The organism is uncultured Marinobacter sp. (genome assembly GCF_947259545.1).
Classification (GTDB): domain Bacteria; phylum Pseudomonadota; class Gammaproteobacteria; order Pseudomonadales; family Oleiphilaceae; genus Marinobacter.
Map to the genome: position 1 here is coordinate 796,820 of NZ_CAMYMK010000002.1, position 434,826 is coordinate 1,231,645.

387 protein-coding genes and 10 tRNA genes (1 of these 397 running past the window's edge) are annotated in these 434,826 nt (G+C 56.3%); 268 read left to right on the forward strand and 129 right to left on the reverse strand.

Features of this window, described 5'->3' with window-relative positions; genetic code table 11:
- The 4 genes from hflK to Q0Y21_RS03830 form a co-directional block, all read left to right on the forward strand.
- Positions 1-936 carry the 3' portion of an FtsH protease activity modulator HflK gene (hflK, locus tag Q0Y21_RS03815; protein WP_297791713.1) on the forward strand. The gene continues 246 nt to the left of window position 1, outside the view, so the window shows 936 of its 1,182 coding nt (coding positions 247-1,182); the start codon falls outside the window, past its left edge; it ends in the stop codon at positions 934-936.
- A 2-nt stretch (positions 937-938) separates the two neighbouring features.
- A complete protein-coding gene (gene hflC / locus Q0Y21_RS03820; protein ID WP_297791715.1) occupies positions 939-1,814 on the forward strand; it encodes a protease modulator HflC in 876 nt (291 codons plus the stop codon).
- Between the two features lie 180 nt (positions 1,815-1,994).
- Positions 1,995-3,176 (forward strand): ATP phosphoribosyltransferase regulatory subunit, encoded by a 1,182-nt coding sequence (locus Q0Y21_RS03825; protein WP_297791716.1) that lies wholly within the window; start codon positions 1,995-1,997, stop codon positions 3,174-3,176.
- A gap of 14 nt (positions 3,177-3,190) precedes the next feature.
- Complete coding sequence (locus tag Q0Y21_RS03830) at positions 3,191-4,486, forward strand: adenylosuccinate synthase (protein ID WP_297791718.1); 1,296 nt, start codon at positions 3,191-3,193, stop codon at positions 4,484-4,486.
- Between the two features lie 60 nt (positions 4,487-4,546).
- On the opposite strand, the gene cmoB is transcribed toward Q0Y21_RS03830, so the two are convergent.
- From cmoB to Q0Y21_RS03855, 5 genes are read right to left on the reverse strand one after another with little or no spacing between them, the layout of a single operon-like run.
- Positions 4,547-5,539: a tRNA 5-methoxyuridine(34)/uridine 5-oxyacetic acid(34) synthase CmoB gene (gene cmoB / locus Q0Y21_RS03835; RefSeq protein ID WP_297791720.1), complete on the reverse strand. Its 993-nt coding sequence runs from the start codon at positions 5,537-5,539 to the stop codon at positions 4,547-4,549.
- A 9-nt stretch (positions 5,540-5,548) separates the two neighbouring features.
- Positions 5,549-6,307, reverse strand: a complete 759-nt coding sequence (gene cmoA / locus Q0Y21_RS03840) for a carboxy-S-adenosyl-L-methionine synthase CmoA (protein WP_297791722.1) — start codon at positions 6,305-6,307, stop codon at positions 5,549-5,551.
- Complete coding sequence (locus tag Q0Y21_RS03845; RefSeq protein WP_297791724.1) at positions 6,300-6,653, reverse strand: kinase; 354 nt, start codon at positions 6,651-6,653, stop codon at positions 6,300-6,302. The genes cmoA and Q0Y21_RS03845 overlap by 8 nt, the downstream gene beginning before the upstream one ends.
- A 35-nt stretch (positions 6,654-6,688) precedes the next feature.
- On the reverse strand, positions 6,689-7,690 hold the full coding sequence (locus Q0Y21_RS03850) for a serine/threonine protein kinase (protein ID WP_297791726.1): 1,002 nt from the start codon (positions 7,688-7,690) through the stop codon (positions 6,689-6,691).
- A gap of 10 nt (positions 7,691-7,700) precedes the next feature.
- Entirely contained in the window at positions 7,701-8,123 is a 423-nt protein-coding gene (locus Q0Y21_RS03855) for a hypothetical protein (protein ID WP_297791728.1), read from the reverse strand.
- 169 nt (positions 8,124-8,292) lie between these two features.
- Between Q0Y21_RS03855 and Q0Y21_RS03860 the strand changes: the two genes are divergently transcribed.
- Entirely contained in the window at positions 8,293-9,402 is a 1,110-nt protein-coding gene (locus tag Q0Y21_RS03860) for an NAD(P)/FAD-dependent oxidoreductase (RefSeq protein ID WP_297791730.1), read from the forward strand.
- Here the strand turns inward: Q0Y21_RS03860 and Q0Y21_RS03865 are convergent.
- Positions 9,399-10,133, reverse strand: coding sequence for a ComF family protein (locus Q0Y21_RS03865; protein WP_297791732.1), 735 nt, complete (start codon positions 10,131-10,133; stop codon positions 9,399-9,401). The two genes, Q0Y21_RS03860 and Q0Y21_RS03865, sit on opposite strands and share 4 nt — an antisense overlap.
- Before the next feature lie 50 nt (positions 10,134-10,183).
- Between Q0Y21_RS03865 and bioB the strand changes: the two genes are divergently transcribed.
- The 9 genes from bioB (at position 10,184) to Q0Y21_RS03910 (ending at position 19,751) form a co-directional block, all read left to right on the forward strand.
- Entirely contained in the window at positions 10,184-11,242 is a 1,059-nt protein-coding gene (gene bioB / locus Q0Y21_RS03870) for a biotin synthase BioB (protein WP_297791734.1), read from the forward strand.
- Positions 11,243-11,268: 26 nt separating this feature from the next.
- On the forward strand, positions 11,269-12,447 hold the full coding sequence (gene bioF, locus Q0Y21_RS03875) for an 8-amino-7-oxononanoate synthase (RefSeq protein WP_297791736.1): 1,179 nt from the start codon (positions 11,269-11,271) through the stop codon (positions 12,445-12,447).
- The gene (locus tag Q0Y21_RS03880) at positions 12,444-13,199 is read left to right on the forward strand and encodes an alpha/beta fold hydrolase (protein ID WP_297791738.1); all 756 of its coding nucleotides are present in this window, start codon (positions 12,444-12,446) and stop codon (positions 13,197-13,199) included. Before bioF ends, Q0Y21_RS03880 begins: the two co-directional genes overlap by 4 nt.
- Positions 13,187-14,017: a malonyl-ACP O-methyltransferase BioC gene (gene bioC, locus Q0Y21_RS03885; RefSeq protein ID WP_297791740.1), complete on the forward strand. Its 831-nt coding sequence runs from the start codon at positions 13,187-13,189 to the stop codon at positions 14,015-14,017. The genes Q0Y21_RS03880 and bioC overlap by 13 nt, the downstream gene beginning before the upstream one ends.
- A gap of 18 nt (positions 14,018-14,035) precedes the next feature.
- Positions 14,036-14,728 (forward strand): dethiobiotin synthase, encoded by a 693-nt coding sequence (gene bioD / locus Q0Y21_RS03890; RefSeq protein WP_297791742.1) that lies wholly within the window; start codon positions 14,036-14,038, stop codon positions 14,726-14,728.
- Positions 14,729-14,778: 50 nt separating this feature from the next.
- Positions 14,779-15,024: a flagellar basal body rod C-terminal domain-containing protein gene (locus tag Q0Y21_RS03895; protein WP_012136332.1), complete on the forward strand. Its 246-nt coding sequence runs from the start codon at positions 14,779-14,781 to the stop codon at positions 15,022-15,024.
- Positions 15,025-15,065: 41 nt separating this feature from the next.
- Positions 15,066-15,662, forward strand: a complete 597-nt coding sequence (locus Q0Y21_RS03900; protein WP_297792496.1) for a putative metalloprotease CJM1_0395 family protein — start codon at positions 15,066-15,068, stop codon at positions 15,660-15,662.
- A gap of 240 nt (positions 15,663-15,902) precedes the next feature.
- A complete protein-coding gene (locus tag Q0Y21_RS03905) occupies positions 15,903-17,702 on the forward strand; it encodes an acyl-CoA dehydrogenase C-terminal domain-containing protein (RefSeq protein WP_297791745.1) in 1,800 nt (599 codons plus the stop codon).
- Positions 17,703-17,960: 258 nt separating this feature from the next.
- A complete protein-coding gene (locus Q0Y21_RS03910) occupies positions 17,961-19,751 on the forward strand; it encodes an acyl-CoA dehydrogenase C-terminal domain-containing protein (protein ID WP_297791747.1) in 1,791 nt (596 codons plus the stop codon).
- A gap of 118 nt (positions 19,752-19,869) precedes the next feature.
- On the opposite strand, the gene Q0Y21_RS03915 is transcribed toward Q0Y21_RS03910, so the two are convergent.
- The 5 genes from Q0Y21_RS03915 to leuS form a co-directional block, all read right to left on the reverse strand.
- A complete protein-coding gene (locus Q0Y21_RS03915; RefSeq protein ID WP_297791749.1) occupies positions 19,870-20,319 on the reverse strand; it encodes an endonuclease in 450 nt (149 codons plus the stop codon).
- A 244-nt stretch (positions 20,320-20,563) separates the two neighbouring features.
- Positions 20,564-20,827: a hypothetical protein gene (locus Q0Y21_RS03920; RefSeq protein ID WP_297791751.1), complete on the reverse strand. Its 264-nt coding sequence runs from the start codon at positions 20,825-20,827 to the stop codon at positions 20,564-20,566.
- 80 nt (positions 20,828-20,907) lie between these two features.
- Positions 20,908-21,918, reverse strand: a complete 1,011-nt coding sequence (gene holA / locus Q0Y21_RS03925) for a DNA polymerase III subunit delta (protein ID WP_297791753.1) — start codon at positions 21,916-21,918, stop codon at positions 20,908-20,910.
- Between the two features lie 2 nt (positions 21,919-21,920).
- On the reverse strand, positions 21,921-22,451 hold the full coding sequence (lptE, locus tag Q0Y21_RS03930) for an LPS assembly lipoprotein LptE (RefSeq protein ID WP_297791755.1): 531 nt from the start codon (positions 22,449-22,451) through the stop codon (positions 21,921-21,923).
- Positions 22,452-22,491: 40 nt separating this feature from the next.
- On the reverse strand, positions 22,492-25,077 hold the full coding sequence (leuS, locus tag Q0Y21_RS03935) for a leucine--tRNA ligase (protein ID WP_297792498.1): 2,586 nt from the start codon (positions 25,075-25,077) through the stop codon (positions 22,492-22,494).
- Between the two features lie 278 nt (positions 25,078-25,355).
- On the opposite strand from leuS, the gene Q0Y21_RS03940 reads away from it, so the two are divergent.
- Positions 25,356-25,904 carry a zinc ribbon-containing protein gene (locus Q0Y21_RS03940; RefSeq protein WP_297791757.1) on the forward strand — a complete coding sequence of 183 codons (549 nt, stop codon included), beginning with the start codon at positions 25,356-25,358 and terminating at the stop codon, positions 25,902-25,904.
- A 48-nt stretch (positions 25,905-25,952) separates the two neighbouring features.
- Here the strand turns inward: Q0Y21_RS03940 and lnt are convergent, their stop codons facing one another.
- The 5 genes from lnt to miaB form a co-directional block, all read right to left on the reverse strand.
- Entirely contained in the window at positions 25,953-27,482 is a 1,530-nt protein-coding gene (gene lnt, locus Q0Y21_RS03945) for an apolipoprotein N-acyltransferase (protein ID WP_297792500.1), read from the reverse strand.
- 7 nt (positions 27,483-27,489) lie between these two features.
- Positions 27,490-28,335, reverse strand: coding sequence for a transporter associated domain-containing protein (locus Q0Y21_RS03950; RefSeq protein WP_297791759.1), 846 nt, complete (start codon positions 28,333-28,335; stop codon positions 27,490-27,492).
- A complete protein-coding gene (gene ybeY / locus Q0Y21_RS03955; protein WP_297791761.1) occupies positions 28,332-28,805 on the reverse strand; it encodes an rRNA maturation RNase YbeY in 474 nt (157 codons plus the stop codon). Before ybeY ends, Q0Y21_RS03950 begins: the two co-directional genes overlap by 4 nt.
- Positions 28,802-29,785 carry a PhoH family protein gene (locus tag Q0Y21_RS03960; RefSeq protein ID WP_297791763.1) on the reverse strand — a complete coding sequence of 328 codons (984 nt, stop codon included), beginning with the start codon at positions 29,783-29,785 and terminating at the stop codon, positions 28,802-28,804. The genes ybeY and Q0Y21_RS03960 overlap by 4 nt, the downstream gene beginning before the upstream one ends.
- A 298-nt stretch (positions 29,786-30,083) precedes the next feature.
- Positions 30,084-31,430: a tRNA (N6-isopentenyl adenosine(37)-C2)-methylthiotransferase MiaB gene (miaB, locus tag Q0Y21_RS03965; protein ID WP_297791765.1), complete on the reverse strand. Its 1,347-nt coding sequence runs from the start codon at positions 31,428-31,430 to the stop codon at positions 30,084-30,086.
- A 194-nt stretch (positions 31,431-31,624) separates the two neighbouring features.
- On the opposite strand from miaB, the gene trmH reads away from it, so the two are divergent.
- Entirely contained in the window at positions 31,625-32,374 is a 750-nt protein-coding gene (trmH, locus tag Q0Y21_RS03970; RefSeq protein WP_297791767.1) for a tRNA (guanosine(18)-2'-O)-methyltransferase TrmH, read from the forward strand.
- A 24-nt stretch (positions 32,375-32,398) separates the two neighbouring features.
- Here the strand turns inward: trmH and Q0Y21_RS03975 are convergent, their stop codons facing one another.
- From Q0Y21_RS03975 to Q0Y21_RS04005, 7 genes are all read right to left on the reverse strand, one after another.
- Positions 32,399-33,001: a DUF2931 family protein gene (locus Q0Y21_RS03975; RefSeq protein WP_297791769.1), complete on the reverse strand. Its 603-nt coding sequence runs from the start codon at positions 32,999-33,001 to the stop codon at positions 32,399-32,401.
- On the reverse strand, positions 33,001-35,043 hold the full coding sequence (locus Q0Y21_RS03980) for a DUF2235 domain-containing protein (RefSeq protein WP_297791771.1): 2,043 nt from the start codon (positions 35,041-35,043) through the stop codon (positions 33,001-33,003). The genes Q0Y21_RS03975 and Q0Y21_RS03980 overlap by 1 nt, the downstream gene beginning before the upstream one ends.
- An 89-nt stretch (positions 35,044-35,132) precedes the next feature.
- Positions 35,133-35,786 (reverse strand): transporter substrate-binding domain-containing protein, encoded by a 654-nt coding sequence (locus Q0Y21_RS03985; protein ID WP_297791773.1) that lies wholly within the window; start codon positions 35,784-35,786, stop codon positions 35,133-35,135.
- A gap of 296 nt (positions 35,787-36,082) precedes the next feature.
- Positions 36,083-37,096 carry a nucleoid-associated protein gene (locus Q0Y21_RS03990; RefSeq protein WP_297791775.1) on the reverse strand — a complete coding sequence of 338 codons (1,014 nt, stop codon included), beginning with the start codon at positions 37,094-37,096 and terminating at the stop codon, positions 36,083-36,085.
- 107 nt (positions 37,097-37,203) lie between these two features.
- On the reverse strand, positions 37,204-38,862 hold the full coding sequence (cysN, locus tag Q0Y21_RS03995; RefSeq protein ID WP_297791777.1) for a sulfate adenylyltransferase subunit CysN: 1,659 nt from the start codon (positions 38,860-38,862) through the stop codon (positions 37,204-37,206).
- Position 38,863: 1 nt separating this feature from the next.
- Complete coding sequence (cysD, locus tag Q0Y21_RS04000; RefSeq protein ID WP_297791779.1) at positions 38,864-39,772, reverse strand: sulfate adenylyltransferase subunit CysD; 909 nt, start codon at positions 39,770-39,772, stop codon at positions 38,864-38,866.
- Between the two features lie 171 nt (positions 39,773-39,943).
- The gene (locus Q0Y21_RS04005; RefSeq protein WP_297791781.1) at positions 39,944-40,354 is read right to left on the reverse strand and encodes a PilZ domain-containing protein; all 411 of its coding nucleotides are present in this window, start codon (positions 40,352-40,354) and stop codon (positions 39,944-39,946) included.
- A gap of 398 nt (positions 40,355-40,752) precedes the next feature.
- Here Q0Y21_RS04005 and rimO point away from each other — a divergent pair, with 398 nt between their 5' ends.
- The gene (gene rimO, locus Q0Y21_RS04010) at positions 40,753-42,096 is read left to right on the forward strand and encodes a 30S ribosomal protein S12 methylthiotransferase RimO (protein WP_297791783.1); all 1,344 of its coding nucleotides are present in this window, start codon (positions 40,753-40,755) and stop codon (positions 42,094-42,096) included.
- Positions 42,097-42,512: 416 nt separating this feature from the next.
- Here the strand turns inward: rimO and gatB are convergent, their stop codons facing one another.
- Genes gatB through gatC form a run of 3 tightly spaced genes read right to left on the reverse strand, consistent with a single transcriptional unit; the run spans position 42,513 to position 45,778 of the window.
- A complete protein-coding gene (gene gatB / locus Q0Y21_RS04015; protein ID WP_297791786.1) occupies positions 42,513-43,979 on the reverse strand; it encodes an Asp-tRNA(Asn)/Glu-tRNA(Gln) amidotransferase subunit GatB in 1,467 nt (488 codons plus the stop codon).
- A 21-nt stretch (positions 43,980-44,000) separates the two neighbouring features.
- The gene (gene gatA / locus Q0Y21_RS04020; protein ID WP_297791788.1) at positions 44,001-45,458 is read right to left on the reverse strand and encodes an Asp-tRNA(Asn)/Glu-tRNA(Gln) amidotransferase subunit GatA; all 1,458 of its coding nucleotides are present in this window, start codon (positions 45,456-45,458) and stop codon (positions 44,001-44,003) included.
- A 32-nt stretch (positions 45,459-45,490) separates the two neighbouring features.
- Positions 45,491-45,778, reverse strand: a complete 288-nt coding sequence (gatC, locus tag Q0Y21_RS04025) for an Asp-tRNA(Asn)/Glu-tRNA(Gln) amidotransferase subunit GatC (protein WP_297791790.1) — start codon at positions 45,776-45,778, stop codon at positions 45,491-45,493.
- A 374-nt stretch (positions 45,779-46,152) separates the two neighbouring features.
- Here gatC and Q0Y21_RS04030 point away from each other — a divergent pair, with 374 nt between their 5' ends.
- The 7 genes from Q0Y21_RS04030 (at position 46,153) to Q0Y21_RS04060 (ending at position 55,399) form a co-directional block, all read left to right on the forward strand.
- On the forward strand, positions 46,153-47,193 hold the full coding sequence (locus tag Q0Y21_RS04030; protein WP_012136306.1) for a rod shape-determining protein: 1,041 nt from the start codon (positions 46,153-46,155) through the stop codon (positions 47,191-47,193).
- Between the two features lie 129 nt (positions 47,194-47,322).
- The gene (mreC, locus tag Q0Y21_RS04035) at positions 47,323-48,210 is read left to right on the forward strand and encodes a rod shape-determining protein MreC (protein ID WP_297791792.1); all 888 of its coding nucleotides are present in this window, start codon (positions 47,323-47,325) and stop codon (positions 48,208-48,210) included.
- Complete coding sequence (mreD, locus tag Q0Y21_RS04040; RefSeq protein WP_297791794.1) at positions 48,210-48,686, forward strand: rod shape-determining protein MreD; 477 nt, start codon at positions 48,210-48,212, stop codon at positions 48,684-48,686. Before mreC ends, mreD begins: the two co-directional genes overlap by 1 nt.
- A 9-nt stretch (positions 48,687-48,695) precedes the next feature.
- A complete protein-coding gene (locus Q0Y21_RS04045) occupies positions 48,696-49,298 on the forward strand; it encodes a Maf family protein (RefSeq protein WP_297791796.1) in 603 nt (200 codons plus the stop codon).
- On the forward strand, positions 49,291-50,769 hold the full coding sequence (rng, locus tag Q0Y21_RS04050) for a ribonuclease G (protein WP_297791798.1): 1,479 nt from the start codon (positions 49,291-49,293) through the stop codon (positions 50,767-50,769). Before Q0Y21_RS04045 ends, rng begins: the two co-directional genes overlap by 8 nt.
- Before the next feature lie 23 nt (positions 50,770-50,792).
- Positions 50,793-54,521, forward strand: coding sequence for an AsmA-like C-terminal region-containing protein (locus tag Q0Y21_RS04055; RefSeq protein WP_297791800.1), 3,729 nt, complete (start codon positions 50,793-50,795; stop codon positions 54,519-54,521).
- Between the two features lie 35 nt (positions 54,522-54,556).
- The gene (locus Q0Y21_RS04060) at positions 54,557-55,399 is read left to right on the forward strand and encodes a carbon-nitrogen hydrolase family protein (RefSeq protein WP_297791802.1); all 843 of its coding nucleotides are present in this window, start codon (positions 54,557-54,559) and stop codon (positions 55,397-55,399) included.
- Between the two features lie 4 nt (positions 55,400-55,403).
- On the opposite strand, the gene yjgA is transcribed toward Q0Y21_RS04060, so the two are convergent.
- The 12 genes from yjgA to Q0Y21_RS04120 form a co-directional block, all read right to left on the reverse strand.
- Positions 55,404-55,928: a ribosome biogenesis factor YjgA gene (gene yjgA / locus Q0Y21_RS04065; RefSeq protein WP_297791804.1), complete on the reverse strand. Its 525-nt coding sequence runs from the start codon at positions 55,926-55,928 to the stop codon at positions 55,404-55,406.
- Between the two features lie 20 nt (positions 55,929-55,948).
- Complete coding sequence (gene mgtE, locus Q0Y21_RS04070) at positions 55,949-57,310, reverse strand: magnesium transporter (protein ID WP_297791806.1); 1,362 nt, start codon at positions 57,308-57,310, stop codon at positions 55,949-55,951.
- 86 nt (positions 57,311-57,396) lie between these two features.
- A complete protein-coding gene (locus tag Q0Y21_RS04075; protein ID WP_297791808.1) occupies positions 57,397-57,666 on the reverse strand; it encodes an HPr family phosphocarrier protein in 270 nt (89 codons plus the stop codon).
- Between the two features lie 7 nt (positions 57,667-57,673).
- Positions 57,674-58,561 carry an RNase adapter RapZ gene (gene rapZ, locus Q0Y21_RS04080; RefSeq protein ID WP_297791810.1) on the reverse strand — a complete coding sequence of 296 codons (888 nt, stop codon included), beginning with the start codon at positions 58,559-58,561 and terminating at the stop codon, positions 57,674-57,676.
- 27 nt (positions 58,562-58,588) lie between these two features.
- A complete protein-coding gene (gene ptsN / locus Q0Y21_RS04085; protein WP_297791812.1) occupies positions 58,589-59,059 on the reverse strand; it encodes a PTS IIA-like nitrogen regulatory protein PtsN in 471 nt (156 codons plus the stop codon).
- 84 nt (positions 59,060-59,143) lie between these two features.
- Positions 59,144-59,452, reverse strand: coding sequence for a ribosome hibernation promoting factor (gene hpf / locus Q0Y21_RS04090; protein ID WP_297791814.1), 309 nt, complete (start codon positions 59,450-59,452; stop codon positions 59,144-59,146).
- Between the two features lie 84 nt (positions 59,453-59,536).
- Positions 59,537-61,063, reverse strand: a complete 1,527-nt coding sequence (locus Q0Y21_RS04095; protein ID WP_297791817.1) for an RNA polymerase factor sigma-54 — start codon at positions 61,061-61,063, stop codon at positions 59,537-59,539.
- A 156-nt stretch (positions 61,064-61,219) separates the two neighbouring features.
- Positions 61,220-61,945, reverse strand: coding sequence for an LPS export ABC transporter ATP-binding protein (lptB, locus tag Q0Y21_RS04100; protein WP_297791818.1), 726 nt, complete (start codon positions 61,943-61,945; stop codon positions 61,220-61,222).
- Positions 61,923-62,480 (reverse strand): lipopolysaccharide transport periplasmic protein LptA, encoded by a 558-nt coding sequence (gene lptA / locus Q0Y21_RS04105; RefSeq protein WP_297791820.1) that lies wholly within the window; start codon positions 62,478-62,480, stop codon positions 61,923-61,925. The genes lptB and lptA overlap by 23 nt, the downstream gene beginning before the upstream one ends.
- Positions 62,452-63,066, reverse strand: a complete 615-nt coding sequence (gene lptC, locus Q0Y21_RS04110; protein WP_297791822.1) for an LPS export ABC transporter periplasmic protein LptC — start codon at positions 63,064-63,066, stop codon at positions 62,452-62,454. The genes lptA and lptC overlap by 29 nt, the downstream gene beginning before the upstream one ends.
- A gap of 14 nt (positions 63,067-63,080) precedes the next feature.
- A complete protein-coding gene (locus Q0Y21_RS04115; RefSeq protein ID WP_297791824.1) occupies positions 63,081-63,638 on the reverse strand; it encodes an HAD hydrolase family protein in 558 nt (185 codons plus the stop codon).
- A gap of 10 nt (positions 63,639-63,648) precedes the next feature.
- On the reverse strand, positions 63,649-64,647 hold the full coding sequence (locus tag Q0Y21_RS04120) for a KpsF/GutQ family sugar-phosphate isomerase (RefSeq protein WP_297791826.1): 999 nt from the start codon (positions 64,645-64,647) through the stop codon (positions 63,649-63,651).
- 187 nt (positions 64,648-64,834) lie between these two features.
- Between Q0Y21_RS04120 and Q0Y21_RS04125 the strand changes: the two genes are divergently transcribed.
- The 11 genes from Q0Y21_RS04125 to Q0Y21_RS04175 all read left to right on the forward strand — a co-directional run bounded on the left by Q0Y21_RS04125 (position 64,835) and on the right by Q0Y21_RS04175 (position 73,847).
- Positions 64,835-65,647: an ATP-binding cassette domain-containing protein gene (locus Q0Y21_RS04125; protein WP_297791828.1), complete on the forward strand. Its 813-nt coding sequence runs from the start codon at positions 64,835-64,837 to the stop codon at positions 65,645-65,647.
- On the forward strand, positions 65,644-66,426 hold the full coding sequence (gene mlaE, locus Q0Y21_RS04130; RefSeq protein ID WP_297791829.1) for a lipid asymmetry maintenance ABC transporter permease subunit MlaE: 783 nt from the start codon (positions 65,644-65,646) through the stop codon (positions 66,424-66,426). The genes Q0Y21_RS04125 and mlaE overlap by 4 nt, the downstream gene beginning before the upstream one ends.
- Positions 66,427-66,483: 57 nt before the next feature.
- Positions 66,484-66,933, forward strand: coding sequence for an outer membrane lipid asymmetry maintenance protein MlaD (gene mlaD / locus Q0Y21_RS04135; protein ID WP_297791830.1), 450 nt, complete (start codon positions 66,484-66,486; stop codon positions 66,931-66,933).
- Between the two features lie 39 nt (positions 66,934-66,972).
- Positions 66,973-67,629 (forward strand): phospholipid-binding protein MlaC, encoded by a 657-nt coding sequence (locus tag Q0Y21_RS04140; protein WP_297791832.1) that lies wholly within the window; start codon positions 66,973-66,975, stop codon positions 67,627-67,629.
- Positions 67,626-67,946 (forward strand): STAS domain-containing protein, encoded by a 321-nt coding sequence (locus Q0Y21_RS04145; RefSeq protein ID WP_297791834.1) that lies wholly within the window; start codon positions 67,626-67,628, stop codon positions 67,944-67,946. The genes Q0Y21_RS04140 and Q0Y21_RS04145 overlap by 4 nt, the downstream gene beginning before the upstream one ends.
- A gap of 121 nt (positions 67,947-68,067) precedes the next feature.
- Positions 68,068-68,310: a BolA/IbaG family iron-sulfur metabolism protein gene (locus tag Q0Y21_RS04150; RefSeq protein ID WP_127333170.1), complete on the forward strand. Its 243-nt coding sequence runs from the start codon at positions 68,068-68,070 to the stop codon at positions 68,308-68,310.
- 30 nt (positions 68,311-68,340) lie between these two features.
- The gene (gene murA, locus Q0Y21_RS04155) at positions 68,341-69,603 is read left to right on the forward strand and encodes a UDP-N-acetylglucosamine 1-carboxyvinyltransferase (protein WP_297791837.1); all 1,263 of its coding nucleotides are present in this window, start codon (positions 68,341-68,343) and stop codon (positions 69,601-69,603) included.
- Positions 69,604-69,632: 29 nt separating this feature from the next.
- Complete coding sequence (gene hisG / locus Q0Y21_RS04160) at positions 69,633-70,277, forward strand: ATP phosphoribosyltransferase (RefSeq protein ID WP_297791839.1); 645 nt, start codon at positions 69,633-69,635, stop codon at positions 70,275-70,277.
- A gap of 217 nt (positions 70,278-70,494) precedes the next feature.
- Positions 70,495-71,808, forward strand: coding sequence for a histidinol dehydrogenase (hisD, locus tag Q0Y21_RS04165; protein WP_297791841.1), 1,314 nt, complete (start codon positions 70,495-70,497; stop codon positions 71,806-71,808).
- Positions 71,805-72,857, forward strand: a complete 1,053-nt coding sequence (hisC, locus tag Q0Y21_RS04170) for a histidinol-phosphate transaminase (protein WP_297791843.1) — start codon at positions 71,805-71,807, stop codon at positions 72,855-72,857. The genes hisD and hisC overlap by 4 nt, the downstream gene beginning before the upstream one ends.
- 246 nt (positions 72,858-73,103) lie before the next feature.
- Positions 73,104-73,847, forward strand: a complete 744-nt coding sequence (locus Q0Y21_RS04175) for a Nif3-like dinuclear metal center hexameric protein (RefSeq protein WP_297791845.1) — start codon at positions 73,104-73,106, stop codon at positions 73,845-73,847.
- Between the two features lie 188 nt (positions 73,848-74,035).
- On the opposite strand, the gene Q0Y21_RS04180 is transcribed toward Q0Y21_RS04175, so the two are convergent.
- On the reverse strand, positions 74,036-74,482 hold the full coding sequence (locus Q0Y21_RS04180) for a DUF1043 family protein (protein WP_297791847.1): 447 nt from the start codon (positions 74,480-74,482) through the stop codon (positions 74,036-74,038).
- Between the two features lie 244 nt (positions 74,483-74,726).
- Here Q0Y21_RS04180 and zapE point away from each other — a divergent pair, with 244 nt between their 5' ends.
- From zapE to Q0Y21_RS04205, 5 genes are all read left to right on the forward strand, one after another.
- The gene (gene zapE, locus Q0Y21_RS04185; protein WP_297792503.1) at positions 74,727-75,824 is read left to right on the forward strand and encodes a cell division protein ZapE; all 1,098 of its coding nucleotides are present in this window, start codon (positions 74,727-74,729) and stop codon (positions 75,822-75,824) included.
- Positions 75,825-75,864: 40 nt separating this feature from the next.
- Positions 75,865-77,049 (forward strand): thiolase family protein, encoded by a 1,185-nt coding sequence (locus Q0Y21_RS04190; protein ID WP_297791849.1) that lies wholly within the window; start codon positions 75,865-75,867, stop codon positions 77,047-77,049.
- A gap of 362 nt (positions 77,050-77,411) precedes the next feature.
- A complete protein-coding gene (locus tag Q0Y21_RS04195) occupies positions 77,412-79,319 on the forward strand; it encodes a DUF1302 domain-containing protein (protein ID WP_297791851.1) in 1,908 nt (635 codons plus the stop codon).
- 33 nt (positions 79,320-79,352) lie between these two features.
- Positions 79,353-80,714, forward strand: coding sequence for a DUF1329 domain-containing protein (locus Q0Y21_RS04200; protein WP_297791852.1), 1,362 nt, complete (start codon positions 79,353-79,355; stop codon positions 80,712-80,714).
- A 275-nt stretch (positions 80,715-80,989) separates the two neighbouring features.
- Positions 80,990-83,686 (forward strand): LuxR C-terminal-related transcriptional regulator, encoded by a 2,697-nt coding sequence (locus Q0Y21_RS04205; protein ID WP_297791854.1) that lies wholly within the window; start codon positions 80,990-80,992, stop codon positions 83,684-83,686.
- A gap of 14 nt (positions 83,687-83,700) precedes the next feature.
- On the opposite strand, the gene Q0Y21_RS04210 is transcribed toward Q0Y21_RS04205, so the two are convergent.
- From Q0Y21_RS04210 to pilB, 12 genes are all read right to left on the reverse strand, one after another.
- The gene (locus Q0Y21_RS04210; RefSeq protein ID WP_297791856.1) at positions 83,701-84,636 is read right to left on the reverse strand and encodes an acyltransferase; all 936 of its coding nucleotides are present in this window, start codon (positions 84,634-84,636) and stop codon (positions 83,701-83,703) included.
- A complete protein-coding gene (locus Q0Y21_RS04215) occupies positions 84,636-85,550 on the reverse strand; it encodes a glucosaminidase domain-containing protein (protein WP_297791858.1) in 915 nt (304 codons plus the stop codon). Before Q0Y21_RS04215 ends, Q0Y21_RS04210 begins: the two co-directional genes overlap by 1 nt.
- Positions 85,551-85,642: 92 nt before the next feature.
- Positions 85,643-87,859 carry a hypothetical protein gene (locus tag Q0Y21_RS04220; protein WP_297791860.1) on the reverse strand — a complete coding sequence of 739 codons (2,217 nt, stop codon included), beginning with the start codon at positions 87,857-87,859 and terminating at the stop codon, positions 85,643-85,645.
- Between the two features lie 136 nt (positions 87,860-87,995).
- Complete coding sequence (locus Q0Y21_RS04225; protein ID WP_297791862.1) at positions 87,996-88,556, reverse strand: YfaZ family outer membrane protein; 561 nt, start codon at positions 88,554-88,556, stop codon at positions 87,996-87,998.
- Between the two features lie 141 nt (positions 88,557-88,697).
- A complete protein-coding gene (gene yacG, locus Q0Y21_RS04230; RefSeq protein ID WP_297791863.1) occupies positions 88,698-88,886 on the reverse strand; it encodes a DNA gyrase inhibitor YacG in 189 nt (62 codons plus the stop codon).
- Positions 88,887-88,927: 41 nt separating this feature from the next.
- Positions 88,928-91,252, reverse strand: a complete 2,325-nt coding sequence (locus Q0Y21_RS04235) for a response regulator (RefSeq protein WP_297791865.1) — start codon at positions 91,250-91,252, stop codon at positions 88,928-88,930.
- 103 nt (positions 91,253-91,355) lie between these two features.
- Entirely contained in the window at positions 91,356-92,087 is a 732-nt protein-coding gene (tsaA, locus tag Q0Y21_RS04240) for a tRNA (N6-threonylcarbamoyladenosine(37)-N6)-methyltransferase TrmO (RefSeq protein ID WP_297791867.1), read from the reverse strand.
- The gene (locus Q0Y21_RS04245; RefSeq protein ID WP_297791869.1) at positions 92,084-93,163 is read right to left on the reverse strand and encodes a hypothetical protein; all 1,080 of its coding nucleotides are present in this window, start codon (positions 93,161-93,163) and stop codon (positions 92,084-92,086) included. The genes tsaA and Q0Y21_RS04245 overlap by 4 nt, the downstream gene beginning before the upstream one ends.
- Entirely contained in the window at positions 93,156-93,755 is a 600-nt protein-coding gene (coaE, locus tag Q0Y21_RS04250; RefSeq protein ID WP_297791871.1) for a dephospho-CoA kinase, read from the reverse strand. Before coaE ends, Q0Y21_RS04245 begins: the two co-directional genes overlap by 8 nt.
- Positions 93,755-94,630, reverse strand: a complete 876-nt coding sequence (locus tag Q0Y21_RS04255; protein WP_297791873.1) for an A24 family peptidase — start codon at positions 94,628-94,630, stop codon at positions 93,755-93,757. The genes coaE and Q0Y21_RS04255 overlap by 1 nt, the downstream gene beginning before the upstream one ends.
- 84 nt (positions 94,631-94,714) lie before the next feature.
- Positions 94,715-95,932 carry a type II secretion system F family protein gene (locus Q0Y21_RS04260; protein ID WP_297791875.1) on the reverse strand — a complete coding sequence of 406 codons (1,218 nt, stop codon included), beginning with the start codon at positions 95,930-95,932 and terminating at the stop codon, positions 94,715-94,717.
- A 2-nt stretch (positions 95,933-95,934) separates the two neighbouring features.
- Positions 95,935-97,650, reverse strand: coding sequence for a type IV-A pilus assembly ATPase PilB (pilB, locus tag Q0Y21_RS04265; protein ID WP_297791877.1), 1,716 nt, complete (start codon positions 97,648-97,650; stop codon positions 95,935-95,937).
- Between the two features lie 400 nt (positions 97,651-98,050).
- Here pilB and Q0Y21_RS04270 point away from each other — a divergent pair, with 400 nt between their 5' ends.
- From Q0Y21_RS04270 to Q0Y21_RS04290, 5 genes are all read left to right on the forward strand, one after another.
- Positions 98,051-98,500, forward strand: a complete 450-nt coding sequence (locus Q0Y21_RS04270) for a pilin (RefSeq protein WP_297791879.1) — start codon at positions 98,051-98,053, stop codon at positions 98,498-98,500.
- Positions 98,501-98,589: 89 nt separating this feature from the next.
- Complete coding sequence (locus Q0Y21_RS04275) at positions 98,590-100,509, forward strand: hypothetical protein (RefSeq protein ID WP_297791880.1); 1,920 nt, start codon at positions 98,590-98,592, stop codon at positions 100,507-100,509.
- A gap of 108 nt (positions 100,510-100,617) precedes the next feature.
- On the forward strand, positions 100,618-101,472 hold the full coding sequence (locus Q0Y21_RS04280) for a glycosyltransferase family 2 protein (protein WP_297791882.1): 855 nt from the start codon (positions 100,618-100,620) through the stop codon (positions 101,470-101,472).
- Between the two features lie 111 nt (positions 101,473-101,583).
- Positions 101,584-102,480, forward strand: a complete 897-nt coding sequence (locus tag Q0Y21_RS04285; protein WP_297791884.1) for a hypothetical protein — start codon at positions 101,584-101,586, stop codon at positions 102,478-102,480.
- The gene (locus Q0Y21_RS04290) at positions 102,473-103,237 is read left to right on the forward strand and encodes a class I SAM-dependent methyltransferase (protein WP_297791886.1); all 765 of its coding nucleotides are present in this window, start codon (positions 102,473-102,475) and stop codon (positions 103,235-103,237) included. The genes Q0Y21_RS04285 and Q0Y21_RS04290 overlap by 8 nt, the downstream gene beginning before the upstream one ends.
- Here Q0Y21_RS04290 and Q0Y21_RS04295 read toward each other — a convergent pair.
- Positions 103,227-104,363: a hypothetical protein gene (locus Q0Y21_RS04295; protein WP_297791888.1), complete on the reverse strand. Its 1,137-nt coding sequence runs from the start codon at positions 104,361-104,363 to the stop codon at positions 103,227-103,229. The genes Q0Y21_RS04290 and Q0Y21_RS04295 overlap by 11 nt on opposite strands.
- A gap of 637 nt (positions 104,364-105,000) precedes the next feature.
- On the opposite strand from Q0Y21_RS04295, the gene Q0Y21_RS04300 reads away from it, so the two are divergent.
- Positions 105,001-106,968 (forward strand): AarF/UbiB family protein, encoded by a 1,968-nt coding sequence (locus Q0Y21_RS04300; protein ID WP_297791890.1) that lies wholly within the window; start codon positions 105,001-105,003, stop codon positions 106,966-106,968.
- Positions 106,969-106,978: 10 nt separating this feature from the next.
- Here the strand turns inward: Q0Y21_RS04300 and Q0Y21_RS04305 are convergent, their stop codons facing one another.
- Positions 106,979-108,340, reverse strand: a complete 1,362-nt coding sequence (locus Q0Y21_RS04305) for an MBL fold metallo-hydrolase (RefSeq protein ID WP_297791892.1) — start codon at positions 108,338-108,340, stop codon at positions 106,979-106,981.
- A 147-nt stretch (positions 108,341-108,487) separates the two neighbouring features.
- On the opposite strand from Q0Y21_RS04305, the gene cysQ reads away from it, so the two are divergent.
- The 51 genes from cysQ (at position 108,488) to Q0Y21_RS04560 (ending at position 167,611) form a co-directional block, all read left to right on the forward strand.
- Positions 108,488-109,246, forward strand: a complete 759-nt coding sequence (gene cysQ / locus Q0Y21_RS04310) for a 3'(2'),5'-bisphosphate nucleotidase CysQ (protein WP_297791894.1) — start codon at positions 108,488-108,490, stop codon at positions 109,244-109,246.
- A gap of 4 nt (positions 109,247-109,250) precedes the next feature.
- Positions 109,251-109,736 (forward strand): transcription/translation regulatory transformer protein RfaH, encoded by a 486-nt coding sequence (gene rfaH, locus Q0Y21_RS04315; protein WP_297791896.1) that lies wholly within the window; start codon positions 109,251-109,253, stop codon positions 109,734-109,736.
- Positions 109,737-109,935: 199 nt separating this feature from the next.
- Positions 109,936-111,981, forward strand: a complete 2,046-nt coding sequence (locus Q0Y21_RS04320; RefSeq protein ID WP_297791898.1) for a YjbH domain-containing protein — start codon at positions 109,936-109,938, stop codon at positions 111,979-111,981.
- 214 nt (positions 111,982-112,195) lie between these two features.
- The gene (locus Q0Y21_RS04325; RefSeq protein WP_297791900.1) at positions 112,196-113,134 is read left to right on the forward strand and encodes a hypothetical protein; all 939 of its coding nucleotides are present in this window, start codon (positions 112,196-112,198) and stop codon (positions 113,132-113,134) included.
- A gap of 108 nt (positions 113,135-113,242) precedes the next feature.
- Positions 113,243-114,370, forward strand: coding sequence for a polysaccharide export protein (locus Q0Y21_RS04330; RefSeq protein ID WP_297791902.1), 1,128 nt, complete (start codon positions 113,243-113,245; stop codon positions 114,368-114,370).
- An 11-nt stretch (positions 114,371-114,381) separates the two neighbouring features.
- Positions 114,382-114,816 carry a low molecular weight protein-tyrosine-phosphatase gene (locus Q0Y21_RS04335; protein WP_297791904.1) on the forward strand — a complete coding sequence of 145 codons (435 nt, stop codon included), beginning with the start codon at positions 114,382-114,384 and terminating at the stop codon, positions 114,814-114,816.
- 16 nt (positions 114,817-114,832) lie between these two features.
- Positions 114,833-117,049 carry a polysaccharide biosynthesis tyrosine autokinase gene (locus Q0Y21_RS04340; RefSeq protein WP_297791906.1) on the forward strand — a complete coding sequence of 739 codons (2,217 nt, stop codon included), beginning with the start codon at positions 114,833-114,835 and terminating at the stop codon, positions 117,047-117,049.
- Between the two features lie 395 nt (positions 117,050-117,444).
- Entirely contained in the window at positions 117,445-118,632 is a 1,188-nt protein-coding gene (locus tag Q0Y21_RS04345) for a UDP-N-acetylglucosamine 4,6-dehydratase (protein WP_297791908.1), read from the forward strand.
- Between the two features lie 7 nt (positions 118,633-118,639).
- Positions 118,640-119,782, forward strand: a complete 1,143-nt coding sequence (locus Q0Y21_RS04350) for a LegC family aminotransferase (RefSeq protein ID WP_297791910.1) — start codon at positions 118,640-118,642, stop codon at positions 119,780-119,782.
- Entirely contained in the window at positions 119,779-120,423 is a 645-nt protein-coding gene (locus Q0Y21_RS04355; protein ID WP_297791912.1) for a hypothetical protein, read from the forward strand. Before Q0Y21_RS04350 ends, Q0Y21_RS04355 begins: the two co-directional genes overlap by 4 nt.
- Complete coding sequence (neuB, locus tag Q0Y21_RS04360) at positions 120,420-121,424, forward strand: N-acetylneuraminate synthase (protein ID WP_297791914.1); 1,005 nt, start codon at positions 120,420-120,422, stop codon at positions 121,422-121,424. Before Q0Y21_RS04355 ends, neuB begins: the two co-directional genes overlap by 4 nt.
- Positions 121,421-122,596, forward strand: a complete 1,176-nt coding sequence (neuC, locus tag Q0Y21_RS04365; protein WP_297791916.1) for a UDP-N-acetylglucosamine 2-epimerase — start codon at positions 121,421-121,423, stop codon at positions 122,594-122,596. Before neuB ends, neuC begins: the two co-directional genes overlap by 4 nt.
- Positions 122,597-122,611: 15 nt before the next feature.
- Positions 122,612-123,670 carry a nucleotidyltransferase family protein gene (locus tag Q0Y21_RS04370; RefSeq protein ID WP_297791917.1) on the forward strand — a complete coding sequence of 353 codons (1,059 nt, stop codon included), beginning with the start codon at positions 122,612-122,614 and terminating at the stop codon, positions 123,668-123,670.
- Complete coding sequence (locus tag Q0Y21_RS04375) at positions 123,667-124,662, forward strand: Gfo/Idh/MocA family oxidoreductase (RefSeq protein WP_297791919.1); 996 nt, start codon at positions 123,667-123,669, stop codon at positions 124,660-124,662. Before Q0Y21_RS04370 ends, Q0Y21_RS04375 begins: the two co-directional genes overlap by 4 nt.
- On the forward strand, positions 124,659-125,360 hold the full coding sequence (locus Q0Y21_RS04380) for an acylneuraminate cytidylyltransferase family protein (protein ID WP_297791921.1): 702 nt from the start codon (positions 124,659-124,661) through the stop codon (positions 125,358-125,360). Before Q0Y21_RS04375 ends, Q0Y21_RS04380 begins: the two co-directional genes overlap by 4 nt.
- Positions 125,344-126,108 (forward strand): oxidoreductase, encoded by a 765-nt coding sequence (locus tag Q0Y21_RS04385; RefSeq protein WP_297791923.1) that lies wholly within the window; start codon positions 125,344-125,346, stop codon positions 126,106-126,108. Before Q0Y21_RS04380 ends, Q0Y21_RS04385 begins: the two co-directional genes overlap by 17 nt.
- A gap of 46 nt (positions 126,109-126,154) precedes the next feature.
- The gene (locus Q0Y21_RS04390) at positions 126,155-127,219 is read left to right on the forward strand and encodes an acyltransferase (RefSeq protein WP_297791925.1); all 1,065 of its coding nucleotides are present in this window, start codon (positions 126,155-126,157) and stop codon (positions 127,217-127,219) included.
- A 378-nt stretch (positions 127,220-127,597) separates the two neighbouring features.
- Positions 127,598-128,548 carry a hypothetical protein gene (locus Q0Y21_RS04395; protein WP_297791927.1) on the forward strand — a complete coding sequence of 317 codons (951 nt, stop codon included), beginning with the start codon at positions 127,598-127,600 and terminating at the stop codon, positions 128,546-128,548.
- A complete protein-coding gene (locus tag Q0Y21_RS04400) occupies positions 128,545-129,690 on the forward strand; it encodes a glycosyltransferase (protein WP_297791929.1) in 1,146 nt (381 codons plus the stop codon). The genes Q0Y21_RS04395 and Q0Y21_RS04400 overlap by 4 nt, the downstream gene beginning before the upstream one ends.
- Positions 129,687-131,249: an oligosaccharide flippase family protein gene (locus Q0Y21_RS04405; protein ID WP_297791931.1), complete on the forward strand. Its 1,563-nt coding sequence runs from the start codon at positions 129,687-129,689 to the stop codon at positions 131,247-131,249. Before Q0Y21_RS04400 ends, Q0Y21_RS04405 begins: the two co-directional genes overlap by 4 nt.
- The gene (locus Q0Y21_RS04410) at positions 131,222-131,896 is read left to right on the forward strand and encodes a sulfotransferase family 2 domain-containing protein (protein WP_297791933.1); all 675 of its coding nucleotides are present in this window, start codon (positions 131,222-131,224) and stop codon (positions 131,894-131,896) included. Before Q0Y21_RS04405 ends, Q0Y21_RS04410 begins: the two co-directional genes overlap by 28 nt.
- 51 nt (positions 131,897-131,947) lie before the next feature.
- Positions 131,948-133,198 (forward strand): glycosyltransferase, encoded by a 1,251-nt coding sequence (locus tag Q0Y21_RS04415; protein WP_297791935.1) that lies wholly within the window; start codon positions 131,948-131,950, stop codon positions 133,196-133,198.
- A complete protein-coding gene (locus Q0Y21_RS04420; RefSeq protein ID WP_297791937.1) occupies positions 133,195-134,565 on the forward strand; it encodes a hypothetical protein in 1,371 nt (456 codons plus the stop codon). The genes Q0Y21_RS04415 and Q0Y21_RS04420 overlap by 4 nt, the downstream gene beginning before the upstream one ends.
- A gap of 35 nt (positions 134,566-134,600) precedes the next feature.
- Complete coding sequence (locus Q0Y21_RS04425) at positions 134,601-135,689, forward strand: glycosyltransferase family 4 protein (RefSeq protein ID WP_297791939.1); 1,089 nt, start codon at positions 134,601-134,603, stop codon at positions 135,687-135,689.
- 33 nt (positions 135,690-135,722) lie between these two features.
- The gene (locus Q0Y21_RS04430) at positions 135,723-136,877 is read left to right on the forward strand and encodes a glycosyltransferase (RefSeq protein ID WP_297791941.1); all 1,155 of its coding nucleotides are present in this window, start codon (positions 135,723-135,725) and stop codon (positions 136,875-136,877) included.
- A gap of 12 nt (positions 136,878-136,889) precedes the next feature.
- Positions 136,890-137,927, forward strand: a complete 1,038-nt coding sequence (locus Q0Y21_RS04435) for a polysaccharide biosynthesis protein (RefSeq protein WP_297791943.1) — start codon at positions 136,890-136,892, stop codon at positions 137,925-137,927.
- Positions 137,928-137,930: 3 nt separating this feature from the next.
- Positions 137,931-139,049, forward strand: a complete 1,119-nt coding sequence (locus Q0Y21_RS04440; protein WP_297791945.1) for a capsular polysaccharide biosynthesis protein CapF — start codon at positions 137,931-137,933, stop codon at positions 139,047-139,049.
- 17 nt (positions 139,050-139,066) lie between these two features.
- Positions 139,067-140,197: a UDP-N-acetylglucosamine 2-epimerase (non-hydrolyzing) gene (wecB, locus tag Q0Y21_RS04445; protein WP_297791947.1), complete on the forward strand. Its 1,131-nt coding sequence runs from the start codon at positions 139,067-139,069 to the stop codon at positions 140,195-140,197.
- Between the two features lie 68 nt (positions 140,198-140,265).
- Positions 140,266-141,402: a glycosyltransferase family 4 protein gene (locus Q0Y21_RS04450; RefSeq protein WP_297791949.1), complete on the forward strand. Its 1,137-nt coding sequence runs from the start codon at positions 140,266-140,268 to the stop codon at positions 141,400-141,402.
- A 343-nt stretch (positions 141,403-141,745) separates the two neighbouring features.
- Entirely contained in the window at positions 141,746-142,804 is a 1,059-nt protein-coding gene (gene wecA / locus Q0Y21_RS04455) for a UDP-N-acetylglucosamine--undecaprenyl-phosphate N-acetylglucosaminephosphotransferase (RefSeq protein WP_297791951.1), read from the forward strand.
- A gap of 275 nt (positions 142,805-143,079) precedes the next feature.
- Complete coding sequence (locus Q0Y21_RS04460; RefSeq protein ID WP_297791953.1) at positions 143,080-144,489, forward strand: mannose-1-phosphate guanylyltransferase/mannose-6-phosphate isomerase; 1,410 nt, start codon at positions 143,080-143,082, stop codon at positions 144,487-144,489.
- A gap of 41 nt (positions 144,490-144,530) precedes the next feature.
- On the forward strand, positions 144,531-145,493 hold the full coding sequence (locus Q0Y21_RS04465) for a DHH family phosphoesterase (protein ID WP_297791955.1): 963 nt from the start codon (positions 144,531-144,533) through the stop codon (positions 145,491-145,493).
- 9 nt (positions 145,494-145,502) lie between these two features.
- Complete coding sequence (gene cysD / locus Q0Y21_RS04470) at positions 145,503-146,417, forward strand: sulfate adenylyltransferase subunit CysD (RefSeq protein WP_297791957.1); 915 nt, start codon at positions 145,503-145,505, stop codon at positions 146,415-146,417.
- On the forward strand, positions 146,417-147,829 hold the full coding sequence (cysN, locus tag Q0Y21_RS04475; protein WP_297791959.1) for a sulfate adenylyltransferase subunit CysN: 1,413 nt from the start codon (positions 146,417-146,419) through the stop codon (positions 147,827-147,829). Before cysD (Q0Y21_RS04470) ends, cysN (Q0Y21_RS04475) begins: the two co-directional genes overlap by 1 nt.
- 1 nt (position 147,830) lies before the next feature.
- Positions 147,831-148,880 (forward strand): dTDP-glucose 4,6-dehydratase, encoded by a 1,050-nt coding sequence (rfbB, locus tag Q0Y21_RS04480; protein ID WP_297791961.1) that lies wholly within the window; start codon positions 147,831-147,833, stop codon positions 148,878-148,880.
- Positions 148,881-149,753 carry a glucose-1-phosphate thymidylyltransferase RfbA gene (rfbA, locus tag Q0Y21_RS04485; RefSeq protein ID WP_297791963.1) on the forward strand — a complete coding sequence of 291 codons (873 nt, stop codon included), beginning with the start codon at positions 148,881-148,883 and terminating at the stop codon, positions 149,751-149,753.
- Positions 149,754-149,784: 31 nt separating this feature from the next.
- Entirely contained in the window at positions 149,785-150,759 is a 975-nt protein-coding gene (locus tag Q0Y21_RS04490) for an SDR family oxidoreductase (RefSeq protein ID WP_297791965.1), read from the forward strand.
- Positions 150,760-150,766: 7 nt separating this feature from the next.
- A complete protein-coding gene (locus tag Q0Y21_RS04495; RefSeq protein WP_297791967.1) occupies positions 150,767-151,795 on the forward strand; it encodes a glycosyltransferase family 4 protein in 1,029 nt (342 codons plus the stop codon).
- A gap of 123 nt (positions 151,796-151,918) precedes the next feature.
- Positions 151,919-153,901 carry a nucleoside-diphosphate sugar epimerase/dehydratase gene (locus Q0Y21_RS04500; protein ID WP_297791969.1) on the forward strand — a complete coding sequence of 661 codons (1,983 nt, stop codon included), beginning with the start codon at positions 151,919-151,921 and terminating at the stop codon, positions 153,899-153,901.
- Between the two features lie 7 nt (positions 153,902-153,908).
- Complete coding sequence (locus Q0Y21_RS04505) at positions 153,909-154,763, forward strand: hypothetical protein (RefSeq protein WP_297791971.1); 855 nt, start codon at positions 153,909-153,911, stop codon at positions 154,761-154,763.
- Between the two features lie 164 nt (positions 154,764-154,927).
- Positions 154,928-155,821 carry a dTDP-4-dehydrorhamnose reductase gene (rfbD, locus tag Q0Y21_RS04510; protein WP_297791972.1) on the forward strand — a complete coding sequence of 298 codons (894 nt, stop codon included), beginning with the start codon at positions 154,928-154,930 and terminating at the stop codon, positions 155,819-155,821.
- A 10-nt stretch (positions 155,822-155,831) separates the two neighbouring features.
- A complete protein-coding gene (gene rfbC / locus Q0Y21_RS04515) occupies positions 155,832-156,392 on the forward strand; it encodes a dTDP-4-dehydrorhamnose 3,5-epimerase (protein WP_297791974.1) in 561 nt (186 codons plus the stop codon).
- Positions 156,385-159,771, forward strand: coding sequence for a glycosyltransferase (locus Q0Y21_RS04520; protein ID WP_297791976.1), 3,387 nt, complete (start codon positions 156,385-156,387; stop codon positions 159,769-159,771). Before rfbC ends, Q0Y21_RS04520 begins: the two co-directional genes overlap by 8 nt.
- A gap of 23 nt (positions 159,772-159,794) precedes the next feature.
- On the forward strand, positions 159,795-160,550 hold the full coding sequence (locus Q0Y21_RS04525) for a sulfotransferase family 2 domain-containing protein (protein WP_297791978.1): 756 nt from the start codon (positions 159,795-159,797) through the stop codon (positions 160,548-160,550).
- Positions 160,551-160,695: 145 nt separating this feature from the next.
- Positions 160,696-161,649: a glycosyltransferase family 2 protein gene (locus tag Q0Y21_RS04530; protein ID WP_297791980.1), complete on the forward strand. Its 954-nt coding sequence runs from the start codon at positions 160,696-160,698 to the stop codon at positions 161,647-161,649.
- On the forward strand, positions 161,649-162,413 hold the full coding sequence (locus Q0Y21_RS04535; RefSeq protein ID WP_297791983.1) for a sulfotransferase: 765 nt from the start codon (positions 161,649-161,651) through the stop codon (positions 162,411-162,413). Before Q0Y21_RS04530 ends, Q0Y21_RS04535 begins: the two co-directional genes overlap by 1 nt.
- Complete coding sequence (locus Q0Y21_RS04540) at positions 162,398-162,763, forward strand: hypothetical protein (RefSeq protein WP_297791985.1); 366 nt, start codon at positions 162,398-162,400, stop codon at positions 162,761-162,763. The genes Q0Y21_RS04535 and Q0Y21_RS04540 overlap by 16 nt, the downstream gene beginning before the upstream one ends.
- Positions 162,753-163,316 carry a DapH/DapD/GlmU-related protein gene (locus Q0Y21_RS04545; RefSeq protein WP_297791987.1) on the forward strand — a complete coding sequence of 188 codons (564 nt, stop codon included), beginning with the start codon at positions 162,753-162,755 and terminating at the stop codon, positions 163,314-163,316. The genes Q0Y21_RS04540 and Q0Y21_RS04545 overlap by 11 nt, the downstream gene beginning before the upstream one ends.
- A gap of 321 nt (positions 163,317-163,637) precedes the next feature.
- A complete protein-coding gene (gene rffA, locus Q0Y21_RS04550) occupies positions 163,638-164,774 on the forward strand; it encodes a dTDP-4-amino-4,6-dideoxygalactose transaminase (RefSeq protein WP_366517653.1) in 1,137 nt (378 codons plus the stop codon).
- A gap of 27 nt (positions 164,775-164,801) precedes the next feature.
- The gene (locus tag Q0Y21_RS04555) at positions 164,802-166,331 is read left to right on the forward strand and encodes a hypothetical protein (protein WP_297791991.1); all 1,530 of its coding nucleotides are present in this window, start codon (positions 164,802-164,804) and stop codon (positions 166,329-166,331) included.
- Between the two features lie 296 nt (positions 166,332-166,627).
- The gene (locus tag Q0Y21_RS04560) at positions 166,628-167,611 is read left to right on the forward strand and encodes a hypothetical protein (RefSeq protein WP_297791993.1); all 984 of its coding nucleotides are present in this window, start codon (positions 166,628-166,630) and stop codon (positions 167,609-167,611) included.
- A gap of 64 nt (positions 167,612-167,675) precedes the next feature.
- Here Q0Y21_RS04560 and Q0Y21_RS04565 read toward each other — a convergent pair whose 3' ends face one another.
- On the reverse strand, positions 167,676-169,376 hold the full coding sequence (locus tag Q0Y21_RS04565; protein ID WP_297791995.1) for a hypothetical protein: 1,701 nt from the start codon (positions 169,374-169,376) through the stop codon (positions 167,676-167,678).
- 212 nt (positions 169,377-169,588) lie between these two features.
- Between Q0Y21_RS04565 and Q0Y21_RS04570 the strand changes: the two genes are divergently transcribed.
- Positions 169,589-170,224 (forward strand): CmcI family methyltransferase, encoded by a 636-nt coding sequence (locus tag Q0Y21_RS04570; protein WP_297791997.1) that lies wholly within the window; start codon positions 169,589-169,591, stop codon positions 170,222-170,224.
- 82 nt (positions 170,225-170,306) lie between these two features.
- Positions 170,307-171,266, forward strand: a complete 960-nt coding sequence (locus Q0Y21_RS04575; RefSeq protein WP_297791999.1) for a glycosyltransferase family A protein — start codon at positions 170,307-170,309, stop codon at positions 171,264-171,266.
- Positions 171,267-171,282: 16 nt separating this feature from the next.
- Here the strand turns inward: Q0Y21_RS04575 and Q0Y21_RS04580 are convergent, their stop codons facing one another.
- Entirely contained in the window at positions 171,283-172,584 is a 1,302-nt protein-coding gene (locus Q0Y21_RS04580) for a methyltransferase domain-containing protein (RefSeq protein ID WP_297792001.1), read from the reverse strand.
- Between the two features lie 111 nt (positions 172,585-172,695).
- Between Q0Y21_RS04580 and cysC the strand changes: the two genes are divergently transcribed.
- The 8 genes from cysC to Q0Y21_RS04620 all read left to right on the forward strand — a co-directional run bounded on the left by cysC (position 172,696) and on the right by Q0Y21_RS04620 (position 181,833).
- A complete protein-coding gene (gene cysC / locus Q0Y21_RS04585) occupies positions 172,696-173,304 on the forward strand; it encodes an adenylyl-sulfate kinase (protein WP_297792003.1) in 609 nt (202 codons plus the stop codon).
- A 9-nt stretch (positions 173,305-173,313) separates the two neighbouring features.
- Positions 173,314-175,083 carry an SLC13 family permease gene (locus tag Q0Y21_RS04590; protein ID WP_297792005.1) on the forward strand — a complete coding sequence of 590 codons (1,770 nt, stop codon included), beginning with the start codon at positions 173,314-173,316 and terminating at the stop codon, positions 175,081-175,083.
- A 39-nt stretch (positions 175,084-175,122) separates the two neighbouring features.
- A complete protein-coding gene (locus tag Q0Y21_RS04595) occupies positions 175,123-176,538 on the forward strand; it encodes an MBL fold metallo-hydrolase (RefSeq protein WP_297792007.1) in 1,416 nt (471 codons plus the stop codon).
- 40 nt (positions 176,539-176,578) lie between these two features.
- Entirely contained in the window at positions 176,579-177,841 is a 1,263-nt protein-coding gene (gene tviB / locus Q0Y21_RS04600) for a Vi polysaccharide biosynthesis UDP-N-acetylglucosamine C-6 dehydrogenase TviB (RefSeq protein WP_297792009.1), read from the forward strand.
- 162 nt (positions 177,842-178,003) lie between these two features.
- The gene (locus Q0Y21_RS04605) at positions 178,004-178,372 is read left to right on the forward strand and encodes a histone-like nucleoid-structuring protein, MvaT/MvaU family (protein WP_297792011.1); all 369 of its coding nucleotides are present in this window, start codon (positions 178,004-178,006) and stop codon (positions 178,370-178,372) included.
- Positions 178,373-178,793: 421 nt separating this feature from the next.
- Positions 178,794-179,663, forward strand: a complete 870-nt coding sequence (locus tag Q0Y21_RS04610) for a hypothetical protein (RefSeq protein WP_297792013.1) — start codon at positions 178,794-178,796, stop codon at positions 179,661-179,663.
- Positions 179,664-179,772: 109 nt separating this feature from the next.
- Entirely contained in the window at positions 179,773-181,221 is a 1,449-nt protein-coding gene (sbcB, locus tag Q0Y21_RS04615; RefSeq protein ID WP_297792015.1) for an exodeoxyribonuclease I, read from the forward strand.
- 207 nt (positions 181,222-181,428) lie between these two features.
- The gene (locus Q0Y21_RS04620; RefSeq protein WP_297792017.1) at positions 181,429-181,833 is read left to right on the forward strand and encodes a DUF559 domain-containing protein; all 405 of its coding nucleotides are present in this window, start codon (positions 181,429-181,431) and stop codon (positions 181,831-181,833) included.
- 147 nt (positions 181,834-181,980) lie between these two features.
- Here the strand turns inward: Q0Y21_RS04620 and Q0Y21_RS04625 are convergent, their stop codons facing one another.
- Complete coding sequence (locus Q0Y21_RS04625; RefSeq protein WP_297792018.1) at positions 181,981-183,981, reverse strand: hypothetical protein; 2,001 nt, start codon at positions 183,979-183,981, stop codon at positions 181,981-181,983.
- A 112-nt stretch (positions 183,982-184,093) separates the two neighbouring features.
- Complete coding sequence (locus tag Q0Y21_RS04630) at positions 184,094-185,230, reverse strand: flagellin (RefSeq protein ID WP_297792019.1); 1,137 nt, start codon at positions 185,228-185,230, stop codon at positions 184,094-184,096.
- Positions 185,231-185,621: 391 nt separating this feature from the next.
- Between Q0Y21_RS04630 and Q0Y21_RS04635 the strand changes: the two genes are divergently transcribed.
- From Q0Y21_RS04635 to Q0Y21_RS04655, 5 genes are all read left to right on the forward strand, one after another.
- Positions 185,622-186,797, forward strand: a complete 1,176-nt coding sequence (locus Q0Y21_RS04635; protein ID WP_297792021.1) for a flagellin — start codon at positions 185,622-185,624, stop codon at positions 186,795-186,797.
- Between the two features lie 72 nt (positions 186,798-186,869).
- Entirely contained in the window at positions 186,870-187,310 is a 441-nt protein-coding gene (locus Q0Y21_RS04640; protein WP_297792023.1) for a flagellar protein FlaG, read from the forward strand.
- Between the two features lie 257 nt (positions 187,311-187,567).
- The gene (fliD, locus tag Q0Y21_RS04645; protein ID WP_297792025.1) at positions 187,568-189,556 is read left to right on the forward strand and encodes a flagellar filament capping protein FliD; all 1,989 of its coding nucleotides are present in this window, start codon (positions 187,568-187,570) and stop codon (positions 189,554-189,556) included.
- 36 nt (positions 189,557-189,592) lie between these two features.
- The gene (gene fliS / locus Q0Y21_RS04650; RefSeq protein WP_297792027.1) at positions 189,593-189,997 is read left to right on the forward strand and encodes a flagellar export chaperone FliS; all 405 of its coding nucleotides are present in this window, start codon (positions 189,593-189,595) and stop codon (positions 189,995-189,997) included.
- A 222-nt stretch (positions 189,998-190,219) separates the two neighbouring features.
- Positions 190,220-191,431 carry an argininosuccinate synthase gene (locus Q0Y21_RS04655; RefSeq protein WP_297792029.1) on the forward strand — a complete coding sequence of 404 codons (1,212 nt, stop codon included), beginning with the start codon at positions 190,220-190,222 and terminating at the stop codon, positions 191,429-191,431.
- A gap of 339 nt (positions 191,432-191,770) precedes the next feature.
- Here the strand turns inward: Q0Y21_RS04655 and Q0Y21_RS04660 are convergent, their stop codons facing one another.
- Entirely contained in the window at positions 191,771-192,742 is a 972-nt protein-coding gene (locus Q0Y21_RS04660; RefSeq protein WP_297792031.1) for a response regulator, read from the reverse strand.
- A 117-nt stretch (positions 192,743-192,859) separates the two neighbouring features.
- Between Q0Y21_RS04660 and Q0Y21_RS04665 the strand changes: the two genes are divergently transcribed.
- The 3 genes from Q0Y21_RS04665 (at position 192,860) to Q0Y21_RS04675 (ending at position 195,177) form a co-directional block, all read left to right on the forward strand.
- Positions 192,860-193,342, forward strand: a complete 483-nt coding sequence (locus Q0Y21_RS04665; protein ID WP_297792033.1) for a YajQ family cyclic di-GMP-binding protein — start codon at positions 192,860-192,862, stop codon at positions 193,340-193,342.
- 90 nt (positions 193,343-193,432) lie between these two features.
- Positions 193,433-194,755, forward strand: coding sequence for an MFS transporter (locus tag Q0Y21_RS04670; protein ID WP_297792035.1), 1,323 nt, complete (start codon positions 193,433-193,435; stop codon positions 194,753-194,755).
- A 110-nt stretch (positions 194,756-194,865) separates the two neighbouring features.
- Positions 194,866-195,177 carry an MGMT family protein gene (locus Q0Y21_RS04675; protein ID WP_297792037.1) on the forward strand — a complete coding sequence of 104 codons (312 nt, stop codon included), beginning with the start codon at positions 194,866-194,868 and terminating at the stop codon, positions 195,175-195,177.
- A 185-nt stretch (positions 195,178-195,362) separates the two neighbouring features.
- Here the strand turns inward: Q0Y21_RS04675 and Q0Y21_RS04680 are convergent, their stop codons facing one another.
- Complete coding sequence (locus Q0Y21_RS04680) at positions 195,363-196,124, reverse strand: SDR family oxidoreductase (protein WP_297792039.1); 762 nt, start codon at positions 196,122-196,124, stop codon at positions 195,363-195,365.
- 120 nt (positions 196,125-196,244) lie between these two features.
- Here Q0Y21_RS04680 and Q0Y21_RS04685 point away from each other — a divergent pair, with 120 nt between their 5' ends.
- The 6 genes from Q0Y21_RS04685 to gspD all read left to right on the forward strand — a co-directional run bounded on the left by Q0Y21_RS04685 (position 196,245) and on the right by gspD (position 202,791).
- A complete protein-coding gene (locus Q0Y21_RS04685; protein ID WP_297792041.1) occupies positions 196,245-196,772 on the forward strand; it encodes an FxsA family protein in 528 nt (175 codons plus the stop codon).
- A 196-nt stretch (positions 196,773-196,968) separates the two neighbouring features.
- The gene (gene groES, locus Q0Y21_RS04690) at positions 196,969-197,256 is read left to right on the forward strand and encodes a co-chaperone GroES (protein WP_297792043.1); all 288 of its coding nucleotides are present in this window, start codon (positions 196,969-196,971) and stop codon (positions 197,254-197,256) included.
- A 78-nt stretch (positions 197,257-197,334) separates the two neighbouring features.
- On the forward strand, positions 197,335-198,987 hold the full coding sequence (gene groL / locus Q0Y21_RS04695) for a chaperonin GroEL (RefSeq protein WP_297792045.1): 1,653 nt from the start codon (positions 197,335-197,337) through the stop codon (positions 198,985-198,987).
- A 166-nt stretch (positions 198,988-199,153) separates the two neighbouring features.
- Positions 199,154-199,945: a type II secretion system protein N gene (gene gspN / locus Q0Y21_RS04700; protein ID WP_297792047.1), complete on the forward strand. Its 792-nt coding sequence runs from the start codon at positions 199,154-199,156 to the stop codon at positions 199,943-199,945.
- Complete coding sequence (locus Q0Y21_RS04705) at positions 199,945-200,802, forward strand: type II secretion system protein N (RefSeq protein ID WP_297792048.1); 858 nt, start codon at positions 199,945-199,947, stop codon at positions 200,800-200,802. Before gspN ends, Q0Y21_RS04705 begins: the two co-directional genes overlap by 1 nt.
- 33 nt (positions 200,803-200,835) lie before the next feature.
- The gene (gene gspD, locus Q0Y21_RS04710) at positions 200,836-202,791 is read left to right on the forward strand and encodes a type II secretion system secretin GspD (protein WP_297792050.1); all 1,956 of its coding nucleotides are present in this window, start codon (positions 200,836-200,838) and stop codon (positions 202,789-202,791) included.
- 5 nt (positions 202,792-202,796) lie between these two features.
- Here the strand turns inward: gspD and Q0Y21_RS04715 are convergent, their stop codons facing one another.
- From Q0Y21_RS04715 to purE, 6 genes are all read right to left on the reverse strand, one after another.
- A complete protein-coding gene (locus Q0Y21_RS04715) occupies positions 202,797-204,728 on the reverse strand; it encodes a M48 family metallopeptidase (RefSeq protein WP_297792052.1) in 1,932 nt (643 codons plus the stop codon).
- A gap of 11 nt (positions 204,729-204,739) precedes the next feature.
- Positions 204,740-205,327: a LemA family protein gene (locus tag Q0Y21_RS04720; protein WP_297792054.1), complete on the reverse strand. Its 588-nt coding sequence runs from the start codon at positions 205,325-205,327 to the stop codon at positions 204,740-204,742.
- 49 nt (positions 205,328-205,376) lie between these two features.
- Positions 205,377-207,437 carry a GGDEF domain-containing phosphodiesterase gene (locus tag Q0Y21_RS04725; protein ID WP_297792056.1) on the reverse strand — a complete coding sequence of 687 codons (2,061 nt, stop codon included), beginning with the start codon at positions 207,435-207,437 and terminating at the stop codon, positions 205,377-205,379.
- Between the two features lie 250 nt (positions 207,438-207,687).
- Positions 207,688-208,266 (reverse strand): superoxide dismutase [Fe], encoded by a 579-nt coding sequence (gene sodB / locus Q0Y21_RS04730; protein ID WP_297792058.1) that lies wholly within the window; start codon positions 208,264-208,266, stop codon positions 207,688-207,690.
- Positions 208,267-208,339: 73 nt separating this feature from the next.
- A complete protein-coding gene (locus Q0Y21_RS04735; RefSeq protein WP_297792060.1) occupies positions 208,340-209,458 on the reverse strand; it encodes a 5-(carboxyamino)imidazole ribonucleotide synthase in 1,119 nt (372 codons plus the stop codon).
- A gap of 208 nt (positions 209,459-209,666) precedes the next feature.
- Positions 209,667-210,158, reverse strand: a complete 492-nt coding sequence (gene purE, locus Q0Y21_RS04740; RefSeq protein WP_297792062.1) for a 5-(carboxyamino)imidazole ribonucleotide mutase — start codon at positions 210,156-210,158, stop codon at positions 209,667-209,669.
- 171 nt (positions 210,159-210,329) lie between these two features.
- Between purE and Q0Y21_RS04745 the strand changes: the two genes are divergently transcribed.
- The 6 genes from Q0Y21_RS04745 to Q0Y21_RS04770 all read left to right on the forward strand — a co-directional run bounded on the left by Q0Y21_RS04745 (position 210,330) and on the right by Q0Y21_RS04770 (position 213,094).
- Positions 210,330-211,301: a hypothetical protein gene (locus tag Q0Y21_RS04745; protein ID WP_297792064.1), complete on the forward strand. Its 972-nt coding sequence runs from the start codon at positions 210,330-210,332 to the stop codon at positions 211,299-211,301.
- 67 nt (positions 211,302-211,368) lie between these two features.
- Positions 211,369-212,217 carry a DUF2846 domain-containing protein gene (locus tag Q0Y21_RS04750; RefSeq protein ID WP_366517647.1) on the forward strand — a complete coding sequence of 283 codons (849 nt, stop codon included), beginning with the start codon at positions 211,369-211,371 and terminating at the stop codon, positions 212,215-212,217.
- A gap of 106 nt (positions 212,218-212,323) precedes the next feature.
- Positions 212,324-212,593 (forward strand): hypothetical protein, encoded by a 270-nt coding sequence (locus tag Q0Y21_RS04755; RefSeq protein WP_297792068.1) that lies wholly within the window; start codon positions 212,324-212,326, stop codon positions 212,591-212,593.
- A 172-nt stretch (positions 212,594-212,765) separates the two neighbouring features.
- Positions 212,766-212,841 (forward strand) — tRNA-Val (locus Q0Y21_RS04760).
- A gap of 86 nt (positions 212,842-212,927) precedes the next feature.
- Positions 212,928-213,004, forward strand: a tRNA-Asp gene (locus tag Q0Y21_RS04765).
- A 14-nt stretch (positions 213,005-213,018) separates the two neighbouring features.
- A tRNA-Val gene (locus Q0Y21_RS04770) sits at positions 213,019-213,094 on the forward strand.
- Between the two features lie 124 nt (positions 213,095-213,218).
- Here Q0Y21_RS04770 and Q0Y21_RS04775 read toward each other — a convergent pair.
- Entirely contained in the window at positions 213,219-214,625 is a 1,407-nt protein-coding gene (locus tag Q0Y21_RS04775) for a 3-oxoacyl-ACP reductase (protein WP_297792070.1), read from the reverse strand.
- 211 nt (positions 214,626-214,836) lie between these two features.
- On the opposite strand from Q0Y21_RS04775, the gene Q0Y21_RS04780 reads away from it, so the two are divergent.
- Together Q0Y21_RS04780 and Q0Y21_RS04785 are read left to right on the forward strand one after the other, a co-directional pair.
- Complete coding sequence (locus Q0Y21_RS04780; RefSeq protein WP_297792072.1) at positions 214,837-216,180, forward strand: acetyl-CoA C-acetyltransferase; 1,344 nt, start codon at positions 214,837-214,839, stop codon at positions 216,178-216,180.
- A 110-nt stretch (positions 216,181-216,290) separates the two neighbouring features.
- Positions 216,291-216,367 (forward strand) — tRNA-Met (locus Q0Y21_RS04785).
- Between the two features lie 109 nt (positions 216,368-216,476).
- Here the strand turns inward: Q0Y21_RS04785 and Q0Y21_RS04790 are convergent.
- From Q0Y21_RS04790 to Q0Y21_RS04810, 5 genes are all read right to left on the reverse strand, one after another.
- Positions 216,477-219,317 carry an EAL domain-containing protein gene (locus Q0Y21_RS04790; RefSeq protein ID WP_297792074.1) on the reverse strand — a complete coding sequence of 947 codons (2,841 nt, stop codon included), beginning with the start codon at positions 219,315-219,317 and terminating at the stop codon, positions 216,477-216,479.
- A gap of 18 nt (positions 219,318-219,335) precedes the next feature.
- Positions 219,336-220,586, reverse strand: coding sequence for a hypothetical protein (locus Q0Y21_RS04795; protein ID WP_297792076.1), 1,251 nt, complete (start codon positions 220,584-220,586; stop codon positions 219,336-219,338).
- Positions 220,583-221,038: a hypothetical protein gene (locus Q0Y21_RS04800; RefSeq protein WP_297792077.1), complete on the reverse strand. Its 456-nt coding sequence runs from the start codon at positions 221,036-221,038 to the stop codon at positions 220,583-220,585. Before Q0Y21_RS04800 ends, Q0Y21_RS04795 begins: the two co-directional genes overlap by 4 nt.
- A 142-nt stretch (positions 221,039-221,180) precedes the next feature.
- Complete coding sequence (locus tag Q0Y21_RS04805) at positions 221,181-222,563, reverse strand: ATP-binding protein (RefSeq protein WP_297792080.1); 1,383 nt, start codon at positions 222,561-222,563, stop codon at positions 221,181-221,183.
- Positions 222,554-223,246 carry a response regulator transcription factor gene (locus tag Q0Y21_RS04810; RefSeq protein ID WP_297792081.1) on the reverse strand — a complete coding sequence of 231 codons (693 nt, stop codon included), beginning with the start codon at positions 223,244-223,246 and terminating at the stop codon, positions 222,554-222,556. The genes Q0Y21_RS04805 and Q0Y21_RS04810 overlap by 10 nt, the downstream gene beginning before the upstream one ends.
- A 140-nt stretch (positions 223,247-223,386) precedes the next feature.
- On the opposite strand from Q0Y21_RS04810, the gene Q0Y21_RS04815 reads away from it, so the two are divergent.
- From Q0Y21_RS04815 to Q0Y21_RS04830, 4 genes are read left to right on the forward strand one after another with little or no spacing between them, the layout of a single operon-like run.
- The gene (locus Q0Y21_RS04815) at positions 223,387-224,106 is read left to right on the forward strand and encodes a thermostable hemolysin (RefSeq protein ID WP_297792083.1); all 720 of its coding nucleotides are present in this window, start codon (positions 223,387-223,389) and stop codon (positions 224,104-224,106) included.
- Complete coding sequence (locus Q0Y21_RS04820) at positions 224,090-226,258, forward strand: AMP-binding protein (RefSeq protein ID WP_297792085.1); 2,169 nt, start codon at positions 224,090-224,092, stop codon at positions 226,256-226,258. Before Q0Y21_RS04815 ends, Q0Y21_RS04820 begins: the two co-directional genes overlap by 17 nt.
- Positions 226,245-227,024 (forward strand): SDR family oxidoreductase, encoded by a 780-nt coding sequence (locus Q0Y21_RS04825; RefSeq protein ID WP_297792087.1) that lies wholly within the window; start codon positions 226,245-226,247, stop codon positions 227,022-227,024. The genes Q0Y21_RS04820 and Q0Y21_RS04825 overlap by 14 nt, the downstream gene beginning before the upstream one ends.
- The gene (locus Q0Y21_RS04830; protein WP_297792089.1) at positions 227,024-227,653 is read left to right on the forward strand and encodes a hypothetical protein; all 630 of its coding nucleotides are present in this window, start codon (positions 227,024-227,026) and stop codon (positions 227,651-227,653) included. The genes Q0Y21_RS04825 and Q0Y21_RS04830 overlap by 1 nt, the downstream gene beginning before the upstream one ends.
- Positions 227,654-227,676: 23 nt before the next feature.
- On the opposite strand, the gene Q0Y21_RS04835 is transcribed toward Q0Y21_RS04830, so the two are convergent.
- The 4 genes from Q0Y21_RS04835 to Q0Y21_RS04850 are packed head-to-tail and all read right to left on the reverse strand — an operon-like array spanning position 227,677 to position 232,774.
- Positions 227,677-229,164: an amidase gene (locus Q0Y21_RS04835; protein WP_297792091.1), complete on the reverse strand. Its 1,488-nt coding sequence runs from the start codon at positions 229,162-229,164 to the stop codon at positions 227,677-227,679.
- Positions 229,165-229,187: 23 nt separating this feature from the next.
- Entirely contained in the window at positions 229,188-230,195 is a 1,008-nt protein-coding gene (locus Q0Y21_RS04840) for a hypothetical protein (RefSeq protein ID WP_297792093.1), read from the reverse strand.
- A 40-nt stretch (positions 230,196-230,235) separates the two neighbouring features.
- The gene (locus tag Q0Y21_RS04845) at positions 230,236-231,444 is read right to left on the reverse strand and encodes an acyl-CoA dehydrogenase family protein (RefSeq protein ID WP_297792506.1); all 1,209 of its coding nucleotides are present in this window, start codon (positions 231,442-231,444) and stop codon (positions 230,236-230,238) included.
- Between the two features lie 25 nt (positions 231,445-231,469).
- Positions 231,470-232,774, reverse strand: a complete 1,305-nt coding sequence (locus Q0Y21_RS04850) for an acyl-CoA dehydrogenase family protein (protein ID WP_297792095.1) — start codon at positions 232,772-232,774, stop codon at positions 231,470-231,472.
- A gap of 200 nt (positions 232,775-232,974) precedes the next feature.
- On the opposite strand from Q0Y21_RS04850, the gene Q0Y21_RS04855 reads away from it, so the two are divergent.
- Both Q0Y21_RS04855 and Q0Y21_RS04860 read left to right on the forward strand, forming a co-directional pair.
- Entirely contained in the window at positions 232,975-234,723 is a 1,749-nt protein-coding gene (locus tag Q0Y21_RS04855; protein ID WP_297792097.1) for an autotransporter assembly complex family protein, read from the forward strand.
- Positions 234,720-238,445 (forward strand): translocation/assembly module TamB domain-containing protein, encoded by a 3,726-nt coding sequence (locus tag Q0Y21_RS04860; RefSeq protein WP_297792098.1) that lies wholly within the window; start codon positions 234,720-234,722, stop codon positions 238,443-238,445. Before Q0Y21_RS04855 ends, Q0Y21_RS04860 begins: the two co-directional genes overlap by 4 nt.
- On the opposite strand, the gene Q0Y21_RS04865 is transcribed toward Q0Y21_RS04860, so the two are convergent.
- Genes Q0Y21_RS04865 through Q0Y21_RS04875 form a run of 3 tightly spaced genes read right to left on the reverse strand, consistent with a single transcriptional unit; the run spans position 238,442 to position 240,908 of the window.
- Complete coding sequence (locus Q0Y21_RS04865) at positions 238,442-239,128, reverse strand: SIMPL domain-containing protein (RefSeq protein WP_297792100.1); 687 nt, start codon at positions 239,126-239,128, stop codon at positions 238,442-238,444. The genes Q0Y21_RS04860 and Q0Y21_RS04865 overlap by 4 nt on opposite strands.
- A 39-nt stretch (positions 239,129-239,167) precedes the next feature.
- Positions 239,168-239,914 carry a type 1 glutamine amidotransferase gene (locus Q0Y21_RS04870; protein WP_297792102.1) on the reverse strand — a complete coding sequence of 249 codons (747 nt, stop codon included), beginning with the start codon at positions 239,912-239,914 and terminating at the stop codon, positions 239,168-239,170.
- Complete coding sequence (locus Q0Y21_RS04875) at positions 239,907-240,908, reverse strand: amidoligase family protein (protein ID WP_297792104.1); 1,002 nt, start codon at positions 240,906-240,908, stop codon at positions 239,907-239,909. The genes Q0Y21_RS04870 and Q0Y21_RS04875 overlap by 8 nt, the downstream gene beginning before the upstream one ends.
- Positions 240,909-241,070: 162 nt before the next feature.
- Here Q0Y21_RS04875 and lexA point away from each other — a divergent pair, with 162 nt between their 5' ends.
- Complete coding sequence (lexA, locus tag Q0Y21_RS04880) at positions 241,071-241,679, forward strand: transcriptional repressor LexA (RefSeq protein ID WP_297792106.1); 609 nt, start codon at positions 241,071-241,073, stop codon at positions 241,677-241,679.
- 33 nt (positions 241,680-241,712) lie between these two features.
- A complete protein-coding gene (locus Q0Y21_RS04885) occupies positions 241,713-242,213 on the forward strand; it encodes a SulA-like leucine-rich domain-containing protein (RefSeq protein ID WP_297792108.1) in 501 nt (166 codons plus the stop codon).
- A 22-nt stretch (positions 242,214-242,235) separates the two neighbouring features.
- Here the strand turns inward: Q0Y21_RS04885 and Q0Y21_RS04890 are convergent, their stop codons facing one another.
- Positions 242,236-242,496 (reverse strand): hypothetical protein, encoded by a 261-nt coding sequence (locus Q0Y21_RS04890; protein ID WP_297792110.1) that lies wholly within the window; start codon positions 242,494-242,496, stop codon positions 242,236-242,238.
- Positions 242,497-242,541: 45 nt separating this feature from the next.
- A complete protein-coding gene (locus Q0Y21_RS04895; RefSeq protein ID WP_297792112.1) occupies positions 242,542-243,039 on the reverse strand; it encodes a DUF6586 family protein in 498 nt (165 codons plus the stop codon).
- A gap of 286 nt (positions 243,040-243,325) precedes the next feature.
- Here Q0Y21_RS04895 and Q0Y21_RS04900 point away from each other — a divergent pair, with 286 nt between their 5' ends.
- The 23 genes from Q0Y21_RS04900 (at position 243,326) to flhB (ending at position 265,385) form a co-directional block, all read left to right on the forward strand.
- Positions 243,326-244,684, forward strand: coding sequence for a DUF1329 domain-containing protein (locus Q0Y21_RS04900; protein WP_297792114.1), 1,359 nt, complete (start codon positions 243,326-243,328; stop codon positions 244,682-244,684).
- A 72-nt stretch (positions 244,685-244,756) separates the two neighbouring features.
- Complete coding sequence (locus Q0Y21_RS04905; protein ID WP_297792116.1) at positions 244,757-245,086, forward strand: SOS cell division inhibitor; 330 nt, start codon at positions 244,757-244,759, stop codon at positions 245,084-245,086.
- A 71-nt stretch (positions 245,087-245,157) separates the two neighbouring features.
- Entirely contained in the window at positions 245,158-246,609 is a 1,452-nt protein-coding gene (locus Q0Y21_RS04910) for a sigma-54 dependent transcriptional regulator (RefSeq protein WP_297792118.1), read from the forward strand.
- Positions 246,610-247,133: 524 nt separating this feature from the next.
- A complete protein-coding gene (locus Q0Y21_RS04915; RefSeq protein ID WP_297792120.1) occupies positions 247,134-248,363 on the forward strand; it encodes an ATP-binding protein in 1,230 nt (409 codons plus the stop codon).
- Between the two features lie 22 nt (positions 248,364-248,385).
- Complete coding sequence (locus Q0Y21_RS04920; protein ID WP_297792122.1) at positions 248,386-249,849, forward strand: sigma-54 dependent transcriptional regulator; 1,464 nt, start codon at positions 248,386-248,388, stop codon at positions 249,847-249,849.
- Between the two features lie 215 nt (positions 249,850-250,064).
- The gene (fliE, locus tag Q0Y21_RS04925; protein ID WP_297792124.1) at positions 250,065-250,433 is read left to right on the forward strand and encodes a flagellar hook-basal body complex protein FliE; all 369 of its coding nucleotides are present in this window, start codon (positions 250,065-250,067) and stop codon (positions 250,431-250,433) included.
- 15 nt (positions 250,434-250,448) lie between these two features.
- Positions 250,449-252,155: a flagellar basal-body MS-ring/collar protein FliF gene (gene fliF, locus Q0Y21_RS04930; protein ID WP_297792126.1), complete on the forward strand. Its 1,707-nt coding sequence runs from the start codon at positions 250,449-250,451 to the stop codon at positions 252,153-252,155.
- On the forward strand, positions 252,148-253,200 hold the full coding sequence (fliG, locus tag Q0Y21_RS04935; protein WP_297792128.1) for a flagellar motor switch protein FliG: 1,053 nt from the start codon (positions 252,148-252,150) through the stop codon (positions 253,198-253,200). Before fliF ends, fliG begins: the two co-directional genes overlap by 8 nt.
- Positions 253,200-254,066 carry a flagellar assembly protein FliH gene (locus Q0Y21_RS04940; RefSeq protein ID WP_297792130.1) on the forward strand — a complete coding sequence of 289 codons (867 nt, stop codon included), beginning with the start codon at positions 253,200-253,202 and terminating at the stop codon, positions 254,064-254,066. The genes fliG and Q0Y21_RS04940 overlap by 1 nt, the downstream gene beginning before the upstream one ends.
- A complete protein-coding gene (gene fliI / locus Q0Y21_RS04945; protein ID WP_297792131.1) occupies positions 254,047-255,432 on the forward strand; it encodes a flagellar protein export ATPase FliI in 1,386 nt (461 codons plus the stop codon). The genes Q0Y21_RS04940 and fliI overlap by 20 nt, the downstream gene beginning before the upstream one ends.
- Positions 255,432-255,875, forward strand: a complete 444-nt coding sequence (gene fliJ / locus Q0Y21_RS04950; protein WP_297792133.1) for a flagellar export protein FliJ — start codon at positions 255,432-255,434, stop codon at positions 255,873-255,875. The genes fliI and fliJ overlap by 1 nt, the downstream gene beginning before the upstream one ends.
- Before the next feature lie 100 nt (positions 255,876-255,975).
- Positions 255,976-256,281: an STAS domain-containing protein gene (locus Q0Y21_RS04955; protein ID WP_297792136.1), complete on the forward strand. Its 306-nt coding sequence runs from the start codon at positions 255,976-255,978 to the stop codon at positions 256,279-256,281.
- A gap of 32 nt (positions 256,282-256,313) precedes the next feature.
- Positions 256,314-258,080, forward strand: coding sequence for a fused response regulator/phosphatase (locus tag Q0Y21_RS04960; protein WP_297792138.1), 1,767 nt, complete (start codon positions 256,314-256,316; stop codon positions 258,078-258,080).
- On the forward strand, positions 258,077-258,424 hold the full coding sequence (locus tag Q0Y21_RS04965) for an Hpt domain-containing protein (RefSeq protein WP_297792140.1): 348 nt from the start codon (positions 258,077-258,079) through the stop codon (positions 258,422-258,424). The genes Q0Y21_RS04960 and Q0Y21_RS04965 overlap by 4 nt, the downstream gene beginning before the upstream one ends.
- 96 nt (positions 258,425-258,520) lie before the next feature.
- The gene (locus tag Q0Y21_RS04970; protein ID WP_297792142.1) at positions 258,521-259,711 is read left to right on the forward strand and encodes a flagellar hook-length control protein FliK; all 1,191 of its coding nucleotides are present in this window, start codon (positions 258,521-258,523) and stop codon (positions 259,709-259,711) included.
- Between the two features lie 176 nt (positions 259,712-259,887).
- On the forward strand, positions 259,888-260,400 hold the full coding sequence (locus tag Q0Y21_RS04975; protein WP_297792144.1) for a flagellar basal body-associated FliL family protein: 513 nt from the start codon (positions 259,888-259,890) through the stop codon (positions 260,398-260,400).
- A gap of 38 nt (positions 260,401-260,438) precedes the next feature.
- Positions 260,439-261,437 carry a flagellar motor switch protein FliM gene (gene fliM / locus Q0Y21_RS04980; RefSeq protein WP_297792146.1) on the forward strand — a complete coding sequence of 333 codons (999 nt, stop codon included), beginning with the start codon at positions 260,439-260,441 and terminating at the stop codon, positions 261,435-261,437.
- Positions 261,430-261,933 carry a flagellar motor switch protein FliN gene (gene fliN, locus Q0Y21_RS04985; RefSeq protein ID WP_297792148.1) on the forward strand — a complete coding sequence of 168 codons (504 nt, stop codon included), beginning with the start codon at positions 261,430-261,432 and terminating at the stop codon, positions 261,931-261,933. The genes fliM and fliN overlap by 8 nt, the downstream gene beginning before the upstream one ends.
- 10 nt (positions 261,934-261,943) lie before the next feature.
- Complete coding sequence (gene fliO / locus Q0Y21_RS04990; RefSeq protein WP_297792150.1) at positions 261,944-262,411, forward strand: flagellar biosynthetic protein FliO; 468 nt, start codon at positions 261,944-261,946, stop codon at positions 262,409-262,411.
- Between the two features lie 4 nt (positions 262,412-262,415).
- Positions 262,416-263,180 (forward strand): flagellar type III secretion system pore protein FliP, encoded by a 765-nt coding sequence (gene fliP / locus Q0Y21_RS04995; protein ID WP_297792152.1) that lies wholly within the window; start codon positions 262,416-262,418, stop codon positions 263,178-263,180.
- A gap of 10 nt (positions 263,181-263,190) precedes the next feature.
- Positions 263,191-263,460, forward strand: coding sequence for a flagellar biosynthesis protein FliQ (gene fliQ / locus Q0Y21_RS05000; protein WP_297792153.1), 270 nt, complete (start codon positions 263,191-263,193; stop codon positions 263,458-263,460).
- Between the two features lie 3 nt (positions 263,461-263,463).
- Positions 263,464-264,249 carry a flagellar biosynthetic protein FliR gene (fliR, locus tag Q0Y21_RS05005; RefSeq protein ID WP_297792508.1) on the forward strand — a complete coding sequence of 262 codons (786 nt, stop codon included), beginning with the start codon at positions 263,464-263,466 and terminating at the stop codon, positions 264,247-264,249.
- Positions 264,249-265,385 (forward strand): flagellar biosynthesis protein FlhB, encoded by a 1,137-nt coding sequence (gene flhB, locus Q0Y21_RS05010; protein WP_297792155.1) that lies wholly within the window; start codon positions 264,249-264,251, stop codon positions 265,383-265,385. The genes fliR and flhB overlap by 1 nt, the downstream gene beginning before the upstream one ends.
- Positions 265,386-265,868: 483 nt before the next feature.
- Here flhB and Q0Y21_RS05015 read toward each other — a convergent pair whose 3' ends face one another.
- Genes Q0Y21_RS05015 through upp form a run of 3 tightly spaced genes read right to left on the reverse strand, consistent with a single transcriptional unit; the run spans position 265,869 to position 268,601 of the window.
- A complete protein-coding gene (locus Q0Y21_RS05015; RefSeq protein WP_297792157.1) occupies positions 265,869-266,723 on the reverse strand; it encodes a class I SAM-dependent methyltransferase in 855 nt (284 codons plus the stop codon).
- Positions 266,704-267,960 carry a uracil-xanthine permease family protein gene (locus Q0Y21_RS05020; RefSeq protein WP_297792158.1) on the reverse strand — a complete coding sequence of 419 codons (1,257 nt, stop codon included), beginning with the start codon at positions 267,958-267,960 and terminating at the stop codon, positions 266,704-266,706. The genes Q0Y21_RS05015 and Q0Y21_RS05020 overlap by 20 nt, the downstream gene beginning before the upstream one ends.
- Before the next feature lie 2 nt (positions 267,961-267,962).
- On the reverse strand, positions 267,963-268,601 hold the full coding sequence (upp, locus tag Q0Y21_RS05025) for a uracil phosphoribosyltransferase (protein WP_297792160.1): 639 nt from the start codon (positions 268,599-268,601) through the stop codon (positions 267,963-267,965).
- Between the two features lie 203 nt (positions 268,602-268,804).
- Here upp and flhA point away from each other — a divergent pair, with 203 nt between their 5' ends.
- The 16 genes from flhA to Q0Y21_RS05105 all read left to right on the forward strand — a co-directional run bounded on the left by flhA (position 268,805) and on the right by Q0Y21_RS05105 (position 286,399).
- Positions 268,805-270,970, forward strand: coding sequence for a flagellar biosynthesis protein FlhA (flhA, locus tag Q0Y21_RS05030; protein WP_297792162.1), 2,166 nt, complete (start codon positions 268,805-268,807; stop codon positions 270,968-270,970).
- A gap of 61 nt (positions 270,971-271,031) precedes the next feature.
- Positions 271,032-272,339, forward strand: coding sequence for a flagellar biosynthesis protein FlhF (gene flhF, locus Q0Y21_RS05035; protein ID WP_297792164.1), 1,308 nt, complete (start codon positions 271,032-271,034; stop codon positions 272,337-272,339).
- A 105-nt stretch (positions 272,340-272,444) separates the two neighbouring features.
- On the forward strand, positions 272,445-273,257 hold the full coding sequence (locus Q0Y21_RS05040; RefSeq protein WP_297792166.1) for a MinD/ParA family protein: 813 nt from the start codon (positions 272,445-272,447) through the stop codon (positions 273,255-273,257).
- Between the two features lie 30 nt (positions 273,258-273,287).
- Positions 273,288-274,031 (forward strand): RNA polymerase sigma factor FliA, encoded by a 744-nt coding sequence (locus Q0Y21_RS05045; RefSeq protein WP_297792168.1) that lies wholly within the window; start codon positions 273,288-273,290, stop codon positions 274,029-274,031.
- A 173-nt stretch (positions 274,032-274,204) separates the two neighbouring features.
- On the forward strand, positions 274,205-274,588 hold the full coding sequence (gene cheY / locus Q0Y21_RS05050; protein WP_297792170.1) for a chemotaxis response regulator CheY: 384 nt from the start codon (positions 274,205-274,207) through the stop codon (positions 274,586-274,588).
- Between the two features lie 21 nt (positions 274,589-274,609).
- The gene (locus tag Q0Y21_RS05055) at positions 274,610-275,398 is read left to right on the forward strand and encodes a protein phosphatase CheZ (RefSeq protein ID WP_297792172.1); all 789 of its coding nucleotides are present in this window, start codon (positions 274,610-274,612) and stop codon (positions 275,396-275,398) included.
- Between the two features lie 16 nt (positions 275,399-275,414).
- Positions 275,415-277,493 carry a chemotaxis protein CheA gene (locus tag Q0Y21_RS05060; RefSeq protein ID WP_297792174.1) on the forward strand — a complete coding sequence of 693 codons (2,079 nt, stop codon included), beginning with the start codon at positions 275,415-275,417 and terminating at the stop codon, positions 277,491-277,493.
- 33 nt (positions 277,494-277,526) lie between these two features.
- The gene (locus tag Q0Y21_RS05065; RefSeq protein ID WP_297792176.1) at positions 277,527-278,693 is read left to right on the forward strand and encodes a chemotaxis response regulator protein-glutamate methylesterase; all 1,167 of its coding nucleotides are present in this window, start codon (positions 277,527-277,529) and stop codon (positions 278,691-278,693) included.
- Positions 278,693-279,433: a flagellar motor protein gene (locus tag Q0Y21_RS05070; protein WP_297792178.1), complete on the forward strand. Its 741-nt coding sequence runs from the start codon at positions 278,693-278,695 to the stop codon at positions 279,431-279,433. The genes Q0Y21_RS05065 and Q0Y21_RS05070 overlap by 1 nt, the downstream gene beginning before the upstream one ends.
- 15 nt (positions 279,434-279,448) lie before the next feature.
- Entirely contained in the window at positions 279,449-280,231 is a 783-nt protein-coding gene (gene motD, locus Q0Y21_RS05075) for a flagellar motor protein MotD (protein ID WP_297792180.1), read from the forward strand.
- A 170-nt stretch (positions 280,232-280,401) separates the two neighbouring features.
- Positions 280,402-281,199 (forward strand): ParA family protein, encoded by a 798-nt coding sequence (locus tag Q0Y21_RS05080; protein ID WP_297792182.1) that lies wholly within the window; start codon positions 280,402-280,404, stop codon positions 281,197-281,199.
- Positions 281,192-281,905: a chemotaxis protein CheW gene (locus tag Q0Y21_RS05085; protein ID WP_297792184.1), complete on the forward strand. Its 714-nt coding sequence runs from the start codon at positions 281,192-281,194 to the stop codon at positions 281,903-281,905. The genes Q0Y21_RS05080 and Q0Y21_RS05085 overlap by 8 nt, the downstream gene beginning before the upstream one ends.
- A gap of 129 nt (positions 281,906-282,034) precedes the next feature.
- Positions 282,035-282,523 carry a chemotaxis protein CheW gene (locus Q0Y21_RS05090; RefSeq protein ID WP_297792186.1) on the forward strand — a complete coding sequence of 163 codons (489 nt, stop codon included), beginning with the start codon at positions 282,035-282,037 and terminating at the stop codon, positions 282,521-282,523.
- 74 nt (positions 282,524-282,597) lie between these two features.
- Positions 282,598-282,990, forward strand: coding sequence for a DUF2802 domain-containing protein (locus Q0Y21_RS05095; protein ID WP_297792188.1), 393 nt, complete (start codon positions 282,598-282,600; stop codon positions 282,988-282,990).
- Between the two features lie 26 nt (positions 282,991-283,016).
- The gene (locus Q0Y21_RS05100) at positions 283,017-285,293 is read left to right on the forward strand and encodes an ATPase, T2SS/T4P/T4SS family (protein ID WP_297792190.1); all 2,277 of its coding nucleotides are present in this window, start codon (positions 283,017-283,019) and stop codon (positions 285,291-285,293) included.
- Positions 285,293-286,399, forward strand: a complete 1,107-nt coding sequence (locus Q0Y21_RS05105) for an AAA family ATPase (RefSeq protein WP_297792192.1) — start codon at positions 285,293-285,295, stop codon at positions 286,397-286,399. The genes Q0Y21_RS05100 and Q0Y21_RS05105 overlap by 1 nt, the downstream gene beginning before the upstream one ends.
- Here Q0Y21_RS05105 and Q0Y21_RS05110 read toward each other — a convergent pair.
- Complete coding sequence (locus Q0Y21_RS05110; RefSeq protein WP_297792194.1) at positions 286,390-286,710, reverse strand: EscU/YscU/HrcU family type III secretion system export apparatus switch protein; 321 nt, start codon at positions 286,708-286,710, stop codon at positions 286,390-286,392. The genes Q0Y21_RS05105 and Q0Y21_RS05110 overlap by 10 nt on opposite strands.
- Complete coding sequence (locus Q0Y21_RS05115; RefSeq protein ID WP_297792196.1) at positions 286,707-288,056, reverse strand: flagellar hook-length control protein FliK; 1,350 nt, start codon at positions 288,054-288,056, stop codon at positions 286,707-286,709. The genes Q0Y21_RS05110 and Q0Y21_RS05115 overlap by 4 nt, the downstream gene beginning before the upstream one ends.
- A 182-nt stretch (positions 288,057-288,238) precedes the next feature.
- Here Q0Y21_RS05115 and ccmA point away from each other — a divergent pair, with 182 nt between their 5' ends.
- From ccmA to ccmI, 9 genes are read left to right on the forward strand one after another with little or no spacing between them, the layout of a single operon-like run.
- Positions 288,239-288,871, forward strand: coding sequence for a cytochrome c biogenesis heme-transporting ATPase CcmA (gene ccmA / locus Q0Y21_RS05120; RefSeq protein WP_297792198.1), 633 nt, complete (start codon positions 288,239-288,241; stop codon positions 288,869-288,871).
- Positions 288,861-289,586: a heme exporter protein CcmB gene (gene ccmB / locus Q0Y21_RS05125; RefSeq protein ID WP_297792200.1), complete on the forward strand. Its 726-nt coding sequence runs from the start codon at positions 288,861-288,863 to the stop codon at positions 289,584-289,586. The genes ccmA and ccmB overlap by 11 nt, the downstream gene beginning before the upstream one ends.
- Before the next feature lie 35 nt (positions 289,587-289,621).
- On the forward strand, positions 289,622-290,365 hold the full coding sequence (gene ccmC, locus Q0Y21_RS05130) for a heme ABC transporter permease CcmC (RefSeq protein WP_297792202.1): 744 nt from the start codon (positions 289,622-289,624) through the stop codon (positions 290,363-290,365).
- Positions 290,366-290,369: 4 nt separating this feature from the next.
- The gene (ccmD, locus tag Q0Y21_RS05135; RefSeq protein WP_297792203.1) at positions 290,370-290,609 is read left to right on the forward strand and encodes a heme exporter protein CcmD; all 240 of its coding nucleotides are present in this window, start codon (positions 290,370-290,372) and stop codon (positions 290,607-290,609) included.
- A 14-nt stretch (positions 290,610-290,623) separates the two neighbouring features.
- A complete protein-coding gene (ccmE, locus tag Q0Y21_RS05140; RefSeq protein WP_297792205.1) occupies positions 290,624-291,097 on the forward strand; it encodes a cytochrome c maturation protein CcmE in 474 nt (157 codons plus the stop codon).
- A gap of 35 nt (positions 291,098-291,132) precedes the next feature.
- Positions 291,133-293,127, forward strand: coding sequence for a heme lyase CcmF/NrfE family subunit (locus Q0Y21_RS05145; protein ID WP_297792207.1), 1,995 nt, complete (start codon positions 291,133-291,135; stop codon positions 293,125-293,127).
- Positions 293,124-293,663, forward strand: a complete 540-nt coding sequence (locus Q0Y21_RS05150; RefSeq protein WP_297792208.1) for a DsbE family thiol:disulfide interchange protein — start codon at positions 293,124-293,126, stop codon at positions 293,661-293,663. Before Q0Y21_RS05145 ends, Q0Y21_RS05150 begins: the two co-directional genes overlap by 4 nt.
- Entirely contained in the window at positions 293,660-294,133 is a 474-nt protein-coding gene (locus Q0Y21_RS05155; RefSeq protein WP_297792210.1) for a cytochrome c-type biogenesis protein, read from the forward strand. The genes Q0Y21_RS05150 and Q0Y21_RS05155 overlap by 4 nt, the downstream gene beginning before the upstream one ends.
- 51 nt (positions 294,134-294,184) lie before the next feature.
- Positions 294,185-295,462 carry a c-type cytochrome biogenesis protein CcmI gene (gene ccmI, locus Q0Y21_RS05160; RefSeq protein ID WP_297792212.1) on the forward strand — a complete coding sequence of 426 codons (1,278 nt, stop codon included), beginning with the start codon at positions 294,185-294,187 and terminating at the stop codon, positions 295,460-295,462.
- A gap of 27 nt (positions 295,463-295,489) precedes the next feature.
- On the opposite strand, the gene Q0Y21_RS05165 is transcribed toward ccmI, so the two are convergent.
- From Q0Y21_RS05165 to Q0Y21_RS05190, 6 genes are read right to left on the reverse strand one after another with little or no spacing between them, the layout of a single operon-like run.
- The gene (locus tag Q0Y21_RS05165; protein ID WP_297792213.1) at positions 295,490-297,223 is read right to left on the reverse strand and encodes a BatD family protein; all 1,734 of its coding nucleotides are present in this window, start codon (positions 297,221-297,223) and stop codon (positions 295,490-295,492) included.
- A complete protein-coding gene (locus Q0Y21_RS05170; RefSeq protein WP_297792214.1) occupies positions 297,217-299,010 on the reverse strand; it encodes a VWA domain-containing protein in 1,794 nt (597 codons plus the stop codon). The genes Q0Y21_RS05165 and Q0Y21_RS05170 overlap by 7 nt, the downstream gene beginning before the upstream one ends.
- Positions 299,003-300,013: a VWA domain-containing protein gene (locus Q0Y21_RS05175; protein WP_297792216.1), complete on the reverse strand. Its 1,011-nt coding sequence runs from the start codon at positions 300,011-300,013 to the stop codon at positions 299,003-299,005. The genes Q0Y21_RS05170 and Q0Y21_RS05175 overlap by 8 nt, the downstream gene beginning before the upstream one ends.
- Positions 300,007-300,477, reverse strand: coding sequence for a DUF4381 domain-containing protein (locus Q0Y21_RS05180; protein WP_297792218.1), 471 nt, complete (start codon positions 300,475-300,477; stop codon positions 300,007-300,009). The genes Q0Y21_RS05175 and Q0Y21_RS05180 overlap by 7 nt, the downstream gene beginning before the upstream one ends.
- A complete protein-coding gene (locus Q0Y21_RS05185) occupies positions 300,474-301,421 on the reverse strand; it encodes a DUF58 domain-containing protein (protein WP_297792220.1) in 948 nt (315 codons plus the stop codon). Before Q0Y21_RS05185 ends, Q0Y21_RS05180 begins: the two co-directional genes overlap by 4 nt.
- A gap of 9 nt (positions 301,422-301,430) precedes the next feature.
- Complete coding sequence (locus tag Q0Y21_RS05190; RefSeq protein ID WP_297792222.1) at positions 301,431-302,393, reverse strand: MoxR family ATPase; 963 nt, start codon at positions 302,391-302,393, stop codon at positions 301,431-301,433.
- A 143-nt stretch (positions 302,394-302,536) separates the two neighbouring features.
- On the opposite strand from Q0Y21_RS05190, the gene Q0Y21_RS05195 reads away from it, so the two are divergent.
- The 3 genes from Q0Y21_RS05195 to Q0Y21_RS05205 all read left to right on the forward strand — a co-directional run bounded on the left by Q0Y21_RS05195 (position 302,537) and on the right by Q0Y21_RS05205 (position 308,907).
- On the forward strand, positions 302,537-307,420 hold the full coding sequence (locus tag Q0Y21_RS05195) for an NAD-glutamate dehydrogenase (protein ID WP_297792224.1): 4,884 nt from the start codon (positions 302,537-302,539) through the stop codon (positions 307,418-307,420).
- A 157-nt stretch (positions 307,421-307,577) separates the two neighbouring features.
- Positions 307,578-307,751: a hypothetical protein gene (locus Q0Y21_RS05200; RefSeq protein WP_297792226.1), complete on the forward strand. Its 174-nt coding sequence runs from the start codon at positions 307,578-307,580 to the stop codon at positions 307,749-307,751.
- Between the two features lie 109 nt (positions 307,752-307,860).
- Positions 307,861-308,907 carry a methyltransferase gene (locus Q0Y21_RS05205; RefSeq protein WP_297792228.1) on the forward strand — a complete coding sequence of 349 codons (1,047 nt, stop codon included), beginning with the start codon at positions 307,861-307,863 and terminating at the stop codon, positions 308,905-308,907.
- Between the two features lie 102 nt (positions 308,908-309,009).
- Here Q0Y21_RS05205 and Q0Y21_RS05210 read toward each other — a convergent pair whose 3' ends face one another.
- Complete coding sequence (locus Q0Y21_RS05210) at positions 309,010-309,438, reverse strand: hypothetical protein (protein WP_297792230.1); 429 nt, start codon at positions 309,436-309,438, stop codon at positions 309,010-309,012.
- 119 nt (positions 309,439-309,557) lie between these two features.
- On the opposite strand from Q0Y21_RS05210, the gene Q0Y21_RS05215 reads away from it, so the two are divergent.
- Positions 309,558-310,718: a methyltransferase gene (locus Q0Y21_RS05215; protein ID WP_297792232.1), complete on the forward strand. Its 1,161-nt coding sequence runs from the start codon at positions 309,558-309,560 to the stop codon at positions 310,716-310,718.
- On the opposite strand, the gene Q0Y21_RS05220 is transcribed toward Q0Y21_RS05215, so the two are convergent.
- Positions 310,691-311,311: a riboflavin synthase subunit alpha gene (locus tag Q0Y21_RS05220; protein ID WP_297792234.1), complete on the reverse strand. Its 621-nt coding sequence runs from the start codon at positions 311,309-311,311 to the stop codon at positions 310,691-310,693. The genes Q0Y21_RS05215 and Q0Y21_RS05220 overlap by 28 nt on opposite strands.
- A 183-nt stretch (positions 311,312-311,494) precedes the next feature.
- Between Q0Y21_RS05220 and Q0Y21_RS05225 the strand changes: the two genes are divergently transcribed.
- From Q0Y21_RS05225 to Q0Y21_RS05245, 5 genes are read left to right on the forward strand one after another with little or no spacing between them, the layout of a single operon-like run.
- A complete protein-coding gene (locus Q0Y21_RS05225; RefSeq protein ID WP_297792236.1) occupies positions 311,495-312,430 on the forward strand; it encodes a hypothetical protein in 936 nt (311 codons plus the stop codon).
- Between the two features lie 60 nt (positions 312,431-312,490).
- Positions 312,491-313,165: a TetR/AcrR family transcriptional regulator gene (locus tag Q0Y21_RS05230; RefSeq protein WP_297792238.1), complete on the forward strand. Its 675-nt coding sequence runs from the start codon at positions 312,491-312,493 to the stop codon at positions 313,163-313,165.
- Positions 313,166-313,224: 59 nt separating this feature from the next.
- Positions 313,225-313,731: a L,D-transpeptidase gene (locus Q0Y21_RS05235; RefSeq protein ID WP_297792240.1), complete on the forward strand. Its 507-nt coding sequence runs from the start codon at positions 313,225-313,227 to the stop codon at positions 313,729-313,731.
- Between the two features lie 56 nt (positions 313,732-313,787).
- On the forward strand, positions 313,788-315,035 hold the full coding sequence (locus Q0Y21_RS05240; protein WP_297792242.1) for a mechanosensitive ion channel family protein: 1,248 nt from the start codon (positions 313,788-313,790) through the stop codon (positions 315,033-315,035).
- Positions 315,032-315,814 carry an S-methyl-5'-thioinosine phosphorylase gene (locus tag Q0Y21_RS05245; RefSeq protein ID WP_297792244.1) on the forward strand — a complete coding sequence of 261 codons (783 nt, stop codon included), beginning with the start codon at positions 315,032-315,034 and terminating at the stop codon, positions 315,812-315,814. The genes Q0Y21_RS05240 and Q0Y21_RS05245 overlap by 4 nt, the downstream gene beginning before the upstream one ends.
- On the opposite strand, the gene Q0Y21_RS05250 is transcribed toward Q0Y21_RS05245, so the two are convergent.
- Both Q0Y21_RS05250 and mfd read right to left on the reverse strand, forming a co-directional pair.
- Positions 315,795-316,490 (reverse strand): CsiV family protein, encoded by a 696-nt coding sequence (locus Q0Y21_RS05250; RefSeq protein WP_297792246.1) that lies wholly within the window; start codon positions 316,488-316,490, stop codon positions 315,795-315,797. The genes Q0Y21_RS05245 and Q0Y21_RS05250 overlap by 20 nt on opposite strands.
- A 53-nt stretch (positions 316,491-316,543) precedes the next feature.
- Complete coding sequence (gene mfd / locus Q0Y21_RS05255) at positions 316,544-320,053, reverse strand: transcription-repair coupling factor (protein WP_297792248.1); 3,510 nt, start codon at positions 320,051-320,053, stop codon at positions 316,544-316,546.
- A 126-nt stretch (positions 320,054-320,179) separates the two neighbouring features.
- Here mfd and Q0Y21_RS05260 point away from each other — a divergent pair, with 126 nt between their 5' ends.
- From Q0Y21_RS05260 to sthA, 10 genes are all read left to right on the forward strand, one after another.
- Positions 320,180-321,691: a glyceraldehyde-3-phosphate dehydrogenase gene (locus tag Q0Y21_RS05260; RefSeq protein WP_297792250.1), complete on the forward strand. Its 1,512-nt coding sequence runs from the start codon at positions 320,180-320,182 to the stop codon at positions 321,689-321,691.
- Positions 321,692-322,073: 382 nt separating this feature from the next.
- Positions 322,074-323,420, forward strand: coding sequence for a Na(+)-translocating NADH-quinone reductase subunit A (locus Q0Y21_RS05265; RefSeq protein WP_297792252.1), 1,347 nt, complete (start codon positions 322,074-322,076; stop codon positions 323,418-323,420).
- A 4-nt stretch (positions 323,421-323,424) separates the two neighbouring features.
- Complete coding sequence (locus tag Q0Y21_RS05270) at positions 323,425-324,630, forward strand: NADH:ubiquinone reductase (Na(+)-transporting) subunit B (protein ID WP_297792255.1); 1,206 nt, start codon at positions 323,425-323,427, stop codon at positions 324,628-324,630.
- Positions 324,623-325,426: a Na(+)-translocating NADH-quinone reductase subunit C gene (locus tag Q0Y21_RS05275; RefSeq protein ID WP_297792257.1), complete on the forward strand. Its 804-nt coding sequence runs from the start codon at positions 324,623-324,625 to the stop codon at positions 325,424-325,426. Before Q0Y21_RS05270 ends, Q0Y21_RS05275 begins: the two co-directional genes overlap by 8 nt.
- Before the next feature lie 2 nt (positions 325,427-325,428).
- Entirely contained in the window at positions 325,429-326,094 is a 666-nt protein-coding gene (locus Q0Y21_RS05280) for an NADH:ubiquinone reductase (Na(+)-transporting) subunit D (protein ID WP_297792259.1), read from the forward strand.
- Entirely contained in the window at positions 326,094-326,702 is a 609-nt protein-coding gene (nqrE, locus tag Q0Y21_RS05285; protein ID WP_297792261.1) for an NADH:ubiquinone reductase (Na(+)-transporting) subunit E, read from the forward strand. The genes Q0Y21_RS05280 and nqrE overlap by 1 nt, the downstream gene beginning before the upstream one ends.
- Before the next feature lie 37 nt (positions 326,703-326,739).
- Positions 326,740-327,966 (forward strand): NADH:ubiquinone reductase (Na(+)-transporting) subunit F, encoded by a 1,227-nt coding sequence (nqrF, locus tag Q0Y21_RS05290; protein ID WP_297792263.1) that lies wholly within the window; start codon positions 326,740-326,742, stop codon positions 327,964-327,966.
- 9 nt (positions 327,967-327,975) lie between these two features.
- On the forward strand, positions 327,976-329,025 hold the full coding sequence (locus tag Q0Y21_RS05295; protein ID WP_297792265.1) for an FAD:protein FMN transferase: 1,050 nt from the start codon (positions 327,976-327,978) through the stop codon (positions 329,023-329,025).
- Between the two features lie 10 nt (positions 329,026-329,035).
- Positions 329,036-329,275: a (Na+)-NQR maturation NqrM gene (gene nqrM, locus Q0Y21_RS05300; protein WP_297792268.1), complete on the forward strand. Its 240-nt coding sequence runs from the start codon at positions 329,036-329,038 to the stop codon at positions 329,273-329,275.
- 41 nt (positions 329,276-329,316) lie between these two features.
- Complete coding sequence (sthA, locus tag Q0Y21_RS05305) at positions 329,317-330,708, forward strand: Si-specific NAD(P)(+) transhydrogenase (protein WP_297792269.1); 1,392 nt, start codon at positions 329,317-329,319, stop codon at positions 330,706-330,708.
- On the opposite strand, the gene Q0Y21_RS05310 is transcribed toward sthA, so the two are convergent.
- From Q0Y21_RS05310 to Q0Y21_RS05335, 6 genes are all read right to left on the reverse strand, one after another.
- Positions 330,705-331,502, reverse strand: a complete 798-nt coding sequence (locus Q0Y21_RS05310; RefSeq protein ID WP_297792271.1) for a glycerophosphodiester phosphodiesterase — start codon at positions 331,500-331,502, stop codon at positions 330,705-330,707. The genes sthA and Q0Y21_RS05310 overlap by 4 nt on opposite strands.
- Positions 331,499-332,626, reverse strand: coding sequence for a 3-deoxy-7-phosphoheptulonate synthase (locus tag Q0Y21_RS05315; protein ID WP_297792273.1), 1,128 nt, complete (start codon positions 332,624-332,626; stop codon positions 331,499-331,501). Before Q0Y21_RS05315 ends, Q0Y21_RS05310 begins: the two co-directional genes overlap by 4 nt.
- 17 nt (positions 332,627-332,643) lie before the next feature.
- The gene (locus Q0Y21_RS05320) at positions 332,644-333,090 is read right to left on the reverse strand and encodes a TerB family tellurite resistance protein (RefSeq protein WP_297792275.1); all 447 of its coding nucleotides are present in this window, start codon (positions 333,088-333,090) and stop codon (positions 332,644-332,646) included.
- A 33-nt stretch (positions 333,091-333,123) separates the two neighbouring features.
- A complete protein-coding gene (gene tal / locus Q0Y21_RS05325; protein ID WP_297792277.1) occupies positions 333,124-334,089 on the reverse strand; it encodes a transaldolase in 966 nt (321 codons plus the stop codon).
- Between the two features lie 88 nt (positions 334,090-334,177).
- The gene (gene dusA, locus Q0Y21_RS05330; RefSeq protein ID WP_297792279.1) at positions 334,178-335,236 is read right to left on the reverse strand and encodes a tRNA dihydrouridine(20/20a) synthase DusA; all 1,059 of its coding nucleotides are present in this window, start codon (positions 335,234-335,236) and stop codon (positions 334,178-334,180) included.
- A 152-nt stretch (positions 335,237-335,388) separates the two neighbouring features.
- Positions 335,389-336,450: an AraC family transcriptional regulator gene (locus Q0Y21_RS05335; RefSeq protein ID WP_297792280.1), complete on the reverse strand. Its 1,062-nt coding sequence runs from the start codon at positions 336,448-336,450 to the stop codon at positions 335,389-335,391.
- Between the two features lie 191 nt (positions 336,451-336,641).
- Between Q0Y21_RS05335 and Q0Y21_RS05340 the strand changes: the two genes are divergently transcribed.
- The 4 genes from Q0Y21_RS05340 to Q0Y21_RS05355 all read left to right on the forward strand — a co-directional run bounded on the left by Q0Y21_RS05340 (position 336,642) and on the right by Q0Y21_RS05355 (position 339,564).
- A complete protein-coding gene (locus Q0Y21_RS05340) occupies positions 336,642-337,049 on the forward strand; it encodes an MAPEG family protein (protein ID WP_297792282.1) in 408 nt (135 codons plus the stop codon).
- Between the two features lie 91 nt (positions 337,050-337,140).
- Entirely contained in the window at positions 337,141-337,725 is a 585-nt protein-coding gene (locus Q0Y21_RS05345; protein WP_297792284.1) for a hemerythrin family protein, read from the forward strand.
- Positions 337,726-337,796: 71 nt separating this feature from the next.
- A complete protein-coding gene (locus Q0Y21_RS05350; RefSeq protein WP_297792286.1) occupies positions 337,797-338,567 on the forward strand; it encodes an SDR family oxidoreductase in 771 nt (256 codons plus the stop codon).
- An 82-nt stretch (positions 338,568-338,649) separates the two neighbouring features.
- Positions 338,650-339,564 (forward strand): AEC family transporter, encoded by a 915-nt coding sequence (locus tag Q0Y21_RS05355; protein ID WP_297792288.1) that lies wholly within the window; start codon positions 338,650-338,652, stop codon positions 339,562-339,564.
- Here Q0Y21_RS05355 and Q0Y21_RS05360 read toward each other — a convergent pair.
- A complete protein-coding gene (locus Q0Y21_RS05360; RefSeq protein WP_297792290.1) occupies positions 339,544-340,512 on the reverse strand; it encodes a zinc ABC transporter substrate-binding protein in 969 nt (322 codons plus the stop codon). The two genes, Q0Y21_RS05355 and Q0Y21_RS05360, sit on opposite strands and share 21 nt — an antisense overlap.
- 155 nt (positions 340,513-340,667) lie before the next feature.
- Between Q0Y21_RS05360 and gltX the strand changes: the two genes are divergently transcribed.
- From gltX to Q0Y21_RS05375, 3 genes are all read left to right on the forward strand, one after another.
- Positions 340,668-342,152 (forward strand): glutamate--tRNA ligase, encoded by a 1,485-nt coding sequence (gltX, locus tag Q0Y21_RS05365; RefSeq protein ID WP_297792292.1) that lies wholly within the window; start codon positions 340,668-340,670, stop codon positions 342,150-342,152.
- Positions 342,153-342,264: 112 nt separating this feature from the next.
- Positions 342,265-342,340 (forward strand) — tRNA-Ala (locus Q0Y21_RS05370).
- Between the two features lie 7 nt (positions 342,341-342,347).
- Positions 342,348-342,423: transfer RNA gene (locus Q0Y21_RS05375), tRNA-Glu, on the forward strand.
- A gap of 232 nt (positions 342,424-342,655) precedes the next feature.
- On the opposite strand, the gene Q0Y21_RS05380 is transcribed toward Q0Y21_RS05375, so the two are convergent.
- Positions 342,656-343,507 carry a 6-carboxytetrahydropterin synthase gene (locus Q0Y21_RS05380; protein ID WP_297792294.1) on the reverse strand — a complete coding sequence of 284 codons (852 nt, stop codon included), beginning with the start codon at positions 343,505-343,507 and terminating at the stop codon, positions 342,656-342,658.
- A 166-nt stretch (positions 343,508-343,673) separates the two neighbouring features.
- Between Q0Y21_RS05380 and Q0Y21_RS05385 the strand changes: the two genes are divergently transcribed.
- Positions 343,674-344,261 (forward strand): nucleotidyltransferase family protein, encoded by a 588-nt coding sequence (locus Q0Y21_RS05385; RefSeq protein ID WP_297792510.1) that lies wholly within the window; start codon positions 343,674-343,676, stop codon positions 344,259-344,261.
- On the opposite strand, the gene Q0Y21_RS05390 is transcribed toward Q0Y21_RS05385, so the two are convergent.
- The 3 genes from Q0Y21_RS05390 to Q0Y21_RS05400 form a co-directional block, all read right to left on the reverse strand.
- Positions 344,221-345,216, reverse strand: coding sequence for a response regulator (locus Q0Y21_RS05390; RefSeq protein WP_297792296.1), 996 nt, complete (start codon positions 345,214-345,216; stop codon positions 344,221-344,223). The two genes, Q0Y21_RS05385 and Q0Y21_RS05390, sit on opposite strands and share 41 nt — an antisense overlap.
- A gap of 50 nt (positions 345,217-345,266) precedes the next feature.
- Positions 345,267-346,427 carry a PEGA domain-containing protein gene (locus Q0Y21_RS05395; RefSeq protein ID WP_297792298.1) on the reverse strand — a complete coding sequence of 387 codons (1,161 nt, stop codon included), beginning with the start codon at positions 346,425-346,427 and terminating at the stop codon, positions 345,267-345,269.
- Positions 346,428-346,529: 102 nt separating this feature from the next.
- Positions 346,530-347,072 carry a hypothetical protein gene (locus Q0Y21_RS05400; protein ID WP_297792300.1) on the reverse strand — a complete coding sequence of 181 codons (543 nt, stop codon included), beginning with the start codon at positions 347,070-347,072 and terminating at the stop codon, positions 346,530-346,532.
- A 120-nt stretch (positions 347,073-347,192) separates the two neighbouring features.
- Here Q0Y21_RS05400 and Q0Y21_RS05405 point away from each other — a divergent pair, with 120 nt between their 5' ends.
- Positions 347,193-350,117 carry an insulinase family protein gene (locus tag Q0Y21_RS05405; protein ID WP_297792302.1) on the forward strand — a complete coding sequence of 975 codons (2,925 nt, stop codon included), beginning with the start codon at positions 347,193-347,195 and terminating at the stop codon, positions 350,115-350,117.
- Positions 350,118-350,182: 65 nt separating this feature from the next.
- Here the strand turns inward: Q0Y21_RS05405 and Q0Y21_RS05410 are convergent, their stop codons facing one another.
- Positions 350,183-350,998: a pyruvate, water dikinase regulatory protein gene (locus Q0Y21_RS05410; protein WP_297792303.1), complete on the reverse strand. Its 816-nt coding sequence runs from the start codon at positions 350,996-350,998 to the stop codon at positions 350,183-350,185.
- A gap of 124 nt (positions 350,999-351,122) precedes the next feature.
- On the opposite strand from Q0Y21_RS05410, the gene ppsA reads away from it, so the two are divergent.
- On the forward strand, positions 351,123-353,495 hold the full coding sequence (gene ppsA / locus Q0Y21_RS05415; RefSeq protein WP_297792305.1) for a phosphoenolpyruvate synthase: 2,373 nt from the start codon (positions 351,123-351,125) through the stop codon (positions 353,493-353,495).
- Between the two features lie 30 nt (positions 353,496-353,525).
- A complete protein-coding gene (gene rraA / locus Q0Y21_RS05420) occupies positions 353,526-354,005 on the forward strand; it encodes a ribonuclease E activity regulator RraA (protein WP_297792307.1) in 480 nt (159 codons plus the stop codon).
- 57 nt (positions 354,006-354,062) lie between these two features.
- On the opposite strand, the gene Q0Y21_RS05425 is transcribed toward rraA, so the two are convergent.
- From Q0Y21_RS05425 to Q0Y21_RS05435, 3 genes are all read right to left on the reverse strand, one after another.
- Positions 354,063-354,353, reverse strand: coding sequence for a PilZ domain-containing protein (locus tag Q0Y21_RS05425; protein ID WP_297792309.1), 291 nt, complete (start codon positions 354,351-354,353; stop codon positions 354,063-354,065).
- Positions 354,354-354,357: 4 nt separating this feature from the next.
- A complete protein-coding gene (locus Q0Y21_RS05430; RefSeq protein ID WP_297792312.1) occupies positions 354,358-355,029 on the reverse strand; it encodes a TIGR04211 family SH3 domain-containing protein in 672 nt (223 codons plus the stop codon).
- Between the two features lie 124 nt (positions 355,030-355,153).
- Entirely contained in the window at positions 355,154-355,453 is a 300-nt protein-coding gene (locus tag Q0Y21_RS05435; protein WP_297792313.1) for a YciI family protein, read from the reverse strand.
- 87 nt (positions 355,454-355,540) lie between these two features.
- Here Q0Y21_RS05435 and Q0Y21_RS05440 point away from each other — a divergent pair, with 87 nt between their 5' ends.
- A complete protein-coding gene (locus tag Q0Y21_RS05440) occupies positions 355,541-356,410 on the forward strand; it encodes a PHP domain-containing protein (protein WP_297792315.1) in 870 nt (289 codons plus the stop codon).
- 1 nt (position 356,411) lies between these two features.
- Here the strand turns inward: Q0Y21_RS05440 and Q0Y21_RS05445 are convergent, their stop codons facing one another.
- On the reverse strand, positions 356,412-356,954 hold the full coding sequence (locus Q0Y21_RS05445) for a YecA family protein (protein ID WP_297792317.1): 543 nt from the start codon (positions 356,952-356,954) through the stop codon (positions 356,412-356,414).
- 3 nt (positions 356,955-356,957) lie between these two features.
- Entirely contained in the window at positions 356,958-360,137 is a 3,180-nt protein-coding gene (gene rne / locus Q0Y21_RS05450) for a ribonuclease E (RefSeq protein ID WP_297792319.1), read from the reverse strand.
- A gap of 598 nt (positions 360,138-360,735) precedes the next feature.
- On the opposite strand from rne, the gene rluC reads away from it, so the two are divergent.
- The 3 genes from rluC to Q0Y21_RS05465 are packed head-to-tail and all read left to right on the forward strand — an operon-like array spanning position 360,736 to position 363,577.
- Positions 360,736-361,824 (forward strand): 23S rRNA pseudouridine(955/2504/2580) synthase RluC, encoded by a 1,089-nt coding sequence (gene rluC, locus Q0Y21_RS05455; protein ID WP_297792321.1) that lies wholly within the window; start codon positions 360,736-360,738, stop codon positions 361,822-361,824.
- Between the two features lie 45 nt (positions 361,825-361,869).
- Entirely contained in the window at positions 361,870-362,517 is a 648-nt protein-coding gene (locus Q0Y21_RS05460) for an HAD-IA family hydrolase (RefSeq protein WP_297792323.1), read from the forward strand.
- Positions 362,518-362,545: 28 nt separating this feature from the next.
- Positions 362,546-363,577, forward strand: coding sequence for a S49 family peptidase (locus Q0Y21_RS05465; protein WP_297792325.1), 1,032 nt, complete (start codon positions 362,546-362,548; stop codon positions 363,575-363,577).
- Between the two features lie 9 nt (positions 363,578-363,586).
- Here Q0Y21_RS05465 and Q0Y21_RS05470 read toward each other — a convergent pair whose 3' ends face one another.
- On the reverse strand, positions 363,587-364,180 hold the full coding sequence (locus Q0Y21_RS05470; RefSeq protein WP_297792327.1) for a nucleoside triphosphate pyrophosphatase: 594 nt from the start codon (positions 364,178-364,180) through the stop codon (positions 363,587-363,589).
- Positions 364,181-364,309: 129 nt separating this feature from the next.
- Here Q0Y21_RS05470 and Q0Y21_RS05475 point away from each other — a divergent pair, with 129 nt between their 5' ends.
- The 13 genes from Q0Y21_RS05475 (at position 364,310) to putP (ending at position 378,286) form a co-directional block, all read left to right on the forward strand.
- Entirely contained in the window at positions 364,310-364,864 is a 555-nt protein-coding gene (locus tag Q0Y21_RS05475) for a YceD family protein (protein WP_297792329.1), read from the forward strand.
- Between the two features lie 89 nt (positions 364,865-364,953).
- The gene (gene rpmF / locus Q0Y21_RS05480) at positions 364,954-365,133 is read left to right on the forward strand and encodes a 50S ribosomal protein L32 (RefSeq protein ID WP_297792331.1); all 180 of its coding nucleotides are present in this window, start codon (positions 364,954-364,956) and stop codon (positions 365,131-365,133) included.
- A gap of 43 nt (positions 365,134-365,176) precedes the next feature.
- Complete coding sequence (gene plsX / locus Q0Y21_RS05485; protein ID WP_297792512.1) at positions 365,177-366,178, forward strand: phosphate acyltransferase PlsX; 1,002 nt, start codon at positions 365,177-365,179, stop codon at positions 366,176-366,178.
- Positions 366,179-366,299: 121 nt separating this feature from the next.
- On the forward strand, positions 366,300-367,238 hold the full coding sequence (gene fabD / locus Q0Y21_RS05490) for an ACP S-malonyltransferase (RefSeq protein ID WP_297792333.1): 939 nt from the start codon (positions 366,300-366,302) through the stop codon (positions 367,236-367,238).
- An 80-nt stretch (positions 367,239-367,318) separates the two neighbouring features.
- A complete protein-coding gene (gene fabG, locus Q0Y21_RS05495) occupies positions 367,319-368,062 on the forward strand; it encodes a 3-oxoacyl-ACP reductase FabG (protein ID WP_297792335.1) in 744 nt (247 codons plus the stop codon).
- 132 nt (positions 368,063-368,194) lie between these two features.
- Positions 368,195-368,428 carry an acyl carrier protein gene (gene acpP, locus Q0Y21_RS05500; protein WP_012136033.1) on the forward strand — a complete coding sequence of 78 codons (234 nt, stop codon included), beginning with the start codon at positions 368,195-368,197 and terminating at the stop codon, positions 368,426-368,428.
- A gap of 121 nt (positions 368,429-368,549) precedes the next feature.
- Positions 368,550-369,797, forward strand: coding sequence for a beta-ketoacyl-ACP synthase II (gene fabF, locus Q0Y21_RS05505; RefSeq protein WP_297792340.1), 1,248 nt, complete (start codon positions 368,550-368,552; stop codon positions 369,795-369,797).
- A gap of 15 nt (positions 369,798-369,812) precedes the next feature.
- The gene (gene pabC, locus Q0Y21_RS05510; protein WP_366517649.1) at positions 369,813-370,625 is read left to right on the forward strand and encodes an aminodeoxychorismate lyase; all 813 of its coding nucleotides are present in this window, start codon (positions 369,813-369,815) and stop codon (positions 370,623-370,625) included.
- Between the two features lies 1 nt (position 370,626).
- The gene (gene mltG / locus Q0Y21_RS05515) at positions 370,627-371,682 is read left to right on the forward strand and encodes an endolytic transglycosylase MltG (protein WP_297792344.1); all 1,056 of its coding nucleotides are present in this window, start codon (positions 370,627-370,629) and stop codon (positions 371,680-371,682) included.
- Positions 371,679-372,314, forward strand: a complete 636-nt coding sequence (gene tmk, locus Q0Y21_RS05520) for a dTMP kinase (protein WP_297792346.1) — start codon at positions 371,679-371,681, stop codon at positions 372,312-372,314. The genes mltG and tmk overlap by 4 nt, the downstream gene beginning before the upstream one ends.
- A gap of 107 nt (positions 372,315-372,421) precedes the next feature.
- Positions 372,422-373,201, forward strand: a complete 780-nt coding sequence (locus Q0Y21_RS05525; RefSeq protein ID WP_297792348.1) for an AraC family transcriptional regulator — start codon at positions 372,422-372,424, stop codon at positions 373,199-373,201.
- 201 nt (positions 373,202-373,402) lie between these two features.
- A complete protein-coding gene (gene putA / locus Q0Y21_RS05530; RefSeq protein ID WP_297792350.1) occupies positions 373,403-376,582 on the forward strand; it encodes a bifunctional proline dehydrogenase/L-glutamate gamma-semialdehyde dehydrogenase PutA in 3,180 nt (1,059 codons plus the stop codon).
- Positions 376,583-376,795: 213 nt separating this feature from the next.
- Positions 376,796-378,286, forward strand: coding sequence for a sodium/proline symporter PutP (gene putP / locus Q0Y21_RS05535; protein ID WP_297792352.1), 1,491 nt, complete (start codon positions 376,796-376,798; stop codon positions 378,284-378,286).
- 126 nt (positions 378,287-378,412) lie between these two features.
- Here the strand turns inward: putP and acnB are convergent, their stop codons facing one another.
- On the reverse strand, positions 378,413-381,007 hold the full coding sequence (acnB, locus tag Q0Y21_RS05540; RefSeq protein ID WP_297792514.1) for a bifunctional aconitate hydratase 2/2-methylisocitrate dehydratase: 2,595 nt from the start codon (positions 381,005-381,007) through the stop codon (positions 378,413-378,415).
- A 194-nt stretch (positions 381,008-381,201) separates the two neighbouring features.
- Here acnB and Q0Y21_RS05545 point away from each other — a divergent pair, with 194 nt between their 5' ends.
- Positions 381,202-381,810 carry a tRNA-(ms[2]io[6]A)-hydroxylase gene (locus tag Q0Y21_RS05545; protein ID WP_297792353.1) on the forward strand — a complete coding sequence of 203 codons (609 nt, stop codon included), beginning with the start codon at positions 381,202-381,204 and terminating at the stop codon, positions 381,808-381,810.
- Between the two features lie 7 nt (positions 381,811-381,817).
- On the opposite strand, the gene Q0Y21_RS05550 is transcribed toward Q0Y21_RS05545, so the two are convergent.
- Positions 381,818-382,699 (reverse strand): LysR family transcriptional regulator, encoded by an 882-nt coding sequence (locus Q0Y21_RS05550; RefSeq protein WP_297792355.1) that lies wholly within the window; start codon positions 382,697-382,699, stop codon positions 381,818-381,820.
- A gap of 143 nt (positions 382,700-382,842) precedes the next feature.
- On the opposite strand from Q0Y21_RS05550, the gene Q0Y21_RS05555 reads away from it, so the two are divergent.
- The gene (locus tag Q0Y21_RS05555) at positions 382,843-383,613 is read left to right on the forward strand and encodes a ferredoxin--NADP reductase (protein ID WP_297792357.1); all 771 of its coding nucleotides are present in this window, start codon (positions 382,843-382,845) and stop codon (positions 383,611-383,613) included.
- A 143-nt stretch (positions 383,614-383,756) separates the two neighbouring features.
- Positions 383,757-384,833, forward strand: a complete 1,077-nt coding sequence (locus Q0Y21_RS05560) for a hypothetical protein (protein ID WP_297792359.1) — start codon at positions 383,757-383,759, stop codon at positions 384,831-384,833.
- On the opposite strand, the gene Q0Y21_RS05565 is transcribed toward Q0Y21_RS05560, so the two are convergent.
- On the reverse strand, positions 384,809-385,915 hold the full coding sequence (locus tag Q0Y21_RS05565) for a class I SAM-dependent methyltransferase (protein ID WP_297792361.1): 1,107 nt from the start codon (positions 385,913-385,915) through the stop codon (positions 384,809-384,811). The genes Q0Y21_RS05560 and Q0Y21_RS05565 overlap by 25 nt on opposite strands.
- A 220-nt stretch (positions 385,916-386,135) precedes the next feature.
- On the opposite strand from Q0Y21_RS05565, the gene Q0Y21_RS05570 reads away from it, so the two are divergent.
- Genes Q0Y21_RS05570 through Q0Y21_RS05580 form a run of 3 tightly spaced genes read left to right on the forward strand, consistent with a single transcriptional unit; the run spans position 386,136 to position 389,207 of the window.
- Entirely contained in the window at positions 386,136-386,756 is a 621-nt protein-coding gene (locus tag Q0Y21_RS05570) for a TetR/AcrR family transcriptional regulator (protein WP_297792363.1), read from the forward strand.
- A 38-nt stretch (positions 386,757-386,794) separates the two neighbouring features.
- Positions 386,795-388,369, forward strand: coding sequence for a PQQ-dependent sugar dehydrogenase (locus Q0Y21_RS05575; RefSeq protein ID WP_297792364.1), 1,575 nt, complete (start codon positions 386,795-386,797; stop codon positions 388,367-388,369).
- A 46-nt stretch (positions 388,370-388,415) separates the two neighbouring features.
- Positions 388,416-389,207: a TSUP family transporter gene (locus tag Q0Y21_RS05580; protein WP_297792366.1), complete on the forward strand. Its 792-nt coding sequence runs from the start codon at positions 388,416-388,418 to the stop codon at positions 389,205-389,207.
- Between the two features lie 10 nt (positions 389,208-389,217).
- Here Q0Y21_RS05580 and Q0Y21_RS05585 read toward each other — a convergent pair whose 3' ends face one another.
- Positions 389,218-390,279 carry a PA0069 family radical SAM protein gene (locus tag Q0Y21_RS05585; RefSeq protein WP_297792368.1) on the reverse strand — a complete coding sequence of 354 codons (1,062 nt, stop codon included), beginning with the start codon at positions 390,277-390,279 and terminating at the stop codon, positions 389,218-389,220.
- 148 nt (positions 390,280-390,427) lie between these two features.
- On the opposite strand from Q0Y21_RS05585, the gene Q0Y21_RS05590 reads away from it, so the two are divergent.
- Genes Q0Y21_RS05590 through Q0Y21_RS05600 form a run of 3 tightly spaced genes read left to right on the forward strand, consistent with a single transcriptional unit; the run spans position 390,428 to position 392,446 of the window.
- Entirely contained in the window at positions 390,428-391,045 is a 618-nt protein-coding gene (locus Q0Y21_RS05590; RefSeq protein WP_297792370.1) for a LemA family protein, read from the forward strand.
- Positions 391,045-391,794: a YgcG family protein gene (locus tag Q0Y21_RS05595; protein WP_297792372.1), complete on the forward strand. Its 750-nt coding sequence runs from the start codon at positions 391,045-391,047 to the stop codon at positions 391,792-391,794. The genes Q0Y21_RS05590 and Q0Y21_RS05595 overlap by 1 nt, the downstream gene beginning before the upstream one ends.
- A 34-nt stretch (positions 391,795-391,828) precedes the next feature.
- On the forward strand, positions 391,829-392,446 hold the full coding sequence (locus tag Q0Y21_RS05600; RefSeq protein ID WP_297792374.1) for a TPM domain-containing protein: 618 nt from the start codon (positions 391,829-391,831) through the stop codon (positions 392,444-392,446).
- A 27-nt stretch (positions 392,447-392,473) separates the two neighbouring features.
- On the opposite strand, the gene Q0Y21_RS05605 is transcribed toward Q0Y21_RS05600, so the two are convergent.
- From Q0Y21_RS05605 to Q0Y21_RS05615, 3 genes are all read right to left on the reverse strand, one after another.
- Positions 392,474-395,137 carry a mechanosensitive ion channel domain-containing protein gene (locus Q0Y21_RS05605; protein ID WP_297792376.1) on the reverse strand — a complete coding sequence of 888 codons (2,664 nt, stop codon included), beginning with the start codon at positions 395,135-395,137 and terminating at the stop codon, positions 392,474-392,476.
- 87 nt (positions 395,138-395,224) lie between these two features.
- Positions 395,225-397,033 (reverse strand): glycerophosphodiester phosphodiesterase family protein, encoded by a 1,809-nt coding sequence (locus tag Q0Y21_RS05610; protein WP_297792378.1) that lies wholly within the window; start codon positions 397,031-397,033, stop codon positions 395,225-395,227.
- A 37-nt stretch (positions 397,034-397,070) separates the two neighbouring features.
- On the reverse strand, positions 397,071-398,936 hold the full coding sequence (locus Q0Y21_RS05615; RefSeq protein ID WP_297792380.1) for an LTA synthase family protein: 1,866 nt from the start codon (positions 398,934-398,936) through the stop codon (positions 397,071-397,073).
- Between the two features lie 175 nt (positions 398,937-399,111).
- Between Q0Y21_RS05615 and Q0Y21_RS05620 the strand changes: the two genes are divergently transcribed.
- Positions 399,112-399,939: a hypothetical protein gene (locus tag Q0Y21_RS05620; RefSeq protein WP_297792382.1), complete on the forward strand. Its 828-nt coding sequence runs from the start codon at positions 399,112-399,114 to the stop codon at positions 399,937-399,939.
- 9 nt (positions 399,940-399,948) lie between these two features.
- On the opposite strand, the gene Q0Y21_RS05625 is transcribed toward Q0Y21_RS05620, so the two are convergent.
- Complete coding sequence (locus Q0Y21_RS05625) at positions 399,949-400,674, reverse strand: UDP-2,3-diacylglucosamine diphosphatase (protein WP_297792385.1); 726 nt, start codon at positions 400,672-400,674, stop codon at positions 399,949-399,951.
- Positions 400,671-401,180, reverse strand: a complete 510-nt coding sequence (locus tag Q0Y21_RS05630) for a peptidylprolyl isomerase (protein ID WP_297792387.1) — start codon at positions 401,178-401,180, stop codon at positions 400,671-400,673. The genes Q0Y21_RS05625 and Q0Y21_RS05630 overlap by 4 nt, the downstream gene beginning before the upstream one ends.
- Before the next feature lie 138 nt (positions 401,181-401,318).
- Here Q0Y21_RS05630 and Q0Y21_RS05635 point away from each other — a divergent pair, with 138 nt between their 5' ends.
- The 3 genes from Q0Y21_RS05635 to Q0Y21_RS05645 all read left to right on the forward strand — a co-directional run bounded on the left by Q0Y21_RS05635 (position 401,319) and on the right by Q0Y21_RS05645 (position 406,654).
- A complete protein-coding gene (locus Q0Y21_RS05635; protein ID WP_297792389.1) occupies positions 401,319-402,998 on the forward strand; it encodes a glutamine--tRNA ligase/YqeY domain fusion protein in 1,680 nt (559 codons plus the stop codon).
- Positions 402,995-404,377: a cysteine--tRNA ligase gene (cysS, locus tag Q0Y21_RS05640; RefSeq protein WP_297792391.1), complete on the forward strand. Its 1,383-nt coding sequence runs from the start codon at positions 402,995-402,997 to the stop codon at positions 404,375-404,377. Before Q0Y21_RS05635 ends, cysS begins: the two co-directional genes overlap by 4 nt.
- A 96-nt stretch (positions 404,378-404,473) precedes the next feature.
- Positions 404,474-406,654, forward strand: coding sequence for a malate synthase G (locus Q0Y21_RS05645; RefSeq protein WP_297792393.1), 2,181 nt, complete (start codon positions 404,474-404,476; stop codon positions 406,652-406,654).
- Positions 406,655-406,763: 109 nt separating this feature from the next.
- Here the strand turns inward: Q0Y21_RS05645 and folD are convergent, their stop codons facing one another.
- On the reverse strand, positions 406,764-407,621 hold the full coding sequence (folD, locus tag Q0Y21_RS05650) for a bifunctional methylenetetrahydrofolate dehydrogenase/methenyltetrahydrofolate cyclohydrolase FolD (RefSeq protein ID WP_297792394.1): 858 nt from the start codon (positions 407,619-407,621) through the stop codon (positions 406,764-406,766).
- 230 nt (positions 407,622-407,851) lie between these two features.
- On the opposite strand from folD, the gene Q0Y21_RS05655 reads away from it, so the two are divergent.
- From Q0Y21_RS05655 to Q0Y21_RS05700, 10 genes are all read left to right on the forward strand, one after another.
- A tRNA-Pro gene (locus Q0Y21_RS05655) sits at positions 407,852-407,928 on the forward strand.
- Positions 407,929-407,961: 33 nt separating this feature from the next.
- Positions 407,962-408,038 (forward strand) — tRNA-Arg (locus Q0Y21_RS05660).
- 91 nt (positions 408,039-408,129) lie between these two features.
- Positions 408,130-408,205, forward strand: a tRNA-His gene (locus Q0Y21_RS05665).
- A 79-nt stretch (positions 408,206-408,284) separates the two neighbouring features.
- Positions 408,285-408,369, forward strand: a tRNA-Leu gene (locus Q0Y21_RS05670).
- Positions 408,370-408,590: 221 nt separating this feature from the next.
- The gene (gene tig / locus Q0Y21_RS05675) at positions 408,591-409,898 is read left to right on the forward strand and encodes a trigger factor (protein ID WP_297792396.1); all 1,308 of its coding nucleotides are present in this window, start codon (positions 408,591-408,593) and stop codon (positions 409,896-409,898) included.
- A gap of 167 nt (positions 409,899-410,065) precedes the next feature.
- Positions 410,066-410,701 (forward strand): ATP-dependent Clp endopeptidase proteolytic subunit ClpP, encoded by a 636-nt coding sequence (clpP, locus tag Q0Y21_RS05680; RefSeq protein WP_297792398.1) that lies wholly within the window; start codon positions 410,066-410,068, stop codon positions 410,699-410,701.
- A gap of 76 nt (positions 410,702-410,777) precedes the next feature.
- Entirely contained in the window at positions 410,778-412,061 is a 1,284-nt protein-coding gene (clpX, locus tag Q0Y21_RS05685) for an ATP-dependent Clp protease ATP-binding subunit ClpX (protein WP_012135995.1), read from the forward strand.
- Positions 412,062-412,228: 167 nt separating this feature from the next.
- Entirely contained in the window at positions 412,229-414,646 is a 2,418-nt protein-coding gene (lon, locus tag Q0Y21_RS05690) for an endopeptidase La (protein ID WP_297792400.1), read from the forward strand.
- Positions 414,647-414,884: 238 nt separating this feature from the next.
- Complete coding sequence (locus Q0Y21_RS05695; RefSeq protein WP_297792402.1) at positions 414,885-415,157, forward strand: HU family DNA-binding protein; 273 nt, start codon at positions 414,885-414,887, stop codon at positions 415,155-415,157.
- A 197-nt stretch (positions 415,158-415,354) separates the two neighbouring features.
- A complete protein-coding gene (locus tag Q0Y21_RS05700; RefSeq protein ID WP_297792404.1) occupies positions 415,355-417,211 on the forward strand; it encodes a SurA N-terminal domain-containing protein in 1,857 nt (618 codons plus the stop codon).
- A gap of 63 nt (positions 417,212-417,274) precedes the next feature.
- On the opposite strand, the gene Q0Y21_RS05705 is transcribed toward Q0Y21_RS05700, so the two are convergent.
- From Q0Y21_RS05705 to Q0Y21_RS05720, 4 genes are all read right to left on the reverse strand, one after another.
- Positions 417,275-417,703 carry a hypothetical protein gene (locus tag Q0Y21_RS05705; RefSeq protein ID WP_297792406.1) on the reverse strand — a complete coding sequence of 143 codons (429 nt, stop codon included), beginning with the start codon at positions 417,701-417,703 and terminating at the stop codon, positions 417,275-417,277.
- 68 nt (positions 417,704-417,771) lie between these two features.
- Complete coding sequence (gene pulA, locus Q0Y21_RS05710) at positions 417,772-420,939, reverse strand: pullulanase-type alpha-1,6-glucosidase (RefSeq protein ID WP_297792407.1); 3,168 nt, start codon at positions 420,937-420,939, stop codon at positions 417,772-417,774.
- Positions 420,940-421,166: 227 nt separating this feature from the next.
- Positions 421,167-422,522 (reverse strand): maltoporin LamB, encoded by a 1,356-nt coding sequence (gene lamB, locus Q0Y21_RS05715; RefSeq protein ID WP_297792409.1) that lies wholly within the window; start codon positions 422,520-422,522, stop codon positions 421,167-421,169.
- A 274-nt stretch (positions 422,523-422,796) separates the two neighbouring features.
- Positions 422,797-423,669 (reverse strand): MurR/RpiR family transcriptional regulator, encoded by an 873-nt coding sequence (locus Q0Y21_RS05720; RefSeq protein WP_297792411.1) that lies wholly within the window; start codon positions 423,667-423,669, stop codon positions 422,797-422,799.
- 185 nt (positions 423,670-423,854) lie between these two features.
- Here Q0Y21_RS05720 and zwf point away from each other — a divergent pair, with 185 nt between their 5' ends.
- The 4 genes from zwf to Q0Y21_RS05740 all read left to right on the forward strand — a co-directional run bounded on the left by zwf (position 423,855) and on the right by Q0Y21_RS05740 (position 427,265).
- Positions 423,855-425,330: a glucose-6-phosphate dehydrogenase gene (zwf, locus tag Q0Y21_RS05725; protein ID WP_297792413.1), complete on the forward strand. Its 1,476-nt coding sequence runs from the start codon at positions 423,855-423,857 to the stop codon at positions 425,328-425,330.
- Entirely contained in the window at positions 425,317-426,036 is a 720-nt protein-coding gene (pgl, locus tag Q0Y21_RS05730) for a 6-phosphogluconolactonase (RefSeq protein ID WP_297792416.1), read from the forward strand. Before zwf ends, pgl begins: the two co-directional genes overlap by 14 nt.
- A gap of 34 nt (positions 426,037-426,070) precedes the next feature.
- The gene (locus Q0Y21_RS05735; protein WP_297792418.1) at positions 426,071-426,718 is read left to right on the forward strand and encodes a bifunctional 4-hydroxy-2-oxoglutarate aldolase/2-dehydro-3-deoxy-phosphogluconate aldolase; all 648 of its coding nucleotides are present in this window, start codon (positions 426,071-426,073) and stop codon (positions 426,716-426,718) included.
- A 169-nt stretch (positions 426,719-426,887) separates the two neighbouring features.
- The gene (locus Q0Y21_RS05740) at positions 426,888-427,265 is read left to right on the forward strand and encodes a nuclear transport factor 2 family protein (protein ID WP_297792420.1); all 378 of its coding nucleotides are present in this window, start codon (positions 426,888-426,890) and stop codon (positions 427,263-427,265) included.
- Between the two features lie 21 nt (positions 427,266-427,286).
- Here Q0Y21_RS05740 and Q0Y21_RS05745 read toward each other — a convergent pair whose 3' ends face one another.
- Both Q0Y21_RS05745 and Q0Y21_RS05750 read right to left on the reverse strand, forming a co-directional pair.
- Complete coding sequence (locus Q0Y21_RS05745) at positions 427,287-428,474, reverse strand: acyl-CoA desaturase (RefSeq protein ID WP_297792422.1); 1,188 nt, start codon at positions 428,472-428,474, stop codon at positions 427,287-427,289.
- 11 nt (positions 428,475-428,485) lie between these two features.
- Complete coding sequence (locus Q0Y21_RS05750; protein WP_297792516.1) at positions 428,486-429,607, reverse strand: ferredoxin reductase; 1,122 nt, start codon at positions 429,605-429,607, stop codon at positions 428,486-428,488.
- A gap of 440 nt (positions 429,608-430,047) precedes the next feature.
- Between Q0Y21_RS05750 and Q0Y21_RS05755 the strand changes: the two genes are divergently transcribed.
- The 9 genes from Q0Y21_RS05755 to Q0Y21_RS18450 form a co-directional block, all read left to right on the forward strand.
- Positions 430,048-430,467, forward strand: a complete 420-nt coding sequence (locus tag Q0Y21_RS05755) for a hypothetical protein (RefSeq protein WP_297792424.1) — start codon at positions 430,048-430,050, stop codon at positions 430,465-430,467.
- A gap of 119 nt (positions 430,468-430,586) precedes the next feature.
- Positions 430,587-430,871: a hypothetical protein gene (locus Q0Y21_RS05760; RefSeq protein WP_297792426.1), complete on the forward strand. Its 285-nt coding sequence runs from the start codon at positions 430,587-430,589 to the stop codon at positions 430,869-430,871.
- A 60-nt stretch (positions 430,872-430,931) separates the two neighbouring features.
- Positions 430,932-431,369: a hypothetical protein gene (locus tag Q0Y21_RS05765; protein ID WP_297792427.1), complete on the forward strand. Its 438-nt coding sequence runs from the start codon at positions 430,932-430,934 to the stop codon at positions 431,367-431,369.
- A 117-nt stretch (positions 431,370-431,486) separates the two neighbouring features.
- Positions 431,487-431,858: a transposase gene (locus Q0Y21_RS05770; protein ID WP_297792429.1), complete on the forward strand. Its 372-nt coding sequence runs from the start codon at positions 431,487-431,489 to the stop codon at positions 431,856-431,858.
- Between the two features lie 11 nt (positions 431,859-431,869).
- Positions 431,870-432,709, forward strand: coding sequence for an IS3 family transposase (locus Q0Y21_RS05775; RefSeq protein ID WP_297792518.1), 840 nt, complete (start codon positions 431,870-431,872; stop codon positions 432,707-432,709).
- A 55-nt stretch (positions 432,710-432,764) separates the two neighbouring features.
- Positions 432,765-433,316 (forward strand): hypothetical protein, encoded by a 552-nt coding sequence (locus tag Q0Y21_RS05780; RefSeq protein WP_297792431.1) that lies wholly within the window; start codon positions 432,765-432,767, stop codon positions 433,314-433,316.
- A 60-nt stretch (positions 433,317-433,376) separates the two neighbouring features.
- A complete protein-coding gene (locus Q0Y21_RS05785; RefSeq protein ID WP_297792433.1) occupies positions 433,377-434,147 on the forward strand; it encodes a hypothetical protein in 771 nt (256 codons plus the stop codon).
- A gap of 68 nt (positions 434,148-434,215) precedes the next feature.
- Complete coding sequence (locus Q0Y21_RS05790; RefSeq protein WP_297792435.1) at positions 434,216-434,539, forward strand: hypothetical protein; 324 nt, start codon at positions 434,216-434,218, stop codon at positions 434,537-434,539.
- Between the two features lie 155 nt (positions 434,540-434,694).
- Positions 434,695-434,826, forward strand: a 132-nt coding sequence (locus Q0Y21_RS18450) for a transposase (RefSeq protein WP_366517654.1), incomplete at its 3' end; no start/stop codon positions are given.

Sequence of the window (434,826 nt, forward strand, 5' to 3'; positions counted from 1 at the left end):
GTGTTCCAGTCGTTCTACACAGTGGACGAACAGGAACGAGCGGTTGTCCTTCGCTTTGGTGAGTTCAGTCGCACAGAGGAGCCGGGTCTGCGCTTCAAGGTGCCTCTGATTGACGATGTTACCAAGGTGCGCGTGACGAATGTCCGGACTGCCGAGTCCAGCGGTCAGATGCTGACCCAGGACGAGAATCTGGTAACTGTGGACCTTCAGGTCCAGTATCGTGTTGGCGATGCCAAGGCGTATGTATTGAATATCAGGGACTCCAATCAGGCCCTGGCGTTTGCTACGGACAGTGCGCTACGTCATGAAGTGGGTAGCTCCACCCTGGACGGGGTACTGACCGAAGGTCGTGCCGAGCTGGCGGTTCGCGTTGAGCAGCGCCTGCAGAGCTTCCTGCGTGACTACGGCGCCGGCCTGGAAATTGTGCGTGTGAACGTTGAAAGCACCCAGCCGCCACCCGCGGTTCAGGATGCATTCCGTGAAGTCCAGCGTGCCCGTGAAGACGAGCAGCAGGTCAAGGAAGAGGCGGAAACCTACCGTAACAAGGTTGTGCCGGAAGCCCGTGGCCAGGCCCAACGTATGATTGAGGAGGCCAATGCCTACAAGGAAGAGGTTATCGAACGCGCCAACGGTGAAACCGCACGTTTCCTGGCAATGCTGGAGGTGTACAAGATGTCTCCGGAAGTGACCCGTGAGCGTATGTACCTGCAGGCGCTGGAAGGGGTTCTGTCCAGTACCAGCAAGGTTCTGGTGGACACCGAAAGCAGTGGCAACATGATGTACCTGCCATTGGATCGCCTGACCCAGGGGCGTGTTACCAGCAGCGGCAGTGGATCGGACAGTTCCGGCGGCAAACCTGATATCTCAAATCTCACGGATCAGGTGATTCAGGAACTGCGTGGACGGCAGGATACCGGCATTCGGAGGAGCAGATAATTATGGGACCCAAAGGTGTAGTGGGCCTTGCAGGCGCCCTCATTGTAGTCCTGCTGGTGTTGTCGAGCGTTTACATCATTCCTGAGACCCATCGCGGCGTGAAGCTTCGCTTTGGTGAGCTCATTGAAACGGATATGCAAGCTGGTCTGCACTTCAAAGTGCCGGTAATTGACCAGATCCGCGAGTTCGATATTCGTGTGCTGACCATGGACCTGCCTTCCCGTCAGTACCTGACCATCGAGAAGAAGCCTCTGGATGTGGATTCCTACATCGCCTGGAAGATCCGCGACGTGGACCAGTTCTATCGGGCGACCGGTGGTGACGAATACCGCGCCCAGTCCCTGCTGCTGTCCCGGGTGGACAATGGCCTGCGAGACGAGTTCGGTGTCCGGACCATGGTTGAAGTTGTCTCCGGTCAGCGTGACGAACTGATGCACACGCTGCGGGACCGGGTTAACGAAACGGCCCTGAAAGAATTCGGTATTGAAGTGCTGGATATCCGGGTCAAGGCGATCGAGTTTCCGGGTGAGGTGAGTCAGAACGTCTATCGCCGCATGGCGACAGAGCGTCAGAAGCTCGCCCAGGAATTCCGCTCCCGCGGTCGCGAGCTGGCTGAAGGTATTCGTGCCGATGCCGACCGTCAACGCACTGTGGTACTGGCGGAAGCATTTGCCGAGGCTGAGGAAACCCGTGGTGAGGGTGACGGTGTGGCTGCGCGCATCTATGCCGATGCCTACGGCGCGAATGAAGAGTTTTACAGCTTCTATCGTAGCCTGCAGGCGTACGAGACCACCTTCTCAAGCAAGGACGACATCATGGTGATCGATGCCAATAGTGACTTCCTGAGGTTCCTCAAGGATCCACAGGGCGGCCGCTAAGCAGGATCTCCCAGGTCCAAAACCGGAATACCTCGGTATTCCGGTTTTTTTGTGCCTGCCAACAGTGTAAAATTCTGCCGGTTTTGGTTCGGGGTTTTTCCTGCTACCGAATCCGCCCTAAATCCTGTGCATTCCCGCCAACCTCCGGTTGTTGCGGGGCAGAACGGACAACGGAATCTCATGACAGTATCTGATCGCTGGTTACTGCCGGATGGCGTGGAAGACATTCTGCCGCCTCTCGCAGGACAGATAGAATCCCTGCGCCGGGATGTAATGGACACTTGCCAGCGCTGGGGGTACCAGCTGGTAATCCCGCCGCTGATTGAATACCTGGAATCCCTGTTTACCGGAACCGGCCACGATCTTGAACTGCAGACGTTCAAACTGACCGATCAGCTGACCGGCAGGATGATGGGCGTACGCGCTGATATGACTCCCCAGGCGGCTAGAATTGATGCCCATACCCTGGGGCAGGAAGGCATTACCCGGCTATGTTATGCCGGCCATGTCCTGCATACCCGTCCACGGCATATGCTCACCGGTCGCACCCCGATTCAGGCCGGCTGCGAACTGTTTGGCAGTGCCTCCGAAGCCGCGGATATGGAAGTCATCAGCCTGATGCTGGAAACCCTGCGGGTTTCTGGAATGCCCAGGGTGCACCTGGACCTGGCCCACGTGGCGATCTATGAGACCCTGATGGGGGAAGCCAGCTTCGATCGGGAAACCGAAGCCGCCATCTTTGACGCCATGGCCCGCAAATCTGTTCCGGAACTGGACGAACTGCTTGGCGACTGTGAACCCCGGTCTGCGGGTGGTCGCCTGCGGGAGCTGGCCCGCGTCAGTGGCGGTGCGGAAGCATTGCAGGAAGCCCGAAATATTCTGGAAGGCGCTCCGGAGGCTCTGGTAGGCGCCCTCGATCAATTGGGCCGCGTGGCGGATATGTTGACCCGGGATTTCCCGGAGATCAGTTTCGGATTCGATTTCTGTGAATTGCGCGGCTACAACTACCACACCGGTCTGGTATTCGCGGCCTATGCGCCAGGCCACGGTGATGCCGTTGCCAAGGGTGGCCGCTACGATGCAATTGGCAGTGACTTCGGCCGTGCCAGGCCTGCAACCGGGTTCAGCCTTGATATTCGTGCCCTGGTATCGCTTGGTGAGCGTGTGATGCGGCGTTCCGGGGCCGTATGGGCGCCCGCCGATACAGACCCTGCGCTGGAAGGGGTGATTTCCGGATTGCGGCTGACGGAAACGGTGGTCAGGGCTCTGCCTGAAGAGTCGGATGCTGACCCGGCTGCCAAGGGTTGCGACAGAATTTTAGTAAAGCGTGACGGCCAGTGGGTCGTGGATCAACTGAGCTGAATTGAGAGAACATCATGGGTAAAAATGTAGTTGTGCTGGGCACCCAGTGGGGTGATGAAGGGAAAGGCAAAATTGTTGATCTGCTGACCGACAAGGTGGCAGCCGTGGTTCGTTTCCAGGGTGGCCATAACGCCGGTCATACCCTGGTCATTGAAGGCAAGAAGACCGCGTTGCACCTCATCCCTTCCGGCATCCTTCGTCAGGACGTGCAGTGCCTGATCGGTAACGGCGTTGTATTGTCACCGGAAGCCCTCCTGAAAGAGGTGCGTGAACTGGAATCCAATGGTGTGGCGGTGCGTGATCGCCTGCGTATCAGTCTGGCCTGCCCCATTATTCTCAGAACCCATGTCCGTATTGATCAGGCCCGTGAGCGTGCCAAGGGTAACGAAAAGATTGGTACCACAGGTCGTGGTATCGGGCCGGCCTATGAGGATAAGGTTTCCCGCCGCGGCGTTCGCCTGGGGGATCTGTGTAATCCGGTCGCGTTCGAAGAAAAGTTGCGGGAAATTATGTCCTACCACAACTTCGTGCTGACCGAGTATTTCAAGGAAGAGGCCGAAGATATCGACGCCGCACTGGCCGAGCTCATGCAGATGGCTGAAGAAATCTTGCCGATGGCTGCGGACGTCACTGATATCCTCCACGACTATCGCAAGCGCGGTGAGAACATCCTGTTCGAGGGCGCCCAGGGCTCGCTGCTGGATATTGATCTGGGTACTTACCCATACGTCACCTCATCCAACACCACCGCTGGTGGCACCGCAACGGGTTCCGGCTTTGGTCCGTTGTTCCTGGACTACGTGCTGGGTATTACCAAGGCCTATACCACCCGCGTGGGTTCCGGTCCTTTCCCGACCGAGCTTTTTGATGACATGGGGCAGCACCTGGCGGTGAAGGGCAACGAGATCGGTACCACTACCGGACGTTCCCGTCGTTGCGGCTGGTTTGATGCAGTGGCCCTGCGCCACGCCATCCAGATCAACAGCGTGTCCGGCATTTGTCTGACCAAGCTGGACGTGCTGGACGGCATGGACACCGTGAAGGTGTGCGTGGGTTACAAAACTCCCAAAGGGGAGATTTTCCGTCCGCCCATCGGTTGTGACACCTACAAAGACATCGAGCCGGTATACGCCGAGCTGCCGGGCTGGAAGGAGAGCACCTTCGGCCTGACCAGCCTGGAACAGCTGCCGGAAAACGCGAAAGCGTATATCCGCTTCCTGGAAGAGCAGATCGAGGCCCCGATCGATATCATCTCAACCGGGCCGGATCGAGTGGAGACTGTGACGCTCCGCCATCCATTCGGCGAATAAAGCCGAGTCCTGAAAAGAACCCGCTTCCGAGCGGGTTTTTTTGTAAGTGGAGTCGGGGCCTCAGGGCTTGGTGGCGATGATCGTTGCACGCATTGGGCCGGGGTAGCCTTCAATAGTTTTGCCGGGATCATCCGGATCAAGGAAGTCCTCCAGAGAGTTGAATCGCATCCAGTCGGTCTGGCGTTGTTCCTCGGTGGTGGTCTCGGTGACGTCCACCACTCGCGCGTCCCTGAAACCGGTACGGTCGAGCCACCGCAGCAGCGTGTCGCAGCTGGGCAGGAACCACACATTGCGCATCTGGCCGTAGCGATCCTCGGGCATCAGGCTGTAGCCTTCCGGGCCATCCACGACCAGTGTTTCCAGCACCAGTTCACCACCCCGGCGCAGGGTGTCCTTCAGCTCCAGCAGGTGGTCCAGGGGCGAGCGGCGATGATAGAGCACGCCCATGGAGAAAGTGGTGTCGAACGACTCCAGTTTGCCGGGCAGGTCCTCCATACGCACCGGCACAAGATCAACCGGGACTTTCCCCAGGTATTTCTTGACGCTGAGGAACTGGAACAGGAACAGTAGCCCGGGATCGATGCCGATCACCCGTGCGGCGCCTTCCCCCAGCATACGCCAGCAGTGATAGCCGGAGCCGCAGCCCACATCAAGAATCCGCCGTCCTGTCAGATCTGACAGATAGGGTGCCACCCGGTCCCATTTCCAGTCCGAGCGCCACTCAGTGTCGATGTAAGTGCCAAAGAAATCAAAAGGCCCCTTGCGCCATGGCATGAGTCCCCTTAAGCCGGACTCCAGCTGTTCCCGCTGGGTGTCGCTCAGAGGCGCTTCGGTGCTCAGGGCAACGGCGGACGTGTCCAGTCTGGCTTGGGTATCGGCAACGTCGGGAAGTTGTGCGAGTGCGGCCATCCAGCGGGCGATATCGCCGTGAGGGTTGTCTTCGAACCGACGCCGGAGTTGTTGGGTCAGCAGGTTGGACCAGCGTTCCTGGCCCTCGTTGTTCAGTTCGTTGAGGAGGGCCTGGTAGCAGCCCTGCCAGTCAAAGGTTGCCATGGAAACTCCTCAGGCAGCGGATTTGATGGCCAGCATGGAGACAAAGTTGAAGCACTGGTACCAGACGATGACCTGGTCAAAGCCGGCCTGCTGCAGTCGCGTGCGGTGATCCGTCAGACTTTCCGGAATCAGTACCTGCTCAATGGCGGATCGCTTCTGGCTGATCTCCAGGTCGGAATAGCCGTTGGCACGTTTGAATTCATGGTGCAGGCGGGTCTGGGTTTCCTGCTCTTCATCTGATTCGAAGCGGATCTTTTCCGACAGGATCAGGACTCCTCCGGGGCGCGTGGCCGTGGCTATACGCTTTAACAGCGCCGCTCGCTGGTCCGGTGGCACAAACTGCAGCGTAAAGTTGAGCGTAGTGACCGAGGCATTACGGAGTTCGGTGTCCAGAATGTCCTCGCAACGCAGGCTGACCGGCAGGGAGCTGTCATCCAGAGCAATGTAGTGCTCACATCGTTCAATCATGGCTTGTGAATTGTCGACGCCAACGAGGGTGCAGTCATCAAAGGGAATGCCGTGTCTCATCGCCAGGGTGGAGGCGCCGAGGGAGCACCCCAGATCGTAGCAATTGGAGCCGGCCTGGACGTACTGCTCGGTGATCACCTCAATCATCGGAATGATGGTGGTGTACCCGGGAACCGAGCGACGAATCATGTCCGGGAATACCCGGGCTACCGAAGCATCGAAGCGAAAATCCTCGGGATTGCGTTCGGTGGCGAACAGGCGATCGGTTTCCTGCCGTGGCGCGCGGGGTTTGTCACTCATTGCCGGCGGTATCCTCTGGCGGCTCCTCGACGGGTGCGCGTCTGCATCGCACGCCCCGATTCTTGTAGTCCACAACAATGCCACGGAAGTCCGGGTCCACGTCTGCCGCGATGGCCAGGTAACCCTGCTCGCAGACGGCGTGTAATTCAGAGGATTTCGGCGACATGCGGAATTCCTCTCCGGGGGTGACGTGAATGGCCTGGAATTCGCCGACTGGCACGTTGTCCTTGTTGTTGGAGTGGTCAATCAGGCCACTGACTTCAAGGGCCACCACCGTAACGATGGCAGCGCCAATGGCGGTAGCGATCAGACTGCGGACCGTGAACCTGGCCTCTTTCTCGCTCATCAGAAAATCTCCGGGTTAATGCGTCTGTCCGGTCGTTAATACTGACCGGGAATGTTGATGGGTGGTGCCTGCAGGGCGGCAAGCTGTTCCCGCATGGCCAGTACCTGATCTGACCAGTATCTTGGCTGGGTAAACCAGGGGAAGAATCGTGGGAACGCGGGGTCATCCCACCGCTTTGCCAGCCAGGCAGCATGGGCAATCTGCCGATAGCAGCGCAGGGGTTCTATCAGGTGGCGCTCGCGACGGTTAAAGTCGCGAAACATTTCATAGCCTTCGAGCAGTTCGCCGAATTGTTGACCCCGTTCCGTGTCATCGCCGTTGAGCAGCAGCCAGAGATCCTGGATGGCTGGTCCTGTGCGGCAGTCGTCCAGGTCAACAAACAGCATCTGTTCTTCACGGCACAGTATGTTGCCCGCGTGGCAGTCGCCATGAAGTCTCAGGCTCTCAACTTCGCCGGCGTCATCAATCCTGCGAGCGCAGGCATCATACAGATCGGGAATCAGGCTGTCCCACGCCGGGCGGAGATCCGCCGGGATCCAGTCGCCGTCGGTCAATAGCTGGTTTTTGCTGGTGATACCGTCGAGGATATTGAACGCGGGGCGATGCTGGAAGGGCTTGCTGGCACCCACGTTGTGGAGTTGCCCCAGCCATTGGCCGAGGCGGTAGAGGGTATCCGTGACGCTGGTGTCCGGCGCCTGGCCACCACGCTGGGGAAAGACCGCAAAGTGAAATTCCTGCCATTGCCCCAGGGTATCCCCGGAAGGCATCGCCATCGGTGCGACAACCGGGATATCCGCTGCAGCCAGCTCGGCGGTGAAGGTGTGTTCCTCACGGATCTGGGCCTCGGTCCAGCGGCCTGGTCGATAAAACTTGGCAATGATCGGTGCGCTGTCTTCAACCCCGATCTGGTAAACCCGGTTTTCGTAACTGTTAAGGGCGAACAGGCGACCGTTAATGACAAAACCTGCGCTTTCCATGGCGTCCAGAATGGTATCGGGAGTCAGGGCGTCGTAAGGATGGCTTGAGGTCTCTGTCATAGGATTAGTGCTAGCGCCTTGAGTCTTGTCTGGCCTGCATGCGGCTGAGGTGGTACCAGTTTTCATCCAGTTCCCACCGGACACGGTCAATGTCGGTGGTGTTCAGTATGATATCGCCGGCCCTCGCCTGGACCTGGGCAAGCTCACGCTCTGCCCGCTGCCAGTCGCGATGGTTGTCACCCAGGTCCTGCATGCTCGGGAAAATGGTCGTCAGTGCCTGGCGGGTGGGGATGTTGTGGGAACGCAGGGAACTCATGATGGCCGTATTGCCCTCTACCCTCAGCACCCGGTGCTGGTAGGGGTAGTCTGCCACTACGGCGTCGGTTTTCAGGCTGTGGTTAAGGCTGATCACTTCAAACCCTCGCCAGCCGAGCCAACCCACAAACAGGGCCGCAACCACCATGACTGTTAAGAACTGCTTCCTGTCTGACATCTCACACCTGCTTCCTGCATTAACGTGATGCCACAGTATAACGTTTCCGGCGTGGTATCGTAATGCGGATACCAATGTGTCCGCAGCCTTTTTCCCGGTCACCGCATTTTACGATACAGTCCGCAGGCAGGCAGCGACGATACGGATAGTAACCATAAGGCAGATATGAATGGCGCAGCTGGAGACACTCCGGGCGGAGACGGTGGTGATTGGGGCCGGCGTTGTCGGATTGGCTATCGCCCGGGCCCTGGCGATGAAGGGCAGGGAGGTGCTGGTGCTGGAGGCGGGCGATCATTTCGGTGAAGGAATATCTTCCCGTAATAGTGAGGTGATTCATGCCGGCATCTACTATCCGCAGGGCTCCCTCAAGGCGCGCTTCTGCGTGCAGGGGCGTGATCAGCTTTATGAATACTGTCGGAGGCGTCACATTGGTCACCGCAAAACCGGCAAATGGATTGTCGCAACCCAACCGGACCAGGTCACTGAACTGGAAGAAATTCAGGCGCGGGCCGGGCTGAATGGCGTGGCCCTGGAGCTCAATGATGCGGATGACTTGAAAGCCGCTCTGCCAGAGGTTTCCGCCTGTGCGGCCCTGTATTCGCCAGAGTCCGGCATTGTCGATAGTCACGGCCTTATGGTGGCGCTCTTGGCGGACCTGGAGCAGGCGGGCGGGCAATTGGTGAAACGTGCACCGGTGGAAGCTGTCTGGTCCGATGATGACGGGCATCGCCTTACTGTGGGTGGCCAGTTGCCCTGTGATCTGTTCGCCCCTCAGGTGGTTAATGCTGCCGGTCTGGGAGCCGTGCCCCTGGCCAGAATCTGGCAGGGATTGCCTGCGTCTGCACGGCCTGAGCAATGGTTCGCGCGCGGCGTGTATTTCAGCTACAGCGGCCGGCATCCCTTCCGTAGCCTGATCTACCCGGTGCCGGAGCCTGGCGGCCTCGGGGTGCATCTCACCCTCGACCTTGCCGGGCAGGTCCGTTTCGGTCCGGACGTCGAATGGATTGCGGAGGAGGATTACACCGTCAATCCTGATCGGGTGGGTGCGTTCATCAATGGCATCAGGCAATGGTGGCCTGAACTGGACGCCAATCGTTTACAGCCCGCGTATGCCGGTATCCGCCCCAAGCTGAGGGGGCCGGATGGTGGGTTTGCGGATTTTCGTATCGACGGGCCTGATGACCATGGTCTGCCTGGCTTGGTGAATCTGTTCGGGATTGAGTCGCCGGGGCTGACGTCCTGCCTGGCCATTGCCGATTATGTCGCTGGCAGGCTCTAACCGGGCGTCCTGGCCAGTGCCCATACCTGCACGTCTTCGGCGCCAGCGTCCTTCAATGCCGCCGTCAGCATCCGTGCGGTGGCCCCAGTCGTGACCACGTCATCCACCAGGGCTATTCGTGCTGGTACGGTACCGTTGATCTGGAACATGCCGCGCAGGTTGTGCAGACGCGCCTCCCGGCCCAGCTCCCGCTGTGGCGTGGTGTGCCGGATGCGTCTGATCCGGGTGGCTGACCAGGGTACGTTCAAGGTCAGGGACAGCTGCTCTGCAATGTCCTCTGCCTGGTTAAAACCCCGTTTGCGCCTGCGTTTGCGGTGCATCGGGGCGGGCACGATCAGGTCTGGCTTAAGCTCAGGGCTGGACTGGAAATGCCTGGACAGATGCTCCGCCAGACCTGCCACCAGTGGTCGAGCGTACTTCCTCTGGCCGTTGTATTTGTAGCGCCCGATCATGCCGTCAACCGGGTACTGATATCGCCAGGGCGCTACGGTGTGGCTGAACGGCGGCGGCGTGGACAGGCATTCACCGCAGGTAAGAGTATTGGAGTGAAAGGCCAGGGGTAGGGCGCAACACCGGCAATGCCAGCGGTTAACCGGTAAATCATCGCGGCATCCATCACATAAGCCGTTGATTGCCTTGTGATCCAGGCAGGCCACACAGCTTCCCGCTGTTTTTTCGCTGTTAACCTTTAGTTCTATCAAGGTTGACAGGAATCTCAGTCCCTTTATCATTCGCTTAATCCGTAAACCAGTAACCCGCTAAAGGTTAACAGGGCCCTATTATGACCGCTACTACACCTCGACACGACTGGACGCTTCAGGAAGCCCGCGAACTGTTCCAGCTGCCGTTTAATGATCTGCTGTTCCGTGCCCAGAGTGTCCACCGGGAATTCTTCGACCCCAACGAAGTGCAGGTCAGCACACTGTTGTCGATCAAGACCGGTGCCTGCCCGGAGGATTGTAAGTACTGCCCCCAGAGCGGTCATTACAACACCGGCCTTGAGAAAGAAAAGCTTCTGGAAATTGAGAAGGTGGTCGCAGAAGCGCAGGCGGCCCGTGAGAAAGGGGCCTCCCGTTTCTGTATGGGGGCGGCGTGGCGCAGCCCCACCAAAAAGGACATGCCCTACGTTCTGGATATGGTGCGTCAAGTGAAGTCCCTGGGGCTGGAAACCTGTATGACCCTGGGTATGCTCCAGGAAGACCAGGCGAAAGAGCTCGCCGATGCGGGGCTGGATTACTACAACCACAACCTCGACACCTCCGAGAAGTATTACAGCCATATCATCACCACCCGTACTTACCAGGATCGTCTTGATACCCTCGACAACGTCCGCAAGGCCGGCATGAAGGTCTGTTGTGGCGGTATCATGGGCATGGGTGAGGACGAGGACGACCGTGTTGGCCTGCTGGTCCAGCTGGCGAACCTGCCACACCACCCCGAGAGTGTGCCGGTCAACATGCTGGTAAAGGTGAAAGGCACGCCCATGGAAGATGTGGAAGACCTGGATCCGTTTGATTTCGTGCGGATTATTGCCGTCGCCCGCATCATGATGCCGGAATCACACGTGCGCCTGTCCGCCGGCCGCGAGAACATGAACGAGCAGATGCAGGCGCTGTGTTTCATGGCTGGCGCCAATTCCATCTTCTACGGCGAAAAGCTTCTGACCACCGCCAATCCGGAAGCCGATGCCGATATGGCACTGTTCCGCCGTCTGGGAATCAACCCGGAGCAACGGGAGCAGTGTGCGACCGAGGAGCAGGAAGAGGAGAAAATTGCCGAGGCGGTCGAGTACGAGGCAACCCGCCACATGTTTTACGACGCTACCCGGGAATCCGCGTAACATCACCAGTACTCAGGAATTGACCAGTGCGAGACTTCGCGGCAGAACTTGAGCAACGCAAGCAGGCGGGGCTGTATCGGATCCGCCGGCAGATTTCCGGCCCCCAGCAGCCGTCTCTGACCTCCGATGGCCAGAGTCTGCTGTCGTTCTGCAGTAACGATTACCTGGGTCTGGCGAATCATCCCGCGAATCTTGAAGCCCTTGTTAATGCCTTGCCGCAGACTGGTCTGGGTGGCGCAGCGTCTCACCTGATTTGTGGTCATCACGATGCCCACCATCGCCTGGAAGAGCGCCTGGCTGCCTTCACCCAGCGCAGTGCCGCGCTCTTCTTCTCCACCGGCTATATGGCCAATATGGGGGTGATTTCCGCCCTTGCCGGGCGGGGAGATACGATCTTCTCCGATCGCCTCAACCACGCGTCCATCATTGATGGCTGTATTCTCAGCCGAGCCAAAGTTCGCCGTTACCCTCATAGCGATATGGCAGCACTGGAGCGGATGCTGGCCGAAACGTCGGGTCACAAACTGGTGGTGACCGATGGGGTTTTCAGCATGGATGGCGATATTGCACCGCTCCGGGAATTGGCCGGGTTGTGCAAGACCCACGATGCCCTGCTGGTGGTGGACGATGCCCACGGTGTCGGCGTGCTGGGCCCTCAGGGGCGTGGCAGCGCGGCGGAACTTGGGTTGTCCGAAGACGATGTGCCGGTGTTAATAGGTACCCTGGGTAAGGCAGTGGGGACCAGTGGCGCCTTTGTGGCCGGGCCTCAGGTTCTGATGGATTATCTGGTGCAGAAGGCCAGAACCTACATCTACACCACCGCGATGCCGCCGGCGATTGCCGAAGCAACGGTAGCCAGTCTCGACCTGATTGAACGGGATGACGAGCGCCGGGCGCACCTGCGGGAATTGATCGAGCGTTTCCGGCGAGGTGCCAGCGAACTTGGCTATCAGTTAATGCCCTCGGGCACACCGATCCAGCCAATCATGGTAGGCGACAACTGGTCTGCGCTGGCATTGAGCAAGGCGTTGGAAGAAAAGGGATTGCTGGTTACCGCCATTCGTCCGCCAACGGTACCTGAAGGTGAGGCGCGGCTGAGGGTTACCCTGAGTGCCGCCCATACCCTGGCCGATGTGGATCGATTGCTGGCTGGCCTGTCTGACTGCCGGTCATTGTCGGGCCTTGTGGTGGAACAGTCTGCATGACCGCCAGCAGCACAGGCACGCTGGTCGTCGTCGGCGGTTGGGGGGTGCGAAGCGAAATGCTGTCCGACCTCTATGACCACTGGCCGGGAGAGGTGATGCCCGTCAGCCTTGATGACGAACTGATGACCGGGTGCGAATCGGTCAGTACGGTTGCAGACGAACTGCTTGGCCGTTTCCCAATGCCTGCAGTGTGGCTGGGGTGGTCCCTTGGTTCACAGGTTGCCATGGCAGCGGCCGCTCGCGATACCGGTGCCGTCACTTCCGTGATCACCGTTGGGGGATTCCCCCGATTCACCGAAACTACAGGGTGGCCCTCCGGCATGCCGCAAGGCGAGTTTGAGGCATTTGCCAAAGGCGTCATCAGGGATCCTGATCGATACTGGACGCATTTTCTGTTGTTGATGATTAACGGTGACTCGCGGGAACCTCAGGCCCGCAAAAGGCTGAGGTTCTGGTTGGAGCAAGGCTCGCCGGTGTCCAGTGAAAATCTCGTCAAGGGGCTGGATTGGCTCAGGCAGGAAGATCACAGATCCTTGTGGGGCAATCCCGGGGTGCCGGCGTTGCACCTCATGGGCGAGAAAGACGTTGTGGTCAGGCCCTGGTGTGAGTGGTCTGGGCGGTCCGGGCAAAGCCGCGTTGGCGTGATCCCGGGCATGGCCCACTGGCCAACAGGTGAAGCCGCCAGTGAATGTCACCAAGTCATGGCAGAGTTCCTTGCGGGCGCGCGGGAGGCAGGTCAATGGACGTCCTGATGCACGCACCCGGTGAGGCCCAGCGCAACGACCAACCCCGGACACAGGATATCGCGCGGGATTTTGGAGAGGCTTCCGGAACCTACGAGTCCGCGTCGAGACTTCAGCGGCAGACGGGCAATGTCATACTGGAGCAGCTGGGCGAGTGGCAGTCGGAAAAAGAACCCGACATTCTCGACCTGGGCTGCGGTACCGGTTGGTTCACACGTAAATTACGACAGGCTTATCCCGGGGGGCAGGTCACCGGTGTCGATCTGTCTCCGGGGATGATTGGCCACGCCAGGTCCAACAGTTCTGGCGCGATTGATTGGCTGGTGGCAGACGCGGGTTGCTTGCCGCTTCCTGACAACAGCGTTGATATCATCTTCAGCAATCTGATGATTCAGTGGTGCGAGCGTCCTGACTCGGTTCTGGGGGAATGCAGACGTCTGCTGCGCCCCGGCGGTGTGCTGGTTTGCTCAACGTTACTGGACGGCACTCTGAGAGAGTTGGAACAGGCTTGGGCGAAGGCCGATCCAGGGCGTCGGCATGTCAATCGGTTTGAGGCCGCATCCACCATCAAGCGAATTGTGGATGAAGCGCTGCCTGGCGGCGAAATCGCAACAGGAACCGTGACGCTGGATTATCCGTCACCCCTGGCGCTTACCCGTGAGCTCAAATCCTTGGGTGCCGGTTATAAAGGACAGGACCGTCGTCGCACGGCGACCGCTCCGGGTCGTGTCCGCGCAATGTGTGCACACTACCCGCGAACCCGGGAAGGCACCGTTCTCGCGTCCTATAAGGCCTGCTGGATTATCTATCATTTCCCCCTTTCTTAACTGCTAAACAGGTTGATCATGGCCAGGAAAAGCTTTTTTATCACAGGCACAGACACCGAAGTGGGTAAAACCATCGTTTCGGCCACCATACTGGAAGCCGCCAAAGCAATGGGTAAGCGGACCATTGGTATGAAGCCGGTGGCTTCCGGTTGCGAGCAGACGCCGGAAGGGCTCCGGAACGAAGATGCGCTGATGCTTCAGGCCGCGATGACAGAATCATTGCCCTATGACCGGATCAATCCTGTAACCCTGGAGCCGGCAATTGCTCCCCATGTGGCGGCAGAACAGGCCGGGCGTCAACTGACTGCTCAGCGGTTGGTGGGGTTTTGCCGGGGCTTGCAAATGCAGCCGGCGGACCTGTTGCTGATTGAAGGCGCGGGTGGTTGGAGGGTTCCCCTGAACGACAGGGAAACCTATTCGGCAGTCGCTCAGGAGCTGGGTGTGGGCGTCATCCTGGTGGTACCCCTGAGGCTCGGCTGCATTAACCATGCTTTACTGAGTGCTGAAGCCATTCGCAGCGATGGGTTGACCCTGGCGGGGTGGGTCGCAAACCGCCCGGAGCAGGAGACCATGAGTTGTGAACAGGAAACTCTGAACTACCTGCTCTCGCACCTTGGAGCGCCTTGCCTCGGGGTTCTGCCCTGGCATCAGGATCCGAATCCGGAGGTGCTGGCAGATTTCCTGAAACTTGATGCTTTGTTTGAAAATTGATCAGGTTTGTGGCTTACTGAGCCAAGTCAGGGTCATCAGGTCTCGCAGTTATGATCAGTAACACACTGGGTATTGGTATTCAGGGAATCCAGGAAGGCATGGCGGGCATGGAGAATGCAGCCCGGAAAATAGCCCGTGGTGGTGCTGATGGTCCTCAGGGGACTGCCGAGGGTGCGGGCTCCTTGGTCGAGCCCATAGTCGAGCTGAACCTTTATGAACGCAGTGTTGAAGCGTCCGCACAGGTCGTTAAAACTGCGGATGAGACGCTCGGCACACTGCTGGATATCATGGCCTGATTGCAGCGCCTTATCCCCACTGACCTGGTTTTTCGAGCCAACTGATGATTTCCGGCGCCATTCCCCCCATTAATTCGGTCTACTCATCGGCAGTATCCGCCGGTAAGCCTGTGGTCGCCGGTGCAAGTGAGTCTGGATCGGCCGGGCCATCCTCGGAGCAGGATCAGGCCTCTTCCGTCCGCAAATCAACTGGCGCCCCCGGAAATGTCCAGGCCCTGGATGAAGCACAGCTCAGGGAGTTGACCGAACTTAAGGCGCGAGACCGGGAAGTGAGGGCCCACGAAGCCGCGCACAAGGCGGTTGGTGGCCAGCACGCAGGCGCCATTTCCTACGACTACCAGCGAGGGCCCGATGGTGCCCGGTATGCCGTGGGCGGCGAAGTATCCATTGATATCTCGCCGGTGCAGGGCGATCCGAAAGCCACCATCGAAAAAATGCGGGTCGTTCGCGCCGCAGCAATGGCTCCTGCGGAGCCTTCCTCCCAGGATCGGGCTGTCGCAGCTGAAGCAACGCAGATTATGCTGCAGGCCCAAACAGATCTTTATCGGCAGGCCAGTGACACCTATCAATCGGTATCAAAAATGAACGATTCTGATACGAAGTCAGGGCGTTCATCCTCCCATTCCGTAATGGCCTGATTGGACAACCTTTTCTCCTCAGAGTCGCGCTGCATCCGCGCCATTCCAGGCTTTACCGGCCACAAATTGCAACACAAATTTCCAGTCGGGCTATTGACAATTCTGTACCTCTAAACGTATGTTTCAAACAAGTGTTTAATTAAGGCTGTGTTGCGATAGCATCACGGTGTCTGAGCAAACCCCAAGGCCAAGTACTGCAACCTGGGTTGCAGATGTGACCGAAAACCTGAGGTGGATTACATGCCTGAATACAAAGCGCCCCTGCGTGACATCAAATTCGTAATGAACGAGCTGCTGGACAGCGAGCAGCACTACGCAAAGCTGGAAGGTGCCGAGGATGCAACTCCGGATATGGTGGACGCCATTATCGGGGAAGGTGCCAAGTTCTGTGAGCAGGTTCTGTCTCCGCTGAACCAGGTGGGTGACAAGGAAGGTTGTACCTGGAGCGAAGACGGTGTGAAAACACCGACTGGCTTCAAGGAAGCCTACCAGCAGTACGTAGAGGGCGGCTGGCCGTCCATGACCGCTGACCCCAACTACGGCGGTCAGGGTCTGCCACATTCCCTCGGTCTGGTCATGAGCGAAATGGTGGGTACCGCTAACTGGTCGTTCGGCATGTACCCGGGCCTCAGCCACGGTGCTACCAACACCATCGAAGCTCACGGCACCGAAGAGCAGAAGCAGACTTACCTCACCAAGCTGATCAGCGGTGAGTGGACCGGCACCATGTGTCTGACCGAGCCGCACTGTGGTTCTGATCTGGGCACCCTGCGTACCAAGGCCGAGCCCAACGCTGACGGTACCTACGCCATCACCGGTACCAAGATCTTCATCTCCGCCGGTGAGCACGACATGGCCGAGAACATCGTCCACATCGTTCTGGCCCGTCTGCCGGGCGCTCCGGAAGGCACCAAGGGTATTTCCCTGTTTATTGTGCCCAAGAACCTGCCGAACGAAGACGGTTCTTCCGGTGAGCGTAACGCAGTTTCCTGTGGCTCCATCGAGCACAAGATGGGTATCCACGGTAACGCCACCTGTGTGATGAACTTTGACGGCGCCAAGGGCTGGCTGATCGGGCCGGAGAACCGCGGCCTGAACTGCATGTTCACCTTCATGAATACCGCTCGTATCGGTACCGCGATCCAGGGTCTGGGTGCGGCCGAGCTGGGCTTCCAGGGCTCACTGGCCTACTCCAAGGACCGCCTGGCCATGCGCTCCCTGAGCGGACCGAAGAACCCGGAAGGCATTGCTGATCCGATCATCGTTCACCCGGACGTTCGTCGCATGCTGCTGACCCAGAAAGCGGTTGCCGAGGGTGCTCGCGCACTGATCTACCTGACTGCACAGCAGGCGGATATCGTTCACAGTGGCAAGACCGAAGAAGAGCGCAAGGCTGCTGACGAAGCTCTGGGCTTCCTGACGCCGATCGCCAAAGCATTCCTGACCGAAATCGGTTATGAGTCTGCCAACCTGGGCATGCAGGTATTCGGTGGTCACGGCTTCATCTCCGAGTGGGGTATGGAGCAGAACGTACGTGACGCCCGTATCGGTATGATCTACGAGGGCACTACCGGTATCCAGGCGCTGGATCTGCTGGGCCGTAAGGTTCTGATGACCCAGGGCGAATCCCTGAAGGGCTTCACCAAGCAGGTGCACGTGTTCTGCAAGGAAAACGCTGACAACGAACAGCTGAAGGAATTCCTGGAGCCGCTGGCGGCCCTGAACAAGGAATGGGGCGATCTGACCATGAAGATTGGTATGACCGCCATGAAGAACCGTGAAGAAGTCGGTGCCGCGTCCGTGGACTACCTGATGTATTCCGGTTACGCCGTGTTTGCCTACCTCTGGGCCCGCATGGCTAAGGTGGCACTGGACAAGATGGCTGATGGAACCAGCGAAGAGCTGTTCTACAACGCCAAGGTTCAGACCGCACGCTTCTACTTCAAGCGCATGCTGCCCCGTGCCAAGGGCCATGCCGAGAGCATGCTGGCGGGTGCTGACAGCCTGATGGACATGCCGGAAGACGCCTTCGCGATCTGATCGCGGGCATTGAAGGAAGTACGGTAGAACTGAAAAAGCCCGCTCTCTCCGGAGGCGGGCTTTTTTGTGGTCCTGAGGGTTCGGAGGCGGCGGAATTGTAATCAGGTTGCTTTGAATCATGAGTTCGCGCCGCCTTTCAGGTAGAATACCGCTCCATAAAGATAACCTTAAGCGGACACATAGCCGGATGAAGTGGCCCGGGATCGTTGGATTCCTGGTTATTTTCACAGACTGACTGGATTTTTGGAGAGTTTTTAGATGGCTGATTATCAGGCACCTTTGCGTGACATGCGTTTTGTTCTGAACGAAGTTTTCGATGCACCGGCACTGTGGGCATCTCTGCCGAAAGTTGCGGAGAATGTAGACCCGGAAACGGCCGATGCGATTCTGGAAGAAGCCGGTAAAATCACCAGTGGCGTGCTGGCTCCCCTGAACCGCGAAGGTGACGAGCAGGGCACCAAGTGGAATGACGGTGAGGTCACCGCGCCAGAGGGCTTCAAGGAAGCTTATCAGACCATCGTGGAAGGTGGCTGGAACGGTTTGGGTGGTAATACCGAGTTCGGTGGAATGGGTATGCCCAAAACTCTGGTGGCCCAGTTTGAGGAAATGATGCAGGGCGCCAACATGGCGTTTGGCCTGGCGCCCATGCTGACCGCCGGTGCCTGCCTGGCCCTGGATGCCCACGGCAGTCAGGAGCTCAAGGAAAAGTATTTGCCCAACATGTATTCCGGCGTCTGGTCGGGCGCCATGGATCTGACCGAGCCTCATGCCGGTACCGATCTGGGTATTATCCGCACCAAGGCCGAGCCGAACGACGACGGTTCGTTCAATGTCACAGGTACCAAGATCTTCATCACCTGGGGCGAGCACGACATGGCGGAAAATATCATCCACCTGGTGCTGGCCAAGTTGCCGGACGCTCCAAAAGGGCCGAAGGGGATCTCCCTGTTCCTGGTGCCGAAATTCATGGTGAACGAAGACGGCTCCCTGGGTGAGCGCAACAGCTTCAGCTGTGGCTCCATCGAGAAGAAGATGGGCATCAAGGGCTCTGCCACCTGCGTGATGAACTTTGACGGCGCTAAAGGCTGGCTCGTTGGTGAGGAGAACAAGGGCCTGGCGGCCATGTTCACCATGATGAACTACGAGCGTCTGGGTGTTGGTATCCAGGGTATTGGCGCGGCGGAAGCGTCCCTGCAAAGCGCTCGTGAGTACGCGCTGGAGCGTATCCAGAGTCGCGCGCCCACCGGTGCCCAGGAAAAGGAAAAGGCGGCGGACCCGATTATTGTCCACCCCGACGTGCGTCGCATGCTGCTGACCATGAAGAGCTATATCGAAGGCGGTCGTACCTTCTCTACATACGTTGCCCAATGGCTGGATATCTCCAAGTACGCCGAGGATGACGAGCGTCGCAAACATGCCGAAGGCATGGTGGCGCTGCTGACTCCGGTAGCCAAGGCCTTCCTGACCGATCGCGGCCTGGATGCGTGCATCATGGGGCAGCAGGTTTTCGGTGGCCACGGCTTTATCCGTGAATGGGGTCAGGAGCAGCTGGTTCGCGACTGCCGTATTACCCAGATCTACGAAGGCACCAACGGTATCCAGGCATTGGACCTGATGGGCCGGAAAGTCGTTGGCAGCCAGGGTAAGCTGTACGAGCTGTTTGCCAGTGATGTGGCGTCCTTTATCGAGGAAAACAGCGATGATGAGCATCTGCGTCCATACCTCGAGCCATTGGCCGCCGCGTTTGAGCGTCTGTCTGATGTAACAGAGCACGTGATCAACCAGGCGGGGGACAACCCCAATGCCATTGGCGCTGCGTCCGTGGACTACCTGGACCTGTTTGGTCTGACGGCTCTGGGCTACATGTGGGCGAAGATCGTCAAGGCCGCTGCCCCGAAAGCGGAAGGTGACACCTCCGGTTTCTACACCGGCAAGCTGAAGACAGCGCGGTTCTACTTTGACCGTTTGTTGCCGAAGACGGTATCGCTGGCGGAAGGTATCCGCAGTGGCAGTGACTCGATGATGGCGCTGACTGCCGAGGAATTCTGATCACCAACGGTCAGATTTCGAAGCAGTAAGAACAGAAAGGCAGATCCTGTGAGGGATCTGCCTTTTTTGTCGCACATGACAATTCCGGGATGGACATCTCCGTCTGGAATGAGGGGGGTTAGAGATTCTCCAGACGTTCCGGATTCCTGATGAATGGATTCTCATTACCCTGAAGTTCACTGATCAGGCGGTGGCGGGTCAACTCCTGGTCGTCAGGAGGATCGATCCGGTTCCAGCTTTTAAAGACCGAGGACGCGCCGACCCAGGGCAGGTCGTAGGTGTCGACCATGTAGGCCACCGCGCGGGCGACATCGCCCTTTACCTCTCCAGGGGGTTCAAAAAACTGGGCACTTTCCCGGTTTCCACAATCATCTTCCCGAGCGCCAGCGCCCAGTTCCTCGTAGCGAGCGTTGCGGCGGCGCATTTCGACACGGCTGGTAACAGGCACCATGTTGTGGAGGTCGGAGGCGATCTGGCGATAGCGGTCATTCCGGCCGCACTGGCTGCTCGTGCCGCAGCCCAAGGCGCTACGAACTGCAGCGAGAGGGTAGATATGACCTTCTGTCATGGTGAACCCCTTGTTTTTAAATGGGGTTCTGCAAAAGAAAGAGGCCCCCCCATCGACGTAGAGTGTTCCCCAGAACTGATCCCGGACAACCGTATCGGGATTACTGAATCGGGTGTTCTGTCCGTTGGACAGAGGTGGGACTAACAGTACTATGAGGGTAACTACAAAGACGCTTGTTTTATTCATGCGTTTTTATACCTCACTACCAGAGCCAGGGCCCTTGCTGATCAGGCCCTGACAGCCTCTACTTCAAGCGATCACGAAGGCGCTCATAACGTGCGCGAACTTCCTCTCCGAATTCTTTGGCTTTCTCCCGGGCTTCCTGGGTCGTATCTTCAGTATCGTGCAGTATCTTGTCGAACTTATGGCGGAATTTCTCCCAGTCCTTTTCCAGGTCGTCCCATTCATCTTTGACGTCTTCACGGGCTAGATGAAGCTGGACTCTTGCTTCGTCACGATACTCTTTGATTTTTTCTGACAGCTTTTTGAGATCATCCTGAAGCGACATACGAAACACCTCCTTTGGTAGATACGTCTTTACAATGCTCCCGAACGTGAAAACCTGTCAAGGGGGAGCGTATGACGGTATCAGGCGGAGCGCGTTGCTAACAGGGTGGCCATATCTTCCAGATAGTTCCAGGGGGAGGAAGGGGAAAACCCCTTGGCAGCACGATCGATATCGCTGCACAGCTCAATCGCAGAGTGGAGTTGTGGACGGGAAAGCCGGCGTGCCGCCTGTTCAATGGTGCGGGCACGTTGTGGCTGGAATACGCCCCGTTGCTTGAGAAAGGTTGCCGGGTTCTCACGCTGTGCAGCTGCTGCCCGCAGTTCCATGGTGATATTCAGGTCACGAACCAGGACAGCCAGAAGCCCCAGAGGGTTCTCCCCTTCCTGTTTGAGTACTCCGATCATCTTGCGGGCGTGAGGCGCTCGCCCGGCCAGCAGTTCAGTGACCAGCTCGAACCCGGTAAAGCGGGAGCTATCCTGAACAGCCTGTTCGATCGCTTCCTCGTCGACGGTTTTACCGGTTCCGAAAAGTGCCAGTCGGTCCAGCTCCTGGCTTGCCGCCAGCAGGTTGCCTTCCAGTCTCTCGGTGAGAATGTTCAGGGCGCCCCGGGTCAGGCTCAGCCCCCGGGACTTGGCGCGCTGCTGTAGCCAGCCGGCAAACTTGTCGCCATCTACTGGCCACACGGGAACATGTACGCCTTTGTTCTGTAATTCCTTGTACCACTTCCTGCGGGTCTCGGCGGCGTCCAGTCTGGCGCTGATCAGCAGCAGGACAATGTCTTCGGGGGGATCCTGAAGGACTCTCTCGAGGACCGCACGACCATCTCCGAGCTTACCGGTGGGCAGATGGATCTCTATGCGGCGTTTTTCAGCAAACAGCGACAGTGAGCCAAATTCCTCGCCTACGGTGTTCCAGTCGAGCTGGTGATCGGCGTGAAACGTCATGCGCTCCAGAAAACCGGCATCCCGGGCAGCGCTACGGACCTGGTCACAGCATTCCTGAACCAGCAGGGGCTCATCTCCGGAGATCAGGTAGACCGGTGCCAGGGATTTCTTCAGTAACTGGGGAAGCTGGGCCGGCTGGGTCTTCATAATCAGCGAGTGTCTTGCTTTTGGTTTTTAACGGCCTGTTCCCGTAATTGGGTAACCCGGGAGTCCGTCAACGGTGCCAGCCGGAAAATGATCTGCTGAGCCAGCCGATCATAGAGCTGTTGTTTGAGTTCCTCTTCTTCCCGCTGCTTGGCGAGGACATTGGTTTCGTCGTAGCGATACGTTTCACTCGCGTTAAGGCGGGTTTCCCCCATCAGCGGCAGGTCGTCATCGGTCAGCACATCCATGTCGACGGTTTGCCGGAGCGTGTATTCGGCTGCCGATGCCTGAACGGTAATGGCGCTGGCGCGGCGGTCCTGCCGGAATCCGCGCAGGCGCAGAATGTAATCCGCCTGGTCTGGCTCCCGGACATCAATTTTGCCCAGTTCGAGCTGCTCTGTGACCGCCTGGCAAAGGTCTTCCGGTATTTCGCTGACACAGGAGACCGCCAGCGGCTGCAGTCCGGGGGGCACCGGTGGTGCCCCGCGCAGCTGAAAGCCGCACCCCGTCAACACCACGGACAGAATGGCTGCCACTGAAACTCTGGCATGACGGAATGGGGGCGAGCCTGTCATTTTAGTTGGCTACCACGTTGACCAGCTTGCCCGGAACCACAATGACCTTGCGGACAGTCTGACCTTCGGTAAAGCGCACAACGTTCTCGTTTTCCAGTGCCAGCTGCTCCAGGCTTGCCTTGTCGATATCCGCGGGAACATCCGCCTTGGCACGGACCTTACCGTTGACCTGCAGTACCACCTGGATCTGACTGCGTACCATGGCGTCTTTGTCAGCCTCTGGCCAACTGGCGTCCACCACCGGTTCCTCATGACCCAGTGCCTGCCACAGGCTGTGACAAATATGGGGAACGATGGGTGACAGCATCAACACCGCAACCTCCAGCGCCTCGTGACGAACGGCCCGGCTCTGGGGAGCATCATCGGTCAGTTTGCCCACGTCGTTCAGCAATTCCATCACCGCCGCAATGGCCGTGTTGAAGGTGAGGCGACGGCTGACGTCATCACTCACTTTGGCAATGGTTTCATGGGTCTTGCGGCGCAGATCCTTCTGGGCATCGGTCAGGTTGGCCACGTCCAGCGCTGGTGTGTCGCCGCCGGCTGCCAGTTCACCCACCATGCGCCACAGGCGCTTGAGGAACCGGTGAGCGCCTTCCACGCCGCTGTCTGACCATTCAAGGGATTGCTCGGGTGGCGCTGCGAACATCATGAACAGTCGCACGGTATCAGCCCCATGCTGATCGATGATCGCCTGGGGATCGATGCCATTGTTCTTGGATTTCGACATCTTGGTGACGCCGCCCACTTCAACCGGTTGGCCGTCTTCCTTGTGAACGGCTCCCACAACGTGCCCCTTGGCATCGCGCTCTACAGTGACATCGGCCGGCGAGATCCAGGTCTTGCCGCCATTGTCATCTTCGCGGTAATAGGTCTCAGCCAGAACCATGCCCTGGCACAGAAGACGGTTGAAGGGTTCGGAGCTGGTGACCAGGCCCACGTCCCGCAGAAGTTTGTGGAAGAACCGTGCATACAGCAGGTGCAGGATGGCGTGTTCGATGCCCCCGATGTATTGATCAACCGGCAGCCAGTAGTTGGCCGCGGCCGGATCCAGCATGCCCTTGTCGTAGTTCGGGCTGCAGAAACGGGCGTAGTACCAGGACGACTCCATGAAGGTGTCAAAGGTGTCGGTTTCGAGAGTCGCGGGCTGACCTTCAAAGGTGGTCTTGGCCCACTCCGGATCGGCCTTGATGGGAGACTGGACGCCATCCATTTCAACGTCTTCCGGCAGGGCAACGGGCAGTTGATCGTCGGGGACCGGGCGTTCGGTGCCGTCCTCCAGCGTCATCATCGGAATCGGAGCACCCCAGTAACGCTGCCGGGACACGCCCCAGTCGCGCAGACGGTAGTTGACCGTGCGCTTACCGATACCGTTCTCTTCCAGGTAATCCGCAATGGCCTCGAAGGCTTCTTCACTGGTCAGGCCGCTGTATTTGCCGGAGGACACCAGGGTGCCCTTTTCTGTGAAGGCCTGCTCCTGAATATCGATCTCGCGACCGTCCAGAGCAGCGATGACCTGCTTGATCGGCAAACGGTATTTCAGGGCAAACTCGTGATCCCGCTCATCGTGGCCGGGAACGGCCATCAGGGCGCCGGTGCCGTAGTCGGTCAGTACAAAGTTGGCGACCCAGACCGGAATCTCTTCCTGGGTCAGGGGATGGATGGCCTTGAAGCCGGTGTCGATCCCTTTCTTTTCCATGGTGGCCAGCTCGGCCTCGGCGATTTTGCTGTTGCGGCATTCGTCCACGAACTCCGCGACATCACGATGGCGCTCCGCCGCGGCTTTCGCCAGCGGGTGCTCGGCGGCCACGGCCATATAGCTTACGCCCATCAGGGTGTCCGGGCGGGTGGTATAAACGGTCAGTCCGTCATCTCCGCCTTTCAGCGGGAAGGTCAGCTCGGTACCGATGGACTTGCCGATCCAGTTGCGCTGCATGGTCTTGACCTGTTCGGGCCAGTCTTCCAGCTGGTCCAGGTCATTCAGCAGTTCCTCAGCGTAATCGGTGATACGGATAAACCACTGGGGAATCTTTTTCTGTTCAACCAGCGCACCGGAGCGCCAGCCGCGACCATCGACCACCTGCTCGTTGGCCAGGACGGTCTGATCCACCGGATCCCAGTTGACCGTGGACATTTTCTTGTACACCAGGCCTTTCTCGTAAAGGCGGGCGAAGAACCACTGTTCCCAGCGGTAATAGTCCGGCTTGCAGGTGGCCAGTTCGCGGTTCCAGTCATAACCGAAGCCCAGCTGTTTGAGCTGGTTCTTCATGTACTCGATATTGGCGTAGGTCCATTTGGCAGGCGCGGTCTTGTTGGCGATCGCGGCATTTTCTGCGGGCAGGCCGAAGGCATCCCAGCCCATGGGCTGCATCACATTCTTGCCCTGCATGCGCTGGTAGCGGGAAATCACGTCGCCGATGGTGTAGTTGCGGACGTGACCCATGTGCAGTTTGCCGCTCGGGTACGGGAACATGGACAGGCAGTAGTACTTGGGCTTGCCGGGCTCTTCCTTGACGGTGAAGGTTTTGTTCTCTTCCCAGAAAGTGCGGGCATTCTGTTCTACATTACGTGGATTGTATTGCTCGTCCATTCCTGCCATTACCGAAATTACCTTGTGTGAAAAATAGAACCCTGTATCAAAATGATGTCCGGAGCGGGCCGGACATTCTAACGCACACAGAGGTTAACAGGTAGTCTGCCAAAAATCGTTTCATGTGCCAGACTTAAAACTATGGAGAAAGGCTGATTGGGTATGGCGGACCGGGACACGCTGTGAATACGTCCTTGTACGCTTGACAAAAACATCCCTGTTTTTGACAGTCCCGGTCCGCCATACCCAATCAGCCCCAGACCATCTGAGGAGTTGTTATGGCCGAGTCAGAACGCAGACATCTATCCGGAAAAGCCCTGGAAGTCTATGACCGCATGCTGGAGCGGGTGCAGTCGCGCCTCAATGAGCTGCAGGAAACGTCCCTTCGGAATCTGGAAGAGGAAGTCCAGAAGGCGGTTGAGTTTGAGTACGAACTGGAGGAAATGACCCGCGAAGAGGCGGACCTGTTGGGGGCCTATCTGTTGCGGGATCTGGAGCACCTCATGCACTTTGTGGAGGAGACCGGTGAGGGGCTGACAGAGTGGTTGCAGCTGGATATTGCGTTGCTTGAGCATCAGTTGGCCGACAGGTTGCTTTCTGTCGCGGACCAGACACTGGTGGATAATCTGGAGCTGCGCCAGAAACTGGAAAACCAGGATGCGGGTCATTATATATCCGGCGAGGTGGCTACGGCCGGGATGTTCCAGTGTCTGAATTGCGGCCATATGCGTTGCCTGACCGCGACCAGTCATCTGGAACCCTGCGAGGCCTGTGGTTCCCATTACTACGAACGCGTGACCAGCCGCTGGCCCCGTAAGTCGGAGTAGGCGAAGCCGTAATCCGACACTGGGGGTCGTGGTGGAAGTGCACTGGACCTACGGTTTGGGGATGACCCGTTCGCGCACGAAGACAATGAGAATGAGTGCCAGGGTCAGCACCGGCCAGGAACCTGTCTGCATATACGGCGTGCTGCCATTTGCGGTGAACACCTCACCGGTGAGGACCGCACGTTCGAATTGGGGAATGGTTTTAGCCAGTTGTCCCTTGTGATCGATGATTGCGGTGACGCCGTTGTTGGTGCCCCGAAGCATGTAGCGGCCTGTTTCCAGTGCACGCATGCGGGCAATCTGCAAGTGCTGCAGCGGGCCGATGGAGTCGCCAAACCAGCCATCGTTGCTGATGGTCAGCAGCAGGTCGGTGCCCCTGGCATTGCGGGCGACGAAGTCCGGATAGGCCACTTCGTAACAAATAAACGGCATGATGCGCGCACCGTTAGCGATCAGCGGGGACTGGTTGGCCGGGCCCCGGCTAAAGCTGGACATGGGCAGGTCGAAGAAACCGATCAGCCCGCGCAGCCATTGCTGAAGGGGTACGTACTCGCCGAATGGCACCAGCTTCTGCTTATGGTACATGCCTTCCCCATTGCCAATTGCCATGATGCTGTTGTGGAAGGTGAAGTCCTCAATACGGTTGCTGAAACCGTACCAGGGTATGCCGGTTATCAGAGTGCTATTGTCTCCCAGCTCTTCGGCAATGTGTTCGATGATCTTGCCGGCCTGATCCTGAGGGATGGGGATGGCGGTTTCCGGCCACAGGATGAGATCAGTATCCCACTGGTCTTCTGTAAGCCCGAGATACACTACGATCTGATCCCGAAGGAAATCCGGATCCCACTTGATCTGCTGAGGGATGTTGCCTTGCATGGAGGCAAAGGTGGTGGCCTCCTCACTGACCTCGGTCCACTCGATCTTCGACAGTGCAGGTCCGGTGACCCAGGGCAGTAGTGCCACTACAGCGACAATCCCGGCGCCGACTGAACGCTTGTTGAGCGCCAGCCACCAGGCGCCGTAAATGGCGACACTGGTGACGGTTATCCAGAAGGTCAGGCCGTGCACGCCTACCAGTGGTGCAAAACCTCCCAGAGGCCCGTCCACATGGGCATTTCCGAGGTAAAGCCAGGGGAAACCGGTGAGCAGCCAGCCACGGACCCAGTCACCGAGAATCCAGATAGCGGGAAACAGGAGGAGCCGGCGCACCAGGCTCTCTTTTGCCAGTTTACCCCAGCCCCAGAAGGCGATGGCATGAAATAAAGCAAGGCCAGCCACGAACAATGCGGTCAGGAGGACCGCCAGGGGGATGGAGGTATTGCCATGCTCGCTGATGCTGATGTAGACCCAGCTGGCACCGCTGCCAAAAATCCCCAGGCCAGTAAGCCATCCCGCACGGAACAGCTTGTGAGATGCCAGCGGAAGGCTCGCCAGCAGGATCAGTACAAGAGAAACCGGGCCCAGCCACCACCATTGAAAGGGTGACAATGTCAGGGTTTGCAGGGCGCCCGCCACCACGAGGGTGACGGTTCTCAGCCAGGTTTTGCCTGACAGGCGCGTGTCCGGAACCAGGGGGATGGTATCGTTATTGCTCACTACGGGTTACCTGCAGCAGACGGATGACTCGGTTATCAGCGTTCGCAATAGTAAATTGCAGCCCGCCAAATGCAACCGATTCGCCTCGCCTGGGCAGGTGGCCGAATTCTTTGAGCACCACACCGCCAATGGTGTCGAACTCTTCCTCATCCAGTTCCGTTTCGAAAAATTCATTGAAGTCATCTACCGGCGTGACGGCTTTAACAGCATAGGTGCCGTCCCCGCGGGCCTTGATGTGGGTTTCTTCATCGAAGTCGTGTTCATCTTCGATTTCACCAACGATTTGCTCCAGTACGTCTTCGATGGTGATCAGACCCGCTGTGCCACCGTATTCGTCCACCACAATCGCCATGTGGTTGCGGTTCTCCTTGAACTCTTTCAGCAACTGGTTCAGGCGCTTGCTTTCGGGTACGAATGTGGGCGGTCGCAGTATTTCGCGAATGCACGACCAGTTGACGTCATTGTTCAGAGCCAGTGGCAACAGATCCTTGGCAAGCAAAATGCCAATAACGTCGTCCTGGCTGTCGCCAATAACGGGAAAACGACTGTGGGCAGAGGAGATGATTTCGCCAAGAAACTCTTTCGGTTCCTGGGCCGCCTTGACGGTGACCATCTGGGAGCGGGGGATCATGATCTCGTCCACCCGCATGTCGATAACCTGCATGGCACCTTCGATGATGCTCATGGCATCGGCATCGATGATGTCCTCGGATTCGGCGTCCCGCAGGATTTCCAGCACGTCCTCGACGGACTCAGGCCCGCTGGAGAAGGCCTGTGATATACGTTCCAGCCAGGACTTGTTGCCCTGACTGCGACTCGACTGATCGTCGCTCATGAGTCTTGTTCCGCTTCCTCTGATTCGTAAGGATTGCCATACCCAAGCTGCTTCAGCAGCCGGACTTCGAGGGCTTCCATGACCTCGGCATCGTTGTCTTCAATATGATCATAGCCCTGAAGATGCAGCATGCCATGCACAACCATATGGGCCCAGTGGGCCTTAAGCTCTTTATGCTGATCCCTGGCTTCTTTTTCAACAACCGGAGCACAAATGATGAGATCTCCGGCCAACGGGACTGTTATACCCGCTGGGGCCTCAAATGGGAAGGACAGCACATTGGTTGGGCCGTTTTTGCCACGGTACTGGCCATTGAGGGCCGCGCTCTCATCGGCATCGACGATGCGGATCGTCACTTCGGAGTCTGTATCCCCGAGCCAGGCACATCCGGCCCAATGCTCAAAGGCCGGGTCCTCCGGGACGCCTGGAGCTTCGAAAGCGCGTTGCAGGTCTACTGTCAGTCTGCTCACTGGCCCGTGATACTCCCGTCATCCAGGGAATCGTAGGCTTCGACAATACGCTGCACCAGCGGATGGCGAACCACGTCTCTGGCTTCGAAGCGTGTAAAACCGATACCGGAGACCTTGCTCAGCACGCCGGCGGCATGAATCAGGCCGGAATTCTGTCCCCGGGGCAGGTCGACCTGGGTTGTATCACCGGTGATCACCGCCGTGGAACCAAAACCAATCCGGGTCAGGAACATTTTCATCTGTTCCCGGGTGGTGTTCTGACTCTCATCCAGGATGATGAATGAGTTGTTCAGGGTGCGGCCACGCATAAAAGCCAGGGGCGCAATCTCAATCACGCTCTTTTCAATCAGCCGCGTGACATGGTCAAAGCCCAGCATCTCATACAGGGCGTCGTACAGTGGGCGAAGGTACGGATCCACCTTCTGGGCCAGATCGCCGGGCAGGAAGCCCAGCTTCTCACCGGCTTCCACCGCCGGACGAACCAGCAGGATGCGTTTAACCTGCTCATCCTTCAGGGCCTCCACTGCACAGGCCACCGCCAGCCAGGTTTTCCCGGTACCGGCCGGGCCAATACCGAAGTTGACGTCATGGGTGCGGATGTTGTGCACATACTTCTGTTGGTTAGCCCCGCGAGGCTTGGCCTGCAGCTTGGGTGTTTTGATGACGGTAACAGCGCCATCATAGGGAACATCCTCCGGCAGCCGCTCGAAGCCTGTTTCGCGTATGAACAGATGGACAGTGTCCGGCGAAATGTCATTGGTGGCCTCGGTTTCCCGGTACAGGTGCCGGATGACCTCAACGGCCGCTGCCACATGCTCGGTTTCACCTTCCACCCGGAAGTGGTGGTTTCGGCGACCAATCTTGACCTGCATGCGCCGCTCAATGTGCTTCAGGTGCTCATCGAACTGGCCACAGAGGGTGGTCAGTCGGTGTTGATCGACCGGGTGCAGATCAAACTGTCTGGAATCGTTGGCTTTCAAAGGTGCTCCGTTTTTACTCCCGTGGTTTCCCGGGAGTCAGCTTTTCTGAATTTTGAGTCAGGCCGGATTAGACCAAGTCAAAATCCGACCTACGATTTACGATCAAATCCACCTAGCTAAATTCTGGTACAAGCATGCACGTGTATAGTCAGCGGAGAGTGGTGGGTTTTCCCTCCCAAAAATTTCGAAGGCCAAGGATGGCCTGAGAGAAGCGCACATGGATGTGCTCGTAGCGGTTTTTGGGAGGGAAAACCCATCACTCGCCATGCTCCAATCTCGGACCAGTCGGAAAGTAACCCTAGTATAACTCCGAGCTTGTAGGCACCCCACGCAAAGAATTGGGATAAGCCTCAACAATCTCGACGTCGATAAAGTGCCCCACAACGTCCGGATTCTCATGCCGGAAATTCACAATCCGGTTGTTCTCCGTCCGGCCCGCAAATTCGCCCGGGTCCTTCTTGGACAGGCCAGTCACCAGAATACGCTGAGTGCTACCCACCATCTTGCGGCTGATATCCATGACATTCTGATTCAGTCGGTCCTGCAGAATGCTCAGGCGTTGCTTCTTCACCTCCATCGGAGTGTCATCCGGCAGATCCGACGCCGGCGTACCTGGACGAGCGCTGTATACGAAGCTGAAGGACATATCGAAACCGATATCATTGATCAGCTTCATGGTGTCCTCAAAGTCTTTCTCGGTTTCGCCAGGGAACCCGATAATGAAATCCGAGGAGAAACTGATGTCCGGACGAATCTTACGCAGACGGCGGAGTTTGGATTTGTACTCCAGTGCCGTGTGGCCGCGTTTCATGGCCGCCAGGATGCGATCGGAGCCGCTTTGAACCGGCAAGTGCAGGTGGCTGACCAGTTCCGGGACCTGTTCGTACACTTCGATCATGGCATCGGTGAACTCCACCGGGTGCGAAGTGGTGTACCGGATGCGGTCGATGCCGTCGATCGCAGCCACCAGGGTAATCAGCTCCGCCAGGTCCATGGTGTCGCCGTCGTGGGTTTCGCCACGGTAGGCGTTAACGTTCTGGCCCAACAGATTCACTTCGCGCACGCCCTGGCTTGCCAGGTGCGCCACTTCGGCAATCACGTCATCCGCCGGACGGCTGACTTCCTCGCCACGGGTATAGGGCACCACGCAAAAGGTGCAGTACTTGCTGCAGCCTTCCATGATGGATACAAACGCCGACGGACCGTCGGCACCCGGCTCAGGCAGGTTGTCGAACTTCTCGATTTCCGGGAAGCTGACGTCCACCACGCCTACGCCGTTACCCTTGGCGCGAACTTCGGTAATCATGTCCGGCAGGCGGTGCAGGGTTTGCGGGCCGAACACCATATCCACATACGGGGCGCGGTCAAGAATCGCCTGGCCTTCCTGGCTGGCCACGCAGCCACCAACGCCGATGATCAGGTCCGGTTTTTTGCTCTTGAGCCCCTTCCAGCGGCCGAGCTGGTGGAACACTTTCTCCTGGGCTTTTTCCCGAATGGAGCAGGTGTTCAGCAGCAGAATGTCGGCGTCATCGGGCGTGTCCGTCATTTCGACGGTTTCGCCGGTCTTGAGCAGGTCCGCCATGCGGGCAGAGTCGTACTCGTTCATCTGACAGCCGTGGGTCTTGATGTACAGCTTCTTGGCCATGATTCTCACGTATTCTGGTGGATGTCGCGCCGGAATTGCGGTTGTATCCAGAGGCGCTAGCAAAAAAGGAACTGCGTATTATAACGGGGTGATCAATCCGCAACCACCATTGTCTCGGCTTGTTGCTAGTTCCGTTATGGTATTATTCGCTTCGTCGGATCTCCGACAACCCAACAACCAACCCATACAACGCTATGACCCCTGAACGCCTGGCCCGAATTAAACAAACCCTGAACACTCGCCAACCGGATCTCAGCGTCCTTACCGACCAGGTCCATAAACCCAGAAACCTGTCCGCCATCATTCGGTCATGTGATGCGTTTGGCCTGGCCAATATGCACGCCGTCTGGCCGAAGGAAGGCTTTCGAGCGTTCCGAAAAACCGCCGGTGGCAGCTACAGCTGGGTGACCACCCACACCCACCGCACCATGGAAGATGCCATTGGTGCGTTGAAAGGGCAGGGCCACAAGTTATACGCCGCACAGCTTTCGGACCGTGCCATTGATTACCGGGACGCCGACTTCACCGTGCCCTGTACAGTGATCATGGGCAATGAGGTCGATGGGGTAAGCGCCAGTGCGGCCGAAGTAGCGGACGAACACATCGTGATACCAATGATGGGCATGGTGGAGTCCCTGAATGTCTCCGCCGCTTGCGCGATTATCCTCGCAGAAGCCCAGCGCCAGCGAAAAGCCGCAGGCCTTTACGATGACCGGCGCCTGCCGGACGACGAGTACAACCGACTGCTGTTCTGCTGGTGCCAGCCAACGGTGAAACGCTACTGCGACGACCGCAAGCTGCCTTATCCGCCCATTGACCCGGAGACTGGCGAGCTTATTGATGGTGTCGCCTGGATGCAGGGCGTTCGTGAGCTACGCAAGAACCGCCCCCGCTGGGATGATGCACCGGACGTCCCTGCTATTGAGAAGTCGGATCAGAGCTGATCCGACTTCCCGGTGGTTTGCGGATTACCATTTGTCCAGTTGCAGGCCGTGAGTTTTCAGGTAGTCGCCGTGTTCCTTCAGATACGCTTTCGTTCTTTCCTGGAAATGCGATGGGTCCCCTTCAACGGGTTTGGCTTGCAGGCGCATTACTTCAATTTCATTGCCGATCTGGCTCTGAATCCACATAACAATCTTCCCACCGGGCGCCAAGCCGATTGTAAGGGTGTGACGTGGCACCTCTCGGATGTCGAAATTAGTTATGACTCTCGCTGGATCGCGCATTCGCTCATTTAAATCCGCAGGAATGCGGATCAAGTGTGCGTAGTACTCTTGCTCGGCAAAAGAAAACCAGTGTATCCAGATTAGTTCTGGGAACGGGTCTGCGGCTGCTCCCGGCCCAGCGGGGCCTTTTGGCCCCTCCCAGCAGCATTTCACCGTGCCTCCGGGTTGGCGCCAGCTGCGTTCGCCGCTTTTTTCCAGAAGAACATCCACAAGCCAAACTTCATAGTGCTCTGGGGCTGCGAATGTGACTCGGCGGTATTCTCCAGTCTCGCTTGTCATGGACGTGCAGCCTTGGCAGGCAATCAATGTGATGCAGATCGCGAATCTGAGACAGATGGTAAGCATCAGTTATTCTCCGTGTTGAAGTAGACGGTCCGCTGTCTCCCATCTTCGGGCATGTTGGTATTGAAGTTACGTAGAATCCTAAGGCTCAATGGAACACCCTTTATGGCTGTATTTATGCTGTTGTAATGAGCCGAGTAGTGGATGTAGCGCTGAATCAAAAGATTGAGCTGCGGAGTGTTCAACCTTGGAGAGTTCTCACCAGCGTCAATTTGCTCCTGAAGGCTTTGATGTATGGGGGTTAGTTCTTCTGGTATTCGTGTGTTCCCACTATTTGGGATAGGCGTAAAAATAACACCCGACTGTTTGGCCAATCTATGCATTAGGGCAAGGGCAACGCGAGAGTATCCTCCGTTGATCGAGCGGTACATTCGGAGTGCAAGTTCGACCCTACCATCAGGAGCGGGGTGCTCGGATCTTTTTGTGAAAATCTCCAGTCGCGGCTCTCCCTGATCATTGCGGGTTTCTGTGCCAGGATTACGGGCAGGAGGCTGAGCAACGGGGAGGCTGTATTCTCCGATCCAACGTTCTGATTCGATGTCTTTCTTCAGAGCCTTCAAGGTATCCCACTGCATAGTTTCTTGGGGCCAAGGGAATCGATCGCGGCTGATAGGGTGGAGAGGGCTGATGAGCACATCCTCGTGCTGCAGTTCGGGGTATCCGCCTCCAATGTCAGAGTGTGCTCCAGGCAGTTTAATTTCCCGAAAGTTTGGAGGTAACTTTGTATCCGGGCCGCGGAGGCTATTAAGTGCAAATAACTTCCGATGTTCATGCTCTGCCGTCAGCTGAACAGCCTTTGTGACGTTCTCCGGATCGAGAAAAAGTCTGACTGGCACGTTATTGTCATTTGCTGCACTGAGATCCCCATTAGCGATGTTCAGTATTGCTGCCACAGAATCAAACAATCCTACAAACCTGATCTCCATCGCTTTAGGCCAAGCTAATCCACGGGCATGCAGGGCTTTTCCGAAGATACCTTTCTCTTTTCGGTTTATTTCGTAAATTGCATGTCGGGCTGCCGCAGCGCCTCTACTGAAGCCGAATATATCAAAAACTAACTTGTGAATTTGTTTACCCTGAACCCGAATTTCAATCTGTGAAGCCAGTTCTTGGAAGGTCTTCACTACTTGCTGGATGATTCCAGTATCTCCCATGCCAGTTGCTGAGCTGATTAAAGAATCCCCATCTCCGGTTTCAGTGCCAACACCTGCTGCGTATACTTTTAGCTGGTACCTACGGGAGTTTTTGTCTTGTAAGTCGTTGTCTGGATACAACTCCCAAAGTTTGGCCACGTTACTGGGCGTATTCCTGTAGCTGCTTCCCATCATTAACCCCAAACGTCGTCTACACTCGGCTATTTCGATCTCATCGTATTCGCCGGATTTCTGACATTCCTTTTCCAGTTCCTGTGCTAAAAGCTGGCTATTAAACGCGTTATTCAACGTCCCATCAGTAAAAATCCCCACCTCAACATGAACCTCCGGCTCCTCTTCTTTCTGTTCGCTCGTGTCTTCCCCGGAGTTAATGCCGGCAATGGTAGTAGCCATCACCGAGGCCTCTGATTCGAGGGTGGAGGATGCCTGTCGGGGCTGATGCTGTTGGTTCTCGTCCGTTTTAGGGCGTTGGTGAAATGCGGGCTCGGGCGAGTCCATGCAGAGCGGTCCACGCTTTATATCCTGCGGTGTCAGCTGAGACGCGTTCAGGTCCTGCATGGGGTAGCTGAGGCCAAAGGGCAGTTCGCTACTGGGCTTCCACTCGCCTCCGCTGGCCAGATCCGGGTTCTCTCGCCAAGTGACCACTGGAGACAAGGGGCCTTCGTCCATTGGTCCGTGGACCAGAAACGCGTCGCCTGCAGCGACCAGATTCACGGTCAACTCGCAGAGGTCTGCCCGGTCATAGGGCTGTAACCTTAGCAGTGTGCGTAGTTCGTGTTCGCGGAAATGTCCTGCGTTGATTTTGTGGCGGGTCTCGGAGGCCGCCAGAAACGGACTTTCTATCCGTGGGATATCGTGGGGGGTCAAATCCATTGACCGCTTGAGTTGCATCGTCACCACTCCTTGCTGACGTTTTGTTTTTCGGCGGGATAAGCATACCGAATTCCGGGCTAATGTAACCGTTTTGTGTCACATTTCAATCAGTCGGTGATTAATCGCTGGCTTGTTCCGGTAAAGGTTTGTTTATAAGTACCATCTTCAATGAGTTCCTGTACTGCGGCATCAAAGTGGTGCCTCAGCCAGATGCCCCGATCTGACAGATGAAACCGATAGGCGAGCTCATTGACTCCAAACTCGTCGCCATGATGAATCATGGCGCGCAGTCCCAGGCGGCCCAGAAGTGCCACGCCATCGGACTGGTACTCGATAGTGGCATCTATTCGCTCGAGCGCCAGCATATGCATGTTTTGCTCAAGCGAATTGGTACGTTGAATCTGGATTCCCGGGTGATTCAGGAACTCATTTGGATAAAATCGCCCCCGAATGATGCCAACTCTAAGGCCCTCCAGGCTTTCAATCGCGTCCAGTGGCCCTGTGTCGTACCGGGTGAAAATCACGAAGCCGTAGGTCAGGGCAACCGGCATACCGGTTATACCGGGTTGTGCCGAGTCACCCACTATTTCAGGGAAAAGGACATCCGCCGTCCCGTCGCGGAACATCTTGTTGGCTCTTGCCCAGTGTTCAATATTCACTGCTTCGCAGTCGACACCCCGAACCTTCAGGCGTTCTATAACGTGCTGTGTCCATTCTGCGTTGGCATTGGTAAGAGTCTGATCACTTGTTGGGCCATTCACTACAAGGCAGGGTGGTTCTGTGGCGGTAGTGGGTATTGACCACACCAAAGCTGACAGCGCGAGAAAGGTTTTGCAGATTCGGCAAACAGCTGAAACGTATGAATACAGCGAGAGCACTTTCATTGCAGCCTACCATTGAAGGATGTCCCTCCAGCTGTGTTTTGTACCCGCGGCTGGTAATGCGAGAGCAACGCTTGTTCTCAATTAATATTAGGTCACCGGCCAGAAAACGAAAGCGATGCGTGAGGTCAGAAGAGGGGGAAGGGAGGTGCCGGGCGACACCTCCGCGTGCGGGGTTAGTCGCGGCTCTCAAGGTACCGCTGCAGTTGCTCGCGAAGTGCCTTCGGCAACCGGGTAATGGTCAAGGCGTCCTTGTCCTTGTCGTAATAGACCGCCTGGTTCACCAGGTCCGATGAGAATGACACGCTCATGCCACCACCGGAACCGGCGATGCGCACCAGTTTCTTGACCTTGCGGTGGTCCGGGTGCAGTACCCCGCTTTCGGGCATTTCTGTGGCCTGGGAGGCAAACTCCTTGAAACGCTCGGGCTGGCTCTCATCGAGGTAGCCGGATAGCGCCTCGATCGCAACGGGCTCGCCCAGGGCATGTTGTTCCTTGCAGAATTCATAGGCACGGGCGCGAACTTTTCCGGCTTCTTCCGGCTCGGAGGTCTTTGCAAAAGCTTCCACCGCATCCAGGAACGTCACGGTTTCTTTTTCCACATCCACCTGATTGGTGAAACCACACAGCTTGATGAACAGGTCGCCGCCTTCACCGGTACCACGGGCGTGTACCAGGGTCAGATAATTCTCGCCGGGGTTGTCGCCGCGCCAGTCGTCCAGTTCGATACGGGCCGCCAGATTCAGGCGGGACAGGCTCAGGATGTCGGTAGCGTCCAGCGTCTGTTTGGCATCGAAACGCATGGCGCTGTCGTTCTCCAGAATCAGCAGGTAGACCACCTCCGAATCGGCCAGGGCTTCGTGAACGATCATCAGGTGCCCCTCAAACTCCTCCTGGGCGCCGTTCAGCAGTTCCTGCCATTGGCCGAACAGGCGGTCGGTCAGGGAGGCAAAGGATTGCTTGTCTTCCAGGTAGTCCTTCAGCCAGCTGCTGAAAGGACTCTCGCCGATATCATCGGAGAAGCGGCCGTATTTCTTGCCGGGTTTACTGTTGAACAGGCGCTTCATCTGTTTGTGAAGGGCCTCGTAGTCGCCGCCCGGCTCGGTCAGCGGCTCACCCGGACGCACCCGTGCTGGTTGTCCGGGTTGGTACTGGCTGGCAAAGAGAGTACGAAGCTGCTTGATGGCCATGAAATCGCTTATCCCTGGTTAGTAAAAAACAAAGCCCTGAGGGCTGACCTTCAGGGCTTTGCATTGTACCGGTTTTCATCAACCGTTAAATGTCGGGTTACGCTGAGTTAGATCCGCTTGTTGCGAACCAGGTCCTGCACCAGCTCGTTAACTGCGCCAGGAATGTCCTGATCGCTGTCTGCGGAAGCCGTAGCGGTGGCCACATCGGAACCCAGGTTAACCGCAACCGCGATCAGCCCGTGGGCGGACAGCAATTGCGCCGTGCGCCGGCGATCCTCAACCGTGCCCGCGTTATCCTCGCTGAGCACGACGGTGGTCTTGCCCTGATCAAACAGTGCGCGCTCCACAGCCAGTGCCAGCGCCGGTGCCTGCTTGCCGTTACAGGCAATAATGGCCGGCTTCTGGGCCAGGCGACGGGCACGTTCTTCCACGCTGACCGGTTCCAGGGATTCCACGTCACTTGCGGTACCGGCAATCATACCGGCGCCCACCGTAACGTTGGTCAACCTGTCGATCACGATAAAGCTGCCAGTCGCGTGGTTGCGTGGGTAGGCGTCAAATGCGATCGGCTGGCTCAGGGTCAGCTCGCAAAGGCCGATTTCATTGAGCTGAAGCTCTGTTGGATTGGCATTCTGCTCAAGGGTGTTCACGTCAGTCTGGTGATGAATGGTTTTCACGGTACCAGAGGTGAACGTTGGTCCCAGCTTGATGTCATACAGGCGACCGGTTTCCAGGGGGGCGTCGGTCATCCACACGATGTTGGCGTTGAAGCGGTTGCCCACTTCCGGCTCATCTTCCGCCTTGACCAGCATGTCACCACGACTGATGTCGATCTCATCATTCAGGGTCAGGGTGACGGCCTGGTCGATGTAAGCCTCTTCCATGTTCCCTTCAAAGGTAACGATGTCCTTGACCGTACTGGTACGGCGGGAGGGCAGGGCCATGACCTTGTCGCCGGGGTGGATAACACCGGACGCGATGGTGCCGCAAAACCCGCGGAAGTTCAGGTTGGGACGGTTGACGTACTGAACCGGGAAACGGAAGTGCTCCAGGTTCTTGTCCCGGGATACTTCCACGGTCTCCAGGATTTCCATCAACGGCTGGCCGTCAAACCAGGGAGTGTTCTCGCTCCGGTTGACCACGTTGTCGCCTTCCAGGGCTGAGATTGGCACGAAACGGATGTCTTTCAGGCCGAGCTTGGCGGCGAACGCCAGGTAATCATCCTTGATCTCGTTGAAGCGCTCCTCACTGAAGTCCACCAGATCCATCTTGTTGATGGCCACCACGATGTGGCGGATGCCCAGCAGGGACGCAATGTACGAATGCCGGCGGGTCTGGGTCAGCACCCCGTAGCGGGCGTCAATCATCAGAATAGCCAGCTGCGCCGTAGAGGCCCCGGTGGCCATGTTGCGGGTGTACTGCTCATGGCCCGGGGTGTCGGCGATGATGAACTTGCGCTTGTCCGTGGAAAAATAACGGTAGGCCACATCAATGGTAATGCCTTGTTCCCGCTCGGCCTGCAGCCCGTCCACCAACAGGGCCAGGTCCAACTTTTCACCAGTGGTGCCCACTTTGGCGCTGTCGGTCTTCAGGCTGGCCATGTGATCTTCGTAGATCATCTTGGTGTCATGGAGCAGGCGGCCGATCAGGGTGCTTTTACCATCGTCGACACTGCCGCATGTCAGCAGACGCAGCAGTTCCTTGTTTTCGTGTTGCTTCAGGTAGGCCTGAATATCCTCGGCGATCAGATCAGACTGGTGTGACATCTTAGAAGTACCCTTCCCGCTTTTTCTGTTCCATGGAGCCGGCCGAATCGTGGTCGATCACGCGGCCCTGACGTTCGGAGCTGGTGGCCAGCAGCATTTCCTGAATGATCTCCGGCAGTGTGTCTGCCTCGGATTCAATGGCGCCGGTCAGCGGGTAGCAGCCCAGGGTGCGGAAGCGGATGGATTTCATCATCGGCTTTTCGCCTTCTTCCAGGGGCATACGGTCGTCGTCCACCATGATCAGCGTGCCGTCGCGCTCCACCACCGGGCGTTTGGCGGCGTAATACAGGGGGACAATCTCGATGTTTTCCAGGTAGATGTACTGCCAGATGTCCAGCTCGGTCCAGTTGGACAGCGGGAATACGCGGATGCTCTCGCCCTTGTTGATCTTACCGTTGTAGGTATTCCAGAGCTCCGGGCGCTGGTTCTTGGGGTCCCAGCGATGGTAGGCGTCGCGGAAGGAGTACACGCGTTCCTTGGCGCGGGATTTTTCTTCGTCCCGGCGGGCACCACCAAACGCGGCATCAAATTTGTACTTGTCCAGGGCCTGCTTCAGGGCCTGGGTTTTCATGACATCGGTGTGCTTGGCGCTACCGTGGGTAAACGGGCCGATACCCTGCTTGATGCCGTCCTCATTCTTGTGGACGATCAGGTCCAGCCCGTACTCCTTTGCCTTGCGATCACGGAACTCGATCATGTCCCGGAACTTCCAGGTGGTGTCGATGTGCATCAGCGGGAAAGGAAGCTTGCCCGGGTAAAAGGCCTTGCGGGCCAGGTGCAGCATTACCGCTGAGTCCTTGCCAATGGAGTAAAGCATGACCGGGTTATCGAACTCGGCCGCGACCTCCCGAATGATGTGGATGCTTTCAGCTTCCAGCTGTTTGAGATGGGTCAGGTTATATGTGGTCATCGTATTCCGTTGCCGCCTTGCGTGCCGAAAGTGGCTTTGCGTGTGAGTAGAGCAACTATACCAGAGGCGATTAGGGTATAAGAAGGTGTGTAACTAGAGTTTGGTGCTATATGAATATATCGGGAGCATGCCCATAGGGTGGGGCGTTACGGCTAGTCGCTTCTTCGCCGGTCAGGACGGTGTGTCAGAAGAGGAGAGCAGTTTGCTGACGTAGCGATCCACGTAGTCGTACCCATTGCCTTCAAATTCCGCAAATTGAATGCCGACGTGGAATTCGTCGCGGGCGATACGGCGCATATGGACGATGTTGCCTTCTGCAATAACGGACACGGGCTGGGTTGGTACCACCGGGACGGAAAACCTTGCGGTAACGGGAATAACGCTGCCGGGAACCGGCGCCTTCTGGCTGGGAACCAGTTCTTTTGCCAGGGCCTGATCGCAGGAAATCATAATGCCGGTTCGGGAAAGGTTAGCGATTTTGCAGGTCAGACAGCTGCCATCTTTCCGTTCAATGGTGACATCCACGGAGACGCCCACCCGCTGTTGGTTACGAAGATTTGTCTTGAAGGCAACTGGTTTCATTCTGACTCTTTTGGCGTGTTTGGTCTCAAAGTTGGCTGCCTTTCCCATAACGCTCGTCCAAAATTCCCGGAACTGACCTTTGAAAACAGGGTTAGTGAATTACTCGATCGCTGTGTCGAGTAGCCTGGTCATTTGATGAAGATGTAGTGCATATTTTTATAACTATCTGAAAGTCTAATTGTTTAATTGCTGAACAGCAACATGTCTGTCGTTATTAGTGTCAGTTTTGTGACTTAATTCTGAACGAGGCGTCAGAAACTTTTACCTTCGCGGTCATGCCAGTGAGTTACTTCCCGGGCGTTCGTTACCGGTATTGCTTCAGGCCTTCAGCGTGCTGAGGTAAACTGTCGCCCTAAACTCACTCGTGGGCGATGTGCCCCAGGAATCCTGGCGCGTATATGACAGACAAACCACAAACCTCCGTAACCGGCAGCGGCAAGGTCGGCTTTATCAGCCTTGGGTGCCCGAAAGCACTGGTCGATTCCGAACGCATCCTCACCCAGTTGCGGCTGGATGGGTATGACGTTGTGCCAACCTACGACGATGCTGATATTGTGGTGGTGAATACCTGTGGGTTTATCGATGCTGCCAAGCAGGAGTCCCTGGACGCCATTGGCGAAGCCATCAATGAAAATGGCAAGGTCATCGTGACCGGCTGCATGGGTGTGGAGGCAGACAAAATCCGCGACACCCATCCGGGTGTGCTGGCGGTATCCGGTCCTCACGCTTATGAAGAAGTGGTTGGCGCGGTCCACCAGTTCGTGCCACCGAAAAAAGAGCACGACCCTTTCACTGATCTGGTTCCGCCCCAGGGTGTGAAACTGACGCCCAGACACTACGCGTACCTGAAGATTTCCGAAGGCTGCAACCACCGCTGCACCTTCTGCATCATCCCGTCCATGCGGGGTGATCTGGTCAGCCGCCCCATCGGTGATGTCATGGACGAAGCCAAGCGCCTGGTGGACGCCGGTGTCAAAGAACTGCTGGTGATCTCCCAGGACACCTCGGCATACGGTGTCGATACCAAGTACCGCACCGGCTTCTGGCAGGGCCGGCCCCTGAAAACCAAAATGCAGTCACTGTGTGAAGCGCTGGGTGAAATGGGCGTGTGGGTGCGGTTGCACTATGTGTATCCCTATCCCCACGTGGACGATGTGATTCCGTTGATGGCTGAAGGCAAGATCCTGCCGTACCTGGATATTCCGTTCCAGCACGCCAGCCCGCGAGTTCTCAAGGCCATGAAGCGCCCGGCCCACGATAGCAAGACTCTGGAGCGCATCCGCAAGTGGCGTGAAATCTGCCCCGAGCTGACCATCCGCTCCACCTTCATCGTCGGTTTCCCCGGTGAAACGGAAGAGGATTTCCAGTACCTGCTGGACTGGCTCGACGAAGCTCAGCTGGATCGCGTCGGCGCGTTCAAATACAGCCCGGTGGAAGGCGCCAAAGCCAACGAAATCGAGGGCGCGGTACCCGAGGAAGTAAAAGAAGAGCGCCTGGCCCGTTTCATGGAAAAGCAGGCCCAGATCTCCGCCGCTCGCTTGCAGGCCAAGATCGGTCAAACTATTGATGTGCTGATCGACGAAGTCGACGAAGAGGGTGCCATTGGCCGCTCCAAGGCTGATGCTCCGGAGATTGACGGCATGGTTTATCTCAACGACGAAACCGACCTGGCACCCGGGCAGATTGTTCAGGCCGTCGTCGAGCATGCTGATGAGCATGATCTATGGGGTCGGCTCGTCTGACTTGGGCTCCTAGCCTGACAGATATGGGGGAGGGCCTTGGCGGGCGGCTCCTCCCAAAAAACGCTCCTTCGGCACATCCCTGTGGCGCTTCTGCTCCGCCATCCCTGGCTCCGCAAATTTTTGGGAGGAGCCGCCCGCCAAGGCCGCCATACTCGGAGATAACGCCAAGGACAAGGCTCGCTGTAGGTCGGATTAGCGAAGCGTAACCCGGCGTAGTTTGTCTTTGGAGATTACTGTGTTGACCGAAGGGTGTGTTTGATGCCCCTTCCCAAAAATTTCGGAGGCCATGGATGGCCGGAGAGAAGCGCACATGGATGTGCTCGTAGCGGTTTTTGGGAAGGGGCATCAAACACACCCCTCCCCACAATCAGGCAGGCTAGGGCCTCACCAAACATGCAAGACCCAAAGCCGACCTTTTACCCCCCAAGCTTCTTAACAAGAATCTCGTTAAACAGCTTTGGATTCCCCTGGCCCTTGGAGGCCTTCATCAGGGGCCCCATGAAGCCGCCGAGCATCTTCTTGCGCTTCTTGGGATCTTCCTCGTTCTGATACTGGGCCACCTGATCCGGCATGCCGGCCAGGACTTCGTCGACCATTGCCTCCAGCGCGCCGGTGTCAGACACCTGCTTCAGGCCCTTGGCATCGATGATGGCGTCGACATTGTCATTCTCGCCGCTCCACAGGGCTTCAAACACCTTCTTGGCGCCAGCAGAAGAAATCGTGTTGTCGGCAATCCGCACCACCAGGTCGCCCAGCTGGGCACCGGAGATGGGAGAGTCGGCTACCGTTTTCTCTTCGGCATTCAGGCGTGCGGAGAACTCGCCCTGGATCCAGTTTGACGTCAGCTTGGCATCTTTCCCGTGGCTGACGGCTTCCTCGAAGAAAGCGGCCAGTTTTGAGTCGCCACCGAGCAGGCCGGCATCGTAGTCATTGAGGCCGTACTGATCCATGAACCGCGCCTTACGGGCATCCGGCAGTTCCGGAAGGCTGTTGCGGGCCTCTTCAATGAACGAATCATCGATCTCCACCGGCAGCAGGTCGGGGCAGGGGAAGTAGCGGTAATCGTTGGCTTCTTCCTTGGTCCGCATGGAGCGGGACTCGTCCCGGTCGCCGTTGTAGAGGCGGGTTTCCTGCACGATGGTGCCGCCGTCTTCCAGAATGTCCATCTGACGCTCCACCTCGTGGGCGATGGCCTGCTCCATGAAGCGGAAGGAGTTCAGGTTCTTGGTTTCCGTACGGGTGCCCAGAGTCTCGGAGCCCTTCGGTTTCAGTGAGATGTTCACGTCAAAGCGCATGGAGCCCTGGGACATGTCGCCGTCGCAGATGCCCAACGAGGTCACGATGCTGTGCAGCTTTTTGGCGAACGCCACCGCTTCCTCGGCGTTGGTCATGTCCGGCTCGGTGACCACCTCGATCAGCGGCGTGCCGGCGCGGTTCAGGTCGATGCCGGACATGCCGTGGCCAAGTTCGTCATAGAAGGTATCGTGCAGGGATTTGCCCGCATCTTCTTCCAGGTGGGCGTGGTGAATGCGCACGCGCTTGGTTTCGCCGCTGGCCAGATCAATGTCCACATAGCCGGGCCCAACAATCGGGCGCTCCAGTTGGGTGGTCTGGTAGCCCTTGGGCAGGTCTGGGTAGAAATAGTTCTTGCGTTCAAACACCGAGCGACGCTCGATTTCGGCATTGACCGCCAGGCCAAACATGACCGCGTAGCGGAACGCCTGCTCATTGGGCACGGGCAGGGTGCCAGGCATTGCCAGATCAACCGCGTTGGCCTGGGTGTTGGGCTCGGCACCGTAAGCGGTGCTGGAGCCGGAAAAGATCTTGGTTTTGGTGGCGAGCTGAACGTGAATTTCCAGCCCGATCACAATGTCCCATTGCATACTCATTCTCCTGTCTCGGGCTTATTGCGGTTCACGCTGGTGCCAGTCGGTTGCTTGCTGAAACTGATGGGCGGCGTTCAGCAGTCGGGCTTCGGAGAAGTAATCCCCGATAATTTGCAGGCCAACCGGAAGTCCGTCGACAAAACCTGCCGGCACCGACATGGCCGGTACGCCGGCCAGATTCACGGCGATGGTGAAAATGTCTTCCAGGTACATGGTGACCGGATCGTTGGTCTTCTCGCCCTGAACAAACGCCGGTGACGGCGAGGTTGGGCTCATCAGCACGTCCACTTCCTTGAAGGCATTGATAAAATCCTGCTGAATCAGGCGACGGACTTTCTGGGCCTTGAGGTAGTAAGCATCAAAATAGCCAGCCGACAGCGCATAGGTGCCCACCAGAATCCGACGCTTGACCTCGGTGCCGAAACCTTCCGCACGGGTACGGGTGTACATGTCCATCAAGTCTTTCGGATCGTCGCAGCGGTAACCGTAACGCGCGCCGTCAAAACGGGACAGGTTGGCGGACGCCTCGGCCGGTGCAATCACGTAGTAAGCGGCAATCGCCAGTTTGGCGTTGGGCAGTGATACCTCTTTGACTGTCGCACCCAGCTTCTCGTATTCCTTCACCGCATTGCGAACCTGCTCTTCCATGGCCGGGCTGAGCTGGTCGCTGAAGTACTCCTTCGGCAGCCCGATCTTCAGGCCTTTCAATGGCTCATTCAGCGTCGCGGTGTAATCCGGCAACTCCCGGTCAATAGATGTGGAGTCCTTCGGATCAAAGCCGGCCATCACGTTCAGCATCAGCGCGTTGTCCTCGGCGGTTCTCGCCATGGTGCCACCCTGATCCAGGCTGGAGGCAAAGGCGATCATGCCGTAACGGGAAACCCGCCCGTAGGTCGGCTTCAGACCAGTAATGCCACACAGTGCCGCCGGCTGGCGGATAGACCCGCCGGTATCCGTCGCCGTCGCTGCCGGCACCAGTCGGGCGGCAACTGCTGCAGCAGAACCGCCGGACGAGCCACCGGGAACCCGCTTATCGCCCTGGCTCAGTCCCCACGGATTGGTGGTGGCGCCAAAATAGCTCGACTCCGTGGAAGAGCCCATGGCGAACTCATCCATATTGGTCTTGCCAAGACACACTGCGCCGGCCTTGCGGAAATTTCCCGTGACTGTGGCGTCATAGGGGGGAACAAAATTCTCCAGCATCTTCGAACCACAGGTGGTGCGAACGCCATTGGTGCAGAAAATATCCTTGTGAGCGAAGGGCACCCCGGTCCAGGGCGTCGCGTTACCGGCAGCACGCTGTTCGTCCGCCGCCTTAGCGTCCGCCAGTGCCTGCTCTTCGGTCACGGTAATGAAGCTGTTGAACCGACCGTCTTCCTGCTTGATACGGTCAAGAAACTGTTGAGTAAGCTCCACGCTGGAAATCTCACCACGTTCCAGTTCGCGGGAGAGCTCTGCTACAGATTTGTTATGCATGATACTTCCTGTTTACGTCGCTGTTCGTCCGATCACTCGATAACGCGTGGTACAAGATAAAGACCGTCTTCAGTGGCTGGCGCTATGGCCTGGAACGCTTCCCGCTGATTGGTCTCGGTCACCTCGTCTTTGCGCAGGCGTTGAACTGCATCAAGCGGGTGGGCCAGGGGCTCCACATCGGCGGTATCCGCTGCCCCCAGCTGATCGACCAGGTCCAGAATATTGCCCAGGTCTTTCTCAAGTGCCGAGACCTGCTCCTCGTCCACGCGAATGCGGGCGAGGACAGCGACTTTCTCAATGTCCTTGCGGGAAATGGTCACATTGCCTCCCAGGGTAAATGAAATTTCAGTAACTTAAGGTGCGTGCTGCCCGAGGTATGGGAGCTGCCGGGAATGACCTTTCCGAAACTGTGCGGAGCCAGGGATGGCGGAGCCCAAGCGTACATGGACGTATTTACAGCGTGTTTCGGAAAGGTCATTCCCGGCAGTTCTTGCACCAACCGACAGAAATGAAGGTCGTATGGTAACAGATTCGAACACAAGCGGGAGGGGGGCCGCTTTGTGTGGCAAAGTTGTGGCAAAGTGTTAATGGATAGGCTCAGGGCCCGATCGTGCCTTGCCTGCGGGGGTGCTCGCTGCTAAAGTTGCCGCATCTTTTCTGCGACTGCAACTCTCAGGTTGAAACTACACGAATGTTGATTAAAAGACTCCGAGGTTTATTCTCAAGCGACCTGTCCATCGACCTGGGCACCGCGAACACCCTTATATACGTGCGCGAGCGCGGAATTGTGCTGAATGAGCCCTCCGTTGTGGCCATTCGCACCAGTAACTCCCAGAAAATGGTCGCAGCAGTTGGCTCCGAAGCTAAGCGGATGCTGGGCCGTACGCCCGGAAACATTACCGCCATCCGCCCCATGAAAGACGGCGTAATCGCAGACTTCGTGGTGACAGAAAAAATGCTGCAGCACTTTATCCACAAAGTGCATGAGAACAGCTTTATTACCCCCAGCCCGCGAGTGCTGGTGTGCGTACCGAGCAAGTCTACCCAGGTTGAGCGTAAAGCCATCCGTGAGTCCGCTCTCGGTGCGGGTGCCCGTGAAGTCTATCTGATCGAAGAACCCATGGCCGCGGCGATCGGCGCTGGCCTGCCGGTAGAAGAAGCCAGCGGTTCCATGATCGTCGATATCGGTGGTGGTACCACCGAGATTGCCATCATTTCCCTGAACGGCATCGTCTATGCCGAATCCGTCCGGGTTGGTGGTGACAAATTCGACGAAGCCATCGTTACCTATGTACGCCGCAACTACGGCAGCCTGATCGGCGACTCCACCGCCGAGCGCATCAAGCACGAAATCGGCTGCGCCTACGAAGGCCTGGATATCCGCGAAATTGACGTTCGCGGTCGTAACCTGGCCGAAGGCGTTCCCAGGGCCTTCACCCTGAACAGCGAGGAAATTCTTGATGCGCTGCAGGAATCACTGGCCCAGATTGTTCAGACCGTGAAAAGCGCGCTGGAACAGTCTCCGCCCGAACTGGCATCTGACATCGCCGAGCGCGGAATCGTGCTGACAGGTGGTGGCGCCCTGCTGCGTGGGTTGGACAAGCTGATCAGTGAAGAGACTGGCCTGCCGGTGATCATTGCCGAAGATCCGCTGACCTGTGTGGCTCGTGGTGGCGGCAAGGCACTGGAAGTGATTGACCGGGGCGGAATCGGAATGTTCTCCCAGGAGGGGTAAAAGCAGTGGTACTGGCATCACGCCTGACACCCTTATATCCCCGACCGCCGCAGGTGGATTTCCTCTGCGGCGGTTGTCGTATCTGCCCGGTATTTAATGGCGGGAGGATCAGCCATTAAGACCATCTTCGTGCAAGGCCCCGTTCCCGGCTTCAGACTATTGCTGGTGATTGTCATTTCAGTGGTCATGATCGTTGCGGATGCCCGCTTCGACAGACTGATGCCTGTCCGCAGCGTGATCGGCACCGGCCTTGCTCCGATCCACTGGCTGGGCAACGCGCCTTCCGAGCTCGAGCACTGGGTTGCTGGCCTGTTTACCACCCGGGAAGACCTCCAGGCTGAAAATGAAGACCTCAGGGCGCGCCTGCTGATCCTTGAGCGCAGGGCCCTGAAGTACGCCGCTCTCGCATCCGAAAACAATGAACTCCGCCGTTTGATGAACTCCTCCGAAGTCCTGGACGACCGGGTCATCGTGGGTGAAATCGTCGGCGTGTCACCAGACCCGTTCTCCCACGAAGTCGTCATTAACAAGGGCAGCCGAGACGGTGTGACCGTTGGTCAGGCGATCCTCGATGCCCATGGCCTGCTGGGACAGGTACAGCAAACCAGCAGCTTCACTTCACGAGTCTTGCTGGTCTCCGACAGCAGTCACGCAGTGCCCGTCGAAGTCGTCCGTAATGGTCTGCGGGCCATCCTGCTCGGTAACGGCGATATCAATGCCCTGGAACTGGTACACGTGCCAGACACGGCCGACATCCGGGAAGGCGACCTGTTGGTCAGCTCGGGGTTGGGCGGGCGCTTCCCCGAAGGCTATCCAGTAGCCGAGGTGGCCAGCATTACCAAGGAATCGGGTGAACCCTTCGTGAATATTGAGGCAACGCCAAAGGCCCGTCTGAACCAGAGTCGATTGGTATTGGTTGTGTTCCCGCCGGAAGGGAAAAAAGACGAGGACGGCAATACACCTGGCCAGGACGGTGCCACGGTGAATGTTGAACCTGGCGAAGGGGAGGACGGCTGATGTTATCCGTGATCAGTTACCCGGTATTTGCCATCAGTATCATCCTGTCACTGGTATTGAGTATTTCCCTGTTTCCAGTGGGGTGGTTTGAGTTCCGTCCCGAGTGGCTGGGCCTGATGGTGTTCTACTGGGCCTTCCGTGCGCCGGCGCAGTTCGGGATAGTATTTGCCTGGTGTCTGGGCTTGTTACTCGACGTTCTGGAGGCCACACATCTTGGCGTTAATGCTCTGGGGATGGCCTTGATAGCGTTCCTGGTTCTGACCATTCATCAACGCCTGCGAATGTACCCCATACCACAGCAGTGCCTGATGGTGTTTCTGTTGATTGGTATCAACCAGATGCTGGTGCACTTCATCAAGCAGATACTGGGCGGTGAGGATGCAGGGTTCAGCTATCTCTGGCCAGCCCTGAGCAGCGCGCTTGTCTGGCCGTTTGTCTGCGTGCTGCTGGATAATCTCAACCGCAAACTGGGATAGGGTGTTCCCATGCAGTCCATCATTCTGGCTTCGGCCTCCCCAAGACGCGCCGAACTGTTGACGCAAATCGGTGTGCCTTTTCATACCCGGCCTGTGGGCATTGATGAAACACCGCAGGGTGATGAATCACCATCCGCCTATGTGGAACGCCTGGCCAGGGAAAAAGCCGTTGCCGGGGTCTCGGATCCCGATGAGATTGTTATCGGGTCCGATACCTCGGTGGTGCTTGGCGGAGACATTCTGGGTAAACCCGTGAACGCCGCCGATGCGGAAGCAACGCTGGGCCGGCTGTCCGGTCATACCCATCAGGTCATGACAGCGGTTGCACTGGCAGCGGGTGGGCAGTGTTATACCCGTGTGGTGATTACCGATGTGACCTTCCGGGAGCTTTGTCCGGAGGAGATCCGCGCCTATATCGCAAGCGGCGAGCCGATGGACAAAGCTGGCAGTTATGGAATTCAGGGGCTTGGTGGTATTTTTGTGAAGGAAATACGAGGCAGTTACAGCTCAGTCGTGGGTTTGCCGCTGCAGGAAACTGCCACGCTGCTGGCGCAAGCCGGTTACCCGGTCTGGAAAGTCTGGCAACGTAGTCTGGAGAGCCACAATGAGTGAAGAAATACTGATCAACGTTACCCCGGTCGAGACAAGGGTGGCTCTTGTCGAAAACGGCATGCTGCAGGAAGCCTACATCGAGCGCACCAGCCGCAAGGGGATTGTCGGCAATATTTACAAGGGTAAGGTTGTTCGGGTGCTGCCCGGTATGGAGGCGGCGTTTGTCGATATCGGGCTGGAACGGGCCGCTTTCATTCACGCTTCCGATGTGGTGAACGGACAGTCGTCCGACGATGGCAATGACTCCCCGAAAGTCGTCCCGGATATCCGTACGCTCCTGCGCGAGGGACAATCCCTGGTGGTGCAGGTAACCAAGGACCCGATTGGCACCAAGGGGGCCCGCCTTACGACCCAGTTATCGATTCCTTCCCGCTATCTGGTGTTTATGCCGGGGATTTACCACGTTGGTATTTCCCAGCGTATTGAGGATGACGCGGAACGCACACGGTTAAAAACTCTGGTGGAAGAGGCTGCCGCCGAACAAACCGACGTGCAGGGTGGGTATATTATCCGCACCGCTGCGGAAGCCGCTGCGGCGGATGACCTGATCGGTGATATGAAGTACCTGCATCGCCTCAGTCAGTCCATCCATGAACGCATTGCCCGGGTCCAGGCGCCGACGGTGGTGTATCAGGATCTGCCTCTGTTTATCCGTACCATTCGTGACCTGATCCGACCTCAAACCGAAAAGGTCCGTATCGATAGCCGGGAGAGCCACCAGCGGGTGATGGAGTTTGTGGAAGAATTCGTGACCGAGTTCTCCGACAAAGTGGAGTATTATCCCGGCGAGCGTCCCATCTTCGATCTGTATTCCGTGGAAGATGAAATCCAGAAGGCGCTCAGCCGCAAGGTGCAGCTCAAGTCAGGCGGTTACGTGATCATCGATCAGACCGAGGCGATGACCACCATCGACATCAATACCGGGGCATTTGTCGGGCACCGGAACCTGGAAGAAACCATCTTCAAGACCAACCTGGAAGCGGCCCGCGCGATCAGTCGCCAGCTCCGACTGCGAAACCTTGGCGGCATCATCATCATCGACTTTATCGATATGGAAGACACCGAGCACCAGCGGCAGGTTCATCGGATGCTGGAGAAAATGCTGGAACGGGATCACGCCAAGACCAAGATCACCGGGGTGTCGGAACTGGGGCTGGTTGAGATGACCCGCAAACGAACCACGGAGAGCCTTGGCCAGATCCTCTGTGAGCCTTGTCCCATCTGCGATGGTCGTGGCTTCCTGAAAACCAGCGAAACCGTATGCTATGAGGTGTTCCGGGAAATTCTCCGGGTCAACCGTGCCTACGACGCGGAGAGCTACCTGGTGATGGCTTCCCAGAGCGTGGTGGACCGCCTGCTGGATGAGGAATCCGATAACGTTGCCGATCTGGAAACCTTTATTGAGAAAACCATTCGGTTCCAGGTCGAGCCCTTTTACAGCCAGGAACAGTACGACGTAGTCCTGCTGTAGTCACCAGGTAAGCGATGTCGCCCATGATCGATGACCAGGATCCGGAAAGCACACCGGTCCGGCTGGTTTCCCGGCTGGCCAGCCTGGTGTGGTGGCTGTTGCTGGTGGCACTGGTCCTGCTGGCGCTGTATGCGGGCATAGGGCGGCAACTGACCCAGAACATAGACAGCTTTCGCGATGATATCGAGACCCGTCTATCCCAGAAACTGGGGCACGAGATCTCCATAGGCTCCCTGAGTTCCAGCTGGAACTGGCTGGACCCATCCCTTGACGCCCGCAACCTGGTCATCCTGAGCGAAGATGGCAGCGAAGTAGCGGCTTCCCTGCAACAACTCCGTATTCGTCTGGATACCCTGTCCTCATTGTTCCGCCTTCGCATCGTCTTTGCCGATTTCGAGGCCGACGGCCTGGACCTTACTCTGAGTCAGACCCCGCGGGGTGAGGTCACTGTTGAGGGTGCGGATCTGCCGGAGCCGGTGACCAATGACCTGAAGCTGTGGCTGGATCGCGCCGGAGCCTGGCTGTCTGAGCCCCGAGTCAAAATAACCCGGGTGAACCTGGGTATCAGGGACAACAACGACCAGGTTCGATATCTCGACATTCCGCAGCTGGATATGGTCTACCGCCGTGGCCTGTTTATGGCTTCCGGGCGGGCCATGCAGGCGGGGACCACTGTGCAGTTGGCCAGCTTTAACCTGCTGGGACAGCATTTCTTCCGGGGGGATTTCAACGGACAGCTTTATGTTGACGTGAATTCCGGGCGGCTTTTTGATGGTTTGATTGACGAGTACAGCTGGCGGGACATCCGCGTTGAAGGTTTCGATCTTGGCGGTCATGCCTGGCTGACTTTTCGTGACGGAAGGCTGGAGCAGGTGACCGGTACGGTTGAAACTCCATACCTGCAGCTGGGGGTGGGCGGTGAATCCCTGGCGCCGTTGGAGGATATTCGTGCCAGATTCGGGTGGCGCCGAAGCGAGACTGGCCTTACTGACGAAGATCCAGTTGATCTTGAAACCCTGGCGGGCGCTGGTGAGTTTCACCTCAATGACCTGGAGTGGACCTGGGACGGTGATCAGGTGTCACCGTTTGACCTGCGAGTAAGACAGCGTTCCGAAGGGACGGATATCATCGCGGACGAGGTGCCCTTGCGACCGCTGCGGCGCGTGATATCCAGTGTTGGTCTCCTGCCGGCAGTGGCAGCCCGGGCCCTGGAGAATTATCGCCCGGGCGGCAGGCTCAATGAGTTGCGGATGCAGGTGCCCGGCCCTGGTGGTGAAGGCTTTAAGCTTTCCGGCGTACTGGATGAGGTCAGTGTAGAGGCATTCCGCGGGGCTCCGGAGGTTCGGGGTCTGGATGGTCGTCTGTTGATGGATCACCGCGGGGGCTATGTTGAGGCCGATAGCGAACAAGTGACCTTAGGCTTCCCATTATTGTTCCGTGGCACTTGGCCCATGTCATCACTTCGCACCCGGGTCGCATGGCAACTGGATGGTCCCATCACCCGGGTATGGTCTGACGACATTCGCCTGGACTATGGAGCGCAAACCGAATGGACCGGGGCATTCGATCTTCGCCTGGATCGCGAAGGCGAAAACAACCTCAGTTTGCGCGTGGGCGTTCGTGACGCCCAGGCCGACATGCTCGCCGATTTTGTACCGGTGCGTTTGGTTGATCCGAAACTGTACGACTGGTTGACCACGGCCATTACCGAAGCGGACATCACCGAGGGTGTCTATTATGGCCATGGACTGATCAATCGGGGCGCGCCCAAGGGCTCATTTGTGTCGTCCATGCGATACCGGTTTGATAACGCCGCAGTGCAATACGATGAGCGCTGGCCGGCGGTGGAAAACGCCCGCGGCGAAGTGTTCATTCACAATGGTTTGACCCGGGTAGAATTGGAGCGGGGTACTACCGGACAACTGGAGCTCGAGCAGAGCGAGGTACGGGTGGAACCATTGGACGGCAGTGTCCGCCTGGCTGTGGATGCTTCCGCTTCGGGGCCGGGATCGGCGGTCGCCTACTGGATGGACAACAGCCCGCTGGGTGAGATGGCGGGCTCCGCCGGACGGAGTGTCAGGTTGGGTGGTGACTATCACCTGGACCTTGGCCTGGAAATGCCCCTGGACGGAACTGATGAGCCGGCTGTGGACGTCCGGGTTGCGACGGAAAACGGTCAGGTGGTTTACCCGGAAGCAGACCTGGCATGGGAGCAACTGTCCGGGCAGCTTGGCTTCAGCACGGCAACCGGGTTTTCCGGCGAGCCGTTAAAAGCGGTGTTCTTCAACGATCCGGTGACAGTCTCACTGTCCCGCAGTACTAACGATGAGGGCATAACGATTCGGCAACGGGGGCAGGTTAGTTTGCCGCAGGTATTTGCCCGTGCAGGCCTGGAAGGAGACATGGATCTGGGCATGAATGGGGTAACGGATTACACCGCTACACTGGATGTGTCGCCGGACACCGCCTCGACCGTCACCATCCGCTCAAACCTGAAAGGGGTGTCAGTCAACTGGCCCGAACCACTGGCGAAAACCGCGGATGAAGAAACTGTACTGAGTGCCGTCATCGATCCAACCCGGAAGGGTGAGCTTGGTATGGATGTCACCTGGGAAAACCGCCTGTCCCTCAGTCTGCTGAAAAGAGACAGCGGTTTTGATCTGGATATTGAACGCCTCTGGTTGGGACGCCAGTTGTTAACAGACATTGACGTCGTGGCCAGCGACCTGGGGGATCGGTGGGTACTGAGTACCCGGTCAGAGCGGGCAGTGGGTCGTGTGGTTTTGCCGGACAATGACGACGCGATCATCGCTGATTTTGAGAGCCTGCACCTGATTCGTGAGGGTGAGGAAACGGATGACCAGAGGGCGTTACTGACCGTAGACGAACAACTCGAGGCATTTCGTGCCCTGGAGATCGGGGAATGGCCGGATATCGACTTGAGCATTGCCCGACTCCGGCTCAATGGCGATGAGTTGGGTCGCTGGTCCTTCCGCTTGCGGCCCGAGCCTTTCCGCCTGCGGGTCGAGGAGATCGAAGGGCGGCTCAATTCTCTGAACCTCACTGGTGACATGACCTGGAGTATCGCCGGCGATCGGGAAACGACCCGCTTCGCGGGTGATATAGAGGGCGGCACCCTTGGCGATCTCGGCAACCTGCTCGATGCCGATATCCCGTTGCGAAATAAAGAAACCGCGATCCGGCTCGACCTTGATTGGCCTGGCCGTCCCAACGAGTTCGGGCTTGAGGCGTTAAGTGGTACGGTGAGCCTGCGACTGGATGATGGTGTCATCCTGGAGCGCAATAACTCCGCCCAGCTGTTCCGTGTATTCAACTTGCTGAATGCGGATACTTTGTGGCGTCGTTTGCAGCTGGATTTCTCCGATTTGTACGAAGCGGGGGTAGCGTTTGATGCCATTTCCGGCACTGCGGTGATCACCGACGGGCTGCTCAGCTGGGACCCGGAGTTGCAGGTGGTCGGGCCATCGGGAGCCTTCAAGTTGTCGGGCACAACGGATATGGCGGAAGAAATCCTGGATATGCGATTGGTGGTGGTACTGCCCCTGACACAGAATCTTCCATTGGCAGCGTTGTTGATGGGGGCGGGGGCGCCGATTGGTGGAGCGCTGTTTGTGCTGGACAAGGTCCTCGGTGACCCATTGAGTAAACTGACCAGTGCGACCTATAGTGTAACCGGAAGCTGGGAAAATCCGGAGGTAGACCTGCGGCGAGTTTTTGATACCGGCGAGTGATTCCAAATAATCCGGCATTACCACGGAGACCGACCATGACCAACGTTTCGTCCCCCATCGTTGCTGCCATCCAGATGGTCAGCACTCATGATATCGATGCGAACCTGCGCGAAGCTGAGCGGTTGTTGGTCGAATCCGCCCGTGCAGGCGCCCGCGTAGCGGTGCTGCCTGAAAACTTTGCGGTGCTGGCCACGTCCCAGATGGTGGCCTGTGGTCAGCAGGAGGCGTCGGACACGCCTGTCATCCGCCAATTCCTCGCCGATCAGGCACGCCGGCTTGGGATCTGGATTGTCGGCGGCTCGCTGCCCGTGTCCAAACGCCCGGATGGTACTGATATTGAGGGGCGTGTTCGGGCAACCGCTCTGGTGTATGACGATAAGGGCAATGAAGTTGGTCGATATGACAAGATCCACCTGTTCGATGCCACGGTGGAAGACGCCCACGGTCAGTACCGGGAATCCGATACCTTTGAGCCCGGAGAGTCGGTCGTCACCCTGGAAACGCCGGTCGGCCGGTTGGGAATGGCGATCTGTTATGACCTGCGTTTTCCGGAGCTGTTCAGGGCACTGCGCGAAAAAGGCGCGGACTGGGTCTGCCTGCCCAGTGCATTTACCTGGCAGACGGGCGATGCGCACTGGCACGCGTTGATCCGGGCCAGGGCCATTGAAAATCAGGTTTGGGTCGTAGCACCGGGGCAGGGTGGTCAGAACAGCCAGCGTCGCCTTACTTACGGCCACAGTTTGATTTGCGACCCCTGGGGCAAGGTGGTTTCGGAGATAACAGAAGAGGGGCCCGGTGTGGTTACCGCAACCCTGGACCCGGATTTATTGACCAACATCCGCACTCGCATGCCAGTCTGGGAACACCGGCGCTTATAAAAAACTACTCCACTTCATCAATCGCTTCGCGCAGGTACCGGAACAGTTTTCTCGCCTGCCCGGTGTTCTTCTGCTTTTCCACGTCCTTGCGGGCGTTGCGTGCGAGGTTGCGCAGGTGCTGAATATCGGCACCAGGGCAATAACTCACAAACTCTCCCACCGCTGAATCGCCTTCGTTGATCATGCGGTCGCGCCAGCGCTCCGCCAGGTGATGGCGCCGGGTGTGTTCCTCGCTACCGGCGTCGAACGCATCAATTGCCCGCTTAAGGGCATCGGGATCGTCTTCCTGGCGGATAACCTTGCCAATGAACTGCAGGTGCCGGCGTTTGGCCTCATTCTGGCGAATACGGCGGGACTCCTCGATTGCTGCCCTCAGAGTGTCACTGATGGTCAGGGTGTCCAGCTGGTCATTGCTCAGGTCCAGCATGCGCTTGCCGAGATCCTGAAGCGCGTGCATTTCCCGCTTGAGCTGGGATTTGCTGGGGCCCAGGTATTCCGGTGCGTCGTTGTCGTCGTAATGATCTGTCATAGTGCTGTCTGCTTGTAGGGTTACGCATAGAATATGGTGGCGAGCCCGAGAAAGGCCATGAATCCCACCACATCCGTCACGGTTGTCAGAATGACGCTGCCTGCCAGTGCCGGATCAATATTACGGGATTTGAGAAACAGCGGGAGAACTGTGCCAACCAGGGCCGCGGCTACCAGGTTGATGATCAGTGCCGCGGCAATAATAGCGCCAATCAGGATGTCCTTGAACCAGAGAGTGGCGGCGGTCGCCACTACGACGGCCCACAACATCCCGTTAAGCATGCCCACCACAAACTCCCGGTTCAGCAACCAGCGGACATTAACGCCGCTGATCTGGCCCACCGCCATGCCACGGATCACCAGCGTCAGAGTCTGACTGCCTGCGATACCACCCATGCTGGCGACGATAGGCATCAGCACCGCCAGAGCAACCACTTTGGCGATGGTGTCCTCAAAAATGCCGATCACGGCGGATGCAATGAACGCGGTGATCAGATTGATGCCCAGCCAGACCGCGCGGCGCCGGGTGGTTTTCATGATGGGCGCGAAGGTGTCCTCGTCTTCGTCCAGACCCGCCATGCTCATCAGGGAGTGGTCCGCATCTTCGCGGATAACGTCAACCACGTCATCGATGGTGATCCGTCCGAGCAGGCGGCCATCTTCATTGACCACCGGCGCCGAGATGAGGTCGTAGCGCTCGAACAGGGTGGCGACCTTGGTGTCCGACAACAGCACCGGAATCGGTTCAATGTCGGTGTCCATCACTTCCCGCACGGTCGCCGCCGGGTTGGATACCAGCATCTTGGTAATCGGCAGCATACCGATAAACTCATCCCGCCGGCTCACCACGATCAGACTGTCGGTCATCGGGGGCAGGTTACGGTGCCGGCGCAGATAACGAAGAACCACGTCAATGCTGATATCCGGGCGCACCGTGATGGTGTCCGTGTTCATCAACCCGCCGGCAGTATCCTCCGGGTAGGACAGGACTTCCTCTACGCGCTGACGATCCTGCTCGTCCATGGTATCCAGAACTTCCTGGATAACCGTATCAGGCAGCTGCTGCAGCAGGTCGGCCAAGTCATCCGACTCGAAATCTTCCAGGATGTCGGCCAGTTCCTGGGCATTCAACTGGCTGAGAAAATAGCCCCGGATGTCATCGCCGAGGTACTGGAGGACTTCACCTTCCAGTTGCTTATCGACCAGGTTCCACAGCAGGGCCCGCTGGCGGGGCGGGGACGATTCCAGCAGGTGGGCAATATCACTGGGGCTCAGGCCGCCATTCAGGATGCGTGCAACCTGTTTCAGCGCACCACTATCGAGCGCTTCGCTGAGGGAGCGAAGGCGCTGGCGAGCTTGGCTTTTTTCCAGAATATCGGTCATGGTTCACCCACAGTCAGAAAACCCCCGTATTATAGCGGACTTAGGCGGTACAGGTGAGGAAGAGTTGTAGGTGATTGCCGCGGAATTTACTCGCCTTCGCCAAAATAATCATTGATCAGCTCGACCAATGCGTTAATAGCCTGTTCCTCATCCGGGCCCTCCGCAATCAGCTCTACGTCTGTTCCCTGGCTCGCTGCCAGCATCATGACCTGCATGATGTTTTTAGCGTCAACTTCGCGGCCCTTGCCGCTGATTTTTATCGAGCTTTCATAAGCGGAAGCGGTTGCAACCAGTTTGGCGGTGGCACGCGCGTGCAATCCCAGCTTGTTGATAATGGTAATGTCGCGTCGAATCATCGTCTTCTCACGCCTGATCCCGGCTTTGCAGGTGTGGCAATTCCGTGTGGCGGACCTGGACGTTGTTGTACTTCTGGCGGAAGTAGTGGCCAAGCTGCTCGCAGACATAGACAGAGCGGTGCTGACCGCCGGTACAGCCAATGGAGATAGTCATGTAGCTTCGATTGCTGTCGGCGAATGAAGGCAGCCAGCTGTCCAGAAATGCGATCAGGTCGTCGACCATCCTGCGGCTCAAAGGCTCCTTCTCCAGAAACTCGATGACTGGTTGGTCAGTACCGACATACTGGCGAAGGCTGGTATCCCAGTAAGGATTGGGAAGGCAGCGCACATCGAATACGTAGTCGGAGTCCAGCGGCACACCGTGTTTGAATCCGAACGACTGGAACAGCAGAGCCAGTTCCTGATCCTTGCGTCCAACGATGCGCTGTTTGATCATGTCCCGAAGCTCGTACATGGACATGCCGGTGGTATCGATGTAGAGGTCGGCCAGCTTTGACAGCGGCTCCAGCAAGCGCTTTTCGTCGCCGATGGCTTCCCGCAGGGAGGTTTTGTCATCGCTCAGGGGGTGCTTGCGCCGTGTTGCGTGGAAACGCTGGAGCAGGGATTTTTCGTTTGCGTCAAGGTAGATGATCTCGACGGTCACGCCGGTACCCCGAAGCTGCCGATAGATGGTTTCGAAGTTGGTCAGCTCACCGGCCAGGTTGCGGGCATCAATGCTGACCGCCATTTTTCTCAGGCGGCCGGGGGAGTCACTGTGATTGGCAGCTTCCGTCGTCAGCGGGAACAGCAGGCCGATCGGAAGGTTATCAATGCAATAAAAGCCAAGATCTTCCAGCACGTGAAGCGCCGTACTTTTCCCCGAGCCTGACCTGCCACTGACAATAATCAGTTTCATTGCCTCTTTGCCTCCGCTCTGAAATGATCAGCTGTTACCATCCAACATGCGGCTGTAGAGAGTCTGGGCATCGGTACACTGCCGCAGCTGATCGCAAAATCCACGATCGTTGAACTTCTCAGCCAACTGACTCAACAGTTCCAGGTGTTCGCTGGTGGCCTCTTTGGGGACAATCAGAGCAAACACCAGGTCCACTGGCTGATTATCAATGGCATCAAAGCCAACCCCTTCTTCCAGGGTCAGCAGCACACCAACCACCCGATCAAGCCCGTCAAGACGGCAGTGAGGAATGGCAATGCCCTGGCCGATGCCAGTGCTGCCGAGCCGCTCCCGAGAAATCAGGTTGTTGAAGATCTGGGTTTCACTAAGGGAGGAATCCTGCTGATTCACCTCCTCGGCAATAAACTCCAGAACCCGTTTCTTGCTGGACGCGCGAACCCGGCAAAGGGTCAGCTCTGGGGCAAGAATATTTTCGATAGTCAGGGATGTGTCGCTCATGAATCGACTGCAATTCCGTAAAAAAAAGGCTGCGGCACGTACATGCCGCAGCTCGATTAGGTTGAATGCCTGGATAACGGTATCTTAACGGGCACCATTACCATGCATACGATCGATGTTCTTTTCCTTGTGTTTGAGAATCTGACGATCCAGCTTGTCAATCAGCGAGTCAATCGCTGCGTACATGTCGTCGTTCTCAGCCTTTGCGTGAATCTCACCACCAATCACGTGGAGTGTCGCCTCAGCCATTTGCCTCACCTTTTCCACCTGAAGCGTCACCTGGCAGTTGCTGATGTGGTCAAAATGGCGCTCGAGCTTTTCAAACTTGCCTGATACGTAATCTTTCAGAGAGGGAGTCAGTTCTACGTGATGGCCTGAAATATTGAGTTGCATAGGCGTCTCCTGTCGTCATCATGCCGGTCCCGGTTGAGGGCCAGCGGTGTGCCGGCATTATTCCTGCCGGCGGATCCAGTCGGGTTAAACAAGCCGTTTCCGTTCATTGGATGGCGGGATGTGCATAGCCTCTCGATATTTGGCTACGGTCCGCCTGGCTACCTTGATACCCTGTTCTCCTAGCATGGCTGCAATTTTGCTATCGCTCAATGGCTTTTTCGGAGTTTCTGCTGCGATCAGTTTCTTGATCATGGCACGGATCGCGGTGGAGGAACACTCTCCGCCTTCATCGGTACTGACATGGCTTGAAAAAAAGTACTTTAATTCGAAAATGCCACGAGGTGTGTGCATGTATTTCTGGGTGGTCACCCGGGAAATGGTGGACTCGTGCATTTCCACGGCCTGGGCGATGTCCGAGAGGATCAGCGGTTTCATAGCTTCTTCGCCGTGATCCAGGAAGCCCTGCTGATGCTCGACAATACGAGTCGCCACCTTGAGCAGTGTTTCGTTACGGCTTTGCAGGCTCTTGATGAACCACTTGGCCTCCTGAAGCTGGTCCCGCAGGTAGGTGTTGTCGGCGCTGCTGTCCGCGCGCTTGATCAGGGAAGCGTAGCTGGCATTGACGCGGATCCGCGGCGCGATGTCAGGATTGAGCTCAACCCGCCAGCGACCGTTGTGTTTGCGGACCATGACGTCGGGAATGACGTAGTCCGGTTCCGCCTGATCCACCGAATCGCCCGGGCGCGGGTTGAGACTGGTGATCAGGGCCAGCACTTCCCGCAGCTGGTCTTCCTTCAGGCGGCTGCGGCGCAGCAACTGTGCGTAATCCCGGTTGCCCAGCAGGTTGATGTAATGGGTGATGACCAGTCGTGCCTGGGCCAGCCAAGGAGTGTCCGGCGGCAGCTGGTTCAACTGGATCAGCAGGCATTCCTGCAGGTCGCAGGCAAAGACGCCGGGCGGATCAAAGTGCTGCAGGCGATGCAGCACGGCTTCCACTTCATCCAGTTCCAGCGGGTCGTCTTCGGTTTCGTCCAGCAGTCCGGAGTGTATCTCCTCTATGGACGACGTCAGGTAACCGCGCTCATCCACTGCATCCATCAGGGCGTGGGCAATCGCCTGATCCCGTTCGCTCAGGGGCGTCAGGTTCAGCTGCCATTCGAGATGATCCTGCAGGGTTTCGGTCGGCGAGTTACGGGTTTCGAAGTCGCTGTCGTTCTCGTCGTCGTTGCGTGGTGCGGCCGCAGGCGCTGACTGGTAAATGTCATCCCAGGCGGTGTCTACCGGCAGGTCATCGGGAATGTTATCGGGAATGTCGTTTTCGGACGCCCAGTCGGGGCCGTTTTCGGATTCATCCCAGTCGGAGGAGGACTCAGTCGCCGAGGCCGTTTCTTCTGTCTTCTGAGGCTCCTCGCTGTCCTGCTCGGCCGCATTGGCATCCGGGACGTCGTCGTCTTCTGACGTTTCCAGCATGGGGTTGGAGTCCAGTGCCTGCTGGATTTCCTGCTGAAGGTCCAGCGTGGAAAGTTGCAGCAGTTTGATCGCCTGCTGCAACTGAGGCGTCATGGTCAGGCTTTGACCCAGCTTTAACTGTAATGACGCTTTCATAACCATGGTTCAGGATCCGTCACTCAGTAACGAGTGATTGCATAAAAATTCGTTGTATGTTGGCTACTTGCCAGACCAAGCAAGTTCTTTGCCGAGTGTACTTGCTTGTCATCACCATGACAATTGGGCCATGGTGAAAGCCGTCGCGGAATATGACACCGGTCAAAGGCGGAACTCATTGCCAAGGTAGACCTCTTTCACCTTCTGGTTGGCCAGGATTTCCTCCGAATTGCCGGAAGCGATGATGTGGCCACCTGAAACGATATAGGCATTTTCGCAAATATCCAGGGTTTCACGCACGTTGTGGTCGGTGATCAATACCCCGATACCCTTGTCCCGCAGGTGCCGGATTATATGCTTGATGTCACTGACCGAAATGGGGTCCACGCCGGCAAAGGGCTCATCCAGCAGGATGAATGCCGGTTCCATGGCCAGCGCCCGGGCAATTTCCACCCGGCGTCGTTCACCACCGGAGAGGGCCATCCCCATGCTGTCGCGGATGTGTGTAATGTGGAACTCTGCCAGTAACTCTTCCAGTTTGGCCTCGCGGTCCGCCCGCTTGAGTTCCTTGCGAGTCTCCAGGATCGACATGATGTTGTCCCGCACCGTCAGCTTGCGGAACACTGACGCTTCCTGGGGCAGGTAGCCGATCCCCTTGCGGGCCCGGCCATGCATAGGCAGGGGCGTAATGTCCTTGCTGTCGATGGTGATACGGCCGTGATCAGCAGGTACCAGGCCCACGATCATATAGAAACAGGTGGTTTTGCCCGCGCCATTGGGGCCCAACAGGCCGACGATTTCGCCACTGCGAATCTCCAGGGAGACATCAAGGACCACTTTCTTGTGCTTGTAGCTTTTTGCCAGATTACTGGCCCTGAGAACTGCCATCCGAATCCTGTCTGTTTTGGCTACTGCGTGGCTGGATAATCATTTCAACGCGGCCATTGCCGTTGTCGTCGTTGGCCGCCCCTTCTGCTGTGACCACACGGTCGACGCTATCATAATGAATGATGTCGCCGCGGAACAGGTTGCCGTTCTGCTCGATGACGGCTTTCCGTTTAAAGGTCAGCCGGCTTTCCGGGGCCGAGTAGATGATGTTGAGGGCGCGGGCATCGGTTTCCCCCTGTCCATCGCGAGCGGGTTGCCGATAATGGGCGGGCTTGCCCGTGGCCTCAATACGCCGCAGACCTTCTGCATCGCGGTAGAGGGTCACCTTGTCAGCGGTTAGCTCGGTCGCACCCTGGGTGAGATGAACATTGCCGGTGTAGGTGGCAACGCCTTTGCTGTCATCCAGTCGTGCGCTGTTGGCCTTGACCGAGATCGGGACGTCCGAATCGAGGCTGAAAGCAACAGCGGAGCCTGCGAACAGGCATGCTGCCAGCGCTGCGGCAAGGTTACGGATTGGCTTGTTGGCCAGGCTCATAGCGTCCTTCCACCTGTGAGTTGAGTTCGAGAATGCGGTCATCAATCCAGGCCTTCATCCCGGTTGCACGGGTCACGCTGAACGAATCGGTCAGCTCCACCGGAGCGTCGGTGTAGACGGTGTTTTTGCTATTATCCAGTGTCAGTCTGGACGTTGTCAGTGTGCCCTGGCGGTCGCCGGACCTGCGAATTACCTGAACGTTGCCTTCCAGATGAAGCAGGCCTTTTCCTTCTCGAAAGGTCCCGGAGTCCGCGCTTAAATACCACGGCTCTTCTTCACCCTCGCCGAACAACTCTGCCCTGGGTGATTCCATAATAGCCTTGTTCTGCGCTTCAAACTGTTCAATACGCGGGCTCTCAAAGCGTACGCTGAGCTTGCCGTTTTCATCGTAGGAAAGGTAGCGGCCATTGACGACAAAGCCATCAGGCTCGGATTGCCCTCTCAGCGCTGCTGCGTCCACCGGTTCCTGCGGTTCGTCACTCTGCCACAACATCATGACCAGGGCCACAGCGGCGCAGCCCAGCGCCAGGGTTCTCAGCCAGGGCCGGTCGACCAGTAGCAGGGTGGGGAGCAGGTTGCCTCTCATCGCGACAGGATCCTTCAGTCAGCCTGGGTGTAGGCGGCCAGTGTGGCGTCAAGCTGGCCGCAGGCAGTCAGCAGCAGATCGCAGGCCTCACGAACGGCACCGTTGCCGCCGGGAGCCGAAGTGCATACATCCGCCTGTTCGCGAACCAGCCAGTAACCGTTGGGGACGGTAATGCCCAGACCGGCGAAGCGGATCGCGGGCAGGTCCGGCAGATCATCCCCCATATAGGCAATCTCTTCGGGACTGACGCCCAGGGAATCAACCAGTTCCTGCAGCGCCACTTTCTTGTCCTCGCGGCCCTGCATCAGATGGGGGATGCCAAGGTCGCTCATACGCTTCTGGGTGAGTGGCGATGTACGCCCGGTAATCACGGCAACGGTAATGCCGGCGGCCATAACCTGCTTCAGGCCCAGTCCATCCAGGATATTAAAACCCTTCATTTCATCACCGGCGGCGCTGAAAAACAGTTTGCCATCGGTCATGATGCCGTCCACATCCAGGGCCAGCAGTCGGATACGGGCGGCTTTGCCGAGGATGCGGGCGGGCCATTGCGGGCGCAGCGTGTCGGTCATAGCGTGCTCCTCAGATTACGCCGGCGCGAAGCAGGTCGTGCATGTTGATGGCACCGACCAAGCGGCCGTTTTCATCGGTGACGGGCAGTGCACTGATCTTCATTTCTTCCATGATATTCAGCGCTTCGGCTGCCAGGTGGTCGGCCTGAATAGTCTTGCCGTTGTGAGTCATGACCTGATGAATTGGTGTGGTGTGGACGTCAATGGACTTGTCCAGCGTGCGACGCAGGTCACCATCAGTGAATACGCCGGTCATGTTGCCGTCTGCGTCTACTACGGTGGTCATGCCCAGCCCCTTGCGGGACATTTCAAGCAACGCGCCGCTAAGGGTGGTGTCGCCAGTTACCCGGGGAATGCGGTCACCGGTATGCATGATGTCGGAAACCCGCAACAACAGGCGCCGGCCCAGGCTGCCCCCCGGATGGGAAAATGCAAAGTCTTCCGCACTGAAGCCCCGGGCTTCCAGCAATGCGACAGCCAGGGCATCCCCCATCACCAGAGTGGCGGTAGTACTGGAGGTGGGTGCCAGGCCCAGAGGGCAGGCTTCCAGGGCAACACTGACGTCGAGGTTGGCCACAGCTTCCTTCGCCAGGGTGGAGTCGGAATTGCCGGTCATGCTGATCAGTGGCGCGCCCATACGGCGAATCAGCGGCAAGATGGTGACCACTTCACTGGTGTTGCCGCTGTTGGAAAGGGCAATCACCACATCCTGGCCGGTAATCATGCCCAGGTCGCCATGACTCGCTTCCCCCGGATGTACGAAGAAAGACGGAGTGCCGGTGCTGGCCAGGGTGGCGGCAATCTTGTTGCCAATATGGCCCGATTTGCCCATGCCGGTGACCACCACGCGTCCTTTGCACGCCATGATGACCTCGCAGGCACGGACAAAGTGATCGTCAATGCGATCCGAGAGGGCGGCAATGGCGTCTTTCTCGATTTCGATGGCCCGGAGGGCCGAGTCCCGGTAGGTCTGCTTGATGTCGGCTATGGATTTGTTGCTGTCGCTCATGGTGTTTCCGGCTCGCACCTTGTCGTCATTGGGGCTCAGGATGAATTGGCGAGAGTATATCACTTCACGAGGCTACGGGGCCTTGTTCAGGGAAACTGATCATTGCCATCAGGACATTTTGTGAAGGACCGATTGAGCTTCCAACCGGCTTCGCATAATGTATGCGCCTGATCGAAAGGGATGGCTTATGGCTTCGGAAGCATACATAACATTGACGGATGTGGTCTTTTCACGCTCGGGCCGGCGTATATTTGATGGTGTGACCCTCGAAATTCCCCGTGGCAAGACTACCGCCATCATGGGGCCGAGCGGAACCGGCAAGACCACCCTGTTGCGGCTGATCGGCGGTCAGTTGAAGCCGGATTCCGGCACCATCATGGTGGCGGGCGAGAATGTGCCCAAGCTTAGACGCAAGGCTCTGTATACGTTGCGGGAAAAAATGGGCATGTTGTTCCAGAGCGGTGCCCTGTTTACCGATCTCAGCGCATTCGAGAACGTTGCTTTTCCCTTGCGTGTCCATACCTCCCTGCCGGAAGACATGATCCGCGATATCGTGCTGATGAAACTGGAGGCTGTCGGGCTCCGGGGGGCGAGGGATCTGATGCCCTCTGAGCTGTCCGGTGGGATGACCCGTCGCGTGGCACTTGCCCGCAGCATTGCGCTGGACCCGGAACTGATCATGTACGACGAGCCCTTTGCCGGACAGGATCCGATTGCCATGGGGGTGCTGGTCAAACTGATCCGTGACCTCAACAGTTCCATGGGGCTGACCAGCGTGCTGGTGTCCCACGATGTGCCGGAATCCCTGAGTATCTGCCATTACGCCTGCATCATTGCTGATGGCCAGATTATTGGCGAAGGGACGCCGGATGAATTAAGGCAGCACCCGTCCGAGCGAGTGCAGCAGTTCCTGCAGGGGCAGCCGGATGGTCCCGTGCCATTTAACTACCCGGCTCCGGATGCAGGGTCGGACTGGGGACTCACCGGAGGCCTCAAATGATGGATCGGATCGCCGCGCTCGGCCGATTGGGGTTTGATATCGTGGCCACGGTTGGCCGTGCAGGCTATTTTCTTGGGGGTGCCCTGGCTGGGGTTCCGAAACCTGCGGTCGGGTTTCCATTACTGGTTCGCCAACTCTATTCCGTTGGGGTGCTGTCCCTGGCGATCGTTGTGGTGTCTGGCCTGTTTATCGGCATGGTGCTGGGACTGCAGGGCTATACCATTCTCAGTGATTATGGCTCAGAAGCGGCGGTCGGTCAGATGATCGCTCTGACACTGGTGCGGGAGCTGGGGCCGGTCGTGACGGCGCTGTTATTCGCGGGGCGGGCCGGCTCGGCCCTGACCGCTGAGATAGGCCTGATGAAGGCGACGGAGCAGCTGTCCAGCATGGAAATGATGGGGGTGGATCCTCTGAGGCGGGTGATTGCTCCCAGGTTATGGGCCGGTTTTATCGCGATGCCAATCCTGGCCGTCATCTTCTCGGTGGTTGGTATATGGGGCGGCATGCTGGTGAGCGTCGATTGGCTGGGCGTATTCGAGGGTGCATTCTGGGGTAATATGCAGTCATCGGTCAGCTTTGTGGATGACGTGCTGAACGGCGTGGTGAAAACCGTGGTATTCGGGTTCGTCTGCACCTGGATTGCCGTGTTTCAGGGTTATGATTGCGTGCCGACTTCTGCCGGCATCAGTTCGGCCACCACCAAAACCGTTGTGTATTCATCGTTGGCCGTTCTCGGCCTGGATTTTGTGCTTACTGCCGTCATGTTCGGGAATTTCTGACCCGGAATTGCGGCGCGAATACAGCAGGATTGACCAGAACTTAATCGGGAGCCGGATATGGCACAGAGAACCACGGAAATCATCACCGGCCTGTTTATGATCGCAGGGCTTGCAGCGGTGCTGGTTCTGGCATTGCAGGTGAGCGGATTGTCACCCAAAAGCGCAGGTGACACGTATACCCTGTATGCCAACTTCAATGACGTTGGCGGCATTTCGCCACGGGGCAAAGTCGCCATGGCGGGCGTCAAGGTGGGCTCGGTTCGCAGTGTGACCCTGGACAAGGAGACCTTCCAGGCCAGGGTGGAACTTGCCATTGACGCTGACGTGGACAACATCCCGGCGGACAGCTCAGCGGTAATACGTACATCCGGCATACTCGGGGATCAGTACATTGATATTTCCATCGGTGGAGACATGGAGTCCCTGAATCCCGGAGACAGCTTTTATTCAACCCAGTCGGCCATGAATCTTGAGCGCCTGATAACCAACTTTGCGTCGGGTAAATAGTGCGAGAGAAAAGGATCTGAAACGTTACAGGAGAAAAACATGGTATTGATCAGACGCGGCATGCTTTTTATGGCATTCCTGATGGCAGCAGCCCTGGTGCTTCCGGCCCACGCAGGTCAGGAAGAAGACCTTGTAAAGTATGTGGATGAAAACACCCAGCGCCTGGTGGACAAGCTGAACGAGGAGAAGGGCCTGTATGAGAGAGACCCTGAGGCCTTTTACATCAGTATGGATCAGGAACTGCGGGAATTCGTGGACTTCCGCCGGATCGCTGCCCGAGTCATGGGAAGGTATGCGCGCCAGACGTCTCCGGAACAGCGGGATGAGTTCGTTGAAAAATTCAAGCGCAGCTTGTTCGACAGCTATGCCCAGGCCCTTGTGAGCGCCAACGATTTCGCCATTGAGGTGAAAGACGCGGAGATCCACCCCAATAACGCGGAGCGGGCCTCCGTGCAGATGGAGGTGCTCACCGCCAGTGGCAACCGGTACCCGGTCACTTACTCCATGTATAAAAATGATGACGGTCGATGGATGATGGAGAACGTCATCGTCGAAGGCATCAATATCGGCCTGGCCTTCCGTGACCGGTTTGCCCAGGAAATGGAGCAGAATCGCGGTGAAGTGCAGGCTGTGATCGATAGTTGGGATGGCGCTGTGGACAGTCTCAACCTGGATGAAGAAGTGGATAACTCATGACTTCGGGCGCCCGGGTTGAGCTCAGTGGCGACATCCTGAAAGTGAGCGGGTCTGTCGATCCGCTCACGGTGGTGTCCTTCAGAAAGCAGGGCGAGGCACTGATCCGGTCAGCTTCCGGAGACCTGACTGTCGATCTGAGTGCCATGGAAACAGCGCACAGCGTGGTTCTGTCGTTGTTGCTTTGCTGGCAGCGATGCGCCGGGGAGTTCGGCCGTTCGCTGTCATTCACTGGCGTCAGTGCCCGTCTCTATTCGCTGGCCGCTCTCAGCAACCTTGAAGAGCAGTTGACTGGTTTCCAGCCCGATAAGTCCGCCTGAAACATCCCCGCTAATCTTCACGTTCTTCGTTCTCTCCATTCTGTCATTCTCTGCTGGCTGACCCGGGCCGCGTAATTGGTTACAATCTCGCCCCTGATCTATAAACACCCGAGGAATGACTATGGAAGCCGCCGAAGTTACCGAACTGGTAAAACAGGCCCTGCCGGATTGCGAAGTGCAGGTTCAGGTCGATGGCAACCATTATATGGTTGTCGTGGTAGGGGAGGTTTTTGAAGGCCTGTCCACCATCAAACGGCAGCAAATGATCAACAAGGTGCTTTTCCAGCACATTATGGACGGCACCATACACGCCCTGCATCCGAAAGCATTTACCCCGGCTGAATGGGCCGCGCGCCAGGGCTGATAGCTGCCCGCCAATAACAGGAAGACTATTGTGGACAAACTTCTGATCAGGGGCCGTAAGCCCCTGAATGGTGAAATCCGGATTTCCGGTGCCAAGAACGCCGCACTGCCCATACTGGCTGCCACCCTGCTGGCGGATGAGCCGGTAACAGTGGGCAACTTGCCGCACCTGAACGACATCACCACCATGATCGAGCTGCTGGGCCGCATGGGCGTGGAGTTGCTGATTGATGAAAAAATGAGCGTGGAAGTGCACGCCAACACCATCAAGCATTTCCATGCGCCTTACGAGCTGGTCAAGACCATGCGGGCGTCCATCCTTGTGCTGGGCCCGCTGGTGGCTCATTTTGGCGAAGCGGAAGTGTCCCTGCCGGGCGGTTGTGCCATCGGTAGCCGGCCGGTGAACCTGCATATCCACGGTCTGGAAATGATGGGCGCTGAAGTGAAGGTGGAAAATGGTTACATCAAGGCCAAGACCAATGGTCGCCTGAAGGGCGCCCACATCTTCCTGGACACCGTAACCGTGACCGGCACCGAAAACCTGATGATGGCCGCGGCTCTGGCGGACGGCAAAACCATCCTGGAAAACGCTGCCCGCGAGCCGGAAGTGGTGGATCTGGCCGAGTGCCTGATTGCCATGGGCGCCGACATCAAGGGCCATGGCACCGCGACCATCGAAATCAATGGCGTGGAACGCCTGCATGGTTGCCACTACGACGTGCTGCCTGACCGTGTCGAAACCGGTACCTACCTGGTAGCCGCTGCCGCCACCGGCGGTCGTGTGAAACTGAAAGATACCCGGGAAGACCTGCTGGAAGCGGTGCTGCTCAAGCTGGAAGAAGCCGGGGCGCACATTACCACCGGCAAAGACTGGATCGAACTGGACATGAAGGGCAACCGTCCGAAAGCGGTGAGCCTGCGCACGGCGCCTTACCCGGCGTTTCCTACCGACATGCAGGCCCAGTTTGCGGCGATGAACGCGGTTGCCGAAGGTACCGGTACCATCGTGGAAACGGTGTTCGAAAATCGCTTCATGCACCTTCAGGAGCTGATCCGCATGGGCGCGGACATAACGCTCGAAGGTAACGCAGCGATCATCAAGGGCGTTGAATATCTGACCGGCGCGCCAGTGATGGCGACCGACCTGCGGGCGTCTGCCAGCCTGGTTATAGCCGGTTTGATGGCCGATGGCGACACGATTGTGGATCGCATCTACCACATTGACCGCGGCTACGAGTGTATTGAAGAGAAGCTGCAGCTGCTGGGCGCCAGTATTCGCCGCCTGCCAGCATGATCGAAACGGATCAGAAACCGGAAGGACGCATGACCGACTCCATCACCATCGCTTTGTCGAAGGGGCGAATCCTCGATGAAACCCTGCCATTGCTCGCGGAAGCGGGCATTGAGCTGGTTGACGACATCAAGAAATCCCGCAAGCTGGTGTTCCCCACCACCGACCCCAGCGTACGGGTGCTGATTATCCGCGCCACGGACGTACCCACCTATGTGCAATATGGTGGCGCGGACCTCGGGGTAACCGGTAAGGATGTCCTGATGGAGCACGGCGGCGATGGTCTCTACGAGCCGCTGGATCTGAACATTTCCCGCTGCCGCCTGATGACCGCCGGCCCGAAGGATAAGCCGGCGCCGGCGGGTCGAATCCGCGTGGCCACCAAGTTCGTTAACCTGGCCCGCCGCTATTACTCGGCCCAGGGACGGCAGGCGGATATCATCAAGCTTTACGGTGCTATGGAGCTCGCTCCGATCCTGAACCTTGCCGATGAGATTGTCGATATAGTGGATACCGGCAATACCTTGAAAGCCAATGGCCTGGAACCAAGGGATCTGATCGAACACATCAGCAGCCGTTTGGTGGTCAATCGCGCTTCTATGAAGATGAAACATGAGCGGATTAACCCCATAATCGAAAAAATGTCCGCTGCTGTGGACAAGCGCCGGCAGGACTAATAAGGCGAATTTGGGAGTACGAAGCGGTCAGGTAGGGCTTTCCAAAACACGCTCAAGCACATCCATGTGACGCTTGGGCTCCGCCATCCATGGCTCCGCACAGTTTTGGAAAGCCCTACCTGACCGCTTCCCCAAGTGCTGTATTGCCTTCGAGTGCTTTGGTGCATCCAGCCAGTTTTATACAGTGGAGTAATCCTCCGAATACAGGAAAGGTGAAATGACCGACATCAGCATCACTAGATTAAATGCTTCCCAGAGTGACTTTGACAGTGCACTGGCCAAACTCCTGGCCTGGGACGACAGCGTGGATCATCAGGTGAATGAGTCGGTGCGTCATATCCTGCATGAAGTGAAAACCCGCGGTGACCAGGCAGTTCTCGAGTTTACCGAGAAGTTTGATCGCCTGAAGGTTGGCAGTGTTTCCGAACTGGAAATGGATCAGAGCCGACTGCAAAAGGCGTTGGGCGCCATTCCGGAAGACCAGCGTGTGGCCCTGGAAAAGGCTGCCGAGCGGGTTCGCAGTTATCACGAGCACCAGAACCAGAAGTCTTGGCAGTACCAGGACGAAGACGGCACAGTGCTTGGACAGAAAGTCACGCCGCTGGATCGGGCAGGGCTTTACGTGCCCGGCGGCAAGGCCGCGTATCCGTCTTCCGTGCTGATGAACGCCATTCCTGCCAAGGTTGCCGGTGTGAGCGAAGTGGTCATGGTGGTTCCGACACCGGACGGTGTGGTGAACGATATGGTGCTGGCTTCTGCGGCCATTGCTGGCGTTGATCGTGTATTCACCGTTGGTGGCGCTCAGGCAGTTGCCGCGTTGGCCTACGGCACTGAGACCATTCCTGCCGTCGACAAGATCGTCGGCCCAGGGAACATCTTTGTTGCCACTGCCAAACGCGAAGTCTTTGGCACCGTCGGTATCGATATGATCGCCGGCCCGTCGGAAATTCTCGTCATCTGCGACGGCAAAACCGATCCCGACTGGATTGCCATGGACCTCTTCTCCCAGGCCGAACACGACGAACAGGCCCAGTCCATCCTGATCAGCCCGGATGTGGAATTTCTCGACGCGGTCGAAGCCAGCATCAATAAACTGCTGCCGACCATGGAGCGGGCGGATATCATCCGTACCTCCATGACCGACCGTGCCGCTCTTATCCAGGTCGCCGATCTCAGCGAAGCCGCCAGGGTCTCCAACCGGATTGCCCCGGAACACCTGGAGCTTTCTGTGGAAGACCCCGAGGCACTGGTCGAAGAAATCCGCCACGCCGGCGCCATCTTTATGGGCCGCTACACAGCCGAAGCTCTCGGCGACTACTGTGCCGGCCCGAACCACGTATTGCCGACCAGCGCCACGGCGCGGTTCTCATCGCCGCTAGGGGTTTATGACTTCCAGAAGCGCTCGTCCATCATCGGTTTCAGTGCCGAGGGGGCTGATCGCATGGGGCGCGTGGCGTCAGTCTTGGCCCGAGGCGAGGGTTTGACTGCTCATGCGCGGTCGGCGGAATATCGGATTAAGGGTGAGAAATGAGTAAGTTCTGGAGCCCGTTGGTCAACGATCTGGTGCCATATGTACCGGGCGAACAGCCGAAGATGGCGAATCTGGTGAAATTGAACACCAACGAAAACCCCTTTGGCCCGTCACCGAAAGTCATCGAAGCCATCCAGGCCGAACTGAACGACAGCCTCCGCCTCTACCCGGACCCGGAAGGCGAAAGCTTGCGCCAGACCATCGCCGGCTATCACAACGTCAAGCCCGAACAAGTCTTCCTCGGCAACGGCTCCGACGAAGTCCTGGCCCATATTTTCTATGGCCTGTTCCAGCACGGCGAACCCGTATTGTTCCCGGACATCACTTACAGTTTCTACCCGGTGTACTGCGGCCTCTACAACATCGAAGGCAAAACCATCCCGCTGACCGACGCCTTCGAAATCAACCCGGCGGACTACAAACAGCCTAACGGCGGCGTGATCTTCCCGAACCCCAACGCCCCGACCGGTCGTTACCTGGGGCTTGAGCACGTGGAAGAAATCCTGCAGGCCAACCCCGACCGGGTAGTGGTGGTCGACGAAGCCTACATCGACTTCGGCGGTGAAAGCGCGATTGCATTGGTCGATAAGTATCCGAACCTGCTGGTCAGCCAGACGCTGTCGAAAGCCCGCTCACTGGCCGGTTTGCGCGTTGGCTTTGCAGTAGGGCACCCGGATCTGATTGAAGCCCTCAACCGCGTCAAAAACAGCTTCAACAGCTACCCTCTGGATCGTCTGGCCCTCGCTGGCGCAAAAGCCGCCTACGAAGACGAAGCCTGGTTCCAGAAATGCTGCGACGGTGTGATTTCCGAGCGTGAGCGAGTGACCAAAGCGCTGGAAGATCTGAGTTTCGAGGTGCTGCCGTCAAAAGCCAACTTCATCTTCGCCCGTCACAAAACTGAGGCCGGTGAAGCCTTGGCGAAAGGCCTCAGAGAGCAGGGCATCATAGTCCGGCACTTTAACAAACCCAGAATCAGTGACTTTCTCAGAATCACCATTGGAACGCCAGAGCAGAATGATGCGCTGATTGCTGGCCTCAAGTCTTTGTAGCCTTCTGTTTTGGTGGTAAAGCGGGGCGGCCAGGGCCTTCCGGGAAACGCTACAAGCACCCGCAAGCGGGTCCGGCCAGCAATCGCAGATTGCTGGCGCTCAGCGGCACATGAAGCTGCGCTTCATAAACGTTTGCTTCGCCCATGTGCGCTTGATCTCCGGCCATCCATGGCCTCCGACATTCCCGGAAGGCCCTGGCCGCCCCGCTTCTCAAACTAAGGTGATATCGCTAACAGGAGTTTGGTTATGGCCGATAGAAACGAGATTCTCAACACAATCGAACAATGGCTCCAGCCCGAAAACTTTCAGGACTACTGCCCGAACGGCCTCCAGGTTGAAGGCAAAGACGACGTCAACACCATCGTCACCGGCGTCACCGCCTCGAAAGCCCTCATCGACGCCGCCATCCAGGTCAAGGCCGACATGATCCTCGTTCACCATGGTTACTTCTGGAAAGGCGAGGACCAGCGCATCCAGGGCATGAAACGCCAACGTATAAAACAGCTCCTCGACCATGACATCAGCCTCGTCGCCTACCACCTGCCACTGGACGACCACCCCGAATATGGCAACAACCGCCAATTGGCCGATGTATTGGGCATCGAAAACCCCCGTCCCCTGGGTGGCCTGGTCTGGGAAGGCGAGTTACCGCAAGCCCTCAGCCCCGAACAGTTCGGCCAACAAATCGCCGAAAAACTCCATCGCGAACCGCTGTGGGTCGGCGAGGGCAAACCAGAGATCAAAAGGGTAGGGTGGTGCACCGGCGCAGCGCAGGGCTTTATCAACATCGCCCTCGAAGCGGGCCTGGATGCCTACATCAGTGGCGAAATCTCCGAACCGACCACCCATACTGCCCGGGAATGTGGGATTCACTACTATGCAGCCGGGCACCACGCCACGGAACGCTACGGGGTGAAGGCGCTCGGTAAGGCGTTGGAGAAGGAATTTGGTGTGAATCACCGGTTTATCGATTGCGATAATCCAGTTTAAAAAGGCGCAAGCAAGGCGCGCCGAAAGTCCGGGTGGCTGGTTGAGTGCACCTTTCCAAAACTGTGCGGAGCCATGGATGGCGGAGCCCAAGCGCCACATGGATGTGCTTGAGCGTGTTTTGGGAAGGTGCACTCAACCAGCCACTTCACCCAGGACTTAAACCCGGGCGGCACCAAACTATCAGGCTATCAGGCCTTAGAGGTTGAAGGCTTGTTGCCCTTCTTAAGGCCAAAGTCCTCAGCCAGCGTGCCCTTCTCCTCAGGTCCGGACTTCGGGGCATAATCCCGGGGCGGCTCCACGCCGTCCTCGCGAACATCCTCCAGACGAGCACGAGCCGTCTCCCGCTCCAGCTCATCCATCCATTCTTCATCATTACACAGCCGGTTCGCACCCCGTGCCATGTGCAGATTTACATCGCGATACGCATCATTGAAACGGCGCAGCAAATGAGCAGACTCCATAAAGTGCTCATTCACCTGGGCCTGGTAGCGGGTGTATTCGCTACGCAGCTCCTCAATCTGTTGCTCGACACGGCGCTGACGCAGATTAGTAGTCTGCCCGGAGCGGCTGACCAGTACGCCGATGACAATGCCAACAACCAAAGCGGCAATCGCTGCCAGAATCAGGTTCGTCATAAAATGTGTCGTCCTTTTGCGTTTTAAGAGCTCGGCCCTTTGAGGGCAGTATAACGTCCCGAGAGGCCCGCGCCCATCCACAAAGCTTGAGCCAATCGTCGTATTGCGTCGTCAAAGCGCGTGCTGGCTGCAGAGCCGGGTGCCTGCTGGCAGTGCCAACGTGGCGAAAAATCCCAAAATCGGCCACAATACGCCGCCGTAAATGAACGACCACTCTTCGGGAACAGGCTTAATGACCGACCAAATGACCCCCTGGCAACGCTACCAGCAGGATCTCGAGCGCCCGGACTTTCTCCGTGATCCGGCACAGGAAGATGCCGTTCAGCGTTTGCAGTCACTGTACGATAAACTCGTGGAAGCCGAAAGCGAACGCCAGAAAGGTTTTGCAAAACTCCGCAGAAAACTGAAAAAGGGCAAGGAAGAGCCGGTCAAGGGCCTGTATTTCTGGGGTGGGGTTGGTCGTGGCAAGACCTACCTGATGGACACCTTCTACGAATCGTTGCCGTTCGATCGCAAAATGCGTGTGCATTTTCACCGTTTCATGCAGCGGGTTCACAACGAACTCAAATCCCTGAAGGGGGAGAAAAACCCGCTGGACCTGGTGTCGAAAAAATTTGCTGACGAAACCCGGGTGATCTGCTTCGACGAATTTTTTGTTTCCGACATCGGTGACGCCATGATCCTGGCGACTCTGATGGACGGCCTGTTCAGCCGTGGTGTGACCCTGGTGTGCACTTCCAATATCGTTCCTGACGGCCTCTATAAGGATGGTCTGCAGCGCGCCCGTTTCCTGCCGGCCATTGATCTTGTTAAAAAACACACCGAAGTGGTGAATGTCGACGGCGGCGTGGACTATCGCCTGCGCACGCTTGAACAGGCGGAGCTCTACCACTTTCCGCTGGACGACGAAGCCGACGTCAGCCTTCGCAAAAGTTACGATGCCCTGGCGGTCGAGGCGGCGAAGCACAGTAAATCCATGGAAATCAACGGCCGCAAGATCCCCGCTATCGCCCACGCCGATGACGTGGTCTGGTTCGACTTCAAGGACGTGTGCGACGGCCCCCGCAGCCAGAACGACTACATCGAACTGGCGCGGCAGTTCCACGCCATCATCATCAGCAACGTGCCGGTGCTGGGTGGCGAGAAGGACGACCAGGCCCGTCGCTTCATTAACATGATCGACGAGTTTTACGACCGGAACGTCAAAGTCATCATCTCGGCGGCAGCGGCTATCACCGACTTGTACGCCGGTGGGCGACTGGGCTTCGAGTTTGAGCGGACCGAATCACGGTTGCTGGAGATGCAATCCAGGGAGTACCTGGAAGCGGCGCACAAACCGTAATCCGACAAAGCTACCAAACAACCAACAGAGAGATTCAGCTATGAGCACAGATAATGTAGTCATCGTGAGCGGTGTCCGTACCCCCATGGGCGGTTTCCAGGGCAGTCTCGCCGACGTCAGCGCCCCGGAACTGGGCGCGATCACCATCGCCGAAGCCGTTAAGCGCGCTGGCCTGCAGCCTGCGGATGTGCAGGAAGTGGTCATGGGCAATGTACTGCCCGCCGGCCTCAAGCAGGGCCCCGCTCGTCAGGCCATGCGCAAGGCCGGTCTGCCGGATCACACTGGTGCCACCACCATCAACAAACTGTGCGGCTCCGGTATGAAGGCCGCCATGTTCGCCCACGACATCATCAAGGCAGGCAGCAACGACATCCTGGTTGCCGGTGGTATGGAGAGCATGTCCAACGCGCCCTATGTTCTCCAGGGTGTCCGCAAAGGCTATCGCATGGGGCCGGGACAGGCGCCGCAGGATCACATGTTCCTCGACGGCCTGGAAGATGCCGAGACTGGCCGGCTGATGGGCGCCTTCGCCCAGGAAATGGCAGACAAGAAAGGCTACACCCGTGAAGAAATGGATGAATACGCCATCACCTCCCTTACCCGGGCCAAGAAAGCCATCGACGAGGGACTGTTGAAGGACGAAATCATTCCGGTGACGGTCAAGACCCGCAAAGGCGAAGTGGTTGTGGAAGACGATGAGCAGCCGCACAACGCCAACATCGATAAGATCCCGAGTCTGCGCCCAGCGTTTGCCAAAGACGGTACCGTCACTGCCGCCAACGCTTCCTCTATCTCCGATGGCGCGTCCGCGCTGGTTCTGATGCGTGAGTCCGAAGCCGAGAAGCGTGGCCTGAAACCACTGGCCCGTATCGTTGGCCACAGCACCCAGTCACAGCATCCGTCCGAATTCACCTGTGCGCCGGTAGGAGCGATCGAAACCTTGTTCGCCAAGACTGGCTGGAGCAAGGACGATGTGGATCTGTTCGAGATCAACGAAGCCTTCGCGATGGTTGCGATGATGCCGATTCGCGAGCTCGGCCTGGATCCGGAGAAGGTGAACATCCACGGCGGTGCCTGTGCCCAGGGGCATCCTGTCGGCTCCACCGGCTCCCGTCTGCTGGTCACACTGATGTACGCACTGCAGCGTTATGGCAAGAAGAAAGGCGTTGCAGCCCTGTGTATCGGTGGTGGTGAAGCGACTGCCATGGCGATCGAATTGCTGTAGCAATCTGGTTGATTGCTGTCCTTTCAATAAATCTGCGTAGCAGAGTAGGTCGGATTAACGAAACGTAATCCGACCTACGCCTGATTCAATTCTTCATTTTTCTTCCGCTTTTAGTGCATCCAAGTCTGCCTCCGTTCCGTACCGCCTTGGTGGTTGTATCTGATTTTGTTGTCTATAGTGTTTTGGTGCGAAGGAGCCGGGCGAGAAAGGCTGTTAAGTCAAAATCATACTTTTGACTGATCAAAGCGCCTCAAGGCGTTAGCTATAGTGCCACCATCACGAGCACTGTGCGTGAAGCCTCCAACATAGTAGAAACCAATAATCAGAGCAGCGACTCAGAACAACAATGGAGTAGCCTTCCAATGACAAGAAAAACACAACAATGGCATCAGTGGGTCAAATTGCCGCTGGCCGTGGCAGTTGCAGCCGGTATGTCCGGTCAGGCAGCCGCCTATTCTTTCAACGTGGGGGATGTTGAAGCTCAGTTCAACACCACGCTTTCCTACGGCGCAACCGTCCGGACCGAGGAACGCGATCGACGTCTTATCGCACAAGGTAACCTGGGCCCTGAGTTTGCGCCTGGCGGATCGATGGCGAACATCGGTGCCTCTACCAATAACTACGACGACGGCAACCTTAACTTTGAGAAGGGGGATGTGGTCTCTCACGTAGCCAAGGGCCGGAGTGAACTGTTCCTGAACTACAACGTGATGGGCGACTACCTCGACCGTGTAGGTGCATTAGTCCGTGGGCGTTACTACTATGACTTCGAACTCAAAGACGGCGACCGTGCGGTTGATGACGTTGGCCAGCAACGCGAGTTGAACGATGAAGCCAAAGATAATGCGTCGGGCGGTGAACTTCTGGACGCCTACGTGTTCTCTGACTGGTATCTCGGTAACGTGCCACTCAGCCTTCGCTATGGTCGGCAGGTTCTGAGCTGGGGTGAGAGTACCTTTATTCAGGGCGGTATCAACGTTATCAACCCGATTGATGTGCCTGCTTTTCGCGCACCGGGCTCTGAGCTGAAAGATGCGTTGCTGCCGGTCGAAATGTTCTACATGTCAGCGGGTGTCACCGAAAACATCACCGTGGAAACCTTTGTCCAGGCTGATTGGGAGCCGGTTCGCCCTGACGATTGCGGCACCTTCTTCTCCACCAATGACTTCGCGCCGGATGGATGTGGACCGGTACTTCTGGCTGGTCAGTTGCCGGACTCCCAGGCACTTGCCCAGGGATTCATCGCTCCGCGTCTGGGCGATCAGGAAGCGGACTCAAAAGACCAGTTTGGTGTTGCGATGCGCTGGTATGTGCCGGCCCTGAACGATTCCGAACTTGGCTTTTACTACATCAAGTACAACAGCCGTCTTCCCTATGTCAGTGGCCTGGTGAATAACCCCGCGTCGCCGGAAGGTACCCAGACAAACGATCCGAGCAAACCGGCCGCGACATTCCCGAGCTACTTCATCGAGTATCCGGAAAACATCAACCTCTACGGTATCAGCATCAACACCACCATTCCGGGTGGTTACTCTCTGGGGGCGGAATACAGCTTCCGTGATAACGTCCCCCTTCAGTGGAACGCGTTTGAGCTGATTCTGGGTGGCCTGCAGGCCCGCACCGACGCCGATGGCAATCAGACACCGCTCAGTCTGCTGGAGCGTCAGCGTCTGGAAGAGTCTGGTGGTGCGAACCTTGCTGGCACTGAGGTTAAGGGTTATGACCGTTTCAAGGTCTCGCAAACGCAGTTCACTCTGATCAAGTTCTTTGATCAGGTGATGGGGGCCAGCCGGATGTCGTTTATTACGGAATTTGGCGCAACCTATATCCATGATCTCCCGGATTACGATGAGGCACGGTATGGGCGTTCCGGTACGTTCGGTGTGGGTCAAATTCCTCTGTCCTCCCTGGGCGGTGCGGATATTTGTGCCGGCGGCGCAAACCTGAACACCAACTACTGTAATAATGAAGGGTTCACAACCGATTTCTCATGGGGTTACCGCGCCCGTCTGGTCTGGGATTACAACAACGTCTTTGCGGGTATCAACCTCTCACCACAGCTAGCCTGGAGCCATGATGTGCAGGGTTACAGCCCTCAGCCAGGTGGCGCTTTTAACGAAGGTAGTAAAGCAATTGGTCTGTCCGTTCAGGGGGTCTATCAGAACAAGATCACCGGTAACATCGGCTACACGAATTTCTTCGGCGGTAAACCGTACAACGAGTTAACCGACCGTGATTTTGTCAGCGCGAGTGTTTCTTACTCCTTCTGAACAGACACGAATATGTTTGACGAGGTAATTTAAATGAAACTGAACAAAAAATTACTGGCCTCCGGTGTACTGGCAGCAACCCTGTTTGCTGGCAACGCGGTCGGCGCAGTATCCGCTGAAGAGGCTGCCAAACTGGGCAAGAGCCTGACCCCCATCGGTGCCGAAAAAGCCGGCAATGGAGATGAGATCCCTGCCTGGGACGGCGGTCTCAAGCAGGCCCCCGCAGCCTACAATGATGATGGCATCTACGTTAACCCGTTCCCGGATGACGAGGTGCTGTTTACCATTGATCAAAGTAATGTGGATCAGTACGCAGAAAATCTGTCCGCAGGGCAGATAGCGATGATCAAGCGGTACGATGATTATAAGATGCCGGTCTACAAAACGCGTCGTACGGCGACCTATCCGCAGTCGATAATGGATGAGACTGTCGAGAACGCTACCAGCGCGCAGTTGATCAAGGACGGCAACGGAATCGGGAATTATCAGAATGCTACGCCATTCCCGATTCCCCAGAATGGTGTTGAAGTGATCTGGAACCATATCACCCGTTATCGCGGCGGTTCTGTCGCACGTAACGTGGGGCAGGTCACGCCGACCACAGACGGTGCGTTCAGTGTGGTCAAATTCCAGGATGAGTTTACCTGGCGTACCAGCTTAGAGGATTTCGAGCCGGGCAAAGATCCCAACGTCCTCTTCTACTTCAAGCAGGTTATTACCGCGCCAGCGCGCCTGGCGGGTAACGTTCTGCTGGTCCATGAAACCCTGGATCAGGTGAAAGAAGCCCGTCGCGCCTGGGTATATAACGCCGGCCAACGTCGCGTACGTCGAGCGCCTCAGGTTGCCTACGACGGGCCGGGTACGGCGGCCGACGGTATGCGTACCACCGACAACTTCGATATGTATAACGGTGCACCCGATCGTTATAACTGGGAGCTGGTCGGCAAAAAGGAAATGTACATCCCCTACAATTCCTACAAGCTGGTCGACCGTAGCCTGGATTACGATCAGCTGATCAAGGCCGGACACATCAATCAGGACTATACCCGTTATGAACTCCACCGTGTGTGGCATGTTCGTGCGACACTGAAAGAAGGTGATCGCCACATCTATGCACAGCGGGATTTTTACTTTGATGAAGATACGTGGCAGGCCAGTGTGATCGATCATTACGACGGTCGTGGCGAGCTATGGCGTGTGGCTGAAGCTCATGCCATGCAGTTCTACGATCACCAGGTTCCCTGGTATGCCATTGAGGTGCTGTACGATCTGCTGTCCGGTCGCTATCTGGCACTCGGTCTGACCAACGAGGAAAACGATCCCTACGATTTCGGAGTGGAGCGTAGTTCTCGGGAATACACGCCCGCGGCTTTGCGTCGCTCAGGCGTACGATAACGCATCGTCGATATCGTGAATAAAAGGCGGGCTTTCGGGCCCGCTTTTTTTATGGGTGTTTATTGCGCTTGTAAATGTGTTGAATTCTCGCCACTTTATTGACCATAGCGACGTCAAAGTTTTGCAGCCTGGGCCACATTTGGTTTAACCTCTCCCTCATACTAAAGGCGTGCCCGGTGATGGCACCCAGATAAACTGTGCAAACATTGCATATTCCGGAAGCTTGGCGGTGCAATTCGTGGTTGCCCGTGAGCCGGACTTGAGCGGGGCGAAGTGTGAAACCATTTGATGATGGCAGTGCCGCCAACGATGAGTTCCAGTCAGTTTCCAGTGGAACTCATCGGGGCGAGCTCGTCAGAGACCTGTTGCGGCAACGGGTACGGATTCCGTCCTTACCCTCCGATGGCCTCAAGCGGCCATGGCTGACAGGACGAATCCGGGAGGCTCTGGGGCCCGGAAGCGTCCTCTATCTGGAGGCACCGTGTGGATACGGAAAGTCTCACGCGTTGTTGTCCGCGCTCCATGAATCCGAGCGCCCGCTGGAGACCATCAAATGGATATCTTTCTCCGCACAGGATAACGACCCCGCCCGCTTGATGACGTTGCTGGGTATCGCCCTCAATTTCCAGCCTTCCCGGGACGCGACCCTCGCGCATGCCACGGCAAGCCACAGTGAAGCCTTGTCATTACTGCTGGCGCAGGATTATTGGCAAAGGCCGGAACGCAAAGCCGTGCTGGTGCTGGACAACCTGACATCGGTCAGTCACCCCGTGGTGATCGAGCTGCTGGAGCAGTTGATTGCCGAACTACCAAAAGGGTTGTCTCTGGCCCTGGTTTCCCGCAAACCCCTGCCATTTGAGACCCACAAGTCGGAACTGGAAGGTCGGTTCACCCGCCTGGGGCCTGAATCCTTGGAGCTAAGCCGACAGGAAACGTTCGAGTTCTATTCCGCAGCGTTGGACAGTAGCCAGTTGACCATGGTGGCTGTTGACCATCTGTATTCCCTGACCGAGGGGTGGATTACCCCTCTGGCTCTGTATCAGCGGGAATTGTCTGCCCTGGCCGAATCGCGGTTACCGATTCAGGAGACGATCAGTGTTGAACGTTTCCTGCGGGACTCCGTGCTGTCACGGTTGACGCACCCACAGCAACGGGCCTTGCGGATCATGGCCGAGATGGACGTGATTTCCGACGATCTGTTCAGCTGCCTGGTGGATCAGTCCTGCGATACCGGTTTCAGGCCTTCCGCGGCGGCAGAAGCTGGCGTACCGCTGAGACCGCTTCCCGGCCGAGGCCGTTGGTTCCGCCTTAACCCGCTATTACACGAGTGGCTGCGAAGTTCTGTCCTGGATGGCGCCGTTGATCGTGCGCTGGCTGCCAGCCGTTGGTTTTGCCAGCATCACCAGTTACCTGAAGCGCTGCGTTATGCCTTGCTGTCGGGCAATGCCGAAGAGGCTGTGAGAATCGCATCCGAAGGTTCCGAGGCCCTGTTGATTGGTCAGGATACGGCATCGCTTCTGCGGCTACGTCGATCTTTACCACCAGGCTTGTTGGAGCAGAGTGCCCGGTTGTGCCTGGTCTACAGTTGGGTGCATGCCATTGGTGGTCAGTTTTCTCAGGCCAGGGCGCTTCTCAATGATCTCCCCGATGACGAGCGCGAGTCCCTGGCCGGGCGAATCAGTGCCCTTAGAGCGTTTATCCTGAGGGGAGAGGGATACGTTGAGGAAGCCCTGGAGGTGGCCGATCAGGCGCTCGCAGCCAAAGAATTGTCCTACCAGGGGCGGTTGGTCACCCAGATGGTCCGCGCCAGTGCGTTTTGTGCAGCCGGGCGATTCGCGGACGCGCGGGATGCCAATCGAGCGGCGGCCCGACTGGCCCGCGAAGCGGGAGATTCCGGTTCGGAGCTCCTGGCCGTCTATACCCACGCGCGAATTGAGCTCGGGAAAGGAGCGCTGAAGCACGCAGAACAATTGTTGCGGACTGGGCTTGATACCGCCATGAACGAAACATCCCAGTCGACCCGGGTAGGCGAATCCCGGCTGCAGCTCAATCTGGTTCTGGTGTTATGGCACCAGGGCCGGGAGGCTGAGGCAGATCGCCTTCTGGTGACCTGTGGCCGTCATGCCGAGCAAGCGCGGGATCTGGGGCTGTTACTGGCTATGGCCCTGCGTGTGTTGATCTGTCGCACTCAGGGGCGGCTGGAAGACGCGTTCGTCTGGATTGGTCGTGCCGAGCGCACCATGCACGCCTGGCAGGTGGACGAGTCCGTTTTTGTGCCGGTATTGGAAGCCCTGAAGGCAAGCTGCTGGTTGACCTCGGGGAATATCGAAAGCGCCACCCACGCCCTGGAACGCCTGCAGCCATACCGGGAGACGGGTTGTGTGCCCGAGTTGATTCCAATGATGCCCGGTTTGCTGGACCTGCTTCAGGTCAGAATTGAACTGGCGCGGGGGGATGATGTTAAGGCCGCGGACACGCTTCGTCGTCTTCGCCTGAAAAACAGTGAGATGATCCCGTTCGCCGTTGAACTGCACCTGAGGCTGGTGGAAAGCGTGCTGGCCTTCCGGGAGAAGGGCGTGTCGGCAGCCCAGAAACTGCTGACCCAGGTGGTCAACCTCGCCGCGCAGGAGCATTTCATCAGCCCGTTCGCGGAGCTACGGCTGGAAATGAGTGAGCTGATGGAAAAGGCATACCCCCATTTGCCGGAAGGGGACTTTACCCGGTCGATCGGTCAGCTGTTTGGTCTGTCGGTCGCCAAGGTTAATGCCGCGCCACTGGCGGAGCCTATCAGTGAGCGGGAGCAGGGGGTATTGGAATTGATTGCCCAGGGGCTGTCCAACCAGGAAATAGCGGACCAGTTGCATATTTCCCTGCATACCGTGAAAACCCACGCTCGCCGTATTAACGCCAAGTTGGAGGTGCGCTCCCGTACCCAGGCGATTGTCCGGGCACGGGAGCTAGGGTTACTGTGACACCAGTTGTCGGGTTAGGCTTCGCTAACCCGACCTACTTCTTCGTCGGGTTCTGGGGTGGGGGCCTTCAGAGCCTCGATACGAGCGTCCTTCTCAGTCCAGATTTCACTGATCCAGCTCTGGAAATCCACGCGGGTTTCCCGGCTTCCTTCGTAGTCCATGCCCAGGAAGCGCTCAGGAATTTCACGAACCCGAATATCGATGATGATCCTGCGGGTGCGACCGCAGAGGAAGTCCCAGAATCCGGAGCGGCCGTTGGGGTAAACAATACTCACATCGAGCATGGTATGGAGCATTTCCCCCATGGCACCAAGCACAAAGGCTGTACCGCCCGCCCGGGGCTTCAGCAGGTGTTTGTAAGGGGATTTCTGTGACGTGTGCTTGGCCGGGGTCAGGCGGGTGCCTTCCATGAAATTGAAGATCGTCACCGGCGTGTAGCGGAATTTCTCGCAGGCCGCCTGGGTGGCAGCAACATCCTTGCCTTTCAGCTCCGGCCGCTTGGCAATCTGTTCCTTGGTGTGGCGATGCATGAACGGAAAGTCCAGTGCCCACCAGGCGACGCCCAGCAGTGGTACCCAGATGAGTTCTTTCTTGAGGAAAAACTTCAGCAGCGGAATGCGACTGTTCAGCACGTACTGAATGGCTGGAATGTCCGCCCAGCTCTGGTGATTGCAGGTCACAAAATACCAATGTTCGCGGCTGAGGTTCTCCACACCCCTGACATCCCACTCAATGTGGTGGAGCAGGTCCAGGAAACGGTTGTTGAAGCCAATCCAGATGTACGCAATGTTGTTAAGCGCGACAGTACATCCCTTGCGAATCGTTGTGGCCGGAATGATCAGCTTTATCAGTGCAACCAGCATCAATACCGGAAACAGAATCAGGGTATTGAGCAATATCAGCAGGGCCGCCAGGGTTCCCTTGAGCGGCGCAGGCAAAAAATCGAGCATTAGCGGATGTCCCCGGAATCTTCATCGTCTCCGGCATTGGGCAGGAGAGCATTTTCTTTGCTGGCAGAGGCCAGGTGTTGCAGTGATCCGGTGTTGGCACCATAGAAGGCGGCCCGGAATTCTTTATCGAAATAAGCAAGGTTGTTGTGCCGGATCATGCTGCGGATCTCTTTTACATAATCCTCACCCCGTTCTGAATAGCTAATCAGGCCTGCCGCTAGCGCGCTCCCGGAAGCCATCTTGTCGTCCTTGCGAATGGCCCGCCGTACATCGCGCAGTTCCTGATAGGCCGGGTGGCTGTTCAGGTTCTGAATGTAGGCCCGGATGGAGCGGTAGGGTGAGGAGAACCTCGCAACTTCGTGAGTAGCGCCTTCGACCCGTGCCTGTGGCACCAGGCCGCAGCCTTTGGAGAAACACCACTGACCGAACAGATTATTCCCTCGGGTGGCGAAGCGTGACTGGCCCCATGCCGACTCATTGGCGGCCTGGGCCAGCACGAGGGAAGGAGAAATGACATCCAGACGCTTGCGCAACTGCTCGAACATAGCGGGGCTGCCGGCTTCTTCTTCAACGCGAAGTCGTTCTGCCTGGTTACTGAGCCAGGTGCGCTCGGATTTGCTCAGTTCCTCTTTCCGTGACAGGGCTTCCAGGTAGTCCCGCTCAATCAAGATCCGGGAATTGGCCAGAGCAATCCGTGGATAAAGGAAAGAAAAGAACGCGGCTTTACGTTCTGTGGTGTCGCGATAGTTGCTGAAGTCCGGCAGTTTATTATCGGCCCAGGCCGGAAGCGGCGGAAGGGATGACAGCGCCAGGTCGTCATCGAACGACCCTTTATCCGGTGTGTGAAGACTGCCCCAGAGTCCAAAAATCACCAACGGGAAAACCAGCAGAAACGCCCGGATACCTGTAGACATAAAACCTCTCGTTACAGTCGGTATGACTGGAATTATAACAGGTTATACGTGGCTGTATCCTGACTGGGTTTCCCCCATGCGTAACCCGACAATCAGTCCGGCAACCGTGTAGCGATCAACAACCCCAGCCGCTGTTCTCCACCTTCGGTATTCTGTAGTTGCAGAAAAAACTGGTCCTGGTCGGGTGTCACAAACCCGGTCAGCGTCAGGTCTCCTGCCACAAAGCTCACCTCGCCGCTGGTGCCCTGGGAATAGGTCAGTGCGATGTCGTCCCCTTCAAGGGACACTGGCCCTGGCACCGTTTCATTTGCTACTGAATGCACTACGTCCAGAGTGCGTCGGGACAATGCCGCGGTGGTGGCTGAAGCAATGGTGAGTACGGCGTTGTCGAAATGTCGCAGGCGGTTTGTGCCATCGGCGAGCCCCATGGCAGTGCCTTGCAGACGAAAGCGACCGCTCTGGGGAAAGTCGCTGGTTTGCGCAGCCGCTATCAACAGGCCGTCTCCGGTGTCGGCGTTGTCCAGGTTGAAGGCCAGAAGTGAGCCGTCGGGCGTGCTGGCGCCAATGCCCAGATCCGGAGTGTCGAACTGTCCCGAGGCATTGCTGATGTCCAGGTTGAGGCGACCGATGTTACGGTCACCGACACTGAGCCGTGAGGGCCGGGTGCTGATGGTCCAGTCGACGTTGCGATCGCCAGTGAGGGGCCCGGTTACTGCCCCTGAGCCACCGTCCCGGCCAATAGTGGTGGTGACCATCACCTGGTTCACATTGTTCCCACTGATATCCCAACTGCCTACACCGGATTCAATCGCCAGTGGCTCCGCGCCGTCAGCGAAGCGACTGGCGAGGAACGCCACGTTGTATTGACGGCTATTCAGTTGATCAAGGCTGAAGCCTTGTTGCCGTAGCAAGTTCATTTCCAGTACGGACAGGTAGTGATCCTCCAGTACCTCCTTGCGTTGCAGGGCATCTTCGGTGGCCTCCAGTTCGATGGCCTTGCCGGCACCGAAATAGCCGCCCAGGACGCGATCAGGCGCCTCGCCGGCCTCTTCTGTGGCGCTGACGAATGCGTCCAGATAGTAGGGGTTACGGGTCCAGCCGATGGTCAGGGAGCTGCCACGACCGGTCACGCTCTGGTACAGCGCCCGCCCGGCCAGCAAGCGGCTGTTGTTCTGCAGGGTAGCGGCCCCCGGCGACGAAGCGTGAGTGTTCAGATCCCAATGGTCGGTTCCCCTGGGGTAGAAATTGTTACCCGCCTGGTGAATCAGCGCCTCGCGGTTATAGGGTACATCCGAGGCCAGTGACGTCACCCGGATGTTGAACGCATCGAAGCTGGTCAGGGTGAGGGCGGGGTAGACGTAGCCTGTGCCGTTGCTGTCCGTAATACTCTCTTCCTGCGCAGTACGCACGCCCCACTGACCTGAGCCGGCAAGGCTGGGTTCCCGGAAGGTCTGGCCCAGTTCAACGCCAAGGAACACGGAGTTGTAGTCTGCGGAGCTGGCGCTGATCTTCCCCGAGGACTGCTCATCCAGAACGGCGTAATCAGCCATGCTACTCACATAGCGGGCAAAATCACCGCGATTGTCCAGGTGATCCAGAGCAGCGCCCAGGTCCGCATTGTCAGGAATATCGATCTCAAAGTCGTGGACCTGGTCCGCCAGGGTCGACCAGACATACTTGTTCAGGCACAACTCGCCGGAAGCATCGTTGACGCAATCCATAATCTGGCTGAACTGGCTGGCGGAATAGCCGCTGATGGTGTTGCTCATCAGGTATTCGGAGAAAGGGTTCACCTTGACGTCACGATCCGAGTCCGCTGCCAGGGCCCGCATCCGCGTGTTGCCATAAACCGCTTCGATCACCACGTCCGGTCCCAGCGGCAGGCCATTGCTGAAGGTGATGACTTCCCGGCCACTGTCTTCGGTGCGGCGAGTGATATCAACGGCCCCCAGATTCCGCAGGCTCTGGTCTGTCCGGTAAACCTCGATCCGGTCTGGCGTCACGATTCGCAGGTTGCGGCGCGTCAGTTCGCTGTCTGGCGCAAGGGTCGGGGGCACCTCTACGGTTACCCGGACTTCATTGGCCGCCAGCCCGTTGGTGTTATTGGAGTCACCGGTGCTACCGGAACTGAAATCGTCGCGGGCGTTTTTGGTCGGGGGAAAGCTGTTGTCCCGCGAGCCTGCTTCGTCAACCGCGCTTTTACCGCCGCAACCGGACAGTGCAACAGCGAAAGCCAGTAACAGCCTGGGGAGTGGGACCTTGGGCGCGAACAGTGAAGAGTGGTCAGGTGATCGGGTGATGAGTGCCATGCCAGGGACAATCCATTATCGGAACATGAGCCGGCAGTCTAGCAAGAGTGGTGGTGGCAAAGAGTGAGGCAGAACACGAAACAAAAACGGGCGCCCTGAAAGGCGCCCGTTTGACTCTTCCCGGAAGGGAGCGGGATCAGAAGTAGATCTTCATACCCGCCATTACGCCTTCATCCAGGTTCACGTCGCCACTGAAGGGCGCATCCAGATCGGTGTTCAGGTAACGGTAGCCCGCGAACAGCTCGGCGTTACGGATCACACGGTAACTGCCGCGCAGCTCAACGCTGGTCATGTCATCGGAATCGCCGAAAGAAAGGATGCTCGGGGCATAGTGAAGACTGCCGGTGACGGACAGGCCGGGTACATCGGGGATGTTGACGGTCGCGAAGCCACCCAGGCCAACGGCACCGCCGTCCAGGTCATCGTCTTCCCAGCCAATGCCGCGCAGGCCGATGCCTGCTGTGGTGGGCAGATTGCCGAGGGCTGTGCGGCCCTGGGCGTGGAAATCCACGTTACCAATGTGACGGCTGCCTTCGTGGTAGGTGTAACCGGTCCCCACTTGCAGTTCAGAGTTGGTGTCGAAGAAATTCACCTGGCCCTTGACCGACTCGCTGGTCAGGCTCAGGTCCAGATCGGCTGCCAGTGCAGGAGCAGCGGCCAGTGACAGAGCAAGAAGGGAAATACGGGTTGCTTTCATTCTTTTACTACCTTTATGGGTCAATGAACGGAGTGCGATACCGGTGTCAGCCGATATTGGCGATTGTTCAGATGAGCGCATGGTAACGGGCCGCTGCGGGTGGCTCAACTTAAAATGGGGTAAGGGCCTGTTAATACGGCATTAGTGCCGGGTGATGTCGTCCAGTTGGTCAAGGTCGTCCGGAGACACATTCTGGGCAGGAACCCGGTACTCTTCATTGGCCCAGGCGCCAAGGTCAATCAGCTTGCAGCGCTCGCAGCAGAAGGGGCGGAACGGGTTGCTTTCGCTCCATTCGACAGATTTTTTGCAGTTGGGGCACTCTACTTTCATCATTATTTCCAGGGAAACCTTCGGTGTCTTCAGCCAGTGGATCAGGAGGGCGCGGATGCCTGACAGTATTGTTCCAGTACTGCCCGCAACATTTCAATATTGACAGGCTTGGCAACAAATGAATCCATCCCTGCCTGGCGGCACCGTTCTTCATCCTTCTCCATGGCACTGGCGGTCAGCGCGACCACCGGCACTCGCTCGCGGCCTTGGTCGACTTCCCACTGACGCAGGCGCCGGGTCGCTTCAAACCCATCCACCCGGGGCATAACGCAGTCCATGAACACCAGATCGAATGGGTGCAGCTGCCAGAGGCTGGCGGCTATTTCACCGTCGTTGGCGGTCATGACATCGCAGCCAAGTTTTTCCAGCAGGCGACGGGTCAGTGTGCGGTTGACCGGGTTGTCCTCCACCAGCAACACTTTCATTCGGCCACAGGGTAGCTCCCTGCGCCGCGACGTATCGCTGACAGCCTGGAGCGAGAAGCGGGTAAGGAACCGGCGTTCGCCCGAAGCCCGGTCTGCGAACAACTGATGGAGAATCGGAATAAGGCAGGATTCCCGCAGGGATTTGCTCAGGAACGCGTCAGCCCCGGCCTGGCGGAAATGCTCGGCATCGCCTCGCTGGGGGTTGGACGAGAGCAGCAGCAGACGGGTCTCCGCCCACTGGGGATTGCTGCGGATTTGCCGGCACAGCAGGTCGCTATCCATATCCGGCACGAAGCCGTCCAGGACGATGGCGTCGAACGGATGCTGGTTATCCGAGGCCAGACGGACAGAAGTCAGCGCCTCGCCTGCGGATTTGACCGCTTCAATGTGCAGATCGTGGCGTGACAGCATCTCCAGGGTGATCTTGCGGGATAATTCGTAGGAGTCCACCACCAGAATTCGCCGGCCCTTGACCATACGGGTATCCGGTCGGATTCGGGTAGAGCTTTCCGGCGCCACCGGCAGTGACAGCTCCGCCCAGAACGTTGTGCCTTCGCCGGGCCGGCTTTCCACATCCAGGGATCCATCCATCAACCTGACCAGTTGGCGGCAGATGGTCAGGCCCAGTCCGGCACCAGGAAGCTGCCGCTGGAAGCTCTGGCCAAGCTGGACATAGGGTTCATACACCAGCGGCAAGTCTTCCGGGTTGATGCCAACGCCGGTATCTTCGACTGCCAGGCGCAGGCGTACCAGGTTATCCCTGCGGCCAAGCACTTCCACGCTGATCAGGACATGCCCGGAGTCGGTGAACTTGATGGCGTTGGAGGTCAGGTTCAGCAGAATCTGGCGCACCCGAACCGGGTCGCCGCGAAGGGCCCACGGCAGGTCTTCATCGACCCGCAACTCCAGCGCCAGGCCTTTCTCGCGGGCGCGGGTGCCGAGCATATGCACCAAGTCGTTCAGGGTTTCCCGCAGATCGAATGGCAGGTCTTCCAGCACCAGCTTGCCAGCTTCCATGCTGGAGATGTCGAGCAGATCGTTAATAATGGCCGACAGGCTCTCGGAGGCACTCAGCAGAGTCTGGACGAACTCACGTTGCTCCTGATCCAGGGGGGTGTCCGTCAGCAGGTTGGCGTAGCCAAGCACCGATTGCAGGGGTATGCGAAGTTCGTGGCTGACGTTGGCCAGGAACTGGTTCTTGGCATGATTGGCCCGGACCGCCTCATCGCGCTCGCCCTGAGACTGTATGGTGGTCTGGCGCAGGGAACGGGTGTCTTCCAGCAACTGCAGCCGCATCTTGTTCAGAGCCTGTTCAAGCTCACTGAGCTCGTCGCTGTGCTTTGGCTCCTTGCGTCGAAGGTGCAACGGTTCGATCAGCGCGTCCAGGTTCAGGCGCGCGGCATAGTCCGCCATGGTTTCCAGGTGCCGTGAGATGGTCATCCTGACAATCAGCAGCAGTCCCAGGGAACCCAGCAGCAGGATCAGCGACTGGAACCCCAGGGTCATCAGCGCCCGGTTCATCAGTTCATCGTGAACCTGTGCCAGCGAAGAGGTAATGGTAAGGGTGCCCAGGTCCTGAGGGGCATTAAAAGAGGAGCGATTAAAGACCAGCGGAAAGGACTGGGAAATCACGCGGCCCTCGGGGTAGGTGCCGGTACTGAACTCCTCGCCTCCGGTGATCGTCACCTTGGCATGCTGGATCACCGGCATAGCCCGCATGTCATCCAGGCTGTTGGCCACCTCGCTGAAATTCATCAGCCAGATGTTGTTGCTCATACTGCCGGAAATCAGCTCGGCCGCTTTTGTCTGGGTGTTGCGAAGCTCTTCGGTGCGGCGTTCATACTCGCCAATCATCTGCAGACCGGTAGCCGCCAGCGACAGCACAATGGCGAACAGCAGTACATACACCAGCAGCCTTGCTGCCAGTGGTCGTACACCCATTCGTTTGAATAACCGGATCAAAGGCAAGGCACGCATTCCCTGTGACTAATGAACAGGCGGTTTCTTTTTATAAACAGACAAACCGCCTTAAACTCCGATGAGTTTAACAGACCGTCAGCACTTCGACACGTTCCCCGCCGGGATCATGGATAAAACGGAAACGTACGTTCAGATCATACAGATGGGCGCCGTAAATCCGTTCCTCTTCCCGCCCTCTTCGAAAGGACGGGCGAGGGTCATAACTCACCACGTCTTCAATCAACGACCGAAGGTCGGGATAGGTTTCCGGGGGCAGGGCGGCCAGTTGGGTTTCCGCCTCGTCCAGGAACACAACGGGCAAACGCTCCGTCGGTGGCGAGTCCGCCCACCCCAGGCTGGCGTCGGGTACCGAGTCTGCAAATGGCAGGTAGGGTTTGATATCGAGAATGGGCGTGCCCTCGATCAGGTCATGATCACTGATCCGCAGGATCAGCCGGCCGTTTTCCCGCCGCAACCCCGCGTTGCGCACCACCGATAACCCCAGGCTGTTGGGCCGGAATGGCGATCGGCTGGCAAAGACCCCCATCTTTCGATTGCCCCCAAGACGGGGAGGGCGAACCACCGGACGCCAGTCCTCCCGCACTGCCTCATGGAACTGAAAGGTCAGCCACAGGTGGCTGGCAGTTTCCAGCCCCCGGAAGGCATCCTCCCGGTCGAATGGTGGTGCAATCACCAGGTCCGCATGGGCATGGCGGGTCAGCCCCGGCTGGCGGGGAACCCCGAACTTGTCCCTGAAACAGGAGTGGGCGTGGGCAATGGGCGTTAACGTCAGTGCGTCTTGAGGTGTGAAAGTCATGATCGGTCAATGGTACCCGAGAAATACAGCTCAATCCGCAAAATCAGGGAGGCCCGGTCCTTGAAACTGTCTTCCCGCGGGAATTCCAGTGCCGGAATGATCTCGCCATACAGCCAGTCACTGTGCAAGCGGTACCGGTAGGTCATGTCCGTAAAGACCGACGTGTGTCGCCAGTTGGGCTTGCTCTCGCCCAGCACGCCAAGGCGTGGGCTGATCGTGGATCGATTGTTCAGGCGCTTGTGGAAATTGAAGGTTTGCGCCATTTCGAACTTGCGCATCTCGTGAACCCACTCCAGTTCGCTGGCGGCCAGGAAGCTCCAGCCTTTCCCCAGATTTCGGCCAGCCCCTAACCAGCTTCTGGTGCCCCAGCCATCCTGGTGGAAATAGTACAACCGCTGTTCTGCTGTCAGGCTCCAGTTTTTGTCCAGTTGCCAGCGCTTGCCGGCTTTGAGCCGAACAAAAGCGTCGGTAGGAAATCGTAACCGGACACCCACATCGGTACTGAGATTAATGGCATCTCCGACCTCCGACAGATAACGAAGCGCACCCGTCGCCTCGGTATCCGAGCGTTCGTCCTCGGTTAACTGCCGATCCCGTCGTCGTTCGGAGAGGGGAATCAGTTCGTCGCTCTCACTCTCGATAACCAGCCGCAGCTTTTCTTTAACCGTGGGAACATCAAGACGAAACTTCGCTTCCGGTTCCAGTTGTGCCGGATCACCGTATTCCGATTCTGTGGCGAACCCCAGCCTTAAGTAACTCTCATTGTTGGGCAGGCCGGCATCGGCGCCGGACAGTGTCCGGTCGGCCCACTCGCCCAAGGCCTGAATGCGGGAGCCCTGGGTGCGCTCCTGCCGCAGGACCCAGTTACTCGCAATTATCCAGTAGGTGTCCCGGGGTTCCAGCCAGTAGTCCTCGGGAGAGAATTCGTAAAAATCGGGTGGCAGCGATTCCGGCGAGAGCACATCGCGCACGGCGGGGTCTTTGATGATGAAAACGGGATCGGCGGCGTGTGCGGGGAGAAATGTTCCTGATGCTGCAATCAGTAGCCCCAGGACTGCCAGAGTGTTCTTACCCAAAGGCCACCATAAACTTCTTGTGCAGCTCACCAACCTGTCTTTCCACGTCGTCCATCACCTCGTTATTATCCACCACTTCGTCTGCTTTTTGCAGGCGCTTTTCGCGGGGCATCTGGGCGGCGATGATACGCTCCACCTGTGCTTTATCGTTATCATCGCGGGCCATGGTGCGGGACAGCTGAACCTCCACCGGCACATCCACCACCACGACTTTTTCCACCAACTGGTGCTGGTCGGTTTCCAGCAACAGCGGTGACACCAGCAGCACATAGGGCAGGGAATAGTCGGCCGGATGCAGCTGACGAATCAACTCCTCCCGGATCACCGGATGCAGCAGCCCCTCAAGCCAGGTCCGTTCCTCCGGCTGCTCAAACACAATACTGCGTAAACGGGCGCGGTCCAGGGAGCCGTCTGCCTGGAGAATATCCTCCCCGAAATGCTCGGCAATCCTGGCCAGTGCAGGAGTGCCCGGCTCAACGACCTCCCGGGCCACATCATCCGCATCGACCCAGTGCACCCCCAGCGCGCCGAACATCCGCGCCACCGTAGACTTGCCGGAGCCAATCCCCCCGGTTAACCCGATAACCGCCATTACGCCCCCAGGAATCCGAACCACCAAGCCTGAATCTCGGCACCGAACCACAAGCACAACAACCCGGCCGCCGCCAGATAAGGCCCAAACGGAATCGGCACCTCACGCCCGTGCTTGCGGAACACCATCAGAGAAATCCCAACAACGGCCCCAACCACGGAAGACAACAGAATCACCGCCGGCAACAACTGCCAGCCCAGCCAGGCCCCCAGGGCCGCCAACAGCTTGAAATCGCCATGGCCCATGCCTTCCTTGCCGGTCATCAACTTGAACAGCCAATACACCGACCACAGCGACAGATAGCCCGCCACCGCGCCCCAGAAAGCACTGTGAAAATCCGTCAGTACACCAAAGTAATTCAGTACCAGTCCCAGCCACATCAGCGGCAGGGTCATGCTGTCCGGCAGCAACTGGGTGTCAAAATCAATCATTGTCATCGCCACCAGCGACCACACCAGCAGCAAAGCCAGAAGCGATGACACGGATGGCCCCAGGATCGCGACGGTCACCACCGAGAAAACCGCCGTCAGGGCCTCAATGATGGGGTAACGGGGCGAAATCCGCGTCTTGCAGGACGAACACTTGCCGCCCAGCACCAGGTAACTGACCACCGGAATGTTCTCCCAGGCCCGGATCCTGTGATCGCACGAAGGGCAGGTAGAGGCAGGGGATGACAGGGTAATAGCCGCCTCAGGCTTGCGCTGTTCCTCAGATAACTCCAGAAACTCCTCGCACTGACAGCGCCAGTCCTGGTGCATCATCTTCGGCAGGCGAAGAATCACCACATTGAGGAAACTGCCAATACATAGGGAAAAAAGCACCACCGACAAATACAGCAGCCACGGCGTGGCCAGTAGGGAATCAAGAATTTGCATGAAATATCCGAAAACCGGGAGCGGAAAGAAACGTAGGTCGGGTTAGCGAAGCGTAACCCGACACAACTAATTGATCTATGGACCCTACACAACCTGACCCATCTGGAAGATCGGCAGGTACATGCCAACGATCAGACCACCAACAAGAACACCCAGAACCGCCATAATCATTGGTTCCATCAGTGCTGTCAGGTTATCCACCATGTCATCAACCACGCCCTCGTAGTGGTCAGCGACTTTCTCCAGCATTTCATCCAGGTTACCGGATTCCTCACCAATGGCAGTCAACTGCACGGCCATAACAGGAAATACGCCGGTTTGCCTCATGGACGCCTGTAGCTGCGTACCGCTGGATACCTCGTCCTTGATCTTGCTTACCGCATCACGATACACGGCATTGCCGGTCGCACCGGATACTGATTCAAGGGCATCAACAAGTGGCACGCCTGCTGCGAAGGTGGTTGAAAGCACGCGACCGAACTTTGCCACGGCGGACTTATCGAGAATCTCTCCGACAATTGGAAGCTTAAGCAAATACTTGTCCACAAAGTCCGAGAATTTTTGGGACCGTCGTTTTGCCTCCTTGAACAGGAAGACCAAGCCAACGATGCCGAGAAGAACGATAAACCACCATTCCTGCATCCATTCAGAGATGCCGATGATGAACTGAGTAAACACCGGAAGGTCGGCACCAAAGCCCTGGAACAGACTTTCAAACTGGGGCACCACTTTCACGAGAAGAATGGCAGTAACAACAATGGCGACCACAACAACCGCAATCGGGTAGGTCATTGCCTTTTTGACTTTCTTCTTCAGCGTTTCGGTTTTTTCAAGATAGGTTGCGATTCGGTCAAGCATCTGTTCGAGGGCACCGGCTTTCTCGCCGGAATCCACGAGGTTGCAGTAAAGGTCATCGAAATGCTTCGGGTGACGGCGGAGCGCGCCAGCAAAGCTGGTACCCGAGGCAACATCATTCCGGATGGCGCCAACCAGCTCTTTCAGTCCCTGGTTCTCAAGCCCATCCGTCACGATATCGAAACTCTGAACCAGCGGTACCCCTGCTTTCATCATGGTCGCCATCTGACGCGTAAACATGGCGATATCAAACGGCGTAATTTTCTTGCTGCCGCCGAACAGAGGCTTTGGCTTTTTCTTGACCTTGTCCGGATTAATACCCTGCTTGCGCAATTGGGCCTTCACCAGCGCCAGATTGGTGCCGGACACTTCGCCTTTGGTTTTGTTGCCTTTGCGGTCTTTGCCTTCCCAGACAAATGCCTGAAGCTTTTGTGCTTTTTCTGCCATGGTTAATCCTTCGTCACGCGGTTGGCTTCCTCAAGGCTGGTCACACCCTCAATCACTTTCTTCAGGGCGGACTGGCGAAGATTGGGGAAGCCTTCGGCCTGAGCCTGCTTTGCAATTTTAATGGAGCTGGCCTCTTCCATAATCATGTTCGCCAGCTCATCGGTAATCTTGACCACCTCGTAAATACCGACGCGGCCTTTGTATCCTCCATTGCATTTATCACAGCCTTTTGGGCGGTACAACGTGAAGCCTGTATCAATTTGTTCCTGTGTGAACCCTTCGGCTATAAGCACGTCGTGGGGAATGTCCGCGGGCTTCTTGCAGCTATTGCACAGCCTTCTGCCCAGCCGTTGGGCAATAATCAGGCTGACAGAGGTAGCGATGTTGAACGCGGGTACCCCCATGTTCATCATCCGTGTCAGCGTTTCCGCCGCGCTGTTTGTGTGTAGAGTCGAGAGGACCAGGTGGCCGGTCTGGGCGGCCTTGATGGCAATGTTGGCGGTTTCCAGGTCCCGGATCTCACCCACCATGATCACGTCGGGGTCTTGCCGCAGAAACGCCCGCAGGGCCTCGGCAAACCCAAGGCCGACCTTGGTGTTCACGTTGACCTGGTTGATGCCTTCCAGGTTGATTTCCGCGGGGTCTTCCGCAGTGGAAATGTTCAGTTCCGGCGTATTCAGAATATTCAGGCCGGTGTAGAGGGATACGGTTTTACCGGAGCCGGTGGGGCCGGTCACCAGAATCATGCCCTGTGGTTGCTGCAGGGCGTCCATGTACAGTTGTTTCTGTTCTTCTTCATAGCCCAGAACATCAATGCCCAGCTTGGCCTGGCTGGGGTCCAGGATCCGCAGAACGATTTTCTCGCCCCACAGAGTGGGTAGTGTGTTCACCCGGAAGTCTATGGCTTTGGTCTTGGACAGCTTCATCTTGATCCGGCCGTCCTGGGGAACCCGGCGTTCTGAAATGTCCAACTGCGCCATGATTTTTACCCGCGCAGAGATCTTTGGAGCCAACTTGATAGAAGGGCGGGACATCTCCTTCAGAATGCCATCTGTCCGATAGCGCACACGGTAGACTTTTTCGTATGGTTCGAAGTGCACATCCGATGCGCCACCTCGAATGGCATCCAGGAGCATTTTGTTGACGTACTTTACGATCGGGGCGTCATCAACATCGCTGGCACTTACCGCGCTATCGTCCTCCTGCTCGCCACCTTCAGTTTCCACGCCTTCCAGATCGGCATCCTCAAGATCCCCCATGGTAGAGTCCTGAGACTCCAGGTACTTTTCGATGGCCGCATGCAGCTTGGCGTCATCAACCAGTATGGCGTCCGTACTGAGACCAGTGTTGAACTTGATTTCATCCAGAGCCTGGATGTTGGTGGGGTCAGAGACCGCGATAAACAGGCGATTTCCGCGCTTGTATAGAGGTAAGGCGTTGTGTTTCCGAATCAGCTTTTCATCAACCACCTTTTCCGGGAGCATCTCTGGAAGAAAGGCGTTGAGGTCCAAAACGGAGACACCAAATTCCATGGCAGCGGAAAAAGCAAGTCCGCTGCTGTCTGCCAACTTGTTCTGTACGAGATAGGTGATCAGGGGAATGCGGTTCTGGGAGGCCTGAATAAAGGCATCCTTCGCGGTTGCCTCATCAAGCAGCCCGTCCTCCACGAAGCGACGTGCAAGGCCGGTAAGCGTTACGTTGGATTTGTTAGTAGCCATAGAGGGTATAAAGAGTGCTGCCTAAGTTGCTGAAACTCTGCAAAGAGCGAATGTACAAGAGTTTAGATGGCTGGGCATGCTTTGGAAAGTCACGAACTGTAAAGCATCATCCAGCTCAAGGACCGGGCAGGTGAGCAAGGGGGGGGGCAATTTATACCGAGAGGGTGACCAAATTTGTCAGACACTGACGCCCATTGACATTATTTAACATTTAGGCCGGGTTCGAAATAATTCGTGTAAGGCTCGTATCCATCTGATAATAGGGGGGTTGTAGGGTAAAGTAGAAGGTTGGCATGCCCCCTGCTTGGATGAGGTCAGGCTCAAACCGGTTTCGGGGCACAGCTCCACCGGCCCCGGAGCCATCTCGAGATCAAAAACCGACTAACACAGAGGTTTAATAATGAAAAACATTCAGATGAACCAAGCGCAAAAGGGTTTCACACTGATCGAACTGATGATCGTTGTGGCGATCATTGGTATTCTGGCGGCTGTCGCGATTCCGGCTTATCAGGATTACACCATTCGTGCGAAGGTGACTGAGATCATCGGCCTTGGTGCTGCAGCGAAAACTTCTATCTCGGAGTACTACACTTCAATGGGGGCCATGCCCACTAACGCAAGCGTGGCCGGCGTTAATACTAGTGCGGCACAAAGCACCTATGTGAATACAGTCACATACACATATACTAACGCAACCAGTGCGGGTGTAGTTTTTGCAGTCACTAATCTCGGTGGGGTTACCGGTAACATCGCGTTTGAAGGTTCTGGATCGCAAAATGGCGTTCAGTGGGTCTGTAACGGAGGTGCTACTACCGTTGAGTCTAAGTATCTCCCAGCTAATTGCCGTTAAGAACTCAGGCTTAAGTGCCTGATTACTCCATAGTAAATGAGATCTTTAGAAAAAGGGGTGACGTAAGTCACCCCTTTTTTGGTGACGTAATGTTAGAACGTAAATTAGAACTATGTTTTATACTTGCCGTTGTGTCCATGCTGCTCATGACGCTCTTTATCTACTCTCCGGGGATGGGTGGGCCATTTGTTTTTGATGATGCCCAAAACCTAGAGCCACTAGGGAGTTCCGGTGGCGTAGATTCCCTAGATGATGCGCAACGTTTTATTTTTGGGAATGAGTCAGGTCCCACCGGCCGTCCTGTATCTATGGCCTCATTTCTGCTCGACGATAGTTCTTGGCCAGCAGCAAGTAGTGCTTCGTTTAAGAAAACCAATCTGGCATTACACTTGGTCACGGGCCTAATGGTCTTTCTTGTAGCCTTTAGAGTCATTCTTTATTTATTTCCGGATCGTAATGTTCATGCACTGAGTGTGGGGTTCGTTACGATGGCTTTTTGGCTAGTGCATCCACTGAATACATCGACAGTGCTATATGTCGTTCAACGAATGGCAATACTGAGTGCCCTTTTTTCTTTGGCTTCGATGTATCTATATTTTTGTTTTCGTGGAAAAGCTGTTTCCAGGGAAGTTCCAAGATACTTTTTATTATTACTTTCTTTGGTTTTATTGGTTCTTGGATTCTTTTCGAAAGAAAATGCCCTGTTGGTTGTTGTATTTATTCTTGGGTTCGAAATTTACCTAAGAAAAGAGCGTCTACAGATGGGTGGGAGATCTAAGTATCTTCTGTTGCTTTTGACTGCTTCTGCATTTATATACATTATTTTCGAAACTTACGAGATCTGGGGAAGAAGTTATCAGAATAGAGAGTTTGATATATCGGATAGGTTGATCTCTCAATTAGTTGCGATTGGGGAATATCTAAGAAAAATTATTTTTCCTCAGGCTTCTCATATCAACCTATTCAGAGGCGAATTTGAGAACTATCCCACGGTTCCATTTGACTCCATGGTTTGGTTGAATGGAGTGTTTTCCATGCTCTTATTTTTCTGTTTGGGATTCTTGAGCTTCTCTAAGAAGAGTCCTCATAAGAGTGCTATATGGCTTGGCTTCTTCTGGTTTATTTCATTCCACTTGATCGAGTCAACAATATTGCCGCTGGAATTGTACTTCGAGCATAGAAATTACCTGCCTTCAGTTGGGATTATTTTATGTGTTGCATTCCTATTATCAGTAGCAAAAATTCCCCAGTATATGAAGGTGTTTGTAGCGGCTTCGGTTATCATTTTTTGCTCATTTCAAACGTTCTATTTGGCGAAGACCTGGGGTACGCCAGACCAGCTCTTTTTGAAGTGGGAAATGGACGAGCCGAAATCTGTTCGAGCTAAGGTTTCCTATGCGCATTTTTTATACTCTAAAGGGTTCCCTGAGAATTCCGTCGAGTTTATTGAGGATGCGATGGTATACGCGCCGAATTCAATGATGCTGAAGTTCCATTATTTATTTTATTCTTGTGTTCCAGAAACTAAAGTAAGTCACAAAAGTGCTCTTGATAAATTCAAAGAAGATAGCATATTTGACTTGGGTGTATCGATTATGCTGAGTCAGTTTTTAGATAAGCTTCTAAATAAAGAATTCCCCGGGTGTTCGGAAGACAATATAAATGTTGTTGAGATTTTTGACTATGTAGAGTCTTCTAAAAACTTTGGATATCATAAAAATCATACCGTGCAATATTATGACCTGAAGTCGGACTACTATGTAAAAAAGGGGAATTTGAACGGTGCTGTAACAGCTTTGGATAAGGCCATTAGTTTAGCACCACAAAATCATGCTTTATACGTGAAAAGTGCGGATATTCTGGCGTCAGCGGGGTTGTATTCGCTTGCTGTTAAGCGGCTTAAAAAGTCCCTATCTGTTGATATGAAGGGGTGGAAGAAGTTTAATTCACGAACCCAAGAAATTAAGAGTCGAATAAATGCTTTTGAGCGACAAGAGGCTAGGCTTTAAGATGAGCTTGATTTTTAGATTTCATTGAAGAAGCATCTTGGTTCACCTGACTAGGTTAAAATTTATAATTTCTTCAGAAAATATGCAGTTTTTGAGGGGGGATAAAAGTTGAAAGTTAGTGTTATCATTCCAGCAAAAAATGAAGCAAAGAGTCTCGTAAATTTGCTTCCAAAACTCACGAATCGGATGGATGTGAGTGAAATTATCGTTGTTAATGATGGATCTACCGATGATACTACAGAAGTATGTCAAAGAAACGATGTTAAAGAGGTAGTGCATCCATATTCTAAAGGGAATGGAGCTGCCGTTAAGTCTGGTGCGCGAGCAGCAACCGGCGATGTTTTGGTGTTCATGGACGGAGATGGTCAACATGACCCGGATGATATTCCAACGCTGCTTTCTAGGCTATACGATGATGGGTATGATATGGCGGTTGGATCTAGAGCACAGACTTCACAAGCATCATGGGGGCGAGGCCTTGCAAATACTTTTTATAATTGGTTTTCATCACTAATGGTCGGACACGAGGTCAAAGATCTAACCTCTGGTTTTAGAGCTGTGAAAGCAGATAAGTTTCGTGAATTTTTATATTTGCTTCCTAACGGATTCTCTTACCCGACAACATCTACAATGGCGTTTTTCCGTGCGGGATATTCCGTAAGTTATGTTCAACTAAAGGTATATCGTAGGGAAGGGAAAAGCCACATTAAGCCTTTAAAAGATGGCGTAAGATTCTTGTTGATTATTTTTAAAATTGCAACTCTTTATTCGCCTTTAAAGTTGTTTGTCCCTCTATCGGCTTTTATGTTTTTGATTGGATTGGGATACTATGGATACACGTATTTTTGGTTTAAAAGCTTTACAAACATGAGCGCGCTTATGTTTACCACTTCCCTAACGATATTTTTGGTAGGCTTGGTAAGTGAGCAAATAACTGCTCTTATGTATAGTAAAAGAGACTGAGTGCTGAGTGGCTTGGTATCGTCAGTATAGAGGTTTTTTAAAGCGAGTGTTTATGGATTATGGGGATTCCCGATGTTCAGGTGGATGCGTTATATAAAGAACAGGAAAGCATTGGCTGGCTTGGTTATCTCTTGCATGATTCTTGGGTTATTTCTTGCAGGGTTACAGCTGATTTCAACCTTCTCAGGGTATGATCAAGTCCGCATAGAACTTTCGATTTCCTGGGTGGTTGTGTCACTTATTTTATTGATGGTATACCTAATTTCTGCGGTTGCTTGGAATGTCCAACTCAAAGTGCTTAGGCGGGATCGACGTTTAATAGATGCGATCTGCGATATGGGGTTTATTGCGGTTGGTAAATATGTGCCAGGAAAGGTTTTAGGAATTTTGGCCAGGGGGGCTAAAAATATTGCTGTTTCCGATAATAATGCAGCCTCTTTATACTTTTCTGCTATAGATCAGGTTGGCTTACTTTTCACGGGACTATATTTTTCTCTATTTCTTTTTTTGGTGTCGCAGTGGAATTACTCAGCAATAGAACTGGTAGGGCTTTCTCTGGCTTTGTTTTATCTGTGCTATTCCTCTCTGAGGCTGCTATATTTTTTTTACTCCTTTCTAGGTGGTAGTAAGACTATAAGTCTTCGATATGCTAAAAACTACACTTTCTTTGCTCAAGTTTCCGGGCTGTTTTTAATTATCTGGATATTAACAAGCTTTTCATTGTACCCGTTGCTTCCTGATTATTTGGAAGATGGAGAGAAGTTCCAGATTATATCGATATTTTGCATCTCTATTGTTGGTGGTTGGGTGGCGGTATTTGTACCAGCGGGGGTTGGTGTTCGAGAAGGTCTTTTCGTTATTATGTCTGGCGCTATAATTCCATTAGATATAGCTTTAACAATCGCCGCTGGCCATCGAATTATAGCTATATCTGTTGATGTTTTGTTTTCTGGAGCTTGCATTCTGATTATGTATAATCAACAGAAAAAAGGTGGATCTTATGATTGATAATATTTCAGCAGCAGCGCCAAGGTTTATCCTAAGATTATTAGAAGTAGTGCGGATAATTGAAAAGCACTCTTTGATCAAAGATTCATGCCACTTTAGCGAGGTAGGTCCTGGGCTGGGTGATCTGGCTCATTGGATTGTTCAGTCTCCTAAGGTTCAAGGCGCAACTCTCATTGAGAGCTCAGAGGATGCTTCCAACTTACTCAAGCAAAAGTTTGCGGGTTTTTCTAAAGTAAAGATCGTAAATGATATTGAGTTGGTGCCAAAAGAAAATTCTGATTTAATTTTTTGTTTTGAGGTACTTGAGCATATTGAGGACGATAGACAATTTTTGAATCTTCTCCGAACGATGTTAAAGAAGGATGGCGTATTAGTTGGCTCTGTGCCAGCCTATATGAAAAAATGGCAATCTGTTGATGAATGGGCCGGCCATGTTAGGCGTTACGAGCGTAAGGAACTTGAGGTTAAGCTGGAAACTTCGGGTTTCGAGTTGATTGAGATGTTTGTATATGGGTTCCCGTTCACAAATTTGTTATATCCTTTGCGCCAGCTTTATTATTTTTTTTCAAACTCAAAAAAAGTTCCTAGAGATGCAGCGACGTCTCGAAGTGGCATTTCTCGTGAGTTCACGGGTGAACTAACTACTCTTTGGATGTACTATTTCCTGAAGACGTTTAGATTTTTGCAGAGGTTGCCTTTGCTAGACGTTATGGGAGACGGCTTTATTTTTGTAGTTAGAAAGAAGCCTACTCAATAGATCTAATAATAGATACAATTCGTTCTTTAATAATTTTAGTGGAGAGGTTTTTCATGTAATTTACATACCCTTTTTTTCCAATTTCATCTAGTTTTTCTAAGTTTTCGTACGCCCATTTAATTGCGTTTGCCAAACTCTCGGGGCTTTGTTGCTTTACGAGAATGCAGTTTTCTTTCGATATAAAACCGTAGTCTTCATCAATCTCTCCTATTATTGTCGGCTTACCATGTGCTAATGCTTGGGATGTTTTTCCCGTGACTACCCTTAAAGCTTGAGGTGTTCCGCCAAAGGGGCCGCCAAGTAATAGATCAGCTTTTGGTATAACCTCTTCAATAAGGGTATTGTACGGCACCCATATCTTGTGGTTGTAAATGCTAGTAGAATGCTTTGGGAAATGCTCAGAAAGGAGTTTGGCAGATTCTTTATTGCCTCCTATGAAGATATAGTTTATGGGTAGGTTCTTGTTTATGTGTGCTGATCGAATAATGACATCTATTCCGTGTAAGGGAAGAAAAGATCCATAATATAGTACAGTTAAGTAGTTATTTTTAATATTGTTGGAGGTGTCTCTACGTAATCCCTCTATATTTCCTCCCTCGACTGCTCCAACGGGAATGGCTAGTATTTTTTCTTTATTAATTTTGTCGTAGTTTTTGTGTATGTGTTCAACATGAAGGTTGGTATCGGTTATTATATAGTCTGCATTTTTAAGAATCGCTTTTTCTGCAATCCTTAATAGCTTTCCGGAGATATTATTTAACGGTTTTTCTTCTTCCTCTATCAACGATAGTGAAGGAGACATCATTTCGTCAAATATGATGGGTTTTTTTCCAGCTATTAGCCTAACAAGCCAGTATATTTCGTGCCCTCTGAATCCCACAATGTATATGTCAGGGTTGCAGTGGCAGCGAACTTTTAAAAGGCGGATTGTAGTTTGAAGATATCTTGCTAGCCCCTTTCTGCTGTTCCGGGCTTCGTGGAGTTCGACTTCTTCCGCATCATTGAGTGCGTTTATCAATGCTTTTGTTCTTATATAGTTGGGGCTTTTATATGAGAGAACATAGCAAACTTTAATCTTTCTGTTTTTTTTGTCGTTTTCGTGATTTGATGTGTTAGCGTGAGTCATTATTAAAATCTTTAGGGTATTTTTTAGTTAGTGGTTATTATAATCGAATACTGTTTTGCCAGAGACTGCTTTAGTTGATGAGTTTAGTTCCACGCTTGGTGACGCTTTAGGATATTAGGCTCTCCCTTGGTTTGGGCTTGAGTGAATGTATTTTACGAGCCCGCCTAGTATATCATCTTCATTCGATAGAATAACTGTGGAGGAAGTCGATTTAAAAGGTTGGCTGTTGCCTTGGGGCGCACTACCTTTTTATTGCTGGACTACGCATGACTCTGATCTTGCAGAGTATATGCAGGCAAGCATGATGGGGTTTTAGGCAAGGGTGCTACCCTCTGTTTGTGCGCACATAGCCGATGTGCCTGCGCTCATAGCTGGGAGTTGCCGGACTACCCCGGGGGCCTCTCCGCGGCGGACAGACGAGCTGGCGGGCAACATTCAGGAAGGAGTAGTCCTGTAGAGCGAGGATTAGGATATGGTCATACCTGCGGGCACGCTGATAGCTAACTTTAATCTACGTTTTCAGTGGTCAGGGTTCTGACGCCCCCAATGAAAAAACGGCCCAAAAACACCCAAACCTCCCTGCAATAATCTGGCATAGTACCACCCCATCCAGCACTGTGCCGGGTTACGAGGTTACATGGGCGAGCAAGATCAGCAGAAAATCATTCAGATCAACATTCCTGTCCTGAGGGAGCGCACCGGGTCGGCGATCCGGGGTGTGGGTAATTTCACGTCGATGACGCTGAAGGTGCCCCGCGCGTTCTGGCCGGTGGCCCGGTTGGCGGGCAACCTGGAGCCGATTGATCAGGCGCAGCTGAGCTCCGCGCTCGACGAGCTGTTTGACACGCTGTATGAGCACCCGCTGAACGTGCAGTCCCGCTCGCTGACCAAAGTGTTGCGCAAGTATCGCCTGATCCCCAATGAGGAAACCACCGAAGGGCTGATCCGTTTTTTGGTAGGGCAGGTGGTTACCCGCAGTCCGATCGAAGTGCCGGAGAGCGTCGTCGATGAGTTCTGGAGCTTCTTCCACGAACTGCTGGACGCGCCGGAGCTGAACGGGCTGATCGAGCTTAACCTCGACATCATCCGCCTGGTCCTGCGTTCCTACGAGCCATTGATTGTGGAGTTGGTGAACCGCCTCAAGGATATTCGCAAGGCCAACCAGGAAGGGTTGGCGGATGTGGGGCGTAAGGTCAGTGTCCTGCGTCGGGATCTGGTGATTCTGCGCAGGCAGATCAAGGCGATTCGCCACATCAAGCCGTTCCTGCAGACGGACCCGAAGGATTTCGCCACCCAGGCACAGATTGTCGCCCGCATGGTCCGGGAATTCGGCCCTCTGTTCATCAAGATGGCCCAGGTTGCGGCGGCCAATGCCGACTTCCTGCCGGAGGAAATTGCCACGGAGCTTGCGGTGTTCCAGGAAGATGTCGACCCGATGACGCCGGATGAGGTCAATGAAGCCTTTATAGACTGCTTCGGCAAGTTACCGGGCGAGATGTACGTCCAGTTTGATGTCAACAAGCCCTTGAAATCCGGCTCCATCGGCTCGGTGTACCTCACCAAAAAAGTCGTTCAGGACGACGGCGGTCTGGAGCGCCTGCAGCCGGTGATCGTCAAGGTGGCCCGCCATAACCTGGAGCGGGAGTTCCAGATGGGCAACCTCGCCATTGAGCTGATGCTGGTGAGCAGCCAGTTCTGGGCGCCGCATTCCAAGCTGTTGCCGTTCCTCCATGCGCTGTCCGATCAGGTGAAGGAGTTCACCCGGGGCTTTGAGCAGGAGCTGAATTTTGAAGACGAAGCGGCCATCCAGCGTCGTTTCGCGGCACGGGCTCGGGTGACCCGGGCCTGGCATGTGCCGGATGTGTTTGTGGCCACCAGTCGCATCCTGGAAATGGAATATGTGGATGACGCTGTGTCCATCAAGAAGGCCATCGGCAGTCTGCAGGGGTCAGAGCGCAAGCGCTTCCAGCGCACCCTGGGGGAGAACTTCCTGTTCACTCTGTTCGAGCATATCTTTGTGTACAACGAGCTCCATGGCGACCTGCACCCGGGCAACATCATGGTCTCACCGGACGCAGAGCCATACCTGATCGACTGGGGCAATGCGGTCCATATGGCCGGCAAATGGAGTTTTGTGCGGGATTACATTATCAGCGTCCTACTGGCAGACACCGAGCGCCTGGGCGATATGCTGATCGAGATGAGTACCCACCCGGAGAAGAACCGCCTGCGCCGGGATGAAATCATCACCCGCCTGAGTGACACCCTCGAACGTCGGGACGTCTCGCCGCTAACTGAGGATGCGTTACGCACCTTGTGGCGGGAGGGGGCTGCGGGTTTGCATCGCCGCATGCAGACCGCATTGCAGTTGCTGTCCAACACCTATCAACTGGGCATTGTGATCCACAGCGATTACCTGCACCTGTCCCGCTCCCTGGTCGCCATGGCGGGTGCCTATATCAACATCTACGAAGGCCTGCCCCGCAGCCTGGTGGTGCGGGACACGGTCAAAAGCCTGGTGCTGTTCCCGCTCAACCTTGGGATGGCGCGGCTGAGCCATCGGGTGACTCGCCTGCAGGGTGGGTTGTTGCCAGGGGTGGTCTGAGGGTGGAGGATTACACCTCCACCTCATCAAACAACTCCGGCACCTCGGCATCCCATCCGAACTTTTCGCGGATGCGCTTGCGCATCACATCACTGGCCACCATTTCCCCGTGGGTGACATACACCTTCTCCGGCTTTAGCTGCCCCTGTTCCAGCCAGCTCAGGATCTCCTGATAGTCGCCATGGGCGGAGAGGGAATCCAGGTTATGGATGTCGGCTTTTACCGGCCAGTATTCGCCGTGAATCTTGACGGACTCCGCGCCATTCACCAGGGCGTCCCCCCGCGTGCCGGGGGCCTGGAAGCCTGCAAACACCACGCTGTTGCGGGGGTTGGGTAGCAGCGTTTTCAGATGGTGTAGCACCCGACCACCGCTGGCCATGCCGCTGGCGGAGATGATCACGCAGGGGTAGCGTGCCGCATCCAGTTCGATGGATTCCTCAACGGTACGCACGAACGTTGTCTGGTCATCGATCATTTCGCATTGCGCAGCGCTGAGACGGTGCTCCTTGTGGTGCTGGCAGAAAATCTCCGTCGCCTTTATAGCCATGGGGCTGTTCAGATACACCGGCAATTTGGGGATGCGTTTCTGTCCCATGATCTTGTGGATCACATACAGCAGCATCTGGGCCCGGCCCACGGCAAACGCCGGCATCAGCACAATGCCGCCACGTCCGGCGGTGCGGGTGATGATCTCGGCCAGCTCCTCCTCGGGATCGGTCTCGGCGTGAAGCCGATCCCCGTAGGTGGATTCGCACACCAGAACATCGGCTTTCTGAAGGGGCTCCGGTGGGCGCATGATCACATCGTCCTGGCGACCCACATCCCCGCTGAACACCACGGTGCGCTGACTGCTCTTGTGGTGCACGTGCACACAGGATGACCCCAGAATGTGGCCGGCGGGGGTGAAGGTCACCTCCATGCCTCGGACCGGTTCGAAGGTTTCGTGGTAGTGCAGGGACTCGAAATGCTTCAGCGCTTCCCAGGCGTCCTTTTCGGTGAACAGCGGCTCCGGCTTCTCGTGTTTGGAGAACTTCTTGCGGAAGGCGTACTTGGCGTCTTCCTCCTGCAGGAAGCCGGCATCCGGCAGCAACACCTTGCACAGGTGGTGGGTGGCCTTGGTGCAGTAGATCTTGCCCTTGAAGCCGTTCTTCACCAGTGCTGGCAGGTAACCACTGTGGTCAATGTGGGCGTGGGTCAGAACCACCGCTTCGATAGTGGAAGGATCCACGGGAAACGGCGCCCAGTTCCGCTTGCGCAGGGTTTTCACGCCCTGATACATGCCGCAGTCAACGAGCAGGCGGTGCTTGTCATCCGAAAGCAGGTAACGTGATCCGGTAACGGTGCCTGCGCCGCCGAGGAAGCGAAGTTTCATGGGGGACTCCTTTCAATGAATGCTGACAGTCAGCTTAGCGCAAAGTGGTTGATACGGAATTGATTTGTGTCGGCAAAAGCCACTGCACTAACACCAACCTCCACACTCCGTTAAACTGTCACCAAACTCGACAGCAGGATGTTCCCCATGCACTACAGCTCCATCCTCCCCGATGTCATAAAAATCGCCGATCAAGCCAGCGAGCGGGTGCTCCACATCTACCAGTCGGACTTCAAGGTGGACTACAAGGCCGATCAGTCACCCATCACTGCAGCGGACACTGCCAGCCACGAGGTGATTGTACAGGGGCTGCGAAGTCTCACCCCGGACACGCCCATCCTCTCGGAAGAAGGGGCGAGCATCCCCTGGGAAGAACGCAAACACTGGCACCGTTTCTGGCTGATCGATCCGGTTGATGGCACCCGAGACTTCACCCAGCGCACGGGGGAATTCACCGTCAATATCGCCCTGATTGAAGACGGTGAACCGGTGCTGGGGGTGGTGACGGCCCCCGCGCTTAAAGAGGCCTTCTGGGGCGCGAAAGGGGAGGGCGCCCACCGGCGGGACCGCACAGGCAAAGTGCTGCCAATTCGCGTGGCCGAGGCGAAGGCCAGCAAACGGGTCGTCGCCAGTAAAAATCACCTGAATGAGGAAACCCGAGCCTTTATTGAAAAGGTGGGCGAGCACGAACTGGTCCAGGCGGGCAGCTCCCTCAAGTTCTGCCGCATAGCCGAAGGCCGCGCCGACCTGTATCCGCGCCTGGGGCCCACCTGTGAATGGGACACCGGCGCGGCGCATGCGGTCCTGGCGGCTGCCGGTGGTAAAGTGGAAACGTTAGAGGGTGAACCGTTACGATACGGCAAGGAAGACCTGCTGAACCCGTATTTCATTGCAACAGGGAAGTAACACGATGACGTGGTACGCACTGCAACACAAACCCGCCCAGGGAGACCGGGCGGTGGAACACCTCCAGAATCAGGGCATAACCTGCTTCTACCCCAAGATCACCGTGGAAAAAATCAAAGCTGGCAAACGTTCCAAAAAGCTCGAGCCGCTGTTCCCCGGCTACCTGTTCGTTAAACTGGAACAGACCGATCCCATGTGGTCCAAGCTTCGCTCCACCCGGGGTGTGCTGCGGGTGGTGGGTTTTGCGAACAAGCCAGCACCGATTGCGGATGAGGTCATCGAGCACATCAAAGACAGCCTGCACACCGTGGCGGAGCAGGGTGGTATCAAGCCAGGGCAGTCCGTGGAGCTCAACGAAGGGCCATTTCAGGGGCTGGAGGCCATTTTCCAGGCTTATGATGGCGAAGAACGGGCGATTGTGTTGATCGGCTTTATGCAGAAGCAGCAGGCTGTGAAGGTTCCGGTTTCCTCCATAAATCGCCAAATCTGATTGCATTTCCTACTGTTTGACAAGGTTTTACGCATAAACGCGGCCGATCGGGCCTCGCGTCTTTGTGGTCACTTGTCTGAAACATTCTATAACGTAGAATTGCGTCACATTTTGAGAAATAGAACTACATCCTGACAGGGAACGAGTCGGGGAAGTGATGCCCCTTCCGCTTGTCCCTCACTTATAAGCAACCAATTATATGACCTCAAAACACTGGGCCCTGGTCGGTGGGGCGGTAGCGTGCCTGAAACCGATTGCCTTGGTAGGCATTGCTGGCGGACTCTCATTGGCGGTTGCACAGGCGGCACCACGCGATCTGGCGTTTCCAGGCTACAGTGGCTACCTCAATGTGCCTTCGGCCACCGTGCTAGACCATGGCCAGGCAGATGTCATGTATTCGGATCAGGCTTTGAATACACGCCAGAATTCTGCGGGTGACGCGTACGGTTATTTCAACAACATTGCCGGCACGTTCGGCGTCTTCCCCTTCGTGGAGGTCGGCGGGCGCCTTACCTGGGATCGAACCCAGTCGAACTGTTTTACCGAAGGTTGTGGTATTCGTGATCTGTCCGCGAACATCAAAGTTCAGGCCCCATTCATCCCGGAAAACTGGTTTACGTTAGCCGCCGGTGTTCAGGATCTGGGAGGGGAAACGGACGACTTTGAGTCTGTCTACGTAGTTGCCGGTCGGCAATTTGGGCCGCTCGAGATCTCTGCAGGCTATGGTGACCCCAAGACGTCCGGGCGTTACCTGGATGGCGTCTTCGGCGGCGTATCCTACCGCCCAGTGCCCTGGCTGAACGTCATGGCCGAGTACGACAGCCAGGATGTGCGCCTGGGATTGGGAGCCGCAACGCCAGGAGGTTTGCTGCCGCTGGGCATGCAAGTGAAGGGAAAAGTGCTGGCCTACGATGAAGGCGACACCGATAACGATCGCCATTTCTTCTCCCTGGGCCTGTCCATCCCCTTCGGCAACAAGCCCAGCAAGCAGCGCCTGGAACCAGTCGTTGCAGACAACGCTGAGACAGTAGGTCGGATTAGGCAAAGCCGTAATCCGACAAACCCAGAGCAAGCCAGCACCAGCAAGACCACTGACGCCGGCACCGAGACAGCCCGCCGCTTGGGGCAAGAGATGGTCAACGCCGGCTACGACCGGGTCTCCGTCGCCAGCGAAGGCGGCACCCTTCACATCCAGTGGGAAAACAACATCTACGTACGGGACGAACGCGACTCCGTTCTCGACGTAGCCCGAAGGGCCAGGGCCGCAGCCGGTGCTCACAAGAACGCCCAGCTCACTCTGCTGAACCAGAATATCCCGGTGGCAGAGCGAACCGTCCCATTACAGACGGCCCATCCGGATGGCAGCGATGAGCCCTACGCCATCGCCTCACGGTTCTCCGACACCAGTCTGCTGAACCGGGACGATCGCGACTGGGACTTCCAGGGTAGCTACGGCCCCACCTGGAAGCCACGTATCACCCTCAGCCCGACCATCAGTTCCGGGGTGGCCACCGAATTTGGTGTTTGGGATGCCTCCGTGGGCATCAGTGCGGAAGTGTCCGCCTCCCTCTGGACAGGTGCGCAGGCCTCAGCAACCTACAACACCGAGATCTATCAGACCGAAGATTTTGAGAAGGGCGGTGTGTTCTATGAGGACCGGCAGCGCAACGCTTTGATTGAGGCGGAAATCCAGCAAACCCTCAAACTTCATCCCCAGCTATACACAAGTTTCCACGGTGGTCGGTACGCCATCGACTGGAACGGCGCCATCAACGAGACTATGCTCCTGAGCCCGGGTGGTCGCCACAGTTTGAGTTATCTCGGGGGCACCTTCCGCCACCGAGATGATAGCGGCGTAAAGCGCAATCAGATGCTGGGCCGGTACAGCTATTACAACCCGAATCTGGACGCCCAGTTCGATGTATACGGCGGCCAGTTCTTTGCCGAAGACACCGGCTTCCGCCTGGATAGCCGCTTCTGGTTCGGGGACTATGCGATTACCCTGAGCTACAAAAACACCGACGCCGAATTCATCAGCCTCGGCTGGGTGATTCCGCTCACACCGGAGAAAACCCGTCAGTTTCGTTACGCTCAGGTTCGCGGCGATGCTGACTGGAACTACAGCGTGCAGAGCCGAATTAACGAGGATCAGAACCTGACAGAGTTTGGCGGTGCGGCGATTGTGCGTTCAGCCAACCCGATACAGTCCCTGTATCTCAACCGGGGCCGGCTCACAAATGACTGACAGAGCCGGTGGCGTGGCCCAAGAAGCCATAAAATTCAAGGCAGGAAGAAGTGAAGTGTGATTGCGTTTTAACCTCACTTGCCTATAGTGGGAGCAAAACAGGCCCTCGGTGGCCAATAAACGTCAGGGCGCCTCAGCTTAGGCTTGGCGCAGCCAACATCAAGAACCAATAACCAAAACGTGCGAAAGCTCATTCAGGAGACAAGAGGCTATTATGAGTCAATTTAAAAAAGGAAAGTTCTCACGCAACCTGGCCGCCACAGCGATTCTGGCGCCGACCCTGGCAATCGTAGGGTGTTCCTCCAGCAGTAGCTCCTCGTCAGATAACGGCGGCGATGGCTCCACCGAAGGCTTTGCATACGACGGCTACCTGAACAACGCTGTGGTATGTATCGATGAAAACCTCAACAAAGCGTGCGATTTTGGCGAGCCCACCACAACCACCGGCGCTGGTGGCCGATTCACGTTTGATACCCTGACAGATGCGCAGCTGCAGCTGCCCCTGGTTCTCCAGGCTACGGCCAATACCACCGACGAGGACGACAATGCCTCAGTCGACACCAACCTTAAATTCCTGGCACCGGCTGGCAGCAAGGCAGTCAGCGGTTTCAGCACTATTGTCCAGGCTAAAATTGAAAAAGCCCTGGCCGGTGGCTCAACAGCCAGCCTGGAAGACCTGAAGGCGAGCGCCGCAGCTGAGCTGGCGGGTGAGCTGGGTGTTTCTGGTGTGGACCTCACCGCCTTTGACCCGATTGCCGCCAAGGCAGACGAAAGCGCTTCCGAGGATGCGCAGACCACGGCTGCCAAGCTCCACCTGGTTAACCAGGTGCTGAGCCAGCAAATCGCCACTCTGGTGCCGCAGGCCAGCGCCAACGCCAATGGCGACGAAACCGCAGCCTTTGGTGCCCTGGTGAATAATCTGAACGCAACCAACGTAAAGCAAGCGGTCGACAACGACACTGCTGGTCTGGCGTTGCCTGAACTGAAAGAAGCGTTGGCAGATGTTATCGTAAGCGAAGTTACGCCTCTGGTTCCGACCACCGAGGAGATCGAAGAGCAGGCTGCTATCGATGAGATCGTCCAAGAGATCATCCAGGAAGTGGTAGCTGAGGAAGAAGAGCCGACGGGCGCAACAGGCGGTACCGGCAGCTGATCAATTGCGGTATAAGCGCCGCAAAGGGGCTGGCTTTGCCAGCCCCTTTGTTTGTTATCAGCAAAAAGTAGGCTTATTATCGGCCTCCCGAATATTAGAAGTCTCAGCATGACAGGTATGGTATTGAAGATTCTGCTTCCCTTGGCTCTGCTGGCCCTGCAGGGCTGCGCCTTTGCCCCCGGCTCTCACATCGACTCAGGTGGCTGGGGAGCCGATTACAAGAGTCCTCCAGAGGAAGACGTAAGTGACTTGGTGAAGGTGAGCCGTATTGGTCCGGCTAATTTACGCCAGGCCCTCGTCGCCGAAGTGCCGCTTCCACCTGACGAATTGCTACTGAAAGACAGTGATTTCCAATACCGCATCGGTATTGGTGACGTACTGCAAATTACGGTTTGGGACCACCCGGAACTCACCATTCCCGCAGGTTCTGAGCGCAGTTCCCAGGAATCGGGGAACGTTGTTAACGAAAATGGCGATATTTATTACCCGTACATCGGTTACGTAAACGTCGCCGGAAACACCACCCAGAAAGTGAGGGAAGAGGTAGCCGAACGCCTCTCTGCTTATCTGGAGTCCCCGCAAGTTGATGTCTCCGTCGCTGCCTTCCGCAGTCAGCGCATATACGTAAGTGGCGCAGTGGATGAACCGGGAGTGTACCCTCTCACCAACGTTCCCACCCGCCTGGTAGACGCCATCAGTCAAGCCGGCGGCCTGGAAGAAAATGGTGACTGGCGCCATGTCATACTGACGCGCAATGGCCGTGACTATACCCTATCTCTCAAAGATGTATTTGAAAAAGGCAACAAGCACCACAACGTGCTGCTCAAAAGTGGTGACGTGATTAACGTGCCGCTGGGTAACGATCGTAAAGTCTTTGTGTTGGGTGAGGTGGCAAAAACCCAATCGTTGCCCATGGGGCGTAATGGGCTCTCTCTGGCAGAAGCCATTTCCAACGTAGGCGGCCTGAACGAGCGCCAGTCAGACGCTACCGGGGTATTTGTGGTGCGCCGATCTGAACAGGCTGGGCCCGACAGTGATATTCTGATTGATCTCTATCAGCTGAACCTGAAGGACGCTACAGCTATGGTGATGGCAGACAGCTTCACCCTTCAGAATAGGGATTTGGTATACGTTACGGCAGCGCCATTGGCCCGCTGGAACCGTGTAGTGTCCTTGCTGGTGCCGTCGTTTACTGCCCTGTTCCTGGGGGATCGGGCGTTTGACCTTGCAGAGTAAGCTGAAGCGTTATGATTAATGACATCCTGGTCTTGTGCGTGGGTAATATCTGCCGCAGCCCCGTGGCCGAAGCCCTGCTAAAAGCCAACTTGCCCGGCAAAACCATAGAATCCGCCGGGTTGGGCGCGCTGGTGGACCATGAAGCCGACCCGACCGCCGCCGAACTGGCCCATCGGGTGGGGCTAGACCTGACTGAGCACCGGGCGCGACAAATCACCACTGAACAACTCCGCCGCGCAGATCTAATTTTGGTGATGAGCGAAGCCCAGCGCGCCCAAGTCAGGGCCAAAGATCCGGTCGCTGCCGGCAAAACCATGTTGCTTACCCATTGGTTACCCGGTAAACCGGACATCCCGGATCCTTATAAAAAAAGCCGCGAAGCCTTTGAGCACGTGCACCAAATGCTCCAGGATTCCGTAAAAGCCTGGCTGCCCAAGCTAAAATAATGAGCAAGAGCAACAAATGAGCGAACCAAGTACTACCCCCTCCGGCAGTCAGATCCGCCAGAACGACGACGAAATCGACATCGGCTTTTTGCTTGGCAGCCTGTGGGACCACAAAATCTTCATCGCCGTACTCACCGTGGTCTTTGCCGTGGCGGGTCTTGTCTACGCCACCCTGGCCACTCCTATCTACCAGGCCGATGCCCTGGTCCAGGTGGAAAAAAAGTCCGGGACGATGCCCGGAACCGACATGTCGGAGTTGCTTGGTAAGCAGGAGTCCAGCACCAGTACCGAAATTGAAATACTCCGTTCCCGGATGATTCTGGGCCAAGTCGTCGACCAGACGGACCTGGATATCGACATTCAGCCCAACAGCCTTCCCATTATTGGTGACTGGCTGCGCCGCAAGGGTGTAGCACGCCCGGGGGTTATGGAGGGGAAAGCCTCCGTATGGGCTGGTGAGACCCTGCAAGTCAGTGAGTTGGTCGCCAGTCACGAAAGCAGCACGCTGAAATTCACTCTCGAATCTATGGGCAATGGCCGCTACCTGCTGAACGACGTCGAGGGCAACCCATTGGGGCAGGGCAGCGTCGGCCAGAAACTGGTTGTCGACGAACCCTGGCTGGAATTCACGGTAGCCGAGTTGAACGCCCCGACCGGCGCCAGCTTCACCGTCATCAAAAAGAGCCGGCTGTCAGCCATTAATGGCCTAAAGAGCCGCCTACAAATAAGCCCGCAGGGCAAGGACACCGGCATCCTTAGCCTGACCCTGCAAGGCTCAGACAAGCAGGAACTGGTTCGCAGCCTGAATGCCACCAACCAGGTGTTTCTCACCCAGAACATCGCACGACAAGCTGCCGAGGCGGAAAAAAGCCTGGAATTCCTGGAAGAGCAGGCCCCCAAAATCCGTGAACAGCTCAACGAAGCGGAAAACCGACTGAACGAATACCGGCTACAGAGCGACAGCATAGACCTGAGTTTTGAAACCCAGAACGCCCTTGACAGCCTGGTGCGTATCGAGGCCAGCCTGAACGAGCTGGAGCTGCAGGAATCGGAACTGGCTCGTCGGTTCACTCCGAACCACCCGGTGTACCGATCCTTGCTGGAGAAGAAAGACCAACTGTTGCGTGAAAAAGCCCGCCTGGAAGAGCGCACCGGCAACCTGCCGGAAACCCAGCAACAGGTCCTCCGCCTGAGCCGAGATGTAAAGGTAACCCAGGAAATCTACGTGCAATTGCTTAACCGCATGCAGGAGCTGCGCCTGGTGCGTGCCGGCACCGTGGGCAACGTACGCATCCTGGATGATGCGGTCACCCAGGGCCAGGTGGCCCCCCGACGTAACCTGATTGTGGCTGCGGCCGGCATGAGTGGCTTGCTGCTGGCCATGGTGATCGTGTTGCTGCGGGCTGCCTTTAACCGGGGTATTGTATCCCCGGAACAGCTGGAGGAACTGGACCTGCCGGTATACGCAACCATCCCGCTTTCTGAAGAAGAGAAGCGCATTGCAAGCAAAGGCGGAGCGTCCAGCAAGCGCCGCCGAAAATGCTCAGATCAAGAGGGAATCTTGGCGGTGCGCAATCCGGCGGACCTTTCCATTGAGGCTATCCGCGGCCTGCGAACCTCTCTGCATTTTGCCATGATGGAAGGTAGTGATAATCGCTTGGTGATTACGGGGCCGAGTCCTGGCATCGGCAAGAGTTTTGTGTCGGCCAACCTCGCCGCCACTTGTGCCCAGGCTGGCCAGAAAGTGGTGGTGGTCGACGGCGATATGCGCAAAGGCCACGTCCATGAAGTCTTCAATCAGGAGGCCGCAAACGGTTTGTCCGACGTGCTCTCTGGCAAACTGGAGTACCAACAGGCCGTGCGCACGTCTGCAACTGAGGGGCTCAGCTGGGTAAGTCGAGGCAGCGCACCGCCTAATCCTTCCGAACTGCTTATGCAGGCCCGGTTCAGCGAATTCCTGGATTACCTGAGCGAACAATTCGACCTTGTGATCATCGACACCCCGCCAATTCTTGCGGTCACCGATGCGGCCATCATTGGCAAACAGTGCGGCACCTCCCTGATGGTAGTCAGGTTTGGCATGAATACGCCGAAAGAAGTCCAGATTGCGGAAAACCGCCTAGCTAAGGGAGGCGTGACCCTGAAAGGCACTATCCTTAATGCCATGGAAAAGAAAGCGGCAACGAGCTACGGCTATTACGGATACTACAATTATGCCTATAAATCCGACTGATGAGAAAAACTCAACTTGTGCCCTAGCGAGGGCGTGATCCTGAGGGGCGGATGAAATCTTTCATCCGCTTCCCCACGTTTGAGCGCACAAGCAAGGCCAAAACACGAAATTACTGATCAGAAGCAACACTGGAGCAAAAGGCTTAGCCATAATCTCCCCGCATGACAAAAAACATGCCACCACTCACAAAAAAATCTTGCTGGATGAACAGCTTTTCGATGAGCATGAAGGCACTCGATAGGTCCTGCCTGAGAAGTTTGCCAGATTGTTTCAGGCGGTGGAGAGAAACTGTGGCGGCAAGGCGGTCAAAAATTTCGGTTTAGAACGCAAAGTTAAATGGATGGTTTTGTCCATTCAATTTTATGTAGTTTGCACAATTATATGAGTCAGTTCGTATGCCATTTTTAAGTTTAATTGGGCGGGAAAAAGAGTTATTCACCCACGACGTAGAGCAGGGCGAAGCACGCCTCCGCGATATCGTCAGCACTTCCCGTTTTCTGGTCTTAGGAGGGGCAGGCTCCATAGGCCAATCAGTAACCAAGGAAATCTTTAAACGAAACCCAGCCAAGCTCCATGTGGTAGACATCAGCGAAAACAACTTGGTAGAGCTGGTGCGCGATATCCGAAGCAGCTTTGGTTATATCCCGGGGGATTTTCGCACCTTTGCGCTGGATATTGGTTCAGTCGAGTACGATGCCTTCTTCAAGGCCGACGGCGGATACGATTACATTCTTAACCTCTCCGCTCTCAAGCACGTGCGCAGCGAAAAAGATCCTTACACCCTGATGCGCATGGTGGATGTAAACATCTTCAACACCGATAAAACGCTGCAACAAGCCATTGAGGCTGGCGCTAGGAAATACTTCTGTGTATCCACGGACAAGGCGGCAAACCCGGTCAACATGATGGGTGCTTCCAAGCGCATCATGGAAATGTTTCTGATGCGTAGAAGCATGCAGATGAACATTTCTACCGCCCGGTTTGCCAACGTTGCCTTCTCTGATGGTTCCCTGCTGCATGGTTTCAACCAGCGTCTGGAAAAACGCCAGCCGATTGTGGCGCCGAATGACGTTCGCCGTTATTTCGTGACTCCGAAAGAATCCGGCGAACTGTGTCTGATGTCCTGCATCTTCGGAGACAATCGGGACATCTTCTTCCCGAAACTCAGCGAAGAGCTTCACCTGATTTCGTTTGCCGATATTGCCGTGAAGTACCTGGCGGAGAAGGGCTTTGAGCCGGTGGTGTGCAGTGATGAGGACGAGGCCCGAGAGCTGGCGAAAACCCTCCCGGAGCAAGGCAAATGGCCATGCCTGTTTACCTCCAGCGATACCACCGGTGAGAAAGACTTTGAAGAATTCTTTACCGATCAGGAAACGCTGGACATGGCGCGCTTCGAGAATCTCGGCATCATTAAGAACGAGGCGAGCTTTGATGAGCAATTGCTGGCCGAGTTTGAAGAGCGGATTACCGCGATGAAGCGAGTCCTGGGCTGGAGCAAACAGGACCTCGTGGACCTGTTTCACCGTATGATTCCGGATTTCGGGCACAAAGAAACCGGAAAATATCTCGACAGCAAAATGTGAGGCAGCTTTGAGCGACCAACTGATTCAGTTTGTCCGAGACTATTTCGGAACCAACGAATTTATCCCGCTCCACGCCCCGGTGTTTCCTGGCCGTGAGAAGGAATACGTAGCCGATACCATCGAGTCCACCTTTGTATCCAGTGTGGGCGCTTATGTGGACCGGTTCGAGCAGGATATGGCCAGCTATACAGGCTCGCCTAAGGCAGTCGCCACGGTCAACGGAACAGCAGCCCTGCACATTGCACTGAAGCTTGCCGGGGTAGAGGCGGGTGATCTGGTGATTACGCAGCCACTCACCTTCGTGGCCACCTGTAATGCCATCGCCTATTGCAATGCCGAACCTGTGTTTATAGATGTAGACCGGGACACGCTGGGCTTGTCTGCCAAGGCGTTGGAGGCCTGGCTGGAAGAGCATGCAAACTTGGACTCAGAAGGCGTATGTCGCACCCGAACAGACAACAAAGTGGTTCGGGCTTGCGTGCCCATGCACACCTTCGGGCATCCCGCAGATCTGGACCGGCTGGTATCGGTAACCCGCCGCTGGAATATCGCATTGATCGAGGATGCCGCTGAATCTCTGGGCAGTTATTACAAGGGGCAGCACACCGGAACCTTCGGCGTACTAGGTACACTCAGCTTCAACGGCAACAAAATCATGACCACCGGCGGCGGGGGGATGATTCTGACCGGCGAGGCGTTGGAGACCCGTGCCAAACACCTGACCACCACCGCCAAGAAGCCTCATCCCTTCGAGTACATTCACGACGAGCTGGGTTATAACTACCGGTTACCAAACCTGAATGCTGCACTGGGATGCGCCCAGATGGAGCAGCTGGAAACCTTCATTGAGGCCAAGCGGGCATTAGCTGGTTCCTACGAGGGGTTATTCTCAGGCACGAACCTGGAGTTCGTTAAAGAGCCTGCGGAATGTCGCTCGAATTACTGGTTAAACGCCGTTATCTGTGACGACAAAGCCCACAGAGATGAGTTACTTGAAGCCACCAACCAGCAAGGTGTGATGACCCGGCCCATCTGGGCGTTGATGAATCACCTAGTTATGTACCAGAGCTGTCGACGTGGCGATCTTAGTAATGCGGAGTGGCTGGAAGCCCGTGTGGTTAATTTGCCAAGTAGTGTAGTGACGAAGTGACGTTGACGAACCGGATAGGCATTTTCGGAACATCAGGCATGGCAAGGGAAGCCGGCGATATTGCATGGGCGCTGGGTCTTCAGCCTATTTATGTTGCTCGGGATGAAGCCGAATTGCAGGCCTGGTGTTTTTCGGCAAAGGTGATTTTGGAGCGGGATGTCGACCAATGCGCAGGCATGCCTTTTGTGATTGGGATCGGTGAAAATAACATCCGCAGAGCGGTTGCCGAGCGTTTTAAAGATTCGCTCTCCTTCACCAACCTGATTCACCCAAGCGCCACCTTTGGTTGCGGTCAGCGGGGCAAGCTTGAGCATTGCAAAGGCACTATTGTCGCCGCCGGCGCGCGTTTCACCAACGGCATCGCTATTGGGGATTTCTGCATCTTTAATCAAAACACCACGGTTGCCCACGATTGTCTTGTGGATAGCTATGTGCACGTGGCCCCGGGCGCTAACCTTTCCGGCAATGTCCATTTGAAACAAGGGGCCTGGATAGGCGCGGGTGCCGTGGTTAATCAGGGTAGCAATGCCGAAAAACGAGTGATTGGCGAAAATACCATGGTGGGCTCCGGTACGGTGGTCATTAATGATTGCGAAGCCAATGCCGTGTATGCGGGTGTTCCTGCAAAGAGGATCAAATGAAGACGCTTATTATTGCTGAAGCCGGCGTAAACCATAACGGTGATATGGCGCTGGCCAAAGAACTGATTGCGGCCGCGGCAGAAGCTGGCGCAGATCTGGTAAAGTTCCAGACGTTTATTGCTGCAAGCATTATCTCCCGTAGTGCGCCCAAGGCAGAGTATCAGAAAGGCGCAACTGACCCTCAGGAATCCCAACAGGAGATGGTTCGTAAGCTCGAGTTAACCCGCGAGAATCATCTGGAATTGATGGCTGAATGCAAAAGACAGGGTATCGGTTTTTTCTCCACCGCCTTTGATAAAGATAGCATCGATTTACTCGAAGAGTTAAGTGGTACGGAGATAGTTAAGGTGCCTTCTGGCGAACTAACCAATCTCCCTTACCTCCGTTACCTGACTTGCCACGGAAAACACGTGCTCCTATCAACCGGCATGGCAAATTTGGGCGAGATCGAAGCCGCGATCAATGTGGTGGAGCAGGCTGGTACCCCCAGAGATAAAATCACCGTTCTGCACTGCACCACCGAATACCCCACACCCATGGAAGATGTGAATCTTCGCGCCATGGTCAACATTGGTAAGGCGTTCGGGGTATCCGTGGGTTACTCGGACCACACGCCAGGCATTGAAATACCCATAGCAGCGGTTGCTCTGGGTGCGACCGTGATTGAAAAGCACTTCACCCTGGATCGTAATCTGCCAGGACCGGACCATAGGGCCAGCCTCGAACCTGATGAGCTGAAAGCCATGGTGCAAGGCATTCGGAATATTGAAAAGGCGCTGGGGGATGGCATCAAACGCCCGAGCCCTAGCGAACTCAAGAACAAGCCCATTGCCCGCAAGTCCCTCGTGGCGGCTCGTCCCATCAGGGTCGGCGAACGGTTCAGCGAAGACAATCTGATGGCCAAACGCCCGGGCACCGGCATTTCACCCATGCAGTGGGATGACGTGATCGGGCGCACAGCTCCCCGTGATTTCAGTGAAGATGAGTTGATCGAACTATGACTCGCAAGGTCTGTGTAGTCACTGGCACAAGGGCTGAATTCGGGTTGTTGCGCTGGCTGATGGGCGAGATTTACAACCACCCGCAGCTGGAGCTTCAGGTGATTGCAACGGGCATGCACTTGTCGCCCGAGTTCGGTTCGACCTACCGTGAAATCGAAGAAGCCGGCTTCGAGATTGATGCCAGAGTGGAAATGCTCCTGAGCTCAGACACCAACACCGCGGTAACCAAATCTATGGGCCTTGGGGTAATCGGGTTTGCCGATGCCTACGAAAACATGGCGCCGGATATCGTGGTAGTACTGGGTGATCGATTCGAGATATTCGCCGCCACTTCCGCAGCCATGATTGCCGGACTGCCGGTTGCTCACTTGCATGGTGGGGAGACGACGGAAGGGGCTTTTGACGAAGCGATCCGCCATTCTATCACCAAAATGTCTCAGCTCCATTTTGTAGCCGCAGACGAATACCGCCAGCGCGTGATTCAGCTTGGAGAGCACCCGGACAGGGTGTTTAACTTCGGCGGTATGGGAATTGATGCCATCAAGCGCATCAAGCTGCTCAGCCGCGAAGAACTGGAGCGCTCACTGGAACTCAGTTTTGGCGAAAAGAACCTGCTGGTAACATTCCACCCGGTAACGCTTGAGGGTGGGGCCAGTTCGGCTGCCCAAATGGGCGAGTTGTTGGCCGCTTTGGCAGGGCTTGAAGATACCACGCTGATCTTTACCATGCCGAACGCCGACACCGGGGGCCGGGAGCTCAGTGCCATGGTAAGGGAGTTCGCGGAGGGTCACCCCAATGCGAAGGTATATACGTCACTCGGCCAACTCCGCTACTTCTCCTGCCTGGCGCAGATTGACGGTGTGGTTGGTAATTCCTCCAGCGGCCTGGCAGAAGCGCCATCCTTCAATATCGGGACTGTGAATATCGGCGACCGCCAGAAAGGACGGCTGAAAGCGAGCAGCGTGATTGACTGCGAGTCTAACCGCGATGCTATTCAGGCTGCCTTGGAAGCGCTCTACTCGTCCGACTTCCAGGCCAGCATTGTTGCTGTTTCCAACCCATACGGCAACGGCGGTGCCAGCGAAGCGATCGTCAAAGTACTTGCGGAATATCCTCTGGAAAACATTCGCAAAAAACAGTTCTACAACCTGTCAGCAAATGACTTCTCCTAATCCGCGGAGCATTCCATGAAGCCCTGGCGTAAAGCCCTTGTAAACAGTGACGTAACCTTGGAGCAGGCTATCGAAGTTCTGGACAAGGCGGCCCTGCGTATCGCCCTGGTTGTCGATGCAAACAACAAGTTGCTGGGCACCCTGACAGACGGGGATGTACGCAGAGCACTACTGAAACATTTGCCGCTGGAAACTCCGGTTAATCAGATTATGAATGCCCGGCCCAAGGCAGCGGAGCATTGCTGGACAGAGAGCCGCATTCTGGCGGTCATGGAACAGCATGAATTGCTGCAGTTACCGTTGGTTGACGCTGAAGGGCGGGTCGTTGGGCTGGTCAACCTACACGACATCCTAAGTAAGCACAGACACGATAACCCGGTCTTCCTGATGGCGGGCGGTTTCGGAACCCGCCTTCGCCCACTGACCAACAATTGCCCCAAGCCCATGCTCAAAGTGGGTGACAAGCCAATCCTTGAGCAAATCCTTCTGAATTTTGTGGAAGCCGGTTTCCACCGTTTCTACATCTCAACCCACTATATGCCTGAAGTGATCCGCGACTACTTCGGTAATGGTGAGAAGTGGGGCGTGAGCATCCAATACGTTCACGAGGAAGAGCCGCTAGGCACCGGCGGCGCACTGGGTTTTCTTCCCTACGACGAGATCGACCAACCACTGTTCATGATGAACGGCGACCTGCTGACCTCCCTGAACCTGCAAAGCTTTCTGGAATTCCACGAAACCCACAGAGGCATTGCCACCATGTGCGTGCGGGAATATGAGCACCAGGTGCCTTATGGTGTGATCACCAGTGAAGGCACCCAGATTAAATCCATGATCGAGAAGCCCGTTCACCGGTTCTTTGTAAACGCGGGTATTTACCTGCTGGATCCAGTCCTCGTTAAAAGTGTGGAGCCAGGCACAAGAGTTGATATGCCGACCCTGCTGGAGCGGCAGATTGACAGCGGCAAGACCGTAAATATGTTCCCGATACATGAGTATTGGCTGGACATTGGGCGGATGGATGATTTCCACAAAGCCCAGAATGAATGCGAGTTGGCGGGAACCTTGAAATGAGGCGCGCATTGGTAGTCGGTAGTGGCAGCATTGCCAAACGCCATATCCGTAACTTTCGTGACCTCTACCCCGACGTAGAAGTCGTTTGTGTTAGCTCCAGTGGCCGTCAAATCGCAGCCTCCGATGTAGGTGCAACTAGCGTTGTCGACATGATAGAAGCGGCTGTTTTGGATAAGCCGGATGTTGCGATTGTGGCGTCTCCAGCCAACTTCCACCTTGCGCATGCCGAAAAAATTCTGAAGGCGAATATCCCTGTTCTTATAGAAAAGCCACTTTGTGTTGATATTTCTGAGCTGGCAGAATTTTCCTCTGATCAATTGAAAAGCAAGGTTGCTGTTGGCTATAACCTACGTTTTATGCCCGCAGCGAAGGCTGTGAAAGAGGTGATCGTTTCGGGGGACCTGGGGCGGATTTCGACGGTCTTTTCAGAGGTGGGGCAATACCTTCCGGATTGGCGCCCTGACACCGATTACCGAAAAGGTGTTTCTGCACAGAAATGGTTAGGGGGGGGCGCACTCCTTGAGCTGAGCCACGAACTGGACTACTTGAACTGGCTCTTTGGCAACATCTCAGAAGTTTCCGCGGTTACGGGCTCTTCCACAATCCTTGATGTTGATGTTGAAGACACCGTGGATGCATTGCTGACCAATCAAAGCGGAATTGTTTTTCACTTGCACCTCGATTTCCTCCAGCGATCCCCGAGCCGGTCTTTGAAAGTAGTGGGTGAGAAGGGAACGTTAATTTGGAACTTACTCGCCAATGAAGTGGTGTTGCAGAGTTCTAGCGTTACCTCGGAAGTGATTTTTAGTGACCGTAACTACGACCGGAATGAAATGTATGTGGAACAGTTGCGAGCGTTTGTGGCGTTTGCCAAAGGCGACGGTGAGTTTGATTCGACGCTTGGCAGCAGCATTGAAGTGATGCGTTTGGTAGAAGCCATCCGATTATCCGACCAACAAAGAGCTTGGGTTAATCTTGAGGCGATAAAGTGAAGAAGGTATTTGCATTTGTATTTGCTCGAGGCGGTTCTAAAGGATTGCCGCGAAAGAATGTCCTGCCGCTTGGGGGAATTCCTCTGGTCGCCCATTCAATTACAGTGGCAAAACAGGTAGAGGGCGTTGATAGGATATTTGTTTCAACGGACGATGATGAAATAGAAAGCATCGCCCGGAAGTTCGGTGCAGAGGTTATCGACCGCCCAGAGGAATTAGCACAAGATAACGCTCCCGAGATTGAGGCTTGGAGGCATGCTCTTACCCACTTAAAAGATCAAGGTGAAGACTTCGACGTTTTTCTCAGCTTGCCTGCGACTAGCCCCCTCCGAGACCGATCGGATGTAACTGCCTGTCTGGATGCGTTAGATAACGAAACGGACGTTGTGATCACTGTGACACCAGCATCGCGGAGTCCATACTTCAATATGGTCTCCCGTGACGTAGACGGAAGCTGCCGGATTTTGTCGCCTTCCAGCGGCTTTTCAAGACGCCAGGATGTTCCTCAGGCCTACGACATCACTACAGTTGCCTACGCCGTTAGACCGGAATTCATATTCAAGCACAACAATCTGTTTGATGGTGAAGTGAAGTCCGTTGTGGTGCCGAAGGAGCGGGCAGTCGACATCGACGATTACTGGGATTACAAATTTGCAGAAGTTCTGCTCGGGGTGAAGTGCGATGATGTTGAAGGGTAAAAACATTCTGGTAGTCGGCGCTGCGGGGTTACTGGGGCGTGAGATTGTTAAATCGGTTATCAGAGAGGGTGGGCAGGTTGTTGCCGCTGATGTTAGTGCAGAGGCACTTGATTCGTTCTCTAAGACTTTTGGCTCAAGCGCGTTTGAGAGTGTTGAAATCGACATAACAAGCAAAGACTCGGTCTTTAGGGCGATTGAGTTCTGTGAGAGAACTATGGGCGCGCTTGATGGGGCAGTTAATACGGCCTACCCACGGAATAAGAATTATGGTCGAAAAGTTTTGGAAGTAACGCATGAAGATTTCTCCGAGAACCTCGGATTGCACCTCGGGGGATATTTCATATTCATGCAACAGTGTGCTGCCTATGCTCAGGAGAAGGGCGAGCCATTTTCATTGGTTAGCATGTCGTCTATTTATGGTGTTATGGCGCCAAGATTTGAAGTCTATGAAGGCAGCAATATGACAATGCCAGTCGAATACGCTGCCATTAAATCTGCATTGCTTCACTTGAACAAATATTTTGCAAGCTACATGAAAGGTTCAGGCTTTCGTGCAAACTCTGTCAGCCCCGGTGGCTTGTTAGATGGCCAAAACGAGAGATTCCTGGAAAATTACAACTCCCATTGTATGGAAAAAGGGATGCTGGACCCATCTGATATCACCGGGGCAGTGAATTTTTTGTTGTCTGACAGCTCCCGTTACATGGCTGGCCAGAACGTGATTGTTGATGATGGCTTCAGTGTTTAAAACATGAACTATTTTCGCATCTGTCGGATAAGTTAAGGTTCAGTTAATGCCATATCTGGAGCACAGGAAGCTTTCATCGGAGAGTTCAAGTCTGCTTGATTTTGTTCGGGGGGGGGCAGCTCAGCTTGTTGTGATTGGGCACGGGATATCCTTCACTGGAATTGCGCCTTATCTGAAACAACCGAATTTCCCCTGGATGCAGAATATCGCGGTGCTTGTATTCTTTATTATTTCGGGATTCCTGATTACATATTCTCTGATTGGAAAAGCTAAGAATGATAACTACCAGTATTTCGACTATCTTGTTGACCGAAGTGCACGGATCTATACGACATTTTTGCCTTCATTAGTTTTTGTATTTTGGATCGACTTACTGAGTATATCTCTGGGTGACTCTGGGTATCGATATTGGTCGGCGTTTGATGTTAAGACCTTTGTAGGAAATATATTTCTGCTCCAAGATTTTCCGGGCTTGCCAATTACCAGTTTTGGTTCTGCCAGACCATTTTGGACGCTTGCGATGGAGTGGTGGATATACCTCTTTGTTGGTGCAGTATTTTTCTTTATCGTAAAGACGAGAAGCTCCGTTTTATTAGTGTGTGGAATCGTGTTCTCGGTAGTCCCCCTATATAATCTTCTGGGTGGTAGAGGTAATGGACTGTTTTCCTACTGGCTGTTCGGTTCTGTGATCTATTTTTTTTGGGCATCGCGATTTCTTGATCGGTTGAGCGTAAAGGGGAAGGTGACACTTCTTTTTCTAGGAGTGGTATTGGCGTCGTACAGAGTGATGGATACGCTGGTTGAGTATGAACCGATTTTTGCAATGCTCTTGGCTATAAATATCTTGCTCCTGATAGATTTGGCCCCCCGACTGCATCTAAATAAAGCATTTTCTATAGGGGCGGCGTCTGTTGCAGCATACTCTTACACGTTGTACCTGGTTCATTATTCGATATATGATTTTATGGTTACGCACTGGGGACAAGGTGTTGGTATTTTTGTTGTTGGGTTTGTTGCTTCGAATCTAGTTGCAATGGGGATGGGCTACTTTTTTGAAGAAAGAGGAGCTCGGTTTGTAAAAGAAAAATTTTATCGTTTAGTGGCTTCTTAAGTGCGTAGGAAAGTGTTTTATTCTTTTAATGTTATCTCGTAAATTTTAAGATTAATAAAAAGGTTAGATAAAACTCTTTTTTTGCGTTTTATAAACTATGTTACAAAGAATCCCTGCTACTCAGCCATGATAAAATCGACAGCATCTCGCATCCAGTCTATGACACCGCTGCGCAGAGCCTTACTTGCGAGAGAGGCTCTCATTAAATCTGCGGGAAGCAGCTTGGCCTATGGACCAGCGGAGGGGATCCTCAGGCGAATTCTTAAAGTCACAGGGAATTGGGGGTTATGGCCGATTAGCTTGTTGCTGCTGGCTAAAAGGTATTTTGACGGTCGCTTGGCAAACGATTGGGCCGGGACGTTGCCCCAGGTTCTATTCGTGGGAATTGACGCGTTGCGAGAGTATCAAATTCGAGCAGACCTTTGCGCTGAAGTTGGCGAAGCGCCTTTCATTGTTGATCAGCGTACGCCCGCCGGGTTTTCATCTTTACCCGCTCCAAGTATTGGCAGCGTGTTAAGGCAGTGGCGCCGTGTTATGAGCGAGGCATTGGCAATACTCAAAGAGCCGGATGTTGCCTTTGAAAAGCTGGACTTGCTGAGCAGCTTGGCGATTCGTATTCATGATTTATCATACTTGACCGCACTGTTTGAAAGGCTACGTAGAGAGCGCCCGAATTTACGTGTTGTCTTTTCTACAGCGGACTTACCTGCTCACGCGGCATGTCTTGCTGGGTTCAAACCAGAATATCACCAACATGGTCTGCTGGCGGCAGCATTGGTGTTTCCAGAGTTTTCATTCTTGGTTGCTTTAACCAGCTATGAGGGGCGTTATGTGGCTGAGCGTGTCCCTGGCCTTCGTTTTCGGGTCTCTGCTCACGGAAAAAACGCTATGGCTCTCAATTCCGTAGTAGCTATCGCCTGTGATTATATGGCGAGAGATCCAGCCCCTTCCGTTGGTTTGATTCGTCTGGCCCATTTGTATGGGTTTAAGGTAGTTGTCAGGCCCCACCCCAAAGGGGATGAAAACCTGTTAAGAGGCATCAGGGACTGTGAAGGGGTAATAATTGACCCGGCAGGCAGCTTCGATGATTTCATGGAGAAATGGCGCCCAACCATAGTTGCGTCATGGTATTCCACAACTTTGCTAGATGGGCTGTTGTTCGGAGCTTTGCCTGTCACTTTCTCCAAGGGCGTGCCAGCGACTGTGCTGCCACTGGACGATATTTCGTTGGGCTTCCCTCAGGAAGCATCTCGTATCGAATCCTGTATGAGAAGTGCGGACCAGCGCTCAAATGAGCATAACACGTTGATCAAATTGGTTACTGAATGACATATAACCCAGTGCTATTCTTTCATTGTGCAGATAAATCAAATACGAATGCGCAGTCTAATAACACCAAAGCAATTTTGGCTCGCTGGAGTTGTGAGGACCTACCCGCAGCGGTTTTCCATTTTGACACTCCTGATCCTGCCGTCGCGGCGAATCCCAACGTGAGGCTGATCAAACTGCCCGCTAACCGCCTCTGGAAGGTCCGCGCATTCTTGGTCGGGCTTGGCAAGTTTGCTGGGGTTTATTACCCAGGCTTGGCACCAACGTTTGATAATCGAATTCTCGGAATTCGGCGGCAGTTAGGGTTGGGTGGTGCAGTTATCACTTCATTGGAAGGCGTTCCGGTGAATGAGTCGCAACAGAGTGCTGAAGAGCAACGATTAAGCACTTTCGCAGGCCATCAAGTTCGCGGCCAATCTCTAAAGCCGGAGGTCATGCAGGCCTTGATCGGAGTGAAGGGTTATGCCGATCAAATTATAGCCATCAGTCCTTTTTTGCAGCGTATGGCATCTCATCTCTGGCCGGGTATTCCAACAAGTTGTATTCCTTTGGGGGTGAACTTGCGGTGTTTTAACGCCAGTGGCCGTGTACCCCATGGTACAAATCAAAGACTGCGGGTGATTTGCGCTGGCAGTTTTCAATTTCATAAACGCCCTGAGTTCTTCCTTGAGTTGGCACGTCGTTATCCTCAGGCAGATTTCATCTGGTATGGCGATGGCGCTATGCGCGCACCTCTTCTGGATAGAGTTCGTTCTGAAAGGCTACAGAATGTATCTTTCCCTGGGTCGGTTAACGCAGAAGCATTGGCCGAGGCTTTCCGTGCAGCTGACATATTTTCGATGCCCTCTGTCGCTGAAGGCGTACCCAAGGTTACCCAGGAGGCGGCGGCTTGTGGTCTGCCGGTGGTGTGTATGCACTATTACGAGCCTTTTTCGGTGATTGATGGTGTCAATGGTTATCAGGCCACGGATGATGCGGCTTATTTTTCCCATATGGATGAGCTGATTAATGATCCTTCACTTCGAAAGCGTATGGGAGCTGCAAGTGCTGAAATGGCGAAGGATTGGAATTGGGACCAATTGGCAGTTCGTTGGCAGGAAGCTATCAGGGATGTTGTTTTTCAAAAGGCGGGGCAGGCGTGACATCTACAGTCCAAAAAGGTGATGCCTCCCGTGCGGCTGTACGTCATTTGGGCGGGCAGACCATTGTAGTGATGGGGGGAACGCTGTTTACCTTTATTGTCGGGCTCCCTTTTCAGATTTATCTCGCCCGCCAGTTAGGTACGGAAGGGTTGGGTGTTGTAGGTATTGCTGAGGCGCTGGTTCAGACAGCGGCAGGATTTCTAGCCTTTGGGCTGGCTCCATTGGCTATGCGGTATATTCCGGAGTACAGAGTTGCCGGCGCATCACGGGCCATTCGTCAGTTGGTAGGTGGCGGGTTGCTGGTATTAGTAACGATGGGTGTTTTGGGCGCGTCATTATTGACCCCTGTTGCCTCTTTGGCACCTGACGTCATTGGTCTTTCCAAAGATGTGCAGTCGACTCTTTCCGTGCTCGCGCTGTTATTGCCGATTACAATGGTGTCTTTTTTTCTGGCCCAGTCATTACGGGGTTTCCAGGAAATCCGGGTTGTGGTGCTGTCTACTTCAATTTTGACCCTCAGCGCTAAAGTGGTGATCACTGTTGGGCTGTTTTTGACCTTCGGAGTGTCGACTCTGGCATATGCTTGGGCGATTGTGTTTTCGCAGGTGATAGCGATTTTACCGTTGGGATGGGCAGTGTGGCGCCTGTTGCGAGCCTTGCCGAGCGAAGAGGTACCTAAGGCGATAAATTTCAGGGCTTGGGGATCTTTTGCAGGAACTAACTATGCCTCCGGGATTTTGAGTTCGGTGATAGGCAATCTGGATCGAATTATTATCGGCGCTTTGCTGGGCCCCGCCTCGGTAGGTGTCCTGATGGTAGTGCGCCAGTTACAACAATTTCCCACGGTGTTTCACCAGATCGTTCTGACGGTCGTGTCCCCCGTTTTTGCACGACTTAAGGCCGCCGAAGATCAGGCCGGGCTTGCCCACCAGCTTCATTTGGCAAATGACTGGATATTTCGTCTGGCTGCTGGGTTGATCTTGATGCTGGCTGTTCTCGCCGAATATGTTTTGGGGCTCTACGGGCCGGAGTTCGCCTCTGAGGGATCGGGGCTGATGATAGTGATGACACTGGCCGTCGCGGTTAATCTGGGTACCGGCCCCGTTGGTATTATGCTGAATATGACTGGCCATCATGTGGCACTGCTCCGGATTTCCATAGTCACGGCGTTTGCGACGTTCATCGGTTATTTCATCCTCATTCCGTTATTCGGCTTGGTGGGAGCTGGCCTGGCAGTACTCGCTAGCAATATTGCCAACAAGAGTCTCGCAATTTGGCTGGTCAAAAAGAGATTGGGTATAGACTGGTACGATTCGCGTTTTCGAGCCTGGATTTTGCCGTTGTTGGCTGCGGTGATCGTGTTGTTGGCAATGCGCCCGGTGATGGATCGATTGGAGGGCGTGATGATGGAAGGGGTGGTGCTGGCTGTTATAGGCGCGTTGACCTATGTCGTCTATTTTGGGGTTAACTTTATTGCTGGCCTACATGACGATGATTATGAGTTGCTTCAGTCCCTTCGGACGCGAATCCCATGGTTAAAACAGAAAGAGAGTTCTTAGCAATGAGTTTCATCCAAAGTATGCGGTGTCGGGTGGCTGATGCGAGGGGGCGTGGAGTTTACGAAGGTTGGTCTAATGAGAATCTGGCAATTTTCATTCACCTTCCCAAGACCGCAGGCACTTCGGTTTCGAAAGCGCTCGGGCTGCCACGCTCGCGCCATGTGCCAGCTGAAGCATATCGCATCGGCAACCCTGGCAAATTCGCGCGTTTCTTCAAGTTTGCCTTTGTGCGAAACCCTTACGACAGGCTGGTTTCCAGTTATACCTTTCTCAACAATGGGGGCATGAACGAAGACGATGCGAGGTTTGCGAAGCATCATGTGCAGCCTTATGAAAGTTTTGAGCACTTTGTTCTTGAAGGCTTGGCCAGAAACCCGGAAATTCAGTCTTGGGTTCATTTTCGTTCACAGAGTTACTTTATATGCGACTCTAAACGCAAAAACCTGATGGATTTCACAGGGCGTTTTGAGCAAATTGCAGAGGATTATGATGTGATCGCAAAACGTTTGGGTAAGGCAGGCGATTTACCTATCACTAATCAGTCACGCCGTGGCGATTACAGGGAGGCGTATACTCCTGAGCTAATAGATACTGTCTCTCGCCTCTATGCCGAAGATCTGAAAACCTTTGGCTATGGTTTTGACTAACTCCCGTTTTAGTCAATTTTAGAACTACTTTGATTTTCCAGGTGGTAGGTTTTGCAGGCTCCAAAGCTTTTGATTGTGTCGGGATTTTGGCCAACGCAGGATAATCCGATCACGGGGGTATTTGTTGTTCAACAGGTTGCAGCACTTGCGCGACTGGGTGTGAGTATAACAGTGCTGCTGACTAAGACGATTGGTAGGCCTGCCTCCCCATTTTTGACAGTTAGTGAGCTAAATCTACCAACAGATAAAGTAGCGATCGAGCTATCTGTTACGGCGAGGCTCCCGGAGCGTTTGTCCGAACCTTACTTTGCTTTAAGGTTGAATGCTTGGCTGGCTGGGTTGTTTTATTCAAGAGCAATTAAAAAGATTGTGAAGTCTGGTGGGGGCTTTAGCGGCAGCATTGTCCATGGTAGCCGGTATGCCAACATGTCCTTGCCTATGTGGCGAGGCAAAGTAACGGGCAGGGTTGTGGCTGTGTTGCACGGTGTTGATCCACTTTTAGCAAGAGCTTCTCAGCGAAGGGGAATGCAAGCGCTGTATGCGGGATTCACCGAAAGCTCCGAAGCCATTGCCTTGGTAGGTAGCCCCTTACGAAAGCACGCCTCATCGTTGGGTGTGCCAGAATCGAAGCAGATTGTGGTGAGTAATGGGACTGACTTGCCATCCGGGGCGGGGGCTCCGTCGCACGAAGCTGATAGCCGGACCAAGGTGCGAATTGTGAGCGTTTCGAACCTCATTGAATTGAAGGGAATTGACCATAACCTCATTGCACTTGCCGAGCTTTCCGGTCGTAGTCCGGACCTCGAGTTCGAGTACGTAATTGTTGGCGATGGTCCTGAGAAAGACAAACTTATCAGTTTGTCCGAAGAGCTAAATCTTTCTGGGCAGGTTCATTTTCTGGGGCGCTTGCCTTATCTGGACACCATGGAAGAGATTTCGAGGGGTGATTTTTTTTCCTTACCTAGCTGGGGTGAGGCATTCGGTATTGTTTACCTCGAGGCGATGGCAAGGGGCAAGCCAGTAATTGGATGTTATGAAAATGGCGCAGAAGATATTTTCGAACACGGCAAACAAGGTTTTTTGATAAATCCAAAAGATACAAATGCACTTTCAGATTATTTAGAACGGTTGATTGAGGATCCCAGCTTACGTCTTACGATGGGAGCCGCTGCATATATGCGAGCACAAGATTTTACTTGGGAAACTAACGCACAGAAAATGTTGGAATTGTTGGGGTTTCAAGGCCAGGTTGCCGATAACGAGATAGGTAACGAAGCCCTGCCGAAGGCGGAGTTCACTTGAAAGTAAAAATTGACCGCAATCAGATAGCCATTACTTTAGCGTTCTGTTCCCTAATTTTACTCAGAGTTGCAACAGCACCAACTGCAACCCTCAGCTTCCTGATTCTCGCAGCCTACGCTACTTTGGGGCGAGCCCAAGCGATTAAAGCACTATCGCTGTGCTGGCTTTTTACCATGGTCAATCCCGGGCTCGCCCCCGGCGCTAGCTTTAGCAGCATTGGTAGATACATGGTATTCCTCGGCGCCTTCATCGCGGTATTTGCGCGCACTGGAATAAGGTCGGGCTCACTTACTTCTTCAGGAATTGTCCTTTCTACAGTTGGGTTGGGTGTGTTCATTATGATTCACTCAATGTTCGCCAGTCCGATGCCGGATGTCTCTATCCTTAAGGCAGTATCTTGGTTGGTGGTCACCGCAACTCTGTTCTCGGCCTGGTCTGGTCTGTCGTCCGGCGATCGAGAGAAGCTTTTCCGGCATCTTTACTTGGGGTTGGTGGCAATTATGGCCGTCAGTCTTCCGCTGTTTGTGCTGCCACTCGGGTATTTGCGCAACGGTAGCGGCTTTCAGGGCATTCTTAACCATCCACAGGCTTTCGGCCCGACGATGGCCATACTTGGTGCTATCGCGGCTAGCAAGCTGTTTTCTGAGAAAAGGCCTTCCTGGCAATACCTTGGGATATTTGGCGTTTCACTGCTGTTCATCATGGCCAGCGAAGCCCGCACCGCAGGGCTGGCGCTGGTAATTGGGCTCTGCATGGCTATTGCGTCTGTGCCGGTGCTTTCAGGGCGGCGCATTCGTGCTGTTCTTCCTGGCTTGCGGAGCCGGCGCGTTTGGGGAATTGCAGGCGTTGCTTTGTATTTGGGTGTTGTTTTTGCACCGCAAATTGGAGACAAGGTTGGTCATTATATTTCGAAATCTGGTAGGGCTGGGTCTGTTGAGAGTATTGCGGAGGCTTATAACAAGTCTCGAGGGGGATTGATCGATAGGATGTTCGTCAACATCCGAGAAAACCCGTTAACCGGGATAGGATTTGGTATTGCTTCTGAGCCGGATTTGATGGTTGTGGAGCGTGATCCATTATTGGGATTGCCGATTGGGGCGCCAGTTGAAAAAGGCGTTCTTCCGTTGGCAACCCTGGAAGAGCTGGGTTGGGTTGGTGCAACCATAGTCGTACTTTGGATGATGGCTTTGGTAGTGAGGGCGTCCCAAAACGGAGTCGTGTCCATATCAGTTCTGGCAACTGCACTCCTCATTAACATGGGAGAAAACGTGTTTTTCTCACCTGGAGGTATGGGGCTGTTCGTGCTTATTGGCGTTACTTGGGCCGCGACTAGAGTGTACCGTGAGCAAACGGGTGAGTTTAAATGAAAATTTGGTTTTGGCAGTCAATTGTGAGTCCCCATATGGCCGGACTGACTAAAGCATTAGCAGATGCAGGGCACAATGTTACGTTTGTCGCTCAGAACGAAATCTCAGCAGATCGTGTGGCGCAAGGCTGGACTGTGCCAGATTTGGGCGGCGCGCAGTTGAAGTTTGCGCCCACTAAAGCTGCGGTAAAATCGATCGTGGCAGGCGCTCCAGCGGAAGCCATACATATTTGTCAGGGAATTCGCTCTAATGGCTTAGTTAGTGTCGCTCAAAAGTCGTTAAGAAAGTTGGGTAGAAAGCAGTTAGTAGTGATGGAAACAGTCGATGATCAAGGCTGGCAGGGTGCTATCAAAAGGTTGATATATCGATTTCTCTTCTTTCGTTTTGGACGGTATCTTAGCGGCGTTCTGGCTTCAGGAATTTCAACACGAAACTGGTTGATCAAACGTGGCGTAGCCAGTCACAAGGTTTTTCCCTTCGCGTACTTCTTGCCGGAAACAGAAACCAGGCCTACCACGCACAAACATTCAGCCCCCGACCGTTATCGCATACTTTTCGTTGGCCAGTTTATAGAGCTTAAACGCCTGGATATATTGATCACCGCAATTTCTCGACTCGATTCGAAAAAAGTGGAGTTGGCGGTTGTAGGTTCGGGCCCTCTCGAAGACCAGTTAAAGCTGTTGGCTGAGGATGCTTTGCCTGGGCGTGTGGATTGGGTTGGCGGACTGCCTATGGATGAGGTAAGGGCGCAGATGGTGCTGGCAGATTGTCTGGTGCTGCCCAGCAGGCACGATGGCTGGGGTGCAGTGGTTTCGGAGGCCCTGATGAGTGGTACTCCTGCCATTTGTAGTGACGCCTGCGGTGCGGCAGTTGTTGCAAAAGCTAGTGGTTATGGTGGGGTATTTAAGTCTGGCCGTGTCGATGACTTGGTGACTCTTCTGGATGCTAGAGTTGGGGGGGGGAGGCTAAGCGATCAGCAGTGTGACGAGCTGGCGGAGTGGGCCCGGTGCCTAGCTGGGCCAGCGGGGGCCGAGTATCTGAAAGGTATTCTTGAGGCTATTGAAACGTCTGCACCCGCACCTAAACCTCCTTGGAATGTCTCTGCTGCTGAAAGTGGTCACTAGTTCTTGAGTTAATTGGTACAATGGAGAGTTTATTTGAAAGAACTGAATGTTCGCATCCTCACCTTCGCCGGCTTCTACCTTCCTGGCTACAAAGGGGGTGGCCCCATAAAAACCATCAAAAACCTGTTTGACCAGGCGGGCAATGAAATAACCTTCAAACTCATGACCAGCGATAGGGACTTGGGGGATGCCTCTCCATACACCTCGGTAACCTGCGGTACCTGGAATCAGGTTGGCAATGCTTCGGTGTTCTATGTCCAACCCGGCAAACCCGGTTACGCCCAGATCGCCCGGCAACTGCGTGCCAAAGAGTATGAGCTCGTTTACCTGAACAGTTTTTTCTCCCCGTGCTTTTCTTTTTTTCCGCTGTTGCTGGCTAAGGCGCTTCGCCAAAAAGTGGTACTTGGCCCACGGGGCGAGTTTTCTGAAGGTGCGCTTTCACTTAAACCTGCCAAGAAGCGTTTGTTTATAAAAGTGTATAAGCTGCTTGGATTGCACCGGAGTACGGTGTTTCAGGCGTCCAGTGATTTCGAAGCGGCAGACATTTGCCGGGCTTTAGGCTCGAGAGTTGACATTCAGGTTGCGGAGGACATTGGCGCCCAAGAGTTTGCTGAAAGACTGGAACCTCGCAAATTCGGCCCGCTAAAGGCTGTTTTTGTTTCCCGGATCTCGCCGAAAAAGAACCTAGTAGCGGCCCTTGAGGTGTTGAGGAAGGTTGAGCAGCCTCTGCATTATGATATTTACGGGCCCATTGAAGACCTGGATTATTGGCGGGAGTGTGAAAAGGCCATTGGGGCATTGCCACCACACATTCAAGTTCAGCACAAGGGCACGCTAAATCCCGCTGAAGTGGTTGAAACACTTGAGAAATGTGATGTTTTTTTCTTCCCAACCAAAGGTGAGAACTACGGGCATGTCATCGCTGAGGCGCTTTGCGCTGGATTGCCCGTGTTGATTGCAAACACCACACCCTGGCGAGACCTCCAGAAGCAGGGTATCGGCTGGGATCTGCCTCTTGATAATCCTGATGCCTTCAGCGCTGTGCTAGATGAGTTAGCCACCATACCTGCGGATGAGTATCAGGAAGTGCGCAAGCGGGTACTCGCCTGGGCCAAAAAAAAATTCTCCCAACGAGATGCCGTAGAAGCCAACATCGCCCTGTTTAAATACGCCTACGAAAAGAAGTAAGGATTACTCCACATGCCCTTCAAGAAGAAGATTCTGTTAATCACCGGCGGCACCGGTTCCTTCGGTAGTGCTGTTCTCAACCGCTTTCTGGATACCGACATTGAAGAAATCCGTATCTTCAGCCGGGATGAGAAAAAACAGGATGACATGCGTAAGCGCTACGCCAATCCGAAACTCAAGTTCTACATTGGCGATGTGCGGGATTTTAATGGGGTTCTGAATGCTACCCGGGGGGTGGATTACATTTTCCACGCCGCGGCGCTGAAGCAGGTGCCTTCCTGCGAGTTTCACCCCATGGAGGCGGTAAAAACCAATGTCATCGGCACAGAGAATGTGCTGGAAGCGGCCATTCAGAACGAAGTGAAGCGGGTGGTTTGTTTGAGCACGGACAAGGCGGTTTATCCCATCAATGCCATGGGCATTTCCAAGGCCATGATGGAAAAGGTGATGGTGGCCAAGTCTCGTAATGTCGATCCAGAGAAAACCGTGATCTGCGGCACCCGCTACGGCAATGTGATGGCGTCTCGCGGTTCGGTCATTCCCCTGTTCGCGGACCAGATCCGTGCGGGTAAGTCATTAACCATTACCGATCCGAACATGACCCGCTTCATGATGACCCTGGCGGACGCGGTGGATCTGGTGTTGTACGCCTTTGAACATGGCTGCAATGGTGATCTGTTCGTGCAGAAGGCTCCCGCCGCTACGATTGAAACGCTGGCGCGGGCACTTACCGATATGCTGGGGAAGCCGGACCATCCGATTAACGTTATCGGTACCCGCCACGGTGAGAAACTGTTTGAAGCGCTGCTTAGCCGGGAAGAAATGGCCTGTGCGGAAGACCTGGGAGGGTACTACCAGGTGCCACCGGATCTGAGGGACTTGAACTACGGCAAGTTTGTGGAGCAGGGTGAGGAGAAGATTTCCCACACTGAGGATTACAACTCCCACAACACCGAACGCCTGGATGTCGCCGGCATGCAAACCCTATTGCGTAAACTGGATTTCATTCGTGCCCTGGAGCGGGGTGAATACCAGAGCCCGGAGGACTGATTGATGAAAGTACTGGTAACCGGAGCAAACGGTTTTATCGGCAAGAACCTGCAAATGCATCTGCAGGAGAAGAGCGGCTTTGACGTGGTGCCTTTCACCCGGGAGCACACCGAACAGGACCTGCCGGGTCTGCTGGAAGGGGTGGACTGGATTGTGCACCTGGCCGGCATCAACCGTCCGCAGGACCCCGTCGAGTTCACCACCGGCAATGCCGGGCTCACCCAAGCTTTGTGTCACGCGGTGCAGGCCTGTGGCCGGAAGATTCCGGTCATTTATAGCTCATCCATTCAGGCCGAGCGAGATAACGATTACGGCACCAGCAAGCGGGAAGCGGAAGAAGCCCTGCTGGCGCTACATCAAAATACTGGCAACCCTGTGTACATTTATCGCTTGCCCAATGTGTTTGGCAAATGGGCGCGGCCTAATTACAACTCGGCGGTGGCCACCTTTTGTTACAACATTGCACGGGATATGCCGGTACAGGTCAACGACCCAGACGCAGTGATCAACCTGGTGTATGTGGACGACGTAGTGGCCAGCTTCCTGACCTTGCTGACTGGCGAACCACTGGTTGGCCCCTTTGTGAATGTTGAGCCGGTTTACGAGATCACCGTGGGTGAACTGGCCAGCCAGCTGAACCGCTTCAAAGCCACCCGAGATAACCTGATTACCGAGCCGGTGGGCACCGGGCTGGTACGGGCGCTGTATTCCACCTACGTGAGCTACCTGCCGCCGGAGCGTTTCACCTACACCGTGCCCCAGCATGGCGACGAGCGCGGCGTGTTTGTGGAAATGCTGAAGACCCCGGATGCCGGGCAGTTCTCTTTCTTCACCGCCCACCCCGGTGTCACCCGTGGCGGCCATTACCATCACTCGAAAACCGAGAAGTTCCTGGTGATCAAGGGCAAGGCCTGTTTCCGTTTCCGCCACATGCTCACCGGTGAGTTCTACGAGCTGTTCACCGAAGGCACTACGCCGGAGATTGTGGAAACTGTACCAGGCTGGACCCACGACATCACCAACGTGGGGAAAGACGAATTGGTTTGTATGCTCTGGGCCAATGAAATTTTTGACCGGGATAACCCGGATACCTTTGCGTGCCCGGTGGGTACCGAAGCCTGACCGATTTTGGAACTGCCATGAAAAAACTGAAAGTAATGACCGTGGTCGGGACCCGGCCCGAGATTATTCGCCTCTCCCGGGTAATAACCAAGCTGGATGAGCACTGCGAGCATATTCTGGTCCACACCGGCCAGAACTACGATTTCGAGTTGAATGAGATCTTCTTTCAGGATCTGGGTATCCGCAAGCCAGATCATTTCCTGAGTGCCGCTGGAGCCAGCGGTGCGGAAACCATCGGTAACGTGATTATTGCGGTCGATAAGGTGCTGGCTGAAGTGAAACCGGAAGCCCTGTTGGTGTTGGGTGATACCAACAGCTGCATGGCCGCTATTCCTGCTAAGCGTCGCAAGATCCCTACCTTCCATATGGAGGCCGGAAACCGCTGTTTTGATATGCGGGTACCCGAGGAGATCAATCGCCGTATCGTGGACCACACCGCGGATATCAACCTCACCTATAGCACCATTGCAAGGGATTACCTGTTACGCGAAGGACTGTTGCCAGACCGGGTGATCAAAACCGGCAGCCCCATGTACGAAGTGCTCAATCACTTCCGCGCAGGTATTGATGCATCCGATATTCTGGAACGTTTGAGCCTGAGGGAAGGGCAGTTCTTTGTGGTGAGTGCCCATCGCGAAGAGAACGTGGATTCGGACAAGAACTTTCTGGCCCTGGTAGACACCTTGAACGCGGTGGCGGAGCGGTATGGATATCCGGTGATTGTTTCTACCCATCCCAGAACCCAGAAGCGGGTGGATATGATGACTATCAAGTTCCATAAGAACGTGCGCCTGCTGAAACCGCTGGGCTTCAAGGATTACAACAAACTGCAGTTGAGCGCGAAGGCTGTGTTGTCTGACAGCGGTACCATCAATGAAGAAGCCTCTATCCTGAACTTTCCGGCTCTGAATATCCGGGAGGCCCACGAACGCCCGGAAGGCATGGAAGAAGCCGCTGCGATGATGGTGGGGCTGGGCAAGGAGCGGGTGCTGCAGGGCCTGGCGATCCTCGACAGTCAGGGGCGGGGTGATGAACGCACCCTGCGGTTGGTTGCGGATTACAGCATGCCGAATGTGGCGGACAAGGTGGTTCGTATAATTCACAGTTATACGGACTATGTGAACCGGGTTGTGTGGAAAAAATACTGATTCAGGGACGACACATGAAGTTTGTGCTGATTGCGGATACCTTTCCTCCGTTGCGGACATCCGGGGCTGTGCAGCTACGGGATTTGTCTCGTGAGTTTGTCAGGCAGGGGCATTCGCTTACTGTGGTGCTACCCAGTGACAGCCTTGATCAGGCGTGGGCGCTTGAGGAGATGGATGGGGTTCAGGTGTTGCGACTAAAGGCGCCACGAACCAAGGATATCGGGTACGTTCAGCGCACGCTGGGCGAGTTGATGATGCCCTTTTCCATGCTGAGCAATCTCCGCAAAAGCCCTTTGGCGGATACTCGATGGGATGGCGTGGTGTGGTATGCACCAAGCATCTTCTTTGGGCCTGTGGCCAGTGCTCTTAAAAAGGCCAGTGGGTGCCGAAGCTACCTTATCATTCGGGATATTTTTCCCGAGTGGGCGGTAGACATGGGGTTGATGGGGCGGGGGTTGCCTTATCGTTTTTTTAAAGCGGTGGCCAACTATCAGTATTCAGTCGCTGATGTGATCGGTATTCAGACACCTGGAAACGCTGTTTATTTCGATGATTGGAAACAACGCCGGGCAGGGGAGCTGGAAGTGCTACAGAACTGGCTGTCGGACGCGCCGGCCGGGCATTGTTCCATTGATATCTCGAAAACATCCTTGGCTGGCAAAAAAGTGTTTGTTTATGCCGGAAACATGGGTGTAGCCCAAGGCATGGATATCTTGCTGGACCTGGCCGATGCACTTCGCGGCCGCATGGATATAGGCTTTCTTTTTGTTGGCCGGGGGAGTGATGCCCAAAGGCTGGCAGACGAAGCGCAAAGTCGAAAGCTCGAAAACGTGCTTTTCCAGGATGAGATCGATCCGGATGAGATACCTGGGCTTTATGCCCAGTGTGATATTGGTCTTGTGGCGCTCCACCCCAAACACAAAACCCATAATATCCCGGGTAAGTTCCTGACCTATATGCAGAGTGGATTGCCTGTGTTGGCCAATATCAACGAAGGCAATGACCTGGTTGAAGTGATTCGTCAGGAGCAAGTTGGAACTGTTGCAACGGATGGCGCTGTGGAATCGCTGCAGCAAATGGCAGAAGCATTGATCGAGCAGTGTGAACAGGATCAAGGCTTGTCTTCTCGTTGTAGGGGGCTTTATGAGCGGCTTTTCTGCCCTGAGGCTGCGGTCAAGCAGGTTGTTGGCGCCCTGCAGAAGTGACAGGAAACGGCGGATATACATCGCGAATATGCCGAGTTGGCAGCGACGGAACTGCGTGCGTTCCTGAAAGATGATGGTGTGCTGTTCGATCTGAAAGGTGTGTTGCCACTGGGGGAGGCGGACCTTCGGTTGTAACCGGGGATTACCTCCCGGTTTGGTTTTGCCTGCCAAAACTTAGGGAACACGTTTTGGTGCAATACTGCTTGGCACTATTTGACATCCCAAAATAGGCCAACTGTAAAGCAGTGTTAAAGGTTTTTGTGATATTGGTCACAAACTGTACTTTTAAGGTAATCTGCTCGGGCATTCTCACGAGCCTCCCGGATATAAAACAAGGAAGTATATGGAATCCGCAGCCTCTCTGGGCCTTTCCTCCGGTTTTATCGCATTTTTCTCTTTGTTGCTTCTCAAACCGTTTGCCGTGCGGGTTCGCCTGCTGGATGTGGCTGACCACCGTAAGGTACACAAGGGCGCGGTACCTTTAACCGGTGGGTTGAGTGCGTTTATCGGGTTGTTCGCCGCCTGGATGATTTCCATGCCGCTGATCGGGGGTTACGGTATTTACCTGTTGGCATCCCTGATGTTGGTATTGCTGGGAGCCGTGGATGACGCACGGGACGTACCCGCTCAGTTTCGATTGTGGGCCCAGGTAGCCTTGGGGGCCCTGCTAACCTATGGCTCTGGGGTATCCCTGGTGCATTTTGGGGATCTGCTGGGGCTGGGCGTGATCGAGCTTGGCTGGTTGGGGCCGCTGATCACCATTGCTGCGGTTATTGGCGCGACGAATGCCTTCAATATGATTGACGGCATTGATGGCCTGGCCGGTAGCATGAGTCTGGTTACATTATTATCCCTATCCTTTCTTTTCGTGCAGGCTCCCGGAAACAGCTTGGAGCTGGCATTGGCGTTCTCAATTGCTATTGCTCTCTTGCCGTACCTGGCAGCCAACCTTCGTATGCCGCCCTTCAGAAAGAAAATTTTCATGGGCGATGCCGGTTCCATGTTCATCGGATTTTCCATTGTCTGGCTGCTGGTGAAAGGTACTCAGCCTGAAACTCAGGCACTGCGGCCAGTGACCGCTCTGTGGATTATCGCCATTCCGCTGATGGATATGGTCGCCATCATGGTGCGCCGTGCCCGCAAGGGGCAGTCGGTGATGAAGCCCGACAGGGAGCACTTGCACCATATCTTTATGCGGGCCGGGTTTACCGACCGGGAGGCCTTGCTGGTCATAACCCTGGTTTCTCTGGTATTTGCTGCCATTGGGTTGGCTGGAGAGCGTTTCCAGGTGCCCGAGTGGCTCATGTTTACTCTTTTTGTAGGTATGTTTGCGGTGTATGACTGGGTGTTAAGTCACGCTTGGCGGCTGTTGGTTCTCTTCCGCAAGAGAAAGCATTTGTAGAGTTTCTTGTCGGATTACGCTCTACTAATCCGACCTACTTACGCTTTGCTAATCAGGCATGCTAAAGCTGTGTGCCGGCTATTCTTTTTCTGCTCCAAAAGCCTGAGCCATGCCTTGGTCTGGCCTTCCTTCCCTTGTTTGGTAAAACCAATAAAGTAGAATTGCGCCATATTTTTTGACGCAGGACGGAGTTGTGATCCCGATTTGAGCGTGGGGAACGCAAGCTCCGCCGTTTTCGTCCTTCGATTCGCCAATCTCCTTTAGGAATCGCCAATATGATTTGTCCTGTTGTTATGGCCGGTGGCACCGGCTCCCGCCTTTGGCCGCTGTCGCGCCAGCTGAATCCCAAGCAGTTCCTGGCATTGACCGATGAAAACCAGACCATGCTGCAGGCCACGGTGAGTCGCCTGGATGGGATAACGGTGGCGAACCCGGTTCTGATCTGTAACGAAGAACATCGTTTCCTGGCTGCTGAGCAGATGCGCGCCATCGGGCGTGAACAGTCCCGCATCATTCTGGAGCCGGTGGGCCGGAATACCGCGCCCGCTATTGCCCTGGCGGCGATGGTGCTGCAGGAGGCGGGCGATGATCCGTTGATGCTGGTGTTGGCGGCGGACCATCTGATTGAGGATGTGGCGGCGTTTCATCAGAGTATTGAGCAGGCCATCCCCCTGGCGGAAGAGGGTAAGCTGGTCACCTTCGGGATTGTGCCGGTGAAGGCGGAAACCGGTTATGGCTATATCCAGCAGGGCGCCGGGCTTGCGGGCGGCGGAGCCGCCGTTAAAGCATTCGTCGAAAAGCCGGATGAAGAGACTGCCCGGCAATACCTGGCATCCGGTGACTATTTGTGGAACAGCGGGATGTTCCTGTTCCGGGCCAGCCGTTATCTTGACGAGTTGAAGGCACACCGCCCCGATATCTATGAAGCCTGCAAGGCCGCGTTGGCCGATAGCAGTCAGGACCTTCATTTTAGCCGTGTCAATGCGAAAGCTTTTGCTGCCTGCCCCGATGAGTCCATCGACTACGCGGTCATGGAAAACACGGCGGATGCCGCGGTTGTGCCTCTGGAAGCGGGGTGGAGCGATATTGGGTCCTGGTCCGCGTTGTGGGAGGTAAGCGCCAAGGATGACAGCGGCAATAGCGTGACCGGCGATGTGATTACCGAAGAGACCAGCAATACTCTGGTCCGGGCAGATCACCGGCTGGTCGCCACGCTGGGGGTGGACGACCTGGTGGTGATCGAAACCAAGGACGCGGTCCTGGTAGCCCATAAGGACAAGGTTCAGGACGTTAAAAAGGTGGTTCAGGCCATTAAGTCCGATGGTCGCCATGAGCATATGAATCATCGGGAAGTGTACCGTCCGTGGGGTGTGTATGATTCGGTGGATCACGGTACTCGCTATCAGGTCAAGCGCATTACGGTGAAGCCCGGCGCAAAGCTGTCTGTGCAAATGCACCACCATCGGGCCGAGCACTGGATTGTGGTGAGTGGCACCGCGAAGGTGACCAATGGCGAGAAGAGTTATCTGGTTACGGAAAATCAATCCACTTACATCCCCGTAGGGCAGGTCCATGCGCTGGAAAACCCCGGAGTTATTGATCTGGAGCTGATTGAAGTGCAGTCCGGCTCTTACCTTGGGGAAGATGACATTGTCAGGCTTGAGGATCGGTATGGGCGCTCATGACGTGTATACTGCGCGCAATTGAAAACGATATGGAATGATTTATGCGTAACTTTGATGTCTTCAACGGGGATGCGGATGGCGTTTGTGCGCTGATTCAACTGCGCCTGGCTAATCCCGTTGAAAGCACCCTGATTACCGGCGTGAAACGGGATATCGAGCTGGCGAAGCAGGTGCCTGTCACTGAGCCGGCCCAGGTGAATATTCTGGATATCAGCCTGGACAAGAACCGGGACGCCGTGGACGCGTTGTTGTCAGCCGGCAGTCGCGTGTTCTACGTGGATCATCACTTCCCCGGGGACTCGTTGCCAGAGCATGATGGCTTTACGGCACTGATTGATACCCAGCCGACGACCTGTACCAGTTTGTTGGTCGATCAGCATCTTGGTGGCCAGTTTCATAACTGGGCCATTGCGGCTGCTTTTGGGGATAACCTGAATGCGGTGGCCGGCGAGCTGGCTGCCGGGGCCGGGCTTGATCAGGAGCAGGCCGACGCGCTCAAGACCCTGGGGGTGTGCATCAATTATAATGGCTACGGCGCCACGGTTGAGGACCTGCACTTCCACCCGGCGGATCTGTACCGGGAGTTTGTGAAGTTTGAGGATCCGCTGGAGTTGATCGCATCCCAGCCGCCGGCGTGGCAGAAACTCCGGGACGGGTATGAGGCCGATATGGCCAGCGGTCTGGCGGCGCCGGTGCTGGCGGAGAATGCATCTTCCCTGGTTGTGCAGCTCCCGGATGAGCCCTGGGCACGTCGTGTCAGCGGCGTGCTGGGCAATGAATTGGCCAACCGCAATCCGGATAATGCCTGTGCCATTGTTACGGCAAAAGCCGATGGCACGTATTTGGTGAGCATTCGGGCGCCATTGAATAACCGTACCGGTGCGGATGAACTGGCCCGGCAGTTCCCGACTGGTGGTGGTCGCAAGGCCGCAGCCGGTATAAACGCGCTGCCGGCGGATCAGCTGGAAGAATTCCTAAATGTAATTGCCAAGTTCTGGAGCTAACGGAATACCATGACATTAACCCCTCCAAAGAAGACCCACCTCAAACAGCTTGAGGCGGAGTCTATTCAGATCATCCGCGAAGTAGCGGCCGAGTTCGATAACCCGGTCATGCTCTATTCCATCGGCAAGGATTCTGCCGTCATGCTGCATCTGGCCATGAAGGCCTTTGCACCGGGCACGCCGCCGTTTCCGTTGATGCATGTGGACACCACCTGGAAGTTCCGGGAAATGATTGAGTTCCGCGACAAGATGGCGGAAAAGCTTGGCCTGAAACTGATTGTGCACACTAATCAGGAAGGGGTGGAGCAGGGCGTTGGGCCGTTCACCCATGGTAGCGCCAAGCACACCGATGTGATGAAAACCCAGGCACTGAAGCAGGCTCTGGATAAGTACGGTTTTGACGCCGCCTTTGGCGGTGCCCGCCGGGATGAAGAAAAGTCCCGTGCCAAGGAGCGCGTGTATTCATTCCGGGACAAGTTCCACCGTTGGGACCCCAAGAACCAGCGCCCGGAATTGTGGAGTCTGTATAACGGCAAGGTGAACAAGGGCGAGAGCATCCGTGTTTTCCCGCTGTCTAACTGGACCGAGTTGGATATCTGGCAGTACATCTATCTGGAAAATATCGACATTGTACCGCTGTATTATGCCGCCGAACGCCCGGTGGTGGAGCGGGACGGCACCCTGATTATGGTGGATGACGACCGCATGCCGCTGGAGCCCGGTGAAAAGCCGATGATGAAGAGCGTACGTTTCCGTACCCTTGGCTGTTATCCACTGACCGGTGCCGTCGAATCCGAAGCGGCGACCCTGCCTGAGATCATTCAGGAGATGTTGCTTACCACCACATCCGAGCGCCAGGGACGGGTTATTGACCACGATTCAGCAGCTTCCATGGAACAGAAAAAACGCGAAGGGTATTTCTAATGTCACACGCCTCAGAATTAATTGAATCCGATATCCTGGCGTACCTGGATCAGCACGAAAACAAGGACCTGCTGCGTTTCCTGACCTGCGGCAGCGTCGATGACGGTAAATCCACCCTGATTGGCCGCTTGCTGTTCGATTCCAAGCTGATCTTTGAAGATCACCTGGCGGCCCTGCACAAAGACAGCGAACGCCAGGGCAATGCCGGCGAAGCGCTGGACCTGGCCCTGTTGGTGGATGGCCTGGCTTCCGAGCGGGAGCAGGGCATCACCATTGATGTGGCTTACCGCTATTTCTCCACGGACAAGCGCAAGTTCATCATTGCCGACTGCCCGGGCCACGAGCAGTACACCCGCAACATGGCCACCGGTGCCTCCACCTGTGACCTGGCCGTGGTGATGATCGATGCCCGTAAAGGCGTGCTGACCCAATCCCGCCGGCACAGCTTTATTGTCAGCCTGCTGGGGCTGAAGCATGTGGTGGTAGCCATCAACAAGATGGATCTGGTGGATTTCTCTGAGGATGTGTTCAACGACATCCGTGCAGAATACGAAAAGCTGGCCAGCCAGCTGGGCCTGAAAGACGTGTATTACGTGCCCATCTCCGCACTGAACGGCGATAACGTGGTGAACCGCAGCGAGCAAACGCCCTGGTACCACGGTGAAACCCTGATGAACATCCTGGAGCAGGTGGAAGTTCTGGAAGACCAGAACGTGACCGATCTGCGCTTCCCGGTACAGTATGTGAATCGTCCGAACCTGGATTTCCGCGGATACTGCGGCACGCTCGCCAGTGGAGTGGTGCATAAGGGTGATGAAGTAGCGGTGCTGCCCTCCGGCAAGTCGTCCCGTGTGAAGGGCATTCATACCTACGACGGTGAAATTGACCGGGCGTGGCCGGGGGACGCGGTCACCCTGACTCTGGAAGACGAGGTGGATATCTCCCGTGGGGATCTGCTGGTGCATGCCAACAGCCGACCGAAGATGGGGAACCGCTTTGCCGCACATATCGTGTGGATGAACGAAAAAGCCCTGCAGCCGGGCCGTGAGTACGGCATCAAGATTGGCACCAAGGTCACCAATTGCTACGTCAACCGGGTAATGGAAGAGGTGGATGTAAACACCCTGGCCCGCAATGCAGAGGTAGACGGTGGGCTGGAACTCAACGCCATCGGCCTGTGCGATGTGGAGCTGTCCGAGCAGGTCGTGGTAGAGGACTACCAGCGCCATCCGGGCACCGGGAGCTTTATCCTGATCGACCGGATGACCAACGTGACGGTTGCAGCAGGTATGGTTGAGCGCCAGCTTGACGACGCCGGCGGTGCAGTACTCCGTGATTACACCGAGGCCGAGCGCAACCTGAACAGGTTTATCCGCGAGAACTACCCGGAGTGGAACTGCAAGGCGATTTGATATGAAATTACTCGTAACCGGCGGCGCCGGTTTCATTGGCTCGGCCGTTGTACGCCACATCATCGGCAATACCGGTGACAGTGTGGTTAACCTGGACAAGCTGACCTACGCCGGCAACCTGGAAAGCCTGGCTGAGGAAAGTGGCAGCGACCGCTATGCCTTTGAACAGGTGGATATCTGCAACCGCGCCGAACTGGAGCGGGTGTTTGAGGAGCATCAACCGGATGCCGTCATGCATCTGGCGGCGGAAAGCCATGTGGACCGCTCCATCGACGGCCCTGCCGCTTTTATCGAGACCAACATTGTTGGCACGTACACCCTGTTGGAAGTGGCGCGGCAGTATTGGAAAGGGCTGACGGGAGAGCGGAAGGAGGCCTTCCGTTTTCACCATATCTCCACCGATGAGGTGTATGGGGATCTGGAAGGGCCGGAAGATCTGTTCACCGAGCAGACACCTTATGCCCCCAGTTCTCCCTACTCAGCCAGCAAGGCCAGTTCGGACCACCTGGTGCGGGCCTGGTACCGGACCTACGGGCTGCCGGTGTTGGTGACGAATTGTTCCAACAATTACGGCCCCTATCATTTCCCGGAAAAATTGATCCCGTTGATGATTCTGAATGCCCTGGATGGCAAACCGCTGCCGGTCTATGGCAAGGGGGACCAGGTGCGGGACTGGCTGTATGTGGATGACCACGCCCGCGCCCTGTACAAAGTGGTCACTGAAGGTGTGATTGGCGAGACGTACAACATTGGCGGCCATAACGAGAAGCAGAACATCGAGGTGGTGCATACCATCTGTGACCTGCTGACAGAGTTGGCCCCCACGGACCGGAACTACCGGGAGCTGATTACCCATGTGGCGGATCGTCCGGGGCATGATCTCCGATACGCCATTGATGCCAGCAAGATCCAGCGGGAGCTGGGTTGGGCGCCGGATGAAACGTTTGAGTCCGGTATCCGCAAGACTGTGCAGTGGTATCTGAGCAATCTGGACTGGTGTCGTCGTGTGCAGGATGGCAGCTATCAACGTGAGCGACTGGGAGTAGCGTAAATGAAAGGGATTATTCTTGCCGGCGGTTCCGGCACGCGTCTGTACCCGATTACCCGGGGTATCTCCAAGCAGTTGCTGCCGGTTTATGACAAGCCGATGATTTACTATCCGCTGTCTGTGCTTATGCTGGCGGGTATTCGCGATGTGCTGATCATTACCACGCCGGAAGACCAGGAGGGGTTCAAGCGCCTGCTGGAAGATGGCAGCCAGTTCGGTATCAACCTGAGCTACGCGGTACAACCCAGCCCGGATGGCCTGGCCCAGGCGTTTATTATCGGTGAGGAGTTCATCGGTCAGGACAATGTGTGCCTGGTCCTTGGCGATAACATTTATTATGGCCAGGGTTTCAGCCAGTTACTGCAGTCTGCCGCTGCCCGGGAAACCGGTGCAACGGTGTTCGGTTACCAGGTAACGGACCCGGAGCGGTTTGGTGTCGTCGCGTTTGATGACGAGAGGCGGGCGGTCTCCATTGAAGAGAAACCGGAGAAACCCAAATCGAATTACGCAGTGACCGGCCTGTATTTCTACGACAACGACGTGGTGGATATCGCCAAGTCCGTGCAGCCATCTGATCGTGGGGAGCTTGAAATTACCTCGGTCAACCAGGCGTACCTGGAACGTGGCGACCTGAATGTCGAGTTGTTGGGGCGCGGCTACGCCTGGCTGGATACGGGCACCTATGATTCCCTGCACGAAGCCGCAGGCTTTATCGAGACCCTGGAGAAACGCCAGGGACTGAAAGTGGCGTGCCTGGAAGAGGTGGCCTACCGGATGGGTTACATCGGTCGGGAAGCGTTGCTGGAACAGGCGGAGTTGCTGAAAAAGAACAGTTATGGGGAATACCTGCGGAAGCTGGCCGATCAGGGACTGTGAGTCCGAGCTAGTGAATATGAGAGGGAACTGAGTGTCTGAGCGGCGGGTTCTGGTCACAGGAAGTTCCGGTTTTGTCGGGCGGGCACTGGTAAGTGAGCTGGTCGCTGCCGGCGGCATAAAGGTGCGGGCCGCGTTCCGGAAGGGGCGCACTGGCCCTGACGCTCATGAGGTTTTTGAGTCACCGGATCTATCCCCGGATGCCGACTGGCGTTCTGGATTATCGGGTGTTGATACGGTGGTTCACGCCGCGGCCCGGGTCCACGTGATGAAGGATTCAGCGGCCGATCCTCTGGCGGAGTTTCGCCGTGTGAATACGGAGGGAACGTTGGCGCTCGCGCGGCAGGCCGCCGAAATGGGTGTCCGGCGTTTTATTTTTCTCAGTTCGGTGAAGGTGAACGGGGAGGCCACGCCGGTGGAGCACCCGTTCACTGCGTCGGATACGCCAGCTCCTGCAGATCCTTACGGCATTTCCAAACGGGAGGCCGAAGACGGACTGCTGCAACTGGCCCGGGACACCGGTATGGAGGTGACGATCATCCGACCGGTGTTGGTCTATGGCCCCGGAGTAGGGGCGAACTTCCGCCGGTTAATGGTATGGCTTGAGCGGGGTATTCCCTTACCTTTGGGAAGCATCAAGAATCGCCGTAGTCTGGTGGCTGTCGCCAACCTCGTGGATCTGGTCCGTGTGTGTCTGGTTCACCCCGCTGCTGCGAATCGTGTGTTTATGGTCAGTGATGGCGAGGATCTGTCAACGCCGGAGCTGTTGCGCCGTCTTGGCCGGGCACTGGGTACCCCGGCCCGCCTGTTGCCGGTTCCCGAGAGAGTACTGCAATGGGGTATGCGACTCGTGGGGCGTAAAGATATGGCTGACAGACTTTGTGGCTCCCTCCAGGTGGACATTGCGGATACTTGTAAACACCTGGGCTGGAAGCCGCCCGTGGCTGTCGACAGCGCTTTAAGGGAAACCGCTGCGGCTTTCCTGGCGGAAGACCGGTTAAATAGGTGAGCAGTTAATGGTCTGGGTGTTCTTGCTGACGGTATTCGTGATTGCCTGCGTTGGTACCGCGTGGCTCCGGCGGTACGCGTTGGCCCGGGAGCTGATGGATGTGCCCAATGCGCGCAGCTCCCATGATGTGCCTACGCCGAGAGGCGGCGGGCTCGCGGTTGTTATCGCTTTCGAGGCAGCTTTACTTGCGGGCTGGGTGATGGGCCTCATCGACGGGGATTATGTCTGGGGGCTGGGTGGCGCCGGTGCCCTGGTCGCGTTACTCGGTTTTCTCGATGACCATGGCCACATACCGGCGAGGTGGCGGTTGGCCGGGCATTTCCTCGCCAGCGGCTGGTTGCTTTTTTCCCTCGGGAATCTGCCGCCGATTGTGCTCGGCGAGGCCGTCGTCCTCTCGGGAATGGTGGCATGGCTGGTTACCTGGTTTTACCTGGTGTGGCTGCTGAACCTGTACAACTTCATGGACGGCATTGACGGCATTGCCGGCGTGGAAGCGGTCACTGTTTGCCTGGGTGGTGCGCTGGTCAGTTGGGCCGCGGGTCTGACCGACGGATCACTGCTGCCGCTACTTTTTGGCGTTGCCATGATGGGCTTTCTGGTGTGGAATTTCCCTCCGGCCCGGATTTTTATGGGGGACGTCGGCAGCGGATTCAGCGGCCTGATTCTTGGCGGCCTGTCATTGTATGCAACGGTTCAGGCTCCGCAGTTACTGTGGGCGTGGCTTATTCTGTTGGGGGTCTTTATTGTCGATGCCACAGTGACCCTGTTGCGGCGTGTGCTGGCGGGCTACCCGCCCCATCAGGCCCATCGCAGCCACGGATACCAGTACGCTTCCCGCCGGTTCCGGAGTCACCGGGTGGTGACCCTGGCAGTTGGCGTGATTAACGTGGTGTGGTTGATGCCGCTGGCCGTTTTTGTGTCGTTGGGCTGGTTGTCTGGTTTGATTGGCCTTGTTATTGCCTATGTTCCGCTTGTTGGCCTGGCCTGGCTGTTCCGGTCGGGCGATGTCCGTTTTCAGGACCTAAGCGGGATTTAATGGGCGTTTCATGTCATTTTTTGCTAAGTTTAAGCCGTTTTGGATGATCGTGCCCAGTCTCAGGAATAGCGGGTATGTCATGGGATGGGCGCCACTTCTTACACCTATATTGTGACCAACTAAATGGACGTTACACGAAATCGTACGCTGCAAACCTTCCTGGATTTGCCCCGGGTGTACAAGCGGGTCATCTCCGTGGCAGCCGATACTCTGTTTCTCGCGCTTGCTTTGTGGGTTTCCTTTGCTCTCCGGTTTGAAAATCTGCAGTGGGCGCCGGATTCACGCCAGCTTATGGTTTTTGGCGGCACCATTCTGATGACGCTTGCGGTGTTTGTGCGAATAGGGCTGTATCGCGCTGTTATCCGCTATATCAGCGAACGTGCATTGTTCATGATTATCAGTGGTGTGGCAGTGTCTGCCGTGGCGCTGATGATCTTCGGGTTTCTCTTTCAGGCAATGGTTCCTCGTTCGGTGCCGGTGATCTATGGCGCTCTGGCCTTCATTCTCGTGGCCGGGACGCGGTTTGGTGTTCGCGCACTGATTCAGCACCCTGGTAAAAAGCTCAAGGAATTCGTGATTATTGTTGGTGCGGGGCCGAGAGGTATGCAGCTGGCCTCTGCACTGGGGCAGGGCATAGAGTGTCGCCCGGTCGCTTTCATTTCCACGGACGATGCCAAGCACCGCTCCCTGATCAATGGGTTGCCAGTCTACAGCCTGGTGCACGTTGAAAAGGCCGTGAAGAATCACGGCGCAAGCCGCGTGTTATTGGCGCTTGAGGATTCCAGTGCCCCGCGGCGCAAGAATCTTATTGAACGACTGGAAAAGTTATCCGTAGCTGTTCAGACCGTGCCCTCCGTTTCCGAGCTTGTCACCGGTAAGGCGCGTATCAACGATATCCGGGACCTGGATATTGAGGACCTGCTGGGGCGTGCCCCGGTTCCGCCGCGCCGCAAGCTGGTGGAAGAGTGCCTTTCCGGTAAGGTGGTGATGGTGACCGGTGCTGGTGGCTCCATAGGCTCCGAATTGTGCCGCCAGATTTTAAGCCATCGCCCCAAAGCGTTGGTGCTTCTGGATATGTCTGAATACGGGCTTTACTCCATCGAGCGTGAGCTAAGCTCTGTCAACATGATTGACGAGCTTGAAGTGGATATCCACGCATTGCTGGGGTCGGTGACGGATCGCCGCCGTTGCGAAGCCATTATGAAAACCTTGGGTGTCCAGATTGTTTACCATGCCGCAGCCTACAAGCACGTGCCGTTGGTTGAGCACAATCTGATTGAGGGCATCCATAACAACGTGTTTGGTACGCTGCACAGCGCCCAGTCGGCCATCGCGGCGGGTGTTGAACGCTACGTGTTGGTGTCCACAGACAAGGCTGTACGCCCTACGAATGTTATGGGTGCCAGTAAGCGGCTGGCCGAGCTGGTTCTGCAGGGGTTGAGCGCTGACCAGTCCGCAACCTGCTTCAGCATGGTTCGCTTTGGCAATGTGCTGGGCTCTTCCGGCTCAGTGGTACCGCTGTTTCGAGACCAGATCCGCGATGGTGGCCCGGTGACCGTGACCCATCCGGATATCATTCGCTATTTCATGACCATTCCCGAGGCCGGCCAGCTGGTGCTGCAAGCCGGTGCAATGGGGCAGGGCGGCGAAGTATTCGTATTGGACATGGGTGAGCCGGTGAAAATTGCGGATCTTGCCAGAAAGATGATCCACCTGATGGGCCAGACAGAGTTTAAAGAAGAGGATGGCTCAGGCGATATCAGCATCCGATACACGGGCCTGAGGCCCGGTGAGAAGCTTTATGAAGAGCTGCTGATCGGTAACGACCCTCAGGGAACCGCCCACCCGCGCATTATGATGGCTCGTGAAGCCTCTCTCGAATGGCCAAGGCTGGAGCTGCTGCTGGAGCAGATGAGACGGGCCGCGGACCACTTCGATTGCGCACGTCTGGTAGAGCTTATGTTGGAAGCGCCGACGGGGTACCAGCCAAACCATAAGTTGGAAGACCTGATCTGGTGCCGGAGAACTTCCGACGGTGCCCAAGAGGATGATCGTAACCCTCCCGGCCGGCAGGGTGGGGCTGTGATCCACAGGCTTACCTCCTGATGTCGTAATGAAACTGATTATTTCTGTTGTTGTTTATGACTGGGACCCGGATGTTCTGCTTTCCTGCCTGCGGGCATTGTCCCGCAGCCTGGACGTGGCCAATGACCGGGGTGAGCTGGTTTCGGCCGAATTGTGGTTGTCCCATAATGGGCCCGCCAGCCTGAACGAAGATGAATGCAACACCCTGATTCAAAGTGTATTCTCCTGGCCATACAGGTTTCTGCCACATCAGCCAAACCTTGGGTACGGTGGCACCAATAATCTTGTTTTGAGAAATCAGGTCTTCGCCGATACCACTCTGGTGCCAGAGAATACCGCTATTCTGGTGCTCAATCCGGATGTGTGGCCCGAGCCGGACGCAATAGCTATCGCATTGACACATCTCCGGGCCAGTCCCCGCTTGGGCCTTGTCTGCCCTCGCATTCTTGATCCCGCCGGCCAGAAAGATACGCCTGGCCATAAGCGTTATCCCTCCCTTGCCATCCTCGCGGCGCGCCTTTTAACTCCGTTGATGCGATTGGCAGCTTTCCGGCACCTTAACGAACGTTATGAGTATCGGGACACGCTCCTGAGTAAAATTCGTGAAGGGGTTGAGCTCTGTAGCGGCTGTTTTCTGATGGCGCGTTATGACTATTGGAAGACCCTCAACGGCTTTGATGAGGACTTCTTCATGTATTTCGAAGATTTCGACGTGGCGCGCAGGGGAGTAGAGCAGGGGTGGACCCACCTCTACGATCCGTCTGTTCGCATCCTTCATGCCGGAGGAGGAACGGGGCAAAAGAGCTGGCAGCACCGTGGCTGGTTTGTGCGTTCCGCATGGACATTCTTTTCCCGCCATGGCTGGCGGATCTGGCGAGTATAGGCACCAGAAACAGGGTGTTGGTGTCAGGCCGGCTTGTGACATTGGTTCAGTGATCTGGGATAATCCCGCGACGCAAATACTGCTATTCCCTCAGACAGCAAATTCAGCAGTCAGTAAATTCAGCAGTCAGTAAATTCAGCTTTTGGTAAGGAGGCTTCCGCTCCATGATTCTGGTTACCGGTAGTGATGGGCAAGTGGGTTATGCGTTGCTCAAAACATTGGCGCCCTTGGGAGCCGTCAAAGGTCTGACCAGAGCGGATGGCGATCTGTCCAATGCGGAGGATGTGGAAGCGTTGCTGGACAAGTATCAGCCTCGCTGTATTGTCAACGCCGCCGCGTATACCGGGGTGGATCAGGCCGAATCGCATTCGGAAACAGCCCACGCCTTGAACGCGCAGTTACCAGCCCAACTGGCTGCCTGGGCAAAAGAGAACGGGGCCACACTGGTTCACTACTCCACCGACTATGTGTATGACGGCAGCGGTGATGAGCCCTGGCAGGAAGACGCACCCACTGGCCCTCTCTCGGTTTATGGCAAAACCAAGCTGGCGGGTGATGAGGCGGTGTTGGCTGCGGGTATCGGTGCCATCATCTTCAGGACATCCTGGGTGTACGGTGCCCGGGGCCGCAACTTTATGCTGACCATGCTGAAACTGGGCAGTGAGCGGGACCAGTTGAGCGTGGTGTCCGATCAATGGGGCACGCCTACCCCGGCCTGGCTGATTGCTGAAGTAACCGCGATTGCCCTTCGGGAAAAATTAAGCAAATCCCAATCGCTCGAGGGGGTGTATCACCTGACCTGCCGCGGTGAAACCACCTGGTGTGATTTTTCCCGTGCGATTATCAGTGCTGCCGGAGACCTGGGCGTACCTTTGAACATGTCCGCAGAGCAGGTCAGACCCATTCCCACAGCTGAATACCCGGCTCCCGCACCCCGCCCATTGAATTCACGCCTGAGCGTGACCCGCGTTGAGCAGGCGCTGGGGCTGGAACTGCCTGATTGGCGTTATGCCCTGCAGTTGACACTGCGGGACTGGGTTGAATTCAGAACTAACTAAAGGCTTCTCAATGAACGTAGTGACAACTCCACTGGAAGGTGTACTGGTGATTGAACCCCCGGTCTTTGGCGATGACCGGGGCTGGTTTTCCGAAAGCTTTAACCACCGCAAGTTTGCCGATGCTGTAGGCCGTGAAGTGACCTTCGTACAGGATAATCATTCTCGCTCGGCGAAGGGGGTACTTCGTGGTATCCATTTCCAGACCGGAGAGGCGGCCCAGGGTAAGCTGGTGCGGGCGAGTGTGGGAGAAGTATTTGATGTCGCCGTGGACCTGCGCAAAAGTTCTCCGACGTTTGGTCAGTGGACCGGTGTGGTGCTGAGTGCTGAAAACAAGAGGCAGCTATGGGTGCCCGCCGGGTTTGGGCATGCCTTTCTGGTAACCAGTGATGTGGCTGAAGTGCAATACAAGGTGGATGCCTATTGGTCACCTGACCATGAGCGAAGCCTGCGCTGGGACGACCCGGGAGTTGGAATTGAGTGGCCCGAGGCTGGCGACATCCAGTTGTCTGGCAAAGATCAGGCCGCACCAACGCTGACAGAACTGAAGGCTGCGGGAGATCTCTTTGTCTGAGCTAGGAACTGAAACTACATCCATGAAGCGGGTCATTGTAGTACTGGGTATGCACCGGAGTGGGACAAGTGCCATTACCCGTGGCCTGCAAGTGCTCGGTGCAGACCTGGGCCCGGAACTGATGCCCGGAGTGGTAGGGGATAATGACAAAGGCTTCTGGGAAGACCTTGGGTGTTTCCGGATTAATGAACGCGTACTGGAAAAGCTGGGATCCAGCTGGGACGCGTTAGCAGAGATATCTGTTGAAGATCTCCAATCCGAATCCCTGGCAGAAGAGCGACGCGATGCTGTTGCCCTGCTCCGTGAGCGTCTGGAGGGAGTTGAAGTCTTTGCCTTCAAGGACCCTCGCACGGTTAACTTACTGCCGTTCTGGCAGGATGTGTTCCGCGAGCTGGATCTGGATGACCGATATCTCATTACGTTGCGCAATCCACGCAGCGTTGCGGATTCCCTGGCACGGCGGAATGGGTTTGCCCGTGCAAAGTCTTTTTGCCTGTGGATGAAGCATACCTGTAATTCACTGATTCACGGTACCGACAAGCCTGCCGTCGTGGTTGACTACGACCTTTTCCTTGAGTCGCCTGGTCGGGAACTGGCAAGGATGGCAAAGGTTTTCGGTTTCAGCGCGCCAGCCGAGGAAAGCGAAGAGTACCGGGGTTACGTTGAGGAGTTCCTGTCTACCGATTTGCGTCACAGTCAGTACAGGGAAGCTGTGGCTGAAGAAGATGTGGTTCCTCCGTTTGTAGGTCGGCTGTACGACTTGCTTCTTGGTGCAGCCAGGACGGATACAGGCAACCCCGTGTTTAAGGTCTCTCGTGACGAGTGGGCACCACTGTGCCAGGAGTTTGAAGAATACTCGTCAGTCATGGCCTACCTGGATGCTATGTCGGAGTCTGCTGGTGAGCTACGTAAGGAACTGAAGCGTGAGCATGAGAGGGTAGACGGGGTTAACCGTGAGTTAGCGGCTGTGAAGTCTGAGCTCGACGGAGTCGAGCGGCAATTTGAAGAGCATAGACACCAGTCTTCGGAAACCATGAGTAGCTTCTACACCCGTCTTTCAGTGTTCAATCGTTCTGTCCTCGGGCGGTTGTTTACCTTTATTGAGTTTGTTTACCGGTTACTGCGTCTGAAACCGCTTGCAAAAACCTGCTATCGACAACTCGTTGAGGAGAGTGAGATCTACCTTGCTCAGAACCAGTTATCAGCAAGCGACTACGTAGACGACGCACCGGGCAGGCTCCGGTTGGTTGGAAGCATCATCAAGTATGTCATCCGCCACCCTTACTCGAGCGTCCGGCTGGTCAGTGTGTATCGCCTCAAGAAACTTTTACAAACCGTATTTCTGGCCGATTCCGGCACAGCCCGTAACTGGGTGAGCTCCAGATTCCCGGCTGAACACAGGGCACGACGCTTGCCGGTTATTTTTCCGGTTTCCGAGGTAGCCGACGACACAATCATGGAGTTCCCAACATATGAGACTGTGAAAGTTTCAATTGTTGTGCCTGTCTACAATCAATACCGTACGACGATTTCCTGCTTGCAATCCGTGTTGGCGAATACCGACGGCATTTCGTACGAGGTCATCGTGGCTGATGACTGCTCGACGGATATTACCAACAGTATCGAAACCAGGATTGGGAACATCAAGGTTGTTCGTGGTGCACAGAACCTTGGCTTCCTCAAGAACTGCAACCATGCTGCCGCAAAGGCCAAAGGCGAGTATGTCGTACTGCTGAACAACGACACCAACGTACAGAAAGGATGGCTCACTGCGCTTGTTCAGGCTATGGAGAGCCAGCCGGACGTTGGCATGGTTGGACCGAAGCTGTTGTTTGAAGACGGTGTGCTGCAGGAAGCGGGTGGTATCGTCTGGAAGGACGGTTCCGGCTGGAACTATGGCCGTGGACAAAACCCGGACCTACCGGAATTTAACTATCTGCGGGAGACTGATTACATCTCGGGCGCGTGTATCATGTTTTCCAAGTCCGTGTGGGACGAGCTTGGCGGGTTTGATGAGCGCTTTTGCCCAGCCTATTACGAAGATACCGATCTGGCGTTCCAGATGCGTCACCGTGGTTTGAAAGTTGTGTATCAGCCCGAGTCGGTCGTTGTGCACTTCGAGGGCGTGAGCAACGGAACAGACGTGGGCAGTGGCATCAAGAAGCACCAGGCCATTAACCAGCAGGTGTTCCGGGACAAGTGGGAGCAGGTACTGGAAACGGAACATTTCCGCAATGCCGAGAACGTTTTCCAGGCTCGGGAACGCTCTTCCGGAAAGAGGACTGTGGTGTTTGTTGACCACTATGTGCCTTTTTACGATAAGGACGCCGGCTCCCGTTCGACCTTCCTGTATGTGAAGTCGATGATTGAGTCAGGCCTGAACGTAAAGTTTGTGCCGGCGAACTTCTTCCCACATGAGCCGTATACCCGGGAACTCCAGCAAATGGGCGTTGAGGTTCTGGTTGGCGAGAAGTACGCACGAACATGGAAGACCTGGTTCACCGACAACAGCCACAATATTGATGTTATTTACCTGCACCGGCCCCATATCACGGAAGACTTCATCGATCATCTGACTACCCTTAACCCGCGTCCAAAACTGATCTACTTCGGTCACGACCTGCATTATCTGCGCACCAATCGTGAGGCTGAGTTGCTGGGCAAAGACTCGGTCCTGTCGGATGCCGATGACTGGAAGCGCAGGGAGCTGGAGATCTTTCAGAAGGTAGATAAGGTCTATTACCCTTCGGAAGTGGAAGTAGCTGAGGTTCTGAGGGTTGCGCCGGGCACTGACGCGTCCGCTATTCCTTTATACCTCTTGAACAAACCGGACATAAACCAGTTCAGGCATGCAGAACGCGAAGGGCTGCTGTTTGTGGGCGGTTTTGGGCACCCGCCGAATGCAGACGCCGTGGTCTGGTTTGCGACCGAAGTATTGCCTTCACTTCAGCGCCAGATCCCCGACATCTGTTTGCACATAGTGGGATCTTCGGTGCCGGATAACATACGGAATCTGGCGAGCAGCTGCGTGAAAATTCATGGATTCCTGTCCGATGAAGACCTTGCAGCGCTGTACCAGAAGGTCAAGCTCTGTGTTGTGCCGCTGCGTTATGGCGCAGGCGTCAAGGGCAAGATTCTGGAGGCGCTCCAGGCCGGCTTACCAATCTCAACCACGTCCATCGGTGCCGAAGGGTTGCCAGAAGCGGCCAGGGTTATGGCAATAGCCGATCAGCCCTCTGAAATGGTGTCACAAATTCTTGGGCTCTATAACGACCCTGACGAATGCGGGAAGTATCTGGCATGCTACGCAGACTATATTGAGCAGCATTTCAGTCAGAGCCAGGTTCAGCGCGTGATTGATAGAGACTTTCTAAACTGATTTTTAATGAGATTTAAAGATATATGCGTTACGTAATAACTCATGGCCATATTTTCAAGAACGCGGGAACCACGTTTGACTACGCCCTGGAAAAAGCGTTCGGTAAGGATTTCTGTGACCACCGGGATGATAAGGACATGCGAAAGGGTGGGGCGGAATACCTCAGGCAGTTCATTCTGGACAACCCGAACCTGAAAGCAATCTCCAGCCACCATTTGTGTAATCCGCTGCCCGAATCGGATGAGTTCAAGTGCATCCCAGTTTACTTCGTTCGCAACCCCATAGACCGGGTACTCTCTGTTTATAACTTCGAACGGAAGCAAAAGAAGGGGTCAAAAGGGGCGGAGATGGCTTCCAAACTGTCTCTGGAGGAGTACGTTCGCTGGCGGATGACACCTGAGGCGCCGAAGGTGATTTTTGATTATCAGGCTGCTTATATTGGTAGGAGCCGTAATTTAAAGCCGTCCGAGCGGGTCGACGTGGCGATCTTCAATCGGGCCCTTCAACGAGTGATCTCACAAGAGGCCTTGGTTGGAACCGTGGAGAGATTCGACGAAAGCTTTACGTACATCGCCGGACAGCTTAATAAATATTTTCCAGAAGTTGCCTTCAACTACGAGAAGCAGAACGTTAACAATAAAGGTTCCATAGGGGACAAATATCGTCAGGCGATCACGGAATTAACGCCGGTCCTGCCCGAAGTGGTTGGAGGAAATGCTTATGATATGGCTTTGTACCAAGCTGTAAACGAGAAGCTCGATGAATTTTCTATCGTTTAAATTGCCTCTAAAAGGTATGGTGTGGAGTCCTTTCCTAAGTTAGCCAAAGCCTATATGGCAGATTTCGAAGAGTTGGTAAATATCATCTAGGCATTGTAGTTTAAGGGTATTCATATAACAGTTGGCCTATTGCTGAGAGCCTGTTTTGAGCGAAAGAGAGCGTGATTTCACAGATATGAATCTTATATATAGTGTTGTTATTCCAGTATTTAACAGTTCAAAGATTGTTAGTGACACCGTTTTTTCGGTTCGCTCTTTCTTCATAAAGCACGGCCATTCCTTTGAGGTTATACTAGTTAACGATGGTAGTAACGATGATAGTTGGTCCGTAATTAGCCAGTTGGCCAAAGAGTACGACGAAGTCAAAGCCATTAATTTGCTAAAGAATTACGGCCAGCATAGCGCGAACCTGTGTGGGTTTAGGGAAGCGTCAGGCGATTACGTCATTACCATGGACGATGATTTACAAAATCCTCCGGATGAGATTGCGAAATTAATTGACGCCTCTCTGGAAGGTTATGATTTGATTATTGGGAAATTTGAAAGCAAACAGCATTCAAGTTTTAGGCGCTTAGGTAGCCGTTTCGTCGGTTGGTTAAATCGTAAGGTCTTTGAGGTTGAGGACGACTTGGTTTTGTCTAATTTCAGAATGATTAGGCGAGATGTCGTTGACCGTGTTTGTAAGGAGAGTTCTGTATCGCCTTATATTCCTGGCCTAGTCTTGAAACATTCTTCAAATCGGTCAAATGTATTGGTTAAACACTCCCCCAGGGCAGTTGGGGAAAGCAACTATACGTTGCGTAAAATATTGCGTTTGGTTTTCATTATCCTGTTCAACCACTCAACTATCCCACTTCGTTACTCAGCTGGCTTTGGGTTTGTGGTATCTGGCGCAAGCTTTGCGTTGGGAATTTTCTACCTTCTAAGTGCCTTATTCGAAGGAGCAGCTGTACCTGGCTGGGCGACATTAGTGGTGTTGATATCGTTTTTTAACGGCGTCCTGATCTTATTACTCAGCATAATCGGTGAATACATAGTTCGAGCACTTCGCGAAATTTCTAACCAAGGCGGCTATGAAGTAGCCGAGGTCGTTCGGTGATGAAACAGTTGTTCATTGTGGGCGCTCAAAGGTCTGGATCGACTTATTTGTATCGGGTGTTGGATGAACATCCAGAAATCTTCATGGCGAAACCGATAAGGCCTGAACCTAAATTTTTTCTGAATGAAGAGCTGTATTTGGGAGGAAAGTCGTATTATGAAAATAAATATTTCTCAAAGTTGAGTCGAGATGTAACTTGCTGCGGAGAAAAAAGCACCTCATATATAGAGAGTGAACTGGCTGCTGTCAGGTTAAAAGAGTATTACCCTGAGGCGAAAATACTCGTAATTCTCAGAGATCCTGTTCAACGAGCCTTGTCGAATTATTATTTTAGTGTGGAAAACGGGATTGAAAATCTGCCTTTGGAGCAAGCCTTATTGGCGGAAGAGCAGCGTCTTAATGATTCGTCTTACAGCTCTTCTGTAAACCCCTATGCCTATAAAAGAAGGGGCCATTATATGAATTACTTGAAGGTCTATTTTCGCCATTTCCCAAGAGAACAGGTAAAGATATTGATATTGGAAGAGCTGTTAGAAGATAAAGGAAGGTTCAATGCCCTTTTTAAATGGTTGGGTGTATCAGAGGTTTCTACGCCTAAATCTTCACGAGAGGTTGTCAACTCGTCTAATCGGCCAATTGAGCAAGGGGCTTCAATCAGGTTACTACGCAGTTTAGTCTCGTACTACGAGGAGTCCGTGAAGGAGCTTGAAGTGGAGCTTGGGCGTCGTCTCCACATATGGCGTGACCAATGGGAAAGGTTGTGATGTTTGGTCCCCTATTTGCTGTAACCGCCGCCGTTTTTCTGGGCTTAATTAGTGCGGTCATTTTAAAAGAAGCTTCCGCGAGCACTGAGCTTAGCTGGTCATTTATCATCTTGATTATTTCCGTTGTTGTAATTGTTAATGGAGCCAGATTTGTAATCTGGGGTTACATACATAGAAAGCACCCTATCAGTTTGAGCTATCCTTTAGGTAGTATATTCTTTCCATTAATCTTGATAATAGGTCATTTTTATTATGGGGACCCGATATCGATTCCTAAAATTATTGGGTCTATAGTTATCACGATTGGGGTTGCTCTTTTAGTTATAGAGGAAGCGGGCGATGATGTCTAACATTAGAGGTGTTTTGTATAAAAATAGTTATTTGAAGGGATTGGCAAATAGTCTGTATGTTTATATGATTTTTTTGTTCCATGTTCTTCTTAATATGTTGCCCGGAGTCCTCAGGGTTTTATTTTTTAGGCCTTTTCTCAGAAGTTGTGGAAAGAAAGTAATGTTTGATCATAACGTATATATAAAATTTCCTTGGTTGGTAGAAATTGGGGATTCGGTTGTGCTAAATAGGGGTGTCGAAATTTACTGCGATTATTTTAGCAAAGCCACAGTAACAATTGGATCGAACGTGAGGGTGGCACCAAATGTTCGGTTGCATGCATCGGGTCATGAGGTTGAGTCCGGTGAATACTACCACAAAGGTGATGCTATAAATATTGGAAATAATGTGTGGATTGGAGCTGCTGCTATAATACTCCCTGGTGTGACAGTTGGTGAGGGGAGTGTTGTAGCTGCAGGAAGTGTAGTAACCAAGAATGTTCCGGATCATTCATTGGTGGCAGGGGTTCCTGCTAGGATTAAACGCAGAATCACAAGGGATGAAGGTCAGTGATGGAGTTGCTACCACTAGCGTTAGCATTAGTTTTCACTGCTACTGCTCAAGTGTTGTTTAAGCTATATAGCATTACAAACAATAAGGGCTATTTGGTTTCAACTTTGTGCCTTTTCTGCTTGGCTCCTTTGATGAGTTTCTTGGCATTAAAGTTCTGGATGATAAGCACTGTGTATATGGCAACGGCTATCACATATATATTGGTAATTTTGATGGCACGATTTTTAATTGGGGAGAAGATTTCTGGAACAAAAATGAAGGCTATCGCTATTATCATCTTTGGTGTATTACTTTTTAATGCTTAGGGAGACTTGATTGACTATGGACATAAGATTTAATTTCCCGCACCAGGTCGGTACGGAGCTGGAATGTATTCGCGATGCACTCGAACAAGGAGTTCTAGCGGGTGATGGTCCATATACAAAGAATAGCAGTGAATGGTTGGAGGGTTATTTGGGGGCGTCAAAGGTCCTTTTAACTCATTCATGTACAGCTGCTTTAGAGATGGCAGCAATACTGGCGGATATTAAGCCCGGTGATGAAGTTATTATGCCTTCTTATACATTCGTGTCGACGGCTAATGCATTCGTTCTACGGGGTGGCGTACCTGTTTTTGTCGATATTCGGGAAGATACACTAAATATCGATGAGGAGTTAATAGAATCTGCGATTACTTCAAAAACTAAAGCCATTGTTCCTGTGCATTATGCGGGAGTGTCGTGTGAGATGGACAAAATTATGGACATTGCGAAGCGACATAACTTGATAGTAATTGAGGATGCCGCCCAAGCTTTGGGCAGTTACTACAAGGGGCGGTCGCTAGGAACCATAGGTGATTTCGGGTGTTTTAGCTTTCATGAAACTAAGAACATCATTTCAGGCGAAGGCGGGGCAATAGTAGTAAATAATGAAACTTTTATCGAAAGAGCCGAAATTATACGCGAAAAAGGCACGAACCGTACCCGATTTTTCCGTGGGGAAGTGGATAAGTATACTTGGGTAGATATTGGTTCATCATTTCTACCAAGTGAACTCGTTGCAGCATTTTTGTATCCACAACTTCAACATATCGATCAAATTAATGACGAAAGAATGTGTATATGGAATGGCTACCATGATGCGTTAAAGGAGGTGTCGTTTACTCATAATGTTAGGCGTCCCGTGATTCCAAAAGATTGCGTGTTTAATGCGCACTTGTATTATTTGATTGTGCCGGAGCCTGAGCTTCAGCAAAAGATGCTTAGTGATCTCAAGAGGTCCGGAATTAATGCCGTTTTTCACTATGTTCCACTACATAGCAGTGAAGCCGGTAAAAAATTCTGTAGGCTGGGTTCCAGCATGTCAGTGACTGATGCGCTGTCCTCCAAGCTGGTTCGGTTGCCAATCTATCCTGGCCTTACCGATAGTCAAAGGTCTTTTATTCAATCAACCGCAAAATCGATTATTCAAGATTTCTAATCATCACGGAATATAGAAAAAAATTATATGTCCCATTTTTCAGTTAATCTTAATCGGTGTCAGGTGCCGGTCTATTATCATCGTTGGATTGCGCTGATCTTTAGCGCAATAGCGTTGTTCGTACTGATAAATTATATTGGTTTGGCTTCGAGCCCGGTAATTAGGTCTGATGCTTGGTCCTTCCTCAGCAGCTTAGGCGGTAAATGGACATCTGAAGGGTTTAGTTTTAGTGATCTATTTTATAAGAGATCGATTTCGGATCATGCCCAGCCACTGAATAAAATGCTTTTCTATATTAATTTAAAAAATTTGGGGTTAGATTTCAGGTATGAGGCGTTCATCGGTTTTCTAGGGGTCGCCGTATTTGTATTCATCGCTTTGATATTTTACTCGTTTTCTGAGAGAAGCCAGTTAGGTAACGGATCATTACTATCTCTATTGGGTGCCATTGCAGTAATCACTTCGTTAAATTCGACGAATATTTATACTTGGCCGCTGGTCTCATTTGGCATTATTTATCCTTTACTATCGGCTATTTCGGCAGTAGCGATTTTTCACTACATTCAGAACGGTAAACCGTTTTTTTTAAGCGTGCCCTTTGTCGCAATTTTTTTAATGGGGGACTCTAGATCAATTGTATTTTGGGTCGCTTTGATGGCTTGCCTCGTAGTTACTGCTTACCACTTCAACGGGTGCCAAAGGAAAAGAAGTCTTTACACCGCAATCTCGGGCTCGCTTACATTACTTCTTTTTTATGTGTTGGTGAATTTCAAGTTCATCTTCCAGCAGAAGGTTGGTGAAGCTCCCGATGCCTTAGATTCTCCAAATATTGTTCCCTTCATCGATTACTTTGAGGCCATAAGAATCGTTTTCTCATCCTCGCTGATACACAGAAAACATTACGCCGATCTTGGGAATTTAGGGTATTTATTTAGCTGGATAGTTGCATTTGTTGTTTTAGGTTTTTACGTACGCTTTCTTCTGCTAAGTTTCATTAAAAGAGAGCGACTTTCAATGCCTAGAATGGCGCTACTCTTTGTTATTATGTATGCGACAGTGGCGACTTGCGCAGTCTTCTTCGGCCGAGTATCCGAAAAAGGAGTTGAGTATCTCAATCAACCCAGGTATGTAATAGTGTATCAATTAATACCGTTCGCACTTTTGCTTGACCTAGCACTTTCAATAGAGAGACCAAGGGCTTCTGTTTCACGGATTGATGTCGCTAAATGGGTAGCGGGCCTTGTTGGGGTAGCCTGTATTTGCTTAAGCGTCTATTTTTCTGTTACGGCGTATAGAGTGTTTCCATGGATATCTAAGCATCAAGACTATGTAGTTAAAGTCATAGGATATTTGTCGGACCATCCCGATGCCAACGTCGCTAGTTATAGGCGTCAGTTAGGGCCATTGAGCGCTATGGATAAGAGCGAAAGAATCGCTGTTATCGATCTCCTGAAAAAGAAGAAGCTGAATTTGTTCTCGCCCAAGTTTCAATGGAAATACAGACTGTTTCCATACTCATATAAGGTGGATGATAGGTTTGTACTAGACCCAAATTAGACGGTTGCTCATTGCTTTCCAATAGACAAGCCTGTGGTAGCTTGGTGATTGTTGCTTGCAGAGCGCTGCCCCATACAGACTGTGTGTCTGTCAGGTCCGAAGGATCTGCTGGCTGAATTCATGAACGCCGGGGCTACTCATATAGGTCTGTGCATTAGCGTGAGCCCCCTTTGGCCTTTGGGAAACAGGGAGACTTCTCTCATTGGCTTGGGATGGATAATCTTTGAGGTGTTGATTAATAACAAGGTGGCCAATGAAAAACTCAATACAGTTGGAAAATAAGGTTCTTTGAGGTAATGGTAAACATCATTCTCCATATAGGTCGCCATAAAACTGGAACATCGTCTTTACAACGGTTTTTATTTGAAAACCAGAGTCTTCTTGAGACCTACGGTTTAGCATACCCTCGTGTATTTATAAGAAATATAGCTCATCATATCCTATCTGAGCGGTTTCGTTCTGCTGATTTTAATAGGCTGGATGAAGCGGCCAAGCGTGTTCTGATAGAGGAAAGCAGGTCCATGCTATGTGAAAGTATGGACAGTAGGGATGTGACCTATATCATCAGCTCTGAAGCTTTTCAAAATACAGATCCATTGGTCATCCGTGAGGTTTTTGACCCAGCAGTCTTTAATGTAACTGTCGTTTGTTATTTTCGTGATCAGATCAGTTATTTAGCTTCGGCATACAACCAGAGGATTCATGCCACAGATTACTCTGGAAGTATTTATGAGTACTACCGAGACTTCTTCCGCGCGAATTACTTGGAATTCACTGAAAGTTGGGCAGAAGCCTTCGACTCGGTCGTCATTCGGAAGTACGAACGACGCACGCTCTTTAAGGGCGATCTAATTTACGACTTTTTCAAGTCTGTATTTGGGGTCGAATTAACTGAAACTGCCAACACAAGGGACGGGAACCCAAGCCTGTCGGAAAAGTTTGTTTATATAAAAAAAGAAATTAATAGGGCGGTTATCAACCAAGATATCGTTCTGCCAGGGAGGCAAAGTTCCATTTATCATTGTTTATCTGACATATCTGAAAGTTTTGGTGGAGAAAAGTTCCGAGTTCCCCCTTTTCTTGCATTAAAAGTGTTCCTTCAGCACTACAAATCAAACCAAAAGTTCTTCAGAGAATATATGCCGGACTATAAAGGTTTTTCCCTAAAGCCTTTTTGGGAGTCCTTCAAAAACTTTCGCCAAGCTAACAATATAAAGCAGGGAGAAGTTGACGAAGTGATACACCTCCTGCGAGAGCGGCTGGACAATGAAATTGATTGAGAGGAGCTGGCACAGGGACACTTGACCTGAATTGTTTAGCAGTAGAGGTGCATTCGTTCGGTGCTCAGACGAAATATTTAGAGAGTTCTTCCATTGTCCTTAGTGACTTCATAAACATCTGCTTGTTAATTTGTTTATGTAATTGCTGAGCAAGGAAAGCTACCGCCGGGTCAGGACGAGGTTCCTTCGAGGTTTGCACATTACGGTGAGTATTGAATATTTTTTCTAAAACGTTTGGTGAAAGTTCTTTCATAGACTGCCGTGAGAGGCCAGTACCAAATGGTTCCAGAGCCCACTTTCCCCAATGTAGAAATTTAATATTACCAGCGGAGTCTTGGCAGTAAAGGTTAGTATTTCCCCACTGAGAACTATGCAGGCATACTGGTAGACGTTTTAACTCGTCCCTTACCTGAGGTAATTTTGATAAAAAAGTCTTTACGACAGCTTTATCCTTCGAAATAAACTGGAGCTGCTGTAGGTCTGATTCATCCAGTTGATCCCATAGCATCCTATGAGAGCGGATATATCGTGAGATCAATGCCTCTGGGATTGCCACGTGGGTGGCGCTCAGGGCAAGTTCGTCTTTTTGCCATTGTTCTACGGGTTCCAATGGGAATGAATGGTCAGTTATGTCGAGGATATGCACGTAGAGGCCGGAAATAATCTGATCGGTCTTTAGTGGTGGACAAGGCAACATGCTAGGTGCGTCCAGCAGTAGTGTAGCCTCATGGCGGGCCTCAGAGCTCTTTTTCTTCTCGAAAATTTTGACCAAAAAGGTCCTGCTGGATGCTCTCATCCTGGCCGTCAGAATGTTTACCCCTGGCATTCCTGAATCCTGCCACGATAGCTCTGCATCTTCATCGTCCGCTTCAAATAGCGATCTTAGTGTTTCCTGAAGCTGTAGGTATGAAATACTCGTTGAGTCCAGAAAGTCCCAAATTGAGTTGCGCTTTTTGGGTGTGGGCTGAAAGACTTCTCGATGAAAAAGTAGAGCTTTCAGCTTTTGTTTTTGGCGAGTAAAAAAGAATATGCTGTTAGTGATGGCGGCGGTTCGGGAGAATAACTGCCTTCCGAGAATCACCGAAACAAGTAGAAAAATGAAGCTGTTGGGTATGGAAAAGAATACATAATCGATTAATACCCACGAAAAAATAGCTAAGAAACCAATATTCGACAGAGTGGGAAGGTTTTTCTGAACTGCTTGAGCAAAGTCTTCAGCGTCTGAGGAGGTAACTTTCTGTACGATTAAAGCGCCGACAATGCAAGTAACCGTGTAAGTGATAAAGGCGAAAGCTACCTCCGGATAGATTATAAATAATAGTGCTGTACCCAGGATGACAAAACTAAAGCTTGCGACGGTATCAATATAACGGGTATAGGAGTTGCGGGTCAGTTCTTCTTGCCCTTCAAATAACTGTAGCTTCTGATTCCGATTTTCTATTCGCGATGCCCCAGACTTGGCTATTCCCTCAATGGCTCTTGTTGCCAAGTGATAAAAAATAAAGGAACCAATGCTTAAACCTGCCAGCAAGCTGATAAGTACTTTCTTATCTATATCGGCACTTATGCCGGGTATGAAATGTGGCATGCCTTCGCTAGCCATAAGCATGATGATTTTTATAGGGAGCAAGAACGAGGCGATAAGGGCAATCTGCCCTGGAAGAGCAATCAGAACCGAAAAGACGGTGCCAAGCGGGTGAACCTGCAGGAATTTGGCTCCGAGTAAGGCTAGCCAGCGTACGGAATGGAAAAAAATGTGCTTCATTACTTAAGCGTCAAGCTAGGGTTAAGTTGGGCCTCTCGGGAAAGCGATCCCGATCTTCTGGTATGCATGGTACGCCGAGACATGCTTTACTGCTCTGGTATCGGAATTGAAAGGTCGGTTTATACGACGGTGTATTCTAGGTGCTTCGGCGTGTTCTGCATAGAGCGCGATTGATGTAGCTGACGCCAACCTGAGAACGAGGAAGATGGAGAGTGGACTTTTCAACGTGTTTTACTCCAGAGTTTCTGGATGGGTACCAAAAGGGTGTGATGAACTACCGTTACAAAGGAATCCTTTGTAATAAGTCGCCCCTGGACATGGCGATTTATCTGCATTTGCTATGGAATGTCCGGCCGGCAACCATCATTGAAATTGGGTATAAGAAAGGCGGTAGCGCAGCCTGGTTTGCTGATATGGGCAGGGTAATGGGCTTGGATTGTCGTGTCGTTGGCGTGGATCTTGTGATTCCTGAAGCCCGCCTTGATGACCGGGTGATGCTCATTGAAGGTGATGTCGAAAGGCTTGATCTTTGTCTGACTGAAGACGTTCTGGCTACCTTGCCGCGACCGTGGTTGGTTGTTGAGGACTCCGCGCACACCTACACTGGATGCATTGCAGCGTTGGAATTTTTCGGTGACAGGCTGCTGGCAGGCGAATACCTCATTATGGAGGACGGTATTCTTGATGACTTGGGAATGGCCGACAAGTACCAGGGCGGGCCAAACCGGGCGATTGAAGAGTACCTCAAGGCGAAGCCGGACCAGTTTCGCGTTGACCGGGATTGCTGCGATATGTTCGGTAGAAATGCGACCTACAATCCTAACGGCTATCTTGTGAAGAAGGGCTAATGGGGGCCATTCCCGAAGAGCGTGCATGGGAGAGCTGTTAATGCTTGAGTGGTTAAAAACAAGAACACAGAAGAAAAATAAGATGACCCTTTCTTTCGTCCTGGTTGCCTATGACATGACCAGGGAGGTGTCCAGGACGGTATCGTCGCTGGCCCGGCAATACCAGAATGGAAGTGAGCATATAGACTACGAAGTGATCGTGGTGGATAACGGTTCAACGGAGCCGCTTAAGCTGGACTCAGTGGGTGATATTGGAGTGCCGGTCAGGTTGTTTCAGATGGAAGCCGCGAGTGTTTCACCGGCTGCAGCTGTGAATTTTGGTGTTTCGCAGGCAGAGGGTGAGTTTGTGGCCATCATGGTTGATGGCGCCCGCATGTTAAGCCCTGGCGTGGTCAGAAAGGCTTGTGAAGCCATTCGGTTAAGGGGGAAGCCCCTGGTTTCCGTCTTGGGGCTTCATCTTGGCCCCGGGCACCAGCGCCAGACAATCCGTGAAGGGTATAGCCGTGAGGTGGAGGACAAACTCCTTGCCTCAATTGACTGGTTCAATCACGGTTACCGGCTTTTTGAGATTTCCTCCTGGGGTGGCTCAAGTGCTTTTGGTTGGCTGGGCCCCATCGCTGAGAGTAACTGCATCATTTTGTCTAAAGGCCTGTTTGCAGAGCTTGGCGGGTATGACGAGGCATTTGTCATGCCCGGAGGGGGTTTGGTTAATCTCGATTTCTATAAGCGTGCCGTTGAGACTCCCGGCATGCAGTCGGTCTATTTGTTTGGTGAGGGGTGCTTCCATCAATTGCACTGCGGGGTAACTACGGGCAGTTCAATCGTTGGGTACACCTTTGATCAGTTGAACGAGGAATACCGTCAGTTACGGGGGCAGGGCTTTACTCCGCCTCTGGTGCCTCATTTGCTCTATGGAGAGGCGTCAGAGCATCTTGCGCCAGCTATGTTGGAGGCTGTTAATGCCCTGATGAGGCGGGACGGCATGCCCACGGTTGCTGAGCATTGCCGCCCGTTTATGAATGTATTGGAGCCTGCGCCCTAAGGTCTATACCGGCGATTCAAGAGGACCTGAATCGTTTCAGGTTTTCCCATAAGGTTTCGTCCTCAGGGCTTATGGCGTTTTTGCGATTTTGAAGCTGTTCGCAGAGGTCAGCGGGTAGCTCCATACTCTTGTACTTTCTGACAATTGGGTTGTAGCGCTCCGTCAGTGTCTTGTTCTTAGGCTTGAGGCCGGTAACGACCAGCAGGCCGGTGGGGAATGTGTCGAGTGCAGTCAGAGTGAGATCCTTGCGGTGTTCTGTCAGGCACTCCACCAGTTTCCAGATATCACCTGTCCAGGCCGCTGACTCGCGCTGCCTTTGAGCCTGAACCGGGTGGTTGGGTAGTATATCGTCGATAACCACGACGGTGTTCGGGCCAGCGTGCTTCTCTATGTTGATAAAATCCCTGAGTGCGAACTCGAAAAGGTGCATGCCGTCAATAAAGGCCAGATCTACAGGGGTGCTTCCCAATCGCTCTGATGCTTCTGTCTCAAAGAAGTCGTCGCTTGTCATATGGACGCATTCGTGATTTTCTCCCATCTCAACCTTGATGTCGGGTTCTGGGTCGATGCCGATTGCTTTGCATCGCGCCAGTGTTAGGCTGCGACCATGGCGGATACCGATTTCCAGATAGGTTTGGGGCTCAAGTGTCTCATGAAGTCTTTTCATTACGTCCAGATACGGAGTGTGGCCCTGTAGAAGTTCTACTTCCGGGTCTGAATGTTTATCAACAAGAGGGGCTGGACTGGTTTCCTGTTCAAATCGATTGGTTTCCCATGTGCGGTCTGTGGGGGATTCTTCTGCTTCCGGGTTTTTGGAGAAAACGCCGACTAGGTCTTTCCATGGGCCTCTCTGGTCGTGCTCAATCATCAGCGCTTCGCAACTGCAATACTTGGCCAGGGCACGGTAAGCGTCAGGGTAGAATCGATAGCAGTCCACGGGGTAACGGTGAATCGGGCCACCTGACGGTGCAATCAGAATGATCAAGCCGTCGGGTTTAACGATGCGGACCATTTCGCTGAACAGAAGCCAGAAGAATTCCACATGCTCGAAAGCTTGTCCGCTGATTACAATATCGACACTCTCGTCATCAAATGGCAGGTGATACGGGTCTTCAAGAACAATATCGACCGTATTGTCATCGCTGATGTCTGCAGCACGGTAATGGAATTCATGACCCGAAAAAATGTCGGCGTAACTTCCGTTGACGTTGGAGCCACCCACATCGACGACCTCAATGGCATGCCGACCTTTCCATGAGCGAGATTTAACAAAACGCTCATAGCACTTTTGCATATTTTCCAGTGATGATTGATGCATGTTTACATCCTGTGGCGTTCGGGACGTGTTCCCTTTATGGTCCAAATGTCGGTTCGTTTTCTGGTATATTACAGACCGACCTAATCTTATATTTTTTTGAAGGTACCCGTTTTGATCAAGAACATCGTTTGGCACGATCACAAAATCACCCGCGCGGAGCGCGCTGAGCCGAAGCATCAGCACCCTTGTCTGCTCTGGTTTACTGGCCTGAGCGGGTCTGGGAAGTCTACCATCGCGAATGCCGTGGATGTAGCGCTTCACGAACGTGGTTACCATACTTTTTTGTTGGACGGTGACAACGTTCGTCACGGTCTGAATCGGGATCTTGGATTCTCTGATGAAGATCGGGTGGAGAACATTCGTCGCATCGGCGAAGTCAGCAAGCTGTTTGCCGATGCTGGCTTAATTGTCCTGAGTGCCTTTATCTCACCCTTTGCCAGTGATCGTCGAATGGTGCGCAACCTGTTCCCGGCCGGCGAGTTCATCGAGGTCTTCATGGATACCCCGATCGAAACCTGTGAGGACCGCGACCCCAAGGGCTTGTACGAGAAGGCCCGGGCAGGGCAGATCAAGGATTTTACGGGTATCGACTCCCCCTACGAGGTGCCCGAGCACCCGGAAGTGGTTCTGGACACGTCTTCGCAAACCGTGGACGAGTGTGTGGAGCAACTTCTTGAGTATTTACATGAACGGAAGCTGATTCTGGAACGGCAAGAGTAAGGGCGCCCTATGGCATGGGATGCTGTATTTACCCTGGTCATTCTTGCGATGGTGCTCGGGACGCTGGTTTTTACCCGGGTGTCGGCCGATCTGGTTCTGATGGCTGCGCTGGCCATACTGGTCATTTTTGGGGTGCTGTCGCCGGTGTCGGCGTTGGCTGGCTTTGCCAATCCCGGGGTGATTACCATTGCGACGCTGTATGTGGTCGCCGCGGGATTGAAGGAAACCGGTGCGGTCCAGTGGATCGCCCGTCGTTTGCTGGGTCACCCCAAGTCGGTAAAGGGTGCCCAGATGCGGATGGTGGCGCCCACCGGCATTCTCAGTGCCTTTATGAACAACACGGCGGTGGTCGCCATGTTTATCCCCGCCATTCAGGACTGGGCCCGGCGCCTGGGGATTCCCGCCTCAAAACTGCTTCTTCCATTGAGTTATGCCGCCATCCTTGGGGGTACCTGTACGCTGATTGGTACCAGTACCAACCTGGTCATCGATGGCATGTTGCAGAGCCGCCTGGGCATTAATCTCGGGTTGTTTGAGCTGGCGTGGGTGGGTGTACCGTTGTTGTTTGCCGGCGGCACGTTCCTGGTGCTGTTCGCCTCTCGCTTGCTTCCGGACCGAGGGGGCCTGTCTGAAGAGCTGGATGCGGTTCGGGAATACGGCGTTGAGGTTGAGGTAATGAGCCCGGGCCCGCTGATTGGCAAGACGATTGCCGAAGCCGGGCTCCGGGCGCTGACCTACGGGTATCTGACCGAAATCGATCGTAAGGGGCGGCTGATTACGGCGGTTGAGCCTGACCGTACTTTGCAGCCCGGTGACAAGCTGTACTTCGTGGGTGCGCCTGAGTGTGCCAGTGAACTGCGGCGCATTCACGGGCTGCGGCCAGCCGACGCGGGTGTCCATAAGCTGGACATTGCCAATCACCAGCGCTGTCTGGTGGAAGTGGTGCTTGGGCCGGAATTCCCCGCGTTGGGTAAAACGGTGCGGGACAGTCGTTTCCGTACGCGTTTTAACGCGGTCATTCTTTCGGTCTCCCGTGAGGGGCGCCGGGTGTCCGGCAAACTGGGGGATATCCAGTTCAAGATGGGCGATACCCTGTTGCTGGAAGCCAGCCACGAATTTGCGGAGCAATACCGGTTCCGCCGCGACTTTCTGTTGGTCAGTGCCCTGAACGATTCCACCCCGCCGGACTTCCACAAGGCACCGTTGGCACTGGGGATTCTGTTGGTCATGGTGGTACTCAGTGCCAGTGGGCTGCTGAGTATTATGGAGGCCGCTTTCCTCGCCGCGGGCGGTATGATTGTGTCCCGCTGTATTACCGCGAGCCGGGCGAGGCGCAGTGTCGATTTGCCGGTGCTGGTGGTGATTGCGGCGTCGTTTGCGTTGGGCAATGCCATGTCAGAGACCGGGGCGGCCGCAACGGTGGCAGGAGCCTTGCTGGGCACTGGCGAGGGAATGTCCCCCTGGCTGGGGCTGATTCTGGTGTACGTTCTGACCGCGGTGTTCACCGAGGTCATCACCAACAACGCGGCGGCGGTGCTGATGTTTCCTATTGCGCTGGCGCTGTCGGAGCAGTTGGGTGTAAGTTTCCTGCCCTTCGCCGTGGCAGTGATGTTTGCCGCATCGGCAAGCTTTATAACGCCACTGGGATACCAGACAAATTTAATGGTCTACGGCCCCGGGCGTTACCAATTTACGGACTATATTCGTATAGGTTTACCTTTAAGTCTGTTGGTGGGCTGCATTGCGGTGACGTTGATTCCGATGGTCTGGGCCTTCTGAGGTCAGGCGACCACTTTCTGTTTAAACAAGGATGTTTAGATGATTGATATTCAACACTACGGCGCCACCACTGGCGTCACTGGCTCGTGCCACGAACTCGACGTTGGCTCCGCCGGCGTCCTGATTGACTGCGGCCTGTTCCAGGGCCAGGAAGAGGGGCGCGGCGCAAATGCCGACAACCTCGCCATTGATTTTCCGATTGACCACATTCGCGCGTTGATCGTCACCCATGTTCATATCGATCACGTTGGTCGCATTCCCTATTTGCTGGCTGCCGGATTTGATGGCCCGATTATCTGTTCGGAGCCTTCGGCCATCATGTTGCCGGAAATCCTGGAGGATGCCCTGAAGATTGGTTTTACCCGGGACCGGGCATTGATCGAACGGGTGTTGGGGTTGATTCGTTCACGGATTGTGGCGGTGCCTTATGGGCAGTGGCATACGGTGTTTGATGAGGGCGCACGTGCCCTGAAGGTGAGGCTGCAGCGCGCCGGGCATATTCTGGGTTCGGCGTACGTGGAGTGCGATGCCCGGGATGGTGATATTCAGGAACGTGTTGTGTTCAGCGGTGACCTGGGAGCGCCCCATGCGCCATTGTTGCCGGAGCCCCAGCCGCCTGAAAGGGCCGACCGGCTGGTGATTGAGAGCACCTACGGTGACAGGGATCACGAAGACCGGGAAACGCGGCGATACAGGTTGAAGGCAGTGCTGGAACATGCGTTGGAAGATGGCGGCACGGTGTTGGTGCCGGCGTTCAGCATCGGGCGGACGCAGGAGTTGTTGTATGAAATTGAGAGTTTGATTGCCGAATTTGGCGATGATCCCGTAGGTTGGATGAGGCAAAGCCGTAATCCGACAGACCAGCTAACCTGGAACAACCTGGAGATTGTCGTGGACTCGCCCCTGGCGGCGGAATTCAACCGGATCTACCGGGATCTGAAACCCTTCTGGGATGCGGAGGCCACTGACCTGGTTAAACAGGGCCGCCACCCGCTGTCCTTTGAACAGCTCACGGTCATCAATGATCACAAGGACCACTTGGAAGCAGTGGAATACCTGGCCAAAACTCACCGCCCGTGTGTGGTGCTGGCAGGTTCGGGTATGTGCGCCGGGGGCAGGATAGTAAATTACCTGAAGGCGATGCTGGGGGACAGTCGCAACGATGTGCTGTTTGTCGGCTACCAGGCCGCAGGGACACCGGGGCGGGATATTCTGACCTATGGACCCCGTGGTGGTTGGGTGGAACTGGACGGAGAGCGTTACACTATCCGTGCCCGAGTGCATCAGGTGGGCGGGTATTCTGCCCATGCCGGGCAGTCGGATCTGATGCGGTTTGTTCAGGGCATGTCGCAACCGCCGTGCGAGATTCGAATTGTGCATGGGGACAGGGGCGCCAAGGTGGCGCTGAAAAATGAGTTTCAAGCCATTGGACTAATGGGGATAATGATTCCTTGATCCCTCCCGAAGACACAGCACTGACAGGATTGGTTGTATTATGAAAAAGATCGCCGTAGTCGGCCTTGGGTATGTCGGGTTGCCATTAGCAGCCGCTTTCGGAGAAAAGCGCGAGGTGGTTGGTTTTGATATCAATGCAAAACGTATTTCCGGACTGAAAGACGGTGTGGATTATACTCGGGAGGTGTCTTCTGAGGAATTGGCCGCCTCCGGTGGTTTGTCCTTTACGGATTCGCTGGATGATATTCGTGATTGCCAGATTTATATCGTGACTGTTCCCACGCCTATCGATGAGTATAAATCCCCGGATTTGACGCCGTTGATTAAAGCCAGTGAAAGCGTGGGAAACGTTCTTAAGCCGGGCGATATTGTTATTTACGAATCCACGGTTTTTCCAGGCGCGACGGAAGAAGTTTGTGTGCCGGTTCTGGAGAAAGTGTCTGGTTTGACGTTCAACCAGGATTTCTATGCCGGTTACAGCCCTGAGCGGATTAACCCCGGTGATAAAGAGCACCGTGTAGCGACCATTATGAAAGTCACCTCCGGTTCCACTCCCGAGATTGCCGATGAAGTAGATGCTCTTTACGCCGGTATTATTACCGCCGGAACTCATAAGACCAGTTCCATCAAGGTAGCCGAGGCCGCCAAGGTCATTGAAAATACCCAGCGTGATTTGAACATTGCGTTGATGAATGAGTTATCGATGATTTTCGCCCGCCTGAAGATTGATACCCACGAAGTGTTGGCCGCCGCGGGGACGAAATGGAACTTCCTGCCATTCAAGCCGGGCCTGGTCGGCGGTCATTGCATTGGCGTGGATCCGTATTACCTGACCCATAAGGCCCAGGCTATTGGCTATCATCCTGAGGTAATTCTGGCGGGTCGCCGGGTAAACGATAACATGGGCCGCTATGCAGCCGCCGAGTTGGTCAAGGCAATGATCAAAACAGGCCATATGATTGCCAATTCCCGTATTCTTATTATGGGGTTTACATTCAAGGAAAACTGCCCGGATGTTCGCAATACTCATGTGATTGATGTGGTTAAAGAGCTACGTGAGTTCGGTTGTGAAGTGGATGTTACAGATTGCTGGGCCGACAATAATGAAGCAAAGCATGAGTACGGTGTTTCTTTGCTTGATAAGCCCAACTCCGCTGATTACGATGCGGTGCTTCTGGCAGTACCCCACCGTGAATATGCGTCGCTTTCATCTTCGCAACTTCGTTCTTATCTGAAAGACAACGGTGTTCTGTTTGACCTGAAAGGAGTGTTGCCATTGGGTGAGGCGGATTTGCGACTTTAAATGCACGCATTACAGTCATGTAAATAAATTACTTTGCCCTTTATCAATTAATCTATTACTATTTGAATGGCTTTTCGACATATCCGCTCTTTTGATCGTTCTTGAATTAGGGCGCCTCTGAGTTTTATTAAAACCATCAGATAGTATAAGGGTTTTATATCCATGGCAAAGATCAACGATTATTACCAGAAAAAGCAGCTTATGGAAAAGCTCTCCGCCGAACTGGCTCAACTGGAGCAGGATCAGGCTCTGAAACGCGAACTGGAATTTGAAAACAAGGTTCGTGATTTGATGAAGTCTTACGACAAGTCACCGAAAGACGTTCTGCAGATTCTGGGCGCTATTGATCCGTCAGTTGCCGGCGGCAAGGGCGATACGGCTGGTGGTTCCCGTCCCAAGCGCCCGATGAAGACCTACAAGAACCCGCACACCGGTGAAGTGGTCAAGACCCGTGGCGGCAACCACAAGACTCTGAATGAGTGGCGTGGGAAGTACGGTAAGGAAGCTGTGCAGAGCTGGCAGCAGGACTGAGGTAGTTTTCTTTTCCCCCTCTCCCCTGGCCCCTCTCCCGCGAGGGGAGAGGGGAATGCAGCACCGAAGTTTCGGAGTACTTAGCCCCTCTCCCCCGGCGGGAGAGGGGCTAGGGGAGAGGGGCTAGGGGAGAGGGGGAGATAAACCCCATCTGTGACCCACATCAAACTCCCACCCTCTTTAACCCTCCGTCATCCCCCTATGTGAACCCGCTCACTCTATTGGCTTTAACGCCTGGGCTATAGTGCGTTTGCGGCCAATAAGATACAAAACATTACAAATACAAAGCATCAGAAGATAAAACACTATAAATAGTGCCGCCTGTCCAAGCGGATACGAATCCCAATAAAACCGCGGGCAGCGAGCCGGGCGTCGGAAATGCAGTAGCAGGCTCAAAGACACTAATCAGAGACACAAAACAATGAAACAGGATGCGTATGGATACGCTGTCCTCGCACTGGCTTGCCTGGGTATTACGCCCGTGGTCCAGGCAGAGCTTGAGCCTATTTCCGATCAGGAAATGAGCGAGGTGCAAGGGCAGGGCTTCATGACAATCGAGAATCTGGATGACGGAGCTCACCAGTTCACCCGTATGTCACTGAACATTGATGCGGAGACCCGGATCAATGCGGACGATGTGACGCTGGGGAGTATCGATGGCGGCGCTGATTTTCAGGCGACGGATGTGGCACTGGGCCATATTTCCCGGGATGAGACCCGCTTTCAGATTGATGGCAACAGATACGCCGTGGACGAGGTGGTGCCATTTGTGGGGCTGAAGCCCTATATCGAGTTGGCGGAAGTGGGTGACGAGCTGGCGGGTTTCCGTATGGGCTTCAAGCAGGCCCGGGGAACCTTTTCTTCGGATATGACATCCTTCAGCGGTAATATTGGGCTGAAGATTAACGATCCAGATGGCAACCCCACCGCTGCAACCCTGTTTGATGCCAACACCACCGCCACTCAGTATCGGGCAAGCCATTTCGGACTTGCAGGAGCGACCACCGACTGCAGTACGGGCGTTCAGTGCGCACCGTTAAGTTACCTTCGTTCCCTGGATATCGGCAGTGACAACGGTGATGGCACTACCGGGTTCACCAACGACTTTTTTCTGTCGTTTCAGCGTGAGGGTGTGAACTGGCAAAGCCCCGAAGGTGGCAGTGTTATTGAGGCAGCCAAGGGTGTGTTCCTTAATTTGCCGACCAGTATGACGCTGGATCAGCAGGTGTTTGAAAACGGCGTGCCAAGGGAGCGTACCCACTATGTTGATCGTGGCACCGGAATGTTTTAGTTGTCGGGTTACGCCTTCGGCTAATCCGACACCAAATCCCGATTTTTCCTTCCATTTCTATTACACTACCCTGCGTTCGAACCAATAACGCAATGCAGGAGTCTTCTCGGTGATTCGTTCTTTCTACTGGCATGACTATGAAACCTTCGGCGTGGACCCGGTCCATGACCGGCCCTCGCAGTTTGCCGGTGTTCGTACGGATGCGGACCTGAACATCATCGAAGACCCGCTGGTGATCTACTGCAAACCAACGGATGACTACCTGCCTTCCCCAGAAGCCTGCCTGATTACCGGCATAACGCCCCAGAAGGCGATGGAGGAGGGGTACCCGGAGGCGGAATTCATTGCGCAGATAAATGAAGCCTTCAGCCAGCCGGGTACCTGTGTGGTGGGCTATAACAGCCTGCGTTTTGACGATGAGGTGAGCCGCAATACTCTGTACCGAAACCTGCGCGACCCCTATGCCCGGGAATGGCAGAACGGCAATTCCCGCTGGGACATCATCGACATGGTGCGGCTGACCTATGCGCTGCGACCGGAAGGCATCAACTGGCCCCGCAAGGAAGACGGCAGCCCCAGTTTTCGCCTGGAGGAGCTAACGGTTGCCAACGGTATTGCCCACGAAGCGGCTCACGATGCCATGTCCGATTTGGAAGCGACTATCGCGGTGGCGAAGCTGATCAAGGAAAAGCAGCCCAGGCTGTTCGATTTTGTCCTGAACAACAAGGACAAACACTCCGCCCGCGCGATGCTGGATACCGCTTCCATGAAACCCGTATTCCACATCTCCGCCAAGTATCCTGCCTCACGAGGCTGCTGCGCCATGGTGGCCCCGGTGGCGGAACACCCCTCCAACAAGAACCTGGTGATTGTCTATGACCTGCGGGAAGATCCCAGTGAGTTGATCAACGCCACGGCTGACCAGATTCGGGAGCGGGTATTTACGTCTCAGGCGGAACTGGGGGAGGGCGTCCGCCGGTTCGCCCTGAAAGGCGTCCAATTGAACAAATGCCCGGTGCTGGCCCCCGCCAACATGCTGTCCACGCTCTCGCCAGAGCGCCTGGAGGAACTGGCACTGGATGGCGATCAACTACGAGCCAACCTGGCCCTGCTGCGCAAGGCGCCCGATCTGCCCGCCCGCATTGCCGAAGCTTTTAATCAGGATTTCGAAGGCAGCGACCTGACCGACCCGGACGAGCAACTCTATGCCGGCGGATTTATCAGTAAAACCGACCGCGAGAAACTGAACTGGGTGTTGGAGCAGCCGGTGGAGAATCTGGGTGAACTGGACGTTCGCTTTGAAGATGAGCGGCTTCAGGAAATGCTGTTCCGCTACCGTGCCAGGAATTACCCCAGCACGCTGACCGGTGAAGAAATGGAGCGCTGGGAGATGTTTCGCAGTCAACGGCTGATGCAGCCCAAGAAGGGCTGGCGGTCATTGGAGGCTTACGGGCATGAGCTTCAGCGACTCGCGGCTGATCCTGAGTTGACGCCGAAGAAGCAGCAGATTCTGGAGGATCTGCATTTGTATGGGGAGTCATTGATTCCGTACGTTTGATAAGGATGGCAGCTCTGGGGGAGCTGCCGCTTTTGAAGCGCCCCCCTCTCCTCAACCCCTCTCCCGCCAGGGGCGAGGGGCTTTAATAGTGCTACCCGCATACTTGTACCCATAAGCTCCCCTCTCCCCTCGCGGGAGAGGGGTTGGGGGAGAGGGGTTGGGGGAGAGGGGGAAGGCAGGAAGCCCTCAACCATTCAAGGAAGACTCATGGAACAAAGGACGTTCGCGAAACAACTCCGCCGCAACATGACCCATGCGGAAAATCACCTCTGGTACCACCTAAGAGCCTACCGGCTAAATGGAAAGCGTTTCAGGCGCCAGCAGCCCCTAGGGCCTTACATCGTTGATTTTGTCCACTTCGGTTCGCAAGTAGTTGTCGAAGCTGATGGTGGGCAACATAATGACTCGGATCGTGACAGAAAACGTGACGATTGGCTGCATTCGCAGGGCTACAAGGTTCTTAGATTCTGGAATCACGAGATTTTGCAGCAGACAGAGGTGGTCTTGTCAGTGATATACGACGCAGTGAAAGATCGTGAGGGAAGTGATTGCCAGGGGAAGATGGGGGGCGATGTGTCACAGAAAGAGAAAGGTGAGGCGTGGGGGCATTGACGAATCACCCCCCTCTCCCCTGGCCCCTCTCCCGCAAGGGGAGAGGGGATAAACAGTGATACCCGCACATTTTGCCCCATAAGCTCCCCTCTCCCCTTGCGGGAGAGGGGCCGGGGGAGAGGGGGATAACCAAATCACTAACCATCATCACCGCCGCTTCACAAAATAAACACTCAAACCCTGCCCCATTAAACTCTGCACCTCACTTCCCAGAGCTTCAGCCTGAATCTGCTGCTGCACCGGACCGGTGGCCAGGCTGTGGCCATCAGTATCTCTGGCTTTCACCAGTTTCCATTCCACCTCGTTGCTGACCATGCCCATGAGTTCCTTGAGCTGGTGTACGTCCTGTGGCTGGAACCAGCGGTCGCGGCAGCCACCCAGGGAGTAGAAGTCGTCTTCCTTCAACAGGGATTGCCAGGTGCTGTCCTGTTTGTTGGTCAGTACCATGCGGCGGAGTTGTCGCAGGGTGGTACGGGTGGGCGCCAGTTTATTGTGGCTTATCAGGTCGCGAATGTGGCGATCGCCTTCCGTGTGTTCTTCCAGGGCGGTGTGCATATGGACCACTGCGCCATTTTCGGTTGCAGAGCTGGTCAGGGCGGCCAACGAAACTGTCGTCATAGCGGATGAGGGCAGCCGGCCCACTTCCAGCCAATGGACCTTGTGACCATCCGCCACGAAGCGCTGGGCGATGGACCAGGGCCAGAAGACGATATTGTCGATGCCCATCTCCTCAGCCATGCGGGTGGCCTTGGCGATGTTGGCCAGGGATTCGTCCACGGCGATCACTTCTACATCGTCCAGGTAATGCGCCAGTTCCATGGCCCGCTGGCCGGACTGGGCGCCGCAGACCATCACGCGCATGGTGGCGGGCAGGTGATCTACCGGCAGTCTCAGGTCTTCTGCCATCAGCGCCTTCAGGCTGCTTTCGGAGCGGTAGGCGAGTGTCGACCAACTGGGCCAGGCCTGCGGCACATCGGCTTTGGCCAGGCACAGCTCTTCGGCTTTTTCATCGAAGTTCTGTTTGATGGCTTCTTCCGTGGCGCGATCATAGTAGCTGGCGGCCAGCACCGGCTGCAGGGCCAGCGGCCAGTCCACCAGGTTCCACTGGCCCAGGTGTACCGCAAAGTCCTGGTGGAACAGGGCGCCGTACATGGCGCTGAGCATCAGTGATGCAATCATGGCATCCTGGGATTCGCCCATCACCAGCTGCGCGCTGATGCTGTTGTTGATGGTGCTGATCAGGCGTTCTTCGTCCTCTTCCGCTGCCAGAACGTAGCCGGTGCGGTCCACGTAACGGGCGATGGCCAGAGTAAGTGGCTGAAGTTCGTCCCGCAGTTGCACGGTTTGCGCCACTTCGGCGGTAATCGCGCGGCGGAGCAGGGTGACCAGCTCTTCCACGGCAGGACTCGGCATCAGGGTTTTTTCCAGAGCCAAAATCAGCAGCTCATCTTCGCTGGCGGCATCGAGGAATATCTGCGCCTGTGGGTTATCCAGGTCGTATTGCTGATGGATGATTGCTCCCACGAAGCGGCCGATTTCCTGATGGGGCAGGCCGCTCTTGCTGAGCAGGGCGATGGCATCCTGCGCCAGGGCAGTGTCTGCCTTCTGGACCTCCAGATGTTCAGCACAGGTGATCATGCCACTGTAGACCGAATCCCACTCGGCACCGGTTTCCAGCAGCTTGCGGTAGTGCAGGTAGGCCACATCAAACTGGCCCTGAAGGCGTTTGGCGTGGGCCACACCACAGAAAGCGGCGGCGGATTGCCGGTCAAGGTCCAGGGCTTGCAGAAAATACTGCTCCGCCAGTGCCGGGCGCTCACTCTTCATGGCCCAGTAACCCAGATTGCAATACTGTTGCGCCTGGTCTGGCTGGTGGCTCAGGCTGGCGTTGAACAGTGTGTGGGCTCTTTCCAGTTGCCCGTCGTCCAGTTCGACGCGCCCCAGCAGGCCCAGCGCACTCGCATTCTCCGGTTCCAGTTCCAGCGCTTCGGCCAGGTATTCCCGGCATTCCTGCCGTGCCTTCAGCCGCTGAACAAACGACCCCGACGGGCTGTTGGACTCACCGTAGGCAAGGTTGGCCTGTAGTACCAGCCGGGCAACGTGCGCCTGCCGGGAATCCGAAACCTGAATGTGATGCTGTGCGTGCATGGGACACCTCTTAAGACCTGCCACGGCAGTCGTTTTAATAATTAGCGATCGCTCAATTGGCCGTAGGTCGGATTAGCCAAATGCGTAATCCGACACTCGTGTTGCTACCCCGTTACCCCTGCAGCAGCTGCAAAACCTGCTGCGGCCGCGCATTGGCCTGCGCCAGAACCGAAAGGCCGGCCTGTTGCAGTACTTGGGTGCGGGCCAGTTCGGCGGATTCCGCGGCGAAGTCGGCATCACGAATCCGGCTATTGGAGGCTGACAGGTTCTCGGATGTGGTGCTCAGGTTGGCGATGGTGGACTCGAACCGGTTTTGAATAGCACCGAGCTCACTCCGGATAGAATTGATCGTGGTGAGTGCGCTATCAACCCGAAGAATGGCGTCGTTTGCACCGTTTACTGTGTCAATGGAAACAGATTCCAGGCTCTCATCGACCGGGGCAGCGGCTTCCGCACCGGCTGTAAGTGCTGGAGAAGCGGCTGCTGTTGTTAGCGCAATGCCACTAAGCTCTTCTGGGGATTTGATCTCTATGCCTGTGCCATCATCTGTGGCGACAGCTACGGCGTTCTCGAGCTGACTGTTTATTGTTTCAACCACGTCGGAGATGCTGGCTTCTTCACCGGTAAACGTGATCGTTTGTGGATCTGTTCCAACGGTTACATCCAGCGTGTCTCCCGCCTCCACCCCGTTAGGGTCTGTGAAATCCACGCCAAGTGCCGAGGCGGTTGCAATCGCGCCGATATCGGATGCCCGCGCACCTGCGGTCAGGTTAATGCTGATGGTGTCACCAGAGTTTGCTCCAACCTGGAACGAAGCGATACCGAAGCTTCCATCAAGCACTTTCAATCCGTTAAAGGTTGTTTGATTGGCAATTCGGGTAATCTCATCGACGCGTTGCTGAACTTCTGCGTCCAGTGCTTCCCGGTCAGATTGGCTGTTGGTGGCGTTTGCTGACTGAATGGCGAGTTCGCGAATGCGCTGAAGGTTGGAAACAACCTCGTTGAGCGCACCTTCGGTTGTTTGCGCCAGTGAGATACCGTCGTTAGCATTACGTTGCGCCACATTCAAACCAGATATTTGAGACTCGAAACGTGTCGAGATGGCCAGCCCGGCGGCATCGTCTTTGGCGGAATTGATGCGCAGGCCCGAGGACAGCCGTTCCAGCGCGGTGTTCGCGTCAGACTGTGAAGCGTTCAGATTGCGTTGCGCATTAAGTGAAGCAATGTTGGTGTTAATGATCTGTGGCATGTTGTTTCTCCCTGCTTAGAGGTGCCGGTAACCCCGTGCCCGGCCAAAATGGGGACGCATTGCCGGCGGATATTCATGGAATTGCCGTTTTGAGGGAGGTTTAGCGAAAGCTGTGCCACTTTTCTCGAAGGATTATTAACTATATGAAAATAAAGAATAATAAATAGTCGTGTGGAGCGAACTTGTTTCTGTTGCCAAGATGTTGGCGTTTTTCGTCGGAAGCGTATTGCCGCTTTTTAGCCTTTTTACAATCCTTAACAAAATCTCTGGTTTTTTTTCTAAAGTAACGTTTGGGGGCGCCGTTAAGCAGAGCAACAGGGAGGCGCTCCCAACTGAAACGGGCGCCACACCTTTTCCATGAAATAACGACATATGTCGAAGGAGAAGCAATATGGCTCTCGGTATTAACACTAACGTGGCTTCACTGTCTGCACAGAATCAGCTTCAGAAGTCTCAGGATCTGAGCAATCAGGCGCTGGAGCGCTTGTCCTCTGGCCTTCGGATTAACTCTGCCAAAGACGATGCTGCTGGCCTTGCAATCGCGGAGCGATTCAGCACCCAGATTCGTGGTCTGGATGTAGCGGCACGCAACGCGAACGATGGTATTTCTCTGGCTCAGACTGCCGAAGGTGCCATGGTAGAAATTGGTAACAACCTGCAGCGTATCCGTGAACTGGCTGTGCAATCATCAAACGCGACGAACTCTGCAAGTGATCGTGAGGCATTGCAGGCTGAGGTTGATCAGCTTACCAGTGAAGTGGATCGGGTAGCGTCGCAAACCGATTTCAACGGTACGAAACTTCTGGATGGATCTTTTAACGGAAAGTCATTCCAGGTAGGGGCCAATGCTGGTCAATTGATTTCCATCAACTCTGTAGCGAATGCGAAGGCTGACACTTTAGGCGGAACTTTTCTCGCTGAAGGAACCATAGCAGCTAGCGTGCCGACTGATCCCACAGTTGACTATACTTTGACGGATGTGACTGTCAATGGCACCAACATTGGCACCCTTACTGTTGCCGCAAACTCTGGTACCGCTGCAGAAATGCAAACAGCGATGGCTGAGAAAATATCTGCTGCGATCAATGATAATGCCGCAGAGATCGGTGTGGCGGCCGAGGTGGACGCGGATGTTGCTGGTCAAGTCAACGTTAAATCCATTGAAGGAAGCGACACAGCTACCGCCATTACTTATTCCGCTACCGCAGCTAACGGCACTGTCACCGGAACATTCGCTGACCCTACAGCCAAGACTAAGCTGGAGGACGTCGACATTTCTTCATTCCTCGGTTCTCAACAAGCCCTGGCAGTGATGGATGAGGCGCTCACGGAGATTAACTCATCCCGTGCAGACATGGGTGCTGTTCAGAACCGTTTCGATTCGGTGATTTCGAATCTGCAAACAACCTCTGAAAACCTGTCGGCTTCACGTGGCCGGATCCTGGACGCCGACTTCGCCGCAGAAACTGCGAAGCTGTCCAAGTCCCAGGTGCTGCAGCAGGCCGGTATCTCCGTACTGGCACAGGCCAACGCACGGCCTCAGCAGGTTCTGTCCCTCCTGCAGTAATCGGGGCATAGCGGTACAAGCCGGGGCTTTCGGGCCCCGGTTTACGCCGTTTGAGGATAGCGAGGTAAAGCTATGAATGACGTTAACCTGAACAGCCCGGATCTCAAGCTGGTTCGTTCCAGTGATCAGACGCCGGTAAGGGCAATGTCGTCATCTCAGGCCGAAGGCAGGAATGCCTCAGCCCAGGTTGCACCTTCACCGGCTGGCCGTGTGGATCGTGCCCAGTCTCCCATCCAGGCTCAGGAGCCTTCTAAAGCCGAGCGGCTTGAGAATCGTAACGAAGCCCAGCGGGAGCAACTGGATGACGCGGTGTCGCAGCTGAACGACTTTGTTCAGAACGTCCAGCGGGATCTGCAGTTTGAAGTGGATAATGATCTGGGGCAGACGATTGTGAAAGTAGTCGATCAGTCTACCCGGGAAGTGATTCGGCAGATTCCGGATGAGGTTGCATTGAGGTTGGCAGAGAACTTGCAGCAGGATGAACCGCTGACGTTGTTTAACATCAAGGTGTGAGGGCTTGCCGCTTTTATAGCTGATGCGAATGACGGGATTTCAGCACCGCCGCACCTGAGAGGGCCGGCGGTGTTCTGCGTTTTAGAGGGATTATTTCCCCCTCTCCCCTTTCCCCCTCTCTCGCGGGGGGAGCAGGGGAAGTGAGAGCGTCAGTTACGCGGTGTTACAAAAAAGGTAGGGAGAAAGGGCAAAGTTTTGCCGCCTTTTGCCGATAAACTGATCAGTAGCGAATTTCGCTCCCTTGAGGAGACAGGGTTATGGCAATTTCATCGTTAGGCATTGGTTCCGGAGTTCTTACCTCTGATCTGGTGGATCAGTTGGTTGCGGCGGAGCGTAAGCCCACAGAGCAGCGGCTGAATTTTAACCAGCAGCGTTCCGAGGCGCTGATTTCAGCCTACGGCAAGCTGCGAAGCGCTGTGACTGAGCTGCGCCTGCCCATGCGTCAGCTTAGCGCGCCGGATAACCTGAAGGCCTTTTCTGCATCCTCGTCCAATGAAGCGATTGGAGTGTCCGTCGACAGTGCCAAGGCTAACCGTGGCACCTATAGTGTGGAGGTGACCAGCCTGGCCAGCGCGCAGGCACTCGCGTCCAACGACGTGTTTGGTGATCGCGATTCGACCAGTGTCGGGCAAGGCACTCTGACGCTTAATGTCGGAGATAAGATAACCAATGTCACGATTGATAGCAGCAACGATACTCTTCAGGGTCTGGCGAACGCTATCAATGACTCTGATGCGGGTGTGTCTGCGGGTGTTATCGATACCGGTAGCGGTTTCCAACTGGTCCTGTCCGCCGATGAAACCGGAACCGCCAATGCTGTCAGTATTTCGGTATCCGGCGATTCGGGGGGCACTGATACGGATGCCGAGGGTCTCTCCCGTTTTGCTTTTAATTCCGGGATGGATGCTGGCGCAGGGCTGCAGCAGACAATTGCCGCTACCGACGCGGTAATGAAAATCAACGGGGTGGAGATAACACGCTCTACCAACAAATTTGAGAATGTCATTGATGGTCTGACCTTCGACATCACGGGTACCGGCACCTCTACCGTTAAGGTGGAGCAGGATTTAGGAGCGGTTGCGGATCGGGTTCAGGGATTCGTTGATAAGTTCAACTCTCTGCAGTCAACGATCGATAGCCTTGCGGGCTTTAACGCAGAAGCCGGCAGGGGCAGTTTGCTTACCGGTGATAGCACTGTCCGTGGCATTCAGAACCAGTTGCGTCAGGTACTGACCCGTGTTGTTCCCGGCCTTGAAAATAGCAGTGTTCGCAGTCTCGCGGACGTAGGAATCACAACCAATATTGAAACTGGCGGGCTCGAGTTCGACCGGACGAAATTTGAGGAGCAGCTCAAGAACAATCCGGATGATGTCACCGCGCTGTTTGCGGAGCAGGGTCGTGCGACCGACAGTCAGGTAGAGTTTGTTCGTAGTAGCTCCGCGACTCAGCCGGGCACCTATGACATCAACGTCACACAGACAGCCTCTCAGGGAAACCTCCTCGCCAATAGTGCCCTGGCCGACGGAATTGTGATTGATGGCAGCAATGACGAATTGACATTGCAGGTTAACGGGGAAACGTCCGTAAGCCTGCAGTTGACCCAGCAGACCTACACAACTGCCCAGGATCTGGTGGATGAGATTCAGTCGCAGCTTAACGCCAATAATGCTCTCAATGCTGCGGGCACGTCTGTAAAGGCTGAGCTTGATGCGGGCGGTAATCTGAGTTTCACCTCGTCAAAGTACGGAAGTGACTCTGCGGTTTCTCTCACGTCTGCGGAAAATGCCGCTACCTTTGGCCTGGATTCGGTTACCAATACTGCAGGTGTGGATGTTGCCGGAACGATTGACGGTCGTGCAGCGGAAGGTGACGGGCAGGTGTTATTTCTGAGTAGTGGGAATGGGGATGCTTCGGGCCTGCAGGCTCGGATTCTCGGCGATACAACAGGCAGTCGAGGATCTATCACCTTTATTGAAGGTGTGGCCGAGCGCACCGTTAACCTGGTGTCCAGTTTCGTCGGCGCCGATGGGGCCCTCGAGTCCCGGACTGATAGCCTGAACCGGGAACTGGAGCAGATACAGGAGAATCGGGTCAGGCTTGAAGAACGGATCGAATCTTATCGTGAACGCCTGGTCAGCCAGTTTTCAGCCGCGGATTCCCTGATATCCCAGCTGAACAGTACCCGGGACTATGTTTCCCAGCAGCTTGCAGCATTGGCGCCACAGAACAATCGCAATAGTAATTGATAGTTATTGCTTTACGAGCGAATAAAGAGGTTACCTATGAACGGTTTACAGGCATACCAGCGGGTTAATACTCAAACCAGCATCACTGATGCGGACCCGCACAAGCTAATCCAGTTGTTGTACAACGGCGCGCTCGAGCGCATCAATATGGCAAAGGCACGGATGCAGGCTGGAGATATTGAGGGTAAAGGACGTCTCATCTCAAAAACCATCGAGATTATTGGTGGGCTGAGAAGCTTCCTGGACTTTGACCAGGGTGGTGAGTTGGCGCTTCAGCTCGAATCGCTCTACGACTACATGGAGCGGACTCTGCTTGAGGCCAGTGCGAGAAATAGCGTTGAGAAGCTGGACGAAGTGGCTAGCTTGCTCCGCTCTGTCAAAGACGGCTGGGATGGCATCCGTGAAGAGGTCGTTGCTCAGCAGGCTCAGGCTGCCGGTTGAAGAAGCTACCCCCTCTCCCCCGGCCCCTCTCCCGCGAGGGGAGAGGGGAGTTCATCCGCCGAGGTGAGCGGGTATCTCTATTTGGCCCCTCTCCCCTGGCGGGAGAGGGGTTGGGGAGAGGGGGTAGCTAAACCTTCCTTCCAATAGCCATTCCCCCCGCTCTCCCGTACAATACCGCCCTTATTTTCAATACATCCATTCTGTTCAGTCTGGAGCAAGGGCATGTCTGATATTAAAAAGGTGGTGCTGGCTTATTCCGGTGGCCTGGATACCTCCGTCATCGTTCGGTGGTTGCAGGATACCTATAACTGTGAGGTGGTGACGTTCACCGCCGACATCGGCCAGGGCGAGGAAGTGGAACCGGCGCGTGAGAAAGCCAAGGCGCTGGGCGTGAAGGAAATCTACATCGAGGATCTGCGCGAAGAGTTTGTGCGCGATTACGTGTTCCCGATGTTCCGCGCCAATACCATCTATGAAGGTGAGTACCTGCTGGGCACCTCTATTGCCCGCCCTCTGATTTCCCGTCGTCTGATTGAGATTGCCAATGAAACCGGCGCGGATGCTATTTCCCACGGCGCTACTGGCAAGGGTAACGACCAGGTGCGTTTCGAGCTGGGCGCGTACGCGCTGAAGCCGGGCGTGAAGGTGATTGCTCCCTGGCGTGAATGGGATCTGAATTCCCGTGAGAAGCTGCTGGCCTATTGCGACGAGCGCAACATCCCGGTGGAGAAGAAGAAGGGCAAGTCCCCTTACTCCATGGATGCGAACCTGCTGCACATCTCCTACGAAGGCATCAACCTGGAAGATCCCTGGGCGGAAGCCGAGGAAGACATGTGGCGCTGGAGTGTGTCGCCGGAAGCCGCTCCAGACACGCCAACCTACGTTGAGCTGACCTACAAGCAGGGCGATATCGTCGCCATCGATGGCCAGGAAATGAAGCCCCACGTGGTGCTGGAAACCCTGAACAAGATGGCGGGTGAGAACGGCATCGGGCGTCTGGACATCGTTGAGAACCGCTACGTGGGCATGAAGTCCCGCGGTTGTTACGAGACTCCGGGCGGTACCATCATGCTGCGCGCGCACCGGGCGATCGAGTCCATCACCCTGGACCGCGAAGTGGCCCACCTGAAGGACAGCATCATGCCGCGCTATGCGGAAGTGATCTACAACGGTTACTGGTGGTCACCGGAGCGTGAGGCGCTGCAGGCGCTGATCGACCAGACCCAGGCCTACGTCAACGGCACCGTGCGCCTGAAACTCTACAAGGGCAATGTGGATGTTGTCGGCCGTAAGTCCGACGATTCGCTGTTTGACGAGAAGATCGCGACCTTCGAAGAAGATCAGGGCGCGTATGACCAGAAGGACGCGGAAGGCTTTATCAAGCTGAATGCGTTGCGGTTGCGTATTGCTGCGGGTAAGGGGCGGAAGCTGTAAGGCTCACCTCTTGATCAGCAGTTGCAGAAACGCCCGGCATCGTCCGGGCGTTTTTTTGTCTGGCGGGAATCCCGTTCACTGTCGCCCAATAAAAAGGCCAGCTAAGTAGCTGGCCAAGAAAAGGAAAGAACGAAAGTGCCTGAAAAATTCGTTAATTCGATGGATCCTTCTCCCATACTGCGGCGGAGGTACTACCCGGCTCCTCCGCCATGGGGGATACTGCTTGAATCCACGATTTCATAATAGGGCTTTCGAACTCTCAGGTCTGTTGGTGATGTGTGATGCCGTGTTACCGAGTGTGATGTCGGATTACGCTTCGCTAATACGGCATCATTGTTTTCAAGCCTTCTCCATCACCTCCGGCGTTGTCTCCGTAAACCGCCGCGTCTCATAGGCATCCACCAATCCGTGCACCGCAGCCTGCTCGACCTCCGGCACAGAAGGCGTGCCGCTTTGTGCATCGGACTTGCACAACACCATGCCGGCTTCCACGGAGATATACCCGGCGGTGGTTTTCAGCGCTTTATGGTTGATGCCATCAAATACCCGCCGGAAGGTTGCAGTGGTGCAGTTCTCGCTGCGGGGGAAATAGGCCACGATGGCAAACTGGTTGTCGCCCACCCGGCACAGGGCATCCATCGGGCGAATCAGATGGCTCAGGCGGCGGGCAATGCCAATGGCCAGTTCACTCATCACCGACGGCGGGTGCTTGCGCTTGAGTTCCTGCCAGTTACGGATGCCGCACAGCACATACGCCGTCGATCCGTTACGGGCTTCTGCATGGCGCAAGGTTTTAGCCAACCGCCCACGGGCGTATTTGTTGTTACACAGCCCGGTTTCCAGGTCGATGATGTTGGTTTCTTCCAGATCGCGATTATTCTCGATCAGCAGGGAATTGGCTCGTAACAGGGTATTCTGCCGGTCCGCCAGACGATCTGCGGCAAATACCCGCGGGATCAGCTGTTTGGTCATGTCCGATTTGTAGATGAAATCGTCCACGCCCCGGTCGAAAGCTTCGGACAGGGCTTCAACACTCTCGCGGGCGGTGAGCAGGATTACGTAGGTATAGTGATTGTTCTGCTCGTCCTGCTGGCGAACCTGGTCCGTCAGCTCCAGACCGTCCATTTCCGGCATCAGCCAGTCGGCAATCAGCACGCTGACCGGGCGCTGGTCCATCAATTCGAGCGCGGCCGGAGCGTTGTTGGCGACACGTACGTCGCGATATCCGGCATTTCGCAAAGTGCGCCCAACCACCATACTGCTGAACTTTGCGTCGTCTACTACAAGGATGGGGAGATCCAGATTTGGCATTGTCGTCTACTTCTTGTCAGTCCATTGTCAGATGCGGTGACGGGCGGGTCTTGCTATGCTCTGCCCTTATTTACGTGGCTAGAGTATACCCATTACGTTTTGCGGAGAATAACGACCATGCCCTCTTTTGACATTGTTTCTGAAATTGATATGCACGAAGTCACCAACGCGGTGGACCAGGCCAAGCGGGAGCTGGGCAACCGTTGGGATTTCAAGAACGTGGAAGCGGATATCGAGCACGATGATAAGGGCATTACCATCAGTGCCGAACAGGAGTTCCAGCTGGAGCAACTGTTGGACATGCTGAGGATGGCCTTCGCCAAACGCAATATCGACAGCCGCGCTCTGTCCGAGGACGGCGAAAGCAAAGCTGGCAAGCTGGTCAAGCAACACCTCCTGCTGAAGCAGGGCATCGAAACCGATATGGCGAAGAAAATCGTCAAGATGATCAAGGACGCCAAGCTCAAGGTGCAGGCCAGTATCCAGGGTGACAAGGTTCGGGTGACGGGCAAGAAGCGGGATGACCTGCAAACGGCCATCGCCACGCTGAAAGAAGCCGAGCTGGATATTCCCCTGCAGTTCAACAATTTCCGCGACTGACCCGGAGGCCGCACCATCTTATCCGGTACACGCCTGGCACTGCTCAGGGATACGCTCTACACCTACACCCGTTGGCAGGTCCTTGCCCTGTTGTTTCTGGGTTTTTCTGCTGGCCTGCCGTTCCTGCTGGTGTTTTCCACGCTGAACGCGCGGCTGGCAGACGTAGGCGTGGAAACCGCCACCATCGGTTTCTTCAGCTGGCTGGGCATCACCTATTCCATCAAGGTGTTCTGGGCACCGGTGGTGGACCGGTTGAAGCTGCCGTTGTTGGATCGGTTGCTGGGCAAGCGCCGTAGCTGGATCCTGCTGGCCCAGTCTGGCATCGCCACCGGCCTCTACCTGATGGCTCATGTGGATGCCATCGCCGCCCCCGAAATGATGGCGCTGTGTGGTCTTTTGGTGGCGTTTTCTTCTGCTACCCAGGATGTGGCGATCGACGCCTACCGAATTGAAATCGCCGAGGAACGGCTGCAGGCGGCGCTGGCGGCCACCTATATTTTCGGATACCGACTGGCCTTGCTGGTGGCCGGTGCCGGGGCACTGTATCTGGCCGAGTTCTGGTCCTGGCAGGTGTCCTACGAAGTCATGGCACTGTTGGTAGGCGTTGGCGCGGTTACGGTGCTGATCGTGCGCGAGCCAAAGGTAAACCACTTTGCCGCGGCCCAGGACATTGCCCACAAGATTGAGGAGGAGGCCAGTAAGCGCACTCACCTGAACCCCCGGGTGGCCCGCCTGGTGGGCTGGTTCTACGCCGCCGTGGCCGGGCCATTCCTGGACTTCTTCCACCGCTATAAAGAGCTGGCCCTGCTGATCCTGTTGATGGTGGCGGTGTATCGCATATCCGACATCGCCATGGGTGTCATGGCCAACCCGTTCTACCTGGATTTCATGGGCTTCTCCAAAACCCAGGTGGCGGATGTCACCAAGATATTTGGCTTCTTCATGACCATCACCGGTTCGCTGATTGGCGGCGTCATGGTGGTGCGCTACGGGGTGCGTCGTATCCTGTTGCTGGGGGCAGTGATGACCGCAGCCACCAATCTGCTGTTTGTCGTACTGGCCCAGTACCCGCCCAATATCATCACCCTGGCTGCCGTGGTCAGCGCCGACAACCTGAGCGGCGGCATCGCTAACGTGGCACTCATTGCCTGGCTGTCCAGCATGACCAGTGCGTCGTTTACCGCCACCCAGTACGCCTTGTTCAGCTCCCTGATGACCCTGCCGGGCAAGTTCATCGGCGGCTTCTCCGGCATTGTGGTGGCGGACTTCGGCTACGCGCAGTTCTTCCTCGTCGCCGGCTTCATGGGTGTCCCTGCCATCCTCCTGGCCATCTACATGATCCGCCAGGGTGCTCGGCTGGATGCTTTGGCGCCTCGCAATGAGGAGTCTGAGGGTATTCCTGAGCCCCGGTGAACTTTGGGGGATGGTCCAGGGGTGGGGTAAAAGGCACCCCACCCCTGGACCGATCTGACTGGTCAGTGTGGGCTGGATTTACTGCCGTTAGTTTTTGAAAAGAGCCAATCATGTCTGAACCTACTAAAGAGCAAAAAATCTGGCAGGTTGTGGCTTCAATACCGCCGGGCTCGGTTGCCAGCTATGGGCAGGTTGCCGACATGGCTGGACTTGGACGACAGGCAAGGTTTGTGGGGCGCGCATTGGGGAAGCTGCCGTCAGGTCATTCCATCCCCTGGTACCGGGTCATCCGCAGTTCCGGCCAGATAGCCTTTCCGCAAGGCTCGGAAGCTTACGAAACCCAGGTTTTCCGCTTGCGTGAAGAAGGCGTGGAAGTCCTCAACAGCCGGGTGTCCATGAAACGTTTCCAGTGGCGGCCATAACACCCAGGCTTGGAGTCATGGGGGCTTGCCCTCGAAGTTAAGTCGGTCACGGGGTGGGGGTACCTTTTCTGCAGGAACAAAGGTGTCTGAGCGCAGCGAGTTCTTTTTCCGAAAGAAAAGGTACCTCCACCCCGGGACCAGCCCCCCAAGCGAGGCCAGTCACTAAGGCAGGAGCGTAGACAGGGTCAGAGCCGCAAAGCCCCATCCACCTCGATCATCCGACCGGACATATAGTCATTCTCAAAAATAAACGCCGCAGCCGAGGCAATCTCCTCCGGCTTGCCCATGCGCTTGAGCGGGATGCCGGCGGTCATTTTCTCCAGGGCTTCCGGTTTCATGGACGCGGTCATCTCGGTCTCGATAAAGCCTGGGGCAATGCCCATGCAGCGAATACCATAGCGCGCCAGCTCTTTCGCCCAAACCGGAACCAGAGCGGACACCCCGGCCTTGGCCGCGGAGTAGTTGCTCTGGCCCATATTGCCGGCGCGGGAGATGGAAGCGATGTTGATGATCGCGCCCTGGTCGCCGTTCTTGATCATCTGGGTTGCAGCTTCACGGCCACACAGGAAAACACCGGTCAGGTTCACATCGATGACCGCCTGCCACTGGGACAGCTCCATGCGCTTGGTGATTTCGCCGTCTTTGGCTTTGACCATCAGGCCATCACGGAGGATGCCGGCGTTGTTGATCAGGCCATTCAGCTGACCAAAGTCAGAGGCGATCGCGGCAAAGGTTCTTTCCACGTCTTCTTCTTTCGCTACGTTGCAAACATAGACTTTGGCATCACCGCCCGCCTGCTTGCAGGCTTCGGCAGCTTCTTCCAGTTTTTCCGGCATCAGGTCGATCAGCGCGAGTTTGACGCCTTTGGCTGCCAGGTATTCGGCCATGGCGCGGCCCAGTCCCTGGCCACCGCCGGTAATTGCAATCACGGAATCTTGAAGTTTCATGTTTTGCCCTAACTAAGTTCTACAGTGGTTTACGTTTTCTGTGTATCCGAATGCTTCTTGTTGGTGCGCGGAGTATATCAGAGAGTGTTTTGGCTGGTGGCGGATACCGAGGAGGCCCTTTTGTCCGTGTTTCTGTTTCTTTTTATTGTCATGCCCATTGCCGAGATGGCGGTGCTGATCAAGGTCGGCGGCATGATCGGCGTATTGAATACCATAGGGCTGGTCCTGCTGACAGCGGTGGTGGGTGCCTGGTTGTTGCGTCAGCAAGGGTTGGCGACGTTATTGCGGGCGAATCAGCGGCTGAACAGCGGTGAACTGCCGGCAAAGGAAGTGGCCGAGGGACTGGTGCTGGCGGTGGGTGGTGCGCTGCTGCTGACCCCGGGCTTTATTACTGACACGATCGGATTCCTCTGCCTGATACCGGGTACCCGGCACTGGTTTGTCGCGCAGGTGCTGAAACGGCTGGTGGTCTCCGGCCAGACCCGCAGCTTTCATTTCCAGGCCGGCGGTGGACAGGGGCCCTTCGGCAACCGTGAAAACCCCTTTGGCCAGCAGCGTCCATTCGACCGTGATGCCAATGGCGACATCATAGACGGTGAGTATCGCGACGAAACCAGGCGCGATAACGACCGCATCGAAAAAAAGTAAAAAAATTTCTATCGCGGGTGTTGAAAATACCTACCCGCTACCCCAAATAGAAGACACAAGTTCGCTGCGGGCTGATATCCACTGTAAAACAGGCGGTTATCAAGCCGGGCAATTTGTCGGATTACGCGTTGCGGATCCGACTTTTAAACAGCAAATGTCATTGCCACATTAATCTGACTATTGGAGAAGCCGAGCAATGAAAATTCGTCCGCTACACGATCGTGTTGTCGTGCGCCGTAAGGAAGAAGAAGAGAAAACCGCAGGTGGCATCGTGCTGCCGGGTAATGCCAAAGAGAAGCCGTCTCAGGGTGAAGTGATCGCCGTGGGTAATGGCCGGGTCCTCGACAATGGCGAAACCCGTGCTCTGGCGGTACAGGTGGGTGACACCGTGGTTTTCGGTCAGTACGCCGGTAACACCGTAAAGGTTGACGGTGAAGAGCTCCTGATCATGAGCGAGAACGATATCTACGGCGTGCTTGAGTGATCGCGAAAGCGACCGGCACGAACTCTCATTATTCCGATTGATTCAACGAATTCGGTTTAACGAACAGGAATAGAAGACATGGCAGCAAAAGACGTTAAATTCGGTGATAGCGCCCGCAAACGCATGGTTGAAGGCGTTAACATCCTGGCGGACGCGGTCAAGGTAACCCTGGGCCCGAAAGGCCGTAACGTGGTTCTGGAAAAATCCTTTGGCGCGCCGACCGTCACCAAAGACGGTGTGTCCGTAGCCAAGGAAATCGAACTGAAAGACAAGTTCGAGAACATGGGCGCGCAGATGGTCAAGGAAGTTGCTTCCCAGACCAATGACAACGCCGGTGACGGTACCACCACTGCGACCGTTCTGGCTCAGGCCATTGTTCGCGAAGGTATCAAGGCGGTCTCTGCGGGCATGAACCCGATGGACCTGAAGCGTGGTATCGACAAGGGCACCATCGCTGCTGTTCAGGCGATTCGTGATCTGGCCAAGCCGTGTGATGACAACCGTAACATTGCACAGGTAGGCACCATCTCCGCCAACGGCGACGAGAGCATCGGCAAGATCATCGCCGACGCCATGGAGCGCGTGGGCAAAGAAGGCGTTATCACCGTTGAGGAAGGCCGTGGCCTGGAAGACGAGCTGGACGTGGTTGAAGGTATGCAGTTCGATCGCGGCTACCTGTCCCCGTACTTCATCAACAACCAGGACAACATGTCCGTAGAGCTGGAAGACCCGTACATCCTGCTGGTTGACAAGAAAGTTTCCAATATCCGTGAGCTGCTCCCGGTACTGGAAGCTGTTGCCAAGGCTGGCAAGCCGCTGATGATCATCGCCGAGGACATCGAAGGCGAAGCGCTGGCTACCCTGGTGGTCAACAACATGCGCGGTATCGTCAAGGTTGCCGCCGTGAAGGCGCCTGGCTTTGGTGATCGTCGTAAGGAAATGCTGCAGGACATCGCCATCCTGACTGGCGGTACTGTGATTTCCGAAGAAGTAGGCCTGACCCTGGAAAACACCACTCTGGACGACCTGGGCACTGCCAAGCGCATCAACATCACCAAGGAAAGCACCACGGTGATCAACGGTGCCGGCGCTGAGGGCGACATTGAAGCTCGCGTTGAGCAGATCCGCAAGCAGATCGAAGACAGCTCTTCCGATTACGACAAAGAGAAGCTGCAGGAGCGTGTGGCCAAGCTGGCTGGCGGTGTTGCCGTGGTCAAGATTGGCGCTGGCTCTGAAGTGGAAATGAAAGAGAAGAAGGCCCGCGTTGAAGACGCGCTGCACTCCACCCGCGCTGCGGTGGAAGAAGGCGTTGTTGCCGGTGGTGGTGTTACCCTGATCCGTGCCATTGCCGCACTGGAGAAGGTCGATGCTATCAACGAGGAGCAGAAAGCGGGCGTCAACATCCTGCGTCGTGCCATGGAAGCGCCGTTGCGCCAGATCGTACAGAACGCCGGTGGCGAGCCATCTGTTGTCGTCAATAACATCCGTGCAGGTGAGGGCAGCTACGGCTATAACGCCGCCACCGAAGAGTACGGCGACATGCTGGAAATGGGTATCCTGGATCCTGCCAAGGTAACCCGTTCTGCGCTGCAGGCTGCTTCTTCCGTTGCTTCCCTGATCATCACCACCGAAGCCATGGTGGCCGATGAGCCGGAAGACGAGAAAGCTGGCGGCGGCATGCCTGACATGGGCGGCATGGGCGGAATGGGAGGCATGGGCGGCATGATGTAAGCCCCCACAACCTCCCTCCGCAAGCCGGAGACCCTGAAAACCCGCGCAGGCATCATCCTGCGCGGGTTTTTTTGTTAAAAATCTTCGCCTTTATGCATTTGTTTCATGACCCGCCATATTCCCTTTGCTAGACTCGGCAACCGGTTCATTTTAAACGTGTCGCTGAATGACTGAATCCGCATCCACATCTTTTATCCGCCCCGGCAAAGTCGTGTTGCTTTTGCTGCTTGGACTGCTTGTCTACGTGGTGGCATTGGTTGTCTGGGTTCCGGCCGGGTGGATCTGGCATCAGGCATCGTCTCACATCACTCTTCCTTCCCAGGTGCAGGTACAGCGGGTTTCCGGTACGGTCTGGCAGGGTGATGCAGCCGCGGTGGTCGCCGGTTATCCGGTCCGTGCCGATTGGGCGCTTGGTTGGCCATCGGTATCTGCCCTGCAATGGCCGGTGTCGATCTCGCTTGTCTCATCGCAATCACGTTTGGCGGGGGACGTCACCGTTGGCTGGCCGGGGGCCGTCCAACTGGATGCGCAAGGGCGTATTGCCGTGTCAGAGTTCGAGGATCTGATCCGCCAGAGCGGCGGCGCGATGATTGAAGGCGACGTCACCATTGACCGCCTGCAGGTTGCCTGGAAAGACAATCGCCTTGCGGACGCCCGTGGGTATGGTCGCTGGGCTGGCGGGCCGGTGACCTGGCCGATGGGTAACCAGACGGGGCGCGCGGATTTTCCGCCGATGGAGGCAAATCTGGATACGACTGACAATGGTGTCGCCCTGATCGTGCAGGAGCAGGGAGGGCAGGGGCCGGCCGCCGACGCCAGGATCCAGTGGAACGGAACGATGGAGTTGCGCGTGTACAAGCGTATGGTTGATCTGGCGGATCAGCCATGGTCGGGGTCTGCCCAGCCCGACGATGTGGTATTTCGTGTCCGGCAGCCGTTGCTGCCCGGAGGCTTCTGATGGCGACGTTCTCGTTTGACCGGCAGGCACGTATCGCGAGGTTGCTCGCCAATCTGGTCCTGTTGGCTCTGGTGGTCTATCTCGGCATGACACTGGCCCGGGTCACCTGGCTGGTACTGTGGGACGAGCAACCGGTGGTTGCCAGTGCCGGGATTGACGGCCTGGGCACCAAAGGGCGTCAATCGTCCCTGAACACACCTGTGTCCAGTTACGAACTATTCGGGCGCCCCCAGGGAGAGAATCGGGTGGCTGAAGTGATTCGCCGCTCAGCACCCGAAACCGGATTGAAATTACGCCTGGAAGGGGTGTTGCTGGCGGAGCGTCCGGAGGACTCAGGTGCTATAGTTGCTGGAAGTAACGGCGAAACAGAACATTATCGGGTGGGCGATGCGCTCCCGGGTAACGCCGAATTGGCAGAAGTGGAACCGGGACGAATCCTCATCCGCCGGAATGGACGGTATGAATCCCTGGCCTTTGAAGAGCAGGGCAGTGGTGGTTCGCTGGTTGCGGATGAACCACCGGAACCGGCAGAATCGTCTCCCGACGAGTTTATAGCCAACGCGCGGGATCAACTGGAAACTCAGGGTGCGGCGGCACTGGCGGCCTATGGGTTGTCACCAGCAGATGAATCCGGCGCTGGGGGCTATGTATATGATGGCTCCAGTGCCATGCTTAATGCCGTCAACTTGCGTCCCGGAGATGTCATAACTGCCATCAACGGACAGCGCCTGGGTGATATTGAGCAGGACAAATCGTTGTTGGAAAGCTGGCGCACGGAGTCCCAGCTGGAAATTGAAATTGAACGGGACGGTTCCACCCTTACCGTAAGCTATGCCATACCCGAGCAGTGGCGCTGATCGGGTTCATCGATAACAGGACGAAATCGCCAGATGTATAACCATAAGACGAATCTGTTTCGGGCCATCGTACTGGTCCTCCTGATGCCCCTGATGTCTCTCGCCCACGCACAGGAAGAGACCTGGCGACTGAACCTCAAAGACGCTGATATCCGGGCGTTTGTGACCCAGGTGGCAGACATCACTGGCTACAGTTTTGTGGTGGACCCGAGGGTCAAAGGCAAGGTGACGGTGTTGTCCAGTGCGGCCATGAACAAGGATGAAATCTACGATCTGTTCCTGGCGGTCTTGCAGGTGCATGGCTTCACCGCAATCCCGGGGCAAGAGGTGATCAAGGTGGTCCAGCAGGTGGACGCCAAGCAGTCGGCCGAGTCCCTTGAGCGCTTTACGGAAACTCCCTCCGAACAACTGATTACCCGGGTCATTCAGATTGATAACGCCAACGCCCTGGAACTGGTGCCGATCCTCCGGCCGTTGGTTGCCAAGTATGGTCATCTGGCTGGCGTGGCAGCGGCCAATGCCCTGATTGTTAGCGACCATTCAGCGAACATCAACCGCATTGAGCAGATTGTCCGCGAGCTGGACAGCCCATCCAAGTACGAAGTGGAAGTTATTCAGCTGGAAGAGGCGTGGGTTGGTGACATGGTGGAGCTGCTCCAGGAGCTGGCGCCTGATGAGCTGGGGCAGGGTGGTAATGAACGTGGCGCCCGCAAATACAGTGTCACCGCCGATGAACGCAGCAACCGCCTCATTCTCCGGGGAGACGAGACCTTCCGGGACAAGATGAGAGGGCTGATTCTCAAGCTGGACCAGCCGTCGGCCAGCGGCGGTACCACGAAAGTTATTCGGTTGAAGCATGCTGATGCGAAAGGCCTGAGCGAATTGCTGAAGGGCGTTATGGGCGAACTTGCTCAGGAGGCGTCCGGGAACGGATCAGGTGCCGCCCAGTCGGGTCGTGGTCGAAATACCAGTTTTTCCGTGTTTGCTGATGAGGGGCTGAATGCCCTGGTCGTCAGGGGCGAACCTTCCATGATGCAGGAAGCGGAACAGATTGTGGCGCAGCTGGATGTTCGCCGTGCTCAGGTCTTGATTGAGGCGGCCATCGTCGAAATCAGTGACGAGCTGGGGCAGGATCTTGGCGTTCAGGTTGCCGTCGGGGATGAGTCTGGCGAGTCGACACCGGTCGCCGGTACCAACTTTGGCAACGTTGGACGCAGCCTGGGTGACGTTTTGGGCGCGATCATAAGCGAGTCTATCATTGCTCCCGCCACTGGTGGTATTACCGTGGGTGCCGGAGAGCGTAACGAGAATGGTGTGAGCTGGGGGGTGCTGCTTCAGGCATTGTCGACCTCGGCCTCGGCAAACCTGCTGTCCACACCAAGCATCATCACCCTGGATAACCAGGAGTCAGAGATTATTGTTGGCCAGAACGTACCGTTCCGTACCGGTGAATCCACGGTAACCGGTGATGGCACCACGAATCCCTTCACCACCATTGAGCGTCGCGACATCGGTTTGACCCTGAAAGTCACTCCGACCATCAGTGCAGACGGTCTGGTGCGTCTGGTGGTGGAGCAGACCACCGAGAATATTGCGGAAAGTGTCGAAGACGCTTCGGACATTGTGACCAGCAAGCGTGAGATCAAAACCACGGTGTTGGCGGATGATGGCGAAACCATCGTGCTCGGTGGCCTGATGAAGGACGACCTGCTGATTAACCGCAGCAAGGTGCCCCTGCTGGGTGATATCCCGTTGCTTGGACGGTTGTTCTCCTCTGAGTCCGAGCGCCGTATCAAGCGCAACCTGCTGGTATTCCTGCGCCCGAAGATTCTGTTGGACAAGGCTGATTCAGTGGCTATGACGTCCGAGAAGTATAATGGCTTGTGGGAAGTTAACCTGGGTGTCCGGGAGAAGCTGGGCTTGCCTGAACCCGGACAACAGCCTGAAATCGATACCCTGTTCAATCCCGGTCCGGATCGTATCCAGTAACGCGGTCAGGCAGGCAGTGGCGGCATCGGGCAATCCAGCTGATCCGCCACCAGCCTCATCATTTCATATTCCGTCACATCCACCCGGCCATCGTGGGTTACACAGTGGCCAGCGGCGTCGATGATCGCCGGCTTCAGTAGAGGAGAGAGCTGGTTCAGTGTGGTCAGTGCCTGCTGAAGCTCTTTCAGTGATACACGCGCTTGCAGGGTTCCCGCCTCCTCGTGGCTGGCAAATCCTGCCATGGCTTCCCGGTAAAGGTTATCCGCGTCCTCCCCGACCCGTGCACCTGCTCGGGCCTGCAGGCTCATGACGCACTTCAGGGCCGGTAGTACGGCTTTATAACTGCGGTATCGTACTGGCACCACTCGGGCAGACTCAGGCATCAGGTGGCGTTTCAGGAAGCTGCTCATGGCCAGCTCGAACAGGGTGACCTTCCGGTCTGCGCCAATCAGCTGTCGTACAGCGGTATGCAGTCCATCCCTTTCTTCCGGGTCGAGTTTTCGTAATGCCGGCATGGCCAGTTCCAGCGCAGGAAAACGGATGGCCGCCCCCAGGTTCTCGAGCGCAGGAAGAAATTTGTCCAGTATGTCCCCTTGGGGGCTTAGAAGCGGGTGCCGGGTAATTCGTGACAGTGCCTCTTTCTGCTCGTCTCGGGGGAGGCTGTGAATCAACAGCGCGTAGCAGAGCTGGACGGCACCGGCGCGGGTGTAAAGCAGATTGCGGAAGGTCTGGGGGATCTGTGCGAGTAGAGCGATGGCATAGTCTTCGCCGGCCTTACTCACGGTGCCCACGTTCTCGGAGAATCCGGTCTTTGGTTTCTCGGTACTGCGGTGCATGCCGGAAAAGCCGGAGGTATTGGCGGCAGCGGGAGCCATTTGTCCCTCGGACAGGTCCAGGGACGCCTCGGTATCCCTGAAGCGGCTGCGCAGGCGCGCCAGCATGCCAGGCTGGATAGCGTGAATGCGCTCCTCTACCGGAGGGTGCGAGGCCAGCAGGGATGACAGTTTCATGCGGGCGCTCTCCCCGAAGCACATGTGGTTCATGTCGCTGGCGTGGCTGGTGGTGTCCAGATAGCCACCTTTCAGGCCGATCTTGAACAGCGCGCCGGCAATGCCCTCCGGGTTGCGTGTAAACTGGACCGCAGAGGCGTCGGCGAGGGTTTCCCGTTGGCGGGATACAGCGGCCTGTATCAGTCGCCCGAAGAATACCCCGATGTAACCGATTACCATCAGGGCGAGGCCGATCAGGCCTATGGCAGCCTGCCCGCGTCCATCCCGTGACCGCGAGGAATAGGTTGAACGGTGGAACGAGGCGCGAACCAGGAAGCCACCGATCTGCCCCAACATCAGGATGCCGGCCAGTATGGCGATCAGCCTCACGTTCAGGCGCATGTCACCGTTGAGTATGTGGCTGAACTCATGTCCCACGACGCCCTGAAGCTCGTCCCGTGTGAGCTGGGTGAGCGCGCCGTGAGTCACCACCATGACCGCCTCACCCGGCGTGTAACCGGCGACAAATGCATTGATTCCGGTTTCGTGGTCCATCACATATAAACGGGGCACGTTTACACCGCTGGCAATGGCCATCTCCTCGACGATGTTCCGCAGCTTGCGTTCGCCCGCATCCCGGGTGTCCGGATCAAGTTCGCGAGCGCCGACCATTTTAGCCACGCGCTCGCCACCGCCGGCCAGGTCCACCCATCGTACCAGTGAGCCCAGGATGATCAGAATGACCACGGTGCCAGCCGTCATGGCGCCATGACGGCTGAGCAGCCACTGCTGGAAAGCCAGTCCGGACGACTCGCTGCGGGTGACAAAGTAACCCACAAGGCAGACCGCCAGGGTAATCAGAACCACGGCGACGAGGAAGAGGACGACAAGCAGGGTCGTATTGCGCCGGGCGCTGGCCTGGCGCTGGAAAAAACCGGAATGAGCCATGGGTAGCGGCCTCAGAAGGCTACTTTGGGTGCCTGACGGGCGGCTGGCGACTCCAGCTCTAATTGCGCTGTGGGCTTGAAGGCAAACAGTCCGGCAATCACATTGTTGGGGAATTGTTCCCGGAAGATGTTGTAACCCATGACGCCGTCATTGTAGGCCTGACGGGCAAACGCCACCCGGTTTTCCGTGCTGGAGAGTTCTTCCATGAGTTGCTGGACTGTTTCGTTTGCTTTCAGTTCCGGGTAGTTCTCGGAGACGGCATAGAAGTTGGCCAGGGCCTTCGTCAGCAGGTTCTCTGCCGATCCCAGGCGCTGCATGCGGGTGCTTTCGCCCGGGTCGCTGGCAGCGTCTTTCTGGGCGCTGACGGCATTGTTGCGGGCTTCCATCACGGCCGTGAGCGTGTTGCTCTCGTGTGCCATGTAGGCTTTGGTGGACTCCACCAGATTAGGAATCAGGTCGTGGCGACGCTGAAGCTGGACATCGATCTGGGCAAACCCGTTCTTGAACTGGTTTCGAAGAGAGACCAGCTGGTTATAGATGTACACCAGATAGAATACGGCAATCGCAATAACGATTAATCCAATGATGGTGGTTCCCATGGCAACTCCTTGAAACGGGTAGGGGTAGTTCGATCTCTGGGTCTGACGGTCAGGCGTTATTTTCAACTATTTTCTGGTGAAAGCCAGCCACGAAGGTCTCAAAATCATCAGGTAACAGCGGTTTACTGAAGAAATAGCCCTGTGCCAGCTTGCAGCCGCGCTGGGTCAGGTAGAATTCCTGCTCAGCGGTTTCGACCCCTTCTGCCACGACTGAAAGATTCAGGCTCCGGCCCAGATCAATAATGGTGTTGGCAATGCGGGTGTCTTCCTCGTTGACTAGCAGATCCCGGATAAATTGTTTGTCGATTTTCAGGTGCTGCACCGGCATGCGCTTGAGGTAAGTCAGGGAAGAATAGCCGGTACCGAAGTCGTCCACGGCAATGCCGATGCCGGCCTGGTGGAGTCGGTGCAGTTTCTCGACTGCATCTTCAAGGTTGGTCATGAAACTGGTTTCCGTGACTTCAAGCTCCAGGCGGCTTGCAGGAACGCTGTGTCGTTCCAGAGTGTCGAGAATGTCGTCAACGATGGAGTCGCGGCGTAGTTGCACAGCTGACAGGTTGATAGCAATGCGCAGGTGCATGCCTTGGGCAGCCCACTGTGCGGCTTGCCAGCACGCCTGGTCCAGAACCCACTGACCGATCTCGACAATACTGCCGTTGACCTCGGCAACTGGAATAAAGTGATCCGGTGGTACCTGCCCCCTGACCGGGTGCTCCCAGCGAATAAGGGCTTCCGCGCCAATGACCCGACGATTTTCCAGATTGATCTGGGGTTGGTATACCAAGTGGAATTCGTGGTTTGCCAGTGCCTTTGAAAGGTCCTTCTCCAGCTGTTTTCGCTCACGGATTTCCCGGTCAATACTGGCCACGTAGAACTGGAAGTGGCTGACACCACTCTGTTTCGCCAGGGCCATGGTCTGTTCCGCGCATTGCAACAATCGGTCAGCCTTGGTGGCGTCATTGGGAAACATGGCAATGCCGAGGGTTGCGGATATGGTGACCGTCTGGTCATCAAAGCTCATTGGCCGGTTTATGCAGTCCAGAACATGTTCGGCAGTGTCCGCTGCCTGGTATCCGTCCCGAAGGCCTTTCTCGACAATTACAAACTGGTCGCTTCCGAGGCGCGCGATAGTAAAGCGGTGGCTGCCGAGTCGTTGCATCAAGCGATCCGCAATGGTCTGCAGGATAAGATCGCCGGTTCTGAATCCGCATTGTTCGTTGATGGACTTGAAGTCATCAATACCGCAGACCATCAGGGACAGTGAGTTTTTTCTGGTCTTCGATTCTTCAATATTTGCCCTTAGCAAATCCATAAACGTTTCACGACTGGGCAAACCGGTCAGCTGATCATAATGGGACAACCGGTTGACGCGATCTTCCGCTTCACGGTGGCGTTTCTGGGTTTCGCCGATGGAAACCAGCAGATTGTTGGTCGCGTTAACCCAAAGGCCAAGTTCATCGGTTTGATGGCCCTGAGGGAGTTCCAGTAGACGGTCATCGGGATGTTCGGGGTCGACCTGTTTTAATGAGTGGACAATTCGGAGTAGCGGGCGAGTCAGTAGAAGGTGAAAAACCACGTACAATCCCATCCCGAGAATGATTGCCGTCGCGATGACGGAAATAAACGTGACGGAGGCGCGTTCAAGCCAGGTCTGTGCTGCGTGGGCTGTGTCATAGTGAATTTCCAGATAACCGTAGGTGGTATCGGGATTGCTGGGGCGTGACAGTGCTCGTCTGTATTCCCGTTCCGCGCTGAATATGAGGTCGGTCATCGGTCGGGACAGGTTTTGTTGCAGTGGCCGATTGCCAGAGCCTAGCGGCTCGCCGTCAGGGTGGGTAATGCTGGCCATATGAACGGCCTCCTGCTCAAACAGGCCATCCACGACTTGCTGTGCCAGTTCGGAGTCGATACTGAATACGGCCTGGGTGGCCGCATCGTGAACCAGTGCGATGGTTTGAGCAGCGTGCTCGTCAAGGGAGCGGGACACGCGGCTTACGTCAAGGGCGACCTGAATGGCACTGATAATGATGCCACTAACCAGTGCGACCCCCAGTACCCATCGTAGTACCCGGTAGCTCAGGCGATGTTCTACCTCAAAGGTGCTTTGCATGAAGGCTCGTTATCGTCAGTTACGTCAGATCTGCTCCCGTTTCCCGTCCGGGCGCCGGGTTGACCGTGGCTCGATGTTGTTCAGTATGGTTCATAGTTGTACCACGGTTCCAGTATCGGCGATATTTTCAAAGTTTTCAGGGTGCTGGTGTATCAATTTGTAAGATTTTTGTAGGACGTAACGAAAAACGCCCGCTGAAGTAGCGGGCGTTTTCCGGACAGTGCAGACACTACACTGTATGGCAGCTGTATTACGCCAGGTTTTCGTTAACGAAATCCCAGTTTACCAGCTTCCAGAATGCTTCCAGGTAGTTCGGACGGGAGTTGCGGTAATCGATGTAGTACGCGTGCTCCCAGACGTCAACGGTCAGAACCGGCTTGTCGGCGCCAGTCAGCGGTGTTTCCGCGTTGCTGGTGTTGACGATGGCAACGCTGCCGTCGGCCTTCTTCACCAGCCAGGTCCAGCCGGAACCGAAGTTGTTGGCGGCTTTGTCATTGAACTCTTTCTTGAACTCTTCAAAAGAGCCAAATGCCTTGTTGATGGCATCTGCTGCGGCGCCTGTCGGTTCACCACCGCCGTTCGGGCTCAGGCAGTGCCAGTAGAAGGTGTGGTTCCACACCTGGGCGGCGTTGTTGAACAGCGGGCCGCTGGCGCTCTTGATGATGTCTTCAAGAGACTTGTTGGCGTTGTCCGTACCTTCAACCAGGCCGTTCAGCTTGGTTACGTAGGTGTTGTGGTGCTTGCCGTAATGGTATTCGAGTGTTTCCTGAGAGATGTGCGGTTCCAGTGCGTTCTTTTCGTACGGTAGTGCGGGAAGTTCAAATGCCATGAGGTCGTTCTCCCTGATTCTCTCTGTTTATGTGAATGACGCTTATGTGAATATAGGGTTGCTTTGAGTTATATCAACCCTTTGGTGTTAAAGAACTTTTAAACTCGGGACTGCCGGGCAGGAACTGTGCGCAGTTCTTGACCCGCCATACCAGCTCTTCGTAACTGTCCGCCAGGATGTTGACGTGTCCAAGCTTCCGGCCCGGGCGTTCACCTTTATTATAGAGGTGAACATGAGCGTAAGGCAGTTCCAGAATACGTTCAATGTCTCCATGCTCGCCAATAATGTTGATCATGCAGCTCACGCCTCGGGGCGCGACGTTGCCCAGCGGATGTCCGCTGACTGCCCGGATGTGATTCTCGAACTGGCTGGTCATCGCGCCTTCAATGGTCCAGTGGCCGGAATTGTGTACCCTCGGGGCCATTTCGTTGGCGACCAGGCCTGTGGCGGTTTCAAACAGTTCCAGTGTCAGTACGCCGACGTAGTCCAGCTCGTTCAGCAATGCCTTGATGTAGCGTTCGGCATCGTCCTGGATGTGCTTTTCCAGGCCGGGGGCCGGGGCAATGGAGTAGCGCAGGATGCCTTCATGGTGGGTGTTTTCGGCCATGGGGTAGAAGGCAAGCTCGCCGTCTTCACCGCGAACGGCGATTATGGAGACTTCCCGGCGAAAGTCGACGAACTTTTCCACGATCAGGCGCGGATGGCCAATGGACTCCCAGGCTGCTGCGGCTTCTTCCGGGCTTTTGAGTACCGCCTGGCCTTTGCCGTCATATCCCTCGGTATTGGACTTGGCAACGACGGGGCAGCCGAGTTCCTCGGCGGCGGCTTGCAGGGATTCGGCGCTGTCTGCGATTTTCCATTCCGGAGTGGGTATGCCCAGCTGACCGAAGAGTGTTTTTTCGGCTTCGCGATTCTGGCAGACCTGCAGTGCCCGCGGACAGGGATGCACGGGCTTGTGGGCGGCGATTTTTTCGGCCACTTCTACGGGCAGGTGTTCGAATTCGTAGGTGACCCTGTCGACGCGGGAGAGGAAATCGTCCAGGTACTGGCCTTCGCGGTCGATGATGACTTCGCCCAGCCCGGCGCTGGGGCTGCCGGACATGTCGTAGAATACAAACGTCTTGGCCAGTGGGTAACCGGCCAGGGCCAGCATGCGTCCCAGTTGGCCGGCGCCTAATACACCAATTCTCATCTGTGTTCTCCTGGCATCATGGGCCATTTGTCTTGGTGGCGGAGCGGGGGTGGGGAGGTCTTTATAAAAAAACTCCGCTTTAACTCGCTTTGCTCAGACAGGCGGTGTTTTTTTATAAAGACCTCCCCACCCCGCTCAACTAACTTTTGAGTCCGTTGGTCGGGGGTGTTGGATTTCGGCTTTGCCTAATCCAGCACAATACTTTGATTCATTGATCCTGGGGATTGGGATTATCCAGGACCGTCTGTGTCTGATTCTTGCGGAACTCATCGACGGCTTTACGTACGTCATCATTGAATGTGCCAACGATCTGCGCTGCCAGCAGGCCCGCATTGGTGGCGCCTGCCTTGCCTATTGCCAGTGTACCAACGGCAATGCCGCCCGGCATCTGGACAATCGACAACAGGGAATCCAAGCCGTTAAGGGCTTTGGACTGAACGGGAACCCCCAGTACCGGCAACGATGTCTGGGATGCCACCATGCCGGGCAGGTGAGCCGCGCCACCGGCGCCGGCGATGATGACCTTCAGGCCGCGCTCGGACGCTGTTTTGGCGTAGTCGAACAGCAGATCCGGTGTGCGGTGGGCCGAGACAACCCGGGTTTCATAGGCGACGCCGAGTTTATCGAGCATGCTGGCGGCGTGTTCCATGGTGGGCCAGTCCGATTTGGAGCCCATGATGAGACCTACAAGCGGCTGCATATGCAACAGTCCTGTGTATGTTGGAAAGCCGGCCATTGTATGTTTTGGCTAATTGCCATGCAAACTTGGTGTCCCGTCTGGCTTTGTTTATGGGCAGTCATTTTAATGAATCCGTCAGTGCGGGTATTATCAGGCCTTATTATTCGAACCGTCCATTTTCCGGGAGTTGTAATGGAACCAATCCGTCCAGATGACGATGAACTGAGAGCTGAATCCCCCATTGGCAGTGCATCGAGGAAGTCAGAGCCTGCCAGTAAACCGAAAGCATCCAGCAGCAACGGTCCAGTTGGCGGTAATGGGGGCGCGCGCGTCCCCAAGGCTCGGAAGTCGAACGGCGGCGGGAGCGGCGGTGGCAGTCGTGTCGGGCTGTGGCTCGCGCTGGTTGTGTTGGCGGTGGTTGCCGGAGGTGGTTGGTTCAGTCAGGAAAAGCAGATTGAAGCTCTGGAAAGCCAGCTGGAGGAGGCGGACTACTGGGTCCGGCAGAGCAAGTTGGCGTTGGCGCGGTTTGAGGGGGACCTGTCCGAAACCGGTGAGAGCCTTGAGGAAAAGGGTCAGTCCATTGAGCAGACCCTGGCGGATCAGGAAGAACGTCTGGACGCGGCCGACAGTGAAATCCGCAAGCTCTGGGTCATTGCCAATGAGCGTAACAAGAAGCGACTGGATGAGCATGACGAACGTCTGGAATCGCTCGCCGGTGGCGTGGAAAAAGAGGTAGCTGCCCGCGAACAGTTGGCTGTGTCAGTGAATGATCTGGAGTCGTCTCTTGGCGGCGAACTTGCCGCCCTGCGCAAGGAGCTTGGTCGACAGATTGCCACTCTGAAGGAGTCTACCGAGCAAGCCGATAAACGGCTGACGGAGCTGAATTCTGCCCTGGAGGGTGTCGATCAGCTGGTGGATCGACGTATACAGCGGTTTGAGCGGGAGCAGAAGCTGGGAATCGACGGTCTGGAAGGTCGCATTGGCGCCCTGGAGAAGAATATGGAAGCCAGTGCCAATGGTAGCGATGTGAGAGCTCTCCGTTCCGAGTTGGGCTCTCTGAAGCGAACCGTCAACGCCATCGACTCTTCCCGGGCCCAGTTGACGGCGAGGCTGGTACGTCTGTCCGAGCAGGTGGATGAGCTGCGGAGTCAGACCTTGCGGTAGCTCTCAGTTCTGCCGTTTTGCTGTTGTTATGATCGGGGCACTCGCAAAGGACGAAGAGTGAATAACAATGAAAACCCGATTACCTATGATGCTTTTGTCAGTGCTGGTACTGGTTTCCGGCTGTACCGTGTATCAGTCCATTGGCAAAAGCGTGGGATCCTTCCTGCACCCGGTGTCCGGGCACGATTTTGTCCATATCGGGAACGATCAGTGGAACCAGGATAACGCGCTGATCTATTTCTATCGCACCCATTCCCAGTGGGCGGCGGATGAAATCGAAGCCCCCAGCGTTTATATCGATGACACCCACTACTTCAACATTCGCAACGACAGCTTTACCTGGCTGGAAGTCAGTCCCGGTGAACGTCATATTGCGATGCGGCGCCCCTTGCTGGGACTGGAAGGGCTTAACTCATTCAGTCTCAGCCTGATTGCCGATGCCACACTGAACGTCGAGTCGGGGCGCATTTACTACCTTCGTTACAACGAACTGTCGGAGCCTGAGCAGCCCCACCCGGACCTGGATCCGGAGCATCCGTTGGCGCAGGGTGATTTGCAGTTGGTGCCCCGGGGATATGCCATGCAGGCGACGGAGCTGGTGTCCACCCGTTTCCTTAACAGTGACTTGCTGGCCCCGAATCACGCCGCAACTTCCATTGTAGAGACCACTGAGGACGTTAACTACGAACGCCGGATGGTGTTGCTTGAAGAAGAGCGTGAGACGGAAATCGAGCGCCTGAAGGAGGCGGGGAGGTACAACACGCCGTCCTGGTTCTGGCCGTTTGGTGGTGGTCCCACGGTGCCGCTGGAAAGCGACCGCAAGATCCGCAAGCTTGAGCAGGAGTATGCCGCACTGAAAGACGAGCGGCAGCGGAAAGAGCGTGCGGAGTCATCCGGAAGTTGGTGGATCTTCTGATTAGTCTGGATTGACCAGGACGACATAAAGTGTGAGCAGTTTCACAATTGTAGAACCTCGTGGGCATTACTACACTAAGGTGAGTTAAATGCATGGGGAAAGGGATATGTCATTGAAGGATTCGCTGCTGCAGGGTGTGAGCCGGCTTTCCAATGAGTTGGTACCTGCAGCTGTTCGTACTGCTGGGGCGAAAGTCGAGGAGTTCAGGCAACGTCTGGATCATCTTAATCGCACGTTGGCGGAGCGGGCCCTGCCCGGTGATCGCAAGGGGCGGGTCAGTGAGTTGTCGCTGCAGAGAAAGGCCAGGGACGCGGGCCAGCAGGAGTCGACCCTCAAAGTTGTCGATGGCGAAAGAAAGCACAAGCGAACGCGATAGGTCTTGGTTAAAAAACGCCCAATTTTTAATGGCTTGCCACTTTTTTTGGAAAATTCCCGGAAAATATTTGACACCGCTGAGCAAATGCTTAAAATGCGCGTCTCACTTGGTTGAGACAGCAACGCTGACTTAACAAATCGCGCAAGCGGCAAGTGAGCAGTTGATGAAAGTTGGGTGGTTAGCTCAGCTGGGAGAGCATCGCCCTTACAAGGCGAGGGTCACTGGTTCGATCCCAGTACCACCCACCATCTTTCATTCAGCATCACCGGACCACCCCGTCCGGTTTCAGGTTTCACCTTCACAGGTCTCAGGACCGGAAGGCTGGAATTGATGCGGAGCGGTAGTTCAGTTGGTTAGAATACCGGCCTGTCACGCCGGGGGTCGCGGGTTCGAGTCCCGTCCGCTCCGCCATTTTTATTATTCCCGGGTGGTTAGCTCAGCTGGGAGAGCATCGCCCTTACAAGGCGAGGGTCACTGGTTCGATCCCAGTACCACCCACCATTTTCTCCCCCTTGAATACGCATATGAACCGAGCAATTGGGCTGTCGGTCTTTTTGCGTGTCTGTGTGGTTGGTTTGCCGGATTAGGCCCGGAGGGCCGTAATCCGACATCACGCATGTTGGTGTTACTTGCCAATCAGCGATTGCCCACACACCCGCACAACGTTTCCGTTCACGCCGCTTGAGCCCGGGTTGCAATACCATGCGATCGCCTCGGCCACGTCCACTGGCTGGCCGCCCTGGGACAGGCTGTTCATGCGCCGACCCGCTTCACGGATGGTCAGGGGCATGGCCGCTGTCATTTGCGTCTCGATGAAGCCCGGTGCAATGGCGTTGATGGTAATGCCATTTTTCAGTTGTTTTGCCATGGCTTCGACATAGCCGATAACGCCGGACTTGGCGGTGGAGTAATTGGTCTGGCCGAAGTTGCCAGCGATGCCACTGATTGAAGAGATGCATACGATGCGGCCGTTTTCACGGAGCAGTTCCCGGTGCATCAGTTCCTCGTCAATCAGTTCTTCCGCACTCAGGTTAACGGCGATGGTCATATCCCAGAAGTGCTCTGGCATATTGCCCAAAGTCTTGTCCCGGGTAATGCCGGCATTGTGGATCACCAGGTCGATCCCGCCAAAGTGTTCTTCCGCAAAGTCGGCAATCAGTTTCGGCGCGCCGGCATCGGTGATGTCGCAGGCCAGGGCCTTGCCCTTGATGGCGTCGGTGACTTTCTGGAGCTCTTCCATGGCTGGCGGAATATCCAGCCCGATCACTGTCGCGCCGTCCCGTGCCAGGGTTTCAGCAATAGAGGCACCGATGCCACGTGAGGCGCCAGTTACCAGGGCAACTTTGCCGGACAGGGGAGCCACGGGGTTGGTGGCCGCTGTTTCAGTACGCTTGCCGATGCGGGCTACCTGGCCGGACACGTAGGCTGAGCGTGGTGACAGGAAGAAACGGATGCTTGAATCCAGCTGCTTGTCTGCACTCGGCGCCATCCACAACAGGTTGGCGGTAGCACCTTTCTTGCCGATTTCCTTGCCAACGGCACGGACAAAACCTTCCAATGCCTGCTGTGCGGCAGCCTGGGCCGGTTTGCGGCAGGTGGCGGGGTCCTGGCCAATGACCAGTACGCGGGAATTACCGCCGAGTTTCTTGATGGTCGGGTGGTAGAAATCATACAGCGCGCGCAGGTCCTCAGGGGACTTCATGCCCGTCGCATCGAATACCAGAGCAGAAAACTTCTCGCCAATGTCGCTGCTGATGTCCAGCGGCTGGGCCTTGTTGCCAGCTTTGGCGGAATCCTTCAGAGTATCCTTTCCATCTGCATGATGTACTTTGGCGGCGCTGGCTCCCAGGACGCTGCCAATGGCGACGATGGCCTTGGCGCCGGCGGCAGCCCCCACCAGGACATTGCCTTCGATGAATGGCTGGTCGCTACGTTTCCAGCGATTGAGGGGTGCCGGGGATGGCAGGCCGAGGGATTGGGCGGCTGTTTTGCCCACCGGGGTATTGACGATTTTGAGGTAGAGGTCAGACATACGAGCTTCCTTAGTATGTGTTCAGCGGTGGCGACTTTATCGTACACACCGTGTTCAATGGTTTTTAGTCGTTGTACAGGTTAAGGATTCAGGCGACATTTGGATTGACTCAATGCCCTGACCGGATTGTCAGGCATGCCAATGAGCCAGACCCCGTTAGCGCTAGACTGCTTCGCAATGGATACACTCGTTGTTAATACAGGATCACATCATGGCACAGGCACAGAAAACCACACAGAAGAAAACCACGTCGACCACCCGAAAGCCAAAGGCCAAGGCGCCGGCCGGCGTTCGCCGCGTTGCGGTCATCGGTGGTAACCGGATTCCCTTTGCCCGTTCCAACACGGCCTACAGCAAGATCAGCAACCAGGAACTGCTGACTTCGGCGCTGCGAGGACTGGTGGACCGTTACGGCCTGCAGGGCCAGCGTATGGGAGAGGTGGTTGCCGGTGCGGTGATCAAGCATTCCCGCGATTTCAACCTGACCCGCGAATCTGTACTCAGTTCCGGCCTGGCACCGGAGACTTCCGCCTATGATATCCAGCAGGCGTGTGGTACCGGTCTGGAGGCTGCGATCCTGGTGGCTAACAAGATTGCCCTGGGGCAGATTGAATGCGGCATAGCCGGAGGCACTGACACCACCTCCGACGCACCGATTGGGGTGGGTGAAGGTCTGCGTGAAATTCTTCTCGACCTGAACCGCGCCAAAACCGCCAAGGAAAGACTGAAGATTCTGGGCCGCTTCCGTCCGGGTCATCTGGTGCCGGAAATTCCGGAGAACGGTGAGCCCCGCACTGGTATGTCCATGGGCGATCACTGTCAGGTGACGGCCCATGAGTGGAATATTCCCCGCGATGAACAGGATCAACTGGCCTTTGAAAGCCATCAGAAGCTGGCCAAGGCCTATGAAGAGGGCTTCTTCGATGACCTGATCACCCCGCTGGCGGGACTCGACAAGGACAACATCCTGCGTCCGGACACCACGCTGGAGAAGCTGGCGAGCCTCAAGCCTTGCTTCGATCGCGAAAACGGCACCATGACCGCCGCCAACAGCACCGCGCTGACCGATGGCGCCTCCTGTGTGCTGCTGGCCAGTGAAGAGTGGGCCAAGGCCAATAACCTGGAAGTGCAGGCTTACCTGACCTTCTCCGAAGTGGCTGCCGTAGATTTCGTGGACAAGAAAGAAGGCCTGCTGATGGCGCCAGCCTACGCCGTGCCGCGGATGCTGGAGAAAGCCGGGCTGACCCTGCAGGATTTCGATTTCTACGAAATTCATGAGGCGTTTGCCGCACAGGTGCTGTCCACCCTGAAAGCCTGGGAAGACCCTGCCTTCTGCAAGGACCGTCTGGGCCTGGACAAGCCGCTGGGCAGCATTGACCGCAGCAAGATGAACATCAAGGGCAGCAGCCTGGCAACCGGCCACCCGTTTGCCGCTACCGGTGGGCGTATTGTGGCAACACTGGCGAAACTGCTTGAGCAGAAAGGCAGTGGCCGTGGCCTGATTTCCATCTGTGCTGCCGGTGGTCAGGGCGTGACTGCAATCCTGGAGCGGTAAGTTTCGGGACTGTTTGAAAAAAACTGAACATTCCCTTTGACAGACGCGGGTGCGCCCCTTATCATGCGCACCTCGTTGATCGGGGGTTCCCCGGTAAACAACCAGTTTGATGCGGGGTGGAGCAGTCTGGTAGCTCGTCGGGCTCATAACCCGAAGGTCGTTGGTTCGAATCCAGCCCCCGCTACCACTTTAAGAAAAGCCGGTCTTTGACCGGCTTTTCTTGTTTCTGCAGGGCGCTTTTGAGTCACCAACGTTCTATCGGCACTGCGTGCCGCTTTGTTGGCGCCGCGAACGGCTTAATCGCATTCGCTCCCCGCCACCATTTCGGAAAGATAGGGTGAAGGCTTGCCAATGTAATAACCCTGGGCATAGCCGACACCCAGTTCCTCAAGTTTCTTCAGCGTTTCAGCATCCTCGACAAATTCCGCAATGGTGTGCATGCCAAAAGCGCTGACCATCTTGGTCAGACTTTCCACGAATACCTGATTATCCGGATTACCTGGCAGGTTCAGAATGTAAGAGCCGTCCAGTTTCACGTAGCTCAGAGGCAGTTTTTTCAGGTAGCTGAAAGAGGAGAAACCAACGCCAAAGTCGTCGAGGGCAACCAGGACGCCCGCCTTACTAACGCGCTCCAGGTTTGTCAGTACCATCTGGAAGTTCTCGATATAGGCGGTTTCTGTCAGCTCGATCACGATCCGGCGCGGATCTACCTGGTATTTGTGCACCACCTCCATAAGGATGTCAGGGAAGCTGGCGGACTGGAGTGTCGGGGCTGATATGTTGATCGAGAGACTGAATTGGTTCTCGTCCTGTCCTGTCGTGGCCAGTTGTTGGATGGCTCGCTCCAAAACCCATTCGTCGACAAGCCGGATCAAACCCATGCGCTCTGCAGCAGGAATGAAATCGCTGGGGTATACCGCATTACCCTCCGTGTCTTTCAGTCTGAGCAATACTTCATAGTGACTGACTGTCTGGCTCTCGATGCGGAAGATCGGCTGATAATTAAGCTGGAACAGGTCATCCCGTTTCAATGCCTGCTTTAGCACCGAGGTCAGGTCATGGTCGCGACGGATGGCAGCGAGGTCGCTGCTGGCGGGGTCAAAAATCTGCCATTGCCCATCCCCGTTTTTCTTTGCCTGATACATGGCCATATCGGCGTGGACGATAAGCTCCTGATCGGTCGTTCCATGGTCGGGCATCAGAGCTGCGCCAAGACTGACACTGTACTCAACGTAGCGCCCCTCACCTGAAAGCGGAACACTCCCATTGAGTTGTCGGGACAGCTTTTCCATTACCTTTTCGAGCTGCTGAACGTCTATGCCCGGTAACAGAATGGTAAACTCGTCGCCCGCAAGACGACAGATCGAGTCGCTCGACCTGACGCTGGAGCGCAGCAAATCAGCAATCTGAATCAGCACGCTGTCACCCACGGCGTGGCCGTACAGGTCATTAATCTGCTTGAAACGATTGACGTCGATAAACACGATGGCGCCGTATGTCTGCGTATCCAGCATCTTCTGCAGATCGTGCTGAAACCCCCGGCGGTTGCCGATACCGGTCAGGGGGTCATTGTTGGCAAGCCATTCCAGCGCTTCTTCATCACGCTTACGCTGAGTCAGATCAAAGCCAATCGCCAGAATGATGTTCCGCCCTTTTTCGTCTTCCAGCAGAGAACAGGTCCAGTCTATGTAGATGGGCAGTCCCTGGTCATTGGCGAACTCAACATCGAACTGGATAACCTTGTATTGAGCGTCTTTCAGTTGATTGATCCGGTCAAGAAAGGCTGCTTTGCTCTTCTGTGACATAAACAGATCGGTGAAATGCGTGACAGGCCGCTGGAATTCTTTCTCAAACTGGGTGTTGGTGGTCAGTATGGTGCCATCCAGCTTCTGGGTGACGATGAACAGATGAGAGCTATCGATGAGCCGCTCCAGAAAAGCGCGGGAGCGTGAAATAATAGCAACCTGTTCCTGGAGCGACTGGTTTTTTTCCTCCACTTCGACGTGCAGTTTTTCGAGTTCGTGGGTGACGAAGCGGATGCTCTTTTCAAGGAGAGACAGCTCATCCCGGAAATAACCCGGGTGCGGCCGCACCGTGTCGCGGGCTTCCCGGTATTGATGTTTGGGTAGCAGGTTCAGGGCTTCGACCACCGAAAACAGCCGGCGTAGCGGGCTGAGCATCAACAGTAGCAGAACCAGCTCTGAAACAACGAGGGCAGAACCGCCGATCAGAAAACTGATTTTTACCGAGTTGACCAGGCTGTTGTGTTGTTGGGTCTCATCGCTGACGACAACCAAATCGGGTCTGTGTCCGTATACCGGGTAGTCCTGCAGCTTCAGCTGATTCAACAGCAGCTTTCGGGTTTCGAACTCCGATGCGCCGTCCCCGCCGATATCCCTGAACAGTAGGGTTTGCTGGATGTTTTGAAGCTGGGCGAGCGTGTCCTGAAAACGGCTGGCCGCCCAAAGTCGCCGATCCCAGCTTTCCAGTGTCCGGTCATCACCCGTTTCGGCTTCTGTCGCCGCGAGAGTCGGCAACAACACCGCCAGATCGTTGCCGGAGACCTGCTGGAAGCGCTGCAGGATATCAGCCATATTCTGACCCGTGAGGATCAGGGCCTCGGAGCCGTTGCTCATCACAAAGGGCTCAATGACAAACTGTGAGCAACCCAGGTTACAGAAGATGAATGACCGGGGGGCCTGCGGACCATCTGTCTGCATGGCACTGGCAATAGCATCTGTCAGCAGTTGCTGGTTCTGGAAGAGAACGTTACTGAACGCTGAAGCCCTTAAGGTCCCGTCCATGGCATAGATGCCGATGTAATCGAGCCCGGTGTTGATGTTGAGCTGAACCCATGCGTTCTGGAAATCCTGCTCATAAGAAGCGGAAGATCCGGCTTCATCGGTGGCCTGGATTTCCGGCATTCTGGCCACAAGCTGGGAGAGTTGTGACAGGTGCAGGAAATTGTCGTGCAGTAATTGACTAAGTATCAGTTGTTGACGGGTGTGAAGACTGTCTACTCGGCTGTCGTAGGTGCTGATCGTCTTGTAGATGTGCTGAGCGACCCAGGTTCCGGTCAACAGGGTCATAACAAGGCTCAGGAATATAACGGCTTTCCACTTCAGACTCAGGAACATGCTCGGTTACCCAACGGATCAGAACTGGTAATTCAGTGAGAGAACATAGTAATTCCAGTGCTTCTTGATCTGGTTGTTTTCGATCCCCCGGAAAGTGGGTAACCACGTCGTTCCTTCATTAAAGCTGGCCTGACCCAGAACGAACCAGCTATCCGCGAACATCCATTTCCCTCCCACAGTCCAGCCTTTTCCGAATCCCCGGTGAGGATTATAGTCCAGGGCTGTGCCACTGCCTGAACGGTCGTCGGTGTCCCGATAAAATTCTTCGTAACGGGTAAACCACGAGGTTTGAATTGTCGCCAGCCATTCCAGCTGAAGGTAATAACCCTCAGCCGTATTACTGCCGGAAGAACTGATACCCGCTAATTCCACTTCGGAATCGCTTTCCAGATTCAGGTACTCTGCGGTGATGATCCAGTTCTGCAGGCTGTACTGCGCGGACAGGATGGCAAACAGGCTGTCGGATTCCCCGCCGGTAACGTAGCGCTGCGGGTTGGCAAGAAGATCGCCCGATGGGGCATTCATCAGCGCACTCCGGGCTTCAGAAACCGACTGGGTGTCCTCCAGTTCGATCTCCAGGTCAACCAGGCTGAGGCCGAGCCTCAGATTTCTCTGGAAGGCCGGTACCAGGTTGATATTCAGGAGTCTGATCGGAACGTCATCTACCTCGCCCTTTGTCAGGGGGCTCCCGAAGGTAAAGTACTCAAAGTCTTCGCTATCGATACCCCGTCGACCGGCAGCGAGCTCCCACGTGATCAAATTGTCGCCAAGCACTGTCGACCCGTAAAAGTTAACGCCGTCAAGTGCCAGTAGAGTATCCCGGAATGAAGGGAAGTAGATGGAGTCGGGCACGTTGAAGCCGGGACGGGCGGATGGGATGTCCCGAATAGCATTGTAGAATCCGATGTTGTTCTTCACTCGGCCAGCTCGCACGCCAAGGGACGTGTACTGGCCACTGAACAACAGGTAATCGGCCAGAAGGAAGTCGACTCTGACGTCGCCATCGTCTGCCTTGTCCTGTTGCCGGCTCAGGATCTGGCCGGCCAGCCGGAGCTCCGGCGAAATCTCGTGGAACGCATTCAAGCCGATTTCGCGAAACTTCAGCGAGCCATTACGGGCATCTGTCCCCGCATACGGATTGTCCGGACTGTAGAGGTAAGACTGGTTGATAAAGCCATGAATCTGGGTCGAGTCACTCAGGTCAATGGCAACGGCGTGCTGGCTGATGGCCAGTGTGACAAGCAGGACGCCCTGTGACAGTTTCTTCATGGCTGAACCTCTTCCAACAGCTTCACCCCGTCCGCAGGGTAATCACTCGATACGTAACCGATAGCGCCAGAGTTGCTCCGCATCATGTTCAGCATGTCATCCTCTGAACTTACTACCGTTGGAGGTTTGCCGGTGCCTGTGAACAACATGCGGTTCCAGATGCGGTCGAGTTGGTGGGGCTGGATTCTTAGGCGCTCAATCACGAATTCGCGATGCAGGTTATTGCTGTTTGGCAAGCTATAGACCTGAATGGCTTGTCCATTCGGCCACTTTCTGACCTGCATTGCGAATATCTGGTTCAGGTAGGTGAAATCAAGCGTGGCGACACTGACATCGTTGTTGAGCAGGATCTTGGTCTCCGGCAGCGCGGGCTGACTTGCCAGTAGTAGGCCCCATAGGGCCAGCACTCGGAGCCCCAGAGACACACAGAGTGGTCGGGTCACTGCATTCATGTGCAAGCGTCGCCCTGTCGAATAAACCGTTGTTGTTTTACTTCAATGTAGTTGAATATTTCCTTAGATCCCGAAATCTTCCGGTTTTTTTGTGTTTTTCCTGTGAACGCTTAAGCCCGGTGGGCGGGATGAGATCAAAGAGTCATTCAGGAAGCCAGATGCTGACGCACAGGCCGTGCTGACCATCCTCGCGATCCAAGAGGTTGAGTTCGCCTCCGTGCAACTCGGCAATTCTCCGGGCAATTGCCAGGCCCAGGCCGGCTCCGGAGCCCAGCCGCTGATCCAGTCTGGAAAAGCGCCCAAGGGCATTCTCACGACTGGCTTCGGGTATCCCTGGACCCTGGTCACAGACCAGGATCCGGAATCCGTTATCACGACGCTGAAGATGAGTGTCCACACAGGTGCCCGTCGGACTGTACTGGATGGCATTGGCCAGGACGGATCGCATCAGCGTATTGATCAATGCTGCCTGACAACGGATCGTGGCATGTCCGGTTTGGTCTTCCAGCGATGGCTCTATCTGCTTTTGCAGGGCCAGCGGGGACACATCGGCGATACTCTGTGTGACGATGTCAGACAGATTATGGTTTTCGGGATTGAAGCCTGCGCCAGAGTCGACCCGGCTCAGCAACAACAACTGCTCGACCAGATGTACCATCCGGTCTACTGCCGTCGTCAGTTCACTGAACTCGCCGGGGTATTTTTCGTCGATTTTCTCCAGATTAAGGCGCAGCGCGGTCAGAGGTGTGCGCAGCTCGTGAGCGGCATCGGCAGAGAATCTCCGTTCCCGTTCCAGCGCATCATCAAGCCGTTTCAGCAAACCATTGACCGCTCCAACCAGACCGGTAACCTCTTTTGGCGCATGCTGGGTATCCAGAGGATGTATGCTCTCAGGCGCCATATGACGAATCGGCTGCTCGAGTTTGCGCAAGGGACGGAAGCCCACCTGGATCGCAAAGGCCACGGCAATGAAGAGCAGTGGCAGTGTGACCAGCAATGGCAGGATATTGCTCAGGGCAAGTTCCTGGCTGAGCTCCTGGCGAATATCTTCACGCTGGGCTGTGCGAATCCAGTAACCTGTTTTCGGATCCTGAATAGTAAACGTACGCCACTGAAAACCGGTGGCTTCAGACCAGGCGTAACCGGGAGTCAGAGCCTGGTCGTCATTGGCGGACAGGGTGTCCAGGACAGGTCTTCCCTCGGCGGTCCAGACCTCAAAGGCCAGCTTTTTCTCATACTTGTGGCCAGAACCGCCGGGAAGGATTTCGTCATAGTCTCCCTCCTCGAGCGCCCCCTCCGGCAACTGCAGGGTTTCGGTAAGTATGCCGGCCAGCGTTTCCGATGACTGGGTGGTGGCGAGGTGCTGCACCAGCCCCTGAACCACGCGGGTACTCTGGGCAATTTCCGCATCGAACAGCTCTTCGAGTTCGTGATTGCTTTCTATATAGCTCCAGATAGCGGCAATCGAAGCAATCAGCGTGACGGTGGATGCTACCAGCAGTATCAGGGTGCGGGTCAGGGACATTCCGGATCTCCGCAGGTGGTCGCTTGTTGGCTGTCCAGCATATAGCCCACACCGCGTATGGTGCGGATCACGGTTTTGCCCAGGCGCCGCCGCAGGTGATGGATATGAACCTCCAGGGCATTGCTTTCCGCGCCATGGTCCCAGCCATACAGCTGCTCTTCCAGCCGGCGCCTCGTGGCCACCTGATCCGGATGACGCATCAGGTAGTGAAGTATTTGCAGTTCACTCCTGGGAAGAGTGATGGTCTGCTCACCGAGAGTCAGTTGGCCTGACTCCGGATTCAGGGTGATCCCTCCGACGGACAAACCGGCGGTGTCCGCAGATGTGCCCCGGCGGGTAATGGCCCGGATTCGGGCCTTGAGTTCAGCCATTGCGAACGGCTTGGTCAGGTAATCGTCCGCACCGGCATCCAGCCCCCGAAGCTTATCCTCCAGCTCTGACCGGGCCGTAAGGATAATGATCGGGGTTCGTATGCCTTTTTTGCGGGAGCGCTCAAGCACTTCGAGGCCATCTAGACGGGGCAGTGTGAGGTCGAGTATGGCCAGGTCAAAGTGCTCCCCAGACAGCGCATTGAGCGCCTGCTGTCCGTCATCCAGCCAGTCCACCGTATGCTGCTCATCCCGCAGCATGGTGAGCATGGTATTGGCCAGCATGTGATCGTCTTCTACTAGCAGAATACGCATCCGGTTTTTCTCTGTCGTTATCTGATACCGCGACATTCTGGCACAGAAACCTTAACGCGGGCTTAAGAAAAGTTCCCCTGCGGGTTAAGCCAGTCTTAAGTATTGCCCCTTAGTCTGAATGCCAGTCAGGGAGGTAACTTATGACCGAATTATTAACCATGCCCGCGAGTCTGGATCTCACGTCCGCCGATGTGAAACCGGTGGTGTCTTGTGGCCGTCGCTACCTGTGTGAGTTACGCCCGGGAAGCGCTTCGGAGCAACTGGCGGCCGATTTCATTCGAAGGCGTTTTAACCAGGCCTACGGTGCCAGGCCGACACTGCATATGCCGCCTTTGCTGGCGCTTATCTCCGAGCACGGTACGTTGCTGGCCGCCGTTGGCGTTCGTTGCGCCGCTGCCGAGCCGTTGTTTTTGGAAAACTATCTGGATCAGCCGGTTGAGAAGTGTGTACCGCAGCGCAACGTCGGACGGAGGTCGGTGGTGGAAATTGCCCACCTTGCGGGTGTCGAGACCGGTATCAGCCGTCCGCTATTTGCAGCGCTGGCGGTTTGGCTGCAACGGGCAGGTCTGCAGTGGGTGGCGTGCACCGGAACGACCCAGTTGCGAAATGGATTCGGTCATATCGGAATTCAGGTGTCAGACCTTGGTGTAGCCGATCCCGATCGTCTGGGCGGTGCGGGTCTGGACTGGGGCACCTACTACGACAATCAGCCAAGGGTGCTGGTCATCAATGTCAACCAGGGCGTTGAGAGTCTGAAGGCCTGTGGCCTGCTCCGTCATGTCCGGTTCATTGAGACCGGTGTGGCGGGAATGCTGGAATCCTGTCGGACTGAGGGCGATGGCTATGGCAAACTTGCCTGATCTGTTTCGCAACGTCGTTGCGAGACACCCTGATGCCACTGCGCTGGTATCCGGATCCCTCCGGTATTCCTTCCATTCCCTGTTCGCGGCAGTGGCTAAAGTTGCTGAGCGGCTGCGCCATCAGCAAGTCTCACGTGTCGGGTTGTGCGGTGATAACTCAGCAGCGTGGGTAATAGCGGATCTGGCGTGCCTGGAGGCCGGTGTTGTCTGTGTACCCGTGCCGCCCTTTTTTTCCCCTCAGCAGCGGGAACACCTGATTCGGCAGGCGGGGCTGCAGGCATTGTTGTGGTCCGAAGATTCGGCAGGGCAGCAATCGCTTGGCTATGGGATCGGTATAACGGGGTTGAGCGATGCATCGGACCCTGTCGGTTTGCCTGAAAGCACAGCAAAAATCACCTTCACATCCGGCAGTACCGGCACTCCAAAAGGCGTGTGCCTGTCCCAGGCTCACCTGGCGGCAACGGTGCTGTCGCTCAGGCAGCGGCTGGAGGCAAACGGAGGCCAATATCATCTGTGCCTCTTGCCGCTGGCCACTTTGCTGGAGAATGTGGCGGGGCTCTATCTGCCACTGCTGATGGGCTCTGTGGTCCGGGTTGAGCCGCTGGCGTCACTGGGTATGGCTGGTAGTAGCGGGGTTGACGCACAACGCCTGGCGATGGCGTTAAACAGCTGGCAACCCGAGTCGCTGATTCTGGTGCCGGAGCTGGCCAGACTGCTTGCCGGACTGGCTGAACATGGTGTGCTCGCCACGGGCGGTTTCCGCTTCCTGGCGGTTGGCGGCGGAAAAGTCGCTCCCGATCTGCTAGACCGGGCGCGGGCACTTCGTTTGCCTCTGTTTGAGGGGTATGGCCTGTCCGAATGTGGCTCCGTCGTCGCATTGAATACCCCGGACAATGATCGGCCCGGAACGGTTGGCCTTCCCCTGAACCATGTTGAGGTTCGTGTTGATTCACAGCGACGCATTCTGGTTCGCGGCAACACCCATCTTGGCTATCTTGGTGAGTCCGGCCCGCAGGATGAATGGCTGGATACCGGGGATCTGGGAAGTGTATCTGCGGACGGATTCCTGACGGTAGACGGCCGTTCGAAAAACCTTCTGATCACCAGTTTTGGTCGTAACATCAGTCCCGAGTGGCTCGAAAGTGAACTGGTCGAAGCCCTGGGGGTACAGCGGGCCGTGGCGGTTGGCGACGGCGACGCCCAGCCCAGTGCGCTGATTGTTGCGTCCTCCGGGCAATCATCGGAACAGATAGCAGTAGCGTGTCGCGAGCTGAATGACCGCCTGCCGGACTACGCCCGTTTGTCATCTCTTTATCGGCTTCATTCCCCATTGTCTGCCAGCAACGGTCATCTGACCACTAATGGCCGGCTCATCAGGCATCACATTCAATCTGACTTACCCCATCTGATCGCCAACAGCGACTTGATCGAACTAACCCAGCCAGGAGGACGTACCATGGCATTTTTTGACCGGCTGCAGGCCGAAACCGCACAAGCGCGAACCCACGTAACCAGCGCCCCTGTTATTCAGGCGGTTCAGCAAGGACGGATGACCCTTGAAGGTTACACCTGGTTTCTGACCCAGGCCTTCCACCACGTAAAGCACACGGTTCCTCTGATGATGGCGTGCGGTGGCCGACTGCCAGAGAGACTGGAAGACGTTCGCAAGGCCCTGGTGGAGTACATTGATGAGGAGTACGGCCACCACGAATGGATCCTCAATGATCTACAGGCCTGCGGTGAGGACCGCGAAGAGCGCCGCGCCAGTCAGCCGGATCTTTCCATTGAACTCATGGTGGCTTATCTCTATCACCAGATTGACCGGGGCAATCCGGCCGCCTTTTTCGGCATGGTCCAGGTGCTCGAGGGCACCTCCATCGAGCTGGCGACACCGCTGGCGCGCCAGATCCAGGAACAGTTGCAGCTACCGGATCAGGCGTTCAGTTACCTGTATTCCCATGGTGAACTGGATCAGGATCATTTCGAATTCTTCCGCGATCTGATGAACAACATCACGGACCCCGCGGATCAGCAGGCAATCATCGACTCTGCACGGGTTGTGTATCGATTGTACGGGGATATGTTGCACGGTATTCCGTTGGCTTCTGCGACTACGACACGGCAGGAGGCGTCCGATCATGCAATTGCGTAACCGTCGCTTCCTGTTGCTGGGTGGAACCGGGGGCATTGGCCAGTCGCTGATGCAGGCTCTGCTGGCAGAAGGCGCCTTGTTATTGGTGGCGTCACGTCAGCCCGAGAGCCTGCAGCTACCGGAAGGTGCTTCCGGGGTGAAGCTGGATCTGGCCGCTGCGGATCTGGATCAGCAACTCCAGGCTATTACCGACACCTGGCCAGACATCTATGGTGTTATCCATAGCGCGGGACAGAACCAGTTTGCCGGTCTCTCCCGGACGCCGGTGTCTGCCATTGACGGCCAACTGGCGGTCAACCTGCGTAGCCCTATGCTGGTGGCGCGTCATTTTGCGCCCCGCTTTGCGACAGGGGGTGAGGGTGCTCTGGTGTTTGTTGGCTCGACCTTCGGCAGTATCGGCTTCCCTGGTTATACCGCCTACTGCGCGACCAAATTCGGTCTGCGGGGATTCACCGAGGCTTTGCGAAGGGAGTTGGCGGACACATCCGTTCAGGTGGTCTACGTCGCCCCCCGCGCCACGGCCACAGCGATGAACCCGCAGGTGGTCAATCAGCTCAACCAGGCCCTTGGTAACGCCGTGGATTCACCGGAAAGGGTCGCCCAGCGCATCGTCAAGGCCATGACCCGTGACCAGCGTCGCTGCTTTATGGGGTGGCCGGAAAGGTTGTTTGTGGTGATCAACGGTGTGCTGCCTCGACTGGTGGACAGGGCGCTTTTCAAACAACTGCCGGTGATCCGGCGATTTCTTGAGTCAGGAGTATCGTAATGAGAACTATCAGTCTGTTACTGGCCCTGCTGCTGGCGATGCCGGTATGGGCGGGAAGCCTGGAGTCTGACCTTGTCCGCGTTCAGCAGCGCTGGGCCGAGATTCAGTATCAGGTGCCCGGGGACGACAAAGCCGACGCTTTCGAAGCGTTGGCGAAAGAGACGGAAGTGTTCGTGGGTGACTACCCGGATCGTGCCGAACCGCGCATCTGGCGAGCCATTGTGTTGAGTACCTGGGCCGGAGAAAAGGGCGGTTTCGGTGCGCTGAGTCTGGTCAAAGATGCCCGAAGTCAGCTTGAGAAAGCACTTGAAATCGACGACGCTGCGCTGGATGGATCGGCCTATACCTCGCTGGGTTCACTGTATTATCAGGTGCCGGGATGGCCGCTGGCCTTTGGGGATGATGACAAGGCACGTCGTTATCTGCAGAAAGCATTGTCACTCAATCCCGATGGGATCGATCCGAACTTTTTCTTTGGTGACTACCTGCTGGAGCAGGGGGAAAAGGCCCGCGCCCGGCAATACCTGGAGCGGGCCCTGGCCGCCCCGGCTCGTGTGGGACGGGAGCTCGCAGACCAGGGCCGCAGGGAGGAAATCCGGGCACGATTGGCGCGCCTGTCGAACTCCTGATGGGGGGAGGCCAACAGTGCTGGTCAGAATCCCGGTGGCGGGCTAAAGCCCGCCAATCCCTCTTTTTCCAGCATTTCAGCAAAACGAATCGTGGTCAGATCTTTCCCGGGGGCACCAATCACCTGCACATTAAACGGTAGCCCTTCCTTACTGCGCCCGACGGGAACCGATGTGGCAGGCAGGCCGAGCAGTGTGGCAAAGGCTATCCAGCAGAACTGGTCCATGTAAGCCCTGGGCTGGCCAGCGACGGCAATGCGGCGTTTGAAAACCGGATGACTGTGGTCGTGGCGAATCGCGGTGGTAGGTGTGATGGGGGTGAGTAGCACATCGAATTCTTCGAACAGCCCATCAATTTCAGCCCGCATTTTTTCCCGCGTTTCACTCACGGCAATCCACTGGTGTATCGGTTGGTTCACGCCGCGTCCGTATTCACCAATAAAGGGCGTGAGTGGGCCCAGTAATTTCAGCCACCTCTCCAGTCGCGCCACCCAGAGCATTTGCCGTCTTTGAGCGGGCTTGAGAGAGGTGCTCAACAGGCTTCCCAACAAGTTGAAGTAGGGCGGCAGGATATGTTCCAGGTTAAGTAATGGGTGTCTGGCTTCGGCAACCAGAGCGCCCCGCTTTTCCAGTTCTTGGCCAAGTTTGCGGTAACCCTTGGTCAGCTCGTCCTCGACCGGGCAGAGGGGGTCTTCCAGCCAGAGTCCCACGCGGGCCTGATCCAGTGAGGTGAGCGTCGGGGGCGCCATCTCTACTGACCAGCTACGGGCTTCCAGGGGCGTGGGGCCGGCGATCACGTTAAGCAGCAGGGCCAAATCCCGGGCGGTGCGGGCCAGCGGCCCACCTTCGGCCAGATCCGGGCGGGACTGTGTACCGGGCGGCCCCGGAATATGGCCCCGGAAGGACACCAGTGCTCGGGTTGGCTTGTGGCCGAATACGCCACAGAAGTGCGCCGGTGTGCGGATGGAACCCGCAAGGTCGCTACCTACTTCCAGCGGTGTCATGCCCGCGGCCAGTGCGGCAGCAGCTCCGCCGGATGAACCACCGGGAGTGTGATCGCGGTTAAAGGGGTTGGTGGTCACACCAAACAGCTTGTTGTAGCTCTGCAGGTCGGTGGCGTAGATCGGCACGTTGGTCTTGCCAAGGATGATGGCGCCGGCGTCTTCCAGACGCTGAATCACATCGGCATGGTGTTGCGGGCGATGGTCCCTGAGCGCCGGGGCGCCTGCGGTGCAGGTCATGCCCGCGACTTCCCAGGTGTCCTTCACGGTCAAAGGCAGGCCGTGCAGAGGGCCAAGGGGGGAGCCGGAGGCGCGTTTTTCGTCCGCTGCCCGGGCTCTCTTCAGCGCTTGCTTCTCATCCAGGGTCACCACGGCATTGATGGTGTCATTGTGGTCCCGGATCTGATTCAGGAAGTGTTGTGTCACGGCCTCACTGGTGAGCGTGCCGTTGCTGAGTTCCTGTACAAGCTCGTGGGCTGGCCGGTAGTGCAGGGCCTGTTGTGCTGTTGGCATGGATCTCGACTCTTTTACTGTTGTTATGGCAGTTCTTCGCGCCAGTGTTTGACTCGTACCTGGGTTTTGATCGCATCCAGAATTTCCAGGATCAGGTCGATCAACGCTTCGTTTGCAGCGGCCTCTGTCCGTGCATCGGCAGGATCGGGCATGAATACGTTGATGATGTCTTCAATGAAGGCGTGGTTGGACGCGGATGCGAGGTCCTCAAGGATCTGGTGAATAACGTTGGCGACGATATCGCCAACCGCTTCCTCCAAGGTTTCCTGGATGGTGGGCCCGACCACCGGCAGATATTTCAGCCGGGACAGCTCAAGGTTTTGCTTGAGCGCGCTGTCCACCCGATCTTCCAGGTAGCTCCGCAGCGCCCCCCGGTTGGGTACATAACCTTCCTGCGCGGCCTGGGCCACCCGTTCGGAAATCCAGTCGGTCAGCATGTCCCGGCGTGGAAACACAATGTCCTGCTGAATACGTTCGAACAGCGGAGAACCCCGCTTCACCTCCTGCTGCACGCCGGACAGAACCTTGAGAACGATGCGGTCCGACAGCTCTTCCATGAATGCCTCATAGTAGAAATTGACGAACTGGTAGACGCGCATGCTGGTGACATCGATGATCTTGTACTGGTGCAACCGGTAGATAATGGAAATAACCCGCAGTATCCGCAGGAAGCGGAAACTGCCCACCGGGATGCAGCCCACCAGGTCATACCAGTGGATGAAGGGGTAAAAGTACCAGCGGTCGTAGACACTGGCCTTCACGGCGTACCCCCAGCGCAGGAAAAATTCGGTGAGGAAGATGCCGACGAAGATCAGGTCGTAGAACAGGAAGTTTTCATGGATCGGTTCGTAAAGGCCATGAAAGCCGGGCGTATGTTCCGCGAAAAAGCCTTCGATGGCGCTGAAGGCGTACACGGAATCAAAAATGATCAGGGTCAGATTGGCGATGAGCAGGCCCAGCATCAGGAAGTCGATGATGAGCCAGATCGTCTGGTGACTGGACTTGAGATTTTCGCGGTTGATTTTCAGCATTCAGGTGCCTGAATTCCTGTGAATTTTCCCACAGGTTAGCCTATTTCAACTCAGCGGACGACTTCCCAAGCAACCGGCGGGCGATGATCAGCAACTGAATTTGCTGGGTGCCCTCGAAAATATCGAGAATTTTCGAGTCGCGGGCCCATTTCTCAAGCAATTCCGTTTCGCCATAACCGAGACTGCTGCACAGTTCCACGCAGCGCAGGGTAATGGCGTTGCCGACACGTCCGGCCTTGGCCTTTGCCATGGAGGCTTCCTTGGAGTTAGGCAGACCGTTATCGGCCATCCAGGCGGCTCGCAAGGTGAGCAGCCGGGCGGCTTCGAGCTCCGCCTCGAGCAGATGGAGTTCGCGGGTTACTGCAGGCTGGGTCCAGGTCTGAGAGCGGTAGTTGAGGTCGATCCCCGCCCGTTCCACAATTTCACGGGTGCGCTCAAGCGCGGCACGGGCGACGCCTATCGCCATGCCAGCGACCACCGGACGGGTGTTGTCAAAGGTCTGCATGGCGCCGGCAAATCCTTTGCTGACGCTGACTTCGGGATCGCCCAGCAGATTCTCTTTCGGTACACGACAGTTTTCGAAGCGGATGGCAGCGGTATCCGAAGCCCGAATGCCTAGCTTCTTTTCCAGGCGTTCTACCGTCATACCGGGGGTGCCTTTTTCCACCACAAAGGACTTGATGGCGGCACGCCCCTTGTTGCGGTCAAGGCTGGCCCAGACCACAACGGCGTTCGCCCGTTCACCGGCCGTCACGTAGATTTTCTCGCCATTGATGACGTAGTGGTCGCCGCTCTCGGTTGCCGTGGTGCGAATGGCGGCAGAATCTGAGCCTGCCCCGGGCTCGGTGATAGCCATGGCGGCCCAGGCATCGCCCAGACGGGTCAGTTGCTCTTCGTTGGCAACGGCGGCAATGGCGGAGTTGCCCAGTCCCTGGCGGGGAATGGACAGGGCCAGGCCCACATCGCCCCAGCACAGCTCGGTCAGCCCCAGCACGGTTTTCATGTTGGTGCCGTTGCGGTTACCGTCTTTGCCGTTGCCATCAGAGCGGGCCAGTTTGCCGGCACCGGCACCACCATCCGGGGCGCCTTCATTCATGCCGTCCATAATGGAGGCAAACATGTCCAGTTCCTTGGGGTAAGCGTGCTCCGCCCGGTCGTATTTCCGGGAAATGGGGCGGAAGACTTCCTGCGCGACCTGCCGGGCCTGGTGAACAATCGGGGAGAATTTCTTCGGTATTTCCAGGTTCATGGTGATACTCCAGTGCTGTTCGGACTCAGGCGTGGACGCCGCCGGTGTGGGTGGCGACAGAGCGCAGGTCGCGATACCAGCGCTCAACCGGATGTTCTTTTACGAAGCCGTGGCCACCAAGCAGTTGGACACCGTTGGTGCCGATTTCCATGGCTTTCTCGCTACACAGGAGTCTGGCCAGACTGGCTTCCCGGTGGAATGTCTGCTCGGTCTCCGCGCGGCTGGCAGCGCGCCAGGCAAGCATGCGCATGCTGTCGGTTTCGATGGCCAGGTTGCTTATCATGAATGCCACGGATTGACGGTTGCTGATCGGCTCACCGAACGCAACCCGCTCGTTGCAGTAGGGAATGACGTAATCCAGCACGGCCTGGGAGGTACCGATAGCCAGGCCGCAGCGCAGCATGGCCCCGAGATCCAGAAAGGCCTGGTAATCGAAGTCGTCATCGCCCAGCAGGGCTTCAGCGGACACCTCAACATTGTTCAGGGTCAGGGTGACTGGCTGCGCGGATCGCAATCCCATGGTGGGATCGGCTGCGTGCTCCATGCCTGCGGTGCCGGCCTCGACAATAAACAGGCGCGGCTGGCCTTTCAGCGCCGCGGCGATCAGCAGCAGATCACTCTGGGCGCCCAGGACGACGCCGTTCTTGCAGCCATTCAGCCGGTATCCACTGGCGGTAGGTTCGGCGATGGTATTCAGGTCAAGGGGGTCAAACAATGCCCTTGGTTCATCAATGGCAATGGTGGCGACGGGCGGTTGTTCGTCGCAGAAGGCCGGCAGATACCGGGATTGTTGTTCGCCTGTGCCCCAGTGGGTAATGGCCTGGGCAACGCTGAAGGGGGCCAGCAGGGCGATCGCCAGCCCCATGTCGCCCCACGCCAGTTGTTCTGCGATCAGTACGCTGGTGACCGGGGAGCGGGTTTCCGCCACACCACCAAACTCTGCTGGCACAGCGTAGAGGGTTAATCCCAGTTCCGCAGTGGCGTCGAAAACGTCGGCCGGTAGCGCACCTGCCTCATCGGCCTCGGCTGCGGCTGGTCTCAGGGTGTCCCGGGCCAATCGGTGGAGGCTGTCGACAATCATCTGCTGGTCGTCATCCAGCGTAAGATCAAATAATGCTGGTGCAGTTTTTCCCGGCAGGCGTTTTTTAGGCAACCAGTTAGTGACCCGCTTGAATTCGCGGCCGGCGAGGGCAATGGTTCGAAAACCAACCCGGGTACCGTGATAGGCGGTTCTTTCGGTGGCCGTGCGCAGGCCAAAACGGTCCAGTAAAGGGTTCGCCGCAAGGCGGTTCATCATGGACAGGGCCAGTCCGATGGGATCCCTGGTCATCGTCAGTCTCCTTTGGAGGCGCGCGGGAATACGGCGCTCCTGTTACTATCAGATAGTTGTTATTGAATAGAGTCTGGGCTGATCATGGGCGCGTCGGCTCCGGTAGCCATTGGCAAAAGGCGCGTTGCTGGTGGTCGGTCTGGTCAATTCACCAGACTCGGCACCTTCTTTACTTCATCAAAAAGACGATTCATAAACGGATGTTCTCACTCTGCAGACAAATTCGATTTCCAGGCGCCCTGTTGTGGTGTTTGTTGTGGGTATTGCCAGGGCACGCCACTCAGGTGGTGGTGAATGTCGAGGGCGACTACCCAGCCCTGGAGGACAATGCAGAAGTCTTTATCGGTGACGTTGAGGGACGAAGCGCCGACAACCTGCGCCGTTACGTCAGTACTGCAAAAAAACAGGTCCAGGAGGCCCTCAAAGCCCTTGGATACTACAGTCCCCTTATTGAGTGGGAGGTAGTGGAAGGAGAGGGGGAAGACGGACTTGCTCAACTGACGTTAACGGTGATCCCCGGCGAGCCGGTTCGTATTGCCTCGCGGGAGGTCGTGATTGAAGGCCCGGCGGCAGAAGACGACAGTTTTCAGGCTGCCATACCAATGTCCCCTTCAAAGGGGGATGTGCTCAATCATGGTGAATACACCACTCTGAGACAATCCATCCAGAATCGGGCTCGTGTAATGGGTTATTTTGATGGTGAGTTTGTCAGCCGAACATTGAAAGTGGATCCAGAGAAAAGAACCGCGGCCATCTCTATTCGTTTCCGCAGCGGAGAGCGTTATCGCCTGGGGGACGTGGATTTTCCGGAGGGTCATGGTTTCGAAACCAGCTTGCTGGACAAGTTTGTGACGTTTGACCCCGGTCAGCCCTATCACGCGGATGAAATTGCCAGGCTCAGTCGGGATCTGTCTAACAGTGGTTACTTTTCCGGGGTGGATATTGATGCATCGCCTGGCAGTGCCCGGGATCGGGTGATCCCGGTGACGGTTAACCTGACGACGCGTCCGCCCCGATCCGTTGCCGCAGGCGTGGGTTTTTCCACGGATGTTGGTCCGCGCTTGCGCGGCAACTGGCGCGAACACTGGATCAACCTCATGGGGCATCGGAGAGGTGTGGAAACGGAATTGTCCGGCCCGCGCCAGAACCTCACTACCTGGTATGAGCTGCCACTCGACCCGCCGATGACGGACTCCATACGTCTTGGTGCCGGGTATCAGCGCGAAGATATTGAGGATGTGGAATCCGAACGTCTCACTCTTGGCCAGCAGTGGCAGCACCAGCTGGACTCGGGGTGGATGCAGGTGGCCTCCCTGAGCTGGGAAGGCGAACGCTTCCGTATTGGTGATGGCGAACGGGAACAGAGTAGCCTGTTGCTGCCAGGGGTGAGCTATTCGAAGTTGAATGCCAACTCGCCACTGGACCCTTCCAGGGGGTATCGGATTCAGTTCGATGTGAAGGGTGCGCACCGTGAAGTCTTGTCGGACGCCGATATTCTCCATGTGAATTTTCTGGTCCGGGGCCTGTACACTCTGGCCGATAACCACCGCTTTCTCGCACGTTTCCAGGCGGGCGGCGTGGCGACAAACCGGTTCGACGACGTGCCGCCATCGCTGCGTTTCTTTGCCGGTGGTGACCAGAGTGTTCGCGGTTATGGCTACGAAACTCTGTCGCCGAAAGATGACGATGGTGTGGCCGTTGGTGGACGTTACCTGATGGTCGGCAGTGTCGAATACCAGTACGAGTTCATCCAGAACTGGCGCGTGGCGGCCTTTGTGGATGAGGGTAACGCAATAGATGATGTGTTTGATCCATTGGCCACAGGGGCAGGCGTGGGCATACGCTGGGTGAGCCCGGTTGGCCCCTTACGCCTGGATATTGCCAAGGGCCTGGATGAAGAATTCGGTGGTGAATGGCGCGTTCACTTTTCCATGGGGCCCGAACTGTGACGGACGTGAAGCGAAAGCGGCGGAGCTGGCGGTTCTGGCTATTGCTCGCGCTGGGTATTCTGGTATTGCTGCCCATTGTGCTGGTAGCCGTTCTGCTACTGATCCTGCGTTCCGAGGTGGGGACGGCCTGGGCTCTCGACCAGATTCCGGGCTTGCAGACACAAGGGGATAAGGGTTCCCTGTTCGGCTATTGGCGAGCCGATTCCCTACGGTGGCAGGGCTATGGTGTCGGGGTGACCATTGAGGCCGTGGTGGTCGACTGGTCCCCTGGCTGCCTTTTGAGCAAGGAATTGTGCCTGGATACGCTCCATGCCGACGCCATCGACCTCAAACTGCAACCTTCCGATGAGCCGGAGGAGCCCAGAGGCGATATCAGCCTGCCCCTGGTCAACCTGCCGATCGGCCTGAAAATCGGCGATGTCCGCCTGGGCCTGTTTACCGTCAACGACGGCAAGGTCTGGGACTCGCTGGAAATAGAAGCGGGTGGCTCCGGAACCGACTGGGTTATAGACCGGGCAAACTACCGTCTGGATGATATCTCCGTAAACGCATCCGGGCGGCTGGGGACCCGCGGTGACTGGCCGCTCGATCTGGATGTGGATGTCTCTCTGCCGCCTCCCTATGGCGACGATTGGCAACTGGCGCTGAATCTGACGGGGAGCGCAAAGGATCTCAGGTTGTCCGGTCGCAGCAGCGGTTACCTCAGTGCTGGACTGGAGGGACGTGGGGCGCCACTGGACAGGCGTTTGCCACTTCGCCTGTCTCTCCGGTCGGAGTCGTTCCTGCCGCTGGATACCTTGCCATCAACCCTCACCCTGACCAACTGGCAGCTTTCTCTCGACGGTAGTCTGGAGAAGGGTTTTGCTACGCGCTCCACGATGACGTTACCGGGCACCGAAGGGGCGATAGCTACGTCGCTCCGGGGGATGCTGACCACCGCCGGCGCATCGGGCCTGGTGTTGGACATGGCTGGCCCCGGGGACGATGCAGGGCAGGGCACTCTCAAGATTGAGGGGGATGTGAGTTGGGATGAGGTCCTGACTGCAACCGCCGAGATCGGGTTGGAGGCATTCCCCTGGTACAGCCTGATTCCCGAATTTGACCCACCGCCGGTTTCCCTGCGGAGTTTGAATGGCGAGGTGTCTTACCGTGACAACAGTTACAACGCCAGGCTGGAAGCGGCAGTATCCGGCCCTCTGGGGGATGCGGATCTGAAGACGGCCCTGGAAGGCAATCTGGAAACGGTGTCCCTGAGCGACCTGGTAGTCAGCACCGGCGCGGGATCCCTCCAGGGCAATGCGGACGTTGATTTCGCTGGGCAGCTGGCGTGGCAGGCCGGCCTGACGCTTGATCAATTCAACCCGGGCTTTTGGGTTCCAGTGCTCCAGGCCAGTCTGAACGGTGACCTGAACAGCCAGGGGCAACTGGCGGACGATGGGTTGCCGGATATGACGGCCGACTGGGATATTTCCGGCACCTGGCAGGAGGAGCCCGCCGTTACCCAAGGCGAGTTGCAAGCCTCGGGCGGCACCTGGGACGTACCCGATCTGAACCTCGAAGTGGGTGAGAATCGTATCAATGGCAGCGGTCGCTGGGGTTCCGAAATTGCCGGTAACCTCGACATCCGCGTGCCCGAGCCGGAGATTCTACTGCCCGGGTTGGCGGGCGAACTGGTTGCGTCACTGGTGGTGCGGGGGACTCCAAAGGATCCCCAGGGGGACCTGTCGGTAACTGCAAACGATCTGGTCTGGCAGGATGACGTGACGATTGCTATGGCTGAGCTCGAAGCCAGTCTGCGCAGTGGTTTTGCTTTGAACGCCAAGGCGACGGCGGAGGATGTCCGTGCCGGGGATCAGCGCCTGGAGCGGCTGGAGCTGGGCCTGTCAGGGACACAGCAGGCGCACCGGCTGACGATCCGGGCGCTCCACGACGAAGCTGATCTCGCCCTTGCCCTGGCGGGGGGCGCCGGTGATGCCTGGGACAGCTGGCGTGGGTCTCTGAACAGCGGGGAGATCAAGCTGCCGGGGCCGTCCCAGGTCTGGACCCTCGACCAGCCTGCGGAACTCGACTACAGCAAGGACGGTACGCTGACCTTCGGAGCTCATTGCTGGCGTTGGCAGGAGAGTTCCGTCTGTGCCGGGGATCAGACTCTGATGCCAAGCCCGCAGCTCGCCTATCAGATAAATAACTTCCCTTCCAAGGCTCTGGCGTCGCTGCTGCCGGAAACCCTCCGTTGGGATGCGCGGATCAACGCCGACGTTAAACTGGCAATGACCGATAACGGCCCGGATGGCACTGTTTCCCTGGATGCGGGGGCAGGGGAATTCGAGGTGCTGGTTCAGGAAGACTGGGAAACGCTGCGTCACGATAGCCTGACCGTGAGCGTTGATATGAAGCCTCAAATGGCGGACGTTGCTGTCCGGCTGGCGGGGCCGGAATTGGGAGAGTTTGCCCTGGATCTGTCGGTTGATCCGACCGCAGAAGAGCGAACCGTAGCCGGCGATTTCAAACTGGAGGGTCTGGATATTGCGCTGGCGGGTGTGGTGGCCGGCCTGGAGGAAGTCCAGGGTGAGGTGAATGGCCAAGGGCAGTTGTCCGGCCCCCTGATGAGACCGGCCATACAAGGCGAGATCGCCCTGACAGGGGGACGCTTCGTGGACCCTTCCTTGCCGATCCCGCTGGAAGATGTGGTGGTGGCGTTGACGTTGAACGGGTATTCCGCCGATCTGAGTGGGCGATGGAAGAGCAATGATCGCAGTGAGGGGAAGCTGACCGGTGAACTGGAGTGGGAGCGCGAGCCTGCCGTGGAAGTCACCGTCACCGGAAAACGCCTGCCGGTGACCTACGATCCCTATGCCCGGGTCGAAGTCGCACCGGATATTACTCTGGCATTCCGCGACGGAGCGTTGTCGGTGACCGGGCGGGTGGATGTGCCTCGGGGCGAGATTGAAGTGCGTACCCTGCCGGAGCAGGCAGTGTCGGTTTCCGAGGATGAAGTCATTGTCGGGGCCGATCAGGAGGAGCCCGCTGTCCGCTCACTGAATATGGACGTCACTGTGGTGGTGGGGGACGACGCGGTTACCTTCGCGGCTTTCGGTGTGACCGGGGAGCTCAAGGGGACGCTGCGGATTGGCAATGACATGGACACGCGAGGCGCCCTCCAGTTGGAGAACGGTCAGTATGAAGCCTATGGGCAGGAGCTGGAGCTGCGCCGGGCGCGAATTGTCTTTGTGGGGCCACTCACCCAGCCGTATCTGGACATCGAGGCAGTGCGTCGTGTGGATACCGTGGTCGCCGGCATTCGCCTCAGCGGACCGGTCCGCGAGCCGGAAACGGAAGTGTTCTCCGAGCCATCGATGCCCCAGAGCGATGCCTTGTCCTATGTGATACTCGGGCGTTCGCCCCAAAGCCGGGGCGATGAAGGACAAATGAGTCGGGCGGCGTTGTCTCTGGGGCTGACCCAGGCGAGCAAGGTCACTCAAGGGCTGGGAGACGAGCTCGGTATTCGCAACCTGGTTCTGGAAGCGGAAGGGACGGGGGATCAGGCGTCGGTGGTCGCCAGTGGTTACATCACCGACGAGCTGAGCCTGCGGTACGGAGTGGGGATCTTTGAGCCGATTACCACCGTGGCGCTGCGCTACGATCTGGGGCGCTACTTCTATCTGGAAGCAGCCAGTGGGCTGGCTGCTTCCCTCGACATCTTCTATACCCGGGATTTCTAGTCGAGCTGGAAGGTCGCGCTGACACTTGCCTGTAACTCCCGGGCCCCGACACTGGACACCACATCCGCTCCGGATCTGGCTTCCGCCATCATCATCGGGATCGGGCGGTGGCCGCCATTGACGCTGATATTAACCACGTCACCGCAGGACTGCTCCAGTTGACGGGCAACAAATTCGCAGCGGGATTTGGCATCCGCAATCGCCCGGGCCAGCGCCTCTTTTTGTAGTCCCGACTCATCGGAATGGTAAAAGCTGCCGGCACCGAGATGGTAGTCGAGCCCGAGTTTCTGGGCCTGCTCCAACAGCGGGTTAAGCAATGCAAGATCGTCAATGGTGAAGCTCACGGTTTGCGAGGCGACCGCCATTTTCTGGGGTTCCTGGCCCCGTTCCTGGACCGGCAGCGTTCGGGTGTAAAGATTGACGTTGGCGTCACTGTAATCGTTGAGTTGGTCGCGGTAAGTGCTGATGTTGTCGCGCCACTGGGCCATGACTTCATTGACCTTGTCCGATGCCCGGGCCGGCAGATTGTGTTCGGCGCTGGCCGTGAACTGCAGGCGGGCGCTGTCAGGGGTATATTTCACCGCGCCTTCTCCGCTCAGGCTGACTTCGCCTGCCTGGGCCGCCAGTGGTATCAGGGTTGCCGCCAGGCCAGGTAGCAGGTGTTTTTTCATCGTGTTTAGCATGGTCAGATCTCCGTTCTTTTTGCCGTTTGATATTCAGCGCTATGGATTGGTTATCGAGGCGTTGGCTTCGGCTTCTTCCAGTCGTATCAACTTCCGTGCCCGGGCAGCATGGACAAAGTGGCCGAAGATGCGACGATGCCCGCCATGATAAAGCAGGTATTCCGGATGCCACTGGACACCCATTAACCACTGGTCACCGGTGTTTTCGATGGCCTGGACAAACTGGTCGTTGTCCAGTGCGACCACCCTCAGATTGCGTCCAAGGCGTTTGATGGCCTGGCTGTGAATACGATTGGCGCCAATAACGGTGCTGTGCATGAGGCGGCCGAGCCGGGTGTTCTTAACGAGCCGCACAGTTTGCATGGGGAGCAGCAACGGTCGGTGCCGCGTATGGACACGAAGGGGCGTGACGTTCTGGCACAGGGAACCTCCGTGAAACACATTAATGAACTGGGCGCCCCGACAAATGCCCAGAATCGGGATGTTCAGCTGTTCGGCCCTTGTCAGCAACTGTCGGTCGGTCTGATCCCGCTGGTGGTCATAGCGGGCGGTTACGGTCGGTTGCTGGCCGTAGAGCTCCGGGTGAACGTGGGTACCCCCCGACAGCACCAGTCCATCAAGAAGCGCTACGTTTACCCTGGCGCCGGGACGGATATAATGCGTCCTTGCCCCGTGGATGCGCAGCGCCAGACTGATCAGGCGGTGTGCCGTACTGCGACGTGCGGGGCCACTGATGCCGATGGTCAGTCCCGGTAGTTCGGGCGCCTGCGGGATAGTGTCAGACATAGTAGCGGTTACGCAGCCATTGCCCACAGGTATCAAGCCAACTCTGAGTGAGGTTGCGCAGGCTCAGTTTGCGGCTCATGCGGAACTGCTCCCTGAGCTCCGCCAGATCCTCAGCATTGTTGGCGATCTGTTCCAGCACCACCCAGTCGTTCCAGACCGAAGAAAAATGCCATCCGGGATTGTCGATGTCGCAATCCGGCAGGCGGTAGTGCAGGGTGGGCCGGCTCTTGATGCGTTCATCCATCACGTATTCTGCCAGAACGGATTTATTCAGGTCGGCAAACAGCGGCAAGAGGTCCAGTGCCTTGTTGCGTGTGGGGTTGAACCTGAGATAGTCCCGCATCAACTGTTCGGTATCCGGGGCGTAATTATCATTTACCAGCAGGTCGATATAGGGGCTGCTCCACGGTTCGATGTAACTGGTGAATTTGCGGCTGATGTCAATCTGATGCCGGGATTTAAGCCAGTCATACAGCACTGCGAATGCCTGAAGATAGCGAACCAGGGTGTCCGCCCTCAGGTCGGGCAGCTCTGGGTTGAGCTGCAGACCGAACGCATAATAGAGCGTTTCCCGGCTGCCAAGAGCGCCTGCCTTGCGCAGTTCATCGCAGAGAACCTCGATGCACTCAAGGGATGAAAACGGCATGGGCGGGCTGATGATCTCCAGGGGAACGATCTTCTCGGCGGCCGCATCAATCACATCCATTGCCTGGCCACCAAGTTCCCGCATGGATTCCGGGACGGTTTCCCCCTTCAGATCCAGATCCTTGATGGGGGCTGAATCCAGTTCAATGGTGAAAGATCCGAACTCTGTTTCCAGCTCCGTCACATAGCGCGAGGCTTCACGGGACTGTCCCCGAAGCAGTTTCTCTGTCAGCTGAACCAGGGCGTTGTAACTCAGACCCGACAGCTCAATCTCAACACCGACGCGACGCTCCTCTCCGGATTCGGTCCTGAGGATATCTGGCATCCTGCATGCCTTGGTTTCGCTCATTCCTGCGCCTCCTCAATGGGTTGGATTTACCATACCACAGACCGTCCCCGGCGCATCCTGAGGTAATCCGACAAAAAATACAGGAAGTGGACTTTACACTGGATAAAACACTGTATATAGTCAAATCACTGTATATAAAACCAGGACGAGTGGGGCAACCGCATGAAGCTGACAGCAAGGCAAACCCAGGTATTGGATATCATCCGGCGTTACGTGGATGAAACCGGGTACCCACCGACCCGGGCGGAGATCGCTGCGGAACTGGGTTTCCGTTCCGCCAATGCTGCAGAGGAACATCTCCGGGCGCTGGCGCGCAAGGGTGCCATTGAAATGGTGCCGGGCGCGAGCCGGGGTATTCGTTTGCCGGAGGTTGAGGAAGATCTCGGTTTGCCGGTGATCGGTCAGGTGGCGGCGGGCAGTCCAATTCTGGCCCAGGAGCATATCGAGGATCATTGCACCCTGAAGCCGGACTTTTTCTCGCCATCTGCAGACTATCTGCTGCGGGTGCGCGGAATGAGTATGAAGGACATCGGTATTCTCGACGGCGACCTGCTGGCGGTCCATCGTACCCAGGATGTTCATAATGGTCAGGTCGTGGTCGCCCGGGTGGGGGAGGAAGTCACGGTCAAGCGGTTCCGCAGGGAGGGCGCGAAAGTGCAACTGATTGCGGAGAATGAGGAATTTGCCCCAATTGAAGTGGATCTCACGGAAGAGGAACTGTTCATTGAAGGGCTTGGTGTCGGTGTCATCCGGCGTTCGGATATGCACTGATCCGGAACGGTCAACTTGAAGGCGAGGCGTATCATGGAACAACTCAGCTTTAACCAGAATCTGGCCTATTCACAGGCAGCTATGGGCTACCAGGCTCCCGCAAGGTATTCAGGGGGAGCGTCAGTTGTTCGCAGCGGGCCTGCAAGATCCAGGCGAGCCGATCCAGCAACAGCGCCGGTGACTGGCAATGTGACTGAAATTATCCTGCCGGAAGGTCAGGTTGAGAACTTCCAGCTATTGCTGCCAATGTTGACCCAGTTAAACCAGGAAAAACGCTGGCTTGCGTGGATTGATCCGCCCCAGGCGCTGGTAAGCAAGTGGCAAAAGATGCATGGCATCGTCGCGGGTGAGTTGCTGGTATTGAGATCCACCCAGGACTATCCGGCCCGCCAGCTGGCTGAGCGTGCGCTCAGTGCCGGGACCTGCCATGCAGTGGTGATGTGGACGCGGAAGCTTAGTCGTGAAGCTCTGGAAACGCTGCAGAAAGCGTCAGCCCAGGGCAACAGTCACGGAGTAGTATTACGCCAGCGCTGATGATGCGCTGGCCAGGGTGTTTTCAGTGAAGCGTGTAGGAGGGTTGGACGTCCTGGGTTTCCAGCTCATCCTCTTCCCAATCGATATCATGGGAGACGTTTCCGACCGCTTCGATGCCTGCAGCAATCATCGCCTTGGCAACGGCCATATCCCGGTCTTCCATCATTTCGCGAGCTTCTGAAGAAAACGAAATGCGCACCAGCGGTGCTGCGTCGTCATCAATACGACGCAGGGCGTAATCGCCATCACTCAACTGTACGATTTCAAAAAAAGATGGTGACATTCAAATAACCTTTCTGTTGATTCCTACCCCGTCGTACCATGCGGTTTACCACTCGCTGTGGCGGTCTTCCAGGGTATCAGCGAATTGTTTGAGCGCGTCGAGCAATGTATTAAGCGCCGGCGTCGATCGATCCGGGCCCGATTCTGCGGAGATCGCAATAATGTTCTCCGCACTGACCGTCTTCCTGGCTGCCGGTGGCGTGCTCTGGGACGTCTCCAACTGATCCAGAAGATTCCACCAGCTGCCTGGCTGATGCGCCAGGGTGAGCAATTCAGCGACTTCCGGCAACTCGGTTCCCAGCAACGCTGACAATGCTGTCAGTGACTCAGGCTCTTCGTTTTTCTGCTGGTACAACCGCGCAATCATTACCAGCAACAACGTCCGCGCACGCAGCGACAGCTCTATGGCGCCCTGAATGGCTGCTTCCCGCTGTAATGCGCGGTACGAGTCGACTTCAGCGTTGGTATCGCTGTCCGCCTGTCGTAGCAGTGTCCTGGCCAGAAACAACTTTTGTGATACCAGTGAATGCCACTGTGATGCCATGGTTACCTGCCAAACGGGTGTCGGTGGAGACTAGTGAGATCAATAAAGAGTGCGCTCCAGACTAATTTAACAGTTTACCATTTCCAGGAATGGATTTCCTCCCCGTGTTGTTACCTATGGGTTTAACAAGAAAACACATACAATGTATTGAAACGGGCGTTTGAATTTGGCAAAAAGGGCCGCCCGTTGAGTGACATGTGCCCGATTTTGTCGGTTCGACAGGGTCAAAAGGTGTCTTGTGGATGTCTGCAGGGTGGTAACCGAGATAAGTGGAGGTAAGTTAGGGATGCGTAAACAATTGGTCACAGGCGTTGCCATCATGGTGTTGGCGGTATCCGGTAATGTGGCCGCTGCGGTCGGTGTGCCGGAGGCGCAGAAGCTGAACAGCGAACTTACCCCGGTTGGTGCCACAAGACAGGCTAACGCCTCGGGAACCATTCCCGAGTGGACGGGTGGTCTGTCACAACCACCCGCGAACTGGGAGCCGGGCCAGGTCGAGGTAAATCCCTTTCCTGAGGATGCCCCGCTGTTCGTCATTACCCGGGATAACCTGGATCTCTATCGGAATAAACTGACCGACGGTCATATCCGGATGCTTGAGCAATATGGCCCTGATTTTTTCATGCCGGTTTACCAGACCCGTCGGACCGCAGCGTTCCCGGAACATGTTTACGACAAGTTCAGTGAGAATGCGGTTTCTGCAGAGCTGCTGGATAACGGCAATGGCGTCAGGGACACCATCATGACCAGCCCGTTCCCGATTCCGAAAACTGGCCTGGAGGTTATCTGGAACCATATCCTGAGATACCGTGGCGAGGAAATCTCGTTTCGTAGTGCCTCCGCGACGCCACAGGTGAACGGGTCGTTCAACCAGGTGGTCAACAAGTACGATTATTATTTCGCCTATAGCCGTCTCGGGGCGGATCTGGCCGACATTGATAACAAAATCTTCTACCTGAAGACCGATACCATCGCACCATCCAACCTCGCGGGCACGATCACCCTGGTCCACGAAACCCTCGACCAGGTCCGCTCACCTCGCCTGGCCTGGCGCTATGACGCCGGCTCTCGCCGGCTGCGTCGTTCCCCGAACCTGGCGTATGAAACCGATCTGCCAAATTCCTCCTCTCTGCGCTCCGTTGACCAGAAGGACATGTATAACGGAGCGCCGAACCAGTACAACTGGGAGTTGAAAGGCAAGAGGGAGATTTTTGTGCCCTACAATGCCTACAAGTTGCATGACGCTGATGTTCGCCCTGAAGACGTGATTCGGGCGGGTCATATCAACCAGAAACTGACCCGCTATGAACTGCACCGGGTGTGGGTGGTGGAGGCCACACTGCGTACGGGCATCAGTCACATATACGCTCGCCGAACGTTCTATGTGGATGAAGACAGTTGGCAGATCCTGGCGTCAGAGGAATATGACGCGGAGGGTAATCTCTGGCGGGTTTCCGAAGCCCACAACATTAGCTATTACAGCGAGCCGGTGTTCTGGACTACTATGGAGATGACATACGATCTCAAATCCAGACGCTACTACATCGACGGCCTGGACGACGGATTTCCGGCGTATGATTTCACCCCGGGTTTCCGTGGTAACCAGTTCACGGCCTCTGCGGCCCGCCGCGCTGCACGCCGCTAACGGGGGGATTGGAAAACCGCCGGGGGCGCCACCCCGAACCGGGGCCGCTTCGTGACCACAGGAGAATGATTGATGACTGAGTCCCCGAATGACCTCCAGGTCCTGGATCAGTTGATTGGATGCCTGGCTCAGGCCCTGAGCGACAAGGACTGGGACAGGCTATCCGAACTGAACCAACAGGTTAAAACGACAGTGGCGCCGGTCATGGCGCGACTGGAAGCGGGTGAAGTCGCTGTTGAGCCGGTGAGGGAGCGTCTCGAACGACTCCAGGCATTTTGCGATGAGGCCAGTGAGAGGGCGGCAGAAGCTCGCAAAGAGGCGGAACAGGCACTAAAGGGTGTGAACCGTAACAGAAATGCTGCGCGCACATACCAAAACGTTTCAGGAAACGACTCCAAATAGCGTCATAAAATTGACTCCTGTGCTCTTACAGTCTTAAATACGGCTCAAATCCCTCCAAGAGATTCACGTGGATGCCTAAAAATAACAAGGTGCTGGTGCTGAGCGAGGACGAGTCCCGCCGCCACGATTTGGTTACCATTCTGGAGTTCGTTGGCGAAGAGTGTGTTCTGGCGGGCGAAAAGGCCGATGCCCTGCTGGCTGATGGTGATGAAGAGGCGTTGGCTTCGATCGCGGTTGCCATAATAAACGGTGAAGACAACGGCGTTACCGACATCGTTGCCGAACTCTGCCGGAAAACCAACGGTATGCCCATACTGATGGTGGGGGACCCGACCTTGAAGGGGATGCCTGAGGACTGCCTGTCACGCATCATCGCGCGAATGTCCTGGCCTTTGAACTACACAAAGTTCGTGGATTCCCTATACCGCGCCCAGATCTATCGTGATCAATTTGCCCATTCGCAGGAACGTGGACAGCAGCGCGGCCTGCAGCTTTTCCGCAGCCTCGTCGGCACCAGCCGGAAAGTCCAGTCGGTGCGTCAGTTGATGCAACAAGTAGCCGACAAGGACGTCAGCGTGCTGATTACCGGCGAGTCCGGTACCGGCAAGGAAGTCGTTGCCCGAAACCTGCATTACCATTCCGATCGACGGGAGAAGCCATTTGTGCCGGTGAACTGTGGCGCAATCCCCGCAGAGTTGCTGGAAAGCGAATTGTTCGGCCATGAGAAAGGGGCCTTCACCGGCGCCATTACGTCACGGGTCGGACGCTTTGAAATGGCCGAAGGGGGCACACTGTTCCTGGATGAGATCGGCGACATGCCCCTGAACATGCAGGTAAAAATCCTGCGTGTCCTGCAGGAGCGCACATTCGAACGGGTTGGTAGTAACCGCACCCTGTCAGCAGACGTGAGGGTCATCGCGGCCACCCACAAGAATCTCGAGGACATGATCGAAACCGGAGACTTCCGGGAAGATCTGTATTACCGCCTGAACGTTTTCCCCATCGAGATGCCGTCGCTGCGGGAGCGTGTCGAAGACATCCCCCTGCTGATCAACGAACTGATCTCCCGGATGGAAAAAGAAAAACGCGGCTCCCTACGGTTGAACTCGGCAGCGATCATGAGCCTGTGCCGACACGACTGGCCCGGTAACGTTCGGGAGTTGGCCAACCTGGTAGAACGCCTGGCGATCATGCACCCCTATGGCGTCATCGGCGTCCAGGAACTGCCCAAGAAGTTCCGCTATGTGGACGACTACGACGAAAACCGCCCAGTAGAGGATTCAGGCATGCCGTCTGGTGTACCCGGACTGGTGGGTCTGGACGCGCCAGCTTTGCTGCCAGTTAATGGCATCGACCTGAAGGACTACCTGTCGAACCTGGAAAAACAGCTGATCCAGCAAGCGTTGGACGAAGCCAGTGGCGTGGTTGCCCGTGCAGCGGAGAAGCTGCGGATTCGTCGGACGACCCTCGTCGAGAAGGTTCGCAAATATGGTCTTCGGGAGGAGGAGTCCGAGGACACCTGATTCTGTTTGGTTTGTCTTTGGGGTTTTGTTGGGGAGTGGGCCGCGGTGGTGGGGTATGTTTTTAAAAACCGCCTTACAACTCGCTTCGCTCAGACAAGCGGCGCTTTTTAAAAACATACCCCACCACCCCGGCTTTTACCCTGTGCGGGCCCGCCGCGAATAAAATCGGTTGTATGGCAGGCACGCTTGAAGTCCAGTGAGGGACAGGGGGGAGGTCTTTTTTTAAATCGCCGCTTGTCTGAGCAAAGCGAGTTGTAAGGCGATTTCAAAAAAGACCTCCCCCCTGGCCCTCTACTCCCAACTAAACCACCAAAAAACCATAAAAACCGGCGTCAAAGCTTTGTAACCCGAAGCGGTACAGTCATTTCAGGCCGACGTAAAACCGTCGTTTCCCATCTGGTGAGTTTTCTTTCCTGCTGAAATATAAACAAAAATTTAAGTTGGCATGATGCTGGCTTAGTTCCCTGAAAACAAACCATCCGTAGAGTTTGACCCGGTGTTCGGGTGAGTCAGGGGACGAGTTTATGAGTCAGCTACAGTTTGTTGTGAAGTCTTCCGCAGAACAGGCACAAGCCAATGCGGCGGCGGATGCCAACGACAAGGTTACCGCCCTGTTTCCGGAGCAGGACGACGAAGCTGTGGGATCGGCGCTGGAACTGTTTAACCAGATGTCGCGGCAAATTACCGATTCGTATCGCACACTCGAGTCCCGGGTAAATCAGTTATCCGGGGAGCTGACAGCGGAATCTCTCCAGCGCCAGCAAGAGCTGGAAGAAAAAGAAAAGCTGGCGGATCGTTTGTCCACATTATTGACCGCATTACCGGCTGGTGTGGTCGTGCTCGACAGCCAGGGGGTGGTGACCCAGACCAACCCCGCGGCGATCAGTCTGTTGGGTGAACCCCTGGACGGCGAGCGCTGGGTGGATGTGATTCGCCGCTGCTTTGCGCCACGCCGGGATGACGGCCACGAAGTGTCCCTGAAAGACGGCCGGCGGGTCAGTATCGAGATCCGGACCATGGAAAACCAGCCGGGCCAATTGATTCTTCTGACGGACCTGACAGAAACCCGTCACCTGCAGTCGCAGCTTGCTCATGCCCAGCGTTTGTCGGCCATGGGCAAAATGGTCGCCTCTCTTGCACACCAGATTCGCACGCCGCTGTCTGCCGCCATTCTCTACGGTGGCCACCTCAGCCAGGAAGACCTGGACGAGGAGATGCGTCAGCGTTGTGCCTCCCGTCTGATGTCCCGTCTCACGCATCTGGAGCAGCAGGTGCGTGACATGTTGATCTTTGCCCGCGGGGAAACCCGTCTGGCCGAGGAGTTGTCCGCGGAGACGCTGGTCAGCGCTCTGGGTTCCGCGCTGGATGGGCTGAAACTGTCTGCCGGTGTGGAGGTGAATCTGGACAGCCAGGTCGAGGACTGTCGTGTTATGTGCAATCGGGATGCCCTCGTGGGTGCCTGTACCAATCTGGTGAACAACAGTGTGGAAGCCGGAGCCACTCGCGTGGTGGTTCAGCTCGCGCCGATTGAAGGGGAACTGGTGATTCGAGTGGTGGATAACGGCCCCGGGTTTGAAGCGGGGCAGGCGGGACAGCTGATGGAAGCGTTCTATACCACCAAGTCCCATGGTACGGGGCTCGGGTTGGCGGTTGTTCAGGCAGTGGTGAAGGCCCATCAGGGGCGGTTTGCCATGCAATCCCCGGAACAGGGTGGTGCAGTGGCGACACTGACCCTTCCACTTGTTGGTCAATAAAGAAGAGTTTTCGGAGGCAACCATGGCCAAGGCCCAGATTTTGATCGTTGAAGATGACCACGACCTGCGGGAAGCACTGGTCACGACCCTCGAACTGGCAAAGTTTCGTGTCCGTGAGGCGGCGAACGCCGAGGAAGCTTTGGCGCGTCTGGCGGAGGCTCCCGTGGATATGGTGGTCAGTGACGTCAATATGCCCGGCATGTCGGGTCACGACCTCCTTGGGGAGGTTCAGCGGCTGTATCCCGGGCTGCCGATGATGCTGATCACCGCCTACGGCCAGATCAGTCATGCGGTGTCTGCGATGCAGTCCGGCGCTATCGACTATCTGGTGAAGCCTTTTGAGCCAAAGGTGTTGGTTGACGCCGTCACCAAGGTAGTGGGCGGGGCCCGCGCGAAAACCGGTGGTGATGAACCAGTGGCTGAGGACCCGATCAGCAAACGTATGTTCCAGCTGGCGGCAAAGGTCGCGGCCAGTGAATCCACGGTAATGATTTCCGGGGAGAGCGGTACCGGTAAAGAGGTGCTGGCCCGGTATATTCACCAGCAATCGCCCCGTGCTGACCAGCCCTTTGTGGCCATCAACTGTGCGGCGATTCCTGAGAATATGCTCGAAGCCATCCTGTTCGGCCATGAGAAAGGGGCATTTACCGGCGCGGTTGCCTCTTCGCCTGGCAAATTCGAGCAGGCCAATGGCGGCACCATTCTCCTCGACGAGATTTCGGAAATGGATCTGGGGCTGCAATCAAAGCTGTTGCGGGTGTTGCAGGAGCGTGAGGTTGAGCGGGTTGGCGGTCGCAAACCCATTGTCCTGGATGTGCGGGTGGTGGCTACCACCAACCGCGACCTGGGGGATTATGTCCGTGAGGGCAAGTTCCGCGAAGACCTTTACTACCGGCTGACGGTATTCCCGATGCACTGGCAACCGCTGCGTGATCGTGCGCTGGATATCATGCCGCTGGCGACTGCCTTGTTGAAGAAGCATTGCCGTAAGATGAAGTTGACCGGCATCAGTTTCGCCAGTGACGCTCAGCGGGCACTGGTGAGCCACCCATGGCCGGGTAATGTCCGTGAGCTCGATAATGCGATTCAGCGGGCACTGGTGCTTCATCAGGGGAATGTTATTCATGCTGCAGACCTGTGCCTGGAGCTGGGCATTACCGGCCGTGTGGACGGCAGCGCACCGGTTGCCGAGCGGGCGCCGGCGGGAGAGCCGGAGTCGCCGTCAGCACCGTTTGGGAATGAATCTGTCGCTGACCCCGATAGCCAGTATTTGACGGAGGCATCGGAAAACAGTGGCCCTGTTGCCCTGGGGGATGATCTGCGTCAGCGGGAGTTTCGTATCATTATCGACACGCTGAAAAAAGAGCGAGGTCGTCGCAATCGGGCGGCCGAGCAACTGGGTATCAGCCCGCGGACCCTTCGTTACAAGCTGGCCCAGATGCGTGATGCAGGCATCGACCTGGATTCGGAGCTGGCCATGGCCTGATCCGAATAGTTTCCACTCCTTATTGAGGGCTCCTTCCGGAGCCCTTTTTTTCTGTCAAATCCCCGTCGTTCTGCCGGTTTCTATCGCGATCGGTTTCCTTAATTTAATGAAAAATAAGAAATAAATGTTGTTGGCCTGTGGTTTGCTTTAAACGGAATAACAGAGTCAGAGTTCAATGGGTTGTTGCCGAAGCAACCAATCCCGGGGAGTGAGTTATGGTCGAACGTGCAGATATCAACAATGTGCTGTCGGAAATCCGTAACATGCGTTCGCAGATGATGCAGAACCAGCGTGTTGAACAGGACAATGACGTTCGTGGCCGTATTGATAGCCCGCAAAGGGTTGAGCAGGGTCGCGAAACACAAAGCTTCGGGGATATGCTCAGTCGCGCGGTGGGCAGTGTGAACGAGCTGCAGCAAACGTCGGGTGAGCTCAAGACAGCGTATGAAATGGGCGACCCCAACGTGGACATTACCCGCGTGATGATCGCGTCCGAGAAAGCCTCGGTTTCCTTCGAAGCTTTGACCCAGGTTCGTAACCGGGTAGTGAAGGCTTACGAAGATATCATGAACATGCCGGTATAATAGCGGAGCACAGCCATGGCCAGCGTACCTGCAGAAACCTCCAGCGCCAATGTACCGGCAGCGTCGGATACTGATAAACCGGAAAGCCGCAGCGACCTGCTGTTTGGTTTTAACCGACTGAACCTGTTGCGGCAGATCGGCCTGATGGTGGGGCTGGCTGCCAGCGTCGCTCTGGGTGTTGCCGTGGTGCTCTGGGCCCAGGAGCCGAACTACCAGCCGGTGGTCGGTGATATGTCCGGCTACAACCCTCAGGATATAACCTCCATTCTCGACCAGAGCGGCATCAACTACCGCATGGATCCGCGCAGCGGTGCCCTGCTGGTGCCCTCCGATGAAGTCTACAACGCCCGTCTGAAACTGGCTGCCGAGGGCGTGACCGATGAGCAGACCATGGGTTACGAACTACTGGACCAGGACCGTGGTTTAGGTACCTCGCAGTTTATGGAAACTATCAGTTTCCGTCGGGGTCTGGAAGGCGAGCTCGCTCGAACGATCGCTGCCATGCGCGGTGTGCGTTCTGCCCGGGTGCACCTGGCGATCCCGGAGCGGTCCGTTTTTGTCCGAGATGCCCGCACCCCGACGGCCTCTGTTTTCCTGGATGTGTTCGCCGGGCGCAAGCCGGAAAAGGAGCATATCGCAGCCATTGTGAACCTGGTGGCGGGCAGCATCCCCGAGATGAGCAAGGATAACGTTACTGTCGTCGACCAGAACGGCAACCTGCTGACAGGGCGTGAGGCAGACAGTGACAGTCAACAGATCAAGGACCAGTACGATTATACCACCCGCGTTGAGGAGCGCCTGACCCGTCGGGTGGCGTCTCTGGTGGGACCGATTGTCGGCGATGGTCGGTTCCGTGCGGAAGTGACCGCAGACCTGGATTTTTCTTCCGTGGAGCAGGCAGAAGAGCTGTTCAACCCGGAGCAGCAGGCGGTTCGCAGCGAACGGGAAATGAGCGAGCAGCGCATCAATGGCGGCACCGGTGGTGTACCGGGTGCATTGTCCAACCAACCTCCCGGGGAGGCCCAGGTGCCGGAGCAGGCAGGGCAGGGTGAAGCCGGTGAAGATGGTGAACCCGCACCTCAGCCGGTCAACGTTCGTCGTGAGTCCACCCGTAACTATGAGATGGACCGTACCGTCAGTTATATCCGCCAGGAACTGGGTCGGGTCAAACGGGTGACCGTGGCCCTGGCCGTTGATGACATGAAGGTGGTCGATCCGCAGACCGGTGAGGTCAGCTACGAACCGTGGCCAGAGCAGGAGTTGCAGCGCCTGAATATGCTGGTTCGTGATGCCGTGGGCTATTCCGCGGCACGGGGAGACAGCGTCACCGTTATGAATACCGCCTTTGCCGCCGAGGAGCAGGTGCAGTTTGAGGCGCCCGGGTTCTGGGAGCAGCCCTGGTTCTGGGATCTGATGAAGCAGGTTCTGGCTGGTCTGGTTATTCTGGTGTTGGTCCTGGGCCTGTTGCGCCCGACACTCAAGAGTCTTTCCGGCGCGGGCAAGAGTGAGCGTGAGGGAGACTCCGGGGGCGGATATGGCAATCTTGAGGGGATTGAGGGCGGCGATGAGCTGCGGCAGGCCATGTCCTCCCAGGATGATCTGCTTTTGCCGGGTGCCACGGACAGTTATGATAGGCAGTTGAATGCACTGAAAGGCCTGATCGCAGAGGACCCGGCAAGGGTTGCCCAGGTGATGCGCCAGTGGGTGAATGTCGATGACTGAAGAAACCAACCGTCAGGTGGAAGGCGCACAGCAGGCGCCTCAGAAGCCGCAGCGCAAGATTCCCCGTGTCGAACAGGCCGCCATTCTACTGATGTCGCTGGGTGAAGCCGATGCTGCGGAAGTGCTGAAACACATGGGCCCCAAGGAAGTCCAGCGGGTGGGTGTGGCTATGGCGCAGATGAAGGACGTCAGCAAGGACGACGTCACCTTCGTACTGAATCAGTTTGTCGATGCGGTCGGTGGTCAGACCGGTCTTGGCGTGGGCAACGATGATTACATTCGTACCATGCTCACCCAGGCATTGGGGGACGATAAAGCGTCCAGCCTGATCGACCGTATCCTGATCGGCGGCAATACCACGGGTCTGGACACCCTGAAATGGATGGAGCCGCGAGCGGTTGGCGATATCATCCGCTACGAACACCCCCAGATTCAGGCCATCGTGATTTCCTATCTGGACCCGGATCAGGCGGCCGAGATTCTTGGTACACTGGATGACAAGGTCAGGCTGGACGTGATGATGCGGGTGGCGTCCCTGGAAAGTATCCAGCCGCAGGCGCTGCAGGAGTTGAATAATATCCTTGAGAAACAGTTCTCCGGTGGTTCCGCCGCCCAGACTTCCCGCATTGGCGGCGTCAAACGGGCAGCCGATATCATGAACTTCATGGACCGCAGCGTTGAGGGCAACCTGATGGATTCCATCAAGGACATGGACCCGGACCTGGCCTCCACTATTGAGGATCTGATGTTTGTCTTTGATAACCTCAAGGACATCGATGATCGTGGTATTCAGGCGTTGCTGCGTGAAGTGTCGTCCGAGGTGCTGGTCGTCGCGCTGAAAGGTGCCGATGACGCCGTGCAGGACAAAATATTCAAGAACATGTCGAAGCGGGCTGCCGAACTGCTTCAGGACGATCTGGAAGCCAAGGGCCCGGTTCGTGTCAGCGAAGTGGAAGCCGCCCAGAAAGACATCATTACCATTGCCCGTCGTATGGCTGAAGCCGGTGAAATCACCCTGGGTGGCGCCGGTGAAGAAATGATGTGATGAAAGATTCCGAGAAAAGCCTTAATCGCATACCCAAGGAGCAACTCACAGCCTACGAACGCTGGGAGTTGCCCCTGCTTGATGCGAAGGGTAATGAAGTGGCCCGGGAAGAGGAGCGGGACGTCAAACCCCTGACGGCGGCGGACATCGAGGAGATCCGCCAGGCTGCCCGGGAAGACGGCCACGCCGAGGGCCGTGACGCCGGCTACCAGGCAGGTCTCAATGAAGGCCGGGAGCAGGGGCACAAGGAAGGTTACGAGGCTGGCTTTGCTGAAGGCAAGGAGCAGGGGGCAGAGCAGGGCCTGGAAGAAACCCGCAAGGAAATGGAGTCCCGCATTGACCGGCTTGAGCACCTGCTGGGAGAGCTGTTGATTCCGATTCGTCGTCACGAAGATGAACTGGAGACCGCGCTGGTCAACCTGACCACGATTCTCGCCCGTACCGTGGTGTACCGCGAATTATCCATTGATTCCTCCCAGATCCAGCAGGTGGTCCGTCGGGCCATGGCTTCTCTGCCATCCACCGCCGACAACGTCCGTATTCTGGTAAACCCGGAAGATGCGGACTGGGTCAGGCAGGTGGCGGAGCGTTTTGAGGCGACCAGTTCGGTAGTGGAGGATGACACCATCCTGCGGGGTGGCTGCAAAGTGGAAACCCGTCACAGCCTGGTGGACTTTACCGTGGAGAAACGTTTCCAGAAAGCCGTTCAGGGCATGCTGGAACAGCAACTCGGTAACGAGGAGGCCGGTGAAAGCGAAGAGCTGGATACCATGATGGGTGACCTGACCGATTTCCACCGGGATGTGCTGGACTCCGACAGTGACGACGTCAACGGGAGCGAGGTCGATGACCGGGAACCTGGCTAACCGTTTGAAGCGACTTCAGGGGAGCGTTGACCGTGAGTCGACCCCGGAGCTGTCCGGACGTCTGACTCGCATGGTGGGTCTGACCCTTGAGTGCGTGGGCTGTCCCATGGTGGTGGGTGATCGTTGCGTGATTCAGGGGCAGGGATCCGGCAGTGTTGAAGCCGAAGTGGTTGGTTTTGAGGATGACCGTGTCTACCTTATGCCGTTGACGGCCATCGAAGGTCTGCGTCCCGGGGCCAGGGTGGTGCCCCTCGCGGCGGCAAGCCGTGTACCGGTTGGCCCGGAAATGCTGGGCAGAGTGGTGGGTGGCAGCGGTGAACCTCTGGATGGCAAGGGCCCCCTGCAGGTTGAATCCAGAGTTTCTTTGAATGGCGACATCATCAACCCGCTGGACCGGGCGCCAGTGCGAGAAGCTATGGATGTCGGCATCCGTGCGATCAATTCGCTGCTGACGGTGGGGCAGGGGCAGCGTCTTGGCCTGTTTGCAGGTAGCGGCGTGGGTAAAAGCATGTTGCTGGGCATGATGACCCGCTTTACTGATGCGGACATCACCGTCGTTGGACTGATTGGCGAGCGGGGACGCGAGGTCAAGGAATTCATCGAGGATATTCTGGGTGAAGAAGGTCTGGCCCGTTCCGTGGTTGTGGCATCCCCTGCGGACGACTCACCGCTGATGCGGTTGCGGGCCGCCATGCTGACCACGCGAATTGCGGAATATTACCGTGACAAGGGCAAGCGGGTACTGCTGCTGATGGATTCCCTCACCCGGTATGCCCAGGCGCAGCGTGAGATTGCGTTGGCGGTGGGCGAACCACCCGCCACCAAGGGTTACCCGCCTTCGGTCTTTGCCAAACTGCCGCAACTGGTGGAGCGGACCGGCAACGGACGCCAGGGCGGTGGTTCCATTACTGCCTTCTATACCGTGCTGACCGAAGGGGATGATCAGCAGGATCCCATTGCCGATGCTGCCAGGGCCATTCTGGATGGCCATATTGTGCTTTCCCGCCGGTTGGCCGAGGAAGGTCATTATCCCGCCATTGATGTGGAAGCGTCCATCAGCCGGGTAATGCCCCAGGTAACCGACGAGGAGCATTTTTCCAGGGCGCAACGTTTCAAGCAGGTGTATTCCCGCTATCAGCAGGCCAGGGATCTGATCAGTGTCGGCGCCTACGTCAAGGGCTCCGATTCGGAAACCGATTTCGCCATTCAGCACATTGGCAATATGACCCAGTTCCTCAAGCAGGGATTGAATGAAAGCGCGCCACTCAAGGACAGCATTGAGCAGTTATTGGCGGTGGTTCCGGAACGGCGGTCACCGGAGCGAAGAAAGTCCGGTGCTCCGGTGCCGGCGAGAGGGGCTGAGTGATGCTCCGGTCCCAACGTCTGGCGGTGGTCCTGACTCTGGAAGAGCGCAAGGAGCAGGAAGCCCTGGAAAAGATGGGCGAGGCTCGCAAGCAGTTCGACGCCCAACAGGAACAGATTGATAACCTGAACCGGTACCAGCAGGAGTACCGGGACCAGATTCGCAGCAACCAGCAGGGGGTTGTTCCCGTGGCCCGCCTTCAGGCATGGCAGGCTTTTATTGCCCAGCTGGACCAGGTTCTGCGACAGCAACAAAAGCAGCTGGATATCCTTGAAGATCGCCTGGAAGAATGCCGGCGGCAGTGGCAACAGGCCTGGGAACGCCGCCGTGGCATGGAGAAGTATATCGAGACCTGCCGTCGGCAGGAGCAGCGGGAGCAAGACATCAAAGAACAGAAACTTGCGGATGAAGCGGCGGGACGTGCGTTCGCCCGGCGCCGGACCTAGTTCCACCAGATCGTGTGGATGTTGTGGGTGCAAAACAGCCTGACTGCGCTATCCTTACCTTTGTAACACCTTTTCGGAGAACTCCCTCGGAGGACCAGGAATGCCTATTCATACGCGTCGCAGCGAGGATGGTCAGACCCTGATCATAAAGATTGACGGCCGGTTTGATTTCAGCACACATCAGGCCTTCCGTGACGCCTATGAGCATGGTGATCAGGACATAAAGGGCTACGTGGTGGATTTGTCCGATACAACCTATCTGGACAGTTCCGCTCTCGGTATGTTGTTGTTACTCCGTGACTACGCCGGGGGGGACAGTGCCGCTATCAGTATTGAGAACTGTAACAGCGATGTCCGTCGTATTCTGGCCATTTCCAATTTCGAGCAGCTGTTTGCGATCCGCTGACGGGGGAGGCCAGACCCTTCGGGAGGTCCGATGTGGATGACTCACAAACTGGCAATCGCTCGCTCCAGATACTGATCGCTGACGATAGTGACAGCGATCGGCTAATCCTTAAAACCCTCCTGCGCCGCCTTGGTCATGATGTTCTGGATGCTGCCAATGGCGTGGAAGCGGTCGAGCTTTTCCGTCACGCCTCACCCCAGCTTGTTTTCCTGGATGCCATGATGCCGCAGATGGATGGAATGGAGGCGGCAAGGAAGATCAAGGCGCTGGCGGGCGAGCGGCTGGTGCCGTTGATTTTCCTGACGTCCCTTACCAACGCGGATGCGCTGGTCAGTTGTCTGGAAGCTGGTGGTGACGACTTTCTGACGAAGCCCTATAACCGGGTCATTATTGAGGCGAAGATCAACGCGTTTAACCGCATGCGGCTGATGCACGAGACGATCAGCCAGCATCGGGACCTGATCCATGAACACAATCGCAAGTTGACAGAAGAACAGCATACTGCCAAGCGGGTCTTTGACAACATCGCCCATACCGGCTGCCTGGATGCCGACAGTATTCGCTACCATGTTTCGCCCCTGTCTATTTTCAACGGCGACATCCTGTTCGCCTGTCCCAGTCCTGCCGGTGGCATCCAGATATTGATCGGTGACTTTACCGGGCATGGATTGCCGGCAGCGGTGGGTGCCATGCCGGTGGCCGAGATTTTTTATGGCATGACTGCCAAAGGGTTCAGTGGCAGCGATGTACTGCGGGAAATCAACCAGAAACTCAAACGTATTCTGCCTGCGGGCATGTTCTGCTGTGCGGCCATGATTCAGGCTGATTTCGCACTCAATCAGGTGCAGGTCTGGAATGGCGGGTTGCCTGACGGCTGGTTGGTCCGTCAGGATGGAAGCCGGAGATCGCTGCCCTCGTCCCATCTGCCTCTAGGGGTGCTGGATGCTACCCGCTTTGACGCCACCATGACTGTTATCCAGGCCCATACGGGAGACACGCTCATGTTCATGACCGACGGCGTGCTGGAAACCGAGAGCATTCAGGGAGAGATGTTTGGTGATCGGGGCGTGGTCACTGCCCTGAATGAGTTGAAAGGTGAAGTCCATCCTTTCGATGCGGTCATTGATCGGGTGAAGGCATTTTCCGGTGGCCTGCTTGATCAGGATGATCTGACCCTGGTCACTCTGGATATGGCGGAGAGTGAAGTGCTTGGCAGCCTGTCGGAAGAAGTGCCATTGTCTGCTCTTGAAGGCCCTGAGGAATGGCATTGCGTCTATGAACTCAGGGACAGAACGCTGGGGCAGTTCAGTCCACTGCCTCTGTTGCTTCATATTTGCATGGAAGTGCCGGCACTGCGGCGCCGAAGTGGCGAAATCTACACTCTTTTGTCGGAGCTCTATACCAATGCCCTCGAGCATGGGATTCTGGGCCTGCCGTCGGAATGGAAAAGAACCGCAGACGGCTTTGGTCATTATTATGCTGAAAGGGAGCGACGGCTGAGTAATATCAGCGATCATTACATCACGTTTCGTTTGACCCACTCGATGACCGATGGGGGTGGGCGACTGGTGATAGTGTGCGAGGATAGCGGACGTGGGTTCGACTATCATAACCATGCGGGCACGACTGGGCCTGGGCGTGGTTACGCGGGGCGGGGCCTGATGTTGTTGCAAAGGCTGGCTGGCTCGCTGACATTCAGGGAACGGGGCAATCACGTTGAAATTGTATATGATTGGCACTTTTCCGAGGCCGATCCCGCGGAGGGGGTCGCCGTCACTCAACACGGGGGGCCGTCATGAACGACAAGCCGCACCTTGATGAAGAAGCTCTGGCGGAGCTAAAGGATGTGATGGAGGATGAATTTGATGTTCTGATTCATACCTACATCAGCGATTCCGCCGACCGATTGGCATCCATACGCAGAGCGATCGAAGCAGGCGATGCGGATGCGTTAGTGAAAGCCGCGCACAGTTTCAAAGGCAGCAGTATCAATATTGGTGCGCCACGTCTCGGTACCCTGTGTCTTGAAGTGGAAAATGCCGGGCGGGAAGAGCGCCTGTCCGATGCCGGTCCCTTCGTGGAACAGATCGATCTGGAGTTTCAGCAGGTGCGAAGTATGCTGGAGCGAATTCTCAAGGAGTAATTGTCAGTTCCTGTAAACGATGGCATTGCTTTTGCTGTGATTCGGGTAATGAAGAAATATTGAACCCAAACCCCGATTGAGCGGCAAGAGGTTGCCATGTCCCAGATGGTTCTACCACAAACCCCGGCCCCAGGTGGGCAATCCGATACCGGTAGCAAGAACACACCGGTGGGTCATGAAAAATCCGGTGATAGCCAGTTCGATTCCGTGTCCCGGGCGGAGCAACAGCGATTGGACCGCAAGCAGGCGGATCAACGTGAACAGGCGCAGCGTCGTCAGGAGGCTAGAACCAATCCCGAAGACCGAAAGGACGCCCCGGTGGATAACACCAGCCAGACGGAAGGCGCTCGCGGCAAACGCACGGAAGACAGCGCAGGCGGGCAGTCCTCTGGTGCCGACAGCAAGGCTTCGGTAACGGGAGAACCTGTATCGCCAGAGGTAGAGCCGGTTGAGGCTGACCTGCAGGAGGAATTGGTAATCCCGACATTTGCCAACCTGCAAGCAATGCTGACGCCCGCTGCGGTTGCTTCAGGCGGTGCGGCAACGTTGCCGGGAGCAGCCACCGGCCGGGCGTCTGTGATGCAGGGGATGACCGGTATCATGGGGAAACTTCCGGGCATGCCGGGTGCCAAGCCTGGTGAAACCACAACTCCCGGGCAAGGGCAGAGCACCGGCTTTCAGTTAGCCGAGGCGCTGACTGCAATAACAGCCGAGTCCGGACGGGGCCAGGACAGCACGACACTGTTGGCTGCCGGCAGACCGCAAACGCAGGCTGATCTCGCCGGTCAACAACTTGCTAATGCTATTGCCAGGCAGCCCGCTGAGGCCGCCGGCCTCAAGGGCTATGCCACTTCGGTGGATGTGCCGGTAGGGCATGCCGAGTGGGGTGATAAGCTGGTAGGGAAACTGACCTGGTTGACCGCCAATAAGTTGTCCGTTGCCGAAATCCATTTAACGCCGCCAGATATGGGGCCGATGGAGGTCCGGGTTCAGGTGCAGCAGGAGCAGGCAAATATCACGGTGCACTCCGCCAATCCGGTCGTCCGCGACCAGTTGGAGCTTCATAGTCACCGCTTGCGGGAGATGCTCAACGAGCAGGGGTTGTCCCTGGAGCAGTTCGACGTCGCTGATTCCGCTCAGCAACAAGCCGGGGGGCAGGAGGCCAGCGGTGAAGGAGGCAATCCCGACAGCCAGGCCGAGCAAGGTGTGGCCTCTTCTGACGATGTCGAGCAACAGATCGGCGATCTGGATCTGACCTGGAAAGGCGAAGTAGATATTTTTGCCTGATGCGTACCGCGGGGCCCCCGGGCCCCACTCCCCAATCTCCTTTGCCCATCCTACCCCACAACGCTAAACTGCTGGTCTGAATCGAAGGTATGAGGCTTCTGGCCCGACCTTTGCTTAATCACCCTGTAAGTACCGATAAACCATCCGGATGACGGATTTTTGGCGATTGGAAGGTTATGGCTGAAAACAACACACCCGCGGCGCCACCGGCCAAAAAGGGCAAGTTAAAGCTCATCATACTGTTGTTGCTGGTGATCATCCTTGCCGTGGGGCTGTCCGTGGTCGGCACCTTGTGGTTCCTCGGTGGCGGGTTGCCGGGAATGAGCGATGACGGCACATCCGGGGAGGAGGAAGCTGCCAGCGCGTTCGAGCCCAGTGTTTACCTGGATATTGAGAAAGCGCTGGTGACGACCGTCCAGGCGCAGGGGGGCCGCCAGCGTTACGCCCAGGTCTATCTGTCCCTGGAGGCCGACAGCGAACAGGCGCTCGCCGCTGCTGAGCTGCACCGGCCGTTGATTCGCAGCCAATTGGTGTCTCTGCTTGGGAACAGCGAGTTCATGGAGTTGCAAACCCCGGAAGGTCGGGCCGCATTGGCTGATAAGATGCTGCAGACCGTCAATCAGGTACTCGAAGCGGAGGGGGAAGTGCCCCTGAAACGGGTACTGTTCAGGAACTTTGTGGTGCAATAGGACCCGGTAACGGGTGGCTTGTCAGGGCAGGAAAACGTATGCAGGACCTACTGTCACAGGATGAAATCGATGCCCTTCTCCACGGTGTGGACGATGGGGATATCGATACCTATGAGGAAACCGATGAAGCCGGTATAAAGTCCTATGACCTTGCCAGCCAGGACCGGATCGTCCGTGGGCGGATGCCCACCCTCGAAATGATTAACGAGCGATTCGCACGTTATACCCGGATCAGTCTGTTCAATCTTCTGCGCCGGAATGCCGACGTTTCGACCGGCGGCGTCCAGATCATGAAATTCGGGGAGTACATACACACTCTGTATGTGCCCACCAGTCTTAACCTGTGCAAGATCCGCCCACTGCGGGGGACGTCCTTGTTTGTTCTGGACGCCAAGCTGGTGTTCAAGCTGGTGGATAACTTCTTTGGTGGCGAGGGCCGGCACGCCAAGATTGAAGGCCGTGAATTCACTCCCACCGAAACCCGTATTGTGCAGATGGTGCTGGATCAGGTCTTCCATGACATGAGGGAAGCCTGGCACGCCGTATTGAAAGTGGATTTTGAGTACCTCAGTTCCGAGGTGAATCCGGCCATGGCAAACATCGTCAGCCCCAGCGAAGTGGTGGTTGTGAGCACATTCCACATTGAGCTGGACGGTGGCGGCGGTGAGCTGCACATGGCACTGCCGTACTCCATGATCGAGCCTATTCGTGACGTGCTGGATGCGGGGGTTCAGAGTGATATCGATGATGTTGACGAACGTTGGGTCAACGCTCTGCAGGAAGACATCAAGGACGTCAATGTGCCGGTTAACTCCACGGTGTGTCGCCGGCGGATTTCCCTGCGTGACATCGCGAAGATGAAGGCCGGTGACATCATCCCGGTGGAAATTCCCGATTTTCTCACGGTCACCGCCAACGGTATCCCGATCTACAAGGCCACCATGGGAACCCGTGATGGAAAACTGGCACTAAGAATCCACGAACGGGCAACGCTGCCCAGGGTCAAGAAACAACTGAAGGTGGGACGCAATGGCTGACGACGACAAAAAAGACAATCAGGAACTCAGCGAAGACGAAAAGCTCGCAGCTGAGTGGGAATCCGCCATGGAAGAGTCCGGTGACGACGGTGACGCCCGTGAGGATGAGTGGGCTGCGGCCATGGCCGAAGCAGAATCTTCCGACGAGGCCGAGGGTAGTGGTGACAACGTCCGTGCGGCGCCGATGGAGGAATTCGACGAAACCACGGGCGTGACCCAGGGCAGCGGGCCGGCGCCGGATATGGATGTCATTCTGGACATTCCGGTTACTATTTCGATGGAAGTGGGCAACACCCAGATCCCCATTCGTAACCTGCTGCAGTTGAATCAGGGCTCCGTCATTGAGTTGGATCGCCTGGCGGGCGAACCACTGGACGTGCTGGTCAACGGCACACTGATCGCCCACGGCGAGGTGGTCATGGTCAATGAAAAATTTGGTATCCGGCTCACCGACGTCATCAGCCCGGGCGAGCGGATCAAGCGGTTGCAGAAGTAAAGTGGCGCAGATGAGCGGATTCTTCAGTCGCCGCTGGCGCGGCTACGGCATGGTTGTCCTGGCTGGATTGCTGCCAGTATTGGCACTGGCTGAAGAAGCCCCCGTGCGGGAAGAGAGTAATCGGGCTCCGGATACCCTGATCACCATGCTGAGCCTGGGTGGCGGGTTGCTTGCGGTCATTGCGATCATTTACGGCTGCGCCTGGATCATTCGCCGTATGAATGGCATGACCGGCATGAACAACCAGGCCATCAAGGTGGTTTCTGTCATGGCATTGGGGGCTCGGGAACGCATCGCTCTGATCGACGTGGGGGGGACGCAAATCCTGGTGGGCATCACCCCTTCCGCCATCCGCACCCTGCACGTGTTTGACGAGCCTGTCGTTACGCCTGGTCAGGGCTCCTCCAGTGACTTTGCGCGCCGCCTTCAAGGCATGATTGGCAAGTCCTGGAACGCTCCATCATCGAAGGAAGGCTGACCCGATGATTGCAGTTTACCTCAAGCGAGGCCTTTCACTGGCGCCCCTGATTCTGCTGGCGGGCTGGAGCCCGTCGGTATTGGCCGACCTTCCTGGCATTCCCGCGTTTACCATGACTCCAGGCGAGGAGCAGGGCGTCGAGGAGTACTCCGTCACGCTGCAGATCCTGGCGCTGATGACCGCGCTGACGTTCCTGCCCGCCATGTTGATGATGATGACCTCCTTTACCCGCATCATCATCGTGTTCTCGATCCTGCGCCAGGCCCTTGGTCTTCAGCAGACGCCTTCCAACCAGATTCTGCTGGGGCTTGCGCTGTTTCTCAGTATTTTCATCATGAAGCCGGTGCTGGAGGAAGCCAACCGGGTGGGGTTGCAGCCTTATATGTCGGAAGAAATCACCTCGCTGGAAGCGGTTGAGCGTGCCAGCATGCCATTCCGTCAGTTCATGCTGGCCCAGACCCGGGAAAGTGACCTGGGCCTGTTCATGCGCATTGCCGATGAGCAGTACGATTCACCGGAGGATGTTTCCTTCTGGGTGCTGCTGCCTGCCTTCGTGACCAGTGAGCTGAAGACTGCCTTCCAGATCGGCTTCATCCTGTTCATACCGTTTCTGATTATCGACATGGTTGTGGCCAGCGTCCTGATGGCCATGGGTATGATGATGCTGTCACCCATCATCATCTCGCTGCCGTTCAAGATCATGCTCTTTGTACTGGTGGACGGCTGGGCACTGATCATGGGTACCCTGGCTGCCAGTTACGGGATATAGGGAGGCGCTTATGACACCGGAAACCGTCATCGATATACTGCGCGAGGCGCTGTGGATGATTGTCCTGCTGTCAGCTGTCATCATCGGCCCGGGCCTGGTCATCGGTCTGGTGGTCAGTACCTTCCAGGCCGCGACACAGATCAACGAGCAGACGCTGAGTTTCCTGCCACGCCTGCTGGTCACCCTGATCGTCATCATCGCCGCCGGCCCGTGGATGCTGACCAAACTGCTTGACCACGCGGAAGGCTTGATAACCAGCATTCCCTATCTGATTGGCTGATTGATGATACCCACCGAAATCGGCGCGGACATGATCGGCCAGTGGGTCGGACAGCACCTTTGGCCACTGTTCCGCATTGCCAGCTTCATGATGGTCATCCCCATCTTCGGCACCCAGCTGGTGCCGGCCAGAGCGCGTCTGGGCCTGTCACTGCTGATCACCATCCTCATCGTGCCCATGCTCCCGCCGGCGCCGCAGGTGGAAGCCTTCAGCGCCGACGCGGTGGTGATCACCCTGCAACAGATCCTCATCGGCGTTGGCCTGGGATTTGCCATGACCGCATTGTGGCAACTCTTCGTCGTCGCCGGGCAGATGATCGCCATGCAAATGGGCCTGGGCTTTGCCTCCATGGTCGACCCCGCCAACGGCGTCAACGTTCCGGTGCTGTCACAGATCTATACCATCACCATCACCCTGCTGTTCCTCGCCATGAACGGCCACCTGGTGATGTTCGAGGTCTTCATCGAAAGCTTCCGGACACTGCCCGTCGGCTTCGAGGGTCTGGGCCAGGGCGGAGTCTGGGAACTGGCCCACCGCGTCAGCTGGATGTTCGTGTCCGCTATGCTTCTCGCATTACCCGCGGTCTCCGCCGTTCTGATCGTCAGTATTGCGTTCGGCGTGATGACCCGAGCCGCGCCGCAGATGAATATTTTTGCCCTGGGCTTTCCAATTGGCCTGATTTTTGGACTGTTCTCCATATGGGTGCTGCACGCCAATTTTCTGCCGCACTTTGAGCAGTACACGAGAGAGACGTTTGAGTTCATGCGGAACCTGCAAGGGCAACCCTGATGGCTGAAGAAAACGACAACAGTCAGGAGAAAACGGAAGAGGCCACCCCCCGAAGGCTGGAAAAAGCCCGGGAGGACGGCCAGACCGCCCGTTCCAAAGAGCTGGCCACCATGGCTGTGCTCATGGCTGGTGCCGGCGGCCTGCTGATGTTCGGCTCCAGCCTCGGCGCCTCCCTCGAAGGCATCATGCGCGACAGCTTCGTGCTGGAGCGCTCAGCCATCTTTGACACCCGGCACATGAGCGTTCAGCTGATCGCCTCCGCCAAAGAAGCTGCATTTGCCCTGTCACCCATCCTGATCCTGTTGCTGATCGCTGCCATCGCCGGCTCCATCGGCATCGGCGGCCTGCTGATCAGCGGCAAGGCCGTCGCGCCAAAACTCAACCGTATGGACCCGATCAAGGGCCTGAAACGCATGTTCTCCCTGCGGTCCCTGATCGAACTGGTCAAAGCCATCCTGAAAGTGGGACTGGTACTCGCGCTCGCCATCCTGATCCTCAACCTGCGGACCGAAGACCTGCTGAGCATTGCCGAGGAACCCGCAATCCCGGCCATGGAACACGTACTCTGGACCCTGGGGTGGACCTTCTTCTTCCTGTCCGCGGCGACCATCATCATCGCCGCCATCGATGTGCCGTTCCAGATCTTCGACCATCAGAAGAAACTGCGCATGACCAAGCAGGAGGTGAAAGACGAGTTCAAGGACACCGAAGGTAAGCCGGAAGTGAAGGGCCGTATCCGCCAGCTGCAACGCGAAATGGCCCAGCGCCGGATGATGCAGGACGTGCCGGGTGCCGATGTGGTCATTACCAACCCGACCCACTATGCGGTGGCTCTGAAGTACGATCAGAAAACCATGGCGGCGCCTATTGTGGTGGCGAAGGGAGCCGATGAGATGGCGTTCAAGATCATGGAGATTGCCCGGGAAAACAAAATCGAGCTTTTGAGAACGCCGCCGCTGACCCGGGCGGTGTATCACAACACCGAGGTCGGGGGAGAGATTCCCGATGGCCTCTACATGGCCATTGCCCAGGTGCTGGCCTACGTCTTTCAGTTGCGGCAGTTCCGCAAGGGGCGCGGTGACCGGCCCGGTATGCCCGACTTTCCTATTCCGCCTGATATGCGGCGGGATGTTTGAGCTTGTTTTCGTAGCCTGATGGTTGTGGGGGAGGGTGGTTGTGGTTGCCCCCTCCCAAAAACCGCTACGAGCACGTCCGTGTGCGCTTCTCTCCGGCCATCCATGGCCTCCGAAATTTTTGGGAGGGGGCAACCACAACCACCCCGGTCTCCATTGATATATCAGCAGTAAGATCGAAATGTAGTTCGGACGCCCTAAGCCTAGTCAAACACCTTTCCCCGCATCAATAACATTTGTCGGAATACACTTCGCTAATCCGACCTACGGGTCATCCTATCTACAATTAAGGCGAGCGGCCGAGCTCCTGCCGACATACCTGGGAGTTACCGGGGCGTTTGTTGGTGGTCCTGCCAAAAAATTTCGGAGGCCATGGATGGCCGGAGAGAAGCGCACACGGACGTGCTTGTAGCGGTTTTTTGGCAGGACCACCAACAAACGCCCTTCACCGAAACCAACAGGCTACAAGACCAAAAAGCCCAAAGCTCAGACCCGAGCACTAATAACCCGAACCATCGGATCATGGCGGCTTTCAGGAATGGGCAGTACGCCGTAGAACTCAGAGGGGTTGTAGACGCGAACCGAAGGAAAGCCGGAAGCCTGGAAGTGGTCACATGCCTGCTGGTCATCCTCGAAATGGAAGCTGACCTGGCTGCGGGTCATGGTGCCCAAGAGGCCGCCGAGGGTTTTCAGGGAGTTTCTTAGCAGCGGTTGCTTTGGCATCAGGTAGCTTTCGGAGAGATACACCGAACCGGGGCGGTTGGACAGGACTTTCGCCAGGCGTTGCCAGAATTCGGAGATGACGTCCAGGGAGAAGTAGCTGGTCAGGCCCTCGGTGACCACCACTATGGGTTTGGTGTTGTCGAAGGCGCGGGTGACTACGGCTTCCAGGGTGTGTTCACCGGACTCAGCTAGGATGTCGATGGGGGTGACCTGATGATTCTCGCCGAGGTGGCCTGCCGCCAGCAGGCGGGCGGCTTTACGGGCGGCCATGTCGGGCAGGTCGGCTTCGACCATTTTGATGCCCGGGTGCTTCTCCCGCAATCGGATGCCTCTGGGGGACATGCCGCAGGCGATTTCCAGTACCTGGTCGACGCCGTCTTCCTGGATCGCCTGGTCGATCAGGTGGTCGATAATCAGGTGGCGTTGCAGCAGGAAGGTGCGGATGTTGCCGCCGATGGCGGCTTTGCTGGCGGTTTCGAAGGGGCTCATCAGGTGATAGAGCCAACGACCCTGTTCGGTAGTCAGGACGTCATCGGACAGCCCGTTCCGGTGCCAGACGGCACCGGTGTAGAGGGCGGTGAAGCTGATGCCGGTACTGTCAGTCGGCTTTTTGCTCATAAATGGCCTTTCCCCAGGCTTCCCGGGTGCCCGGCAGTAGTAGGTTAAGGAAAATGGCGACCACGGCGCTCAGGGCAATGCCTTCGAACTGGCCGATCGCCATGCCACCGATGCCGAACACCAGGGTAATGGCAACGATCACCAGGTTACGCGACTGGGACAGGTCGACCTGGTGGCGAATCAGGGTGTTCAGGCCGACCACCGCAATGGAGCCGAACAACAGGCAGAGGATGCCGCCCATAACCGGTACCGGGATGGTCTGCAGGGCCGCGCCGAATTTGCCGACAAAGGCCAGAGTAATGGCAATGATCGCGGCCCACCACATTACTTTCGGGTTGAAATTACGGGTCAGAACCACAGCGCCCGTGACTTCCGAGTAGGTGGTGTTGGGCGGTCCCCCAAGCAGTGAGGCAGCGCTGGTGGCCAGACCGTCACCCAGAAGGGTGCGGTGTAGGCCGGGCTTTTCCAGGTAGTTCTTGCGGGTCACATTGCCGATGGCGAGGATATCGCCAATGTGTTCAATGGCCGGTGCAATGGCCACCGGGATCATGAACAGGATGGCGCTCCAACTGAAGGCCGGCGCGACAAAATTCGGAACGGCGAACCAGGGGGCCTCGCGCACGGGCGTCAAATCCACGACGCCGGCAAAAGCGGAGAGGGTATAGCCGACGATTACGCCAAACATGATGGGAATCAGGCGGAAAATGCCTTTTGCCCATACCGACATGATGACGGTCACCACCAGGGAAATCATCGCAATCCAGATGGCGGTGTCGTAGGGCACCAGTTCTGCCGCGCCGTCGCCGCTGCGACCGGACGCCATATGCACGGCGACCGGTGCCAGCCCGAGCCCGATCACCATGATCACCGGACCGATCACCACAGGTGGCAGCAGACGGGTAACGAACCCGGTACCGCGGAGCCTGACAGCGCCGCTCAGGATAATGTAGAGAATACCCGCCGCCATCAGGCCCCCGAGGGTTTCTTCCAGGCCGAAGCGGCCCTTGGCAGCAATCACCGGGGCAATGAAGGCGAAAGAAGATGCCAGAAAGATGGGGATCTGGCCGCCGGTGACAACATGGAAAATCAGTGTGCCGAGACCGGCGGTAAACAGGGCGACGTTGGGATCAAGACCGGTGATCAGTGGCATCAGCACCAGTGCGCCAAAGGCCACCAGCAGCATTTGCGAGCCCGCTACAGCCTGCTTCCACATCGGGTCGTTGCTGTGATCCTGCATAGTCAGACGTCCTTCTGCTTGGTGCCGAAAATTTTGTCGCCGGCATCCCCAAGTCCTGGCAGGATATAGCCTTTTTCGTTGAGGCGCTCGTCAATTGAGGCCGTGTAGATAGAAACGTCCGGATGCTTTTCCAGGACTTTCTTAACGCCTTCCGGGGCGGCCACCAGAATCAGCGCGCGAATCTCGGTGCTACCAGCTTTCTTCAGCAGATCGATGGTGGAGATCAGGGAGCCGCCAGTGGCCAGCATCGGGTCGATAATCATGGCCATACGCTGATCCAGTTCGCCCACCAGTTTTTCCAGGTAGGTGCTGGCTTCCAGGGTTTCTTCGTCACGGATCTGGCCGACCACGCTGACACGGGCACCTGGAATGAGGCTTAGCACACCGTCCAGCATGCCCATGCCGGCACGCAGGATCGGCACGATGGTGACCTTTTTACCCTGAATCTGTTCGATTTTCACCGGGCCGGCCCAGCCCTCAATGGTTTTCTCCTGCAGGGAGAAATCCTGGGTGGCTTCGTAGGTCAGCAGGGCACCAACTTCCTGTGCCAGTTCACGAAAATTCTTGGTGCTGATATCCGCGCGGCGCATCAGGCCGAGTTTGTGGCGGATCAGGGGGTGTTTAACCTCGTGGATTGGCATGGTGGTCACCTATGTCTGTCATCTGTCGGCTGTGTCGGAATGGCGCAAGGATACCGTATCTGGAAGGGCGCGTCAGGCACTGGAAAGTGAAATCCCGTAAGGGGTGGTACGGATCTTGCGATACCCCTGCAAAAGACGCATTGGCGTCATATTTTCGACCCATTGAGCGCCTGCAGGCACAGCCACGTGGAGAGTTTCCGGGCATGGACAGAGCTTTAGTCCTCAACAACGTCAAAACCCTGACGCGGGGAAACCTTGGTATACCCATCATGCTGATGGGCTTGCTGGGGATGATGATACTGCCGATGCCGGCGTTCATGCTGGACGTTTTCTTCACGTTCAATATCACCTTGTCGATCGTGATCCTGCTGGTGTGTGTCTACGCCTTGCGGCCGATGGAGTTTGCGTCCTTCCCGACGGTGCTGCTGGTGGCGACCCTGTTGCGCCTGGCGCTGAATGTGGCCTCCACGAGGATCGTGTTGCTCAACGGTCATGAGGGTGGTGATGCCGCCGGTAAGGTGATTGAGTCCTTTGGCGCGGTGCTGATTGGCGGTAACTACGCGGTTGGTCTGGTGGTGTTTGCCATCCTGATGATCATTAACTTCCTGGTGGTGACCAAAGGTGCCGGCCGGGTTTCCGAAGTCAGTGCGCGCTTCACGCTGGATGCCATGCCCGGTAAGCAAATGGCCATTGATGCCGACCTGAACGCCGGACTGATCAATCAGGAAGAGGCCAAGCATCGCCGTTCAGAGATTGCCCAGGAGGCGGATTTCTACGGCTCCATGGATGGTGCCAGCAAGTTCGTCAAAGGGGATGCGGTTGCGGGGCTCCTTATCCTCGCCATCAACCTGATCGGCGGTATTGCCATCGGTATGCTGCAGCATGGTCTGGATTTTGGTACGGCCACGCAGAACTACGCCCTGCTGACCATTGGTGATGGTCTGGTGGCACAGATTCCTTCGCTGTTGCTGTCGACCTCGGCGGCAATCATGGTGACGCGGGTCACGTCCAGCCAGGACATGGGTGGGCAGATCCTGCAACAGATGTTCAGTGCACCCAAGGCGCTGTCCATTGCTGCCGCTATTCTGATTATTCTTGGTCTTATTCCGGGCATGCCGCATGTGGCATTTCTTGGTCTTGGAACAATTGCGGCAGTGGCCGCCTACCTGATCTGGAAGCGGGAGCGCCAGACCGTTGAAGAGGACGGGGTTTTCCCGACCCGCGGTGGCGCGCAGCCAGTGGGTCGGGATATGCCGCCTGGTGGGGATAGTGGTGATCAGGGGCAGGCCTTGCCAGCACCCGGCGAAACCCGGGAGTTGGGCTGGGATGACGTTGCCACCGTCGACATCGTGGGCCTGGAAGTGGGGTATCGCCTGATTCCGCTGGTGGACAAGTCCCAGGGCGGCCAGTTACTGAGCCGTATCAAGGGCGTGCGCAAGAAGCTGTCCCAGGATCTGGGGTTCCTGATGCCGTCGGTACACATCCGTGACAACCTGGATCTGATGCCCAACGTCTATCGCATTACCTTGATGGGGGTGACACTGGCCGAGGCGGAAATTCATCCGGATCGTGAACTGGCCATCGACCCGGGCCAGGTGTTCGGAAAGATCGAAGGGATTGCCGGCAAGGACCCGGCGTTTGGCCTGGATGCCAGCTGGATCGAGCCGGAAAAGAAGGACCAGGCCCAGACCCTTGGCTATACCGTGGTGGATGCCAGTACCGTGGTGGCCACCCACCTCAACCAGGTGCTGCAGAAGCACGCCCATGAACTGCTTGGGCATGAAGAAACCCAGAAGTGGCTGGACCAGCTGGAGAAGGTATCCCCCAAACTGGCGGAAGAGCTGGTGCCGACCACCATTTCCATCAGTCTGTTGCTGAAAGTGCTGCAGAACCTGCTCAAGGAAGAGGTTCCGATTCGTGACATGCGCTCGATTGCCGAGTCCATTGTCAACGTTCATCCCAAGAGTCAGGACCCGAAACTGCTGACCACGGTGGCTCGTCAGGCCCTGCGTCGAATGATTGTTCAAAGCATTTGTGGCAACGAGCAGGAAATCCCGGTAATCACCCTGGATCCGGACCTGGAACAGTTATTGCTGAAGTCAGTTCAACAGAGTCAACAATCCGGCGGTCAGGAAGACATCGGGCTGGTGCTGGAACCGAACATGGTAGAAAAACTGCAGCGATCGCTGCAGGAAAGCGTCCAGCGCCAGGAGATGCTTGGCAAGCCAGCGATTCTGCTGGTGTCAGGCCCGTTGCGACCGGTGCTGGCGAAGTTTGCCAGCTATGGGGTGGAGCGGTTGCACGTACTGTCTTACCAGGAAATTCCGGATAACAAACAGATCACCATTGTGGCGTCCGTCGGTCAGTAACGACGGCGGAGGACAAAGCGGACAGCGCAGGCACAGCGTTGCCGGTGGAGGATGAGGCATCATGAAAGTAAAACGGTTTTTTGCTCAGAGCATGGCAGAGGCATTGAAGCAGGTGCGGGAACAGATGGGCCCGGACGCCGTGATTCTCTCCAATCGCCGGGTGGACGGTGGCGTCGAAATTGTGACGGCCCTGGATTACGACGAAAACATGGCGCGTCAGCGGCTGGGCGACAAGGCCCGGGAAGCCACCAATGGATCCCGTTTGGCGGAAATGCAGGCGGAACAACATCGCCACCTGGAAGACGAGTTGGGGCGTTCCCGGGATCGTATCCGTGAAGTTCGTGAAAAGCGCGTAAACATTGGGGCCGGTTATGCCAACAGTACGCCCTTCATTGAAGATTCGGCCCTCGAGCTTGAGTCTGCGGCGGCGGAGTCGACTGCCCCGTCGCCAACTGCCGGAGGGACCGCGGGCGGTTATTCCGACGAGCTGGCGCAGATGCGGGCAGAGATCAGTTCTTTAAGGGACCTGATGGGCGCCCGCAGTCAGGAGCCTAAAAAACCGGCGGCTAACGCGGTCCAGCAGCGGCTTGCCGAGCGCTTGCAGGAATTCGGGCTGGGGTTTGAACTGGCCAGCTCACTGTCCCGCCGACACAATGGCGGGCGTCTGGAAGAAGGCTGGAAACAGTCACTGAAAATGCTGGCCACCGGTGTGAAAACCTCCCGCACCGAATGGCTGGATCAGGGCGGTGCCTATGCCCTGGTCGGGCCCACCGGGTCTGGCAAAACCACCACCATTGGCAAACTGGCCGCGCGCCATGTGCTCCGCCATGGCGCCGACTCCCTGGCCCTGGTGACCACCGATCGCTACCGCGTGGCAGCTCATGAGCAGTTGTTCGTTTTTGGTCGCATTCTCAATGTGCCGGTCAGGGTGGTTGATGAGAGCCATTCCCTTGACGATATTCTGGACGAGTTGTCCGATCGTCATCTGGTGCTGATTGATACCGCCGGCCTTACCAGCTCCGACAAGGGCTACGAGCAGCAATTGTCAGAGCTGGCCCGAAGCCATCACAAGATCCGGACTCATCTGGTGGTTTCGGCCACCAGCCAGCCTCGCATTATGAAATCCGTCTGGCATTGCTATAAGATGGCTAATCTTGCGGGCTGTGTGATGACCAAGATAGATGAGGCCCTTACTCTGGGTGAGTCTTTGGGGTTTGTCATGGAATCTGGTCTGCCCGTGGCCTATTACACGGATGGCCAGAAGATTCCCGAAGATCTTCATCACGCTGAAGCCGTACCTCTGGTTCGGCTGGCGGTGGAGCGGCTGAAAGCGCTCCAGCAACAACAGGCGGTGGCAGAGGGGGCCTGAGACCCATCCCCGGCGGTACCGGATGACGGAATATCCGGCGTGCAGCAGGCGCCGTTGAATGACAACTGAGCCTTCGGTTAAACGTGGCGAGAGACAAAACCAAGTATGAGTAAACCACATCCGGTACAGGTGATTGCCGTTTCTGGCGGGAAGGGCGGCGTTGGCAAGAGCAACGTTTCGGTCAATTTGGGAATTGCCCTTGCCCAGAAGGGGCGTCGTGTCGTGTTGCTGGACGCCGACCTCGGTCTGGCCAATATTGATGTTCTACTGGGCATTACCGCCAACCGCAATCTGTCGGATGTGCTGGCGGGCGATTGTGACCTGAGGGACGTGCTGGTCGATGGGCCCGGCGGAATCAAGATCGTCCCGGCCTCTTCGGGCACCCAGCGTATGACCCAGCTCACCGCCATGGAACACGCCGGTCTGATTAACGCCTTCAGCGAACTCGGAGACCAGATTGACGTACTCATCGTTGATACCGCAGCGGGTATCTCTGAGTCGGTCATCAGTTTCCTGCGGGCGTCACAGGAATTGTTGCTGGTGGTTTGTGATGAACCGACGTCCATTACTGATGCCTACGCCCTGATCAAGTTGATGAACCGTGATTATGGAACGAACCGCTTCCGCATTCTCGCCAACCAGGTGCGAAATGAGCAGGAAGGGAAGCATCTTTTCGAAAAACTGACCCGAGTCACTGAGCGGTTTCTTGATGTGGCACTACAATATGTGGGTATCGTGCCTTACGACGAGGCCGTCAAGAAAGCGGTGCAGCGCCAGAAGGCGGTTCTGGATGTGTATCCCAGGGCAAAGGCATCACTGGCGATCAGGGCGCTGGCTGATAAAGTCGATAACTGGCCGCTCCCATCATCGCCCCGCGGACACCTGGAATTCTTTGTGGAGCGGCTCGTCGAAGTCTGAATTAGATCCTGTCACCATAAAACCGGATACATGACATTGGCGAAACACCTGGGAATCTATCAGAAAGCCGGCGTTAAGGGTGCTTCCCAGCTCGTAGAAGAGCAGGCCCCGCTGGTCAAGAAAATTGCGCTGCACCTGATGGCCCGTTTGCCGGCATCGGTCCAGCTTGAAGACCTGATGCAGGCCGGGATGATCGGACTGCTTGAGGCCGCCCAGAGGTATAGCTCAACCAAAGGCGCTACCTTCGAAACCTATGCCGGTATCCGCATCCGCGGCGCCATGGTGGATGAAATCCGCAAGGGCGACTGGGTGCCCCGATCTGTTCACCGCAATGCCCGTCGTATTTCCCAGGCCATCAAGGCTGTTGAAGACCGTTTCGGTCGCGAAGCTCAGGATCAGGAAGTCGCTGACGAGCTGGGGATGGAACTTGCCGAGTACCATGCCAGTCTGAGTGATGCCAACAGTGGCAGACTTTTTAGTCTTGATGAGCTCAATGAATCCGGTGAGCTGCCGTTAGAAGAAGCAGAGGCCAGTGATAATCCCCTGGATGACATTACCTCCGATGCCTTCAAGCGAAGTCTGGCGCAGGCTATTGAGGAACTGCCCGAGCGGGAGAAGCTGGTGCTCAGCCTGTACTACCAGGAGGAGCTTAACCTCAAGGAAATCGGCGCTGTTCTCGGAGTGAGCGAAAGCCGTGTCAGTCAGATACACAGCCAGGCCGCGCTGAGGCTTCGGGGCCGTTTGACCGGCTGGCACCGGGCGGCGACCGAGTAACGGGCCGCGATGGGGCTGTTCAACGTGTACTGAGGTTGGCCATCTGTAGCTTTTGGTAACCGATGCTTTACAACTGGGGCAATCCCCACACAATAAGCGGTAAAACCGCCGGCCTGCCAAATTGCTGGCAGTAAGATACAACGTATTCCGGGTGTTACTAACTGGAGGTCCCTTTGGACAAAAACATGAAAATCCTCATTGTGGACGACTTTTCCACAATGCGACGGATCATCAAGAACCTTCTGCGTGATCTGGGATTCACCAATACCGACGAAGCAGACGACGGCAACACAGCGCTGCCCATGCTGAAGAGCGGAAAGTATGACTTTCTGGTGACCGACTGGAACATGCCGGGTATGTCCGGTTTTGATCTGCTGAAGGCCGTTCGTGCCGATGAGAATCTGAAATCGCTTCCGATTCTGATGGTCACGGCCGAAGCAAAACGGGATCAGATTGTGGCCGCCGCACAAGCGGGGGTAAATGGCTATGTAGTGAAGCCGTTTACCGCAGCCGTACTCAAGGAGAAGATTGAGAAAATCTTCGAACGAATCCAGTAACCCAAGGTCGGATGGGCTCTCATGAGCGATAGCAACAACAAGAACCCGCAAGGCCTTGATCCGGAGGTGAAGGAAAAGCTCCGCGCACAGGCTAACGAGTTGGTCGAGCACGTCAATGCCGGTGACTATGCCCAGGCGATGACATTGATCAATGATCTCAGCGAGGTCCGGGATCAGAGCCTGTACCGGGAAGTCGGGCGGCTCACTCGCAGTCTCCACGAGGCGATCCGTAATTTCCAGATCGACCCGCGTAATGCCGAACAGCAGGAAGCCCTGTCGAAAATGACCGATGCTTCCGACCGGCTGGAATACGTTGTACAGATGACCGGCCAGGCCGCCAACCGCACCATGGATCTGGTCGAGGAAACCATGCCGAAGGCACACGTCATCCGGGATGAGGCTGCAGCCCTGCGGGACGAATGGCAGCGTCTTCGTCGCCGGGAAATGCAGCCTGCGGAATTTCGTGATCTCTATGGCCGCATAGACCAGTTCTTTATCACGCTGACCAGCGATGCCGACACCATTTACAACAACCTGTCGGAAATCCTGTTGGCGCAGGATTTCCAGGACCTCACCGGCCAGGTGATCCAGAAGGTCACCAATCTGGTGAAGGAAGTGGAGGAACACCTGCTGAGCCTGGTGGTCATGGCCAGCCATGTCGATCAGCTGACAGGCACCGTGCATGAAATTGAGTCGGCTGAAGTATCGGCCGAGCAGGGTGTTGGTCCGCAGATGAACGCCGATAAGCGAGAAGATGTAGTGTCGGGCCAGGACGATGTTGATGATCTTTTGTCCAGTCTCGGTTTCTGAATGAAGAGGGTAGCCCATGGCGTTTGATGCTGATGAAGAGATCCTGCAGGACTTCCTGGTTGAAGCAGGGGAGATACTTGAGAAGCTCTCCGAGCAGTTGGTAGATCTTGAGCAGAATCCGGATGACAGCGATCTCCTCAACGCCATTTTTCGCGGCTTCCATACCGTAAAGGGTGGGGCGGGCTTCCTCCAGCTCGAAGCTCTGGTTAACTGCTGCCACTCTGCCGAGAATGTCTTCGACATCCTCCGCAATCACAAGCGGAAGGTGGATTCGGAGTTAATGGACGTGGTGCTGGAAGCGCTGGATCACTTGAATGCGATGTTCGAGCAGGTGCGCAATCACGAAGAACTGACGCCAGCGCCGGATGCACTGATCGCAGCCCTGGATGCCCTGGCGGAGCCTCAAGGCGGGGCCCCGGCGGCTCAGCAACCGGAACAGACCGACGCCGAGCAAGGTGAGGATCATGGCGACATCACCGACGACGAGTTTGAGCAACTTCTGGATGCACTGGGCAACGATAACGCGGAGTCCGGTTCGGTAGCTGATCAGGGAGCGGACGCTGGTTCAACAGGAGACGACAGTGCCTCCGGGGATGACATTACCGATGACGAGTTCGAAGCCCTGCTGGATCAACTCCATGGCAAGGGCCAGTTCGCGGGTGCGCCAGCGGAGGAAGATGCTGTTGAGGCGCCTGCGGATGCCGGCGAACAGTCAGAGACAGGTCGCGATGATCTGATCACAGATGATGAGTTTGAAAAGCTCCTGGACGACCTTCATGGCAAGGGTGGGAGCCCCACAGCCGACGACGGTCAGAAACCAGCGGCCAGCGAACCGGAGCCCAGCCCCGAGGCACCGAAGCCTGCGGCCAAACCTGAGCAGCCTGGGAAAACCGAAGCAAAAACACCACCGGCACCCGCAAAAGAACAGGGGCCTGCCGCTGAAACCACCGTTCGGGTCGATACCAAACGCCTGGATGACATCATGAACATGGTGGGGGAATTGGTGCTGGTGCGTAACCGCTTACAGCGTCTTGGTGCGCAGAGCGACGATGAGCACATGCACAAGGCGGTTTCCAACCTGGACGTGGTCACCACCGACCTGCAGTCAGCTGTGATGCAGACGCGGATGCAACCGATCAAAAAAGTCTTTGGCCGTTTTCCCAGGGTGGTGCGGGATCTTGCCCGTAGCCTCAAGAAGGAAGTCAGCCTGGTGATGCACGGGGAAGACACCGATCTGGACAAGAATCTGGTGGAAGCTCTTTCCGACCCGCTGGTTCACCTGGTTCGTAACTCGGTGGATCATGGTATCGAAGCGCCGGATGTTCGGGAGAAAGCAGGGAAGCCCCGTGCGGGCACGGTCACCCTGAATGCCGAGCAGGAAGGGGATCATATCCTGTTGTCTATCGAGGATGACGGTGCCGGTATGGATCCCGAGGTGCTGCGTCGGAAGGCCGTCGAGAAAGGGATCTACGATCAGGACGCGGCGGACAGGTTGACGGAGAACGAGTGCTACAACCTGATCTTTGCTGCCGGATTCTCCACCAAGGACCAGATTTCGGATGTGTCTGGTCGGGGCGTCGGCATGGATGTGGTAAAAACCAAGATCGGTCAGCTGAATGGTCAGCTCAATGTGGAGTCAGAGCTTGGCAAGGGCTCACGAATCGTCATCAAGGTACCGCTGACCCTGGCCATTATGCCGACGCTGATGATCATGTTGGGGGATCAGTCATTTGCGCTGCCTCTGGTCAATGTTGTGGAAATCTTCCACCTGGATCTCTCCAAAACCAACATTGTTGACGGTCGTGAATGTATTGTGGTGCGGGACAAGGTTTTCCCGCTGTTCCACATCAAACGCTGGCTGGTGAGAGGCGCCAGTGAACCAGAACCCGACAATGCACACGTCGTGATTGTCGCGATGGGAACCAGACAGGTTGGTTTCGTGGTGGACCAGCTCATCGGTCAGGAGGAAGTCGTTATCAAGCCCCTGGGACGTGCGCTTCAGGGAACGCCAGGTATGGCGGGCGCCACCATTACCGGTGACGGGCGAATCGCCCTGATCATTGATGTTCCCAGCCTGCTTCAACAATACGGTTGAGGCAGACGGACAGCCTCGGTTTAGGAGAATTGGATGACAGTTTCTGTCCTGGTTGTTGATGATTCAGGGTTTTTCCGCAAGCGTCTGACGGAAATCCTGACTGCATCCGGTCAGATCAAAGTTGTTGGCGTGGCCACCAACGGACGGGAAGGGGTGGAACTGGCAGAGAAGCTCCACCCAGACGTTATCACCATGGACTACGAAATGCCGGTGATGGATGGCATTTCCGCGGTGCGGGAAATCATGAAGCGCCGTCCCGTGCCAGTGTTGATGTTTTCCTCGCTGACCTACGAAGGTGCCCGGGTGACCCTTGATGCGCTGGAAGCCGGCGCCGTCGATTTCCTGCCCAAGAACTTTGAGGAAATCGCCCGGGACTCCAGTCAGCTCCAGAAAATTCTGGTTGAACGGATTCTGGATGTTGCTGGCAGCCATCCGGGGGCCAAACCTGTAAAGGCGACACGTCCGGAACCGGCGTCAACAGCGAAACCCGCTTCGCGTCCGGAGCGGCAGCCACCGCCAGCCAGTTCCCGCTCAGAGGGGCCGCCGCCGTCGTCAACACGCCGCTCTCCGGTGGAGCCAGCTCCTGATGCGGCGGCGCCCCGACCGCCATCCCGTCGGTCACCAGCCAGGCATTACAGTGTGGTGGCGATTGGCACGTCCACCGGTGGGCCGGTTGCGTTGCAGCGTGTGCTCACAGCGTTACCGGCCGACTTTCCCGCGCCAATCGTGCTGGTTCAGCATATGCCCGCCAGCTTTACACCCGCGTTTGCCGAGCGCCTGAACAGGCTATGCCGCATTGACGTGCGGCAGGCCGAAGAAGGGGACGTGCTGCGGCCTGGTCAGGCCCTGTTGGCACCGGGTGGGCAACAGATGATGATCGAGAACCGCAGTGGCCAGGCCCGTGTGCGAATTCTGCCGGGAGATGATCGTCTCAATTACAAGCCATGTGTGGACGTGACCTTCGGCTCCCTGGCTCGCAGTTTTCCTGGCAAAACCCTGGGCATTATTCTCACGGGCATGGGGTCGGATGGTAAGGAAGGATGTCGTCTGATGAAGCAGAGTGGATCTGTAATCTGGTCCCAGGACGAAAAAACATCGGTGATCTACGGCATGCCGATGGCGGTCGCCAGGGCAGGGCTACCGGATGAGGTTTTGCCACTCAATGACATTGGTCCCCGGTTGATCGAGGGTGTGAGCTGATGGATATTCTCAGCCTGCTGGGAGTCATCCTGGCTTTTGTCGCCATTCTGGGAGGGAATCTTCTGGAAGGCGGGGCCCTCAGTTCGTTGTTCAATGGGCCGGCGGCCCTGATTGTTGTTGGTGGCACCCTGGCAGCGACCATCCTGCAGACGTCCTGGCCGCTGTTAAAACGGGCGTTCAGTCAGGCTCGCTGGGTATTCCTGCCACCCTATGTCAGTCTGGAAGATGGCATTGGAAAGGTCATCGACTGGAGCGTCAAGGCCCGTAAACAGGGCCTTCTGGGGCTTGAGGGGCTGGCGGAAAAAGAGCCGGAGCGATTCGCCCGTAAAGGGCTCCAGTTACTGGTCGACGGTGCCGAAACCGAAACCATCCGCAGTATTATGGAAGTGGATCTGGACTCACGTGAACAGCGAGATCTGGAATCGGCTCGAGTCTATGAAGCGATGGGTGGCTACTCGCCAACGATCGGTATCATTGGGGCGGTCATGGGACTGATTCAGGTGATGACCAATCTGGAGGACCCCCAGTCTCTCGGTAGCGGTATTGCGACAGCGTTCGTTGCCACCATCTACGGTGTGGCACTGGCGAACCTGCTGTTTTTCCCGGTTGCCAACAAGTTGCGTGGCATTGTCCGGGAGCGAACGCGATACGAAGATATGATGATCGACGGCATCATCGCTGTCGCCGAAGGGGAAAATCCCAAATCCATCGAATTGCGGCTGCGGGGTTTCCTGCAGTGACGGTCAGGCGGTTATATGCGGCGTCGTAGGCAACCTCAGGACGACCTCCATAACAAGGAACGCTGGCTCGTTTCCTATGCCGACTTCATTACCCTGCTGTTCGCTTTTTTTGTGGTGATGTACTCGGTGTCTTCAGTCAACGAAGGCAAATACAAGGTGTTGTCGGAAACCCTGACCGGTGTGTTCAACGCCCCGCAACGCTCCCTCCAGCCGATCGAGGTGGGCGACCAGCCCCAGCGGTCTGGCGCAGCGCCGTCCGATGACGTTATTCCGCCAGCAGTTACCGAAGCACCCCGCAATCCGGAAGTCAGCGAAGAAGGCAGAACCGAGGCTCTGCGGGCTATGGCTGATCAGCTGGCGCTGGAGTTTGACGAACTGATCAACCAGGGAGTTGTCACGCTCGAGAGTAACGAGCACTGGCTGGAGCTGAACCTCCCGGACAGCCTGTTATTCAGCAGTGGTGCAGCAGAACCCCATTACGATGGTTTTGCCGTGGTGGAAAAGATTGCCGGAGTTCTGCGTGACCGCGATAACGCCGTCAAGGTTGAAGGTTTCACCGATAACCGCCCGATCCGGACCAACGCCTATCCTTCCAACTGGGAATTGTCGGCTGCCAGAGCGGCGGCGGTGGTGCGTATGCTCACCATGGAAGGTGTGGAGCCCGAGCGCCTGGCCGCGGTCGGTTACGGATCGCACCAGCCTGTCGCCCGTAACGATACCGAGGAAGGCCGGCGCCGCAACCGGCGCGTGGTGCTTCTGATTTCCCGGGATGCGAATATTCGCGGTGCGATGAGGTGACCGGAAGAAGTCCGGGTACGCCGGTCTGTTGGCATGGTTTCTGAAGTAACCCTCCCAGTAATACCTGACGCGGCAAATCCTTGCCGATGTTGTTCAAGTTAAGCGGTTCGCTGCCGATAATATCTGGTGTGGTGCCGGAATTCTGGGGATAGACAAGTGGAGAGCATAACGTGCGAATCTGGGCCGTAGCCAATCAAAAAGGCGGTGTCGGGAAAACCACCTCGGTGGTGACACTGGCCGGGCTTTTGGCCGAGCGTGGCAAGCGGGTTCTCGTGGTGGATCTGGACCCTCATGGGTCGCTGACCAGTTGGTTCGGTTATGATCCCGATACCATCGCCCTGAGTGTCTTTAACCTGTTTCAGCATCAGGGCAAGGTACCAGATGGTCTGGCAGCCCAGTTGATTACAGAAACCAGCTGTAAGGGCGTGTCGTTGCTGCCCGCCAGTACCGCCCTGGCGACCCTGGAGCGCCGCATGGTTGGCGTGGAAGGCATGGGATTGATTATTTCCCGGGCGCTGGCGCAGCTCTGGGATGACTTTGATTACGTGATTCTCGACAACACCCCGTCCCTGGGCGTATTGATGGTGAACGCACTGGCGGCTGCCCAACACCTGATTATTCCGGTGCAGACCGAGTTCCTGGCGATCAAGGGGCTTGAACGAATGCTGCATACCCTGCAAATGATCATGAAGTCCCAGAAAAACGAACTCGCCTACACCATCGTTCCGACGATGTTCGATCGGCGTACCCAGGCATCCACCAAAAGCCTGAATCTTTTGCGTAAAACCTATCCGGACACGCTGTGGCGGTTTGCCATTCCCGTGGACACCAAGTTCCGGGATGCCAGTCAGGGTGGGGTGGTGCCGTCCTCCCTGGATTCCGGTACCCATGGTGTCAGGGCATACACCCACCTGTTGGACGACCTGATGGCGCGCACCGGTGCGGATCGGGAGCGTAAGCATGGCTGACGATAAATTGACAAAGCTGGCGGACCCCGCCAGCGCGATCGCCAGTTATCTTGACGATCTTTTGCATACGGCGACTGATACCGCGCAGAAGGAAGAAGTGACTGTTGTCGAGGCAAGTCCTGAGCTGCAACCGGAACTTCAACCAAAGCCCGAACCGGAACCCGTTGTCAGGAAACCGGCGCCGAAGGTCGACGTAAGCCAACCAGAGCCGGAACCCGAGCCAGTATCACCGCCATCCCGCCCGGAGTGGTCTGAGCAACCGTTCGAGTGCCTGATTTTTACCGTGGCTGGCCTGCAGCTGGCGGTTCCGTTGATATTGCTGGGTGCAATACATCGGATCGAGGAGAGCATCAAGCCCATCCCTGGCAGTCCGCGTTGGTACATGGGGATTCGTGTGGATCGCGATCACAATCTGCGGGTGGTGGATACCGCGGAATGGATCATGGCTGGTCGAGCCCCTGCGAATGCCCGTGACAACTACCGCTTTGTCATTCGGCTGGATAACAGTGACTGGGGGCTGGCCTGTGATGACGTTGCCCAGTCGTTCACGTTGAAGCCGGATGAAGTGCGTTGGCGCACGGCTCGCAGCAAACGCCCCTGGTTGGCGGGGACAGTGGTTAACCATATGTGCGCCCTGATTGATGTGCGCACCATGGCCAATCTGTTGGTCCGGGCAGAGCGTGAGCATCACCTGGATCTGAGTTAATACGCGGTTACTGAATGATACCGTGCTGTGCTGGCACGGTTTGTGCCCTTAACTATAGTATTGGGCACTGATGATGATTTTTTGACGATCAGGTTGCCCGCCGGGCAGCCACAGAGGAGATTCAACGCTATGGCATCCCCGAGCGGACAGCAAAATCAGGCCCAGGACGATCAGGTACTGCAGTACGTGACCTTCCGGCTGGATGACGAGACCTACGGTCTGAATGTCATGCAGATCCAGGAGGTGTTGAGATACACCGAAATCGCGCCGGTTCCCGGAGCGCCGGATTATGTACTCGGCATCATAAATCTGCGGGGCAACGTGGTTACGGTGATCGACACCCGTCGCCGCTTTGGTCTGGCGGATTCGGAGGTGACCGACGCGACACGGATCGTGGTGATGGAGTCGGCCAACCAGGTGATGGGTATTCTGGTGGATTCGGTTGCCGAGGTCGTGTACCTGAAAGCCAGCGAAATTGAAACTGCACCGAACGTGGGTAACGAGGAAAGTGCGAAGTTTATCCAGGGCGTGTGCAATAAGGATGGCGAACTGATCATATTGGTCGAGTTCGACAAGATGTTGTCTGACCACGAGTGGGCAGAAATCTCGTCACTGTAATGCCGGACATGGTGTCCGGAGCAAGCTGACATGATGGACGCCCCAGTGGTTCAACTGAGCTGAGGACGTTCATCATGTTTGCAGAGTACTCTTCCCTGATCCCGTGGTTGCTGACGACGGTCGCCTTTGGTCTGGTGGCCGTGCATGCGATCTTTCAAGGTCGCCAGATTCGCCAACTCCGCACTCGACTTAAACAGCGGTGCGACACCCTCGGGCGGGAACTTCATGCCACCGCCAGCGGCAGCATGGGGGTTGGTCAGCGTCTGGTGACGTGTGAGCGACAGCTGCACGAGCTTCGTAGCACCCTGGACGAGATGCGCCAGAACGATCCCCTGCGAATTTCATACGATGAGGCCTCAAGACTGGTTGATCTCGGTGCAGATATCGACGATCTTATGAACACTTGTGGCATTTCCCGTCCCGAAGCCGAACTGGTTTCCGCATTGAGAAAACGGCAGGCCGCATAACCCGGTGATGTTATGGATGCTGTTGCATGAAATATGTCTACCAGAGGGCCCGAGAGGCCCTCGCTGCTGTTCCCCGCCATGAATTTGTAGCCGGTGCCGACCTTGTTCACTCCATTACCGGCCATTCCATTCCCAGAGAAGAGACCGTTCGCCACATCCTGGCGGTCATGCCTGAAGTAGAGCCCGATCAGCGGGTCATGCATGTTGGGGGTGGTTCCGGGTATCTGACAGCAGTGTTTGCGAAGTTGGCCCATCAGGTGGTCTACGTGGACAAGGATGTGCCCGTCGCGGACGCTGCAAGAGACCGTTTTCAGCATCTGGGTTTGCATAACATTGAGGTGATGGCATCGCCACTGGAGGGCGGATTTGAGCTGGACACCCCCTGCGACACCATCGTTTGCACCACGTTCACGGTAAACCGCGACAGTGCAGGGCAGTATCTGGTGGAGGGCGGTCACCTGATCTGTCTGGAGGGCCGTGCCGGCCCGGTGCCAAGCCTGGCCATGTTCGTGCGCACGGCGGGCAAGCTCGAACGTGTGCGAACACTGGGTTGGGTCGATTTTAATCGTAACTCTGAGCAGGTGCTCATTGATCTCGGGATGGTGGATGAGAAGACCCTGGCATCAGCGAAAATTGAAGCTGCCGCAGAGAACCGGCGCCTCCTCGATGTGCTGAGACAAAAGCTGAACCTGGAGGAGACCGAACTGTACCGGTCTCTGGCGAAGCAACGGGGGATGACACTGGTTGATGCGGATCAGCTGTTGCCAAAACTCGAACCGGAACTGTTCCGCCGCTTTTCCCGCACTTTCCTGGACCTTTCCCGACTGATCCCTGTTGCGTCCCACGACGGGGTTTTGACTCTTGTGACTGACGACCCGGATGCCCGTACCGACCAGCTCGAACGCATGAGTCCTGACCAGGAGATCGAATGCCTGCTGGCGACGCCGACGGATTTCCGTCGTCTCTGGTCGTCTCTGGATCTGACCGCCAAAGGGAGCCGCTTTGTCGCGGACCACGCCTCTACGGAAGCGGGGCCTCACTCGAATGATGGCAGTGCACGGAACGATGTTCTGGGAAAAGGGGACGACTCTATCAGTCCCTATCTGGTCTCCGTCTACGAAGCCATTCTGCTGGATGCCGTCAGTGAGAGAGCCAGTGACATTCATATCGAGCAATACGGTGATCGGGTCCGCATTCGGTTGAGGGTCGACGGCGATCTTCACGAACTGCAGCAATACCAATTATCACCGCGGGAGATTAAGGGCGTTATAAACGTCATTAAGCTGCGCGCTGAACTCAATATCGCCGAGCATCGTTTGCCACAAGGGGGGCGCTCCCGTTTACAGCTCGGGAAGGTGAAGTACGACCTGCGAATCCAGACCCAGCCGTCTCTCCATGGTGAGCATGCGATCATTCGCCTGCTGCCCCAGACCGGGCGGGCGATGTCTATCGCGGACCTGGGAATATCTCAGGTAATCGGCGCCCGTTATCAGCGTTTGCTGAACAACCCTGCGGGACTGCTTCTGGTGGTTGGGCCAACGGGGTCGGGCAAATCCACAACCTTGTATGCCGGTTTGCAGAACCTCGCCGACGATGGCCGGCGCAAAGTGATCACCGTTGAGGATCCCATTGAGTACGCCATAGATAATATCCAGCAAACCCGGGTGCGATCAGAGATCGGTTTTGGTTTTGCGGACGCCATGCGGGCGTTTGTGAGGGAAGATCCGGATGTGATTCTGGTCGGTGAGATTCGTGACCATGAGACCGCACTGGAGGCGATTCGGGCCTCACAAACGGGGCATGTGGTGCTTTCGACCCTGCACTGTAACGACGCAGTGGACTCACTGCAGCGGCTCTACGATCTGGGTGTGCATCCGAATTCCATCGCGGGCGAGCTGATGGCGGTGATCGCCCAGCGCCTGGCCAAGCGCATCTGCACTCATTGCCGCCAGCCTGCAGAACCGGATCCGACCATTCTGGCGGAGCTGTTTCCGGAGGGGGCGCCGGCGAACTTCCGTTGTTATGCGGGGCAGGGTTGTGACAATTGCAATGGCAGCGGCACCCATGGCCGGGTGGCCGTGGTTGAGTACATGGAGGTAGAAGCGGATATCCGCAATGCCATTTCCAGCCAGCCCCCCATCGGCGAGTTACGCTGGCGGGCCCTGGATGCCGGGTTGATTACCATGCGTGACAGTGCTCTGGATCATGTTATCGAGGGTATTATCCCCTTATCCGAAGTGCCCCGTATTTTGCCCCGTGAACGCATGGCTCCGGAAATCCGGGGCGGCAGGAGGAGCGTCTGATGGCTGAACGTCCACAATCGACCCGCGGAGCCCAGCGGGATCCGGCCGAGGTCAGTTATGCCGATGAACTGAACCGGTTGATCGAGCAGGATCGTGGCCCCGTGCCGCCAGGCTGGCGTATGTCCCCCCGAGCCGTGGAAGCGTTTGTGCTTGGGGACGAGTCGCTGGGAATTGAGCGTAAGTTTGTGGCCGACCGGGCCATTGTCCGACGAATCGTGGTTTCATTGTGCACTGATCGTGGCTGCCTCCTGGTGGGAGAGCCGGGGACGGCGAAATCCTGGTTGTCCGAGCTGATTGCTGCGGCGGCTTCGGGTAGCTCGACGCTGACATTGCAGGGTGGCGCCGTGAATCAGGTGGGGCAGCTGCTGTACAGCTGGAATGAGGCCATCCTGCGTAGTGAAGGTCCCTGTATTAAAGCCCTGGTGCCCAGTCCCTTGTTGCGCGGCATGATGGAGGGGCGGCTGGTTCGCTTTGAGGAGATCGCCCGGTGTCCGCAGGGGTTGCAGGATGCTTTGCTGTCCGTGCTGTCGGACCGGGTGGTGGTTATCCCGGAACTGGACGGCGACGAGGGCGTAGTGTTTGCCCGCGAGGGCTTTAACGTTCTGGCCACCTCAAACAGCGTTGACGAGGGTGTCCACGTGATGAGTGCGGCTTTGAAAAGGCGTATGGACTTTGAAGAGATCCGGCCTATCCGTCGTGTTGAGGACGAAATGGAGGTGGTGCTGCGGGAAGTTCAGAAACACAACCTCAAGGCCGGTATCACGGTTGAAGTGGACAAGCGGGTCATCGAGGTTCTGGTGACCATGTTCCATGAGCTGCGCAATGGGCAATCGGTGGACGGGCGCAGCACTGATCGCCTTGCCGGCTCAGCCCTTTCGACGGCGGAGGCGGTCTCGGTCGCTCATGCGGCCAGCCTGAATGCCTGGTACTTCGGTGGTGGCACCATAACGATGGAACACCTGATGCACCATATTGTCGGTTCAGCACTCAAGGATCAGCCGGACGACCGACGGCGCCTGCGCCATTACTTTGAGACCGCTGTGTCACCGCGAGAAGGGGAAAACTGGCGGGAGGCCTGGTCGCTTCGGTCCCTGATTCAGGAGTAAGGGGGGTGCTGACCTCTCGTGCCTGGTTTTCCGGCGTCTTCGGGGGTTTTGCCTTGCAGGTTGAAGGCGAAGGCGAGAATTTCTGCAATGATCTGATAGAGCGTTTCCGGAATTTCCTCGTTCAGCTCCAGTCTTGCCAATATGCTGGCCAGCTCCGGGTTCTCGTAGAGCGGAACATTATGCTCCCTGGCAATACGAATGATTTCTTCGGCCAGCTCATGGGTGCCCGTTGCCGCGATGGTGGGAGCGGTTTTGCCGTCATATTTCAATGCCACGGCGGCAGGGGGTGAATGCTGATCGTCCTGTTTCATGCCTTGGTATCCACCAGTCGATGTTCCAGTCGTGTGGTTGAGCCCTGGGGGCTGCCACGACGGCAGTCCAGATCTGTAACCTCAAGCCCCAGCTCAGACAGGCTCTGACGCAGCGTTGGTAGTTCCTGTTGGACCTGCCTGAGAGTGCTTTGCTTTTCCGCCCAGACTCGGGCGGACACCTGTTCCTGTCGCAAGGCCACGTCAAAGTGCACCGGGCCGGCGTCATCCAGATCCATCGCCAGCGAGAGCCGCCACTCAGCGACACCCGCGGCCCGTTGTTTGCCGGCAGGTTCGCCTTCGGGGTTCTCGTGTTCGATGCGTAGCTGGGCAATCCTGGGTTCGTTCTGGGGCGTCACCCACGGCAACTCCAGAAGCAGGGTAGAGACCGGCGCCGGGGTCTCTGCCGTGGTGCGAGTCGACAGCACCTGACTGTGAAGCTGATTGACGGTAATCCGGTTCAGCATTCCGGCCAGCAGCCGCAGCATCTGGCCCACGGTAGGAGGTTCCGCAGAGGTCTGTGGTGCCGGGGGCGATAGTATGTTGGGAAACTGCAGGGGGGCCTGAACCAACTCCGGCGTAGCCAACGGGGTCAGGCGGTTGAATTGCTCCGGGCCTGCGCTCTGCTCCTTCAACAGGGCTGTTATGATGCGCCCGAGAGCCAGCTTCAGGTCGGGTAGTGCCGGTTCCCGGCTCTGGGCGAGCCGCGCTTCGGCGAACAAACCGCTTTCAGCAATCCACTGCCGGATCTGTTGACCTGCCTCTGTCGCGCCGCCCGGGGCGGCAAGGCTGGTGCTGCCTGGCAGTCGATTAACCAACTGCTCGATTGCCTGGCGCACCGATGGAGCTAATGGCTGAGACTGCTGCGTGGATGGTAATGCCGTTCCGGTTGGTTCTGGTCGGACACCCTGGCTCAGGCCGGAGAGAACGCGTGCCAGGCCACCATCGATGCTTTGTTGCCATGGCAGCCGCTGGGCAAGTGCCCGGGCAATGCCGGCTTCCTGGGCGGGGGCCAGTTTGCCCATCAGTTGCAGCTCATTGCCGGCGCGCATGACCTTGACCCAGTCCCCGGTCTCCAGGGCGGTGTCTCCTATGGCAGCCTGAACGGTGAGGCTGCGCCCCCGTACTTCCAGAATTAATTGCTGCCCGGCCACCTGTTGCCGGTTCACTACCTCCGCTACGCGGGCCAGGGCCGTTTCCCGGTTGGCGAGCTGTAACTGGTCCAGTTGCTGGCGCGCCGAGACGGCGGTAGAAGCCTGCAATTGCGGGTCCCTGGCGGCCCCGCTTGCGGGCCGTCTGGTTTGCTCGCCGGAGGGCGGTGGTGTCGGGTTACCGTTTGGTAATTTCATCGGCGCTGATTTGATTCTCGGCAAGAGTAATCATGACACGGTTTCGTTATAATACGCCGCGCTGGTAACTATTGCCTGTCTGAAATGTCTGAACCCCCGTTAATTCTATCGATCTGATGGGGGCAGAGTTGAATGTCCACAACGCCGGTGTGACCCCGCGTTGTTCCAGATCTGGGGCCCTGATGTCTGAGCCGTTACTACAGGCTGTCAATCTGCAGTGTGAGCGCGACGACCGGATGCTGTTCCGGGATCTCTCTTTCTCCATACTGCCCGGTACTCTGACCCGTGTCGAGGGGCCCAATGGCTCCGGCAAGACAACGCTGCTCAGGATCCTGGCTGGCCTGAACGATGCCTGGTCCGGCGACCTTTTGTGGTTTGGGCAACCCCGCTCATACCAGCGTGAAGAATTCGTGCGCAATATGCTGTATATCGGTCATCGACCCGGGATCAAACCCCTGCTGACGCCGATGGAGAATCTGCGCGCCCTGATGGCTGGCAGGAAGACGGTGAGCGATGACCTGCTGGGGCAGGCATTGGCCGGCACGGGGCTGGCCGGATTCGAGGATGTGCCCTGTCGCCGTCTTTCTGCGGGCCAACAACGTCGGGTGGCGTTGGCGCGATTGCTGATCGCTGATGAGCCGTTGTGGATTCTCGATGAAGTGTTCACCGCGATCGACATTGATGGTGTGGCAGCGTTGGAGACTCTGTTGGTTCAGAGGGCCCGGGATGGCGGAGCGATCGTGGTGACGACACACCACGATCTGCAGTTACCATCAATGCAGCGCATTACCCTGGGAGCCGGCGATGACTTCTGATACCCGGGCCGGGTGGCGTCCTGTCACCGAAGCCGTCGGCAGTGTTCGTGCGATGAAAGCGGTTTTCCTGAGGGATCTTAAAGCCGCGTTCCGGCAGCGGCAGGATCTGCTCAACCCGCTGCTGTTTTTTATCATGGTGGTGACTCTGTTCCCCCTCGGTGTTAGTCCGGAAGTGTCATTTCTGCAGCAGGCGGGTAGCGGTATCCTGTGGGTAGCGGCGTTACTGTCTGTGTTGTTGTCCCTGGACCACCTGTTTCGTCACGACTACGACGACGGCACCCTGGAGCAATTGGTGCTTCAGCCCCAGCCGCTGTTCCTGCTGGTGCTGGCGAAAGTAGCGGCCCACTGGGTGCTGACAGGGTTGCCCCTGGTTCTGCTGGCACCGGTTTTGGGCATAATGGTGCACCTGGACGGGAACTCTATTGGGGTTTTGTGTCTAACGCTGCTGATTGGAACGCCGGTGCTCAGTTTGATCGGAGCCATTGGTGCAGCGTTGACCCTCGGGTTGAGATCGGCGGGTGTGCTGTTGTCGCTGTTGATCATTCCGCTGTACATTCCCGTGCTGATTTTTGGCACCGGCACCGTGGCGGCTGCGGGGGACGGTGCCCCTGTCGGTGGGTATGTAGCGTTAATGGGCGCATTTCTGGTGCTGGCGGTGACGCTGGCACCGTTTGCGTCAGCGGCGGCATTGCGTATCAGTCTGTCAAACGCTTAACAACATGAAAAGCAAAGGTAAAAGGTAGCATCCTGATGTGGCAATTCTTTCATAAGCTGGGGTCGCCGAAATGGTTCTTCGGCATAGCCAACCGGCTGATGCCCTGGCTGTTGTGGGGCGGTGCAGCTCTGCTATTTGCCGGCCTTATCTGGGGGCTGGCGTTTGCCCCTCAGGACTACCTCCAGGGCAATAGTTACCGGATTATCTTCATCCACGTGCCGTCGGCGTTCCTGGCCCAGTCCGTGTATATCATGATGGCGGTGGCAGCGGTGGTTACCCTGGTCTGGCGCATGAAACTGGCGGATGTCTTCGTTAAATCCGTGGCCCCGGTGGGCGCGGTGCTAACCTTCCTGGCCCTGTTTACCGGTGCGGTGTGGGGCAAGCCCACCTGGGGAACCTGGTGGATCTGGGACGCCCGGCTGACGTCCATGCTGATTCTGCTGTTCCTGTATTTTGGTGTTATTGCCCTTGGTGCGGCGATTTCCGACGAGAAATCCTCGGCGCGGGCCGTGGCCGTGCTGGTGCTGGTTGGGGTGGTGAATATACCCATTATCAAGTACTCCGTGGAATGGTGGAATACACTGCACCAGCCCGCCACCTTCAAGCTCACGGAAAAGCCCTCGATGCCTGCGGAAATGTGGGTGCCTTTATTGTTGTCGGTGTTGGGGCTTTACCTGATTTTTGGCTGGTTCGCATGCCTGCGCATGCAGACGGAAATACTGATTCGTGAACGCCGCACCCGCTGGGTAAAAGAGCTGGTGCTGGCAGGTAGGAGCTGACGACATGGCATTTGATTCACTGGCCGCATTTATTGCCATGGAGGGGCATGGCCCCTATGTCTGGACCTGTTATGGGGTGTTCGTCCTCTTTCTGGGCGGTCTGGTGTACTGGTCCCTTCGCCAGCGTCGCCAGGTGATCGCCGCGCAGCGCAGGGAACTGACCCGGAGCGCCGACAGTGGCATGGCTGCGAGCCGGAATGCGCAGGCCGCCAGCTTTACCCGTGTGAAAGTTTCTCAAGACTGAATGGCAGGATAACGATGCACCCGACCCGAAAAAAACGACTGACCATAGTGCTCTTTTTGCTGGCAGGGATTGCCATTGCTGTTGGGCTGACCACCTATGCGCTGCGCCAGAATATTAACCTGTTTTACGACCCCAGCCAGATTGCAGCCGGTGATGCTCCGCAGGATGTGAGAATACGGGCCGGTGGCATGGTAGAAGAAGGTTCCGTGCAGCGGGACCCGGAAAGTCTGAAGGTCGAGTTCAGGGTGACCGACTTCAACTCGTCGGTGCTGGTTGAGTACACCGGCATTCTGCCGGACCTGTTTGCGGAAGGGCAGGGCGTGGTGGCCATGGGTCGGCTGAATGGGAATGGGCGCTTCGTGGCAGACCAGGTATTGGCCAAGCACGATGAGAATTACATGCCGCCGGAAGTGGCCGAGGCCCTTGAGAAGGCATCCGCCGGAGTACACAAAGCCGGTGATAGCAGCGGCTCTGAATCGGCGTACTGACGTAACGACACATTTTTGAAGTTTGGAGAGGTCTGATGTATCCGGAACTCGGACAGTTTGCACTGATACTGGCGCTGCTACTTGCAGTGCTCCTTTCCGTGGTCCCGCTTGTGGGCTCGGTAACCGGTCGTGATACCTTACAGGCGTATGCTCGCCCATTGTCCGCCGGACTGTTCGTGTTCATCGCCATTGCGTTCGGGATTCTCACCCATGCCTTTGTGACCGATGACTTCTCCGTGGCGTACGTCGCCAATAACAGCAACAGCATGCTGCCCTGGTACTACAAGTTCAGCGCGGTCTGGGGTGGCCACGAGGGATCATTGCTGCTGTGGATCCTGATGCTGGCGGGTTGGACGCTGGCAGTTGCGATTTTCAGCCGTCGCCTGCCGTCGGTGATGATCGCCCAGGTACTGTCGGTCATGGGAATCGTCTGCGTGGGGTTCCTGCTGTTTATCATCATGACCTCGAATCCGTTTGATCGTATGCTGCCAAACGTACCGGCGGACGGGGCGGACCTGAACCCGTTGTTGCAGGATTTTGGTCTGATCATTCACCCGCCCATGCTGTACATGGGGTACGTGGGGTTCTCGGTGGCGTTCGCTTTTGCTATCGCCGCGCTGATCAACGGCCGCCTGGATGCGGCATGGGCGCGCTGGTCCCGTCCGTGGACCACCGTTGCCTGGGCATTCCTGTCGCTGGGTATTGCCTTGGGGAGCTGGTGGGCCTATTACGAACTTGGCTGGGGCGGCTGGTGGTTCTGGGACCCGGTAGAGAATGCGTCTCTGCTACCCTGGTTGTCCGGCACGGCGCTGATGCATTCCCTGGCGGTCACTGAGAAGCGGGGTGTATTCAAGAGCTGGACGGTATTGCTGGCTATTGTCACGTTTTCCCTCAGCCTGCTGGGTACCTTCCTGGTGCGCTCAGGCGTTCTGACATCGGTCCACGCCTTTGCTTCTGATCCTGAGCGGGGCACCTTTCTGCTGGCGCTTTTGGGTATCACCATTGTTTCCAGCCTGGCCCTGTACGCCTTCCGTGCACCCGTAGTGCACGTGCGGGCCCGTTATGGTTCCCTGTCCCGTGAGATCTTCCTGCTTCTCAACAATGTGTTGCTGGTGGCCGCAACGTTGCTGGTGATGGTGGGTACGCTGTACCCGCTGGTGCTGGATTACCTGGATATGGGGCGTCTGTCCATTGGTGAGCCGTTCTTTAATCTGACCTTCAGTCCGCTGGCCCTGGCTGCCGGTTTGTTGTTGGGTGCCGGGATTTTTTCGCGCTGGAAGAAAACCGATGGCGGCTGGCTCGGGCGCAAGTTGCTGTGGCCACTGGCTATCAGTGTTGTGGCTACAGCGGCGGTGATGGTGACCTACGGCGAATTCAAGCCCTGGGCGTTTGCTGGCTGTTTTGTCGCCATTTGGGTGACGGTCGCCACGTTCTGGGACCTGTGGGACAAGTCGTCATCCAGAAAGGGGCGATTGCAGGGCCTGAAGCGTCAGTCACGCAGCTATTACGGCATGGTGCTTGGGCACCTCGGCCTGGCCATTACGATGGCCGGTGCCACCGTGGCCTCGAATTACGGTATTGAACGGGACGTGAGAATGGTTCCGGGAGATACCGCGGTCGTTGGGGATTATCAGGTTCTGTTCACGGACATTGGTGAGCGTCGTGGTCAGAACTTTACGGCGCAGTACGGTTCGTTTGACCTCTCTCTTGATGGTCAATATGTGGCAACACTGCACCCTGAGAAGCGTCAGTACCTGGTTCAGCGCAACGTCATGACCGAAGCCGCCATAGATGCAGGATTGTTCCGGGATGTCTTTGTTGCGATTGGCGAACGTATCACTGATGACGCCTGGGCCATCCGCATTCAGTACAAGCCGCTCGTGCGCTGGTTGTGGCTGGGAGCATTGTTTATGGCTGCCGGTGGTTTCCTCGCCATTGCTGATCGCCGTTACCGTATTCGTGAGCGGGCATCTGACAGGCAGGGTGCAGAACCGGGCCGTCGTGGCGATGTAGCAGAGGCGATGTCATGAAGCGTGTCTTTCTGTTTGCTCCGTTAGTTCTGGTTGTTGTTCTTGGTATCGTGCTGTTTGCGGGGATCGGGAAGGACCCGACCCGGCTGGAATCAGCCCTGATCGGCAAGCAGGTCCCGGCGTTCACTCTGGAGGACCTGGACAAGCCCGGGAAGCAGCTGGATGCCGGAGTATTCCGGGGGCAGGTTTCGCTGCTTAATGTCTGGGGTACCTGGTGCCCGGCCTGCCGGGATGAGCACGATGCCCTGCTCTGGCTGGCTCAGGAGCAGGGTGTCCGCATCATCGGTTTGAACTATAAGGACAATCGCGAAGAGGCGCTGGTATGGCTGGACCGTCTTGGTGATCCTTACGAGCTGACGATTTATGACCCCAGAGGCACCCTGGGCTTTGACCTGGGGGTATACGGTGCTCCGGAAACCTATGTTATCGACGCAAACGGCGTGGTTCGTTATCGGCATGTGGGTGTCGTGAATGAGAAGGTCTGGAAAGAGGACCTGGAGCCTCTGGTAAACCAGTACCGGGAGGATGCGTCATGAGGCGGCTGGTTGCCCTGATACTGCTCTCGATGCTGCTGCCTTTGCAGGCGGGCGCTGATGAAGCCAATGTTCAAGGCTTTGACTCACTCCAGGAAGAGCAGCGGTATCGGGATCTCACATCAGAGCTGCGGTGTCCGAAATGCCAGAACCAGAATATTGCGGACTCCAACGCCCCCATCGCAAAGGATATGCGCGACCGGGTGTACCGGATGATGCAGGATGGTGCCTCCAATGAAGACATTGTCGGTGCCCTGGTCGATCGCTTTGGCGAGTTTGTCCGATACAAGCCTGAGGTTGATCGCCGCACCATACTGCTGTGGGCAACGCCAGCCATTGCGGTGGGAGTTGGTCTGCTGGCCGTTGCCGGCATTGTGATCCGCTCCCGTCGCCGCAATGGCCAGAAGACGGTCCTGACCGCTGAAGAGCAGGCCCGGGCCGACAGGCTGCTTTCTGACAAAGACCGGGAATAGACTCTCCGGAACTGACTCTCCGACTCCCCATGGAAACACCACGATCTTCTTATGACTGACACTTTTTGGATTATCGCCGCCGCTCTTATCATCCTGGCCCTGGCGTTCATCGTCTGGCCATTGTTTTCCCATCGGGCGGAAAAGAGGCAGCAGACCGACCTGAGAAACCAGAACCTGATGGCTTATCGGTCCCGGATGGCAGAGCTGGAGAACGAATACCAGGCCGGCATCCTGGATCGGGATAATTACCAGCAGCTCAGGGAAGAGCTGGCGGGCAGTATGCTTGACGATGTGCCCGATGCTGCTCAGCAGGAGGGCAAACCCGCCACCAGGGCGCGGGGGCGCAAAAGTTCCATAGCGATTGCCATTGTCAGTATTGCCGTGATTCCAGCCGCCGCAGTCTTCCTGTATCAGCAGTGGGGAGCGATGGATGACCTGGAACAATATCTGGCGATGCAGGAAATGATTGCCTCGGACGGAGACCGGGTCCAGCAAATGAACCAACTGACAGCCCAGTTACGGGAGCGCCTGGAAGCCAATCCGGACAATGCCGACGGATGGGCCATGCTGGGGCGCAGTTATATGCGCCTGGAACGCTACCAAGACGCGGCCTGGGCATTTGAACGGCTGGCGGAACAGGTCAAGGATGATGATCGGGCCGAAGCAACGGCGTGGGGGCTGTCTGCACAGGCCCTGTTTTTTAACAGTCAGGGAGCCCTGAATGCCGGGGTAACACGTGCCATTGAGAAAGCGCGGGCACTGAACCCTGACGAAGTGAACGCCCTGGGCCTGTTGGGCATATCCTCATTCAGCCAGGGTAACTATGAAGACGCGATAGGCTATTGGGAGCGTATTGTTGAGGCAGCCCCGGACCACCCGCAGCTTGGTTCCATTCGTCAGGGCATCAGCGAAGCTTATCAGCGTCTCGGTCAGGAAGTGCCGGCGAGTGCGACAGCGGCTGTATCCGGCCCTGGGGTAACAGTACGGGTTGAATTGTCGGAGGCGTTTGCGGATGAAGTGCCCGGGGATACAACCCTGTTTGTGTTTGCCCGTAGAGCAGGAAGTCAGGGCTCCGCGCCCCTGGCGGTTGCGCGGTTGAGCGCCGGCGATTTGCCTGCGGAAATACGGCTGGATGACCGTAACGCCATGTCACCGGACAACCGCTTGTCTGACGCTTCGGAAGTGTTACTGGTGGCGCGGTTGTCCCGCTCCGGTAACGCCATGGCCCAGGCAGGCGACTGGCAGGGAGAACTGAATAACCCGGTGGCCGTAAGTGACGATCAGGGCGTGGCGGCCACCCTGGTCATTGATCACCAGTTGCGTAACTGAAAAAGGCCCCTGTTGGGGCCTTTCCTATCACTGGCTGGCCAGCCCTTCGGGGTAAAGAGGAGGCAATCCCTCCTGCGCTTTGGGACGGGCTTGCTTCCCCCTCAGCGCTTTCAGGGCTGCGACCAGCGTGCTGCCATCCCAGTCGGCGGTATGGTCATGCCTGCCAAATAGCCGGCTCTGTAGTGCCTCCAGCTCACAGTTCAACGACTCATCCGCAGCATATCGGCAGACGTCAGCAACGCTGTCGAAATGCTGGCCGTGGAAAAATCGTGTGGCCCATCTGGGTAATAGCGCCAGGGTACGCGGATTGCCTTTCTCTGCAGCCTGACAGAGCTCCCGGAACAGCTCCTTTTCGCCGTTATCCGGAGTGTGCTGTTCAGTGGGTTGAGCCTGGCGTTTCCTGCTGAACCACCAGGCAGCGACCGTCGCCAGCCAACCAAGAGCCAGTATCAGGCTCACCATCGGCCAGAACCAGGAGGTTGATGCCTGTACGGTATTCCTTTCTGTTTCGACCTGGGCTGCTGCGTCCATGTCTTTCTCCGCAGCACTGGTGGTTTGTCCCGAGGAGGTCGTCAGGTCTGGCGATGGACTTACGGACAAGGTTCTCGCCGGTATCACGGCGACCTGTTCTTCATCCGCCTTGGTGTCCCACCAGGGAATCCGGATTTCCGGTAGCAACAGATTGCCGGGCTCGACAGGAACCAGGGCTGTAGTCTGCGTGAGTGTCGATGTGATTCCCTCCCGGTCGCTGCTGGCTGAACGTTCGGGTTGCTCAGGGTAGGTGCGAATACCGGGAACAGCCTGTTCAGGAAACGGTGGCAGAGCTTCCGCCGGTAGTCCCTGAGCGTTCAGTGCCAGGGTTCGGGTCAGGTTCTGACCCGTAGAAAGGCTCTGACTGTCAGGCAGTCCGGACTCGGACAGCTCCAGGTCGCCGGCGGGTAGCCAGGTATCACCGCTAAAGCTGGCAGGAACGTCCTTGACCGGGATATCAAACAGTTTTTCGCTGTCGCGGAGGAACTTCAACTGTCCTTCCGGCGTCCGGGCACGACCCTCGAAGACAATGGTATTGAGGCTGAATTCTCCGGGTTTCTGGGGGTAAATGGCGTAGCGCCGCTCCACCACCCGGAAACGAACACCGTTGCGGTAACGGCTGTATTCCCTCTGTTTGCCAAGGGTTTCGATGATGGCGTTGGGATGTTCAGGTTCCGATAACTCCCCGCGAATCAGGTTGCCGTTGAAGAACAGCCTGATGGTCAGAACCAGCTGCTCCTGGACATAGACCTCGTCCTTGTCGGTGGACAGCTCGATAAAGCTGTCCCGGGATGCCTGCTCCTGATCCGGTGAGGTACCCGCCATCACGTTTATCTGGACCGGTTCGGAGCTGGCGTTCTGGAAGGTCAACGGGGGGATGGTCAGCTTACCGGTTTTTTTGGGGGCCAACTGGTATGTCCAGGTGATTTCACCCACCATTTCGCTGTTGACGGTACGGATACTGTAACGCTGGTTACGACCAACGATCTCGAAATCATCCTCGAGTTTGCTGGTATCAGGAGATGGCAGGTTGGAGATATCCAGGTCAAACAGGTTGCCGAGGTTGATGTCGATCTGCATGCTGCCCCTGACGGTCAGTGTCAGCACCTCACCCTCGTAGAGGCTGGTACGGTCTGGCTCGACCGTCAACTCGCTTTCGGCGTGTGCTGGCCACGCCAGGGTGACGAACATGGTGATCAGAATAAAGGGAATGCTGAGCCGCTTTACCATGGGGTGTCGCCCTCATCGGGTTGTGTATCTCGTTGCTGGTACTGCTGCAGGAACTTCCGTCTTAACAGGCCACCGGGGTCATCCGGGATTCGTCTCAGCCACTGCTCCTGACCCTGGGTGAGGGGCTGTTCCGAAATGTCGGCCGGTGCCTCCCGGTTCTGTTCGGCATTCTCGTCTGAGCCGTCGGTCTGGTTGCGTCCCTGTTGTTGCTGGTCTTGTTGTGTCGACGGCTTCTGGTCCTGATCGCCGCTCTGGTCGCCTTGCTGGCGTTCCTGGTTGTCTTGCTGATCTCCGGATGGCTTGCTCTGCGGATTGTCCTCGCTTTGTTCGCCGGAGCCGCCATTGGACTCCTGTTGTTGCTGTTGGTCCTGTTGTTCACTGTTTTGCTGGTCAGAATCGTTGCCTTCCCCGGAATCGTTTTGCTGCTGTTGTTCCAGCAATTGCTGAACGATGTCGCGGTTAAATTGGGCATCCTCCATGTCCGGTTGAGCCGCCAGGGCCTGATCGTAAGCTTCGATCGCTTTTTTCAGTTTACCCGCCCTGGCCAGCGCATTGCCCCGGTTGTAGTGGGCGCGGGGGCTATCACTCGTGGCAAAGGAATCCACAGCTGCATCATAGTCGCCGGCACGGTACTGGGCGCTGCCTCGCCATTGTGGATGCTGGAGTTTCCTGGACGCTGTTTCAGCATCCCTGGCGATCATTTCAGGTGCCCGTTGGTCCTCCCGTAGCCAGAGTTCGGACCACTCCAGCGCCATGGCCGGTCGCGGTGTGAGCGGCAGCAGTGTCAGCAAGGCCAGCGCCAGTGCGCCCCGGCGCCAGCCAATAAGAACCAGGGGTAATGCGAGCCAGAGTAGCCAGTAGCCATCGTCCTGCCAACGCTCCACCGTCAGGTCCCGTTCGCTTTCCTGCCAGTCTTCAGCGTCTTCGGCCAGAAGCCCGAGGTTGTTTATATCGGTATCGTCGATGGTCAGATGCTGGCTTCTACCGCCATTGCTTTGGGCCAGCTGTTGCAGGGCCGAGGGGCTCGCTTTAGCCATGACAATTTTACCGTTGTCGCGGATGAATCCCTGTTTCGGTAACGGAATTGGCCCACCTTCCGGGGTACCGACGACCAGGGTATTCAGAGCATACCGGCTGTCCTGTAGTTGGCGGGTTATAGCATCCTGATAGCGATCGCTGACATCATCGGTGATCAGCAGCAACCGGCCCTTGCCGGGGGCTCCCTGTTTCAGCAGTTCAAGGCCCTGGCCGACCCCAAGGTCGGCACGATTGCCTGTCGCCGGCATAATCACCGGATCCAACACCTCCAGCATACCGGTAATGGTATTACGGTCATCGGTCAGGGGGCTGACTGAATGGGCGTCGGCGGCATAGACCACCAGGCCTGTCAGGCTGCCTTCCCGCTGCCTGAGGATATCGCGAATCTTGCGCTTCGCCAGGGTCAGGCGGTCCGGCTCCACATCGGTTGCCAGCATGGACAGCGACAGGTCCAGAATGATCACCAGGCTGTCATTCTGCTGTTGCAGTGGCGTCGGTGCCTGACGCCAGGCTGGACCGGCCAGCGCAATTGAGAGAAGCAGTACTGCCATGGTCGCTGGCAATAAGGGTGAACGGGGCTGGGTACCCGATTGGCCAAACCGGCTGATGACAGGGCGCAGCAAGGGCTCCGGAATGATACGGGCCCAGCCGCTGTCGTTGTGACGTGCCTTGCGGTAGAGCAGGGGCATGATCGGGATGGCAAGAAGCAGGAACAGCCACAACGGGCGCAGGAAATGAAAGTCACCCATGGTCGTTCCTCCGTTCATTGCCTGTGGCATTCAACAGCTTGAACAGTTGCAGCAACAGCCACAACAGGACTGCCACAGCGGCTGGCCACACATACAGATCGGTAACAGGACGGTAGTGTTTGCCCTCGAGTTCAATGGGTTCCAGTTGATCAATGTTTTCGTAGATCAGTTCCAGTTCAGGCAGGCTACGGGCGCGAAAGTATTTGCCTCCGGTCTCCTCTGCCATCCGCTGTAGCAGGGCTTCGTCGAGATCCCGGGAGGGGTTTACCTGCCGGGAGCCCAGCAAACCACGCTGGAGCATCGATTCTGCGCCGATGCCGATGGTATAGATGCGCACACCGGTGGCCTTGGCAATTTCGGTGGCCTTGTCCGGGGTAATTTCACCTGCGGTATTGGCGCCATCGGTTAACAGGATGACCACGCGCTGTTCCTGGGGACGGTCTCTCAGGCGTTTAACAGCCAGCCCGATGGCATCACCGATGGCGGTGGCGCGGCCGGCCATGCCGATACCGGATTCGTGCAGCAAGGTTCTCACGGTTGCCAGATCAAAGGTCAGAGGGGCCTGGATATAAGGCTCAGTACCAAAGAGTAAAAGCCCCAGACGGTCGCCTTCGCGCCGCTGGATAAAGTCGTCCACCACCCGCTTGACAGCCTGCAGGCGATTGATGCCACGCCCCTGGATGATCATGTCCTGCTCATCCATGCTGGGGGAGATATCCACTGCCAGCAGCAGGTCCCGGCCGCTGACAGGTAGCTGGACGGGATCGCCTACGTGCTGGGGTCTGGCGGCTGAAATGACCAGCAACACCCACATGACCATCAGTAATGCCAGCTGCCACCAGGGCAGGCGGTTACCGCTTCGGCTGACTCCGGGAAGGTCGGACAACCAGTGGCCAACGGGAAGAACCGGCGCCTCAACCGACTGTCCGGTACGTCGCCCGAGCCTTACTAGCAGCGGTACAAGGACCAGTATCAGGACCCAGGGGTAAGCGAGGCTCAGCATTTTTGCCCCTCCAGCCAGGAGCGGGCAAACGTCAGCGCCTGTTCAGGTCTGACTCTCGCTTCCGGTTGCCAGCTACTGTTAATCATGGCCTCCACAATGGGACGAGACGCCTCCCGCTCATCCGGGCTGGTTTTCAGCAGGAAGTCCGCCCATTTGGAGCCGGTCATCGCCTCGGGGCGTTCCTCCGGGTAGCGTTCCCGGGCGCATTGTTTGAGCAAGGTGTTAAGCCGAGCAAACCATGGTGGTTCCGGCGAGGCACGCCGAGCCAGCTGATTCAACTCCCTGCGAGCGATTCTCAGCCAGCGGTTTTTCCTCCGTTTGCGATGGATGAACAGAGCAATAGCGACCAACAGCGCGACAAATAGTGCAAAGAGAATCCACCACCCCGGCGCCGGGGGCCAGAAGCCGCCAGTTTGGGGTAAGTGAATGTCCCTGAGTTGGCTTAGCGGGTCCTGTTCCATCATCCGATTCGCCCCCGTGGCCCCAGCTGGGACTGGAGAACAACTGCAGGCTCGTCATTTGTCATCACCGTGGCAGGGACAATACCCGAGGTACGAAAGCAATCCGCCAGTTCTGCTTCGTGGCGTTGCACTTTTTCATGCCAGGCTTGCTGGAATTGCGGGTTGCCGGCATCGAACCACACCGGGCCATCCTCACCGGCGACGGCAAAACGCCCGCTTTCCGGTAAATGGAGTTCCAGAGGATCTGCAATCCGCAGCGCGCTGACGGAATTGTGTCTGGCAAGGGCGCCGAGCAGCTGCGAGGTTTCCCGGCTGATGGAGAGAAAATCGCTGAGCACGAAAATTCGACTGCCGGTATGGGCTACCCGCCGGGCTTCCCGCAGAGCAGTATCGAGATTGGCGGTCAACGAAGAAACTTGAAGATCCCGGGGACTGGCCGCTTCAGGCGTTTTCTGCTGTTTCGCCAGGGTGTCGAGTAATTGCAGCACTGATTTCTTGCGTCGGGCTGGGCGCAGTACGGTCAGTTCCCGGCCATTGAACACGATGCCGCCCACCTGGTCACCTGACCAGAGCGCCAGCCACGAGAGGATGCCGGCAAGCTGGGCGCAACGCACCTGCTTGTAGGCGCCGGTGCTGGCAAAGAACAGGCTTGGGCCCAGATCGCACAACAGCAGGACCGGACGTTCACGCTCTTCCTCGTAGAGCTTGGTGTGAGGGGACTGACGCCGCGCGGTGACCCGCCAGTCGATACTGCGAATATCGTCGCCGGGTTGGTATTGCCGGACCTCGGCAAACGCCATGCCTCTGCCCCGCCTGGGTGACCGCTGCAGTCCCGCCTGTTTACTCCGCACAGGGCGGGCAGCGGGCAGCTTCAGGGCCCGGGCATCGGCCTGAAGTCGGATCAGACCGGGAAGGTCGATATGGGTGACATCGTGCGGTCGATTCATCGGGTGTGATCAGGCAACAACAGGGACATGATCGATCAGTCTTTGAATCACAGCATCGGCGGTCATGCCTTCGGCTTCCGCCTCGAAGGTCAGCAGAATCCGGTGGCGGAGCACATCGAATGCGATGTTGCGAACATCGTCAGGGCTGACATAGTCCCGGCCCTCAAGCCATGCCAGAGCGCGGGCACAGCGATCCAGAGCGATGGTTCCCCGGGGGCTGGCGCCGAACGCGGTCCAGCGTGCGAGCTCCGGGTCCAGCTGTTTGGGGTCACGGGTGGCAAGGACCAGCGCCAGTAAATACTGTTCTACGGGTTCCGCCATGTAGATATCCGCGATATCCCGACGCGCCTGGAATACCTGATCCGCACTCAGGCGGATGGCAGCGGCCGGCTGGCCCTGACGGTAATCGTTGCGAGCCAGATGGAGGATGGCTTTTTCGGCTTCGGCGGACGGGTAGTCAATCACCACATGCATCAGGAAACGGTCTAGCTGGGCTTCCGGCAGCGGGTAGGTGCCTTCCTGTTCAATGGGGTTCTGGGTGGCCATTACCATGAACAGCGGATCGAGGGGGAAGGTGCGCATACCCACACTGACCTGCCGCTCGCCCATCGCCTCCAGCAAGGCGGATTGCACTTTGGCAGGTGCACGGTTGATTTCATCGGCAAGCACAAGGTTGTGAAAGATCGGACCATGCTGGAATTCAAACTGACCGGTTTCGGCGCGATAGATTTCGCTGCCGGTGACATCCGATGGCAGCAGGTCCGGAGTGAACTGGATGCGATGAAAGTCTCCTTCAAGGTGGTCGGCCAGGGCCTTGATGGCGGTGGTCTTGGCAAGACCGGGGGCACCTTCAACCAGTAAGTGCCCGTCAGCAAGCAGGGCAATCAGTAACCGATCCACCAGCTTTTCCTGGCCTATGATCCTTTTCGCTAACTGAGACCGGAGTTCTCTGAACGTATGCTGTAGTGACATGAGCAGTGATTGTTCCTGTTTAACGGCTCTTAACCTGGGTATTTGCCGCAGTTTTCGCATCTGGGCGGCAAAAATCAAGGGCTTGACTATGCTTATGTGACGATACCCTGATTACGTTTATTTCACACTAATTGAGGTCGACTATGAATGCGCTGACGATTGCCAGCAAGGAGCAGTTTTTTGAACAGCTGGCTGATGCTTTCGCTCAGAAAATCGCGAAGACGGAAGCAAAAAGAATCAGTGAGTTTGCCAGGCAGCATTATGCTCATATTCCTCTTGAAGAGCTGGTGAGTCGAAGATTCTCGGACACATACGGTGCCATCCTGGCAGCCTGGCAGTTTCTGCAGAAACGCAGCGCCGATGAAACACCGGTCTCGGTTTTCAATCCGGACCTTGAGAGTGATGGCTGGCAGTCGACCCATACGGTCATATTCATTCTGCACCCGAACATGCCATTTCTGATTGATTCTCTTCGTATTGCTATCAATCAACGGGAAATCGGCACTCACTCCATTCAGCATTCCATTCTTCGGGTTGACCGGGATGGCGGTGGCAAACTCAAGAAGCTGCATTCCAGTAGAAAATCGAGTTCCGGTGTGGACTACGAGGCATTCATTGTCCTGGAAATTGATCGTCACAGTGATCCGGCCGATCTTCGGGAGCTGGAAAATGTCCTCCAGACCATTCTCCATGAAGTGAGGATTGCGGTGGAAGATTTTCCGGTGGTAACCGGTAAGGTAAATGAGAGTATCTCCGAGCTTGATGCCACCGCTGCCGGGATCAGTGACGAGGACAAAGAAGAGGCGCAGGCATTTCTCAAATGGCTACTATCGGACCGGTTCACTTTTCTCGGATACGATGAGTACGACTTCGTCAAAGAAAAGAGCGGGATGAAGGTTCGTCGTGTCGAGAACTCGGAACTCGGGATTCTTCGGGTCAATAACGAGCGCCCTGACAAGGTGCGATTGAATGAGTTGCCACAGCGGACGCGTCACGAGATGACCCGGACCGATGATGTGTTCATTTTCGCCAAGTCGGCGCAGCGCTCCCGGGTCCATCGACCGGCTTACCCTGACTATATTGCCGTCAAGAAATTCAACAAAAAGGGCGAAGTCGTAGGTGAGCATCGTTTTCTGGGGCTCTACACCTCCAGGGCCTATAATGAGCGCCCGGACGAGATCCCGCTGTTGCGCCAAAAATTCCATACCGTGATGAAGCGATCCGGTTTTCTTCAGGACGACTACGCTGGCAAGGAGCTGGAGCAGATCCTGACACTATACCCGCGGGATGAGCTGTTTCAGATTGAGCCCCAGGAGTTGCTCAGTGTTGCCAAGAGCATCCTCTACATACAGGAGCGTCGGCGCATCGAGTTGTTCATGCGGGAAGACGTATACGGGCAGTTCGTGACCTGCCTGGCGTTCTTTCCGAGGGATATCTATAACACCGAGTTGCGCCTCAAGGTGGAACAGGTGCTGCTGGACAGGCTGGATGCCGAGGACATCGAGTTTGTCACGCACTTTTCCGAATCTGTTCTGGCGCGGGTGCAGTTCACCATTCGCGTTCCCCAGGTGGAGAATCGTCAGCTTCCCATTAACGAGATCCGCGAGAAGGTGATCGAACTTGCCCAGTCCTGGCGAGACGGCCTGGCGGAAGCGCTCAGTGAAGTCTACGGCGAAGAGCAGGGCAATGACCTGTACCGCTTATACTCAAGTGGCTTCCCGCCAAGCTACACTGACATGTTTTCACCCCGGCGCGCGGCGATCGACCTTGAGCACATAACGGGCGCAGCCTCTGGTCAGCTGACCATGAGTTTTTACCGGGCCCTGGAGGAGGAAGAGAATACCCTGCATTTCAAGCTGTTCCAGGCTGATACTCCGCTTCCTCTTTCGGACGTTATGCCGATTTTCGATAATCTTGGTTTTCGCGTGCTCGGTGAGCACCCGTTCGAAGTGAACGACCGTAATGGCAGGGTTGTCTGGATTCACGATTTTACTCTGCAGGCATACAGCGGCAACGTGGTGGATATCCATCGTATTCGCCCGATTTTCGAAGACCTGTTCCGTCGGGTCTGGTATGGCGATGCTGAGAATGATTCCTTCAACCGGTTGCTTCTGGCGTCTTACATGAGTTGGCGGCAGATTGCGCTGTTGCGGACTTTTGCCCGTTATATGCGGCAGATCCGCTTCTCCAATAGTCAGACCTTTATTTCCAATACGCTGGTCAACCACGTAGAGCTGGCCCAGGCACTGCTGGAGTTCTTTGAAGTTCGCTTCAACCCTGATCGTTATCAGAGCACGGGAAAAAGCAAGGCGGCCCAGCAAAAACTGGAAATTGAGTTCAACGCCGGGCTGGACGCCGTCGAGAATCTCAGTGAAGACCGTGTGTTGCGATTGTACCTGGAGCTGATGCAGGCGACATTGCGCACTAACTACTTCCAGCAAGACGTTAATGGCACGAACAAGCCCTACATCAGCGTCAAGCTTGATCCCAGTAAGATTCCTGATGTGCCCTTGCCGCTGCCGATGTTTGAGATTTTCGTTTATTCACCGCGGGTGGAAGGTGTGCACTTGCGGGGGGGCAAGGTGGCTCGCGGCGGGCTGCGCTGGTCGGACCGGTTCGAGGATTATCGCACGGAGATCCTGGGCCTGGTGAAAGCCCAGCAGGTAAAAAATGCCGTGATCGTTCCAGTGGGGGCGAAAGGTGGTTTTGTCGCCAAACGCCTGCCGGATCCGTCTGATCGCGAAGCCTTCCAGGCGGAAGGCGTCCAGGCCTACAAAACCTTCATCCGGGGGTTGCTGGATATTACCGACAACCTGGTGGAGGGCGAGATCCATTCGCCGGAGCGCGTAATTCGTCATGATGATGACGATCACTACCTGGTGGTGGCCGCGGACAAAGGGACGGCGACATTCTCCGATATCGCCAACGAGTTGTCTGCGGGATACGGTTTCTGGATGGGGGATGCGTTTGCCTCCGGCGGCAGCAATGGCTATGACCACAAGAAAATGGGGATTACCGCTCGCGGTGCCTGGGTATCCGTTGAGCGTCACTTCCGTGAAATGGGTATTAATCCGGCGCTGGATGAATTTACGGCCATTGGTATAGGCGATATGGGCGGCGACGTATTCGGGAACGGACTGCTCTGTTCGGAAAAAACCCGATTGGTGGCTGCCTTCAATCACGTGCATATCTTCATCGATCCCACACCGGATGCTGCGAAGAGTTATCAGGAACGCAAGCGGCTGTTTGCATTGCCTCGATCCGCATGGACGGACTACGACAGCAAACTGATTTCGAAGGGTGGTGGGGTGTTCAGTCGCAGCGCGAAATCCATTCCCGTGAGCCCTGAGATGAAGAAATTGCTGGGTATCAAGTCGGACCGGGTTCCGCCCAATATGCTGATTACCCATATCCTCAAATCCCAGGCGGACCTGCTATGGATTGGCGGTATTGGCACCTATGTGAAAGGGAAGAGCGAATCGCATGGTGACGTGGGAGACAAGGCCAACGATGGCTTGCGGATCAACGGCACAGAGTTGCGTTGCAAAGTGGTGGGCGAAGGCGGCAACCTGGGAATGACCCAGCTTGGCCGAATTGAGTTTGCCCTTAATGGAGGCCGCCTGAATACGGATTTCATCGACAACTCGGGTGGTGTCGATTGCTCTGACCACGAAGTCAACATGAAGATTCTGCTCAACCAGGCCGTGGCTATGGGAGATCTGACCTCCAAACAACGCAACGTCATGCTGGAGGACATGACCGACGATGTTTCTGAGCTTGTTCTGAAGAACAACTACCGTCAGACCCAGGCCATCAGTATCGCCAGCGAGGATGCCAGCACCCGGATGGAAGAATACCGCCGGTTGATGAATACGCTGGAGAGTGAAGGCAAGCTCAATCGCTCACTGGAGTTTCTTCCGGACGATGAAGTCCTGTCCGAGCGCAAGCTCGACAAAAAGGGGCTGACCCGGCCAGAGTTGTCGGTGCTGATTTCTTACGTCAAGGGGGATCTGAAACAAACGCTGATAGCCAGCACCCTACCGGATGAACCGCTTTTGGCGGGAGAAATGTACAAGGTATTTCCGCAGGCGATGACAAGAAAGTTTGCCAAGGAGTTAGGGGAGCATCAGCTGCGGCGGGAGATCATTGCCACACAGATCGCCAACGACATGGTCAACCACATGGGTATAACGTTTGTGGAACGCCTGTCGCAATCAACTGGAGCCGACCCGGCGTCCATTGCCTTGGCATGGATCATTGCACGGGACGTGTTCCGTCTGGACACCTGGTGGGACAAGATTGAATCCTTGGATTTCCATATTCCCGCATCGTTACAGATGAATTTGATGAATGACCTGATGCGTTTGATTCGACGTTCGGTGCGTTGGTTGCTGCGAAATCGTCGTGCTGAGCTCAGTATACAGAGTCATATGGAGCGCTTTGCCGACAGTGTCTGGAAGATTACCTCTGACCTGCCGGACTACCTGGGCGAGCAGGCTCGCGCTAATTGGGACAAGCGTTTCAACCACCTGAAGGAATCCGGGTTGCCAAAGGAACTGGCATCGGTGCTGGCTGGTACCAGTTATCTGTATTCCTCGCTGGGTATTATTGAGGCCCGAGAGGCGACAGGCATGCCGCTGAAGGCTGTGGCCAACCTCTACTATGATCTTGGCGAGAGACTGGATCTGAACTGGTTTGCCAACGCCATTGCCTCACTGGTTCCGGTATCTCACTGGCAGGCCCTGGCTCGCGAGAGTTTCCGGGAGGATCTGGACTGGCAGCAACGTGCATTGACGACCGGTGTACTCAAATTGGCCGGTAAACCGGAGGAAATACCTGTCTGTGTAGAAAACTGGATGGCTCGGCATGACGCCATGATCAGTCGCTGGAAAACCATGTTGACGGAACTCAAAGGTGTCCGGGAACCAGAATACGCCATGTTCTCAGTGGCTCTGCGGGAGCTGCTCGATCTGGCGCAGGCGACGATGCACAGTCCCCATGGAGAAGGCGACACTGTGAGTAGTTGAGGGTTTGGTTCGCGCCAACCGCCAAAAATATCGTTCGAAACCTGTCAATTTGTGTCAATAAATCGTGACGGGGGTCACTTGTTGACCCTCGCCGTCATCACAGATACTCTGCTGGTGATTCGGTACACTTGTACCGTAGTCAGTCAGGAGGTGAGCAATGCGAGAATTGATGCAAAAAGCTCTGAATGCATTGAATCAGCGCAAAGGCGCTGAGGGTTCTGTCGAACATAATCGCAGGAGCGACCAGCCCGGCCCGACCAAACAACGGGAAGACTGGGGGATGTCCCCGGAAGATGCCCTGCGGGTTGGTACTGTCGCCCGATACAAGTAGGGGCAGCCCTTTCGCACATCCCTGGCTCTGGAGTCTTTGAACCGAGACTCCGAGCCAGATTCCGGTTAGAGTATCCCGCCTGTCTACCGGTTCGGGATGTTTCAAACCAATGTCTGCACTACCCAACGCCCATGAGGCTCTGCTTAGAAATCGTGACCTGATCAAGGGGCGCCTGGCCCTGATTGGTCTCTCCGATGCCGCCCTGTTATCCCAATTGCCCAGTGGTGGCATAGCAATGACTGAACATGCTGGTGTGTTTTCCCGCATGCCCGTAATAAAGGGCTGGCAATCTGCTTATGGGTACGATGACCAGGCCCTACAGGCTGGTTGTGCCGATACCCTGGTGATTTTTCTGCCGAAGGCTCGCGCAGAGCTCACGTTCAGGCTGGAACTGGCGCGCTGGCTGGCCGCCGATGGCGCAAAGTTGGTGATGATAGGAGAGAAGCGCGAAGGGATTGCCGGCGCGGTCAAGCAGTTAAAGAATGTGGCTCCAGAGCCTACCAAGGTCGATAGCGCCCGTCATTGTCAGGTTTGGCTGGCGGAGTCATTCGAGTCCGTGACCACCTTTGATCTTGAAGCCTGGATGCAGTGGCACACTGTAGAGTGCGCGGGGGTGCAGGTAGAGGTGGCCGGCTTGCCCGGCATTTTCAGCGACGGACAGCTGGATGACGGCACGGCGATGCTGCTTCAAAGCCTCGCACAGCAGCCCCTTGCTCGTGGGTATGCGCTGGATTTTGCCTGTGGTGCCGGTGTGATCGGTAGCTGGCTTCAGTGCTGGCAGCGGGCTCAGGGCATAGAGCCTTCTCCGGTTGATGCGGTGGACGTCCAGTCCCAGGCGGTCATTTGTGCCGGGGCGACCTACAGTCGCGCTCAGGCGCTCGGGGACGTTATGGCGTCCGATGGTTTGAGGGGGGTTACCCGGAAGTATCGCGCCATCGTGACCAACCCTCCATTTCACACCGGGGTGCGAACAGACACCTCAATGACCGAGCGATTCCTGCAGCAGGTGGCTGTTCATCTGCAGCCCGGAGGGGAGTTGCGGCTGGTGGCTAACAGCTTCCTGCCCTATGAAGCGCTGATGGCCAAGTGCATTGGTCCGGTGACACGGTTGCAGTCCGACAAGCGCTTTACCGTGTATTCCGCCAAACGGCGGTAACCGACAGCACTTTTCTCCAGACGAAAAAAAGCCCCTGGGGTGAGGGGCAAAAAGGCTGTTTCCAAAAAAAGGGAGACAACCTGAAATCGATCGTTCGGAAACTTACTTTTGCTCGTCGTTATCGCGGCTTGGTGCCAGCTCGCGTACCTGCTCGATCAGGCGACGGGCCTCCGTTTCGGCACGGTTACGGGCTTCGGTCAGCTTGGGCTTGACCTCGGCTTCGTAGGTTTTGCCAGCCTTGTCGGTGAAGTAAGCGGTCATCATGTTGGCGTCCCACCACAGCTTTTTGCGCAGGTCGTATGTAGCAACATCGAGGCGCAGTGTGAGTTCGCGGAAAGTCGGGTTCTTGCTGCGAATCTGGCTGACCACTTCAGACAGGCTGCGGGGCTCTGATACGTCGGCACCCATGTTGGCCAGAACCTTTTTCAGTTCGGCGGATGCCTTGTCGAGCTGGGGGCGAAGCTGATCTTCAAAACGCTTGCCTGCAGCCTGAACGGACTCAAAGCGGCTCTTGATGGAATCGCGAATCATATTGGGTCTCTCATCTGGATCGTTTTCAATTCAAGTTGGAAATCACTTTAGGGTTAATTTCTAGAGTAATCAGCCTAGAATGGTGCCGCTTTATTAATTCGCCTGAATTGGTGCCTGAAATGACAAGTGACACCCTGCAAACACCTGAAGACACTCTGATCCTGAAACGTCCCGGTAACACCGATCGCAATCTGAGGGCCTGGGACGCTGCCGATGAGTTTCTGCTGGAACAGGTGTTTGCCCATTTAACGGAGGGGGCAGGGGAGAGAGTGCTGGTGGTGGACGACCAGTTTGGCGCGCTGACCCTGGGCCTCCGCCGATTCGAGCCTGTCACGCTTGCGGACAGCGCCAGCCTGGCAGGGGCCCTGACTCTGAACGGGCCTGCCAACGGGGTGAGTCATGTAGCGGTCCCGGAAAGCTGGCTGGCGCCGCCTCAGGGACCCTTTGATGTCATTGTCATGCGCATTCCCCGCCAACTGGATTACCTGAGCTGGCTTCTGCGCTGGTCAAACGATGTATTGGCTTCGGATGGTGTGTTGATTGCCGGTGGTATGATCAAGCACCTGCCAGACCGGAGTGTTGAGGTGTTCAATGACCTGGTCCGGACAAAGCAGGTCTGTCCCGCCCGCAAGAAGGCCCGTGTGGTGGTGTGCCAACGGGGTGATCAGGGGCTGGGTGACTGGCAGGGGCAATGGAAGGGGTACTCGCTGGGTGATGGTGATCCCGATGTCAGCGGCCTCCCGGCTGTATTTGCGCGGGAGCGACTGGATATCGGAACCCGATTGCTGCTGCCGGACGTTCGCCGGGCGGCTGCCGCACTGCCGCCTGGAGCAAGAGTGCTCGATCTTGCCTGCGGCAATGGGGTGCTGGGGCTGGAAGTATTGGGTGCGCAGCCGACGCTCAGCGTGGTATTCAGTGATGTGTCCAGTCAGGCGGTTGTCAGCTCAAAACACAATGTTGAGAGCGCATTTTCGGACGTTGATGTCTGTTTCTGTCATGCGGACGGCGTTCCCGAGAACGCAGGGAAGTTTGACCTTATCCTGCTTAACCCGCCCTTCCATGAGGGTGGCGTTGTGGGGGACCATATAGCACTGCGTCTGTTCCGGCAGGCCGCCCGGCATCTGGCAGCCAACGGCCAGCTGCTGATGGTTGGCAACCGGCATCTTGGTTATCACCGCAGTCTGAAGCGGTACTTTCCGGTGGTTACCCAGCTACAGGCCGATCCCCGATTCGTGGTGTTTTCGGCCCGCCATCAGTCCCTGGGAGCAGGGCGGTCGTAGCCCAGCCTGTCGAGGGTATCCACAATGGTCTGGGTCTGGCTGTCTATCTCGATATTGACCACCTCACCTTCCTGAATATCGCCGAATGTGGTGGCTCTCAGGGTCTCCGGGATCAGGTGGACGTTAAAGCGGTTGCCGGTAACCTCGCCAATGGTCAGGCTGGCGCCGTTGATGGCAATGTAGCCCTTCGGGAAAATGTACCTGGCCCAGGCCTCCGGCACTTCAAATTCAAGGGTGACGTTGTTCTCGGGCCGTTCGATGGACGTCACAGTTGCGGTGGTGTGGACATGGCCTGACAGCAAGTGGCCGCCGATTTCATCGCCAATGCGCGCTGCCCGTTCGAAGTTCACTCTGTCGCCCTGGCTCAGCTTGCCCAGCGTGGTCAACCTAAGGGTTTCCTGCATGGCATCGAAGTACAGACAGTCACCTTCCTGACGGGTGACGGTAAGGCAGGCTCCGTTAATGGAGACGGAAGCGCCAATCGCCACGCCTTCAAGCCGCTCCGTGGGGAGCCGGATAGCGTAAGTGTTGAGGCCTGGGGCCGTGGACACTTCCTGAATGGTGGCAACACCTTGAACAATGCCTGTGAACATGGACTACCCTCATTGTGGGGCCGGCCAAGTCTGGGCCGGCGAAATACCGGGAAAGCATAGCGACCTGTTGTTGTGATGCCAAGGGGTTAAAGTTCACGGAAGTCGGTCGATACACAGGTAATGGATGACCCCACGAGGCCTGCTTGGCAGGCTGCAGGCTCACGATGTCTTTGGTAGAGGCTCATGGCGGAAAACAGACAAACAGCGCAGGCCGAAGGGAATCCGGCACCGGGCGAGCCGGTATTACGGCAGGGGCGTGCGGCGGACCCCGTTCCTGCGGCCGGAGCTTTGAATGTCCCTGCCCGGGCAGCCGGTGCGACTCAGGCGGTCGGACAACGTGCACCCGGTCCGGAAAGCCGTGCAGCTGGCACCACTCCCCAATCGGACTTCAAGGCAGACAATGCTGCTTCACCTCCTGCTGAGGAAACCCCCGATAATGAAGCCCCGGAGGCAGAGAGCTCAGAAGCTGTTGATCAGGCCAGGGCGGAATCTCTTCAACGCAAATTGCGGTTGATGCTCAAGCAATGTGATCGTGTTCTGCTGATGGATTTCGATATCCTTGCAATGTCCGGCTGGCCGGATAATTACTCCATGGCGAAGGCCAGGCGCAGCCGTGACCTTTGGCTGTTCAGTGCCCTGATAGCGGCGGTAATTTTTCTCAGCGGCCTCACAGGCTTTATCCCTGCCTGGATTGCGGGTGGTGGTTTCGGCGCATTTGTGATCATTCTGATGTTGGGGGTGCCCGTCATTCGCCGTATCTATACCTCGCGCCCTTCCTATCTTGACCTCATCGTCAGGCGTCAGCAGTTGTTGCGGGATGCCAGAAAGCATATTGAGCATCTGGAAGGGAAAGAGGGTCTGGTCTGGCAGTGCGCTCGCATGGCGGAATTCAATCCCGCGTTACGTGCGCCACGATTCAGTGAGCTGTTGACACTATCGGAACATCGGACCCTGGCGCGAAGCATGACTCGCCGTGACTACATCCGCTTGTACCTGATTTATCTGCTGGAGGCGGAAAAAGGATACGACCGTGTCCAGCAAGCATTTCTGGATGGTAACCAGAAGGCTCTTGACCGGGGGTGGGCGTCAGTGGCGGCTTCTCCCGAGCAGAGAGCTTGACATGCCCGTGCCTCAAACGTATGTTTCAAACAGACGTTTGCTAGAGGCACTGATAACAATATGGCTCAGTCTGATACCGTTGACCGCATCCTGGATGCCGCTGAGGAACTGTTTGCAGATCGTGGGTTCTCCGAAACCTCGCTGCGGATGATTACCAGTAAGGCTAAAGTAAACCTTGCCGCAGTCAATTACCATTTTGGCTCAAAGAATGCGTTGATACATGCCGTGTTTGCCCGGTTTCTGACGCCCTTTTCCGCTACCCTGGAAACAGCGTTTGATGATCTGGAGGAGCGCTGTGACGGAAAACCGCCTACGCTGAACCAGACCTTATGGGCACTGACGGAAAGTGCCGTACGCATGCCTCAGCGCACCGACAAGGGTATTTCCATCTTCATGCGATTGCTCGGGCTTGCCTATACACAGTCTCAAGGCCATCTGCGCAAGTTTTTGGAGCAGGAATACAGCGAACCTTTCAGTCGTTTCATGAGGTTGTTGAAAGAAGCCACGCCGCAACTTTCGGCCGTGGATCGGTACTGGCGGATACAGTTCATGCTCGGGGCCACCGCGTTCACCATGTCCAGTAGCGATGCGTTGCGGGATATTCTGGAGAATAAGCTTGGGGTGGAAACCTCGGTCCAGGAAATTGCGGCGCGCCTGGTGCCGTTCCTTGCAGCTGGCATGCAGGCGGAGGACACCATGCTGGTGCCATCCTTTGAGCAGGCACCAGTTGCCTGAATTGTCCTCTCTCGGTTAGGCTTCCGCACTGGTATCGTCCGTCGGGAGCTTAACTGCAGATGAACTCGCCAGAGCGGGGCTATCCCCATCTCCACATCAGTATCGCCTCCCAGTCACTGACGTTGATTGGCGCAGGCGGAGACCCCCTGCATCGGTTTCCGGTGTCCACCGCCCTGAACGGTCCGGGAGAGCAAGACGGCAGCGGTTGCACTCCCCGGGGCAGGCATTATGTCCGCGCTATGGTGGGTGGTGGGCAGCCTCAAGGCACGGTGTTCGTTGCCCGGCGCCCAACCGGTGAAATTTACACCCCCGAACTTGCGGCCCGCTACCCTGAGCGGGACTGGATTCTCTCCCGGATACTCTGGCTGTGCGGTTGTGAATCGGGTATAAACCGTGGCCCCGGCGTCGATAGTTTCCGACGTTTCATATACATTCACGGCACACCGGATACCGAACCCATGGGGCAGCCCAGATCCCATGGTTGCATTCGCATGCGCAATACGGACGTGATCAGGCTTTATGACCTGGTCTCCCCGGGCACTGCCGTTACTATTGAAGAATCCTGAGGGTCGCGCCTGGTTGCGGCACAGTTGGCATTGATTATTTACCATTGAGGACGCCCATGATCAGGGAACTGCAAGCCACCGTTGATAGTTGGATCGAGAATTGGGAGTTACTTTCCGAAAGCTGGCGGGTGGGTATCGTTGTTTTTGCCCTAGTGTTCGGGACCGCTGCGGTTGCATATATCGCCAGTCATATTGTGGTCGCACTGGAAAAGCGGCTCAGTGCAACCCGTAACCTTTGGGACGATGCTTTTCTTCATGCGGCACGCAAACCTGTCGTGGCATTTGTCTGGATCCAGGGCGTTTATTGGGCCGCGGAAGTTGCCTACCACTACTCCGAAGCCGGGATTTTCGCGCTCAACGAACACCTGCTCAGGATTGGGTTCGTCTGGGTGTTGGTCTGGGCCATACTTCGCTTCGTGAAGGAATGCGAGAGCATTCTCACGTCTCCGATGAAAATGAAGAAGCCGATGGACTACACCACGGTGAATGCGATCAGCAAGCTGGCCCGTGCAGTGGTGATCATTACAGCCGTGCTGATTGTCATGCAGTCCCTGGGCTACAGTCTCTCCGGTGTGTTGGCGTTCGGTGGGGTGGGCGGCATTGCCGTTGGTTTTGCCGCCAAGGACTTGCTCGCCAACTTTTTCGGCGGTGTGATCATTCATCTGGATCGGCCGTTCAAGGTTGGTGACTGGGTCCGTTCGCCGGATCGCAACATTGAGGGTACGGTCGAGCACATCGGTTGGCGGCTGACCACTGTCCGGACGTTTGATAAGCGCCCGCTATATGTACCGAACGCTGCCTTTACCACGATTGCCGTGGAAAACCCCTCCCGCATGAGTCATCGCCGAATCTCGGAAACCATCGGGATCCGTTACGCGGATGTCCGTGAGATGGCCACTATCGTTTCCGAAATTCGCACCATGCTGGAAAATCACGATGAGATAGCGAGCGAGGAGACCCTGATTGTGAATTTCCTGGCCTTCAATGCATCCTCTCTCGACATCATGGTGTACACCTTTACCCAGACCACCCAGTGGGTGAAGTTCCATGAGGTGAAGCAGGATGTGTTGTTGAAAATCAGTCAGATCATAGAAAGCCACGGTGCCGAGGTTGCCTTCCCAACCCGCACCTTGCACGTCGCTGACAGCCTGCGACTGGAAAGCGCGACATCGACGGCTCCGAACGATGAAGACCGCGGTCCCATCGAGAACGATGATCAGGGTTCCGACAAGTCGCGCCCGGCCCAGCGTACACAATCCGGTTCTGCTGCAGAGGCGACCGGCGGTTCAGGAGGGTCTTTGTGAATCAGAAAAGTACATCAGCACCGGTGGGCATCATTGGTGGAACAGGGCTGACGAACCTGTCAGGCCTTGAAATCACCGGGCAGCGTGAAGTCGACACGCCCTGGGGAGAACCTTCTGCAGCCCTGGTTGAGGGGCGCCTGGGCAAACAGCCGGTGATATTTCTGTCCCGCCATGGCAATCCTCACCGGATTCCACCTCATCAGGTGAACTACCGGGCAAACCTCTGGGCACTGCACCAGGCAGGCGTCAAGACTGTGGTTGGCGTCAACGCAGTAGGAGGTATCCACGAGGACATGGGGCCAGCCCATATCGTTATCCCCGATCAGATCATTGATTATACGTGGGGCCGGGGGAGTACGTTTTTCGAGGGTGACCTTGAGGAAGTGACCCACATTGATTTCACCTACCCATACGCGGAAGCCGCGAGGTCAGTGATGATTGCTGCAGCGCGATCGCTGGGCCTGCCGTTTTCCGATTTCGGCATTTATGGTGCAACCCAGGGCCCCCGCCTGGAAACAGCCGCGGAGATTGTCCGCCTGGAGCGGGATGGCTGTGATCTGGTGGGAATGACGGGGATGCCCGAGGCCGCCCTGGCAGCGGAACTCAAGCTGAATTACGTGTGCCTGGGGCTGGTGGTGAACTGGGCGGCCGGGAAATCCGATCACATCATCACGATGGAAGAAATTGAAGCCGCCATTGCGCAGGGGATGTCCGGAGTAAAGCGGATTCTTGAGGAATCCATGGACGGGCTGGGAGCGCTCAACCCTCCACAGGTCTGAAGAACACCAGTACACCGATGGTGGGGGAATCGAGAAAATGGATTTCCTCACTACGCATTCGCCGGGTTTCCCGAATCCAGGTAAGAAGCTCAGCCCCGGGCTTCGTGCTGGCAGGTTGCAGTTCGTTGCCGCTGGCGTCGTCCTGGACCGGGTAAGCGGATGAGCTGCTGGCTGTCCAGTGGTTGAGGTGCACGCCTACATGGAGGTAGCGCTGGCGGTCGATTGTAATGTGGCCCTCAACCTCGCGGTGACCGGCGTCTGCCAGCCAGTCGCCGACGGCAACCTGCATTGGTTCACCGTCGTAGTTCGGCGGGAATGACTGGTACCAGCCGGCAGTCATCAGCACGCGATAGCGTCCGCTGTTTTCAAGGCGTTGCGCGGCGGAGCGTAACCTCAAGTCTGTCTCGGGTGCCAGTTTGAGCGACGTGCCTACGCTGCCATCCCCACGAATAACCTTCATCTGCTTGGCCATGTCGCTGACGGGCTCGGGCATCCGGCTGGCCATCCGTTCCTCGACGTTTGCGGGGTCAATAAGGCGCTCAATAATGACGATTTCTGCCCGGTAGAGGTTGTCGCGGCTCTCCTGGGCGTTGGCAAACAACGGGCCTATCGCCAGCAGGGCTGCTGTGAAAGCGATCAGTGCCTTTCCTGGCAGGGTATAACCGGGGGTTCGCAAGGGCTGTACTCCACAATGTCTGTTGCTGTCGTTAGGTGGGCAGTGCCCGGTTTTCAGGGGGTCAACTGCCCGAGCATGTCGGAAATGCCATCGAGTTTACCACTGGTTGAGTCATCCTTCAGCCGGAACCGAAAGCTATTGGCCCCTTCGAGCCGGTACTGGTCAGGAGCAGATTGCACTTTTTTAACCAGCACGAGAGGATCGACCGGCGTTGAGGCCCCAAACTCCAGTCTGGTCCATTCCTTACCGGCGTCGATTTTCACGATGCCGAGGGCCTCTGCCTTGAGCCTCAGCTCTGTCTGGCGAATCAGATTTTTGGCCGGATCCGGTAATAATCCGAAACGATCAATCATCTCAACCTGAAGTTCTTTTAATTCGTCTTTTTTGCTGACACTGGCAATCCGTTTGTACAGCATCAGCCGGTTGTGCACATCCGGCAGGTAGTCATCCGGAATCAGTGCAGGGATGCGCAGGTTCATCTCCGTGCCATGACTCAGGGGCAGCTCGGCGTTCGGGGTGCGTCCTTCGCGAATGGCGGTCACCGCCTCATCCAGCAACTGCATGTACAGGCTGAAGCCGATGGTTTCGATCTGACCACTCTGTTCCTCGCCCAGCAACTCGCCAGCGCCCCGAATTTCCAGGTCGTGGGTGGCCAGCATGAACCCGGCGCCCAGATCCTGGGCCTCGGAGATGGCCTCCAGGCGCTTTTTCGCGTCGCTGGTGATGGAGCGGGGCGGCGGTGTCAGCAGGTAGGCGTAAGCTTGGTGATGCGATCGGCCAACCCGGCCCCGCAGCTGGTGCAACTGGGCCAGACCGAACTTGTCGGCCCGTTCGATGATGATGGTGTTGGCGCTGGGGATGTCGATACCGGTTTCCACGATGGTGGTGCATACCAGCACGTTGAAGCGCTTGTGGTAGAAGTCCGACATGATCTGCTCCAGTTCCCGCTCCCGCATCTGGCCATGAGCGACGCCCACCCGCGCTTCCGGAATCAGCCTTCGCAGGTCTTCTGCAGTCTTCTGGATGGTGGCGACATCGTTGTGGAGGAAATATACCTGACCACCCCTCAGGATTTCCCGCAGGATGGCTTCCTTGACCATGGCGTCATCGCGCTGACGCACGAAGGTCTTCACAGACAGGCGCCGCGCCGGCGGCGTGGCGATGATAGACAGATCCCGCAGGTGGCCCATGGCCATGTTCAGGGTGCGGGGAATAGGCGTGGCGGTGAGCGTCAGCATATCCACTTCCGCCCGCAGCGCCTTGAACTTTTCTTTCTGCTGAACCCCGAAACGGTGTTCCTCGTCGATGATCACCAGTCCCAGGTTCTTGAACTTCATGTCTCCCTGAAGCAGTTTGTGGGTGCCGATCACGATGTCTGCCTTGCCGCTTTCAATCGCTGCCATGGCCTTGCTGGTCTGGGTGCCGCTGCGGAAACGGCTGAGCAGTTCCACGTTGACCGCGGTGTCCGAGAAGCGATCGCGGAAAGATTCGTAATGCTGCTGTGCCAGCAGGGTGGTGGGCACCAGCACGGCGACCTGCTTGCCGGAGAACGTCGCCATGAATGCAGCGCGCATGGCCACTTCGGTTTTGCCAAACCCCACATCACCACAGACCAGCCGGTCCATCGGTCGTTCGCCGGTCATGTCCTCGAAGACGGACTCAATGGCAATCTGTTGATCCGGGGTTTCCTCGAACGGGAAACCGGCGGCGAAGGCGCGGTAGGCTTCCTTGGGGTCTTCGAAGGAAAAACCCTTGCGGGCCTCGCGGCGGGCGTAGACATCAAGCAGTTCGGCGGCAGTGTCGCGGATCTTCTCCAGGGCTTTCTGCTTGGCGTTACTCCAGCGCTCGGTGCCCAGCTTGTGGAGGGGCGCGTGTTCAGTATCTGAGCCGGTGTAGCGGGAAATCAGGTGGAGGCTGGAAACCGGGACGTACAGTTTTGAGCCCCCGGCGTATTCGAGCATCAGGAATTCGCTGGCGTCACCTTCAACGGTGATGGTTTCCAGGCCCTGGTAGCGGCCAACGCCATGGTCAATGTGAACCACGGGCGCACCGATGCGAAGCTCGGACAGGTCACGATACCCGGAATCGTCGACTTCGGTGGGTTTTTCCCGGCGCCGGCGCTGCAACACGCGCTCTCCGAACAGGGCGGTCTCGGTGACCAGTGCCAGGTGCTCTTCTGGCAGCACCAGGCCCTGCTCCATGGGGGCAATGGTAATGCCCAGAGGGCAGTCCCGGTTCTCCAGGAATGTCTGCCAGCTGTCCAGGGTGGTCGGTTTCACGTTGTGATCGGCGAGATTGTCGATCAGCGCCTCCCGGCGACCGGACGACTCAGCGCACAGCAGTACGCGCCCACCAAATTCTTGGATAAACCGCTTCAGGCGTGCGGCGGGATCTGCTGCACGACCGTCCATGGCGACATCGGGCAACTCGTCGGTACCGCAGTTTTCAGCGCCGGCGTTGCTTGCGGTGTTGGCTGTGATGGTGACCCGAGGAAAGCGCTTGAGCTGCCCGAACAGTTCGTCCTGCTGCAGGAAGAGTTCTGTCGGCGGCAGGATCGGGCGCAGACGGTCATGGCGTCGGTCCTCGTGCCGCGTCCGGGTCTCCGAATCAAAGTGGGCGATGGAATCGTTCAGCCCGTCTGCAGTGAAGACATGGGTGCCTTCGGGCAGGTAGTCGAACAGGGTCGCTGTTTGATCAAAGAACAGCGGCAGATAGTACTCGATGCCCGGAGGCGTGATGCCATGGCTGACATCCTGGTAAATCGGCGCGTCCTTGTCGGCGTTGGGGAAGTGCTCAAACCAGCGGTTGCGAAAGCCTGAACGAGCCTCTTTGTTCCACGGGAATTCGTTGGCCGGCAGCAGCTCGATCTTGTCGATTCGATCGATGGAACGCTGGGTTTCCGGATCGAAGGTGCGCAGGGTTTCAATTTCGTCATCGAAAAGGTCGATCCGGTACGGTTGCGTTGCACCCATCGGAAAAATATCCAGAATCGCGCCGCGGACGGCGTACTCGCCGTGTTCGTAGACGTTCTCGGTGTGGCGGTAGCCGGCAGATTCCAGTTGCAGGCGCCAGTCGTCTATGTCCAGTGTTTGGCCTACCTCCAGCAGTAAGGTATTGCCCTGCAGGTAATGGGCCGGCGGCAGGCGGTGCATCAGGGTGCGCGCCGGGACTACCAGCACCCCGTGCCAGGTCGAAGGCAAGCGGTGCAGGGTGCGGATCCGACGGGAGGTAATATCCTGGTGCGGCGAAAACAGGTCATAGGGGAGCGTTTCCCAGTCCGGGAGAGACAACAGTTCAAGCCCGCTGCTGGTGATTGTCGTGCCGTCTTCTTCCGCGGGCAGGCCAAGGTAAAAGCGCATGGACTGTTCCAGGCGAATGGCCTCATCAGTGCTGCGGGTAATAACCAGTGTCAGGCCCTGATGCCGGTTCGCGCTCTCACAAATGGCCAGCGCATCGCTGCTGCCGTGCAATTGGCCCCATGTGCGATGGTCGGCCGGCTTCGCCGGAAATTCCGGCGCCACCAGGGCAGGGCGGGAGCGTAGTGAGGATGCACCGTCAGTCATGGGTGTTTGTCTTCTCCTGCAGTTGAAGTCCGGGGCGGCGAGGCGCGTATTCTACCGGTCGCAGGGGTGGCTGTCATGGTTGGGGTGTCGGCAGTATTTGCGGTCTGGCCTTTTAAATTGGATAATATGCGCCCAACTTTTCCAAGTGCCAACTGCAGAGGTTCAAGCGTGAGTCACGAACAGATCAACCAACACCTGTCTAACTGGACCGAGAGAGAATCCACTGCGGAAGCCATGATTCCGCTGATCGGCCGTCTATACCGCAAGAATAATGTGGTCACCTCCGTATACGGTCGCGCCATCATCAATCAGTCAGTTATCGGAATTATTCGTGCTCACCGCTTTGTCCGTCAGGTGGAGGACAGCGAGCTGTCCGTTCACGATACCCTGCCAATCCTGCAGGCCATGGACAAGATGGACCTGGGGCGCGCCCATGTGGATATCGGCAAGCTGGCGGTTAAATTCAAAGCCGAGGGCGGCTCGCTGGAAGAGTTTCTCAATCGCGAGATAGGTCCGATTGTGGGGCAGTTTGCCACCCAGTCAGAGGAAGATGCCGAAAACGATACCAAAGATGTGGTCCTGTATGGTTTCGGCCGCATCGGTCGTCTGTTGGCCCGTATCCTGATCGAGAAAGCCGGGGGCGGTAACAACCTGCGCCTGCGTGCGATCGTTGTGCGTCAGGGCGGTGCCGAGCACGACCTGGAGAAGCGTGCCAGCCTGTTGCGTCGCGACTCTGTCCATGGTCCCTTCGACGGCACCATCACTGTCGACGAAAAAGAGTCCGCCCTGATTGCCAATGGCAACTACATCAAGGTGATCTACTCAGATGGTCCGGACAAGGTGGACTACACCCAGTACGGCATCAACAATGCCATCGTCGTGGATAACACTGGTAAATGGCGCGATGAGGAAGGGCTTGGTCTGCACCTGAAATCGAAGGGTGTGAGTCGCGTCATTCTGACCGCGCCGGGTAAAGGTGATATCAAGAACATCGTATACGGCATCAACAACGACTGGATCACCTACGAGGACAAGATCCTGTCGGCGGCTTCCTGTACCACCAATGCCATTACTCCGGTCCTGAAAGCGATCAACGATGAATTCGGTATCGAGGACGGCCACGTTGAGACGGTCCATTCCTACACCAACGACCAGAATCTGATCGACAACTACCACAAAGGCAGCCGTCGTGGCCGCAGCGCGGCACTGAACATGGTTATCACCGAAACCGGTGCTGCCAAGGCAGTTGCCAAGGCTCTGCCGGAGCTGAAAGGCAAGCTGAGCGGGAACGCTATCCGTGTTCCGACGCCGAACGTGTCCATGGCCATCCTGAACCTCAACCTGAAGACGGATGTAAGTGTAGACAGCGTTAACGACTACCTGCGCGAGATGGCACTGCACTCCGAGTTGCAGAAGCAGATCGACTTCGTCAATTCTCCGGAGGTCGTGTCCACAGACTTTGTTGGATCGCGTCATGCCGGTATTGTTGATGCTCAGGCAACGATCGCCGGTGGCAAGCGTGTGATCCTTTACGTCTGGTACGACAACGAGTTTGGTTACAGCGCCCAGGTGGTTCGCTGCGTCAACCAGATGGCAGGTGTGACGTACCCGATCTTCCCGAAGCGTGCCCGCGACTGATACCTTGGTCGTAGATGGCCGGTTATTGCAAGGCGCCTGAGGCTGCTGACGCAATGCCAAATAAGTCAGAAACCCCGCCAGCTTATGCTGCCGGGGTTTCTTTTTGGCCCGAATTCCACCATGGTTGTGTTACGTTCGAGCACAAACTCCGCCGGGTTTCTGGTGGAAATAGGATTACATAATCTCTATAATTGGCGCGATTTTGGGTACGTCTGGCACCCGTTTCTCATCTTTCCCTTTTGTCGAAAGCATGGTGATTTTCACCCTCTGAGCTTTCGCTGCGTCGGTGCAGCCATCCTGGTGCAACCCGAGAAGGGAATCTGGGCCACAGGGACCGACGTTGCAAATCCATCGAATAGTTTCTGATGATTGGATAAGGCTAATGATTAAGATCAAAAAAGGCCTGGATCTTCCCATCAGCGGCGCTCCTGAGCAGACCATTACTGACGGCAAACCCGTTCGCCACGTGGCATTGATCGGTTTTGACTACAACGGCATGAAGCCGACGATGGCTGTGAAAGAGGGAGACCGTGTCAAGCGCGGTACGCTGCTGTTCACGGACAAGAAGACCGAAGGCGTTCGTTATACCTCCCCGGCAGCCGGTGTGGTAAAAGAAATCAACCGTGGTGAGCGTCGTGTTTTCCAGTCGATCGTTATCGAGATTGATGGCGATGATGCTGAAACCTTTGCCCGCTATAATGAGGCGGATCTGGCTGGTCTTGAGCGCCAGCAGGTTGTCGATAACCTGGTAGAGTCCGGTTTGTGGACTACGCTGAAGACGCGTCCTTACAGCAAGGTGCCGGCCATCGACACGGCTCCCCACTCCATCTTTGTTTCCGTGATGGACACCAATCCTCTGGCCGCTTCCCCCACTGTTATCATTCAAGAAAACGGTGCTGCGTTTGAACAGGGTCTGAAAATCCTGAGCAAGCTGACCACTGGCAAGGTTTTTGTCTGCGGCAAGCCTGGCTCGGATGTTCCCGTTCCCAAGTCCGATAGTGTGGAAGTTCACCAGTTCGACGGTGTTCACCCGGCCGGTAATGTGGGCACGCACATTCACTACCTGGATCCGATCGCTGGTAACAAGGTGGTCTGGTCAATCGGCTATCAGGATGTCATCGACATTGCCAAGCTGTTCGAGACAGGTGAGCTGCCTGTGGAGCGAGTGGTTGCGGTTGGTGGTCCCAAGGCCCTGAAGCCGCGCCTGATCCGCACCCGCGTCGGCGCCAACCTGAATGAACTGCTGAAGGACGAAGTAGCCACCGACTGCGATGTTCGCATGATCTCCGGCTCTGTGTTCGGCGGTCGCCGTGGTGATGGCCCCTGTGCCTACCTCGGTCGCTTCGCAAACCAGATATCTGTTCTGGAAGAGGGCTATAAGCGCGAGTTCATGGGCTGGTTGTCTCCGGGCCCGAACAAGTTCTCGGTGCTGAACATCTACCTGTCCAAGCTGGTCAGCGGCAAGTTGTTCAACTTCACCACCACCACCAATGGTAGTGAGCGAGCCATGGTGCCGGTGGGTACCTATGAAGAAATCATGCCCCTGGATATCCTGCCGACTCAACTGTTGCGCTCGCTGATTGTTGGCGACACGGAAACGGCACAGAAGCTCGGTGCGCTGGAACTGGATGAAGAGGATCTGGCGCTGTGTACCTTCGTGTGCCCGGGTAAATATGAATACGGTCCGATTCTCCGCGAGAACCTGACCCGAATCGAGATCGAGGGCTAATACGATGGCAATCCGACAGTTTCTCGATGGCATCGAGCATCACTTTGAAAAAGGTGGCAAGTACGAGCGCTGGTACGCGCTGTATGAAGCCGTCGATACCATTTTCTATACGCCTGGCAGTGTAACCTCCACCACGGCTCACGTTCGTGACGGGGTTGACCTGAAGCGCATCATGATCACTGTGTGGTTGTGCACCTTCCCGGCCATGTTCTTCGGTATGTGGAACATCGGTTTCCAGGCCAACAGCTTCCTGGCTGAAAATCCGGATGCCCTGATGGGTGACGGCGGCCTGCGTACGGCGTTTATCAGCGCGCTGGCGGGTAACAATGCCGCCAGTATCTGGGACAACTTTGTCTACGGTATGGCGTACTTCCTGCCCATATACCTCGTGACTTTCGTCGTGGGTGGTTTCTGGGAAGTGCTGTTCGCCACTGTTCGTCGCCACGAAGTCAACGAAGGCTTCTTCGTGACCTCCGTATTGTTTGCCCTGATCTGCCCGCCGGATCTTCCGCTCTGGCAGGTGGCTTTGGGTATCACTTTCGGTGTGGTTATCGGTAAGGAAGTATTTGGCGGTACCGGCAAAAACTTCCTCAACCCGGCGCTTACCGGTCGAGCGTTCCTGTACTTCGCGTACCCGGCGCAGATCTCCGGTGATACCGTCTGGACCGCTGTGGATGGCTTCAGCGGCGCTACGGCGTTGAGCTGGGCTGCCAGTGGCGGTTTGGAAGCTCTTGAGGCGCAGATTGGTTGGATGTCCGCCTTCATGGGCACCATTCAGGGCTCCGTGGGTGAAACCTCCACGCTGGCAATTCTGATCGGTGGTCTTATCCTGCTGGTGATGAAAATTGCGTCCTACCGCATTGTGGGGGGCGTCCTGATCGGCATGATCGCTATGACCCTGCTGCTGAACCTTATTGGTTCCGACACCAATCCGATGTTTGATGTGCCGGCACACTGGCATCTGGTCATGGGCGGTTTTGCCTTTGGTATGATGTTCATGGCAACCGACCCGGTGTCCGCCGCCATGACCAATACGGGGCGCTGGTGTTTCGGTATCCTGGTGGGCGTGATGACGGTGCTGATTCGTGTCGTTAACCCGGCGTTCCCGGAAGGCATCATGCTGGCCATCCTGTTCGCCAACCTGTTCGCACCGCTGATGGATCACTATGTGGTTCAGGCCAACATCAAACGGAGGCTTGCTCGTGGCTAAAGCTAAAGAAACCGTCTCCAGAACGCTGATTGTTGCCCTGGTACTGAGTATTGTCTTCTCGGTAGTGGTGTCCACTGCCGCGGTGTCGCTCAGACCTGCTCAAATCAAGAACCAGAATCTGGATATCAAAACCAACATCCTGGCGGCTGCCGGCATGTTGCAGGAAGGTGCCGGCGCCGATGAAATCGAGGAGGAGTTCTCCCGTTTTGACGTGCGCCTGCTGGATCTGGACAGTGGGGATTACGTCGAGCCATCCGAGGTCGGCGTAGAGGATCCGATGAAGTACGATATGTACAAAGCGGCCTCTGATCCTGCCATGTCCACCGACATTCCGTCGTCGGAAGACAAGGCGGGTATCAAGCGCCGTCCGAACGTGGCCAAGATCTACACGCTCTCCGAAAATGGTGAACTGAAGCGTGTGGTCCTGCCTGTGCACGGATACGGCCTCTGGTCTACCCTTTACGGCTTTGTCTCCCTGAAGGGTGACGCCAACACCATCGAAGGGCTCGGTTTCTACGCTCACGCAGAGACTCCCGGTCTTGGCGGCGAAGTGGACAACCCCCGCTGGAAAGGTCAGTGGGTCGGTAAGGAAGTCTACGGCGACAAGATGGAAGAGCCCCAGATTCGCCTGGTGAAAGGTGGCGTAAGCGCCGATGCTGCCAACAAGGAGCATAAGGTCGACGCGCTCTCCGGTGCGACCCTGACGAGCCGCGGTGTGGAACAGCTGGTTAATTACTGGATGAGTGACCGTGGCTATGCGCCGTTCCTGAAAAAACTTCGTGAAGGGGAGGTCTGATCATGGCAGACGCTTCAGCCAAACAGGTTCTCTTCGAACCGATTTTCAGTAACAACCCGATCGCGTTGCAGATTCTTGGCATCTGTTCCGCGCTGGCAGTAACGACCAGCATGAACGTTACGCTGGTTATGTGTATGGCGGTTATCGCGGTAACAGCCTTTTCCAACCTGGCGGTTTCCCTCGTGCGTGCCCAGATTCCGGGCAGTATCCGGATCATCGTTCAGATGACCATCATCGCATCGTTGGTTATTGTGGTTGACCAGATACTCAAGGCTTATGCCTACGAGATTTCCAAGCAGCTTTCGGTGTTTGTTGGTCTGATCATCACCAACTGTATCGTAATGGGGCGTGCGGAAGGCTTCGCCATGAAGAACGGCCCCTGGCTGAGCTTCCTGGATGGCGTTGGTAACGGCCTGGGCTACTCGGTGCTGCTGATTTTCGTGGCATTCTTCCGGGAGCTTCTGGGCGCCGGTTCACTGTTTGGTATCTCGCTGATGCCGGTAGTGAACGAAGGCGGCTGGTATGTGCCGAACGGCTTGTTGCTGCTGCCACCGAGCGCGTTCTTCATCATCGGTCTGGCGATCTGGGGCCTGCGTACCTGGAAGCCGGAACAGGTGGAAGAGCCTGACTACAAAATGTCTCGCCATACCGCCAAGGAGGCCTTCTGATGGAACATTATATTAGTTTGATTCTGAAGGCCGTTTTTGTTGAAAACATGGCTCTGGCCTTCTTCCTGGGGATGTGTACCTTCCTGGCGATCTCCAAGAAAATCGAGGCGGCTGTCGGTCTCGGTATTGCCGTGGTGGTGGTGCTTACGGTAACCGTGCCGGTGAACAACCTGTTGTATAACAGCATTCTCCGTGAAGGCGCGCTTGACTGGGCAGGTCTCCCCAATGTTGACCTGAGTTTTCTCGGCCTGTTGACCTATATCGGCGTTATCGCGGCGATTGTCCAGATCATGGAAATGGTATTGGACAAATACATCCCCGCGCTATACGCCGCACTGGGCGTGTTCCTGCCGCTGATTACGGTGAACTGCGCCATCCTCGGTGCGTCGCTGTTCATGGTTGAGCGGGACTACACATTTGGTGAGAGTGTGGTGTACGGCTTTGGTGCCGGTTTGGGCTGGGCTCTGGCCATAGTTGCCCTGGCTGGTATCCGTGAGAAACTGAAATACAGTGACGTGCCGGACGGATTGCGTGGGCTTGGTATCACCTTCATTACTGTTGGTTTGATGTCCCTGGGCTTCATGTCATTCTCCGGTATTTCACTGTAATCAACCCGGTGATTCGGTTTAACGAAAAGGCGAGACCATGAGTACAGAAATTATTCTCGGCGTGGTCATGTTCACCGTTATCGTACTGGCTCTGGTCGCGATCATCCTCGCGGCCCGTTCCAAGCTGGTAAGCACCGGTGATGTGACTATCGAAATCAATGACGACCCGGAACACTCCCTGACCACAGAAGCGGGTGGCAAGCTCCTGGGTACGTTGGCAAACAACGGCATTTTCCTGTCATCTGCCTGTGGTGGTGGCGGTACCTGTGCCCAGTGTAAGTGTAAGGTTCTGGAAGGCGGCGGCGCGATGCTGCCAACGGAAAAGACCCATTTCACCAACCGTGAAGAGAAAGAAGGCTGGCGCTTGTCCTGCCAGGTTCCTGTCAAGCAGGACATGAAGGTGGAAGTGCCGGAAGAATTCTTCGGCGTCAAGAAGTGGGAGTGCGAGGTTATCTCCAACCACAACGTGGCGACTTTCATCAAGGAACTGGTATTGAAGCTGCCTGAAGGCGAGGAAGTGGACTTCCGTGCCGGTGGTTACGTCCAGTTGGAGTGTCCTCCCTACGAGATCGATTTCAAGGACTTCGATATCGAGGAAGAGTTCCACGAAGACTGGGACAAGCACAATATCTGGCGTTACAAGGCGGTTAACAAGGAAGAGACTATTCGCGCCTATTCCATGGCGAACTATCCGGAAGAGAAGGGTGTGCTCAAATTCAACATCCGTATCGCCACGCCACCTCCTGGCACGGATTATCCGCCGGGCATCATGTCGAGCTACGTGTTCGACCTGAAGCCGGGTGACAAGGTGACCGTGATGGGGCCGTTTGGTGAGTTCTTCGCCAAGAAGACCGACGCCGAAATGGTGTTCATTGGTGGTGGTGCTGGTATGGCACCGATGCGCTCCCATATTTTTGATCAGCTCAAGCGCCTGAACTCCAAGCGCAAGATCAGCTTCTGGTACGGTGCCCGGAGTGTCCGCGAGATGTTCTACGTGGAAGACTTTGACGGTCTGGCCGAAGAGAATGACAATTTCGAGTGGCACGTGGCATTGTCAGATGCACTGCCCGAGGACAACTGGGAAGGCCCTACCGGGTTCATCCACAATGTGTTGTACGACAACTATCTGAAGGACCACCCTGCGCCTGAGGACTGTGAGTACTACATGTGTGGGCCCCCCATCATGAACGCGTCTGTGATCAAGATGCTGAAGGATCTTGGTGTCGAGGACGAGAACATCATGCTGGATGACTTCGGAGGTTAATCTACCAAGATGACATCCCGCATGTTCAGGCCCGTCAGGGCGGCAATACTCAGCGTCTTCATGGCGCTGGGTGTTGCCGCGCTGGCGGGTTGTTCGTTTGAGCCCGAAGAAAAAGTCTGGGAAATTGCCGGCCCGGTGTTTGGCACCCAGTACCATATCAACGTCGTATTGACTGACAATGAGTCCCGCCTTGAAACTCTGGGAAGTGGCATTGAGCAGGTTCTTGAAGATGTGGATGCGTCCATGTCCACCTGGCGAGAGGATTCAGAGCTTTCCCAGCTCAATCGTCGGGAAGATCAGTCGAATTGGATTGAGCTCTCGGAGCCGCTTTACGAAGTACTCGCCACGGCGACGCAGGTATCCAGTCTTACCAATGGGGCCTTCGACGTCACTATTGGGCCGGTTGTTAACCTCTGGGGGTTCGGGCCCGAAGCCAGACCGGACATGGTCCCTGAAGAGGGGGAACTTAAGTCAAGGCTTGATGCCACAGGTTATGAGAACATTGAGCTGAGGCCTGATCCGCCGGCATTCAGAAGCCATCGTCGTCAGTACATTGACTTGTCGGCGATTGCCAAAGGTTATGGCGTGGATGCTGTTGCCCGTTATCTTGAAGAGGCCGGCGTGGACGCGTATCTGGTCGAGATCGGTGGCGAAGTTCGCGTTAACGGTCGCAAACCCAATGGCGATGCCTGGCGTCTGGCCATTGAGCAGCCGGTGTCCGAACGTCGTCAGATCAATCGTGTCGTCGCGCTGGATCAGCAGGCGATGGCGACATCCGGGGACTATCGTAACTATTACGAATCGGAAGGACGTCGTTATTCACATACAATTGACCCTGAGACCGGCAAGCCGATTCGTCACAATCTTGCTTCGGTGACGGTAATAGCAGACAGCACCATGCTGGCCGATGCGCTGGCAACCGGTTTCAACGTTATGGGGTATGAGCGGGCACAAGCGCTGGCTACCCGTGAAAACATAGCGGCTTATTTCATCGTGCGTAGTGATGACGGGTTTGAGACTCATTACACGCCTGCATTCACTGCGTACCTTACAGACTAGGGGAGGGCTTATGGGTACCTTTCTGTTGGTTCTACTGATTGTTTCCGTGCTGGTCGCTGCCATGTCGATCGGTGTTATTTTCGGCCGCAAGCCGATCAGCGGTACCTGTGGCGGTATTGGCGCCCTGGGTATCAGCAAGTCTTGTGATATTTGTGGCGGTAATACGCAAAAGTGTGAAGAAGAGAACGAGCGCCTTGCCAACGAGGGCAAGACGGCGGACGAACTGAGTTACGACGCCACCAGGAAATAAATAACAACACTTCACGACGTAGATAAGGAGTCACTGCACGCATGGCAGAACATCATTACGACGTCGTCGTTATCGGCGCTGGTCCTTCCGGAGAAGGCGCAGCGATGAATGCGACGAAACACGGCAAACGTGTCGCGATCATCGAAGACAAGCCCACCGTTGGTGGTAACTGCACGCACTGGGGGACCATCCCTTCCAAAGCACTGCGCCACTCAGTCAAACAGATCATCACCTTCAACACCAACCAGATGTTCCGGGACATTGGAGAACCCCGCTGGTTTTCTTTTCCCCGCGTTCTTCAGAACGCCCAGAAGGTGATCGACAAGCAGGTCAAACTGAGAACCCAGTTTTATGCCCGTAACCGGGTCGACCTGATCAACGGTCGCGCTTCCTTCCTGGACGAGCACCGTATTGAGGTTCGCGGCAGCAAATCCGTTGAGACGTTGCACTTCAAGCAGGCGATTATTGCTACTGGTTCCAGGCCCTATCTGCCGCCGGATGTGAACTTCCGTCACCACAGGATTTACAACTCCGATACCATCCTGAACCTGTCTCATACCCCCCGTACACTGATTATCTATGGTGCCGGGGTAATCGGTTCGGAATATGCCTCCATCTTTGCCGGTCTGGGTGTGAAGGTTGATCTGATCAACCCGGGCAGCCGCCTGCTGACGTTCCTGGATGATGAGATTTCAGACGCCCTGAGTTACCACCTGCGCAACAATGGGGTGCTGGTCCGTCACAACGAGGAATACGAGTCGGTTGATGGCGATGATCACGGGGTGGTGCTGTCGCTGAAGTCTGGCAAGAAAATCCGGGCCGATGCGTTCCTGTGGTGCAATGGCCGTAGCGGTAATACAGAGAAGCTGGGCCTCGATAACGTCGGGTTGGTCCCCAACGGCCGCGGTCAGCTGGCGGTGGACGAACACTACCGTACGGAAGTGGATACTATCTACGCTGCTGGCGATGTGATTGGCTGGCCCAGCCTGGCCAGTGCCGCTTACGACCAGGGCCGCTCGGCGTCGTCCGATATCCTGCACGACGAATATTTCCGCTTTGTGTCGGACGTGCCGACCGGTATCTACACGATTCCCGAGATCAGCTCCGTGGGCAAGACCGAGCGTGAGCTGACCGAAGCCAAGGTGCCTTACGAAGTGGGCCAGGCGTTCTTCAAGGATCTGGCCCGCGCCCAGATCACTCGAGAAGCCGTGGGAATGTTGAAAATCCTGTTCCACCGGGAAACCCGTGAGATTCTGGGTATCCATTGCTTCGGTGACCAGGCGGCCGAGATCGTCCACATCGGACAGGCCATCATGAATCAGGAAGGCGAAGCCAATTCCCTGAACTACTTCATCAACACGACCTTCAACTACCCGACCATGGCAGAAGCCTACCGGGTAGCGGCGTTGAACGGGCTGAACCGGATTTTCTAATCCGTGGATACAGCGGTGTCTTCAGTCGCGCTCTGGAGCGTTTTGCTGTTGGGCAGGCTGAGGACCGAGTTCGCGCGGTTATCGAAATACATGCGGGTACTGGTGGGGAAGTCGGAGATGATACTATCCACGCCAAGCTTCTCCAGTTCCAGCATGTCGTGAATTCGGTTCACGGTCCACGCCGATACGTGCATGCCCCGGCGATGGGCGTCGTCCACTACGGCTTTTGAGCAGATTTTCCAGTTCACGCAGAGGAACTGGCAATGAAGTCGTGAGGCAACATTGACTGGCCGGGGAAACTTGCGCTCGGCCACCAGGCCAATGCGGATGTTCTTGTCCCGCCTCCGAATCTGCTGCAGGAACCACACATCCGCCGAGGTCACGGTGACCCGGAAATGCAGTTCCCGGCGTTGAATGATTTCCGTCAGGCGGTTACAGAGGATGTTCAACCGTTGTCGATTGTCCTTCTTGACCTCCAGCTGCAGGTGTTCGAGATCAGCAAACTCATCCAGCAGGGTTTCCAGGCTGGGTATTCCGACTTTTCTTGACCAGGGCGTCGCGTTCCTCCGTGCGTCCATTCCTGCCAGTTCGTCGGCGGTATAGCTGGCGACAGCGCCTTTGCTGTCGGTGGTGCGATCCACCGACAGGTCATGGATGATCACCGGCTTACCATCTTTTGACAGAACCAGATCCAGTTCGAAGTGGCGAATGCCGTGCCGGTAGGCATGGGTAAATCCGGCGAGTGTATTTTCCGGGGCTTCTCCCTTGGCCCCACGGTGTCCGTAGACAATCATTCTGTTGCAGATTCCTTCAGGCGTTGGTAAATGGCCTGGCGTTTCTTCCAGGTGTCGTGGCACAAACGGATATCTTCGAGATAAGCGGGTAATTCGTTCATCAGCAGCGCCTGTGGGCCATCCACCAGGGCTTTCTCCGGCTTCGGGTGGAAGTCCACCAGCACCATATTGGCGCCGGCAACCACGCCCTGAGCGGTGGCGTGCATGACGTCGAGAATGCCGTCCGGAGATTTCTCACGGCTGCCCACGGAGTGGGACGGGTCCACGCACACCGGCATACGGGTCAGACGCTTCACCGCCGGTACATGGGCAAAATCCACCATGTTGCGGTGGGGCTGGCCGGCCTCGGTTTTCATGCCCCGCAGGCAGAAAATGACATTGGCGTTGCCTTCGCTGGCCAGATATTCCGCGGCGTTAAGGGATTCGTTCAGGGTGATGCCGAAGCCCCGTTTCAACAGTACCGGGTAAGTGCTCTGGCGACCAATGGCTTTCAGCAACTCAAAGTTCTGAGTGTTGCGGGTACCCACCTGAAGCATCACCCCTGTGGGCCGACCCAGTTTCTCCAGGCAGGTGTCGATTTCCTCAATATGGCTCTCGTGGGTGATCTCCATGGCGATCACCTTGATGCCATGCTTACCCGCCTTCTCGAATACCCAGGGCAGACAGCCCTTGCCGTGTCCCTGGAAGGAATAGGGGTTGGTGCGCGGCTTGTACGCACCCATACGGGTGCAGACCTCGCCATGATCCTCCAGGGCCTGCATCATCATTTCCACGTGTTCGGGCACATCTACGGCGCACAGCCCGGCGAATATGTTCAGGTTGGACTGGCTGAACTCCACACCGTTGTAGGTAAAGCCGCTCTGACGTTTATCATCCCGGTGGCGACCCAGGATACGGTAGTCATCGGAGATACGGATGGCCCGCTCCACCGCCGGCAGCGCTTCAATTTCCTCTTTGTCGAGCGATTTGGTATCACCCAGCAGGTAGATCTCTGTCAGCCGCTGGCTGGCGCCCTGTACTTCATGAACCCGGACCGAAACACCGGGCAGGTTTTCCAGGAAATGCATGGTTTGCCGGTAGGCGTCACTGTCCAGTGCTGTATCGGGGTGGAGAATGGCTAGCATGTTGGCTCCTTTAACAGTCAGTCCGCGCCTTCCGCACGATGGCGAGCCTGCATGTATTCGCGATGATTAAGATGCAGCAAATCGGCCATGCGGCGAATCAGGTGTTCCTCGTATTTGTCGATGCGGCCATCGGCAAACGCCACCCGCCAGATGCTCTCCAGCAGGGTCTGCTTGGCGGCCTGGTCCAGATGCTCATTGATCTGGCCAGTAAATTCGTACAGTGATGTTGCATCATCCGCGTGGCTGAGGGCATCCTGAAGGATCTCCCCGGCTTCTTCCCGGGTAACCTCGTGGGCCTTCACGGCGCAATCCACAATGGTTTGCAGTTCCCGCTCATCCTCGTTGTTATCAATGCGCGAGAGTTGAACCATCAGGGCGGTGGCCGCCACCGCCAGTGAGTGTCGGTCGGGCTCTTCCCTGGTTTCCTCAGTAGGGGCAAATAACTGCTTCAGACGTTCGATCATGACCTGAAGAATACTCCTCTTAATGCACGCCTGTTACGCTGCCTTGGCCAGTTGCCTGACACGACCTTCCAGTTCGATCTGGTCGGCGGCGAAGCGGCGAATACCTTCGGCCAGCTTTTCGGTGGCCATGGCGTCTTCGTTGGATTCCCAGCGGAACAGGCGTTCGTCCATCGTGCCGAACCCATCGGAACTGGCGGCGGTATCTGGTGATAGTTGGCGCTTCAGCGGCGCAGTATCATCTTGCAGCTCCTGCAACAAAGTGGGGCTGATGGTCAGGCGGTCACAGCCGGCCAGCATCTCGATCTCACCGAGGTTGCGGAAACTGGCGCCCATCACCACGGTCTTGAAACCGTTGGCCTTGTAGTAATTATAGATGCGGGACACAGACTGGACGCCGGGATCTTCCGCCGCCGGGAAGCTGTCCCGGTCGCTGTGGGCCAGGTGCCAGTCGAGGATGCGGCCCACGAACGGCGAGATCAGGAAAGCGCCGGCATCGGCACAGGCAGCCGCCTGCACGAACGAGAACAGTAGTGTCAGGTTGCAATGAATGCCTTCTTTTTCCAGCTGCTCTGCCGCGCGAATACCTTCCCAGGTAGAGGCAACCTTGATCAACACCCGGCGGGTATCCACGCCTTGCTGCCGGTACAGGTCGATCAGCCGGCGAGCGCGAGCCAGAGTGGCGTCGGTATCGAACGACAAGCGTGCATCCACCTCAGTGGAGACCACACCGGGAATCAGTTGCAGAATCTCGCGACCGGCCTGTACGGCCAATGCATCCGTGGCGTAGGCCAACTGCTCGGCGTCAGACCCGCCTTGTTGGCTGGCCATGGCAACGGCCTTGTCCAGCATGGGGCGATAGGCATCTGACGCAGCGGCTTTCAGCAGCAGGGAAGGGTTGGTGGTGGCATCCTCGGGGCGCCACTGGGCGATGGCATCCAGATCGCCGGTATCAGCCACCACGGTGGTCATGGCTTTCAGTTGTTCAAGCTTGCTGGTCATTCGTCGTCCTGTCGTCGTGTCTCAATTGTTTTCCCTACAATAACGGGCTGCTCTGACAGGAACAAGACAACAAAGCGTATAGGGTCGATTAAGCAGACGCTATCGCGGGTTCCACGGGCTCCCGTACCCTGGCCAGGGCCTCTTCAATGACCTCCAGCCCGGCCCCCGGCTTATGGGCGTTCTCGCTGATGTAGCGGCGGAACTGGCGACCTCCGGGCTGCCCATGGAACAATCCCAGCAGGTGACGTGACATGTGTGTAAGGAACACGCCCCGCTCCAGTTCACTCTGGATAAAGGGAAGCATGGCGCGCAGGGCATCGTGGCGGCTTTGCACCGGTGTCTGTTCGCCGAAGAACTCGGGATCAACGCCCGCCAATAACCAGGGATTGTGGTAGGCCTCGCGCCCCAGCATCACACCGTCCGTGTGTTCCAGATGTTGATGGCACTCCTCAAAGGTCTTGATGCCGCCGTTAATGATGATTTCCAGCTCCGGGTATTTCGCTTTCAGACGATACACCCAGTCGTATTTCAGCGGCGGAATGTCCCGGTTTTCCTTGGGGCTCAGGCCCTCCAGAATGGCAATACGGGCATGGACAATAAACGTTCGGCAACCGGCGGCAGCGACTTTTTCAATAAACTCGCAAAGATCGTCCCAGGATTCACGCCCGTCAATGCCAATACGGTGCTTGACCGTCACCGGCAGGCCGGTGGCGCCGATCATCGCCCGTACGCCTTCCGCCACCTTGTCCGGATGCCCCATCAGGCAGGCGCCGATCATGTTGTTCTGCACCCGGTCACTGGGGCAGCCCACGTTCAGGTTTACTTCATCAAATCCATACTGTTCCGCCAGCGTCGCACAATGGGCCAGTTCACCGGCATCGCTGCCGCCCAGCTGCAGCGCCAGCGGATACTCCGCCTCGTCATGACGGAGAAAGCGGGCGGTATCGCCGTGAATCAGCGCACCCGTGGTCACCATTTCTGTGTAGAGGAGGGTGTGCCGGCTGAGCTGGCGCGCCAGGTAGCGGAAATGCGGGGTGGTCCAGTCCATCATGGGGGCCACGCAGAACTTCCGGGAGGGTCCGGAGCCGGTCCTCGCGTTCTTTTCCAGTGAAAGGTCCACGTTGTCTGTTGTGCTGTTTACCGTCATTGACTGCCCAATCTGAATCTATCCGTCATCTGCCGTTGTGATCTACGGAGCAATTGAAAATCGGGATGATTGTATCAGGAAAGCGGGCCCGCTCGCCGTAAGGCTTTTGCGAAATGTTTCTGGTGGCTTCAGGTGGTGAGCTGGCGTCGAAGCTAAGAGTTATTGCGTCGCCACATTCGCGGAGCCAATCCCGTCCAGCTCTTGAAAGCCCGGGTAAAGTTCGCTGGATCGGCATAACCGAGCAGTTCACTTATGCTCTGAACTTCCATCCCGGACGTCGCTAACAAGTGGCAACTGTCGCGCCGCCGGACATCATCCAGCAGTTGCTTATAGCTCAGCCCCTGCTCATACAGCCGTCGGCGCAACGTTCTGGGTGTCAGGCACAGGTTATCGGCCAGTTGCTCGGGAGAGGGGTAACCATTCTGGTCCAGCACCAAATGGGCGCGAACCTGGCGGGCAATGTCGTTGTCGGTCTCTGTGAGAGCGCTTTCGCGCTCACAATGCGCCAGTGCCTGTGCCAAGCCTTCCGGGTTAGCGGTTGGCAAGGGTTCATCCAGCCAGGAGCTGTCACCATCCAGCACCAAACCAGCGCGGGGCATGTTGAACCTGACGCCGGGCACCTGCTGCTGCCGGTTGCGATAGCCTTCTGGTTCTGGTCCGCATAGCCAGATTTCCCGTTTATTGGGCAGCATGGGCAACACGAATTCCATGCCGCGAATCATGCTGGTCAGAATGGAGCTGAACATCATCTCTCTGAGGGAGGGCGGGATGGGAACTTCCGGTTCGATCTCGAAGAACAGGTTGTTCTCGGACTCATTCACTGTCATCAGGGTTCCGCGCCCGCGCAAGTGCCAGAAACGCTCCAGAATTGAGATGGCATCACGCGGGGTTGGGGCGCACATCAGAGCGTATCCCAGGTTGCCGTGGGCAGTCAGCGGCAAGCGCAAGCCGGTATCGAAGCCCAGTGCGGTGTCGCCAATCGCAGCGTGAACCGCCTCGAAAAGCTGCAAGGTTTGCAGATAAGAGATTCGTCCCGCGGGATCGTCCAGAATCTCCGCCGAGATTCCTGCGCGCTGCAATATCTCGCTGCGGCTTGCGCCAAGCGCCACTGCTGATACGACAAACATACGAGGATAGGTGACGGGTTGGTTGGGCTGCCGCGTCCAGTTAGGCAGCCCGGAATGCGCGGTTGTATGTCGTGATTCGTTGAGCATTGGCCACCAATGACAAGTGCATTGTCCGCCAAACATCTCACGGGGGTGGCAATCTGACCAGTACTCTGTGGGCCATTTTACAAGAAAAACCGTATACCGGGGGAAGTGACCAAATACGGGTGGGATAACGACCCGGTCAACGAACCATGAAAGGGCAATGCCCGATTAAAACCGATGAAAAGGAAGGATAGATGACCGCTTATACCGCAGTGTTGCTTTATGCCGGATGGATGTTGCTCCTGGCGCTGATTTACGCCGTTCCCCGTGTGCCGCAGGCATTGACTGGCGCAAAACCCATCGACAGTTGGGAACGTAACAAGCAGCCGATTGATGCACCAATTCTGCAGCGCGCCAAGGCTGCGCACCTGAACTGTGTCGAGAATTTCGCGGTGTTCGCGTCGGTTGTGGTTGTTGCTGGCTTGATGGATCGCCTGGACGTGGTGAATACCTTGGCAGCCTTTGTTCTTTACGCACGAATTGCTCAAAGCCTGGTGCATATCAGTGGCATATCGTTTGTGCAGATACTGCTGAGGGCGACTTTCTATCTTATCCAGATCGTGTTGGTGTTGATGATGGTCTACGGTCTGCTATTCAGCTGAAGTAGTCCCCCACCTTGATCTCGGACAAGGTATCCGGATGCCCTACTTGGTACTCTGACGGTAACGACGCGTCCAGGTGGGGGGCTTCTCCATGTCGGATCATAAGGCGGACCCCGCTGGGTTCGATCCTTTCCCATGGGATCGGAATTTCGAGACCGGAATTGAGTTGATTGACCAGCAACACCAGGTGTTGGTCGATATTCTGAACCGGCTCGCCCAGCACTTTGTCGCGAGTGGTGCCAGCGTGGATTGCAGTCAGATTCTTGATGAACTGCTGTCCTACGCCGCGTTTCATTTCAAATCGGAAGAAGCTATCTGGCGTGAAGGGCTGGATACCGAAGAGGCTGTCCGCAATCACCACGACAGCCATCAGCTCTTTTTCGCTCAGATTCAGATTTTCAGGGGCAGCGAGGCCTCTCAAGAGCGGGTACTTGCGGACATATACGACTATCTTGCCCGTTGGCTGGCTTTCCACATTCTTGAATCTGATCGTCGTATGGCACTGACAGTTCAGGAGTTGAAGCGCGGCAGTACCCTGGACGAGGCAAGGCGTGCGGTGGACGATCAATTGAGTGGCCAGGTGTCGGTCACCGTGTCTGCATTGTTGGAAAAGTACGCCATCCTGTCCGCCCGTGTTGTCCGGTCAATCAGGGATACCCATCGCGATTGGCCTTGATGGACAGCCACGAAACGGGCTTGTTCCTGAGATCATCCTGATCTGACAAAAACGAACTCCAAGGATTCCCCGTGAAAGAATGTATTTTTATTACCGGTGCCGCAGCCGGCATCGGCCGCGAAACTGCGCTTCTGTTTGCTTCCAAGGGGTGGTTTGTTGGTGCCGCGGACCGGGATGAGGCGGCGCTGGAAGCACTTCAGAAGGAGCTCGGTGAAGGCCGCTGCAGCATCCATGTGATGGATGTGGTGGATGAGGTGTCGGTGAAAAAGGCGCTGGCGGATTTCACCGAGCATACCGGCGGTCAGCTACGTTTGTTGCACAACAATGCGGGCATTCTGAAGGTAGGGCCGTTCGAGGAAATCGGTATGGCGGCGCATCGGGCTATTGTTGAGGTTAATGTAATCGGGCTGATGACGGTCTTGCATGCCGCGTTTCCGTACCTGAAAGCGACGCCCGATGCCCAGGTGGTGAATATGAGTTCGGCATCTGCCGCCTATGGGATTCCGGATTTTGCTTCCTACTCAGCCAGCAAGCATGCGGTGCGGGCGATGACGGAGGCATTGGATATTGAGTGGGAGCCGCACGGTATCCGTGTGGGCGATCTGATGCCGCCGTTTGTGAACACCGGGATGGTGCAGCAGAATGAGCAGGGCTCGCGGCTGTTCGAACGTCTCGGCGTGAATCTGACACCGGATGTGGTGGCTTCCCAGGTGTGGGCTCAGGTGGAACAGCCGCGCCTGCACCGGCCGATCTCCATGCAGTTCAGGGCCCTGTGGCCCATTGCCAAGTCCGCGCCGGCGTCGGTTACCCGTGGTGTGTTGAGAAAGCTGTGGCGCCAATAGGGCGCGCCGGGTCAAGACGCTAGCCTGCTAACTTTGTTATCCTTTCGGGCCTTGTATGAGTGGGGTTCGGGAGTAAGTCGACATGCCGGTGATGGTCCAGGCGCTGGTGCCTGTGTTTGCGTTGATTGTGATGGGGCACCTGTTCAGGCGCTGGGACTTCCCCGGTGAAGGCTTCTGGATGCAGGCGGAGCGTTTTACCTACTATGCGCTGTTTCCCGCCATGCTGGTCTACAAACTGGGCCAGGCGCGCTTGCCCGCCTCTGCCTATGGCGACATCCTGCTATTGATCGTGGCCATGCTGCTGGTGATGACCCTGGTGCTGGCGTTGCTGCAGTGGATCTGGCGCTGGCCCGGGCCGGTGTTTTCTTCTGTTTTCCAGGGCGGTATCCGTTTCAATTCTTACGTGGGCCTGGCGGCGGCCGGCATGCTTCTGGGTGACGAGGGGTTGTCGTTGATTGCCATTGCCGTGGCGGTCAAGGTGCCACTGCTCAACCTGCTTTGCATCCTGATGTTTTCGCTGGCGGCGGGGCAGGGGCCGCTCCGGTTTCGACCGGTTTTGAAGGCGATCGTCACCAATCCGCTGATTGTGGGTTCGGTCATCGGTGTGATCTGGAGCTATTTCCAGATTGGATTCCATCCTTTGATTGCCGGTATTCTGGCGCCATTGAGCGACCTGGCGTTGCCCATGGGGCTGATGACGGTAGGCGCTGGCTTGCAGCTGAAGGCGTTGCGGGGTGCCTCGACGCCATTCCTGGTATCGTCGGTGGCCAAGCTGGTGGCGTTTCCGCTGATTACCGCCGGGCTGGCACTGTTGCTGGGGCTGGACGGCATGCTGGTGCAGGTGGCGGTGTTGCTGGCGGCGCTCCCCACTGCAACCTCATCCTACATACTGGCGCGCCAGCTCGGTGGTGACGCGCCCCTGATGGCCGGCATCATCAGCGGACAGACATTGCTGGCCATGATCTCGATTCCGTTGTTACTGGGCATTCTCTGGTAAGCACGTCAGCGCGGCATCGGCAATGCCCCGGAGAAAGTTAACATACCCGTCCCGATTGGATTCGATCTCTGTGGCCAACGGGTCCCAGGTGCTGAAGGTGATGTCCAGTCCCTCGGTGATGGATCGCCACCACTGGCGGTTAAACTGGGGTTCGGTCAGCAGGCAGGGCTGGTTGGCCTTGCGCAGTTTGTCCTGCACTTCGGCGATGTGCCGGGCGCCCGGGGACAGTTCGGGATTCAGGGTGAGAATGCCGTTCAGCTTCAGATTGAAGTGGCCGGCGTAGCGCGTGAAGGCATCGTGATAGGCGAACAGGCTGATGTCGGCCAGTGGCTCAAGGCGGTGTTGAATGTCTTCTTCAGCCTCTAGCAGCGTCCTTTCGAATTGCGCCAGGTTGGCGTCCAGGGCCTGTGTGTCGGCGCCTTCCAGTTGTGACAGCGCCTGGTGGATGGCTTTTGCCATCTCCAGGGCCAGTACCGGATCCAGCCAGATATGAGGGTCTTCGCCTGCGCCATGATCATGGCCGTGTGTGTCGTGGCCAGGTTCGTCGTGGTCGCCGTCATGATGATCGTCTCCGTGGTCATCATGGTGCAGGTCGGTGTCGTCGGCCCGAGGCACGTCATCTCCATGCATCAGCGACACTGTGCGTTTCCTGAATTCCTCACCGCCCAGCAGCCGGGACAGGAAAGTTTCCATTTCCGGGCCTACCCAGAAGATCACGTCTGAGTTTTCAAGTGCCCGGCGCTGTGACGGGCGCATGGTGTAGTTGTGGGGGCTGGAGCCTGCCGGAACCAGGCTGGTGACGTCGACATCGTCCGGTGCGACGGCTTTGACCAGAAGTTCCACCGGCTTGATGGAGGTGACGACGTTGGTGGCGGCCAGTGCTGAAAGCGGGCTCAGCAGCGCCGCCAGTCCCAGCATGGCAATGCTGGCTTGTGATGCGTTGGGCATGGTGATGTCGTGCTCTGATACAGGATTGAAACGTTATAATATAACAAGTGAGTTGCTGATTAAAGGCAGCGTTGCGCCGCAATCATGCGAAATTCGTTCTGGGCCGTTATAATGCGTGGCTTTCCAGTCGGCCACTTATCTATCAGGATCGTTACATGACCGTACGTACCCGAATTGCTCCGTCACCCACCGGTGATCCACACGTTGGTACCGCCTTCGTGGCCCTGTTCAACCTGTGCTTTGCCCGTCAGCACGGCGGCCAGTTCATTTTGCGTATTGAAGACACCGACCAGGCCCGCAGCACCGCCGAGTCTGAACAGGACATCCTGCGTGCGCTGCGCTGGCTGGGGCTGGAATGGGACGAGGGCCCTGACGTGGGCGGCCCGCACGGACCCTATCGCCAGTCCGAGCGCAAGGATTCCTATCGTCAGTATGCTCTGGATCTGATCACCGCCGGCCATGCCTTCTACTGTTTCCGCACCCCGGAAGAGCTGGAGGCGATCCGCGAAGAGCGCAAGGCCCAGGGCCTCAACCCCGGTATCAAGGGTGACCTTGAATTGCCTGAGGAAGAAGTAAAGCGTCGCCTGGATGCCGGCGATCCCTACGTGATCCGCATGAAGGTGCCGTATGAGGGCGTGTGTCAAATCCGTGACATGCTTCGCGGTACCATCGAGATCGACTGGTCTCAGGTGGATTGCCAGATCCTGCTGAAGTCTGACGGCATGCCCACCTACCACCTCGCCAACGTGGTGGACGATCACCTGATGGGTATTACCCACGTATTGCGCGGCGAGGAGTGGATCAACTCCGCGCCCAAGCACAAGCTGCTGTACCAGTACTTTGGCTGGGACATGCCGGAGCTGTGCCACCTGCCGCTGCTGCGCAACCCGGACAAGAGCAAGCTGTCCAAGCGCAAGAACCCCACCAGCATCAACTTCTACGAGCGTATGGGTTTCCTGCCGGAAGCGGTCACCAACTACTTGGGCCGCATGGGGTGGTCCATGCCCGATGAGCGGGAAAAGTTCACCCTGGACGAGATGATCCAGAATTTCGACATCCAGCGGGTCTCCCTGGGTGGTCCGGTGTTCGATGTGGAAAAACTGCGCTGGCTGAACGGAATGTGGCTGCGTGAGGATCTCAGTGACGATCAGTTCGTGGAGAAGATGCGCAACTGGTGGTTCAACGAAGATGCCCTGCGTGCGCTGATCCCGCACATCAAGGGCAGGGCGGAAGTGTTCTCCGATGTGGCGCCCATGGCGGCGTTCATGTTTTCCGGCATGCTCAACCTCAAGCCGGAGGATTTTGCCCACAACAAACTGGAAGAAGCCCAGATCAAGCGGGTACTCCAGTTCACCCTTTGGAAGCTGGAAGCTCAGCGCCACTGGAGCAAGGACAACATCTTTGCTGACATCAAGACCCTGGCCAAGGCCATGGAACTGAAAATGGGCGATTTCATGTTTTCCATCTTCGTGGCCATTGCCGGTACGCCCAATTCCTGGTCAGTGATGGACTCCATGGCACTGCTCGGACCGGACATGACCCGTTCGCGGTTGCGTCATGCCCTGGAAGTTCTGGGCGGCTTCTCCAAGAAAGAAACCAAGCGAGTGGAAAAAGAATACGCCGCGTTGCTCGCAGAATAACCGCTTTGGTGAAGAAGTGAACGGAATGGACAGGGATGTTCAAAAAACTGAAAAAATTGAAGAAAAGAGGTTGACGCCCATAGGGCGGATCCTTAATATACGCAGCCGTTGAGGGGCCATAGCTCAGCTGGGAGAGCGCAACACTGGCAGTGTTGAGGTCAGCGGTTCGATCCCGCTTGGCTCCACCAATTTCTAGTCCCCTTCGTCTAGTGGCCTAGGACTCCGCCCTTTCACGGCGGCAACAGGGGTTCGAACCCCCTAGGGGACGCCAATACGGCTTGACGGTTTAGTCCACCGGAAAGCCATCAAGAAAACCGCCTTCGGGCGGTTTTTTTGTGTCTGAAGAAAGTTGAAAAGCTGTCTCCGAAGCTGGAGCGCGCGGCGGGAAGAAGCCTCCCAAAACTGTGTGTTGCCAGGGATGGCAACACCAAGCCCCCATGGATGGGTTCACGGCGTGTTTTGGGAGGTTTCTTCCCGCCGTGCGCAGGCTGGGGCTAAAGAGCTTAGCGAGATGCAATGGCCCCCTTGCCAACCCCCTCATAAGCCTTCACCCGAATAGCATCCGCCGGAAACTCCGCCTTGAGTTGATCCGCCATATGCGCTGCAATCAATTCTACGGTAGTGTCGGTCTCCATCATGTAAACCCGGCTCTCCGGCAGTGTCAGCGCAAACTCACCCTGGTTCGCTTCATATTCAAACGTTACATAGGCAACGCCATCCTCGGCGACCCAGCGCCGGGTGACATCCTCTTCAGAGCCAACATAGATGTCTTGCCACAACGTCGCCCAGCGCTTTTCCAGCTCGTAGTCCCGGTGGTCGTTGCGATCAATGCGGATAGGAGAGCGATGGCCATGGGCAATGCGCTGGCAGTTCCCCAGATGCTTCTTCAGACCGTGGACGTAATGGTAATAGGCGCCCTCGATCACTTCTTCGCGAAGGTGAACTTCAACATCAGTGACGTTGCCCGGCAATACCTCCATCAACTCCCGCTCAAGCAGGGCGGCCACGGCAGATGGAACCACACGCTCGGCTGAGAGCCAGGCGACCGCTTCATCCGGGGATCGGTGAACGATCCGGGCGCCGTCGGTCAGCGTCCAGGTGAAGGTGTCGGGCTCTTCCTCGGCCCAGGCCAGGCCTTCATAGCCACGGGGCACCACCAGACGGTGATCCACGCGCTCGTCGATGACTCGTTTGATGGTGCGCTTCACGTTACTGAAGTCGAACACCATGCCCTGTTCGTCCAGCTCGCCGCCGAGGACCACGTCGGCAATCCAGCTTTCCCCCACCAGGCCCCGCTTCGGGTCCAGGTAAGCGAAATCGATAACGGTGAGGTTGTCCACAAACAGGTGATTCATCGGGAAGTCCGAACAGGATGAGGTTGATTGATGTGCGAATTCTAGCAAAAATCCCCGGTAGCTAGCAGTCTGATGATGTGTCAGGCGGCAATTCGTATTGGCGTGAGGGGAAAACACCATAAAGAATTCAAGTAACAGCTTCCATGAGCAAGGCCCCGCACTGGTACTGGCGGCGGGGGCATCCAGCCGCATGGGGCGCCCGAAAGCCTTACTGGAAACCGGGCAGGGTACTTTGCTGGACAGGGCGATTCTGCAGGCGAGACAGCTCAGTACTTCGGTGACGGTTGCAACCGGTGCCTGGTATCCGCTGGTCCGGTTTCGTGGCCGCGTGCAGCCTTCCCGGTGGTTGCCGGTCGACGATTGGATGGAGGGGATGTCCGCCTCACTTCGGGCAGGGCTCCTGAGCCTGGGGCCTGAAGCCAAGGGGGTGTTCGTGTTGTTGGCGGACCAGCCGCTGCTTGATTCCAATGCACTGGTCGCGATGGGAGCGGCAGCCCGGTGTGTTCCGGATCAGGCGGTCGCCGCGGACTATGGCAATTGCCCGGGCGTGCCGGCCTATCTGCCGCGGTGGCTCTGGCCGCGAGTGATGGAGCTCGAAGGGGACCGGGGAGCAGCCGCAGTGCTCCAGTGGGCCGGGGCGACCCGAGTGGGCATCACCGGTGTTTTCGATGATATCGATACTCCGGAGGACTGGCGGGCGGTTCGAAAACGTCTCAGCCAAACAGGCCAGACAACCAGGCAATCCCGACCGTAAAAATACTGAGGCTGATGGTCAGGCCGACCGCGTAGACTTTCGCGGTGGATGAACGCTGCCGGGCGAGGTACAGGTCAACAGTGCGGTGAGCGATGTCTTCCGCCGTTTGCCGGGAAATTTCGTGGGCCTGCTGGATGGCTTCGGACTGCAGGGTTTGCCAGAATTCCGTATCAATGGTCTGGACGCTGGTGATGTGGTCTTTCAGGTCGGCCATGTGTTCACTGGTGAAGCCGTTGCTCTGGGTCAGGGTCTGGCGTAATTCAGCCATTTCCCTGCCCAAATGGAGATTGACCTCCGCGGCCACTTCATCCCGCAGGTTGTGGGTCTGCTCGCGAACATGCTGCTCCAGCGCCTCAAGCTTCTCCTCAATTCGGGCTTCCTGCTTTCGCGTGGAGTCGTCCAGGGCACGTTTCAGATGATCGAACTGCTCATCGAACAGGTCGCTCAGGAGCTCGTGCAGGCGGTTATTGATGTGGGTTTTTACCGCTGAACGGGCAATCTGTTCGACCTGTCCGTCCTGTTCCGAGGCCTGAGGGGTGCCGTTCAGTGACTCGGGTGGTTGGGGCAGTGTCCCTTTGGATGCATCGCTGGTGAGTTGTTTCAGGACGACGCTGAGTCCCTCAGTCTGAGGCGGTTTGGTGAGGATAGTGTAGACACCGAAATTCTGTGCCTCCTCCATGAAAGACGGCGACTTCTTGGACGTACACATGATGATCGGGATGCCGGCTGTCTCAGGGTTGCCCTTGATGGCTTTGGTCGCTTCCACCCCGTTCATGCCGGGCATCAGGTGATCCATAAAGATCACGTCCGGTCTTCGGTGGCTGCTAAGAAAATCCAGAGCCTCTTCTGCAGAGCCAGCCATGTTGACTTCCATTTCGTGGTTTTCCAGCAGTTTGCTCAAGGTGAATCTCGCCACCTTTGAGTCGTCTACCAGGAGTGCGCTCTTGATTGCCATGTCACAACCTCAACCTGTTACAGCGATGCATTCATTACCGGACTGATGAATTACCAGCCTTCCAGTTGCGGGCACTGGGTGGCCCGGTAACTCTTGTCCCGATAACAAACACCGGGTTCCGTGGTGCGGGCGGTGAAGACCTCGCCGGCCGCGGTTGTCAGGCGAACCTGTCCGTAGGGTTCGCCGTGTTTGAAGGTGGCCTCAATGGAGCTGCCATTAGGGTTGCGGAGCAGGCCTTGGCCGTGGAACTTGCCATTAATATACCCACCTTCATATTTTTTCCCGTCGGCGAACACTTCGGCGCCGGAGCCGTGGAAGTCGCCGTTGGAGAATTCACCTTCATAGTGGCGGCCATCCGGGTAGGTCAGACTCCCCCGGCCGTGAAATTTGCCATCGCGGAAGCCGCCAACGTAGAGCATTCCGTCTGTCGTGGTAAGGGAACCATGGCCATTCAGTCGCCCTTCTGACCACTCACCTGTCAGGATGTCGCCGTTGGCCCGTGTCAGCGTCCCCTGACCGTGGAACTCACCATCAATAAAGTGGCCCTCATACCTTAGTCCTTCGCCGTTCTGGTATGTGCCATCGCCGGTTTTCACGCCCCCGATCCACGTGCCGTTACGGAAGTTCACGGTGGTATAGGCCTCCAACCTGCCGACCAGGGTCATTTCCTGCCCGGCTTTCATATCGATCGTCCGAACCCAGGGTTTGAATCCGGCCTTGCTGATGGTGATGTCGTATTTGCCCGGGTCCAGCTCCAGATCAAGGCGTGTGGCGCCATAGTCACGGCCGTTGATGGTGACGGTATCGCCCCTCAAGTTGGAGCGCAGCACCAGCGTAGCGGTTGTGGGTTCCGGTTTCTCAGCAACAGGGGCGGGCCGGGTGTCTGTTTGGGGCTCCATTGCAGTGTGTGGTTCCGCGAGTGCCACGATCTTGGGGGGGGCCGGTGGAGGGGAGATAGAAAAAGGCTCCAGCTCTGGAAGATTGTGAGCCACGGCTTCAGAGTGCGGCGAAGCAATGTTCACTGTCTCGATGGGTGTGGGCTCATTCGCAAGAGGAGGGGAGGTGTCAGCAATGGTGCTTACTGGTGCGTTTTCTTCGGCAGCAATTGCATCAATTGACGACGCATCCTGGCGAATGGAGGCGAACCCCGCCGTGACCATTAGCATCAGGGCCAGCGCATTGACGAACAGCAGTGGTCTGGCGTCGACCATGGGAAACCTCGCATTCCTGCATTCCAGACAGCTCCATCTTAATCAGGGAATGCGAGGTTATGTAACAGAAAGTATCTGAATTTAACGAGAATGTCGGACAAATCACACTTTGTCCGGAAGTTGATCATGGTTGAGCTGTTCCCATGACCGCATATAGACATCCGCTTCGTATTCATAGGGTGAACGGAACGGGGTGAGCACGAAGTCGAACACCAGGAAGAAGAAGCCCACGGACACCCAGGCGATAGTGAGGGTGCTGATGGTGGTGGCCTGAACTTCCGGATTGGAGTCCACAAAACTCTGGAGAACGGGGATCAGATCGGTAGCCATAACGACCGGGTTGAAACTCGATAGTACAAAGGGCACCCAGAAAGCGAGGAAGATGGGGAAAAAACCGAATGACCAGAGGATGCGGCGCAGCATGTATATACCGGCTTCTCGCCAGTAACGTTGTCGGACCTCCGGTTCCTTGCGTATCCGCTCAATATAGCGCCGGCGCTCGGCCCAGTAAGCCGCAACTTCCGGTGCCTGGATGGAGTCGGTGCCCGTGCTGGCGGTTACATCAGTGCGCGCGGGGGCAGCCTGATCAGCTGAGTCGCTGGAATCTGGAGCCTGGCTGGTGTGATTCGCGGTTTCTGTGGTCATGGATTCGGGTACTACCTTAATTGGCTACAGGGCTGATGATAGGCTACTGGACTGATGCATGATAATAGATAGTACGTGTTACCCTACAAGTCTAAAATCGTTAAAGACAGGATAGATTGAATGGCTGCAGTGATCGACAACGCAACCCATCCGGCTTTTGAGAAGCTTCGCAGTCACCGGATTGGCACTCTGAACCTGACCGTTGAAGAGTATCGTCATCGCAAGACCGGCGCGCGGCACCTGCACATGGCGGCAGACAACGACGAAAATGTGTTCTTTGTAGCCCTGCGCACCTTTCCGATGGACTCCACCGGTGTGGCCCATGTCCTGGAGCATACCGCATTGTGCGGTAGTGAGCGGTATCCGGTGCGGGATCCCTTTTTCATGATGATCCGGCGCTCCCTCAACACCTTCATGAACGCGTTCACCAGCAGCGACTGGACGGCCTATCCGTTCGCCAGCATGAACCGCAAGGATTTCGATAACCTGCTTTCGGTATATCTGGATTCGGTGTTCTTTTCCAAACTGGATCCCCTGGATTTCGCCCAGGAAGGGCACCGCCTGGAGTTCGATAAGCCCGAGGACCCCGGTACGGACCTGGTCTATCGCGGTGTGGTGTACAACGAAATGAAGGGGGCCATGAGTTCGCCAACTTCCCAGCTGTGGCAGAACCTGTCCAGCCATCTGTTCCAGACCACTACTTATCACTACAACAGTGGCGGCGAACCGGACCATATTGTCGACCTGAGTTACGACGATCTGGTGAAGTTCTACCGTCACCACTATCACCCAAGCAACGCGATCTTTGCCACCTACGGCAATATTCCGGCTCATGAGCACCATGAGCGTTTCGAGAGTCTGGCGCTGAATCGGTTTGACCGTCAGGACATTGAACTGCCGGTCAGGGATGAAAAGCGCATGTTTGCGCCGGTTCGGGTTGAGCAGGGGTACGCCATAAGTGAAGGAGAAGACACTGACAACAAGACCCATATAGTCATGGGCTGGTTGCTGGGTCACAGCTTTGACCTGCAGGAGAACCTGGAAGGTCAGCTGCTCTCGGCGGTGTTGCTGGAGAACAGTGCCTCGCCACTGATGCGGGCCCTGGAAACCACCGATATTGGTCACGCGCCATCCCCCATGTGCGGGCTGGAGGACTCCAACCGTGAAATGACCTTTGTCTGCGGCATTGAGGGCACGGAGCCGGAGCAGCAAAAGGCGTTGGAGGAACTGATCGAAGGGACTCTGCGCAAAGTGGCGGAAGAGGGCGTCAGTGAAGAACGCCTTGAAGCGATCCTCCACCAGCTGGAGCTGCATCAGCGTGAGATTGCCGGTGATCAGTTCCCCTATGGGTTGCAGCTGATTATGCAGGCCATTTCCCCCATGGTTCACGGTGGTGATCCGGTGGAGCTGTTGGACCTGGAGCCGGTACTGGCGGATATGCGTGAGAAAATCCGCAATCCCCGGTATGTGCCGGACCTGATCCGCAGGAAGCTGCTGGAGAACCCGCATCGTGTAACACTGACCCTGCGCCCCGATGACAAGCTTGAAAGCCGCCGTCAGCAGGCTATCCGTGAAGCGCTGGCGCGTCGGAAGGCCACGCTGACTGATGAAGAGGTCAAACAGATTGTGAATCGTGCCCAGGCACTGGAAGAGCGTCAGCAGCGCAAGGATGACGATTCGATTCTGCCGAAAGTGGATCTGACCGACGTGCCCCTGCAGATGCCGGAGCCGGAATGCCGGTATGAAGGTGACATTGGTGCAACGGTCTATGCCCGCGGTACCAATGGACTGGTCTACGAGCAGGTCGTCTTGCCGGTACCTGACCTGACCGAAGACGAGCTGTTGCTGCTGCCTTACTACACCACGCTGATCCCGGAGGTGGGTTGTGGTGAGCTGGATTATCTGCAAATGCAGGATCGTATTTCGGCGGAATCCGGCGGTATCGGCGCGTCGTTCTCCGCGAAAGGCCGCATCGATGATGTCCAGGACCTGTCCGGCTACCTGATCTTCAACGGTAAAGCCCTGGCTCGCAATCGTACCGAACTGACCCGCTTGCTGAGTGATGTCTTCCATGGCGCCCGCTTTGACGAGACCGAGCGGGTGCGTGAGTTGATTGCCCAGATCCGTGCCCGCCGTGAGCAGGCGGTGACCGGCAGTGGTCACGCTCTCGCCATGGGGGCGGCTTCCCAGGGAATGAGTCCGGGCGCCTGGTTGTCGTTCCGTATTGGTGGTCTGGAGGCGATACGTGGCACCAAGACGTTGGATAAAGCCCTGAACGATCCCGAGGAGCTGGAAGCGTTCTGCAGCAAACTGGCGGCATTGCATCGCAAGATCCAGAGGCAATCGCGACAGTTTTTGGTGATTGGTGAAGATGAGCAGCTCAGTCCGATGCTGGACGATCTGAAGGCAAGCTGGCAGGCGGTCGAGTCGACGGAGTCCGGGGGCTGGAAGATGGCTCCGGTTAATTACACCACGCGCCAGGCCTGGCTCACGTCTACCCAGGTGAATTTCTGTGCCAAGGCGTACAGAACGGTCGCAGTGGATCACGAAGATGCCCCGGCGTTGACTGTGTTGGGCGGCTTCCTGCGTAACGGTTATCTGCACCGGGCGATTCGCGAGAAGGGCGGAGCCTACGGTGGTGGTGCCGGTCAGGACAGCGTCAACGGTACCTTCCGGTTTTTCTCCTACCGCGATCCGCGGCTGGCCGAGACCCTGGAAGATTTTGACAGCGCTCTGACCTGGCTTCAGGAAGCGGACCATGACCCCCAGGAGCTGGAAGAGTCCATCCTCGGGGTGATTGGTCAGCTGGATCGTCCCCGCTCGCCGGCGGGTGCGGCAAGGCATGCCTTCCATAACCAGTTGTTTGGCCGCACCCCGGAGCAGCGTGCCAGGTTCCGGGAGCGTGTGTTGGCAGTGACGCTGGAGGATCTGAAACGGGTGGCACGCCAGTGGCTGGTGCCGGAGAATGCCAGTACCGCCGTGGTGACCAGCCCGGAAAACCGCCAGGTGGCGGAGGAACTGGAGCTGGAAATCCAGGAACTATAAGGCGTGGGAGCCGGGACAGTGCTTATCAGGGCGCTGTCCCGGTGATTGTTCGCCTGATCAGGGCCTTACCGGTTGCGCTTAAGTCCGGTGGCGACCATGATTCGGGTGGAAATTTCCTCGACAGAGTAAGCCGTGGTATTCAGGTAGGGAATCCGCTCCCTCCGGTACATCAACTCAATCTCTTCGATTTCGTGCATGCACTGCTTCATTGAGGAGTAGCGCGAATTCGGACGCCGTTCGTTGCGTATGGTGGCCAGTCTCTCCGGCTCGATGGTGAGCCCGAAAATCTTTTCCTTATAAGGCTTCAGTGCCGACGGCATCTGCTGATCGTCCAGGTCTTCCTCGGTGATCGGGTAGTTTGCGGCTTTGACGCCGTATTGCAGGGCCAGGTAGAGGCAGGTTGGTGTTTTGCCACTGCGGGAGGCGCCCACCAGGATCAGATCAGCCTCATCGTAATAACGTGTCCGGGCTCCGTCATCGTTGTCGAGGGCAAAGTTAACCGCCTCGATGCGACGTTCGTAATTACCCGCGTTGTTAATGGAGTGGGATTTGCCCACGGTATAGGATGAGGAAGATTGTAATTCCTGCTCCAGAGGGTTCAGGAAGGTACCAAAGATGTCTACCATGAAGCCGTCCGCATCCGAGATGATCCCGCGGATGTCGCTGTCAACGATGGTGTCGAACACCAGCGGTCGGCTCTGATCGGTTTCTGAGGCCTTGTTGATGCGTTTGACCATATCCCGGGCCTTGTCCGCATCGTCAATGTAGGGCACGGTTACTTTTTCGAAATCAATTTTTTCAAATTGGGCCAGAAGGCTGTTGCCGAGGGCTTCGGCGGTCAGGCCGGTACCGTCGGAAATAAAGAAAGCAGTTCGTTTCATGGTGTGTAATCCTACTCCGGATTCGACGGGTTCCCTAGGTAATTGCCGCAGGTTACAGTATCATACACGCCCAGTTCGAGACTGCGCAGCGCAGAATGCTCTAATGAATCAAGGGAGACGTGCTTTGGAAGATTACATTATCTGGTTTGATCACCTGGGAATGTCCGATGTTGACCGGGTAGGGGGAAAGAATGCCTCTCTCGGAGAAATGATCAGTAATCTTGCCAATGCAGGTGTTACCGTTCCGGGTGGCTTTGCAACCACGGCCCATGCCTACCGGGAATTCCTGGCGACCGACGGACTGAAGGACAAGATCGATCAGGCTCTTGATGAGCTGGATATCAACGATGTGAACGAACTGGCCAGAGTGGGTTCCCGTATTCGCCAGTGGGTAATCGACACACCGTTTCCGGAAGTGCTCGATAACGCCCTGAAAGAAGCCTACTCCAACCTGCGGGATGGCAATGACCAGATGGCTGTCGCCGTGCGTTCCTCCGCCACGGCGGAAGATCTGCCGGATGCGTCGTTTGCTGGCCAGCAGGAGACTTTCCTGAATGTGGTGGGTCTCGAGCAGGTACGCACCTCCGTCAAGGAAGTGTTCGCCTCGCTGTTTAATGACCGCGCCATTTCCTATCGGGTTCACCACGGGTTCGATCATAAGCTGGTGGCATTGTCCGCCGGCATCCAGAAGATGGTACGCAGTGAAACTGCAGCCAGTGGCGTAATGTTTACTCTGGATACCGAATCCGGCTTCCGCGATGTAGTGTTTGTCACCGCTTCCTATGGTCTCGGTGAAACCGTGGTTCAGGGCGCCGTTAACCCGGATGAATTCTATGTCCACAAGCCAACCCTTGAGGCTGGTCGTCCGGCGGTGCTGCGTCGCAACCTGGGAAGCAAGGCCATCAAGATGGTCTACCATTCCAGCCCCGGCGAAGGCCAGTTCGTTGAGACCGTGAAGGTTGAGCAGGAAGATCGTAACCGCTTCTGTATTAACGACGCGGAAGTGGAAGAATTGGCCAAACAGGCCATGATCATCGAAAAGCATTACCAGCGCCCGATGGATATCGAATGGGCCAAGGATGGTGACGACGGCCGGATCTACATCGTTCAGGCCCGTCCTGAAACCGTCAAGAGCCGTGCGGCCGCCAACGTCATGGAACGTTACCTGTTGAACGAGACCGGCAAGGTGCTGGTGGAAGGCCGTAGTATCGGTCACAAGATTGGTAGCGGCCCTGTCAAGATTGTCGAAAGTATCAACGAAATGGATCGGGTCCAGCCGGGTGATGTTCTGGTCACGGATATGACCGACCCTGACTGGGAACCGGTCATGAAGCGCGCCTCCGCCATCGTCACCGACCGTGGCGGCCGTACCTGTCACGCTGCCATTATTGCCCGTGAACTGGGTATTCCGGCGGTGGTTGGCTGTGGTGATGCCACGGAACTGCTGAAAGATGGCCAGGAAGTGACCGTATCCTGTGCTGAGGGCGATACTGGCATGATTTATGAGGGCGCCCTGGACTTTGAGTTGCGGGAAAATACCGTGGACTCCATGCCCAATATTCCGTTCAAGATCATGATGAACGTGGGCAACCCGGATCGGGCGTTTGATTTCCAGGCGCTGCCCAACGAGGGGGTTGGCCTGGCTCGCCTGGAATTTATTATTAACCGGATGATTGGCGTTCACCCCAAGGCTTTGCTCAATTTTGACGGCCTGCCACGGGACATCAAGCAGACGGTCGAAAAGCGCATTTCCGGCTATCCGTCCCCGGTCGATTTCTACATCGACAAGCTGGTTGAAGGTATCTCCACTCTGGCGGCGGCGTTTGCGCCCAAGAAGGTTATCGTGCGTCTTTCGGACTTCAAGTCCAACGAATACGCCAACCTGATCGGTGGCACGCTGTATGAGCCGGATGAAGAAAACCCGATGCTGGGCTTCCGCGGTGCTTCCCGCTACATTTCCGAGACTTTCCGGGACTGTTTTGAACTGGAATGCCGCGCACTCCAGAAAGTACGGAATGACATGGGGCTGACCAACGTTGAGGTCATGGTGCCGTTTGTTCGTACCGTTGGGGAAGCTGAGCAGGTGGTGAGCCTGCTGGCCGAGAACGGCCTGAAACGCGGCGAAAATGGCCTGCGGGTGATCATGATGTGTGAGCTCCCGGCTAACGCGATTCTGGCTGAGCAGTTCCTGGAGCATTTCGACGGTTTCTCCATCGGCTCCAATGACCTGACCCAGCTCACCCTGGGGCTGGACCGGGATTCCGGTATCATTGCGCATCTGTTCGACGAGCGGAACGACGCCGTCAAGGCATTGCTGTCCAACGCGATTCAGGCCTGCAAGAAAGCCAACAAGTACATTGGCATTTGCGGTCAGGGTCCGTCGGATCACCCCGATTTGGCCAAGTGGCTGATGGATCAGGGTATTGATACCGTGTCCCTGAACCCGGATTCGGTACTGGATACCTGGTTCTTCCTGGCCGACGAAAAGATCGACTGAATTCATTTCCAGGATAAGGAGAGCGACAACGTGGCAAACATTATTACCCCCGACCTGTGTGACGAGTTTCCGGAAGTGAAGGTCGCCGAACCCGGCTTCAATAACTACGGAGGCATCAAGGCCTTTGGTGGTGAGATCGTGACCGTTAAGTGCTTTGAGGACAATTCGGTGGTCAAGGAGCAGGTGGGGCTGCCCGGTGAGGGCCGGGTGATGGTTGTCGATGGTGGCGGTTCAAAACGCCATGCCTTACTGGGTGATATGTTGGCGGAAAAAGCTGCGAGCAACGGCTGGGCGGGTCTGATTATCTATGGCTGCGTTCGTGACGTGGATGAGATTGGCAACACCGATCTGGGTGTCCAGGCGCTGGATACCTATCCCCGCAAGAGCGAGAAGCGTGGCCTTGGCGACCTGAATGTGCCGGTGACCTTTCACGGGGTAACCTTCCAGCCGGGGCAATTCGTTTATGCTGACAACAACGGCATCATCGTATCGGAGAAGCCGTTGGTCTGACCTTCGGTTTTCCCGGTACAAACAAAAACGGCGGCCAATTGGCCGCCGTTTTTTATTTCAGCGAGTCACTTCGCTGATGGTTGTTCCCAGAAGAAACCCGTCTCCCTCAGGCTCACATCGGACTACTTCGCACACGGTTTCCAGGGGAGGGAACTGGTCGCCGGAAGGGTGGAGAATGGTGTGAAGCTCTTCCCCAACCGCAACGGCGCGGTCAACATACAGTTGCATGCCAGCGGCGCTCAGGTCACGGCATATGCCAGTGAATGTCTCGCCGCTGGTGTCTGTAATTTTGATCTCCGAATTCACCTGCATGCGATGGAAATCGCGCTTTTCCGAGTAGTCCTTCATAGGTTCAGGCCCAGTTATCTGTTTTTCTTGTGGGTTTTAGCATCGGAATAATGAGGGCCAGAAGGACCCCGCCCAGTACCAGCGCTGCGCCAAGCAGCATGAAGTCGGATTCTTTGCTGGCCTCCAGCCGTTCGTTTTCGGCCGTCAACACTTCCAGGTCATTGCGGAGTTTCTGATTTTCTTCTCGCAGTTCGCGATTTCGCCGTTGGATGTTAAGCGAATCGGAAGAAACTTCCTTGACCCTTCTGAGTTCTTCCTGAAGCTCTTCAGAACGGTTGGAAAGCGAGGATTCGGCACTGCGAAGTTCGTCACGTTCAGCGGTGACAGTGCTGAGCTGCTCTCTGGCTTCATTGAGTTCGCTGCGAGCGGCCTCCAACTGGCGGGTGGCGCGCTCCAGAAGGTCGCGGGCGATGGGGCTGTCGCTCAGGTACTGTTTGGACACCCATCCCTCATTGCCTTTGGGTGTCCTTACCTTGGTAAAGTTCTCGTTGGAGGTGTCGAGCACCTCCAGTGGTGTGCCGCTGGGCAGGGCGTTTTCGATGATTCGGTATTGGGTGCCAGGGCCTGAGCGAACTGGCAAATACAGCTGGTCGTCCACGTATGCGGTCCTCGCCTGGGCTACCGCCACAGAGGAAACGACAATTAGAATACTGAGAATAAAGCGGATGAACGTCACGGATTATATTTCCTGAGTTTTGCGATGGTCGGACAGTCAGCGTTTAAAGACGCAATTTTGTCACAGCTTCCCCGGTGTTCAAGCAACGTATTATTACAATACGCTCATGGACCCCTGTCGCGGTTCAGGGCAGGACGGCCTTGAACGGCTTGACGGTGACTTTCTGGTAAACACCCGCGTCTACGTACGGGTCAGCGTCTGCCCAGTGCTGTGCAGCCTCCAGGGAGTCGAACTCGGCGATCACAAGACTGCCGGTAAAGCCGGCTTCGCCGGGTTCCGGAGTGTCCAGGGCAGGATGAGGTCCGGCTACCAACAGCCGCCCCTCGGCCTTGAGCGCCTGAAGACGTTCAATGTGTGCGGGGCGGGCGGTTTGCCGCAGCGGCAGGCTGTTATCGACGTCCTCGCTGATAATGGCGTAGTACATGAAAGTCTCCGGGACATTGTGTGATACAGGCAATGGCTTGACTGGTACACTGCCTGTCAGAATTTCATATTAGCTTCAGGAATTTTTGTGACTATACCCCAAGAATCTTCGTTCTGCATTGACCTGCACTGCCACAGCACGGCATCGGATGGTGCCCTGGCGCCGGCTGAGGTGGTTTGCAGGGCCGTCGAAAAGGGTGTCACCCACCTGGCGTTGACTGACCATGACACCATTGAAGGTCTGCCGGAAGCGCAAGTCGCGGCGGATACCTCCGGAATTACACTGATCAGTGGCACCGAGCTGTCCTGCCTCTGGAAAACCCAGACCATTCATGTGGTTGGCCTTGATTTTGACCGTAACAATGGGGCTTTTGTGGAGGCGCTCGCCCGTCAGCATGAGAATCGCTGGGCCCGGGCGCGGATGATTGATGAGCGCCTTCACAAAGTTGGCGTCCCTGATTTGCTGGGCAAGGCCACCGACAAAGCCGGTGGTGATGTGCCGGGACGGCCCCACTTTGCCCGGGTGTTGGTGGAAGAAGGCAAAGTGAAGGACTCGGCACAGGCATTCAAGCGTTATCTGGGAGCCGGTAAGCCCGGAGATGTAAAGGCCTTTTGGCCGGAGCTATCGGAAGTTGTCCGGTGGATCACTGATGCTGGCGGAGTTGCGGTATTGGCCCATCCACGCAAATACCGGATGACGGCTACCAAGCTGCGCAATCTGGTTCACGATTTCATAAGGGCCGGGGGGCGTTCGATTGAGGTATCAACCTCCGGCCAATCCAGTGGTGATCTGGGATTTCTGGCGGAGCTGTGCCGCCGGCAGGAGTTGCTGGCCTCCCAGGGAAGCGATTTCCATTTCCCGGGGGCGCCCTGGTGTGAGCTGGGCAATATCATGAAAATGCCAGACGGGCTGGAGCCGGTCTGGCATCATTTCAGGCAACCTGCAGGGCGCGCTTAGTCTAATCGGGCGCGTGAAAGAGCAGGTACAGGTCGGTCAGTGAATCCGGAATAGCATCCGCCATCTGTCGGGACAGCTTGTCGCTATTACGGACATTCTGGAAGTCCTCATCCTCGAACAGGCCGGACAAAGTCAGCATTGGCACCAGGAGGTCAGCGGTTTCATCTTCGCCCCCGGCCTGCAGCCATTCATCTTCTCGCTCCAGGAAGGTGTCGACGAACCCGGCGCACCAGTTTTCCAGTGCGTTCATTGGGTCGCCGTCCTCTGGTTCGGGGAGCTCAAGGGGCTGTCCCATGTCCAGGGAATGAGCCATGTCCTTTGTCAGCTGGTGGACGCAGTGGCTGAATATCTCCGGTACCTGACCGCCGGGAAGCTCGTCGCTTCCCGTGGCCAGACGGAAGATTTCTTCCGCCGACAGTTCAACCGGTCCGACAACGCTGGCGCAAACCACTCCGTGAAGCCCGAAGAAATCCAGGGCATCGTCGCCCCAGGGTTCCGCGAACAGAATATCTTCCAGTGCTTCAATATCCGAATTGGATAGCATGCCTTAGTTACTCCCGGCCTTTTTGGCCTCTTCCGCAGCTCGCTGACGTTTGCGAACTTCTCTCGGATCATTGTAGGCACGTCCGGGCGTTACCGGTACTTCCGGTGCCTTGTCGGCACTCGGTTGCTCGGCTGCTTTCTCCGGCTGCTTTGTTTCTGGCTCAGGCTGTTTAGCTTCTTCTGGCTCGGACTGTTTGGTCTCGGGCGCCGGCTGCCTGGCCTCTGGCTCGGGCTGTTTCTTTGCCTCGGCCGGTTTCTCTGCAGGTGCAGTCTCGGTCTCAGGCTGAGCATCCGATTTTTCGGGTTGTGCCGCAGGTTTCTCTGCCTTGGGCGCCGACTGTTCTGCGGCGCGCTCAGCTTTTGGCTCGGTACCCGTCTCGGCAGCCGGGGCCTCTGGCTTGGCGGCCTCTGCTTTCGGTGCTTGCGCTTCGGCTTCAGCTGGTTGCTTGTCCTGCTGGGCAGGCTTTGCAGCGGCTTCCGACATTTCCGGGGCTTTCTGAGCCTCACCGCTGGTTGCCGGCTTGCTGTCAGCTGCTTTGTTTTCGGTCTTGGGCGCTTCCACAGCCTTGTCAGTCTTTTCGGACTTGTCTTCGGCTGCCGCTACCGGCTTTTCGGGCTGCGAAGGCGCAGATTTGTCCTCTGCCTTGTCCTCAGCCTTTTTCTCCCGCTGCTTGCGTGCGGGTTTGCGCTCGGACTTGGCTTCGGCTTGTGCGTCAGCGGCCTGCTCTGGTGCGCCCTGAGCCTTCTCCGCAGCCTTTGACTCGCCCTTCTGTTCAGGTTTTTCAGACTTCTTCTCTGCCTTGGCCGGGGCCTGGCTCTCAGTCTTGGTGGCCTTTTCAGAAGGCTTGTTCTCGGCCTTCGGTGCCTGGGCTTCCGCAGCTTTCGGCCTGGCGTCGGTCTTCACCTCTGGTTTGGAGGTATCCTGGCGTTCTTCCGGCTGAGTGTCCTTCTGGTGCCGCTCGCTGCGAGACGTCTTGCGCTCTGCTGGCGTGGATGCCGGCGTTTCGGCTGGAGAGCCATCGCGGTTACGGGCGCGGCGCGGCTTGCGGCGTTTTTCATCGCTACCGCCTTTTTCAGGAGTGCCCTTGCCGGCTGTGCTGTCCTGTTGCTCGCGGTTGTCCTTCTGGTCCTTCTGATCGCGCTGATCTTTCTGGTCCCGCTGTGGACGGTTACGGCCCTGACCGCGGCCCTGACCGCCGCGACGGTTGTCGCCACCTTTGCCATCCGCACCCTGACGACCCTGCTGGCCACCACGGGCCTGGTCGTCACCGCGGTTACGGTTACGATTACGGTTGTCGTCGCCTCGAGTCTGTTGACCGGACTGCCTGCGATCGGCACCGCTGCGGTTGCCCTGGCGGCCATCATCCCGTGCTACGCGGGATTTGCGGCGATCCTGGCGGCCCTGGTTGCGACGGTCTTCGCGAACGGTGCGTGGTGTTTGTTGCTGCTCTTTGTCGGTGGTGGTGCTTTCACCCCTGAAGAAGCAGGCAATTTTGCGGCCGAGTTTCCGGAACAGGCCTTCTTCCTGATCGTTCGCCGCAGTGGTCGCTGCCTTTGCCGGAGTCGGCGCCGGGGCAGTGGGGCGGATGGCCTTCACTGCGGCCTGTTCGCGAGCCGGTTGCTGCGCAGCGGGGGCCTCAAACACTTCTTCTTCGCGCTGGCTGTATTCCTCGGCCACCTGATAACTGGAGACATGCTCGGGGCCGGCCTCGTCATCACGCATGCGGACGATCTCGAAATGCGGCGTTTCCATATGAGGCGCAGGTACGACAACAAGGCTGACTTCCTGGCGCGCTTCAATGTCAGCAAGCTGCTTGCGCTTCTCGTTGAGCAGGAAGGTGGCAACGGCGACAGGCACGATGGCCCGCACTTCGCCCGTCTTCTCTTTGGAAGACTCTTCGTAAATCAGGCGCATGATGCTCAGGGCGAGGGATTCAATCCCGCGGATGGTGCCTTGCCCCTCACAGCGAGGGCAGACTTCGCTGCGCGTTTCACCCAGCGACGGCCGCAGGCGCTGTCGGGACATCTCCAGCAGGCCAAAGCGGGAGATCTTGCCGACCTGAACCCGTGCACGGTCGATTTCCAGCGCTTCGCGCATCTTCTGCTCGACTTCGCGCTGGTGTTTGGCAGGCGTCATGTCGATGAAATCGATCACAATCAGGCCGCCCATGTCGCGCAGCCGCAGCTGGCGTGCGATCTCTTCCGCGGCTTCCAGGTTGGTCTGCAGCGCGGTTTCCTCGATGTCATGGCCCTTGGTGGCGCGCGAGGAGTTGATGTCGATGGACACCAGCGCCTCGGTCGGGTCGATAACGATGGAACCGCCAGAAGGCAGCTTCACTTCACGCTGGAATGCAGTCTCAATCTGACCTTCGATCTGGTAGCGGCTGAACAGCGGAATTTCATCCTTGTACAGCTTGATCTTGTTCTCGAACGTGGGCATGACCGCGCGCACAAAGTTCAGGACGTCTTCGTACACGGTGGGGGCATCGATCAGTACTTCGCCGATGTCCTGGCGCAGGTAGTCGCGTACCGCACGAATGATGACGTTGCTTTCCTGATGGATCAGGAAAGGCGCCTTGCGCTCGCTGGCGGCCTGGGTGATGGCTTCCCAGAACTGCACCAGATAGTCGAGGTCCCACTGGAGCTCTTCCGTGGTACGGCCGATGCCGGCGGTGCGCACGATAATGCCCATGGATTTTGGCACCTGAACGTCGTTCATGGCCTCTTTCAGCTGGGCACGCTCATCGCCTTCAATGCGGCGGGAAATACCGCCGGCACGGGGGTTGTTGGGCATCAGGACCAGGTAGCGGCCTGCGAGAGAAATGAATGTAGTCAGAGCAGCGCCTTTGTTGCCGCGCTCTTCCTTGTCCACCTGAATAATGACTTCCTGGCCTTCAGAGACCACGTCCTTGATGTTGATCTTGCCTTCGATCTGTCCCGGGGATTTCTTGAAGTACTCCTTGGAGATTTCCTTCAGGGGCAGAAAGCCATGCCGGTCTGCGCCGAAATCCACAAAGGCGGCTTCGAGGCTGGGCTCTACTCGGGTAATGCGACCCTTGTAGATGTTGGCTTTTTTCTGCTCACGGGAGCTGGATTCGATATCAAGATCAAACAGACGCTGGCCGTCAACGAGGGCGACGCGCAACTCTTCAGGATGAGTTGCATTAATTAGCATTCTTTTCATGGAAAGAAAGGGTTCCTGTCGTTTGGTTTTGACAGAAAACCGGGGGAGATTCATCTGCGAAGCAGAACGTGCGTGCCGCGGGCTTCCTACTGCTGAAGCGAACCGGCGGCCAGACGGATCAGGCCCTCAGGGGATACTGTCCCGTGAGCCTTAGACCACCGCCGACGGTCCGTCTGCCATGGGGCAGGGAGAAGTCGTGTAAGGTAAGTGTCTGTTGACGCATGTTATCCGTTTTCAGGTTCACACTGGTGCCTGGGTCTCACGTCGTATTCGTAAGCTGGACGGCCCGGCCCTGCGTGCTGGTAATGATTCTTCGCGATGTCGCCCGACGGTTTTCCGTACGGTTGTTTCCACTCTCCCGGGATCCGGTCAGGGGCCTTCATGTGGCTTGCCGTGATGGCCGGGGAGCATTTTAATCGCCGTACCCGGTAATGATTGGGCTTACGGCGTTCAAACTCTTAAATAGTGTCGGTATACTTCTGCCGCTCCGGCTTCTGACTCATTGGGTCAGGCCGTAGACAAACGGCAAAGCACGCCGGAATATAACAGTATTCTTTCGGGCCTTCAATCCCGCATTTGCATCACCGATAAGGTATTCATGTCCAAAGCTCCCAGAAACAGGCAGGCACAGCGTTCCGGTCCCCGGCGGGAGAAGCCTGCCCGCCATCAGAAGCCGAGAACGGGAAGTCGGGCACAGCAGGCGTCTGCGCCGGCAGAGGTCAAATCCGGCGAGGTTCGCGAGGGTGTCCGTCGGGTCGCCGTGGATGAGGATAATGAAGGTCAGCGATTGGATAACTTTCTGTTGGCGCAACTCCGGGGTGTTCCCAAGAGCATCATCTACCGCGTTATTCGCAAGGGCGAAGTCAGGGTTAACAAGGGCAGGGTAAGGCCGGATACCCGACTCAAGGCCGGCGATGAGGTGCGTATTCCGCCAGTGACGCGGAAGGAAAAGCCCGAGCAGGTGGCGCCGGGTTCTCGGGTGCAGGGTGTGATGGAGAGTGCCATTGTGTTCGAGAATGAGCACATGCTGGTGGTCAACAAGCCTGCCGGCATTGCCGTGCATGGAGGGAGTGGCCTGAGTTTCGGGCTGATCGAAGTGCTTCGTTCCGCCCGTCCGGAGGCTCGTTTCCTTGAGTTGGTGCATCGGCTGGATCGGGATACCTCGGGGCTGGTCATGGTGGCCAAAAAGCGATCCGCGTTGCGTTACCTGCAGGATGAGCTGCGCCAAAAGCGCATACGCAAGCATTATCACGCCCTCGTGGCTGGCGACTGGCCGGATGAGTTAAGGCGGGTGGAGCAGCCTCTGTTGCGTTATGAGATGCCCAATGGCGAGCGCCGGGTCAGGGTGGATGACGCGGGCAAGGCGTCGCTGACCACCTTCAGGTGTCTCTCGGCATTTGCTGGTTACAGTCTGGTTGAAGCCTCGCCAGTGACCGGTCGAACCCACCAGATTCGCGTGCATGCGTTGTGGGCGGGGCATCCAATTGCCGGGGATGATAAGTATATGGATGATGTCAGCCTGAAAGCGTTTCGTGCGGCCGGTGGGCAGAGGCTGATGCTGCACGCCCGCGCGCTGGAGTTTTCCCTGCCCGTGAGCGGTGAGGCGGTGCGGCTGGAGGCAGCTTATGACGATGCGTTTCAGCAGTTTCTCGACAGGCTGGCGTTACGTCGCAATTCAAACCGGTAATGCCGGCCTTTAGAGCCGGTTTATCGGGAGATCAGGAACAGGTTTATGGACGTTAAAGTCGTAATTTTTGACTGGGATGGCACTCTGGTGGATTCCGTGGAGCATATTGCGGACAGCCTGCATCAGGCGGCCACCGACTTGGGCTATCCGGCGCTTGAGCGTGAGGCTTACCGGGATATCATCGGACTGGGTATGGTGGAGGCGTTGGATAAGCTCTACCCCGGTATCACTCGTGAAGAAATGAGTGCGATCCGCGAAGGTTACGCCCGGTACTTTTTTTCCAAGGTGACCACGCCCCAGAATGTGTTTGAGGGTATGGCGGATGTGGTAACCGATATTCGTCTGGGTGGACGAGGGTGCTCGGTGGCGACCGGGAAAAGCCGTCGGGGGCTGGATGGCGCGCTGGAGTCCAGTGGCCTGGGACCTCACTTTGATATTACCCGGTGTGCTGACGAGACCCGTTCCAAGCCGGATCCGGCCATGTTGAAGGAAATCATTACGTTCTACGGTATTGAGCCTTCGGAGGCGGTGATGATCGGCGATACCCGCTACGATCTGGAAATGGCGCAGCGCATCGGAATGCCGTCTATCGGGGTGGAGTGGGGTGTCCACAAGCGGGATGTTCTCGGGCAGTATAAGCCCCGTGCCGTTGTCGATTCCGTGCAGGAATTACGGGAAGTGCTGGGTTTGTGAGCAGTATCAGTAACTAAGGAATCTGTGTATGAGTGATTGGGATTCAGATAACAAACCCGAATGGGGTGATGCTCCCGCGGAGAATCAGTCGCCAAAGGCGGGTAAGAAGCCGAGCCTGCCACCTGAAAGTGGTCGCGACTGGAAGCTGATTGAAAAGCTGGTGCTTTCCCTTCAGTCCGAACAGCGAAAAAGTCGCCGCTGGGGGATCTTTTTCAAGCTGTTGACGTTCTCCTATCTGATTGCATTGCTGTTTATTATCAAGTTCCCGTTGGGTGGCAGTCTGGATGCGGCTACCGGGTCACATACAGCCCTGATTGAAATCAACGGAATGATTGCCGCTGACGAGCTTGCCAGCGCGGATAATATTGTCAGTTCCCTGCGTGAAGCCTTCGAGGCGGATAATTCCGTTGCAGTTGTGTTGCGTATTAACAGTGGGGGTGGCAGTCCGGTCCAGTCCGGGTATGTCTACGATGAGATTCAGCGTCTTCGTGGCGAGTATCCGGACAAGAAAGTGTATGCCGTCATTTCCGACATTGGTGCCTCGGGTGCCTACTACATTGCCGCGGCTGCGGATGAAATATATGCCGACAAGGCCAGTCTGGTAGGTTCTATCGGTGTTGTGGCCGGTGGCTTCGGATTTACCGAAATGATGGATAAGGTCGGGGTTGACCGTCGCCTTTATACCGCAGGTGAGAATAAAGCCTTTCTGGATCCGTTCTCTCCGGAAAATGAAGAAGAGGTCGCTTTCTGGCAGGGTGTGCTGGAAACCACCCACAGTCAGTTTATTGAGAAGGTTCGTGAGGGGCGCGGTGAGCGTTTGTCGGACGACGAACGCCTGTTTTCCGGTCTGGTCTGGAGTGGCGAGCAGGCCCTGGAGCTGGGGTTGGTTGATGGTCTCGGCAGTGCCTCCCATGTAGCCCGTCAGGTTATTGGTGAGGAGGAGCTGGTCGACTACAGTCGTCGCAAGTCCCCACTGCAGAATATCGTTGACCAGTTCGGAGTGTCTGTCGGTAGTGCCCTGGCCAATCGCATGATGGAAGCCCGTTTCGAGCTCCGGTAACAGGTTTGGTTAGAGCAGTAGCGGGTTCAGTCCCCATGCTCTCAGCATGTCAGTCAGGGCAATCAGTGGCAGGCCGACCAGGCTGTTCGGGTCCCGGCCTTCCAGGGATTCGAACAGCGCTATGCCCAGCCCTTCCATCTTGAAGCTGCCGGCACAGTCATAAGGCTGCTCCCGGTGCAGGTAGTGTTCGATCTCTGTTGTTTCCAGGTGGCGGAATTGCACCTGAAATCGCTCGCAATGGGTCAGGGTTGCGCCTGTGTCAGTGTCTATCAGAGCAAGGCCTGTCAGGAAGGTCACCCGCTGGCCACTGCATCTGGTGAGCTGGCGGACGGCCTCTTCGTGGTTGCCTGGTTTGTTGAGGATGCTGCCGTCGGGTAGGCAGGCAACCTGGTCCGAGCCGATAATCCAGTGTCCGGGGTAGTCGGATGTCAGTGCCCGGGCCTTTTGTTCGGCCAGCCTGACTGCCAGTTCTTCCGCGGTTTCGCCGGGCTGGGTGGATTCGTCGATATCCGGGCTTGCGCTGATAAACGGCAGGCCCAGTCGCTGAAGCAGCTCCTTGCGGTAGGGGGAGGATGAGGCGAGCAGTAATGATTGCGACTTCATGAAGTAGCCTGTTTTGTTCCTGTCCTGTCGGGAATTGTCGTAGAATACACCTATTCATACCGGAACCGCTGTGTAAAAGGCAATGAAGTCTTTGACAGCGGCCGGTCGGGCCCCTAAAATTGCGCGCCTATGTCAAAAGCGTCAAACGCCGAGTTGCCCAGATCTGTCGATCCCTATCGGTTGGCGGAACAGAACACTGTGTTGGAGGGAGAGATTCCTCTGAGTGGATTGTCACGTTTCCGTGAAGCGATTCAGGGTTTTGAGGAGGGCGCGGTGTGTCGGGTTCGTCTGTCATTCAGCATGGACAGTCAGCGTCGTCGCATCGTATCGGGTGAGTTACAGGCTCCGGTCGATCTGGAATGTCAGCGCTGCATGAATGCCATGCACCAGGCACTGGATTCAGAATTTACACTGGGGCTCGTTACCAGTGATGAACAGGCGCAGCAGTTACCGAAGGAGCTCGAGCCGTTCCTGACGGATGAATTCAGCGCGGACCTCTGGTCCATGTGTGAAGACGAACTGCTGTTGGTGCTGCCACCATTCCCGCTTCACGACCGGAACGACTGTCCGGCCCGGGAAGATCTGGAAGCATACGAGCCTGATGGTGAGCCGGCCAGGCCGGAGAAACCGTCGGGTGAGAACCCGTTCAGTGTGCTGGCGGATCTCAAGACGAAGAAGCATTAACCGGGCGCGGTGTCCTGCGGGAAGCCGGCGCGATTTTAACGAACATACGTTACTGTTTTAGTTCACGTTAACAGGTCAGGAGCATAATCATGGCTGTACAGCAAAACCGAAAGACCCGCTCAAAGCGTGGCATGCGCCGTTCACACGACGCCCTGAGCGCTACAACTCTGTCCACTGACACCACTACCGGCGAAGTTCATCGTCGTCACCACGTGTCTCCGGACGGTTTTTACCGTGGTAAGCAGGTAATCGAAGCGCGCGACGAGTAATTCGTTGCAGTCAGGCCGCAATCCAGTGCCGGATGCAAAACGGGTGACTGATGTCACCGTTGCGATCGATGCCATGAGCGGTGATCGCGGAGCAGAAGTCGTTGTCTCCGCGGCACTGGAAGCGGTGCGCGAAAATGAAGCCTTGAGTCTTGTTCTGGTAGGTATCCGGAGCGAGCTTGAGGCTTTTTTGGATCCTGGGCACTCCCGAATTCGCATCGTCGAAGCGGCGGATGTGGTTCGGATGAACGAGCGTCCGTCCCATGCGCTCAGGCACAAGCGCAATTCCTCCATGGCGGTCGCCCTTGGTCTGGTGCGCGACGGCGAGGCACAGGGTTGTGTCAGTGCGGGTAATACCGGCGCACTGATGGCGTTCGGTCGGTCCATTATTCGTATGTACCCGGGTATTGAACGCCCGGCGATTTCCAAGCTTATTCCCTCCCTGCGCGGTCGGTGCCATGTGCTCGACCTGGGCGCCAATGTCGATTCCACCGCTGAAAATCTCTACCAGTACGCCCTTATGGGTTCGCTGATGGCATCCGCTATTTGTGCCCAGCCGGAGCCCCGGGTTGCACTGCTTAATGTGGGTGAGGAAGAGATCAAGGGTAATGAGCAGGTGCGTCTTGCCTCTCACATGCTGGCCCAGTGCGATACCATCAATTATATAGGGTATGTGGAAGGCAGTGATCTGTTTCGTGATGTGGCCGATGTCGTGGTTTGCGACGGGTTTGTCGGCAATATTGCACTCAAAACCGGAGAAGGCGTGGCAGGCCTGCTGATCGAGTTGATGGAGCAGACCTTTACCCGCACCCTCTATGGGCGATTTGTGGGTTTGCTGGCGCGCCCCATTATCGGTCGATTGCTGCGGTTGATGGACCCCTCCCGTCATAATGGCGCCAGCCTGCTGGGGCTGCAGGGCGTGGTGATCAAAAGTCATGGTAACGCCAATGAGCGCGCCATGCTCTCGGCCATTCGTCAGGCGGTCAAGGAGGTTGAGCTGGAGGTGCCCCAGCGTATTAATGAGCGCCTTGATGATTTGATGATTTGATGATTTGACCTGCCTGAGACTAATGTCTGCCCCCCGGAACCGGTACATTGGTCCGATCATGCCTTAAATTGTACTATTGGCTAATCTCCCGCAACCCTCCAATGACGGTAAGATTCCAATTATGAAATCAGCCTTTATTTTTCCCGGACAAGGGGCGCAGTCGGTAGGCATGCTGGCGACAGCTGCTGAGCACTGGCCCATTATCGAACAGACCTTCTCCGAAGCGTCTCAACATCTCGGCTATGATCTGTGGCAGCTTTGTCAGAAAGGCCCCGCAGAAGAGCTCAACCAGACCACGGTAACCCAGCCTGCGCTGCTGACGGCAAGTATTGCCTTGTGGCGGCAGTGGTTTGTTGCTGGCGGTAAACGGCCCAGTTTTATGGCCGGGCACAGCCTGGGTGAATACAGTGCGTTGGTGGCGGCGGAAAGCCTGGACTTTCTGGATGCCGTCGAGCTGGTACGACTGCGTGGCGAGCTGATGCAGAATGCGGTCCCGGCCGGTGAGGGCAAAATGGCGGCTATTCTCGGGCTCGAGGATGCCGACGTGGTTGCCGCCTGCGAGGAAGCGGCCAATGGCGATGTGGTATCCGCTGTTAATTTCAATGCGCCCGGCCAGGTGGTTATTGCCGGTTCTGCTGCGGCAGTGGAGCGCGCGATCGAAGCCTGCAAGGCGAAAGGGGCGCGCAAGGCCATGCCATTGCCGGTGAGTGTGCCCTCTCACTGTGCGCTGATGAAAGGCGCCGCTGAGGAGCTGGCCACCGCGCTGGATGAAGTCAGCTTTAATGATGCTGTCATCCCCGTTATACAGAATGTTAACGCCTCGGCGGAGACCGATTCCGATACACTGAAGGCCAATCTGGTCAAACAGCTGTATTCGCCGGTGCTCTGGACCGACTCAGTGCGTGCCCTGGTTGCCAGTGACGTGCAGGTTGCCGTTGAGTGTGGGGCAGGCAAGGTTCTGGCGGGGCTGATCAAGCGCATCGACCGCAATTTGTCAGTGAATGGAATTGAAGAGCCGGAAGCGCTCGCGAAAGCAATGGACGCATTCGGGCAGTCTTGAACCATCCTGAAAAGTCCTGAGCCATCTTGGATAGTCCTGAACAAACAGCCTGGAGCTGTTCTGGATAAAGGGAGTGATACATGTCTCTGGAAGGCAAAACCGCACTGGTTACCGGTGCAACCCGCGGTATTGGGAAAGCCGTTGCGAGGGCGTTGGCAGAGCAGGGTGCTGAAGTTGTTGGCACCGCTACCACTGCCGATGGTGCCGAATCCATTTCTGCCGCATTGAAAGAGGCAGGTCTGAAGGGCTACGGCATCGTGATGAACGTGGCGGACCCCGAAAGTATCGAGGCAGGCCTCAAGGCGATGACGGAGAAATCCGGCGCCCCGGTGATTCTGGTCAACAACGCTGGTATCACCCGTGATAACCTCTTGATGCGCCTGAAAGATGATGACTGGACGTCGGTGCTCGAAACCAACCTGTCCAGCGTGTACCGTACCAGCAAGGCGGTGCTTCGGGGCATGGCAAAAGCCCGCTGGGGTCGGATCATCAATATCAGTTCCGTGGTCGCCGCTATGGGTAACCCTGGGCAGGGTAATTACTGCGCTGCCAAAGCCGGTGTCGAGGGCTTTACCCGAAGCCTGGCCAAGGAAATGTCGAATCGTGGTATCACGGCTAACTGCGTGGCGCCCGGATTTATCGACACGGATATGACCCGAAAACTGGACGACAAGCAACGTGAGGCTATGCTGGAAGTCATACCCGCTGGTCGTCTGGGTGAACCGGAGGAGGTGGCGGCGGTTGTTGCCTTCCTGGCGTCGGAATCGGCTGCTTACGTAACGGGTGAGACCATTCACGTAAACGGCGGCATGTACATGGGATAAGCCCTTTCCAGGGCTTGTGCGCAACTCCTTGTCGCACAACATGTTTAACAGAATCCCTGCTTGTTTGCAGGTAGGGTTTAAACTAAACTGGCAGCACTTAAGTTGCTTGGTTGACACAAAAGTGAGGACATTATGAGTACAGTTGAAGAGCGCGTGAAGAAGATCGTTTGTGAACAATTGGGCGTTAAAGAGTCCGAGGTTCAGAACTCATCTTCTTTTGTAGAGGATCTTGGCGCTGACTCACTGGACACCGTTGAGCTGGTTATGGCTTTGGAAGAGGAATTTGAAACCGAGATTCCTGATGAAGAGGCCGAGAAGCTGGCAAGTGTTCAGGACGCGATCGACTACATTGTCGCGCACACCTGATACTCTGCACGTTTTTTAAGCCAGGCCAGAAGCCGTCCTAGTGTAAAATCTAAGGACGGCTTTTTTATTGGCTGAAATTCGGATTTCGGTTTCACACGGTTCAATTCAGGTGAAAGGGGTTATGACTAAACGACGTGTTGTGATTACAGGCATGGGCATGCTGTCGCCACTGGGTAACAGTGTCGAGTCCTCGTGGGAAGGAATCCAGGCGGGGCGGAGCGGAATAGGGACGATCGAGCGCTTTGATGCTTCCGGCTACAACACCCGGATAGGCGGTGCCATCAAAGATCTGGACATCGAACCCTACCTGTCCGCCAAGGACGCCCGCAAGCTGGATGCTTTTATCCATTATGGCTTGATTGCCGCACAGCAGGCTGTTGAGGCGAGTGGCCTGGAAGATTACACCGATCTTGATAGCGAGCGCGTTGGTGTCGCCATCGGCTCTGGTATCGGTGGCCTGGAGTTTATCGAGAAAAGTGTGCTGGCTATGGATAAGTCCGGTCCGCGTAAGGTGTCTCCGTTTTTTGTGCCAGCCTCGGTTATCAATATGATTTCCGGGAATGTGGCAATCCGTTTTGGCTATCGTGGTCCCAATATTGCCATTACCACGGCCTGCACAACTGGTACCCACAACATCGGCTACGCCGCACGGACGATTGCCTACGGTGACGCCGATGTGATGCTGGCGGGTGGCTCTGAGATGGCCACCACCCGCACCGGTGTGGCGGCATTCTCGGCTGCCCGCGCACTGTCCACCCGCAACGACGAGCCGGAAAGGGCGAGCCGCCCCTGGGACAAGGAGCGGGACGGTTTTGTACTGAGTGACGGTGCCGGGGTGCTGGTATTGGAGGATCTGGAGCATGCCCAGCGCCGTGGTGCCACCATTTACGGTGAGGTTATCGGGTTTGGCATGAGCGATGATGCCCACCACATCACTGCTCCCCCGGAGTCCGGTGAAGGGGCGGCGCGTTCCATGAAGAACGCCATTCGGGATGCGGGTATTGAACCGTCCGAGATTGGTTATATCAATGCCCATGGTACCTCGACCCAGGTGGGGGACGTGGCTGAGGTGGCTGCGGTGAAAGGTGTTTTTGCCGATCACGCCAGTAATCTCGCCATGAGCAGTACCAAGTCCATGACGGGCCATTTGCTGGGGGCTGCCGGTGCGGTCGAGGCCATTTTCTCTGTTTTGGCGATTCGCGATGGGGTGTTGCCACCCACAATTAATCTGGACAATCCTGACGAAGGCTGTGATCTGGATTTCGTTGCCAACCAGAGCCGGAAAGCGGATGTTCGCGTTGCCCTGTCCAACTCCTTCGGTTTTGGTGGCACCAACGGCACGTTGATTTTCCGCCGTTACGAGGGCTGATCCGGATTGTTGAACGTGATTTGGGCAGACAGTAGCGGTGTTTCGGCGACCGACCGTGGTCTGTCCTACGGCGACGGACTGTTTGAAACCATTCGTATGGAAGGGTGCGGGGCGGTCCTGCTGTCCCGGCATCTCCAGCGAATGGTGACGGACGCGGCGGTGCTGGGTATAGCTGTCACCGAACCGGCATTACGTGACGCCGTGCGTGATGCTGTCGGGGCGCACGCTGAGGCCTTTGGTTCCGGGGGCTGGGTACTCAAGCTCGTACTTACCCGTGGAAGCGGTGGGCGTGGATACCGGCCTGCGGACGAGAGCGTGCCGAGTCTGATTGTGTCCGCCAGTGCCATGCCACCGCTCCCCGCGCCTCAAGGAGTTGCAGCAGGTCTTTCAGGCTTCCCGCTGACGGTTAACCCACGCCTCGCTGGTATCAAGACGCTCAACCGCCTGGAGCAGGTGATGGCGAGTCGTGAGTTGACCGATGAGCTTTATGAGGTGGTGATGTGTGACTCCGAAGGCCAATTGGTGGAGGGCACACGCACCAACGTGTTGATGAAAGCCCGTGATCATTGGATCACACCGCCCCGCGAACAGCTGGCGGTTGCGGGAATCATGCGTGGCTATGTAATGGATTGCCTGGAAAGCCAGGGCGAAAAAGTTGAATATTCGACAATCTCCCCGTCGATGCTCAAAAGATCTGACTGTCAGGGCCTCTACCTGATGAACAGCGTGATTGGTATAGTGCCGGTTCGCAGATTTGACGGACTGGATTTGCCTGTAAATGACGCTCTTGCGACAATCTTCAACCCTCTTGATTTAGTGGAATCCTAGTTTGATCCGGAAGTTACTGATAGCCGTTATTTGTGTCCTGATCCTGGCCGGTTCTGGTGGTGCGCTTTGGGTATGGCAGGGCATGAAAACCCTGGATATTCCGGTGGCCCTGGAAGAGCCTGTTCTGTTCAATGTGCCCTTGGGCACAGGATTTGGTCAGGTTGCACGGAAGCTGGAAGCCGAAGGGTTTCTGGCGGATTCGTTGTGGATGCGACTTCATGGCCGACTTAATCCGGAAGTGATCCAGGTGAAAGCCGGGGAGTATGAAATCACCTCTGGCATGAGCCCCCGGCAGATCCTTTCGAAAATGGTGGCTGGTGAGACCAAGCAGTGGTCGATTCAGTTCATAGAAGGCTGGACGTTCCAGGACATGCGGCAGGCTCTGGCGAGCAGCGAGCATCTCACCAGGGAAACCACCGACTGGAGTGACGACGCCATCATGAAGGCAGTCGGGGCCGAAGGCGAGTATCCCGAGGGACGGTTTTTCCCCGATACTTACGCCTTTACCCGTGGTGAGACAGATCTGGATTTGCTGCGCCGGTCTTTTGAGCGTATGGAGCAGGTTTTGGCCGAGGAGTGGGAGAGCCGCGCGGAAGACTTGCCGTACGATTCTCCCTATGAAGCCCTGATTATGGCATCCATCGTAGAAAGGGAGACGGGAGCCCCTGCTGAGCGTGGCGAGGTAGCCGGTGTCTTTGTGCGACGGTTGCAAAAGGGCATGCGGCTACAGACGGATCCGACGGTGATCTATGGCATGGGTGACCGCTATGCAGGCCGAATTACCCGCAAGGATCTGCTGCGCCATACACCCTACAATACCTACCGAATTGACGGCCTGCCGCCCACACCTATTGCCCTGCCAGGCAGGGAAGCTATTCATGCGGCACTGAACCCAAAAGAGGGCGATGCCCTCTACTTTGTTGCCCGAGGGGACGGCACTCACAAGTTTTCCAGGACACTGAGCGAACACCAGAAGGCTGTCAGGGAATTTCAGCTCAATCGCCGTTCGGACTACCGGTCATCCCCGGCTCCCGCAGTTAACGAGGATGCCCCATGACACAGCGTGGCCGGTTCATTACCTTTGAAGGTACCGAGGGGGTGGGTAAGTCCACCCAGTTGCGGACCGCGGCGGATACGCTGGCGGCGCTCGGTGTGGAGTTCATTGTCACCCGGGAGCCCGGTGGTACACCGATGGCAGAAGCCATTCGGGAGTTGTTGCTGGCGCCACGGGACGAGCCGGTTAACGACATCACGGAACTCCTGCTGATGTTTGCAGCCCGTGCCCAACACCTGCACACCCGTATTCTGCCGGAACTGAAGGCAGGGCGGTGGGTGCTGTGTGACCGCTTTACCGATGCCACGTTCGCCTATCAGGGCGGTGGTCGTGGTGTGCCGGCCGAACGCATTGCGTTACTGGAAGATCTGGTTCAGGGGAATGTCCGACCGGATCAGGTGATCCTGCTGGATGCGCCGGTCGAAACCGGAATGACCCGTGCCCGTCATCGCGGAGACCTGGATCGATTTGAGCAGGAAGCCCTGGCCTTTTTTGAGCGCATCCGCGCTACCTATCTCCAGCGTGCCTCGGCAGATCCGGAGCGCTATCAGATCGTGGATGCCGCCAGACCACTGGAGGTGGTCACTGAGGATGTGGAAAGTCGTATCTCCGCGATGGTGGCAAACGCATCCTGATGGCTCCGCTGCCGGTATAATGTCGACGTTTCGGTCAATTTCGTGCAAGTTTTTAGCTGATCTGCTTTAATTGAGTTACATTCTCAAGAGAAGTCCGGAAACCGGGTATGTTAAACGCACGCTTGTTGAAGCTCCCAATAGCGTCACACCAGCACCGCCATGAGCATCATCAGATCGTCGTGGGTGTGAGGGGAGAGGCAGACCTGAGCGTGGACGGCACCGGTTCCCACCTTGATACGTGGCGTGCCTGCCTGGTGCCCACGGAAGCCCGTCACGACTATTGTGGTGATAATCAGAACCATGTTCTGGTCATCAATCTTGATCCCTACATGCCAGCCATAAACACCCCCGCTCACGCAGAATACGAGCGGCTGGCTCCCCTGTTTGAACGACCAAGAACCCTGGACATGGATAATACACTGCAGGGGCTGGTGCAGTTCGCCGCAGGTGAGTTTGACCGGGCACCGGAAAACGACAGCCTCAAGCAGCACCTGGCGGCAAGTATCCTGCATTGCATGGCGGAGCGCCTGAACGATGGGCGGCCAGTACAGGCCAATCGTCATACCATCCGGCCGGACACCATTCGCCGGTATATCATGGAAAATCTGCATCGCAAGATCACGGTCACCGATCTGGCGGGCGTGGCCTGCCTGAGTGTCAGCCGGTTCCATGAAATGTTCCGGGAAGTCACCGGCATTACCCCTCATCAGTTTCTGTTGCAGACTCGCCTCGATCAGGCGGCACAACTTCTCCTTTCCACCGGGCTATCAGTGTCGGAAGTCAGTTACCGGACCGGGTTTTCGTCCCAGGCTGCCCTTACCAATGCCCTGAGAAAATATAAGGGCACGACTCCTACCAAGTTACGATTCGGTGAAAAAGTCGCCTGATTTCACAAAAAGTCAGCAGATTCGGACTAATTTATAAAAGAATCGTAGGATTTTGTAAGCCTGAGATCCGTACTAATACTAACTTACAGGTTCAGTTGACTATCGTCAGGACGCTGCCGGGACCAGGTGCCTGTTTCCTGACCTGAAAGCATCATGTTGGATACTGGAGCACAGTTCCCGGTGTCTGTAAGGGGTATGCCAATGTTCAGTGCAAGCAAGGTTCTTGAGCCGGCATTCCAGGAGCAGTCGCGATCCTGTTTCTGGGAGAGCATTACCGGAAACTACGCGGTTGATGAAACCCGCTACCTGAACGAACTGATTCCTCTGGCCCAGAGCGATGCGGCTGAACAGCGCGCTGTTAACGAAATGGCCACCACGCTCATAAAGAAAGTGCGTGAGCAGGATGATGCCGTCCACATGGTGGATGCATTGCTTCAGGAGTACAGCCTGGATACTGAGGAGGGCATCCTGCTGATGTGCCTGGCCGAAGCCCTGATGCGAATCCCGGACAAGTACACTGCGGATGCCCTGATTGAGGACAAGATGTCGGTGGCAGACTGGCAGAAACATGTGGGGAGTAGTGAATCCACACTGGTCAACGCCTCGACCTGGGGGCTGCTGCTCACCGGTCACGTGGTCAAGATGGATAAGCGCCTTGATGGGTCTCCGTCCAGTATCTGGAAGCGGCTGGTCAAGCGCAGCGGCGAGCCTGTCATCCGCAGTGCCATGTACCGCGCCATGGCGATCATGGGCAAGCAATTTGTGCTGGGGCGGGATATCGACGAAGCCCTGAGGAACGCCCGTGAATACCGTGACATGGGCTATACCTATTCCTTCGACATGCTCGGCGAAGCGGCCTTGACCAGGGACGATGCCGAGCGCTATCTGCAGGATTACCTGCGTGCCATTGAGTCTGTAGGCAACGATACCTACCCTGGCGGCCGCGTGCCGGCGCCGTCCATTTCCATCAAGCTGTCGGCTCTGCATCCACGGTACGAAGTGGCCCAGGAAGAACGGGTTCTCAAGGAGCTGGCCGAGACCGTTGGTGGGCTATTGAGGCTGGCGCGGGAAAAGGGCGTGTCCATCACCATCGATGCTGAGGAAATGGACCGTCTTGAGCTTTCCCTTAAGCTTTTTGAGAAAGTTTACAGGTCACGGATCACTCAGGGCTGGGGTGGGTTTGGTCTGGTTGTTCAGGCCTATTCCAAGCGTGCATTGCCTGTGCTGTGTTGGCTGACCAGGCTGGCAAAAGAGCAGGGCGACGAGATTCCGATTCGTCTGGTCAAGGGTGCCTATTGGGATACCGAGATTAAAATTTGCCAACAGCTTGGCCTCGACAGTTATCCGGTGTTTACTCGTAAGGAAGCGACGGACACCTCCTATCTGGCGTGCTTGCGCTACCTGTTGAGCGACTACACCGACGGCGCCCTTTATCCCCAGTTGGCCAGCCACAATGCCCATACCGTGGCTTCGGTGCTGGCGATGGCTAAGAATAAAGACCGGAAGATCGAATTCCAGCGCCTCCATGGCATGGGGGATGCGCTTTACAGCAGCATTCTTCAGGAGCACGACATTCCGGTTCGTATCTACGCCCCGGTCGGTGCCCATAAGGACCTTCTGCCCTACCTGGTACGTCGCTTACTGGAAAATGGTGCCAACTCCTCATTCGTACATCGCCTGGTGGATGCAGCCACGCCAATCGAGGCTCTGGTGCAGGATCCGGTCCAGGAGTTGCAGAAATACGATTCCCTGCCCAACGACCGCATTCCCCTGCCGAAAGACATCTACGGCGGGGAGCGCAGGAATTCAAAAGGCCTTAACCCCCACATTGCCGCCCATCTGGAGCCGCTGGTAAATCATATGGCCGAGTGGCGTAACGCCAGATGGGACGCCGGTCCGGTTATTAACGGTACCCGCCGCAGGGATGGAGAGCGATATGAGGTTCGCTCGCCATACGATCAGAGCCAGCCTGTCGGGCATGTGGTGTGGGCCAATGAATCCCAGGCGGCGGAAGCTCTGGATGTCGCCGCAGCCGGCTTCCGGACGTGGAGCGAACGACCGGTAGAGGATCGTGCACGCTGTCTCGAAAAGTATGCCTATCTGATGGAAGCCCACATGGAAGAGCTCATGGCTATTTGTTGCCGTGAAGCGGGCAAAACCATGCAGGATGGCATAGACGAAGTCCGGGAGGCCGTCGACTTCTGTCGCTACTATGCGATTCAGGGGCGTGCCCGATTTGGCAAGGCTGTCGCGCTGCCAGGACCGACCGGCGAGAGCAATGAGCTTTATATGGAAGGGCGGGGGGTATTTCTCTGCATCAGTCCCTGGAACTTCCCCCTGGCTATTTTTACCGGCCAGATCATGGCGGCGCTGGTTGCCGGCAACACGGTGATTGCCAAACCGGCGGAGCAGACCAGCCTGGTGGCCCACCGGGCAATGGAGCTGATGCTGGAAGCTGGATTCCCGCCGGACGTTATTCAACTGTTACCCGGTGATGGCGGAACAATTGGCGGCAAACTGACCCCGGACCCCAGGATTGCCGGCATCGCCTTCACCGGATCTACCCAGGTTGCCCACATTCTCAACCGCACTCTGGCCCTGCGAGAGGGACCTATCGTGCCCCTGATCGCGGAAACAGGCGGCCAGAACGCGATGATTGTGGACAGCAGTGCCTTGCCAGAACAAGTGGTACAGGACGTGCTCCAGTCAGCCTTTGCCAGCGCCGGTCAACGGTGTTCAGCGCTTCGGGTGCTGTATCTGCAACAGGAGGTGGCAGAGCGAATGGAGACGTTACTGGCAGGGGCGATGCGGGAATTGTCTGTTGGTAACCCGGAACTGTACAGCACGGATGTCGGCCCGGTTATTGATGAAGAGGCACAATCCGCTTTGCAACACCATATTCAGGAACTGGAAAGCAGTGCCAGATTCATTGCCAGGGCGCCAGTTCCCCCTGCCGGTCAGGCTGGTTATTTTATTGCCCCTTCGGCCTACGGCATTTCCGGCATCCATGAGCTGAAGACGGAGCATTTTGGTCCTATCCTTCATGTTGTGCGTTACAAAGCCGAGAAGCTCGACCAGGTCATCGATGAGATCAACAGCGCCGGTTACGGACTGACGCTGGGCATTCACAGTCGCAGTGAAGGCACCGCGGCCTATATTGAACAACGGGTAAAAGTGGGCAATTGCTACATCAACCGCAACCAGGTCGGTGCTGTGGTGGGTGTGCAGCCATTCGGCGGGCGTGGCCTTTCCGGCACCGGCCCGAAAGCAGGTGGCCCGCATTACCTGCTGAGGTTCGCCACCGAGCGTACCCGCACCATTAATACCACGGCGGTAGGCGGCAATGCGTCCCTACTGTCCCTTGGAATCGAAAGGGTTTGAAGAGCGCTATGCTCTCAGAGTGGGGCACAATAAAAACCAAACGAAACGGAGGTAAGTATTGAGATTCAGAGGCCGGCGTTAAAGACAGCAGCGCACTATCACGGGATCAGGAAAAAGCAATAAAACAACAAAGGGTGCGACTACCGCAATCAACATGGTAAGCGCACCACCCGGGCGGAACGGGTTCCGTCCCATTTGAACTGGAGGAGTTTCATGGCTATTGGTATTTGGATTAGTCTCTTTCTTTATTTTGCGCTCATGATTGCCATCGGCATTTATGCAATGCGCAGAGCTACGTCGTCATCCGAGGACTACATGCTGGGTGGGCGAGCGCTCAGTCCTAAAGTAGCGGCTCTCTCTGCCGGCGCTTCGGACATGAGTGGTTGGTTGCTTCTGGGGTTGCCCGGGGCGTTGTTTGCATCGGGCCTGGGTTCTGCCTGGATCGGTATCGGTCTGTTGGTGGGTGCGTTCTTTAACTGGACCCTCGTAGCGCCAAGACTTCGTGAGCAGACGGTTCACTACGGCAATGCGATCACGATTCCGTCCTTTCTTGCTAACCGGTTCCCGACCCAGTCGCTGTCTCTACGAACGGTGTCTGCCATCGTTATCGTTATCTTCTTCGCGGTTTACACGGCGTCCGGTCTGGTTGCCGGTGGCAAGCTGTTCGAAAGTGCCTTTGCCGGAATCTTTAATTTTGGTGGCCTGAGCGATTACGCCGTAGGTATCGTCATCACACTGGGTGTGGTATTGGCCTATACCGTCGTTGGCGGGTTCCTGGCGGTGAGCATGACGGATTTTGTGCAGGGTTGCATCATGATGCTGGCTCTGGTGGTCATGCCGGCGGTTGTGCTCTTTGGCGAAGGCGGTGGCGGCTATTCGCAGGCGTCTGAAACTCTGAATTCAGTCGATCCCACACTACTCTCCTGGACAGAGGGGCTGACCATCATAGGCTGGCTGTCTGCGGTCACCTGGGGTCTGGGTTATTTCGGCCAGCCCCACATCATCGTGCGCTTTATGGCGATCCGCACACTGAAAGATGTGCCTATCGCTCGTAATATTGGTATGGGTTGGATGACAATCTCTCTGATTGGTGCCGTCTCTCTGGGTGTGTTCGGCCGGGCATATGCCATCCGCAATGGCCTGGACGTTGAAGATCCGGAAACCATCTTTATCATTCTGGCGAACCTGCTATTCCACCCACTGATTACCGGTTTCCTCTATGCGGCGCTGCTTGCTGCGGTCATGAGCACCATCTCCAGCCAGCTGCTGGTGTCCTCGTCCTCCCTGACGGAAGATTTCTATCGCCTGTTCTTGCGCAAGGAAGCCTCCGACCGTGAGTGTGTCAATGTGGGTCGGGTTTGCGTCGTATTGGTTGGTCTGGTTGCGGCTGTTATTGCGTCTGACCCGGACTCTCAGGTGCTTGCGCTGGTGAGTAACGCCTGGGCAGGCTTTGGCGCGGCCTTTGGCCCGCTGATCATCCTGTCACTGATGTGGCCGCGTACGAATGGCGCTGGTGCCATCGCAGGCATGGTTGCCGGTGCAGCCACCGTTATCTTCTGGATTTCAATGGGCTGGAATGGTGAGTTCATGGGTGGTCCCGGAGTGTACGAAATCATTCCTGGCTTCATCGCTGCCTGGGTTGCCATCATGGTGGTGAGCCTTGCCACTGAAGATGCAGGGGAGTACCAGCACATTGCCCGGTAACCGGAAACACCAGGATACTAGGTGAAATGACAGGGGCTCCTTCGGGAGCCCCTTTTCTGTTGCGCACAAAAAAACGCCAGCCCGTAGGCTGGCGTTTCTATGGAGCTAACCTCTGAAGGTCAGGCGTTAAGCAACGTTGGCTTCCGCCGCCTTCTTGGTGTAGTTCTCCATCTGGTCGAAGTTGAGATACTTGTAGATCTCTTTCGACATGCTGTTCAGGTCCTTGGCGTACTCCATGTACTCCGCCGGGGAGGGGAGTTTGCCCAGTACCGCACCCACGGCTGCCAGTTCCGCAGAGGTCAGGTACACGTTGGCACCATCGCCCAGGCGATTCGGGAAGTTACGGGTGGAGGTAGACAGAACCGTGGACTTGGCAGCCACACGCGCCTGGTTACCCATGCACAGGGAGCAACCCGGCATCTCGGTGCGAACACCGGCGGTGCCGTAGGTGTTGAAGTAGCCTTCTTCCATCAGCTGCTCCTGGTCCATCTTGGTGGGAGGAGACATCCACAGACGGGTCTTCAGGGGCTCTTTGTTCTGCTCAAGCAGCTTGCCGGCAGCGCGGAAGTGACCAATGTTCGTCATGCAGGAACCGATGAACACTTCGTCCACCTTGTCGCCAGCGACTTCGGACAGGAACTTGGCGTCGTCCGGGTCGTTCGGGCAGCATACGATCGGCTCCTTGATATCGGCCAGATCGATTTCCACCACGTGGGCGTACTCGGCGTCTTTGTCTGCACGCATCAGCTTCGGGTTGGCAATCCACTCTTCCATCTGCTGGGCACGACGCTCCAGGGTACGCGGATCGCCGTAACCTTCGGCAATCATCCAGCGCAGCATGGTGATGTTGGAACGCAGGTACTCGGCCACGGACTCTTCAGACAGGTTGATGGTACAACCGGCTGCGGAGCGCTCAGCAGATGCGTCAGACAGCTCGAACGCCTGCTCAACGGTCAGGTGCTCAAGGCCTTCGATTTCCAGGATACGACCGGAGAATTCGTTGATCTTGCCTTTCTTCTCCACGGTCAGCATGCCGTTCTTGATGCCGTACAGCGGAATCGCGTGTACCAGGTCACGCAGGGTGATGCCCGGCTGCATTTCGCCCTTGAAGCGAACCAGAACCGATTCCGGCATATCCAGCGGCATAACGCCGGTAGCGGCAGCAAAGGCCACCAGACCAGAGCCGGCCGGGAAGGAGATGCCCATCGGGAAACGGGTGTGGGAGTCACCACCGGTACCGACGGTGTCCGGCAGCAGCATGCGGTTCAACCAGGAGTGGATGATGCCGTCACCCGGACGCAGGGCAACACCGCCACGGGTCTGGATAAAGTCTGGCATGGTGTGCTGCATCTCTACGTCAACCGGCTTCGGATACGCGGCGGTGTGACAGAAAGATTGCATCACCAGGTCAGCCTGGAAGCCCAGACACGCCAGGTCTTTCAGCTCGTCACGGGTCATCGGACCAGTGGTGTCCTGGGAACCGACGGTAGTCATGTGCGGCTCGCAGTATGTGCCAGGACGAACGCCCTTGCCTTCTTCCAGGCCGCAAGCCTTGCCAACCATCTTCTGGCCCAGGGTGAAGCCCTTGGTACCGGCTTCCGGATCTGTCGGCAGACGGAAGATGTCGGTAGCGCCCAGACCCAGAGCGGCACGCGCCTTGGCAGTCAGGCCACGACCAATGATCAGAGGAATACGACCGCCAGCCTGAACTTCGTCCAGGATCACGTCGGACTTGAAGTTGAACTCGGAGAGGGTTTCGCCGGCTTCGTTCAGAATCTTGCCTTCGTACGGACGGATCTCGATGACGTCGCCCATGTTCAGGTCGTCTACCGGGGCTTCGAATACCAGAGCGCCCGCGTCTTCCATGGTGTTGAAGAAGATCGGGGCAACCTTGTTACCGATACAGACACCGCCGGCACGCTTGTTCGGTACACCCGGGATGTCTTCACCGAAGAACCACAGAACGGAGTTGGTGGCAGATTTACGTGAAGAACCGGTACCTACAACGTCACCTACGAAGGCAACGGGCAGGCCCTTGGCCTTGATTTCGTCGATCTGGCTCATCGGGCCAGTGACGCCGGGCTCTTCCGGCTTCAGGCCATCACGCTCCATTTTGTAAGCAGCGCGGGCGTGCAGCGGGATGTCCGGACGGGACCAGGCATCCGGAGCCGGGGACAGGTCGTCGGTGTTGGTTTCGCCGGTCACCTTGAACACCACCATCTTGGTGCTCTCGGGAACCTTCTTCTTGTTGGTGAACCACTCGGCGTTGGCCCAGGATTCAACCACGGCCTTGGCAACGGCGTTGCCGGCGTCCATCTTTTCCTTGACGTCGTTGAACGCGTCGAACATCAGCAGGGTACGCTTCAGCTGTTCACCGGCCAGTTCGGCCAGGTCGGAATCGTCCAGCAGGTCAACCAGAGTGGCGATGTTGTAGCCACCCTGCATCATGCCCAGCAGCTTGACGGCTTTCTCTTTGTCCAGCAGGGGAGAGCTGGCTTCGCCTTTAACAATGGCAGTCAGGAAAGCGGCTTTTACATAAGCGGCTTCGTCGACACCCGGCGGAATACGGTTTTCCAGAAGATAAACGAGAGTTTCTTCTTCACCGGCAGGAGGATTTTTCAGGAGCTCGACCAGCGCGGCGGTCTGCTCTGCATTCAGAGGCTTTGGGGGAATACCCAGAGCTTCACGTTCTGCAACGTGTTCACGATAGGCTTCTAACACGATATGGACCCTCATCAGTTGGAATGTCCCGCGCTGTCGGCGTCATTGCCCGGCGGAAGTTTTATACGGAAAAGGTTTTAAACTGGCGCTGCATTCTATAGGAAACCCCTTACAAAGTTAAGATGGACAGAGGTCGGAGTGCTCTGTTATGTCGTGTATACTTCCCGGCCCGTTATTCCGACCCGACATTTGCCATGACTGAAGCCCTGCAAGACATTCATGATTTTCTGCCCTGCCGCACCCCCCGGCGCTGGATTGAAAACGCCCTTGCCAATCAGGACCTGATGCTGATTGATCACGCCCATTGCGAGAAAAAAGCGGCGTCAACCGCTTTAAGCCTGATGTATCGCTATGTGGACAATACCGACCTGCTGAACAGGATGTCGCGTCTGGCGCGGGAAGAATTGCGCCATTTCGAGCAGGTGCTGGCCATTATGAACAAGCGGGGAGTGGACTACAGTCACCTGAGCCCGGCCCGGTATGCCGCAGGATTAAGGCAGGAAGTGCGGACCGAAGACCCCGGCCGGCTGGTGGATGTGCTGATTGTCGGCGCCATTATCGAGGCCCGCTCCTGTGAACGCTTTGCCGCACTGGCGCCGCATCTGGACGAGAAGCTGGCCGACTTCTACACCAGCCTGTTGAAGTCGGAAGCCCGCCATTATCAGGATTACCTGACTCTGGCAGAACAGGCCAATGGTGGCCCGGTAGATGATCGGGTGAGTGTGTTTCTGGCCCTTGAGCAAAAACTGATTGAAGAGCCGGACCAGGAGTTCCGGTTTCACAGCGGGCCGGTAATGGACTGATACCCGATTACAGCTGCCGGCACAGTTCCATCCAGGCGTCGATGCCGGCACTGCGGTATTTCTGTTTGTGCAGAATGAAATAGAACTGCCGGTCGAAATGTCGATACTCCGGGACCTTCAATGGCACCAGGCTGCCCCGCTTAAAGGCATCCGCCAGACAGACCTGCGACAGGCAGCCAATACCCAGTCCTGCTTCCACCGCCCGTTTGATGGCTTCGGTGTGTTCCAGTTCCAACAGGATATTCAGATCCGGCAGCAGGCCGTGCATACCCCTTTCAAAACTTTGACGGGTACCTGAACCCGGTTCCCGCATGACCCAGGTGGCGTTACGAAGGTCGTCGTCATCCAGGTTCTTCTTCCTGGCCAGCGGATGGTCAGGGGAGCAGAACACCACCAGCTCGTCCTCCCGCCAGGGAATCACTTCCAGTTCCGGCGACTGTAGTTCCCCTTCTATCAACCCGATATCCAGCTCAAAGTCACTGACCCGCCTGGCAATGGTGCGGGTATTGGCCACCTCCAGGGACACCCTGGGGTGAGTCGGGGTATTCATGTATTGGGCCATCACCCCGACGGCCAGATAGTTACCAATGGTGAGCGTGGCGCCGACCTTCAGGGCGCCGACTTCCGAGTGTTTGCTGAACGCCTGTTCCAGCTCTCCGGCCTGGGCCAGCAGCGCTTCCACTTTCGGTCGATAGAGGCGCCCCAGTTCGTTCAGCTGAAGACGCTTTCCGACACGGTCGAAGAGCTGAATGTCGAACTGGTTCTCCAGCTCTTTCAGCGCGCTGCTGGCCGCCGATTGCGACATGGCAAGAGATTCCGCCGCACGGGTAATGTTCTGGAAATGCGCAGCAGCCAGGAAAACTTCCAGCTGGCGGAAACTGTATTTCATAAGTCTGTCACCATAATCGATTATTCCGAATAAGGTTATGAAAATATCCCATTTTGTCGATAGGTTAGCTGCGGGTTAGAATTTATTCAATTCGGATCTTCAACTTATTGCGTTCGAGCAAACAGAACAGGCGAGAGTTAATCATGAGCAACCTGATCAAAGAGAAAGTCACCAGCGTACGCCACTGGAACGACACCCTGTTCAGCTTCACTACCAGCCGTGATCCCGGGTTTCGTTTCAAGAATGGCCATTTCACCATGATTGGTCTGGAAACCGATGGTAAGCCCCTGATGCGCGCCTACAGTATTGCCAGCGCGAACTATGAGGAAGAGCTGGAGTTTTTCTCCATCAAGGTTCAGGACGGCCCTCTGACGTCGCGCCTGCAGAAAATCCAGGTTGGGGACGAGATTCTGGTCAGCCGCAAGCCGACCGGTACCCTGATCATGGACAACCTGCTGCCGGGCAAGAACCTGTGGCTGATCAGCACCGGTACTGGTCTGGCGCCGTTCATGAGCATCATCAAGGACCCCGAGGTCTATGAAGCCTATGACAAGGTCATCGTGACTCACGGCGTGCGTTATGTCTCTGAACTGGCCTACCAGCAGGAGATCGAAGCGCTGCCGGAAAATGAATTTTTCGGCGAGATGGTGGACGGCAAGCTGCTGTACTATCCCACCGTAACTCGTGAAGACTTCCGCAATCAGGGGCGCCTGACGGATGCAATGGAAAGTGGCAAGATCACCCGCGAACTGGGTCTGCCGGACTTCGATCTGGAGAATGACCGTTTCATGATCTGCGGTAGCCCAAGCATGCTCAAGGATACCTGCAGCATCCTCAACAAAATGGGCTTCAAGGAGGCCCGTGGCGGCGACCTGGGCCACTATGTGATTGAGCGGGCGTTTGTGGAGCAGTAACAGCCCGCCCGCACTGCTGGCAAGGCCGGCCATTTAAAGACCCCGGAGTGAGAGCTTCGGGGTTTTTTGTTGCGTCAGAGTCTTTCGTTGGCCCCAACTTGTGATAAAACAAAGGTTGAACTGGAAGGACCTGAGGTGGGTATTTGAAGAAATTCATGGCGATTCTGGGCGTGGCGTTGTTGTTGGCTGTGCTTGCCAGTTACGCATCCCAACCGGTGCCGATTGAACAGAAGCTTGTATCCATTCAGGCCCAAGAGGTGTTGCCGGACTTCGACCGCCTCGGTAACGAACCCATCGAGGTTCAGGCAGCTATTCTCGATCTTGGGGGCGATCAGCTGCTGCTTCTGAAAGTCCAGGCAGCACTGCTGGCGTATCCTGATTTGGCCCGTACCATTCTGCCCCTCTATGCCTCGGAGCCGGAGTTCCAGGAAGTGTTGCGCACCTATGGTGAGCACGCCTTGCCTCCCATCGACTTTTTCCTGCGTGAACCGGTCCAGTCTATTGAATGGATGAATTCAGCCGCCCGTCAGTATCAGCGGGCAAAGGATTACTTTGCCGAACTACGCGGAAGCTCCGTTGATACACCTGCCAAACCGGAAAAGCATGATGCACTGACGCCTGAGGAACGGGGCTGGTATGCGGTGAATTTCATTCATGATGAGGGGCACGACTTCCTGGGTCAGTTTGTTGTGGACCCGAACGGGGAGACCCAATGGGTTCAGACCGAGCGGGTGACCGAGGGCATTGCCCGGTTCTTTACCAGCGGGATCCGGCAACTGGAGACGAACTACCGAACCGGGGACGATATTTCGGTCAGTGACATTGGTTGGGCTTCCGTGGATGTCCTGGTGTTCGCCAGCGCGGTCAAGGTGGTCCGGGCCGGGCGCACTGTGGCCAGAAGCACGCAGGGCGCCAGGCTTTCAACCCGGTCGGCTGCATTGGCGGCCCGCATAACGGGCAGCGGCCGCCTGGTGCTCAATAGTGCCCGCTACGCAAAATGGCCGGTTATCATTGGCGTGGGTTACCTGGTGGTGCGCCACCCCAGCGTGATCAATGATCTTTTTGCCGGGGTGGCCGATGTGTTGGGTGTCTCACCTCTGGCTATCCAGATCGTTGGCTGGTTGATCATCCTGATCCCTGCCATGTACATCACCAGCTGGTTATTGCGGCCTGCGATCGTCCTGTTTCGGTCGACTCAGGGACGGCATACATACCAGTAATTCTGGAAGTCATGCTCCAGCTCATGCACCTCAATGTTCCGGAAGCCCGCGGCACGAAAGTACTCCAGGGCTTTCTCCTTACCCCACATCGCTCCCAACCCCTCTCCATCCTGGGCCAGGGAAACGGTCATGCAATGCATGCAGGAAATGGTGTAAAGGAGCGGGCCGATCGGGTGGTCCCGGTCACTGTGGTGATGGCTTGACCCTTTGATGTCCTGGGCCAGATAAACACCGTCGTCAGACAGCGCTTTGCGGATACCCCGCAATACAGTAAGCGGGTCCTTCTGATCGTGTACCGCATCAAATGTGGTGATCAGGTCGTAGGGGCCCGGGCGCTCGCTGTGCTCAAGGTCACTGACGTCAAATATCTCGAAGGTTGCGTTCTCGTTCCCGAGTGCCCGGGCCTCCTGGCCAGCGTAACGGATGGCATCCTCGGATATGTCGTAGCCGGTAAACCGACTGTTCGGGAATAACCTGGCCAGCTTGTTTAGCGCCCGCCCCCTGCCACAACCGATGTCGAGGACCTGAATGCCTTTTTTCAGTCGTTCAATAAGGCCAGGCACGAGCGGCAGAATATCCGTTTCCAGGGCAGGAACGACAGACTGGCCGCTGTCCTCCGCCATGACGTCATGGAACCGCTCGAAGCGTTCGTACGGTACGCCGCCTCCACGACGAAAGCAGTGAACAATGTCATTCTCCACGGAGCCAAGCAGCGGGATATACTGGGCGAACACCGCTATGTTGTCAGTCGGTGACTCCCGGCACAGGCTGGCAGCGTGCTCCGGGGGCAGGTAGTAAGTTTCTCTTTCGGGATTATTCTTCACAATGTCGCCGACGGTCATTGCTCCAAGCCATTCTCTGACGTAACGCTCATCCAGGCCTGCCTTTTTGGCAATCTCGGCGCTGCTTGCAGCTGGCATGTCTGCCATAGCGTCGAACAGTCCGGTTCGATGGCCGACTGAGATCATCAGTGCCAACGCACCCGAGTTCAGTGTATCTACCATGCGGTCGCCGAATGCGTCTGCCGCTGCCTGATCTGGTTCAGTGGCGTGATAACTGAGGGTCTCTGCGTTGCCTGTCATAGTGCTATCCTCCTATTAGTGTTCACTGGTTGTTTCCAGCTACAACCAGCATGTGCCAGGAAGCGATCTGTAACCAGAGAGCACGCGGTACGGTTTTTTGATAAGTGTTGAGCCTTTTTAAAACAATGGGATACATTATTCGTGTGGTCCTGTGGGCACTGGCGGTCAGGATCTCCGCAAGGCAAACCATACCCGGGGTATGGTTCACCGGAGGTGGCAGATGGAAAAGGGACAGGCTACCCGTGAGCGGTTGTTGGACATAACCGAAAAATCAGTGCTCAGGAAGGGCTTTGGTGCAACCTCGATTGAAGAGGTGATTGCCGAGGCAGGTATTACCAAAAGTGGCTTCCTCTACCATTTTTCCAACAAGAACGCGTTGGCCCGCTCGTTATTGTCGCGCTACATGACGCGTGAGGACTCTCTGCTGGATGACGTGTTTGCCCGTGGCCGGGAATTGACCGATGATCCGTTGCAGGGGTTCCTGGTGGGGCTCAAATTGTTGGCGGAGATTATGGAAGATCTGCCGCAGGAATATCCGGGCTGCCTGGTGGCGACCTACTGCTACCAGGAAAGCCTGTTTGATAGCGATGTGCGGGAATTGAATCGGCGAATTGTCCTGAACTGGCGTGAGCGGTTTCGCACGTTGCTGGACTCGATCCTTGAGCATTACGAACCCCGGGATGCCATTGATCCGGATGCGTTGGCGGACATGGTTTCAACGGTCATTGAGGGAGGCCTTGTACTTGGCCGTGCAACGGGAGAGCGCACCATTCTGCCAAGCCAGCTAATGCTGCTTCGCAGTTACATCAAACTGTTGTTCGAGCCTGGCGCTTCGCGGTAATGGGACGTTGTTTATCCGGTTGAAGGAACGGTATAAAAATGAAGAAGCCTGTTGGGTGGATGAGGGTGCTGGCTGCTTTCTTGATAGCTCTGGTGGTTGGCATAGTGGCTGGCAGTCTCGTTCAGACCCAGTTTAACCTGCTGGCTCTCCAGAACCTGGGCGTTGAGATCGGCATCGGCACGCGTTTACAGACAAGCCTTGAGGATCTGGTGAACTTTGTTCCGGTCTACGCGGTGGTATTTGGGACCAGTTTCCTGATGTCGCAACTTGTGACGAGCCTGTGTATCCGGCTGCTCGATCTGCGCTGGCGGGCGCTTTTCCTGCCATTAGGTGCTGCTATCGGACTTTGGGTTACATTCAAACTGATAGATTCTCTGGCCCCCATGCCCACAGTGATTGCGGCCACCCGGAATGCCGGGGGAATGGCGGCCATGTTGGCAACTGCGGCGCTTTCCGGTTGGTTGTTTGCGCACTTCTCCCGACGGCGAGTCGGACTTGCTCGTCATTTTGCCTTAGGCGCCGCGATCATCACCATTGGATGGATAGCACCTCCGGAACCGGTTCAGGCCGATGCGTCCTCGGGATATCGCCTGGAAACCTTCGCCATAGGGTTGGAACACCCATGGTCCCTGGCGTTTCTGCCCGATGGCAGGGCCCTGGTTACCGAGCGGCCAGGGCGCCTGCGCTTACTCTCCGCTGATGGGCAGCAGGTGTCTGAGCCTCTGGCAGGTGTGCCGGAAGTATTCGCTTCCGGCCAGGCGGGATTGTTTGATGTTCTGGTTGCACCGGACTTCGATGAGAGCCGCCAAATTTATCTGGCGTATGCTTGTGGCACCTGGAGGGCTAATCACACCTGCGTTTCCCGTGGAAGGCTGGTGTCGGGTGGGCTCGACAACGTCCAGGAGGTATTCCGCAGCTTGCCAGCAAAAGCAGGGGATGCCCACTATGGTGGGCGCATGGTGTGGCTGCCCGATGCGACCATCATCCTGACACTGGCAGATGGTTTTGATTATCGAGAGGAAGCTCAGAAACTGACGAGTCACCTTGGCACCATTGTCAGGATCAACCGTGATGGCTCAGCGCCAGAGGATAATCCGTTTGCGGCAAAGCCGAATGCGCTCCCGGAAATATACAGTTATGGGCATCGCAATGTTCAGGGCGTGGTTTACGACTGGCGCAATAACCGCCTGATTACCCATGAACACGGACCCCGTGGCGGCGATGAGATCAACGTTATCGAAGCTGGTAAAAACTATGGCTGGCCAGTGGCTACGTTGGGGCTGGACTACACGGGTGCGCGGGTGTCGCCGTACACGGAATATGACGGCATGGAATCTCCCGCCCTGCACTGGACGCCGTCCATAGCGCCGTCGGGCATGACACTCTATGACGGTGACCTGTTCCCGGAATGGCAGGGCAGTCTGCTGGTGGGGGCTCTCGCTGAGAGACGTGTGCATCGCGTTGTGCTCAGCAACGATGGTGCAGTGGATATGGAAACCCTGTTTGGTGAGTTGGGCGAACGCATCCGGGATGTGCGCACTGGACCGGATGGCGCGGTGTTCCTGCTCACAGACAGTCCGGACGGGAGGGTAATACGGGTAACTCCGTGGTAAGGTACGCCGCCTTAGCCACCGTCTGGATTGTCTTTGTCAGGAAACCATGTCTGATCTTGCGCTCTACCAATACGCGCTCATTGCCCTGATTTTTATCTGGAGCGGCTTTGTCCGCTCCGGATTGGGGTTTGGCGGCGCGGTATTATCCTTACCTTTCCTGCTGCTGGTGCTCGACGAGCCACTGGTGTTCCTGCCGATCATTTCGGTTCATCTGCTGTTCTTTTCGTCTCTGACCATCTGGATGAACAATCGTAAGTCCGGCAGGGAAAAACGCGGCAGGGATAACGGCGTGGCTGCCGAGGGCACGGTGGACTGGCGTTATCTGTGGAAAATACTGGGAATCATGATCGTACCCAAGCTGATCGGCGTGGTGGGGCTGATTACCATGCCGTCCCATATCCTCAGCGCTATCGTCTTCGTTATTGTCGCGTTGTACTCAGTCTCCTACATTCTCAACAAGCCTTTCCGCAGTGGCAGCCGGACTGTGGATACGGTTTTCCTGATGGCGGGTGGTTATATCAGCGGCACCTCGCTGATCGGTGCGCCTTTGATTATCGCCGTTGCTGCCCAGCATCTGCCGAAAGAAAAGCTGAGGGACACCCTGTTTGCCCTGTGGTTCATTCTGGTTACGATCAAAATGGCGGCCTTTGTCTATGCAGGCGTGGACTTGCAACTGATTCACCACCTCTGGTTATTGCCAGCCGCGGCTGTTGGTCACGTCATTGGGCTGAAAGTTCATGACCGGATGCTGAGGGCGGAGACACCGATATTTTTCCGGGTCCTGGGGACGGTATTGCTGGTAGTCAGTACCGTGGGTATGGTCAGCGTCCTGCTGTGACTCAGCGGGGCTATACAAGATTCAATTGTTCCCCGCCCGGGCGGCGGAACAGATCGGTGCGCAGTGGGGCTGTCTCGTACTGATCCATGCCCAGACTCCGGATTTTTCGGTTGAAGCGCTGGCGGATCAACTCGGCGTATGGACCGGTGCCGGTCATGCGTGTTCCGTAACGGGAGTCGTAACTTTTGCCTCCGCGTAAATCCCGTATACGGTTCATGACGTGATCCGCACGTTGTGGAAAATGCCTTTGCAGCCAGTCGCGGAACAGTTCATCCAGCTCCAGCGGCAACCTCAGCATGATCCAGCTTGCCCCTTGGGCGCCAGCCCCGAAGGCTGCCTCCAATATAGCTTCCAGTTCCTGATCGTTAATAAACGGGATGACTGGTGCCGCCAGAATACCCGTCGGCACGCCGGCCGCCGATAGCTCGCGGATAATCTTCAAACGCGTGGCCGGGGCGGCGGTGCGGGGTTCCATAACACGTTTCAGACCGTTGTCCAGCGTGGTGAGACTGACCCTAACCGAACAGAGCCCCTGGGCGGCAAGCTCAGACAGCAAATCCAGATCGCGGAGAATCAGCGCCCCCTTGGTAATAATCGACACGGGATGGCGGTATTCAGCCAGAACTTCGAGAATTTCCCGTGTGATGCGCCGTTGTTTTTCGATGGGTTGGTAGGCGTCGGTATTCACGCCCAGGGCAATGGTGGAGACTTTGTACCCGGGTTTGTCGAGTTCTCTGCGGAGTTGTCGGGCGGCGTTCGGTTTGGCAATCAGGCGGGTCTCAAAGTCCAGGCCCGGAGAAAGGTCCCAGTAGGCATGGGTTGGTCTGGCAAAGCAGTAGATGCAGGCGTGCTCGCACCCGCGATAAGGGTTGATCGATTGGTCAAACGGCAAGTCAGGGGACTGGTTGCGGCTGATAATGGTCCGCACCTGATCATTGGTCACCTCGGTAGCCAGTGAGTCCGGGTTCAGTTCATCGTCCGGGTCCTGGTACCAGTCGCCGTCTGTCTGCCGATCAGTGGCAATGGGCTGGAACCGGTTTTGGGGGTTCAATGCGGTGCCGCGGGTTTTCATGGTCAGCCTCTAATGCTGTTTATATATACAGTATTGGTTATAGTACGCCTCGTATTTGAAGGTGTCGACCCCCATATAAGCGGTAATTGTGTTAACGTCCTGACGTTACTTATTCTGGATTCACAGACGCTCAAGGAACGGATACATCATGGTGAACAGTCCTGCCATCACGCAGCGCCACAATGGTCTGCGGCTTACAGTTCTTGCCCTGTTGGCACTTATGCTGACGGGGTGCGGTATCAACAACATTCCCACCTACGACGAGCAGGTAAAAGCCGCCTGGTCCCAGGTACAGAACCAGTACCAGCGTCGTGCCGATCTGGTCCCCAATCTGGTGGAGACCGTTAAGGGGTTTGCAACCCAGGAACGGGAGACTCTGACGGCGGTCATTGAAGCCCGCTCGCGGGCGACCTCGATCCAGGTGGATGAGAGCATCCTTAATGATCCGAAGAGGTTGCAGCAATTTCAGCAGGCGCAGGGCGAGTTGAGCAGTGCCCTGAGCAGGCTGATGGCAGTGTCGGAGCGGTACCCGGACCTGAAATCCAGCCAGAACTTCCTGGCATTGCAATCCCAGCTTGAGGGCACGGAAAACCGCATTGCCGTGGCGCGGAGGGATTTCATCCAGGCCGTGGAACGGTACAACACCGAAATTCGCACCTTCCCGGGCAGGCTCTGGCACAGTTTCCTGTACAGCGATATGGAGCTGCGTGCCAACTTTGAAGCCACGACGCCCGATGCTGAGGAAGCGCCGCAGGTGGAATTCTGATGACTATGCTTAGTTACCGGATGCTCGTCTTCGCCACGCTGGCCGTGCTGCTGCCTCTCCATGCATTGGCGCAGTCCGCCCCTGATTTTCCCGAGTTGACCGGGCGGGTGGTGGACAACGCCGACATGTTGCCGGCCCCGGTGGAATCGCGTCTGGGCCGTATGCTGGAAGCCCACGAACAGGCCACCAGCGAGCAGGTCGTGGTGGTAACGCTGCCGAATCTCCAGGGGTATCCGATCGAGGACTACGGCTACCAGCTGGGTCGGCATTGGGGCATTGGTCAGAAGGGTGAGGACAATGGCGCCTTGCTGATCGTGGCGGAAGACGAGCGTCGCATCCGTATTGAGGTGGGTTATGGCCTTGAGGGGCGCCTGACGGATGCGACCTCCGCCACCATCATCAACCAGATCATCACGCCGGCCTTCCGTGCCGGGGATTTCCCCACGGGTATTGCCAATGGGGCCGAAGCCATGATTCAGGTACTCGGCGGTGAGCCGCTGGCGGTTCCGGAATCCCGGCCGGTGAGTCAGGATGATCGACCCCATCCTGCGCTGGGTATCCTGTTCTTCATTATTGTGGCCCTGTCGTTCTTTGGTGGCATGGGTAGTCGTCGTGGTCGCGGCGCACTCCTGGGCGGTCTCATGGCCGGTTCCATGATGGGCGGCCGTGGCGGCGGAGGCTTTGGTGGCGGTGGCTTCAGTGGTGGCGGTGGCGGTTTTGGAGGCGGTGGTGCCTCCGGCGGCTGGTAAAACCACTCCATGATTCAACGAGATTGATATAACCATGACACTATTGAGTGAAAGCGAGAAGAAACAGGTAGCCACGGCCATAGCCGAGGTAGAGCAGGAGACTGATGCCGAGTTGGTGACAGTTCTGGCAGCCAGTTCCGATGACTATACCTATATCCCGTTGCTGTGGGCAGGCATCCTGGCGTTGTTACTGCCCGGCGTGGTCAGTTACTTCACCGGCTGGCTTGGTGTAAACGGGCTGTTGATGGCCCAGTGGAGCACGTTCATCGTGTTATGCCTGCTATTCCGGTTTTCGGGTGCAGGCCACTGGCTGGTGCCCAGGCCCGTGCGATACTGGCGCGCGTCCAATATGGCCCGGCGCCAGTTTCTGGAGCAGAACCTGCACCATACCGCCGGCGGCACGGGCATGCTGATTTTCGTGTCGGAAGCCGAGCATTATGTTGAAATCCTGGTGGACCAGGGTATCTCTGGCCAGATCGACAATCAGGTATGGGAAGGGATTGTCGCTGACTTCACCAGCAAGGTGCGCCAGGGTCGGACACTGGATGGCTTTGTTGATTGCATTCGGGCCTGCGGTGCCCAACTCAAGGCCCACATTCCTGCCACCCGTGAGAAGAATGAACTGCCCAACCACCTGATCATCCTGGAGTAATCCGAGGCAGGTGGCGGTGGGCTGCGACTACTGGTCGGATCTGGCCAGCCCGGGGATATCCGGTACAGTGCGGACATGGAGGTCGCGCTGTGGGAAGGGAATCTCGATGCCGGCCTCCCGCAGTGCCTTGGTGACCGAGGCGTGAATCTCGTGTGACAGTGGCATGATGTCCAGCAGATCCTTGACGAAAACCCGCACCTCGAAATCAATGCTGCTGTCGCCAAGCCCCACGCAGAACACGGCCGGCGCAGGGTCGTCAACCACGCGTTCGTTGTCACCGGCAACGTCCATCAGGATCTGTTGTACGGTATCCACATCTGACCCGTACGCCACACCCACCCGAAGTATGACTCGTGTAATTGGATCGGAGAGTGTCCAGTTAGTCAGGTCCTGAGTGACGAAGGTCTTGTTGGGGATGATTTGTTCCTTGCGGTCCCAGTCAACCAGCGTCGTCGCACGGATGCGAATACGTGATACCGTGCCGGTAATGCCGCCAATGGTCACCGTGTCACCGACGCGGATCGGGCGTTCAAAAAGCAGGATAATACCCGAGACGAAATTGGCTACAATCTCCTGCAGCCCGAACCCGAGCCCAACCCCCAAAGCGGCCACCAGCCATTGCAGTTTTGACCACTGAACACCCACCACGCCGAGGCATATAATGACCCCGACGATAACGATCATATACGTGGCGATGGTGGTGATTGCGTAACCGGATCCCGGTTGCAGGTGCATCCGGCTCAGAACCGTTACCTCCAGGGTTCCGGGCAGGTTTTTCACGGCCAGCACCGTGCCTGCCCCGACCAGCAGGGCCAGCATCAGGTCCCCCAGAGTGATTGGTAGTGGATCTCCACCCTCAAGGTCCGTGGCAATGGTCCACAGGGTAATGTTGTCAAACAGCTGCAGGGCGGGGATGACGTTGGCCCAGAGTACCCAAAGCCCTGAGATGGCCACCACGGCGATCAGAATTTTCAACAGCGACGTGCTCTGTTGGTTAATGTCCTTGAGGTCCATTTCCGGCATATCCAGTGCCGGAGGCATTCCTTCACCTGAGGATTCGGCGGATTCCCTTGCTTCTGCCATTTTACGCTCTGCGGCTCGTTGCTCTCGCAGACGTTTCAGCGTTAACCGACGTTCCCGGACGGCGAGAGCACGTAACCCGAGATAGAAGAGCAGCGCGTTGAAGGCCAGCCAGCAGATGCTTATGAAAATATTACGTTCCAGCTCCAGGGCGGTGTAGTGATACCCCAGTATGGAGGCCACGGCCAGCACCGGCGGCGTGGCAACGGCCAGAAAATGCAGCACGCGTAGAAAACGACCGTCCGGTTTTGTCGCACGAACGGCGCTCATGATGCGTTGGGCAAATATCGCCAGGGTCACCGATACCAATATGAACAGCAGTCGTCCCAGGCTTTCTTCAAATTTGGAGCCACTGGGTGTCGCCGTGGTGGCGGAAAGAATCGTAATGGGGATGAGCACGGCCAACAGGATCGGAATCTCCCTGCGAATGGCTTCCAGGGAGTGCTTGTTCCAATGAAAATGCCTGTCGCCGAGACCGTCCTTGCGCGCAACTTTGTGAATGAAATTCAACAGTAGGGTGATGAAGGCAGCAGCGGTGAACCCATTGGAGAGTGCTGAAAAGAATTCATTGCCCTCCATTAACAGTAATGCGCCCGCAGCGAGCGCGAGTACACCCGGGAGGGTCAACAGTACACTGTTGATGAGGGCTAACAGGGTTAAGGCAATGCGGTCCCGGCCCACATTGCCGACATGCTCACCATTGGCCTTAAGGTTTGCCTTGATTGAGCGGCGTTTGAACAGTAACAGTGCGAATATCAAAGCAAGCGCGCCAAGGCGGACGGATCGTTCTTCAAAAGATGCTTTGATTGCCTGACTGAAAGGATCCAGCCTGAACTCGGAGGCAAGCCAGCTGAGCGATTCCAGGAGGCCCGAGAAGGTCTCGGAGCCGGCCGGCGAGGCGTTGGGTAGCCAGAATAGTCGTTGTTGCAGCAGTGTCTGGTAATCCAGTACCTGTTCCTGAAGGGCGATGACGGTATTGTAGTAATCATTCAGAACGTCAATGTGTTGGGTGACCGCGGCATGGAGTTCGCGAATCAGCCTGGCCCGGTCGCTGCGTAACTGACCACGGGAATTGTCTTCAGGGTCCACAATCGCTTCATACTCTTCCAGCCTGAGCTGCTCTTCGCGTGCGGTGGACAGTTGGTCCTCAATGCCCTTGATCAGTTCGCTGGCAATGGTCTGTCGCCGAAGACGCTCCAGCCTTTGTTTCAAGAGCCCGGCATAGTCACCAGTCAGATTGAGTCCGGCTTTCTCCAGCCTGAGCTCAAAGCTTTGGTATTCGTCTTTCAGGCGATTGAGGATGGATTCCGCGTAGTCCAGATGCTCGACACTGGACTCGACACCGGTCAGGCGTTGGTTCAGGGATGCCCTAAGGGCCTGTATTTGCTCGCGGATGTCCGCATTCATGGACTCCTGGAGCTCGATTTTCGGCTGCTTCTCGTTGCCGGCTTTGAGCTCGGGTTGTACTGCTGGTACCGGGGCTTTTTCGTCGGACTTTGTGTCTGTCTCGTCCTGACTGTGGGCTGGCATAGCCATCGAGCAGAGCAGAACCAGGAGGATGACCCACCAACTCATCAACGTTGTATTGGATGATCTGCGATAGCCTCTCATGGATGAATTATCCCTGCCCTGGTCATTGATGTTTCATTTTTTGCTGGTGTCACATGAGTTTACCTCATATGGGAGGATCTGCACCGCTCACCGCAACCAGTTGCGGAGTTTGGTCGCAAGCAGCTCAGCATTGGTCAGGGAGGCCCGTTCCTGCAACAGTTCCGAGAGAACATCGGGTCGGTCAGTGATGATGTTGTCGACGCCCATGTCTATGAATTTCGTCATGGATGACCGGTGATTCACTGTCCATACATGAAGCTCGTTGTTGTCCCGATGAGCCCTGGCCACGGCGGCCGGAGTCGCGCGGTTACTCCGCAACCCCAGGATGTCGTAATTGTCTTCCCAGAGCGGGCCGACAATAAACTGCGCCAGCAGGGCTGTTTTCAGCTCCGGCTCCAATTGCTTGACCTCCCGCAAGGTTGTCCAGTCAGCAGCGGCGATCACAGTGCCTTCCACGAAGTTTTTGCGCTGCAACAGCTCAACAACTGCCTGAGTCAGGTTGGGCGTGTTGCGATCCGGCTTCAGGTCCAGAAACAGGTGTGCTCTTCCGCGTACGGTCTCAATAGCCTGGGAGAGGGTGGCGATCCGCTCTTCCGCAAAGTCCTCATTAAACCAGCGGCCAGCATCCCTATTGCGGATGTCCTCGTAGGCGACTTCGCTGATCCGTTCCTTCAGCCCGAAAATGCGGCTCATGTCGGCGTCGTGCCAGAGTACCGGTACGCCATCGGCGGTAATCTGTACGTCGACCTCAATATAGTCGGCACCGTCCCTGATCGCCTGTTCTATGGCGCTCAGCGTATTTTCCGGTGCTTTAAAGGCGCTGCCCCGATGGGCCGTGATGGCCACGTGTTCGCGTTGGTCCAGTGAGTCCACCACAAGCCAGGCTTGTCCCAGTGCCAGAATGACCACAAGCGCTTCCGCAATCCATGCTTTCGGGCCGGCATTGTCTGGCATCGGGTAGCGAAGGGACGGCTTCGGCATGCCCGCGCTGCTGTTGGTGGCTCGGTAATACAGGCTGACGATGAACGCGCCGTAAGCAGCGGTACCAAAGAAGGTGACGGCGATACCGATAAGGATGTAGCCGGCAATGAACAGGAAAATGGCCGGAACCAGTATGCCCGTCCTGTCAGGCAGGATGGTCAGCAATAAGGAGGCGATCTGGTCGAAAGCCAGGGTGACCAGGATTGGCAAGAGAATCACTGCAGTCAATCCGGAGGCCAGCACGCCGGTGGCGTGTCCTTTGTGGCCGCGTGTCAGCCGCGTACTTTCCCGCAAGGCCTCGAGGGGGCGCTGACTTCGCACCATCAGGCAGGGTACGGCCAGTATCCATCGCAGATACAGGGCGCCATTACAGGTGATCAGCCCGATCATGGATAAGGTGGCGCAGGCCGAAAACCACCACAGTTCCGGTGGCAGCTCCTGGCGCAGTAGGTACGGATCGTATGAGGCAATCAGCCAGGCCCACGCTGCCCCGGTTGCCACCAGAAACGGCAGTGCAATCAACAAGTGGGTGAATACCTGAATGACCGTTAACTGGATCAGGGCCAGGCATCTGCGTGCTGTTCCCCAGAGCGCACCCAGAGCGGTCTGGTAATGCCGGTATGGAGGCGAGTCTGCAATCAGTGTCATACCCGCTTGCTGCAGCATGATAACCAGTATGGTCAGGTTGAGAGTCACCAGGACCCAAACCACGCCACCGGGGGAGGTCAGAAACTCGACGATCCCCCCGGTGCTGATGGCGGCCCGACCAGTCACCGGGCGCAGCGAGGCCAGTGCCCAGGTGATGGCCGGGGTGATCACCGCCATGGCCAGACCGGAGAAAAACAGGTGGAAGGTCAGCAACGCCCGCCGACGAGTGTGCAGTATATTCAGTGTGCTGGTGATCAATGTCTTCATGGGTCACCGACAATCAGGACTCTGAATGTGTCGTAAGTTAGCGCTGCTCCTCCACGTGGTTAGGGGCGCTTGCATCCTCGAACAGCGCCAGCCGTTCTTCCAGTGACAGGAACGGCGGCTTGTCAGACTCCTGGAAGCTGCCGAACACACGCTTTGGATTGAAGGACCAGGAGGTGCAGCGGGCGAGCATCTCTGTACAGGCCAGCAGTTGCCCGCTTTCACGAAGGAAGTATTTGAGCCCGGTGTAGGTGTCCGCCAGCATAATGTCCCTTCGCTTACGGTCGTTCAGGGCCAGCAAGCTGCGGCCGATCATCTCACCGGCCTGGTCACCGAGCCCGGTTGCATCCAGTATGGTCATGGGGATGTCCAGTTGCGCGGTAATGGCGTTTTGATGCGCGTACCGGGATAAATCACTCTGCTCAGGCGGTCGAAGGGCCAATACCCCAAGGTTGCTGTTCAATGGCAGGGTTTCGTGGTCGGAGCGCACAAATCCGCCGGATTCATCAGATGTAAGGATGATCAGGGTGTTGTCCAGTGTGCCCGCGGTCTCCAGTTGTTCCAGAAAGTCTCCCAGGGACTTCTCCATCACTTTCATGGCATTTCGGCGTGCCTGTTGGGGCTGCACCATGGAGGCTTCGGAGGAGTCCCCTTCAGTTTCAGTCTCGTCATTGGTTATTTCCTGCTCGGCTTTCTGCCCGATATTGAACGGGTGGTGTGTGCCTACATTGAGCAGGGTGACAAACCAGGGGGACGTCTCCTGATCCAGTTTCTCCAGGCGCGTGGCGACATCCTTGAAGTATATGGGATCAGGGGGGCCCCAGCCGTCGATCTCCTCTTGATTGCCCAGGTGTCCGGCGCCGGTCACATCCATAAAGCCGGCCCTGGGCATGAACTTGTCTTTCTTCATGTAGGCAATCGGTGCGGCCTGCCAGTATGCGGTGTAGTAGCCATTATCCCGGAGTTTGCTCGGCAGGCAGTCCGGATTGGTGCGCTCTTCCGCCACATCCAGCATCTTGTTCGAGGGCCGACGGAAGTCCGGGTAACGACCACAGAGGATGGCGAACGTCCCGCGGTCCGTCTGACGCTCCATGCTGAGCATATTTCGATAGAGCCTGAACCCCCGGTCTGTAAGCATGCTCTCCAGATGTTCCAGTGTGACCGCAGGTTCCAGACCGTGGTAGCTGCTGATGCTGGGTAAATAACCGCCTGACAGTCCCTCAATCATGATCAGCAATACGTTGGGAGAATTAGCATTGGGACGGGAGGTGATTTGCTGGTGGAAGAAATTGGTTCGGGCTTCGAGGCTTTCGTCGGTGTCCACGGCCTCGTCACTGATTGCAGTGCCAACGGGATTGACGATCGCTCCGGGGATCTGGGCAAAGGCACTGGCCACAACATTGTTGGCGGGTGTGGTCAGGCTTGGAAACGAGATGGCATAAACAAACACCACGGCGACGGCGGACGTGGTGAGAGCGGTGTGGGCCCTTGGTGGTTGAGGTACCAGTACCCGGTGGGTTTTGTGGAGTGTCCAGGCGAAGGCAATGTATACGGGTAGGAGAGTCAGGTATACATTCAACAGGCTGCCGCTGATAAACGTGGGGTTCATGCCTTTGCCAGCCAGCGCCAGCTGAAACAGGGTGCCATGAGCCATCAGGTGCATACCTGCGACGTAGGCGGCAGCACCCAGCATCACCACGAGAACCGCGCGGAAGCGGCCGCTGGTGATGGTCAACAATACCGCGAGTATAAAAGCGCCGGCAAGATCTCCCAACAGGGTGCCTAGAGGGCTTGGCCATACCCCGCTTTGCAAAATATGTCCGGCACGGACGACCAGTAACCAGCCAAAGGCCAGCAGCCAGGTAAGCAGAAAACGGCGATCGGTCAGAGCCGCGTGTAATCTCATCGGGGCTGATGTCCTGTGCAGAGTGTCTACATACAGTATGCGTCTGCGATCAGGGGGTTCAACCACGGACCCGACCAGATGCGTCTCAGTGTAGCAGAATTAATCTTGGGGAAAGGGTTTTCGATGGTTAAATGTGCGTTTTGGTACCAAGGTTGGGAAGTGGAGGCACGAAACAATGAGAACGACCGTTGCGGGTTTGTTGTCAGGGGTTGCGATTCTTTTGCTGGCGGTTGCGGCGACCGGACAGGAGAGAGCAGCGCAATGGCGTCTCAGTGAAGAAGAGTCTGAGTGGATTGGCCACCAGGTATTCCTGAACGAATGCGCCGGACGTCGGGAGTGCCTGGTGCACTGGAACGAAGGTGAAGCGTTTCCGTCCCTGGGCGTTGGCCATTTCATCTGGTATCCGAAGGGCGTAAACGAGCGTTTTGTTGAGAGCTTTCCAGCGCTGATCGCGTACATGCAAGAACAGTCGGTCGACCTTCCGGAATGGCTCGGGGAGCGTAATACTCCGTGGGCACCCTGGCCGGACAGGGAAGCTTTCCTGAAGGTCGAAGATAGCTCGCGGGTTGAGGCGTTGCGCCAGTTTCTGGCTGGCACAAAGGGTATCCAGGTAGCCTTCATCTTCGAGCGGGCTCAATCGTCCCTTGCGGCCATTGTCGCCGCGGCACCGGATGAGGAGCGGTCATTGATCCGGGAGCGGCTGGCGGCGTTAACCGCAACGCCGGGTGGTGCATACGCACTGATGGATTATGTGAATTTCAAGGGAGAGGGCTTGTCACCCGGAGAGGCTTATCAGGGAGAGGGGTGGGGACTACTTCAGGTATTACGCGCAATGTCCGGGTCAGCGGAGGAACCGGTGCTGGCGCAGTTTCGTGAGGCCGCTGCGACCGTACTGACCCGGCGGGCCAACAATGCGAGCAACCCCATCGAGAAAGAGCGTTGGCTACCTGGATGGCTCAAGCGGCTCGATACCTACCGGGAGCCGCCGGAGTCCGTGTTATGACCGTCCTTCTCAGAGCGGCTGCTTGTCCAGTACCGGTTCCTGTCCAGGCTCAACGGTAAGCCACCAGACATGTTTGTCCCAGTCGCCCAGCACAATGCGACGGGCGGGCTTGCCATTGGCTTCCAGCTGATGCTCCGCAGGGCGGTGAGTGTGGCCATGGATCAGCCGTTGAACGCCATGCTCTTCCATGACTTTGACCACCTCTTCGGGGGTCACGTCCATGATGAATTCTTCCTTGCCCTGGTTTTTCGCCATGCTGATCTCCCGTAACTGCCGGGCCATCTGCTGGCGGTCTTCCAGTGGGCGCTGGAGGATCATCTGCTGCCACTGCGGGTTACGCATGTTCTCCCGGAACTTCTGGTACTCCACGTCGGCGGTACACAGGCTGTCACCATGCATCAGCAGGGTAGGGGTGCCGTAAAGGTCCACCACGGTGGGGTCGTCCAGCAGTTTGGCGCCGGCGCGAGCACAAAAGTCCTCACCAATCAGGAAGTCACGGTTGCCGTGCATCAGGAAAATGGCGGTGCCGCTGTCGCTGAGAGCTTTCAGCGCCTCGGCAACCTGCTCCTGCAATGGGGTACGTTCATCGTCCCCGATCCAGGCCTCAAAGAAATCCCCCAGGATGTAGAGTTGCTCCACACCCCGGGCACGATTTTCCAGAAACCCAAGGAATGCCTCGGTAATGTCTGGTCTGGACTCTTCCAGGTGAAGGTCGGAAATGAACAGCGTGGTCACGCTGCGCCTCCGTCTCCGACTACCTCCGCCTTTTCAATCACTACGTCTTCGGCAGGAACGTCCTGATGACCGGCGCGCATGGTGGTCCGTACGGCGCGGATGGCATTTACCGTGTCCATGCCGTCAACGACCTTGCCAAACACACAGTAGCCCCAGCCTTCTGCGTTCTTGGCGGTGTGGTCCAGGAAACCGTTGTTTTCGACGTTGATGAAAAACTGGGCCGTCGCGGAGTGCGGGTCCATGGTACGGGCCATGGCCACGGTGCCTTGCATGTTGCTGAGTCCGTTGTCGGCTTCGTTCTGGATCGGTTCACGGGTCTTGCGTGGTGTCATGCCCGGCTCGAATCCGCCGCCCTGTACCATGAAGTTGCTGATAACACGATGAAAAATCAGCCCGTCATAAAAACCGTCACGCACATACTGCTCGAAATTTTTGGCGGTTTCCGGGGCTTTTTCGTAGTCCAGTTCCAGTGTGATGTCACCGTGGGAAGTTTTCAGCAGAATCATCAGGGTTTCCTGTTCAGAAGGTTGAAAATCGATACGGGGCCCATTGTACTGAAGAGTTTCTGCGTGTGCATGAGTTAGGGCAGTATTTGTGAGTATAATACGCGGTTTGAGATCCACTCCCTTTTAACTAGAGAACCTATGAGCGCCGAGTCGAAGAAAGCCCATAACTTTATTCAGAGCCTGATCGAAGACGCGATTGCCAAAGGCGAACACACCGGCCAGGTGGTGACGCGGTTCCCGCCAGAGCCGAATGGCTACCTGCACGTTGGGCACGCCAAGTCCATTTGCCTGAACTTTGGTATTGCCGAGACTTTTGGTGGTGAGTGCAACCTGCGTTTTGATGACACCAATCCCGAGAAGGAATCCCAGGAGTACATTGATGCCATCAAGCAGGACGTAGAGTGGCTGGGCTACACCTGGGGCGGTGACGTCCGTTACGCCTCCGATTACTTCGATGCCATCTATGACTTCGCCGAAGAGCTGATTACAAAGGGCAAGGCCTATGTCTGTGCGCTGACAGCGGACCAGATGGCGGAATTCCGTGGTTCCCTGAAGACTCCGGGCAGGGACAGCCCTTATCGGGACCGCCCGATTGAAGAAAGTCTCCAGCTGTTCCGTGATATGCGTGATGGCAAATACCAGAACGGTGAGTTGGTGCTGCGGGCCAAGATTGATATGGCCTCTCCCAATATCAATTTGAGGGATCCGATTCTGTACCGTATCCGCTACGCGGACCACCACCAGACCGGTGACAAGTGGTGCATCTACCCGATGTACGACTTCACCCACCCGATTTCCGATGCCTTGGAGGGTATTACTCACTCCCTGTGCACGCTGGAATTCGAGGATCATCGGCCGCTCTACGACTGGGTGCTGGAGAACATTACCGCCCCGTGCCAGCCACGGCAGATTGAATTCGCCCGGCTCAACCTCAACTACACAATCACCTCCAAGCGCAAGCTCAAGCGCCTGGTGGATGAGGGCTTCGTGGACGGCTGGAACGACCCGCGCATGCCTACCATTTCCGGTATGCGTCGTCGCGGCTACACGCCGGAATCCATCCGCACCTTCTGCGATATGATCGGTGTCAACAAGGCCGGCGGTACCGTGGATGTGGGCATGCTGGAACATGCCATCCGTGAGGATCTCAACACCCGGGCGCCCCGCGCCATGTGTGTGATGCGCCCTTTGAAGGTCACCCTGACCAATTATCCGGCAGACCAGACGGAGACCCTGGTGTTGCCGGTTCACCCGCAGAACCCGGACATGGGGGAGCGGGAAGTGACCTGGAGCCAGACACTTTATATTGACCGTGAAGATTTCGTCGAGGAGCCGCCCCGCAAGTGGAAGCGTCTGGCTCCGGATCAGGCGGTTCGCCTGCGTGGCGGGTACGTCATGACCTGTCGTGAGGTTATTCGGGATGATAGCGGTGAGATCGTCGAACTCAAGTGCGAATACGATCCGAAAACGCTGGGTGTGAATCCGGAAGGCTACAAGCCGAACGGGGTTGTACACTGGGTGTCTGCCACCGACAGTGTCGAGGTTGGCATCAACCAGTATGACCGGCTGTTCAACCACGAGTCTCCGGATAGCGACAAGGACGGTGATTTCGTCGACCACATCAACCCGGAATCCCTGGTGCGTCTGAGCGGAGCCCGTGTCGAAAAAGGACTGGCGGAGCCCCGTACGGACCTGCCGTACCAGTTTGAGCGTGAAGGTTATTTCTTCTGTGATCAGGAGCAGACCCAAAGCACCGGTCATCCTGTGTTCAATCGCACCGTCACGCTTCGTGATTCCTGGGGTAAGGGGGGCAAGTGATTCGTATCCACAACACGCTCACGCAGCAAAAGGAAGAATTCAAACCCATCGAGCCGGGCAAGGTGCGCATGTATGTGTGCGGCATGACCGTGTACGACTACTGCCACCTGGGCCACGCCCGGGTGCTGGTGGCTTTCGATGTGATTACCCGTTACCTGCGCCATCGCGGTTATGACGTGCACTACGTGCGCAATATTACGGATATCGATGACAAGATCCTGCGCCGGGCAGACGAGAACGGTGAGGTGTACACTGACCTGACCGAGCGCATGATCGCAGCCATGCACGAGGACGAAGCCCGCCTGGGCGTGCTTTCGCCGACGGAAGAGCCCCGCGCCACGGCCTACATCGACGAGATCGTAGCCATGATCCACAAGCTGGTCGCCAGCGGCCATGCCTATGCCGCGGATAATGGCGATGTTTACTTTGCTGTCGAGTCGTACAAAGACTATGGCAAGCTCAGCAAGAAAAAGCTGGAAGATCTGGTGGCCGGTGCCCGGGTTGATGTGCAGGAAGCCAAGCGCAGTCCCGCGGATTTCGCCTTGTGGAAAGCCGCGAAGCCGGGAGAGGTAAGCTGGGAATCCCCCTGGGGTAATGGCCGCCCGGGCTGGCACATTGAGTGTTCGGCGATGTCCAACTGCTGCCTGGGTGAAACCTTTGATATCCACGGTGGCGGGCCGGACCTGCTGTTCCCGCACCATGAGAACGAAATCGCCCAGTCCGAGTGCGCCAATGGACAGGCTTTTGTGAACACCTGGATGCACGCCGGTGCGATCCGTGTGAACAAGGAGAAGATGTCCAAATCCCTGGGTAACTTTTTCACCATCCGGGAAATACTGGAGAAGTACCCGCCGGAGATCGTGCGTTACTTCCTGGTGTCCAGCCACTACCGCAGTCAGGTGGATTATTCGGAAGAGAGTCTGGCGGAGGCGGGCCGCACCCTCACAAAGCTCTACCATGCCTTGCGTGGAATCATCCCCGCCAAGGATGTGGCGGAAACGGACTACGACAAGCGCTTTGACGAGGTTATGGACGATGATTTCAACACGGCCGGAGCCATAGCCGTGCTCCATGCCGTGGCCAATGAGATCAATCAGCACCGTCGTGAGGGTAAGGACGAGGAGGCCAGGCAGGCGGCGGCAGTGCTGGTCCGTCTGGGTGGTGTGCTGGGGCTCCTGCAGCAGGACCCCGAAGCCTTCTTCCAGGCAGACACCGGTGGAGAACTGACGGCCGAGGACATCGAGGCCATGATTCAGGCCCGGGCGGAAGCACGCAAGGCGAAAAACTTCGCCGAAGGTGATCGCATCCGCGACGAACTGGCGGAGAAAGGCATCATTCTTGACGATTCTCGTGAAGGAACGACATGGCGCCGGGGCTGACCTTGTACGGAATTTCACGTACAATGCGGCGCTCACTTTGGAACAACTCCCCGTGTCAGAGGGAGTCGGGAAATTAACCCACTGAGGCAGACAACGATGACAGAACGCGTACAAGTCGGCGGCATTCAGGTCGCGAAGAATCTGTATGATTTCGTGAACAACGAAGCGATTCCGGGAACCGGAGTCGATGCAGACAAATTCTGGGCTGAATTCGACAAGATCGTGAACGAGCTGGCGCCGCGTAACCGCGAACTGCTGGCCAAACGCGATGCCATTCAGGAAAAGATGGACAGCTGGAACCGTGACCACAAGGGTCAGAAGCTGGACATGGACGAATACAAATCCTTCCTGAAAGACATCGGCTACCTGGTTGACGAGCCGGGCGAGTTCAAGATTTCCACCTCCAACGTGGATCCGGAAGTGGCCACCATGGCTGGTCCGCAGCTGGTGGTTCCGATCATGAACGCCCGCTTTGCCCTGAACGCAGCCAACGCTCGCTGGGGCAGCCTGTACGACGCGCTGTACGGCACCGACGCGATCTCCGAAGAGGGGGGCGCGGACAAGGGCCGTGGCTACAACCCGGTTCGCGGTGCCAAGGTTATCGAGTTTGCCCGCAACCTGCTGGACAGCTCTGCTCCACTGGCCTCCGGCAGCCACAAGGATGCCGCCAAGTACCTGGTTGAGGGTGGCAAGCTGGTGGTCAAGCTGCAGAACGGCGAAACCACTGGTCTGAAGGACGAAGCCGGCTTTGTTGGTTACACCGGTGCCGCCGATGCGCCGACCGGTGTGCTGCTGGTCAAGAACGGCATGCACTTCGAAATCCAGATTGACGCCAGCCATCCGATCGGTAAAGACGACGGCGCCAACGTGAAAGACGTGCTGATGGAGTCAGCCCTGACCACCATCATGGACTGTGAAGACTCTGTCGCTGCCGTGGACGCGGACGACAAGGCACTGGCCTACCGCAACTGGCTCGGCCTGATGAAGGGTGATCTGCAGGAAACCTTCGAAAAGGGTGGCGAGCAGCTGACCCGTAAGATGAATGCCGATCGTGGCTACACTGCGCCAGACGGCGGCGAGCTGAACCTGAAAGGTCGCAGCCTGATGTTCATCCGTAACGTGGGTCACCTGATGACCAACCCTGCGGTCCTGCTGAAAGATGGCAACGAGATTCCGGAAGGTCTGATGGATGGCCTGATCACGTCGCTGATCGCCATTCACGATCTGAAGGGCAACGGCAAGTTCCAGAACAGCACCACCGGCTCCATGTACATCGTTAAGCCGAAGATGCACGGTCCGGAAGAAGTGGCGTTCACCAACGAATTCTTCGGTCGTGTTGAAGACGCACTCGGTCTGCCGCGCTTCACCCTGAAGGTTGGCATCATGGACGAAGAGCGTCGTACCACCGTGAACCTGAAAGCCTGTATCCACGCAGCCAAAGAGCGTGCGGTATTCATCAACACCGGCTTCCTGGATCGCACCGGTGACGAGATCCACACCTCCATGGAGCTGGGTCCGTTCATCCGTAAGGGACCAATGAAGCAGGCTACCTGGATCAATGCCTACGAGCAGTGGAACGTGGACATCGGCCTGGAGACCGGTTTCCGTGGTGTGGCACAGATCGGTAAGGGCATGTGGGCCATGCCGGATCTGATGGCCGGCATGCTGGAAGCCAAGATTGGTCACCCGAAAGCCGGTGCCAACACCGCCTGGGTACCGTCTCCGACAGCGGCCACCCTGCACGCGACTCACTACCATCAGGTATCGGTTGCCGATATCCAGAAAGAGCTTGAGAGCCGCACCCGTGCCAACCTGGACGACATCCTGACCGTGCCGGTCATGGACGATCCGAAGTCCCTGTCTGCGGAAGACATTCAGCAGGAGTTGGACAACAACGCCCAGGGTATCCTCGGTTATGTTGTGCGCTGGATTGACCACGGTGTGGGTTGCTCCAAGGTGCCGGACATCAATGACGTTGGCCTGATGGAAGACCGCGCCACCCTGCGGATTGCATCCCAGTTGCTGGCCAACTGGCTGTACCACGGCATCTGCTCTGAAGAGCAGATCATGGAGACCATGAAGCGCATGGCCGCCGTGGTTGACAAGCAGAATGCTGCGGACCCGACGTACCGTCCGATGGCGGGGAACTTCGATGACAGCATTGCCTTCCAGGCAGCGCTGGATCTGGTTCTGAAGGGGCGCGAGCAGCCGAATGGCTACACCGAGCCACTTCTGCACGCCTACCGTCTGAAGGCGAAGGCCAAGTACGGCCAGTAAGCTTCAGCAGCACAAAAAAAGCCCCGCTTTCGAGCGGGGCTTTTTTGTGGGAGTGGCTGTCAGGGATTTGTCGGATTGCGGCTTTGCCCAATCCGACAAACCTGCTCACTCAGTCCTTATGCAGCTCATTCGCCGCGTACAGGGTATTCTCCAGCAGCGTCGCAATCGTCATCGGCCCCACGCCGCCAGGCACCGGCGTGATATAGGCGGCTCGTTCCGCGGCGGCTTCAAAGTCCACGTCGCCCCGCAATTTGCCATCCTCCATGCGATTGATGCCAACATCAATTACCGTGGCACCGGGTTTCACCCATTCGCCTTTGATCAGGCCAGGTTTGCCAACGGCGGCAATCAGGATGTCGGCTTCGCTCACAAACTTTTCCAGGCTGGGAGTGAAGCGATGGCAGACCGTGGTGGTGGCGCCTTTCAGTAGCAGCTCCATGCTCATGGGGCGGCCAACAATGTTGGATGCGCCGACAATGACCGCGTGCTGGCCCTTGTAGGGCGTCTCAATGCTGTCCAGCAGGGTGATGACACCTGCGGGGGTGCACGGGCGTAGCGCCGGCTTGCGCTGGACCAGGCGACCGATGTTGTAGGGGTGGAAGCCGTCCACATCCTTGTCGGGGCGGATTTTGAGCAGAATTGGGTCAGCATCAAGATGGGCTGGCAGCGGTAGTTGCACAAGAATACCGTCTACGGCCGGGTTGTCGTTCAGCTCATCTACCAGTGCCTCCAGCGACTCCTGTGAGGTATCTGCCGGAAGGTCATAGGACAGGGACAGGATGCCGGCCTCGTCGCATGCCTTGCGTTTGTTGCCTACATATACCTGCGAGGCGGCATCGTTGCCTACCAGAACCACAGCAAGCCCCGGGACTCTCAGTCCCTGCTGTTTACGGGCTTCCACGCCGGCGGCAACCTGTTGGCGAACCTTGGCGGCAATCTCTTTTCCATTGATCAGTTTGGCGCTCATGTCTTTGTCTTGTCGGTTGGGCATAAATGAAGGCTGCGCATTGTCTCATGCTTCCACCAGAACTCCAATTGGCGGTATGCTTGAGGTGCAGGGCAGGGAACTTATCCGGTAAGCATCGGTCACTTAATTCGTTGCCGCTCCAAACAATTTCCAAAACTGTGTTGACGGCAGGGGCCGGCGCCGGTAATATGCGCGCCAACTTTGCTGAGGCACTTGTTGTTCAGTTCAGACGGGGTATAGCGCAGTCTGGTAGCGCGCCTGCTTTGGGAGCAGGATGTCGGGAGTTCGAATCTCTCTACCCCGACCACTTTTCTGGATATTCAGGTGGGCGAACGGTCAAGCGCCCGTAGCTCAGCTGGATAGAGCACCCGCCTTCTAAGCGGGTGGTCGCAGGTTCGAGTCCTGCCGGGCGCGCCATAAAGTCGTCGGCTTGGTCCGCACCGGAGTCGCCGAACCAGCAAAGTTTCAAGTGAACAGATGTGAGTGCCGAAAGGCATGTCCCGATGTGGTGGACGTAGCTCAGTTGGTAGAGCTCAGGATTGTGACTCCTGCGGTCGAGGGTTCGAACCCCTTCGTCCACCCCACTTTTCTTTCAGGCTTGATTTCCGCGTTTGTTGAGTTTCATGATGGCAATTGGCCACCGGTAATTCTTCAATCTGTTGTGCGAGAGTGGCGGAACTGGTAGACGCGCTGGATTTAGGTTCCAGTGGGGCAACCCGTGAGAGTTCGAGTCTCTCCTCTCGCACCACCCCCTTTCTTTTTCTGTTTTTGTCCCCACCTTTTAAAATGATAAAGCCTCGATGTGGTCGCAATCGCTGAAAGTGGCTGTGACAGGTGATTCTCTCGGTGGGGCAAACCGTGATAAACTACCGGCTTTTAATTTTCGGTCCTTCTGCGGGAAGCCTCCCGAGGATGGACTTTTAGGTTTAATTTCATTCACATACTGAACCTGTAATTTGAGGATCTTCCATGCAAGTGTCTGTTGAAACGACCTCCAACATCGAGCGTCGCATGACGATTGGTGTGCCCGCCCAGGAAATTGACCAGGCGGTTCAGAAACGCCTGCAGGAAACTGCCCGTACTGTGCGCTTGAACGGTTTCCGTCCGGGTAAGGTGCCCATGAGCGTGGTTAAGCGTCGTTTCGGTGCCAGTGTTCGCCAGGAAGTCGTTGGCGAGGTTATGCGTGATACCTACATCAAGGCACTGCAGGAGCAGGACATTAATCCGGCGGGCTGGCCGAAACTTGAGCCGACCGTGATGGAAGAGGGCAAGGATCTGGAATTCGTTGCCACATTTGAAGTGTTGCCGGAAATCGAACTGGGCGACCTGAGCAAGATCTCTGTCGAGAAGCTGACGTCCGAGATTACCGACAAGGATATCGACAACATGATCGATAACCTGCGTCGTCAGCAGGCCACCATGAAGGAAGTCAAGCGCAAGTCCAAGAACAAGGACATCGTGACCATCGACTTCAAGGGCTTTATCGATGGCGAGGAATTCGAAGGTGGCGCCGCTGAAGGGCATCGCCTCACTCTGGGCTCCGGCCAGATGATCCCGGGCTTCGAGAAGGGCATTGTCGGCGGTAAGGCCGGTGAGGACCTGGAAATCGAGGTGACCTTCCCGGAGGATTACCAGAATGAAGACCTGGCGGGTAAGCCGGCCAAGTTCGAAATCAAGATTCACAAGGTTGAAGAGCCGCAGCTGCCTGAGCTGAATCCGGAATTCTTCAAGAATTTCGGCATTGAGGCCGAAGACGAAGCCGCTTTCCGTGAGGAAGTGAAGAAGAACATGGAGCGCGAGCTCAAGCAGGCAGTATCGAACAAGGTCAAGAACGACGTGGTTGACGGCCTTCTGGAAACCACCGAGCTCGATATTCCGTCTGCCCTGGTTGATCAGGAGATTGATCGCCTGCGTCAGGACGCCGTTCAGCGTTTCGGTGGCCAGGTTGATTTCCAGCAACTGCCCAAGGAAATCTTTGAAGAGCAGGCCAAGCGTCGCGTGAAGACTGGCCTGTTGTTCCAGGAAGTGGTCAAGAAAAACGATCTGAAAGCTGATCCGGCAAAGGTTGACGAAAAGATCCAGGAGATCGCGTCAACGTATGAACAGCCTGAGGAAGTGGTTGCCCATTTCAACAGTAACCCTGAGCAGAAGTCGCAGATCGAGTCTTCTGTGCTGGAAGACCAGGTTGTTGACCATGTGCTGGAGCAGGCCAAGGTCAAAGAGAAAAAGGTCAAGTACGAAGAGGCCGTTAAGGCTGGTCAGCCTCAGCAGGGCTGATCGTTTCGGGACCCTGAATGGGTCCTGGTGGCCGAAAAGGGAAAACAGCCGGCATGTCCGGCTGTTTTCATCTTGGCCCGGTGCTGGCAGAGTATAGGGTGTAAAAGACTGATAACGCAGTGGCCTGAGGCCACGACCCCATTGTCCAGAAGGAGTTCAGGCACATCATGATGCAAAAACCTATTGATGGTCCCGCTATGGTAACCAGTTCCGGCCTGGTTCCGATCGTTATTGAGCAAACCGCTCGTGGTGAGCGTTCCTTTGATATCTACTCCCGTTTGCTCAAGGAACGGGTGATCTTCATGGTGGGTCAGGTTGAGGACCACATGGCGAACCTGATTGTGGCACAGATGCTGTTCCTGGAATCCGAGAATCCGGACAAGGATATCCATCTTTACATCAACAGCCCCGGTGGTTCTGTGACTGCGGGCATGTCCATCTATGACACCATGCAGTTTATCAAGCCGGACGTGGCTACACTGTGTGTGGGCCAGGCTGCGAGCATGGGCGCGTTCCTGCTGGCCGGCGGCGCCGAGGGCAAGCGCGCGTGTTTGCCGAATTCCCGGGTGATGATTCACCAGCCGCTGGGCGGTTACCAGGGGCAGGCAACGGACATCGAGATCCACACCCGTGAGATCCTGAAGATCCGTCAGACCCTGAATTCGCTGCTTGCGCACCATACCGGCCAGGATCTAGAGACCATTGCCAGGGATACCGATCGCGACAATTTCATGGATCCCCAGCAGGCGAAAGACTATGGCCTGATTGATTCTATACTTGATAAGCGCGTGCCGAATAAATAATACTGAAGGTAATCGCATCATCCTTGGCCGGCGTATTAGCCAGTAACGTCGGCAAACCAAGATCAGAGGTATTTCAATGGCAGATGAAAGAAACGGCAGAGGCGACGATAACGGCAAGTTGCTCTACTGCTCGTTTTGTGGAAAGAGCCAGCATGAAGTCCGTAAGCTCATTGCAGGGCCCTCGGTGTTCATCTGCGACGAGTGCGTTGACCTGTGCAATGACATTATCCGCGAAGAGATTCAGGAGAATACGCAGGAAGAGGCCAGTGATCGTCTCCCGACACCTGCTGAAATTCGCGATACTCTGAACGAATACGTCATTGGTCAGGATCGCGCCAAGGTTGTGCTTTCGGTTGCTGTCTATAACCACTACAAGCGCCTGCGCTACGGCGAGGGCAAGGCTGAGGTGGAACTTGGCAAGAGCAACATTCTGCTGATCGGCCCGACCGGTAGTGGTAAGACGCTGCTCGCCGAGACTCTGGCGCGGATGCTCAACGTACCCTTCACCATTGCAGATGCGACCACGCTGACAGAGGCGGGTTACGTCGGTGAAGACGTTGAGAACATTATCCAGAAGCTGCTGCAGAAGTGCGATTATGACGTGGACAAGGCTCAGCGTGGCATTGTCTACATCGATGAGATCGACAAGATCTCCCGCAAATCTGACAACCCGTCCATTACCCGGGATGTATCCGGTGAGGGCGTGCAGCAGGCGTTGCTGAAACTGATCGAGGGTACGGTTGCTTCAGTGCCGCCACAGGGTGGCCGGAAGCATCCCCAGCAGGAGTTCCTGCAGGTAGACACCGGTAACATGCTGTTTATCTGTGGTGGTGCTTTTGCTGGTCTGGACAAGGTGATTCAGGAGCGTTCCGAGCGTAGCAGCATCGGTTTCTCTGCAACGGTCAAGAGCCCGGACGACACCAAGAACACCGGCGACATTATCAAGGATGTCGAAACGGAAGATCTGGTGAAGTACGGCCTGATTCCGGAATTCGTCGGTCGTCTGCCAGTGGTGGCAACACTGACCGAGCTGGATGAAGAGGCGCTGGTTCAGATCCTGACCGAGCCGAAGAATGCGCTGACCAAGCAGTACCAGAAGCTGTTTGATATGGAAGGTGTGGAGCTGGATTTCCGTGAGGATGCGTTGAGGGCGGTTGCCCGCAAGGCCATGGAGCGGAAAACCGGTGCCCGCGGGCTGCGCTCCATCATGGAGGCAACCCTGCTGGATACCATGTACCAGATCCCGTCTGAGCACGATGTCACCAAGGTTGTCATTGACGAGAGTGTTATCAGCGGCGATTCCGAGCCGTTCAAGATATACGCTGGTAATGACCACGCCAAAGCGGTTCCCGAGGACTGAGTCAGTCTCTGGGTTCCGTGAGCAATAAAAAGGGGCGGTAACGCCCCTTTTTATTCGTTTGTAACCCGCCTTTCCCGCCCTGTTTTGTTTCGTAAAAAGATTGCAATTTTTGCCGACGCCCCAATGATGGGTGATATGCTGAAAGAAACATCGTCAGAGGATTCCTTATGACCCGGATACCCGAAGAATCTGTGCACGAATACCCGCTGCTTCCGCTTCGAGATGTGGTGGTATTTCCGCACATGGTCGTTCCGCTGTTTGTGGGACGCGAAAAATCCATCCAGGCGCTGGAAGCCGCAATGGAGGGCAGCAAGGAGATTCTGCTGGTCGCACAACGGGATGCCTCTACCGACGAGCCAGGCCCGGATGATGTGTTTGATATGGGCACATTGGCGACCGTGCTGCAGATGCTGCGCCTTCCCGACGGAACCGTGAAAGTGCTGGTTGAAGGCAATGCCCGAGCCACGCTGAGTGGCATTGTCGAGGGCGATTACCTGTCCGGCAAAGCGGTGATGATGGATGAGGACACACTGCCGGATCGTGAGGAAGACGTTCTGGTCAAAACCCTGATGGATGAGTTTGAAAAGTACGTCAAGCTGTCCAAGAAGGTGCCTTCTGAAGTGTCCAACGCGTTGACCGGCATTACCGATGTCGAACGCCTGGCGGATACCATGGCTGCACACCTGGAAATGCGCATTCCTGAGAAGCAGGAGCTTCTGGAGGCGCTGGACGTCCGCAAGCGTGTCGACCTGCTGCTGGGCAAGCTGGACGGCGAGATCGACCTGATTGAGGTCGAGAAGCGGATTCGTGGCCGCGTGAAAAAACAGATGGAGCGCAGTCAGCGCGAGTACTATCTGAATGAGCAAATGAAGGCTATCCAGAAGGAAATGGGTAACCTGGGTGAGGGCAATAACGACTTTGAAGAGCTTGAGCAGAAGCTGGAAGAAGCCGGTCTGCCGGAAGAGGCCCGCAAAAAGACAGAAACCGAGCTGAACAAGCTGAAAATGATGTCTCCGATGTCTGCCGAGGCAACGGTGGTGCGTGGTTACATCGACTGGATGCTGGCAGTGCCCTGGAAAAAGCGCAGCCGTGTGCGTCACGACATCGAGAAGGCCCGTGAGATACTCGATAAGGACCATTACGGTCTGGATGAGGTCAAGAAGCGCATCCTGGAATACCTGGCTGTTCAAAGCAGGGTGAAGAAGGTGAAAGGGCCGGTGTTGTGCCTGGTGGGTCCTCCCGGGGTGGGCAAGACCTCGCTGGGGCAGTCCATTGCCCGTGCGACGAACCGCAAATATACCCGCATGGCGCTGGGTGGGGTGCGTGATGAGGCCGAAATCCGTGGTCACCGCAAGACCTACATTGGTGCCTTGCCTGGCAAGTTGCTCCAGAAACTGTCAAAGGTCGGGGTGAAAAACCCGCTGTTCCTGTTCGACGAGATCGACAAGATGGGCATGGATCATCGCGGCGATCCTGCATCGGCATTGCTGGAAGTGCTGGACCCGGAACAGAACCACACCTTCAACGACCACTACCTGGAAGTGGACTACGATCTTTCAGATGTCATGTTCGTGTGCACCTCCAACTCCATGGATATCCCATCGGCGTTGCTGGATCGGATGGAGATTATCCGTATTCCGGGGTACACCGAGGACGAAAAGGTGAACATTGCCTTGCGCTACCTGCTGCCCAAGCAGATCAAGGCCAATGGGCTGCGTAAGGATGAGCTCACGATCCCTGAGGAGACTCTGCGGGACCTGATCCGCTATTACACGCGGGAAGCCGGTGTGCGTAGCCTGGAGCGCGAGATCGCCAAGATCTGCCGCAAGGTGGTGCGTGAGCACGTAGAAAGTGGCGAGAAGGTCTCCGTAACGCTTACTCCGGAGATGCTGGAAGACTATTCCGGTGTTCAGCGATTCAAGTACGGGCTGGCAGAAGAAACCAATCAGATCGGTCAGGTGACCGGTCTGGCGTGGACCCAGGTCGGTGGCGAGCTGCTGACCATCGAGTGCGCCCTGACCAAGGGTAAGGGACGTGTGGTGAAGACCGGGTCCCTCGGTGATGTCATGCAGGAGTCTATCCAGACCGCACTGACGGTGGTCAGAAGTCGGGCTCCGGGTCTTGGAATCGCCGACGATTTCCATGAAAAGAACGATCTGCATGTGCACGTTCCCGAGGGCGCAACGCCAAAAGATGGTCCAAGCGCCGGTATTGGCATGTGTACCGCACTGGTTTCTTCCTTGACGCAAATTCCGGTTCGGGCGGATGTCGCCATGACCGGTGAGATTACCCTGCGCGGTCGGGTTTTGCCGATCGGCGGGCTCAAGGAAAAGCTGCTCGCGGCCCATCGCGGAGGCATCAAGACCGTTATAATCCCGGATGAAAATGTCCGTGATCTCAAAGAGATACCCGATAATATCAAGGAGTCCCTTGAGATCATTCCGGCGAAGTGGATTGATGAAGTCCTGGACGTTGCGCTGGCGTACGCGCCGGAGCCAAGGGGTGCGGATTCGTCCTCCGAAGCTGGCTCCGGGAAGCACCGAGATGAAGATCCCGATGCCGCGGAACGGATAAATACACATTAAACCCTAGATGAGTTGTTGACACGCCGGAGAGCCCATTGGTATAACTGTTTCGCCGTGAAGCAGCCAATACCAAGGGCTCCCGCGCAGTAAGTGCCTATTCCGAACACCGGTTAAAAACCGAAAGGAATAAAAAAAGTGAAGAATGGAATTCTCTGACCGCTTATGCGATAGTCGAGAACGTCCGAGAAAAAACAAACCAACCTATAACATCTTCAACCTGAAATCGAAGGGGTTTAGTGTGAACAAGTCCGAACTAATCGATGCAATTGCAGAGTCCGCAGATATCTCCAAAGCCGCCGCTGGCCGTGCTCTGGATTCAATGACCAACTCTATCACCGGTGCCCTGAAAAAAGGCGATCAGGTTACTCTGATCGGTTTTGGTACTTTCTCTGTGAAAGAGCGTGCTGCCCGCACTGGTCGCAACCCGCAGACTGGTGCCGAGATCAAGATTCCGGCCTCCAAAGTGCCTGGGTTCAAGGCAGGTAAGGCCCTGAAAGACGCCGTTAAGTAAACGGTTCTTTCTCTGGCGGCACCGGTCATGCGGGTGCTGTCGGAGCGGTTGGCCCGGCGTCAACTCCGACGCCAACCAGCTCCAGACGAATTCAAGGCGCATTCCGGACAGGATGCGCCTTTTTACGTTAGGTCTCGTTAATTTCACTATTTCACGATAAGAATCAGCTCGACTTTGATCAGGGATCCGGGAGAAACATGCTTCAAGATATTCGGGAAAATGCCCAGGGCACCATTGCCAAAATCATCATCGGTCTATTGATCGTTTCACTCTCCATCTGGGGGATGGATGCAATCGTTGGTGGATTTACCGGCGAGCCTGAAGTGGCTACCGTAAACGGAGAAGACATCACTGAGCGGGAGTTCCTGCGGGTGGTGCAGATGGAAAGTCAACGCCGTTTGTCTGAAATGGACACCCCTGATCCCTCTCTGCTTAATGAGGATCAGATTCGCCAGGATGTTCTTGACTCCCTGATCCGGGAGCAGGTGCTGATTCAGGACGCCAATGCCCAGGGACTGGAATTGTCAGACGCGGACATCGATTCTCTGATTACCCAGATGCCGCAGTTTCAGGTGGATGGTACCTTTAACCGTGACCGGTTCGTGGCTACTGTTCGCAACATGGGCATGGGCGTGGGTGAGTTCCGTGAGGCCATGCGCAAGCAGTATGTGGTGAACCAGATTCGCGCCGGCATTGCCCAGAGCGCTATGGTGACCGAAGAGAATGTGGCTCAGTTGCTGCGTATCCAGAACCAGACCCGTGATTTCCGCGTGCTTACGCTGACCGCCGATGAGGTTCGTGAGGACGTTGAGGTGAGCGACGCAGAGATAGAAGCCTACTATCAGGAGAATATCGAGGATTATAGCCTTCCTGAGCGCGTAGACGCAGAGTACATTGCGCTCTCTCTTGAGGCTCTGGCAGAGACCGTCAACGTCAGTGACGAGGAGCTGGAGGCGTATTACAAGGAAAGGGCTTCAGAGCTCGCAAGTGAAGAGCGCCGTGCTGCCCATATCCTGATCGAGGGCGGTGACGACGCGTCAGACACCGTATCCACCATCCAGGAAAGGCTCGCCTCCGGCGAAAAATTTGCGGACCTGGCCGAGGAGTTTTCTGCGGATAGCATGTCGGCGGCCGAAGGTGGAGATCTGGGCTTTGCTGGCCGTGGTATCTATGACGAGGCCTTTGAGGAGACTCTGTTTGCCCTTGAAAAGGGCGAAGTCTCCGAGCCGGTTGAAACCAGCTTCGGTGTCCATCTGATCAAGCTGTTGGATGTGCGCAAGGCTGAGGTTCCGCCGCTTGAGGAAATGAAGGACGAGCTCCGCCGTGAACTGGCCCAGCGTGAGGCTCAGGAGCGTTTCGCGGAGGTGCGTACTCAATTGGCAGATTCCGCCTATGCGGCAGATGATCTCAATGAGCCGGCGGAAGAGCTTGGCCTGGAGATCCGCGAGACCGAGGACGTGACCCGGGATGGCGGGGCAGCACCCTTCGACCACGGCGGTCTGGTTCGGCAGTTGTTTTCGGAGGACGTGTTACAGGATCGTTTCAACACCGAGTTGATTGACGTTGGGGACAACGTATCCGTCGTCGCCCGCGTGAAGACCTATTATGAAGCCGAGGAGCAGCCCCTGGACGCGGTACGCGAGGACATCCGTACCGTGCTGGTGGAGCAGAAGACTCGTGAGAGCCTGAAGGAACAGGCGGACGCGATCATTGCCGAACTCCAGTCCGGTGCGACGGTCGAGGAACTGGGTGTTGGTGATTGGGAGGTTTACACCGAGCAGTCTCGCAGTGCATCCGGAGAGCTTGGCCGACAGAAGATTGCCACCGCGTTCTCGCTTGAGCGTCCTGAAGCCGGGGGGGTAACGTATGGAAAGACCTTGTCGCGTAATGGTATTTCCATTGTGGCCCTGGATCAGGTGAACGAAGGCGAAATCACGCAAGGTAGTGGTGAGCTGTCACAGCTGCGTCAGTTCCTGGCGTCGATGGAAGGACAGCGGGAATACGCCGCTTACCAGCAGTATCTGAGGGAGCGGGCGGAAGTGTCACGGCCCTGATGGGGTTGGCAACGATGAAACAAAAAAGCCCGGCATATGCCGGGCTTTTCTTTTAGATTTCTTTCAGTTCGCTTTCTTGATATACACCTGCGGTACCTCTCCGCGGGCGTCAAAATAGAAACCATAAACGCCATTTTCCGGAGGTGTGAACCGGAAGTTCTCGAACACTGAAGAGCAATTGGCCTTTACCGGTTTGTCCAGTGTCACCACCTTGTCGTCCTTCTCGGACAGATACCCGCAATTGCTGCCGGAGCTCCAGTTGGCATCACCAAACTTGAACTCGTACGGTTGGCCATCAGCCTTCAGTTCCACCTCTGTCCGGTACAGGCCGGCATCGACTTTGTTGACCTTGTACTCGGGCAGTGCATCCCACCAGGCGAATTGGCCTCGCAGATAGAGGCTGTCACTGTAATCCCGCTCTCCGCCCGTCGTGGCGCAGCCGGAGACAGCTATTACCGAAGCCAGTGCCAGTGTTTTGATTGTTTTATTCATGGTGTTCTCCTTTGCGTTGGATCAGTGACCGGCTGACACGCCGGCCACTGTTTTCTCTGTTTACCGGGTTATCGGGCGTAGATCGCGACAGACAGCGCGGGAACGGTGAACTCGCCTCCGCTGGTGCTGGCACCAGGGGTGGGTGAGGTTTCTGCGAGCACGCTGAAGGTGCCGGACAGCTCGGTTGCGAGGGTTTGTGCCTGAGCACTGCTGTTAATCAGTACAACCAACTCATCGTTGGCACCGTCCAGATCGGCAAGTCCGTTGCTGCCGTCGTCGAGAAGGCTAAATGCCACCAGACCCGGGATCTGTGAGGGGCCGGTATTCAGGAATTGCAGGCGTTCCTGGATGTCGGTCGCTGTCTGCAGGCGGAACAGGGGGCTGTTCTTACGAACCGTGAGCAGCTTCTGAACCTGGGTGTTGGTGTACTGAATAGCCTCCGGAGTCGGGTTGGCGTTAGTTCCTGCCCCCAGGATCACATCCTGGATCAGCGGCCAGTTGGCGCCGTCTTTGTCCTGCCGGGGGAGACCACGGTTCCAGGCGGATGACTGGTAGCTGAAATCGACTTCATTGAACCAGTCCCCGGAGTCGTAGCTATCCCGTTCCATGGATTTGGAGCGCAGCAGTTCCGACCCCATATGCAGGAACGGCACACCCTGGCTCAGGATCGGAATGGACAGGCCCACGACCTGCATCTGCGCGCGTTCGTTAACGGTGGCGGCGTAGGCAGTTTTGTACTGATTGTTGTCCCACAGCGTCTGGTTGTCGTGTTTGGAGACGTAGTTGACGATTTCCTGCGGGTCGTCCGTGTAGCCGGCGTTCTGACCGTTGTAGTCGATGTCGGCGGCTGTTTTCAGGGTGCCGTCCGCGGTTTCAAAGCTATACCCTTGCAGGCTGCCGGCAATGCCCACACGAATCCAGTCTGTAGTTTCCAGCAGGCGGTTCTTCTCTGTGGCCGCGCCGGAGTTCATGTCGTTGGGGTAAGTGAACAGACCGTTGCCAAAACCCTGGTTGGCGCGGATGGCCTCTTCGCTGTCGAACGGGCCGCCGCCGCGCACAGCATCCCTGAGGCGGTCGTTGAAGGAGCCGATGCCAGTGCCGGCCATATTGGGCTGAATCGCGTTGATGCCCCGGGCGTTGTTGGCGACTTCTCCGAAATTCCAGGCTTCGCCGTAGAAGTAGGCGTCCGGATCAACCGCCCTGACAGCTTGCAGCGCCTTCTCCATGTTGCTCAGCATATGGTGGCCCATCAGGTCGAACCGGAAGCCGGAGATCTTGTAATGCTCAGCCCAGGTAACCAGAGAGTCGATCATCAGCTTTTCCATCATCCGGTGCTCGGATGCCGTGTTTTCACAACAGGTGGAGTTCTCAACCGCACCGGTCTCCGGGTTCTGTCGGTGGTAGTAGCCGGGCACCAGCTTGTCCAGCACCGACTTGTTGGCCAGCCCGGACGCCTTGGTGTGGTTGTAGACCACATCCATCACTACATTCAGGCCCAGGTCGGTGGCGGCCTTGACCATTTCCCGGAACTCGAGCACACGTTGGGCACCTGCGGGATCGGTGGCGTAGCTGCCCTCAGGCACGGTGTAATGCACCGGATCGTATCCCCAGTTGAAGCTGTCCAGATCCCGGAACGTGTTGTATAGCGCCTGGGCGTCGCCACTCATTGGATCGTAGGAAGCCAGAACGGAGCGAATGGTCTCACTGCTTTCGCAATGGGAGGCATATTCGCTTGCGGCCTGAGCAGACAGGTCGCACAACTGGGAGAAGGGATCGTCAATATCGACGGTACCGGAGGTATCTTCGTTCACCGTTGCGATGTCGAAGGCCGGTAGCAGGTGCAAGTGGGTGACACCCGAGTCGGCCATGGCTTTCAGGTGGGCCACGCTGTCTACCGAGCCATCGGAAGGCAGGGTGAATGCTTTGTACTTACCTCGCAGCTCGGAACTGACCGTTTCATCGGTAGCGCTGAAATCCCGAATGTGGGTTTCATAGACCACCACGTCCTCTGGGGCCGACATTGGTGGCGGCGTGAGGGTATCCCAGCCCAGAGGCTGAAGTGAGGCGTCGTCAAGATCTACCACCTGAGCATACTGACCGTTGGTGGACAGGCTCAGTGCGTAAGGGTCCGATACCAGGGTGTTTTCAATGGCTTCGGAGCGTGGGTGATAAACCGTTATCTCGTATTGATAGTATTGCCGGTCCAGTAGAGCGGTATCGCCGCTGTGCCTCCAGACGCCGTCGGTATTGGTCATGGTGACCGGGTATCCGCTCAGCGTGTTGCCCGAGGTGTCGAAGGCGTGCAGGCGCACTCTGTGTGCGGTGGGTGCCCATACGGCAAAATCGACGTTGTCGCCGTTTACCGTTGCGCCCAGCGCGCCGTCATAGGCATAGAGGTCATCCAGTACACCGGGAATCTGAACTTGCGTGGCCAACCGCAATTCATCATTGCTGTCATAGGCGGACGCGACCAGTTGGCCTTTCAGTGCCTGCTTGATGGTTGCGGTGTCGGCGTTGACCTCATAGGCGGGCCAGTCTTTGAGGTGAGGAAACTGATCTTTCAGGTTCTCCGACAGCGTGGTTGCGCTCAGGGAGACCACTTTTCCGCCGATCAGTGATTCGGTATTCGGATTGATGTTGATGGTTGCACGGCCATCGTAGCGAAGCTCGACTCGATTGAAAGCGGCGGCGTCCTTGAAAACAAGGGTTGTCTCGTCCAGCCAGTGAGCCTGGGCCCCGGTAATGGCGAGAGCTGCAGCTTCTATGGGGGTTGAAGAGAGTTCTGCGCTGCCGCTCAGGGTAAAGATGCGATTACCCAGATCATCAAAGTGCCAACGATGATCCACGCCGCCAATATCCTTCTCATTGTCCTTGTGAACGATGAAGTTGAGGCAATTCCCGGCTTCCCGCATCGGGATGAAGAAGTAGGCGCCGTAAGTATCACTGATACCATCCGGCAGTCGTGGTGACGACCATTCGGTGGCAACGCCCTCGGCCAGTCCGTCACAGCCTGCGGCAGCATCATTCCAGAGATGCAGGCCCCAGCCTGAATAGCTCTCGTCTGTGCGTTTGTAGTAAAGCAGTGCTTCGTTTTCACCCGGCTCCAGCAGCTCTTCGGACGGCTGGTTGCCGTTGTTTTTATCAGGGGAGGGTATGTCGGTCTCGAGGTTACAGCCGGTCAGTATCAGCGATAAGGCCAGTACCCAGCTGCCCGCAACCAGTTTTTGCTCAGGCATGAGGTATTCCTCTTTTCCATTGTTTTTGTTTGGGTTAAAGCCCGAAAGGGGCAATGTCATGGTTGCGTGACAGAGCCGGAATGACATCCTACGGCTGGCAATTTTCCGGGGCGTAGGTGGAATCTGGTGGGGGAAGTAGAAGTCTTCAAACAGGGAGGAGGACAACAAAAAAGGGCCGGCAAGAGCCGGCCCAAGAGGTCCAACAAGAGAGTGTGGTGTTTAGAGCCTTACCACCAGGCTTCGACCTGGGCGCCGACGCGGATATTGCCATCGTCGTCCCGGTCCTCGGCACGGTCACCGAAGAAGGAACCGGCGTAAACCCGAATGGTTGGGCGCGCCCAGAAGCTGGGGCCGGCAGACCATTCCTGAGCGACAATGACTTTCTGCAGGTCCTTGTCGTTGTCTTCGGACCAGACAGAGCCGTCGTAGAAGCCGGAGTCGTACCCCAGCTCAAGCGTTGTCTTCATGAAGTTGGTCCAGTTGTACTCGGGGCGGAGCACAACGCTCATCAGGTGTGGGTTGTCCTCCGCTGTATTGCCAACGGTTTTGCCCTGCTGATAAATAGCGGAGTAGCCCAGTTCGATCTTGTCGGAAAGCTTGATGACGCCCCAGTCCAGGACACGCCAACTTTCTTCGATCGTACCATCCCACCAGGTGCTGTTCAGGGATTCGCTGCCACCGTGGGCGACATACGCCTGATGCCCCATGGAACCTTCGGCGTACTGGAGGACGAATTTGTTGAAGCCGCCCATCATACCCTGTGAATATTCGGCGGTAAGGAAGTAGCCATCCCGGTCGACCTCTTTGGCCAGGCTGGCCTGGGCCTCGTCCTGTGCTTCGGTGAGGTCGGCGTAGCCGTAGATACCGATCAGTTCAAGATTGCCCGGTCCGGCCGGAAAGGCATAGCGCAGATCGATCTTGTTATTCTGGACATAAAAGCCGTCGGCACCGCTATGGCGTGACGGGGTATCGAAATTGGTGACGGCTACGGATGCCTTGCCTGCGCCCACATCGATACCTTCCAGACCGGCACCGTAACCGGAGTTGTTCACATAATACAGGTCCAGAATATGGACATCTTTGCGCTGATAAAAACGTTTGCCGGCCCAGAGCGTGGCTTCGGGAGCCCAGCCGATCACACCTTTGGCGGTACCATAGGCCTGGCGCAGGGCAATGTCTCCTCCCGCCCAGGGTTCACTGGAGGCAACAGTGGTTTCCTCATTTTCAAAATCAACGCCAATGACTTCATTGGGGCCGCTCAGTGACTGGTAGTCGTTGCCCTGATTCGTGGCCTGATAAGCGAGCATTGTGTCAAACCGGAAAACCTTGCCGTCCTGGTTGAACAGCTCGTCGCCGAAGCTGAGCTCACCATAAGTGTCGCACTCGTCGCCCAGGCGACCGACGGTGTGAGCTGTGGCGCCACTGCCGTAGCAGGTTTGTTCACCGCCGTCGGAGGTGGTGCTGAGGCCGGCGCGGGCATAGCCGTGGAAATCAATTGCAATAGCCGGAGTGGCCATTACCGCTGCGGTGACCGCAGCAGCAAGAGGAAGCTTGTTCGCAAGGAAGCGCTTATTGTTTTGCATGATCTCAGTCCTGTGCTTTTTGTCGTTTTAAATGTCAGGGAAGCGGAATCTCCGGTTACCGCTGCTGTGAGCTGCCGTGCCCGGATCTGACTTCCGGCTCCCTCGATTGCAGCTTCTGCCAATCGGACATTGGGAAACCGGGGTTCATATTCCGGTAACACAGCGATGGGTACATCCTCCGCGTCTGAGAAAAAGGGGGGTGAGTTTTCAGGGGGAGGAGGGGCGTAGAAGGATGAGCCCCTCAATCAATTGCTCTGCTACCTTATTGGCAAGGCTATTCGGACGGGAATCGCGTTGGCTTCAGGCTCTCCTTGATTTTTTTCAGGTGCCCCAGAAAGTCCGCACCACGCTTGAGTGTGACGCCGGTTGCCAGGATATCGATTACGGTCAGATGAATGATTCTCGAAGACATCGGCATGTAAACCTCGGTGTCTTCCGGGGCGGTTACCTCCAGCACGACGGTACAGGCATCGCCCAGGGGGGAGTCCGGGTTGGTGATGCCGATGACGGTTGCGCCGTTGGCCCTGGCGATCCTTGCAATGTCCACGGTTTCCCTGGTGCGACCGGTGTAGGAGATCATCACGATCACGTCACCGGTGGCGGAACCGGCGGCGACCATGCGTTGCATGAGCGCATCGTCGTAGGACATGACCGGAATGTTGAAGCGGAAAAACTTGTGTTGCGCGTCCAGCGCGACCGGAGCGGAACCGCCCATGCCGAAGAAGTTGATCTGCTTGGCCTGAATCAGGTAGTCAATGGCGGTCGCCAGGGCTTTCGGGTCCAGCGCCTGGCGCGCCTTGTCGAGGCTGGCGATGGTGCTGAGCATGATTTTGTCGGCGAACTCGGCAACGCTGTCATCCGGCTCCACGTTCTGACCAATATAAGGAGTGCCAGTGGCGATACTCTGGGCCAGCCGGATCTTGAAGTCCGGGAAGCCGGTTGCGGAGAAGCCGCGGCAGAACCGGTTAACAGTGGGTTCGCTGACATCGGCGGCGCGGGCCAGCGCGGCAATGCTGTAGCGGGTTGCGGCGGTGGGATCGCGCAGGATGGCCTCGGCCACTTTGCGTTCGGACTTGTTAAGACTGTCCAGTCGCGCCTGGATGTCTTCAATCAGATTATCGTCTCGGTTCGCCTGGTTCGCAGCCATTGAAGGGTACTCCCTGAATCATCGGCGTTCGTTGTGACATTTTGGGCCCGATTATACCGTGTTTTTATTGATTATGCGGTAGTAAAAATATCAAAAACTGGATTTTTTTCTTGGAATGGCAGAATTTCAGTGTCATTATTTGTTTAATATTACTACATTGTGGTTTGGTATGAGAGAAGGAGCCAATGGCCGATAACAACAGTACCCGTTGTGACCTGATGATGTTTGGAGCGCTGGGTGACCTGGCACAGCGTAAGCTTTTCCCCGCACTGTATCAGCTGGAGCGCTCCGGTCTGATGGATCCGGGGAGTCGGATTCTGGCGATCGCCCGCACTAAAGTCGATACCGCAGAGGCCCGAAAGCTGCTTCACGACAAACTCAGGGAGCATGTAAAACCCCATGAATTTGACGAAGCTCTGGTCGAAACCTTCCTGCAACGGGTGGATTACCTGTACCTGGACTTTACCGATCCGGAAGGCTATGGCGCACTGAACGACTGGCGCGGAACATCTGAAGGCAACCTCATTGTTTATATGGCGACGCCACCGTCGATGTACGGTGTCATCGCGCGCAACCTGAGAAGCGCCAACTGCTGTACAGATAAAACCCGTGTGGTGGTCGAGAAGCCGATCGGTCATGACCTGGCGTCCTCCAAGGTTATCAACGATGAGTTGGGGGAGGTTTACCGGGAAGATCAGCTGTTCCGCATCGACCATTACCTGGGTAAGGAAACGGTCCAGAATCTGATTGCTCTGAGGTTCGCCAACAATTTGTTCGCCTCCCAGTGGGATCAGAATCACATTTCCCATGTTGAGATCACAGTGGCCGAGAGTGTTGGTATTGAGGGCCGCTGGGGGTACTTTGACAAGGCCGGGCAAATCCGGGACATGATCCAGAATCACCTCCTGCAGCTGCTCTGCCTGATTGCCATGGATCCGCCCTCGGATCTATCCGCGGACAGTATTCGTGATGAAAAGGTCAAGGTACTCAAGGCGCTGAGAGAGATCACGCCGGAGCTGATGGAGCGCCACGTGGTGCGGGGGCAGTACACCGCCGGCACCAGCAATGGCAAGCCGGTGCCCGGCTATCTTGAGGAGGAGGGGGCCAACAAGGGCAGCTCCACGGAAACGTTCGTGGCCCTCAAGGCTGAGATCGAAAACTGGCGCTGGTCCGGTGTGCCTTTCTACATCCGTACCGGGAAGCGTCTGCCGGAAAAACTCTCGCAGATCATCATTCACTTCAAACCCGCGCCACACTATATCTTCGACCCGGATCAGAAACATCTGGCCAACAACAAGCTGATTATTCGCCTGCAGCCGGATGAAGGCATGTCCCTGAAAATTCTGACCAAGGATCAGGGGCTGGACAAGGGAATGAGGCTGCGCCAGGGCCCGCTGGAGCTGACCTTCTCAGAAACCTTCGATACTGACCGTATTCCGGATGCGTATGAGCGGCTGTTATGGGAGGTGATGAAGGGGAACCAGTATCTGTTTGTGCGTCGGGATGAGGTCGAGCATGCCTGGCGTTGGGTGGACCAGGTCATCCGCAACTGGCATGACAGCGGTGAGCCGCCCAAGCGCTATGCCGCCGGAACCTGGGGGCCGGTTGCCTCTATCGCGATGATCACCAGGGACGGGAGGAGCTGGTATGAAGACGCCTGATATTCAGTTCCCCCGGGGTGTTGAGTCCCGGTTTGGAGATTCACCGGAGCAGGTGGCTCTTGAGCTGGCAGAAGCGGTGTCGGATTTCCTCAGTAAACGCCTGGCGGAGGCCGAGCGAGTGTCTCTGGTGGTGTCTGGCGGTTCGACGCCCCTGCCGTTTTTTTCCGCCCTGTCCTGCAAGGAGCTGGATTGGTCTCGGGTGGATGTCCTGCTGGCGGATGAGCGCTGGGTAGAGGAGGCCGACCCGGCCAGCAACACCCGTCTGGTGAAGGAAGCGCTGCTGCAGCACAATGCCGCCGCTGCCCGTTTCCTGTCTCTCAAGCAGGCCGGAGCGACACCGGCAGACGGTCTCGATGCCGTCAAAGCCGAGCTCGCTGGATTGTCACTGCCGCTGGATGTGGTGATTCTTGGCATGGGTAACGACGGTCATACCGCCTCGCTGTTCCCGGATGCTGAAGAATTGCCCCACGCAATGGATCCGGACTGTCGGGATACCGTTGCTGCCATGACGCCTTTGTCCCAACCGCAAAAACGGATCACCCTGACCTGGCCGGTCCTGCGGGACGCCCGGTTTATCGCCTTACATCTTAAAGGCTCGGATAAGCTGGATACCCTGAAGAAGGCGCTGGAGACCCCGGATGATGTCATGGCCATGCCCATTCGTGCCTTCCTGAAGCCCGGCCTGCAAGTGTTCTGGAGCCCCTGAGCCCGCCCCACGAATTTCAAGATGGAGTAGAACCATGAACCAGTTATCCGATTTTCATCACGAGCGAGTCAGGGCCGTGCTGGCGTCCTCACCGCTGATCCCGGTGATAGCAATAAACGATCCTGATGACGCGGTGCCCCTGTGTCAGGCATTGGTGGACGGGGGTATCAACGTACTGGAAATCACCCTGCGCACCGAGCACGGCGTCAAAGCCATTGAGCAGGTTCGCAAAGCGATCCCCGATGCCTGGGTTGGCGCCGGAACCGTTACCAGCATCGCTCAATACCGTCAGGTAGAGGCGGCCGGTGCCCAGTTTGTGATCACTCCAGGTGTTACCGAAGCCATCCTCGAATTTGGTCTGACTTCCGAAGCCCCGCTGTTGCCGGGAATCTCCACCATCTCCGAACTGATGGTGGGGCATAACCTGGGCTATCGGGAATTCAAATTCTTCCCCGCCGAAGTCGCTGGTGGCATCCCAGCCCTGAAAGCCTTCAGCGGCCCGTTCCCGGACATTACCTTCTGCCCGACAGGGGGCATACGCCGCGACACCGCCCGGGATTATCTGGCCCTGGGTAATGTCCAGGCGGTCGGCGGTAGCTGGCTGACACCGGCGGACGTGATTGCTTCTAAGGATTGGGCAAAAATTACCGAGATTGCCCGCGAGAGTCTGGAGGCTCTTTGAGAACCGGGGGGGCATCAATACCCTTCGTTAAGCAGTTGAGTTACCAGCGAACACATGTTTCGTTGCCCGTTTTTTTGGTATACATGGTAAAAGGGTGCGCAAGCTTGATGGCATCCAGGCGCTTACAGGCATCCCAATGGTCCCCATGTTAGAAATGGAGTCTCTATCCATGCAGCCAAAAGACATCGTGGCTCAATTCATTGATGATATCCGTGCCCAGCGCCTGGATGAGGCGAAGGCCTTGTTGGTGACTGAGGGGTTTGAATATGTGGGGCCGAATATGCGCTTCCTCAGTCCGGACGACATGCTGGGCTACCAATTCGGCATGGTCGCCATTCAGAAGGATCTGGTCCTCCGTCAACTCAGTGCCGACGGGGAGCACGTGTTCGCAATTCTGGATTACCAGACTCACTTTGAACCGATCGGGGATGTACGGCTGGCCGTCTGGTTTCGTGTCAGGAACAACAAAATCCAGACGGTTGAAGCCTTCTACAATGCCGCAGTCGTTGAAAACATGCTGGGAGGCAACCTGCCTTCAGCCGACTGATCACTGACGCCGGAACCCGCGTCAGGCGCGGGCGACTTCCGGTTGTGGTTTACCTCCAGGAAATGCCAGACGTAGGTTCTTGAGCCAGGTAGTGCCAAACTGGCGCCACAGGGAAGCCCGGTTGTATGGCAATCCATAACGGGCTGCAACGGCCCGCACCCGCTGGGACGCTTCCGGATATCGATTGCTGCACATGTCAGGAAACAGATGGTGTTCAATCTGGTGGCTCAGGTTGCCGGACAGCACGTGGAACAGGCTGCCGCCGGTAATATTGGCGGAACCGAGGAGTTGACGAAGGTACCATTGGCCTCGGGATTCCCCCTCCACCTGATCGGGGGTGAAGTTATACACGCCTTCGGGAAAATGACCGCAAAAAATGATCATGAAGGCCCAGATATTGCGCATGATGTTGGCAATGAAATTGGCGCCCGCCACCAGCGCGAATACCAGCAAAGGTGATTCCGGCACAAAGAAGGAGATTGGCACCGCCACCAATGCCGCCAGTCCCGGCCACATAATGTAATCCTTGCGAACCTGTCCCCAGATTTTGCGACCGATACGTTTTGCCAGTGGCTTGAACTCCGACGCTTTCTTGCGGCCTTCGACCACATCGATCAGAGCCTGTTCGTGCAGTGCCACGCCTTCCTCAAAGAACAGCATCAGCAGTAGGAAATATACGGGTTGGGGCAGATATTTGGGGTGCCATTCCTGCAAAGGTGTTACCCGCATGATGCCGTACCCGACATCGAGGTCCTTTTCCAGGACATTGGTCCAGGTATGGTGCACCACGTTGTGGGAATGCATCCAGCGATCCGACGGGCTCATGGTGTCCCATTCCCAGGTATTGGACTGGATATCGGGATCCTTCATCCAGTCCCACTGCGCATGCAGCACATTATGGGCAATTTCCATATTCTCGAGGATCTTGGCGATGCCGAGCATGAAGGTACCCAGCCCCATGATCAGCAACGTTGCGGTCCAGCCGGCCATCGCATGGGGCCAGGCTGGCAGGAAGAACAGACCCGCATACATAAACAAACGGCCGATCAGGGCCATGCTTCGTTGGGTTCGGATCAGCCCCAGGATGTATTGGCGATCACTCTCACCCCGGCTCTGCATGATGTCGTCATAAATCGCCTCCATTTCACGGCCGAACTCGTCAATCTGCTCGTCGGTAAGATCCACCGGCAGAGGTTTTTTTGTTGTCATGGTTTGTACTCCTAAAGATCCAGTTCGCAGTCACCAGCGGCGGCGCACACACACGTCTGCACAATGGCACCGGATTCATTCAACACTTCTCCGGTGCGCAAATCCCGCACACAACCTGAAAGCAACCTGGTATTGCAGGTATGGCAAATACCCATACGGCAGCCATGGGGCGGATTCATGCCGGCATCTTCGGCAACCCGCAGCAGGTTGGTTTCGCTGTCGGCGTCTACATCACGATTGCTCTGGGCAAAGCGAACTTTACCGCCCACCGCATTGTTCGGTATCTCGGCGAAATCCGCTCGAAAACGCTCGACGTGAAGCCGGCGACTGAGCCCCGCCTTCTCATACAAGTCTTCCAGGGCAGCGAGTAACCCGGGGGGACCACAAGCGTAGCAATCCCGCTCTTTCCAGTCGGGACAGAGCGTTTCCAACTGTTCCTCACTGAAATAGCCCTGCGTTTGTTTCTGTTCACCAAGTTCCTGCGTGTGCACTTCGTGGAGGTGATACTGCTTCTTTTCTGCCGCGAGTTGGCGCAGCTCCTTACTGAAGATCACATCGAATTCGTGCGGTGCGTAATGGATGTGCACCGTGTCCGGTAAGCGCTCCTGCGCAACCAGACTTCGAATCATGCTCATGGCCGGCGTAATACCGCTGCCGGCGGTAATAAACAGGGGCTGGATCGGGGAGGCGTCCGGCAGATAAAAGTCGCCCTGGGGCAGGCCGATGGGGAGATAGTCACCCACTTTGATATTGCGGACGATATGTTTGGATACGCGCCCACCGTCGATGATTTTCACGGTGATGGTAAAGCAGTCATCATTCCGTTCCGGCGGAGAAGAGATCGTATACGTGCGGGTATAGTGTCGGCCCTCAACGGGAATACCGATACGAACATGCTGACCGGGCCGGTTCAAACGCCAGTTCACGCCAGGGCGCAAGGTAATGGTGCGGGCATCCTTGGTCTCGTCCCACACCTCCACCACCTGCGCCTGCATCTGGTGGGTACTCCAGAGCGGGTTGACCAGTTCGACGTAATGAGAGGTGCGTAAAGGAAAGGCGAACATATCCAGAACGTCGGACAGTTTCTGTCGCCAGGTGGTTGGGTCGGGAGTCTGCTGATCTGGAGCTACCATCAATACGTTACTCCGAAAGAAGGCGTTTAAGCTGAAGTTGAGTACTACAGGACATCTTTCAAGCTAGTACACGGCGTCAGAGCCCACCACCTCTATAGCGGCTACTGATGCCAGATGGCCTGATTAGCTATTAGCCGATGTCACAGGTGGCGACCTGGCGAGGAAGTTATCGGCGGTTGCTTGGAGGGGGAGGAAGGGCGCTGACAACTGGAAAAATGATCGTTGCGACCATGAACTGGGTGAATTTTTGTGAATTGGTTATTTTTGCAATTAAATCATTGATATGGGCTGACTGCCCAGAAAGGGGATAGTAGTCTTTGTGATCATTTATGTTTGAGACGGCGATCAGAAAAACAATCGGAAGCTATTGACCTGACAGGGTTTTCTGCCTAGTTTTGAAGGATTGTCGAATTGAGATATGAGTCGCTGGAAAAGTGATCATGAAGACTCATATACAAATGTTATGTGAAAGTATGAGTAAAAGTCCAAAGTTAAGCATAAACAAATACGAGATTGATCTTTTAGAGCGTCAAGTTGTGCTATATCTAAAAGAACATCAGGGAGCGAGGGTTGGCAAGGCAAAATTCGAAGGTGTTTGGGGTCATCAATTTTCTAATGTCCTCGATGGGAATATTGTTGTTAGCATTGAAGAGTGTGATCCGGAAGAGCTGCACCATAAATATTCTGGCACATTAGAGGAGTATCAACAGTGTGGCCTGCCGTTCAATTGCTATGATCTTAAAGAGTTCTGCAGCAGAGTGGCAAAGCGATCAATAAAGCCCATAATTATTGAAGGGCAATATGGATTTAGTGGTTGGGTTCTATGTGAAAGTTGGTGCGTCACATTAGAAGAGGCTTGATGTTGGTTTTTAATCGGGTCTCACATAACAAGCGCAGTCTGTCGGACAGCCGGGACGTCGCTTCGCTCCTAAAATCCCCCGGCTGCCGCAGCTGCGAGCGTTATGTTGCGTAGAGAGCTATGAACCAGGTAGAGAGATGGGAAAGAATAGAGGCGGAGCTGAAGGCAGCTTTCAGCTTGCTGCCCGAGAACGTCGTCGAATCCGACAACGGATACCGAGAGAGCGATTTTCTCTCTTTCCTAGAAGCAAATGAGTTGCTTCTCGCAATGGAAGAACTTGACGGCGTCATAGAGGACAACCCAAACCCTGGAAGGGAGTTCTGGGAGCATCTGCTAAAAGCAGCAAGTTTAATGGGGCACCTGCATGCTAATCGCTATGAATCGATCTTGGCTTCTACAACATAACCAATGCAGGCACGGCGACGCCCATTACATTGCGCCTTCGGCTCCATTTCATGGGCGCGCATGCTGCAGGCGTTAATTGGTATAGACATGGAACCAGTCATCCAGGAAGAAACCACAGGTTGTGGCATTGCGGCAAGCGCTGCTCTAGCAGGCATCAGCTATGCGGAGGCCAAGCGCAAAGCAAACGCTCTGGGCATTTACGCGTCAGACATGTCGCTCTGGTCGGAGACTGCGCACGTCCGGAAGCTTCTGCGGGAATTCGGTATCTCGGTGTCGCCCAAAGAAACACCTTTCGAGTCTTGGGAGGGCCTTCCAGACAAGGCCCTTATGGCTATTAAATGGCGTATGGAACAGGGCAAGCCATTTTGGCATTGGGTTGTGTTTGTCAGAGAAGACGGCGAGGCAAAGGTGCTGGACTCCAAAAAGGCGCTGAAATCAAACGTCCGCCAGGATTTCGGGCGCATCAAGCCCAAGTGGCACATTGAGGTATCCAATTAACAAGTCAATTAAGTTCGTTCCCGGCCTTGCGGCGGTCCACCGGACGCCCCTGTCGGGGCGCTGATCTTGCACCGCTTTAGTGGACGGTCATTTACCGGACACTAGAGGGGGCCCGTCATGGGGCAGACCCAGAAGAGAAACTACGACCGTTACACGCTGGCGTTCAAGCTGCGGGCCGTTAAACTGGCTAATCACCCTAACGTTAAAACCAAGGATATTGCGGAGGGGCTGGGGATACACCCGGTGATGCTGTACCGCTGGTGTATGGAGCATCGCAACGGGACGCTGGTTGAAAACAAACACATGAAAAAGCAGAAGCCCTCTCCCAAACGGATCAACCCTCCACCGGATTCTGAAGCCGCTGCCGAAGACGAGCTGGCAAAGGCGAAGAAGCGCATCAAGGATCTGGAAAAACAGCTGAATGCGCGCCAGGAGGAAATTGACCTCCTAAAAAAGGCGCGCCGGTTCTTCGAGAAAAACCGTCACTGATTTTTGCGTTTATCGAGAAGAACCGGGATCGGTTCAGCGTCAAACGACTTTGCGTGTTTTTTGGGGTGTCTCGCAGCGGCTTCTATGCTTGGCTCACGCGCCCTGTCAGCCTGCATCGACAGCAGGATGAGGTGATCAAAGGCGCCATTGTCGAGTTGCACCAGGGATATCGTCGGGCCTACGGGGCCCCAAGAGTGCATCAGGCGTTGCGCCAACAGGGTATCCCTTGCAGTCGTCGACGGGTGAATCGGTTGATGAGGGCGTTAGAGATTAAAGCCTCTACAACCGGACTGTATGCCTGGCGGCCGGGGCAGCACGCGTTTTACAGCTCGGCCGGCAATCAGCTCAAAGGCAGCGATGCACCGAGCGGCTGCGGTCAGCAGTGGGCTGGGGATTTCACTTATCTGAAAACCCGTACCGGCTGGCTGTACCACGCGGCAATTATTGATCTGTTCAGTCGCAAAGTGGTGGGCTGGTCGTTCAGCAGTCGCCGCAACAGTGAATTGACCAAGAGCGCACTGCGCATGGCGTTGCTGAATGAAATGCCAAAGCCAGGTTGCCTGTTCCATTCCGATCAGGGCATTGAATACGCCGCCCACGAGTACCGGGAGTTGCTGGAGACCGCTCACATGGTTCGCAGCATGAGCCGCAAGGGCAATCCGTTGGACAACGCGGCCATGGAATCGTATTTCCACACACTGAAAGCGGAGTTGGTGCACAAGCGTTTGTTCGACACGAAAGTGCAGGCGGTCTCGGAAATTATTCACTACATGATGTTCTATAACAGCGAGCGATTGCACTCGAGCCTGGGCTACCAATCCCCGGAGGAATATGAAAAGCTCAGTGCCTAAAGTGTCCATTAAAATGGTACAAGATCAGGCCGCTGAACATCGACGTTAGGTTCATATGAAAGAACTCAAATTCCCGAAAGCTATCACCCTGCGTTTGAACCTTGATCGCCCAGAGCCGGTTCAAGGGCGGCCGTCCAATTTGGTCGACGAGATGGCTGTGATAGAGAAAAATGGCACTGAAATACTTTCAGCAATGGTGATGATTGAGGAACGAATCATTGAAGCGGTCAGTAAGGTCCTATTTGCTGGGACAAGTCAGAATAGTGACTACAGAGGTTTTTTCGTTAGCGAGATTGTGGGTACCTCCGACTTCTCATTTTCGTTTAAGCGCAGAGTATTTACGCGCCTACTTGAACAATTTGAGTTGTTAGAGCGAGATAAGATCAAGAGTCTGAAGTCAGACCTAAACAAACTAATGTCGTGGAGAAATGCATTTGCCCATGGGCAAGTGCTCCATGATCAGCACGATGGCTATGTGCTCCAGTACTACAGTGGAGGGCATAAGGAGCAAGTTCTCAACGATGAATTCTTTGAGACAGTTGATAATACCGTTCGGAACTGCCTTTATGTCTGCAACGGCATTATCCAATCCTATGCTAAAACCTAACCAGTGCAGGCAAGGGACGCTCCTGACGTCGCGCCCCTGCTGCGTGCGTTAGGTTTTAAAATGGGTAAGAAGAGCCGGCAAGAAAGGCCGAGAAGGGATTATATCTATGCGACTACGAAGGGTGAGGTTTCACACCTGACTGTCCACTATGATCCCGCCCAAGATCGGGTGACAATCGCTGATGCAGATCCCGACACTGTAAGGTTAGAAACTCGGTACGAGCGTCCTTCGTCCGGCAAGGAAAAAGTCGTTAGCTCCATCGCAGCGCCTTCAATGGGAGCATCATTTAGCACGTTCACAGCGCTTAAAGATAGTTTTGACTACCTCATTGCCATCGACACGAATACAAAGAAAATTGGCGACCATCAGTTAAGTGTTTGCGCGTCTTATCTTATTGAACAGCCATTGAAATCTTACGTCAGTGAAGTTCCCTTCGTTGGCGGTCCCTGCTACGCAATGTTGGATGTAAATGAAGCAGTCAATCCCGAAAGGTTGGGGTGGCACTTGGTCATCAAAAACCATTTTCGAGCGCCCCCTAATCTCCGCATAGGTGTGATAGTAGACTGTGAGCTGGGTGAGCACCAGGGCATGAACTCGCGAGCCGTTCCGTATTATGAAGGGCATTTCCTGCCTGAAAACGTCAGCCTAATTTATGCCTCTGATGCGTCGAGTGACTCTTTGGTAAACCAGATGATTCGCTATTGTGACAAGCTGGCAGCTCGGGCAATTAGCGAGATATCAGGAAAGATAGACGATTTAAAGAAGGCAAAAAGTCGGGATGATAACTGCGCTGCGTACGCATACTTCAGGCCCAAAAAAGCTAACCAATAGCGGTACTCGGACACGCTAAAGCGTGCCGGTGCGCACCGCGTTAAAAGTACACAATTTGGAGGTGAAACTTGGCAGAAATCATCGCATTTCCGGGGGCAGAGGAAGCTCTGAGGCGCAATCTAGACCGGATGATAGATGAGCATTTAGAGGTAACTGATCCCGATCTGAAAGCTTGTATCAAAAAACGGCTATCAACTTACCTCTCGAGACTGCCGAAACTGCCCTCATTGAATTTCAAGGTGCCAGAGTCGCTTTCGGATGCTCAAAAACAGGAAATACTGTCTTCCTTGGCAGATGAGTACAACACTCAGGTAACCGCATACGCGTTCAAGTTTTTATCCGACATTGCGTTGCTCCAACTTGAGATCTGCCAATGCGAGCATCGCAAGTGACTTTTAACAAATCGCTTAAGTACGTTACCGGCCTGGCGGCCGTCCACCGGACGTCCCTGTCGGGCCGCCGCTTATTTCAGCGTTATACCGCCGAGTTACCCACGAACAGTAGACACCTTCTATAGTTAGGGTAGCCCCTAGCACGGAGGTGCTCCATGAGCCGCAAGAAGACCCAGGCCTACACCGAGGAGTTTCGTCGGGAAGCCGTTCGCAGATCCGATCAACCTGGTAACACGGCCGCTTCCGTTGCCCGAGAGCTGGGCATTCATCCGGGCCAGATCTACAAC

Bases quoted from the DNA above. Each gene is read 5' to 3' on its own strand.
- hflC (WP_297791715.1), top strand. From the start codon at position 939: ATGGGACCCAAAGGTGTAGTGGGCCTTGCAGGCGCCCTCATTGTAGTC.
- Q0Y21_RS03825 (WP_297791716.1), top strand. From the start codon at position 1,995: ATGACAGTATCTGATCGCTGGTTACTGCCGGATGGCGTGGAAGACATT.
- Q0Y21_RS03830 (WP_297791718.1), top strand. From the start codon at position 3,191: ATGGGTAAAAATGTAGTTGTGCTGGGCACCCAGTGGGGTGATGAAGGG.
- cmoB (WP_297791720.1), bottom strand. From the start codon at position 5,539: ATGGCAACCTTTGACTGGCAGGGCTGCTACCAGGCCCTCCTCAACGAA.
- cmoA (WP_297791722.1), bottom strand. From the start codon at position 6,307: ATGAGTGACAAACCCCGCGCGCCACGGCAGGAAACCGATCGCCTGTTC.
- Q0Y21_RS03845 (WP_297791724.1), bottom strand. From the start codon at position 6,653: ATGAGCGAGAAAGAGGCCAGGTTCACGGTCCGCAGTCTGATCGCTACC.
- Q0Y21_RS03850 (WP_297791726.1), bottom strand. From the start codon at position 7,690: ATGACAGAGACCTCAAGCCATCCTTACGACGCCCTGACTCCCGATACC.
- Q0Y21_RS03855 (WP_297791728.1), bottom strand. From the start codon at position 8,123: ATGTCAGACAGGAAGCAGTTCTTAACAGTCATGGTGGTTGCGGCCCTG.
- Q0Y21_RS03860 (WP_297791730.1), top strand. From the start codon at position 8,293: ATGGCGCAGCTGGAGACACTCCGGGCGGAGACGGTGGTGATTGGGGCC.
- Q0Y21_RS03865 (WP_297791732.1), bottom strand. From the start codon at position 10,133: ATGATAAAGGGACTGAGATTCCTGTCAACCTTGATAGAACTAAAGGTT.
- bioB (WP_297791734.1), top strand. From the start codon at position 10,184: ATGACCGCTACTACACCTCGACACGACTGGACGCTTCAGGAAGCCCGC.
- Q0Y21_RS03880 (WP_297791738.1), top strand. From the start codon at position 12,444: ATGACCGCCAGCAGCACAGGCACGCTGGTCGTCGTCGGCGGTTGGGGG.
- bioC (WP_297791740.1), top strand. From the start codon at position 13,187: ATGGACGTCCTGATGCACGCACCCGGTGAGGCCCAGCGCAACGACCAA.
- bioD (WP_297791742.1), top strand. From the start codon at position 14,036: ATGGCCAGGAAAAGCTTTTTTATCACAGGCACAGACACCGAAGTGGGT.
- Q0Y21_RS03895 (WP_012136332.1), top strand. From the start codon at position 14,779: ATGATCAGTAACACACTGGGTATTGGTATTCAGGGAATCCAGGAAGGC.
- Q0Y21_RS03905 (WP_297791745.1), top strand. From the start codon at position 15,903: ATGCCTGAATACAAAGCGCCCCTGCGTGACATCAAATTCGTAATGAAC.
- Q0Y21_RS03910 (WP_297791747.1), top strand. From the start codon at position 17,961: ATGGCTGATTATCAGGCACCTTTGCGTGACATGCGTTTTGTTCTGAAC.
- Q0Y21_RS03915 (WP_297791749.1), bottom strand. From the start codon at position 20,319: ATGACAGAAGGTCATATCTACCCTCTCGCTGCAGTTCGTAGCGCCTTG.
- Q0Y21_RS03920 (WP_297791751.1), bottom strand. From the start codon at position 20,827: ATGTCGCTTCAGGATGATCTCAAAAAGCTGTCAGAAAAAATCAAAGAG.
- holA (WP_297791753.1), bottom strand. From the start codon at position 21,918: ATGAAGACCCAGCCGGCCCAGCTTCCCCAGTTACTGAAGAAATCCCTG.
- leuS (WP_297792498.1), bottom strand. From the start codon at position 25,077: ATGGACGAGCAATACAATCCACGTAATGTAGAACAGAATGCCCGCACT.
- Q0Y21_RS03940 (WP_297791757.1), top strand. From the start codon at position 25,356: ATGGCCGAGTCAGAACGCAGACATCTATCCGGAAAAGCCCTGGAAGTC.
- Q0Y21_RS03950 (WP_297791759.1), bottom strand. From the start codon at position 28,335: ATGAGCGACGATCAGTCGAGTCGCAGTCAGGGCAACAAGTCCTGGCTG.
- miaB (WP_297791765.1), bottom strand. From the start codon at position 31,430: ATGGCCAAGAAGCTGTACATCAAGACCCACGGCTGTCAGATGAACGAG.
- trmH (WP_297791767.1), top strand. From the start codon at position 31,625: ATGACCCCTGAACGCCTGGCCCGAATTAAACAAACCCTGAACACTCGC.
- Q0Y21_RS03975 (WP_297791769.1), bottom strand. From the start codon at position 33,001: ATGCTTACCATCTGTCTCAGATTCGCGATCTGCATCACATTGATTGCC.
- Q0Y21_RS03980 (WP_297791771.1), bottom strand. From the start codon at position 35,043: ATGCAACTCAAGCGGTCAATGGATTTGACCCCCCACGATATCCCACGG.
- Q0Y21_RS03990 (WP_297791775.1), bottom strand. From the start codon at position 37,096: ATGGCCATCAAGCAGCTTCGTACTCTCTTTGCCAGCCAGTACCAACCC.
- cysN (WP_297791777.1), bottom strand. From the start codon at position 38,862: ATGTCACACCAGTCTGATCTGATCGCCGAGGATATTCAGGCCTACCTG.
- cysD (WP_297791779.1), bottom strand. From the start codon at position 39,772: ATGACCACATATAACCTGACCCATCTCAAACAGCTGGAAGCTGAAAGC.
- Q0Y21_RS04005 (WP_297791781.1), bottom strand. From the start codon at position 40,354: ATGAAACCAGTTGCCTTCAAGACAAATCTTCGTAACCAACAGCGGGTG.
- rimO (WP_297791783.1), top strand. From the start codon at position 40,753: ATGACAGACAAACCACAAACCTCCGTAACCGGCAGCGGCAAGGTCGGC.
- gatB (WP_297791786.1), bottom strand. From the start codon at position 43,979: ATGCAATGGGACATTGTGATCGGGCTGGAAATTCACGTTCAGCTCGCC.
- gatA (WP_297791788.1), bottom strand. From the start codon at position 45,458: ATGCATAACAAATCTGTAGCAGAGCTCTCCCGCGAACTGGAACGTGGT.
- mreD (WP_297791794.1), top strand. From the start codon at position 48,210: ATGTTATCCGTGATCAGTTACCCGGTATTTGCCATCAGTATCATCCTG.
- Q0Y21_RS04045 (WP_297791796.1), top strand. From the start codon at position 48,696: ATGCAGTCCATCATTCTGGCTTCGGCCTCCCCAAGACGCGCCGAACTG.
- rng (WP_297791798.1), top strand. From the start codon at position 49,291: ATGAGTGAAGAAATACTGATCAACGTTACCCCGGTCGAGACAAGGGTG.
- Q0Y21_RS04055 (WP_297791800.1), top strand. From the start codon at position 50,793: ATGATCGATGACCAGGATCCGGAAAGCACACCGGTCCGGCTGGTTTCC.
- Q0Y21_RS04060 (WP_297791802.1), top strand. From the start codon at position 54,557: ATGACCAACGTTTCGTCCCCCATCGTTGCTGCCATCCAGATGGTCAGC.
- yjgA (WP_297791804.1), bottom strand. From the start codon at position 55,928: ATGACAGATCATTACGACGACAACGACGCACCGGAATACCTGGGCCCC.
- mgtE (WP_297791806.1), bottom strand. From the start codon at position 57,310: ATGACCGATATTCTGGAAAAAAGCCAAGCTCGCCAGCGCCTTCGCTCC.
- Q0Y21_RS04075 (WP_297791808.1), bottom strand. From the start codon at position 57,666: ATGATTCGACGCGACATTACCATTATCAACAAGCTGGGATTGCACGCG.
- rapZ (WP_297791810.1), bottom strand. From the start codon at position 58,561: ATGAAACTGATTATTGTCAGTGGCAGGTCAGGCTCGGGGAAAAGTACG.
- ptsN (WP_297791812.1), bottom strand. From the start codon at position 59,059: ATGAGCGACACATCCCTGACTATCGAAAATATTCTTGCCCCAGAGCTG.
- hpf (WP_297791814.1), bottom strand. From the start codon at position 59,452: ATGCAACTCAATATTTCAGGCCATCACGTAGAACTGACTCCCTCTCTG.
- Q0Y21_RS04095 (WP_297791817.1), bottom strand. From the start codon at position 61,063: ATGGTTATGAAAGCGTCATTACAGTTAAAGCTGGGTCAAAGCCTGACC.
- lptB (WP_297791818.1), bottom strand. From the start codon at position 61,945: ATGGCAGTTCTCAGGGCCAGTAATCTGGCAAAAAGCTACAAGCACAAG.
- lptA (WP_297791820.1), bottom strand. From the start codon at position 62,480: ATGAGCCTGGCCAACAAGCCAATCCGTAACCTTGCCGCAGCGCTGGCA.
- lptC (WP_297791822.1), bottom strand. From the start codon at position 63,066: ATGAGAGGCAACCTGCTCCCCACCCTGCTACTGGTCGACCGGCCCTGG.
- Q0Y21_RS04115 (WP_297791824.1), bottom strand. From the start codon at position 63,638: ATGACCGACACGCTGCGCCCGCAATGGCCCGCCCGCATCCTCGGCAAA.
- Q0Y21_RS04120 (WP_297791826.1), bottom strand. From the start codon at position 64,647: ATGAGCGACAGCAACAAATCCATAGCCGACATCAAGCAGACCTACCGG.
- Q0Y21_RS04125 (WP_297791828.1), top strand. From the start codon at position 64,835: ATGGCTTCGGAAGCATACATAACATTGACGGATGTGGTCTTTTCACGC.
- mlaE (WP_297791829.1), top strand. From the start codon at position 65,644: ATGATGGATCGGATCGCCGCGCTCGGCCGATTGGGGTTTGATATCGTG.
- mlaD (WP_297791830.1), top strand. From the start codon at position 66,484: ATGGCACAGAGAACCACGGAAATCATCACCGGCCTGTTTATGATCGCA.
- Q0Y21_RS04140 (WP_297791832.1), top strand. From the start codon at position 66,973: ATGGTATTGATCAGACGCGGCATGCTTTTTATGGCATTCCTGATGGCA.
- Q0Y21_RS04145 (WP_297791834.1), top strand. From the start codon at position 67,626: ATGACTTCGGGCGCCCGGGTTGAGCTCAGTGGCGACATCCTGAAAGTG.
- Q0Y21_RS04150 (WP_127333170.1), top strand. From the start codon at position 68,068: ATGGAAGCCGCCGAAGTTACCGAACTGGTAAAACAGGCCCTGCCGGAT.
- hisG (WP_297791839.1), top strand. From the start codon at position 69,633: ATGACCGACTCCATCACCATCGCTTTGTCGAAGGGGCGAATCCTCGAT.
- hisD (WP_297791841.1), top strand. From the start codon at position 70,495: ATGACCGACATCAGCATCACTAGATTAAATGCTTCCCAGAGTGACTTT.
- hisC (WP_297791843.1), top strand. From the start codon at position 71,805: ATGAGTAAGTTCTGGAGCCCGTTGGTCAACGATCTGGTGCCATATGTA.
- Q0Y21_RS04175 (WP_297791845.1), top strand. From the start codon at position 73,104: ATGGCCGATAGAAACGAGATTCTCAACACAATCGAACAATGGCTCCAG.
- Q0Y21_RS04180 (WP_297791847.1), bottom strand. From the start codon at position 74,482: ATGACGAACCTGATTCTGGCAGCGATTGCCGCTTTGGTTGTTGGCATT.
- zapE (WP_297792503.1), top strand. From the start codon at position 74,727: ATGACCCCCTGGCAACGCTACCAGCAGGATCTCGAGCGCCCGGACTTT.
- Q0Y21_RS04190 (WP_297791849.1), top strand. From the start codon at position 75,865: ATGAGCACAGATAATGTAGTCATCGTGAGCGGTGTCCGTACCCCCATG.
- Q0Y21_RS04195 (WP_297791851.1), top strand. From the start codon at position 77,412: ATGACAAGAAAAACACAACAATGGCATCAGTGGGTCAAATTGCCGCTG.
- Q0Y21_RS04200 (WP_297791852.1), top strand. From the start codon at position 79,353: ATGAAACTGAACAAAAAATTACTGGCCTCCGGTGTACTGGCAGCAACC.
- Q0Y21_RS04210 (WP_297791856.1), bottom strand. From the start codon at position 84,636: ATGCTCGATTTTTTGCCTGCGCCGCTCAAGGGAACCCTGGCGGCCCTG.
- Q0Y21_RS04215 (WP_297791858.1), bottom strand. From the start codon at position 85,550: ATGTCTACAGGTATCCGGGCGTTTCTGCTGGTTTTCCCGTTGGTGATT.
- Q0Y21_RS04220 (WP_297791860.1), bottom strand. From the start codon at position 87,859: ATGGCACTCATCACCCGATCACCTGACCACTCTTCACTGTTCGCGCCC.
- Q0Y21_RS04225 (WP_297791862.1), bottom strand. From the start codon at position 88,556: ATGAAAGCAACCCGTATTTCCCTTCTTGCTCTGTCACTGGCCGCTGCT.
- yacG (WP_297791863.1), bottom strand. From the start codon at position 88,886: ATGAAAGTAGAGTGCCCCAACTGCAAAAAATCTGTCGAATGGAGCGAA.
- Q0Y21_RS04235 (WP_297791865.1), bottom strand. From the start codon at position 91,252: ATGGGTGTACGACCACTGGCAGCAAGGCTGCTGGTGTATGTACTGCTG.
- tsaA (WP_297791867.1), bottom strand. From the start codon at position 92,087: ATGACTTTCACACCTCAAGACGCACTGACGTTAACGCCCATTGCCCAC.
- coaE (WP_297791871.1), bottom strand. From the start codon at position 93,755: ATGGCGGTTATCGGGTTAACCGGGGGGATTGGCTCCGGCAAGTCTACG.
- Q0Y21_RS04255 (WP_297791873.1), bottom strand. From the start codon at position 94,630: ATGCAAATTCTTGATTCCCTACTGGCCACGCCGTGGCTGCTGTATTTG.
- Q0Y21_RS04260 (WP_297791875.1), bottom strand. From the start codon at position 95,932: ATGGCAGAAAAAGCACAAAAGCTTCAGGCATTTGTCTGGGAAGGCAAA.
- pilB (WP_297791877.1), bottom strand. From the start codon at position 97,650: ATGGCTACTAACAAATCCAACGTAACGCTTACCGGCCTTGCACGTCGC.
- Q0Y21_RS04270 (WP_297791879.1), top strand. From the start codon at position 98,051: ATGAAAAACATTCAGATGAACCAAGCGCAAAAGGGTTTCACACTGATC.
- Q0Y21_RS04275 (WP_297791880.1), top strand. From the start codon at position 98,590: ATGTTAGAACGTAAATTAGAACTATGTTTTATACTTGCCGTTGTGTCC.
- Q0Y21_RS04290 (WP_297791886.1), top strand. From the start codon at position 102,473: ATGATTGATAATATTTCAGCAGCAGCGCCAAGGTTTATCCTAAGATTA.
- Q0Y21_RS04295 (WP_297791888.1), bottom strand. From the start codon at position 104,363: ATGACTCACGCTAACACATCAAATCACGAAAACGACAAAAAAAACAGA.
- Q0Y21_RS04300 (WP_297791890.1), top strand. From the start codon at position 105,001: ATGGGCGAGCAAGATCAGCAGAAAATCATTCAGATCAACATTCCTGTC.
- Q0Y21_RS04305 (WP_297791892.1), bottom strand. From the start codon at position 108,340: ATGAAACTTCGCTTCCTCGGCGGCGCAGGCACCGTTACCGGATCACGT.
- cysQ (WP_297791894.1), top strand. From the start codon at position 108,488: ATGCACTACAGCTCCATCCTCCCCGATGTCATAAAAATCGCCGATCAA.
- rfaH (WP_297791896.1), top strand. From the start codon at position 109,251: ATGACGTGGTACGCACTGCAACACAAACCCGCCCAGGGAGACCGGGCG.
- Q0Y21_RS04320 (WP_297791898.1), top strand. From the start codon at position 109,936: ATGACCTCAAAACACTGGGCCCTGGTCGGTGGGGCGGTAGCGTGCCTG.
- Q0Y21_RS04325 (WP_297791900.1), top strand. From the start codon at position 112,196: ATGAGTCAATTTAAAAAAGGAAAGTTCTCACGCAACCTGGCCGCCACA.
- Q0Y21_RS04330 (WP_297791902.1), top strand. From the start codon at position 113,243: ATGACAGGTATGGTATTGAAGATTCTGCTTCCCTTGGCTCTGCTGGCC.
- Q0Y21_RS04335 (WP_297791904.1), top strand. From the start codon at position 114,382: ATGATTAATGACATCCTGGTCTTGTGCGTGGGTAATATCTGCCGCAGC.
- Q0Y21_RS04340 (WP_297791906.1), top strand. From the start codon at position 114,833: ATGAGCGAACCAAGTACTACCCCCTCCGGCAGTCAGATCCGCCAGAAC.
- Q0Y21_RS04345 (WP_297791908.1), top strand. From the start codon at position 117,445: ATGCCATTTTTAAGTTTAATTGGGCGGGAAAAAGAGTTATTCACCCAC.
- neuB (WP_297791914.1), top strand. From the start codon at position 120,420: ATGAAGACGCTTATTATTGCTGAAGCCGGCGTAAACCATAACGGTGAT.
- neuC (WP_297791916.1), top strand. From the start codon at position 121,421: ATGACTCGCAAGGTCTGTGTAGTCACTGGCACAAGGGCTGAATTCGGG.
- Q0Y21_RS04370 (WP_297791917.1), top strand. From the start codon at position 122,612: ATGAAGCCCTGGCGTAAAGCCCTTGTAAACAGTGACGTAACCTTGGAG.
- Q0Y21_RS04375 (WP_297791919.1), top strand. From the start codon at position 123,667: ATGAGGCGCGCATTGGTAGTCGGTAGTGGCAGCATTGCCAAACGCCAT.
- Q0Y21_RS04385 (WP_297791923.1), top strand. From the start codon at position 125,344: ATGATGTTGAAGGGTAAAAACATTCTGGTAGTCGGCGCTGCGGGGTTA.
- Q0Y21_RS04390 (WP_297791925.1), top strand. From the start codon at position 126,155: ATGCCATATCTGGAGCACAGGAAGCTTTCATCGGAGAGTTCAAGTCTG.
- Q0Y21_RS04400 (WP_297791929.1), top strand. From the start codon at position 128,545: ATGACATATAACCCAGTGCTATTCTTTCATTGTGCAGATAAATCAAAT.
- Q0Y21_RS04410 (WP_297791933.1), top strand. From the start codon at position 131,222: ATGGTTAAAACAGAAAGAGAGTTCTTAGCAATGAGTTTCATCCAAAGT.
- Q0Y21_RS04425 (WP_297791939.1), top strand. From the start codon at position 134,601: ATGGCCGGACTGACTAAAGCATTAGCAGATGCAGGGCACAATGTTACG.
- Q0Y21_RS04435 (WP_297791943.1), top strand. From the start codon at position 136,890: ATGCCCTTCAAGAAGAAGATTCTGTTAATCACCGGCGGCACCGGTTCC.
- Q0Y21_RS04440 (WP_297791945.1), top strand. From the start codon at position 137,931: ATGAAAGTACTGGTAACCGGAGCAAACGGTTTTATCGGCAAGAACCTG.
- wecB (WP_297791947.1), top strand. From the start codon at position 139,067: ATGAAAAAACTGAAAGTAATGACCGTGGTCGGGACCCGGCCCGAGATT.
- wecA (WP_297791951.1), top strand. From the start codon at position 141,746: ATGGAATCCGCAGCCTCTCTGGGCCTTTCCTCCGGTTTTATCGCATTT.
- Q0Y21_RS04460 (WP_297791953.1), top strand. From the start codon at position 143,080: ATGATTTGTCCTGTTGTTATGGCCGGTGGCACCGGCTCCCGCCTTTGG.
- Q0Y21_RS04465 (WP_297791955.1), top strand. From the start codon at position 144,531: ATGCGTAACTTTGATGTCTTCAACGGGGATGCGGATGGCGTTTGTGCG.
- cysD (WP_297791957.1), top strand. From the start codon at position 145,503: ATGACATTAACCCCTCCAAAGAAGACCCACCTCAAACAGCTTGAGGCG.
- cysN (WP_297791959.1), top strand. From the start codon at position 146,417: ATGTCACACGCCTCAGAATTAATTGAATCCGATATCCTGGCGTACCTG.
- rfbB (WP_297791961.1), top strand. From the start codon at position 147,831: ATGAAATTACTCGTAACCGGCGGCGCCGGTTTCATTGGCTCGGCCGTT.
- rfbA (WP_297791963.1), top strand. From the start codon at position 148,881: ATGAAAGGGATTATTCTTGCCGGCGGTTCCGGCACGCGTCTGTACCCG.
- Q0Y21_RS04495 (WP_297791967.1), top strand. From the start codon at position 150,767: ATGGTCTGGGTGTTCTTGCTGACGGTATTCGTGATTGCCTGCGTTGGT.
- Q0Y21_RS04500 (WP_297791969.1), top strand. From the start codon at position 151,919: ATGGACGTTACACGAAATCGTACGCTGCAAACCTTCCTGGATTTGCCC.
- Q0Y21_RS04505 (WP_297791971.1), top strand. From the start codon at position 153,909: ATGAAACTGATTATTTCTGTTGTTGTTTATGACTGGGACCCGGATGTT.
- rfbD (WP_297791972.1), top strand. From the start codon at position 154,928: ATGATTCTGGTTACCGGTAGTGATGGGCAAGTGGGTTATGCGTTGCTC.
- rfbC (WP_297791974.1), top strand. From the start codon at position 155,832: ATGAACGTAGTGACAACTCCACTGGAAGGTGTACTGGTGATTGAACCC.
- Q0Y21_RS04525 (WP_297791978.1), top strand. From the start codon at position 159,795: ATGCGTTACGTAATAACTCATGGCCATATTTTCAAGAACGCGGGAACC.
- Q0Y21_RS04535 (WP_297791983.1), top strand. From the start codon at position 161,649: ATGAAACAGTTGTTCATTGTGGGCGCTCAAAGGTCTGGATCGACTTAT.
- Q0Y21_RS04540 (WP_297791985.1), top strand. From the start codon at position 162,398: ATGGGAAAGGTTGTGATGTTTGGTCCCCTATTTGCTGTAACCGCCGCC.
- Q0Y21_RS04545 (WP_297791987.1), top strand. From the start codon at position 162,753: ATGATGTCTAACATTAGAGGTGTTTTGTATAAAAATAGTTATTTGAAG.
- rffA (WP_366517653.1), top strand. From the start codon at position 163,638: ATGGACATAAGATTTAATTTCCCGCACCAGGTCGGTACGGAGCTGGAA.
- Q0Y21_RS04555 (WP_297791991.1), top strand. From the start codon at position 164,802: ATGTCCCATTTTTCAGTTAATCTTAATCGGTGTCAGGTGCCGGTCTAT.
- Q0Y21_RS04560 (WP_297791993.1), top strand. From the start codon at position 166,628: ATGGTAAACATCATTCTCCATATAGGTCGCCATAAAACTGGAACATCG.
- Q0Y21_RS04565 (WP_297791995.1), bottom strand. From the start codon at position 169,376: ATGAAGCACATTTTTTTCCATTCCGTACGCTGGCTAGCCTTACTCGGA.
- Q0Y21_RS04575 (WP_297791999.1), top strand. From the start codon at position 170,307: ATGACCCTTTCTTTCGTCCTGGTTGCCTATGACATGACCAGGGAGGTG.
- Q0Y21_RS04580 (WP_297792001.1), bottom strand. From the start codon at position 172,584: ATGCATCAATCATCACTGGAAAATATGCAAAAGTGCTATGAGCGTTTT.
- Q0Y21_RS04590 (WP_297792005.1), top strand. From the start codon at position 173,314: ATGGCATGGGATGCTGTATTTACCCTGGTCATTCTTGCGATGGTGCTC.
- Q0Y21_RS04595 (WP_297792007.1), top strand. From the start codon at position 175,123: ATGATTGATATTCAACACTACGGCGCCACCACTGGCGTCACTGGCTCG.
- tviB (WP_297792009.1), top strand. From the start codon at position 176,579: ATGAAAAAGATCGCCGTAGTCGGCCTTGGGTATGTCGGGTTGCCATTA.
- Q0Y21_RS04605 (WP_297792011.1), top strand. From the start codon at position 178,004: ATGGCAAAGATCAACGATTATTACCAGAAAAAGCAGCTTATGGAAAAG.
- Q0Y21_RS04610 (WP_297792013.1), top strand. From the start codon at position 178,794: ATGAAACAGGATGCGTATGGATACGCTGTCCTCGCACTGGCTTGCCTG.
- Q0Y21_RS04620 (WP_297792017.1), top strand. From the start codon at position 181,429: ATGGAACAAAGGACGTTCGCGAAACAACTCCGCCGCAACATGACCCAT.
- Q0Y21_RS04625 (WP_297792018.1), bottom strand. From the start codon at position 183,981: ATGCACGCACAGCATCACATTCAGGTTTCGGATTCCCGGCAGGCGCAC.
- Q0Y21_RS04630 (WP_297792019.1), bottom strand. From the start codon at position 185,230: ATGCCACAGATCATTAACACCAACATTGCTTCACTTAATGCGCAACGC.
- Q0Y21_RS04635 (WP_297792021.1), top strand. From the start codon at position 185,622: ATGGCTCTCGGTATTAACACTAACGTGGCTTCACTGTCTGCACAGAAT.
- Q0Y21_RS04640 (WP_297792023.1), top strand. From the start codon at position 186,870: ATGAATGACGTTAACCTGAACAGCCCGGATCTCAAGCTGGTTCGTTCC.
- fliD (WP_297792025.1), top strand. From the start codon at position 187,568: ATGGCAATTTCATCGTTAGGCATTGGTTCCGGAGTTCTTACCTCTGAT.
- fliS (WP_297792027.1), top strand. From the start codon at position 189,593: ATGAACGGTTTACAGGCATACCAGCGGGTTAATACTCAAACCAGCATC.
- Q0Y21_RS04655 (WP_297792029.1), top strand. From the start codon at position 190,220: ATGTCTGATATTAAAAAGGTGGTGCTGGCTTATTCCGGTGGCCTGGAT.
- Q0Y21_RS04660 (WP_297792031.1), bottom strand. From the start codon at position 192,742: ATGCCAAATCTGGATCTCCCCATCCTTGTAGTAGACGACGCAAAGTTC.
- Q0Y21_RS04665 (WP_297792033.1), top strand. From the start codon at position 192,860: ATGCCCTCTTTTGACATTGTTTCTGAAATTGATATGCACGAAGTCACC.
- Q0Y21_RS04675 (WP_297792037.1), top strand. From the start codon at position 194,866: ATGTCTGAACCTACTAAAGAGCAAAAAATCTGGCAGGTTGTGGCTTCA.
- Q0Y21_RS04680 (WP_297792039.1), bottom strand. From the start codon at position 196,124: ATGAAACTTCAAGATTCCGTGATTGCAATTACCGGCGGTGGCCAGGGA.
- groES (WP_297792043.1), top strand. From the start codon at position 196,969: ATGAAAATTCGTCCGCTACACGATCGTGTTGTCGTGCGCCGTAAGGAA.
- groL (WP_297792045.1), top strand. From the start codon at position 197,335: ATGGCAGCAAAAGACGTTAAATTCGGTGATAGCGCCCGCAAACGCATG.
- gspN (WP_297792047.1), top strand. From the start codon at position 199,154: ATGACTGAATCCGCATCCACATCTTTTATCCGCCCCGGCAAAGTCGTG.
- Q0Y21_RS04705 (WP_297792048.1), top strand. From the start codon at position 199,945: ATGGCGACGTTCTCGTTTGACCGGCAGGCACGTATCGCGAGGTTGCTC.
- gspD (WP_297792050.1), top strand. From the start codon at position 200,836: ATGTATAACCATAAGACGAATCTGTTTCGGGCCATCGTACTGGTCCTC.
- Q0Y21_RS04715 (WP_297792052.1), bottom strand. From the start codon at position 204,728: ATGGCTCATTCCGGTTTTTTCCAGCGCCAGGCCAGCGCCCGGCGCAAT.
- Q0Y21_RS04720 (WP_297792054.1), bottom strand. From the start codon at position 205,327: ATGGGAACCACCATCATTGGATTAATCGTTATTGCGATTGCCGTATTC.
- Q0Y21_RS04725 (WP_297792056.1), bottom strand. From the start codon at position 207,437: ATGCAAAGCACCTTTGAGGTAGAACATCGCCTGAGCTACCGGGTACTA.
- sodB (WP_297792058.1), bottom strand. From the start codon at position 208,266: ATGGCATTTGAACTTCCCGCACTACCGTACGAAAAGAACGCACTGGAA.
- Q0Y21_RS04735 (WP_297792060.1), bottom strand. From the start codon at position 209,458: ATGAGAATTGGTGTATTAGGCGCCGGCCAACTGGGACGCATGCTGGCC.
- purE (WP_297792062.1), bottom strand. From the start codon at position 210,158: ATGCAGCCGCTTGTAGGTCTCATCATGGGCTCCAAATCGGACTGGCCC.
- Q0Y21_RS04745 (WP_297792064.1), top strand. From the start codon at position 210,330: ATGGAACCAATCCGTCCAGATGACGATGAACTGAGAGCTGAATCCCCC.
- Q0Y21_RS04750 (WP_366517647.1), top strand. From the start codon at position 211,369: ATGAAAACCCGATTACCTATGATGCTTTTGTCAGTGCTGGTACTGGTT.
- Q0Y21_RS04755 (WP_297792068.1), top strand. From the start codon at position 212,324: ATGTCATTGAAGGATTCGCTGCTGCAGGGTGTGAGCCGGCTTTCCAAT.
- Q0Y21_RS04775 (WP_297792070.1), bottom strand. From the start codon at position 214,625: ATGTCTGACCTCTACCTCAAAATCGTCAATACCCCGGTGGGCAAAACA.
- Q0Y21_RS04780 (WP_297792072.1), top strand. From the start codon at position 214,837: ATGGCACAGGCACAGAAAACCACACAGAAGAAAACCACGTCGACCACC.
- Q0Y21_RS04790 (WP_297792074.1), bottom strand. From the start codon at position 219,317: ATGTTCCTGAGTCTGAAGTGGAAAGCCGTTATATTCCTGAGCCTTGTT.
- Q0Y21_RS04795 (WP_297792076.1), bottom strand. From the start codon at position 220,586: ATGAAGAAACTGTCACAGGGCGTCCTGCTTGTCACACTGGCCATCAGC.
- Q0Y21_RS04800 (WP_297792077.1), bottom strand. From the start codon at position 221,038: ATGAATGCAGTGACCCGACCACTCTGTGTGTCTCTGGGGCTCCGAGTG.
- Q0Y21_RS04805 (WP_297792080.1), bottom strand. From the start codon at position 222,563: ATGTCCCTGACCCGCACCCTGATACTGCTGGTAGCATCCACCGTCACG.
- Q0Y21_RS04810 (WP_297792081.1), bottom strand. From the start codon at position 223,246: ATGCGTATTCTGCTAGTAGAAGACGATCACATGCTGGCCAATACCATG.
- Q0Y21_RS04815 (WP_297792083.1), top strand. From the start codon at position 223,387: ATGACCGAATTATTAACCATGCCCGCGAGTCTGGATCTCACGTCCGCC.
- Q0Y21_RS04820 (WP_297792085.1), top strand. From the start codon at position 224,090: ATGGCAAACTTGCCTGATCTGTTTCGCAACGTCGTTGCGAGACACCCT.
- Q0Y21_RS04825 (WP_297792087.1), top strand. From the start codon at position 226,245: ATGCAATTGCGTAACCGTCGCTTCCTGTTGCTGGGTGGAACCGGGGGC.
- Q0Y21_RS04830 (WP_297792089.1), top strand. From the start codon at position 227,024: ATGAGAACTATCAGTCTGTTACTGGCCCTGCTGCTGGCGATGCCGGTA.
- Q0Y21_RS04835 (WP_297792091.1), bottom strand. From the start codon at position 229,164: ATGCCAACAGCACAACAGGCCCTGCACTACCGGCCAGCCCACGAGCTT.
- Q0Y21_RS04840 (WP_297792093.1), bottom strand. From the start codon at position 230,195: ATGCTGAAAATCAACCGCGAAAATCTCAAGTCCAGTCACCAGACGATC.
- Q0Y21_RS04845 (WP_297792506.1), bottom strand. From the start codon at position 231,444: ATGAACCTGGAAATACCGAAGAAATTCTCCCCGATTGTTCACCAGGCC.
- Q0Y21_RS04850 (WP_297792095.1), bottom strand. From the start codon at position 232,774: ATGACCAGGGATCCCATCGGACTGGCCCTGTCCATGATGAACCGCCTT.
- Q0Y21_RS04855 (WP_297792097.1), top strand. From the start codon at position 232,975: ATGTTCTCACTCTGCAGACAAATTCGATTTCCAGGCGCCCTGTTGTGG.
- Q0Y21_RS04865 (WP_297792100.1), bottom strand. From the start codon at position 239,128: ATGCTAAACACGATGAAAAAACACCTGCTACCTGGCCTGGCGGCAACC.
- Q0Y21_RS04870 (WP_297792102.1), bottom strand. From the start codon at position 239,914: ATGTCTGACACTATCCCGCAGGCGCCCGAACTACCGGGACTGACCATC.
- Q0Y21_RS04875 (WP_297792104.1), bottom strand. From the start codon at position 240,908: ATGAGCGAAACCAAGGCATGCAGGATGCCAGATATCCTCAGGACCGAA.
- lexA (WP_297792106.1), top strand. From the start codon at position 241,071: ATGAAGCTGACAGCAAGGCAAACCCAGGTATTGGATATCATCCGGCGT.
- Q0Y21_RS04885 (WP_297792108.1), top strand. From the start codon at position 241,713: ATGGAACAACTCAGCTTTAACCAGAATCTGGCCTATTCACAGGCAGCT.
- Q0Y21_RS04890 (WP_297792110.1), bottom strand. From the start codon at position 242,496: ATGTCACCATCTTTTTTTGAAATCGTACAGTTGAGTGATGGCGATTAC.
- Q0Y21_RS04895 (WP_297792112.1), bottom strand. From the start codon at position 243,039: ATGGCATCACAGTGGCATTCACTGGTATCACAAAAGTTGTTTCTGGCC.
- Q0Y21_RS04900 (WP_297792114.1), top strand. From the start codon at position 243,326: ATGCGTAAACAATTGGTCACAGGCGTTGCCATCATGGTGTTGGCGGTA.
- Q0Y21_RS04905 (WP_297792116.1), top strand. From the start codon at position 244,757: ATGACTGAGTCCCCGAATGACCTCCAGGTCCTGGATCAGTTGATTGGA.
- Q0Y21_RS04910 (WP_297792118.1), top strand. From the start codon at position 245,158: ATGCCTAAAAATAACAAGGTGCTGGTGCTGAGCGAGGACGAGTCCCGC.
- Q0Y21_RS04915 (WP_297792120.1), top strand. From the start codon at position 247,134: ATGAGTCAGCTACAGTTTGTTGTGAAGTCTTCCGCAGAACAGGCACAA.
- Q0Y21_RS04920 (WP_297792122.1), top strand. From the start codon at position 248,386: ATGGCCAAGGCCCAGATTTTGATCGTTGAAGATGACCACGACCTGCGG.
- fliE (WP_297792124.1), top strand. From the start codon at position 250,065: ATGGTCGAACGTGCAGATATCAACAATGTGCTGTCGGAAATCCGTAAC.
- fliF (WP_297792126.1), top strand. From the start codon at position 250,449: ATGGCCAGCGTACCTGCAGAAACCTCCAGCGCCAATGTACCGGCAGCG.
- fliG (WP_297792128.1), top strand. From the start codon at position 252,148: ATGACTGAAGAAACCAACCGTCAGGTGGAAGGCGCACAGCAGGCGCCT.
- Q0Y21_RS04940 (WP_297792130.1), top strand. From the start codon at position 253,200: ATGAAAGATTCCGAGAAAAGCCTTAATCGCATACCCAAGGAGCAACTC.
- fliI (WP_297792131.1), top strand. From the start codon at position 254,047: ATGACCGGGAACCTGGCTAACCGTTTGAAGCGACTTCAGGGGAGCGTT.
- fliJ (WP_297792133.1), top strand. From the start codon at position 255,432: ATGCTCCGGTCCCAACGTCTGGCGGTGGTCCTGACTCTGGAAGAGCGC.
- Q0Y21_RS04955 (WP_297792136.1), top strand. From the start codon at position 255,976: ATGCCTATTCATACGCGTCGCAGCGAGGATGGTCAGACCCTGATCATA.
- Q0Y21_RS04965 (WP_297792140.1), top strand. From the start codon at position 258,077: ATGAACGACAAGCCGCACCTTGATGAAGAAGCTCTGGCGGAGCTAAAG.
- Q0Y21_RS04970 (WP_297792142.1), top strand. From the start codon at position 258,521: ATGTCCCAGATGGTTCTACCACAAACCCCGGCCCCAGGTGGGCAATCC.
- Q0Y21_RS04975 (WP_297792144.1), top strand. From the start codon at position 259,888: ATGGCTGAAAACAACACACCCGCGGCGCCACCGGCCAAAAAGGGCAAG.
- fliM (WP_297792146.1), top strand. From the start codon at position 260,439: ATGCAGGACCTACTGTCACAGGATGAAATCGATGCCCTTCTCCACGGT.
- fliN (WP_297792148.1), top strand. From the start codon at position 261,430: ATGGCTGACGACGACAAAAAAGACAATCAGGAACTCAGCGAAGACGAA.
- fliO (WP_297792150.1), top strand. From the start codon at position 261,944: ATGAGCGGATTCTTCAGTCGCCGCTGGCGCGGCTACGGCATGGTTGTC.
- fliP (WP_297792152.1), top strand. From the start codon at position 262,416: ATGATTGCAGTTTACCTCAAGCGAGGCCTTTCACTGGCGCCCCTGATT.
- fliQ (WP_297792153.1), top strand. From the start codon at position 263,191: ATGACACCGGAAACCGTCATCGATATACTGCGCGAGGCGCTGTGGATG.
- fliR (WP_297792508.1), top strand. From the start codon at position 263,464: ATGATACCCACCGAAATCGGCGCGGACATGATCGGCCAGTGGGTCGGA.
- flhB (WP_297792155.1), top strand. From the start codon at position 264,249: ATGGCTGAAGAAAACGACAACAGTCAGGAGAAAACGGAAGAGGCCACC.
- Q0Y21_RS05015 (WP_297792157.1), bottom strand. From the start codon at position 266,723: ATGAGCAAAAAGCCGACTGACAGTACCGGCATCAGCTTCACCGCCCTC.
- Q0Y21_RS05020 (WP_297792158.1), bottom strand. From the start codon at position 267,960: ATGCAGGATCACAGCAACGACCCGATGTGGAAGCAGGCTGTAGCGGGC.
- upp (WP_297792160.1), bottom strand. From the start codon at position 268,601: ATGCCAATCCACGAGGTTAAACACCCCCTGATCCGCCACAAACTCGGC.
- flhA (WP_297792162.1), top strand. From the start codon at position 268,805: ATGGACAGAGCTTTAGTCCTCAACAACGTCAAAACCCTGACGCGGGGA.
- flhF (WP_297792164.1), top strand. From the start codon at position 271,032: ATGAAAGTAAAACGGTTTTTTGCTCAGAGCATGGCAGAGGCATTGAAG.
- Q0Y21_RS05040 (WP_297792166.1), top strand. From the start codon at position 272,445: ATGAGTAAACCACATCCGGTACAGGTGATTGCCGTTTCTGGCGGGAAG.
- Q0Y21_RS05045 (WP_297792168.1), top strand. From the start codon at position 273,288: ATGACATTGGCGAAACACCTGGGAATCTATCAGAAAGCCGGCGTTAAG.
- Q0Y21_RS05055 (WP_297792172.1), top strand. From the start codon at position 274,610: ATGAGCGATAGCAACAACAAGAACCCGCAAGGCCTTGATCCGGAGGTG.
- Q0Y21_RS05060 (WP_297792174.1), top strand. From the start codon at position 275,415: ATGGCGTTTGATGCTGATGAAGAGATCCTGCAGGACTTCCTGGTTGAA.
- Q0Y21_RS05065 (WP_297792176.1), top strand. From the start codon at position 277,527: ATGACAGTTTCTGTCCTGGTTGTTGATGATTCAGGGTTTTTCCGCAAG.
- Q0Y21_RS05070 (WP_297792178.1), top strand. From the start codon at position 278,693: ATGGATATTCTCAGCCTGCTGGGAGTCATCCTGGCTTTTGTCGCCATT.
- motD (WP_297792180.1), top strand. From the start codon at position 279,449: ATGCGGCGTCGTAGGCAACCTCAGGACGACCTCCATAACAAGGAACGC.
- Q0Y21_RS05085 (WP_297792184.1), top strand. From the start codon at position 281,192: ATGGCTGACGATAAATTGACAAAGCTGGCGGACCCCGCCAGCGCGATC.
- Q0Y21_RS05090 (WP_297792186.1), top strand. From the start codon at position 282,035: ATGGCATCCCCGAGCGGACAGCAAAATCAGGCCCAGGACGATCAGGTA.
- Q0Y21_RS05095 (WP_297792188.1), top strand. From the start codon at position 282,598: ATGTTTGCAGAGTACTCTTCCCTGATCCCGTGGTTGCTGACGACGGTC.
- Q0Y21_RS05100 (WP_297792190.1), top strand. From the start codon at position 283,017: ATGAAATATGTCTACCAGAGGGCCCGAGAGGCCCTCGCTGCTGTTCCC.
- Q0Y21_RS05105 (WP_297792192.1), top strand. From the start codon at position 285,293: ATGGCTGAACGTCCACAATCGACCCGCGGAGCCCAGCGGGATCCGGCC.
- Q0Y21_RS05110 (WP_297792194.1), bottom strand. From the start codon at position 286,710: ATGAAACAGGACGATCAGCATTCACCCCCTGCCGCCGTGGCATTGAAA.
- Q0Y21_RS05115 (WP_297792196.1), bottom strand. From the start codon at position 288,056: ATGAAATTACCAAACGGTAACCCGACACCACCGCCCTCCGGCGAGCAA.
- ccmA (WP_297792198.1), top strand. From the start codon at position 288,239: ATGTCTGAGCCGTTACTACAGGCTGTCAATCTGCAGTGTGAGCGCGAC.
- ccmB (WP_297792200.1), top strand. From the start codon at position 288,861: ATGACTTCTGATACCCGGGCCGGGTGGCGTCCTGTCACCGAAGCCGTC.
- ccmC (WP_297792202.1), top strand. From the start codon at position 289,622: ATGTGGCAATTCTTTCATAAGCTGGGGTCGCCGAAATGGTTCTTCGGC.
- ccmD (WP_297792203.1), top strand. From the start codon at position 290,370: ATGGCATTTGATTCACTGGCCGCATTTATTGCCATGGAGGGGCATGGC.
- ccmE (WP_297792205.1), top strand. From the start codon at position 290,624: ATGCACCCGACCCGAAAAAAACGACTGACCATAGTGCTCTTTTTGCTG.
- Q0Y21_RS05145 (WP_297792207.1), top strand. From the start codon at position 291,133: ATGTATCCGGAACTCGGACAGTTTGCACTGATACTGGCGCTGCTACTT.
- Q0Y21_RS05150 (WP_297792208.1), top strand. From the start codon at position 293,124: ATGAAGCGTGTCTTTCTGTTTGCTCCGTTAGTTCTGGTTGTTGTTCTT.
- Q0Y21_RS05155 (WP_297792210.1), top strand. From the start codon at position 293,660: ATGAGGCGGCTGGTTGCCCTGATACTGCTCTCGATGCTGCTGCCTTTG.
- ccmI (WP_297792212.1), top strand. From the start codon at position 294,185: ATGACTGACACTTTTTGGATTATCGCCGCCGCTCTTATCATCCTGGCC.
- Q0Y21_RS05165 (WP_297792213.1), bottom strand. From the start codon at position 297,223: ATGGTAAAGCGGCTCAGCATTCCCTTTATTCTGATCACCATGTTCGTC.
- Q0Y21_RS05170 (WP_297792214.1), bottom strand. From the start codon at position 299,010: ATGGGTGACTTTCATTTCCTGCGCCCGTTGTGGCTGTTCCTGCTTCTT.
- Q0Y21_RS05175 (WP_297792216.1), bottom strand. From the start codon at position 300,013: ATGCTGAGCCTCGCTTACCCCTGGGTCCTGATACTGGTCCTTGTACCG.
- Q0Y21_RS05180 (WP_297792218.1), bottom strand. From the start codon at position 300,477: ATGATGGAACAGGACCCGCTAAGCCAACTCAGGGACATTCACTTACCC.
- Q0Y21_RS05185 (WP_297792220.1), bottom strand. From the start codon at position 301,421: ATGAATCGACCGCACGATGTCACCCATATCGACCTTCCCGGTCTGATC.
- Q0Y21_RS05190 (WP_297792222.1), bottom strand. From the start codon at position 302,393: ATGTCACTACAGCATACGTTCAGAGAACTCCGGTCTCAGTTAGCGAAA.
- Q0Y21_RS05195 (WP_297792224.1), top strand. From the start codon at position 302,537: ATGAATGCGCTGACGATTGCCAGCAAGGAGCAGTTTTTTGAACAGCTG.
- Q0Y21_RS05200 (WP_297792226.1), top strand. From the start codon at position 307,578: ATGCGAGAATTGATGCAAAAAGCTCTGAATGCATTGAATCAGCGCAAA.
- Q0Y21_RS05205 (WP_297792228.1), top strand. From the start codon at position 307,861: ATGTCTGCACTACCCAACGCCCATGAGGCTCTGCTTAGAAATCGTGAC.
- Q0Y21_RS05210 (WP_297792230.1), bottom strand. From the start codon at position 309,438: ATGATTCGCGATTCCATCAAGAGCCGCTTTGAGTCCGTTCAGGCTGCA.
- Q0Y21_RS05215 (WP_297792232.1), top strand. From the start codon at position 309,558: ATGACAAGTGACACCCTGCAAACACCTGAAGACACTCTGATCCTGAAA.
- Q0Y21_RS05220 (WP_297792234.1), bottom strand. From the start codon at position 311,311: ATGTTCACAGGCATTGTTCAAGGTGTTGCCACCATTCAGGAAGTGTCC.
- Q0Y21_RS05225 (WP_297792236.1), top strand. From the start codon at position 311,495: ATGGCGGAAAACAGACAAACAGCGCAGGCCGAAGGGAATCCGGCACCG.
- Q0Y21_RS05230 (WP_297792238.1), top strand. From the start codon at position 312,491: ATGGCTCAGTCTGATACCGTTGACCGCATCCTGGATGCCGCTGAGGAA.
- Q0Y21_RS05235 (WP_297792240.1), top strand. From the start codon at position 313,225: ATGAACTCGCCAGAGCGGGGCTATCCCCATCTCCACATCAGTATCGCC.
- Q0Y21_RS05240 (WP_297792242.1), top strand. From the start codon at position 313,788: ATGATCAGGGAACTGCAAGCCACCGTTGATAGTTGGATCGAGAATTGG.
- mfd (WP_297792248.1), bottom strand. From the start codon at position 320,053: ATGACTGACGGTGCATCCTCACTACGCTCCCGCCCTGCCCTGGTGGCG.
- Q0Y21_RS05260 (WP_297792250.1), top strand. From the start codon at position 320,180: ATGCGCCCAACTTTTCCAAGTGCCAACTGCAGAGGTTCAAGCGTGAGT.
- Q0Y21_RS05265 (WP_297792252.1), top strand. From the start codon at position 322,074: ATGATTAAGATCAAAAAAGGCCTGGATCTTCCCATCAGCGGCGCTCCT.
- Q0Y21_RS05270 (WP_297792255.1), top strand. From the start codon at position 323,425: ATGGCAATCCGACAGTTTCTCGATGGCATCGAGCATCACTTTGAAAAA.
- Q0Y21_RS05280 (WP_297792259.1), top strand. From the start codon at position 325,429: ATGGCAGACGCTTCAGCCAAACAGGTTCTCTTCGAACCGATTTTCAGT.
- nqrE (WP_297792261.1), top strand. From the start codon at position 326,094: ATGGAACATTATATTAGTTTGATTCTGAAGGCCGTTTTTGTTGAAAAC.
- nqrF (WP_297792263.1), top strand. From the start codon at position 326,740: ATGAGTACAGAAATTATTCTCGGCGTGGTCATGTTCACCGTTATCGTA.
- Q0Y21_RS05295 (WP_297792265.1), top strand. From the start codon at position 327,976: ATGACATCCCGCATGTTCAGGCCCGTCAGGGCGGCAATACTCAGCGTC.
- nqrM (WP_297792268.1), top strand. From the start codon at position 329,036: ATGGGTACCTTTCTGTTGGTTCTACTGATTGTTTCCGTGCTGGTCGCT.
- sthA (WP_297792269.1), top strand. From the start codon at position 329,317: ATGGCAGAACATCATTACGACGTCGTCGTTATCGGCGCTGGTCCTTCC.
- Q0Y21_RS05310 (WP_297792271.1), bottom strand. From the start codon at position 331,502: ATGATTGTCTACGGACACCGTGGGGCCAAGGGAGAAGCCCCGGAAAAT.
- Q0Y21_RS05315 (WP_297792273.1), bottom strand. From the start codon at position 332,626: ATGCTAGCCATTCTCCACCCCGATACAGCACTGGACAGTGACGCCTAC.
- Q0Y21_RS05320 (WP_297792275.1), bottom strand. From the start codon at position 333,090: ATGATCGAACGTCTGAAGCAGTTATTTGCCCCTACTGAGGAAACCAGG.
- tal (WP_297792277.1), bottom strand. From the start codon at position 334,089: ATGACCAGCAAGCTTGAACAACTGAAAGCCATGACCACCGTGGTGGCT.
- dusA (WP_297792279.1), bottom strand. From the start codon at position 335,236: ATGACGGTAAACAGCACAACAGACAACGTGGACCTTTCACTGGAAAAG.
- Q0Y21_RS05335 (WP_297792280.1), bottom strand. From the start codon at position 336,450: ATGCTCAACGAATCACGACATACAACCGCGCATTCCGGGCTGCCTAAC.
- Q0Y21_RS05340 (WP_297792282.1), top strand. From the start codon at position 336,642: ATGACCGCTTATACCGCAGTGTTGCTTTATGCCGGATGGATGTTGCTC.
- Q0Y21_RS05345 (WP_297792284.1), top strand. From the start codon at position 337,141: ATGTCGGATCATAAGGCGGACCCCGCTGGGTTCGATCCTTTCCCATGG.
- Q0Y21_RS05355 (WP_297792288.1), top strand. From the start codon at position 338,650: ATGCCGGTGATGGTCCAGGCGCTGGTGCCTGTGTTTGCGTTGATTGTG.
- Q0Y21_RS05360 (WP_297792290.1), bottom strand. From the start codon at position 340,512: ATGCCCAACGCATCACAAGCCAGCATTGCCATGCTGGGACTGGCGGCG.
- gltX (WP_297792292.1), top strand. From the start codon at position 340,668: ATGACCGTACGTACCCGAATTGCTCCGTCACCCACCGGTGATCCACAC.
- Q0Y21_RS05380 (WP_297792294.1), bottom strand. From the start codon at position 343,507: ATGAATCACCTGTTTGTGGACAACCTCACCGTTATCGATTTCGCTTAC.
- Q0Y21_RS05390 (WP_297792296.1), bottom strand. From the start codon at position 345,216: ATGGCAATCAAGAGCGCACTCCTGGTAGACGACTCAAAGGTGGCGAGA.
- Q0Y21_RS05395 (WP_297792298.1), bottom strand. From the start codon at position 346,427: ATGGTCGACGCCAGACCACTGCTGTTCGTCAATGCGCTGGCCCTGATG.
- Q0Y21_RS05400 (WP_297792300.1), bottom strand. From the start codon at position 347,072: ATGACCACAGAAACCGCGAATCACACCAGCCAGGCTCCAGATTCCAGC.
- Q0Y21_RS05405 (WP_297792302.1), top strand. From the start codon at position 347,193: ATGGCTGCAGTGATCGACAACGCAACCCATCCGGCTTTTGAGAAGCTT.
- Q0Y21_RS05410 (WP_297792303.1), bottom strand. From the start codon at position 350,998: ATGAAACGAACTGCTTTCTTTATTTCCGACGGTACCGGCCTGACCGCC.
- Q0Y21_RS05425 (WP_297792309.1), bottom strand. From the start codon at position 354,353: ATGAAGGACTACTCGGAAAAGCGCGATTTCCATCGCATGCAGGTGAAT.
- Q0Y21_RS05435 (WP_297792313.1), bottom strand. From the start codon at position 355,453: ATGTACTACGCCATTATCAGCGAGGACGTCGATAACAGCCTGCCGCTG.
- Q0Y21_RS05445 (WP_297792317.1), bottom strand. From the start codon at position 356,954: ATGCTATCCAATTCGGATATTGAAGCACTGGAAGATATTCTGTTCGCG.
- rne (WP_297792319.1), bottom strand. From the start codon at position 360,137: ATGAAAAGAATGCTAATTAATGCAACTCATCCTGAAGAGTTGCGCGTC.
- rluC (WP_297792321.1), top strand. From the start codon at position 360,736: ATGTCCAAAGCTCCCAGAAACAGGCAGGCACAGCGTTCCGGTCCCCGG.
- Q0Y21_RS05460 (WP_297792323.1), top strand. From the start codon at position 361,870: ATGGACGTTAAAGTCGTAATTTTTGACTGGGATGGCACTCTGGTGGAT.
- Q0Y21_RS05465 (WP_297792325.1), top strand. From the start codon at position 362,546: ATGAGTGATTGGGATTCAGATAACAAACCCGAATGGGGTGATGCTCCC.
- Q0Y21_RS05470 (WP_297792327.1), bottom strand. From the start codon at position 364,180: ATGAAGTCGCAATCATTACTGCTCGCCTCATCCTCCCCCTACCGCAAG.
- Q0Y21_RS05475 (WP_297792329.1), top strand. From the start codon at position 364,310: ATGTCAAAAGCGTCAAACGCCGAGTTGCCCAGATCTGTCGATCCCTAT.
- rpmF (WP_297792331.1), top strand. From the start codon at position 364,954: ATGGCTGTACAGCAAAACCGAAAGACCCGCTCAAAGCGTGGCATGCGC.
- fabD (WP_297792333.1), top strand. From the start codon at position 366,300: ATGAAATCAGCCTTTATTTTTCCCGGACAAGGGGCGCAGTCGGTAGGC.
- fabG (WP_297792335.1), top strand. From the start codon at position 367,319: ATGTCTCTGGAAGGCAAAACCGCACTGGTTACCGGTGCAACCCGCGGT.
- acpP (WP_012136033.1), top strand. From the start codon at position 368,195: ATGAGTACAGTTGAAGAGCGCGTGAAGAAGATCGTTTGTGAACAATTG.
- fabF (WP_297792340.1), top strand. From the start codon at position 368,550: ATGACTAAACGACGTGTTGTGATTACAGGCATGGGCATGCTGTCGCCA.
- tmk (WP_297792346.1), top strand. From the start codon at position 371,679: ATGACACAGCGTGGCCGGTTCATTACCTTTGAAGGTACCGAGGGGGTG.
- Q0Y21_RS05525 (WP_297792348.1), top strand. From the start codon at position 372,422: ATGTTAAACGCACGCTTGTTGAAGCTCCCAATAGCGTCACACCAGCAC.
- putA (WP_297792350.1), top strand. From the start codon at position 373,403: ATGTTCAGTGCAAGCAAGGTTCTTGAGCCGGCATTCCAGGAGCAGTCG.
- putP (WP_297792352.1), top strand. From the start codon at position 376,796: ATGGCTATTGGTATTTGGATTAGTCTCTTTCTTTATTTTGCGCTCATG.
- Q0Y21_RS05545 (WP_297792353.1), top strand. From the start codon at position 381,202: ATGACTGAAGCCCTGCAAGACATTCATGATTTTCTGCCCTGCCGCACC.
- Q0Y21_RS05550 (WP_297792355.1), bottom strand. From the start codon at position 382,699: ATGAAATACAGTTTCCGCCAGCTGGAAGTTTTCCTGGCTGCTGCGCAT.
- Q0Y21_RS05555 (WP_297792357.1), top strand. From the start codon at position 382,843: ATGAGCAACCTGATCAAAGAGAAAGTCACCAGCGTACGCCACTGGAAC.
- Q0Y21_RS05565 (WP_297792361.1), bottom strand. From the start codon at position 385,915: ATGACAGGCAACGCAGAGACCCTCAGTTATCACGCCACTGAACCAGAT.
- Q0Y21_RS05570 (WP_297792363.1), top strand. From the start codon at position 386,136: ATGGAAAAGGGACAGGCTACCCGTGAGCGGTTGTTGGACATAACCGAA.
- Q0Y21_RS05575 (WP_297792364.1), top strand. From the start codon at position 386,795: ATGAAGAAGCCTGTTGGGTGGATGAGGGTGCTGGCTGCTTTCTTGATA.
- Q0Y21_RS05580 (WP_297792366.1), top strand. From the start codon at position 388,416: ATGTCTGATCTTGCGCTCTACCAATACGCGCTCATTGCCCTGATTTTT.
- Q0Y21_RS05585 (WP_297792368.1), bottom strand. From the start codon at position 390,279: ATGAAAACCCGCGGCACCGCATTGAACCCCCAAAACCGGTTCCAGCCC.
- Q0Y21_RS05590 (WP_297792370.1), top strand. From the start codon at position 390,428: ATGGTGAACAGTCCTGCCATCACGCAGCGCCACAATGGTCTGCGGCTT.
- Q0Y21_RS05595 (WP_297792372.1), top strand. From the start codon at position 391,045: ATGACTATGCTTAGTTACCGGATGCTCGTCTTCGCCACGCTGGCCGTG.
- Q0Y21_RS05600 (WP_297792374.1), top strand. From the start codon at position 391,829: ATGACACTATTGAGTGAAAGCGAGAAGAAACAGGTAGCCACGGCCATA.
- Q0Y21_RS05605 (WP_297792376.1), bottom strand. From the start codon at position 395,137: ATGAGAGGCTATCGCAGATCATCCAATACAACGTTGATGAGTTGGTGG.
- Q0Y21_RS05610 (WP_297792378.1), bottom strand. From the start codon at position 397,033: ATGAAGACATTGATCACCAGCACACTGAATATACTGCACACTCGTCGG.
- Q0Y21_RS05615 (WP_297792380.1), bottom strand. From the start codon at position 398,936: ATGAGATTACACGCGGCTCTGACCGATCGCCGTTTTCTGCTTACCTGG.
- Q0Y21_RS05620 (WP_297792382.1), top strand. From the start codon at position 399,112: ATGAGAACGACCGTTGCGGGTTTGTTGTCAGGGGTTGCGATTCTTTTG.
- Q0Y21_RS05630 (WP_297792387.1), bottom strand. From the start codon at position 401,180: ATGATTCTGCTGAAAACTTCCCACGGTGACATCACACTGGAACTGGAC.
- Q0Y21_RS05635 (WP_297792389.1), top strand. From the start codon at position 401,319: ATGAGCGCCGAGTCGAAGAAAGCCCATAACTTTATTCAGAGCCTGATC.
- Q0Y21_RS05645 (WP_297792393.1), top strand. From the start codon at position 404,474: ATGACAGAACGCGTACAAGTCGGCGGCATTCAGGTCGCGAAGAATCTG.
- folD (WP_297792394.1), bottom strand. From the start codon at position 407,621: ATGAGCGCCAAACTGATCAATGGAAAAGAGATTGCCGCCAAGGTTCGC.
- tig (WP_297792396.1), top strand. From the start codon at position 408,591: ATGCAAGTGTCTGTTGAAACGACCTCCAACATCGAGCGTCGCATGACG.
- clpP (WP_297792398.1), top strand. From the start codon at position 410,066: ATGATGCAAAAACCTATTGATGGTCCCGCTATGGTAACCAGTTCCGGC.
- clpX (WP_012135995.1), top strand. From the start codon at position 410,778: ATGGCAGATGAAAGAAACGGCAGAGGCGACGATAACGGCAAGTTGCTC.
- lon (WP_297792400.1), top strand. From the start codon at position 412,229: ATGACCCGGATACCCGAAGAATCTGTGCACGAATACCCGCTGCTTCCG.
- Q0Y21_RS05700 (WP_297792404.1), top strand. From the start codon at position 415,355: ATGCTTCAAGATATTCGGGAAAATGCCCAGGGCACCATTGCCAAAATC.
- Q0Y21_RS05705 (WP_297792406.1), bottom strand. From the start codon at position 417,703: ATGAATAAAACAATCAAAACACTGGCACTGGCTTCGGTAATAGCTGTC.
- pulA (WP_297792407.1), bottom strand. From the start codon at position 420,939: ATGCCTGAGCAAAAACTGGTTGCGGGCAGCTGGGTACTGGCCTTATCG.
- lamB (WP_297792409.1), bottom strand. From the start codon at position 422,522: ATGCAAAACAATAAGCGCTTCCTTGCGAACAAGCTTCCTCTTGCTGCT.
- Q0Y21_RS05720 (WP_297792411.1), bottom strand. From the start codon at position 423,669: ATGGCTGCGAACCAGGCGAACCGAGACGATAATCTGATTGAAGACATC.
- zwf (WP_297792413.1), top strand. From the start codon at position 423,855: ATGGCCGATAACAACAGTACCCGTTGTGACCTGATGATGTTTGGAGCG.
- pgl (WP_297792416.1), top strand. From the start codon at position 425,317: ATGAAGACGCCTGATATTCAGTTCCCCCGGGGTGTTGAGTCCCGGTTT.
- Q0Y21_RS05735 (WP_297792418.1), top strand. From the start codon at position 426,071: ATGAACCAGTTATCCGATTTTCATCACGAGCGAGTCAGGGCCGTGCTG.
- Q0Y21_RS05740 (WP_297792420.1), top strand. From the start codon at position 426,888: ATGCAGCCAAAAGACATCGTGGCTCAATTCATTGATGATATCCGTGCC.
- Q0Y21_RS05745 (WP_297792422.1), bottom strand. From the start codon at position 428,474: ATGACAACAAAAAAACCTCTGCCGGTGGATCTTACCGACGAGCAGATT.
- Q0Y21_RS05750 (WP_297792516.1), bottom strand. From the start codon at position 429,607: ATGGTAGCTCCAGATCAGCAGACTCCCGACCCAACCACCTGGCGACAG.
- Q0Y21_RS05755 (WP_297792424.1), top strand. From the start codon at position 430,048: ATGAAGACTCATATACAAATGTTATGTGAAAGTATGAGTAAAAGTCCA.
- Q0Y21_RS05760 (WP_297792426.1), top strand. From the start codon at position 430,587: ATGAACCAGGTAGAGAGATGGGAAAGAATAGAGGCGGAGCTGAAGGCA.
- Q0Y21_RS05765 (WP_297792427.1), top strand. From the start codon at position 430,932: ATGCTGCAGGCGTTAATTGGTATAGACATGGAACCAGTCATCCAGGAA.
- Q0Y21_RS05770 (WP_297792429.1), top strand. From the start codon at position 431,487: ATGGGGCAGACCCAGAAGAGAAACTACGACCGTTACACGCTGGCGTTC.
- Q0Y21_RS05780 (WP_297792431.1), top strand. From the start codon at position 432,765: ATGAAAGAACTCAAATTCCCGAAAGCTATCACCCTGCGTTTGAACCTT.
- Q0Y21_RS05785 (WP_297792433.1), top strand. From the start codon at position 433,377: ATGGGTAAGAAGAGCCGGCAAGAAAGGCCGAGAAGGGATTATATCTAT.